Source organism: Lysinibacillus sp. VIII_CA, from assembly GCF_049943995.1.
Taxonomy (GTDB): Bacteria; Bacillota; Bacilli; order Bacillales_A; family Planococcaceae; genus Lysinibacillus; species Lysinibacillus pinottii.
Map to the genome: position 1 here is coordinate 1 of NZ_JBNFXM010000002.1, position 435379 is coordinate 435379.

Here is a 435379-nt window from a genome sequence, read left to right on the forward strand (position 1 = left end):
TCCGAAGTAGCTCAGTTGGTAGTAGCACCTGACTGTTAATCAGGTTGTCGCAGGTTCGAGTCCTGCCTTCGGAGCCATTTTTTTATGGGGAAGTACTCAAGAGGCTGAAGAGGCGCCCCTGCTAAGGGTGTAGGTCGGGTAACCGGCGCGAGGGTTCAAATCCCTCCTTCTCCGCCATCGGCCCGTTGGTCAAGTGGTTAAGACACCGCCCTTTCACGGCGGTAACACGGGTTCGAATCCCGTACGGGTCATACTAAGTGCAGTAGATGAATTTACATCTACTGCACTTTTTTTATGAACTGAAAAGCTAGAAAACTTAGCAGTAGAGGTAGGGAAAGAAGTAATCCCCCAAATGGATGGGAATGTTATTTTCTTCTTCACATACATGCCAATAGGTGATGATTCAGCATTAGCAACTGAACAAGAGTGGACAGAGATCCTCTTTGGAAAAACCTTTCTGCTGTACAAAAAGGCAATGCACATAAAGTAGATGATGTCATTTGGAGTACAGCTGGAGGAATTTTAGCTGCTGCTATTATGCTAGATCAAGTAGAAGAAATCTTTGCGAAATAATTAATGGATAAGCTATACATTCATGGAAATAAGGTGAGTGTATAGTTTTTTTATTTCCTACGTTAGATAGTAAGAGCATTTTGTATTTTTTAGAGAGATAGACTAAGATGTGGAGAGAGGGGGAGAGATATGAGAGAAAAATTAAAATGGATTCCTAATCAACATGATGTAGGCCAAGATAATGACGGACAAATAACAGCCTTACTTTCGAATTTTACACTTGAACAAGTAAAGAAAGTTAGTCAATTCCAACGTACATATGAGAAGTTTGAAAAGACACCACTCCATCATTTAGCATCATTAGCTTCTTATTTAGATGTAGAAAAAATCTGGATAAAAGATGAATCGTTTCGATTTGGTTTGAATGCCTTTAAAGTACTAGGAGGCGTTTATGCTATCGCACAATATGTTGCCAATCTGCTCAATAAAGATATTGAAGATCTTTCATTTGAACAATTAAAGTCATCCAAAATAAAAGATCAGTTGGGAGAGTTAACCTTTATTTCAACAACAGATGGGAACCATGGTCGTGGGGTAGCTTGGGCAGCTCGAGAGCTAGGTTTTCAAGCACGAATCTATATGCCTGCTGGTAGCGCCAAGGAACGATTACAAAACATTATAAATGAGGGAGCCCATGCTGAAATTACGGCAATGAATTATGATGATACGGTTCGTTATACTTCACACCTTGCTAAAGAACATGGTTGGGTTTTAATTCAGGATACAATGTGGGATGGCTATGAGGAAATCCCATTATGGATTATGCAGGGCTATACAACTCTAATACAAGAGGTTGTTGAAGAGATAGAACAAGCTCCAACCCATGTGTTTTTACAAGCCGGAGTAGGGTCTTTTGCAGCAGCAGTCGTTGCCTTTTTAAGACAATACTATGAGCATGAAATTACTATTGTTTTAGTAGAGCCACATGTAGCTAATTGTTATTATGAAAGCTTTAAAGCAGGAACCAATGAATTTATAACTGTTGGTGGCGACATGCAAACGATAATGGCAGGGCTTGCGTGCGGCGAACCGAATCCTCAGGCATGGCAACTGTTAAATGCCTATACGAAAGTAAGCATTAGTTGCGGGGAAGAAGTAGCAGCAACAGGAATGCGTATCCTTGGTAATCCATTGAACACAGATACACGCATTGTAGCAGGAGAATCGGGAGCAGCTCCATTTGGTTGTTTTTATGAAATCATGACAAATAATCGTTATAGACAATTAAAAGATACGTTACAGTTAAATAGCGCTTCGAGAGTATTATTAATTAATACAGAGGGTGACACGGATAAAGAAAATTATCGACAAATAGTGTGGCATGGAAAATATCAATAGTAATTTAGACGAAAGCCATCGAGAAGTTCACTCTCGATGGCTTTCATTGTAAAAAAAGATGATATTAGTGAATTTTAATAGTGGCAATTTTATAAGCACCGTATTCATCTGTGATCACAGTATACGTCTTATACCGATCGTAAAATTGATAATTACCTTGGGCATCATAGAAATCAAAGGTTTCATTCATATCCACATAGTATTGGCCGTTCGAATATTGTACATCAAGTACTTCATTGTTTGTAAAATAGAAGTAGTTGCCTTGATACGCAATCTCATTAATATATTTTTCTAGTTCTTTATAAGCAGAACTACTAGGCGCAAGCATATCGGCAATCCAATAAAAATCCCCCTCATTAAGAGCCATTTCATAGTATAGGCGGAATGCTTGTACGAATTGACCTGCTAACAAATTGTCCGTTTCATTAGTAATATCTGATTTACTAACAGGTTGTTGATTATTTTCGTATAGATTAGCAACAGAAAGAACCTCATTTGCAGAAAGAGGCTGAGCAATCCAACCATCAAATTGATCTACCATACTGTAAAGAGGGATAGAGAAGGCGAAGTGTGTACTTGTTTCGGTTGTGTAAAGTAGTGAGTTAATGCCAATTACATTTCCTGTATTAACATCCACCAATGGCCCCCCACTACTACCTTTATCAATTTGAGCATCGACCTGATATATTTGTTTGTATATAAAATTTTCAAGTTTCATATCACGTTTATTACCTGTTATATAGCCAATGGAAGCTGAATTTTCAAAGCCTTGTGGACTTCCGAAAGCAATGACCTCTAAGCCAATAGGTGATTCTGTTGTTTCAATTCCTAATGGGGGTTTGTCTTGATAGTTAGGAACATGTATTAAAGCTATATCATAACGATTAGATATACCGACTACAGTACCAGGTGATTCTTGACCCACAGAGTTACGAACCATTACTTCGACTGCACCTTGCACAACATGCGCATTAGTAATAACATACCCTCCTTTTTTATAGAGGAAGCCTGAACCTTGCGCATTGTTCGTTAGGATGGTGAATACCTTTTGCTGAATTTCCTTTATAAGAGTAACGCGATCAACCTGCTGTGCATGAGCCTCTTGCTTTTTCGTCAGTTCCTCAGAGGAAACTTGTTGTATCTGTGTCTCTAAATTCTGATTGCCGTTTATTTCTGAGTAAGTGGCTGAATTTTTATTTGAGAAAAAGTCCCAGTACGCATAGCCTAGCCCACCAATTGCAATGAAACAGACGGACAATACAATAATGGCCCATGCTGGGACACCTTGTTTTGATGATGAATTAGTCAATTTAGTACCACAACCTGAGCAAAATTTACTGTCATTTAGATTTTCATGCTGACAATTCGGACATTTCATCCTATTACCCTCCTGTGAAATATTTACTATTTTTATCGGTTAAAAATTATAGATTTATAGGTAGTTATGGAATTGTATGAATGGAGAGGATGATTTTAGGGAGGGGGAAATAATTTTAATTTGCCTATTGACCTTAACGTTGCGTCAAAGTTTACAGTAGCATTAATGGAGGTGAAAACATGGAATATACAATTCAAGAGCTTGCCCAATTGTCTGGGGTAAGTACGAGAAGTCTGCGCTATTACGATGAAATTGGACTACTGAAGCCAGCAAGAACCAATGAGGCAGGTTATCGATTTTACGGTCAAGCGGAAGTTGATCTGCTACAGCAGATTTTATTTTACCGAGCGTTGGATATGAAGCTAGCAACTATTCAGGATATTATTCAAGCTCCTCATTTTCAACATTTCAAGGCGCTAAAGTCACATAGAGCTGCTCTGCTTAAACGAAAAGAACAGCTTGAGACGATCTTACAGACGGTAGAAAAAACGATACTATCAATTGAGGGGGAAAAACCTATGTCAAATGAAGAAAAATTTAATGGATTTAAAGAAAAGTTAGTTGAGGATAACGAAAATAAGTATGGTCAAGAAATCCGTGCCAAATATGGAGACAAAACCGTAGATGCTTCGAATGCTAAGCTTATGAATATGACAGAGGAACAGTTTCAGGCAATGCAGCAATTGGAGCAGCAAATGTTTGAGCGTTTAACAGAAGCAATAGGGGTGGGAGACGCAACAAATGAAGTTGCGATGGAAGTTGCGGAGCTCCATAAACGATGGCTGAGCTTTACATGGAAAGAATATTCTAAAGAGGCACATGTAGGACTCGCTCAAATGTATATTGCGGATGAACGGTTCACCGCTTATTACGACGAGCGTAGTGTAGTGGGAGCTGCGCAGTATTTACATGATGCAATCGTAGCGTATACGAATAAATAAAAATATAAATAAATAAACCTTCCTTATGCTGATGTTTTAGAAATAATAAATTAGGAAAAAATGAAAGCATAAGGAGGAGATTTTTTTGGATCAACAAGTTATGAAAAAATTAAAAAGGCAATTAGAGCAAGAATTACAAGAAATCGAAAAGCGAATAGATGAATCAGAGCGTCCCCAAGCGACAGAGCTATCTAATTATGATAATCATCCTGCTGATAATGCCAGTGATTTAACGGATCAGCTCACAGAAATGGCTATTGACGAGCATCGTGGTGACAATGCAGAGGAAATAAAAGAAGCTCTTCAAGCAATGGTAGACGGAACATATGGCAAATGTGCTGTCTGTGGTAAAGAGATTCCAATTGGACGTTTAGAGGCTATGCCGCAGGCTTTGACATGTGTCGAACATGCGGAAAAGAAAGAGGATAATTTACGACCAGTGGAAGAGGATGTGCTCTCTTCAACACCAAGATCGGATGATTTTATTGAGCTTGAAGAATTTGGCTCTTCTGATACACCACAGGACAAAAGTCAGTAAGTATTTTCCTTACCAAAGCAGTATAATAGCTGTAGAGGTGAGAAGATGAACATTATTGATTTACATTGTGATGCACTGTTGAAATTAACAACGCTTGAAGCGGCAAGTTTTGCAGAGGATGTACGTATGCATGTCAATCATAAAAGACTGCAATTAGGGCAAATAAAAGCACAGGTATTCGCCATCTTTATTGACCCTGAAATCCCGCAAAATCAGCAATTTCTTGAAGTCATACGTCAAATGGAAGCATTTCATACTCATGTTTTACAAACAGAGGGCATGGTGCATATTACAGATTGGGCACAGTTAGAGCTATTAGCTCCCCATGAAATAGGAGCTATCTTAAGCTTAGAAGGCTGTGGTGCTATTGGCGAAGATTTAACAAAGCTAACTGCTGTACTTGATGCAGGCGTCAAATTAGTAGGTTTAACGTGGAATGAAGAAAATGCTGTTGCCCATGGAGCTGAGCAAGAGGCAAGTCTTGGATTGAAGCCATTTGGTAAAGAAGTCATTCAAGTATTAAATGACCGTGATATAATAATTGACGTCTCCCATCTAAACGAACAAAGTTTTTGGGATGTGTTGCCATTAGCGAAGCATATTATTGCTAGTCATAGTAATGCACGAGCATTATGTGATCATCCTCGTAATTTAACAGATGCACAAGCGAAGGCTCTTGTAAAACATGGAGGGCATATCCATGTTGTTTATTTTCCACTCTTTATTAGTGAACAAGATGCAACGCTGGAACAATTGGTTGATCATGTGGAGCATTTAGCCCACTTAGTAGGTGTGGAGCATATAGGGTTAGGATCAGATTTTGATGGCATAGGTGTGACCGTAAAAGGATTAGCTCATGCGGGAGAGGCTCAAAATTTATTAGAGGCATTACGAACTCGCTTTTCAGCAGAAGAAGTACAAGGAATCGCTAGTCAGAATTTCAAACGCTATGTAAAAAAAGCAGCAACCCGTTAAGGCTGCCGCACTTTTTAAAAGAAATAATCAATTAATAAACCAATTCCTAATAGGAAGCCGAAGATTGTATTCGTTTGCGCTGTATATTTCATCGCAGGCATCACTTCTTTGGCTTCTTTTTTATCTCTGAATATTTGAATGGCACGTAATGGTTTAGGAATACTTAAGAAAATAATCAAAGCCCAAAAAGTAATGCCATCAATTGCAACAAGGGCGATTACCCATAGGTAGGATACAATAAAAAATCCTGATAGCACGGAGATTGCATTATCGCGTCCTACTAAAATAGCCAGTGTTTTGCGTCCACCTTCTGTATCGCCAACAATATCACGAATATTATTGGATAGCATAATAGCACCAACTAAAATCATACTTGGAACGGAAAGTAAAACGGCATCAAGTGTTACTGTAAGCGTTTGAATATAGAAAGCAATCAAAACGATTCCCATTCCCATTACTGCCCCAGAAACTATTTCGCCAAAAGGTGAATAGGCTATTGGGTATGGACCACCTGTATATAAGAAACCAATTAGCATACAAACTAGTCCAACAGCAGCTAACCACCAAGATGTTGAGGCACATATGTAAATGCCAAGTAGCATGGCAATAGCATAGAAGCTTAGCGCAATCATCATGATCGTTTTTGGTTGTACACCATGACGGACAATCGTACCGCCAATTCCGACAGAATGCTCGTTATCTAATCCTAATTTGTAATCATAATATTCATTGAACATATTCGTTGCTGCTTGAATAAGCATACTTGCAATGAGCATAGCAAAAAATAGTCCAAAATCAATTGTTTCTTTTTCAATTGCTAGTGCAATTGCTGTTCCTAGGAATACTGGAACAAATGAAGCGGTTAAAGTATGTGGACGTGTTAAATGCCACCAAACTTTAATACCCCTATCAGCTTCAATGACTTTGGTCATAAGGTCTTTCTCTCCTTCAAATGTTGTCGACTCTTCTTATTTTAAACGAAGATTGAGAAAATGGGTAGGTTCACAGCTTATTACATACTGTAAAATGAAAAAAAGTGATACAATAGAACATGCATTTATGAACTGAAAATAAAAATAGGGTGAATAGCAACAGTACGAATGACACGGTTGCCAGCCCCAAAAATGATGTAATTTTCGCCATCATTGATTATGTACATTGCAACAACGGAGGTAATTTTCATGCAACAGAAGTGGTACCAAGCCACAGAAGTAGAAGTGGACTCTTTGGGCCAAAGCCTTCATTTTTATATGGAAACAATGGAAGTGAGTCACCTGTCTGCATTAGCGTTTTATACAGCAGGTGAAGAGTGCTATAAAGGTGAACGATTTTATTGGCAAAATAGAGAAAAAACAATGACTTTAGTTGGGCTAGGACATGCCCATACCATTCAAAATAATAAAAAAAATGAACGTTTTGATGCTGTAGAAGCTGAATGGAAAAATTTAACGAAAAATTGTCTGAAAGGACAACGTGAGCTCCAACCTATTTTGTTCGGGGGCTTTACATTTGATCCACAGAATAATGTTGCTGGGGAATGGACGGGTTTTCCAGAGGCTTATTTTGCATTAGCAACATTTCAGCTTGTTATACGGGATGAAAAGGCATATGTGAGTATTCATCTTCTGACACAGGATCAGGATGGTGAGGCTCAGTTTGAGGCATTAAGAAAAGAGCGAGATTATTTAGTTCATGCAGCACAGGTTAAAGAAGTGAAAACGTATTCAAAGCCTGAAATATCAAGCTACTTTGAGCCTTATAAAGAGCCTTATTTAGCTTCTATAGACCAAGTGACAGCTTTAATTAAGCAAAAGAAAGCGGATAAGGTTGTTATTGCACGATCACTTGCACTGCAATTTAAAGAGCAAGTAACTGCTCCACAAGTGTTATCACAAATTATCCATGAACAACCAGAAAGTTATTTGTTCGGCTTAGAGCATGAACATCTTTTGTTCTTCGGAGCATCGCCTGAGCGTCTTGTAAAAGTGGAGGATGGTCGAGCCTTTTCTTCATGTGTTGCCGGTTCAATTAAGCGAGGAAAAACAGCAGAAGAAGATGAAGCTTATGGACAAAGCTTGTTACACGATCCAAAAAACGGAGGAGAACACCAATATGTTGTCGATATGATAGCAGACACATTCCGAAAAAATTGTGTGGATATAAACCTTCCTGAAAGTCCTCGTCTATTAAAAATACGAGATATTCAGCATTTATATACACCTATTGAAGGACAACTAAATAAGGATGCTACAATATTACAACTCACTAAAACTTTACATCCCACCCCAGCATTAGGTGGTGTACCACGTATGGAAGCGTTGGCAGCTATACGTAAGTATGAACCGATGAATCGAGGCTTGTATGCTGCGCCAATCGGCTGGTTGGATGCAGAGGGAAACGGTGAATTTGCAGTCGCGATACGGTCAGCGGCATTGCTTCACGATAAAGCTTATTTATATGCTGGTGGCGGTATTGTAGCGGATTCAGAGCCACAATCTGAATATGATGAAACATTAGTGAAATTCCGTCCAATGCTTCGTGCGCTAGGGGGACAATTACATGAGTGAACGAAAAAATTTAACAGATTATGTATATAAAATGGTTGCGTCATTAGTACAAGTAGGGGTAGAAAATGTTGTTGTTAGCCCAGGCTCGCGTTCAACACCTCTTGCCTACGCCGTCGCTTCTACAAAACAAATAAAAATGTATCGTCAAGTAGATGAGCGCTCAGCTGCTTTCTTTGCTTTAGGGCTTGCGAAAGCTACTGCTAAGCCTGTTGTCCTCTTATGTACGTCTGGTACAGCGGCAGCAAACTACTTTCCAGCAATTGTTGAGGCTAGCTATGCCCGTGTACCACTGATTATCATTACGGCTGATCGACCACATGAATTACGTGAGGTAGGCGCACCACAGACCATTAATCAGCCTCATCTATATGGTTCACATGTGAAATGGAGTGTTGATTTTCCATTAGCAGATGGTGCTGCTCCCACATTGCCTTTTATCGAACGTCATATAGCGCGGGCAGTGGCAATTGCAACAAGTGCACCTTTTGGGCCAGTGCATTTGAATGTTCCATTCCGAGAGCCTTTATTAATTGATTTACAGGATGAATTGCCAACCATGACATTTAAACATAGCAGTATGGGACAATTAATCCCTACAACCTCTGCTATGCAGGAACTTTCCTCTATTTTAAATTCGACTAGAAAAGGCTTTATGATTGTTGGAGAATTAGCTCTTGGTACGGATCTAGCATTTCTCTGGGAATTTGTGCGTCAGTTGAAATGGCCAGTCATAGTGGAAAGCTTGTCAAATATGCGTGCAGCTGTACCAGAGGATTGCTTACCATATCTCGTGACTACCTATGATGCCATTATGAAGAGTGAGGATTTTAAGGCACTTGTTCAGCCAGATACAGTTTTACGAATAGGGGCACAGCCCGTTTCAAAATTCATTATGCAATTTATTACAAAAACACAGCCTAGTGCTTATGTAATTATTGATGAAGATCCTATGTTTAGAGATGCTACGGGCGTATCTACACATTTTATTCATGCAAATATCGATCAATGGTTAACACATCTAACCCTTACTAACACAGCATTTGAGGAATCATACTTAGCCGAATGGCAAAAAGCTAATCAGTTGGCTTCTACCTATATTGAACAGTATTCGGAAATAGAAAAAGATGAGGGAGCGATGGTCAGTCGTTTACTGAAAATGATTCCTGATGGTAGCGATATATTCGTTAGCAGTAGTATGCCAGTGCGTGATATTGATACATTTTTATTAGCAACACCAAAGGATATCCGTTTCTTTGCGAATCGCGGAACGAATGGGATTGATGGCGTAGTATCAACAGCATTAGGCTTCAGTCAAGGAAATGACCGAGAAACTTATTTATTGATTGGTGATTTAGCTTTTCTACATGATGTAAATGGGCTGATTGCTACTAGATACCAAGAATGTAACTTAACTATTCTTGTAATGAATAATGATGGTGGAGGAATTTTTTCTTATTTACCACAATCAACAGTAGAAGCTCATTATGAGGATCTGTTTGGCACACCGACTGCACTTGAATTCCAAGATATTGCCCATATGTATAATATGGATTATGTACGTGTAGATACAATAGCTGAATTATCAGGGAAGTTTTCATCAGTCAAAAAACGTCCTTTACGCTTAGTTGAAATATTTACAGATAGAGCGGAAAACGTTCAGGCTCATCGAGAGCTATGGAATCGTATTAACGCGGAGCTAAAAGCATGACGAGCTTAGTAATCCGAGGACTTGAAACCAATGTGGATATATGGAATGAAAACGGTATCCATACATTAGTTGCTTTGCATGGATTTACAGGGAGTACGGCTACATGGCACAATCTAGCACAAGCACTACCGAATGTCCGGGTTATTGCCATAGATTTAATTGGGCATGGGCAAACAGCTACTCCAGAGCAAATTAAGCGTTTTTCAATGGAGGAACAATTACAGGACTTAGAGGAACTGTTTTGTCAGCTCCATATTGAGAAATTTACATTGCTGGGCTATTCAATGGGGGGAAGAATTGCATTATCTTATGCCATTACGTTTCCAAATCGGATTCAAAAGCTCATTTTAGAAAGTGCTTCTCCTGGTTTACGAACAGTAGAGGAACGACGTGAACGTAGGGAGCGAGATGACATATTGGCACAAAAAATCATCACCAATGGATTAGTCTCTTTTGTGAATGCATGGGAGAATATACCGCTTTTTGCATCACAGCGTCATCTTTCTGAAACTGTGCAAAAGGCCATTCGGGCTGAAAGACTTTCACAAAAGGAAGAAGGTTTATCAGGGAGCTTAAAAGGTATCGGAACAGGAACCCAACCTTCCAATTGGCATCTCTTGGACCAGCTTGAAATACCTGTGCTACTAATTACAGGTTCATTAGATGAGAAATTTTGTAAAATTGCACTAGAAATGAAAGCGCTATTAAAAACTGTTAGGCATATGACAGTAATTGATGCTGGACATGCAATTCATGTGGAAAATCCCGCTGAGTTTGCTACAATAGTAGAGGAGTATATAACGTAATATTATTTTTACGTTAGCGCCTCGATAATAACGAGACGAATTTACAATATAGGAGGCAATTCAATGACACGTCAATGGACTTCATTACATACTTATGAAGATATTAAGTATGAGTTCTATAACGGAATCGCAAAAATTACGATTAATCGTCCAGAAGTGCGTAATGCATTCCGCCCAAAAACGGTTATGGAAATGATTGATGCATTTTCACGTGCACGCGATGATAAAAATATCGGTGTAATTATTTTAACAGGTGAAGGTGAACATGCCTTCTGCTCAGGCGGAGATCAAAAAGTTCGCGGACATGGTGGCTATGTAGGAGACGATGAAATCCCACGTCTAAACGTTCTTGATTTACAACGTTTAATCCGTGTAATCCCAAAACCTGTCGTGGCAATGGTTGCAGGCTATGCAATTGGTGGAGGACACGTATTACATGTTGTTTGTGATTTAACTATTGCTGCTGACAACGCTCGCTTTGGACAAACAGGTCCAAAAGTAGGTTCATTTGATGCTGGTTACGGCTCAGGCTATCTTGCTCGTATTATTGGACATAAAAAAGCTCGTGAAATTTGGTACCTTTGCCGTCAATACGATGCACAGCAAGCACTTGATATGGGCTTAGTTAATACAGTGGTTCCTTATGACCAATTAGAAGATGAAACTGTTCAATGGTGTGAAGAAATGCTACAAATGTCACCAACTGCATTGCGCTTCTTAAAAGCAGCGATGAACGCAGATACAGATGGCTTAGCAGGTCTTCAACAAATGGCTGGTGACGCTACTCTTCTTTACTACACAACAGATGAAGCAAAAGAAGGTCGCGACGCTTTCAAAGAAAAACGTCAACCAGACTTTGGCCAATTCCCAAGATTCCCTTGATTTAGTTAGGGTGTAAGGCTCGTATCTTTTTGGATACGAGCTTTTTTGTATGCCTGGGAAAGAGGATAGAAGCAAAATACTAACGTTTAAAAGCAAATGTAACATGAATAGACAAGCGATAAGGTAAAGCGTTAAGATGTAGGGTGATTGGAGTGACAAATATGTATCCGAATTGGATTATACAGCGAGCCTATTTAACACCGTTACGTAAGGCATTAACTTATAAAGAACAAAGTTGGACTTTTCAAGAGTTGAATGATTTATCTATCAAGCGTGCCCGCCAATTAGTAGGACTAGGTATACAGCAGGGAGATCGGATTGCCATCATGGGTCCAAGTAAACCTGAGCTTGTAATTACCATGTACGCTTGTATGCATCTGCAATGTGAGATGGTTATGCTAAATCGTAGGTTGTCACAGGATGAACTTAGTTACCAAATGGCGGACTCTGAGGCAGTTGCCGTATTGATTGCAGATGAGGATGTAAATAAGTTGCCTGCAAATATGGCTCATTATTTATTTTCAGCGATTGAAAAGGTTGAGGAAGGTGCATTCGATATAACAAAGGAATGGCCTTTGGAACAAACAACAACGATTATGTATACATCTGGGACAACAGGCTTTCCAAAGGGCGTCCGTCAAACGGTAGGCAACCATCAGGCTAGTGCAACGGCCTCGGTTTTAAATATTGGTCTACAGACTGATGATGTTTGGCTTTGTGCTGTACCATTATTCCATATTAGTGGATTTTCGATATTAGTGCGTTCGCTGTTATATGGCAATCAAGTCTATTTATATGATCATTTTGATGTAGACGCTATTACGCATCATATTATGAAGGGTGAAGTAACACATATGTCAGTTGTAGCTGTGACGTTGGAAAGAATCTTACATACGTTGGAGCAACACAACGCTAAAGCTTCCTCGCGTTTTAAATTAATGCTTGCTGGTGGAGGACCGGTGCCAGCTGATTACTTAGCGAGAGCACATACGTTAAACTTGGCTGTAGCTCAAACGTATGGTATGACAGAAACCTCCTCACAAACAGCTACATTAGCAAGTGAGGATGCGATACGGAAAATTGGCTCTGCCGGGAAGCCTTTATTTTTTAATCAAATCAAAATTGTAGAGCCAAACGCACAAGGAGAAGGAGAAATTTGCATTAGAGGGCCCCATGTTACACCTGGATATATCGGCCGTTTTGCACAAAAAAGCGCCACGCGAGATGGCTGGTTGCATACCGGAGATATTGGTTATCTAGATGAAGAAGGCTATTTATTTGTCATAGATCGCAGAGCAGATTTGATAATTTCTGGTGGAGAAAATATATATCCCGCAGAAATAGAGAATGTTCTGCTTATGCATCCAGCTGTTAAGGAGGCGGGCGTATGTGGTGCCGATGATAAGCAATGGGGACAAGTACCAGTTGCCTTTGTTGTGTTAAATAAACAAGCATCAGTCGAACAATTACAAGCCTTCTGTCGACAAAAGCTGGCTAAATATAAATTGCCAAAAGAAATTATTATTACAAACAGTCTTCCTCGAAACGGAGCTAATAAGCTGCTTAGACGTAAATTACTACAATAAAATAAATGTAAAAAGAAGCCCATTGAACGCTAGGCTTCTTTTTATTTTGTAAATTATTGAACTTTTAGCATGAAATTAATCATTCATTAACATAATAAAAAAAGAGAGGCATAAACTATTTAGTAAAGGAGAATGACTCATATGAGGAAATATATATATAATGCTGTCATTATATTATTTGTTCTACAAATGAGTCATGTGCAAGTTTTTGCAAACTATGAAAAAGATGATGTAGCAACTGCTCATTCAATTCAAACACTACAATCTCTCATTAATAAAGAAGTTATGCAGCTATCAACGGAATTCTCTATTGACTATACTGGTGACATATCTGATATTAAAGATGAACTAACAGACATTACGAAAGGTGCGATTCAAAACTCTTATATTTATACTAATATTTCTAGCTTTAAATGGAAGTATGATGGTTATAACCATAAAATTGCGATTGCTTTTACGTTTACCTATCATCTTTCACCAAGTGAAGAAGCATTTGTCGAGCAAACATTGACGGATATTATTGCACCTATGCAAGGATTAAGTGACCTACAAAAATTACAGGCTGCACATGATTTTATTGTTCTAACTGCGGAATATTCCAAGGAAACGGAAGGAAGTCAATATTCCCCTTACACGCTACTGACGGAAAATAAGGGAGTCTGCCAGGCATATGCATTAGTGCTTTATCGAATGCTAGAATTGCTGGGTTTTGAGGTGCAATATGTCCCTGGAAAAGTGGGCGAACAGCTTCATGCCTGGGTATTAGTGAAAGTTGATCATAATTGGTATCACATCGATGTGACATGGGATGATCCGTTACCTGATCGGAAAGGGGAAGTACGTTATCAATATTTCCTAGTGTCGGATCGGCAATTATCACAGGACCATACCTGGGATTATGCAAGCTTCCCGGCTGCAACAAGCGAAAACTATTCAGACTTGCAGGAAGTAACTAAAAGACAAAGTGTAACAACCCCTTTGCATGAAGGTTTCAACCCAAATAAGGGGATGTCTATAATGGGTGAAAATAGGCTGGCTATCAAACCATTCATGGAGATGCCTACAAAACTTGTCTCACAAAATCAAAATGATTCAAACACTATAGTTCCGTTTGACTTTAATGAATGGGCAACGATTTTAGTAGAAAGTATGGTGGCTTTCCTAGTGCCTCATTCAAAAGATTTCCATGTGCCCAAAACAAATAAGCGGTTCTTGTCTATTGAGCGAACAGAAAAACGAATGCCGCAAGAAAAATACGTCATAATAAAGGAGGTGTCCCATCCATTTTCGGGGCACCTCCTTCTTTCAATTATTGATTGCTTAAAGCCTTATCTAAAGTTTGAATATTTTTCTTCATCAATGTGAAGTAAGTTTCTTTATTTTTTTCATCGTCTGTCGTTAATACACTTAAATTATGCAGTACAAGTGATTTCGCACCTACTTCTTTTTGAATAACCTCTGCTAATTTAGAGGAGACATTTTGTTCAAATAAAATATGGTGAATATGCAATTCATTGGCTTTATCAACAATCATTGTTAGTTCTTTTTGTGAAGGTTCATTTTGAGAATTTAAGCCAGCAATAGGTATTTGTGTTAGCCCATATTGACCTGCAATATAGCCGAATGCTGCATGAGATACAAAAAATGTTTTATTTTGTGCTTGATCAGCCATTACTTTAAATTCCTGATCTAAATCCTGTAACTCTTTTACCAATGCTTCGTAATTTTGAGTAAAAGTAGCTTCTTGAGCAGGCATTTTTTCTACTAATGCATTTTTAATAGCAAGTGCTAAATCTTCACTAATTGTTGGAGATAGCCAAACATGAGGATCGATATCGCCATGCTCATGGTCGTCATGTCCATGTTCTTCTTCTGCATGATCGTGATCTTCCTCGGTTGCAGCATGATCATGTTCATGATGATCATCTTCAGCATGAACATGGCCTGTGCTAATAGCTAATTTTTCATCTGAAACTTTATCAGCAGTTGCCACCATTGTGACATCTTCATTGGCTAAAGTCTTTTTAGCATTTTCAACAAAGCCCTCAAGCCCTAAGCCAATATAGAAAAAGATATTGGCATCTGCTAATTTCATCATATCCTTTTGTGTTGGTTCAAAGGTATGTTCATTAGCACCAGCCGGATAAATAGAAGAGACATCCACAAAGTCACCCCCAATACGCTGTGCAAAATAGCTTAAAGGATAAACAGTTGTATAAATTGTTAATTTATCCGTCTCATTAGAAGACTTTTGGGAAGTTGATGATTGGTCTCCGCAAGCAGCGGTAAACAGGGCAAGAACTGTGACTAGCAATAATACATAAACTTTTTTCATATAATATAATCCCTTTCTTAAATAGTAACCATTACGATTTATTTTTTAGAACAGTTATTATAATAACGCACAACTTCAAAAAGTACAAGAAAAAATGACCTCCGAAAATTAATTCTTTTTCGAAGGCCATTTTTCTGGCACAGGATCAAAGCCACCAGGATGAAATGGATGGCATTTGGATATACGTGTGATGGTTAAAATAAATCCTTTTAGCGCCCCATGCTTTTGAAAAGCTTCGAGGCCATAAGAAGAACATGTGGGATGAAAACGACAAGTAGGTGGCGTCATAGGTGAAATGTATTTTCTGTAAAACTTAATGAGCCAAATAAAGGGATACTTCATCGTTGTTCTTCCTCTTGTTGCGATGTAATTTGCTCTGGCTTTGCATCAATTGTTTGCGTAAAGATATGATTTTTTTTCTTGATAATGAAAATGACAGAAAGACCAAACATTAACATCATCATAGCAATCATAACGATAATTGGTAATGGCACACCCATTGCTTTCACTCCAAATTCAATTAATAAAATTTATAAATCATGAATGACCTACTAGTTTTCCTTTTGATGATAGCTTTGTTTCGGTTTTTCATCAACGGTATGTTTAAAGGCATAGGCACGGTTGACACTGATAACTGTCGCAATAGTGATAATAATAACGATGATGATTGCGACGATTAAGAGCGTAGTTAAACTCATCATACTCACTCCGTTCTTTGTTCATCATACTTATTATAAGTTATATGGACATTTTAATTGTGAAGGAAGTTTGACATTCCAGGGAATAAAACAACACCTTTCTCTCCATACTATGGGAAAAGGAGTGAATCGTAAAGATGGATCGTCAACGTGTATATTTTTCACTTGCCAATAGAACCTATTATACTAATCCTTATGCAGGACCTTGGAATTTTGAACTCAATGTGGATCGACAAGCATTAGATGTTTTTGAGAAAATTTTTCAGCAAATGCAGTTGTTGGAGATCTCCAATGCATGGCGTGCTCAGTTACCGTACATTCAATATCATTTAGATAGAGAAAATGATGAAATCGATTTAAGATTGATGAAAATTTATGCACTAGTTCATGAGTATGGAGATGAGGAAACCAAGGCGTTTGTAGAGCAGTTACCTTATTTTAACAAGCGTGTCTAACGGGGAAATTTCAGCTTAGGTTGATTTTCACTTTGAGTGTCGCCACTCTCAGTGAAAATCAATCACCTCAGTAGAGGGTATTAACATATTGCCTTTAATATAGTAAAAACAGCTTCACGTGGGACGATTACAGGTATATTTAGCTGATGTTTAATCATATTTTTCATAGGTGTGGAATAGCCCATACAATCAAGAATGAGCAGATCAGCGCCATCGGATTCTAATTGCTGTGCCTTTGCTAATAAATCATGTGCATTAAAGCGGTAGGGTGAACTTGCAGAGTAGTTCACATCAAAATGAGCTTTTTGCCATTTTTCTGCAACCGTTATTTGTTGCTCAGGCTCCGGACCTATTAAACCAATTGCTAATTCCGTATGAAGACCCTTCACTAAGTTAGTCATCATTCTATCCGGAAGCAAAAGATTTTTAACGGATAGTTTATTGGCAAAATCGCCTGTACACATCAGCAAAATCCAAGTAAAGTCTTGGAGATCATGAAGGCATTGCTGAATATAGGGCATGAGCTTCGCTTTACTTAACCGTACCTGCTGACTATTTGCCAGGAGAGTCACTAAAACATCAGTTTCTTCCTGTGAGGGAGAAAGGGCAGCGATTTCAGATGGTGAAAGCGAATCAAGGACACCAAATTCATGAACATGTAGACCCCCATGTCTTAATTGCTGAATATCCTCCGCCATATCCTTGCGAGGGGCTTGACCGATAGTTACAATGGCAATTTTTGAGTTTTCCATGGTGCTTCCTCCGCTTCGAAATATTTTTCTCCGTTTACATAAGTTTGTAGGACCTTCGCTTCGGTTTCAAAAATAGGGTGTGACCAAACAACAAAATCAGCATCCTTACCTTTCTCAAGACTACCAATTCGATGATCAAGCTGTACGAGCTTAGCTGCATGTATAGTAATGCTTTTTAAGGCTGTTTGTTCATCTAATCCATAACGTATTGCTTCAGAGGCACAATACTTTAAGTACTGAATCGGTACAAAGGGATGATCCGTCATGATAGCAAAAGGAATATTATGCTCTTTAAATATGGCAGCAATCGCTGGTGTAGAATGACGTGTTTCATATTTAGATGGGGTTAACATATAGGGACCAAGCGTTGCATGGTATCCACTATTTTTTACTGCATCAACTATCAGATAGCCTTCTGTACAATGCTCTAAATGGAGCTTCACATTAAATTCCTTGGCAATTCGTATAGCGGTCATTATATCATCTGCTCTATGGCAGTGAAGACGAAGCGGCATTTCACCACGGAGTACCTCAATAAATGGACGTAATTCAGAATTTTGTTGTACTTTTTCAGCTTGTTCCTGTTCATTCAGCAGGCTAGCTCGTTGGAAGCCATCACGTAGTAGCTGAGCAATCGCCATACGGGTCATTGGCTTTCGTTTATATTGAATACCAAAGACGTTCTTTGGGTTTTCCCCTAATGCCCCTTTTAATCCACTTCGTTCTACTAAGACGCGAGAAGCAAGGGTAGGACCCGCTGTTTTCAGGATACTCCAAATGCCACCAATAACATTGGCACTTCCCGGACCAGTTTGTACAGTTGTCACACCACCTGCAAGTGCATGCTGGAAGGAGAAATGGCGAATATCAACACTGTCTAAAGCATGCATAAGCGGTGTAAAAGGCTCGCTATATTCATTAGCATCATTAATATCTTCGGTTACTTCAGCCCATGTTCCAACATGTGCATGGATATCTATTAATCCTGGTGTGACATATGCTCCCTGTAGATCGATTAAGTGCGCATGAGGGGGGATATCTTTGGCTGGCCCTACATAAACAATGCGTCCATCTTCAACCCATAGCTGTTCAAAAACATCATTTTGTTCATTAACTGTGAGAAACGTTGCATGATGATAAATGTTCATTTTGACATACCTTCTTCCGTTGCATAAACTTTTTTCCCTTTAATAAAAGTTGCGATAACCTGTGCATCTAAATTTAATGGATGCTTATCCCATATCACAAAATCAGCATAAAGGCCATCACGAATAGCCCCTATTTTATCGTCAATGCCAAGGAAATTAGCAGCTCCTGTTGTTAATGTATAGAGAACATCCGAGCGGGACATACCTTCTCGAACAGCTAAACACCCTTCTAATGTTAGATGGGATGTGCTACTAACAGGGTGATCTGTGCAAAAAACAAATGGTATTGTTTGAGTGAATAGCTGAGGATAAAGCTTTGGTGACAGCTCCAGCATCTCATTATGCTCAATATAACGGAATGTCGGGCCAGCAATAACGGTATGGAAACCTGTCTCCTTAAGAAGAGGAATTTCCGTGCCATGAATAATATGAAAGTCAAAATCGTTAGTAAATTCTTGTTGTAGTCGATGAATTAGTTCAATATCGACAGCTTTATGCGCCCGCACAACAATCTTATGGATGGAGGGCTCCTGCTGTTGAATTTGTTGGAGTGTGTCCCTTAAGATTTTAGCGATACCCATGCGAGTCAGTGGCTTTCTCTTTTCAGCAAAAAATGTACTTTTTGCCTGGTGTCCAATAGAAAAGGAATAAGCGACATCTTTTACAATAACCATATCATCTACAGTTGTATGTGTATGATGAATGATTGCCGTTTTGGCCCCAATTAAGCTTTTAGCGGAGGGAACAATATGAGATGCTGTAACCCCATGTGAGACAGACTTTTGAAAGGCTACATCAAACGGGTAAATGCCATCAATAACAGAATATTGTAAGTGTGAATCAAATTCATAGCTATCATCACCTTCCCAACGAATCCCAATTTCAGCTAAACCAATTTGTGAACAACTATCGATTAGGCCAGGCGTAATATAATAGCCATCTAAATTTATTTCATTTTCTGCAGTATGTGTTGCTGGTTTGAAATATTCCCCTTGCACTTGGAACGACTGTTTATCAAAGCTACGAGTGTCAGAGTTAAATACAAGCCCATTGATGTATCGAGTCATCGGATCAAATCTCTCCTTATGAAGAGAAAAGCGGAGACGAGAATCTCCACTTTTCTAGTTAAGTTATTTTGAAATGGATACGTTTGTGCCGTTTGGATGCACAATTTGAACAGAGTTATCAGCAGATACCTCAAAGCCATGTACATTTTTATTTACGCCTGCAACAGTTTGAGTTGCTTCTAATTCGATACGAGGAACATCCGTTAGTATAAGTTTTAATGCCTCTTGGTATAATTTTGCTCGCGCTTCTTGTACGACTGTTTCGGATACAGCGCGCTCTAATAATTTATCAACCTCTGGATTGCTGTAGCCTTTACCATTACCCAACGCTCCGATTTGATTTGTGTGGAATAATTGATAGAGGAAGAAATATGGATCTGGATACCAAGTCCAACCACCAATATTCATTGGAGCATTTCCTTTTGCAACTGTATCACTGTAAGTACCCCATTCCAGTACTTTAATTTCCACATCTATATTTAAATTTTTCTTCAACTGACTTTGGAAAATTGTTGCATAAGGGACACGCGCCTCTGATACGTAAATCTCAGTTTTAAAGCCATCAGCATAGCCCGCATCTGCTAATAATTTTTTAGCTTCTTCAGGGTTATATTTCGGTACCATATCGACTAAGGATTTATCATAGCCCCAAGAGCCTGGAGGTAATGGTAAATAAGAGACATCACCGCCACCCCATTGGTTAACACCAGAAATGATTTCCTCAACATTTGTTGCCATATAAATGGCTTCACGTACACGTTTATCGGCAGTTGGACCTACCTTATTGTTAAGATCCAGATAAACAATGGATAATCCAGGATTTGTTAAGAGCTCAAGATTACTATCTTGATTGATAATTTCTCGGTTTTGGCCTTTTACGTCCATCGCAATATCAATATCACCTGAACGTAATGCATTGGTCATCATATTTTGATCAGAGATAAATTTCATTGTTAAATGGTCGAGATGTGGCTTGTCTCCCCAGTAATTTTCATGGCGTACCAGTTTTACTTCTTGGTCTTTTTTCCATTCTGTTAACTGAAATGGACCAGTACCGACGAAATGCTCAGAAAATTTATCGCCCCAGCCCTCAATCTCTTCTTTTGGAATAATCATATTACCAGCATCTGTTAGCATAGCAAGTAGGGCAGCATTAGGAGTAGCTAAGTGAATCTCTACTTCATAATTAGACAGTACCTTAACCTCTGTCACACCACTAAGGCGATTCATAGCTGATTCTTTAGCGGAACGTTCTAATGAATATTTCACGTCTTCAGCTGTCATCTCACGACCATCTTGGTATTGCCCCTTTTGGAATTTTACACCTTCACGTAATTTGAAGGTATAGACTAACATATCATCTGATACTTTCCATTCCGTTGCTAAAGATGGAATGATATCTGACAGATCTTTGTTATAAACAACTAAAGTATCACCCATTTGACGCATAACCTGTGATTCATAAACCCCAGTATATTTGATTGGGTCAAACGTTTTGGCATTCGCTGAAAGACCAACATTTAATGAGCCTCCAGAAGTAACTTCTCCATCTTTTCCATCTGATGAATTATTTTTTTCTGTATTCCCACCACAAGCAGCTAAAACAGCAATCATTAAAGTTAAAAAGAAAAGTAGGAAAGATTTTTTTACGTTTATTTTCTTCATCCGTGCTAGCCTCCTTTATTTTGTTTCACAATATGAACCGTTGATTCAAAAAATAGTAGGTTCGAAATAAAAGTAGCACATTTGTAAACAGGAAGTAAATATAAAATTAAAAAAATTCAGAAAAAATATATTTACAAACAATTGTCGCTAGGTGTAGTATTTAGTTATTCACAATATGAACCACTGATTCTAATAATGAAAAGGAGGTCTTTGTAGGATGGGTTCATTTATTTTAAGAAGGTTAGTAAACCTTATTCCCACACTGTTAGTAGTTGGTATCATCGTATTTATTATTACGCGAATGATTCCAGGTGACCCAGCTTCTGTCATGCTTGGTCCCCAGGCTAGTGTGGAAGATGTAGAGAATTTAAGGGAAGAGCTGGGGTTGAATAAGTCAATGCCTTCACAATTTATATCATATGTAGGTGATTTAGCTCGGCTGAATTTGGGCTATTCCTATTCTTATAGCGAGTCTGTTTTGGGGCTTATTATCGAAAGATTCCCAAATACAGTTGTACTGGCACTAGCAGCCTTATTAATAGCTGTTGTAATAGGAATCCCAGCAGGTATATTGGCAGCTAGAAAACAAAATACAATAATTGATTATGTTGTCATGCTTGTGTCACTAGTAGGAGTATCCATGCCAATTTTTTGGTTGGGGATCATGCTTGTTTTATTCTTTAGTGTCAATCTTGGCTGGTTCCCTGCGACTGGGATGGGGAATATGAGTGAAGGTTTCTGGCCTTATTTGAAGCATTTAATTTTGCCTGCCTTTGCTTTAGCAACAATTCCGATGGCCACATTCGCGCGTATTACACGTTCGAGTATGTTAGAGGTTATTTCACAAGATTATATTAAAACAGCACGTTCTAAAGGTATTAAAGAATATTTGGTTATTGGTAAGCATGCCTTTAAAAATGCTTTAACGCCAATCTTAACAGTACTAGGTATGCAAATTTCTAATTTACTAGGTGGTGCCGTTTTAACAGAAACAATTTTTAGCTGGCCTGGGATGGGTCGACTGATTGTAGATGCAATAGATAAACGTGACTTTGTCGTTGTACAAGGTACAGTTATTTTCATTGCCTTTATTTTTGTACTAATTAATTTGATTGTTGATGTGCTGTATAAGGTTGTGAATCCAAAGGTCAATCTTGAATCGAATGGAGGGAAGAAATAACAATGACTCAAGCAGTTGTCAATGAAACTAGAAAAAGAAATACATTGTTGCGAAAGTTGCTTAAAAATAAATTAGCAACAATTGGGTTAGTGATTGTATCCTTGATGGCCATTGTTGCTATCTTCGCTCCGTTAATTGCAACCCACCCACCAAATGAAATGACTGTTGGTAAATCATTTCTACCCATGAATACCGAAGGACATTGGCTTGGAACTGATAACTATGGTCGAGATTTGTTTAGTCGTTTAGTTTATGGAACTCGAATATCTATGATTGTTGGGATTGCAGCAGTGTTATTTGGTGCTGTGTTTGGTACATTACTTGGTCTTGTGGCGGGATATTTTGGGGGTCGTAGTGACTCTATTATTATGCGTACGATGGATGGCCTTTTCGCCTTTCCATTCATTTTATTAGCTATTACACTTATGACAGTATTAGGACAAGGGCTTGTCAATGTTATTGTCGCCATTGGTATAGCCAATATCCCAGGGTTTGCTAGGCTTGTTCGTGGTCAGGTTTTAAGTGTTAAAGAAGAAGAGTTTATTGAGGTGACGCATTCCTTAGGGGCTACACATTCACGAATTATTTTTAGTCATATACTACCCAACTGTTTAGCTCCATTGATTGTCTATGGAACGATGAGTACAGCAGGAGCTATTATTTCGGAGGCTGCGCTTAGCTTTTTAGGATTAGGGGTACAACCTCCAACAGCTTCATGGGGGAGCATTTTAAAGGATGGTAAAGACTTTTTAGTATTAAATCCTCAAATGGCGACATTCTCAGGTATCTGTATTTTATTAACAGTCCTTGGAATAAACCTTTTAGGGGATGGATTACGTGATGCATTAGATCCGAAAATGAAAGTTTAATGAAAGGGGGTGGCGTCATGACTGAACGTTTACTAGATGTAGAAAACTTGACAGTAGAATTTAAAAGTGGCGGCTCTACAATGAAAGCTGTTAATGGAGTTAATTTACAATTGAATAAGAAGGAAACACTAGGAATAGTTGGCGAGTCTGGATCAGGGAAAAGTGTTACTGCCACTGCTCTCATGCGTTTGATTCCCTCTCCGCCAGGAAAAATAACGAACGGAGCCATCCATTTTAATGGACGCGATTTAATGGGGGTTTCAGAAAAGGAAATGCGAAATGTCCGAGGCAATGAAATGTCGATGATTTTTCAAGACCCTATTACCAGTTTGAATCCCGTTTTAACAGTGGGCAATCAAATTTTAGAAGTGATCCAAGCTCATGAACGCTTATCCAAGAAGGATGCAGCAATAAAAGCTGTTGATATGCTGAAAATGGTTGGTATTCCAGAGCCAGAAAAGCGTTTGAAAATGTACCCTCATGAATTTTCAGGTGGGATGCGTCAACGTGTCATGATTGCTATTGCGCTTGCTTGTAATCCACAGTTACTTATTGCTGATGAACCAACTACAGCATTGGATGTAACTGTGCAGGCTCAAATTCTTGATTTGATGAAAAAATTACAGCTAGAACATGATACGGCCATTATTATGATTACGCATGATTTAGGTGTAGTTTGGGAGCTTTGTGACAAAGTGAATGTCATGTATGCAGGTCGTACTGTGGAGTCAACTACGACAAGACAGCTCTATGAAAAGCCTTTACACCCCTATACTTGGGGATTATTAGAGTCGCAGATTACGATGGGGACACATGGACAGCAAAGGTTGCCGGCCATCCCAGGAAGTCCACCCGATTTAACAATGCCGCATAGTGGTTGTCATTTTGCAGCTCGCTGCCCATTAGCAACGGATATATGCCGTAGTACAATACCCGATTTAGTGGAAGTCCAGGACAATCATTTTGTAGCCTGCCATTTGCAATCAAAAGGTCAAATTGTCGCAAGGAAGGTGGGGGTTTTTCATGCAACAGCCCAATGAATTGATCTTAAAGGTAAATAATTTAAAAAAGCATTTTCCTATTAAAAGCTCAATTCCTTTTAAAAAGTCCACCCAATTTGTGAAAGCAGTAGATGGGGTAAGCTTTGAATTATTTAAAGGAGAAACACTTGGGATTGTGGGTGAATCAGGCTGTGGGAAATCGACGGTTGCTCGTTTAATCAACCAGTTAATATCACCAACCGAGGGCATTGTTGAGTTTAAGGGAACCGATTTAGCAAGCTTAAATACGAAGGATATCCGCTCTGCACGAAAATCTATACAAATGGTTTTCCAAAATCCCTATGCATCATTAGATCCTCGTAAAACGATTGAATATTTAATTGCTGAACCATTAGTGATACATGGTATAGGCGATGAATCATCACGTAAAAAGCGTGTCATGGAACTACTTGAAACAGTAGGATTGAGTGCTTATCATGCAAAGCGCTATCCCCATGAGTTTTCAGGTGGACAAAGACAGCGCATCAATATTGCACGGGCGCTTGCTCTCCAACCAGATATTGTTGTGTGTGATGAACCTGTATCCGCCTTAGATGTATCTGTACAGGCACAGGTAATCAATCTATTAAAAGATTTACAGAAGGATTTTGGTTTAACCTATATTTTTATTTCACATGATCTCAATGTTGTAAATTATATGTGTGATCGCATTGCTGTGATGTATTTAGGCAAAATTGTTGAAATGGGCACATATAAGGAAATTTATGATAATCCTCAACATCCATATACACAGGCTTTGTTATCGGCCATTCCTAAGGAAAATCCTTTTGATACAAAGGAAAGAATTATTTTAACAGGGGATGTTCCTAGTCCTGTGAATCCTCCGAGTGGCTGTGCTTTCCATAAACGTTGTGGTTTTGCCACAGACAAATGTGCAAAAGAGCAACCCATACTCGATACGGTGACAGTAACCCATCAAGTATCATGCCATTCATGGAAAGCTATTCAGCAAGAAGAATCTACAATATAGATGAATAACTTACGAATCGTAATGAATAAAATTTTTAGATAGAAAAAGGAGCGGACTAATTATGTCATTGAAGTATGTTATGGAGTTATACGAGGTAATGGATAGTATGTATGTAAATGGTGAGGTGATTAAAGAATATTTACACACTATTAATCCAACAGCAGATGTAGTAGTAAAAACCATTAAAGGTGAAAGTGGATCAACCGATTTTGTCCGCGTTCTAGTGCAAGGAAAAAGTGGAAAATCCTCAGGTGGCCATGCACCTACATTAGGTATCATCGGTCGCTTAGGAGGTATTGGGGCACGCCCTGAAATGACGGGCTTTGTATCGGATGGAGATGGTGCACTAGCCTGTATGGCCGGCGCAGCAAAAGCAATTGATATGGCATTAAAGGGTGACCAGTTAGAGGGAGATGTAATTTTCTCCACTCATATTTGTCCAACTGCACCCACTTTACCACATGAGCCAGTGCCATTTATGAATTCTCCCGTCGATATTAGCGTCATGAACGAGAATGAAGTGGAAGAATCAATGGATGCTATTCTTTCGATTGATACAACAAAAGGTAATCAAGTATGTAACCATAAAGGATTTGCCATTACACCGACAGTTAAAGAAGGTTACATATTAAAAATTAGTGATGATTTGCTGCAAATCTACACGCAATCAGCCGGTATTGCACCTGTTGTACTGCCATTGACAATGCAAGACATTACCCCATATGGGAATGGCCTATTCCATATCAATAGTATTTTACAACCCGCTGTGGCAACATCAAGTCCCGTTGTAGGTGTAGCGATTACAACTGAATCTATTGTGGCAGGCTGTGCAACAGGTGCAACACATGTTACAGACGTAGAGAGTGTTGTTCGATTTGTCTTAGAAGTAGCGAAAACGTATGGTGCTCATAAATGTTCGTTCTTTGATGAAAAGCAGTTTACACATATGAAGAATTTATACGGTAGCATGAAGCATTTACAAACTAAAGGAAATGAGGTGCAAGCACATGAATGACTTACATGCTCTAAAAATGAAATTAGTAGATGAAGTAGAAAATCATCAAGCAGAGTTAATTGATTTTTGTTCGAAACTCATTCAAATTCCAAGTGTTAATCCCCCAGGAGATACGACTGAGATAACAGCCTTTATCGAGCGCTATCTAAATGATGTAGGCATTGTTTACCAAAAATATGAAGCTACTGATAAAATGTTTAACTTAGTAGCTTCTATTGGAAAGGATGAAGGCAAAGAACTAATTTATTGTGGGCATACAGATGTCGTGCCTGTTGGAGATTTATCTAAATGGGATTTTAATCCTTTCTCTGGAGAAGTGAAGGATGGTTGGATGCTTGGTCGTGGTGCAAGCGATATGAAGGCGGGTTTAGCAGGTATTATTTTTGCAACAAAATTACTCAAGAAATTGAATATTGAATTGCCAGGAAAATTAACATTAGCAATTGTACCTGATGAAGAAACTGGTGGAGAATATGGTGTTCCTTGGTTGTTGGAGCGTGGTTTAATAAAAGGCGATGGATGTTTAATTGCAGAGCCTTCATCTCCATTAAATCCGACAATAGGGCAAAAAGGGTCCTTCTGGTTTGAATTAGAGGTGCATGGGGAACCAGGACATGGAAGCTTATCCCCTTTAGCAGGTCGTAATGCAATTAATGATGCAATCCGTGCTATTCAAGAAATTCGCACACTATGGGACATGAATATTGTCATTCCTGAGGAAGTACAGTCACTAATAGAAGTATCGAAAAAATACATGCGTGAAGTGGAGAAAGACCGCCTGAAATATCAAGAAGTACTAGAGAAAATTACTGTAAATATTGGTACAATTGAGGGGGGGACGAAATCCAACGTTATCCCAGATTATTGTAAGGTACAGGTCGATTGTCGCTTACCATTCGGTATTACACAAGAAGAAGTAACAGAAATCTTGAAGAATAAATTAGATGCCTTAGACATTGAGTATTCGATCAGACGTTTTGGTTTCAAAAGTGTAGCCAATTATACCCCAGCTGAAAATCCTGTTTGCCAATCGATTGTGGAAAATATTTCATTTGTAACAGGGTTAGAAGCTTATGGTGTCATGCAATGGGCAAGCAGTGATGCTCGACATTTCAGACAGTATGATATTCCGGTTTTACAATATGGGCCAGCCTATTTACCAAGTATTCACGGGTATAATGAAAAAGTGCGTGTTGAGGATATCGTACGCTGTGCAAAAGTATATATTACTGCTGCTATTGATTTCCTCTATCAAAAGTAAGAGATTAGCTACTCTCTTACTTTTGCTAAAGTGATGTCAGGTGCTTATGGCTGTTAAATCTTTCAATTAATTCCCCCTTAAGAGAAAGATTTACAGCCGTTTGTACAGATAAATAGATCAAAAGGATGAGAGATATGCTAAAGACGTTAAATTTATCAATTGAGGTTTTAAAAATGTTTACAAAGGAAAAGCCGGTGTGGGGTGGTCGAGAGTTAGCGATGGCGATGAATATGAATCATACAAATTTATATCGCATTCTTGAAACATTTGAGAATAATGGGTTTATTACAAAAGATCCTGTAACCAAAAAGTACTCCTTGGGTATTGCATTATGGGAAATTGGTATGAATATGTATGATTCATTAAACATAGATCAGCTATGTATGCCTATTCTTGATAACTTAAAGGATGTTACTGGTGAAACCGCTATATTTACAGTTTTGAATGGGTTGGAAGCTTTAACTTTATTAAAAGCAGAGCCTGTGAATAAGGTGAAATTTACTGTTTCAAGAGGAAGTAGATCTCCGCTTTATGTAGGTGCTTCCTACCGTTCGATGCTTGCTTTCCTAAGTGAAGAGCAAATTTCTAAGGTTATTGATGAACCACTAACTGCTTATACAACGAATACGATGACGAATGCAAATGACATACGATTAGAGCTTGAAAAAATTCGTAGTTGTGGCTATGCGATAAGTAACAGTGAATATTCCGTCGATGTATTGGCACTTGCTATGCCTATTTTTAATAGTGACAAAAAGGTCGTAGCTTCTATTACTGTTTCTGGTCCCATCTACCGATTTACAGAACAACGGGTACCAGAATTTTTAGGGCCTTTAACAGAGGCTAGAAATGAAATAGAAGGAATCATTCGTAGATATCATTTAAATTTTAATTAAGGAGTACTATTATGCAGCATTTACATGATATTGCACTGAAGGTATTAAAAGATCATTTAAATGTTCAATCGTCAGAAACGCTTTTAATTTTGACAGATGTTCAAAAGCAAGACTTAGCAACCATCTTTTATAAGGCTGGGCTAACAATAACAGCTAATACAATGTTTATGGTTATGCCGTTATTAGAAAAATCAGGGCAGGAGCCTATTCAAGCAGTTTCATCGCTTATGGCAAATGCTGATGTCTCACTTTGTTTGACCGCTCACTCCTTAACACATACAGTAGCATGCAAAAATGCCTGTGAAAAAGGTGGACGTGTAGCGACAATGCCCGGTATTTCATGGGAAATGCTTGAACAAGGTGCGCTTCATGCGGATGCGCAAGAGATTGAGGAAATGGTAGAAAAGTATGTCCAGCTGCTCGATATGGCGGCAGAAACTCGAATTGTCAAAGATGGTCATGAGCTAATATTTAGTATTGCAAACCGTTTAGGCATTCGTTCAACTGGCGTTATTCGCCAAGCAGGAGAGCATGGTAATATACCCTCGGGTGAATCCTATATTGCGCCGATAGAAACATCTGCAAATGGGGAAATTTTAGTGGATGGTTCGATTGCTAATATTGGTGTCTTAAAGGAACCATTATTATTGAAAATTTCAAACGGACGATTAATAGAAGCTATTGGTCCGGATGGTCCTCGATTGCTGGAGTTACTTGGGGAAGGGAATGGTCGAATCATTGCAGAGTTCGGCATTGGAGCTAATAAAAGTGCCATTTTATGTGGAAATGTACTGGAAGATGAAAAAGTCTATGGGACAATCCATATCGCATTTGGTAGCAATACGCCATTTGGTGGAGCAAATGCAGCGGATGTCCATATTGATTGTGTAGTAAAAAATCCGATTGTTTATTTCGATGGTGAACGAGTAATGTAATGAAAAGCGTGACTTCTTGAGAAGCACGCTTTTTTGCTTGCTTGACCTATATTTAGAGTTGCTTGTTTCTGTATGATTACACTATAGTTAAATTAGATAAGCTAGAGGAAATTGAATGATTTGCACCTAGTGGAAATGCATGGCTAGCAAAGCAGAAATGATAAATTCAATACGCCTATAAGTGTAGGCAATGAAAAAATAACTTCTATTATTCAGCATGAAAGAACGTGAGGTTGAAGATATGTTAACATTTACAGATTTACATGGCCTGCGCGTAGATTTGAGTTTTACGAGAGGTGAGTTTGACGTAGAACCCAAACACGTCCTTGTTTTTTTAAAGCACCAAAATAAGTGGCTATGTACTATTCATAAAAGACGTGGTGTCGAGGTGCCAGGGGGCAAACTGGAGAAAGGCGAAACGCTAGAGGATGCAGCCATAAGGGAAGTGTATGAAGAAACGGGTGTCCGTGTGAAAAATCTTCAATGGTTTGCAGAATATGCGGTTCATGACGACAGCTTATTTTGTAAAACGGTTTTTACAGCACAATTTGCTGGGCAGGAGGACATTGAATTTGATTTAGAAACATCCGGTATGCTGTGGTTAACTGATGAGGAATTTGCCCATCATCCAAACTTAAGCTTTCATATGAAGGATGAGGGAATGGAGAAAATGCTGGAGGAGCTGAAAAGACGTGACAAATAATGGTGATATCGTTGAAAAGCGTGCATATCCTTCACCCAATCCAGCAATACGGTTAACAGAAATCACTTATATATCACAGGGCTTGCGAATAAAAGGACTTTTAGCAGAGCCGAAGACTGAAGGTACATATGATGGCTTTTTATATTTAAGAGGGGGTATGCAAAGCATTGGCATGGTAAGGCCCTCGCGTATTGCCCAATTTGCCGCTCAAGGTTTTATCGTCTTTGCACCTTATTATCGTGGGAATAGAGGTGGCGAAGGCAAGGATGAGTTTGCAGGGGCAGACCGTTATGATGCTGTTTATGCTGTCGATGTACTGAAGCAATTTTGCAACGACAATATACATGTTTTTGGCTTTTCGCGAGGAGGTATCATGGCTCTATGGACAGCTATTTTACGAAGGGATATTACTTCCGTTGTGACATGGGCTGGAGTCTCTGATGCAACGGCCACTTACTGGGAACGTACAGATATGCGACGGATGATGAAGCGCGTTATCGGAGGAACACCCAACCGTGTACCGGAAGCCTATGATGCTCGTACACCTTTATTCGAAGTTGAGCATATAACAGCCCCAGTGTTAATTATTCATGGCTATCAGGATGAGAATGTGGATATAGAGCATGCTAGACAGCTGGCATTTTTTTTAGAGGATGCTCATAAAACATACGAAACATGGTATGACCTTCATTATGCACATCAATACCCACCAGCTAAAAATCGTGAAACCGTTCGTGCTCTTTGTGAATGGATGAAGCAACATTAGAAAATGAAAAAATTAATGCCCCTTCCTTTACATAGCTATCATCTGGAGATGAATAGTATTCTAAAGGAAGGGGCGTTTAATTATTTTGTATAAGTTTCCAAGAATTGTTGAATCGTTTCCCAATAGAGCTCGCCTGCTAAGCTTTCCGCACCACCGTGACCAGCCCCTTCGACCATTAACTTTTGTTTCGGTACATTTGCTGCTTCATATACGTCATCCAACATGGTCGAAGGAACAAAAGTATCGTTGTCTCCATGAATAAACAGCATAGGGGTTTTCGATTTTGCCACTTGATCAACAGCACTAGCTTCTGCTAGTGTATAGCCTGCTTTTAGTTTAGTTACGACCGAAGAGAATTGCATAATTGGGAAAGAAGGTAAGTGAAAGATGGCTTGTAACTGATAGGAAAATTCATCCCATACGGAAGAATACCCGCAATCCTCAATAATTGCCTTTACATTTGAGGGCAAATCCTCGCCTGAAGCCATCATGACAGTGGCTCCTCCCATCGAAACCCCAAATAGAACGATTTCAGCATCTTCATTCATATTTACAATGTCGTCAATCCATGAAACCACATCAAAACGATCATGCCACCCCATGCCGATATAATCACCTTCACTTTGACCATGTCCTCTTGCATCGGGAATGAGTACATGATAGCCCATATCATAAAATTGTTTAGCATACTTAGTCATTTGTGTACCATCACTTGAATAGCCATGAAAGATAATTGCCCATTTGTCTGTGGGATGGCTGTTTTGGATAGAGTATGCATGCAGCTTAAGGGAATCAAAGGATGGAATTGACTTCTCCTCAGAATGCTTGTTAAACCATTGCTCACGTGCCTCTTTCTCTCGAGCTTCATCTGAATTGCTATCGATTAGATTGTGGGGGGCATCTAGAACTGCTGTTTTATCAGTATCAGGATTTAATGCCAGATTATAAAAGTAGTTGCCTGCAAAAAAACCAGCACCAATAATTAATGCCAATAATATAGTAATTAATGCTACTAGTAATTTGTATTTTCTTTTCATATGTATCTCCTATATTAGCTTCTGTTTATGTATGGGAAAGAAAAAGAGAACGAATCATATCGTTCCCTTTTCTTGTTCTAGTTGTTATTTTAATGGACCACCAAGTGTAGTAATGGCTTCCGAAACGTTTGCAAATTTCTTGAAGTTTTCGTTGAATAAGCCTGCAAGTTCAGCAGCTTTAGCATCGTATGCAGCTTTATCTGCCCATGCTTCACGAGGATTTAACACTTGCGAAGGTACACCTTCAACTGCTGTTGGGATGTGTAAGCCAAAGACAGCATCTTGTGTCGTTTCAACATTTGTTAATTTACCATCGATAGCTGCACGTACCATTGTACGTGTATAAGAAAGCTTCATACGGCTACCAGTACCATATTCGCCACCAGTCCAACCAGTGTTCACTAGGTATACTTGTGCGCCATGTTCATCAATTTTTTGACCTAACATTTCTGCATACACTGTTGCAGGAAGTGGAAGGAATGGAGAACCGAAGCAAGTAGAGAATACTGGTTCTGGCTCTGTTACACCACGTTCAGTTCCAGCAAGTTTTGAAGTGAAACCACTTAAGAAGTGATACATAGCTTGCTCTTTTGTTAATTTGCTGATAGGAGGTAATACGCCAAACGCATCAGCTGTTAGGAAAATGATTGTTTTTGGATGACCTGCTACAGATGGATCAACAATATTTTCGATGTATTGGATTGGATAAGCTACACGTGTATTTTCTGTTAATGAGCCATCATCATAGTCACAAATACGAGTTTCTGGATCAACAGCTACGTTTTCTAAAACAGAACCGAAGCGGATTGCATTGTAGATTTCTGGTTCTTTCTCAGCAGAAAGGTTGATCGTTTTTGCATAGCAACCCCCCTCAATGTTGAATACTCCATTATCAGACCAACCATGTTCATCGTCACCGATTAGCTTACGGTCTGGATCAGCGGATAATGTCGTTTTACCAGTACCAGATAAACCGAAGAATAATGCTACATCGCCAGCTTCACCAACGTTTGCTGAACAGTGCATAGAAAGGATTCCTTGTTGTGGTAATAAGTAGTTCATAATTCCGAAAATAGATTTTTTCATTTCACCAGCATATTCAGTACCACCAATTAAGATAATTTTCTTTTCAAGTGATACAATGATGAATGTTTCAGAAGCAGTACCGTCAACCGCAGGATCTGCTTTAAAGTTAGGAGCTGAGATGACAGTGAAGTCTGCAACATGCGAAGCTAATTCTTCTTTAGTCGGACGGATAAATAATTGATGAGCGAAAAGGTTGTGCCAAGCGTATTCATTAATCACTTGGATGCTTAATTGTGAATCTTTGTCAGCACCAGCAAAACCTTTGAATACGAATAATTCATCACGTTCTTTTAAATATTTTATTACTTTTACATACAGATTATCGAACACTTCAGAGGAAATTGGTTGATTGACTTTACCCCAGTCAATTTGATCTTTTGTGCTTTCTTCTTCTACTGTATATTTATCTTTAGGTGAACGACCAGTGTATTTGCCAGTTTCTGCACGAACTGCGCCATCTACTGTTAACATTGCCTCACCACGAGAAGTAGCTTTTTCTGCTAATTGTGGTACTGAAAGTTGAACATTAATGTTACCGCCGTTTAATAATTCCTTCAGTTCGTTTGCAATTTCTACTGAATTCATCGATTAAATACCATCCTTTTTTATAGTATTCCCTTGGTTTAGAGGGATTTTTTCTTAATTTCAAAAATAGTATAACACAATGGGTTAAATAATCTATACTAATTAAGAAATTATTTTAGAGTTTTTATTACTTTTCAATAAACTGACAAAAAATAATGTTTTTCGAGTAGAAAACATTCAATGCTACAGTAAATTGTCTAAAATTTGAGCCACACATATGTTACCACAAGAAGCTAGGTATGTTGTAGGGATTAAATTTCTTCTATTTACATCATCACCCAAGTATGAAAATTTTATGGTGATAATTTTGTTCTTCCTTTCTATACAGTAATACATAAGAAAATATTTGACAACGATTGACCTTTTCAGTAACATGAAAATTGAACGGATACTCTTATCCCGAGCTGGTGGAGGGTCAGGCCCTGTGAAACCCGGCAACCTGCATGTATTATTTCACAACATGCGTTGGTGCCAACCTGATGCAAGGGAAAATCCCTTGAACGATAAGAGTGAAAGGTAACGAAGTCATTATTCCTTTCCTCATGTATAGTAACGTGAGAAAAGGATTTTTTTATTGTTAAAAATTAATGTAAAGGTAAGTATATGTAGTTCTTTCCTTATTATAATGACGGGTCTTTCGAAATCCTCGTGTTTTTAAGTAGCAGTTATTTTTTCTCGTAAAGTGAAATGACAACAACAGCGGCTTGAGAGAGTTCAATCCTTAGGAGCGGACTTGACATGGGTAATGAGTACCGTACAAATACTTTTTGTAAGAGTAATAGGAGGAAAACTAAATGACAAACCGTCGACTGTTTACATCAGAAAGTGTAACAGAAGGGCATCCAGATAAAATCTGTGACCAGATTTCGGATGCCATTTTAGATGCTATTTTAGCAGAAGATCCAAATGCACGTGTAGCGTGCGAGACAACTGTAACAACAGGATTAGTATTAGTAGCAGGAGAAATCACTACTTCTACTTATGTAGATATTAAAGGCATTGTACGTGATACTGTGGCGGAAATTGGATACACACGTGGTAAATATGGCTTTGATGCTGAAAACTTAGCAGTACTTGTAGCAATTGGTGAGCAATCTCCAGATATTGCCCAAGGCGTTGACCAAGCTTTAGAGGCCCGTGAGGGTTCTATGACAGATGCAGATATTGAAGCGATTGGTGCAGGAGACCAAGGCTTAATGTTTGGCTATGCATGTAATGAAACACCCGAGTTAATGCCATTACCAATTAGCTTAGCTCATAAATTAGCACGTCGTTTAACAGAAGTTCGTAAATCTGGGGAGTTAGCTTATTTACGCCCAGATGGTAAAACACAAGTAACAATTGAGTATGATGACAATAACGTACCTGTTCGTGTCGATACAATTGTTATTTCAACTCAGCATGATGAAGAAGCAACACTTGAACAAATTCAGGCCGATCTAAAACAATTCGTGATTGCTCCTGTAGTGCCAAGCGAATTATTAGATACAAACACAAAATACTTTATCAATCCAACTGGCCGTTTCGTAATTGGCGGACCAAAAGGAGATGCTGGTTTAACGGGCCGTAAAATCATTGTTGATACATACGGTGGTTATGCACGACATGGTGGTGGTGCATTCTCAGGTAAGGATGCAACAAAAGTAGACCGTTCAGCTGCCTATGCGGCACGTTATGTAGCTAAAAATATTGTAGCAGCTGGTTTAGCAGAACGCGCTGAAGTACAGTTGGCTTATGCAATTGGCGTTGCACAGCCTGTTTCCATTGCTGTAGATACATTTGGTACAGGAAAAGTGACGGAAAGCAAAATTGTAGAATGGGTTCGTGAGCTATTTGATTTACGCCCAGCAGGTATCATTAAAATGCTTAATCTTCGTCGTCCAATTTATAAACAAACTGCAGCTTATGGACACTTTGGTCGTACAGATGTAAACGTCCCATGGGAACAAACTGATAAAGCTGACGCATTACGCATAAAAGTACAGCTGTAAACTATTGTGCTAAAGTGCTGAAGTCTTTAGAAAATTATTCTAATGTATTATGAACAAAAGGGGCTTTTCTGCCCCTTTTGTTTTTTTGCAAAAATACCTCGCCCTTATTCCTTGAACAAATAGTGTCATGGAAAGCGAGGAATTTTTTATGAAGGTACAATTTCTTTGTAGGTTTTTATTTTTGTAGAGATTTATAATACTGACCCTTTTCAGCGTATTCACGTACGATACGTTCCATATCCTCTTTATCCTCAGCATTTAATTCTCGTACAACTTTGGCTGGACGTCCTAATGCTAAGCTATTTGGAGGAATGACTTTACCAGGAGGCACTAAACTTCCGGCTCCAATAAATGCACCCTCTCCAATCTCCGCACCGTCTAAAATAATGGAGCCCATTCCGATTAAGGCTTTTTTTCGAATGGTACAGCTATGTAAAGTTACTTGGTGTCCTACTGTGACCTCATCTTCAATAATGAGTGGAAACTTAGGACTTTGATGTAAGCAGCAAAGATCTTGTATACTTACTCGTTTACCTATTATTGTTGGGGAAACATCGCCGCGGATCACGGTATTGAACCAAATAGTTGATTCAGCTCCAATAGTTACGTCTCCAGTAATGGTTGCGTAATCGGCAATAAAAACAGATGGATCGATCGTTGGTGTTTTATCTTTGAATGGATAAATCATGAGAATCGCCTCTTTTCTTTTTGTAGATATAGTATTATCGTATCAAATACGCAACTTTAAGGAAATATAAAATTAAAATGAGCTGTTATTTCGATATAATCAAAGTGTAATTATTTTTTAGGAGGACTATGTAAATGTGGAAATGGGAAGCTGATGGACAAGCAAAGGCTGTGATTGCTATTCTTCATGGTGCTTATGAAAACCACCGTTGGTATGCATGGCTGATAGAAAAATTAAGATTGGAAGGCTTCCACATAGTCATGGGAGATTTACCGAATCATGGTGTCAATGCAAGATTTGCCCGTGTCCATGATGAGGACTTCAAATTGTACAATAAATATACAAGAAATTTGATTGAGAATGCATTTTCATATAATTTACCAACCTTTGTAATAGGACATGGACTAGGCGCTACTTTAGTTCTTCATACAATGCAAAAGAAAAAGTATGAGTGTGCAGGTATTATTTTGACATCACCATGGCTGCAATTGAAGCTATTACCAGGTAAATTATCAAATGCTTTAACAAGCCTGAGTGCATTAACAGCAAATGTAAAATTGACACATGACCTGACATTTGAAAAATTGACGCGTAGCGTAGAGGGTAGAGAAGAAATGAAGGATGATATACCATTTATGTCTGTAGTTTCGGTGAAATGGTATCGTGAGCTTCAGCAGATGATGAGAAATTTAGTTATGCTACCTAAGGACGAATTTCCTAATATGCCTATGTTAATTATGACAGCTGAAAAAGATAAAATTACGGAAACTCGACAAATGCGTAATTGGCTTCATCAACAAGAGTTAACGGAATTTCAATTTAAAGAATGGGCAAATTGTTATCACAATTTATTTCATGAAGTAGAGCGTGAAGAGATTTTTATGTACATTCGAGATTTTATCAATAATGCTCTTAGACGAATTGGATATATAATAAAATAGTTTCGATCCCTTCTAAATAGTAGGATACTTACTTAATTATTGTTACTTGAATATAATATTGTAATTTTCTGAAAAGTGTAATAATATAGTGACTTAAAGTAAGGTAATTCAAATTGGAGGGGTAAGATGGATGTAGTTGTTGGTAAAATGAATGACATATTATGGGGACCTTGGTTTATTTATGGTATTTTATTGATTGGGCTTTTTTTCTCAGTCATTACAAGGTTCCTGCAAGTAAGGCATATTAAAGATATGTTCGTGCTAATGTTTAAAGGGGAGAAATCAGAAAAGGGGATTTCCTCCTTCCAAGCAATGTCTATCGCTCTATCGGGTCGTGTAGGTACAGGGAATATCGCCGGTACTGCAACAGCTATTGGGATGGGGGGACCTGGTGCTGTCTTTTGGATGTGGGCAATTGCTTTCATTGGTGCGGCAACCGCATATGTAGAGTCTACTTTAGCGCAAATCTATAAAGAAGAGAAGGATACTGAATACCGTGGTGGACCGGCCTATTACATAGAAAAAGGAATGGGTCAAAAATGGTTTGCAGTGATTTTCGCTGTAGCTGCTTTAATTGCTATGCTTATACTTATGCCAGGTGTGCAATCTAATGCCATTGCAGGAGCTGTTGAAAATGCCTTCGGTATTGAAACTTGGATTACAGGACTAATTATTGTTGTTTTACTCGGTGCCATCATTATTGGAGGCGTTAAATCGATTGCCAACGCCGCACAAATTATTGTACCGTTCATGGCATTAGCTTACATTATTATGGCTATTATTATTATCGCTATGAATATTTCAGAGGTACCATCTGTCTTTGCTTTAATTTTCTCAAGTGCATTTGGAGCACAAGAAATATTTGGAGGTATTATTGGCTCCGCGATTGCTTGGGGTGTGAAACGAGGAATCTATTCAAACGAGGCTGGTCAAGGGACTGGTGCGCACCCTGCTGCTGCAGCAGAAGTATCTCACCCTGCTAAACAAGGGATTGTCCAAGCAGCGTCTGTATACATTGATACATTATTAATTTGTTCAGCTACAGCCTTTATGATTTTATTTACAGGTATGTATAATGTACAAGATGAAAAGGCAGTTGAAGGAACAGATTCATTTATTCACGTTGGGGAATTCAATAAAGGTGGCTTAACGGGTGACGAGCAAATGACATTTGCTAAAAGTATTAAGGAAGGTGCTGCCTATACGCAATATGCAGTAGAATCATCCTTACCTGGATTTGGCGCACCATTCGTAGCTATCGCACTATTCTTCTTTGCCTTTACTACGATTATGGCTTACTACTATATCGCCGAAACAAATGTCGCTTATTTATTTAGAGGTAGTACCGAAAAGGTTTTCATTTGGATTGCGAAAATCGCTATTTTAGTCGCAGCATTCTATGGCACGGTTCGTACGTCTGAACTGGCTTGGGCTATGGGGGATGTTGGCCTTGGTTTAATGGTATGGATTAACGTTCTAGCTATTTTAATTATTATGAAACCAGCCATTGTTGCATTAAAAGATTACGAGAAACAGAAAAAAGAAGGAAAAGACCCTGTCTTTGATCCTCGTAAACTAGGCATTAAAGGTGCAGATTTCTGGGTTGACTATAATGAAGAACGTAAAAATAAATAGGTAAAGAGAAAGGCTAACTAATAGTTACAACTATACTATTAGTTAGCCTTTTAAATTGTCTATAAAGTAGGATAATCCTTCATCTTTTCTAACGCAATGATGAATGGAGGATCATTTTGCTGATTGAGAAATTCGTATTTTAAAACATGTACATATTTTTGTGGAAGCTGGCTGACATAGTCAGTCACGGTATCTCGCTCTTCTTTGCCGCCAGGGTGGCCGTGATAAATAACAAGAATGATTAGACCGCCAACTTTTAAAAGCTTAAGTAAGTCTTCAATAGCTTGTATGGTTGTAGTAGGCTTGGTAATAATATCATGATTGCTACCAGGCAAATAGCCGAGATTAAAGATGGCTGCAGCTACTGGCTTGTGTATAAAATTGGCTACTTCTTCATGCCCTTTATTTAACACAAGAGCCCGATGCTCCAAACTTTGATCTAGTAGACGATGTAGCGTTGCATCCACTGCTTTTTTTTGAACATCAAAGGCATAAACTTGCCCTTCATCCCCGACTAGCTGTGCTAAAAATAGCGTATCGTGGCCATTTCCAGCAGTGGCATCAACAACCGTATCTCCTTCCTCCACACTATCTTTTAGTAGCTGCTGAGCATATTGTAAAACTCGTTGTAGTTTCATTTTCCAACCTCAGCTTTATAAAATTTCCCTTGCCAACTACCACGACGCTCCAATTCGGCATCGATGCCATTTAATACTTCCCATTTATTAACGCTCCACATTGGGCCAATCATTAAATCTATAGGTCCATCACCTGTAATGCGATGAATGACCATATCAGGTGGTAAAATTTCTAGCTGATCAGCGACTAGTTTTGTATAAACATCCTGATCTAAAAACTCAAGCATCCCTTTTTCATATTGCTTCACCATTGGGGTCCCTTTTAATAAATGAAGTAAGTGGATTTTAATACCTTGAACATCTAGCTTGGCCACTGCACGAGCTGTTTCCATCATCATGTCATAATCTTCAAGCGGTAGACCATTTATAATATGTGAGCAAACACGAATACCATGCTTCCGAAGCTTTTCAACGCCCTCCACATAGGTTGCATAATCATGCGCACGATTAATAAGATTTGCTGTTTTTTCATGAACAGTTTGAAGACCAAGCTCAATCCATAAATACGTACGTTCGTTTAATTCTGCTAAATATTCTACAACATCATCTGGTAAACAATCAGGGCGAGTAGCGATAGAAAGGCCTATAACACCTTCCTGCGCCAAAGCAGCTTCGAATTTTTCCTTTAAAACAGGGAGCGGGGCATGTGTATTTGTATAGGCTTGAAAATAGGCCATATACTTGCCATCTTTCCATTTTTGATGCATTTTGTCTCGAATTTCAGCAAATTGAACATCGATCGGATCAACTTTATTACCTGCGAAGTCACCAGAGCCTGCTGCACTGCAAAATGTACAGCCACCAAAGGCAACCGTACCATCACGGTTTGGACAATCAAAGCCAGCATCTAATGCTACTTTAAATACTTTGTGACCAAATTGATCGCGTAAATAGCGGTTCCATGTATAGTATCTTTTCCCTTCTGAAGGAAAAGGAAAATTTATTTCTGTCATTTATTTCACTCCTCTAACGCCTTATTTTATCATGAGCACCTCGTTCCGTCATGGGGTAAGGGTTTATCCTGCAAGATGCTACTCTAACTTTTAATTGTATCTAGTAAATTATAGCTATTTATAGTATTTAATAAAATGTAAAAAGGGTAAATTTATTTTCCTTGTACTTTTAAGTATTTCAGCATAAACTAGCTATTTAGAGAAGCGAAATAATGGAGGTCATCAAATGCCAAAACGTGTTTGGTTTTTAATTATCGGAATGCTTGTGAACACAACAGGCAACTCATTTTTATGGCCTTTAAATGCCATATATATGCATGATTATTTAGGGAAATCCTTAGCGATGGCTGGCTTTGTGCTGATGCTGAATTCTGCTGCAGGTGTTTTAGGTAATCTATTAGGTGGTTACCTATTTGATAGAATTGGTGGCTATAAAGCCATCATGCTTGGAATCCTTTTAACAATTGCTTCATTAATTGGTTTAACGCTTTGGCACGGTTGGCCACATTATGTATGGTTTTTAACAATACTAGGCTTTAGTGGGGGGATTGTTTTTCCTAGCATGTTCGCATTGGCCGGAGCTGCCTGGCCAGAGGGTGGACGAAAGGCCTTTAATGCCATTTATTTGGCTCAAAATGTCGGTGTTGCTGTAGGTCCTGCACTTGCAGGTGTGGTGGCCGATTATCAATTTGACTATGTGTTTAAGGTCAATTTAGGGATGTATATAGTATTCTTTTTCATTGCTTTACTTACATTTAAACGTTTAGAGGTAGGGAGTATTGCACCAAAGAATGTGGTCGGTGAAAGTAAGCGAATTATTAACAAGGCACCATTCTATGCCTTATTAATCATTAGTTCGTCCTCCGTTTTATGTTGGTTAGCCTATTCGCAATGGAGTGCAACGATTTCATCTTATACGCAAGATTTAGGTTTAGGATTAAAGCAATATAGTTTACTATGGACGATAAATGGTCTGCTAATTGTTATAGGGCAGCCGCTCATTGCGCCGCTTGTAAAACGTTGGGAACATCAGTTAAAACGACAGTTGGTTTTTGGTGTCATCTTAATCGCTATATCCTTTGGTATTATCGCCTTTGCGAGTGATTTTAAAATGTTTGGTGCAGCCATGCTTGTCTTAACTTTTGGAGAAATGTTTTATACACCAGCATTACCAACTATTGCTAATCAACTTGCGCCAAAAGGCCGACAAGGATTCTATCAGGGAATTATCAACAGTGCTGCGACCGGTGGACGTATGATTGGTCCTTTATTCGGTGGAATTATGGTGGATCAATTTGGCATGATTCCTCTCGTTTTAACATTAGTAGTAATTGTACTGTTCGCGATTATACCATGTCTTATTTATGATTATCCTCTAAAGAAGAACAACATAGTAGTAGATTAATAGTGAAAAATGTAAAGAGCAAATCAAGTATTCCACACTTGGTTTGCTCTTTTTTAAATAGTAGATATTGAAAAATTATCGATTGAGGCGTACAATCATACATATTCAAATATTTGAATATGTAGTTGTATGGAGGGATTTATTTAATGGAAGAAGGATTGCAGCAGTTTAAGGCAGATTTTTTTAAAGCGTTAGCACATCCATTACGTATAAGAATATTGGAACTTCTTGTAGATGGTCAGAGGAGTGTTAATGAGATTCAAGATTGCTTAGAGAAAGAGGGCTCCGCCGTTTCTCAGCAGCTAAGTGTATTACGAGCTAAAAATATTGTTTATGGAGTGAAAGAAGGCAAAAAGGTTTACTATTCTTTAAGCGATCCAATGATTGGTGAATTACTTGGCGTGGCCAAGGATATTTTTAATAACCATTTAGTTCATACCATTTCAAGATTAGAGGAAATGACGAGTAATGATAGTGACGAAGAAAATAAGTAACCTCCATAATGTGGAAAAGTTATGCTTTGCTTATTATTGGGAAGGGAAGATTTATCTATGAAGTCGCTGTTTACAGGACGTTTTGAAGGGTATTCAGTCCATCATGCTAAAAAGGATTTATTGTCTGGAATCATTGTTGGAATTGTTGCTATTCCACTTGCTATGTCCTTTGCTATTGCATCAGGAGTAAAGCCCGAATATGGCATTTATACGGCTTGTATTGCAGGTATTCTGATTTCAATTTTTGGTGGATCAAAATATCAAATTGGAGGGCCCACAGGAGCTTTTGTGCCAATTCTTTTAGGAATTGTCCTAACGTATGGTTATGAGGATTTATTACTGGCTGGTTTAATGGCAGGGGTATTGCTTTGCTTAATGGGTATTTTTAAGCTAGGGACTTTAATCAAATTTATCCCTCGCCCTGTAACCATCGGTTTTACAGCGGGTATAGCGGTGATTATTTTTACAGGTCAAATTGCCAATTTTTTAGGTTTAAGCAATATGACAAGACATGAGTATTTTATAGCGAATATTCAAGAGATAGGAAAGCAAATTGGTACTACTAATATTTACAGTATTTTAACGGCAGTCATTTGTTTAATCACCATAATAATGACACCTAAATTTTTTCCAAAGGTTCCCGGGGCATTGGTAGGGATTGTTGTCTCCACTCTTGTGGCGACTTTCTTTTTTTCAGGACAAGTGGCTACGATTGCCACAGCCTATGGTCAAATACCTAATACATTACCCAATTTTGCACTACCTACTATGACATTTGAGCGTCTACAGCAGCTCATTGGACCAGCATTTGTCATCGCAATGCTTGGAGGTATAGAGTCTTTGTTATCTGCAGTCGTGGCAGATGGAATGACTAATAGCAAGCATAATAGTAATCGAGAGCTAATCGGACAAGGAATTGCCAATATCGTAACGCCTATGTTTGGAGGAATACCCGCGACAGGTGCGATTGCTCGTACAGCAACTAATATTAAAACTGGGGCAGTATCCCCAATGTCTGGTATCATCCATGGTGTGTTTGTATTACTTACATTATTGTTATTAGCGCCATATGCTTCACATATACCTTTAGCAAGTATGGCACCAGTATTAATGGTAGTTGCTTGGAATATGAGTGAACGGAAGCATTTTTCTCATATTATAAAGTTGAAATCTGGAGATTCGCTTGTTTTATTAATTACCTTTTTATTAACCGTATTTACTAGCCTTACATTAGCTGTTGAAGTGGGGCTTGTGTTAGCCGTGCTATTATTTGCGAAACGAATGAGTGAAAAGCTTGTTGTGACAAAGGTACTGCCAGATCATTCGAATAAAAGTGAGAAGGTACAGCCTCATGTCGTTCATCAACAGCATGATTGTCCACAAATAAGCATGTATACCATCGAAGGTCCGCTGTTCTTTGGTGCAGCACAAAGATTTGAACAAATGATTGAAGGCACCTTACAACAGCGACCAAGAGTTTTGATATTACGCATGGGGAAAGTGCCCTTTATGGACTCTACAGGGGAAGCATATTTTAGCAATATTATAGACAACTTTACAGCACAGGGAGGTAATATTTTGGTAACAGGGGTGCAGGATGACCTAAAGGTTGCCCTTCAGCAAAATGGTCTTTACGCTAAAATAGGAGCGCATCATTTTTATCAGCATACAGGAGAAGCGATTTCAAGAGCCCTCAACTATTTGGACAGAACTCAATGTATCGGATGTCAGCATTTTGCTTTTCATGAATGCAAAGATTTATCAAAATCTGAGGAAAAAAAGGATTTAATTGTTCAGTAATGGGTAACCTGTAAACAAAGGCTTGTGCTTTTCAATACTTTCCATTAGAATAAATGCAATATCATGTAAAGACTGTGATGAGGAATAGTAGATTTGTGGTTCTTTTTAGAGAGCTAGCGGCTGGTGAGAGCTAGTAGGAAAGCAAATCGAACTCGCCTACTGAGTCTGCCCGCGTGAAATAGCGCGTGTCGTTTCTTCCGCGTTAAGGAAGCTTAAGTCGAGTGTAATCACTAATTTGGGTGGTACCGCGGGAGTGCTAATTCTCTCGTCCCTTCTATAAGGAAGGGGCGAGTTTTTTTTATTTTTTAAATATTTTGTCAATTCTAACGGAGAACAGCAGATTCATTGAAGGAGGAAAAAAAATGAGTTTTAATCATCAACAAATTGAAAAAAAGTGGCAGCAATATTGGGCTGATAACAAAACATTTAAAACTGAAAATGAAACAGAAAAGCCTAAATTCTTTGCACTAGATATGTTCCCATATCCATCTGGCGCAGGCTTGCACGTAGGACATCCAGAAGGATATACGGCGACAGATATTCTATCTCGCTTTAAACGTATGCAAGGCTACAATGTATTACATCCAATGGGCTGGGATGCATTTGGTTTACCAGCGGAGCAATATGCACTTGATACAGGAAATGATCCCGCAGAATTTACAGCGAAAAATATTGCGACCTTTAAACGCCAAATTCAAGAGCTAGGCTTTAGTTATGATTGGGATCGTGAAATTAACACGACTGATCCAGCGTATTATAAATGGACACAATGGATTTTTATTCAGCTATATAAAAAAGGTTTAGCTTATGTGGATGAAGTAGCTGTTAACTGGTGTCCAGCACTTGGTACGGTATTGGCGAATGAAGAAGTAATTGATGGCAAATCAGAGCGTGGTGGGCATCCAGTAGAACGTCGACCAATGAAGCAATGGATGCTTAAAATTACTGCATATGCAGATCGTTTAATTGATGACTTAGAGGAAGTTGATTGGCCAGAGTCTATTAAAGATATGCAGCGTAACTGGATTGGTCGTTCGGAAGGTGCAGAAGTAACATTTGGTATTGATGGCACAGATGAAAACTTCACGGTATTTACAACACGTCCTGATACATTATTTGGTGCTACATATTGCGTGCTTGCACCTGAACATAAATTAGTAGAACAAATTACTACAGTTGAACAACGCCAAGCAGTCGAGGATTATTTAGAAAAGGTTAAAATGAAATCTGATCTTGAGCGTACAGATTTAGCGAAAGAAAAAACAGGCGTATTTACAGGTGCCTATGCAGTAAATCCGATTAACGGTAAAAAAGTACCGATTTGGATTGCAGACTATGTGTTAGTGTCTTATGGAACAGGTGCTATTATGGCAGTTCCTGCACATGATGAACGAGACTATGAATTTGCATCAGCATTTAGCTTAGACATTGTTCCTGTACTTGAAGGTGGGGACATCAGTAAAGAAGCGTTTACAGGTGATGGGCAACATATTAACTCTGATTTCCTAAATGGCTTAAATAAAGTAGAGGGTATTGCTAAAGCAATTGAATGGTTAGAGGAAAAAGGCGTAGGAGAGAAGAAAATTTCCTATCGTCTACGTGACTGGTTATTCTCTCGTCAACGTTACTGGGGTGAACCGATTCCAATGATTCATTGGGAAGATGGTACCATCACTCCTGTTCCAGAAGAGGAGCTACCATTAATGCTTCCGAAAACAGATAATATTCGTCCATCGGGTACTGGTGAGTCACCATTAGCAAATATTGCTGAATGGGTAAACGTTGTAGATCCAGCGACAGGTAAAAAAGGCCGTCGTGAAACAAATACAATGCCGCAATGGGCAGGTTCTAGCTGGTACTTCCTACGCTATATCGATCCTACTAATACAGAAGCAATTGCAGATCCAGAATTGCTAAAACGATGGCTACCAGTTGATATTTATATTGGTGGGGCTGAGCACGCTGTACTACATTTACTATACGCTCGCTTCTGGCATAAAGTTCTATATGATTTAGGTGTTGTTCACACGAAAGAGCCTTTCCAAAAATTATTTAACCAAGGTATGATTCTTGGTGAAGGTAATGAAAAAATGTCTAAATCTAAGGGCAATGTCGTGAATCCAGATGAAATCATTGAGTCACATGGTTCAGATACATTGCGTCTATATGAAATGTTTATGGGACCACTTGAGGCTTCTGTAGCTTGGTCTACAAATGGTTTAGATGGGGCACGTCGCTTCTTAGACCGTATTTGGCGTCTACTTGTCAATGAAGAGGATGGAACGATCTCAGCGAAAATTCAAGTGTCTGACGATAAAACACTAGAAAAATCATATCATCAAACAGTGAAAAAAGTGACAGAGGATTATGAAGGTATCCGCTTTAACACGGCTATTTCACAAATGATGGTATTTATCAATGATTGTTATAAAGCTGAAGTCATCCCAACAGCTTATGCGGAAGGCTTTGTTAAAATGCTAGCACCAATTGCGCCGCATATCGCAGAAGAGCTATGGAACTTATTAGGTCATGAAGGAACACTTTCTTATGAGCAATGGCCAACATATGATGAGTCGAAACTTGTAGATGATGAAGTAGAAGTAGCAGTGCAGGTTGCTGGTAAAGTTCGTGCAAAAATTGTCGTAGCTAAAGATGCTTCAAAAGAAGACATTGAAAAAGTAGCACTTGCTGATGAAAAAGTACAAGAATATATGGTAGGAAAGGACTTAGTAAAAGTCATCGTTATTCCAGGCAAACTTGTCAATATTGTCGTTAAATAAAGAGACATAATTTAAAATGTGCATTATTAAAACTTAGTTATTAATACCTACATTAAAAAAGATAAATAAATCAAAGGACAAAACATATTTTATATGACTAATATGTTTTGTCCTTTTTAAATTAGTATAACGAAATACAAAAAAACTTTAGGTTGGGCCCATCCACTATTTCTTCTCATTTTTAAATCCACCTTAGATACAATGATTAATCGGAATTCTTTTAACACTTTTTTGTATTTTTTAATTAAAATCTAGATAATTACGTCGAAATCATCTATTTAATTGGTTATTAGTATATAATTAAAAAAATGTATTTATTTAGAATTTTTTGTTATATTATAAGTATTAATATGCTAGAAGGAGGTTTCTAAATGGAAATTATATAGTTTATTTTTGATATCGGTTGTCACAAAGCGTTGGGAATCATATTATTAAAAGGATGGGTTGAAAATGAAAAAAATTATTACAGGAATCGTTGCAATGATTTTAATGTTTTCAATAACAGCACAGTTTCCAGCAACCGCGGCACAAATAGAAAGTGAAAAAAAAGACAATTTATCAACTATTCTTACAAGTGTATTAGAATTAGATAATGAGTTTGATAAAGCAATAGGTTTCGATGGAGACTATATTGCTATAGATACTAATTTAGCAAAAAAACAAGGTGCAACAGATTTTGATATCAAGCTTGCAATATTAAAAGTAAATGAACATAATCAAATAATAAAGGATACATTGGCTATACAGCCATTTGTAATATATGATGAAAATAGTTTTTATTTTGATGTAGAGTCAGCTAGAAAAGAAAATGTATCTGAAGACTTAATTGAGTCTACTTCAAAGGACATAGAATTAATGAATTCTGTACAGCCGTTAGCTGCATGTAACGGCAAAAGTAAGTATGAAAAGACTTCAGTTGGATTCTATACTTACTTTAATAGCTGTCAAGCTTCCACGATAATAACTTATATTCAAATTGGAGCGGGAATAGCTACACTTGGTGCTGCTATCGCTGCCTTTATTGCCCCTCCTCTTGGATTAGCTACTATTATTGCAGTAGGATTAATTGATATTGGGGCAACCGCCTTAAACCTATCAAGCGTTAAGGAATGTGGATTATGGATTAAATGGACAGGTACAGTAAATCCAGATCCTTTCTGGATAGGTTCTCAATGTTAATTATTAGAAAAGGAGAATAGTTTTGTTATCTATAGTTCCTATTATTCTTTTTGGAATTTCACTCGCCCTTTGTATTGTACTATTTCTGAGAATGAATAAAATCAAAGAACGTAAAGAGAAATTACCTCTAATAATTCTATTTAGTTTCACTCTACTTAGTTTTTTAGTGCTATTGTATTCTGCGCTTTTTCAATAAATAACATCTTTAAATTTTTTGAAGCTTTGAATGAATAGAATCCATTCAAGAGAGTATCTCTTTAAACAATTATTTAGAATGATGAAAAGCTGAAAGAACACTCATTTGTTTAAGAGTTAAAACAATTGAGTGTTTTTTTATGCTATTCCAGTTCACGTGTGCCCACACCTTTACTTATACTACAAGTAAATTTCCTTTGTCATAAAATTACAATGAAATGCATACTCGTTTTCACATATCTATTTTGTCTTTCCCAAGTGAGATGATAGGAAGTTACAATACAAAAAAACTGCACCTACAAGATAGGTGCAGCGTAAGCAATGACTAACCATTTAAATAATCAAGCCAACAATTATTGCCGTTAAAATACTTACAAGTGTCGCTCCGTAAAGCAATTTTAAGCCAAATCGTGCAACAACATTTCCTTGTCTTTCATTTAACCCTTTAACTGCTCCAGAAATAATACCAATGGATGAAAAGTTGGCAAAGGATACAAGGAATACCGAAATAATGCCTAGTGTACGTTCACTCATGGTCTCTGAGACATCGCCAAGGTTGATCATAGCAACAAATTCATTCGTTACTAATTTAGTGGCCATTATTCCTCCAGCTGAAACAGCGTCTGCCCATGGGATACCCATTAAGAAAGCTATTGGTGCAAAAATATAGCCTAATATTTCTTGGAAAGAAACACCGATAATCATATCAAACAATGAATTGATTAAATCCATTAATGCTACGAAACCGATAAGCATCGCTCCAACAATGATGGCTACCTTAAAGCCATCCATAATATATTCACCAAGCATTTGGAAGAAAGCTTGCTTTTGTTCGTCTTCAATGGTTAATATATCTTCCTCTTCTTTGACAGTATAAGGATTAATGATGGAAACAATTATAAAACCACCAAATAAGTTTAAAACAATCGCCGTTACGACATACTTAGGCTCAATCATTGTCATATACGCGCCAACAACTGACATAGAGACGGTCGACATCGCTGATGCACATAATGTATACATACGCTGAGGAGTAACCTTGTCTAGTTGTTTTTTAACTGTAATGAAAACCTCAGATTGACCTACCATTGCCGAAGCAACAGCATTATAGGACTCTAATTTTCCCATGCCACTTACTTTACTTAAAAAATAGCCGATCCATCTCATAAGGAAAGGAAGGATTTTGAAATGCTGTAAAATCCCAATTAACACAGATATAAAAACAATTGGTAATAAGACACCTAAGAAGAATGGGGATTCTCCTTCATTCGCTATACCACCAAAAACAAATGATATACCTGTATTTGCGTAGGATAATAAATGATCAAATACATTTGTTATTCCTTTAATTAGTACATAACCAAACGTTGTATTTAATAGTAAAGCTGCTAATATAAATTGGATGATTAACATAATCAATATATATTTATATTTTATTTCTTTTTTGTTTTTACTCATTAACAGAGCTAAGCCAAAAACAAGTAACAATCCACAAAGGGATATTAAGTATTTCATAAATTCCTCCATAAGTATAATTTAGGGCGTTTGATTCCAAGACAACAAATGCTCTTTCGCTCATTATGTTTTTCTAAAAAATTTCAGAGCAGCCAAAGATTTTAATTTGTCAGACGTCAGACAAACAATCTCACTATAACAGTTTTTTAACTAGCTATTCAAGAGCTAAAAGAAAAAAAGTATGCGACTCGGCATACAAGAAGGAAAAATCCAGTATCAAAACAACTAAATCATATTTTTTTTAGACTTTCTTAAATGATGATTTCCCTGAATGGATGAATACAAAACTTTGTCTTGCTTAAAGTTGTTAACATAAATTTAATAGTGGGAATCTCCTACAAACGTCGATTCCCATTTTATTGTGTGATGTTTTTGAAATATTATGTCCATCGTTTGAATTAAAAGTATACTTTGAAATGATATTTCTTTTAAGGGAACCACCAATAAGGAGGTGTTAGGGTGGAAGCATTTAGAGGAAGAGGAGCATAAAGAAAATTATTTACGAGTATGTAAAGGACTGAACGATTAGCTACAGAAATTGTTCAAAATATAGATTTCACCTACTATGTCAACTGGGATTACATCGAGCAAAGATTCTCTTTAAAAGACGTATATAAATGTAAAACAAATGCCTGAACCCGCTATTTTGGGAGTTCAGGCGTTTTTATCTTCCGTTTCAGTCTGAAGCATTAATAGATAAATACTAGAAATCATCATGCTAGTTGCTAATCCGTAAAGAGCATTGAAGATTAAACCAACACCGATTCCTATAATGATGGATAACAGTATGACAAGCCAGGTATATTTATGGATATGACGATTTGTAAATAAAAGAATGAACATAAATGGTAGCATGGTAATATGTAGAAATGCGAAAGAATAAATAACTCCTAAAATCGTTAAATCTACAGATAAGAAAAAGGTAAATAAGATGCCTAGTAGACCTATTAAATAAAAGTAGTAGGGTCTTTTCTTCACAAAAAATCGTTTGGTTGCTCGCAAATCTACAAGGAGGGTTGTAACAACGGCCAACAGTGCAATAACAAGGAAAGCAAATGTCAAAAACCCTGGCTGTACTTCATATAAAAACGTAAAAATTAGAACTTGGAACTGACCAAATGAGCCACTATATAAAGCAATCATTAAAATAGCTGTAAAGGATAGCGTTAATAAAGCTAAAATCACACCTGATGAAAATAGGCTACGACGTACCTTTTTAGGTTTAATAAAAGCGATTAAATACCATGTTGATTTATCAAAAAGAACTTGTCCTAAGACGGCTAGTTGAATGATGACATAGAACAGCAGGATTTCGCTATTTTTAAAGTAAAATAAATAAGGGTGATATAAGCGAATACCTTCATAAACGGTGCTAGCCCCATTTTGGACAAAATAATAAATGGGTATAAAAATAAGTAAAGAAAATAGAGAGATAATAAATAAAATCTCTAGCCACAATATACTTTTCACAGACATAATGCGGTCCAGCAGTAACATCCCCATCAAAAATAAAAATAGTGTAATGGGGACCGGTATCGTTAACATAATTTCTGAAAGCACACTAATACTTATTAATTGAATTAACCAGAGTTCGATGCCTGTCAGAAGGTAAAAAAATCGTATGACTTTTAAATTCATTCCACTCAATTTTTTTTGTATCGTAAAGAGTAAAAAGCTTTGTGTATGCTGATTTTGTGTGTAATCACTCTTTTTTAATAATGAACCCAGTACCATAAAAGATATAGCTGTTGCGAATGTATAACAAATGCCCGCCATAAAGCCATAAGAAATAAGGGCAGAAGGAGAGGACAATAATAAATTACCATTAATCCATCTAGCTAAAAGTATGATGACACCTGCTGCTGTGCTTAAACTAGCAAATGGTACAAGCAATGAAAATTTTTTTAACATACCTTCAATTACCTTTACTCGTTTTAGATGTTTTGTATTGACGAGGTGATTGATTATATTTTTTCTTAAAAGCTACACTAAAATAGTGCTGGCTATTAAAACCACAGCTCTCAGCAATTGCTGACATACTAGCATCCAGATTTTCACCTATTTTCTTCACGGCCATCTCTAGGCGATAATTATTAATATATTCATTAATGCCGATGGATTGCTCCTCCAAAAACTTACGGCTTAAATAACTAGGATTCAAATGGATTTTTTCGGCAATAATATTTAAACTCAGTTTTTCATGATAGTTTTCATGAATATAGGAAAGAGCACTTTGTATCGCATCGTGATTAGAGCTCCATACTTTATATTTCTCCACAATGGCATTTAATTCACTTGCAATAACAGGTTTTGTTAGATAGTCCTTCACCCCGATACGTAATGCTTGCTGGGCATATTCGAAGGTCTGATAAGCAGTTACCATAATAATGTCTACATCATAAAGTCCTTTTAATTCTTTACTTAAGGTGATTCCATCTTTCCCAGGCATTTGAATATCCAAAAAGGCGATAGTCATACGGTGCTTTTTAGCTAATTGCAGTGCTTGTGAGGCATCCTGAGCAGTATGGAATGTCCAATTAGGGAAATGTGGCTTTAATAAATAAATCATTTGCTCAAGCTCTAAAGGTTCATCATCTGCGATTAAAATATTCATGTTGAGATTCTCCTTTCGCATTCAAATTAGTAGAAAGCCTAAGCGGGAACATGGATCGTTACAGTGTAAAAATGTTGATCGTTTTGAATTGAAAATAAAATACTTTCGAGTCCATAAATAAGCTCGAGTCGTTTTCTTATATTTTCTAGACCATAACCTTGCTGCAATTCATCTTCTACTTGCTCAATAGCCGTTTCTATCTTTTCTGATGGCTGTGTATTTTTAATTTCAATTAATAAAAACTTGTCCATTTTCTTTATATAAATGAAAAGTTCTGCCGGTCCTATATGCTTTTCAAAGCCATGTTTATATGCATTTTCAATAATGGTCTGGAGAATAAATGGTGGTATTTGTACAGATAAGGCTGCATCATCAACATACTTATGGATCGTCAAACGATGTCCAAAGCGTAGCTGTTGAATATTTAAATAGCTATCGACAAATAGCACCTCGTTTTTTAAAGCAATTAACACCTCATGATTATTATATTTAAATTTAAAAAACGTTGCTAAGGCTTCAATGCCCGCCACCAAATCTTCCTTTCGATTGATGCGGGCTAGGCTCAGTAATGAATTTAATGCGTTAAAAAAGAAATGAGGCTGTATTTGCTGATTTAGCTGAAGAATATTAGCTCTTTGTAAATCTTGCTTCAGCTCTAAATTTCTTTTTTCTTCCTCTAGGCTATCAATTTGTTTTTCGAAAATAAATATAAAAGTAAGCAGAAAAGCTCCAATAATTGGAGCGATTACACATAGGAGAATATATATGTTGAAGGTTTCTAGTTGTAACATAATGACCTCTCCATTGAATTTATAAGTGTAAGTTACATTAAACTAAATTTTCTGCAAAATGGCAAGCTACCTTATGTGTTGTGGTAATTTCCCGTAATGCGGGCACCTCTGATTTACATTTATCTGTAGCGAACGGACAACGTGTATGGAAGCTACAGCCTGTCGGGGGATTTAACGGTGACGGTAGATCTCCCTTTAATATAATCCGTTCCTTACGATGCTCCTTATCGATGACTGGAATAGATGAAAATAGTGCTTTTGTATAAGGGTGATGTGGCTGTGTGAAAAGGGATTGCTTATCCGCAATTTCTACGACTTTTCCAAGATACATAACCATTATCCGGTCTGATATATGGCGCACTACACTTAAATCATGTGAGATAAATAAAAAGGTTAAATCTAAATCTTTTTGTAGCTGTTTCAATAAATTTAAAATTTGTGCTTGGATAGATACGTCCAGGGCAGAAACCGATTCATCACAAATAATAATTTTGGGATTGACGGCAAGTGCTCTTGCGATCCCAATACGTTGACGTTGCCCACCAGAGAATTCATGTGGATAACGCTCCAAATATTCTGGTCGCAGTCCGACAAGTGACATTAATTCGATCATGCGTGCCTCTTGCTGCTCTGGAGGAACTATTTTTTGAATAGACATGGCCTCTGTTAACATTTTGCGAATAGTGCGTCTTGGGTTCAGAGATGCATACGGATCTTGGAAAATTATTTGAATGTCCTTGCGCGCTACTCGCAGCTCTTTTTTATTCATCGTTACTAAATTTTTGCCGAATAATAACACTTCTCCAGATGTAGGTTCGTCTAATCTTAAAATAGAGCGACCTGTCGTTGATTTACCACAGCCAGATTCTCCAACAATACTAAGTGTTTCACCGGGCATAATCTCAAAAGAAACACCGTCCACCGCTTTAACCACCTGCTGTGGACCGAAGAGTTTTTCTTTTTTTAAGGAAAAATGTTGTTTTAAATTATTTACTTGTAATAGTGGCTGTGCTTGCTGCTCTTTTATCATACGGTCATCTCCTCCATAAGTGTTGCTCCCTGCCATTCCTTACTGTACATCCAGCATCTTACCTTTTTCTCTGGCTCAATCGTAAGAAGTTCAGGCTGTTTTTCACGACATAATTCTGTAGCAAATGGACAGCGTTCTGCATAGCGGCAGCCACTTGGATAATGATAAGGACTTGGGACGGTTCCTTGAATAGTAGATAATTCCTCTTGGTCCTCATATAGCTTTGGTAAGGATTGAATTAAACCATTAGTATAAGGATGTAATGGTTTTTCAAAAAGACTATCAGTTGTGCCTTCCTCTACAACCTGCCCGGCATACATAACAGCAATTTTATCGCAAACCTCAGCCACAACACCAAGATCATGGGTAATGAAGAGAATGCTCATTCCTAACTGCTTTTGCAAATTTTGAATAATATCAATAATTTGAGCTTGAATGGTTACATCGAGGGCAGTCGTCGGCTCATCAGCAATTAAAACATCTGGCGTACAAGCAAGTGCCATGGCGATCATAATACGTTGACGCATTCCACCACTTAGCTGATAAGGTTCTTGTTTTGCTCTTTTTTCAGGTGCTGGAATGCCAACTAGGCGAATCATATCCACCGCTTTTTGCCATGCCTCTTTACGTGATAAACCTTGGTGTAAACGAATGGATTCAGCGATTTGCTCGCCAACGGATAGCACAGGATTTAAGCTTGTCATTGGCTCTTGGAAAATCATTGATATTTTATTGCCTCGAATTTTACGTAATTCTTCATCCGACAATTTCAAGATGTCTGTATTGTTTAAAAGAATTTCACCATTAATAATTTTGCCAGGGGGTGAAGGGACTAATCGAAGTAATGATAGGGAAGTCATGGATTTCCCACAACCAGATTCTCCGACAATGCCAAGTGTTTCTCCTTTTTGAAGTGTAAAAGAAACACCGTCCACAGCTTTAGCGACTCCCTCACTCGAATAAAAATAAGTTTGTAAATTTTTTACTTCTAACACTGTATCTTGTTTCATCTGTTTTATCCCTCCTAGTTTAAATCCATCCGTTTATTAAAGATTCGATACAAAATATCGACGAAAAGATTGATGAAAACGAATATTAATGAGGCGACCAGCACGCCGCCTTGAACGATTGGTATATCTCGTGTGCGAATCGCATCGACAATCATTCGACCTAATCCGTTCACGGCGAAAACAGATTCTACTAATACTGTGCCGCCAAGTAAACTACCAAACTGTAAACCTACTACTGTAATAACTGGAATTAAGGCATTTCGTAATGCATGCTTTAAAATGATAATGTAACCTTTTAAGCCTTTAGCTTTAGCTGTTCGAATATAATCTTGGTGGACAACTTCTAACATACTTGAACGCGTCATACGTGCAACGATGGCAGCACCACCTGCGCCGAGTGTAACCGCAGGGAGAATGATATGTTTAGCACTTTCCCAGCCTGCAACAGGTAGCCAATGTAACTGTACGGAGAAAACATACATTAATAAAATACCTAACCAGAAACTAGGGAGGGAGATTCCTAATAATGCCACAATCATTAAACCAACATCCATGAAGGAATAAGGGCGGATTGCTGAGATGATGCCGGCAATAAGCCCAAGAACAATGGTGATTAAAATACTATAAAAGGCCAGCTCAATTGTAATTGGTAAACGAGCCGTAATTTCTTCAAATACAGGTTGATTATTTTTTAAAGAATGACCCATGTCTCCTTGTAAAAGATTTTTGATGTAATCTGTATATTGAATGGCTAAAGGCTTATTCAGTCCTAAATTTTCACGTAATTCATTAACGGTTTCTTGTGAAGCGCCTTCACCTGCTAAAATAATGGCTGGATCGCCTGGAATCATTTGCATAATTAGAAAAACAACAAGCGTTACACCGAGTGTCACGGGAATAATTTGAGCAAGTCGTTTTAAGATAAATAATGTCATATAGCTTCTCTCCTTTAATTTTTCATTCTTGGATCTAAAGCATCCCGTAAACCATCTCCGAATAGGTTAAATCCTAGAACAAGGATGGAAATCATAATACCAGGGAAAAGGGCCATATATGGGGCGGTAAAAAGAAAATCCCGACCATTGGATAGCATAGCACCCCATTCTGGCGATGGCGGTTGTGCACCTAATCCTAAGAATGACAGACCTGCTGCAGATAAAATGGCTGTTGCTAAACGCATAGATGCTTGGACAATAATAGGTGATAAAATATTCGGGAAGATATGCTTGAGTAATATGGTCATATCATTTGCACCAAGAGTTTTCACAGCATCGATATATTCTAATTTTTTTACTTCCATTGTCGATCCACGTACAATACGGGCAAACATAGGGATCGAGAAGAATCCAACAGCAATAGTTACATTAATAAGACTTGGTCCCAATGCGCTGACAATTGCTAAAGCTAGTAATATACCAGGAAAGGCAAGCATGATATCTAAAATACGACTAATAATCGAATCAATCCATTTTCCATAGTAGCCTGAGATAAGGCCGAGGATTGTCCCAATTGTCCCGCCAAACAACACGGCTGAAATACCAACACCAATCGATAAACGGGAGCCATATAATATTCGACTTAAAATATCTCGTCCTTTGTCATCTGTACCCATTAAATGATCTAAACTTGGTCCTTGTAATTTTTGATCTAACTGAACATCGAATGGATCATAAGGAGCTATAATTGGCCCGATAAGAAACATCAATATATATAGAAGAATGATGATACCCCCTGCGACGGCAGCCTTATTTTTTTTGATTTTGTTTAGGAATGAGACAAGATTCTTTTTTCTAGAAGCCTTACGTGCATTCACTAAAACAGCATGGTCGATAGTAGTAGTTACTTTATCCATAATGAAACTCCTTTTCTATTTGATTTGTTTTCAATTTAGTGAAAAGCGTAAAGAATGTAAATATTATAGGGAGTATTAGTCAGAAAATTTAAAAAACAAGTAAAAATTTTAAAAAACAAGTGAATTTTATTTCTTTATAATTCGAAATGTAAGGACCACAACATAAAAGGAGGAAATGTCTATGAAGAAAATGAAGCTTGTTTTATTCATGACACTCATTACTGTTCTAGTTTTGCAGGCGTGCTCAACTGCTAGTAATAAGAGTGTAGAGGGTTCCAATGAGGGGGCTAAAAGTGTAGGAGGGGAATTAGTTGTTTTAAGAGCATCAGATGCAACAAGCCTTGATCCTCACTTTATTACAGATATTCCGTCAGCGAATATTATTCATGGCAAAGTATATGAAACACTTGTTGCTTTTGATAGAGATCGTAAAATTGCGCCATTACTTGCAAAAGAGTGGGAACAGAAAGATGATGTCACTTGGACGTTTATTTTAAATGAAGGTATTAAATTCCATGATGGAGCAGATTTTAATGCTGAGGCTGTAAAAGCTACATTCGATCGCATTTTAGATCCTGAGACTGGGTCACCTCAGCGTGATAAATTATCAATGATTAGTGAAGTAGTAGTAGACGATACGTTTGTGGTTACGTTGAAATTAAAAGAGCCTTATGCACCACTTTTATCAATTTTAGCAAGTCAGGAAGGTAGTATGATTAGCCCGAAAGCTATTGCAGAAGAGGGAGATCAATTAGCAACACATCCAGTAGGGACAGGTCCATTTGTATTTGATTCTTGGAAAACGGGTCAAGAAATTACATTAAGTTCAAATAAGGACTACTGGGGTACGGTACCAAAAGTAGATAAAGTAACATTTAAAGTAGTACCTGAGGACTCTACACGTTTAGCAATGATTGAAAGTGGAGAAGCGCATATCGCTGAGCAAGTACCAGTAACTGAAATTGATCGTATTGAAAATTCGTCAACTATGAATCTATTCCGAGCAGAAGGACTGGCAGTAGAATTTATCGGTTTCAATGTAAAAGATGCACTGTTATCTGATGTCAAAGTACGTCAAGCAGTTAGTTATGCAGTAGACCGTGAAGCAATTATTAGTGGTATTTATGATAATGTTGGCACACTTGCAAATTCCGCAATGAGTCCAAAAATTATCGGTTACTCTAGTGAGACAAAGCCATATGATTACGATGTAGTCAAAGCAAAAGAACTATTAAAGGAAGCGGGTGTTAAAGAAGGAACAAAAGTAAAATTACTTACGAGCGACCGTAAAGAGCGTATTAATATGGCAGAGGTTATTCAATCTCAATTGAAGGGCATAGGTCTTGACGTTGATATTCAAGTTATGGAATACGGCGCATTTATTTCTGAAATTACGAAAGAACAACACCAAATATTTATTAGTGGCTGGGGTAATGCAACTGGAGATGCTGATTATAACCAATTTAATCTATTCCATACTGCTTCTATGGGGCCTCCTGGAAACCATTTCTACTATTCAAATCCAGAAATAGACAAGCTAATTGAGCAAGGACGTTCTGAATCAAATCAAGAGGCACGTAATGAAATCTACAAAAAAGCAATGCAAATGGAGTTAGATGATGCTGTTTATATTCCGGTTCGAAACTACGAGCACTTAGCTGTTTACAGTAATGCTGTCAAAGGGTTCTGGTTAGATGCGTCAAACTATACGATGATTAGTGGCGTTGAAATTGTAGAATAATCAAACTTGGTGAAACCTAAAAATACCAATGAGGAGGAAACTATGAATAAATTACTGCTGAAAAATGTGAGATTAGAAGAGGCATTTGAGCATGAAAATGAATGCATTGTTGCAACTCGTACTGCTATTTATGATGTTCTAATTGTAGATGGATATGTTCAACAAGTAGATAAAAATATAGTAGTTGATGGCAATGTTGAGATAGTAGATGCTCAGAAGCAATTATTAGTCCCTTCTTTCCGAGAAATGCATATTCATATTGATAAAACTTATTTTGGTGGGGAGTGGCAAGCGCCAAGAACTATTACAAAAGGGATATTAACGCGCATTGAGGAAGAAAAAACACTGCTTCCTAAACAATTACCAACGGCGGCTTATCGGGCTGAGGAAATGGTCAAGTGGTTAATTTCACAAGGGCATACACATATACGGTCGCATTGTAATGTGGACCCACAAATTGGAACCAAGCATATTGAAATTACAAAGCAAGTACTAGAAAAATATCAAAATCAAATTACTTATGATATTGTGGCTTTCCCACAGCATGGTTTACTGCGTTCTAATGTGGAGGGACTTATCCGTGAGGCGATGGCAATGGGTGCAACGCTTGTTGGAGGAGTTGACCCATCCATTGTAGATAGAAATATTGAGAAGTCATTGCAAACAACGATGGCCATTGCCCAAGACTACCATGCAGGGATAGATATTCATATTCATACAGCTAATACTTTAGGTGAATTTGAATTTTATAAACTAATAGAATTAACAAAACAGGCGAAAAAAGAAGGACAAGTTACGATTAGTCATGCAATGGCGCTTGCGGATTTAGAGCAAGCGCGATTAGAGAACTTAGTTCAGGCAATGGCTGCTGTTCAAATGGATGTTACAACAACGGTACCAACGGATATTAATCGCTCGACGATACCGATTCCATACCTTTATAACAATGGTGTAAACGTTTCTGTTGGACATGACAGTTTAACAGATCATTGGTCTCCTTATGGTACAGGAAACACTATTATGAAATTAAATGTAATGGCGGAGAGATTCCGTTTTATCGATGAATATTCATTAAGTCGCGCTTGGAAATATGCTTCGGGTGGCATTACACCATTGAATGATGCAGGAAAACGAGTTTGGCCACAGGTTGGTGATAAAGCCAATATGCTTTTAGTAGATGGAATTAGTACTGCACATGTTGTAGCAAGAAGATGCCCTATTTCTACAGTTATTTCACAAGGATATATTATTCACCAACAGGAAATTGGAGAGTTGAAAGGAGAATACAGATGAAGCACTGGCTTACAAATGTTCTACTTGAAACAGGAGAATATCTAAAAGAAAATGGTACTGTCGGTACAAAGGTGGAGCTTTTTCACCTTGAAATTACAGATGGCTTTATTTCTCAAATGGTACCAGCAACAGAAACCATTGATTCTCTAGATGAAGTAACAGATATGAAAGGGAAGCTGCTATTACCAGCCTTTAAAGAAATGCATAATCACTTAGATAAGACATACTTGTCCTTACCGTGGAAAGCATGCGTGCCTGTGAAGAACTTAAAGGAACGCTTGGCTCGTGAAGCACAAGAATTATCGATTCTTGCAACGACTGGTAAACAACGAGCAACAGCCATGATTGAGAAAATTCTCAATAATGGTGCCAATCATATCCGTACACATGTCAATATCGATCCGTACATTGGCTTAAAAAACTTAGAGGGTGTACTAGAGGCATTAGAAGATTATAAAGATGTTGTGACATCAGAAGTTATTGCCTTTCCACAGCATGGCTTACTAAGAGACGATGTGCCTAAATTATTACGTGAAGCCTTGCGCAATGGGGCAACGATGATTGGTGGGCTAGATCCTGCTGGCATAGATAATTCGATTGAGCCTTCTCTTTATGAAGTAATGAATATTGCACAAGAATTTAACGTAGATGTTGATATTCACCTCCATGATGGAGGCCATGTGGGTTATTATACAATCGATAAATGGATAGATATTGTAGAGGATGCAAACTATCAGGGGAGAACGGCTATTAGTCACGCCTTTTCACTTGGAGATGTATCGGCTTTGGAACAGCATAAAATTGCAGATCGTCTAGCACAACAGCAAGTAAAAATTATGTCAACGGTGCCATTTGATTTGAGACGATTAATCCCACCGATTGACTTACTAACAGAGCATGGAGTAGATGTTCGCTTTGGTTGTGATGGTTTTTATGATTCATGGAGTCCAAATGGCTCGGGAGATATTTTAGAAAAAGCAACAACTTTTGCAGATAATACACGTAAGCTAGATGAGCGTTCTATTCGACAAACCTTAAAATATATTACAAATGGTGTCACACCATTGGATGGCAATGGTCAAAAGGTTTGGCCAAACGTGCAAGATGAAGCGAGCTTTGTTTTCTTTGACGCCATTTCTAGCGCTGAAGTCATTGCACGTAAACCATCCAAACGGGTGGTGATGTCAAAAGGCAAGTTTATCAATTAAGTATCAATCTAAATCCCCCTTATTTAGATTACATAGCAAACTAGAAAATTTTCTAGTTTGCTATACTTATGTTTTAATAGATAGGAAGAAATACAAGAAAGGGAAGTAGATTTTTAAAAGAATTCATCATTAACGATGTAGAAGTCTCTTATATACAGGTGTGATAAATATGAAGCAACTAACAATCTATATGATTTTATTTAGCTGTGTATTTTTTTGGGCCAGTAACTTTATTATTGGCTCCATTTTAATTGAACATTGGTCTCCGATCATGGTTGCCATTTTTAGATTAATTGTCATTGTCCTATTTTTAGGCTGCATTAGTTGGAAGGCTATTATTCGTACAAGATTAACACGCAATGACCTCCTATTACTAATCATTGCAGGGATACTAGGTGTTTCCATCAATCACTTTAGCTTTTACGCAAGTCTTCAGCATACCTCTCCTATTACCGCGGCTTTAATTTTAGCCTGCGCACCGATTGTCACGTCTTTGCTTAATAAAATGATGTATCAGGAATCACGAAACGGTATATTTTGGTTAGGTGCAATCATTTCGTTCGTAGGAGTTGGCCTCATCATTACTAAGGGAGCCCTCATCACCATTTCTATAGGGAAGGGGGAGGTGCTAAGTTTAATAACGATGCTAAGCTTTGCCTTATTCCTTATTATTGTGAATCATCTCAGTCTGAAATTGTCAGCTCAGTCCATCACCTTCTATACAAACTTAATCGGTTTGCTAGTGCTTGTACCATTTTCGTTTACAATGTGGACACAAACAAATTGGCAAGTAGCATACCCTTATTGGATTCTACTCATTTTATCAGCGGTTATTATTCATGGGATTAGTAATTTATTATGGAATCAAAAAATGAAGGAGATTGGCTCAACGAATGCTTCGCTATTATTGAATTTTGAGCCAGCTATCGCAATGCTATTAAGTGCAATTTTTTTAAAGCAATTTCCTACAAGTGTCCAAATATACGGCTCCTTATTGATTTTACTAGGAATTCTACTATGTATTTACTATAAGGAAATAAGAACTTTACTTTTTATGAAAAGAAAAATAACTTAAACAATCTTTTTTTCCGTACAGTATGTTGGAAATGTTTCTAGCATGCTGTTTTTTTTCTGTATATATTGTTTTTTTGAAAAAATAATATGTCTTAAAAAAGGGTCTTGTTCTAGCATGTTTGTCACCTGATAGAAGCGAATGATTCTGTTACAGAGTGTTGAGTGTTCAACTTTAAGTTGAAAAAATATATATTTGAATAATAAAAATGTAGAGATATTGAAAGTGATTTAAAAATTATACATTCCATGTATTGTTATAAAAATATCATTTTACAAATATAAGTAAAAAAACAGTCGTTATTATATTTTTAAGGTTATTTTTAATGATAAAAATTTTGTTCGTTTCTATTGTAAATTTCTCTCTTATTCTAAAAATTTCTACATTATATCTTTAGCGTCTGCTTCGTTTTAAGTGATAGAGAGGTACTGTTAGAAATGGTGAAAAGAGACGTATACATCAAGTGAATGTGAAAATATGCACAAAAATAATTATCTCAATATAATTAATAGTTATTTATAAAATAGAGTAGAAAAGTAATAATAGCTAAATGGTGTAATGTTTTTTGTAGGATAAACGCTGTTCTGCTTAGAGACTGTAAGGTTTATGTGATAAAAAACACTAATGGGAAAACAAAATACTTTTTGGAGAAATAATATTTTTTAGAAAAACATCTTGCATTTGAATAATTCTAAGTGGTAAATTGTTTTACATGGACGTTCATAGAATTTTCACAGGTAGCAAAAGAGGGGAGAAATGAGAATTTATGAATAAAAATAGATGGTTAATTGCATTATCTGCAATCGCTATTCACCTTTCAATCGGTGGAGCCTATGCATACAGTGTATACAAGCTACCGATTGTCACAGAAATGGGATGGAGTGAAACAAAGGTAACGGTTGCCTTTACCATTATGATGGGGCTTGCTGGGTTTTCAGCTGCATTATTTGGTAGTTTAGTAGAGAAAATGGGACCACGTAAATCGGCGATGGTAGCAGCTGTCTTATTTGGAGCAGGACAAGCTGGTGCAGGTGTAGCGATTTCAATGGATTCTGTCGTGTTGTACTGGTTAACATATGGTGTACTAAGTGGATTAGGTATGGGGATTGGTTATATTGCGCCAGTATCAACGCTTGTAAAATGGTTCCCAGATCGACGAGGTCTAGCAACAGGGATGGCCGTACTTGGGTTTGGATCTGGTGCCCTGATTACTGCACCAGTGGCAGCCAACTTAATGGAGGCAGTTGGCATCTCTACGACATACTTTATTTTAGGTGCAAGTTATTTCACGTTAATGATTTTAGGGGCTTCATATATAGCGCCGCCTAAGCCTGGTTATATGCCAGCTAATATGAAGGCAGCAGCCGATAACGGCAAAGAAGTAGTAAAGAAAGATTTAGCAGTTATGTCAGCACGTGAGGCTGTCAAAACAAAGCATTTCTGGATGCTATGGTCTATGCATTTAGTTAATGTTACAGCAGGAATTATGATGATATCTGTTGCCTCACCAATGGCGCAGGAAATTGTTGGGCTATCAGTCGCAGGAGCAGCAGCGATGGTAGGAATCATGGGGTTATTTAATGGTGGTGGTCGTTTAATCTGGGCGGCTGTGTCTGATTATATTGGGCGTTCAAATGTTTTTGTTATTTTCTTTACAGCACAGCTAATCACATTTATCGTTTTACCACATACTACAAACGTAATTATTTTCCAAGCACTTATTTTCTTAGTAGTTAGTTGCTATGGTGGAGGGTTCTCAAATTTACCTGCTTTTGCAAGTGATTTATTTGGAACAAAGCAACTGGGTGTTATTCATGGGTATTTATTAACAACTTGGTCATTGGGTGGTATTTTCGGACCGTTGTTAGTAAGCACAATTAAAAATGCTTATGGAAGCTATATTCCTGTATTCTATGTATTTGCAGGTTTAATCGCTGCTTCATTAATCATTTCATTAACATTACGTGCAGATGTACGTAAACAAACAGCTTTAAAAGCGGCACAAAATGTTGGAGACGTTTCCGCTACTCAATAATATATTTTTGGGATAACTGTATAGGTGTCATTTCGCACGTGGCACTTATATAGTTATTTTTTTGCTTTTGTTGTTATATAACAATATTCAATTACTTATTTAATGTATAACAGTGCATTTCTGATGTCAATACCATTACTGGAAATAAAAAGATTTCTTTATTAAAAGAGAAAATTTGTAACGAAAGAGGAGTTAAGGGATAAACAGCTAAAATTTGAATCTTTTCTCAAGGGTAATCGTATATAAAGTATTTAGGGAGGGATTTACTATGGGGAAATTTTCTTTAGATGAATTTGTTCAAAAAACACAGCAGGATGATCTAGAAAATGATTATTTTGAATTGGAAACTGAGCGTGTATTAGAGGTAAATTTAAACGGTGAAGTATGGTCCAAAATGGGCGCAATGATTTCCTATACAGGAGACATTAAATTCGAACGTGAGCGCGTGTTGGAGCACGGACTTGGTAAGATGTTTAAGAAGGCTTTAACAGGTGAAGGTACACAATTGATGAAAGCGAGCGGGAAGGGTAGACTTTATTTAGCAGATCAAGGCAAGAAAGTAACCGTCTTCGATTTGAAAAATGACAGTCTCTGCGTTAATGGTAATGATCTGCTCGCATTTGAGCCTAGCATCAACTGGGATATACGTTTAATGCGAAAAATGGCTGGCATCATGTCAGGTGGCTTATTTAATGTAACGTTACAAGGTACAGGAAAAGTAGCGATTACAACACATTTCGAACCATTAACCTTATTAGTAAAACCTGGCGAAACGGTATATACTGATCCACATGCTACGGTTGCGTGGTCAGGTAATTTAACACCTGAGTTTAAAACAGATATCAGCTTCCGTACATTTATCGGTCGTGGGAGTGGCGAATCAATCCAGATGGCGTTTTCGGGTGAGGGCTTTGTCATTATCCAACCATTTGAGGAAGTATATATGTCTAGTGAAAGCTAAAAAAAGCGTGTCCGTTTTGTCCGGACACGCTTTTCTTCTATTATTTTAATGCAGCGTGCATACCTGCAATGCGTCCTGTTACTAAGGCTGAGGTAATATTATATCCCCCTGTATAGCCGTGAATATCTAGAATTTCACCACAGAAGAATAATCCTTCTTTTCTCTTTGAAGCCATTGTTTTTGGTTCAATTTCTTTTACGGAGACACCACCGCCCGTAACAAATGCTTTATCAAGTGATTGTGTGCCACTTACCGTCAATGTGAAGTTAACGAGTAAACGCGCTAGGTGACGAATTTTATCTTGGGATAATTCAGCCCCCGTTAATTGTACATCGATATTGGCCCGTTCACATAAAAATAATAGCCAACGTTCAGGAGCAATACCTTTCCAAGCATTTTTCACAGCCTTTTTCGGATCTTCTTTAATCAACTTATTTAAATATTGGAGACATGTTTCTTCATTATAATTAGTTAATGTTTGTATACGCATTGTCACGGGCTCGTAGCCTGTTTTCATTAATTCTTTCACAACGAATTGGCTACAGCGTAAAACGGCAGGACCGCTTAAGCCAAAGTGCGTAAAGAGCATATCCATTTGATGGGTAACGAGTACCTTACCTTTTTTATTTAGCACAGAGACAGCAACATCACGCAATGCAAGACCCTGTAGTTCACGTGATAAAATAAAGTCCTCTTTCGATATGACAGGGACTTCTGTTGGGAATAATGTTGTGATTGTATGGCCAGCCCGTTCTGCCCATGGATAGCCATCACCTGTAGAGCCTGTTTGTGGGACAGCCTTGCCACCAACGGCCACAATGACGGCTTGGCTACGAATTTCTGAGCCATCTGCAAGGCGCACACCCAAAATTTTTTCTTCATCCATAACAAGCTTGTTAACGGCTGTGTGTAAACGAACTTCAACATGTAAACGTTGAAGCTGACGAATTAGCGCATCGACAACATCTTGTGCTCGGTTAGATACCGGAAACATTCTACCATGATCCTCTTCTTTTAAAGACACACCAAGCCCTTCAAAAAATGCGATAATATCTTCATTATTATAAACGGTAAAAGGACTATAAAGGAAACGGCCATTACCAGGTATATGTTTTACTATTTCTTCAACAGGCAAACGATTGGTCACATTACAGCGCCCGCCGCCAGAAATGGCTAATTTTTTGCCAAGTTTTGCACCTTTTTCTAACAATAAAACTTTCTTTTTCCGCTCTCCAGCAGCAATCGCCGCCATTAAACCAGATGGGCCACCACCGATCACGATTACATCATACATAGTTAGAAACTCACTTTCTTTTCAATTTAGGAATCTTTCCTATTATACATGAAGTCTATATAGAGGAGGGGCTTCTTTGACATTGAAAATATTAGCAAAGTGTTTTATAATTCTTTATCCCTTCCCTCGTGTAGAAGGGGATTTTATAGTAGAATGAAACACAATAAATTTTATTATACAATTATATCGATGAAAGTTTCCTTTATTAGCATTGTCAGCATGAAATGAATGTCTTTTCATGCTATTATGGTAAAGGTTATGCACTAAATTATGAGGTGAAAATAGAATGTGCGGATTTATAGGTTATATTAATGGAACAAATGTGATTGATCATCATCAAACAATTGAAAATATGATGAATACAATTATTCACCGCGGGCCAGATAGTGGTGGTATTCATAGTGACGATACAGTAACGTTAGGATTCAGACGATTAAGTATTATTGATTTATCGGATGTAGCGAATCAACCACTATATAGTGAAGACGGCAATATTGTGCTTGTATTTAATGGAGAAATTTTTAATTTCCAAGAGCTACGTGCAGATCTGATTGAAAAAGGACATACCTTTAAAACGCAATCAGATAGTGAAGTTATTATTTATGGTTATGTAGAATACGGTGTAGATTTTGTGAAAAAGCTACGTGGTATGTTTGCTTTCTGTATTTGGGATAAAAAGAATGATTTACAATTCATTGCTCGTGATGGCTTTGGCATTAAACCATTGTATTACTCTGAACATACAACAGACGGTACGTTTATTTTTGGTTCTGAAATTAAATCATTTTTACCACATCCTTCATTTATTAAAGAATTAAATAAAAAGGCATTACGTCCTTATTTAACATTCCAATATTCTTCGATGGATGAGACCTTCTTTAAAGGGGTCTTTAAATTACCACCAGCACACTATATGCTTATTCAAAATGGCAAAAAGCAAATTGTGCAATATTGGGATAAAAAATTCCATGCAAAAGAAGCTTCCATTGAAAAATACATTGAAGAAATTCGTACAACTGTTAAAGAATCAGTAGAGGCACATAAAATCAGTGATGTAAAAGTTGGTTCTTTCTTATCGGGGGGTATTGACTCAAGTTATATTACTTCATTATTGCGTCCCGATAAATCATTCTCAGTTGGGTTTGCTGATTATGAAGATATGTTTAATGAAACGAACCTCGCAAAAGATTTATCGGATACACTAAATATTCAAAATGAACGTAAATATATTACAGCAGACGAGTGCTTTGAAGCTCTTCCGAAAATCCAATGGCATATGGATGAGCCGCAATCGAATCCTTCTTCTGTACCACTGTACTTCCTTTCAGAGCTAGCCTCTAAAGATGTAACAGTTGTCCTATCAGGTGAAGGAGCGGATGAAATTTTTGGTGGCTACTCTTGGTATCAAAACTCAGGAAGAATGCAAAAATATGAAAAACTTCCATGGGGTGTTCGTAAAACGTTACGGGGAATAGCAGAAGCTCTACCTAAAAGCCAATATACTAACTTCCTCATTAAAGGTGGTCAAACGGTAGAAGAACGCTTTATAGGAGAAGCAGTAGTTTGGGATGAAGTAGATGCGATTAATGTTTTAAAGCCTGACTATAAAAATGCACCATCTGTAAAATCGATTACAAAACGTATTTATGACGAAGTACCAGGCGAAGATGATGTGACGAAAATGCAATACTTAGATTTAAATCTTTGGATGCCAGGAGATATTTTATTAAAAGCTGACAAGATGAGTATGGCGCATTCGATTGAATTACGTGTACCATTCTTAGATAAAGAAGTTATGGAATTAGCTAAAAATATTCCATCTCAATATCGTGTCAACGACATTGATACAAAATATGTTCTACGCCAAGCTGCACATCAAGAATTACCAGAAGAATGGGCAAAACGTCCAAAGTTAGGCTTCCCAGTGCCAATTCGCCACTGGTTGCGTGAAGAGAAATACTACAATATGGTAAAAGAAATGTTTACAACTGACTTTGCCAATGAATTTTTTGATACAAAACAATTGGTTGGCTATCTAGATGAACACTATGAAGGAAAAGCAAACCGTGGCCGTTATATTTGGACAGCCTATGTATTCCTAGTATGGTATAAAAAGTTCTTTGTGGACATGTAATAATGAAATGAGCTTTAATCGGTGGGGTTTTTGTTATCCTCACCGATTATTTTCAGGTCTTTTTTCATCAAGTATACTTTTAAATGAACTTTTTGTTGTTTTTATGCGTCTCATTTCCTATAAATATGTTAAGATTACAGTTGGTTTACTTATGAAACATACATGCTATAGCGCTTGTATGTTGTTACTTCAAAAAATAATAAAAAGATTTATAGGTCAGCTTTTGAGTATTTCTATAATATTGATTTTACAATGAATGGATGGGTATGATGTCCAATTTAATGAAAGGTACTGCGATATTAACATTGGGGATGTTTTTATCGAAGGTGCTCGGATTAATTTATATTTTCCCGTTTTATGCAATTGTTGGAGAGAAAAATATCGCGCTCTATCAGTATGCATACATCCCTTATTCTATTATGCTGGCAATTGCCATTTCAGGTGCGCCCATTGCCGTCTCTAAATTTGTTTCTAAATACAATGCAATGGGGGACTATCAATCAGGTCGTAAACTGATGAAATCGGGCATAATCATTATGATGATGACCGGTTTTGCAGCATTTATTGCACTCTTCTTCCTTGCTACGCCTATTGCGGGATTGGTTATTAAGAGTGAAGAACAAGTTTTTACAGTAGATCAGATTGCATCGGTTATAAGATGGGTTAGTTTTGCCTTAATCGTTGTACCATTTATGAGTCTTTGGCGAGGTTTCTTCCAAGGCTATGACAAAATGGAGCCTACCGCTGTATCACAATTAGTGGAGCAAATTGTGCGAATTGTCGTGTTACTAGGTGGTTCCTTTATCGTGGTTGTTGTGTTCAAAGGTAAACCTGAGACAGCCATTTCCTTTGCCGTATTTGCAGCCTTTATCGGAGCAATTGGTGGCTTAGGTGTTCTATATTATTATTGGAAAAAATATCAGCCTGAATTTAACTTACTACGCAGTCAAAGTGTAACCTCTACACAGCTGCCAATGTCCAATATTTATAAAGAAGTTATTACCTACTCCATACCAATGGTGTTTGTAGGTGTAGCCAATCCACTATTCCAATTAGTCGATATGCTTACTTTTAACGGGGCCATGACATCTATTGGCTTGGCTGAGGTGACAGATACCTATTTATCGATGATTAACTTTATGACACATAAGGTAGTTATCATTCCTGTCATGCTAGCAACAGGTTTTTCGATGGCACTTGTCCCAACCATTACAAAATATTACACACAGGGTGAATATTTATCCTTGCGTCATGCGATGGATAAAACCTATCAAATTTTAATCTTCATTACATTGCCAGCAGTGGTTGGTATTTCTCTGTTAGCAAATGAGATTTACTTTATGCTTTATTCCGAAAGTGAAATGGGTGCGATGATTTTAGCCCATTATGCACCTGTGGCCATTTTATTTGCGTTATTCCAAGTCACAGCAGCCCTATTACAGGGAATTGATTTTCAAAAATGGATTGTTTTCAGCTTATTATCAGGTATTTTCGTTAAGCTAGCGTTAAATATCCCATTAATTCGTTTGTTGGAGGCAGATGGTGCAATTGTAGCAACTGCTATCGGGTATAGTGTATCAATTCTTATTAATATACTTGTGCTACGTAAAACATTAAATTATCGATCAGAAATGGTCGTTCGCCGAGTCCTGTTAATTGCATTATTGACGATGGCAATGGCAATCAGTGTGTTGATTGTGCATAAGCTACTAGAATTAATAATGGGTCCTGTCGATAGTAAATTCTCTGCATTACTGTTCTCAGTTATTTGTGCAGTTGTTGGAGTGGCTGTCTACGGCTTCTTGTCACTTCGTATAGGTTTAGCACAGAAGCTATTAGGTGAACGGTTGACTCGTATTATGAGCAAGCTGGGAATGAAATAGGAGTGGTAAGATGCGTTTAGATAAATTACTTGCAAATATGGGGTATGGCTCGCGCAAGGAAGTTAAGCAGCTATTAAAGCAAAAAGCTGTCACAGTAGACGGTGCTTCTGTCAAGGATGCTGCCATGCATGTAGATCCAGAACAGCAAAATGTATCCGTCTATGGAGAGCGTGTCATTTATACGGAGTTTGTCTATTTTATGATGAATAAACCACCAGGTGTTATTTCTGCAACAGAAGATTTAAGAGATGAAACAGTTATTGACTTACTGGAGCCAGTAGACCAGCATTTTCAACCTTTTCCGGTTGGCCGACTCGATAAAGATACAGAAGGCTTACTGGTATTAACGAATGATGGCATATTAGCTCATAATTTATTGTCTCCTAAAAAACATGTGCCAAAGGTTTATTACGCACATATTGAAGGTGTTGTAACGGAAGAGGACGTAGAGAAGTTTGCGAATGGTGTGGAGCTAGATGACGGGTATATGACAAAGCCTGGAAAGCTTGTCATTCTCAAATCTGCACCACAATCTGAGATTGAGTTAACCATTCAGGAGGGCAAGTTTCATCAGGTGAAGCGAATGTTCGAGGCTGTAGGGAAACGCGTAACCTATTTAAAACGTATATCTATGGGGAATCTAAAGTTAGACGATCAACTGGAGCTAGGTGAATATCGTGAGCTAACTGTAGAAGAATTAGACTGCTTACAAAATAACCCTTAACATGTTCCTCGGTGCTGACTTAGCATCGGGGATTTTTATATACAGCCTTATAACCGTAACTGTATAATATGTAATGTGTTATCTTAATATAGTGAAGAAACGTATCATTCTCTAAGATATTTCCAAAAAATGATGGTGAAAATAAGTAGAGGGCGGGCCAATAAATGAAGAACCTGCGAATTAAATTATTACTATCTTTAATAGCTTTTGCAGTCATACTTGTTGCTGTGATTTCGTATGTGAATAGGCAAATATTAGCTGACGATATAGAAGAACAAGTAGCCAGAAATAGAGTGTTAATAGAAAATCATATTCTTACAGATATGCGAGCTGTAGATAATGCGCACTTATATTTTGATGCAAATATGTCAGACGAAATGGAGCAGGCACTTAGAGCTTTAAAAAACTATTATCGTGAGAACCCTAATGTTGCTACATGGGATTTACAACAATTGAAAAATAAACATGATATGGATATATACATATTAGATCAGACTAATACAGTGTTATACACAACATTTGATAAAGATATAGGTTTCAATTTTTCTAAGTGCTGTCAACGTTTTTCTGCCTTATTGGATGAACGGCGTGCGAGTGGAGAATTTTTTACAGACGGAATAGACATTTCCACAACGACAGGAGAATACCGAAAATTTGCCTACCTTGCGACACATGATAAGAAATATCTACTTGAACTAAGTATAGACTTATTGAAAAACCCAGTCTTTCAAACCTTTAACTTTGAAAAAACTTCAGAATATTTGGTAGCGAAATATGTTGATTTAGTAGAAGTGCAAACGATTAGTGCTGGTGGGGTTTTCTTTAATGATTCAAAATCGAAGCGGATAACCGTTCAAGAACAATCCGAACAGTTTCAGAAATATTTTGAGCTAGCAAGGAAGAAGATGCAGCCTGTCGAGTATCAAGAAGCATTTAATCAGGGTTATATGGAAACGCATCTTTTTTTACCATATGAAGCAGAGACGGTCAGAGGGGAGTCTTCCCACAGAATTGTTTATGTGAAGTATGCTAATTTCACAAAAATGGAAGCGCTTCAAAAAAACACAAAACAGTTTTGGGTTTTATTAACCATTGCTTTAATAACTGCCTTTGTCATGCTGTTAGTTATCAATAAAATACTCTCTAAAACAATCCATCTCGCCACTTTTGATCCGTTAACAGGTGTCTATAATCGAGCGACCTATATTCGAAAAATGGATAGCTTACTAAAGAAACGAAAATTAAATAGACCTGGACTATTGTTAATCGATTTGGATAATTTTAAACAAGTAAATGATCAATTTGGCCATGGGGAAGGCGATCAGATCCTAATTGGAACAGCCAAAATCCTAAAAAAAGTAGTGAAAAAAGACGGATTTGTCGTAAGATTTGGTGGCGATGAATTTGCCATGGTTTTGTACGATACAACAGAGCATCATATGCAGCAGGTAGCAGATGCTATCTTGACGCAAATAAGGACTCTTAAATTGGAAGATCATGCCATTCAAAAATGGTCCGTTCTATCAGTGAGTATGGGGGGGGCTATCTATCATCATCCCGAAGATTCAGAAATGAGCTTATTTGAACGAGCAGATCGAGCACTCTATCAATCGAAAAATGCTGGTAAAGACCAATATTCTAGCTTTGTCGAAGTGGCAGAGGTCGAAGATACCAAGATTTAAAAAAACGCCCCATACTATAGATAGCAAGGTGAGCTATTTTATAGATATGGAGCGTTTTTTAATGTGTTGATGTTTTAGATCGGTAAAAGATACAGCTACATAATACAAGAATGGCAATAATTGCAAACATGGCACCCATATAGTGCGTTAATAGCCAACCTCCAATAATGGGTCCTATAAAGCCCCCTAAATTTTTAAATTGTGCAGCGCCAAGGTAGGTCGCTTTTTGGGTGTCAGGCGCAATTTCATCAATCATGACATTCATTGTAGGGAAGGCAAAGATTTCGCCAATTGTAAAAATAATCATCGCGATGATATAGAGTGTATAGTTGCTAGAGAACCCAAACATAAATAGTCCGATAGCAAAAAACAGAATACCGACTAATAGAGTGGCGGAGGATGAAAATCGTTCAGACACAATACTAATAGGCAATTGTAATAATAAGACGACCGCTGCATTGAGTGAAATCAATAGGGAATACAATTTTGTCCCATTTTCAACGGTTAATTCAATAACTTGTGGTAATGTCGAATCAAATTGAGAGTAGCCAATATTGATAAGGATTGCTCCAAAAATAAAGCTAAGTAACACACGATTTGTTAAAAGGATTGTGAAGGTATGCAATATTTTTGTTTGAGTTACAGCTTTTTGTTGTTGCATTTGATAACGATTTAACACGAAAAATAAAAATACAGCGTAAATTATATACATAATACCTGTTAGCATAAAAGGTATACTAGGACTTGCTAACTGAGAGATATAGACGCCTATTATTGGACCAATGACTGCGGCAATATTAATGGCCGTGTAACGTAATGAAAAAAGTCTTTTCCGTTTATCAGCAGGTGTAAAATCAATCATTAATGCCTGAGTGGAAGGTTCAAAAAATGAGCGACAAAGACCATTCAAGGCGTTGAATAGAATAAATAACCAAACCGTATGGACAGTGGCAAAGCCAAAGAATACGAGGCTCCACACTATAATCGTTATTAGAATGACACTTTTCCTTCCAAAACGATCCGTTAAATATCCACCGAAAAACCCGCCAACAGTGGAAATAAGGGGTGCAATACCAATTGTCAATCCAATTTGTAAAGGAGTGGCTTCAATTTCATTATGTAAATAAATAGCTAAAAAAGGCATTGCCATAAAGCTTGCAATCCGTGTGAAAACTGTTCCACCTAAAATAATCCAAACTAATGGATGAAACAAATTTGACAGTTTCATATAAAGCCCTCCTCTCAACAATTTAGAATGTTTCGAGTTTAACGGATTGTTAAGCAACTGTAAATAGTCAAAATATTCTCTAGAGATACACGTCAGTGAAATAAACTAAATGACTGAACGAGCTACACTTCATTTAAAAGAGAAAAATGAGACAGAGCTACTACGTAGAAGACCGTTCAATTTGTTAGCTTATTTCCCTGCCGATTCAACACGATAAAAATTATCTAATAATCTTCTAACAACAAAAAAAGAATGACCCCGACGAAAGGTCATTCTTTTCCATACACAATGCTTTACGCATTCTACGTAAAACTAAGACGTCAATTTTACTTTTTTCTTCGTCGTTGTCCATCTGCCTCGACTTGGACTCGTCACCAAATCGTTAAAGGCTAACACGTTCAAATCTCTTTGAACGGTGCGAGGAGTGATACTAAACTCTTCGACTAAATCCTGTGTAGACACGGTTCCTTTGTCTAAAATAAACATGTACACGTCTTTAATACGATTAAGCATTCGATCAGTAGTTGGTTTCATTAAATGAACCACTCCTTCATCTTAATTCTCTTGGCAAAGACTAGCGGACGACAATATGTGCGGAGTGCACTTAGGCTATTAAGTAGCTGCCTTAGACATCCCCTTTTCTAATTTTTATGTCAGAACAATTATTCTGATAACTTCATTATATAGAAAAACTACATGATTTTCTAGTGAATGCAAGAGAAATTTACAATAGAAACATAAAATTTTCACTGTATTTTGTGGGAATACGTGAAAAACATGCTATATGTGGTAGTGTCAGTAGAAGTTACTGAAAATAGTTGTCAGAAAGAGGATTGTCATATATGTTGTAAGGTGTAGAATAATGTTACTACTTGAAGGAGGTACATGGTATGGATTGGTTACAGGCTGCAAAAGAAAGGCAAGATGAATTAGTACAAGAGTTACAGGAGCTTGTGCAAATTAATAGTGTTCTTGATGAGGATACGAAAACTACTGAGGTACCTTTTGGTAATGGTCCACTTCAAGCGCTTGAATGGTTACTTGCGAAGGGCCAAAAAGAAGGGTTACTAACGAAAAATGTTGATAACTATGCTGGACATATAGAAATGGGTACAGGTGAAGAATTATTAGGTATTTTATGTCATGTTGATGTTGTTCCAGTTGGAGATGAAGCTGATTGGACATACCCGCCATTTAGCGGTACTGTAGCTGATGGTAGGCTGTATGCACGTGGTGCAATTGATGATAAAGGCCCTACAGTTGCGGCATGGATGGCTATGAAGCTTGTCAAGGATGCAGGTATTCAATTAGATAAAAGAGTGCGAATGATTATTGGTACGGATGAAGAAACAGGGTTCCGCTGTGTCGACCACTATTTCAAACAGGAGGAAATGCCGTCAATCGGTTTTGCCCCCGATGCAGATTTCCCGCTCATTAATGCTGAGAAAGGCATTGCAGAGCTTGTGTTCTCTCAAAATAAAGTAGGTGATGTAACGAAAGAACAACTACTATTATTTAATGCAGGAAAGCGTCCAAATATGGTACCAGATTTGGCAGAAGCCTCAATTCAGCATGCCTCAGCGGAATTCGAACAGAATTTTCAAACATTCTTAAGCAAAAATCAGCTAGATGGCTCTTTATTAATGGAGGACTCTCGCTATATAATAACTATCAAAGGTAAAGCAGCCCATGCAATGGAACCAGAAAAAGGAATCAATGCAGCTGTTTATCTTGCTGCGTTTTTACAACAAGAGTTGACGACTGAGTCAAGTAAGCAATTTGTCGACTTTATCGCAGATGTTTTTTATCAGGATCATTATGGCCATCAGCTTGAGTTGCAATTCGAGGATGCCATGTCTGGTCAGACAACATTAAATCCAGGCATTGTTAGCTATGATGTCAGTAAAGGTGGCAGTTTAGTGATTAGTATGCGCTATTCTGTGTCCTATCCATTCGATGAAAAAATTACGGAGGCTCAACGTTTAGTTGTAAAAAGAGGATTTTCATTAGATATTCAAGACGACTCCAAGCCCCATTATGTCAGTGAAGATGATCCATTTATCCAAACATTAGCGGCTATTTATAGACGTCAATCAGGAGATACAGAAACACCGTTATTATCTACAGGTGGTGGAACGTATGCACGTGTGCTGAAAAAAGGCGTGGCCTTTGGCATGCTATTCCCTGGGGAGCAGGATGTGGCGCATCGGGCGGATGAGTTTGTAGTGATTGAAAATCTTGTAAAAGCAGCGGCTATTTATGCGGAAGCAATTGTTGAGCTTGCGGGAAAAAAATAACATAAAGACGAAAAGGATGAACGGAAAATGGCATATTCATTATGGAATGATCAAATTGTTGAAGAAGGATCTATTGCAATCTCACCAGAAGACAGAGGTTATCAGTTTGGTGACGGTATTTATGAAGTAATTAAAGTTTATAACGGAAATATGTTTACAGCACAAGAGCACATTGATCGTTTCTATGCGAGCGCCGAAAAAATTCGCCTTGTTATCCCTTATACAAAAGATGTTTTACACAAGTTACTACATGAGCTAATTGAAAAGAATAATCTAGAAACAGGACATGTTTATTTTCAAATCACTCGTGGGGCTAATTCACGTAATCACGTTTTCCCGGATGCAAGTATTCCTGCTGTATTAACTGGAAATGTAAAAGCGGGTGAACGTGCATATGAAAACTTTGAAAAAGGTGTTAAAGCCACTTTTGTTGAGGATATTCGTTGGTTGCGTTGTGACATTAAATCTTTAAACTTGCTTGGTGCAGTATTAGCAAAACAAGAAGCTGCGGAGAAAGGTTGTTATGAAGCGATCTTACATCGCGGAGATATCGTGACAGAATGCTCTTCAGCTAATGTTTACGGAATTAAAGATGGAAAACTTTATACACATCCAGCTAATAATTTCATCTTAAATGGTATTACACGTCAAGTCATTTTAAAATGTGCGGAAGAAATTAATTTACCAGTAATCGAAGAGCCAATGACGAAAGCTGATTTACTAACAATGGATGAAATCATTGTGTCGTCTGTATCTTCTGAGGTTACGCCAGTCATTGATGTGGACGGCAACCAAATTGGGGCTGGAGTTCCCGGTGAATGGACTCGTCAATTACAGCAATCATTTGAAGCGAAATTACCACTTTCAATGAATACCAAATAAAAGAACCTTGTAGAGAACTATCTGTATGGATAGTTCTCTTTATTTATGGGTGTAATGTTGGGTCTCGTCATGTAAAATAAAAAGGATAGTAGAATAATCTTACAGATTGAAATTTGTAGAGCAAATGTCGATGTAATGAATACATAAGAATGCATAGACTCTTTTTTACAAAAGGGATCGAGAAAAAAGAGAACTAAAGAGATGGTAAGTAAGAATGGAGTGACCTTTACATGGCACAATTAGTAAAAATACAAGATTATATTTCTCGCTATCAAATTGACTTAGCAAGATATCCTACACAATTTGTACGCTTGAAGAAAAGCCAATGGGACCGTATTAAGCGTCAATGGGAATTGGGCGAAGATATAAGCGAATGGCAACATATTGATAATGAGACAGAAGCGGATACTTTAGAGGAAAAAGAGCGATTTTCCTTCATAAAAAAAATATTTACTGGACGACAAAAAGAAACAGAAGATGTTGAAGATATAGAAATATCAAACGAACTCATAAGTAGTGAGGATACTATTCCAGAAGAAGAAACAACACTAACATTTGAACCTAAGATTGTGTATGCTCCACAATCCATCCATGAACTGAAGCGTATGTTTATTGATCAATTCTTCCATTTCCAAATGAAATGGGCTAGCTCAACATTACGTGAAAAATCATATGTAGATCCTCGCTTCATGCGTGATTCGTTACTACGTACTTTGTTACAAACATTACCAGATAATTTTTTGTTGTTTTATTATCCTATCCTACAAATCAGAAAAGCACCGATTGAGCTTGATGTCGTATTAATGTCTCCGACGGAGTGTATTTGTATTACCGTTTTAGAAGCAGAAAATCAAGCTGTATATGTTGGTGGCAGTGATCGCTTTTGGATGAAAAAAGTAGGAACAAAGGACTTAAAAGTTTTGAATCCAACGATAAACTTAGCACGTATGGAGTCGGTACTATCTCAATTATTTAAAGAAGAAAACATAGATATGCCCATTCGTAAAGTTGTACTAACGCGGAATGGTTATTTTGATTATCCGGGTTCACCGTATGGGGTTCGTTTTGTTGATCGCCGTAATTACGGAGAATGGATGGAGCATTTGCGAAAGGTTTCTTCTCCAATGAAGCATATGCAAATACGTGCGGCTCAAACAATTTTAAATACTGTACAAACCACTTCGTTTAATCGAGATATTTGGCAGCAAGCATCACAAACAACAGAGGACTAAGTATGCAGATTCTATTTATTGTCAATGAAGCTGCCGGGAACGGAAAAGGGAAGAAAGTTTGGACTCAACTTCAAAAGCACCTAACGATAGACTATCAAGTGACTTTTACGGAATATGAAGGACATGGACGAGAGATTGCCAAACAATGGGTATTACAACAGCTGAATCCAAAGTTACTTATAGTTGTTGGTGGAGATGGTACCATCCATGAGGTGTTTAGTGCTGTTGTACATAATGAATTGTTAGTACTGGGTGTGGTTCGTGCTGGCTCTGGTAATGATTTTGCTCGCTCGTTTCCTACATTTTACAATGCTCAGCAAATCGAGGACTATGTAATGGCTTCTACCATGGCATATACACAAATAGATGCAGGGAACATTCAGCTCAGCGATAGCTGGGATGAATTCTTTGTCAATAATGCTGGCATTGGTTTTGATGCATATGTCACAAAATCGATTAATACATCACGCCTTAAATTTTACCTCAATAAATTAGGATTGGGTAAGCTATCGTATGCTGTTGCTGTCATTAGAGGCTTATTTAGCTTTAAATGTTTTAACGTCACCATACGTTCTGATCATCAAGAGTGGCAATTCCAACGAGCATGGTTTGTCGCCATGTGCAATCAGCCTTATTTCGGCGGAGGTATGAAAATATCACCAGCCGCAAAAGCAGATGATGGCCGAATGGACATTACAATTGTCCATGATATTTCTCGTCTAAAATTATTACTTATTTTTGTTACTGTTTTTTTTGAAAGGCATACGAAGTTTAAAGAAATCACATTTTTACAAGGACAACATTTCGATATTATCGTGAATGATGATCACAAGGTTGATTGTCATATGGATGGTAATTATAGCGGACGTGTCCATCAGGGTACTACCATCCACTGTACAGTGCAACAGAAGGCATGGAATATTACGACAAAGAGTTCTTAAATAATATCATTGCGCAATAATTTTATGCGAATGTAAGAGGAATACGTTATACTATAAAAAATCAATAATTTTATAAGAAAGAAATGAGGAACAACAGTGAGATTAAGAAATAAGCCTTGGGCAGAGGAAATGATTACAAATCATCCAGAGGTAATCGTTCCGAATCCTGAAGACTTTAAAGGAAATTGGCAGGTTGTTTTCGGAAATAACAACCCCATTCATATTGAAGTTGGTACTGGGAAGGGACAGTTTGTTACGGGAATGGCTTTGCAAAATCCAGATATTAATTATATTGGGATCGAACTTTATGATAGTGTAATCGTTTGTGCATTAGAGAAAGTTCTAGAAGCAAAATCTCCAGCGAATTTACGTTTACTTAAAGTAAATGGCGCGGATTTAAATAAATTCTTTAATAAAAATGATGTAGCACGTGTGTATTTGAATTTCTCAGATCCTTGGCCAAAAACACGTCATGCCAAAAGACGTTTGACGCATGGGGATTTTTTGAAATTATATGAGTCGATTTTGGTGGATAATGGGGAAATCCATTTTAAAACGGATAACCGTGGTTTGTTTGAATTTTCGTTAATCAGTATATCTGAATATGGTATGTTATTAAAGTATGTATCACTCGACCTACATGCAAACATGCCAGAGGATAATGTGATGACTGAATATGAGCAGAAATTCTCTGCGAAAGGACAGCCGATTTACCGCTTAGAGTCGCAATTTATCACTAAATTGTAGGGGGAATATGGATGGATCAGTTACAGTTTCACAATATGTCATTATCATGGCTTAACGGGGGTGTTACGTGTCTAGATGGTGGTGCGATGTTTGGAGTTGTCCCAAAACCACTTTGGTCGCGCAAATATCCAGTCAACGAAAAAAATCAAATTGAATTACCAACGGAACCAATTCTTGTTCAATATGAGGGCAGAAACTATCTTATTGATACGGGTGTTGGCTTTAACAAATTAAATGAAAAACAGCTAAGAAACTTTGGTGTAACAGAAGAATCTTCGTTAGCGGATAGTTTACAAGAGCTTGGTTTAACGACAGCAGATATCCATGCGGTGCTAATGACACATTTACATTTTGATCATGCTGGTGGTTTAACTCAGTGGCAAGATGATGTGCTTGTGCCTACTTTCCCAAACGCTAAAATTTTCGTAACAAAAATTGAATGGGACGAGATGCGTAACCCAAATATTCGCTCCAAAAATACGTACTGGAAAGAAAATTGGGAGCCTGTACAGCACTTAGTTGAAACCTATGAAGGTACGTTGGAAGTAGCTCCAGGAATTGAAATGATTCATACAGGTGGTCATAGTGAAGGTCATGCTGTAATCAAACTTACTCAACAAGGTGAAGTACTTTTGCATATGGCAGACATTATGCCTACACATGCTCATCAAAATCCATTATGGGTTTTAGCTTATGATGACTATCCAATGACTAGTGTTTTTGCGAAAGAACGTCTTATGAAAGAAGCTCTTGCCAATAACTATGGCTTTATTTTCTACCATGATGCCTATTATCGTATGATTAAATGGGATGAAACGGGGAAAGAAATCAAGGCTAAGCTCGAACGTAGTAGACAAGCTGTTATTACATTCTAACAATGACGAGGTAGTTGACATGAAAATGTCGATACCTCGCTTTTTTGTTCGTGAAGATGATGGAAAATATGATACACTAAACACGAAACTAAAATATAAAAGAGAGTTGAAATAAACATGGCAGCTGAACAACCATTTTTACCAGTTTTACTAGGGTCAGATATGAATGCATATGGGATGGCCCGTGCATTTTATGAAGCATATGGAATTAAACCACTTGTCTTAGGACGTTCTCATTTAACAGCAACACAAGATAGCCATATCCTGGAGTTTCAAGAAATCGACCGTTTAAATGAGCAGGATGTCTTTGCACCTGCGCTTGCACAAGTTGCAAAACAATATGCTGATCAAAAGCTATTGCTATTAGCGTGTGGTGACGATTATGCTAAGCTTATTATTAAAAATAAGCCAGCGCTGCAGGAGCATTTCACAGTGCCTTACATCGATGAATCTTTAATGGATGAAATTTTACTTAAAGAGAATTTCTACAAGATGTGTGATAAATACGATTTTAAATATCCAGGGACAACGACTGTAACAGCAGATAATTATGAAAATTTTACACCTCCATTCGAGTATCCAATTATTTTAAAGGCGTCAAATTCGGTGGAATATTGGGCATGTAAATTCCCAGGGAAGAAAAAAGTTTTTGTTGCGCATGACGAGGCAGAAAAAACAGCTATTTTAAAAGCGATTTATAGCTCAAGCTATCAAGATACAATGATTATTCAAGAATTTATCCCTGGTGATGATTCTTATATGCGTGTGCTTAATGCTTATGTGGGCAAAGACGGGAAAGTGAAGCTAATGTGTCTAGGAAATCCTATTCTAGAAGAGCATTCACCTGAAGGAATCGGCAGTTATGCAGCTATCGTAACAACATACGATAAAGAATTAATGGACCAAGTACGTTTCTTCTTAGAGGACATCGGCTATACAGGCTTTGCCAATTTCGATATGAAATACGATATTCGTGATAAACAGTACAAGCTGTTTGAAATTAATTTACGTAATGGACGTTCCAGCTATTATGTAACGGCAAGTGGCCATAACTTAATGAAGTATGTTGCTGATGATCATATGTTAAACATTAAGCAAGAAGTTACTTATGTAGAGGATAAACATCTATGGATGATTATTCCAAAAGGTGTATTGTTCAAATATGCATCGAACGAAAAGCTTAAATTAGAGGCAAAAAAATTAATTAGCGAGGGTAAATACACAAACTCCCTTTACTATAATGAAGATATGAATACAAAGCGTTGGGTGAAGCTAACACTCAATAACTTAAATTACTATCGTAAATATAAAAAATACTTTAATAATAAAGGTTTATCAGAATAATAAAGAGAAGCCATCTCAATTAAAAAGGAGATGGCTTCTTTTGCTTCTTTTTTAGCGCTAAACCTCTGTTAATTCAACTACAACGCCTGAGCGTGCATCAGCGGCAAATTCAAATGTTTGCATGTCACCTTCATGCATACGTGAGATTCCTCCACGATAGACAGGAATAGTAATGATACCATTTGTATAATCTTCTGTTTTCATAAAAATCCAGGAACCATCAATCGGTGCATCCTTTTTAAATTCTTTTTTTATGTTTTCAAGTACTTGTCCTGCAGGTACGAACGGAGAAACTTTTTCACTAGCTTCTTTAATAATGACTGCGGCAGCTAAGCCAGTTGCAACACCAATTAAAAAATCACGTAATTTCATACATCTTCCTCCTTTTTCTGTACCTATATTTTAGCATAGCCTATAGAGTGAATGCACGTTCACACGATAACAGTTTTAGGAAATGTATCAATATTTCGAATTCGGAAATAAATATGTTACAATAGGCGAGGAAGAATATTCTACTTCGTGGGGAGAGAGTCAACATGAATGAGGAAACATTGCAATTATTTAAAACATTAACAGAGTTACCAGGTGCTCCTGGTAATGAGCACGCTGTTCGCGCGTTCATGCGATCTGAGTTGGAAAAGTATTCAGATGAAATCGTTCAAGACAATTTAGGGGGGATTTTTGGGGTAAAGCATAGTGAAGTTGCGGATGCTCCAAAAATTTTAGTTGCAGGTCATATGGATGAAGTAGCATTTATGGTTACTTCTATTACTGATAACGGCATGATCCGCTTCCAGACGTTAGGTGGCTGGTGGAGCCAGGTTATGCTTGCACAACGTGTAGAAGTCTATACGAAAAATGGAGCTATCCCTGGTGTGATTGCATCTATTCCACCGCATTTATTAACGGATGCAGAGCGCTCTAAGCCCATGGATATAAAAAATATGTTAATCGATATTGGCGCTGACAACAAGGAAGATGCGGTAGCAATGGGGGTTCGTCCAGGACAATCCATTATTCCTGTTTGTCCATTTACACCTATGGCCAATCCGAAAAAAATTATGGCCAAAGCTTGGGATAACCGTTATGGCTGTGGTTTAGCAATTGAATTAATGAAAGAAGTCAAAAATGATAAGCTCGGATCTCATTTATATTCAGGCGCAAATGTAATGGAAGAGGTTGGTTTACGTGGTGCTCAAGTGTCAGCAAACATGATTAAACCAGATTTATTCTTTGCATTAGATGCATCACCTGCAAATGATACTTCAGGTAAAAAAGATCAATTTGGACAGCTTGGTAAAGGAACATTACTTCGTATTCTAGACCGTACAATGGTGACACATCGTGGAATGAGAGAGTTTATTTTAGATACGGCCGAGTCCAACCATATTCCATACCAATACTTTGTATCACAGGGTGGAACTGACGCTGGGCGAGTACATACAGCGAACGATGGTGTACCAAGTGCAGTAATTGGTGTTTGCTCACGTTATATTCACACATCTGCGTCTATCATTCACATTGATGATTATGCAGCTGCTAAAGCATTAATTGTTGAATTAGTGAAAAAAGCAGATCGTTCGACTTTAGAGTCTATTCGCGCTAATGTATAAGTAGTTGGAAAGATGCCTGTAAAAGGCATCTTTTTCTATGGAAAGAAAGTAGGGGTTTGATGAAAATAGCAATTGGAACAACTAATAAAGCGAAAACTGAAGCAGTTGAAGCTATTGCTCAAAATTATTTTGTGGATACAATCTTTACATATGTGAAAGCTGCTTCAGAAGTGTCAGATCAACCTATGTCGAATGAGGAAACGAGATTAGGTGCCATCAACCGCGCCAAAAATGCCATGCTAAAAACAGATGCATCATTATCCTTTGGCTTGGAAGGCGGTGTCACTGAAATCGAAGGCGAGATGTATGTATGTAATTGGGGTGCATTAACAGTCTCTGATGGGACAACGTTTACAGCGGCAGGTGCACAAATTATTTTACCAAAAGAAATTGCCCAGGAAATTAGAGCTGGTGGAGAGCTTGGCCCACTCATGGAGCAATATACACAGCGCAGAGATATTCGACAGGGGGCTGGAGCAGTAGGGATTTTCACTCAAGGTTTAGTCAGTCGACAAATGATGTTTGAGCATATTGTATCACTATTGGTTGGTCAATATTTGTTCACATTTCCCGAAAAATAGTTAAATGGAATTAGTGGTGCGTATGCGGAGAGGTTGCATCTTCCTAATAATTTTTTTAAAATAGAAAAAAGTTAGTAGTGAAAGAGAAAGGAAGAGAGACATGTCATATAAATGGCTAAAAGCTATTGGCCTGACGCTGTTACTTCTGATGCTTTCTGGCTGCAATCAATCGATCGATGAGCAAATTGCCAACGGGCTTCAATTCACAGAAACGGTTTTTGCAGAAGAGCCTGAAGAACATACCGAGGAAATTGGAGATATTAATTTTTACCTACCTTCAAATTTTAAAGTTGAAGATAGTTCAGATGCTTACAATATTGTTATTTCAAAAGGAAAAGAAAGCTATATCCTTTTCATTAACGATAGAGAGGCACCAAATAGTAAACTTTATTATCAACTTTTAAAAGAAAATGAAGCTAATAAAATCATTCAGGAAACCACTTATGATAAGGATGGTCGTTTTGGCTTTACAGCGGTACTAAAAACAGATGATGAGAATGAAATGGAGCTCATTGTGAGTAGTGGTGGCGTGAAAATGACCACGATTTCTCAGGCAAAGCATATAGAAGATAATTTACGAGAGATGACGAAAATAGTTCATTCGGTTAAGATAAAGTAAATAAACAAGATTGAACAAAACGGTTCACAAACATGTGAACCGTTTCATTTTGAAGACAGGATGTGAGAAAGAATGAAGCAATTGAAATCAGAGCAACTTGTAGAGCTTTTAAAAAAACGATTAAACGCAGAGAAATACGATTTTCATTTCGATAAAAAGCACGAAAAATTAAGATTGAATCATAAAACGATTGAAAAAGGTATGGAGCTTTCACTACCTGGGATTTTAGCAAAATACAATGATAAACAAGAGGCAGCTATTGATGAAGTTGTGTATACGATTACACAAACTTTTAATGCGATGGAACAAGAAAAAGAACAGGGTTTTCAAATGACTACACAAATTTATCCTGTTATACGTGCCACATCATATCCTCAAGCATCGAAAGAGGGCCATGCATTTATTACAACAGATCATACAGCGGAAACACGCATCTTTTATGCGCTTGATTTAGGCAAAACCTATCGTTTTATCGATGAATCTATGCTAGAAGCTTTACAATTAAGTGTAGAGCAAATTCGTGAAATGGCACGTTTTTCAGTAAAACAATTACCAACTTCCTATAAAAAGGATGAGGTCGCCGATAATATCTTTTATTTTGTTAATATGAATGATGGCTATGATGCCAGTCGAATTTTAAATGAGAGCTTTCTAAAAGATATGCGGACTCAGATAGAGGGGGATATGACATTGTCTGTGCCTCATCAAGATGTGCTGATTATAGGTGATATTCGGAATGAAACAGGGTATGATGTATTAGCGCAGATGACTATGCATTTCTTTGCAGTCGGTACAGTACCGATCACGTCGTTATCTTTTATTTATGAAGATGGGGAATTAGAACCGATCTTTATCTTAGCAAAAAACAGAGTGAAAAAGGAGCAAGAAAAACAATGAATGTATTTTACAACAAAGAGCATGTAGGAGATGTATTACTAGTTCAACTAGCAACGGAGTCTATCGTGAACACAGCAGTAGAACGTGCTGGGGATATTGCTATATTAAAAGAAGCTCAAACTGGTGAAATTAAAGCATTTAATTTATTTAACGCGAGCCAATATATACAAACAGATGCAAAAGGATTAGTTGAGGTAACACCAGTGTTAGTTGAACAATTAGCTGCAGCAATCGAAAAGAACGGTGCTAGCATTAGCCTAGATGTTGACTTTTCTCCGAAGTTTGTCATAGGTTTTGTAGAAACGAAAGAAAAGCATCCAAATGCTGATAAATTAAGTATCTGTTCTGTAAACGTTGGAGATGAAACTTTACAAATTGTTTGTGGCGCACCAAATGTAGAGGCGGGACAAAAGGTGGTTGTTGCAAAAATTGGTGCGGTCATGCCTTCAGGAATGCTTATAAAAGAAGGGAATTTAAGAGGCGTGGATTCATTTGGCATGCTTTGTTCAGCACGTGAGCTAGCAATTCCGAATGCTCCTTCTGAAAAAGGAATCTTAGTTTTGCCTGAGGATGCTATCGTTGGTAGTGCATTTGAATCATCAGGTAAATAATAAATACATCTTTTGATAATAAAGTTATTAAAAGTTTAGTTTTTTATCATGATATTATCCAATGGGTCAAGGTGAAAATCCCTAAATCGTTATGTTACTAATATGCTAGTAACATAACGATTTTTTTGTGTAGAATGAGCCTCTAAATGCAAGTTTCGCGATCGTTTTTATGGTATGCTTTTGATATAGACATTGAGCTATTGATTTGAAGAAAATTAGACAATGCTATAAATGAAGTGTAAGAGAAATGAGTGAAATGAAGTGAATTGGTTTAAAAAACAAATAAATAAAATTTTAAATAAAGATGAATATGAGTACGAGTATGAAGAATTTTATGAGGACTACGAAGAGGAACAAACAGAACAGCTACATATGCAGCAAGAACAACCCATGACTAAGCAAAAAACTTTCCGTTTCCCATTGATTGACGATGATGAGGAAGGCGTCGTGTCACAAACGCGCCAAAAAGAAATGTTTGATCAGGTAGAAAATGATGATTATTATGGGCAAATTGAGGATTTATCTTTACCCAAGCATTTAAATCAACATATCGTTGATTCAAGTGTTTACGATGTAGATGTTACAGGGATTCGAGATTTGTTAGCGAATCGTTCAAAACGCACTGGTAGAAAATCAACAATGAAAAGTCAACCAGTCCAACACGAACATCGTTCAAGAGCGAGTTTAGTTTTTCGAGATGCACAAGATCGAGAAGAGTCAATCATACCTCAGACTACATCTGTACCAAAAGATAAACTCGAGTGGAAAGAACAAAAAGTTCAAAAAGTAGATAGCGATTTTCTTGAAAATCGTAAACGCTTTATCCCAACGGACGTACCTTCACCCGTCTATGGGTTTGCGAAACCAAGTCCTATTAATGAATTATTGGATAAAAGAAAAGAAGAACATGAGTCACAAGAAACAACTAGGATGACCTCTGATTTATTGACAATTCATCAGCCATTAAAAGAAGCGACAACAAATGAGGCTAATGAAAATATACTAGAAGAAAAAGAGCCGCCTAGTACAGCTCATCGTGTTGAATTCGAACATGAAATCCATGAACCGATTGTTGAACCTATTACATTTGATGATGATGTATTGGATGAAGAAAAGGATGTACCAGACAGTGCGCTCACGGATATCGTGGTACCACAAACCACACCTTTTGCCATGGCATTTGAAGATCAAGTGAAGGAAGCTGCTAAGCAAGATCAAACCATACAACAGCTTTCAGCAGATCAGTCTGAGATTCATGTTAAAGAATTGATTGTGGAACAAGTCCAAATTGAAAATTCTACCATTCATATTGGAGAGGTAACGGTTGTACAGCCTCCGAGTAATGAAGAGGACCATCCGGTGAAGCTTGATGAACAATCATCATCAGATGCTATCCCAAAAGAAGAAAAAAGTCGCATTCCTTTCAATGTGCTAATGCTAAAAACAGATAAAGAAAAATGGCGAATTCAACAGCAAATGAAAGTGGTCCAACCTATTCGTGTGGAAAGTAATCCGGAAGCGGTAGAAGATGTGCTGATTGATGGGGCGGAAGCTAAAGAAGAGGAACACTCGCCTTCTGAGAGCATAGATTCAAATGCTATACAGCTAGTTGAACCACAGCTGGAGGAAGAAAGTGATTCACAATCTGCTTTTTGTAGTCAAGAAGATGTTGAATGCCATCGACACGAAGAAAACAGAGATTTTAACACAGAAACTAAATCAGAAAGTCCGGTAGCGGTTATTACGATGGCTCCTGTAACAACTTTGACTAGTGTATCCGAGAATGATGCAATAGAAATTGAAAGAATTAATGCTGATGAAGTTGCTGCAACAACAGAGCTAGAAGCAGAGGTCATTTCAGTTACTGAAGTTCTTCCTGAAATTGTAGAGGATTCTCCAGTTAAACCTGTGGAAAACCAACAACAGGTTTTAGAAGCAGAACAGGAGCTACCAGTTGAGGAAAAAACAAAACCTGTTCATGTTTATCAAAAGCCTACTGACGAATATTTAGAGCCACCAGAGGAAAAAACACAGGATACAGATTGGATGGAGCAGCAGGGTGATACATTGGTGGAAGCACTTTCTTATTTCCAGGTTTCTGCTCAAATTGAATCGATTATGCAGGGACCTGCAGTTACTCAATTTGAAATTACTGTGAGTCACGGTACGAAAGTAAGCAAGATTAGAAATTTAGCAGATGATTTAAAGCTTGCTTTAGCAGCAAAGGATATTCGTATTCAAGCACCGATCCCTGGGAAAAGTTCGATTGGTATTGAGATTCCAAACCGAGTATCAAGAGCTGTACGATTATCTGAAGTGACGAATAGCGCATCCTTCCTTGAATCAAATTCGCCGTTAGAGGCAGCTTTAGGTCTTGATCTAACAGGTAAGCCTGTTACACTAGATTTACGAAAAATGCCCCACGGTTTAATTGCTGGTGCGACAGGCTCGGGTAAATCCGTTTGTATTAATTCTATTTTGGTTAGTTTATTATATAAAGCTGCACCACATGAACTAAAACTAATGTTGATCGATCCTAAAATGGTAGAACTGGCGCCATTTAACCATATCCCACACTTAGTAAGCCCTGTAATCACAGATGTGAAGGCTGCAACAGCAGCACTTAAATGGGCTGTAGAGGAGATGGAACGTCGATATCAACTGTTTGCGCATGCAGGTGCAAGGGATATTACGCGTTATAATGCAATTGCAGATAAAAATAATGAACATAGCCTGAAATTGCCATATATTTTAATTGTTATTGACGAGTTGGCCGATTTAATGATGATGTCTCCAGCAGATGTAGAGGAGGCAATTTGCCGTATTGCTCAAAAGGCACGTGCATGTGGAATTCATTTAATTGTTGCAACACAAAGACCATCTGTAGACGTTATTACAGGATTAATTAAATCCAATATTCCTACACGTATTGCCTTTGCAGTATCTTCACAAATTGATTCTCGTACAATTTTGGATGGGCAGGGAGCAGAAAGGTTACTTGGACGAGGCGATATGCTATATTTAGGTAACGGTATGTCTGCACCAGTACGTCTCCAGGGAACATTTGTTACAGATGATGAAATTGAAGCAATTATCGAGCATGTTCGTGAACAAGGAGAGCCTGATTATATTTTTGATCAAGAGGAACTATTGAAGAAAACAGAGGTATCCGCAGAACAGGATGATTTATTTGAAGATGTTTGTCGTTTTGTTTTTGAACAGGGGGGAGCTTCTACGTCATTGATTCAAAGAAAATATCATATTGGCTATAATCGTGCTGCTCGTTTAATTGATATGTTGGAATCACATGGCTTTATCTCAGAGGCAAGAGGTAGTAAGCCGCGTGAAAGTTTCATTACAGAAGAAGATTTAATTACTATGTTTGAATAAGAATTGCCTTGTTTTCGTCTACATTAACTAATTTACGTCGAAATTAGTTTTTTTAGAAAAGTTACACATCTATCCTTATGCATAAAAAGTGCTATAATAGACAAGATGTGTTGAATAGTACGTATTTTTTAATACTTGTGAAGGTATTAATACCTAATCAACCTTGAAATAATACGATACACCTAAGATGATAGATGGGATATTGAAATTCCCGGGGGGTTTAATTAATGACAGTTTTTCATTTCACAGGCATTAAAGGTTCTGGCATGAGTCCACTTGCACAAATCTTATTTGATGCTGGTGAACAAGTACAGGGCTCAGATGTCGATAAATATTTCTTCACGGAGCAGCCGTTACGTGAACGAAATATTCCAATTTTTACATTTAATGCAGATAATATTAAAGAAGGCATGACTGTAATTGCAGGTAATGCTTTTCCTGATGACCATCCAGAATTAATTCGTGCACGAGAAATCGGAGTAGAGATTATTCGTTACCATAAATTTTTAGGAGAATATATCGGTAACTATATATCCATTGCCATAACAGGTGCCCACGGTAAAACTTCAACTACAGGTTTAATGGCACATGTGGTAGGTGGTTACAAACCAACTTCTTATTTAATCGGTGATGGTACTGGTGCTGGTCATGCAAATGCTGACTTCTTTGTGATGGAGGCATGTGAATACCGACGCCATTTCTTAGCATATAATCCTGACTATGCGGTAATGACAAATATTGATTTTGATCACCCAGACTACTTTGCAAATATAGAGGATGTCTATTCTGCTTTTCAATCATTAGCTTTACAAGTAAAAAAAGCTATTATTGCATGTGGTGATGATGAACAACTTCAGCGTATCCAAGCAAAAGTACCAGTTGTTTATTATGGATTTGGTTCAGAGAATGATTTCGAAGCTCGTAATGTTGAAAAAACGACAGAAGGTACAAAATTTGATGTTTTCGTTCGCAATGAATTTTATAGCACTTTCTTTATTCCATTATTTGGGGATCATGCGATTTTAAATACATTAGCGGTCATTACTCTATGTGAATATGAAGGAATTTCACCTGACATTATTCAAGATCGTTTGCACACATATAAAGGTGTAAAAAGACGTTTTACCGAAACAGATATAGGGGATAATGTATTAATAGATGACTATGCCCATCATCCAACGGAAATTCGTGCTACCATTCAATCAGCGCGACAAAAGTTCCCAGATCGTGAGCTAGTTGCTATATTCCAACCACATACATTTACACGTACACAAGCTTTTTTACAAGATTTCGCAGATAGTCTAAGCCTTGCAGATACAGCCTATTTATGTGATATTTTTGGCTCTGCAAGAGAAACGCAAGGCGCACTTTCTATTCAAGATTTGGCGTCATTAATCGAGGGCAGTGCAGTGATTACCACTGAAGGAATTGATATACTAACAAAACATCAAGGTGCAGTATTCTTATTTATGGGTGCTGGAGATGTTCATAAATTCCAAGATGCTTTTGAAGCCGTGCTTAAAAACGATGAAACAGCTTAGTCCGTAGGGGTTAAGCTGTTTTTTTAAAATTTGAGCAGGAATTCCGTTTTTTTTGTCGAAGATAGGGAAAGTAATAGTAAAGAGAATTTACTAGCAGGAGGTCAACTTATGGAAGTGATTTTGTATATTGCAGCCATTATCGCTGCAATCGGGTTTTTAATTTTATGTGTGAGTGTAGGAATGACATTATTCTCGCTCAAGTCCATCTTAAGCAGTTTATCTGGGACATTATCAGGTATTGAAGGACAAATGGAAGGGGTCACACGTGAAACGACTTCTTTATTAACCAAAACAAATAGCTTAGCAGAGGATATTCAACATAAATCTGAACAGTTAAATTCAGTGGTTCAAGCTGTTAAAGGTATTGGTGATTCTGTCAATGGTTTAAATAATTCTGTACAGCAAATTACTTCTTCTGTTTCGAAAAGCGTAGAACAAAATGAAGAAAAAATTGCGCAAGTAGTACAGTGGAGCAATGTTGCAATGGGTATTGCTGATAAATGGAAAAAGCGCAAAATCATAGAGCAAGAATCTGTATCTGAGGATGTGTATGGCTTTGAAACGGTACAAGTAGAAAAGCCAAAAAGAAAATGGGGTCGTAAATAGTGAAAATTATTCAGTAAGTATTTGATACTGTCTGAATAAAAATAAAGTCTTGGACATAAATTGAACATGCCTCTGTAAAAAGTAGATGGACAACCTGTCCAGACAAAATTGATAATATGATGGGGAGGAATTGTTGCATGACAACACAAAAGCCAAATTTTAATGAAGTAAAGGAAAAACAGCTTGAAAGTTCATTGCCTCAGCTTTATCATCCGCAAGACTCGATTTATGAAGAGGAGCGTGTAAACATGAAAGATTTTGTGATTGGCGCATTAGTAGGTGGAATTGTAGGTGCTGCAGCAGGTCTACTATTAGCTCCAAAATCAGGAAAAGATTTACGTAGTGATGTGGCTGTACAAGCTGTTCATTTAAAAGATAAGAGTGCAGACTTCTCGACAACTGCAAAAGATAAAACAGTACAACTTTCTAAACAAATTCAAGAACAATCTACACAATTAGTGGAGAAAGTAAAAACTTTAAAAACGGCAAAGGCCCCTGCTGTTTTTGACGATGGTACGGTTTCCTTTGAGGGCGAGGAACCACTAGAGGATTTTATTCCTAACGAGGAAGTCAAAGCAGAAGAGAAAAAAGACGAAACAAAAGAGTCAAATGAAGAAGTACGTGCATAATGCATAACGAAAAGGGATACGTTACATGATCGTCGTGTAACGTATCCCTTTTTTAAACGATAGGGGTTTCGGCTAATAGTATTTCAAGTCGATCGCCACCGAAAATTTCCGTATCAAAACTTGCAGGCTGACCGTTTCTTAAAATGGTGAAGTTTCCTTTGAATGTGCTTGGGAGCTGCCAATTAGAAAAGCGAAATACATCTTGATAGATCCAAGGACTACGATCTTTTTCTGTAAAAATTACAGTGGCTCCATTCGGTACAGTTGAAAGAGGAGATACAATCATTTGATTGACCAGTGCTTCATGTACTGTTTTGGAAAGCTCCACTACTTCATTTTGGAAATGAATGATCATTTTATCTTCCAGCAAAAGATTCATTTGGTCCGCAATTCGCTGAACAGTTGGCAATGATTGCTGCTGAAAGTTAATCACATCGCCATCCTGCACTGCATAGCTCAATTTTGCCGTTTTTCCATTTATCATTAATGGAGAAGAAAACTCAGGTAAAAATAATGGCTGTCCATCGACATGAATGGTATAAGACTCAAATTGCTTTAATAAATCCCAATTATTTGTAACTTTGAAAATTTCCTCAATGGTTTCCGCTATATCAAAAACGACGCTATCACGATCATTTAAAACAGTATCAATGGATGCAGGAGAGTGATTGACTGTAATTTTCGGCTCAATTACATATTTTGTATTTTGGATAGTAATGGTCTTGATTGCAGCATTATCAATAAGATCTCTCACCGTTACTGTGGCTGGCTGTCCATCTTGTCCCTCCACTAGCTGAATGGCATCGCCTGTTTTAATCAATGTTTTCGTTGATGCCTGTTGTCCGTTTACTACTATTTCAGCCGGCTGCCCATGACCACCAGGAATGAATATATCTTGTCCATTGACACTAATAGATAAACCGTGGCCAGGTTTTCCATATAATTGTTTAGCACGGATATTGGCCGCTAAAAAAGCATCGGCAACTGTCATTTCTTTCAGCTCAAAAAGACGGACCACCTGATTATTGACAGTTAAACTCATATATTGGATGGGCATTTTTTTCGCTGCAATGGCAATACCGATTGGCGTAACTAACTCTGGTGATGCTTTAATATGCTCTTCCTTCGTCAGGTTTTGAATAGCATCAATGCCTCTAACAGCTATACGGTTTGCTGGTAAATCTAGGACTAGACCAAGTTCTGTTGTTAGGTTAGGTGTTAAGCTACCTCCTCCAACAAGCATAACAGCCTTTGGAGCCACTCGGTTATTGAGTCGTAAAATTTCTTCGCCAATGGACTTGGCAAGCTGCTTGACGGCAGGTTCAATGGCTAATAAAACTTCAGTCTTTGGGTAATACTGATCAAAACCAAGAATATCTTGAATCAATATTTCTTCTGCTGTTTGGAGCTGACGTTTTGCTATTTCGGCAACAGGGAAGTCTAGTAAATAATGGTCACTTAAAGCTTCTGTTATTTCATCGCCTGCTGTTGGAACCATACCATAGGCCACAACAGTACTTTTATCAGTAATGGCAATATCAGAAGTACCTGCGCCTATATCGACTAGAGCCACATTTAAGCGACGCATAGTTGAAGGAATAAGGACATTTATAGCTGCGATAGGTTCTAATGTCAAAGCTTCCATCTCTAAATCAGCTCGTTTTAAAGCGGCAATTAGTGATTCGACTACCACACGAGGTAGGAAAGTGGCAATGACTTCAATTTGTGCCTCATCCCCTTGTTGATCTAAGAGGCTGCCAATTTCTTCACCATCCAAGCGATAGTAGAGAACTGAGTAGCCTACGCAGTAATAGTGGCTTATTTTAGCATCTTCTTTATGTTGTAAAAGTTGTTGTTGGGCTTGTTGAACTGCTTGGAGCTCTAAGCGGCTTATATCTTCTTCTGTAAAAATAGGACGATTACGTATATTAATCGTTACGCTAGCTTGTTCAGTTTTCAAGGATCGGCCCGCTGCCGCAACACTTACTTTCGTAAGAGGACCATGTTTCTCTTCAAGTTCGTATTTAATTGTATTAATTAATTCTGCCACATACATGACATTATGTATTTGACCATCTACCATGGCACGTTCTTTATGCTCTTTCACTACTATATCTTCCACGTGAAAATGGTCATTTTCTTCTTGAAGAATAATCCCGACCACTGAGCGTGTACCAATATCAAGTGCAAATAATTTAGAACTCAATGTAATCGCTTCCTTTCGCGTTATATCTCAATTTCAATTTAGCGAGTTGAAGCGCTAAATTAAAAATGCGTGACATTCTGAACAACATTGATTATAATATTGCTATTATCTAAAAATGTAACATACATTTCAGAGTTCTGAAAGTGTCTGTCATGAGGAGAGGAGCAAGAAAGCATGAGCCAAAAAGATTTAGAAAGCTTACGTAGCCAAATCGACGAATTAAACTTAGAAATTCTTCGTCTTATTAACGAACGTGCAGCTGTAGTTGATGAAATCGGTAAAATTAAAGAAAAACAAGGTGTAAATCGCTATGATCCACTGCGTGAAAGACACATGCTTGATCTTATTAAAGAACACAACCAAGGTCCATTAAACCAAATGACGGTAGACTATATATTTAAACAAATCTTTAAAACAGCTTTAAAGCAGCTTGAAGCTGATAAAAAGAAAGAATTACTTGTATCTCGTAAGAAAAAATCCGAAGATACAGTTATTAATATCAATGGTGAGTTAATTGGTCAAGGGAAGCCATCTTTCGTATTTGGTCCTTGTGCTGTTGAATCTTATGAACAAGTAGCTGCAGTAGCGGCTTCTATTAAAGCAAAAGGTGAAAAGCTAATCCGTGGTGGTGCCTATAAGCCACGTACTTCTCCATACGACTTCCAAGGTCTTGGATTAGAGGGTTTAAAAATTTTAAAACGTGTGTCTGAGGAATATGGTTTAGGTGTGATTACAGAAATTGTGACACCAGGTCATTTAGAGGAAGCCTTAGATTATATTGATGTGATTCAAATCGGGGCACGAAATATGCAAAACTTTGAATTATTAAAAGCAGCAGGTGCAACTAATAAACCAGTCCTACTAAAACGAGGTTTAGCTGCAACAATTGATGAGTTCATCCATGCAGCAGAATACATTATGTCTAAAGGAAATGAAAATATTATCCTTTGTGAACGTGGTATTCGTACTTATGAAAAAGCAACTCGTAATACGTTAGATATTTCTGCTGTACCAGTGTTAAAACAAGAAACGCATTTGCCAGTATTCGTAGATGTAACACACTCAACAGGTCGTCGTGATTTATTGTTACCATGTGCCAAAGCAGCCATTGCAATCGGTGCTGATGGTGTCATGGCAGAAGTACATCCAGATCCATCTGTAGCACTTTCTGATTCACAACAACAAATGGACATCCCAACATTCGATGCATTCTATGAAACAATACAAAAATTCATGAAAAATCATGAAATTCATGCTTAATTGTTAACAGCACACACCGCTTGCTTACTTTAGCAGGCGGTGTTTGTTATATCGTGACAAAATAATGTCTAGAATAGGACTATTAGTACTTGGTTTTTACGTAGTTCTTCTTGAAAGTAATATGAAAATTATCGTATGATAAGGCTATAATAGGAAAAAAGGGAGGCACGTACGATGACTGTTACAATTTATGATGTTGCAAGAGAAGCAAATGTTTCTATGGCAACCGTCTCTCGTGTAGTCAATGGCAATCAAAACGTAAAACCAGCAACACGAAAAAAAGTACTAGAAGTAATTGAACGATTGGAATACCGTCCAAACGCAGTAGCGCGTGGATTAGCAAGTAAGAAAACAACAACAGTTGGCGTGATTATCCCAGATATTGCAAACAATGTTTATGCAGAGCTGGCTCGTGGTGTAGAGGATATAGCCACAATGTACCGTTATAATATTATTTTAGCCAACTCAGATCAACATGAAGATAAAGAGTTACAGTTACTTGATACTATGCTTGGGAAACAAGTAGATGGTATTGTGATGATGAGTGATGAAGTAACAGAAAAGATGCAACAAACAATGGATCATTCACCAGTCCCGATTGTACTAGCAGGCTCTGTAGATGAATCGCAAACAATAGCTACGGTCAATATAGACTATTTCCAAGCGGCTTATGAAGCGATATCTTTACTCATTCAAAATGGACATACGCGCATTGGCTTCGTAACAGGTCCACTTTCGTATACAATTAACGGAAAATTCAAGCTAGCAGCCTATAAGAAAGCATTACAGGATGCTGGCTTGCCAATAGATGAAGCATTAATTGCTGCTGAAGAATCAAGCTATGACATGGGCTTAGAAGCTTGGGAGATTTTATCAGTGCTTGAACAGCCACCTACAGCCTATTTTGCGGGTAGTGATGAATTGGCAATTGGTTTAATTCATGGTGCACAAGATGCTGGTAAAAATGTTCCAGAGGATATCGAAGTAATTAGCTTTGAGAATTCTAAGCTAGCACGAATGGTTCGTCCACAACTAACAAGTGTTGCATTACCCCTGTACGACATTGGTGCTGTTGCTATGCGCTTACTTACTAAATTGATGAGTAAGGAGCCTGTCGAGGATGAGGCAGTGATTTTACCACATCGTATTGAACATCGACAATCTGTTAAAAGTAAATAATAAGTAGGAACACGTAAATCTTATCAAGGATTTGCGTGTTTTTTAATTTAAAATGGAGCGGGAAAGAGGCATGATAAAATGACCAATGCAGGGAGATCTGGCTGCAAACCAATAAAAAAACCCCACGAAAATCGTGAGGAAAAGTGCTAATCTCGTTTTTCATTTCGAATAAGGTGTAGTGCTTTTGCTAACATTTGAGCATTTTTTTCCTCTATTTCTGCCTTCCTTGGAATGGGCTCATACAGAGGAATTGGGTCCTCCCAAGTTGGAATAAAAGGTACGGGAGCTTCGGGTTGCCATTGGTCAAGCCATGCCTGTGGGAGAGGTCCAGTTGGTAACGCTTGGTCAGTCATTTCTAACCAAAGTAGGGACCAAGCACGTGGAACTACTCGCCATATATCATAGCCTCCTCCACCCACTGCAATCCACTTACCATCGCAATATTCATGGGCTAATTGATGTGCGAGCTTTGGGATTTCACGATATATATTCATTGTGCCATGAAGGTGTGTCAAAGGATCAAAAAAATGGGCATCTGCTCCATTTTGTGTGAGTACTACATCTGGCTTGAAATATTCGAAAACCTCTCTCATGGATTGTTCATAGATTTCTAGGAAACTTTCATCCTCTGTAAAAGCATCCATAGGGAAATTAAAGGAGGTACCATATCCTTGTCCGTTGCCTCTTTCGGTGATATTTCCAGTTCCAGGAAATAGATAGCGTCCTGTTTCGTGAATAGACAATGTACAAACATTTGGGTCCTCGTAAAAGCTCCATTGTACTCCGTCCCCATGATGTGCGTCTGTATCAACATATAGTACACGGGCATTATATTTTTCCTGTAAATATCGAATCGCAACCGTACTATCATTGTAAATACAAAATCCTGATGCGCGACCACGAAAACCGTGATGTAGCCCTCCTCCAAGATTGAGAGCATGCTCAGCTTTACCTTCCATTACATAATCAACGGCAGTTAACGTCCCACCGACTAGTTGGGCACTTGCTTCATGCATATTTTCAAAAATCGGTGTGTCTTCAGTGCCGATACCATAGCTTTCACATTGGGCTACCGATAATTCACCATGACCTGCCCTCTTCACAATATCAATATACTTAGGGTCATGGGCAAGCAGTAGCTCCTCTTCTGTTGCAACACGAGCGGGAATAATGTCTACATCATCAAGTCCATCTATATTTTTTAGTAAATCCATCGTTAGCGTCAAGCGTTTATGATTAAAAGGATGTGAATCTGAAAATTTATATCCGAGTTGTTCTGGCGAGTAAATGAATACAGCCTTTTTCATTATAACGAAACACCTGGCAAATTAGGCCATAGTACATCAAAGCCTTCTTTGCGAAGGTCTTGAATCATAGCTAAAGGATTCAGTGTTTTTACTCGGACGCTTAAAATTTTATTTTGCGTATTTTCAGAATCAGGATAAACTAAGACGCTTTGGACATTGGCATGATGATGATGAAATATCTTTGTTATTTCAAATAAAACACCTGGCGTGTCAGCTACTCGAATTTCAATTTTTGAGCCAGGTTCCGTTCCGCCGGTCAGCTCTATATATGTATAGAGTAAATCCGTTGTAGTAACAATTCCTACTAATTTCCCTCCAGAGACAATAGGTAAACACCCTACTTTAGATTCATAGAAGGTAAGAGCGACTTCTTCAACAAAATCAAGTGGATGACCAACAAGCGGATCTTTGACCATTATTTCTTCTACTTTTGCATGAAAAACAGGAGAATTAGGTTCATCTTGTAAAGAGGAGGGCAAAACTTCTTTAATGTCTCGTTCTGTAATCACTCCTATAACGTGACGTTCCTCATCTATAACAGGTAAATGGCGAACTTTTTTGTCACGCATTAGCTTTAGTGCCTCCAACACGGTATTGGTAGGAGCTAATGTGTAAGGTTCTTCATTCATAATTTCTTCTACGATCATATACGTATCCCCTTTGCATTGGTTTTAATACATGAAACGATTTCTAAAACGAAGTCTATCAAATCTTTCGATGGTCTCAGGAGGCACGCGCTTACCTTCGCGCGCCATTAAACAATTAGCTGGGTGTGATGTGATTTCTGGATCATCCGTAGCAAAATATTCAAATCCGACAGAGCTCATCATCTTCTCCATCATTTTGCGGTAGTCCCAAACATTTAAGCCGGTCCCCTTTAAATCCCAATGCCAATAATATTCGGTAGTTATCACCAGATAATCCTCCATTTCATCACCCATAAATGAAACGGCTAGTAATGCCTTTCCTGAACCTGTTCCGCGATAGTCAGGAATCACTTCAATGGCACCTAATTCAATCATGTCATCAATTCGATCCTCTGCCCATCGTTCAAGTGGATCAGGATAAAGATAGGTCACATAGCCTACAATAATATCTTCGTTTCGAATAATAACTATACGTCCTTCAGGAAGCCCCGCAATTTCAATAATAGCTTGTTGTTGCTGTTTTGGAGGTCTAAAGGCAACCAAGCCTTCATGGAAAGAATATGTAGCTAATTTTTCTGGAGGCACAGGTCCTTCCACATACACAGTACCATGCTTAGTTTCCCTTTTGACAGAAAAAAAAGTTTTTTTATGTTCCATAATGACACCACCTGAGTTTAATAATTCCATTATAGCTGATTTCGTGCGTAAAAACGCTTATTTTTGCAAAATATACCTGTATTTTTGGAAAAGTGAAAATATTAAGACAATCCCCTTGGATTCGTGTAAAATATAATATATCGCTTCTGTTATTTAACAGATAAAAGTAGCGTAATTAAGAGTTAGGACATTTCTGATGCGGTAAACTGTTATATAACAAAAGCTAGGTAAATATGTTGCTTAGAACGTAAATTTATTATTTCAGCAGAGGGGATTGTTGAAAATAGCAAATGAACAGTTTGAAGCAAACGTAAAGAAAGGGGTAGTTTCATGGGGATGAAAATGAAGGAGAAGTTAGCGGCTTTAGCTGGTCAGCACCAGTTAATGAATTATGAAGAAGTGGCAAAGTCTCATAATTGGGCTGATACAGAAAAAGCATTTAGTTGGTACGAGACAGGTTTAGTGAATATGGCGTATGAGGCAATCGATCGCCATACTGAAACACATCGTAAAAATAAAGTTGCTCTTTATTTTAATGATGGTAAACGGAAAGAGGCGTATTCATTTAATGAAATGAAAAGGTTAACAAACAAGGCTGCTAACGTTCTTAAAACAGCTACTAATCTACAAAAAGGTGATCGTTTATTTATTTTTATGCCACGGTCGCCTGAGCTCTATTTTTCATTATTAGGTGCGTTGAAAATGGGTGTTATTGTTGGACCATTATTTGAAGCTTTTATGGAAGGTGCTGTGTATGATCGGCTAGCAGATAGTGAGGCAAAAGTATTGGTTACGACACCGGCGTTACTTGAACGTGTACCTATAGCTAAATTACCTCACCTAGAGCATGTCCTTTTAATAGGTGAAGATATTGAAGAAACATCACAAATTCTAGACTTTAATCAACGATTAAAAAGGGCTTCAGCTCAATTTGATATAGAGTGGGTAGATCAGGAAGATGGGATGATTCTTCACTATACTTCTGGATCAACTGGTGCGCCAAAAGGAGTGCTACATGTTCATTATGCAATGCTTCAACAATACCAATCTACGCAATGGGTTCTTGATTTACGTGAAGATGATATTTATTGGTGTACTGCTGATCCAGGATGGGTGACAGGAACAGCCTATGGTATTTTTGGTCCATGGTTAAATGGGGTAACAATGGTGATTGTTGGGGGAAGATTCTCACCGCAGGCATGGTATCAAGCCATTGAAGATTATGGTGTTACGGTATGGTATAGTGCACCAACTGCATTCCGTATGCTGATGGGGGCAGGGAGTGGCTTGCTTGAAAGCTATGATCTATCATCTTTGCGTCATGTGCTATCTGTCGGTGAACCATTGAACCCCGAAGTGATTCGCTGGGGAGTAGAAGAATTAGGTCATCGAATCCATGATACATGGTGGATGACAGAAACAGGAGCGCATATGATTTGTAATTATCCTTCGATGGATATTAAGCCAGGCTCAATGGGAAAACCACTTCCAGGTATTCATGCGACGATTGTAGATGATGCTGGCAACGAAGTACCACCGTTTACAATGGGGAATTTAGCTATTCAACGGGGGTGGCCAGCTATGATGCGTCAAATTTGGGGCAATCCAGAGCGCTATGAATCTTATTTCTTAAAAGGGAAATGGTATGTATCTGGAGATTCTGCCTATATGGATGATGACGGATACTTCTGGTTCCAAGGTCGAGTGGATGATGTCATTATGACGGCCGGAGAGCGTGTGGGACCATTCGAAGTGGAAAGCAAGCTATTGGAGCATCCAGATATTGTTGAAGCAGGAGTCATTGGAAAACCAGACCCAGTGCGAGGGGAAATCATCAAAGCCTTTGTATCCTTACGAGAAGGAGTAGAACCTTCCGAACGATTAATTGAGGATATAAGAGATTTTGTTAAAAAAGGGTTATCGGCTCATGCAGCACCACGTGAAATTGATTTTAAGGAAAAACTACCAAAAACACGCAGTGGTAAGATTATGCGTCGTGTATTGAAGGCATGGGAGTTAAATTTACCTACGGGTGACCTATCGACGATGGAAGACTGATAAAGTAAAGAACATCAATTGATATTTATACAACATATGCATAAAAAGAAGGCAAGCATTCTTTCATCAATCGAGTGAATGCTTACCTTCTTTTTTCTGCATTTACAATGCTTAAGAGCTGTATTAACGAGAAGTATTTAAATGCGTAAAAAATATAGAATTAAATAAAAATTCAGTTGACTTAATATTTATGCAGACGTATACTATTTTTAACTTATTTCAGAGGTGAGTGCATTGAAAGTAGGAATTGTAGGAGCAACAGGTTATGGTGGACTAGAGCTTATTCGGTTTTTACATAATCATCCAGCTGTAGAGCAGCTAGCGTTATTTACTTCTTCAGAGGAGGGAGTTCTTTTTTCTTCAAAATTTGGTCATCTTATGACGATTATTGATAGGCCATTACAGAAAATAGAGGAAGATACTTTAGCGGAATTTGATGTAGTTTTTACAAGTACACCATCTGGCGTAACAAGTAAGTTATTACCATCATTGGTTAACACGGGTCCGAAATTTATAGATTTGTCTGGTGATTACCGTTTAAAAAATCTTGCAAGCTATGAAGCGTGGTATGGCAAACAAGCAGCACCATTTGATACGGTTCAGCAAAGTGTTTATGGTTTAACTGAATGGAATTCAGAGCATATTCGACAGGCTACTCTTATTGCTAACCCAGGTTGTTACCCAACAGCGGTGTTATTATCATTACTACCGCTAGTGAAGGAACGATTAATTGATCCGAGCTTTTTAGTAATTGATGCGAAAAGTGGCATCTCAGGAGCTGGTAATAAGCCGTCACAAACTACTCATTTTAGCGAGGCGAATGAGAACTTCTCTATCTATAAAGTAAATACACATCAACATATACCAGAAATAGAACAGGCATTATCCGTATTTGCTCATACTGAAACAAACATTACTTTCAATACTCATTTAGTACCTATGACAAGAGGGATTTTAGCGACATCCTATGCGCCAGTAATGGCAGGCGTTACAGAGGCTCAGTTGGTTGGTTGCTTGCAGGAGACGTATGAAAAGCATCCATTTGTTCGAATGGTTACAGATGCTACTAGCTTAGGAACTAATCGTGTTAAGGGGTCCAATTATTGCGATATTTTGGTGAAAGTAGATTCTCGTACAAATCGTGCCACGATTGTAAGTGTGATTGACAATCTAGTCAAAGGGGCTGCAGGGCAAGCTATCCAAAATATGAATGTACAATTTGACCTACCACAAACGACAGGTCTTGATGTCGTACCGTTCTTTATTTAACAGTTTTTATGTTTTTATGTTTAGTTTGATGAAAAATAAGGAGGAATTATGGATGACAGTTACTACATCAATAAATGTAATGAAAAAGTTATCAAGTAAAAATATCGTTTCACCAAAAGGCTTTAAGGCAGCTGGGTTACATTGTGGTTTAAAACATAAGAAGAAAGATTTAGCCATATTAGTAAGTGAGGTACCAGCTAGTGTTGCTGGTGTTTTTACAACAAATGCTGTGCAGGCAGCCCCGTTAAAAGTAACAAAGGAAGTTGTTTACACAACAAAAAAAATGCAGGCGATAATCGTGAATTCGGGCAATGCCAATGCTTGTACAGGGAAGCAAGGCGTTAAGGATGCCCAAACAATGCAGGCGCAAGTGGCTGAAAAATTAGGGATTGCGCCTGAATTGGTGGGAGTTTGTTCAACGGGCGTCATTGGCGAAATGATGAAGCTGGAGCCAGTAGTAAATGGTATTCAACAGCTAGAACCGAAGGCCAATTTAGAAAGTGCTATTGACTTTGCGCAGGCAATCTTAACAACAGATACAGTTATGAAGAACACAAGCTATAGTACAACGGTAGATGGCAAGGAAATCATTATCGCTGGTGTTGCGAAGGGTTCAGGCATGATTGAACCAAATATGGCAACCATGTTGGGCTTTATTACGACAGATGCCCAAATAGAATCTGATGTATTACAAAATGCATTATCCGATATTACTAATCTCACGTTTAATGCCATTACCGTAGATGGGGATACATCTACAAACGACACAGTTGTTGTATTGGCGAACGGCTTCGCAGGAAATAAGACGTTAACACCTGAGCATCCAGATTGGTTAAATTTCTATTACACATTGAAAACGGTAGCCGAAGATTTAGCAAAAATGATTGCCAAGGATGGAGAAGGGGCAACTAAGCTCATTGAAGTGGAAGTTGTTGGCGCAGTTGCAGATGAAGAGGCACGAAAAATCGCCAAGACCGTCGTAGGCTCGCCACTTGTAAAGACTGCTGTTTTTGGCTGTGATGCGAACTGGGGACGAATTATTGCAGCAGTAGGGTATAGTGGTGCCACTGTAGACCCAGATAAAATTACGATTCAAATTGGAGGCGCTACAATGGTAGAAAACGGCGAACCAATTCCTTTCTCAGAGGATGAATTAATACAAATTTTAAAAATGCATGAAGTGAAAATATATGTGTCTCTTGGTATGGGTGAAGGTAAGGGGCATGCTTGGGGATGTGACTTAACGTATGACTACGTCCAAATCAACGCATCATACCGCTCGTAAACGAATGGTGATTAAGCTCGGTGGTAGTACACTGGAGGGCTTAAATAAAGATTTTTTTTATCATTTTAAAAAGCTTCAAGATAGCGGTGTGGAGCTTATTATTACTCATGGCGGGGGCCCAGCTATTAATCGTGAATTAGCTGCTCGAGGCATAGAATCGCATACATTAAATGGTATACGTGTGACAAATGAGGCAGCTATGAATGTTGTCCAATCCACTCTAATTGGGCAGGTTAACCCTACTTTAGTTCATGACTTAACAAGTGCTGGCGTCGAGGCCATTGGGCTAAACGGTTATGATGGTCAATTAATGGTGGCAGATTATTTAGATAAAGATGTTTATGGTTATGTAGGAGCAGTAAAAGCCATCCATACAGCCTTACTTGAAGCTTTATTGTCAGTGGGAATTGTACCCGTTATTGCTTGTGTTGGAGTAAGTGAAGCAGGTCAGGCTTTAAACATTAACGGCGATACAGTCGCAAGTGAAATAGCATTAGCCTTAGGGGCAGATAGCTTATTACTCGTTACAGATGTAAGTGGTATTCGAGTCTATGATGAATATCAAACAATGGCAACACCCACTCTCATTAATCAATGGATAGAACAAGGGCATCTATATGGAGGGATGATTCCGAAAGTACAAGGAGCGATCGATTGTTTACGTGCAGGTATACCTTCCGTGCAAATTGTGGGAGAGACATTGATTGGCACTACGATTGTCACTTCCGATAAACTTCATGCTACCTAGTGTTCTAATAAGAGCTTATGAAAAGTATAGATGTTGAAAGAAGACCATTTCAAATAATAGCGGAGATGATAACATGAGTGCGTTATTCGGGAACTACGGTAAACGTCGTGCGCAAATTGTCAAAGGGCAAGGCACCGTTGTAGAGGATTCTACAGGAAAACAATATTTAGATTTTACTAGTGGTATTGCAGTAGCAAGTCTGGGGCATGCGCATCCAGCCATTGTGCAGGCACTACAAGAGCAAAGTGAAAAGCTGTGGCATATATCGAACCTTTTTGATATCCCTGGTCAGGAAACCGTGGCTAAAAAATTAATCGCTCATACGCATTTTGCACATGCTTTTTTCTGTAATAGTGGAGCGGAGGCAAATGAAGCGGCCATTAAGTTAGCACGAAAGCATACAGGGAAAAACCATATGATTACTTTCGAAAAATCATTCCATGGTCGCACATTCGGAGCAATGTCTGCAACAGGTCAAGGCAAAATACATAACGGCTTTGGACCACTCGTTGAAAAATTTACGATTTTACCATTCAATGACGCTGCCGCACTAGAAGCTACTATTGATGACTCTGTAGCAGCCATTATGCTGGAAATGATTCAAGGAGAAGGTGGCGTTAATTGTGTATCGTTAGAATTCGCTACCGCGATTGCAAAAGCATGTGAGGACAAGGGAATATTACTCATTATTGACGAAGTACAGACTGGAATTGGAAGAACAGGAACACGCTATGCGTTTGAGCAAACGGTGTTAAAGCCACATATAGTGACATTAGCAAAAGGCTTAGGTGGTGGCTTTCCGGTAGGGGCAATGCTAGGAACTGCCGAGCTTTATGCAACCTTTAGTCCGGGTACACATGGCACTACATTTGGGGGAAACCCACTTGCAATGAATGTAGCTCAGGCCGTCTTAAGTCATGTATTTGAGCCAGCATTCTTACAGCAAGTACAAGAACAGTCAGCCTATTTTGTCGCACAACTAAAAGCGCATTTACCTTCTAATTATACCATTCAGGGTAAGGGATTAATGCTTGGAATTGGCTGTGGTGAAACAGAAGTAGCCGCGTATATTGCTGCTGCAGAAGAGAAGGGTCTCTTATTAGTAGGGGCAGGGCCAAATGTTATTCGACTATTGCCGCCACTAACTGTAACGAAGAAAGAGATAGACGAAGCAGTAGCCATTTTAAAGACCATATTATATTAATTTACTGACAAAGAACCTGCTTATTTAGCAGACTCTTTGTCTTTCTTTTTTATTGAAGCTGTTTTACTAATGTATTTACTAGTTTTGGCAACCAATCATGAAGTTGACTAAATGTAAATCCTGCTTTCTCTGCTTTCGCATTTGTCATATACCAGTCAGCAGGTACACCATATGGTGATTGTGATTCTTCATCGCCACCAACAAGTGAAATTTTTGCGCGCTTCCCACTCTTTTCTTCAATTAACGCAAGGAGTTCCTTCAATGACATGGCACCAGATGCTGTAGCATTGTATGGTCCTTCTATAGGTGTCATGCCTGCAAAATATAAGAAATTAGCTGCTTCCTCATCTGTAATATAGCTCATCTGCGCATCGATATTCGGTAAGGAGATTGGCTGATCGTGTAAAATACGTTCAACATGAAAATGCAAACGACGTGTGTAATCATGTTCACCCATGACAATTGGGAAACGTACAGCAACAACTGGGAATGAAGCCTCTTTAAACAATACAGCCTCTGCCTGTCTTTTTCCTTCTCCGTAGGAAAATTCATTTCGATCCCCCATGAGAATTTGATAATGATAAGGATCGAAATCTTCTTCCTTTTTCATCTTGCCATCAACTTCATAGGTTGAAAGAGTTGAAGTAAAGACAAGTTTTTTCGTTTTCCCTTTTAAAAGCTCACAAATGGTATGTGCCTCGTTAGGAGAGTAGCATATATTATCATAAACAATATCCCACGTTGTATGGGCGAGAGCATTTTCTAATGCGTCACGATCATCCCGATTAACAATTAATTGTTTGACAGCTGTTCCAAAAGGATTGCCGCTTTGACCGCGTGTTAAAATCGTTACATCATGTCCATTCTCAATGCAAAGTTCCACTAATTTTTTTCCGAAAAAACGTGTGCCCCCTAAAACTAAAATGTTCATATTTTTCCTCTCCTTCAAAATAGTAGTCTTCTTAATAATGACAAAAAAATAGACTTACTACAAATCAAAAGTGAATTGTAGTAAGCCTGTTTGACACAGAAAATGAAACTGATTATCGCCTTGATGTTTCAGGGGGAGTTGTATTGCCGTTGTCTCCTCCATTTGAGCCATCTTCAGGTTGACCTGATCCGTTACCACCAGATCCATCCCCATTGTTGGAGCCGTTGCCATTGCCACCAGATTCATTCCCGTTGTTGGAGCCGTTGCCGTTGCCACCAGATCCATTCCCGTTGTTAGAGCCGTTGCCATTGCCACCAGATCCATTCCCATTGTTAGAACCGTTACCATTATTACCAGACCCATTGCCATTTGTAGGCGGTGTTGTAGGTGGAATTGTTTCTTGACCATTATCCTCTGGATCAGGTTCATTTTCACTACCACCAGTAGAGGCTACATTAGAATGTGGTGACACTAAGCCTGTAATATCTACAGCCACTACAACATAGGCCTGTCCACTAGCGACCGTTATACTTTGTGTAGATTCAAGAACAGAAGTTACTAATGTGTTGGCACCATTTGTAACATTGTAAATCCGATAGCCAACTACATCGTTTGATGACTCTGTCCAAGATAAAGTTGAGCCATTTACGGATGCTGTTACTGCTGCAGGTGCACTTCCATCCGCAGGGAAATCAACGGCCGAAACAGATGAATTGGTTAAAGTTGAATTTTTCGGTAATAAACTTGCTGGGTTACCGCCAAGACGGCCTAACATACGTTTAATAAACGCCTGATTAATACCTGCGCCACCTGATTTGACAAATTCAGCTGGTGTACTAGGTAATGCATTATAAGTTTTTCCTTTAATCGTTACAACACTTGAAGCAGCTAAGCTATCATCTGGTTGTGAAGGTAAAAATACTTTCGCATTAAATAAGTCTGAACGAACTAAACCTGCATCTGCACAGGCAGCAGAAGGTGCCATTCCAGAAATTCCGCAGAATGAAGCGGTCACCACATTTTTAGGTGCCTTAAAGCTTGTTGGTGGGTCAATAAACTCAGGAGCCACATCGTAAACGGAATTCATTAAAGTACCCCATAATTTATTGACACGAACACTTGGCTGTAGGTACGTATTATTAAATGCGTACAACGTACGAGGTTGGTCGTAACCCATCCAAACACCTAGAGATACATTAGGGTTATAGCCAACTAACCAAACATCTTTATACTCTTGAGAAGTCCCTGTTTTAGCAGCGAAATCAGAAGAGAATTTTAATGTATTACGAGCAAGAGTTCCTGTTCCTTTTGTTAATACGTCACGTAGCATATCTGTCACAATATAAGATGTTTCTGGACTAAATACTTGGACGGGTTCTACTTCGTGTTTGTAAATAATATTTCCTTCTTGATCTTCAATTCGATCAATCATATAAGCATCAATGAATTGACCACCATTTGCAAAAGTAGCAAAGGCATTCGTATTCTCTTCTACAGTAGTCCCCTCACTTAAAGCACCGATACCGGTTGCAAGGTTAGTGAAATCATCGGGGTGTAATTTTGTGAATCCCATTTTTACTAATAGATCAGCTGGTCGTTTGTTAATAATATCATTATATAAACGTAACGCTGATATGTTTTGAGAATCTGCTAAAGCTTCACGCGCCGGAATAAGTCCTCGCTCATCACTAGTAATATAGTTACTTGGGCTCCATGAACCAATTGAGAATTTTACGTCAACGAGTGGGCTACCTGCACCAATTACGCCATACTCAATAGCAGGTGCGTATACAAGTAATGGTTTCATCGTAGAACCATTTGAACGATAAGCTTGTGTTGCATGGTTAACTTGAGTTGTATTAAAGTCTCGACCACCTACAAAACTTAAAATGCGACCTGTCGTATTCTCCATTAAAATACTGCCCACTTGTACGGGCATTTCGATATCAACTTCCTCACCGGTTACAGGGTCTTTCCCTTTACCAGTATATGTGTGGCCGTAATATTGGAAGTCCTTAGCAGCTTTTTGCATGGCATCATACATATCTTTGTTAATGGTTGAATAAATACGATAACCTTTTGAGCGAACATCTCGATCTGCTAAGATTTTATATTTATCTTTTAATTTTTTTTCTGTTTTTAATCGCTCTGGGTCAATACCGTCATCTTCTGCGAGTTTTTCTGCAATAATATCTTTTGCGCGGCTCTCAAGCTCATATGTAAGCCATGGATAACGATCCTCCGCTCGCATTTCTGGACCACGGAAGTCAGCAGCAATATCATAATTCAGTGTTTCTTTATATTGAGCATCGTCAATATAACCAGCTTCTTTCATACGATAAAGAACTGTTTTCATACGATCAATACCTGGTTTTAAAGCTTCCTCACTTTTCAGTTCACCCGTATTTGTAAAAGGTGTGTAAGCAAATGGCGCCTGAGGAATACCAGCGATGTAAGCTGCTTGCGCAAGTGATAAATCCTTAGCTTTGACACCAAAGATTCCTTCTGCGGCTGTTTCTACGCCTGCAATATTTCGCCCTGAAGAGTTACGACCGTATGGAATAATATTTAAATAAGCCTCTAATATTTCTTCCTTTGTCATAAAATGCTCTAAACGCATAGCAAGTAAAATTTCTTTTGCTTTACGTTCATAGGAAACTTCATTGGTTAATACTTGGTTTTTAATAAGTTGTTGCGTAAGGGTAGAGCCACCTGTCTGTGTAGCAGAATTCGTAACATCTTGTAATAAGCCTCGTACAACCGCTTTTGGTACAATGCCGTTATGTTCACGGAAATACTCATCTTCTGTTGCCAGTACTGCATTAATAACATCTGGTGCAACATTTTTTAGTGAAGTTTCGCGGCGATCTAAATCTGTCCGTAATTTTCCGATATAAATATCGTTGGCAAAATAAATTTCACTTGTTTCTTCATAGCTAAAAATTTGATCTCGCAATTCATCTTTTGAGCGTAAAGGCTCTTCTTTTACAAGAGAAGCGAAATAACCAGCTCCTACTGAACCGACAAATACAGTGCCAACCAATGCAAAGACTAAAAATAGTAAAAATAAGTTCCAGGTAACGCTACCTGAAATACGTAATTTCTTCATCCATTTTTGTTCAATTAATGTATCGATCTTTGCATTGATTTTTTCAATCCAATCCTTCAATGTATCGACCTCCTAAAATCTTGTTTATTATAGCACATATTGTTTTAGCTCGAACATAGTTATTGACTTTGAAATAGATTCGTATAGAATAATGTTTATAGTTTTCTAGTGATGAAGAGTTTGGAGTAGTTTCTATATTCCCTGTTTAGAGAGCCAGTGGTTGGTGAAAACTGGTCATAATGTAGAGACGAATTACGTGCTTGGAGCTTAGACGTGCGCGCCTGCGATAAAGGCGGTTGAATGAAGTGGAAGGTGGATGACATCTTCAAGCCGGGTGGTACCGCGTTAATTTACAATTTAACGTCCCTGCATGCAATTGTTTGCGTGTAGGGATTTTTTTATTTCATGAACTTGTCCATGCACGTAGCGAATTTCAATCAATTAGGAGGAATCATCATGACAAACGAATTATTACAAGATTTAGAATGGCGTGGGCTGCTATACCAACAAACCGATGCTGATGGTATGGCAAAACTATTAGAAGAACAGTCCGTCTCTTTATACTGTGGTGTTGATCCAACAGCAGATTCTATGCATATCGGGCATATTGTCCCGCTTTTAACATTACGTCGCTTCCAAAAAGCTGGTCACCGTCCAATTTTACTTGTGGGTGGGGCTACAGGCATGATTGGAGATCCATCAGGTCGTTCAGAAGAGCGTCAATTACAAACTGTGGAGCAAATCGATAAAAATGTTCAAGGGATTCGCGGTCAACTAGAACGAATTTTTGACTTTGCTGAAGATGGTAATGGCGCTCAGCTTGTGAACAATCGTGACTGGATTGGCAATATAAATACGATTGAATTTTTACGTGATTATGGGAAATTAATTAATGTTAACTACATGTTGGCAAAAGATACAATTGCTTCTCGTCTTGACACGGGGATATCTTTTACAGAGTTTGCTTATACATTAATTCAAGGGATTGATTACAATCATTTATACAACCACTACAATTGTCGTATTCAAGTAGGTGGCTCTGATCAATGGGGTAATATTACAACAGGTTTAGAGGTTATTCGTAAGACACATGAAGAAGAAACTAAAGCCTTTGGGATTACGATTCCATTAGTAACGAAAGCAGATGGTACGAAATTTGGTAAAACAGCTGGTGGTGCTGTCTGGTTAGATGGTAAGAAAACATCTCCATATGAATTCTATCAATTTTGGATCAATGCTGCTGATGCAGATGTCATCAAATACTTGAAAATATTCACTTTCCTTACTCGTGAAGAGATTGAATCATTAGCTGTTTCTGTAGAAGAAGAGCCACATTTACGTAAGGCTCAAAAATCACTTGCTGAGGAAATGACACGATTAATTCATGGTCAAGCGGCGTTAGAGCAAGCTATTCGCATTACAGCAGCTTTATTTTCAGGCGATTTAAAAGCACTTTCGGCTGAAGAAATGAAGGATGCCTTTAAAGATGTTCCTTCTATTGAAATGGCAAAAGAAGATAAAAATATTGTGGACCTTCTTGTAGAAGCTGGTATCTCATCATCGAAACGTCAGGCACGTGAGGACGTTTCGAATGGTGCAATTAGTGTCAATGGTGAAAAAGTGACGGATTTAGAATATGTAGTCGATGCAAAGGATCGTCTAGAGGATGCCTTTAGCATTGTTCGTCGCGGTAAGAAAAAATATCATATGGTAAAGTTTGTATAATGATTTTAATTTAAACAACATCCCCGATCATAAAGGGGATGTTGTTTTTTTATTATAGAAAACTTGGCGATTTTATGTGTTCATATTGCTGAGGGTGCAGTATTTTTGCCAGTTTTATAGCCCCTTCAATAAGACGGGGAGAAGGCCGACAATAAAGCCATTCCTCCATTACATGAAGCTGTTCCATTTTCACAGCATGTAGCTCACTTGCATGGGGACGCTTTAATAAGTTGGCCGGCTGTATACGCTCAAAAGCTACACCTACCCAAGCCATCATGATATAGTCGGGCTTTCGTTTAACAACATCTGCCCAATCAGTTTGAACACTGGCTAGTTCTACATCGTGAAATAAATTGACTCCGCCTGCAATAGCACTAATTTCTGTTAGCCAATTTATTTTTCCTGGTGTAAAAATTGGGTTTGGCCACCATTCCCAGTATAGAGTAGGTTTCTTCGTGAGGGAGTTAGCAACTATACGCATTTTGTCAATGGATTGCAAATATTCTTCTGCGATTATTTTAGCACGTTCTTCTACATGGCAAGCTCTCCCGAGTGAAAGGAGATCTTGTGCAATTTCCTCTAACGAGTTCGCATTAAAAACAATATGAGGGATATTTCTTCTTTGCAATTCCTCGATGTTTTTTTCCATTCCAGGCACACTTAAAGAAGCAAGAACAAGATCGGGGTGTAATGCCTCTAAATCGTTCATATTAATAGATAAATCTGGACCAAGCTGTGGCAAATCTTTAACGCTTGATGGCCAATCGGAGAAATCATCTACTCCAACAAGCTGGTCTGTCAGTCCTAAATAGGCTACAAGCTCTGTATTACTTGGACATATCGAGATTAAACGCATTTGTTATCTCCTATTCTTTTTAAGAAAAGTATAGCGAGAGTTTCCATTCTAAACAATGTGTTTACATCATTTTCATCTTTGAGCATAGAAAAAAGGTGGAGAAAAACTTGGTTTATCTCCACCTTTTGTTTTTTTATTAATTATGAAAGAGCAGCAACAGCTTCAAGCGATTCCTCTTTTTTCACGATAGGGCCCATTGCATTTGTAATAATTTGTTTAATATCATCTAGTGTTGCTTTACGAGGATTTGTCTCAGCGCAAACATCTAACATCGCATTTTTTGCTAAAATTTCAATATCCTCATCTTTTTCACCTAGTTCGCGGAAGCCACTAGGAATATTTAAATCCTTTGATAGCTTTTCAATAGCTGAAATAGCTTTTTCAGCAGCATCACGCTTACTTAATCCTGTCACATTTTCACCTAATAATTCAGCAATGCGAGCAAAACGCTCAGTACGTGCTGTTACATTGAAGCGGCAAACATGTGGTAATAAAATGGCATTACATACGCCATGAGGTAGGTTATAATAGCCACCTAACTGATGAGCAATCGCATGGACATAGCCTAGTGAAGCATTATTAAAAGCCATACCAGCTAAAAATTGTGCATATACCATTTGTTCACGTGCTTCTAAATCAGCTCCATTTGCATAGGCACGTGGTAAAAATTCAGGAACTAGTTGAAGTACCTTCTCAGCACAAGCGTCTGTAATTGGTGTTGCATTTGTCGAAACAAATGATTCAATAGCATGTGTCAATGCATCAACACCAGTAGCAGCTGTTAGAGCAGGAGGTAACCCAATCATCAGTTCGGGATCGTTAATCGAAAGTAACGGAGTCACATGTTTATCAACAATGGCCATTTTTACTTTACGTGCTGTATCTGTAATAATCGTGAAACGAGTCATTTCACTAGCAGTACCAGCCGTTGTATTAATAGCAATTAATGGCACAAGTGGATTTTGTGATTTATCAACGCCTTCATAATCTTGAATGCGTCCACCATTCGAAGCAATAAGTCCGATACCTTTTGCTGCATCATGAGCGCTCCCACCTCCAAGAGAAACGATTGAATCACAGCTTTCAGCATGGTAAGCTGCTATGCCATCTTCAATATTTTGATCTGTTGGATTTGGTTCTGCTTTAGGGAAAATTGCTACATCAATTCCAGCAGCTGTAATGATGTTTGCAATTTGTTCAGAGAGACCTAATTTGTGTAAGCCCTCATCTGTTACGATTAATGTCTTCTTCACTTCTAAATCATTTAAGTGTTTACCAACTTCTTGAATTGCTCCAGGTCCAAATAAGTTTTTTTTCGGCATAACAAATTGCTTTAGAACGTCTGACATACTTCCAACCCCTTTTTAAAAATTATTATTGCTTGAATGATGGTGAACCACCTTTCGGAATTCATCGTATTCTATTTTTTATTAAAGTTCAACTCGTATTTTTATTAAAATTGCTCGCTTTATCCTTGTTATTATTTTACAAAAAAGTTAGCTTGTTAAAATGTTCTTTAAAAATGTGAAAGGTATAAGAATGCTGATTGTAATATGTTTTATAAAATGTTTTACTATAAAAATAAAATATATTTTTTTGGAAATGGTTCTATTTGAAGGGGTCTAAGAATAGTAAATAACTGATATTTGTTTTTTAATATTAAGATAGTGGTTATGTTATTTTGAAGCGATGTAATTATTATTTTAAAGTATATAAAATTTTCATAAGTGAGAGGGAGTTATGATTGTTGATTATAATAATATTAAGAAATTCTGAATAACGGACGGTGTATTTCTAGAATAACCCTCATACCAATCTCTACGCCCTGAGAACCCAAGGGATATATAAGAAAAGAAGCTTATTTCGTTAATGCCCTCATCTTCAGATAGTTTAAATTTTTTAAATGGCTAATTTGTTGAGTAGTGCAACCAAGAAATTGATTGAAATGGAAGTTTTCAATTTCATTAAAAATTATTTTTAAAAATTTGTTCAATAAAAGAGCATTATTCAACTTAAGTTATAGTCCTTTCAACTGCTCTTTTAATCCAAGATAGTCATTGATGACAAATAATAAAGAATCCAATTCTCTCTTAGAGTGACGATTAGATAATTCACCTAGCAAGTTAACAGTTAATCACCCTTCCTCTAGTGTATCTGACTGAACCAATTCTTTTGTCGTGATCCCCATTACCTTGGCCAATTGTTCAATGTGCTCTGATTTTAAAGTACGTTCTAAGTCCTACAAGTGATTTACTTAACTCCTACTTGTTCAGCTAGCCATTGATACGATTTATCCTCAGCTTTCAACCATTTAATTACTTTGCTTATTACGATGTCGTTAGTTTTCATATCCTACTCCACCTTCTATAAAATGGAAAGCTCTGAATTATGGAACAAAAACATTGCCCACAGGATTTTTAATCCAGCTTTCTTTTTAAAAACTACAACTGTCTTGCTGCTTCTTATAAAGACAATATACGGTTTTATAATGTGTACAGAATAATATTTTTACGTACATTTGTATGGCTATACTAAGCTTGTTCAAATCTAGTTGGTTGTTAATAAAAGTATATAAATTAATAATATATTATCTATCTATCTTTAAGTCTTTAAGTATAATATAGTAATTTCCATCAGTATGTTAATTACTGTAGCGATTAAAAGTAGTGAAGGTGGGTATCCATGAAATTTAAAATTATTCCAGGTATTGTACTAATAATCTTACTATTAATTATCGGAGCATTAACAATAGGAGACAAACTATTTGCAACTGAACTAGAGAAAGGTTTTTATAAAGTGGATTTCTTTTGAATCACTACCCAATAAGGAAATAACTTTATTAGAAGCATATGACATAGGGATGGACATAGCAAAAGAATACGATAAAAATTCGGAACTTATTTTTATGAATAGTGTGAATGATGAAAAAATAAATGGTTCAGATGGAAAAAAAGGAAATTGGCAAGGGTATATTACCCTACCTAACAAAAGACTAAGTATCATATTTGTTATCGAAGAGGGGAAACTGAAAAGCTACGATGTAATAGATCGTGATGAACAACTGCCTATTAAAAATAAAGATATAAAAGTAGATAGTAGCGAGGTTGTAAAGAAAGCCATATCTGAATTTAAATTAGAACCAGGAAATGATAATTTTTTGAATGGTTATCATTTCCGCCTAATAAGAGATGAAAAAAATGTATTTTTGGGGGTGGGAGGTCAAAAAACAGGCAAGCGAGCAGAAATCTATTTCAATCCTAAAAACGGAGAGTATTCAGGAGGAGTTGAAAAAAAATAAACCTTTACAGGAGGAATTAAATATGAAAAAGATTTCTATAATTATAGGGATATCACTTATTTTAGGAGCATCTATACTTTCAGAAAGTACTTTAGCAGCACCATATGTAAATCAATCAGTTACCCCGTATGTAGCCGATCAGGGTAGTCTGACTTATCATGGTACTGTCCCACTTATGTATAGTACATACGAAGGGAAATTTTAAAGCGAATGTGAGATTTATCGAAGGAGTAGCACTAGCTGCTCTTTTTCTTTTTGAGCTCTTGAAAAAACATCCGTTTCTTTAACGAAATGGACGCAATGAGCAGAAATTTTTGAGTGATTGATCAATTAACGGAGTTTATTTCCTTGTAGGTAAATTATGGAAATATTTACACTTAATAATTATGACAAACACAGTGGCCATAGCGGAAGTGTCAACGTTGAGTACTAAAATGAATGCTCCAATATTAAAAAAGATTAACAGTATAAGAGTTATATTATATAGGTAAATATACTTGTTAGTAGTTAGATATCCTTTTTATCAATTACGATGTAAAATTACCTAAATAATAAAATGCGAAACTATGGATATTATAGGTATTTTATATTAATATAGATGATAGTTATTCTAACATACTTTTAATAATTATTTTAGGCTATGGATATTTAGAAAAATATACAGATAGGAGTGTAAAAGTTGATAATACTAGATAGACCTTATGTTTCTGATTTATTAGCGCACACAGTTAGTAAGAATAAAATTCCAGTTATCAAATTAAATGAAGTTTTTATACCAAATGAATCTACTATAAGTTTAAAAAAGGTAGACGATTTGTTGATTGAATTAGAGAAGAAGAATTATCAAATTCTCTTTAACTCTGAAAATGGACTTAATATTTTATCTAAATATGCACCTAATCACTACTTAACAATTGTTACAGATATTTTGAAAAATAAAGTTACTTTCAGGAAAACATTAAGTAGTCATTTTAAAGATTTCTTTTTCACAGAAGTATCTCTAAAAGAATTAGATGAATTAGATCCTGGTTCACTACCTTTCCCTATTATTGTTAAGCCTGTTATAGGATATTCAAGTGTAGGAGTACATCGTATTGATAAGGTAGAAGAATATAAAGAAACTATTGAACAACTTAAGTTTGAAATGGAAGTTACAAGTGCAGAGTATCCAATCGAAGTTATTAATAATCAATCCTTTATAATTGAGAAATTAATTGAAGGTGATGAATACGCTGTTGACGTATATTTTACAGAAGAAGGCGAGCCTGTTATCCTAAATATTTTTAAAAGAATGTTTAGGCATGAGAAGGACATGAGCGATAGAATTTACTATACGAGTAAGCAAGTAATAAATGAGTCCCTCAACAACATTCAACAATTTTTAAAAACTATTTCATCGCTCTTCGCATTAAAGCTTGTCCCTATACATATTGAAATTCGCATCGATAATCTCGGACAGATAGTTCCTATTGAAGTAAACCCACTTAGATTTGCTGGTATCGGTACAAATGAACTTGGCGTTTATGCATATGGTGTCAACGCATGCGAGTACTTTTTTAAACAACAAAAGCCTGATTGGGAAAATATAATTAATCAAATGGATGATTCAATTTATAGTTTTTGTTGTGCTGAAATAGATGCATCTATTGATTGTAAGAAAGTTGTGTCTATTAATCATGAAGCGTTTAAACTAAATTTTGAAGAAATTTTAGAATATCGACGGATGAAAGTGAATGAAAGCTCTACTTTTGCTGTAATATTCCATAAATCACCAGATTTAAAAGAAAATACTAGGTTATTGAATTTAGATCTGAATCAATATATTACGTTAAATGAATTGGTATTTGTTTAATAATAGTTAATTTTATATTACAGTTAGGAGCGTTAACGATGTTTAAAGGTATGACCATTAGAAAGAAAATATTATTAAACGTATTAATGCCTATTATTGTTATAAGCACAATTTTTAGTTTTGCCATATTTATTGTAGCTGAGCGTTTAATCGATGGATATATTATTCCTCAGTTTGAAGAGAGCTTAACAATGAAAATGGATGACTTTGAAGAGTTATTTGATAAAGAATTAATCAATAGTGCTAAAACAAACAAAAGTGCATATCAAGAACTGTTGTCCAGAGGAAATGACTTTCAAAAAGAGTATGAATTAGAAAATGTGTATATTATGAGTAAAGTAGATAATAAAGAAGTCATTTTATTTTTAGGTAATGACGATAAGTATTTATCACCACTAGCGTTTACAGATGAACAAAAAGCAGCGCTAGATACAACTAAAATGGTTACAAGTGATATTTATATAGATGATTACGGCGCTCATAAGTCTACATTTTTACAAGTTCCAGGAACAGATTCTGTCTTAGGGTTAGATGAAGATGCAGATTTTATAGTTGATCTGGAGAATTTATTAATAAAGGTATGTGTGTTATTAGCACTTATATTTATTGTGGTAAGTGGCATACTAGCATATTTCACTGCTAAAAGAATTTCTAAACCGTTAAATGAACTTGTTGATTATACTAAAGTAATTGCTGCTGGTGATTTAACACAGGAAATTAAAAATACAAGTAATGATGAAATTGGTCAGCTTGCATCAAGTTTTAATAGTATGCAAGTGCAGCTAAAAGAAGTTATAGGTCATGTATCCTCAACAGCAGACTATGTAGCAAGCGGGTCTAAAGAATTGACGCAAAGTATAGAGCAAGTGACAGAAATGGCCAATCAGGTATCAGCAGCAATTCAGGAAGTTTCAGTAAGTAGTGAAATGGTAACAACTGGGGCTATTCAAAATCAAATTGCGATTAGAGAAATATCAGAGGGGATAGTAGAAATCACAGAATCTACTACAAACGTTTCTGATGAATCTATTAGAACATCTGAAGAATCCAATCAAGGTAATCATGTCATTCAACAATCCGTACAAGGAATTGATTCAATTAACGAGCTTTCAAAAGCCTCTATGCAAATGACAGAACAAATGCATCGACGTTCTAAAGAAGTAGGACAAATTACAAATGTTATTACAAGTATTTCAGATCAAATTAATTTACTAGCATTAAATGCAGCTATTGAGGCTGCTCGTGCAGGTGAATACGGAAAAGGATTTGCTGTTGTCGCAGATGAAATAAGACATTTAGCAGAACAATCTGCCCAATCTGCTAATGACATAACTAAATTAATCTCTGAAATGCAAAACAATTCTAATGAATCGGTTGAAGCTATTACGAGAGTAGTAGATGAAATTAATCATGAGACTATCGCAATAAGATTGGCTGGAGATACTTTTCAAAAAATCTCATCTCTAATTTCAAACATTAGTATGCGAACGCAATCAATTGCTTCAACAGTAGAACAAATATCAGCAAGCTCTGAACAAGTATTAGGGACTACTGAGACAACTGTGCAATCATTGGAGCAAACATCAGCAGGTACCCAAAATATTGCTTCAACTATGCAAGAGCAATCTGCTTTTATGGAAGAAATGCTAGGAACAGCTAATCAATTAAACGAGATGGTTGAAAACTTAAAAGGTCAAATTGCACATTTTAAAATTAAGTAATCTTAGCAAAGTTAAAAGGATTTCTTGAAATTACAACCAGGAATGTATGTTCTGATGGAGAAGTCAGTGAATTGGAAGTGGTGAAGACGATGTCTTTGTCTTATTAGTAGATTCTTATATTGAAGATTATTTCAGAGGTCTTAGATTTTACAAATATCTAGAGCAAAAAGCATTATCACCAATACGGTAAAAAGCTACTATGAAGACCCACTGACCTATAAAAATGATATATATAAACACCTTTTGTTGAGATACGGGTATAAGGATAACCAAACAATCAACGGAGGTGTTTTTTCTATGGGAACAACAAATGCTGTATGGATTTACGCATTCATTACCTCTCCCAGATAACTTTAAGGAAGATCTGCATAAAGTGGTACTAGCATCTAATGTAAGTAACATTCAGGAATTTATATTGGCCAAAAACATCATTTTTAAAAGGGCTAACGATATTAAAGAAAGAGTGCTGACGGTTTCTAAATCATTACGTGCCATATTCGTAGGAGCTCATAAGAAGGCCTTACTACGTAAAGATAGGAATACATCACTGATAGTGCAAAAAACTGTTAATGAGCGTCCAGTTCCTTTCTATAACTGGCTAACCGATAGAAATGGACCAACAGAAGTATTTTAATATGAAGGAAGTGAGAACACATGAAAGTAATAGCTAAAGAATGGCGTGTCATGTCTGACCACAATAAACAATTACTATTACATGCAGTAGCAAACAAATAAACAGTGAAAGAAGGTATCGGATTGGAACAAGTAGCAGCAAAGGTAAAATCATTGGTACATGAAAATAGTCACAATGCCTATAACTTATCAGCACAAATGATTCAATTAGAAGTTGTACAGGGTGCGGTAGCACGATTGATAGAAAGACTTGATGATATAGTTCACAAAGGTTGGGATAAAGACCGAGGAATGGCTTGTCTTGTAATTGATGAAATACGAGATACAGTACGATTGATTGATATGGGATTCCATCCGCTCTTTAAAGAAATGTCGAATGATATTAAAACCCTAAATATTCATGCTGATGAATTATATAAAATGGTAATAAAAAGTGAACAAAAATAAAAAAAGCCGATGCGCTAACATCAATTTAAGAAAATCCCGCAAATTGGCTTTATCAAAACAGTGAGCATCTGCAATTATTATTGTGGCTGCTTCTTACTTTTTATAATGTCACACAGATTATTATATTAATTACGTAAGAAAGCCCTGCAGATTATTGGTAAATATTCCGAAGGATATCTTTTATAAAACTTTCATATAATAAGGTTGTGATTAATTGTCCATATGTGTCCAATAAAATGTTTGTGTTATCGTTGACACTATGTTGTTTTTATAATAAAATTTCAATATCAGTCCTATAGTGGACGAAAAGGGTGGTAAAAATGAAATCGAAATTAGTGATAGATTTAGTAGTAGCTCATTGTAGTGGAGATGAAGATTTATTTGAAAAAGCTTTGAATAATCTCAGCAATGATGAAGAAAAAAAGGGGAATTTATTACTTTCTACCTCATTGAAAAAAGCTTATAATTTACAAAATTCAACGAGAAAAATTGAAAAAAATATTCAAAAAAGTAATTCATTTGATTCCCAAAGTATGGCTTTTTTACCCAAAGATAAAGATAGTACTCTTGATCTCATTGAAATAATTAACCCAACTATTTCGTTTAACGATGTTGCATTGACTGATAAAACATTAGAAGCATTGAGTCAGGTAATTACTGAAAGAAAAATGACAGATCAACTCCTTCAAAAGGGTATTAGCCCTACTAATCGTCTTTTGTTTTGTGGTCCTCCGGGTTGTGGGAAGACTTTAACTGCAAAGGCTATCGCTGGAGAGATGGGTTTACCAATTGCCTATGTTAAATTGGATGGATTGGTTTCCTCATACTTAGGACAAACTGGAACAAATATAAGAAAGATATTTGATTATGTTAAGGATAAGGATGTGGTCCTTTTTCTAGATGAATTTGATGCTATAGCTAAAAAGCGTGATGATTCTAATGAATTAGGTGAATTAAAAAGGGTAGTTACTACGTTATTGCAGAATTTAGATGAAATGCCTAGTAATGTATTTTTAATAGCAGCGACTAATCATCAACATATGTTAGACCCTGCTATATGGAGAAGATTTAATTTAGCTGTTTTATTAGAGTTACCGAATGTAACACAAAGGAAAAAAATAATTGAGAATAAACTAGAAAATGTTTCTATCTTTAGTAAAAAACAAATTGAAATGTTGATTAAATTAACTGAGGGTATGAACGGTTCTCAGATTGTAACCTTTATTGAATCCCTAATTAGGCATTCAATACTAAATAAACTAGTGAATAACTTTGAGTCAAAAGATATAGCAAATATTTGGCTTAATCACACGTCATTATTTTTAAGCGAAGAAAGTGATGCTTATATAGTGGCTCTAAAATCACTTAATCACAACGGTATATCGATGAGGGATATAGAAAAAATTTCTGGGATCCCTAAATCTACTTTGGGTTACAAATTTAAAAAAATAGAGGAGGCAAGCATAAATGACGAAAGAAAAGAAACATCACTTTTGGATTCCTGATGATGAAGTAATTGAAGTTAATAAAGAATTGACAAGTAGGTCAACCGAAATAGATGTAATTTATAGTGAACATGGATCTAAGCTTTCTTCGAGTTTGAAAAATATTGAGACCAAAATTAAGGATAGCAAATCAATAAACTCTTTAGACCAAACAGACACTATGGTTTTTAAAGTTGAGGTATCAGAAGGAAATAAAATACAGTATAAGAACAACGATTTTGAAAAACTAGGTTTAATGATTAATGCGGTAAAAAATGAGCGAACTGCTATTGTATCTACCACTAAACAAAAGTTTGAAATTTTACAGCGGCGAATTGAAACCTATACTCAAAATGGTGATCGAAAAACATACTTTAATAGTATTAGTAATTTTGAACCTTATACTGGTGCACAAAAAAATTCTAATGATTTGAAGAAAAAACTGTATTTTAGCGACTCACCACCCGAATCTGTTGATGTTCAATTTATGATGATTCCTAAGCTAAGTCAGAAGGATAAAAATATTGCTGTAAAAAGTTTGATAAAAAAGATAGAAACAGATCTGGGGCATTTACAAGATTCACCATACACTTTATCAGATGAAACTATGATTGTTAGAGCAATAATTCCATCTTCGACGCTCTCTAATTATGAAGATGACAGTGCAATTTACCGAATTGAAGAAACACATTTTTTTGAAGTTGGTATTACTTCAAATGCTCAGAGTGTGGACAAACCTATCTCAATTTCAAAGGAAACAAATTTTGATATTTTACCAATAGTTGCTGTGTTAGACTCTGGAATTGAATTTCCGAATAATATACAGCCTTTAATCGTAGATAGGTGGGAGCCTAATGGATTTTCAGGTAATGATTATTCTCATGGGACGAAAGTAGCTAGTAAGGTAATATTTAGGCATTTCCAAAATACTGATGAGGCAGCAAATATAATTCCAAGGGCTAGAGTTATTGACTGTAGGATATTGGATGGGTCTGTTCCGGAAAATATACTAATCAAAAGAATTCAGGATGCTGTTGAAATGTATGCTGATATTTGCAGCATTTACAATTTATCAGCTAATTCATCAGTTCCAATAGAAGAAGATGAAATGAGCATAATTGGATATGAAATTGATGCACTGCAATTAAAAAGAAATGTGCAATTCGTTTTATCAGCAGGTAATCATAAGTTATGGCAGTTCGAATCTGATATATCGGATATTATAGATGATGATGATTCTATTATTGCTTCACCAGCAGATTCCATGTTGGGAATAGTAGTAGGGGCAGTTTGTGGAGCTGATCATAAGAAAAGTATTTCTGAAAAAAATATGATTGCTCCTTATAGTCGGAAAGGTCCGGGATTTTGTGGTGTGACTAAACCAGATATATCTGCTTATGGTGGAACTATTGAGTTTGATGGGAAAAAAGCTATTACTCCAGTAGATCAGTATTCTTTAGTGATGAATTCAAATGGTTTTTTAGTGCCAGATGCAGGAACTAGTTTTAGCGCTCCAGTAATATCTGGAGATTTAGCTGAGATTAGTAGAGAGATTCCAAGTAGCAATTTGATGATTTCTAAAGCTCTTTTATATCATAATGCTAGAACAGTATGGGATGACGATGATATAGAGGAAGATGAATTAGTTTTAGCACATAATTTATATGGAAGAGGTCTTTCGACTGTTGATGATAGTAAGTTCTCATCTCCTTCTAAAGTGACATTTGTTAGAACAGGTACCCTAAATAGAGAAAAAAAAGAAAGAGTTAAAATTTATATGCCACAAATTTTGGCTGCTCAGCCAGGAAGAAATGTTGCAAAAGTGACTGTCACATGTCTATCCCAACCTCCAGTGGATAGAACTAAAGGAACTGAATATCTAGGTGCATATATTCGAGCATCTCTAAAAAAATCTCAATCGAACGGTCAACTTGCTCATGTGCAGCCTAAAACAAAAGAAGGTAGAAAAAAGTGGGATGTTTGTCATCAATTTAGTAAACTTTTTTCAAAATTTAATGCAGGTGATTGGCAAATATGGCTAGAGTTATTTGGAAGATGGGAAGAAGGCAATAATGACGTTCCTTATGCTTTAGTTGTTACTATTGAAGATATGAGTGGGAATTTAGATATTTATAACGAAATAGAAGCTCAAAATAGATATCAACCTATAAATCAAGTACGTTTAAGAACATAGTTTTAAAATCTTTCAAGGTAACATAAAAAATGTATACTTATATTGCTGAAATGAGAAATCATTTTAGCTTTTTTTATATAATTCAAAAGTATTAGATTTTAAATATAAAATAGATCTAGTACAGATGCTAGTCTAAATAATGGATGATAGTATAAGGTATAGTCATCATACGCATTCTCTAAATTTAATTTTTAAAAAAGATTGAAGCAATTCACTCCAATCTCACTCACACATTCCTGTACACACGCGCACCGTATTTAATTAGCCCCAAACTAGCCCCAATGCAAGCCCCAAAATAACGATATTTAATGCATTATTGTGCATTGTTGATAAAAAGCAAAAACCCTAGAGAACCTTGATATACAAGGCTTTCTAGGGTTTTCTAAACTACTCTTTGCAGAGTAATTTAATTAACGAGAGTAGTACTCTACGATGAATGATTCGTTGATTTCAGCTGATAACTCAGAACGCTCTGGAAGGCGAGTGAATGTACCTTCTTTTTTGTCAGCGTCAAAAGTTAAGTAGTCAGGTACGAAGTTGTTTACTTCGATTGCTTCTCCAACAACAGCAAGGTTTTGAGATTTTTCGCGAAGAGAAATCGTTTGACCTGGTTTTACGCTGAATGATGGGATATCAACGCGTTTGCCATCTACTAAGATGTGACCGTGGTTTACTAATTGACGAGCTCCACGACGAGTACGAGCTAAACCTAAACGGTAAACTAAGTTGTCAAGGCGAGTTTCAAGAAGGATCATGAAGTTTTCACCGTGTACACCTTTCATTTTACCAGCGCGGTTAAACAATGTACGGAATTGACGTTCGTTCATGCCGTACATGTGACGAAGTTTTTGCTTCTCTTGAAGTTGTAAACCGTATTCTGATAATTTTTTACGTTGGTTTGGACCGTGTTGTCCTGGTGCGTAAGGACGTTTTTCGATTTCTTTACCTGTACCGCTTAGTGAGATACCAAGACGACGTGATAATTTCCAAGATGGACCTGTATAACGAGACATATTGTTGTCTCCTCCTTTAAATTTGGTTTTTTTGTTGTAAAACAAAAACCAGTAGTACCCATTCTTACACGCATTTTATTTTCATGTATTTTCGCCTATGCAGCCGTTAGGTTACACAATACACCATCTATTTTTAAAAGTTGACTATCTAATTAGTTGTACAGAAGAAAATAGAGGAATAAAATACAATATAAGCTTATACCACTGCTGCGTTCATTTTACACAACCTCCATTGTAACTGCTTAGGACATGTACGTCAATTAATAGTATTTAAAATTTTATTACAGGTATATAGTAGAAAATTCTCACTGTCCATTCCTAATGTGTTAGAAATAGTTAAAGATGCGCTGTAAAATCTAAAATGTAAAAGTAAGGGAGAATTTACATAGTCAAAATGACACAAATTATGTATAATATATTATAAGTTAATAGTAATTGATTTGGACGTTATATAGAAAAGGTGATTTCATGACAGACCATTTACAAACGCTAAAATATATAAAATCTGATGTTTTGAGCTTTTGGGTGAGTTCTAATGAAGAACAAGCTAGTTTTAATGGGTATTTTTATTCATTAAAACAGTGTCTTAAGAAACACTTGGAAATTGATAATGTAGCTTTTCTTAGTTTTGAAGGTAATTCTTTAATACCTATTGAGGAGATGGCTTCATTAACGATTGAAACAAAGCTAAATGCTGTGTCATGGCTGATGATCGAAGCTAGTTTTTATCAACAAAAAGTAGTGAAAATTCCTTATATATTAAAGGCAAGACAGGCCTATTCAATGATGACAGATATGGTGCTTTTCCAAGCAGAGGGCAATAATCCCATTGGTGTATTACTTGTGGAGGCAACAGAGTCTTGGACAGACTTTATGACCTCAGATTACGGCGAAAAATGTATAGAAATACTTTCTCAGGTTCTTCAAATGATGAAAGATAATTTAGATGTAAAAATAAATGAAGACCAATATAGAAAACTATATAACATGACTGATTTATTTCATTCAACAATGGATATTGATTTAATTTTGGAAAATGTATTGAAAAATATAAGGGATAACTTCCCTGAATTTAATGTAGAGCTTATATTATCGAATGATCAAGACCGACACACGACCATCGATATTAAGCTTTTTGATTATTTATCGGAAAGACCTACCACTATTGAGGCTTTTGTATCAGGAGAGTTAACAACAGAACTTGCGAGTGATTTAAATTGCCGTTTATTAAATGCCCCTATTAAAGGAAGGCAAGCTATTTATGGCATATTACAAGTGAGTGCTCCAACTACTTACCTTTTTTCAACGACTGAAAAAGATTTTGTACGGATGCTTGCGCAGGCGTCAGGAAATGCACTAGAAAATGCAAAGCTATATCATCAGTCGCATCGCCTCGTCAGTGACTTACAACTTATCAATGAAACATCACATCGTTTAAATATGAGGATTGACATTCATGAAATGTTACTTTTCCTGCAAAAGCAGTTGCTGAAATCCTTCCAACCAATGGAAGTTTGCTTCGCCTTTAAAAAAGATGACACCTTTGAAGTAGCGGGGGCAAGTACTTCGCTATTTAGTTCTGAAGAGGGTCAAACCTATATTAAGCATGTTGAACAACATTTTACTCAAACTAATGATCCGCTGTTTATAGCTGATTTTAGTCGATTAACCTCTAAACAAATTGAATATCGTTCCATAATGGCCATCCCCATTCTAATGGAAGAAAAGATCAATGGCTTTAGTATCGTTTTACATAAAGAGCCGTATTTCTTTTCGTTTGATAGCTTTAAATTAATGCAGTCTTTAATCCACCACTCATCTTTAGCAATTGCAAACTCTATTTTACGAACACAGCTTCAGGAAATGGTCGATTTGGATCATTTAACGAAACTATATGCACGTAGTTACCTTGATCATTTTGTAGAAAAGTCTCTTGAATATGATCAATCAGGTATGTTTTTGCTCATTGATATTGATAATTTTAAACGCATAAATGACACGTATGGTCATCAAGTAGGTGATAAAATACTGATGCAGATTGCCGTTCAGTTGAAGGAAACAATAGGTAGTCGAGGAATTTGTGCAAGATGGGGCGGTGAAGAGATGTCCATATATGTACCTAACATTAGTGAAAAAGAAGCTTTGGAATTAGCATCAGCCATCGTTGAAGTAATTCCAAGTGCCACCGATCCTCAAGTAACAATTTCAGCAGGACTCATTACATGGAATGATCAAGACCGACCAGCATTCCAATCCGTTTTCTTACATGCTGATACCGCTCTATATGAAGCAAAAAATAGTGGTAAAAATCGTTTTTGCATCCATGATGGTTCTTTTCAAAACCAATAATATGGATGGAGTTCTTGTAAATGGTTCTATAAAATAAATTGCCCTGAAATGACAATGCATTTCAGGGCAATTTTTTAACATCTTATATATGAAGTAGTAGTGTTTGAACAAATTGCTCTAAACCAGCTTGATCTTCCTTGGAGAAGCGATTCACAGTAGGGCTATCGATATCAAGTACACCCATGACCTCACCTTGTTTCATTAATGGTATGACAATTTCAGATTGGGAGGCAGCATCGCACGCAATATGTCCTGGGAATTCGTGAACATCTTTGACAACAATGGTTTCTTTTGTTGCCACAGCTGTTCCGCAAACCCCACGGCCAATTGGTATTCTAACACAGGCAGGCAGACCTTGAAATGGACCGAGTACAAGCTCATTTTCCTGTAAGAGATAGAACCCCACCCAGTTAATATTTGTTAAAAATTGATGGAGGAGTGCAGAAGCATTGCTTAAATTTGCAATCTGATCCTTTTCACCAGTTAGTAGTGCGTCTAATTGCTTAGATAGTGTAAGATACTGGTCAGCAATGGATCCTTCATAATTAATTTGTGTAAACATACAAGCACCTCGTTTAAAAGTTATTTAGATCGGTAATATAACATTATAATGTTGATGTAAATCAGTCACACTATGGGCATCGGAACCAAATACATAAGGTAATTCAATCGCCTGACAATAATTGATAAAGGCAAATGGTGGATAGGGCTCCTGACAAAATGGTTTACTTATACCAGCACTATTTACATCTAATTCATAGCCATTTTGCTTCATACTGTCCAAAACTTGGTAAAGTCGAGTGTCGTCATTAATTTTCTCATGATGAGCTAGCTGAAATTTATGAATCAGTGATGGGTGCCCAATCCTTTTTGGCTTATAAGAACCAAGGTCTGCTTTTATAGAGTGTAGGACTGTATCATAATATAAATGATACACCTGTTCAATAGAGCCAACTTTCTTAGAGAAATCAATAAAGCATTTAGGAGAGAAGTCGATACATTCAAAGGTGTCCTGCCACTGTAAAAAATGGATTGACAAGATGGCATCATCTAAAAAATGTCCATATGTATCAAGAAAATGACGAGTTTCTTGTTCAAAACCTTTGATATAATCAACTTCTAATCCGATACGAATTCGAATGTCTTTTGCATATTGTTTTTGCAGGCATTGTAATTCTTCAATGTATGGCATGAGATACTCGGGTTTCATCCCACTATCTTGGAGTGGGGTAGGATCAATAAACCCTGCTGGTAATGGGGCGTGTTCTGTAAACGTTATATCTGTGAAATTATGCGAAATTGCTTTTTCAATATATTGAATGAACGTGTCCGAACTGCCATGTGGACAATAAGGACTATGTATATGCCCATCACGTTTCAAAATGTACCACTCCTTTAGATCTATAGACTGCTATCTTAATATTTTACAATAGCAAAAATACAGTTTTCTGAAAATCACTTAAATTTTAGTACAAAAGGCGAAAACATAGTATATAATAAATACAACTAGCCAATTCGTTTATTGTAGAATAGGAGGCTTACGATGGAGTATATCATCATTCCGATTATCCTACTATTAATTTTAGCCATAGTAGGATTTATGATGCGAAGAAAACATGTTGCAATTATTGCAAAACTTGAAAATGAAAAATTACAAATACAACATAAACCTATAAATGAAGAAATTTCAAAAGTAAAATCTTTGAACATGAACGGTGAAACGGAAGAAATGTTTGAACGATGGCGCAATATTTGGGATGAAGTCATCGATGTACATATGACTAAAATCGATTCACTTTTATTTGATGCAGAAGATCAAATTAATCGACTTCGTTTTAAAAAAGCGACATTAATTGAACGTGAAATCGAAGACTATATCAAAAAATGTGACCAAGATAAAGATAAAATTTTAGAGGAATTAAATGAATTAATTGGCAGCGAAGAAAAAAATAGAATTGAAATTGAACAGTTAAAGGAATATTACCGTTCTGCAAGAAAAACATTGCTAGCACACCAGCATTCCTTTGGTGTAGCATTACCTGCACTGGAGAAAAAGCTAGAGGAATTTGTTGAGCAGTTTGAAAAATTTGATGTTCTGACTAATGAAGGTAATTACTTGCAGGCGAGAGAAATTGTGATTAGCTTAAATCAAGAATCCCAGCAGACATTCGAATATATTAATGATGTCCCAACAATTTTGACGGAATTACAAGTTAAGCTGCCGGGAGCCGTTCAAGAATTGCGTAATGGTCAACGTGAAATGGAAGACCAATCCTACTATCTGCAGCATTTAGAATTAGCAGAGGCATTAAATAATTATGAAAAAGAATTTGCTAAGTTAAAAAATGACCTAGCAGAGCTAAATTTAATGGTGGTTAAACCTCGTGTAACAGAAATCAATGAAGAAATCGATCATTTTTATGATTTACTGGAAAAAGAGGTTATTGCCAAAAATTATGTGGATCAAAATTGTGATCGTTTATTAAGCTCAATTACAAATGTTATTACGTCTACAAAATCAGTGAGTGATGAGGCAACCTATGTACAACAAAGCTATCACTTAAATGAAAAGGATGCTGAAATTCCAAAAGCAGCATTAAAGCAATTGGAAGCACTGCAACGTCGTTACGATTTATTAGCCATGCGGGTCAAAGAAGAAAAGTCTGCGTATTCAAGCTTACAAGAAGAATTAATTGAAATAAGTGAAGAGCTTGAACGAATTCATGAAGAGCAAGGTCATTTGTCTAATACAATGAAGAAACTTCGTATTGATGAAAACAAGGCCCGCGCTCAAGTTGAAAACTTAAAGAAAATATTACAAGATACAGATCGTCTCCTAAATAAGGCGAATATTCCAGGAGTCCCAGAGGAGATGGACGCACGACTTGATGAAGCGGCAGAGCATATATATGTAGTTATGCAAAGTCTGCAGGAAGTTCCGCTTAATATGGGAACGGTTCATAATAATTTAAATGCTGCAACACTTTGTGTAGAGGATGTTAGAGCAAAAGCTCATGAGTTAATAGAGAATGTAATGCTCATAGAACGTATTATTCAGTATGGTAATCGTCATCGTGCATCCAATCCAACATTAAATGCGCGTTTAAAAGAGGCGGAGGAAGCATTCCATCAATTCCGTTATTCCAAAGCATTAGAGGAAGCAGGGACAGCTGTGGAAGAAATGGAGCCAGGTGCATTAAAACGTATTCAAGAAATGGTAGCAGAGCAGACTATGACTAACAATTAAAACTACATTTATGCTGTCTAAAAAGTTTAGAAATTACTTTTTAGACAGCTTTCTTTTTAAATTTGGATAAGGGTGTGAGACGGATGGGATTGTTCATTCGAAAAATGAATGAAAAGTATGCTCAGGAAATTGTATGTTGGCAATATGAAGAGCCCTATGATTTTTATAATAACGAATTATCCGAGGAATCCTTGCGGGAGTTTCTTGATAATCCTTACTTTGCCATAATTAATGAGCAAGAGGACTTAATCGGTTTTTATTGCACAGGGTCAGCTGCGCAAGTGCCAAAAGGACATGATTATAATGCTTATTCAGAAGATTATATAGATATTGGTATTGGCATGAAACCAACGCTAACAGGAAAAGGTTTTGGCACAAAGTTCTTTTCATTTATCATCAAGAATATGGAGGAAGAATATCCTCAGCCGCTCCGTTTAACAGTCGCCCTATTCAATAAGCGAGCTATATTCCTATATGAAAAATTAGGATTTGTGAAAGAGCTCGAATTTAGTACGCCAACGGAATTTATTACGATGTTAAAAAAATTGTGAGTTCCATCACTCTTGAGATTAAAATATGAATTATCGTTAAAGTTAGTGGTCAATCGCTAAAGATTGCGTTATGATAAATACCGTTACATCAACGTTTTGAAAGTGTGTGAAAAATAATGAATGATACAATTTATTTAGATAATAGTGCCACAACTAAACCATTAAAAGAAGTTCTTCAGGCGTTTATGGTTGTAAATGAGCAGTATTATGCCAATCCTGCATCCATCCATGCTATGGGTGTTGAAGCAAATGATTTATTAATGCGGGCACGTGAGCAAGTAGCAGATATTTTGCAAACAGAAGCAAAAAATGTGCTATTTACTTCAGGTGGTACGGAATCGAATAATGCGGCTATTTTTGGAATAGCGCGTAGCAATACACATATAGGAAAGCATATTTTAACAACTGAAATTGAGCATCCTTCTGTTTTAGAGACTGTGAAACAGCTCGCAAAAGAGGGCTTTGAAGTGGAATATTTAAAGGTTGATCATCGTGGTATTATTTCATTGGATGAACTTCGTGCAAAAATACGTAAAGATACAATTTTAGTAAGTATGATGCATGTAAACAATGAGATGGGTGCTATCCAACCGATTGATGAAGCAGCTAAATTAATCCATGAAATGAGTCGTGCAGCCTTACATGTGGATGCTGTACAAAGCTTCGGGAAATTAGCTGTATCCTTTAAGGGTGAAGAGGGACCGGATTGTATTTCGATCTCTGGCCATAAAATTCATGGCTTTAAAGGCTCTGGCGTATTAGCATTTCGTAAAGCGATAAGATGGCAGCCCTATGCACTTGGAGGTGGCCAAGAATTTGGATTGCGTAGTGGGACTGTAGCTGTTCCACAAGCTGTGGCTTTATCTAAGGCAGCTCGTATTGCGGTTGAAACCATGCATGACCATGCAAAAAAATACCGTCAATGGCATGATGAAATTCTTGCACAGCTAAATGAATATGGAGAGGCTATTCATATTTTGTCGACTCCACAGGGAGCGTCACATATTATATCTTTCAGTGTTCGCGATTTAAAAGGAGAAGTCATCATTAATGCGATGCAAAAACGAGGTGTGATTGTATCAACATCCAGTGCTTGTTCTTCGAAGCAAACTAAAACAAGTCATGTTGTCGAAGCATTGCATCTAGATGAGCATTATAAAAAAGGTGTCATCCGTATTAGTTTTGGTGCACATAACACAGCCGAAGATATTAAAAAGTTTAAACAAGTATTAGCAGAAGTAATGCTAGAGCTTAAAGGAGAAATAAAGTAATGATTTGGAAAGAAATTTTAATTCGATATGGTGAACTTTCTACAAAAGGTCGCAATAAGATGGATTTTATCCGCCGTTTACGTGAGAATATCCGCCATGCTTTTGCAGATTTAGGACATCTTCATATTCGTACCGAACGTGATCGAATGTTTATTGCAATAGAGAATGACGCACAAATGCAAACACTTGTAACAGGTTTGCCTAAAATTTTTGGTATCCAATCATTTAGCCCTGTTGCAGCGTGTGAAAAAGATATGGAAAGTATGAAAAAACTTGCGATTACGATAATGGAAACATTTAAAGACCAGCCATATACGTTTAAAGTGGAAGTGAAACGTACTGATAAAACCTTCCCATTAGAATCACATGCGATTCAGCGGGAAATTGGTGGATATGTTTTACCTCAATTTAACAATTTATCGGTGAAAGTGAAGCAACCAGATATCGAGTTACGTGTAGAAGTCCGTCATGATGCAACCTATATGATGGCGCAAGTCATTCCAGGTGCAGGAGGAATGCCTGTAGGATCAAATGGGAAGTCATTGTTAATGCTTTCAGGTGGTATTGATAGTCCTGTTGCAGGTTATTTAATGATGAAACGCGGAGTCCGTTTAGAAGCTATTCACTTTTTTAGTCCACCCTATACAAGCCAAAATTCATTAGAAAAAGTAAAAGTGCTTGCAAATGAGTTAACGAAATTTGGTGCTAATATTCGTTTGCACGTTATTCCTTTTACTGAAATACAAGTATTGATTAAAGAGAAAGTACCATCTAATGTATCAATGACAACAACTCGTCGTATGATGTTAAAGGTTGCTGATCAAGTACGTGAGGAAATCGGAGCTCTTGCGATTGTCACGGGAGAAAGCCTTGGACAAGTAGCGAGTCAAACACTTGAAAGCTTAACGGCTATAAATGCAGTAACGAATACGCCTATTTTACGACCATTAATTTCATCAGATAAATTAGAAATCATTGAGTTAGCTGAACAAATTGGCACCTATGAAACATCTATTCAGCCTTTCGAGGACTGCTGTACAATCTTTACGCCTGCTAGTCCTAAAACAAAGCCTAAGCTCGAAAAGGTTGAGCATTACGAAAGCTTTTCTGATTTTGATGAACTTATAGCACGTGCTGTCAAAAATCGTGAGGTCTATATTTTCCCTAAGAAAGAAGAAGAGCAACAGCAAGATAAGTTTGCTGATCTTTTATAAATCAAAAGTTTAAAAACCGTCTCAAATAGCCTATTTGAGACGGTTTTTTTTGTATAGTTAGGCATATGCCAATAGAGGTACAATTTACCTTTATTTTTTTTGTATTAAAAATCTAATAACGCACATTCTATATTCACAAGGAGGTGAGAAACATGGCTTCAAACAACAACCGCAGTTCAAACCAGCTTGCAGTACCTGGTGTACAACAAGCACTTGATCAAATGAAATACGAAATTGCACAAGAATTTGGTGTTCAATTAGGGGCTGACGCTTCAGCTCGTGCTAACGGTTCCGTTGGTGGTGAAATCACTAAACGTCTTGTACAAATGGCAGAATCTCAATTAAAGGGTATGCCAAACAACAACCAATAAATGCTAAATAAGCATTTATAAACTTAAAACCAGTGACCGTAAAAGGCACTGGTTTTAGTTTGTTTAAAGATCATCTTTTTATGCGATTTAAAGACTTAAATATGGATACTGTTTGTTCAATATCCTCACTTTCACAGAGAGCAGAGATAACAGCAACTCCATCAGCACCAGCTTGAAAAACAATATCAGCATTTATCCCATTTATGCCACCTATAGCCACGATAGGTAAGTTAGGCTGTAATTTGGAAGCTTGCTGTAAAAAATTGGTGCCACATGGTGGCTGTGCATCACTTTTAGATGTTGTGGCAAAAATAGGGCCGATACCTACATAATCAGCATGATGATCAATAGCTATTTGTAGTTCCTCCTGCGAATGCACGGAAACGCCAAGAATCCGGTTCGCCATTTTTTTCCGTGCAATGGCAATCTGTTCATCATCTTGTCCAATATGGACACCATCAGCACCAAGTCGTACTGCTAGATCCACGTCATCGTTAACAATAAACGGCACATGGTAATGTTGACATAATTGTTGACACTGGCGGGCAAATTGCTCATAAGCTAGTCCTGTTAATGCGTAAGGACCTTTTTCACGTAATTGAAACATGGTTATGCCAGCCCTCAGCGCTTTTTCGAGAACAACTAACGGCTCTTGATGGGAAACATTGCTTGTACCCATAATAAAATAAAGCTGTAAATCCTCACGTTTCAACTAACTTCACCTCGCAGGCACCATTATGCAGCCGATAAGCAAAATGATTTGTAGGGCCATGACCATTACCAATGGCTAAATCATGCATAATAGCTAATTGTATAAATTTTTTAGCTTCAATAACAGCTTTTTCAATTGTCAAACCTTGAGCAATAAAAGCAGTGAGAGCTGCTGAAAATGTACAACCTGTACCATGTGTGTTTTTCGTTGGAATACGAGGAGACTGCATGGAAAAATATTTGTCATTTTTTATAAATACATAATCAATCGCATATAACGAATTGGGGAGATGCCCACCTTTAATGATGACACAGTGAACACCTAGTTGGAAAAAGCATTGAGCGACCTCCTCCATATCAGAGAATTGATTTATTTTTCTTCCAGTAAGTGCCTCTGCTTCTGGTATATTAGGTGTCACAATTGTAGCAAGTGGTAGTAAAGAAATGCGCATGGCTTCAATAGCCTCTTGCTGCAATAAGTTTTCTCCACCTTTTGCAATCATAACTGGATCAACAATTAGTGGGATTTTTAAATCCTGTAAAATGTGTGCGATTGTCTGAATAATATCCGAGGAATAAAGCATCCCCGTTTTAATCGCAGCAATCGAAAAATCTTCTAGTAATGCATGAAATTGTTTTTCAACAAAATTAACTTCAATTGGGAAAACCCCTGTTACACCTCGTGTGTTTTGAGCAGTTAAAGCTGTAATAACTGAGGTACCGAAAACCCCTAATTCCTGGAATGTTTTTAAATCAGCCTGAATACCAGCGCCACCACCACTATCTGAGCCTGCAATTGTCGTTACAATATGCATGAAGCCTCACCCTCCTTTGAAAGACGATGAAGGGCATTTAGCAAAGCAATTTGAATATCCCCGATATCCTCTGTAAAGGCTGATGCTAGCTCAGCTGCTTTTTTGTAGTAAGTGAGGGTTTCCACTAATTGACTGTATGGATCTTCTCCTGAACAGTAGGCGGCTCCACATATAGCACTAAGTAAACAGCCTGTACCAGTGACTTCTGTCATTTGTGAATTTCCACCAGTTATCCATTGGCTCTGCACACCGTCTGTCATAAAATCATGTTCGCCTGTAACAATGACTATACAGTTGTAGCGTTGAGCCAATAATGTTGCTTCTGTTTCTATGTCAATAAATCCATCACCACTATCAACACCTTTTTGTTGCCATTCCACATTCACTAATGCCGCAAGTTCTCCCTTGTTACAGCGTATGACCGCAAATTGTATGTCTGTAAGTAATAGGTGTACGGTTTCCTTGCGATAAACTGTGGCACCTGCGCCAACTGGATCTAATATAACAGGAATACTAAGGGTATTTGCCTTTTTTCCTGCTAACAGCATCGCTTCCTTTGTTCGATCATTCAGTGTACCAATATTGATTAAAAGAGCTTCTGCAATGGCGACCATTTCTTCTACCTCATGGCTGTCATCAGCCATGACAGGAGAGGCACCTAATGCCAATAAGCCATTTGCTTGGAAATTAGCCACAACATAATTAGTTATACAGTGTATAAGCGGTTGTTGTTGACGAATCGTTTGAAAAATCATTTTAGTCCTCCTTCATGGGTGGACGTAAGCACGCAAAAAAGGCTCTTTTGTGTAAAAATGCACGAAAAAGAGCCTTTCATCTGAAAAAAAGATGTTCATTGCTCCCTACGTCAGTATTAACTAACAGGTTCAAAGGGTCAGGTTTTACCTTCTCAACTCTTTATGAGTCCCCCTGCAATCTTGCTTTTAGTTGACCAAAATGTACCATACTTTTCATATGTATTCAATAGCAAGTTTTCCTATCAACAAAACGTGACTGATGCCATATAGGTAAGTATGATAGTTGTCATGACTTTACTCAAATCAAGTGTAAACCATTGAAAATTCTAAGAAAGGAGTATAATGTGTCTTATCAAAAGGGGGCATTTGCCATGAAAAGACAAGAATTAGTAGCACCAGAATGGTATAACATAACTGATGAATTTGAAAAATATGCTAAGGATTCAACTAAAAATGCATTGATAATTTATGAAGAGCATTCTGATGTACAATTTATCACCTACGCACATTTACTTGAAAGAGCGAATCAGGCGGCACATGTCTTTACAAAAAATGGATTAACTAAAGGTGATGTCATTTTAGTGATGGTACCACGCTCAGTAGAAGCATACATTGTCTATATTGCTGCATTAAAAGCGGGTTTAACAATCATTCCAAGCTCTGAAATGCTAAGAACAAAAGATATTGAGTATCGTATTCATCATGCCGATGCTAAAGCAATTGTGGCCTTTGAGCCTTACATTCAGCAATTTGATCAAGTAGAAAATTTACAAGAGGTGCAGCTATTTGTTATTGGAAATGCTCATGAGCCATGGCAGCCATTGTTAGACATAATGCGAAAGCAACCAACAACTTACATAAGTTCTACACCAACAAAAAGTACAGACCATGCATTTTTAGCTTATACAAGTGGCACAACAGGAAATCCGAAAGCTGCAGTGCATACGCATAGCTGGGGCTATGCACATTTACGGACAACAGCTCCTCGTTGGCTAGGAGTACAAGAAAATGATATTGTATGGGCAACCGCAGCACCAGGATGGCAAAAATGGATTTGGAGCCCGTTTCTCGCCATTTTAGGCAGTGGTGCCACTGCTTTTGTCTATAAAGGAAAGTTTGATGCGGCAACCTATTTAACATTGCTTGAAAAATTTAAAATGAATATCTTATGTTGTACACCGACTGAATATCGTTTTATGGCAGCACTTGACAATTTACAGGAGTATGATATCAGTTCAATTCGACAAGCTGTTTCAGCAGGTGAGCCCTTGAACAGTGAAGTTATAAAAAAATTCGCGGATACTTTTCATCTACAGGTGCGAGATGGTTATGGTCAAACAGAAAATACCTTACTGGTAGGGACTATGGTAGGTATGGAGGCAAGAGTTGGTTCGATGGGGAAGCCTACCCCTGGCAACACCGTTGAAATTATAGACGATTTTGGTGAGCCAGTAGCTATAGGAGAAGTAGGTGATATTGCCGTTCATCGAGAAACACCTGCACTCTTTAAAAGATATTTAAATGATCCAGAACGTACAAATTTACAATTTCGTGGTGATTGGTATATAACAGGGGATCGAGCTTATAAAGATGCGGACGGCTACTTTTGGTTTGAAGGACGCGGGGATGATGTCATTATTTCCTCAGGTTACACAATTGGACCCTTTGAAGTGGAGGATGCGTTGATGAAGCATCCGACTGTGAAAGAGGTTGCTGTCATTGCAAGCCCTGATAGAGTTCGCGGGAACATCGTTAAAGCATTTATTATCCTACAGTATGGTGTTAATGGTGATCAAGGGCTTATTCAAACCCTTCAAAATCATGTGAAATCATTAACAGCACCTTATAAATATCCACGTGCTATTGAATTTGTTACAGAGTTACCCAAAACTGCATCTGGTAAAATTAGACGTGTCGAATTAAGGCAACAAGAAATAAAAAAATGTATACAATAATCATTTCCTAGGAAATAATGTCGAAAATCAGAGTTCATTAAAGAAATGAACTTTGATTTTTTTTGTAATTTTAGGTAAGGTATTATGAGGAAATAAATAGAATAAAACTAATTGCATATTATTGCAAAAAAATGAAACTAATGAGCAAGTCATACGTATTACGTCATAAGGAGGCGGAAAGAGATGAATGTTAAAAGGTGGGTTGCATTAATAGTAGCAGGTGTTCTTTTACTGTTTTCATTGGGTATTAATACCATTTTTGCGCTATTTAAAGCAGATTTCCTAGGTAATTTTGATAGTTTAATGGCAGGAAATAACTTAGATGTATATGAAAATGTAATTGAAGGGGATAATTTTGATAAAAGGATTGCCTATTTAAAGGTGGATGGCACGATCCAAGATATTGGCTCAAGTTCACTATGGCAGCCTGTTGCATATGATCATCAATTTTTCCTAGAACAATTGGATAGTATTTTGTACGATGATACGATTGAAGGAATTGTTTTAAGTGTTAACTCTCCTGGTGGAGGGGTAAAAGAATCTGCTGAAATTTATAAAAAGCTGTTAAAAATTAAAGAAGAAAGACAAATTCCAATTTATGTATCAATGGATTCAATGGCAGCATCTGGTGGTTATTATATTTCAGCTCCAGCAGACAAAATATTTGCACATCGTGATACAATAACAGGCTCAATTGGTGTTATCATGCAATCTATTAATTATCAAGCATTGGCTGAAAAAGTCGGTGTCAAATTCGAAACGTTTAAATCTGGTGAGCATAAGGATATGCTAAGTCCAATGCGTGATGTGACACCAGAGGAACGTGCAATGATGCAGGATATGATCAATGAAACATATGAAGAATTTGTGGATATCGTTGAACAAGGACGTAATATGTCAGAAGCCGATGTGAAGAAAGTGGCGGATGGCCGTATTCTTGGTGGTACAAAAGCACTTGAAGCTGGTTTAGTCGATGAAATTGGCGACGAAGAAGCTGCCATTGCAGCCTTACGCGCCGATTTTGGACTAGAAGATGCTGTATTATTTGAATATGCTTATGATATGGGCGGATGGCAATCATATGTTGGGATGAAAATTGGCTCCATGTTCGGTCCTTCAGCAGAGGAAAAAATGCTAATGAAAATTATGACAGATTACAATGCACCTAAAATGATGTATTTATACGGGGAATACTAAGGAGGGAGTTCAATGACAAACAATGAAGTTGTTATGCAAGGTTCACCCTCAATGGAAAATAACTTTTTTAACAATGGCACGGAAGATTTAGCAAGGCAAAAAAACTACACATTAAAAACAGCAGGCTTTTGGATTCGATTGTGGGCATTTTTATTGGATGGGTTTATTGTGTCTGCTGTAGTTGGAATACTCTTTAATCCTATCTTTTATTTAATGGATTGGTCCTTATCAGAATCAGTTTGGTATGCTCCAATCTCCATTATTTCAGCGGTTCTTTATTATAGTTATTTTGTCCTTATGACAAAATTTTTTGGTCAAACGCTAGGGAAGATGGTATTTGGATTACGTGTCATTTCATTAAAGCATGGTAACCTTACTTGGTCAGATGTATTATTCCGTGAATGGATTGGGCGTATTATTAATAATATTGTGATGCCTCTTTATATTTTGGTAGTTATTTTACCAGACAATCAAGGGCTGCATGACTATTTCGCCGATACAACAGTGGTGCATGAGAAAGTCTATATTGAAAAGAATTTAGTGCCACTTTCTATAGAGAAAAAAGATGAAAAGATAGCTTCTATTGAACAAGAGGGAAAACCTGAGCTAGAAAAACTAGAAGAAAAAAATGAACAATAAACAAGAGACTGTCTCAAACGATGAGACAGTCTTTTCTATTGCTAGCTAACACTTTGAATAAAGTAAGCTATCTTAGTTGCAATTAATTCCCTTCATTTAGTAATATTATGTACATATGATGATTAGGAGGCGTTTATATGGCACAAGTAACATTTAAAAATGGTCCAGTGACACTAGTAGGTAATGAAGTAAAGGTGGGCGATTTAGCACCAGCTTTTACAGTATTAGCGAATGACCTTTCACCTGTAACATTAAAAGATTCAGAGGGGAAAATTCGTTTATTTAGTGTTGTACCATCATTAGATACTGGTGTATGTGATGCTCAAACACGTCGTTTCAATGAAGAAGCAGCTAACTTAGGTGATAATGTAGTGATTTACACAGTATCTGTAGATCTTCCATTCGCTCAAAAACGTTGGTGTGGGGCAGCAGGTATTGATGCGGTTCAAACGGTTTCTGATCACCGCGACCTTTCATTTGGTGAGGCTTATGGCGTGTATATTCAAGAATTACGTCTTCTGACACGTGCTGTGTTTGTTGTGGATGAAAACAATAAAGTAACATATGTTGAGTATGTACCTGAGGCAACAGATCATCCAAACTATGAAGCGGCTATTGCAGCTGTCAAAGCACTAGCATAATGGCCTGCTTTTAGGCTAAGATAATACTAGACAAAGGGGCTGTGACGAGTGTTTGTCACGGCTCTTTTCTGCTTGAAAGGAAGTTATCTATGGAAAATATCGAGAAATTATTTGGTATGTTAAATGAGCATGCTGAAAAAATCGAAAAAGAGCACAATACAATTTTGTTAGAGGGGTTGCTAGATGGGCTAGAGGCATGGCTTGATGGCGAGGTTGATTTCTCACAAAAAGATGCAACGAAAGAGGATATTCGCAAGGCTATACAAATTGCCATTCTAAAAGGAATGCGTAAAAGCTCTCAACCAAACCATCAAATGACACCTGATACGTTAGGGTTATTAGTGGGCTATTTTGTTGAGCAAATCTTTGCTGAACGTCTTGAGCAAGAAAAAATATCGATTATGGATCCAGCAGTAGGTACGGGAAATTTATTGCTAACAGTTATGAATTTATTAGATGGAAAAGTCGAGGCTACAGGTGTAGAAGTAGATGAGCTACTTATACGTTTAGCGGCAGCTACAGCTGATTTAACAGAGCAGCCAATTTCTTTATATCGACAGGATGCCTTGCAAGATTTACTAGCAAATCCAGTTGATGCAGTTGTTTGTGATTTACCTGTTGGTTATTATCCAAATGAAGAAATTGCCCTTGAGTATGAATTGTGCTCGTCAGAGGGAATGAGCTATGCCCACCATTTATTTATGGAGCAATCTATGAATTATACAAAGGAAGGTGGCTACTTATTTTTCCTTGCGCCATCACATCTGTTTGATTCAGAGCAGTCTAAGCAACTTCACAAGTACATTCAAAAGCACGCTTGGATTCAAGCAATTATTCAGCTACCTGATTCCATGTTTGCTAATAAATCATTAGAAAAGAGCATTGTCATTTTGCAAAAGCAATCGAAGGAATGTCAATCACCTAAAGAAGTGCTTTTAGCAAAGGTACCAAATATGCAAAATAAACAAGCACTTGCCTTATTCTTTGAAAAAGTGAAAATGTGGAAAGAAGGCAAGTAATTGCTCATAGAATTCAAAAAGGTATCCTACTGTAGGATACCTTTTTATGTATTGCTGATTAGTTTTCAGGTGTGCGGATTACAAGAACGTCACAATTAGCTGAACGTACAATTGCTTCAGATACTGAACCAATTAGGAAACGTTCTACTGCATTTAGACCTGTGGCACCACAAATGATTAGATCTGCGTCTACGATTTTAGAAAGCTCTTTAGTAATAATATTTTTTGGAGAACCATATTCGATGATTAGGTTAACGTTTGCGATACCTTCATCTTCAGCTTGCTTTTTGTAACCATTTAATAGTTCTTCAGAGAATGCTTGTGCACGTTCTGCAATAGAACGGTCGTATGCTTCGATTGCAGCGAATGAACGTGTATCAATAACATTTACTAAATTTAATACCGAACCTTCATTACGCTTCGCCACGTCAATTGATTTACGAAAGGCGTATTCAGCTTCCTTAGAACCGTCTACTGCAACCACAATGCTTTTATAATGATTAGCCATTTGAAAAACCTCCCTGATTTGTATATGTTGATTATACCAAATGATTTTCTAAAGGAAATACTTTCCGGAAGAAAAATTATGAAAAAGTGAAGGCATTTCATGTAGAAAATATAATTACTTCATTCCCACTATTTGCAGCGTGCAAACGTATTTTTGGCTTTCGGAATGGCTAGTTCCTATTGTTATAAGCTTCCTTTTTATTTTTTAAATATAGTAATTTATTAGCTGGAATTACCGTTTAAATATTTTGTATTTTGGAAATGTTAGAAATTTTATTTGTATTTACTTTAATTAAAGCTTTTTTTTTATTTGTTTGGTAATATGGAATTGCAAGGGGTGCATCTATTTTTAATTACATAAATGATGCTGATTTTTACGTAATGGAAGGGGATAGGGAACTATGAAAATTGGTATTCCAAAGGAAATTAAAAACAATGAAAATCGTGTAGCGATGACACCAGCAGGAGTTGTTACTTTAACACATGCAGGCCATGAGGTGTACATTGAAACTGGAGCAGGCTTAGGATCAAGCTTTACGGATGCTGATTATATTGCAGCTGGTGCTCATATTGTGAATACTGCTAAGGAAGCTTGGTCACAAGAGATGATTATGAAGGTGAAAGAGCCTGTAGCTTCTGAGTATAATTACTTTTATGAAGGTCAAATCCTATTCACTTACTTACACTTAGCGCCAGAGGTTGAATTGACTCAGGCACTTTTAAATAAAAAAGTTGTAGGGATTGCCTACGAAACCGTTCAATTAGCAAATGGTTCACTACCGTTATTAACACCAATGAGTGAAGTAGCAGGTAAAATGGCTACACAAATTGGTGCACAGTTCTTAGAGAGAAATCATGCTGGTAAAGGGATTTTACTTGGCGGTGTATCAGGTGTGCAACGCGGTAAAGTGACAGTCATCGGTGGTGGTATCGCGGGAACGAACGCTGCGAAAATCGCTGTTGGCATGGGAGCAGACGTAACAGTTATCGATTTAAGTCCTGAGCGTTTACGCCAATTAGAAGATATGTTTGGCCGTGATGTTCAAACTTTGATTTCTAATCCTTATAATATTGCAGAATCTGTGAAAACTTCCGATTTAGTAATTGGTGCCGTGTTAATTCCAGGCGCAAAAGCACCGAAGCTTGTGTCTGAAGAAATGATTCAATCAATGCAAGCTGGCTCTGTAGTAGTGGATATCGCTATTGACCAAGGTGGTATTTTTGCTTCTTCAGATCGTGTCACAACACATGATGATCCAACTTACGTAAAACACGGCGTTGTCCATTATGCAGTTGCGAATATGCCGGGAGCTGTACCACGTACATCAACAATTGCTTTAACAAATAATACAATTCCTTACGCACTTCAAATTGCAAATAAAGGCTATAAACAAGCTTGCCTAGACAATGCTGCACTAAAAAAAGGTGTGAATACATTAGATGGACAACTAGTATATAAAGCTGTAGCAGATTCACAAGGAATTCCATATGTCAATGTGGATGAGCTTATTCAATAATTTCCTGTAAAAATGAAAAATCCTTCGAGAAATTCACTCTCGAAGGATTTTGTTATTTTTCTTACAAACATTTCCCAAGTAAAGATCAACGACGCTTTTATAGGCAAGCTCTCAAAAATTTTGTGTTTGTCTACAGTCTGTAGGAAGACAAATTCGATGCTTCCTTTTTTATATTATAGAATGATTAAATCTTTCGGGAATTTTGTTAGTACTTCCACACCATCTTTTGTTACAACAACATCATCCTCAATACGTACACCTGTTACATCTGATTTATAAATACCAGGCTCAATCGTAAAGACCATGCCTTCTTCCATTGTCATATCATTTGTTCCTGTAACGGATGGGAATTCATGTACAGAGATGCCGAGACCATGTCCAAGACGATGTGTGAAATACTCTCCGAAACCTGCTTCTGTAATCGTATCGCGTGCAATTTTATCTAAGTCCATGGCACGAACACCAGGCTTCACAGCTGAAACAGCATTTTGGTTGGCCGCTAACACAGCGTGATATATTTCTTTTTGTGCTTCACTTGGCTCACCAAAGGCAACTGTACGCGTAATATCAGAGCAATAGCCATCATAAATGACACCAAGGTCAAATAGCACCATATCCCCTTTTTCTATTTTACGTGCGCCTGGATGACCATGAGGAGAGGCTGTTTTTGGTCCACTTAGTACCATTGTTTCAAAGGACATTTTACAGCCTTTATCTTGAATAGCATTTTCAATGGCTGTTAAAATTTCCATTTCTGTTTTACCTTCAGCAATTTCCTTGCAACCGATTTCAATAGCATAATCAGCTAACTCCGCAGCTTTGCGTAATTTGTCTAATTCACTTTCATCCTTAATTACGCGCATTGCATTAATTTTTTCGTCTAAACGTACAAAATTTGCTTGTGGGAAGGATTGCTGTAGTGCCTCTAAGCGTTCCACAATGAGCTGTGCTTTTTCAATGGCAAACGTAGTTGGTTGAATTTCACGTGATGTAATGGCTTGTGCAAGCACTTCCATCGAATTGTCAGTATCTTGGTGACCAATAACCTCATAAGACCAACCAGCCGCTTTTGCATCTGGAATCTCCATTTGCGGACAAATTAGAAAAGGTTCAGCATCTTTAAAAATCATGACACCTAGTAATCTCTCATGTGGATTACTTTTAAAGCCTGAAACGTAAAAAACATTGTCAGGTGTAGTGATAAATGCTGCATCAATGTGATTTTGCTGTAAATAACTTTGGATTTCTTCAACCTTTGACATAAATATGTCCTCCTTTTTAGTACATGGAAAATTTTAATGAGGAACCTTCGACTTTCTAAAGAAAAGGGCTGTTCCTTTTTATCACTGAATAATTGTGATCTAACAAAGTATAAAATTGTTAGAGAGTGATACGATTATTCTCTGTACAAGCATATCAAAAAAAGGAAAAAAGCGCATGGGTAGCGAATTAAAATGGAGGGGTTGTCATTTATAAACGAGGAGGACATTAAGATGGAAATAAGCTATCATGGACATTCAATTGTCAAAATTCAAACAAATGGGAAAACAATTTTAATTGATCCTTTTATTAACGGTAATGGACAAACAGATTTAAAGGTTGCTGAAGAAGCACCAGATATTATTTTATTAACACATGGTCATAATGATCATGTTGGAGACACCATAGAACTAGCGAAGAAAAAAGATGCGCTAGTCATTGCTCCAAATGAATTAGCCAATTGGATTTCCTGGCAAGGAGTTAAAACACACCCAATGCATATTGGAGGGGCTAAGGAATTTGATTTTGGGAAGGTAAAGTTTACGCAGGCTTTCCATGGCTCTTCTTATGTAACAGATACAAAAGAAATTATTTATATGGGAATGCCAGCTGGGATATTACTATTTGTTGAAGGGCTAACGATTTATCATGCAGGTGACACAGCTCTATTTAGTGATATGAAATTAATTGGGGAGCGACATCCAATAGATATAGCATTCCTACCAATTGGTGATAATTTTACAATGGGTCCAGAAGACGCTGCATGCGCAGTTTCATTCTTACAGCCTAAAATAGTTGTACCTATTCATTACAATACATTCCCACCTATCGAGCAAGATCCACAGATTTTTGCTGATTTAGTACAAAACTCAGAGGTTCAAATTTTAAAAGCTGGTGAGAAAGTAAACTGTTTCTAATCGTTGATTATGCTGTACTATATGAATTGACACCACGCTGGTAGTTGGAATGATGGGGTTTTTTAAACAATTTGATCACTTTATATTAAATATTTTTATAAAAAATATGGTACACTAAGAGCAGAATTGAAGCTTAGGAAATAGGTGATATTTTGTCTACAAAACATGAGAAAATTTTACAATACATCGAGTCACTACCTGTGGGCGATAAAATTTCAGTACGTCAAATTGCGAAAGAAATGCAAGTGAGTGAAGGGACTGCATATCGTGCTATAAAAGAAGCAGAAAACCGTCGCTTAGTAAGTTCAATTGAACGTGTTGGAACAATTCGTATTGAAAAGAAAAAGAAAGAAAACATTGAACGTTTAACTTTTGCAGAAATTGTCAACATCGTAGATGGTCAAGTTTTAGGTGGAAAATCAGGTCTACATAAAACGTTAACGAAATTTGTTATAGGGGCAATGCAATTAGAAGATATGATGCGGTATACAGATGCGGGTAGCTTATTGATTGTAGGGAATCGTTTTAAAGCCCATGAAAATGCACTTCGAGCAGGTGCTGCTGTTTTAATTACAGGGGGTTTTGATACAACAGATGCCAATAAACAACTGGCTGATTCATTAGATTTACCTATAATTTCAACTAGCTATGATACGTTTACTGTAGCAACGATGATTAACCGAGCTATTTATGATCAGCTCATCAAAAAGGATATTTTATTTATTGAAGATATTTATGTTCCAATGACTGACACAGCAGCGTTAAAAAATGATGAGACCATCCGTCATTTCCAGAAGTTAAATGAACGCACCACACATGGTGCATTTCCAGTTGTCACTCATCAAAATAAACTTGTCGGAATGATTACTGTAAAAGACGTTATTGGTCGAGAAGAAAATGAGTTAGTTGAAAAGGTTATGACGAAGAATCCAATTGCTGGTTCCATGAAAATGAGTGTTGCTTCAGCTGGGCATCGTATGATTTGGGAAGGGATTGATCTGTTACCTATCGTAGATGACGACAACATTTTACAGGGTGTCATTAGTCGTCAGGACGTGCTTAAAGCATTGCAGCTAGCTCAAAGGCAGCCACAGCATGGTGAAACTATAGATGATTTAGTGAAAAATGAGATGAAGGTACTTGGTGATGATGAGCTGGTCGTGGAATTTAAAGTTACACCTCAAATGACAAATCAATACGGGGCAATTTCTTACGGTGCTTTCACCACTCTACTTGCTGAAGTGGGTTCATTTGCATTAAAGCGTCGCAAACGAGGGGATGCAGTAGCTGAGAATATGACCATTTATTTTATTAAACCGGTACAGATGGAAAGTACACTTACAGTCAAGCCACGAATTTTAGACATGAGTCGTAAGTTTGTGAAAATGGATTTTGAAGTGTATAATCAACAAATACTTGTTGGTAAGGCAATGATGATGTTCCAGCTTTTAGAACGTTAAGTATTAAAAGGGATGGCCTAGCGCAATTGCTTGGTCATCCCTTTGTTACATATTATCGATTAATGCGGAATTCTTCTTCAACAAATTGACCATAATGACGCGCTTTTTTCGTATTTTCTACTACGACAAAGATGCCTAACACGACAAGAATTGCTACAATTACAAATGTATATAAGCTAGGGAATAAATAGGCTTGATTAAATCCGAAAAACAGTAGGAAGGAACCGAAGCCGATATTCGCCTTACTTTTATACCAATTTTTAGCGATTGGTAATGATGAACGGAACTGTTTTGTTTTAAAATAAAAATAAAAGACAAAAGATATAATTATCGCAAACACAAATATTAAATTGAGCATAGTAAACCTCCTAGCATAACTAGACATTATTGTAACGATAATTCTGGAAAAATGCTAACGGTTCTTACTATCATTTTGGAGGAATTTATTGTGAAAAGACAAATCATCGACACAATTGCTGCCTATGAAACAATCATTATTCATCGTCATGTACGACCAGATCCAGATGCTTATGGCTCACAACAAGGATTAAAAGAATTGATTTTAACAAATTATCCAGATAAAAAGGTTTTTGCTGTAGGTGAGCATGATACTTCCTTAACATTTATGGCACAGCCTGATCAAGTAGCTGATGATGTTTATGACCATGCTTTAGTAATTGTGACTGACACGGCCAATACCGAACGTGTTGACGATCCACGCTATACTAAGGGGAAAATGATTATTAAAATTGATCATCACCCTAATGATGATGCCTATGGTGACCTTTTATGGGTCGATACGACAGCAAGTTCTTGCAGTGAAATGATTTACGAACTGTATGAGGAAGGTAAGGAAGTGGCTAACTGGCAAATGTCTGATACTGCTGCACGATTATTATTTGCTGGAATAGTAGGAGATACAGGTAGATTCCAATTCCCAAGTACTACGGCTAAAACATTTAAAGTGGCTGCAGACCTGATTACATATGATTTTGATCGAAATCAAATTTTTGATGGTATGTATGAAATGGAGCAAAAACTGCTTAATTTACAAGGATATATTTATCAAAACTTTAAAATGGATGAATATGGAGCAGCTCATGTGAAGCTAACAAAAGAATTATTAGCAGAACATGATATTGTACCGTCAGAAGCATCACTGCTAGTAGGTTGCCTAGGTAGTGTTAAGGGGATTTGCTCGTGGGTTGTATTCATTGAAGAGGTAGATCAAATTCGTGTACGTTTACGTTCGAAGGGTCCTATTATTAATACATTAGCAAAAGAGTTTAATGGTGGTGGACATCCGCTGGCTTCTGGAGCTACGGCTTATTCATGGAAAGAAGCAGATAACGTCATCACAAGATTACAAGAGATTTGTAAAGCGTATCATTAAAAAGAAAAGGAAGGGATTCATTTGACACATGTATACACAAAGATGCATACGAGCGCGGATTTATTGAAAAGCACAATTCGGCTTGAGCAATTGATTCCTTTTTTACTAGAACAAAAGACGCAGGCCTGTGCAATCGTAAATACGAAATTGTACGGGCTTTTGCCTTTTTGTAAAGCCATGCAGCAAGCAAAAATACATGCCGTCATGGGGCTTTCTGTTAATGTGCAATGGCATGACACAACGCTTCCTCTTGTACTGTATGCACAGTCTCAGGAGGGCTATCAACAGTTATTGAAAATTAGCAGTGCGGCTTCAATTAGGGAAGACGGAGTGCTACCTTGGAAATGGCTAGAGGGCTATGCAGCAGGCTGCTTGGCATTGCTTTCATCCGATGATTTAGCCGAATTAAAAGATTGGCATGGAGTAGTATCTGCCTTAGCTCATCTCTTTCAGCATCACTTTTATATGGGAATTACCAGACCTGGAGGGGTGGCGCTAGCTAATGAGAATGAGCTTGTAGAGTGGTGTGAGGGACAGAGGATTCCACTTGTAGCTGTTCAGAGCTGTTATTTTTTACGACCTGAAGATCATTTTGCATACGAAGTAGCAAGAGCAATCGATACGGGAGACAAGCTTGGAGATACGATGCTAACAGCTAAATTACAGGGTTATTTTGCACCAACAGCACAAGAGTGGCAAAGTTGGTTTACTGATCGACCAGAATGGCTTGAGACCTGTGGACAAATGCTTGCTAGCTGTCGTGCTATCATTCCTGAAATGTCTGTACAAATGCCTAAATTTCCTGTGCCAGTAGGTGAAACAGCTGAGAGTTTACTTGTTAAAGAAGCATTTTCTGGATTAGAGGAACGATTTAACCAGCTGGACATTCCGTATGGTTACCGAGAAAGACTACAATATGAGCTTGAAATAATATGTTCAATGGGCTTCGCTGATTATTTTTTAGTTGTAGCTGATTTTATGCGCTTTGCCAAAGACAATCGCATTTTAACTGGACCAGGTCGTGGTTCCTCCGCTGGGTCACTAGTTGCCTATAGTCTAGCTATTACGCAAGTAGATCCACTCGCCTATGGTTTATTATTTGAACGATTTTTAAACCCTGAACGGATATCCTTACCTGATATTGATATTGATTTTGTCGATAGTAAACGACATCAAGTGATTCAGTACGTTGCACAAAAATATGGTAAAGGCAATGTCGCCCAAATCATTACATTCGGTACATTGTCTGCCAAAGCAGTGGCTCGAGATGTCGCAAGAGTATTTGGTTTTGGTGCAGAGGTATTAGAGAAAATTTCAAAAATGATTCCGAATAAACCGGGGATTACATTGCAAAAGGCTTTAGAAGAATCATATGATTTACAGGGGTGGCTCTCTGAGGATCACCAGCATCAGCGTTGGTTCGAAGTAGCGCAAAAATTAGAAGGTCTACCTAGAAATTCTTCTACCCATGCGGCAGGCATCGTTATTGCTCCTTCCTCCTTAGTCAATACAGTCCCTATTGAGGATGGACATGAAGGCATATATTGCACACAATGGCCGATGGGTGATGTAGAGGCGAGTGGGCTTGTCAAAATGGATTTTTTAGGTTTACGCAATCTAACTATTTTAGAGCAAATTCGTTGGTCCATTTATAAAGCGGGTGGACCTTGGATTGATTTTGAACGAATTCCTATGCATGATGAAAAAACTTTTCAATTATTGCAAAGTGGTGATACATCAGGTATTTTCCAATTAGAATCGGAAGGAATGAAACAAGCATTACGAGACATTCATCCTACACAATTTTTAGATATTGTGGCTGTGAACGCACTTTATCGTCCGGGTCCAATGGAATTTATACCTGTCTATGCTAGACGAAAAGCCGGTAAAGAATTAGTGGTTATGCCTCACCCTGTGTTAGAGCCAATTCTACAAGAGACTTTTGGTGTTATTGTCTATCAAGAGCAGATTATCAAGATTGCCTCTGTGCTAGCAGGATTTTCAATGGGTCAAGCAGATTTACTTCGCCGTGCCGTTAGCAAAAAAAATCGTCAAGTCCTGGAGGAGCAACAGGTTACCTTTGTACAAGGGGCATTAAAACAAGGCTATGATCAGCATGTGGCGACAGAGGTGTATGAATTAATTGTCCGCTTTGCTGATTACGGATTTCCTAAAAGTCATGCTGTAGCTTATAGTATTATTTCTTATCAAATGGCTTATTTAAAGGCACATTTCCCTCAAAGCTTTTATGCTGCATTATTATCTAATGCAACGGGAAATGTAGATAAAATTCAACAGCTAGTACAAGAGGCCAAAGACAAAGGTATCCCGTTTTATCCACCTTCATTAAAGGACAGTACAAAATATTTTACGGTTGAGCAGGAGGGGATCCGTTATAGTTTAGCAGGGATTAAAGGCGTCCCTCATACTTTTATTGAAAGTATCAATACATTGCGCCAAACGAACCCTCAGGCATTATATAACCTTTTTGATTTAGCTGTGGCATTAAGTGCACAGCATTTTAAACCGAAAGTAATAGAATCATTAATTTATGCTGGAGCCCTAGATTATCTAGAAAAGGACCGTGCAGTACTAATCATGACAATAGATGCTGCCTTAAAACACGCTGAACTACTACGGCCAAATGAGGATATTGATATATCAACTGCTACAGAATTTAACTTTGGAAAGCCAAAATATATGCAAGTTGATGATATGCCACAAAAGGAAAAATTGATACATGAGAAGGAAAGTTTAGGCTTTTACATTTCTGCCCATCCGGTTACGCAAGAAAGACCATATTGGGCTGATGTGAATTGTACAAGTCGTGAGTTAAAGCAAATGCGAGATGGTACGTATGTGAAAATGATTGGTGTCATGGAAGAAGTAAAAAAAATTCGTACCAAAAAAGGGGAGCAGATGGCCTTTGTCCAGTTACAGGATGAGCATGGATCTGTTTCTGCTACATTATTTCCACAAGTTTTTCAATTCGTTCAAGATTTGTTAGTAGAAGATGAAATTCTGGTTGTAGAAGGGAATCTAGAAAGACGTTTTGGAAAACCACAAATTAAAGTAAAACATGCGCAAGCGACGAAAAAGATATGAAATGAAACAAGAATTAAGAAACTGCATTGAATTTTATGCAGTTTTTTCTTTACTTTTTAACAGTTATTCTGTAAGCTAGAGTCAACGTTAAAAAGTGGTCAGACCACTTTTCTGATAAGGGGAGTTAGTCGTATGGATAAAAAAACCGAACAAAAAAAAGTGTTTTTAGAAATCGTCCAACAACTACGTCAACTCATTAAAATGGAAAAAATACAAGCAGGTGAAAAGCTTCCCTCCGAACGAGTCTTATCGGAGCGTCTAGGTGTCGGGCGATCCTCTGTCAGAGAGGCATTGCGAAGTCTAGAATTACTAGGTCTTATTGAAACGAGGCATGGTGGTGGTACTTTTCTTGCTTCCACACATAAGCATCAGCTTGTAGAAATACTGTCGATGTTTATATTAGAAGATGAAAAATCGAAAAAAGATGTCGAATTTACGCGACAAATTCATGAAAAGGAAGCTATTCGCGTAATAAGTTGTACAGAGATTCTTCGCACACTACCTGTGTGGGATAGTTTTTTTGTGAAACTAGAATTAGAAGGTATGATTAATTGTCGTGATATATTGCGAGAACTTCTAATCACAACAGGCAATCGTTTATCATTAAAAATCTGGTTTCAGTTGGCAGCTTACGATGGCGACCGTTTAAATCGAAACTCAACAGAAGATGAAAAAATAATCATTCAAACCATGTTGAAATCGATGCAGCTAGGGTACGAAAAAGAAGCACTAAAAGCTTATGAGCAGTGGATGAGTACTGTACAAAGCACTTAGACAACAACAAAGGGGGAGTCAAACATGGCAATACGTAGCTTATTTAGTGGTAACCGAAAAAAGAAAGAGGATGGACAGGAAAAAGCATTTCCAGAAGGATTAATGACAAAATGTCCTGAATGCCGCCATATTCAATTAACGAAAGAACTAGAAAAAAATCATAAAGTGTGTACGAAATGTAGTCATCATTTCAAAATGACTGCACAAGAACGTGTAGACTACTTCTTGGATGAAGGTTCATTTGTTTCGATGGATGACCATTTACAAACAAGCAATCCATTAAACTTCCCAGCATATGTGGAGAAAATTTCAGCTGACCAAGAAAAAACGGGCTTGAATGAAGCTGTGCTAACGGGTGTTGGTACATTAGACGGAGAGGAAATTGTTGTGGCCATTATGGATTCTCACTTCCGTATGGGTTCCATGGGTTCAGTTGTGGGCGAAAAAATTACTCGTGCAGTAGAAAAAGCAACTGAATTAGGTGTGCCTTTTATTATCTTTACGGCTAGTGGTGGTGCACGTATGCAAGAAGGTGTACTATCTTTAATGCAAATGGCAAAAACAAGTGTTGCTTTAAAGCGTCATAGTGATCAAGGCTTATTGTTTATTTCTATTTTAACGCATCCTACAACTGGTGGGGTTTCAGCAAGCTTTGCCTCTGTAGGTGATATAAATATTGCAGAACCACAAGCATTGATTGGCTTTGCTGGTCGTCGTGTCATTGAAGAAACTGTAAGAGAAAAACTACCGAATGATTTCCAAACAGCCGAATTTTTATTAGAGCATGGCCAATTGGATGCCATTTTCCCTCGCAAAGATTTACGTAAACAAGTTTCATTACTTGTAAAAATGCATACGAAAGGCGGCGTGCAACATGTCTAAAAATTTAGCTTTTGAAGAACCAGTTATCCAACTACGAGAAAAAATTGATGAATTAAAAACAATTGCTACTGAAGCAGATGTAGATATGACAGGTGAGATTGAGAAATTAGAAACACGGTTATCACAATTAGAGCAATCTATTTATGCGAATATGAAGCCGTGGGATCGTGTGCAAGTAGCAAGACATCCAGAAAGACCTACTACTTTACAATATATTGAAGCGATATGTGAGAATTTTATTGAGTTGCATGGAGATCGTACTTTTGGTGATGATGCTGCAATCCTTGGTGGAATTGGTATTTTTGAAGGGCAACCTGTAACAATAATCGGACACCAACGTGGGAAATCTACAAAAGAAAATATACGACGTAATTTTGGTATGCCTCACCCAGAAGGGTATCGTAAAGCCTTACGTTTGATGAAGCAAGCAGAAAAATTCAAACGGCCAATTATTTGTTTTATCGATACAAAAGGTGCTTATCCAGGTAAAGCTGCAGAAGAACGAGGGCAAAGTGAAGCAATTGCTAGAAACCTTGTTGAAATGGCAGGCTTAACAGTTCCAGTCATCAGTATTGTGATTGGAGAAGGAGGAAGTGGCGGTGCCTTAGCATTAGGTGTAGCAAACCGTGTCTTTATGCTTGAAAACTCAACATATTCCGTTATTTCTCCAGAAGGAGCAGCATCGATTTTATGGCGTGATGGTAGCCTTGCTAAGCAAGCGGCTGAAGCAATGCGAATAACAGCACCGGATTTAAAAGAGCTTGGTGTTATAGATGGTATCATCCCTGAGATTATTGGTGGTGCGCATCGTAATGTAGCAAAACAGGCACTTTATATTAAAGAATGCATTAGCACTACACTTCATGCATTAAATTCTCTAAATGGAGAACAATTAATTAACGATCGTTATGAAAAGTTCAAAAAAATCGGACAATATACAGAAGTATAAAACCATTTTTTAAGGCTTTCTTTTGATAGCATCAACAATTATGGGGATATGAATTTGCTCGTTAAGAGACAAAAATTGTTTCTTAACCTATTAAAAAGCTATAAAAAATAAAGAAGCTAGGTACGCAATCTGAACGTCAGACTTCTTGAAAAAATGTTAGATTTAGGATGTTTTTGGATGGAAAGAGTGTGTGAAAGCGCATTCTTTTCATTTTTTATGTAAAAGTTATGTTTTTGTATCATCAGAACCCTTACATAGTTTGTTTTTTCATGTTAATGTGAATAATAATAGTAACTGCAGGAGGTTCGACAATGAAAAAAATTGCTGTATTAACTAGTGGTGGAGATGCGCCTGGAATGAACGCAGCTATTCGAGCGGTTGTTCGTAAGGCAGCATTCCATGGAATTGATGTTGTCGGAATTAAACATGGTTATGAGGGCTTAGTAAAAGGTTATTTAGAAGAACTTGATCTAGGCTCAGTTGGTGGTATTATTCAGCGTGGTGGTACCCATTTAAATTCTGCCAGATGTCCAGAATTTAAAGAAGATGCCGTGCAACAACAAGGAATTGAAAACTTACGAGCTGCCGGAATAGAAGGACTTGTTGTCATTGGTGGTGATGGTTCTTATAGAGGGGCTATGGATCTAGTGAAAAAAGGCTTCCCTGCTGTAGGTGTACCAGGGACTATCGATAATGATGTTCCAGGGACGGAATATACGATAGGCTTTGATACGGCACTCAATACAGTAGTAGAATCCATCGATAAAATCCGAGACACAGCTACTTCACATGAAAATTCCTTCATAGTTGAGGTTATGGGTCGTGATGCAGGGGATATTGCTTTATGGGCAGGGCTTGCTGCGGGTGCTGAAACAGTTTTAATTCCAGAAGAGGATTATGATTTAGATGATATTGTGGCACGCTTAGATCGTGGTGCAGCACGTGGGAAGAAGCATAGTATTATTATTGTGGCAGAAGGTGTTATGTCTGGAAATGAACTAGCTAAGCTGATAAAAGAAAAGACTGGAAAAGAAACTAGAGTTTCGGTGTTAGGTCATATTCAGCGTGGCGGTTCACCAACTGCACGTGATCGCGTATTGGCAAGTCAGTTTGGCGCACATGCAGTGGAGTTACTAATGGAAGGCAAGTATGGCCGAGCAGTAGGTATTCGCAATCATCAAGTTATTGATTATGATATGCCTGAGGCCTTTGAAAAGAATCATGAGGCAGATGTAAGTCTATACACGCTTATGAAAGAACTATCAATATAATTTGTTATAAACGGAGTGGGCAAAAAATGAGAAAAACAAAAATCGTATGTACAATTGGACCTGCAAGTGAGTCATCAGAAACATTAGAAAAATTAATTGAAGCAGGTATGAATGTAGCCCGCTTGAATTTTTCACATGGCTCTCATGAAGAGCATGCGGGGCGAATTCATTTAATTCGTGAAGTGGCACAAAAGTTAAATAAACCAGTAGGAATTTTATTAGACACAAAAGGTCCTGAAATTCGTACGCATAACATGAAAAATGGTGAGCTTCATTTAACAGCTGGTCAAGTGATTGATATTTCAATGACTGAAGTGGAAGGCACGGAGACAAGCTTTTCTGTTACGTATGAGCAATTAGTAGAAGATGTTGAACAAAACTCCATTATTTTACTTGATGATGGTCTTATTCAATTACGTGTATTAGCTACAGATGTTGAAAAAGGTTTAATTCATACGATTGTAGAAAATGCTGGTGTATTAAAAAATAAAAAGGGTGTTAACGTACCAGGTGTATCTGTACAGCTTCCAGGTATTACAGAAAAGGATGCACAGGATATTTTATTTGGTATTGAGCAAGGCGTTGACTTCATTGCTGCTTCATTCGTTCGTCGCGCCAAAGATGTACTAGAAATTCGTGAGTTGCTTGAGCAAAATGGCGGTGGGCATATCCAAATCATTCCTAAAATTGAAAACCAAGAGGGTGTCGATAATATAGATGAGATTATCCTTGTGTCTGATGGATTAATGGTAGCACGTGGAGATCTTGGTGTTGAAATTCCAGCAGAAGAAGTACCACTTGTACAAAAGAAATTAATTTTAAAATGTAATCAAGTAGGGAAACCCGTTATTACGGCCACTCAAATGTTGGATTCAATGCAACGTAACCCACGTCCAACACGTGCAGAAGCAAGTGATGTAGCGAATGCAATCATTGATGGTACAGATGCGATTATGTTGTCAGGAGAAACTGCTGCAGGTCTATATCCAGTGGAGTCAGTACAAACCATGAATAAAATTGCTCAACGTACTGAAAATTCGTTAGATTATAAATCGATTGTTTCTACACGTAGTCGTGAAAAAGAAGCCAATATGACAGAAGCTATTTCACAAGCAGTCGCGTATACATCCATTAATTTAGGTGTTAAAGCCGTATTAGCACCAACAGAAAGTGGTAATACAGCTAGAATGATTGCCAAATATCGACCTGGTGTACCAATTGTTGCAGTAACAGGCTCAACAAATACAGCCCAAACATTAACTTTAGTATGGGGTGTGCATCCAATTGTTTGCCAACGTGTTACAACAACAGACGAGATTTTAGAATTAGCTGTGGATGAAAGCTTGAAGCATGGTTTCGTCACACATGGTGATGCTGTTGTAATTACAGCAGGTGTGCCTGTTGGAGAAGCAGGAACAACAAACCTAATGAAAGTACACATTATTGGCGATTTACTTGCTCGTGGTCAAGGAATTGGCAAGGCATCCGTTGTAGGTAAAACGGTAATCGCTAAAAATGCAGCTGAAGCACTTGCTTATGATACAGAAGGAAGTATTCTTGTAACAGTGGGTTCAGACCGTGAAATGATGCCAGCAATAGAAAATTGTATAGGGCTAATTACTGAAGAAGGTGGACTAACGAGTCATGCTGCAGTAGTTGGACTAAGTCTTGGTATCCCTGTAATTGTTGGTGTAAAAGAAGCAACAACATTATTACGCCATGGTCAAGAAATTACGATGGATGCTGAAACAGGCGTTATCTATAAAGGACATGCTAGCGTTCTTTAATAATAAACAAAAAGCTCTAGTGTGATTTGTTGTACTAGAGCTTTTTAATAAGGGTTGTACAAATTAACTATATTAAGTGCTATATGGAAAGCTTCTTATTATATCTCCATTAATAAACAAAAGTGATTTGGTATTATTTGATGAGAGGCATTCATTTTTTTATGAAACTAAATGGGCTATAATAACGTATATAAGGTATACCTTTTCAAGTAGAAAGGAGAAAAATATGCGAAAAATTTTTCTTGGTTTCATTGTCTACGCATTAGCCGAATTGGCGTTATTAATAGTTATTGGACAAAACATTGGTGTTTTAAGTACATTATTACTCATTATTGTCACTAGTGTACTTGGGATTTATGTAATGAAAAATAAAGGTATGAATTCTGTCCAAAGTGTAAAAAATACATTAGCACGTGGAGAGGCTCCGGGATCTGCGTTGGTAGATACATTATTAACTTTTAGTGGTGGGCTACTTTTAGCATTACCAGGGTTTATTACAGATATTATTGGCTTACTACTGCTTCTGCCTTTTTCACGAAAAATGTTCCAACCAGTTGTCTATTATTGGATGCGTAAAAAAATGAAAAAAGGTCAATTTATTATCGTTCAAAGATAGAGTTTTCTTTTAGCTTAACTGCTAAAAATAAAAAGATTGGGCTAAGTAATATTCCATAAAAGCCAAATAATAGAATAGAGGCGGCGCTGATGAAAAATGTATGGAATGTACGTAATTGAAGCGTGTTGGACCAAAGCATGGAGTCAGCTAGCTGCCTTGTTAATTGTACAAATAAATACAATAGTAAAATGGCTACACATAAAAATGTATTACCATTGAAATAAAAATAAATACTCATCGGTACAAGAAATACACCAATACCGAAAAATGGCAGTACATCTGCAAATGCGACAATAAAAGCTTTAATAATAGCTTGTTCAAACTGAAGGATCATAAAGCCTCCACAAAGAATAAGTAAGGTAATTGTAAATAATTGAAATTCCACAAATATAAAATAATGAAAAAGTTGCATGATTTTCGCAAAATGTGATTGCCACTCATGACGATATTTCTTTGGCACATATTGAAAAAACCAATAGCGTGATTTACGTGTTTCAAGTAAAGCGAAATAATAAGCTACCAAGAAAATGAATACCTCAATGACATGTTTCATTAATAATTGAAAAAGATCAGCTGTATATATAATGATCGAATCAAAAATAGAAAGTGATTTCTCCTTTAAAACTTGTATAAACATCGATTCATATTCACTGAAAAGTGGGAAGTTTTGTAATGTATTACGTATCTCCGGAAAGATGACAATTACACTGTTGATGGATATGACAACAAGCAAAAAAATACAAGTTAAAATCAATACCTCCACAATTATTGCTGCTATCCAATAGGCGATCCTACAATATTTATGCAAAAAAATTATGATAGGATACGTCGAAAATGATAAAAAAATCGCGAGTGAAACTGGCAGCACGAACCAAAGTATGACTAAATAAAAGATAAACAGTAAAATACTTGTGGTTCTTTCGTATGAAAAATACTTTAAATTCCTCATTTTAACAAAATCACCTCAAATCATAATGTCAAAAAATACAAAAAAAACTCTTTAGGGCATATATATAGTCGTTCGGACGTCTTTTTCTTTATTTGGAGGATTTTCATTCACAAAGCTGTCAAAAATGATTATAATAGCAATGTAAGCGATTTACTTAATGGTTCATATGAGCAAAATCCGTAAATGCAAGAAAAAAACGCATTTACAACAAAATATAAATATGAGGGAGCGATAATTTATGTCAGCAACTAAAGGTTTAGAAGGTATCGTAGCAGCGGAATCTAAAATCAGTTCAATTATCGATGACACACTTACATATGTTGGTTACAACATTGATGATTTAGCACAAAATGCGTCATTTGAAGAGGTAATTTACTTGTTATGGCATACTCGTTTACCAAAAGCGGACGAGCTAGCTGAATTAAAACAACAATTGGCAGACAATATGTCAATTCCGCAAGCGATTGTCGACCAATTCAAAACATACCCACTTTCAACTGTACATCCAATGGCTGCACTACGTACTGCAGTATCTTTACTTGGTGTATTCGATGAAGAAGCGGATGTTATGGACCCAGAAGCAAACTACCGTAAAGCAATTCGTCTTCAAGCTAAAATTGCTACAGTAGTGACTGCATTTGCGCGTGTTCGTAAAGGTTTAGAACCAGTTTCACCAAAACCTGAACTAGGATATGCGGCAAACTTCTTATACATGCTTAAAGGCGAAGAGCCAGCAGATATTGAAATTGAAGCTTTCGACAAAGCATTAGTATTGCATGCTGACCATGAGTTAAATGCATCTACATTCACTGCACGTGTATGTGTAGCTACATTATCAGATGTTTATTCAGGGGTAACTGCGGCAATCGGCGCGTTAAAAGGGCCACTTCATGGTGGAGCAAATGAGCAAGTTATGAAAATGTTAACTGAAATTGGCTCACTTGAAAATGTTGAATCTTACATTCAAAATAAATTAGACAACAAAGAAAAAATCATGGGCTTCGGTCACCGTGTATATCGCAAAGGCGACCCTCGTGCACCACATTTACGCGTAATGTCTAAAAAATTAACTGAACTAACTGGTAAACCAGAGCTTTATGAAATGTCAGTTAAAATCCATGACATGATCGTAGAACAAAAGAAATTACCAGCTAACGTAGATTTCTTCTCTGCGTCAGTGTATGATTCTTTAGGTATTGATCATGACCTGTTCACACCAATTTTCGCAGTATCACGTACTTCAGGTTGGGTGGCACACATCCTTGAGCAATATGCAAATAACCGCCTAATCCGTCCACGTGCTGAGTATGTTGGACCAGGCATGCAAAAATATGTTCCAATCAGCGAGCGCTAATTTGGAAAATATGCTAGAATGTTTGGGACTGTGTTATCACTAACACAGTCCTATGATTATGAATTTAGGAGGCAACAGAATGTCAAACAAAATTGTAGTTGAAAATGGCGTACTTAATGTACCAAATAATCCAGTAATTCCTTTCATCGAAGGTGATGGAATTGGTCCAGATATCTGGGCAGCAGCATCACGCGTAATCGACGCAGCAGTAGAAAAAGCTTATAACGGTGAAAAGAAAATTGAATGGTTAGAAGTTTTAGCTGGTGAAAAAGCATTTAACCAAACTGGTGAATGGTTACCACAAGAAACTTTAGACAAAATTAATGAATACTTAATTGCAATCAAAGGTCCTCTTACTACACCAATCGGTGGTGGTATCCGCTCTCTTAACGTAGCATTACGTCAACAACTTGACTTATATGTATGCTTACGCCCAGTACGTCACTTTGATGGAGTGCCTTCTCCAGTTAAACGCCCAGAAGACGTTGATATGGTTATCTTCCGCGAAAACACAGAAGACATCTACGCTGGTATTGAATTCGAATCTGGTTCAGAACAAGCTCAAAAAATCATCAACTTCCTACAATCTGAATTTGGTGTAAATCAAATCCGCTTCCCAGAAACTTCTGGTATCGGTGTAAAACCTGTATCTAAAGAAGGTACTGAGCGTTTAGTACGTTCTGCTATTGAATATGCAATTAAACATAAACGCCCATCTGTTACTTTAGTTCATAAAGGTAACATCATGAAATTCACTGAAGGTGGATTCAAAAAATGGGGTTATGAATTAGCAGAAAAAGAATTTGCTGATCAAACTTTCACTTGGAATCAATACGATGCAATCAAAGCTGAACAAGGTGAAGAAGCAGCAAACAAAGCACAATCTGATGCTTTAGCAGCAGGTAAAATCTTAGTAAAAGATTCTATCGCAGATATCTTCTTACAACAAATCTTAACTCGTCCAACTGAGTTCGATGTAGTAGCTACAATGAACTTAAATGGTGACTATATTTCTGATGCACTTGCTGCACAAGTTGGTGGTATCGGTATCGCTCCAGGAGCTAACATTAACTATGTAACTGGACATGCGATCTTCGAAGCTACTCACGGTACAGCTCCAAAATATGCTGGTTTAGATAAAGTAAACCCATCTTCAGTATTACTTTCAGGTGTATTAATGCTTGAACACTTAGGATGGCAAGAGGCTGCTGACATGATCACTAAATCTGTTGAGCAAACAATTTCTTCTAAAGTTGTAACTTATGACTTTGCTCGTTTAATGGATGGCGCTACAGAAGTGAAATGTTCAGAATTCGCTAATGAGTTAATCAAAAACTTATAATTTTCTATTCTGATATAGAAATTTTCACGTAAAAGTGTGCTTATAAATGCCGATATAATTAGGGTAAAAGTGAATTTTCGTTAAATAAAATATTTACGATGAACTTGTTTAATCGAGGGAGTGAGATGTATTTCTCCTCCCTCTTTTAAAATATATAACCCCATTTTAAAGGAGCGTATTCAAATGTCTCTGAAACGTAAAAAATTATCAGTAATCGGTGGAGGATTTACAGGTGCTACAGCAGCGTTCTTAGCAGCTCAGAAAGAACTTGGTGACGTTGTATTAGTAGATATCCCTCAAGCAGAAAATCCTACAAAGGGAAAAGCTTTAGATATGTGGGAAGCAGCGCCTATACAAGGGTATGATGCGTATGTAAAAGGTACTTCCGATTATGCGGATACAGCGGATTCTGACGTAGTCATTATTACAGCTGGAGTAGCCCGTAAACCAGGTATGAGTCGTGATGATCTTGTACAAATCAACCAAGGCGTCATGAAAACGGTGTCCAAAGAGATTGCCAAACATTCACCAAATGCCACAATTATCGTACTTACCAATCCAGTGGATGCCATGACCTATACAGTCTATAAAGAAACTGGTTTCCCAAAAAATCGTGTGATCGGACAATCCGGTGTTCTTGATACGGCGCGTTTCTGTGCATTTGTCGCAGAAGAGTTGAATGTGTCAGTGAAAGACATTACTGGTTTTGTATTAGGTGGTCATGGAGATACGATGGTGCCTTTAACACGTTATTCGTTTGCAGGTGGTATTCCATTAGAATCATTAATCTCTTCTGAACGTCTAGAAGCAATTGTAGATCGCACACGTAATGGTGGTGCTGAAATCGTTAACTTACTTGGTAACGGTTCAGCGTACTATGCACCTGCTGCAGCATTGATTGAAATGGCAGAAGCTATTATAAAAGATCAGAAGCGTATTCTTCCATCTATTGCTTATTTAGAAGGTGAATATGGCTATAGCGATATATATCTGGGTGTTCCTACATTACTTGGCGAAAATGGTATTGAAAAAATCTTTGAGCTTGAGTTAACAGACAAAGAAAAAGAAGCTTTAGACCAATCGGCAGATGCAGTACGCAGCGTGATGAAAATTCTAGTTTAGGTTAATAATGTCCGACTCAAGGTGCTGTCCGTCAGAAACTTTAGGGGAGCATATCGATCTCTCTTTATTTCAGCTATTGAAAAAATATATAGCAGTGTCTGTGTATCTGAAGTTCAACAGTGGTACATGAGTATTTGCTGGATTAAGAAAACGAGTAGGTAACTCCTGCTCGTTTTTTTATGTATACGTGTTGTGAGACTTAGGGTACTTCGCTTTTCGTTGTACTTTTGGCATAAAATTGATACTATGAATGTAGTATGATAGAAAAGGGGTTGGCGTATCTTTGCTTCAAAAAAATAGTAAACTTGGTCTGACAATTGATGAAATTACAGTTGGCGAAAAGATCCATATCACTGAAAAGATTGAGGATAGGGATCTGTTGTTGTATTTGGGGCTCACGAATGATAGTAATCCACTATACATTCAACATGATTATGCGGCGATGACACCTTTTGAAAAACCGATTGTCCCGACCATCATGTTAAATGGTATTATTACATCAGCTGTGTCAAAGTATATTCCTGGACCAGGTGCACGAATTATTGAGCAACATTTAAAATATTTAGGTCCTCTCTATCATTATGAATTGTTTGATACGCTTTTAGAGGTAACAGCAGTTAATAAATACGAAAATACGATTACTGTGTCTGTTCACTCTTATAATGAGCAAAAGCAGCTTGTGATTGAAGGTATGTTGTTGGTGACACCACCACTTGCATTATAGACGTCTTGAGATTTGAAATGGGGGTTTCAAATCACTAACGGAGGCATTATATTATGACAAAAACGATATTAGTTATTGAAGATGAATTTTCAATCGCAACATTATTGAAATATAATTTAGAACAGGCTGGCTATTTAGTGGAAACAGCTGCGGATGGACAAGAAGGTCTGGAAAAAGCAATTGACATACAGCCTAATTTAATCCTGTTAGATTTGATGCTACCAAAACTAGATGGTATGGAAGTATGCAAACAAATACGTCAGCAGCGTATGAATACGCCCATTATTATGTTAACAGCAAAAGATGATGAATTTGATAAAGTACTTGGTCTAGAATTAGGTGCAGATGATTATATGACTAAACCCTTTAGTCCGCGGGAAGTATTAGCACGAGTTAAGGCTGTTTTAAGACGTTTTACACAAAATGTTGTATCAGATGAGAAAGATGAGCCTCAAGAGAAAATGTTTGAGTTTGGGCAATTGCGTGTATTTCCAGAGCGCTTTGAAGTCTTTTTACAAGATGAAGCATTGGAGTTTACACCAAAGGAATTTGAATTACTCATTTACTTACTAGAAAATAAAAATCGTGTATTAACACGTGATCAGCTATTAAGCGCTGTATGGAAATACGATTTTGCTGGCGATACTCGAATTGTGGATGTTCATATTAGCCACCTTCGCGATAAAATAGAGGAAAATAGTCGTAAGCCAATGTTTATTAAAACAATTAGAGGGCTGGGCTATAAATTTGAGGAGCCGAAAACGTCATGAAATCAATGAGCAACCGCTTATTTTTGACATTCATGTTTTTACTTGGAACGATACTAGCTGTCCTAATGATTGTTATAGGTCAGCTTTTTCCTGTTTATATCAAGCAACACAATGAGGAAGCAAATACTCATAAACAAGCATTAATGACTCAAATAATAGATGAACGCAAGATTCAACTTTCACAGGAAGATCAAGAAGCATTAATTGCATCACTGAGCTTGGATCAAGAGGATTCTTTGACCTTTGTGCGGGCGAGGCTCTATATCATATTGGCGATTCTCTTCACTATCACACTGATTTTAATCGGAATTGTCAGTCGCTATATGATTCGAAATTTTACAGCACCAATCGATAATGTTACGGAAACGGCTCTTGAACTTGCAAAGGGGAACTATCGTGCACGTGCACAGGAAAATGAATATGAACGCATGATACCATTAAGTCATTCGATTAATATTTTAGCTCGTAATTTACAGGATATTACGACTGTCCGTGAAGTAGAAGAAGAGAGGCTGAAAACGTTAATCGAAAATATGGGCAGCTCTCTCATGATGATTGGGCGTGAAGGCAATATTTCAATCGTAAATCGCGTTTTTTTAGAGCGATTTGGTATGCAGATTGATGAAGTTCAGGGAAAGGTCTTCCGGACAATTGGTTTACCCAAATCATTAGAGCAGTTTATCGATCACGTATTTCTTACAGAGATGCCTTATCGACAGCAGATTAAAATGGAGATAAAGCAGGAGCTATATAATAAAGAAGTATATGGAGCACCTGTAATAGGGGACCATGGACGATGGCTAGGCGTTGTTATCGTTATGCATGATATAACGGAGCTTGTCCGTTTAGAGCAAATTCGCAAAGACTTTGTTGCCAATGTATCTCATGAATTGCGAACGCCGATTACCTCTATTAAAGGTTTTTCCGAAACTTTATTGGATGGAGCCTATAAAGACGAAAAAATGTTAATATCTTTCTTAGAAATTATTTATAAAGAAAGTAATCGTCTTCAAATGCTCATTCAGGATTTATTAGAGCTTTCTAAGATTGAGCAGCATGGCTTCACGGTTAACATTATGCCAATGGGCTTGCAGGATGTGCTGATTCGTGGAGCAGAGCTAACAGCGCCACGCTTAGATGAAAAAAATATGAGCTTTCAAGTGGATATTGACGGTGACGTACAAGTAATGGGAGATGCCAATCGTATTATTCAAATAGTGACGAATTTAATTACCAATGCGATCACCTATTCCCCAGAAAATACAACGGTGTCTATTCGTTTAAAGGAAAATGAAACATATGGGATTATTGAAATTGAAGATCAAGGAATCGGCATTGAAAAGCATGAAATTGCCCGCGTGTTTGAGCGCTTTTATCGTGTTGATCGCGCGAGAAGCAGAAATTCAGGCGGCACAGGTCTAGGCTTAGCGATTGTAAAGCATCTTGTTGAGGCACATCATGGACGTATTCAAGTAGAAAGTGAAGTTGGAGTAGGGACAACAATGATTGTGATGATTCCGAAAAATTAACAAATCCTTTACATGAACAAAATGTTACATTCATATTTGGGGACTATACTTGTCAGTAGAAACCCCCTTATATGATTGTTAAGACTATAACCTAAAAAATCACTCACCATCTTTGTGTTGGGGGATTTTTTAATAACTGCTTTATTTTTCACTACAGGAGAATCTATTGTCTAATGATTAGGCAATAGATTCTTTTTTCTGTTTTACAGAGAGGGTAAATAGGTGTAAAGTATAGTAGCATAAAAGTTTAACATCAATCCATTGTAGATTGTTTGTCAAATTACAGCTTGAACAGTCAGTGAAAGCATAACTTCTTTTCATTTGAATCGTGTTTTCTGACTGTTGAAGCAGAGAAAAAAATGAGAGAAGGATGACCATGAAAATCGTCAAAAGTATCGTGCAAATTGGCTTTCTTTATTTCCTTTTATTGATTGGAAATAGTATTGCACGCCTACTTCACTTGCCGATTCCAGGGAGCATAATAGGACTCGTTCTATTATTTTTACTTTTACAGTTTCATATTATCAAGCTTGAATGGATTGAGCTAGGGGCAGCATTATTACTAAGTGAACTTTTACTCTTCTTCATCCCATCTGCTATTGGTGTCATCGATTATGATGCATTATTCGGTGTCCAAGGCATGAAGGTTGTATTGGTCATTGTTGGAAGCGCGATTATTGTGATGTTTGTAACGGGCTATACGGCACAATGGCTAGAACATCGAAAGAAGGGTGATACGGTATGAGTTTTGGGATAGCCGGTATTAGCTTACTTGGAACAATTATTATTTTTTATATTTGTAAAATGATTTATAAGAAATATAAAAAAGAATGGCTGACACCGATGCTGGTGACGCCAATTGTCATTATTATCTTATTATTACTAACAGGTATACCATATAAATCTTATAATGCAGGAGCCAGTGTTTTAACAAATTTACTAGGACCAGCAACAGTTGCTTTTGCGGTTCCTATCTATAAAAACATCAATTTATTAAAAAAACATGCCTTCGAAATATTTATAAGTATTGCGGTTGGTTCAACAGTTGCTATTATTTCATCTTTTATTATGGCCATAGTAGTAGGGTTAAACAATGAGCTTGTGCATAGTTTAGTGCCACGTTCAGTGACAACACCTATTGCAATGGACATTTCAAATATGATTGGGGGCTCCCCTACTCTAACAGCTGTCTTTGTTATGACGACAGGCATTTTAGGGAGCCTATTAGCACCTATCGTTATTAAAATATGTCGATTCCACAACCCATCGTCTAGAGGCTTAATGTTAGGAATGGGCGCACATGGGGCAGGTACATCAAGAGCTTTTGAATTTGGTGAACTAGAAGGAACATTTGCCAGTTTAGCAATGATTGTGGCTGCTTTAATTAGCATTGTATTAACCACAACCATTTTCCCAGTCTTTGAACATCTAGTTATTAATATCCTGTTACCATAAAAGGTAGCAGGATTTTTTTATGCTAAATTCACTATATTTTGAAACTTTTTATAAGACTTTCCCGTAAACATAAGTAAATAATAAAAGGGAGGAATAGACATGAGTGTGAAAAGGACACTAATGATGGTTGGACTTGGGATTTTTGGAGTTATTGCACTTATTACCGTATTTACATCTTGGTACACTGTAGATGAATCAGAACAAGCGGTTGTCATTACATTTGGTCGTGCCGATGAAATGGTTACAAACCCAGGACTACATTTTAAATTACCTTGGCCAGTTCAATCAGTTGAAATTTTATCGAAAGAAACGTTCAGTTTACAGTTTGGCTATAAGCAAAATAAGGCAGGAGAGCTAGAGGCCTATGATGCTGAGACAAAGATGATTACAGGCGATGAATATATTGTATTAACTGACCTTGTTGTACAATGGAAAATTACTGATCCTCGTAAATTTTTATTTAACGCGCAAAGCCCCGAAGAAATTTTACATAGCGCCACATCAAGCGCCATTCGTTCAATTATTGGTAGCTCTACAATTGATGCAGCATTAACAGATGGGAAGGCTGAAATTGAAGCAAAAACACGCGATTTACTAGTGTCCTTAATCGAAAAATATGATATTGGTATTGGCGTATTAGGTGTGAAGTTGCAAGATGTTGAATTACCGAACAAGGAAGTGCGAGCTGCCTTTACAGCAGTAACAGATGCACGTGAAACAAAGAATACAAAAACGAATGAGGCACAAAAGTATATGAATCAGCGTAAAAGTGAAGCTGAGGGTGAAAAAGATGCTATTATTTCCAAGGCACAAGGTGCAAAAACAGCCCGTATTGAGCAAGCTCAAGGTGATGTAGCTGTCTTTAATAAGATGTATGAGCAATATAAGGGGAATCAACAAATTACACGAGAACGATTAATTTTAGAGACACTTGAAAATGTTTTACCGAAGGCGCAAATATATATTATGAATGATGATGGTAGTACAATGAAGTACTTACCGCTACAGCCATTACAGCCTCAGCAGCCACAAACAGATAAAAAAGAAGGGAGTGGGAATTAATGGACCAAAAAAATAAGGACCTTGACAAATTCCTCAATTTTTTATCAGGAAAAAGTAAAAAAAAGGCTCCAACAGACGGTAACTCGGGAGACAATGTCGTGAAAATGGAGAAAAAAGGCACGCTCAATCCTAAAAAATATCTGTCTCTTGCCATTACATTAACAATTGTCTTTGCGGCAGCCCTTACTATCTTTGCTAATGTTTATATTGTAAAGGAATCTGAGTATGCCGTTGTTCGCCAGTTTGGAGAGGTAGTAAAATTTGAACGAGATCCAGGCTTAAAAATGAAAATTCCTTTTATTCAAAGTGTTACACGATTACCAAAAAATCAGATGACCTATAATATTTCAGAAGAAGAAATTAATACAAAGGATAAGAAACGAATTATCATCGATAACTATGCTGTTTGGCGTATTACGGATCCAAAAGCTTTAATATCGAATGCAGGTACACTTAGTAAGGCAGAGACTCGAATGGAGGAGTTTATTTACTCAGTAATTAGAACAGAGCTAGGGCAACTACGATACGATGAAATTATTAATGATGAAAATTCCTCACGAGGAAGCATCAACGATCGTGTAACAGAGCGAGTTAATGAATTGTTACAAAACGACAAATATGGCGTAGAAGTAGTGGATGTACGTATTCGTCGTACAGACTTACCCGCTGAAAATGAACAATCTGTATTTACCCGTATGATTTCAGAGCGTGAATCAACGGCTCAATTATATCTTTCTGAGGGGGATGCAGATAAACGACGTATCGAAGCGCAAACTGATCAACAGGTGCAGGCAATGTTAGCTACAGCGAATAAGGAGGCATCCATTATTCAAGCTGAGGGAGAAGCAGAAGCTGCAAAAATATACAATAAATCATTTTCTCAAGATCCTGAATTTTACTCCCTATACCGCACGCTAGAATCCTATAAGAAAACGGTTGGAGAGGATACGGTCATTATTTTGCCAGCGTCATCACCTTATGCGAAAATTTTATCTGGTTATTTAAAATAATAGATAGTAAAGTCGTCTCTCCTATTAGGAGGGCAACTTTTTTAAAATATGAAAATTATAAGTATCCATACAATTGGATTGTTATATTGTGAAAATAATAGAAACTTACAAATTTCTATTCCCCAACCGCCTATAATTTGATAGAATAATAATGTTTAAAAAAGAACTGTTGGGGGTAATAGTTGTGAAATTAAGAATTAGCACATGGCTCCAAAATGTAGGAATTGCTTGTAGTATAGCGTCGTTATTGACTCTTTTTTTCCGCCTATCTGATTTTGCATGGATGACAAAGAGTGTTTATCATATACCTGTATTTTTTGTCAGTATCTTTTTAGTGAGTATTATTATTGCGAATGATGTAAGAAATCTGTTTAAAAAGTTGTTTTGGTATGAAAAACGGAAGGTCAAGCGTCCTATATGGCAAGTCGGTATTGGCTTTATTTTCTTTTTAGCACAAATTAGTGCTGTGATGGTATTTAGTAAAGAGTTAACACAGCCACAGCTTGGTGGAATGCCATTATTTTTAGTATTTGCCTTTATGAATGCATTTATCTTAACGATTATATATGAAGAAATTTTTTATCGAACAGCTAATCAATAAATCCATTATAGAACTTTCATTCAAAGGAGTTTTCTCCACGAATGAAAGTTTTTTACGTTTTTTGCATTGAATACGTAGAATCATCTACCCTGTTAATATGGAAATAATTAACTTTCTTTACTGTTCAGAGAAGGTCGATAACTGAACGCATTCTATTTTGTATGATCAGTAAAATTTCACTGATTGGCTTGTCGCTATAGATTGAAATCCAGAAGTAATGGATAGGATTTTAAAAGTGACGGGTAAAACCAAGAGAATGACGGATAGCGACTCGAAAGTAGCGAATATCCAAGGGGATGACCGTCTGCTTTTTTTTACTTGAAATGTATTGTTATGATAAAGTAGAAGGAAGTAGAAGACAACGCAGGAGGATCATATTATGACAAAAGAAAAATTACTATTATTGGACGGTAATAGTTTAGCATATCGCGCGTTTTTTGCGTTGCCATTGTTGACGAATGATAGTGGTATTCATACAAATGCTGTATACGGCTTTACAACAATGCTACAAAGAATATTAGAGGAAGAACAACCAACGAAAATTTTAGTGGCTTTTGATGCAGGAAAAACAACTTTCCGTCATGAAACCTTTACAGAATATAAAGGTGGACGACAAAAGACTCCACCAGAATTATCGGAGCAATTCCCTTATATACGAAAGCTAATTGATGCTTATGGAATAAAACAATACGAGCAAGATTTATATGAAGCGGATGATATTATCGGGACGCTGGCGAAAGAAGCTTCATCACAGGATATGGATGTGATTATCGTTTCTGGTGACCGTGATTTAACACAGCTTGCGACGGAGCAAGTAACAGTTTATATAACGAAAAAGGGGATTACAGAAATTGAGAGAAATACTCCGGCCTTTATTGCAGAAAAGTACGGTTTAACGCCGCTACAGATTATTGATATGAAAGGCTTAATGGGTGATTCTTCAGATAATATTCCTGGTGTGCCAGGTGTTGGTGAAAAGACTGCCGTCAAACTATTAAAAGAGCATGGCTCCGTTGAGGCACTTTATGAGGCGATGGATACATTGAAAGCTTCTAAAATGAAAGAAAAGCTGGTAGCCAATGAAGAGCAGGCTATTATGAGTAAGAAACTGGCAACGATTTATACAGATGCACCAATTACCATTTCACTAACTGATCTCGCTTACAACGGACCAAATGAAGAAGAATTAATGAATGTATGGCGTGAGCTGGGCTTTAAATCACTGCTCGAGAAAAGTGATTTTACAGTGCAAGAGCAAGAGCAAACACCTTTTGATTTTGAACAAGTTCAAGAAGTACGCCAAGAAGACTTACAAGATGTGATGGCTGTGCATGTGGAGCTAGAGAATGAACATTACCACACCTGTGCGCTACTAGGGATGGCATTATCTGATGGAACAAAGACTCAATACATTCCTTTTGAGATTGCGGCAAAATCAGATATACTACGTCGCTGGTTAGAGGATTCATCAAAAATAAAATATATGTCTGATTCCAAAGCGTCTAAAGCGGCATTAAAACGAGCAGGTATTCAATTAGCTGGCGTTGATTTTGATTTAGTGCTTGCTTCGTATATTAATAATCCCGGACTTAGTGGAGATGATGTTGCCACTCTTGCAAGAGAGCTTGGGTATTATGATGTACAAGCAGATGAAACGGTCTATGGAAAGGGAGCTAAACGTGCTGTACCTGAAATAGATAAGCTTGCTCAGCATGTTAGCCGAAAAGCCTATGCTGTATGGTCATTACAGCCGAGGCTAGAGGCATTATTAAAAGAAAATGAACAATTTGACCTTTATAAAGAGTTGGAATTGCCTCTGGCAGCCATTTTAGGTGAGATGGAAAGTGAAGGCATTACTGTTAACCGTGCCACGCTAGAAAAAATGGGACAAGAGCTTAACGATAAGCTTGTCGTACTTGAACAAGAAATTTATGCGGAGGCAGGAGAAACCTTCAATATTAATTCACCAAAACAATTAGGTGTTATTTTATTCGATAAATTGGGCTTACCTGTTATTAAAAAAACGAAGACGGGCTATTCGACGGCTGCTGATGTATTAGAAAAATTAAAATCAGAGCATGCCATTATTGAATATATTCTGTTATATCGTCAGCTTGGTAAATTACAATCTACTTATATTGAAGGGTTGCTAAAGGAAATACATGAAAAGGATAGCAAGGTGCATACTCGTTTCCAACAAGCTCTAACCGCCACAGGACGACTAAGCTCGACAGATCCAAATTTACAAAACATCCCTATCCGTTTAGAGGAGGGACGTAAAATCCGTCAAGCATTTGTCCCTTCAAAAGAGGATTGGATCCTGTTTTCTGCGGATTATTCGCAAATCGAATTACGTGTACTCGCTCATATGTCGGAAGATAAAAACCTTGTAGAGGCCTTCCGTGAAGGGATGGATGTTCATACACGAACAGCGATGGATGTATTCCATGTATCCGAAGAAGAAGTTGATAGTAATATGCGTCGTGCAGCAAAGGCTGTGAACTTTGGGATTGTTTATGGAATCAGTGATTATGGTCTATCACAAAATCTAGATATTACCCGTAAGGAAGCGGCAACTTTTATTGAGAAATATTTCGCTAGTTTCCCAGGCGTCAAACAGTATATGGATGATATTGTGCAAAATGCGAAGTTCAATGGCTATGTCACAACGATTTTAAATAGACGTCGGTATTTACCAGATATCACAAGCTCGAACTTTAATTTAAGAAGTTTTGCTGAGCGTACGGCTATGAATACCCCGATTCAGGGAAGTGCTGCGGATATTATTAAAAAAGCAATGATTGATATGGATGCTCGACTAAAAAAGGAAAATATGCAGGCAAAGCTACTCTTACAAGTGCATGATGAATTAATCTTTGAAGCACCTAAGGAAGAGATTGCGATGTTAGAAAAAATTGTACCAGAGGTAATGGAAAATGCGATTGAGCTTTCCGTACCGCTAAAAGTAGATTTTAACCATGGTTCGACATGGTATGAAGCAAAATAAGGAGGGGTTCAAATGCCTGAGTTACCAGAGGTAGAAGGTGTCGTCCAGGCATTGAAGCCAAAGGTTGAAGGACGTACAATTCAACATGTTCAGCTATCTGAAAGGGTACACTTTTCTTTTAGTGAGGGGAAACAATGTATTGTTAAACAAGCGGAGCCTGATGCATTTGAATTAACATTGTCTGAAATGACGATTACAAAAATTGAACGACGTGCGAAATATATTTTCTTTCATTTATTGAAAGATGAGGTTCCTTATGTTCTTGTTAGTCACTTAGGAATGACAGGTGCATGGTTTGTTGTAAATTCACCAGAAGACATCAATGAAGCCAAATTCCAAAAGCATATACATGCAACATTTAAGATGGCTGATGGTGGTTACTTAATTTATTCAGATATACGACGTTTTGGTGAACTACGATTTTTGGCAAAAATTGAAGATCATATACCATTAACAAAAATGGCACCAGAGCCCTTTGATGAATTAGCGTGTGAATTTTTTATAACAAAATCTACATTACCGAAATATGCGAATAAGGCCGTAAAAGAAGTGATTATGGATGGGCAAGTCATTTCGGGTTGTGGCAATATTTATGCAACGGAGGCGCTATTCGCTCAGAAAATTCATCCTGCACGAAAAATGAACCGCATAAGTGAGAAGCGCAAACGAGCATTATTTGAGGAGATCGTTGCTGTTTTACGTCAAAGTATTGAAGCAGGTGGTTCAACTATCTCTGATTATCGAAATATTAATGGGGAAGCTGGGAGCATGCAGAATCGTTTGAAAATGTATGGAAAAAAAATATGCCCCGCCTGTGAAACAGCAACAAGTCAAATGACGATTGGTGGGCGGACGTCGTCTTTTTGCCCAAATTGTCAACATTAAAGGGGATTTAACAATGATTATCGGACTTACAGGAAGTATTGCAAGCGGAAAAAGTACAGTAGCAAAAATGATGCTCGAACTAGGATTACCGATTGTGGATGCAGACATTGTAGCGCGAGATGTTGTCGAACCAGGAACGGAGACATTGGCATTTATTGCAGAAAACTTCGGCCAAGATATTTTACTAGAGGATGGCAATTTGAATCGGACAATGCTTGGAAATATTATTTTTCATGAGCCAGCCAAACGAAAAATTTTAAATGATATTATGCATCCGGCCATTAGAAAGGAAATGCTACGTCAACGGGATGCCTATTTAGAGAGCGGTCATGAACATGTTGTCATGGATATTCCCCTGTTATTTGAAAGTAAGCTTCAGCATTTTGTAGAGCGTATCATTGTAGTGTCGGTAAGTGAAGAGGTTCAGCTTCGACGTTTAATGGAACGCAATCATTTAACAAAAGAGGATGCCTTGGCGCGCATGCATTCACAGTTGCCTATGTCTGTGAAAGAAAAGGGAGCTCATGCAGTCATTTATAATAATGAGAATCTGGAAAATACAGAGGAACAATTAAAGAAAATTCTAGCTTTCTGGGGTGTAATTTAAATGGCTTCAGACTAAAAATGTGTAGCAAGTACATCTTGCTACACATTTTTTTATGGGTGAATGCCATAATAAGAGATAATTTTTCAGAAAATAAGAACTTTAATAATATGAGTATATAATGTTCATCTTTTTTAAAATTGTGTTATACTAATCACCATAAAGTATATAATTAATCTGAGTATGTACTCACAGGAGGATTTTTAAATGACAGTATCAATTGCTATTAATGGTTTCGGACGTATCGGACGTATGGTTTTCCGCCAAGCGATCGTACAAGAAAATTTAAATATTGTTGCTATTAACGCTAGCTATCCAGCAGAAACGTTAGCACATTTGATTAAGTATGACACAAATCACGGAACATTTGAAGGTACAGTAGAACCAGCAGGCGATGCTTTAGTTGTAAATGGCAAACGAGTTCAAATTATTAGCGAACGCGACCCATTAAAATTACCTTGGGCTACAATGGGTGTTGATATCGTTATAGAAGCTACAGGTAAATTTAATGAACGTGACAAAGCAGCAATGCACTTAGAGGCTGGCGCGAAAAAAGTTATCTTAACAGCACCTGGTAAAAACGAAGATGTAACAATTGTTTTAGGTGTTAATGATGACAAACTTGATATTGCTAAACATGATGTAATTTCAAACGCTTCTTGTACAACAAACTGCTTAGCACCAGTAGCAAAAGTATTAAATGATACATTTGGTATTGAAAATGGTTTGATGACAACTGTTCATGCTTATACAAACGATCAAAAGAACTTAGATAATCCACATAAAGATTTACGTCGTGCACGTGGGTGCGCACAATCAATTATTCCTACATCTACAGGTGCTGCCAAAGCATTAAAATTAGTTCTACCTGAATTAGAAGGTAAAATTCATGGTATGGCACTTCGCGTTCCAACACCAAATGTTTCTTTAGTGGACCTTGTAGTAGATTTAAATACAGATGTAACAGTTGATGCTGTTAATGCAGCTTTTGTAAAAGCTGCAACAGAAGGTCCAATGAAAGGTATTTTAAATTTCTCAGTTGAACCACTAGTATCTTCTGATTACAACACAACGACTTACTCATCAACAGTTGATGGGCTTTCCACAATGGTATTAGGTAACCGTAAAGTGAAAGTACTTGCTTGGTATGACAATGAATGGGGTTACTCTGCGCGTGTTGTGGACCTAGTGAAAAAAGTAGCTAATGCATTAGAAACAGTTAACGCATAATAATATTTTTATCTTGAGCACATTGAAATCTAACGGGTTTCAATGTGCTTTTTTTAAAAAACTTTCCTTGTACTTTAGGTGCTTTAGGTTTATCATGAGCTCACTACGTGAATGCACTTTTCTTATATGTAGGAAATTTGTTATAATAGAAATATTAAATTGTTGTAAACCAGGAGAGTAATTATATGAGATGTCCATCTTGCCAATTTAACGGAACGCGTGTTGTGGATTCGAGGCCAGTAGATGATAACAAAGAAATTCGTAGACGTCGTGAATGTGAGTCATGTGGCTTCCGTTTTACAACGTTTGAAAAAATTGAAGAGACCCCATTAGTTGTAGTGAAAAAAGAAGGTTCACGAGAGGAATTTAGCCGTGAAAAGGTACTTCGTGGCCTTATTCGTGCCTGTGAGAAACGCCCAGTTGCGCTTGATATACTGGAGCAACTTGTCCTATCAATTGAAAAAGATCTTCGTCGTATTGGAAATTCGGAGGTACGTTCAGAAGATGTCGGTGAATTGGTCATGGATCGCTTATCCAAAATTGATGAGGTGGCGTATGTCCGTTTTGCATCGGTCTACCGACAGTTTAAAGATATCAATGTCTTTATCGAGGAGATTAAAGATATTATTCAACGTCAAACGGAGCAGAAATCATAGAAAATAGAGAGGATGAATGACGTTGATTCATTTATATAAGGAATTGCAGCCTGGCGATCCTTTTGACATTCGTCTACCTCATGCATTTTCTACTCAAGAGCGTCAATTAGTAACATTATTCTATCAACCGTTAACGGGCTCAGACCCCATCAGCCTATACTTAACTTTATGGGCTGAAGCAGAGCAGATACCAAAGCAGCAAATGACACATTATTATTTAATGAATGTGCTTGGTCTGCCCATTGGTAAAGTGTTTGAGGCACGAATAGCCCTTGAAGCGATTGGTTTACTACGTACATGGAAAAAAGAAAATGCTGGTGAGCGGAGTTTTTTATATGAGCTACAGCGTCCATTAGATGCAGAAAGCTTTATGAAAGACCCGTTGTTGTCGATGTTTTTATTTAGCAAAATTGGAGAGCATGCATATCGTAATTTGCGTCAACGTTTTATATCCCCTGTAAGGGACGCGGAGTTAAAGGATGTATCTCGTGCCTTTATAGATGTCTATAAGCCCGTTCATTCCAATATTCCATCAGATTTACAAGTGGATACGAATCGTAAGGATAAACAACAAAGGGTGTATCCTTTTTATTTGGAGCAATTTGACTTCGATTTGTTACAAGCAGGGTTATCCGAGCAATTGGTACCGTCTAGTTTACTGACATTAGAAGTTCGTGAGGCTATCGCAAAGCTAGCATTTTTATATCATTTAACAGCGCTCGATATGCAAAAAGTGGTGATTCTTGCTTTAGACGATGATTTAGGAATTTCTCAAGAGCGCTTACGCAAGGCAGCTGCTGATTTCTATAAGTTAACTGTGTCAAAAGAGCCGCCCAAAATAGCGAGAGTTAGCGAACAGTTGCCATTAGAAGAAACGGGACAAAAAACGAAGGATCAGGAGCTACAACACTATTTAGAGACTACAGCTCCTATTCAAGTGTTACGTGACATTAATAATGGAAAAGAACCTTTGCAAACCTCTGTACAACTTGCGGAAAGTTTGATTGTACAGCATGGCATGCCGGTTGGGGTAGTCAATGCTTTGCTAGAGTATGTTATGTTAACAACGGATATGAAGTTACCTAAAAAATATGTGGAAACGATTGCGGATCATTGGGTTCGTAAAAATATTCAAACCGCTAAAGAAGCAATGGAACTTGCACGCCAAGAGCATGATAAATATACAACTTGGAAAAATAAACCTCAAACGACCACTAAAACGAGTCAGCGTGTTAAGGGACGTTCAGGACATCAACGAGAAGAAAAAGTTCCTGAGTGGTTTTATAAACGTGATGAGAAACAAGAGGAAAGTACTTCTAGCACGATAGATTTTGAAAAAGAACGTCAAAAAATATTAGAAATGCTAGGGAAAAGTGAATAGTAAAGAAGGTGAACAACAATCGAACCAATAAATGGACCATTAAAACGAGCTATTAATGTACCCTCGTTTCAAGAACGCTATGAAGCTATGCGACGTGAAATTTTAGATAATCCCCGAGTACAGGAATTTCTTGCACGTCATGCAGATGAATTAAGCTATGATAATATCGAACGAAATTTACCTAAGCTGCATGAATTTATTAGTCAATCTACGGAATGTTGTGGTTGTGATAACACAGAACATTGTACAAACTATTTAAAAGGCTTCCTCCCTACTCTAAGGGTAGTTCGGAATACAGTTGAAATTGATTATGTACGCTGTGAGCAAAAGATCAGGGAAGAAGAGCGTCGGGATGTCGCGAATATGATTGCAAGTATGCATATGCCAAAAGATGTGCTTCAAGCAACTATTCAAGATTTAAGTATCGATGATGAGTCTCGGGTGATGATTGCCCAAAAAGCAGCACAATTTGTAAAAGCGACAAAAGAATCAGGTCATTTACCATCAAAGGGTTTTTACTTATACGGTAAATTCGGCGTGGGGAAGTCTTTTGTGCTTGGTGCAATCGCCAATGAGCTAGCGTCTATTAAAATACGTTCAGTGGTTGTCTTCGTGCCAGAATTTTTACGGGAAATGAAAAATGCTATTGGCGATAATACATTGAATGAAAAAATAGATTATATTAAAAAGGCACCTGTTTTAATGCTCGATGATTTAGGTGCAGAAACAATGACCGCCTGGACACGGGATGAAATTTTAGGGACTATTTTCCATTATCGTATGGCGGAACAATTGCCAACGTTTATTACATCAAATTTTAATTATGGAGAATTAGAGCACCATTTAGCTCAATCACAAAAAGGTGATATTGAGGTTGTTAAGGCAGGCCGTATAATGGAGCGTATTAAAGCCTTGACAGAGCCAATTGAAATGCGTGGCAATAACCGTAGGATGTAACATTGGTAGTTGCATTTTTCGACAATCGAGCGTATACTGACTCATATACTAAATATCAATATGCATTGATGAGGACATGAATTTTGTGTATCAGCTTCTAGAGAGGGAAGTCAACGGCTGAAAGCTTCCTAGTTTGAACGCATCATTTACTACCTGCTGAGCAGCGAAAGGGATAATCTTTCGCCGGTCCCTAGCCCGTTAGCTAGCCTTGAGCTTCGTCTGACTTGATAAGTCGGAAGGAAGAAGGGTGGAACCACGAGCATACGCTTCGTCCCTTTTGTGAGGGACGGGGCTTTTTTTATTATTTTAGATGTGGAGACTTCGCTTAGTCCAATTGTGGAGAGCGCTCATATAGGCAGCTGAATCACTTTATTAGTCTACAATCAATCATTATGTATTCAACTTAACAAAGGAGTGCAAAGAATATGTCAGAAATGATTAAATTAACTTTCCCAGATGGCGCAGTAAAAGAATTTGTAAAAGGTACATCAACAGATGACGTAGCCTTATCAATCAGCCCTGGCTTACGAAAAAAAGCTTATGCAGGTAAAATTAATGATGTATTGGTAGATTTAAAAACACCAATCGAAGAAGATGCTACAATTGCCATTATTACACAAGATGATGAAGAAGCACTTGAGATTTTACGTCACTCAACAGCTCATTTAACAGCACAGGCAATTAAACGTTTATTCCCAGATGTAAAACTTGGTATTGGTCCTGTCATTGATGGAGGATTCTACTACGATATTGATTCTCCTACACCCATCACTGCCGAGGATTTACCAGCAATTGAAAAGGAAATGAAAAAAATTATTGCTGAAAATCTAGAGGTAGAACGTAAAAATGTAAGTCGTGCGGAAGCACAAGCAATGTATGAAGAAATTGGCGATGAATATAAATTAGAATTACTAGAGGCAATCCCTGCAGATGAGCAAGTGTCCATTTATTATCAAGGGGAATTTTTCGATCTTTGCCGTGGTATTCACGTACCATCTACTGGTAAACTTCGCGAATTCAAGCTGCTATCATTAGCAGGTGCCTATTGGAGAGGGAACTCTGATAACAAAATGCTACAACGTATTTATGGTACAGCGTTCTTCAAAAAAGAAGAATTAAAACATCACCTACAAATGCTAGAAGAAGCAAAAGAACGTGATCACCGTAAAATCGGGAAGGAATTAGAGCTATTTACAACTTCTCAAAAGGTCGGCCAAGGTTTACCACTTTGGTTACCAAATGGTGCAACAATTCGTCGTGTTATTGAGCGTTATATTGTCGATAAAGAATTATCTCTTGGATATAAGCATGTTTATACACCTGTATTAGGTTCAAAAGAGCTTTATCAAACTTCAGGTCACTGGGATCATTACCAAGATTCTATTTTCCCACCAATGGAAATGGACAATGAGACATTAATTATGCGTCCAATGAACTGTCCTCACCATATGATGGTTTACAAAAATAGCATGCATTCTTATCGTAGCTTACCATTACGTATTGCTGAGCTTGGAACAATGCACCGCTATGAAATGTCGGGAGCAGTTTCTGGCCTGCAGCGCGTACGTGGGATGACTTTAAATGATGCACATATCTTTGTTCGTCCAGACCAAATTAAAGCAGAATTCCAAAAAGTCGTGCAGTTAATCTTAGAGGTGTATAAAGATTTCGATTTAAATGATTATTCATTCCGTTTATCATATCGCGACCCTGCTGATACTGAAAAATACTTTAATGATGATGCTATGTGGGAAAAAGCACAAAGTATGTTAAAAGAAGCAATGGATGAGCTTGGCTTAGATTACTTCGAGGCTGAGGGTGAAGCAGCATTCTATGGTCCTAAACTGGATGTGCAAGTAAAAACAGCGATTGGTAAAGAAGAAACTTTATCAACAGTTCAGCTAGACTTCTTATTACCAGAACGTTTCGACCTAAGCTACGTTGGGGAGGATGGCAAACCACATCGTCCAGTCGTTATTCACCGTGGCGTTGTATCAACAATGGAGCGTTTCGTTGCCTTCTTAATTGAAGAATATAAAGGTGCATTCCCAACTTGGTTAGCTCCTGTCCAAGTAGAAGTCATTCCAGTATCGAATGAAGCACACTTCGATTATGCAAAACAAATCGAAGAGCAATTAACAGCAGCGGGCTTACGTGTGGAAATGGATGATCGTGAAGAGAAATTAGGCTATAAAATTCGTGAAGCACAAATGAAAAAGATTCCGTATATGCTTGTCATTGGTGATAAAGAAGTTGAAGCTAATGGTGTTAATGTTCGTCGCTATGGCTCAAAAGATTCCGAAACAATTAGCTTTGAGAATTTCCTAGCAGCTATAAAAGCAGAAATTACAAAATAATCTTTCTTAAAAAACCTCACTTGCATAAGTGAGGTTTTTTGTATAAAATGAATCTTGCTGTTGTATAAATTATTTAATAGTAGGTCAATCTAGAAATGATAAGAAAATTAGTATTTGACAGCTTATCATATACATGCTAATATAATTAAGGTTAATGAATACAAAGTTTGTGGTTGAAGTAGAGGCTGCCCGCTTCTCACCTGATACAACGCTTTAAAGGCTGTGAACAGGTATGACACGTTGAATTGTTTTGCGTAGACTTGCGCATGCACATATAGCGGGCGGACATCTTCAAAATGTCCGTCCTTTTTTTATGGACATGACAAGAGGATGTACCGTTCAACCGGGCAAGGCTTTGCCCAAACCATGTATTCGCGACAACTACTTGGAGGTGGATTACTATTAGCAAAGACATGTATGTAAACGAAGGCATTCGCGCACGTGAACTTCGATTAATCGATCACAATGGTGACCAGCTTGGTGTAAAGACACGTAATGAAGCGCTAGAAATCGCCGCTCGTGTAAACTTGGATCTTGTCCTTGTGGCCCCTCAAGCCAAGCCGCCAGTCGCTCGTATCATGGACTATGGTAAATTTAAGTTTGAACAGCAAAAGAAAGACCGTGAAATTCGTAAAAATCAAAAAGTCATCGTAATGAAAGAGGTTCGTCTGAGCCCGACAATCGATGAACATGATTTCCAAACGAAGCTACGTAATGCGATTAAATTCCTTGAAAAAGGCGATAAAGTAAAATGTAGCCTACGTTTCAAAGGTCGTGCGATTACACACAAAGATATTGGTCAACGTGTGTTAGATCGTTTTGCTGAAGCTTGTGCTGAAGTATCAACGGTAGAACAAAAACCGAAGATGGAAGGCCGAAGCATGTTCTTAGTTCTTCAACCAAAGAACGAGAAATAATATTAGACGAACAGTTTAGGAGGAATTCGACATGCCAAAAATGAAAACTCACCGTGGAGCTGCGAAACGTTTCAAAAAAACGGGTTCAGGTAAATTAAAATATGACCGTGCTTATGGAAGCCACTTATTCGCAAACAAATCTACGAAACAAAAACGTCACTTACGTAAAGCAAACATCGTTTCATCTGGTGACTTCAAACGCATCAAATCTTTACTTGTTTACATGAAATAATTGACTACAAAAATACTAACATTCATTTTTTAATGAAAAGCAGGAGGTAATTCATATGCCACGCGTAAAAGGCGGAACAGTGACGCGCAAACGTCGTAAAAAAGTATTAAAATTAGCTAAAGGTTACTATGGTTCAAAACATACATTATATAAAGTTGCTAACCAAGCAGTAATGAAGTCAGGTCAATATGCATACCGTGACCGTCGTCAGAAAAAACGTGATTTCCGTAAATTATGGATCACTCGTATCAACGCAGCTGCTCGTATGAACGGTCTTTCTTACAGCCGTTTAATGCACGGTTTAAAAGTTGCTGGTATCGAAGTTAACCGTAAAATGTTAGCTGACCTTGCTGTAACTGATGCTGCTGCATTCACTCAATTAGCAGACGCTGCTAAAAAAGCAGTAGCTAAATAATATTTGACTCAGTTAAATATTATTTCTGCACCGAAAGCGAATGCGATAGGTGAAGAAAAAGACTGATGGATTTTTCCATCAGTCTTTTTTGTGTTAGATTAATCATATACGTTTTTTTGATAAAGGAGTAGAAAATGGGACAAGCAGTATTAGCTTATATGAGTATTATATCGATTGTGTTGCTCATTTTAATGGGGATGGACAAATCGCGTGCTAAAAAGCATGAATGGCGTATTGCAGAGCGTACTTTGTTCACACTAGCCATCGTAGGAGGGGCAGTAGGTGGAGTGCTTGGCATGTATTTATTCCGTCACAAAACACGCCATAATAGTTTTGCCTTTGGATTTCCTCTACTGGCAGCCATCCAAATTTTTATTATCGTACAGCTTTGGATATAAATAAAAACATTTTAAAACACACATCCTCATCAAGAGGATGTGTTACGCATAAGCTGTTCAATGGGCTGCTTCCAATTGATTTTCGCACTTGGATAATTCAATAGTATTTCTTGCTGTAAATATTCAAAGTCGCCTTTTGTAAAGCCCTGCAATGTGGCAGTATCACGTGCGCCGACAAAAATAGTGACAACCTCGAAGGCATCCTCTGTTGTACCTAAGTATTTTTCGCCTTCAAAAAGAGCACCCTTATAGGAAATAAAGAAATTTTTCCGGACATTTTTAACGTCATCATAAAAGTAATATTGGCCTTTTTCATAGGCTTCGTCAAGTTTGCGTTTAGGATCAGTTATATAACGAATCGCTTTATAAAATACATAAATAATAAGCGCTATTACAGCAAGTCGAATTAGTAACGGCAACATGTTTAAATTTCCCCCTTGAAGAAAGGTTATTCTTTCCTATACGATTGGGGAGGTCAAATAGTTTCACTTTTATTTAAATATTTTTTAGAAATTTAGGAGAAAAAAATGAATATACAACAATTGTTTATGATGCAAAAAGAGCTGGATGATTTCATTGAGCAAACTCAAAATATTCAGCAAGATGTATTTCAAGAAAAAGGACTAGCATTATTGGTAGAGCTAGCTGAGCTAGCCAATGAAACGCGCTGCTTTAAATTTTGGAGTACAAAAGGGCCTTCCGCACGAGAAGTCATTCTAGAAGAATATGTGGATTCTATTCATTTTATCCTTTCCTTAGGCTTATTAAAGAACTATACAACCATCGAAAAATGGCCTGTGATAGAAGAACAGAGACATTTAACAGCAACATTTATAGAGACACAAAGTGCTATTTTAGCTTTTATCGAGCAACCGACAGAGGATCGATATCTAGCAATTTGGCAATGCTATGGTTTACTTGCATACAATCTTGGTTTTACTTTCGAAGATGTAGTTCATGCATATATTGAAAAAAACCAAGAAAATTATAATCGTCAGCGTACAGGATATTAAATAATTAAGAAATACACCAATTTTCAGACGATTAAGCTAGGAATATTTCGGTAAACGAAGTATAATAAAATAGATATAAGAAGTAGGAGGCAAAAGAATGACACAACTAGATCCAACATTACAAATGTTTAAAGATTTAACAGATGCAAATGGTATTGCAGGTAATGAACGTGCACCGCGTGAGGTCATGAAAAAATATATTGCACCGTATGCAGATACTGTAGAAACAGATAACCTAGGTAGTGTAATCGCTAAAAAAGTAGGCGATGAAAACGGACCTAAAATCGTCGTGGCAGGACATTTAGATGAAGTAGGTTTCATGGTTACACAAATTGATGACAAAGGCTTTATCAAATTCCAAACAGTAGGTGGCTGGTGGAGCCAAGTTATGCTGGCACAGCGCGTGACAATTACAACACGTAAAGGTGATGAAGTAATAGGGGTTATCGGTTCAAAGCCACCTCATATTTTACCTGCTGATGTCCGCAATAAAGTAGTAGACATTAAAGATATGTTTATTGATATTGGTGCAGCTTCTAAAGATGAAGTGCTTGAATGGGGCGTACGTCCTGGCGATATGGTAACACCATATTTCGAGTTTAATGTTATGAAAAATGAAAAATATTTATTGGCCAAAGCTTGGGATAATCGTATTGGTTGTGCCATTGCTATTGATGTAATGAAAGCTTTACAAAATGAAAAACACCCTAATATTCTTTACTCTGTAGGAAATGTGCAAGAAGAAGTTGGACTTCGTGGTGCTAAAACAGCTACACATAAAATCCAACCGGATATTGGATTTGCCGTTGATGTGGGTGTAGCAGGAGATACTCCAGGAGTAACAGCTAAAGAATCAACGAGTAAAATGGGGGCAGGTCCTCAAATCGTTGTGTATGATGCATCTATGGTTTCACACCGTGGCTTACGTGAATTCGTATTAGACGTAGCAGACGAAAACAATATTCCATACCAATTTGAGGCAATGGCTGGCGGCGGTACAGATGCTGGCTCCATCCATGTAACAGCAAATGGTGTACCAGCATTATCCATCGGTATTGCGACACGTTATATCCATTCACATGCAGGTATCCTACATCGTGATGATTATGATAACGCTGTTAAATTAATGGTTGAAGTCATTAAAAAATTAGACCGTGATGCAGTCAATAAAATTACATTCGACTGATTGAATGGAGAGTAAATAGATAAACAGTAGTTTTGCCTTCTAACTAAAATGTTAGAAGGCTTTTTTGTTAATGAAAAAAGATAGTAGACATATCGCACAAAATTAACATAATAGTTATCATAATAATCATAAGTACATATTATTTGCACAATAAAAAATGAAACGAAAATACTATATTTGAAAATTATTTTTATATGGTATAATTTCCTATAAAAGGAGTGGATTTATTTGGGAATTAAAAAAACAATCAAGTTTATATTATGTTTATCTATTAGTTTATGCATTCTAAATTATCCAAGTATTTCATTTGCTGAAACACTTGATACTAATAGTTCTAGTGTAAAAAGCAAATCTGACATTGATACGGGTATAGCAAACTTGAACTACAACAACAGGGAAGTACTAGCAGTGAATGGTGACAGAGTTGATAGCTTTGTTCCAAAAGAAGGGCTTAACTCCAATGATAAATTTATAGTGGTGGAGCGCAATAAGAAATCACTGACAACTTCACCAGTGGATATATCAATTATTGATTCGATGGCGAATCGTACATATCCAGGAGCCCTACAACTTGCCAACCAAGCTTTTGTAGACAATCAACCCAACTTATTGGTGGCTAAAAGAAAACCCCTAAATATTAGCATTGATTTACCTGGTATGAAAAGAGAAAATACTTTGACTGTTGATAATCCAACATATGGTAATGTATCTGGAGCCGTGGATGAGTTAGTATCTACTTGGAGCGAGAAATATTCCTCTACACATACTTTACCTGCAAGACTACAATATTCAGAATCAATGGTTTATAGCAAATCTCAAATAGCAAGCGCTTTGAATGTAAACGCCCAAGTTCTCGACAATTCACTGGGAATTGACTTTAATGCGATTGCGAATGGAGAGAAAAAAGTGATGGTTGCCGCATATAAACAAATTTTTTATACGGTAAGTGCAGAACTGCCTAACAATCCATCAGATCTTTTCGATGATAGTGTTGATTTTGCAGAGCTAACTCGTAAAGGGGTAAGCAATGATGCTCCTCCTGTAATGGTGTCGAATGTAGCTTATGGTAGAACAATTTATGTGAAATTAGAAACAAGCTCTAAGAGTAAGGATGTACAAGCAGCATTTAAAGCATTACTGAAGAATGTTAACACGAATGTAGAAACTAGTGCACAATACAAGGATATTTTTGAGGAAAGTTCCTTTACGGCTGTAGTATTAGGCGGAGATTCACAAAAGCATAATCAAATTGTCTCAAAGGACTTTAATGATATTAGAGAAGTCATTAAAGATAATGGAGAATTTAGTCTTAAAAATCCAGCTTATCCAATTTCCTATACAAGTGTTTTCTTAAAGGATCATTCAATTGCTGCTGTTCATAATAATACAGATTATATTGAGACGACAGCTACAGAATATTCTAAAGGCAAGATCATCCTTGATCATTATGGTGCATACGTTGCTCAATTTGAAATAGCATGGGACGAATTTTCCTATGATGAGAATGGAAATGAAGTATTAACTCATAAAACGTGGGATGGAAACTGGAGAGATAAAACAGCTCATTTTTCTACAGTCATACCGCTTCCGGCTAATTCGAAAAATATAAGAATTTATGCAAGAGAATGTACAGGTCTTGCTTGGGAATGGTGGAGAACGGTTATTGATGAATATAATGTTCCATTGTCTAATGAAATCAAAGTCTCCATTGGAGGAACTACATTATACCCAACAGGCAGTATCGAGTAAGTAGCCGTATATAAAGATAAAGAATTTTTACCTCCTAACAAATTGTTAGGAGGTTTTTACGTTTTCAAGTTCTTTCAATAACTGCCCCATGTTCCTTCTTTATTCATACCCCTTTCTATAATTAAACTACAAAGGATTCAATCTTAAAAAATGTTATTATGCATAAATATTCAATATGACGAATTTTTGTCACATTTAATATTTATCGAAAAAAATTATAAAAATTCAGTTGATTTTATATTTATGCATGATATACTGATTTCAACAGCAATGAAACAAGGAGCGAAGGCCATGAAATTACTCGAAGAAGTACAGCTAAAGTTAGTTTCTAGTTTAAAAGGAAAAGACCTATTAACGTTGCTTGACTATACAAGTCAAGAAGTTAAAGAACTTATTGAATTAGCAACTCAGCTTAAAATGATTACCAAAGAGGGGAAATGTCCAAGATTACTAGAAGGCAAAACACTTGGTATGATCTTTGAAAAACATTCAACGCGTACTCGTATTTCCTTTGAAGTTGGTATGAATCAGCTAGGTGGAAAAAGTATGTTTATGCATGCACGTGACTTACAAATAGGCCGTGGTGAATCCATTTACGATACAGCACATGTCTTATCAGGCTATTTGGATGGGATTATGATCCGAGCAAATTCCCACGCAATGGTGAAGGAACTAGCAGAGCATGCGGCTATTCCCGTCATCAATGGATTAACAGATATTTATCATCCATGCCAAGCTTTAGCGGACTTAGAAACAATTGCAGAAAACAAAGGTTTTTTAAAGGGACTTAAAATTGCCTATGTAGGAGATGGCAACAATGTAGCACATTCTTTAATAGTGGCTTCAGCACATGTTGGGATGAATGTAGCTGTGGCGACACCAGCAGGCTATGAATGTGATGCGGAAGTGATCGCTAACGCACAAGCAATTGCCGCGGCAAATGGCAGTACAATTATGGTGACACATGACCCTGTGGAAGCTGTATTACAGGCAGATGTTGTTTATGCAGATGTTTGGACTTCGATGGGCCAAGAGGAAGAAGCAGCAAAACGTTTGCAAGATTTTGCAGATTACCAAATCAATGATGAGCTTGTAGCATATGCGAAACCGAACTACATGTTCCTGCATTGCTTGCCAGCACATCGTGAGGAAGAAGTGGCAACATCTGTTATTGATGGCCCTAATTCTTACATTTTTGAGCAAGCTGAGAACAGACTTCATGCACAGAAAGCAGTTCTTGCATCAATTCTAGCGTAAGATTTGAACTATACTTTTCGAGTTGAAAAGTACAATAAATAGAGTTTATATGCGCAACAGAGGGTGCCCATATGAATAACCTACAAGTGGCTGACAGACAGAGGGATGATCACCACGCGCGATGCTTGTTGTCAAGATGGATGGCTACATCGCTACATAGTCAAGTAACCTGGGAGACGCTGGGTTACTTTTTTCTTTTGTATGGAGTGATAGAGGACTAAAAACTAAGTTTTCCTATAAAGTATAGAGAATATAAAAAATTATTTATATAATAGATTTAAATAAGGAGTGAAGGGATGGAACTCACATGAATATAGACCATATAGAGGCTTTTTTATATGTTGTCCATTACAAGAGTACGCATAAGGCAGCCAACGCTTTGTTTCTTTCTCAACCGACGGTGACTGCACGCATCAAATCATTGGAGAGGGAGCTAGGGGTTGAATTATTTTATCGAGAGGGACGAAGTGTAACATTATCAGATAAAGGCAAAGATTTCTTACCTTTCGCCACTCAAATCGTGCAAACATTTCAGCAAGGAAAGAAGCAATTGGAAAAGACACAGGAAACAGACGATGTATGTATTGGTGCAAATGGCGTAACAGCTCAGTATTTTTTAGCGGATGCGTTACCTAAATGGAAAGAACAATTTCCTAATTTGCGTTTTCAATTGGTGACAGGCTCAACAGCTATGCTATTAGAAAAATTGGAGAGTCACCAAATACATGTAGCTTTCATTCAGTATGTGCACAGAGAAGGAATATTCAACGAGTTATTATTAAAAAATGCTGTGAAACTTGTGAAGCATTGTGAACATCCTTTACCACAATATGAATGCATCGAGGCGAAAGAATTGGTACAACAGAAAATGGTGTTTTTTGAGTGTGGAGCGTTTGATTGGAATTATGTGCATAAAATGTTCGAGGTAGAGGGTGTAGCAGCCAATATAGAGGTTCGAACAGATCATTTAGAAATCGCTAAGGCCTTCATTCGCACAAAAAACTATATTAGCTTTTTACCACAGCTTTGTGTCAAAAATGAGCTTGAAAGCGGCGAATTTGTTGAGGTAGATGTGAAGCATTTACTGGATATGAATCAACATATATTCCTAACTTATAAAAATAAAGATACATTGATTTCAGATTTTTGGGAGACAATTTGTCATACAGCGAAGGATTTTGAAAGGGGACAAATGATGGAGTGATAAAATTTTTTATGTAGCCGATAAATTTTTTCTATTACTTAACCTATTGCATATTGTCTGAATGAACTGTAATATCATTCTCAATCCAAATTTATTTATGAATGATCGTAAATAAATATTTTTTTAACTCGAAAACATACTTAACCACTATGTTTAGTAAAAAATAAAAATAAGGAGGAATTGATATGGCTAGACAAGACAAAATTCGTTTGGGAGCAATTATTCACGGAGTAGGTGGTAATATTTCAAGCTGGCGTCATCCAAAGGTAGCGAGCAATCAAAGTGTCAACTTGCCTTTTTATATTCAGCAGGCTCAAAAAGCAGAGGAAGGGAAATTTGATGTTGCTTTTATTGCGGACGGCTTATTTATTAATGAAAAATCGATTCCTCATTTTTTAAATCGTTTTGAGCCTATTACGATATTATCGGCATTAGCATTAGCAACCAATAATATAGGGCTAGTTGGAACGGTATCGACATCCTATAGCGAACCATTCACAGTGGCACGTCAATTTGCCTCTTTAGATCATATTAGTGCAGGGCGTGCAGGCTGGAATGTGGTAACTACTCCTTTAGAAAGTACAGCTTTGAACTACAATAAAACAATAGATCAACATCCTAGTCATGCAGAACGTTATCAAATCGCCGAAGAATATTTAGAGGTTGTTAAAGGATTATGGGACTCCTGGGAAGATGATGCCTTTATTGCAGATGTCGAAAATGACCAATTTTTTGATCCAGAAAAATTACACACGTTACATCATAAAGGGCAGTATTTTTCAGTCCAAGGTCCACTAAATATTGGGCGAACAAGGCAAGGCCAGCCAGTTATATTCCAAGCGGGTGCATCTGATGCTGGGATTCGATTGGCTGCTAAGGATGCAGATGCCATTTTTACACATGGGACATCTATAGAAGAATCACAAAAGTTTTATAAAAGAGTAAAGACTGAGGTTGCAGCATTTAAGCGAAATCCAGATGAAGTAAAGATTTTTCCGGGTATTTCTCCAATCATTGGCGATACAGTAGAGGAGGCAGAGGCAAAGTATCAGGAAATCGTTGAATTAGTTTCCATTCACCGTGCTTTGGCTTATCTTGGTCGTTACTTCGATCATCATGATTTTACACAGTATGATGTGAATGCGCCGTTTCCAGAGCTGGGAGAAATTGGGTCAAATAGCTTTAGAAGTACGACTGATTATATTAAACGCTATGCTAAGCAGGAGGGGCTTACATTACGTCAAGTTGCTTTACGTGAGGCGACTCCGAAAACGGCATTTTTTGGGACGGCAGAGCAAGTGGCTGATCTTGTACAGGAATGGTTTGAGCAGGAGGCAGCAGATGGCTTCATAATCGGTGTAACGGTACCAGGTGCCTTAGAGGATTTTGTTGATAAAGTAGTACCGATATTACAAGCTAGAGGGCTTTATCGAGAAGACTATGAAGCTGATACATTGCGTGGAAATTTAGGATTGCCATTTAAGAAAAGTAGGTATATCAAACAGTCTGTTTAAAAACCTAGTAAATTTATTTGAATAAGTGAAATTAAGGAGGCTGTGTATGAGTTATACATTAGGCATATTAGATCAAAGTCCAATTATGGATGGAGCTACAAATGAGCAAACATTACAAAAAACTGTCGCATTGGCACAGAATGCAGAGCAGTTAGGCTACTCTCGTTTTTGGGTATCGGAACATCATCATTCGGATGCACTAGCAGGGTCATCTCCCGAAGTATTAGTGTCCTATTTACTTGCAAAAACCGCATCTATTCGTATTGGTTCTGGAGGAGTCATGCTCCAGCATTACAGTCCATACAAAGTAGCTGAAAATTTTCATGTCCTTTCATCCTTAGAGCCGGGGCGTGTTGATTTAGGTGTTGGGAAGGCACCAGGTGGTTTACCGCTTTCTACAAAAGCCTTACAATATGGCACGCTCAATCAAGGCGAGGATTTTGAAAAGAGACTCACATTTTTACAGCAATTAATTGAACAAAATGTACCTACGGATCATGATCTTCATGGTGTGCAAGCCACACCTATCCCAAAAGTAAGTCCGGCACTATTCTTATTAGGGGCAAGTCCACAAAGTGCAGAACTTGCTGGAAGACTTGGTATTGCATTCGTCTTTGCACGATTTATTAATAGTGACAATGAATTACTAGCACAGGCGTCTAGTATTTATCGTGAACATCATCCTAAAGGCCACTTTGTGGTCTCAATCGCAGCTGTTGCAGCACCTACAAATAAAGAAGCAAAGGGACTGATAGAAGACCAAAAAATTACAAAAGTTCATTTAGCAAGCGGTAGGACGTTGACTCTACAATCCGTAGAGCTAGCAGAAAAATTTGGGCAGGAGTCTGGAGAGGAATATACGGTCAAACAATATGATGCGGATATTGTTTATGGATCACCAGAAGAAATTAAAAATCTACTTGATCATTTTCACGTTCAATACCAAATAGATGAGTTCATTTTGCACACGCCTGTACGAAAGGAATTTGAAAGGCAACGCTCCTTTGAACTTTTAAGTCCTATTCATTTAAAGTTGCAGCAACAAGTAACAGTAAGATAAGGAGGAAAAATAATGAGTGTGACTAGAGATATAATTGTTTGGTCAAAGCAGGGATGCAGCTATTGCGATGATATAAAAGCGTATTTACAAGAACAGCACCTTCCTTATAAAACGGTAGATGTAACAAATCATGATTCATTTAGAGATATTCTTGACTTAAAATATGGTGTTCGTTACGTGCCCATTGTAGAAATTGGCTCGAGAGAAAGTGGTGTCTATAGAGCCATAACAGAAATTGGTTTAGAACACGTAAAGAATGCACTTGCCGTGAGCTTACCCTCACAAACATAGAAGAAGGAGAGGGAATTATATGAAAAAAACATTATTTTATATGCTACTTTTGCTGACGGCGCTTTTAACAGCATGTGTAGAAAAATCGGACGGAGATTCGAATGAACAAAAAACAGCGCAAGGAGGAGAAGATGTCCAAAAAATTATCGTTGGTACAGGTACACAGTTTCCAAATATTTGTTTTATCGATGAAAAAGGCAACTTAACCGGCTATGATGTGGAGCTAGTTCGAGCAATTGATGAAAAGTTACCTGAGTATGAATTTGACTTGAAAACAATGGAATTTTCAAATTTATTACTAAGTTTAGAAACAAGAAAAATAGATTTCATCGCCCATCAAATGGAAGTTAATAGTGAACGAGAGGAAAAGTTTTTATTTAATAAAGAACCGTATAATGTTTTCCCATTAAAGGTGACAGTAAATGAAAAAAATAATGAGATCCAATCTATTGAAGATTTGAAAGGGAAAAACGTAAGTGTTTCGCCAACAAGTAACTCCGCTGTCTTTCTTGAAAAATATAATAAGGATCATCATTTAGGCGCGAATATCGTGTATTCTTCAGGTTCAGTCGATGTCAATAATCAACTAGCAAGTGGCCGTATTGATGCCATTATTACGACACCCTTTGCCGTGAAATACTATAACGAAAGCAATGAAGCACAGCAAAAGGTTGTTGGGGATGCATTATTAAATTCGAAGGTTTATTTCTTATTAAATAAGGATGAGGTGAAGTTACAAGAGCGTTTAGATGAGGCTATTGTTGAGCTGAAGAAAGAGGGGGTTATTAGCAAACTAAGTAAAAAATGGTTAGGTGATGATTATACAGTAGACTTCTAACAATCAAGGAAGGAAGAAAGAGGCATGGATAATAATCTTGATTTTGTACTCATTGCGAAAGTACTTCCAACATTGCTTCAGTATTTACCAGTAACTGCAGAAATACTAGTGTTCTCCATAATTTTTGGTATAGTGCTAGGAATTATGCTAGCAATACCAAAGCTTTTAAACGTAGCGCTATTAAAGCAAATTATTACAATTTATATTTCATTTATTCGTGGCACACCAATCTTAGTGCAATTGTTTTTAGTGTTTTATGGAGTACCAGCACTCCTAAAGCTCATTCATATTGATGTTACTCGATTGGATGCTATGTATTTTGTCATTATTACGTATACACTGAGCAATGCGGCAGCCTTTGCTGAAATATTTCGTGCAGCCATATTAACTGTTGATCGTGGGCAAATAGAAGCAGCCTTTTCCGTGGGCTTAAACGGGCCTCAAGCCTTTTTGCGAATTGTTTTCCCTCAAGCAATCCGCGTTGCTTTTCCAAATATAGCGAACACCATGATTAGTTCATTAAAAGATACCTCACTCGCTTTTTCTATAGGTGTAATGGATATGGTTGGGCGCGGAGAGACTTTAATTGCGTCCACAACACGGGCTTTTGAAATATATGTGGCATTATCGATCGTTTACTTTGCGATTGTCATAATTCTTGAAAAAATATTCAAATTCAATGAACGTTATTTCAATCGCTATATGCCAAAAGAAGTTGAAACTTATTAGGGGGATGTGCTATGACCATTGATATTGTATTTGTGATGGAGGCTTTACGAGAAATTAGTAAAGTAATACCGCTAACACTATTCATGACATTTACCCCAGTTTTTTTGGGTATTGTAATTGGAATTATGGTAGCCTTTGTACGGATAAAACAAATAAAATTTTTGACGCCCTTCTTAAATTTTTATGTTTCCTTTTTCAGAGGCACACCTATTATTATGCATATCATGCTTGTTTATTTTGGATTACCCATGCTAGTGGATGGTGTGGTAAATACTTTTCACTTATCATTTCAATCCAGTTCAATTCCTATATTATTTTTTGTAATACTTGCATTCACATTCAGTGCAGGGGCATATGCATCGGAAATTATTCGCTCTGGTATTTTAAGTGTCCCCAAAGGGCAATTAGAAGCGGCATATGCAATAGGTTTAACATTTACACAAGCAATGCGACGGTATGTTTTACCACAAGCATTTGGTAAGTCAATTCCTAACTTTACTAATGTCTTTATTGGTTTTTTACATGCCACATCATTAGCTTTTTTTCTGTCCATCAAAGAATTGACAGGAGTGGCGAACATTGTTGCTTCTGTGAACTTGAAATTTTTAGAGGCTTTCATTGCGGTTGGTATCATTTATTGGGGGATTTCGATTATTACAGAATCGATCTCACATCGTATTGAAAAAAGAGTAATGGCCTATAGTAAAAGTGGGCTTTAGTTGAAAGGGGAAAATATATGACAACAGCGGAAATTGTTATTGAACATTTACAAGAGGAAGAGTATGCAGATTATCGTAAGGTTTTAGTAGAAAGCTATGGGCAATATGAAAAGGATTATAAGGACCCAGAGCAATGGGCGTCCTATTTAAATGATATTCGAGCATCCGTTGGCAATCCAAACGCCGAAACTATTCTAATAGCAAGGAGAGGGGATGAGATTTTAGGGGGACTGCAATTATTTACCGATGCAGAGAAAGCATATGGGCTGCCAGAGCTTAATATACAATCGACCATCGTTCGTTTATTGGGGGTTCATCCAAAAGGAAGAGGGCAGGGAGTTGCTAAGAAATTATTGCATGAAAGCTTTGCCTTTGCAAGAAAGAGACAGGATCAGGCACTATACTTGCATTCAGGAGATATTATGCAGGCTGCTATTAATCTTTATTTATCTTTAGGTTTTGTAAGAGACGAGTCAAAGGAATTTTATAAGGGAGATATATTAGTAAAGAGCTTCCGCTATGATTTATAAATAAAAACCGCTGATTGTTGGAATCGGCGGTTTGTTTATGGTTATAGGGAGAAGACTTTCCCGGGATTCATTATGTTAAGGGGGTCAAGTGCTATCTTAATACTTTTCATCACTGCAAGAGAGGTACCATGTTCAGTAGCTTGATATTTCATCTTACCAATGCCAACACCATGTTCTCCTGTACATGTGCCACCTCGAAGCAGAGCATATTGAACAATTTGCTCGTTGAAGCGATCGGCTTTTGTCTGCTCCTCCGCATCATCGGGGTTTAACATTAATAGCGCATGAAAGTTACCGTCTCCTACATGCCCGACAATTCCTCCTACTAGTCCCACATTATTTAGCTGCTCCCTTGCATATAAAATGGTTTCGGCAAGCATGGAAATAGGAACACAAACATCTGTTGACATAAGCTTTTTACCAGGATGAGCATGCATATAGGCATAGGCCAATGAATGGCGTGCTTCCCAAAGTTTATTACGTCCAGCATTATCCTGTTCAAATTCAACAGATAGGCAATGAAAATCCTTAAAAATTTCTGTGGCAAATGCTATATCTGCATGCATACCTGCCTCATTTCCCTGGAACTCTAAAAATAGTGTCGGCTTTTCGTTAAAGGATATGTCATGATAAGTATTGACTTGTTGAATGGAGGCTTCATCAACTAACTCCACCCGACCAACCATTATTCCTGTTTGTAATAATGCAGTGACGGAACTGACAGCATCGCCCACTGTATTAAAAACAGCCCGTCCTGCGGTCACAAATTCAGGTATTCCATATACTTTCAGTGTAAGCTCAGTAAAGCAACCAAGCGTACCTTCTGAGCCAACGAATAAACCGTTTAAATGATAGCCAGAAGAGGACTTCGCTGCTAAATTTCCAGTATGAATCACAGAGCCATCTGCCAATACTACCTCTAAATCACGAACTTGATCGCGCATAACACCGTAGCGAACAGCAGTAGTGCCACTAGCATTAGTAGCTGCCATACCACCTAGTGTGGCATCAGCACCCGGGTCCACTGTAAATTGTAGCCCATGCTTTTTTAATTCTTTATTCAATTGTGAACGTGTGACGCCTGGCTGTACTTTTACAAGAAGGTCTTCAGGTCTAACTTCTAAAATAGCATTCATTTCAGAGAAATCGATTGAAATACCATTTGCAATGGGAATTGCATTTCCTTCTAGACTTGAGCCAACACCGAATGGTACAACCGGAACACGTTGTGCATGCGCGACTTTTAAGATGGCACTGACATCAGCGGTGGAACGTGGAAAAACAACGATATCAGGTAAGCTCATCGCATGATGGGATTCATCCTTACCATGTAGCTGTCGTACCGTTTCGTTTGTTGACACTTGCTCTTCTAATAATACCTGTTTGAGTTGATTGACAATAAATTCTACTACAACAGTCATTCCAATCCCTCCAAATTTTCTGATAAGTAAAACATTATCATGCATTTATTGGAAAGGGAATGCATTGCTTATAAAAAATCAGTTTGCAAATGCTTTTTCTAACTTTTGAACGAATGCTTCTTGTTCAGTAGAGCTTGATTGCTTCCACCATTTTTCAAAAAATACCCCAAGTCCTGGGAGTAAATGCTCTTCTCCACGGCTAATGGCATCTTCAACAATATCTTTAATTTCTGCTGCAGATTGACCGTGTACATTGGCTGTAATCGCATCTCTAATTTGAAAATTCATCTATTTCGCCTCCTTAATAGTAATTTGTCCAAGTATCGTTTTAATATGTACGAAATACCAAAGAAAATAGTTCAAATTTACAAAAACAAGGTGTAATTATGATGAATACTGCTAGTAATTTGAATCATATTGAGCGATTAAATGATAAAAGTGAACATTCGATTTATATATATATCCATTTTAAGATAACATCACCTAGGAATATCAGACTGTGCATAGTTGACAGGAAGAGACAAATGACTATCCATAACAATCGAAAGCCCACAACTACCCAATCATTTGAAGAAATATTGGAAAGTGTGCAACCGATGATTAGTTCTATTCTTACAAGCTTTAGAATTTATAAAGATTATGATTATTATCGCCAAGTAGCGACTATTGCTGTTTGGAGGGCATGGTTAAAAGCAGATCCAGCAAAAGGACAATTATCTGGTTATATTTATTCCAACATAAAAGGAGAAATATTAAATGAATTAATAAAGGAAAAAAACTATTTAGAGAAAATAGCAACAGTTGATGATGAAACACTTGATTATCTTCGTAGTGAGTTCGAGCGAGAGGAATATAACCATCCACAAAGTTCCAACTTTCTAGAGAATTTGATAGGACAGTTAAAACAGGTAGAAAGAAGCATCTTATATTTATATTATGTAGAAGATCGCAGTGATCAAGACATCGCTAATATACTAGGTTTTTCCGTAGCAGCCAGTAAAAAAAGAAGGGAAAGAATCATTAAGAAGTTAAGAAATAAGGATTCTAGAGTGGAAAAAAAGCAATAATATATCAAAAGTATGCTAATATTGTAACAAAATGAATATTAGCATGCTTCTCTTGACTGCATACAAATTACGATAAAAGTGTTATGATTTGTAAGTAGTCAAAGAAAAATACAATTTTACATAAATTATTCAGTTGCAGTAGTTAAAAATACCTAGTGATTTTACATAGTAGTATGGAGGGTTTGTGTTGGGCAAATGGTTTAATCAGATCGATAAAAAAGAGGTTTGGTACATGGTATTACCATTACTACTGGTCATACCATTATTAATTTTTAGCAATCAAGTATATGATGTTTTTCAAGGTGAAATTTATACAAATTTAAAATTGATTATACAAGTATTGATTATTGTGTTTACAATGGCAATAGCCATACAATCCTATTTAGTATTTTCTCACTTACTATCCAATCAGACTTTATACATAGGAAATGTGTTTTTTATTTTAGCATTACTTGAATTAGTAAGTTTATTTTTTAGCCATAACCATTATATTAAATGGGACTATATAGATGGCACTTTACATATCTTAATACGTTTTTACTTATCACTTGGTTTTTTATTCATTATTTTATATCCTAAAAAACAATTAACAATAAAGTATAGAATCCTTAGTTATAGCGGTTCTCTACTTTTTGTTATAGCAAGTATTCTCCTAGTATTTATTTCACCAAAATTTTTGCCAGTACAATGGATAGATCCTATTGATAATATGGTACACCTATTTTCTATTGTTCTTCAACTGATCACAATAAATATTATTAGTAGGTTTTTTAAGAAAATGCCAAAGCGTTCCATGTGGCTCATCAGTGCGGCTATATCGCTTATTGTAAGTGATACGCTTTTTATAATAAGCCAAGATACACATGCTATTTGGGATTTCTCCGCCCTTATTTATCAATTTTTAGCATTTTACTTTTTCTTAAAGGCAATTTATTATACATCGGTTGAAAAGCCGTTTCAACAACTGTTGAAAATCAAAAAAGATCTTGAACAATCACAACGGGAGCTTCAATTTCAAGCCTATCATGATGATATTACACTATTGCCAAATGAACATTTATTACTTAAAACATTAAAGGAAAAATTACATGAAAACGAACTTCAAAAGGCAATCATTGCGATAGAAATTGATCGGTTTGCAGCCATTCGTTCTTCCATAGGAATCAGTCATTCTAATAAAATGATGAAGTTAGTGGCAGACCGTATTCAAACGATTTTACCACCGCACTATTTTGCGACCAAACTACAAGAGGGCCAATTTGTCATTTACATTCACCATGTAAAGACTGTTGAGGAGCTATTACAATTTTGCTTAAATCTAAAAAGTGCCATGAAAAAACCTTTACAGGTACAATTATTTTCGTTAAATGGCAATTTGAATATGGGAATTGCCCTACAAGAGGAAAAGTGGTCGGGGGAAGAGCTATTGATGCATGCCCAACTAGCCATGCGAGAGTCTAGACAAATACCTCAAAGATTTCTTTTTTATAAGCCATACATGTCTAAAGGAATTGCAGATCGTATATTGCTTGAGCAAGATTTACATAATGCATTAGCCAATAATGAATTTTATTTAGATTATCAACCACAGGTAAATTTAAAGAGTGGTGCGATTGAATCTGTTGAAGCATTAGTACGCTGGCGACATCCAAGTCGGGGGTTTGTGTCACCTGAATTATTTATTCCGATTGCTGAAGAATGTGGTCTTATTATTCCTCTTGGAAAATGGATATTAGAAACAGCCTGTCAGCAAGCGAAACAATGGGAGGAACAAGGGTTACCTCCAATCAAAGTAGCTGTTAATCTTTCACTTGGACAATTATTTCAACAGGATTTAGTTGAAATGGTGGCTGGAATATTACAACGTTCAAAATTGGATGCTCATTATCTACAATTAGAAATTACAGAAAGTATGACGATGAATATTGATCAAATGACACAGCTACTGCATGAATTAAAGGCGCTTGGCATTCAAATAGCAGTAGATGATTTTGGAACAGGATATTCATCTTTATCCTATTTAAAGGATTTTCCAATAGATTGTCTAAAAATTGACCGCACTTTTATTAGAAATGTTCCACATAATCCAAATGATGAAGCACTTGTATCGATGATTATTTCGATGGCCAAGCATTTACGCTTGAAGGTTGTGGCGGAGGGGATTGAAGAGGTTGAACAGCTTTCGTTTCTGATGGAAGATGGATGTGATTATATTCAAGGTTACTTATTTAGTAAACCGATTTCACCTCAGCAAATTTCGGAAACCTTTCATGATTTGCACCACCATGTAAATGACGTCTTGATGCAGCTTCAATATAAAGAAAATTATAGTGTGTAAGCAATGCAAAGAACCTGCTTAGTGATGAAGCAGGTTCTTTCTTTTCTAGTGAACGAGATATTCTTCCTTCAGTTCGGATATATCTACTTCAGAACGCTCCTCTAAAGAGCGTCGTAGGTGAACAGTCGCTGTTTTCTCATCATCATGGAGTTTATCAATCCAAACGGATACACCATTATAGCTCACTTCATATTCTAACGGTGAGGCGACAATTTCATGTGCACGTTGATAATCCAACAGAAGCCCCCCCTTATTTTTTCTTCTTATTGTGCTGATTTTGGGTTACTGAATTAATCAGCTCCATGAACTCTTGAGAAAATTCCTCGCTAACCTTATTAGGGGCGATCTTCTGATTTTTTGGTGTTTGAGGTAATGAACCTTTATTGTTACTTTGACCTTGTTTATTGTCTCTTCCCATGTGAGTTGCTCCTTTCAAATTGATATATCTTAATATGGCTTTGAAATGAGCTTTTTATCATGGGAAAAAATCGGGAAAATGTAGCATATCTTTATTAGTTGAGTACACAATAAGAAAAAGCTAAGGTTTTATTATAGAAAAATTTTCATTTAAAAGTACCCAATTTTGTGGAAATGGGAAACCTAAAGCCCAATAACTAATTCCTCGAAGGTTATATTGTTTGACTAAGTCAAATTTAGCTTGGGCACTTCTTGCATCTTCAAACCATACCTCGTGATTTCTCCCTTGTTCATCGGCATAACGATAGAATGGGGATTGTGCTGTTTGGTCAAATTGGATAGTAGCGCCATATTCAATGGCTCGATTAAGAGCCTGCTGTGGACTAAAAGTTTCGGCTTCTTGGCCTTTGACATGGGGTAATAGCCAATCACGAGCATATAGCTCAAAGCCTAATAAAATTTTATTTGCTGGTATTTCTGTCAGTGCATATTCCACAACTCTTCTCATCTCATTAATAGGGGAAATCGCTTGAGGAGAACCAAAGCGATACCCCCATTCATAGGTCATCAAAACCACAAAATCTGCTATTCGACCGTGCGCCGCGTAATCGTGTGCTTCATATAACGTTCCAGCTTGCGTTGCACTTGTTTTAGGTGCGAGTGCAGTTGACACGAGATAGCCCATTGGATGAAGCGTATCCGCAGCTAATTGTATAAACGCATTGTAATTTTCTCGATCTGCTGGTAAAACATTTTCAAAATCAATATTCAAAACTTGATAGCCCTTCTCTTGCATTACCTGCAAAACATTATTCATCACCTTGACACGTAAATCTTCATTGGACAAGACAACATGTGCTAAATTAGAGCCACCCTCTGTAGAAGTAAAATTAGTGAGCGTTAGCATAGGAATGATGTTTTTAGCCTGTGCAGCTGCTATCATTTTTTCGTCGTTTATAGGCTGTAGTGTACCGTCTTCCTTCATCATATATGCAAAAGGACTAAAATAAGTAAGTAGATGACCAACGGCATTAATGGAATCAATCGCTTCCTCAGATGGTTGGTAAGAATAAGCATTTACTTCAATGAGGGGTAATTTTCTAGGGATGATTAACTGAGCGCCGACATAAATCATATTAGGGTTGTTTATATGATTTACAGCAACAATTGCTTGGATGGTCGTCTCATACTCTTGAGCTATTTGCCATAAAGTTTCTCCAGGCTCCACAATATGAATGATTGGTGGAATAATTAATTTAGTGCCAGGGGTTAACATATCAGGGTTAGTTAGATGATTGTCTGCAATGATGGCTTCTAGCGGAACGCCAAATTGCTGTGCAATTGCCCATAATGTATCTCCGCTTTTAACGGTATAGGTGGTATAGGGTGACGGTATAACAAGTGATTGTCCGATGGCTAATTGATCTGGTGTGGCTAACGCATTTAATAAGGTAATAGATTGCACAGATACCCCATAACGATTGGCAATATGCCATAGCGTTTCCCCAGCACTTACTACATGAATAATCATAGAACACCTCCTACATGATAGTTCATTACTGCATCATATGATTCAAATGAAGAAATGAGTATTTTTATAAGAGAAAAGTAAAATGCTTAAAACTTCAAATTCTTTCCCTATGATACCTAGCATAGGATATGACATAAGTTAGGTATGATAGGAAAGGGGTTTGAGGTGAAAAAAGCGAAACTTACAGGCAGAATCGTTACTCCTGAAGATCCGAATTATGAACAAGCCAGGACGAATAATAATTTAAGTAATCCAAAATATCCGAGAATAATTGTATTTTGTCAAAGAACAAAAGATGTGGTGAATGCCTTGAGATGGGCAAGAGAAAACAATGAACCTTTCAGGGTTCGCAGTGGCCGCCATAGCTATGAAAATTATTCGATATTAAATAAAGGACTTGTCATTGATATAAGTGATATGAATCACATGGCTATTAATTTGCAAGATATGTCGGTCAAAATCGATGCTGGAGCCAATTTAGGAAAGGTGTACAGAGAATTATGGGAAAATGGTGTAACGATACCTGCTGGCACAGAAAGTAGCGTTGGTGTAGTTGGCTTAACTCTTGGTGGGGGGATTGGCATGCTGTCACGACCTTTTGGGCTAACTTGTGATAATCTCCTCGAAGTAGAGATAGTGACGGCAAGTGGACAGGATGGGGCTAGAATCATCCAAGCAAATAGGCAAAATCATAATGACCTCTTTTGGGCAAGTTGTGGTGGCGGCGGCGGTAATTTTGGGATTGTTACTTCATTAACATTCAAGCTTCATGCTATCAGTGAAGTTTCGCTCTTTTCTATCACATGGGGATGGGACGATTTTGAGCTTGCTTTTAATACTTGGCAAAAATGGGCTCCCTTTACCGATAAGCGTTTGACATCGCAAATTGAGTTAAAGACTAAGGAAGTTGGAGAGGTTGTAGCACAAGGGGAATTTGTGGGTCCTACAGCTGAGTTAAAAAAACTTCTTCGACCTCTAAGGAAGGCAGGTTCACCAACAAATATATGGATAAAGGAAGTACCCTATATCAAGGCTGTAGAATTTTTTGATCTACCGAGTGGTAATCAACCAGTTCTCTATAAAAGATCAGGTTCCTTTATAGAGAGACCACTTCCTTTTGAGGCCATTAAAAGAATGAAGGATTTTTTAACGCTTGCCCCTAATCCAAATACGACAATTTGGCAACAATCCTTAAGAGGAGCAGTCAGTGAAATTTCGCCAACTCGCACAGCCTATTATTACCGAAATGCAATAATGGCTCAAGAATACAATACTTCTTGGAAAAAGCCAGCTGAAGAAAAGAAAAATATCGAATGGGTGGAGAACATACGAAGAGCTTTATCTCCATATACCACTGGTGATTATGTCAATTTCCCAGATCGATTTATTCAGGATTGGCCAACAGCCTATTATGGTCGTAATTTTAGAAGGCTGAGAGAAGTGAAAACAAAATATGATCCATTTAATGTTTTTCACTTTCCGCAAAGTATTCCGCCAATTAGAAAATGGTTATAGACAATATGATGAGCAGTATGCGGACGCATTGCTGCTCTTTTTAATGATCAAAGTATGTCCAATCTACAAGTGGAAATTAATCTTGATAATTACCGTACCAAAGTTCACAATAAAACTATTACATATATTTCTAAAAGGAGTTAGTTGGATGGAAAATATTGTTGTTCGTAATCATGTAAAAATAGTTGGACAAGGAGATCAACCGATTATTTTTGGACATGGTTTTGGACAGTATTGTGCCCATAAGTGTAGGAGATTATTTACATAAACATATTAAAGACAGTACTTTTAGCTTAATGGAAGCGAAAGGACATTACCCTCACATTAGTCACCCAAATGAAACCATTCAGTGTATTATGGATTTTTGTAGAGAAGATAATGAAAGGATTATTGTAAATGGAACAACGACTTAATGATGCGCCCTGTGGTTTTCTTTCCATCACTCACGAAGGAGTGATTGCCGAGGTCAATCACACCTTACTAAAATGGATAGGCTTTGAACAGGTGGATTTGCTACAACAACATTTAGAAATACTTCTATCTACTCCTAATAAATTAATTTTTCACTCCTATTTTTATCCGGCGATAAATTTAGAACAGCAAGTAGAGGAATTGTTTATTCATCTCAAACATAAGGAAGGTATGGCCATACCTTTTCTAATGAATGCTAGATTGTATACGGAAGATACGGTAGAGCGAATTGATTGTATTTTAGTCAAAATGCAAAAGCGTATTGATTATGAACAAGAGTTACGTTCAGCTAAGAAGCTACTAGAGGCAGCCTACCAAGAAAAAGAACAGGCGTTAGCCAATTTGGAGCAAATATATGTAGAAATCGAACAACAACAGGCAAAATTATTAACCGTGAATGCTTCCTTAGTTGAATTATCAGAGACAGACAAACTGACGGGTTTAAAAAATAGGAGATTCTTCCAAGAAAAACTTGAACAACAGCTCAATAGTTATTATGAATCAGCTAAGCCTTTCTCTCTATGCATTCTTGATATTGACCACTTTAAAAAGGTTAATGATACGTTTGGACATCAAGTAGGTGACGATGTTCTTGCTCAATTGGCACAGCTATTAACACAACGAGCGCGTAAAGAAGATACCGTCGTTCGTTATGGTGGTGAGGAATTTGTTATGATTTTACCGGAAACCGAGATTGCCGCAGCAAAAGAGATAGGGGAGCAAATAAGAAAAACCGTTGCGTTAGATCATTGGCCAGTTGGGCAAGTGACCATAAGTATTGGTTTGGCAACCGTCACATCTAAAGATACTGGTACGACCTTGCTAAAGAATGCGGATGATGCCTTGTATGCATCGAAAAAAAATGGTCGTAACCAAGTGACCCATTTTTATGATATGAAGTAAATGTGTTTTATTGTTCCGCTAATAATTTTTGAATGGAAGGTAAATCTGCAGGAGCGAAAGAAAGCTCAAGCAATTGCTGACGAGGAACCCATTTTGCTTCAGCGTGTTCCAATATTTGTGGAGTACCTTCGACAATAGTGGCTAGATAAGTTTCTAGGTGAACGAAAAATGGTTCATATTCATAAAGAGTTTGCGTTACTGGATCACCAACTTGAATGATGCAGTTGAATTCTTCAAGGATTTCTCGATAAAGTGCTTGCTGAGGAGTTTCGCCGGATTCAATTTTACCACCAGGGAATTCCCAATAATTAGCGAGCACCATATGGGTATTTCTTAAAGCACAAAAAATTTCTTGTCGATCATTTTCAATTATGGCACCAACTACATGGATTGTTTTTTTCATCCGCATCCCCTTTTTTGATACTGTAAAATTACTGAGAAATATGTATGATTATAGCATAATGGATTTATTAGAGCTGTACTAAAATTATACTTGTCTTAGAAAAATAACAGTTTTCTCACATAGCTATGAAATTTGGTATTTCCTAAGGTATAATAATGGTCAATATATAGGAAAAAGGCGGTAATAGGTAGCAATGAAGAGAATCGAATCTACGCAAAATGCGTTAGTGAAATATTGGAAAAAATTGGCAACAACAAGAAAAGAGCGGGAACGATCAGGTGAATTCATAGTCGAAGGCTTTCACCTCATAGAAGAAGCATTAAAACATAAGGAGCAAGTCCTACAGATTATTGTGCGTGAAGGTGTAGATTTACCGATGCTATGGCCAATTGATGGAATCGCTATTGTAGAGGTGACGTCAGTAGTAGCGAAGGAATTTGCTGAAACAGAAACGTCACAAGGTGTTTTTGCTATTTGTAAACAGCCTGTTTTAGAGGAGGAAGCGAAGACATCTTGGCGTAAAGTGCTATTGATCGATGCTGTTCAAGATCCAGGTAATATTGGGACAATGATACGTACAGCTGATGCTGCTGGGTTAGACGCTGTTATTTTAGGGAAGGGTTGTGCCGATATCTACAATCCTAAAACATTACGAGCTGCACAAGGCTCACATTTCCACATCCCTGTAGTACGTGAAGAATTAACAGAATGTGTCGACTTTTTACAGGATCAAGGTGTACCTGTATTTGGTACGGCATTGGATGAAGACGCGGTGCCTTATAGCGACATTCATCATACTGGTGCATTTGCGATTATAATGGGGAATGAAGGAAGTGGTATTCAGCCACAGCTTTTAGCAATGACAGACCAAAATATAATCATTCCTATTTTGGGTCAGGCAGAATCACTAAACGTAGCTGTTGCAACCGGTATAGTTCTATATGGTTTTGTGAGATAATTAAGTGATTCATGCTTGTTGCTAGTTGTCCCTTGATTTGCAACAGTTTATTATTGTATAATTAACTCTAAAATGTAAGTTTAAATATGAAATGCTATGACCGGGAAGTAGTAAAAATTGTGAATGGACGACAGGGAGCGTGTGGCCGGAGATTGAGAGCCAACGCCGTACCGATGCAATTTTGAATTCAGCCCGTGAGCAGCTACCGGGACCAGCCTAATGCTGTAAAGGTAAGCCGGCTTTATCAAGTCGTTATGTCAATGAAGTGATTGTAAGGATATTGGGCCTTGCAATAACTAGGGTGGTACCGCGAATATGTCCTCGTCCCTTTTTTAGGGGCGAGTTTTTTTATGCCTAAAAACAGGCGTTAATTTTCTAGGGAGGTTTTAACATGGAAGAGCAATTAAAGCAATTAAAGCAATTAGAGCAAGAAGCACTTGCTAAAATTGAAGCGGCAGCAAGTCTAAAAGAATTAAATGAAGTACGTGTTGCATATTTAGGGAAAAAAGGGCCTATTACTGATTTATTAAAAGGTATGGGTAAATTATCAGCTGAAGAGCGACCAAAAATGGGTGCTTTAGTGAATAATGTTCGTGAAAACGTAACGGCAGTATTAGAGTCAAAGGCTGCTGTACTTGAAGAAGCGGCTATTGCTGAAAAATTAGCAAGTGAGTCGATTGATGTTACTTTACCTGGACGTGCAATAAAAGTCGGGAATCGTCATCCATTGACACGTGTTATTGAAGAAATTGAAGATTTATTTATTGGCATGGGCTATGAAATTGCAGAGGGTCCTGAAGTAGAGAAGGACTACTATAACTTTGAAGCATTAAATTTACCAAAGGGTCATCCTGCTCGTGACATGCAAGACTCGTTCTATATTTCCGAGGAAATATTATTACGTACCCATACATCACCTGTACAGGCTCGTACTATGGAAGCTAAAAAAGGTGAATCTATTCGTATCATCTGTCCAGGAAAAGTATTCCGTCGTGATAATGATGATGCCACTCACTCACATCAATTTATGCAAATTGAAGGTTTAGTAATTGGGGAAAATATTCGTATGAGTGATTTAAAAGGAACTTTAGATACCTTAGCAAAAAAAATGTTTGGTGCTGAACGTGAAATTCGACTTCGTCCGAGCTTCTTCCCATTCACAGAACCATCTGTTGAAATGGATATCTCATGCTTTAAATGCGGTGGTGCAGGATGTAACGTATGTAAGAGCACTGGCTGGATTGAGATACTAGGAGCAGGTATGGTTCATCCAAACGTCTTAGAAATGGCTGGCTATGATCCGAAGAAAGTTTCTGGTTTCGCATTTGGTATTGGTGCAGAGCGTATTGCCATGTTGAAATATGGTGTCGACGATATTCGACATTTCTATACAAGTGACACTCGTTTCTTATCACAATTCGAGCGAACAGAGGCGTAAGGGGGATAAAATATGTTAGTATCATTAGAATGGTTAAAAGAATATGTCAATACACAGGACTTAGCACCTGAGCTATTAGCAGAAAAAATTACACGCTCAGGGATTGAAGTAGACGCAGTCATTGATCGTGCGAATGCAATGGATAAAGTTGTAGTCGGATATGTTGTATCAAAGGATAAACATCCAGAAGCCGATAAATTAAATATTTGTCAAGTTGATGTTGGAGAAGAAGAGCCTCAACAAATTATTTGTGGTGCTCCCAATGTAGATGCTGGTCAAAAAGTAATTGTGGCTCGCCCAGGTGCCCATTTGTCAGGCGGTATTAAAATTAAAAAGGCCAAACTCCGAGGACATGAATCAAATGGCATGATCTGTTCATTACAAGAGCTTGGTATTGAAGGAAAGCTTGTTCCTAAAGCTTATTCTGAGGGCATTTACGTGCTTCCGGAGGATGCGGAAGTAGGAACTGACGCGCTAGCCATTCTAGGCTTACGCGATACGGTGCTAGAGCTTGGTTTAACACCAAATCGCTCAGATGCACTTTCAATGCTAGGTGTAGCGTATGAGGTGGGTGCTATCCTGTCAGAGGAAGTAAAGTATCCAAATATCGCTTATCAAGCTGCCAATGAAAAAGCAGAGGATTTACTAAAGCTTCGCGTGGAAGATATGCAAGCAAATCCAATGTACGTCGCAAAAGTTGTGAAAAATGTCAAAATTGGTGAGTCTCCAATGTGGCTTCAAAATCGTTTGATGGCAGCAGGTGTGCGCCCGCATAATAACGTAGTGGATGTGACGAATTATGTGTTAATGGAATATGGTCAACCACTTCATGCCTTCGACTATGATAGCCTAGCAACGGGTGAAATCGTTGTTCGTAAAGCGACAGATGGTGAGAAAATCACAACTTTGGATGATCAAGAACGTACATTAAGAGCGTCAGATTTAGTTATTACGAATGGCAAAGAGCCAGTTGCTATAGCTGGTTTAATGGGTGGTGCTAATTCTGAGGTAACGGATTCTACAACGACTGTTGTCATTGAATCAGCTTATTTCGATGGCTTAACAGTGCGTCAAACATCTCGTCATCTTGGCCTTCGATCAGATGCATCTGCTCGCTTTGAAAAAGGGGTGGACCCTAACCGTGTTTTACCTGCTGCCGAACGTGCTGCAACATTACTTGCTGCATTAGCTGGTGGTGAAGTATTGGAAGGAACATGTATAGTAGACGAGTTAGACAAAACACCAGCACGTGTTGTCGTTTCACCAGATTTTATTAACGAACGTTTAGGCATGAAGATCGCATTAGAGGATATGCTTTCTATTTTAGAGCGCCTAAAATTCGGAGTAGAAGCTGCAAATGGTTTATTAATTATTGATGCACCAACACGTCGTCAGGATATTAAAATCGAAGAGGATATCGTAGAGGAAATTGCTCGACTTTATGGCTATGATGAGATTCCAATGACATTACCAGAAGGTGCAACACAAGTAGGTAGTTTGACATCTTATCAAGCTAATCGTCGTGTTGTTCGTAGCTATATGGAGGGTGCTGGTCTGTATCAAGCTGTGACGTATTCATTAACATCTGATGCGCTGTCACAACGATTTGCATTGAAAGCCGAGCCAGTAACTCGTTTACTAATGCCTATGAGCGAAGATCGCTCTACACTACGACAAAGCCTAGTTCCACACTTAATCGAAGCAGCAGCCTATAATGTTGCCCGCCAAGCAGACAGTGTAGCACTATATGAAATTGGCTCAGTATTTCTTGGTCAATCGGAGGAAGGACAGCCTTTCGAAGAAGAGCATCTAGCAGCAGTCCTTACAGGGAAATGGCTAGATCACGCATGGCAAGGTGAGAAAAAGGCTGTAGATTTCTTCGTCTTAAAAGGTGTTATCGAGGGTGTCATTGGCAAGCTTGGTCTAGGAAATCGTATTTCATTTGAAAAAGCACAAATTGATGGATTACATCCAGGTCGTACAGCTAGCATATTATTAGATGGCGAGCAAGTTGGGATCATAGGTGGACTACATCCTGCAGAGGAAAAAGCATGGGGTGTAAAAGATACTTATATCATGGAAATGAATCTCGTTGCTCTATTAAATGCAACAAATCAAGAAGCGCCACTTGCTTATACACCAGTACCTCGTTTCCCTGCAATGTCTCGTGATATTGCGCTCATTATGGACCGTATAACAACTGCAGGTGAAGTCGTTAAAGCTATTAATGAAGCCGGCGTGAAATTATTGAAGGATATCCGTGTATTTGACGTTTACGAAGGTGAGAAAATGGAGCAAGGGAAAAAATCTGTAGCATTCTCACTCACATACTTCGACCCAGAACGTACGTTAACAGATGAAGAAGTAGTAGCTGCACACAATAAAGTACTAAAAGCAATTGCTACAATCGACGGTACAGAGGTACGCTAAAATTTATAATAAAGACTGTCGTTTTAGATGGTCTTAAACTTAGTCAAAAGTCATCGAGAAGTTTACTCTCGATGACTTTTGTCATTTTTCTTTCTCTTTTATTTTCAATATTTAGTAAATCATTGCTATCCAACATTCTCTTCGAGCATAGATGCTCTATTAAGCTGTCTGCCACGTCCAAATAGCTAGTTTCTTTAAATTCATGGCAGCAAAAGTAAGCATCGCCTGCATGGACCATTTTTTTAGACCTCTTAAGGTTGTCCATCGCATACCATGCTTTTCTTTTGCATCCGCAAAGACACGCTCAATCGTTTCTTTGCGCTTGGCATAAATTTGTTTGATGTCATAGGAATGGCGTAAATGTTCAGCTTCCTCCACATACGACGCCCAAATATGACGTTGAATGAGTTTTTGATGATGCTTACTTTCTGTACATTGGGAAAGGCTTGGACACTTCGCACAAATCAAAGGATTCGATTTATATTGGCGATATCCTTCCTTCGTCGTTGTCGCATACTTCAATATCTGCCCTTGTGGGCAAAGATAACAATTATAGTGCTCGTCATATATATACTCATGCTTTCGGAAGAATCCATCTTTCGTTTTAGGACGTGTATATGGAAGAACAGGCAACATTTAATTCTCTAACAAAAAGTTCGTAATCGCTGGTGTTTTATAGGCTGCGTCTGCCGCAACAGCTAATGGTTTTTGAACGTTTTGAATGACCCTTTCCACAAGTGGCTACAATACATGGCTATCGTGCACATTTTCCAGATTTACAATGGCACCTAAGACAAAGCCTTCTAAAGGATAGATAAATGAAAAATCAATAGCAGCCTCTAGTTTTCGCACTAAATGATTGTTGGGAACTAATGGATCAATCGTTAACATTTCTAATTGTTCTCGTTCATTGGATGGATTCTTCGTCATCATCGTTTATCACCTCAAAAATTTACTTTTCAACACCCTATGTAGATGGAGTACTTTATGTAGAAGTTGATGGGAACGAAGGGCGGCGACTCCTGCGGGAAAAGCGGGAAAGTCGAGATCCTGGACTGAGCGAAGCGAGGGAAGCAGCTCGACCCCGCCCGCGGAAAGCGTCCGCCCGTAGTGGAAATCAACGGCTTTACTTTATTTCATTGTAAAAGAAAAAAGACTGTCATATAGACAATCTTTTTTAGTGGTTAATTTATATATAGTAGTTTTTTAAATCATCTTTCTCGCTTTTTCTGTATTAGCAAAATGCCATTTTGTAATGGAGCGTAGAAATTCTTCGCCTTGTTTACGCCAAATACGTGCAGCTTGCACATCTACCTTGTTTGAGGCCCCTTTCATTAACTCTAGACCCGCTATATCACTTAGACGATCCATTTCCTTTAAAAACGCAGCACGAGCTAGAATGGATGCTGTGGCCACGGCTACATGCAATTGCTCGGCTTTAGTAGAAAAGTACACGCTTTCCTGTACAATTTCTCGTTCGTTTTTTAAGTAATTGTAATAAACACCCCGTTCTGCAAACTGATCAATTAAGATACATTCAGGTGTTTCGGGAGCCATTTTTGCCAGGGTGTTGTGCAGTGCCTTGTTGTGCATCATGGCTTTCATTTTCCCTTGTGAATAGCCTTTTGCTTGTAGGCTGTTATATTTTTCATTGCGTAAGATGAGAACACTATGAACGCAGGCTGCTCGTAAATCAGGAGCAATTTTCCGCATATAATCATCCGATAACATTTTTGAGTCTTTGACACCAAGCTCATTGATTAGTTCAATTTTGGATGAAGGTACATACACGGCAGCTACTGTCATGGGGCCAAAATAATCCCCTGTGCCTGTTTCATCTGAGCCTAATACGGACATCGATGCAAATTGGTCTGGTAGTGTATCCCCCTTTGCCCCAATAATAGCTGATTTCGAATTCGGTGTTTTTTCAATTGTCCCCCAGCGGGCAGCTTCACGCTCAGCGCCACCACCTTGAAACATTAATTTTCCTGATTTATACATTGTTATGGAGGTATCTGGTAGTTTTGCGGCGAAGATTACACCAGCAGCTTTACGTTCAATATAGTTGGCTGCATAGTATGCCATCACCTCTTTTTGAATATTTGTTGAAATGGAAAGCACAATATTTGACATTTAATCGATCCTTTCTGTCCTCATTGTTCACAATTTTATACCTTTCATGGTATGATAATAAATAGCTTTTTTGTGTGATGGTGCTAGCAAGCCAAAAAAATCTTGCAAGTATCGAATTTATAGGAGGGTGCGACTATGGAAAAACAAGAAAAGAATAAAATTTCTGTGGAAATATATGGTCATACATATAAAATGGTCGGCTTGGAATCCATTGGCCATATGCGACTTGTTGCTTCGATTGTTGATGACCGTATGCGCGAGATGAACGTACATAATCCCTCACTTGATAGCACAAAACTTGCTGTTCTGACAGCAGTAAATACAGTACATGATAATTTACTATTAAAAGAGCGGCTGGAGCAACTGGAAGAAGAATTGAAAAAATTAAAGGGTTGAAGAGAATGTTAGATTTAATCATATTAGTGGTACTGTTAGCTGGAATTGGTGTCGGTGCAAAACGTGGTTTTATTGTACAAATGATGCACATTGTCAGCTTTATAGTAGCCCTAATTGTTGCGTATATTTATTATAAGCCATTAGCACAAAAATTTGTATTTTGGGTTCCATATCCAGGAGTTACTGATACAGGTAGTCTTGGTGTCGTGATAGACAGTCTAGATTTAGACCGCACATTCTATCGTGTAATTGCTTTTGCGGTAATTTTCTTCGCCGTAAAAATAACATTGCAAATTGTGGCATCGATTTTTGACTTTATCGCTTATTTACCTGTACTGAACACAGTAAATCGTTGGCTAGGAGCGCTGTTCGGCATGATTGAAAACTATTTAATTATGTTTATTTTGCTATACGTATGCGCTTTACTACCGATTGATAGCATACAAAATTTAATGTCGAAGTCATTGTTAAGTGGTCTTATTTTAGAGCATACACCGGTCATTACAAAGATGTTCCAAAACTGGTGGTATATTTATATGCAATAGTCAACTATGCACTTCTCTCTGTTTTGAGAGAAGTGTTTTTACGATAGGAGGAATTATTGGTGAATAAAAAAACCATTATTCGTACACTCGAAAAAATTGCTCTGTACATGGAATTGCAAGGTGAAAATCCATTCAAGGTAGCTGCTTTTCGAAAAGCAGCCGCAGCACTTGAAGGAGACGAGCGTTCATTAAGTGAAATGGATGATGTAACCAAACTTAAAGGTATTGGCAAGGGGACGGCTGCTGTTATTGAGGATTTGATGGTAACGGGTGAATCGAGTTTGCTAAAAGACCTAGAAGAGATTGTACCTAAAGGATTATTGCCATTGTTAAAGTTGCCAGGTTTAGGTGGAAAAAAGATAGCCAAGCTTCACCAAGAGCTAGGCATCGATTCAGCGGAAAGCTTAAAGGAGGCTTGTGAAGCAGGCAAGGTTCGTGAATTAGCCGGCTTTGCTGCCAAAACAGAAGAGAAAATTTTAAAGGAGCTTGCCAATTTAGCTAATCGTTCTGAGCGTTTACCCATTTGGCAGCTAGAGCCTGTGGTTTTACAAATAGAGGCCCTTCTAGATAGTATGGAGGAAGTGGAACGTTTTTCAGTAGCTGGAAGTTTCCGTCGGGCAGTGGAGACTAGTAAAGATATTGATTTTATTGTTGTAACAGAAGCGGTTGAGGTAGTCCGTGAAAATTTAATAAATACATTAGCCATTCAAGAGGTTGTTGCAGCAGGAGATACAAAAATCTCGGTGATTTTGGATTTAGATGAGCCAGTAAGCGTTGATTTTCGCTTAGTGAAGGACAAGGAATATGCAACTGCCTTGCATCATTTTACCGGCTCTAAGGACCATAATGTACGCATGCGCCAACTTGCAAAAGCGCGAGGAGAAAAAATTAGTGAATATGGTGTAGAGCAGGAAGATGGTACGGTTCTAACATTTCAAGATGAAGCGGCATTTTTTGCTCATTTTGATTTACCTTGGATTCCACCTAGCTTACGTTCAGGGACAAAGGAGTTTGACAAAACAGCGGAAATACAAAAATTAGTTCGACTTGAGGATATTAAGGCTGATTTGCATATGCATACGACGTGGTCGGATGGTGCATATTCTGTTGCAGAAATGGGCAAGGCATTACTAGCACGTGGCTATCAATATGGCGTTATTACGGATCATTCTCAATTTCTAAAAGTCGCAAATGGTTTAACACCAGAGCGTTTAAAAAAACAGCGAGTGGAAATTGAAGCTTTTAATGAAGCTCACCCAGAATTTCATTTATTTACAGGTACAGAAATGGATATTTTACCGGATGGAACCTTAGATTTTGATGATCAAGTATTGCGGGAATTAGATTTTGTGATTGCTTCTATCCATTCAAGTTTTACACAATCACAGGAAAAAATTATGGCCCGTCTACTGACAGCTATGCAAAATCCTTATGTCCATATGATTGCCCATCCTACAGGGCGAATTATTGAAGATCGTGATGGCTATAATCCTAATATGAAACAGTTAATTGCCTGGGCGAAGGAATATGGTAAAATTTTAGAGTTAAATGCCAACCCTTACCGTCTTGATTTATGTGTTGAACATTTAGAAATGGCTTTAGCAGCAGGTGTACCAATAGCAATTAATACGGATGCCCATGATTCGGCACATTTACGTTTTATGGATATTGGAGTTCGCTATGCCAATAGAGCATGGATACCAAAAGATTTGATTGTGAATACATGGACGCGTGATCAATTTGAAGCGTTCATACGACGAAATAAATAGGTTGAGGAGGTGTTCTCAGTGATTGCAGAACGCGCATTGAAAACACTAGAATACGATAAAGTACGGCAACAAGTGGCTACCTATTGTACTTCTTCAATTGGGAAATCAGCCATCGAGGAGCTTGTACCACAGACTGATTATGATAAAGTAGTACAACTATTAGAAGAAATGGATGAGGGTTTATCCATTTTACGTGTAAAAGGTAATGTACCGATGGGTGGGATATTTGATGTTCGACCATCTGCAAGAAGAGCACAAATAGGGGGCATGTTAGCAGCGATAGAGCTAATGGAAATTTCTAGTACAATTCGAGCTAGTAGAATTCTCCGCAATTTTATCGAGGATTTAGAAGCCGATGAAGTAATTGAGATTCCACATTTCATCGCTAAAAAGGAAACAATGCCTGTATTAACGGGATTACAGCATGAAATTAATAACTGTATTGATGATAATGGAGCCGTTTTAGATTCGGCTAGTACAACTTTACGAACTATTCGCCAATCCTTACGCTCGGAAGAAGCCAAGGTGCGTTCTAAATTGGAGAGCTTAATCCGTGGCAGTAATGCATCGAAAATGCTATCTGATACACTTGTTACAATTCGGAATGATCGCTTTGTCATTCCTGTCAAGCAAGAATATCGTCATCATTACGGTGGAATCGTCCATGACCAATCCTCTTCTGGACAAACATTATTCATTGAGCCAGATTCTATCGTCCAAGCGAATAATGAAATTCATCGTTTGAAAATGAAAGAACAGGCTGAGGTTGAAAGAATTTTACTAGCTTTAAGTGCAATGGTGCAAGATGTAGCACCAGATTTATTTAACTTAGTAAAGGTATTAGGGGATATCGATGTCATTTTAGCTAAAGGCAAGTATGGCCAAGCCAATAAGTGTACAATGCCTAAAATGAATCAGGACGGCTATATCCGCCTTGTTCGTGCACGCCACCCTCTGTTACCAATAGATATAGCTGTGCCAAACGATATTGAGTTTGGGAAAGACATAACAGCAATAGTCATTACGGGTCCAAATACAGGTGGTAAAACGGTCACTTTAAAAACAGTTGGCTTGTGTACATTAATGGCTCAAGCAGGGTTACCGGTGCCAGCATTGGATGGATCTCAGCTTGCTGTGTTTAAACAATTGTTTGCTGATATTGGAGATGAGCAATCTATAGAGCAATCGCTTTCCACATTCTCATCTCATATGGTCAATATTGTCGACATCTTACAAAAATTTGATCATGAGTCACTTGTTCTATTTGATGAGTTAGGAGCAGGGACGGACCCACAAGAAGGGGCAGCTTTAGCCATTTCTATTTTAGATGAGGTGCATGGTCGTGGTGCTCGTGTGATGGCTACAACTCACTATCCTGAACTCAAAGCATACGGTTATAATCGACCTGGTGTTGCCAATGCCAGTGTAGAATTTGATATTGAAACATTGAGTCCTACCTATCGTTTATTAATTGGTGTTCCTGGACGTTCAAATGCATTTGAAATATCCAGTCGCCTTGGTCTCCCAGAGTCCATTATTGAGCGTGCTAAAGGCTTTACAGGAACAGATCGACATGAGGTTGAATCGATGATTGCTTCATTAGAGGAAACACGTCGTCAATCGGAGGATGATGCAGAGCGTTCCCATGCATTATTGTTAGAGTCAGAGAGCTTACGTAAAGAGCTACAAGATAAATTGCAAGCCTATGAAGAGCGTAAAGAGGCACTTGATAAGAAAGCTAAAGAAAAAGCTCGTAAAATTGTAGAAGAAGCGAAACGTGAAGCGGAAGGTATTATTGCTGAGCTGAGAGAAATGCGTAAAAATGCCGACCAAGTTGTTAAAGAGCACGAACTGATTGAAGCACGTAAACGTTTGGAAGAAGCAACACCGCTTGAAAATAATAAAGTACTAAAAAAAGCTGCACAAGTAAAAGCCCGTGCACAAAACTTAGTTGTCGGGGATGAGGTAAAGGTGTTAAGCTATGGTCAAAGAGGTACTTTATTAGAAAAAGTTTCGAATACTGAATGGGTTGTCCAAATGGGGATTTTAAAAATGAAAATCTCTGATAGTGATTTGGAGTATATTAAACCTGAAAAAGAGCCTATTGTACGAACAGCTGGTGTAAAAAATCGAAATGGCCATGTGAAATTAGAATTGGATTTGCGTGGAGAGCGCTATGAAGATGCAATTTTAAGGACAGAAAAGTATATTGATGATGCTTTGCTCGCGAATTATGGTCGTGTATCTATTATCCATGGTGTTGGTACTGGGGCTTTACGCCAAGGTATTCAAAGCTATTTGAAAAACAATAAGCGTGTGAAATCCTTCCGTTTTGGTGAAGCCGGCGAAGGGGGCTTAGGCGTCACAGTTGTTGAATTGAAATAAGCTATAAAGGGGACGGAGAAAGATGCTGAATTCTGGCTTTTGGCGATATCCAATTATCGAAACGGCAGGATACTTTAGTGTTGTTGTGTTATGTTTAGTCGTGTCGATGGCATTGTTCGAAGTCGTGACGAAGTATAAAAATTGGGAAGAAATTAAAAAAGGTAATGTAGCTGTGGCACTTGCAACAGGCGGAAAAATACTAGGAATTTGTAATATTTTTCGTTTTTCCATTGCTCGTCATAGTACATTAAGTGAAATGATTGGCTGGGGTCTTTTTGGTTTTACGCTGTTAATTGTTGCCTATTTCTTATTTGAATTTATGACACCTCGTTTTAATGTTGATCAAGAGATTGCCAATGATAATCGCTCAGTTGGTTTCATTTCCTTTACCATTTCAGTTGGTCTATCGTTTGTAATTGGGGCAAGTATTGCATAGGAGTGTCATGACATGGAAAAATTAGCAAAGGTACTAATCATTGTCTGTATCGCATTTTTGGCAGTGGGCGTCTATTATATGATGACTATTTAAACATTTGAACGCATCCTTTTAAAGGGTGCGTTTTTTATTGAGCTAGCTTATTGCAGGTAGCCTCAACTAAATTTACGAAAGACTTGAGAGAAAAAATATTTTTCAAATATAGAAATACGTAGGTTATTTTTAATCTGAAAGACTTGAGAATGAATGAGTGTTCATCGTATCTAACCGCACAAATACTATATAGAATAAGTCATAATAATGTTGTTAAATGCATAATAATTAATCGAAAATACGTTTATTTTCTATTTTCTGTTTGAAAGTGCATTTCTTTTTCATTATAATAAAATTAAGAATTGACAAAGTTTGGGACAAAGGGGAGAGGACGTATGACAGCAAAACCATGGCTAGCAAATTATCCTGAAGAAGTACCATCGTCTTTAACGTTTGAGGAAATTCCAGTGCAAGAGTTTTTGACACGCGCCTATAAAAAGAATCCATCAAAAATAGCGATTCATTTTATGGGGAAGGATTTGACGTACACCGAACTATATGAATCTGCTTTAAGATTCGCAAACTATTTACAATCATTAGGTGTGGAAAAGGGAGACCGGGTGGCCATTATGTTACCTAACTCGCCTCAAAGTGTAATCGCTTACTACGGTGCCATGTATGCGGGTGCTGTTGTCGTACAAACAAATCCACTTTATACTGAACGTGAGCTTCAATATCAAATGGCAGATTCGGGTGCAAAAGTTATACTTGTGATGGATATTTTGTACCCAAGAGTTATGAAAATTATCAAAGACACTGCCCTAGAAAATGTCATTGTGACAGCCATCAAAGACTATTTACCATTCCCAAAAAATTTAGTCTATCCATTTATTCAAAAAAAGCAATATGGCTTTAGTGTCAAGGTTGAACATAGTGGACAAAATCATTTGTTTTCAGAAATAATGCGCTCTGCACCAATCAAGGTAATGGATCATATTCCTTTTGATTTTGAAGAAGACCTAGCATTACTTCAATACACAGGTGGTACAACCGGATTCCCGAAAGGAGTCATGCTTACCCATAAAAATTTAATAGCCAATACGACAATGTGTGATGCATGGATGTATAAATGTGTACACGGTGAAGAGGTTATTATGGGTATCCTACCATTCTTCCACGTCTATGGTATGACAACGGTTATGCTTTTATCAGTTTTCACTCAAAATAAAATGGTGCTTTTACCGAAATTTGATGCGGAAACAGCATTAAAGACAATCGATAAGCAAAAGCCGACCCTTTTCCCTGGTGCGCCAACCCTATACATTGGTTTATTAAATCATCCAGACATTGCTAATTATGACTTATCATCTATAAAGGCCTGCCTAAGTGGTTCAGCTTCTTTGCCAATTGAAGTGCAAGAGAAATTTGAAGAGGTCACAGGTGGAAAATTAGTAGAAGGTTATGGATTAACTGAAACATCGCCAGTGACACATGCTACTCCCATTTGGGGCAAGCGGGTGATTGGCTCGATTGGATTACCTTGGCCTAATACAGAAGCAGTTATTCTGCGGACAGGGGATACTGAAGAATTGCCAGTTGGAGAAGTTGGTGAAATTGCAGTAAAAGGGCCACAAGTGATGAAGGGCTATTGGAATCGTCCAGAGGATACTGCCGCTACATTTGCAGATGACTGGTTTTTAACAGGAGATCTTGGCTATATGGATGAGCAAGGCTTTTTCTATGTAGTGGATCGTAAAAAAGATTTGATCATTGCTGGAGGCTTTAACATCTATCCTCGAGAGGTTGAGGAAGTGCTATACGAACGAGAGGAAATCCAAGAATGCGTTGTAGCAGGTATACCTGACCCTTATCGAGGAGAAACGGTAAAAGCTTATATTGTTTTAAAAGAAGGGTATTCGATTACAGAAGACGAATTAAATAAATATTGCCGTCAGCATCTAGCGGCATTTAAAGTTCCACGGTATTATGAATTTAAACAGGAGTTGCCAAAAACAGCCGTAGGTAAAATTTTGCGTCGTACATTAGTGGAAGAAGAAAAAACGAAAATGGCGAATAAAGAAGCGAAATAAATACGTGTTAAAGTATTGACAAGCAATGGTGTAAAATATAATATGAAAATATGAATGAATGACCATTCATATTTTCATATTTTTTTAGGTTCTCACGTCATACGTGATTATGTTGACGTGCGCATGTTTTTTAGGTGGTGATATAAAAGTGAAACGAGATAAGCCAAAATATAAGCAAATTATTGATGCAGCTGTCATCGTTATTGCGGAGAATGGGTATCACCAAGCGCAAGTATCGAAAATCGCCAAACAGGCTGGGGTGGCCGATGGAACTATCTATTTATATTTTAAAAATAAAGAAGATATATTAATTTCTGTCTTTAATGAAAAAATGGCTGTTTTTGTAGAGTCATTACAAGATATAATAGAAAATGGGAATACGTCTAAAGACAAACTTTCCCGAATGATTGAAAATCATTTTAATGTTCTAGCGACAGATCGATACCTAGCAACCGTCACGCAATTAGAGCTTCGCCAATCAAACAAAGACTTACGACTAAAAATTAATTCGGTATTACGTGAGTATTTACATTTACTTGATCAAATTTTAATCGAAGGTATGCTTTCAGGTGAGTTCAATCAAACGATGGATGTACGCTTGGCACGTCAAATGGTTTTTGGAACAATCGATGAAACTATTACGTCGTGGGTTATGAATGACTATCGATATGATTTGATGGAACAGGTTCCGAAGGTTCAGGCATTAATCCTGAACGCCATAAAAGGTTAAAAGGATGTGGAGAAATGGAATTTCTAAGTTGGAAAGTGGAAGATGGGGTAGCAAATATTACAATTGCACGTCCGCCAGCAAATGCGTTATCACGCGGTATTATTGCAGAAGTAAATTCTGTGCTAGATGCTGTAGAACATGATGATGCTGTAAGAGTCCTTGTACTTCATGGTGAAGGCCGTTTCTTCTCTGCAGGTGCAGATATTAAAGAATTTATTGGGGTAGAATCTGGAGAAGAGTTCACGAAGCTAGCTAGCAATGGACAGCAAGTATTTGAGCGTGTGGAATCGTTCCCTAAGCCAGTTATCGCAGCTATTCATGGTGCAGCATTAGGCGGTGGGCTTGAGCTAGCAATGAGCTGTCATATGCGCTTTGTTACGGAATCAGCGAAACTAGGTTTACCAGAGTTACAATTAGGTCTTATTCCTGGCTTTGGCGGTACACAGCGATTACCACGTTATGTTGGTGTAGCAAAGGCTGCTGAAATGATGTTTACGAGCGAACCGATTTCTGGTACAGAAGCTGTGCAATGGGGCTTAGCAAACCGTGCATTCTCAGAAGAGACACTTTTAGAGGAAACGCTAAAAATTGCAAAGAATATTGCAAAGAAGAGTCCAATTGCTTTGAAGGCAGCTATTCAAACATTGCAATATGCAAAGCATGCTTCATTTTATGAAGGTATTGATGTGGAAGCAAAATCCTTTGGTACAGTGTTCGTCACAGAAGATGCAAAAGAAGGAATTCAAGCATTCATTGAAAAGCGTGAGCCTATGTTTACTGGCAAATAATTTTCCCATATGTCGATAGCAACAAACAAGTATGTTATCGATGTTATTGAAACTAAATATATATAATATTTATAAGTTTACTTAGAATTATAAAACGTTCCAGGAGGTATGGATATATGAATATTTTTGCATTAATTAAACGTACGTTTGATACAGAAGAAAAAATCGTTGTGTCGGGTGGTAAAATCCAAGAGGACGGCGCAGAATTCATCATTAACCCTTACGATGAATATGCCATCGAAGAAGCAATCCAAGTGCGTGACGCTGCAGGTGGAAAAGTGACAGTAGTGACAATTGGCGGCGAGGATGCTGAGAAGCAATTACGTACAGCTTTAGCAATGGGCGCAGATGAGGCAGTGCTCATCAATACGGAAGATGATTTAGACGAATTAGACCAAAATGCTGCTGCTTATTTATTAGCAGAATACTTAAAAGATAAAGATGCTGATTTAATTTTAACAGGAAATGTTGCGATTGATGGTGGTTCAGGTCAAGTGGGTCCACGTGTTGCAGACTTACTAGATATTAATTATGTAACAACGATTACAAAACTTGAAATTGATGGAACTTCTGCGAAAATTGTTCGTGATATAGAAGGGGATTCAGAAGTAATTGAAACTTCTTTACCACTGTTAGTAACAGCTCAACAAGGTTTAAATGAGCCACGTTATCCATCCCTACCAGGTATTATGAAAGCGAAGAAGAAACCGCTTGCAGAACTTGAGTTAGATGATTTAGATATCGATGAAGACGATGTAGAAGTGAAGATTGAAACGATTGATATCTTCTTACCAGCTCAAAAAGCAGCAGGCCGTGTGCTTGAAGGCGACCTTTCTGTACAAGTAAAAGAACTGGTAAATCTACTTCATACGGAAGCAAAAGTAGTTTAAAAAATCGAATCTTAAAGGGTAACGGAGGGAATATGCTATGTCAAAAAAAGTATTAGTATTAAGTGAAGTTCGTGAAGGAAGCTTACGTAATGTTTCTTTCGAAGCAATTGCAGCTGCAAAACAAATTGCTGATGGTGGCGAGGTTGTAGGGGTACTTTTAGGGGATGCTGTAGCAAATTTAACAGGTCCATTATTTGAATATGGTGCTGATCGTGTTGTAACGGTGGAACACCCACATTTAAAACAATATACATCTGATGGCTATAGTCAAGCACTACTAGCTATTATTGAGCAAGAAAAGCCAGCTGGCATTGTCTTTGGCCATACGGCAAATGGAAAAGATTTATCGCCAAAAATCGCAAGTAAATTACAGGCAGGTCTTGTATCTGATGTTACTACAATTGAAGGCGCAGGCGATGATGTTGTATTCATTCGACCAATCTACTCTGGTAAAGCTTTTGAAAAGGTGAAGGTAAAAGACGGTATTGTATTAGTATCTATTCGTCCAAATAACATTGCACCTTTAGAAAAAGTTGATGGTAAAACAGGAGATGTTTCGGCAGTTACTGTAGATATTACAAACCTTCGCACAATTATTAAAGAGGTTGTTCGTAAATCTTCAGAAGGTGTTGACTTATCAGAGGCAAAAGTTGTTGTTGCTGGTGGTCGCGGTGTGAAATCTGAAGAAGGATTTGAGCCACTGAAAGAGCTTGCTGACTTATTAGGCGGTGCGGTTGGAGCATCTCGTGGTGCATGTGATGCTGAGTATTGTGACTATTCACTTCAAATTGGTCAAACTGGTAAGGTTGTAACTCCAGACCTTTATATTGCAGCTGGTATTTCAGGGGCAATTCAGCATTTAGCAGGAATGTCAAATTCTAAAGTAATTGTTGCTATTAATAAAGATCCTGAAGCAAATATTTTCAAAGTAGCAGACTATGGAATTGTTGGAGATTTATTTGAAGTAGTTCCGTTATTAATTGAGGAATTTAAGGCTCTAAAAGTGAATGCATAAACGTTATTGCAGGGAGGGATGATCCTTCCTGCTTTTTTAATTTTCTAAGAAAGTAGCTGCTATTTGAAAATTATTGCAAAATAAAATATTGACATAATTAACAGATACGATTATAGTGTTGAATAATCATTAAATATTCAAATAATGTTTTTAAACGCAAAGATTAGGAGTAGTAAAAGCTCATTATTCGGTAAAGAGAGCTGCGGGTTGGTGCAACGCAGACCAATAAGACTTTGAACTTGCCTAGGAGTGGTAAGATAAATAGAATTGTCGGATTATTCTATTTGTTTGACGATTGACCTTCGTTACAAGGTTTTAAGTTGGGTTCATAAAGAACCAATTAGAGTGGTACCGCGGTTTGCTTATGGCATATCGTCTCTTCTTTCATTTGATGATGAAGGAACAGACGGTATGCCTTTTTTGATTTTTAGGAGGTAAGAAAGTGGAAAAGAACAATCAACAACAACTAAAAAGAACAATGACCTCGCGTCACATTACGATGATGGCATTAGGTGGTGCCATTGGCGCGGGATTATTTAAAGGAAGTAGTGCAGCCATTGATATGGCAGGTCCATCGGTGCTTATAGCCTATTTATTAGGGGGTATTATTTTATTATTTGTTATGCAAGGTCTCGCAGAAATGGCAGTCCGCAATAAGGAAGCAAGAACGTTTAGAGATTTAGTCGAATCCGTTTTAGGCAAATATCCTGCTTATTTTTTAGACTGGATTTATTGGAAGATGTGGGTATTAAATATTGCAGCAGAATCTGTTGTCGCCGCTATTTTTATACAATATTGGTTGCCTGAATACCCAATTTGGATATTGGCGTTATCTGTTTCGGTGCTAGTGACAGCTATTAATCTGTTATCCGTGAAGATTTTTGCTGAAACGGAATACTGGCTAGCATTGATTAAAATTACGGTTATTATTGTATTTATTATTGCAGGACTCATTTTATTGCTTGTCTCATTTGGTCAACATAGTGCTGTAGGTTTTTCTAACTTAACCTCGCACGGCGGTTTTTTCCCAAATGGATCAATGGGATTAATTGCAGCTATGCTTGTGGTGATCTATTCCTATGGTGGAACTGAAATCATTGGGATTACATTAGCTGAAACAAAAAATCCTGAAAAGGTAGTACCAAAAGCTGTGCGCAGTACATTAGTACGGATTGTTACTTTCTATTTACTGCCATTCTTTATTATCGTTAGTTTGATTCCTTGGAATGAAGTGAATGGAGTACCAGAAAGTCCATTTGTAATGGTATTTAAAATGATCGGAATTCCTGGTGCGGATCATATAATGAATGCTGTAGTGTTACTTGCTATTATTTCTTCTATGAATTCGGGCCTTTATGGTTCGTCACGTGTACTTTATACACAAGCAGTAGACGGGCGTGTTCCTAAAATTTTTGCTCAATTATCCAAAAGAAATGTTCCCGTATATGCGATTTTGATGTGTACATTAGCGTTATATTTAGGTGTCATCGTTTCGTTATATGCTGGAAGCAAGACATTTGATTTTCTGATGGGATCACTTGGATATACTGTGCTATTTATTTGGTTAATTATTGCCATAGCTCATCTGAAATCAAGAAAAAAACAATCAGCAAACTCAAGTGTGTATGAAGTGAAATGGTACCCTTATACTACATGGATTGCGATTATTGCACTGAGTACGATCTTAATTGGTATTATTTTTACCACTTCAATAATCGTGACGGGTATTACATTAGCCATCTACATTTTTATTACGTTAACTTATTTATGGAAAGGCCGTTATCAACAAAATTAATCGGTACGTTTAATTTTCGACAAGGATTTTCATAAAAAATACATTACAGGCAGATTGTTCGCTCAAGTGAATTTATCCATGCTATACTACAATCATAGTAAGTTTAAGGAGGATTTCAAATGGCAATTGTACATGCAACAGATGCTACGTTCCAAAGTGATATTAAAGAAGGGTTAGTATTAGTGGACTTTTGGGCTGCTTGGTGCGGACCTTGTAAAATGATCGGGCCAGTTCTTGAGGAAATGGATGCTGCAGGTAGCGCGGCTAAAATTGTAAAAGTTGACGTAGATAATAACCAAGGTACTGCAGCTGAGTATCAAATCATGTCAATCCCATCATTATTATTATTTAAAGATGGAGAATTAGTTGACAAAACTGTAGGCTTCCAACCAAAAGAAGCTTTAGAAGCATTTATCGCAAAACATGCGTAATGAATGAAGTTCACAAAAGCCGGACCATCAATTGATGTGTTCGGCTTTTTTTCGTTATATACTATAGAAAGATAAAATGATTTATTGAGGGGAATTTTAAGTAGGAGGCAGGTAGGTAATGAACGATTTAATCAAGCGTAAACTGGATATTCTACCAGATCAGCCTGGCTGCTATTTGATGAAGGATCGACAGGGGACCATTATATATGTCGGGAAAGCGAAGGTACTGAAAAATCGTGTCCGTTCATACTTTACAGGAACACATGAAGGTAAAACGCAAAGACTTGTAAGCGAAATAGAAGATTTTGAGTATATCGTGACATCATCAAATATAGAAGCACTTATTTTAGAGCTGAATCTCATTAAACTGCATGACCCAAAATACAATGTCATGTTGACCGATGATAAGACGTATCCGTATTTAAAAATTACGAATGAAAAACATCCTCGTCTAATTACGACACGTAAAGTAAAAAAGGACAAAGCTAAATATTTTGGACCGTATCCTAATGCCTATGCGGCAAGTGAAACAAAGAAGCTGTTGGATCGCTTATATCCACTACGAAAATGTGTGCAACTACCTTCAAAAGTTTGTTTGTATTATCATATGGGCCAATGTATAGCACCATGTGTGAAAGAAATTGAAGGTCACGTTTATCAGGAAATGATTGAGGATATGACGAAGTTTCTTAACGGTGGAGTTGAGGCAGTCAAAAAGGAGCTTGAAGTAAAAATGCTTGCGGCTGCTGAAAACTTGGAGTTTGAACGAGCTAAGGAGTTTCGTGATCAAATTGCTCATATAGATACGGTTATGCAAAAGCAAAAAATAGTATCAAGTGATACGACCAACCGCGATGTCTTTGGCTATGCTGTGGAAAAAGGATGGATGTGTGTACAGGTTTTCTTCGTTCGCCAAGGGAAGCTGATCGAACGGGATGTTTCTATTTTCCCCATCTATCAAGATCCAGAGGAAGAGTTCCTAACCTTTGTAGGACGGTTTTATGAAAAACCAGAACATATTAAGCCAAAAGAAGTCTTTATTCCACAAGCAATTGATGGTGCGATTTTAACGGAATTATTAGGCATTAAAGTTCTTACACCAAAAAGAGGTCAAAAGAAGGAGTTGGTGGATTTAGCGACGAAAAATGCTGAAATTGCAGTTGCCGCTAAATTCCAGCTTATCGAACGGCAGGAAGAACGTACTATTGGTGCATGTGAGGCACTAGGCGATGCAATGGGTATAACGACACCATTACGAATTGAAGCTTTTGATAATAGTCATATGCATGGAACGGACGCAGTATCTGCAATGGTTGTTTTCATTGATGGCAAGCCTGCCAAAAAGGAATATCGCAAATATAAAACTCGGACAGCAGCTAAGCATGATGATTATGGTGCTATGCAAGAGGTCATTCGCCGGCGCTATATTCGTGTTTTGAAGGAAGGTCTTCCACTACCAGACTTAGTGCTAATAGATGGTGGTAAAGGTCAAATGGAAGTAGCACGAGAAGTATTAGAGGATGAGCTAGGACTTGTTATACCTATTGCTGGTTTAGCAAAGGATGACAAGCATAATACATCGCAACTATTGTTTGGTGATCCGCCCGAGGTCATTGCCTTAAAACGTACAAGTGACGGTTTTTATTTATTACAACGAATTCAAGATGAAGTCCACCGTTTTGCGATTACCTTTTTACGTCAACAGCATGAAAAGCATGCTATCCAATCTGTGCTGGATCAAATTGAGGGTGTCGGTCCAAAACGAAAACAGCAGCTACTTAAACACTTTGGGTCCGTTAAGAAAATACGTGAGGCTAGTGAGCTGGCTTTACAGGAAGCCGGGATGCCAGCTAATTTAGCAAGTCATATTTATGCCTATTTTCAGCAGGAGTCATTGTCAAAGGAATAGACATATGCTAAGGTTATAAATAACATTGTTGTCCAATGTTAACAGCCCACTTGTTTTAATGAGGGCGAACATAAATTTAATACATTCACTTTTAAGGTGATGATAGAGGTGCAAGATTCAAAAGTAGCGCAATAGAGGATGAACAAATCCTAAGACATTGCGTGAAAGGGGAGCTTGCCGAAGTACAGTAATGTTGTTTCCACTGTTGTACTGGTTTTGCATTTAAGAAATGTAAGACTGTCGATTCTACAAGTTTCGGAGAGCTATCACACATGCGCAAGTTTCATTTATTGTACATGTTAGAGGCAGCTTTCACGTTTTGTGAAGGCTGCCTTTTAGTTTTCTAGAGGCTGTTTTACACCTTATATTAGGTGAATTACCAGACTGGAAAGGAGAACAAAAGAAATGTCTAGAATAGTGATGAAATTTGGAGGGGCTGCATTAGCATCACCCGAACAAATTCAAGAGGCTGTACGAAAAGCGATTGCTGAAAAAGATAGAGGTTTCGATGTGGTAGTAGTAGTAGCTGCAATGAGACAAACGATACAAGACGTGAAAATGAGCGTACTTCATTTCACAGATGATGTGTCAAAACGTGAATTAGATGCAGTTGTGTCTTCATGCTCTCAGCTATCAAGCTCAGTCTTTGCCATTGCGTTACAAGAAGCTGGCTATAATGCGGTGTCATTAACAGGCTGGCAGGCTGGTATTTACACGGATCATATGTATAGTCATGCACGGATAGATCATATCGATGTTAGTCGTATCGAAGAACATTTAATGCAAGGACAAATCGTCGTTATTGCTGGAGATCAAGGCATTGACAATGACCACAATATAACAACGCTTGGGAAAGGTGGGACCGAAACGACAGCCGTCGCACTTGCTGTTGCATTAGATGCCGAGCGGACAGACATATACACGAATGTTGACGGTGTGTATACAGCAGATCCACGCTTTGTTGTACAGGCACAAAAACTACAGGAAATTTCCTATGATGAAATGTTAGAGATAGCTCATTTAGGATCACAGGTCATACATCCACGTGCAGTTGAGTTAGCTAAAAAGTTTCAAATACCAGTTATCATACGCTCTAGTTTAGTGGAGTCAGTAGGTACTTTATTGAAGGAGGAAGTAGAGATGGAGAAAAATTTAATAGTTCGTGGTGTTGCCTTTGAATCAGATGTTATTCGTTTAACAATTGGCTATGATGCATATTCGGGTGCTTCATTAGCGGATATATTTTCAACTCTTGCTGAAAATCGCATCAACGTGGATATTATTGTTCAAGCCATTATTGATGGATTAAAACCAACTGTGTCCTTTTCAATTTTGAAAGAAGAATTTGCGGAAGCATTACGTGTTTTAGAGGACAGTAAAGTATCGCTTGGCTTTAGCTTTGCTGATTTCGAAATTGGATTAGCAAAAGTTTCTATTGTTGGCTCTGGTATGGTTTCTAATCCAGGTGTCGCTGCCCGTATGTTCGACCGGTTACGTCGTGAAAATATCCCTGTGAAGATGGTCAGCACCTCGGAAATTAAAGTGTCTGTTGTAGTTCCGCAGGATGAAATGATTCGTGCGGCAAATGCATTACATGATGAATTTAATTTAGAGCAGGCTCTTTACATATAATAATAGAAGAAACAGCATTTTCTGTCATTGTCCGAAATAAAAGGAAGGATTGTCATCCCGTTTATTGATTGGGGAGACAATCCTTTTTTGTTACTCTGTTGGGATCGTATGCATGATCCGTTCCTTTACGTCCCATTTGACTGTAAACATAACGTAATGTTGCTTTTCACGTTTTTCATCATAGCATTCTGTTAAATAGCCTTTAGCTAGCTGAATTTGTTCAGCTATAAATCCTGCCTCAAGTCTAAAGCTACGTTGTTTGATTTGTAATATTTCAGGGTCGTTTGTCAACTGGAAAATGCGTCCGTCTTTCGATTCTTTCATGAGCTCTAATGTACCCCAACAGGCATCTGCGAAAAATGCGATAAGTTCGTCTTGACTTTTACATGGAAACTTACGCGCAAGCTCTTTGCCTGCCCAATAAAGGACATCATTCTCATGTTTACCGAGTATAGAAGATAGAATATGATCGCGAATGATCTCATAACCAAAGGAAGAGATTGTAGGAGATGGAGTGTTTAACATTGTTATCCTTCTTTCTTAGAATTTTCTTAAAATTTAACGTTAATAAAGTAATGGTAGATTTTTCGAGAAAAAACGACGCATTATGCACTAGATTAGTTCTTTAATAAGCTCTATGAAAAACTTCGAGTTGCCTTGACGCTCGTAGCTCTTGAGAGTACAATAAACATGTCATAATATTGTACCATGATGAAATACACAGTCAATGAAGTATCATTTACAAAATGATGACTTCTTTTGTTGTGCTATTTTAAGTACTAAGGGGGGTAACAGTCTTGTCGAAAGATCGAGAGTTTTTATGGCGTCGCTTACATTCTCTACTTGGGATCATTCCAGTAGGTCTGTTTTTAACGATGCACCTGTTCATTAACTTTACAGCAACAGGCGGGGCAGATAGTTATAACGATGCTACCGCAGTAATGGAGAAGATTCCATTCCTTATCCTTGTTGAATGGATTGTCATCTATATTCCATTGATGTTCCATGCATTTTATGGAGTGTTCATTGCATTCACTGCTACACCAAACACAGGACGTTTCAGCACATACCGTAACTGGATGTTCTCATTACAACGTTTCACAGGTGTATTCCTAGTGATTTTCATTGCATGGCATATTTTCCAAACTCGTATTCAAAAAGCACTTGGCACACACGTTGATTACGACATGATGGCGAATATCGTTGCTAATCCATTCATGCTTGGATTCTACATTGTTGGTATTTTATCAGCAACTTTCCACTTATCTAACGGTTTATGGGCATTCCTAGTAAGCTGGGGTATTACACAATCTCCACAGGCTCAAAAGATTGCTACTTACGTAACAAACATCATTTTCGTAATTCTAAGTGTAGTTGGTATTGCTGCTATTTTAGCTTTTGTATAATTCCATAGAAAGCTACGATAGAGCAAATGCAATCAATGCAATTTTTTAAGAGGAGTGAGAAATAATCATGGCGAAAAGCAAAATAATTGTTGTCGGCGGTGGTCTTGCCGGTCTGATGGCAACGATTAAAGCAGCTGAAGTTGGTACTGAAGTTGATTTATTCTCATTAGTTCCTGTAAAACGCTCACACTCTGTTTGTGCGCAGGGCGGAATTAATGGTGCGGTAAATACTAAAGGTGAAGGGGATTCTCCATGGATCCACTTTGATGATACAGTATATGGTGGTGACTTCTTAGCGAACCAACCACCAGTTAAGGGTATGTGTGATGCAGCCCCTGGGATTATCCATTTAATGGACCGTATGGGTGTTATGTTCAACCGTACACCAGAAGGATTATTAGATTTCCGTCGTTTTGGTGGTACTTTAATGCACCGTACAGCTTTCTCTGGTGCAACAACTGGTCAACAATTACTATATGCGCTTGATGAGCAAGTTCGTTCTCATGAAGTAGCTGGTTTAGTAAATAAATATGAGCACTGGGAATTCCTTGGTGTTATTATCGATGAAGACGGCGTGTGCCGTGGTATCGTAGCGCAAGATATGCGTACAGAAGAAATTAAATCGTTCCGTGCAGACGCTGTTATTATGGCGACTGGTGGCCCTGGTATTATTTTCGGTAAAACAACAAACTCTGTTATTAACACAGGTTCTGCTGCTTCTATCGTTTACCAACAAGGTGCTTCATATGCGAATGGTGAGTTCATCCAAATTCACCCAACAGCGATTCCTGGAGATGACAAAAACCGTCTAATGTCAGAATCAGCTCGTGGTGAAGGTGGTCGTATTTGGACTTATAAAGACGGTAAACCTTGGTACTTCTTAGAAGAGAAATACCCAGCTTATGGTAACTTAGTACCACGTGATATTGCAACACGTGAAATTTTCGACGTTTGTGTAAACCAAAAACTTGGTATCAATGGCGAAAACATGGTATACCTAGATCTTTCACATAAAGATCCACATGAGTTAGACGTTAAACTTGGTGGTATCATTGAAATCTACGAAAAATTCGTAGGAGATGACCCACGTAAATTACCTATGAAGATTTTCCCAGCAGTTCACTATTCAATGGGTGGATTATGGGTTGACTACAACCAAATGACTGAAATTCCTGGTCTATTTGCAGCAGGTGAGTGTGATTACTCTCAACACGGTGCCAACCGTCTTGGTGCTAACTCATTATTATCTGCTATCTATGGTGGTATGGTTGCAGGACCAAACGCAGTAGATTATGTAAAACATCTTAAAAAGCATGCAGAAGATATTCCACAAGAGATTTACGATGCTCGCGTAACAGAAGAACAAGCGAAATGGGATGCTATCATGAAAATGGAAGGTACAGAAAACGCTTACTTACTGCATAAAGAGCTTGGTGAAATGATGACTGCTACAATGACTGTAGTACGTTACAATGATCAGCTTGAAGATACATTGAAAAAACTTGATGACCTTACTGAGCGTTGGAACAACATCAACATTAACGATACGCAAAAATGGAGTAATCAAGGCGCACACTTTACACGTCAGCTTAAAAATATGTTAGTGCTTGCGAAAGTAATGACAAAAGGCGCATTATTACGTAATGAATCTCGTGGTGCGCACTATAAACCTGATTTCCCTAATCGTGATGACGAGCAATTCTTGAAAACAACAATGGCGAAGTTTGACCCAACTACTGGTAATCCAATCATCACGTACCAAGAAGTCGACGTTTCTTTAATCCCACCACGTAAACGCGACTACTCTGCGAAAGGAGACTAAAAGTTATGCAAATCGCAGCTAATACTGGAAGAATGGTTAAAGTAGAAATCTTACGTCAAGATACACAGGGCGGCAATAGCTACTGGCAAAAATTCCAAGTGCCTTACCGTCATGGTATGAACGTAATTTCTATTTTAATGGAAATTCAAAAAAATCCTGTTACTGAAAATGGTGAAAATACATCACCAGTTTCATGGGATATGAACTGTTTAGAAGAAGTTTGTGGTGCATGTTCAATGGTTATTAATGGCCGTCCACGTCAATCATGTTCAACACTTGTTGACCAATTGACTGAGCCTATTAAATTGGAGCCAATGAAAACATTCCCTGTTATTCGTGACTTACAGGTTGACCGTGAACGTATGTTCAACGCGCTTAAAAAAGTGAAAGCATGGGTACCAATCGATGGTACGTATGATTTAGGTGAAGGTCCTCGTATGCCAGAAGGTAAACGTCAATGGGCTTATGAATTATCTAAATGTATGACTTGTGGTGTATGTATGGAAGCATGTCCAAACGTGTCTGAAAAAGCTTCATTCATCGGGCCAGCTCCATTATCACAAGTACGTCTTTTCAACACTCACCCAACTGGTGCAATGATTAAAGACGAACGTTTAAATGCTATTATGGGCGATGGTGGCCTAGCGAACTGTGGTAACTCTCAAAACTGTGTTGCTGCATGTCCAAAAGGTATTCCTTTAACAACATCAATCGCTTCATTAAACCGTGCTACTACAGTGCAAATGTTCCGTAACTTCTTCGGTTCTGACCACTACGTAGATTAATATCGGACAAGCTGAACTCCCTTACACTTAGTGTGAGGGAGTTTTTTTATAGTGATATAAACATAGTTAACATGTTTCAAGAAAAAACCATACTATTTAAAGAAAAAGGGATTTTAGTAATAAAATAAGGGGAATTCGGTTTTTCCTATGATAATATAGTGTTTTCTTATATAATGAATAAGTATTCATTGCTGATTGACAGTCTAAACTGACTGAAAAGGATGGTAAATAAATGATAGGGGATGGCGTTATTATGAAAGCAAGCTATATTGGAAATTTACAAGAGTGGGAAAAGGGGTTTTCCTTTTATAGTGAGGCACGTGTACGATTCTCAGAAACAGATATGTATGGGCATATGAACAATACTGTAAGCTTTACTTATTTTGAACAGGCGAGAATTGATTATTTTCGACATATAGGTATTTTAATGCCATCAGTAGCTGATGAGAATGTGAGGAGTATACCGATTGTAGCTGATTTACAATGTGATTATGTAAAGCAGGTTTTCTTTGATGACCTACTAAGAATTTATACAAAGGTAGCGAAAGTTGGAAGTTCATCAATGGACCTTCATTATCTAGCAAAAAATCAAAAGGACGAAGTTTGCTTCACAGGTCGTGGGACAATTGTGCAAATGGACCCTCGAACAGGCAAGAGTGTACCGATTTCTAAAGAAGAAAGAGCGCACTTGATTGATTTGGGAATTATACCCAATTAGTGAGTTGCGTTACAACATAAAAAATTATGAACATAGTAGGAATATTGTTTTACATAAAATTGTTGAAAATGTCGAAGCAATTTCCGAAATTTTTAAGGAAACATGTAATAATCATGCAAATAGCCGTCACCGCTTCAAGCCCCTTAACATAAGTTACAATACGTGCGGGGGAGGAGGGTGTAACTGAATGAATGGCTCTCATCATCGTTCTCTATTGACAAACCGAGAACGTGAAATATTTGCGCTTTTATTAGCTGAAAAAACAACGAGAGATATTGCAGAGCAGCTTGGTATTAGTGAAAAAACAGTGCGAAATCACATTTCCAATACAATTCAAAAGCTAGGTGTAACGAATCGATCTCAGGCGTTAATTGAGCTGTTACGCTTAGAAGAATTTAAATTAGACTAATGGACACTTGCTATTTCGTGAAAAAAACGACAAAATAGAACTATTCAACGTATCTTTAGGAGTGAAATAGTTATATGTCGGATGAAGTAACAAAACACTCACCTGAAACCGTTGCAACGGTTGAAAAGGAATTACGCTATATAGCGGCCATCGTGAAGCAAAAGGGAAGAGAAATTGTTTCCGACTATGCGATTACGCCGCCACAATTTGTTGCGTTACAGTGGTTAGAAGAGCTTGGTGATATTACAATTGGCGAATTATCAAACCGTTTATATTTAGCTTTTAGCACGACAACAGATTTAGTGGACCGGATGGAGAAAAATGAATTAGTCAAGCGTATGCGTGATGAAAATGACCGCCGTGTCGTTGTTGTTCATCTTCTCGAAAAGGGCGAACGTATTATTCAAGAGGTTATAGAAAAAAGACAGCAATATTTGCAAGAGATGCTTGTTGGTTTTAATGAGCAAGAAGTCGCGCAATTATCAAGCTACCTAGAAAAACTACATGTACACATGAAACAGGATTGAGGCGGAAAGTATGAATGCCCCGATAGGCGTTATTGATTCAGGAGTAGGCGGGTTAACCGTAGCAAAAGAAATTATAAAGCGATTGCCAAACGAAACGATTTATTATATTGGCGATACAGCAAGATGTCCATATGGTCCAAGAAGCCGTCAGGAAGTACGGAACTTCACTTGGCAAATGGCGAAAGCGCTAGAAAAAATGAATATTAAGATGCTCGTTATTGCTTGTAATACAGCGACTGCAGTAGCACTCGAAAGTTTACAAAGAAATATGCCTTTTCCGGTACTAGGCGTTATAAATGCTGGCGCACGTGCAGCTGTAAAGAAAACGAAGCGACATGAAGTCGTTGTGCTTGCAACAGAAGGAACAATAAAAAGTGGTGCATATGAAGAGGCCTTACTGTCACTTAATACGTCAACACATATTATTCCACTAGCCTGTCCAACCTTCGTTCCACTTGTAGAAAGTGGCGAATATAAAGGTGAATTTGCAACGAAGTTAATAGCAGAAGGCTTAAAGCCGTTGAAAAATCAACAATTTGACACGGTTATTTTAGGGTGTACACATTACCCTATTTTACAAAAACAAATTGAAGCTGTCGTAGGAGAAGAAGTGAATGTTTTATCTTCTGCGGAGGAAACAGCAAAGGATGCTCAAGAAATGCTAGCTTATAATGGCACTTTAGCAAATGCAAATACAGTGCCTGCTCATAAATTTTTTGCGACTGGTTCTGTTCCAATTTTCCGTTCAATCGCTGAAAATTGGTTAGAGCAAGGTACTCTCGACATAAAACGCATTACATTAAAATAAAAAATCAGCTTAGCAATGGGCTAGGCTGATTTTTGCCGTTTTCAGCATTTTACATAAACGTTGAGTACTTTTTTGAAGAAATAAATTATGTTAAGATGAGGGCGCGAAAGTTTTTAGGAGGAACAATAAATATGACAAGATTTGATGGAAGAATGGCAGATGAACTGCGATCTGTAAAAATGGATAGTGAATACCTAATACACCCAGAAGGCTCGGTTTTAATTCAAGTAGGAAATACAAAAGTAATTTGTACAGCAACAATTGAAGATAAGGTTCCTGGCTTTTTACGTGGGCAAGGGAAAGGCTGGATCACAGCAGAATATTCGATGCTACCTCGTGCAACCGCTCAACGTACACCACGTGAATCATCTCGTGGGAAGGTTAATGGACGGACGATGGAAATTCAACGATTAATTGGGCGTGCATTACGTGCTGTGGTCGATTTAGAGGCACTAGGAGAGCGTACAGTATGGATCGATTGTGATGTGATTCAAGCAGATGGTGGCACTCGTACAGCCTCCATTACGGGAGCATTTGTAGCAATGACACAGGCAATTGCTAAATTTGCAGAGGAAAAGCCGTTCGTTAAGTTCCCTGTAACAGATTTTTTAGCCGCAACTAGTGTAGGGATTGTAGAAGAGCAAGGTGCCGTTTTAGATTTAAATTATGTAGAAGATGTGGCTGCTGCTGTTGATATGAATATTGTTATGACAGGTGCAGGTCGCTTTGTAGAATTACAAGGTACTGGCGAGGAAGCAACATTCTCTCGGGAAGATTTGAATGAATTATTAGCTTTAGGTGAAAAAGGCATCCAGCAATTAGTTGAGCTCCAAAAAACAGCGCTTGCTGAACAAGCAAACATGGTCGGAGGGAAATAATATGAAACAGGTAGTCATTGCAACCAAAAATAAAGGGAAAGCAAAAGATTTCGAAGCATTATTTGGCCCACTGGGTTATGAAGTTGTCACAATGTTTGAAGTAGCACCAGATATGGAAATAGAGGAAACAGGTACAACATTTGAAGAAAATGCAATTTTAAAGGCAGAAGCCTTAGCGAAAAATCTTGGCACCATTGTTATTGCTGACGATAGTGGTTTAGCAGTGGATGCATTAAATGGTGAGCCAGGGGTCTACTCTGCGCGTTACGCTGGTGATCATGATGATGAGGCTAATATGGTGAAGCTGTTAGAAAATCTACAAGGTGTTGAAGATGACAAACGTACAGCTCGATTCTGCTGCTGTATTGCCATTGCAGGTCCAGATTTTAACACGACAACAGTATTTGGCACATGCGAGGGCGTCATTGCACATGAAAAATGTGGCACGAATGGGTTTGGCTATGATCCCATTTTCTTTGTCCCAAGTCTAAATCGTATGATGGCTGAGCTTACGCCAGAAGAAAAGGGCGCCATTTCTCACCGAGGTAATGCTATTCGTAAGCTGAAGGAGCAATTGCCGAATCTTATGAAATAAGAGGTGGTATACATGGAAATACTAATCATGAGCGATACACATGGAGACAGTCATGTGATCGACAAGGTCAGAAATTTTTATCCTGAAATAGATGTTCGGATACATTGTGGAGATAGTGAGCTTCCTTATGTGCATGATGCATTAAAGGGAATGAAAAAAGTACGAGGGAACTGTGATCGGGAGGAAGCTTTTCCTGAGGAAGAATTTTTTACGATCGAGGATGTAAAAATTTTGGTGACTCATGGCCATTTATTTAATGTAAAAAGTTCCATGTTGTCATTAGCCTATCGTGCAAAAGAATTGAATGCCCAAATTGTTTGTTTTGGGCACTCTCATATTCTCGGTGCTGAAATGTTGGATAATATTTTATTTATCAATCCAGGAAGCCTACTAAAGCCTCGGGGTCGCAAAGAAAAAAGCTTTGCTATGCTAAAAATAGAAGATTCGACTTTTACAGTGGAATTTTGGACGGATGATCAGCAGTGTATGTCACGTCATACTTTCCAACGAAATTAATACGACCTAAAAATCCGCCTTACTCTTAAAGTAAGCGGATTTTTAGGTTGGATGGTAAAATTGACTAGGGATGAATGATGTTGAAATAGAAAAAATAAAAGGAAAAGGTAACAAAGGAGAAAATATGGAAAAGACAATTGGCTGGAATCTAGACAATAGTTATGTACAATTACCAAGTATTTTTTATTCCGAAATGACATTAAACCCCGTTCCTTCACCTAAATTAGTCCTGTTAAATGAAACGGTTGTTGCGTCATTGGGATTAAATAGTCAAGCTTTAAAAAGAGAAGAGGGCATAGCTGTATTAGCGGGTAATAAAGCACCTAGTGGTAGTAATCCTATTGCGCAAGCGTATGCAGGTCACCAGTTTGGGCATTTTAATATGTTAGGCGATGGAAGGGCCCTTTTATATGGTGAACAAATAACACCCTCAAACGAACGCATGGATATCGCGTTAAAAGGATCTGGAAGAACACCTTATTCCCGTGGTGGGGATGGAAGAGCCGCATTGGGACCTATGCTTAGGGAGTACATTATTAGTGAAGCGATGTTTGGGTTGGGGATTCCTACTTCTCGAAGTTTAGCGGTAGTGAGCACAGGTGAAACGATTATCCGTGAAACTGACCTACCTGGTGCTATCCTTACGAGAATTGCCAGCAGTCATTTACGGGTAGGGACCTTTCAATATGCTGCACAATGGGGAACAGACGAGGAGCTCCAGACCTTAGCAGATTATACATTAGAACGACATTTCCCCAATTATCTTGGGAACACAAATCCCTATCTTTATTTACTACAGGAAGTCATAAAAAAACAAGCATCCCTTATAGCAAAGTGGCAGTTAGTGGGCTTTATTCATGGGGTCATGAACACAGATAACATGACCATCAGTGGGGAAACCATTGATTATGGACCATGTGCGTTTATGGATGCCTACGACCCAGCAACCGTGTTCAGTTCCATTGACCGACAAGGACGTTATGCATATGGTAACCAGCCAAGCATGGGGGGCTGGAACTTAACACGGTTGGCAGAGGCGTTACTTCCTTTAATTCATGAAAATCAAGAGCAGGCCATTGAACTTGCTCAAGCTGCCCTAGAACAATACCCTCAGTTGTACGTTCAAAACTGGCTAAAAGGAATGCGAGCAAAATTAGGATTATTTGATGAAGAGCAAGACGATATGAAGCTTATAGAAGAACTTCTGCAGCTTATGCAACAAGACAAAGCAGACTATACAAATACGTTTATCGCCCTAAGTTTTGACCATATCGACAAAACCTCATTATGGCGGACTTCAGCATTTAAAGAGTGGCATCAAAAATGGCTCGCACGATTAGCGAGACAGCCACAAACAAAAGACATGTCCCAACAATTGATGCGCCAGCATAATCCTGCTGTTATTGCACGTAATCATAGGGTAGAGGAGGCATTGGAAGCGGCTGTAGAGCGGGAAGACTTTAGTGTGATGAATAAATTAGTAACAGCCCTGTCCCAGCCCTTTGCCCACACAAATGAACAACAGGAATATGCTTCATTACCAGAGGCGTCTAGTCAACCATATCGTACTTTTTGCGGCACATAAGAAGACAACGAGAGGGAATGCTCCTCTCGTTTTTTTATTATGCCATGACACCATACCCAAACCAGGCGCATACCCTATGTATGAATAAAGGTAAAGGGGAATGGATTTGATGCACAAATATTCAAAAGGTTGGTTTGTAAAAGAGTTACGAGCATATGGCATTCTAGTACATCCACAACTTAAAAGTCATTTAGGTTTATTTAAAGAATCTGAATTACGAAATCTATATTATCGCTATGTAGAAATAGAAACGACAGAGCAGGAACAAAAATAGCCTTTATGGTTTGAATAACTCCTTTCTAGGAAAAAATGAGGGTAGAAAGGAGTTTTACTATGTGGATGATAGCACAGACATGGCAGGATGTACTATTTTTACATTGGCCGGTATCACCCCTAGAATTAGAAAAGCATTTACCTCCAGAAGTAGAGCTAGATTTATTTGCACATGATGCCTGGGTGAGTGCGGTTCTTTTTAAAGTGCATGGGCATCGCTTGCGATTTCTGCCACCTATTCCGGGCTTGAATACCTCCTTACAATTGAACGTACGAACATATATTGAGTATGAGGGCAAGAAAGGCATCTATTTTTTTCATTTAGATGTGACCAATTTTATCTTCTCAAAAATAACAGCATTGGGCAGTTTACCATATCGATACTCAAAAATTATAGGAACGCAAAGGAACAATGACAATACCTATACCAGCTATTACAAAACGTTGGACGAAAGATTAAGGGTGTCCTATACAATAGGGGATAACACTCAAACTAATTTTGATCAATGGCTAGTCGAACGTTATCATTCATGGGCAAAATGGAACCATACATTATTTCGTATTGATATTCAACATACACCGTGGGATTTACAACAGGCTGATGTGAAAATTCAAAGTAATACGTTAGCTTCTTTTATGAAGGGAACCTTTCAGGGAATTCAACCCATTGCGCATTATGCAAAGAAAAAGGAGACAAAGATTTTTCTTCCAGTGATTGAATGATAAAAAATATTGTAAGTGAGAGCATTAAAAGAGATAACAAAATTGCATGACGATAGCGCCCGCTATCATATCTGACATGGCAAGCGCCTCTGCCTCTATTTCATCAAATATGTCCACGTCGGCTTGATAATTTTTTTGAATCATGGTCACAGCTTCGTTTTTTGTTAAAGACAAATGCATATAAAACATCTTTTGTACGGCCTCCATACTTAAGTATGGATTAATCGTATGCAAAAATTGTGCAATATCGTCTGCATTACGATACCAATCTCTCTCTTTTGCCTCAGCCGTGGCAGTATCCCCTTTAGTCGCAGCAGTCACTAACTGAGCAGCAATAACAAGATGCTCTTTAATTAAAGCCGCATAACGATCTGCTATAGAGTCGCCATAAAAAGGGCGAAGGCAATTGCCCAAATCAGTCGCATTTCTTAACAAACGCTGCTGCACAAAAGGTAAATCTGGCAAATTGAAAACGATGCTAATAATCGTCATCCGTGTCCAATTCACATGCTCCATCCATAGTAATTGATTCATCGCCATATAATCTGCCTCAGTTTTACTAATGCAGTGTCGATGATCAGTTGAACGTAAAAAATGACGAATCGGTGCTGTATATTGTGTAGAGGGTGATTGGTACAACTGGCTTAATGAAAACCTACTTGAATAAGGGTACAAAACCTCGCTCCTTTTCATTTGTTCTCCTACATTAGCATACTCCTAAGCAGCTCTATGTATGAAAGCAATGAAGGCAAAGGGAAGGTATGACATTAATCCTCGTACATCATTTTCTTTGTCATCCCACCGTCGACCGTTAAATTAATACCTGTAACGAAATCATTCAGCGGATTTGTTAAATAGAGACATGCTTGAGCAATATCCTCCGGTACACCCACTCTCCCTGACAAATGCTGCGCATGATCTATCGGACGAAGCTCCTCATAATTGCCAGTCTCAATCCACCCGGGCGAAATACAATTTACAGTGATCTGATCAGGACCAAACGATCGTGCTAAAGCATGAGTTAATGCCACAATCCCCCCTTTTGTAGCAGCATAGGCTTCAGTAAAAGGCTCAGACATCTCAGCCCGTGTAGACGCTAGAGATACAATCGAGCCACCTTTGACATTGTGCCTCATCACCTTCGCAGCCTCTCTTGCACAGAAAAAGGCACTCGTTAAATTCGTTTGCAAAAGATCATTCCATGCCTCCAACGTAATATCATAAGGAGATGTATGTTGTAACTTTCCAGCATTATTAATTAATATATGAATCGACCCATACTGTTCGACTGCTTGTTTCATTAATGAAACAATATCCTGTTCCTTCGCCACATCCGTATGAACAAAGATGACAGAGAAGCCCTGCTCGAGCAACTCTCTCTCTAATTGCTCACCTAAGCCCTTATTGATATCAGCAATCACCACATTCGCACCCTGTCGTGCATATGCTAGCACAATCCCCTTACCAATCCCTTGTGCACCACCAGTAACAACTACAACAGAATCCTTAAACATCTATATACCTCCTATTGATTTCTAGCCAATATTCTAACAAAAATTTTTATGTTCTTGCTATCGATAAGGCAAAGACGTGGTATAATCTATATGGCGAAAACATATGATAAAACATAGATGAGGGAAACCTTGCCTACATAGTAAAATTATTGTTGACATTACGCCATAAAATACATATAATAAATATTGTCCTTCCTATGGAATACATAAGAAACGACATCATGTCTCAGTAGCTCAGCAGGATAGAGCAACGGCCTTCTAAGCCGTCGGTCGGGGGTTCGAATCCCTCCTGGGACGTCAATAAAAGCCTTACAGCCACAACGGTTGTAAGGCTTTTTATTTTTATGCAAGAATGTATAATTCTTTGTTTGGTGCCCAAGAGGTGCCCAAATCAATCTTTATCATCAAAAAGTTTATCAAAGTGGGAACTGGCTCGCTGATCCGTTTCTTGTAAAAGATGTCCATAAGTATTCATGGTAGTTGTGATATTAGAATGACCTAATCTCGACTGAATAACTTTTGGATGTTCACCAGCATGAATCAAGAGGGTAGCAGAAGTATGTCTTAAATCGTGAAAACGAATTCTAGGTAAATCAGGATTCTTTTTCATAAAACGATCCCACCACTGACTTATTGAATCTGGTCGATAAGGTTTACCAAAATCATTTGAAAAAAGAAAAGTATGTCCTTCCCATACTCGTTCATCGCCAGCCTCTTCTAGTTGATATTTTTTCACTGCAGCCAGCGTTACTAAATCATTCATAATATTTGAAGGAATAGTAACTACTCGTTTTCTTTTACCTTTTGTTTCTTTTACGATAATTCCATCCCCAGTTAAATTAACTAAAGCTTGTTCTATTAATAAGGTATTGTTTTCGACGTTTAAATGTTTTTCTTCAATGGCAACTAGTTCACCTTGTCGAGCAGCACTTACCACGGCTAGTTCAACTAACAACCATTTTTCAGCAGTCTCTCTATTATTTAATCGTTCAAACAATAATTTAACTTGTTCCTCGCTGTAGGCCTTACCTTCTTCATATTTGAGTTTTGGTAGCTTTATATTTTTACAAGGACTCTCCTCGATTAAATTCCACTCAACTGCTACATTCATAATACTAGCGAACGCCTTGTAAATATTATGAATAGTGGAAGGGGCTAACTCGCTTTCTTTGCCGTCTAATCTTCGTTTTTTCTTCTGTAAATCACCTACAAAAAATACTACATCTACTTTTTTAATATCCTTTAATTTGATATCACCGAAAATAGGGAGGATGCGTTTTTCTAAATGCGTACAATTATCATGAAATGATCGTGCACTATAATGTTGTTTAGCATAATTATCTTTCCATCGTGGAAAAAGATGATTTAATGTAATTGATTCAATATCACTAAAATAAACATCCTTATTTTGCTTCATTTCTTCTTCAAACAGTATTAGTTGGCGCATCGCTTCTTTTTCGCTTTTGGCTTCTACATTTTTAGTTTTACGAATACGGCGATTACCTCGATAACCTAAATCTGCGATAAGTTTGAATTTATTCTTACTGATTTTTTGTACATATCCCATTGCTAACAGCTCCTTCGAAACAGAGTACAACGTTATGTTAATAAAATAACCTATTATATTAAATTATCCTTCTTTCTAAATCATCTCATAGTTAGTGATAAAGTATTATTCCAATCGAGCATAATTTTATATTGCAAAAGCAATGAATATATCTCAACAAGCAGTCAACAAGGCAAAAAATAAAGCTATTGATGAAATTAGACTAAATGCTAGTAAATAAGGAGTATCACCATGGAAAATAAAATAGATTCATTAGAAGTAATCGAAATGATGCAACCAAAAATTAAGAAACTGTTATATCAAACGTCTATTGACAATAGAGAAGATTTGGAACAAGAGTTAAATTTGTTAATTATAACTTCAATGGAAAAGATTAAATTTAAGAATATGCCGAGCTTTTCTAAATTAATAAGTTTATTTGAGTACAGTGAAAAAGTTAGCTGATCTACAATTAAATGACACACATTTTATTGTGTTTTTCAATATTAATAAGCTGTTACGATTGTTAAATTGAGAGCTAGCATAGTAGAGAAAGTAAGAGATCCTAATTTTAATATGAAGACATAGTAATCTGCTTATATTATTACTTGATATAAGAGGGGATTTTTCAGCACTTATTATTTAACAAATACATGGGTTAATGTTAATCATGTATTAGTAACTAAAAACTAGAACTAAAAGATATTTTAATAAGATTAAAGACTAGCCAAGCAATTTGCCAGGCTAGTCTTTTTTATTTGTAAAGGTCACTGTTATATAATGAGAAATTATAGTCATTATTAATGTACAATTATATTTCCAAGGTAGATCACTGTAGAAGTTGTAAAATTCCTTCTGGTTGTTTATTTGATTGAGCCAGCATTGATTGAATAGCTTGTAGTAAAATATTATTTTTTGTGAATATCATCATTTCTTTAGCCATATCAGTGTCACGAATACGTGATTCAGCTTGAGTTAAATTATTGGATGTATTACTAAGATTATTCATTGCTTGTTCTAGCTTATTATTATAAGCCCCAAATTCACTTCGATGAAAGGATACAGTTTCAATTGCTTTATTTATTATAGATATTGCTGAACCTGCGCTTGTTTGTGAAGTTAAATCTAAATCACTCAATTTTAAATTTGAAATTCTAACATCACATAGATTAATTTTCATATTCTGATTACTATTAGCACCTAACTGAAAATGTAAAATTCCATTAGGTGAACTGCTTTGGTTTGATTCATCCGGATTTTTTTCTATACTAAAAGATAAATTCTTTGTCTCGAACAGTAATTCTCCTACGGCATTACCAGAGAAATTGTTAATGATACCATCACCATGTTTAGTAAATACCAGATGGTTTGAAGTGTCGAATTCAGCGAATAAGTCAATACCCTTATTAATTAACTGGTTATTAATCTCATTTATTAATTGGTTTGGACTATAACTACCTATAGAAAGAACAATTGAGTGAGTGACTCCGTTAATATCAAAATTAAGCGTGTCGTTTTCACCAGATAGGATATTCATCCCGTTTGATAGGTCTACTCTACCTTGAACTGTAGTATTCGAAGAAGTAATACTACCATTCACTAATGAAGAGGAATCAATAAGTGTCCACCCATCTAAAATGTTTTGAAAAAGAGTATCTTTAGCATTTCCACCGAAATTTCCAAACGTATGATTGCCATCAGTAAGTTGGTATAACCCATCTTGATCTGATGAAGCGATTAATGTAAGTACAGTTCCATCTAGAGGAGGAGAATCTCTTAGATATAAAAACTGTGCTTTTACTGGAGCACCAGCAGCAGTAAATTGTTTATTTAATTCGTTTATAAATTGAGAGTTTATATTTTGGCCACTTTGATTAGGTCCGTAAATTGTGTATGCGCCTGGGCTTAAAGTAATTGAATATGTTTGTGAATCTATATCAAATGTTAAAGTATCATTCACTCCAGAGGTTATAGTAATACCTGGGTTTAGAGTAGGGTATCCATCTATTTTGATATTGCCAGTTCTATTGGAAGCTGAAATTATAGGTGATAAAAAATTAGCTCCGATATTCCCTTTGATACTATTAAAGATTAGATTTTTGTTTGAACTAACAAATTCAATGTTATTAGTTTTATCTGAGAATTTAGCTGTTAAGTCTATCTGATTATTGTTAAATACATTATTAAGTTCTTGTATAAAGTTATTTGCAGAATAAGTATTTGCAGGTATTTGAACTACTTTAGATACACCATTTATTTCTACTTCTAAAGTGTCATTAACGTTAGCTAGAACAGTGTATATTGGTTTATAAGTTAGTGAAGAAATTATTTTAGTAGCTACTTCATCGCTAGGATTTTCTGGGGAGGTAATATCACTCACCTTTTGATTTAAAAGATTTATTGTATTGAAATGTGTGTTATTTGCTATTTCGTCGATTCCGTTTTTCAAATGATTTATTTCATGTTGAATTTTTAAACGATCTTCATAGACCGAAGTATCGTTTGCTGCTTGTATTGCCAATTCTCTCATTCTTTGAAGCAAAGAATGCACCTCGTTTAATGCACCTTCAGCAGTTTGTAAGAGTGAAATACCATCCTGAATGTTTTTACCTGCCATATTAAGACCGCGAATTTGACCACGCATTTTTTCAGAGATTGCTAAACCAGCAGCATCGTCTCCAGCTTTATTAATTTTATATCCAGAAGACAGTTTTTCTAATACACTATTAGTCTTTTTATTATTTTGAGTTAATCTATTATTTGCATTTAGAGATGAGATGTTGTGTCTAATAATCAAAACAGATCCTCCGTTTATAACTTTCATTTAAAATAAAGTATATTTCTAATTTAAGATAATATTACCATTTACCCTTTATTTTTGTAACTATTAGATTAAAACTCCTAATTTATAAGAAATCTCCTCATTTGGTTGAAAGAAATAACGAGAAGGACTCCTAACTTGATATGAAGAAATAGTAACTTGCTATTACTTTATTGAGTCACCTAAGAACTTTTCCGCACTTATTAATTAACAAATACTAGGGTTAATGCTAAACAAGCTTTAATAAATAAAAACTAAATTTTAAAAGATATTTTAATTATACCTACAGGGACACCTTGAGGATTCACTGGCTATGATTATATAGTAGAGTCTTTTAAATGTTTTTTTTGTGGTTGAAATACGCTTTCATTTGATGGAGTTTTTTCATTGATTAAAGCATCCTTTAATTAAAGATAGGATGCTTTTTATTATCTCGATATTCACACAGCTATTCCACATCAAAGATCGTTTGAACCAGTAATGTACAAGGCTGTTTCAATGAATGTGAATCAGGTTGAAGTACTGCATATTGCATCTGGTCAAATGTATCATTGGAGGATTAAAGGTAGGTGCCCAAGGGGTGCCCAAACAAATACCAAAACGTATAAATAGAAGGAAATATTCAATAAGTTTTTAATATATCGGTTGATAAAAAGCTATAAATACAGGTTTTATAGTAATGTATAAAAGTTTAAAAACCTATTACCACAGCCTTCTAAGCCGTCGGTCGGGGGTTCGAATCCCTCCTGGGACGTCAATAACAAATCAAAGGTTGATGTTTAACCGAAATAAAAAGCGCTTGAAACCTTATGAAAATTGGGTTTTGAGCGTTTTTTGTTTGTATGGATATTTATAAGAATCGTATTGAATGACATATAAAAAATAAATTTGGTAAACAAAATGTAAACATGGTGAACAAAGAAATTAAGATGAATAAACATTAATCGCTATTGCTTCATCTCGTTCTTCCATTTCTTTTAATACGTGCGAATAGTGATCAAGGGTTGTTTGAATATCTGAATGTCCTAATCATTTAGAAACAGAATGATTATTAGCTCTTTTATAGATTAAGGCACTGGCATGCGTGTGTCGTAAACCATGAATGGAGATATGTTCGATTCCTAATGCATCTAATGTTTTTCGTAATAATTTATTAGCTCCTTCATTTTTTACTGTTTTTATGGAAGATTGTCTATAGAAAACCAAGTTGTTTTCATTTTCAGGTACCGCCAATATTAGTTTCTTAAATTCATTCATAACTTTCTTATTTATAGATGTTTTTCTTTCGGATTGTTCATTTTTTAATGGTCCAAAACCAGTTCCTCTTTTATAGTCCTATCCTCGGTAAACTTTTAATTGGTTTAGTTTAAAATCCAAACATCTGAAGTGAGTCCTGTTAACTCCCCAAACCGCAATCATGATACAAGCCCCAATAAAATTAAATGGTATGTGCTTGTGGAAGGCGAAAGGCGATAAAAAAAAGTTCTTTGTATAATTTTGCGCAATCATTGTAATTCAAATGTTTATCTTCACTCTTTTTAGCGTTATTAGTAGCGTTTAATTCTAATATCCTTCCTCAATTGCATCCCTTACATACGCTCTTATATGTGTATTGAGCTTTCTAAAAGTCTCCTTTGATTTACCTTTACCATTCATTTAAAAACATTTGGTAATCAGCTCGAGTAATTTTTTGAATCGGTTTATCTTTAAAATGTTCCTTGACCCGTTCAACAGAATTTGAATACCGGTTATAGGTGTTAATATGTTTGTTGGATTTATACAATTCAATCCATTCTTCAAAATAATTCGCAAATGTTTTTTCTTTAACAATTACTTGATTACCTTTTTAATAATAATACTTTTTCTGCAGCTTCTCTTTGTGCTTCTCCTTTAGTCGCAAAACCACCTTTTGAATGATTCATTATGCTTACACCGATACAGAGTTAAACAAAATCATGAAAACCATGACGATAGTGGTTGATACTCGCGAACAAGTAAACGGCCATATTCTTGAATATTTACGCAGCAAGGATGTATCTATTAAATTAAAAAAACTCTACCCTGCCTGGCGATTACACAGCTATGCTGCCGAAAAATGAGGAACTTGGTATCATGCGAGATATTTATTTAAACAGTAGAGAGTTGAACGGAAAGCTAGTGTAGACGAGATAGTAGGAAACTTAGGTAAGGACGAGCGTACATGCTTTGAAAATGAATTAATTCTAACTCAGAATATGCCATTCACAATCTTACTTGAAGATCCAGAAGGATATAAAAAAATTCTAAATGGGACCTACAGAAGTAAATACGATCGACTTGCATTACTTTGCTCATTGAATACTTTCAAAGCTCGTTACGGCTTTGGAATTACGTACTTAAATAATAAGTTTAGTGGGAATTTTATTTACTACCATTTCTATTAACAAATGAAGAACTACCTAAAGAGAGAGGTGTTCTAACTATCATGAACATGTGGAATGAGAACGAGGATTTATGATAAAAAATACATTTCTTAGCTGGCTAATAACCTCGAATAATTTAAAATATATCTTAGGTAATTTAATTAAAGTATTTGGAGGATATAATGGTAAGTTTATTTATTTTACAAGGTTTATCACTTTCGGGTGCTGAAAAGTATTTATTTGAAGCAGGTTATATAGAAGAAGAAACCATCGAGAAAAATAGCCTAGAATGTGACATTATCATAACTTATGTTTATGTACTTTATGATATAGAAGGCAAAGTTATAGATCGAGTTGGCTACGTTGAATATTGTTTTATTGATGAAGATGGTGATCAAGATGCATTTAAAGTTGAATGGATAAGATTATAATACTAAAAGTGTAGCAAGGAATGATTAGAGGATGAAATTGCAGATATCGAATTTAATTTAGAATGTAGTAAAAATGAATTGAAACGTTGGGTGGAGGGCGACTTAACAAAAGTTAAATTAACTTCAGAAAGCCATGGTGCTCAATTAGATGAAATCATTGAAGCTGCTGAACGTGAATTAGCACATAAAATGAATGATTTAGATGAAATGAAAAATCTGATTAATACATTCTGAGGGTTAGATAATCAGATACTGTACAAGAAAATAGTTAAATTAGGTTTAAAGTCAAATATTTGGGGAGTTATAACTACCCTTACAATAATTCAGGTAGAGTGTGCAGCAGAAATGGATAAAAAATTCCCAGGGAAAAGTAATTGTGAGTAAGATAGTGTGGCAAAATAGAATGTAAAAGATGGAGACTACTAAATTGGTAGTCTTTTTCTTTAACTAAAATTGTTAATTTATTCAACCTTCTAGTATATAATTTTGTAGTGAAGGTTGATAAATATTGCATGATTACCCAATAACAAGATATATCGGATTCGCAATAATTGCACTAGCTGTTTTGGAAGTATTGGAAATTACGAATTTCAAACCTTTGTTTTTACTTGGGTTTTCTTTTTCTGCACTTCTACTAACATTTGTTGATTTTATTGAAATAAAAGCAGAAGAAAAAAATGATCCTTTCAAATATAGAAAAATAAAATTGGGTGTTTTAAATACTGTTTCAAAACTTCTCTATCATACCCCAAGAAATAACCTTTTTCGTTAGTAACTACACCTTTCTCATAAATTAACCCTAAGGAATCTTCCATTAATGCAATCTCTTCTAAATTCTCATTTTCTCTTGCATTAGTGTTTTCACTAAATACCCCTAGGATTGAAAACATAGCGATTGCTACTACCATAATAATTTCGAACAATCCATCTTTTATTATAAATGTCATATTATACCTATTGTTGTATATAATACCATTTCATTTTTTTATATTCAATGAATAATTAAATAAGAAAAATAGTGTAGACAACATTATTGTAATAATAATTTGTATAAACAAATTTATATTTGTTTGTAGCTGCATAATAAGTAATAATGCTACAAAGAAAAAAACAGATGCCCAAAACACTTTATTTTTTATTATACTTTTTATAGAGCTCAACTAAAAATCACCTCATTTTAATATAATAAATACCCAATTAATTATACACTAAATTATGTAATAAATGTTGTTTAATTGTATGGATCGGATCTTAATACCACATTCTTGGTAATAAATTCAATTGTTTAGTTATAAGTTAATTCACTAGTGTTCTAGCAAAAAAGTCACGACTCACATTGAGCGTGACCTACCACTTGTTTCCGATATATACGGACAAGCGAACGTGTTTTTTTGTAATTTTGTTAGCAAATATTCGGCGCGCTTTTTGATACTCCTAAAATTTCTGAACAACATACAGAAAAGGATGATGATACGATGAAATTCACAAGCACAACCGCAAAAGCTGCAGTACATGATTATATTCAACAAGCAGTCGATAAAGGATTGATTAATGAATCTTGGTTGGAGAAATTCGATAATGGAACTATGACTAGTGGTGATTTTGAAGGATTGAAGATTATCATTTTCACAACGTAGCGCTTAACAGCAGATGCCTGTTACCTTAATTGGTAATTGGCTTTTTTTTATTACTTATAAGATGGTATAATATAGGTATTAAAGGGAAATTAAGGATGTGAATTTATGAAATGTAAATACTTCTTATATATTATTTTAAGTTTGAGTATATTGAATGGATGTAGCAAGCATGATGAGTTAGAAAAAGGAAAAGCAACCGTCACTGAAGAAGGCGTAACCTTATTGGCTAAGTATGAAAATTTAACAAAAAAGTCGCAAAATGCATTATTAGAGAATTTAGATGACAATAATATAGATTATGTAATTGATAATCAAGGATCTGTGTTTGTAAACATAAAAGTTATGGACAAAGCCATTTCGTGTTGCATGCAATAATATATAGATTTTATTACCACAGATTTCACTTGATAAAATACGAACCAAAATAAAAACTAAGATAACTTAATTGTTGTCTGATATCATCCCCTTTAGGTAGACAATGTTAAAAAAACTACAGTACGCTGTAGATAACATTATACGTAAAGGGGATAATATCACCACCGAAGTGGTTGTCATAAAAGATTCGAAACACTCGTTTACAAAACGGGTGTTTTTTTGTGGGAAAACGTTGATATATCAATGTTTGTGTTAGTTCATTAAATTATTAATGCTGAATGTAATAGGGAGAGGGGGAAGTAGGAAAAGGCATGTACCCCAAAATCATTATGTTTTGATTTCCTTCGATTTTTCAAAATTCAAAGTGCTGATATCATCCAGGAGGTTAGATGCATGTATCTCATCTTTTTCGAATGAAAGGTAATCGTGTTTCTACTGGTGTAGAAATTTGTTACAGCAAAAGTGGTGATGTCGCTATAGGATTGCAGAGGAAAACGCTGTTCAATATATATCTGAGCTATTAAAGCAACTTGGTTGGGTCATTGAGCGAGTTAAGAAGCATCAGGATTGGAACGGCAAATATTGTCCGCACCGTATATTGGCAGAAAATCGTTGGAATAGTTTCTTGAAACGTATTGCAGAAGCAATGAAGCCGATGGAAATAAAAAAACCAACAGAAAAGGATGAGGATACTATGAAATTTACAAACTTAACAACTAAGACTTAGGTACATGATTATATTAAAAAATTTACAGGAAAAGGAAGGATGGATAAATAATGGTTAGAAAAATTCGATTCAGGTGCAATGAAAAGTGGTAATTTTGAAAGTTTTGAAGGTTATCATTAAATAGCGAAATAACTAGCTATCCTGAAATAAAATATTATTATCATTTTAAAACAAGAAATTTCAAGAAATAATTTTAAGTTTTTACTTTGGAGCAAAAATGTATCTTTTGGCTTATGAAGGGATAAAACAACGCCAATTCACGCCAGTAAATGAAGAAATAATTGGCGTGAACTGGCGTGATATGAAATGCACGCCATATAATTGGAATATGACCACCAAGAATTCGGTGGTAATACACCCTTGAAGTGGCGTTGTTGGCAATGATAGGATAATAATTACTCGAGGTAAGTTTAGCTATAGCTATTCAAAATATTATTATCTGAAAATAAGGTGGTTCATTATGAAATTTAAAAATATAATCTTAGCATCGACTTTAACTCTATCAATGATTTCTTTTTCTAACATACAGGATGCATCAGCATATGAAATAAGTAATCCATCAAATTTTGCAGACCAAGAATTTTTTTCTAATACAGTAGAAACAAATACAAGTGCAAATGATGTTGATATAATAAAGTTAAATAATAGTTCATTACAGATTAATATCACTAATGAAAATGTAAACGTTGACTTCAATGAAAATGGAGTAGTGACATTAACTAACGGTGAAAATTCAGAAGTTTTACCGACAACTGCAATTGATGTAAATGGAAATACTGTTAATTTAGTCTATAATGAAATTGAAAATGGGTTATTAGTTGAATTACAAAATGATACTGAAACAAATCAAGTATCGTTATCAAGAAGCAAAAGGAGTTTTAATCCAGTAAAATGCGCACTTGGAACTGCAGGAGCCTGGATAAGTGGAGGAGTTGCTGGTGCAGGTACTGGTGCTGCTATAGGCGAAAAATCGGGTGCAAATGGTAAAGCTGTAACAGGTGTTGGAGGTGCTATAGTTGGTGCTATAGGTGGCGGTATGGCTGGATTTGCTACATTCTGTACTGATTAATGAGGTGATGATTTTTGAATGAATGGTTTTCTAGACCGATGATATTGAGCTATCTTGTAATATGGATTCTGTTTATATTTTTACAATTTGCATTAGAAGCAGATTTAAAATGGATTATTTTTAATCCTTTAAATTTACTTTTTATATTTAATCTTATTACAGGTGTCACTTATCAAATCAAAAAAAATGATACTCAGTAATTAATTCGGAGTATAGACAAAAAGCTCAGGTACTCAATTAATTGATATGCTCCCTATTAGGTAGACAGATGAAAAAATAAAATCTGTTTATCTAAGGGGAGTCTTTTTTTGGGGGCGAAGCAAACATCCACTCGAGTTAAAATGACATATCCTTCAATTGTTTGAAGAAGGTAACTATTCTATCAACGAATTGTGTGAAAAATTTTCATTAAATCATCAAACTTTATATAGCTAGAAAATGAAATACGAGGCAAGTGGACGTGATGGATTACACAAAGCTACTTCATGTAAATTCTATTCAAAAGAGTTAAAGTTAGCGGCCATGGAGGACTACGTTCAACGGAATTATTCACAGATGGAAGTGTTAGCGAAATACGAGATTAGTAGTACCTCAGTTTTAAAAAGGTGGGTAAAAAAGTATACTAGTCATAGTGAATATTTTTCGTGCGGTAAGTACGCCTAAACCAAGTGCAAATTTGATTATTGATTAAGAGGCGAGGATGAAAAATTTCATGGAAAAATTGCATTCGAACGGACATTCACTTATACAAAATGAAAATACACTATCTTTCGCAAGTTTTTCTGAAGAAGAGGATAAGACTTACTATTATCAATATAATGGTGAAAATCTAAGAGAAATATCAAAAATAACGTATGTGGAAAGTGAATTTGGTGATAAATGGGGCAATATATCTAGTCAATTAGAGGAGTCAAATTATTCATACATCGAAAGTATAGCGAAATGCTGGATAAATGAAAAAGGAAAAAGAAAATTAATTAGTCTTAGTGAATACTATAATAATACATTTGGAGAAAATTGGGGAAATAACTATGGTTTTAATATCATACCTAATCATATTTTTTCTGATGTTACTAATTTTATGACATGTGTTATAAGAAATGAAACAATTTGTCTTCTGTGGCCTCATAATATCATACTGCACTTTAATGAGGATGATAAGCTTGTTCAATATATTTTGTTGGAAACCTCTGACTATTATGATACATTGTATAAAATTTGTTCAGATGGACAAGCAGTCTGGGGCGTATCTCCCACTTTGAATTCTGTTGTAAAATATAAATTTCCGAGTTTTGAAATAGAAAAAATCTACCACTATATGCCTGATGAAGAACTCTCACGAAAGACAGAAGGTATAAGTAATGAAATCAATGTAATTTATTGTGAAAATGAACTAACAGGTTTAAATTACCCAGAATATATTTCTTATATTGATGAGAAATTATATATTTGTGATATGGAAAATAAACGAATTGTAACGTTGAATCCAAACAGTGGAAAAATTGAACAGTATATAGCTCTGAATTCTAAACCGTTTGAGTTTTTAAAATATAAAAATCATTTTGTTATTCAAACAGACACAGAAATATATTTATTGAATAAGAATGAAAAGAAGGATTTTTCCGATTAGAGATTTCTCAAAAATGACCAGGCGCTCAATTGAAAGAGAGTTCCTGGTCTTTATTAATTTACTCACTTTTAATTCCTGTTCACGTGCCGCAATGATCTCTTTTAATTCAGCCAAGTCATTAAATCATAGTACTTATTAATATTCGTCTTAGCAGAACTCTTCGCTGATTGTTTCCTTGTTTTATCTCTTTATTTTTCTCGATAAGCCTGTGTAGGTCGTTTTTGTGCTTCAGATGTTTTGTTATCAGGCACCATTATTCTCTCCTTTTCATATACAACGATGTTTACAATGATTTATATTAACATTTGTCATGCCAATACTAAACAATAGTTATGGAGTAACTTATGATGTAAGCATAAATATCGCAGGTAATTTTAAAATGATTACAGTAACTGATGGTCATACAACAGATACTGCGATACATGTCATTAACTATTACTTATGTAAATGGTGAGAAAATTTCAAATGATTTTGTTAATTTTATCGAAAGTGTAGAAGTAACTGACGATGAAGAAACTGTTTCTTTGAAGTTAAAGATAGGCTATCGACTGTTTCCAATAATCAAGGTGGTGGTGTAGGTATCTCATGGATTTATGAGTATACAAATCCCGGTTCTTTTAATTTAACAAGTATTACTACTTCTGTTGTTATAGGAATTCTAGCCACAATTGCTACAGCACTAATAGCTACAATGACAAACAACGAGAAGAAAACTATATATTGTATTGAAGAAGATATTGGCAACCAGACTAAAACTGGCCACTAGTATACAAAAACTATAAATTAGAAGTAACTTTTTATGAATACAGCACATATAAAGGGGTATATAACTTCTACAACAATATACCATCAATAGAATAATTTAATAATTTGATAAAATTAAAAAAATTCTTGAATCTACATTTCTCACAATTGCCCAAACAGAACACTGTTAAGTTCAAACTACACTTATTAGTTGTAATAAGTGTAGTTTTTTATTTACATTTTAATGTAATTTGTTTTGAGATTCTTTTTAGTCGAATCCACATGTAGTTGAATATGTAACTTTTGGTAGACAATTGGTGTCTATATAAAAGAGGTGGGTGGTTTGAAAATAAAAAAATTATTCTATGGTTTGATCGCATTAGCTTTATTCATGATTACAGGATGCAATATTCAAGGGGGAACTACAACCGTATCAATTGACAGGATAGATGCCGAAGAAGTTTTAACATTAGATTCTGATGCTGATATTTTTCAGTATGATGGAGTTATCTACAAAGCTAATATTGATTGGGTTGAAGAATTGTCTTTAACAAAAGATGTTCAAATCGGTGAAATAAAAACAAAAAATGATGCTAATACAGATTTTAGAGATGGGATGTCGAATAAACTTCCTGTTGGTACAAAGATTTTTTCCACCAAAGAACGAGGAGAGATTTTAATTGTTGAATCTAAAGGAGAAATCAAAAAATATCTTGCAATTGTTGAAGGGTAAACAAAATAACTTGTTCAACAAACGTGGTGCTTTAATTGAATAGCTAGAATGATGTATCCATCTCATACGAGGTGGTCTTTTTTTATTTATACAGTGCCAACTTAAAAGTTTTGATTCTTATAAAAAATAGGCGGGAGGAATATTCGTGTTAGATATCACTACTAGGAGGCAAAACGATTACCCTTAGACCATATTCTAAAAAACTTTCCTTGTTAATTCCTTTGCCATTTTATCTTTGTTGAGCCTAGGCTATTTGTGTAATTTCTTAAATACTTGACCATTCTATGATAGATAGGGGTGAAACAATGAACGATGTAAGCTACTTACAGATAGCGAGTGAAACAGTTATTACTTTTTTTGTCCTTCTAGCTCTTACACGTCTTTTAGGAAAAAAACAATTAAGTCATTTAACTTTTTTTAACTATGTAACAGGAATAACAATAGGATCAATGGCTGCAAATATGGTTGTTCTTAGTACAAAAGATTACACAAAGGATTTACTCAGCCTAGTAATTTGGTGTTCACTTACTATAATAGTCAGTTATATAAGTCTTAAGTCTGGAAAAATTAGAGTGATCTTTGATGGTCAACCTACCATTATTATAAAACATGGAAAGATAGACAGAAAAGCATTAAAAAGAACAGGTGTTAATATCGATGACCTGACGATGTTGATTAGGCAATATCAAATCTTTTCAATAGCAGAAATAGATTTCGCCATTCTAGAACCAAATGGTAGACTTAGTATTCTCAAAAAACCTGAATATCAAGGAACACAAAAAAGCGACTTACAAATATATCCTTCGCCGCCGACTTATTTACCTATTGAAATAATTGCTGATGGAAAATTATTACCGAAAAATTTATTGGAGGTTGGTAAAAGTAGAGATTGGTTAGAAAACGAATTAAGCAGGGCAAATATAAAAGAGGTCAAAGAAGTGTTTTATGCTGAAATTCAATCTGATGGAAGTTTATTTATACAAAAATTCTAAACAAAAGTAACCAGGCGCTCAATTAAAAATGAGTATCTGGTCACTTTTTTGTTTTTATTGCTGTTTGTTAATGATACCTAAACGCTGAAGTATTTTAATGCTGCATGGATCGAAGGGTTAGGAATTCCTTCTCAATCTTCGTCCATTCCATATAAGAAACCTGCTAATAATTACTTAGCCATATAGATACAGCTTCCTCCATTTCGGAACGGGTGTTTTTTATTGTAAAGCGTAAAATATGTAGAAATATGAAAATAGTAATAGATATTCCTTCATTATCCATGTATATTTGTGGAGAAGGGAGATTGAAAAAAATGAAAAAATTTCTTATTTTACCACTTACATTGCTATTAAGTATTTTGTTAATAGCTTGTAATCAGGATGATGATAGTGGGAAGAAAACAGATGGTGCTGATAAAGCATCCGAAGAACCATTAAAAGTTGATAAAGGTCTTATAAATGTTGAAGTCACAATACCAGCTACATTATACAAGGGGCAAGACATAGATTCTATTATTTCTGAGGCGAAAAATAGTGGCATTAAGGAAGTTATTAAGAATGAAGACGGATCTTTAACTTATAAAATGTCTAAATCTGAGCACAAAAAGATGATGAAGGAATTAAAAGAAAGAATTGTAAAAAGTGTAGAAGAACTTAAAACAAGCGAAGATTTTGTTTCCATAAATGATGTAACTTATAATAAATCTTTTTCTGAGTTTACACTGACAGTAAATAAAGAAAAGTTTGAAGGTAGTTTCGATGCAATTGCATCTTTTGGACTAGCTTTAGCAGGCATGTACTACCAGCTATTTAACGGTGCAGACATTGAAGATTATAAAGTCACAGTAAATTTAAAAGATGAAACAAATGGAGAGATATTTGACACGATGGTTTATCCAGATTCCTTAAATGAAAATAACAATAAGTAAGTTGAAGAGCACCTATAATATAGGAGGGGTTTTCATGAAAAAATTAGCATTATTATTATGGGTGTCTATGTTATTGGTGGCTTGTGGTCAAAGCGATAAAAATAACAATTCAGATAGTAATCCAAAAGAATCTGTTGGAAAAAATACAGAAGAAGAAGTATCTGAAAATAATAATGAAAATGAAACAGAGGTAGAGGAAGTTCTGACGATTACTAAAGGAAACGCATTGGTAGTTGATAATTACGCAGAAATCACTATTAACAACAATGTTTTCGGTAAACAAATTTCACCGCCAAATCCAAACTCTATGTATACATATTACAAAAATGAAGAGGAGGGTGAAGTGTACTTAGATACTATTATTTCTGTAAAAAGTTTACTAACAACAGGTCAATCATCTGATGAATTTTTAAATGTGAAAATTATTTATGATGGAAAATATGAATATACAACTTTCTCAACAATAGAAGATCGAGGTGGAGCGGATTTCACGTTTACCAATATTACATCGATCGAGCCTTTGAAAACGGGTACTCTACATTTTATAGCTTCTGTACCAGAACAAGTGGAGAAGGATGGGAAACCATTAAAAGCAATCATTACAGTAAAAGGGAAAAAGTATGAACAAATAATTAGGTAAATAGAAATTATACTGTTCTTTTTTATTTCGGTAGCCAAGAGAGTAAAAGTACTCCTCACTTTTAGTAGAACAAGGTTTACTACAACCAAACTATTCAAAGCGAGGAGCACTATCTGTTGAAATTATTAGTAGTAATTTCCCCTTACCAAACAAATCCCACTGGCCAATATGGCATTTTATAGAGGCCGGAAATATCATGCCTTTCCGCCATTTCTTCCATTTTGTCCATTGTATAAGCATAGGTATCTTCGTTTATTTTCTCGACCGACTCTGGAATACGGATATAGCCTGATAGCAATTCACCGATATGGTAAGCATGTTGAAAAACAGCTGCATCTCCAACTGGTTTGTAATGAAGTATAAAATGAGGCATAACGATGGTGTGATCCAAGTTCACATCTTGTAGGGCACCAACGTTCATTGAAAAACCAACACCTGAATGATAAAAACCAACGACTTGAAAATCCATTACTTCAGAAATTAATTCCAAGGAAAATATATCGCCAATTTTATAAATATCCTTATACGCATTCCCCAACACAACACTGATAGGTTTGTTGGGTGCCTCAAGCGAAAAATCAGACTTTTGAAGGTTTCTGCCTTCTTCAATACTATTATCGAAGTGATTAAAAGTGCCTTCACCTAATAAAATTGTTTTTAATGGGGTTGTCAACACTTCATTACCTTCCTGATCAAGCGAAACAACATTCACTGGGTTTGAAATAATTTTATCGTTGCCAGCGGCTTGATACTCTTCATATCCTTCTACAAAACTTGTTTCACCTTCATAATGTCCTCTATAAACTAAGGGGTATTCATTCACAAGAATATAATCAAAAGCTGTTTTTATTTCGTTATACATAGCCTTTACTTCTTCAATTGGCACAGATTTGATGCCATCTGAAAGTTCTTCAAAAGCAAAAACGGTTTTATAGTACGGTTCAAATTCAGGTATATCGGAGACGTAATTAATATAATCCTCGTAATCATCAAACGACTCTGGCTTAGGTGTCGTCGTTTGTGATTTTTCTGGTTCAACTGTGTTGGTTTGAGGTTGTTGTACATCTGCTATACTTACTTCATCTGTTGCGCTACATGCAGTTAAAACGACGAGGAATAGAATTCCAACAATTGTATAAATAGGTCTAATCAAGCGTAGCAATAAGTTTTTTCTCTTCATTACCAATTATAGAAAATACGAGGTGTCGCATCTGGAACTAGGCCTGTAGCTAGATAAGAAGTTGCATTGGCTCTAATCCCACTATTCAAATGGTTATTACCAGTAGTGTTAAATCGACCATTGGACCAAACTTCTGCACGTGCAGTAAATCGTGGCGCAGTGGCATCTACCCAGCCAGATGCAAAATGGTCACCGCCATGCCCATGTGAAGAATCCACATACAACCGAACATCACTACCTGTAACTTTATAAGAATTTCTAGAGATACTCATAGTGTTGTTGTCTCGTGACGCACTATCACTTCCACCGCCAGCGGACTTATCCATTACCAACACTTTCCCATCCATAGTAATTGATTCTGGCAATTCTACCGTAGTATTTGACTCTGGCAATTCTGTGGCAAAGGCAGAAATGCTTGAAAAAATAATTCCAGAAACCACCATGATAGGGGTCATCTTGCTTATAAATTTTTTCTTTTTCATACGAATCATCCTTTCTTTTTTCACACTTTGACCTTTCGCTTATAAAACCTAAATGAATAATAACGCATATGGTAATATAAGTAAAATTGATATAATAATGTAAATTTATTGATGCACCTAACCTGAAGATTGGCAGGAGTTACGGAGGTTTTAGCAATGGCAGTTTGGAGATAAGATGGGGCGGTCAGTTTATCTAAGTGGATTAATAGGAGCCCGTGATAATTGCTAAGTATTTTATATATAGCTACACAAACTAAAAACATATTAAGTATTGGCTAATGAACAACAAAAGATCAGCTACTCAATTAATAGTGAGGCTGATCCTTTTATGTTGACGAATAGTTAAATTCATTTAAAAAAAATTTTTATGGTCCACAAATTGAGAAACAATTGTGCTCCTTGAAATTTTCATTCACCCAATAATCAATTTTATTGAAAAGTCGTAAGAATTGGATATCCGCTGTATTATTTAGTGAACATGCATTGAAAGCGATTTGATTCCATTGTTCTTGATTAACGCAGTTGGGACCAAAGTAATTGAAAGCAGGTAATACATCTTCTATAAATAAATGTAAAAAATCAAAGGCTTCTGTTGTTAGATAAATAGAAGTATCATGCCAATGTTTATTTTTAAAAGGACCTTGCATAAATTCAAAAACATCATGCCTTCCCTGTAAATTTTCTAAAGTATTTATTTTCAGTATATATTCCTCCAATGTAAGGTTAAGTTATTTTAGGGTAGAAAGTGAATTTAAAAGATTTGCATCTCTAAAAATTACTCTTTATGCCAATTTCTTTTCGTGTTGTTAAGGGATTTGTATTACTTACAAAAATAAATAAATGTCAATGTTGAGTCAAGATAATCTTATTGTTGAATTTTTATTTTTACTTATTCTAACATTACACGATTGTCCCGTTCATCCCTTAATTAAATGAAAAAGACCCGCTTAAGAATAGTGCTTAAGCGGTTTTTTTTATAAAAAACAATCAGGTTTACGTTGGTATGAATCAGCAGATACACCCCATTTTATTGACAGTTAAGATGGAAATTAGAACACCTATTTTAGTTAACTAGGACACCTAAGTATAGAGGAGCGGTTTGTATGAAAAGAATGAATAACTGTAGATTTCTCGAGTTATAGTGTGTATGTAAATAAATGAAAGGAGAAAAGAAAAATGGAAAAAGAACGGAATGCAAATGAATTCGATTTAGAAGTAGAATTATTAGATTTGGATGAAGTGTCAGCGATTCCAGAAACAACAGCAAGCAGTGGCTCGACAAGCTGTTCGGCATCATCGACATGTGGCTCAACATCATGCTGCGGTTCTTGTTAAATCATTTAGAGGAATTGGTGTAAGTTTTTATTGTAGTAGCCAAATAATCACTATTTATAGGAGGAACTAAAGATGAAAAAAGAGATGAATACTCAAACAGTAAATGCAAAAGAATTTGATTTAGAAGTAGAATTATTAGATTTGGATGAAGTGTCAGCGATCCCAGAAACTACAGCTAGCAGTGGCTCAACAAGTTGTTCAGCATCATCAACATGCGGTTCAACATCATGCTGTGGTTCTTGTTAATAAATTGTTTGGAAGATGTAGAGTCGGTTTCGAAAATAGTATAAACAACTAATTACTATTTATGGGAGGAACTAAGGATGAAAAAAGAGATGCATACTCAGGAAGTAAATACAAATGAATTCGATTTAGAAGTGGAATTACTAGATTTAGACGAGGTGTCAGCAATTCCGGAAACAACAGCAAGCAGTGGCTCGACAAGCTGTTCAGCATCATCAACATGTGGCTCAACGTCATGCTGTGGTTCTTGTTAATGAGTTGAAAAATAATGGAGCGGTTGAAACAAACTATTGTGACAACCGCCCGATTATCTTCTATCTAAGAGTTGTATTTGGAGAATCCAACAGGGTAAAAAAAATACATAAGGGTGTGTTGCAATGTATCAAACCTGTATTTATAACTATGACAGTTCATTAGAACAATCATTGCTATTACTTATTGATGATATGTGGAATACAAATCAATATTTTGTGTCAAAGGGGTGGGAGGGTGGACCTCATATTCAGTTAGTTACAAAAAATAAAATATCGCAATCTGAATATAAAACTCTGAAAAAGAGAGTGCACCAGCTAATCGAAGAGAGACCATTGGATAAATCCTATATGGATCAAGTGAAGAAAAAATATGAACAAAGTTCCCTATTGATTTCTAATTTGGAAAATAAGAAAAGTGAACGTGCAATTCGAGAACACGGAGAAATAGACATACATCCTTATTTTTTGCAATTTCATAATGAACGATTAACTAATTTATATATGAACGAACGATTCAGACATTACCAATTGCTACTGGATACTAGAAAATATATAGAAGCGCAGAATATTAGGCTAGATGAGCTGTTTCCACTTATTTTTTCAAGAATTTCAGATATCTATCATGAAAAAAATAATAATAAAGGTTACTTTTCATTTGTCTCGCATGTTCATGGCTTCTTTGAGCTTTCTGCCAAGCAAGAGAAACCCTACAACGAAAATTTATTTGAGACACTTTATATAGAAAGGCAATTAGGTTTTGAAATTGCAGAGAAAGCACATTCTCAGCTAATTAATAGATGGTATAAATATTTTTCAGAGTTTTATGGATGTTGTTTAAGTCAGGTGGACGAATTATTAGACGATCATTATAAAGCTGAATTGGCTCGTACTATAGAGGAATTAGAAAAAAATTTTAAAAATGATTTTCATAGGAATTTTGTTGCCTATTCAAAGAAAAATAACTTTATGGAAAAACCTGAAGCAACGGCCTATAGATTTACAGTAAATCTGCTGTATTTACTATTACCTTACTTTAATATAAGTGCCTTGAAGAAGCAAAAGTATATTTATATGGCTTACAGAGTAGTGGAAAGTAAAAAAGGGATGACTTGGAGGGAGGAGTTAGGACTTGACTATAACAGTTACTCAAAATCCATTTAGTATTTATCGGGGAACCAATACCTCTGATTATTGGTACTTTGAAATGCGAGAAAAAGCGAAGGAAATTCAGTCTGCTAAAGACGAGATTGACAATGTTCATGAACAAATTGAAAGAGAGAAAGAAATTGTAGTCAGTCAAATTGAAGAAGAGTTCTCTCTACAAAAGGATCCTAAGCTATTGAATCTGAAACGGGATGTTCATAATTTACGTAGCATTCGTTTAAGAAAATACTCAGGGCCAATTTTGTTGAAGCAACTAGTAGACCTTTTAGATCAATTAGAGTTGTACCAAGAAGCACTGCATCGACGTTATGAGGAAGCCGTATTGAAATCGAGGGAGATTCTTCAAAGAGAAATAGCGGATGAACAACTGCAAAAGACCGTTTTATTTTTTAATCAAACTATTTATAAGAACATTGAAAAGTATTTATCCAAACCGGTACAAACACATAATAAAAAAGAAAAAAAGTTGGACAATTTTATTATCAACTTATTAATGCGCAGCTCTATGAAAACTAGTCCGTTTTCTTACCTTACCCAAACGGGCTCTTCTGGTAATCGATTTTTAATAAAAAAGAAGGCAAACATCGAATTAAATCATGCTCTACTTTTTAGAATATTTTTGGAAGCTATTCGTACCGACGAGGAATCATTAGAAAAAATCCCTGTCCATGTTTCTAAATTTGGGCAAAGGAATTCTAAGATTTTCTTTGTCACGCAAGAGAATGTTCCACAATCTAAGAAAATATATGAAACAAGAGATAAGCTGGTTGAAATGGGGATTGCGGAAGAAGTAATTCAATTTCTAAAGAAAAAACAAGGGCAAACTATATTTTATAAAGAATTTGCTCAATTTCTAAGGGAAAAAGAACTTTATTCGGGGCATGAGTTGGATGTATTTAAAAAACTTGTTTCCACAAAAATAGTAGTACAAAAAATTTCAGTAAATGCTAAAAGAAATCTTGTAAAAGAAATGATTTCCTTTTTAAACGAACATGGTATTTGCGAAGAGCTATCACGCCAGCTTCAATTAATGAATGAAATGCAAAAGGAGTTTGAGCAGGCAGATACAAATGAGCGGTTAGTTCTTTGGAGAAAGATTGAGGATATGATTAAAAGTTTGAGTGAAACCATTCCGAATTTTGGTACGGAAATTCTATATGAAGATATCTTGTTTGATGCTCAGAGCAATAAGAGCAGTCTCAAAGATATTGAAAATAAGTTTTCTAATCGTTTTTTTGAAGAAATTACGGCATTTTTACTGTTATTTGATGTGAATATTCGTGTGCAATACGAAGTGGCAGCGCTATATAAAAAATTATATGGCCATTCGGAAATCAGTTTGTCTGACAGCAATTTATTAAACAATGTATTCTTCGAAAAATTGAGATACTTCTTCCCTTATTTCCAGGACATGGATTACCGATATGATGAAGCGATTGCACCTGAAGTAAAGATTTTGGATGATCTTAGAGATGAATTTAAGGCATTCTTTTCTCAATACTTAGATGAAAATCAAGCTGGAGAAATAGACTTTCAGGAACTAATACAACCTTTTTCTAAAAAAATTCCTAAATATATTAAATACGGCAATGAATTTAGTATGACCTTTTTTTATCAGCTTTTTCAGGAGAAAGTAATTTTAAACGATATTTATGATGGTCAGGAGAAATTTTTATCTAGATTTAAAGACTTCTTCGAGGACTTAAATAGAGATACACAGTATCAAGAATATATAGGGAAAAATTATTATGACAAAAATTATTACGAAGTAACAGAGCTGTTTGGATTTAATGGCGGCATTCATGATAGAAATTATAGTCAAAAATTAAATCTGGAATTTGGATATCAGAGATTCCATGATGTTGGGCATCCTCATATATCAGATTTTTCGGTTAAATATGATGAGAAAAAGAAAAAATTGATAGTGCTTGACCATCAGAAGAATGAAGCGAGAGTAGCCTATAAATCATCATTAGTTCCAGTGTTTCTCCCGGGAGTTTTATCTGTATTGCTACTTTTGTTTCAAAGCGGAAGAATCAACTTTGATATAAATTACTTTTTGAAAAAAAGAAGTGATATGCCAAGAATTATTTTTGAAAATATTGTGATGTATAGAAAGAAGTGGACTATCAAACACGAAGATTTAAAGTGTATCAGTAAAGAAGCCGCAGATGAAGTAGAGCTATATTCATGCATTAATAACTATTTTAAAGATCGGCATTTACCTGAAACTTTCTTTTTAAAGAAATATCGTATGGGTGAAGAAATTTCTGCGATGAAGCCATTGTTTATTGATATTACAGTACCAATACTATTCAAACATTTTATGAATGAAATTACCAATGAAGAAAGTCAAGATCCTACGTTCTTTATCGAAGAGGTGTTACCTGAATTTAAGAATGACCTTAGGGAATATGTTGTGGAATATACGATTGACAATTAGGAGGGTGAACAATGCAGAATTTTAATGTAAAGGTAGAAAAACTAACAAAGAACTATGGAAAAAAAGCTGTTCTGAAAGGAATAGATTTTATTGCTGAAAAAGGTGAAATTATTGGTGTTATTGGAAAAAATGGTGCGGGGAAATCGACATTCTTAGAAATTTTAATGACCATTAAGGACTTCAATGATGGGAAGGTTGTTGTCTTTGGTAATAATTTAAAGGAAATTGATCAAGCCCAGCTCGGAAAAATTAAAAGCAATATATCCGCGGTTCTGCAACCTACACAGTTTTATAAAAAATTAAAAGTAAAAGAATTACTAGATCTTTTTAGATCCTATTATGGTAGCAAAGTAGATCTGAATGAAATTATTGAAGAGTTTGAATTGCAGGAGCATCTCAATACATTCTTTGATAATTTATCTGGGGGCTGGAAGCAAAAGGTTAGCCTAGCAATTGCTTTTTCTTCTAAACCGCGTTTGATTATTTTGGATGAACCGACTACTGGCCTGGATCCTCATATGCGAAATATATTATGGGAAAGCATCACAGGATATATTAAAAAAAATGATAGTACAGTGATTTTATCGACGCATTATATGGACGAAATCGAACTCTATTGTGATAAAGTTCTTTTCATTAATGACGGTGTAACCGAAGTATTTGATACGCCAGAAAATATACTAAAATCCGGTCATAAATCTATTAATAGCTTCTATCTTGATAAAATTGCCAAATAAGGGGGAGTAAATATGTTATTAACACAAATTAAATATGACTTAAAAATGTTCTTTAGAGAGTTATTTTATTTAGTCTTCACGGTTGTTGTACCGCCTGTCACATATATTTTAATGGGACAAATGTTTAGTAATGCAACCTATAGCGGAGGGATGAACTATGTTCAAATGTATACACCTTCGTTTATTGTCCTGATTAGTTTTTCAGTCGTATTTTTTGCCTTTGGTTTTGATCAGGTAATGAATCGTGCAGCTGGAATTGAAAAAAGACTTTTCATTACGCCCATCACTGATAAAATTCTTCTCATGTCCAGCATTGCTAAGTCATTCATTATTGCTACTGCAGGATTTTTCTTAATAACTTTAATCGGCTTACTTGTTTATGATTTGCAGCTTTCCATTGTTAATTTCTTGGTTTCATATTTAAGCTTATTACTCATTAATGCGGTGATGCTGGTTTATTCTCACGCAATCTATTCAAACTTTAAGGAAGTTAAAACAGCACTTATTTTGTCTATTGTGTTATTCCAAATTGTTATGTTCACTGGTGGCTTCTCTGTTCCAGTGGAAAGTCTCCCGAATTTTGTGAAGTATGTATCTTATGTGAATCCGTTCTATCATTTAAATAATATTTATATTTCAATTTGGAATGAGACATTTGAATTCAATCAAGATATGTTGATTTCAATCGGGTACACGTCAGCTCTTCTGATTATTTCATTAGTTGTCATTAAGTTCAACAATAAGAAGGAGTGAGTAATATGCTAATAAAGGCTCGAAGAAATATTCGTTATCATTATAATGAACCAGACTTATTTATATATGGGCCAAACGAACTAATAAAATTAAAACTAAGTGTTTCAGAATATGAAGATATCACTTCCTTGATTAGTAATGCCTATCAGGGAAGTGAAGAAACAGCACTTTTTGAAGAGTTTAGCCGCTACACAAAACTTATTCAATTTCTTATAAAAAAACATGTTTTTTATTTAATTGATCCGAAGGTCTATGATCTTCACAAAAGCAGCCTCTATTTACCATGGGTAGAAGAGCAATGTCTATCAGTAGAAAAAGGTTTGAGAGACATTGAGAAAGTTTATGTGAAAATTCCCACATCCTATTTTGGTGCAATTTGTCTCAGTGAATTATTGGCAGAAAATCATATTCAACATGAAATTGTAGAAGTTGAGAATATAGAAGTTTTTGCAGACGGGAAAACCGTTGTAAATTATTATATTGGGAAAAAAGAAGAGAGAATATGGATTACCACAAGAAAGCATACAAATTTTGAGTCCGTATCCGCTGAGGATATTTCAGAGAAACTTCTTGCAGGCTTCCTTTATTATGGCGTCATTATATCTATTGTTGCGGAAAGTGCCCCGGTATTCAATATTAATTCTCTTATGGAAGTTGAGAGGAAATTGGCGTTTGACGGAATTAAAAAGGTGGATTATCAAATTTCAGGACGAGCGCCTCAAGATGCTATCAAGAATTATAATTCACTTGAAAATTTTGTGAAAAAATATGATTCAAAGATAGTATCTTTTAATAAAAATAAAGAGTATTTTACTTACAACCAATCACCGTTGCAGATTATTACCGTGCAAACAGAAGACAAAGAAAATTATTACTTTGCAGATATTTCTTATGAAAGACTCGCACAGTTTCTCTCAGAGGCAGCATTTATCGAAATATTAAAAAATAGCTATTCAAAAGATCTTCTATTGAAGCAACAGGAAAAAGTTATCTATAGTACCCAACATAATAAAGCAGGGAAACTGTCCAGATTATATCTGAATGAGCTGGAAGAATCAGAGCTTATTATTAATTTAATGAATCAAGAAAAGCTATCTACTCATTTCTACCTTCAGGCATGTATTAGTGGGGGGTATTACTTGTATGCTGTAAATCATAATTCAGAAGCATTCATTTTTCAGCTACCCGTAAGAACAGCAGCCCAGTTGATAACAGTTTTACTGACTTGGATTAGTATGCATATGAATGCTGTATCCATTAAAGAATCATTCTTCCAATCCATAGACGTAAATGAGCTCCACTTAAAAGAAGGCAGCTCTTTCAATTGGGACATATCTCATCAACAAAATCTAGTAAGTGGACAGCAGACAACTGTGGGGAAAATTCTCAATGATCATGGTTTTGAATATGAACTTTTGGAGGTGGAGTGATGACCATACTAACAAACGTTGCTACGATTATTACAAACCAAAAGTATATTTTTGTACATTCATCCAAGAATGATTCATTCTTTTGCCTAAACTGCTTTAAGGAGCGAACAAAAGAACTGAAAAGCTACCAACAATATTTTGGTTGGCAAGAAGATGAGCCTAGCCACCTAGAAGCAGAAATAATTGCTACTCTCTTGCAAAAGCTTCAAACAAGTAGTGAACCGTACCTTTATGAAATAAATCGAGATACATTGGAAATTCAAGCGAAAGCAACTTTCAAGCGAGGAGATTGTCACTGTAATGAAGATACTGCTCCACATAAACCTCAGGAATTGGATACGATGTTCGATGCAAAGGATAATCGGCAATTGAGCTTTGAACAGGTAAGAGAGAAGATTGAAAGAAACAAAAAACTAATCTATGCGCATCCATCGTCGATCGTGAATGCATTGGCTCGTTCTGGGGATTCTTATGGTACACCAATGGTTCAGACAGAAGTATTGTACAAGGGGATTTCAATGCTTTCCTATGGTCGGACAGGGACGTATGAGAAGTCAAAATATATTTCTATTTTGGAATCGTTAGAGCGCTATGCTACAGCGTTTCCTTATAAAAAGCAAAAAAGGTCAATGCGAGAAAAGGATTCAGAAGTGATCGACCTAACGCTAAGTGAAGTAATGGCGCAATGCAATTATGGCAATCCAGAAAATTATTCAGAAGATCAGCCACTGAATTATGAGAAAGTTTGGGCATTGCATAGTGAAAAAGATGTTTTAATTCCCGAGCAGCTAATTTATTATAACTCTCATGTTGTTTCTGATGAAAAAAGATTTATTTATGAAAGTTCTAATGGCAGTGCTCTCGGTTCAACAGAAGCAGAAGCTAGCCTTCATGCGATGCTAGAACTGATAGAACGAGATGCCTTTTTAGCTACTTGGTATGGACAAATTCCACCTGTCAGAATTGATGAATCAAGCATTCATTCTAAAAAAATCCAAGCTTATTTGGAATCCCTAAAGCAAAAAAATATTCGTGTACATTTGTTTGATATATCTATGGAAGTGAAAATTCCGACTATCTGGGTCCTATTAGAAAAAAAGGAGCCTAGGGAAAATGAAATGGCCTTTTACACAGCTGCGGCAGCTTCCTTTGATTTGGAAGAGTCAATAGAACGAGCATTAATTGAAGCTACAACAGCGATTACTGTATTTACAAATGTATTTAATAACGAGGATTATCAGACAAGAAAGAGACAATTATTGATGAATCCTCAATCGGTTCACAAGTTGGAAGACCACTTGCTGCTTTACTCAAATAAGGAGATGAAGTATGCATTTTCGTTTGCATTAAATACAGAGATGGTGTCTTCCTATGAGCAATTGGAAACAGGATATACAGCATATCAAGGGAAATTTTCCGAGGTTGTTCGAACGCTTGAGAAGCAATTGGTCGATATTTCTGGTAAAGCGTATCGGGCTACGATGGAAAACCCGAATTTATTTTCTGCAGGATTTGTTAATGTGAAATATGTAGTGCCTGGCATGCTGACAATGACTTTTGGGCATCAAAATAGACGAGTTGTCAGTCAGCGAATTGAAAAGGCTATTCAATATAAGAAGAAAGGGAAGCTAGATAAAAACTGGATAGAGAAAACACCACATCCATTTCCATAATTGAACGGGAGGAATAAGGATGATTGATCAACAATATTTAGATCGATTCGGAGAGAATCGTTATAAGCAAACATTGTCTGTTGCACAAGTGGATGATGAACCGCTATTTAAAAATCATTTAGATGTGATTGACATGAAATTTTTGAAGGAGCTTGGTAAAAGTGATGGCTGGAGTTCCATTATTTACGATCTCTATTATTATTTAGAAATGATTCAGCGGATAGATTTTTTCAGCAAATACTATTTCCATTCTTTTTCTCCAAAGGCTAGAAATATAGATAGTCTCAAATTGGTATTCGTTCATAAAACGCATATGTTTGTATACAAAGCATTAACAGACAAAATTTATGTATATAACCAAGAGTATTTTAAAGGGTTGAATGCTGAAAGAGATTATCTAGTAATCGTAAATGACAATCGTCAGCTCCAAAAATTCTATGGTGAATTTTCTTTGATGCTAGGTTTATTGAATACGGGTCATTATCTTTATAATCTTGACTATGTTTTAAAGGGCCATCGAATTCGTCACCGAAAACTAACAACAGCTTCACTTGAAAAGGCTCGTGATTTTGTAACAATTCCGCTTGTACTGGAAATAGCTTTAGACCAAGAATATCATTTGAGTACAGTAGATATAAAAGAGCAACCGGAAACCGAATTTTTCAGGAGAAGAGTATCGGAGCAAAATATTAAAGGCGATTCAGTAGTAAAAAAGTTAATGTTAGCTACTACACATCATCAATTCCTAAAGGAATTCCTAGTAGCAGCACAGGACTATCCTGAAATAGGTTTGTGGACCTTTATAGATAATATTGCTGATCTCAAAAGTGGATTTTATCGGATTGGAGAAACATGTGAATTTATTCAACCGAAAGAAAAACTTATGTATAAGAAGATGTTGCAAGAATATCAAGATTTCACTAATTTGGAAGGCATGTATTATTGGATATTTTTTACCTTTGAGAAAACAAGACAAGATTATGATGACATTTTTTTAAGGATTGGTCATTTTGCACAACATTTATCTATTATTGCTGCGAAGTATGGAATGGCTGCTCGAGGGATTAAAAATTACAATGACAAAATAATAAAAGAGAAATTCAATTTAGAGAACAATGTACAGCTTGGCTACTCATTAAATCTTTTTAAGAGCTGGAATACAAGTCACAGTATATTTTTAAAATAAAGGAGAGCCTTATGTGGATATCTAAACATTTATTCATTCATGATTATGTGTTAATTGAAGAGTTTTTAAAAGAGTATTTGTTGCCATTTTTAGATAGAGAAAAGGTTCGATATTTTTTCATTCGTTATTGGGATGGTGGTCCCCACATCCGTTTGAGATACCAAACTGCACAAGATATAGCAGAGAAAGTTGATAAAGATTTGGAGCAAATATTAGAGAGCTTTCACCAAAAACATAAGAGCCATTCATTTCAAGCTATTTCCTATGATGAGGCGATTGTTCAGACAGAAGGTATTGTACCAACTGCTCCATATCCGAATTTTTCAATTCAGACGATTGAGTATGTACCAGAGCTAAACCGTTATGGGGGAGAGACAGCAATGGCGCTATCCGAAGAACTATTTGTCCACTCGTCAAAATTTGCTGGACAAATAATTCAAAACCTTAATCGAACTCAGCGTTATGTGTTAGCGATTGATCTCATGTACAACTGTACAAAAATTGCTCAAGAATTAGGGTATATCGAGAAGCATGAGACAATGTTTCATGCATATCGTGAAATATGGACGCAATTTTCTCAGAATAAGACCCCGGAGCATATATTCAAAGTGATTAACAACAGAATTGATCAATTGAAAAATGGCGAGCTTGCAATTGAATTCTATCAACCATATCTTAAGGTGTTCAAATCTTTGCTTGCTCAAATAAAGTTATGTCAAACAACAATGGAGCCAAAGTACGCCTTTTATATTGTCATTTCTCATCTCCATATGTTGAATAATCGATTAGGAGTATCTCCGGAATATGAATTCATTTTTTCAGATGCTTTTCTTAAAGCTGGATGATTTCTTAAAAAGGAGGACATTAATTTGTGGAATTTTAAAGGTGAGCGGAATATAGAGAAAAAATTCATGGATTATCATATGATGTCAATCAATGAACCTGAATTTACCAATACTCAAGTATATGCTCATAGACCGAGGGAATTACAGGCAAATGGACATTATCCGTTAATAGATTTAGAGTATACGATAGACGAAAATAATATATTTGAAAAAATTTTAGGGACAAGATATACGGCAAGGGAACCATTCAAAGCGAATGTCAAAGTCAATAAAAAGTTAATGGCGCAATTTACTCAATTGGCTATGATTGGTGGTGAAAAAGAAAATCGTACATACCCTTCTGGGGGGGCACAGTACTATGTTAACATTTATTTTTTATTCAATGAGCAATTGGTTGACATGGATTTGATAGAGCAGGGAAATATTATGCTACTGAATAGTGATACTCAAAAGCTATTAGTTAAACAGTACGTGTCGTGGGATGAAATTAGTAAAGCGTTTATCCAAAAGTATTTGGCTAATACCGCTCAGTTTGCTGTTGCTTTGAGCTGTGATATGTCTGGAATCTCTGGAAAGTATACAGATATCTCCTATAAACTAGTTCAACAGGAGGCTGGACATATTGGACAAAATATCCAATTAGTAGCGAATTACCTTGGATTGGAAAGTGTTCCCCTGGGTGGTTTTTATGATATTGAGCTATCAAAACTTTTGAGTGATCATCAAACATCCTTGTATGCATTTCTGATAGGATAGAAAGGAGCTGAGGTAGAATATGTATTGCTTAAAATTAAAATATCAAGTAAAAAAAATGAACGATTTCTTTATGATTCAGGATTGTATAACATTAGAGACAGTCATGGCCTTTAAAGTTAAAGATATTGAGTTTAATAAATTAAAAGAGATTATCTATCATGGAATAGATGAAACAACAGACTCTTCGGAGAATAAGCTTGGAAAACAGCTTTTGGAAAAGGACCCTACATTGTTTATCTCCTATGAAAAACAAAAATCCAGAGATCTTTTGAATCTAGTTAGGAGCTATACAGAATTTTTTACACCTTATTTCATTTCCACGGAAGCAATTGTTGAATACTTGATTTTTGCAGAAAAAATTATTGATACAGGGAAAATCTTTAACATTCAAGTCATATTGGAAGATAAATTCCCAAATGTTCAAGAGTTTCTGGAAAAATCGCCATTTGTACAAACTGTCTATGATGATAAGCCTCAGGACAATATTGATCTCCTAATTGGAACACAAAAGAAAATCGCAGAAATGAATCCAGTGGAGTCTTTTTCAAAGTATGTACTGGCATTGAGTTGTCAGGAAAAAAGTTTGGAGATTGGTCCATTAATTAATGCAACAAAGTTCGAAATTCCAAAATTTTCAATAGAAGGCGAGCAGAATGCAGCCATAATGCATCATGAAGAGTTATTGATATGTTTCTTCCTAGAAAGAATTCTATTTATTCAGTTATTTAATTTGTATAATAAAATGCGGCAAAATGAATTTTTCCCAACAAGAAACAAAGTCTGTATCAATCGTATGAATCTTCAAGGATACAGTGAAGCGGTTACGCTTTATCCCAAATATTTTGTAGAGTTTGTCGTATGATAAATTTCATGATTGTAAGGAAAATACTCGTAACTGTGTATTTTCCTCTTTTTTTTTTGCATATAAGTAATCAGAGTAGTAAGTTACTAAACATTTGAAAAAATGCTAGATAACAAAGCTATACTTTTATTGTAAAGACAAACAAGGAGGGGGAAAAATGGAAATACTGCTAAAAGGATTTAGGGAAGACGTGTTGGCAGAATATATGGTTAGGAAATTAAAAGCAAGACAAGATTTAACCAGAATTCAAGAACTGAAGTGTAAATTGGGTATTGAAGTCTGCCTCATTAATCTCGGGAAGGCCATTCCTGTTTATTTAACTGCATTTCTACTTCATTCAGTTTGGCTAACATTTATCTTTCACAGTGCTTATTTATTAGTACGGCTCTATGCTAGAGGTATTCATGCTAAAAAAAGCAGTACCTGCACGTTGATAAGCATTTTCCTTTTTGGAATACTACCGATCATCATACGAGATATTTCAATTTCAGAATCGATTTTCTGGATTGGCATTCTAGCTGTATATATCTGTCTTTATAAATATGCCCCTCAAGATACAGAAAAGAACCGTGTTAATGATAAAGCGTTGAGAGTAAAACTGAGAAATAGAGCCATTATTGGCTATTCGATTTGTGTAGCAGTAATGATTAGTACAAGCTCAGAAATAGTAATCAATCAAGTATTTTTTGGAAGTCTACTAGCTGTATTTTGTATTCTTCCGTTGACATATAAATTATTGAAAAAATAAGGGAGGAAGAAGAAAATGAAAAAAATCCAACATATGTTTGCAGAAGGTCTAACAAAGCTGTTTGTTGTAGTAGGAGGGTTGAGTGTTCATAATTTCTGTGTATTGTATTCCTTTGAACCAACAATTCCAGAAGAATTGAAGAAGTAATTTATGTGTGAAATGATAGATTTTCACTAAAAATTCTAAATTTTGCTAATTCCATTATCTATAGTATAATATTCATAATAGATGACTAAAGAGAGATGAGGATTAGTGAGTGATTCTATTAGCTATTGTTCAAGTTGCCATTCAGTGTATTTTAGTAGCTTTTGTCATAGGTAAACCTTTTTTTCGAAAGGAAACTATTTTTGCAGTCATATTGTTTAGTCTAATAATGGGTTGGCTATATCCATACCTGGATATTTTTGGTTCGCTCTTAATATTTGCGTTTGTTCTTGGTATGTTTAAGTATACATATCTAAAGTGGATACCTGCACTGTACTACGCATCAACAATAATGATTGGTATGATCCTCATTGATCATATAACTACTTTCATTTTGGGAAAAGTTTTAGATATTGATACAATCTCCTCAGAAACAAACGAACTCATTTTTTCAGCGGTATTACTTCATCAATTTATTACCCTCATCATTGGTATTATATTTATAAAGTTTTGGAAAAAAATCACTTTTAGAATTTTTGAAAAGGATGCAGAAGATAGGATTACAAAACGTATTTTAGCTTTCTTGGGTCTTTTTACGTATACAATTTATTTTACAATGATTGTTTATGTACGATTAACAGGAAATCAAAAAACGCTAGTATTGATGAATACGCTATACTTATTTATCTATTTCGTCATTTTTGCTGTTAGCTTGTCGTTCCTAGTATACACCTTCAGAAAGCAGTTAGAGATGAGGGAGAAGGAAATTGAGCTGAACAGTATACAAATGTACACGGAACAGCTAGAAAAAAACTATTATGAAATGCGAACTTTTCGCCATGATTACATCAATATCCTATCTTCTATGTCCGAATATATTAATAATCGTGATATGGATGCTTTAGAAAGCTATTTTAATGACAATATTATGCGTGTCAGTCAAGAGATTCGTGATAATGATTTTAAAATGAGGGGTTTGTCTGAAATTAAAATTCCAGAAGTAAAAGGTTTGGTTTCCTCCAAACTGATTACAGCACAAGAAAAGGGGATAGATGTGGTTTTTGAATGCCCTAACGAAATACATTATTTGAATATGGATAGTGTACTGTTGTGTCGCTGTATTGGAATTATTTTAGACAATGCCATTGAAGCAGCAGAAGAGATAGAGAAGGGTATGATACGAGTGGGGTTTGTAGAGCTCGAACAATCCGTGTCCTTTGTAGTTTGGAATACGTTTAGAGATACCGGTCATAAGCTTTTTCAATATTTCGAAGAAGGTTTCTCGACAAAAGGAGAAAATCGCGGATTGGGGCTGAACAGTCTGAAGAAGATGGTTGATCAAGAAAATATGACACAGTTGGATACAGTAATAGAGGATGGTTTTTTTAAACAGGAAATTGTAATTTTAAAGTGAGGGATTGAGATGATTGATGTTTTTATCTGCGAAGATCAAAAGGAACAAAGAGAAAGAATAGCCAGATATGTGTCAAATTATATAATGATTGAAAATCTGGATATGCAGCTGGTACTAACAACCGCAGATCCAGAAGAGATATTACACTATATTAATGAGAGTCAACGATCTGGTTTATATTTTCTTGATATCGACCTAAATCATGAGATGAATGGTATCACACTTGGCGCAGAAATCAGAAAAATTGATCCTATAGGTGATATTGTTTTTATCACAACACACTCAGAGCTTACTTATTTAAATTTCATTTATAAAGTAGCAGCGATGGATTTTATTATTAAGGATGATGTTGATTCTATACAGAGTAAAATTATAAGCTGTTTGAAGGTGACGAATGAAAGAAGGCAAGTGACGAACAAGGCATCCAATAAAAAATTCGTTCAAAAAATTGCTGATAAAATTATTAGTGTTAACTTTGATGAAATTATGTTTTTTGAGTCCTCTCCGTTACATAAAGTTGTTTTACATTTGGATAATCGTCAAGTGGAGTTTTATGGGAAACTGAAAGACGTAGAAAAAGAGTATGAAGGTTTCATACGTTGCCATAATTCTTTTGTAGTTAATATCGACAATATTCAGGAAGTGGATTTTAAGAGGAAAGAAATATTAATGAAAAATGGAGAAATTTGTTATGGGTCAGCACGAATGATAAAGGCTGTACAGAAAAAATTAGAAATCAATGTTTTCGAATAAAGGTTGCTTGGCCCTCTCTTAATGTAAAATAGATGAACTTAAAGAAATTAAAAAAGATACAGTTATTATTTAAAATCCGGTAAATGATAGTTAAAAAAACTAACATTTACTGGATATTTTTATGACAGCATTTGTGTTAATTAGTAATGATTATACGAATTGTCTATTGTGATACCTAACAACTTGACATAAGTCTAAATGGGGAGTACTATACATTGGTCGCGAAAAAAGCTATCGTGACCTAACATTATTTTAAATGCAACGTTAATACTTATAATCTCTAAGTTAATATACATCAAGATTCAATTCAATAAGTAAAAGGTAGGTGCAAGAAATGAGAAATCTAATAAGTAAAAAAGACGACCTATTGAACAACTTTTTTGGAATATATGTAGTAGCTGTTTTAATGTTATGGATTAAAACATATATATCGCAACAAACACAATTTGACTTAGGCGTAGAAGGAGTTATTCAACAATTTCTTTTACTATTAAATCCATTAGGCTCAGCAATGCTATTTCTAGGATTTTCATTTATCTTTAGAGGAAAACGAAAATATACATCACTCGTTGTAGTGTACATGCTGATGTCAATCCTTTTGTATGCTAATATTGTTTATTACCGATTTTTTAGTGATTTCATTACATTACCTACACTTTCTCAAACGCAGAACTTTGGTGATTTAGGTGGTAGTGTTCTTTCTTTATTAAAACCATATGATATCTTATTCTTTGTAGATGTATTCGTAATGTTTTATCTACGCTTCTCAAAAAGAATTCAAAAAGATACTACACGCTTTGGATATAAAAAAGCGATGACGGTCATTACATGTGCTTTAGCTATTTCAATTCTTAATTTAGGGCTAGCTGAGGCTAATCGTCCGCAGCTATTAACAAGAGGTTTTGATAGAAACTATATTGTGAAATATTTAGGGATGTATAACTATACGATTTATGATTCAGTCGAAACGATGAAAGCATCCTCACAAAGAGCTTTGGCGGATAGTAGTGATATTACAGAAGTGATTAACTATACTAAATCTAACTATGCAAAGCCAAATGCAAACTATTTTGGTAAAGCAAAAGGAATGAACGTTATTTATTTACATTTAGAATCATTCCAGAACTTTCTTATCGACTATAAATTAAACGGTGAAGAAGTTACACCATTTTTAAATTCATTAGCAAAAGATCAAAATACATTGTATTTTGATAATTTTTTCCATCAAACTGGGCAGGGTAAAACATCCGATGCAGAATTTATGCTAGAAAACTCTTTATTTGGGCTACCACAAGGTTCTGCTTATATTACAAAAGCACAAAATACGTACCAGGCAGCTCCTAGCATTTTAAAAGATTATGGTTATACATCGGCTGTATTCCATGGTAATAACGGAAGTTTCTGGAACAGAAATGTGATTTATAAATCCTTTGGCTTTGATAAATTCTATGATGCTAGTTATTATAATACGGGCACTTCAGGTGACATGGCTGAATATGGGTTATTGGATAAACCGTTCTTTGAACAATCGCAAAGTCTTTTAAGTTCTTTACCACAACCGTTTTATACAAAATTAATTACGGTTGGGAATCACTATCCATATAAAATGAATCAAGACCTAGTAACAATCGATAAAGCAAATACTGGAGATGCAAGTGTTGATAATTATTTCCAAACTGCTCGTTATGCAGATGAAGCAATCAAACAAGTTTTCCAACAATTAAAAGAATCTGGTTTATATGATCATTCGATGATTGTTCTTTATGGAGACCATTATGGTATTTCAGATAATCATAACGCTGCAATGAGCCAAGTAATTGGAAAAGATATTACACCATATGAAAGTGCTAATTTACAACGCGTTCCATTATTCATACATGTTCCAGGTATGGAGGGTGGAGCTAACCATACGTATGGTGGGCAAACAGACCTTCTTCCAACGCTATTACATTTACTTGGAATTGATTCGCAACAATTTGTTCAATTTGGCTCTGACCTTTTGTCAGAAGAGCATCATGAAATTGTGCCTTTTAGAAATGGCGATTTTGTCAGCCCTAAAATCTATTCAATCAATGAAAAATTTTATGATAATGAAACAGGTTTACCACTAGATGATAGTCAATTAGAGTCTGCGAGAACAATTAAGAATGAAGTAGATCTTAAATTGCAACTATCTGATAAAGTCGTGAATGGTGACTTATTGAGATTTTATAAGCCAACAGGCTATACGCCAGTTGATCCTTCCCAATTTAATTACTCCAAAGAAGACGATGTAGAATCGCATTAATAGTTAGCCTTTGCTAGGCAGGTTAAGAAAATGAGTAAGGTATCTAGGAGAGTATATAAAGTACTCTAATGATATCTTACCGTTAGCTTGACCTGTTTTTTATGTTTGGTGATTCAACACTAAGCAAACTATATCAGTTAAACCTTACAGCCATTACGGTTGTAAGGCTTTTTTTTGCAGAAAGGGGGCTGCAATTTTAATGAAACTAACGAGTATCAGCAGTAATAACCTAAAAAAATTCTGAGAAAATGGAGGGAAACTATCCATAAAGGAAGAAGTAGTAGAGGGCTATTATATTTTTTTAGAGGGGGATTATTTTGCAATTATTGTTTAAATATAATTGGATGGTAAGAGAAGATTGGTTCCGTTGGTGTGAAGAGTTGAGTGAAGAAGAACTTTTAGAAAATCGAACAGGTGGTATGGGAAATATACTACATACACTCTTCCATATAGTGGATGTAGAGTGGAGTTGGATACGCGTTTTACAAGGTAAAGAGGATTTTCAGGAGAATTTTGATGACTATAAAAGCCTTGAGAAAGTTCGAAAATTAACAGCTGAATTTCATTTAGAAGTAGAAAGTTTTGTAAACAAATGGGATGCTAGTATGGAAGAGCGTTTACTTCATCTTCCATTAGAGGATGGAAAAATTGAAACGCATACATGGGGTGAAATCATTCGTCATACCATTGCACATGAAATTCACCATATAGGACAATTATCAATTTGGTCTAGGGAAATTGGGAGAAAGCCAGTTTCTGCAAACCTAATTAGACGAGGTCTTTCTTCAGCATTTGTGGATTCAGTAGATGCACTCCAAGCAGACTCAAAATAAAAAGTCACTCAGTTGAGTGACAATTTCAAGATAATCTTTGAATGGATGAATTTCTAACAAAGAAAAGCAGACGAACCTCGCTCATTTGGGTGAGGTTTTTATAGAGTTTCGAACTTTTTTACAGAATGGCTTAGGCCAAAATCATCCATCAAATGTCTATCTTTTCATCTTACGAATATATGCTAATTGTCCAATATGGTAGGCATTATGTGTTGTGGCATTGGAAATGATAGCCCACCATTCCGCCTTCACTGGGTAACCATTTACAACAGATAGAAGTTGCTCCTCCTCAAGAAGCTCCTGCCACTGAAGTAGCGTTTTTAATAATTTATCCTTTAGCTCCAAAAAAGTCACCTTATCTCTCAATAGAAAAGTATCATGATTGCTTTGGACTTGTGGACTAGCTTGAACATGATTTTCAATGTATCTGATTTGCCAAGTTTCATTCCAATAAATGAGATGTTGGACAATTTCAGCAATACTATGACTGGTATTATCGGGTTTCCAAAATGCTTCTTCCTCAGATAGTCCTTCAACTGCCTCATGAAATGAAATATACCAGCTACGATCATTTGCATTTGCTAGAAGTTGGTCCAATAAAATGGTCTTAGCATCCATCATTCACATTCCATCTCCTTCCTATCATGCTTCTTACTAGTTTATCATTTTAATGAATGGCAAGGAAATTGTGCCAGATGAAATATGTAAATACGAGCTAAATTTGTACAAAACATTCTTTATTATCGTGAGTGCATTGATATAATAAAAAATGCACCTGTCGCACAGCTTGAAATGGGATTGGAGGAATCAGATGAAGAAAGAGCAAATTATAGCAAAAGCTATTTGTATATTTAGGAAAGAAGATGCAATACTTGTCTCTGAAGGCTTTGATGAAGTAAAGGAGACATTTTATTATCGACCAATTGGTGGGAAAATTGAATATGGTGAGACGAGTTCAAAGGCAATAAGGCGAGAAATATTGGAGGAAATCGAGGCGAGTATTACTAACCTAAAGCATGTAGGTACAATTGAAAATATATTTACATATAATGGTGATAATGGACATGAAGTAGTGTTTGTTTATGAAGCGGATTTTATTGAAATGTCCTTTTATGAAAATGCTTCTTTTTTTGGGGAAGAAGATAATGGCACACGCTTCAAATTGCTTTGGAAGCCCATTAGTGACTTCTCAAATAATAAATTAGTATTAGTTCCAAATGGATTATTTGAATTGCTCTAGCTTTACATAATGACTTGTAAAATCTAATGTAATGATCTTATGATGGCTAAGTTTAGTGAGGTGAGGATATGAGTAAAACAAGAATTTTTGTGATGTTCGTCTTATTTGCTTTTGTAGCCTTATTTGTAGCAGGTGTTTATTCTCTTAATAATGTACAAGTTGAAAGCACCTATCTTCTTGACGAACAAAACATTATGGAAAAAAATGGTCAATACTATTTGTTAATTGATGACCGAGAGTTGACTTTATCAAAGAAGTTTTACGAAAAAATACAATTAGAAAAGTACAATGAATATAAAATTAATTATGTATATAATCGTTTGGTCAATAATGATGGTGAAATCGTGAAGCTTAAAAGATATGGTGAACAGCCATGGGGGAAATAACGAAACACTTTGAATGTTCAACATTAATTTTACAGGGTAAGGAATTCACGGATATTCAAATACATCTGCAATTAATCTACCTATACCTCTAAGCAACCAAAATACTAATCTGAATGGGACTAGAAAGAGCTCTGGTAACCAAAAAAGCACATCAAGTAATAATTCAAATAGGGAGTAATTATTATTTACTTTCCTTTTTGTCGTTTTTCTTTTCTTACTTTGCCACCATTCCTTCATCAAACAACCTCGTTTTCTAAAAATAGTCGAATTTAAATAAATTTACGTGCTAGCTTTGATTTAGTTTCATTTTTGGAACGTTTGCCTTTGTATTCACAAGTGTCATAGCCAGTTACTCACTATTCGAGTAACTGGCTATATGAATAAGCTATAAAAGGAAGTTGAGTTAAAACTTGTTCTCGTTTAGAGTAGCCTATGTAGAAAATCCTATTAAATTCATCTTAAAAAGAGTCGGGCATCCTGATTATCTACATACTAAAACATTCCATAGACAATTAATCTAGCGCTTTCCTTTTTGTCATAATGAGTATAATCCCCCATGTTAAATATAGAATACAAGCCCATATAGTGCTATACAATAATACCGATATAGAGGTCGGTGCCCACACCTTAATAAATGCCCAATTTAAACCGCCAAGTAAAACTTCTGGTGCCAGAAAAATTGCGATTAACATGCTGGCAACAAGCATTGAATGGAGAGTTAATAATAGTATTCTCTTGGAAGCAAGCTTTGTCAATTGGCGTTGTTTTTTATAAATGCTTGAGGTCATTTTGATTACAAAATAGCAAAAGATTAGACTGATTCCTATAATAATGATACTTATAATCGTGGCGATTTTATCCAACTTTTGATAGCTGTTAGTATGTAGAGGAGTTGTTGTTTTACCTTCCCACAAATCCATAATCCCTTGTCCAATAGCAGTTGTCGAGCTTGTATTCATATTGGCTAAGATGGCTACCCCTATTTGCTCATCGGGCTGCATGATGAAATACGATGTAAAGGTTGGATTTTCTCCAGCATGGTAAATGTATGGCTTGTTTTCTTTTTCAACCACTGCCCAACCGGTAGCATAATAAGTATTTGTATCAAAAGGTTCTACCGTTTGGTCAGGGTTATGTGATTCTTTAATGGTTGTAGCATCAATTGAATAAATTTCACTATTGCCTAACTGTAATTTCAACCATTTTGCGATATCATTTGCGTTACTGATAATATAGCCAGCAGGGATATTTCCACGGTAAATAGGTGGTGTAAAAGGTAACTCTCTCATAAGTCCTATTTTATAACCAGAAGCCATATGAGGGAATGCTACTTGATGAATTCCTACAAACGATTGATACATACCAATAGGTTGTAAAATCTTCTGTTTGACATATTGATCATAGGGCAGCTTAGTTACTTGCTCTATGATTAGTCCTAACACATCATAATTAATAGTTGCATACTCAAAAGAACTTCCTGGTTTTCTATTTAATGTTTGATCTAGTAATGTTTTGACCGTTAATTCAAGGGCGTTTTTGGCTGTGCTTTCTGGAATTTGAACAATTGAATTAGAAGGAATTCCACTTGTATGCGACAGTAACTGCTGAATTGTTATGATTTCCTTTTTTCCATTATAGGTCAATGTTAACCATGGGATATACGTTTGAATATCATCCGAACGCTTTAGTAACCCTTGTTTTTCCAATTGAAGAATGGCAAGGCCTGTAAAGGCTTTAGATGTGGAGCCTAGCTCAAAAAGAGTATCTGAAGTGACGGGTGTTTTTGTTTTTATATTTGCATACCCAAATCCCTTTTGATATACGGTTACCCCCTTATCGACAATAGTGACAGAAAGGCCGGGGATTTTACTAATGGCTTGTTGCTCCTCAATAAAGAGTTCAATGTTACGAATTTTGTCATCAGATGCTGCATGCGCAAATTCTGGTAGCATTGTACAACATACTAGCATTACAGTCATCATCACAGTTTTTTTAATAAATTGTGTCATGCTCATTTCTCCTTAACTTATAAATTACTTGTTTCAACAACGATTACTATAACAAGCAAATTATGGTCAAACCATCGATTCACATGACTATTCAATGGAGTACATGACAATTTTGTCATGTACTAGAAAAGGGCTACTCCTTATAGTGAATAGGAGAGCCCCAAAAACATTATTTTGTTTGTTCTGGAAGTAAATCGTTACCGTGAATGATTAACTTCGATGCTGAGATTAGAATGTCTCTATTTGCCGAATAATAGGGATCTAAAATTTGATAGAAGGCTTCCCATTGGGCAGCAGCCTTTTCATCTTCACCTTTTTGATCTAAGGCATTTGCTTCCTCATAGAGCTGTTTTAATTTTGTGTAATCCGATTCGCTAATGTCAAATTCGATATCTGACATATATTCTTCAAAGGAAACAGGTTTGTAATATGAATTAATTATTTCATAGAATTGATCCCATAACTTGATTGAGAGCTCTTCGTTTTTATCTTTATCTGCTTTTTGAGCTTCCTCATAGAACGCCTTAAGCTTTACGAGATCCTCTTTTGTTATGTCTAAGTCCATATCAGCCATATATTGTTCAAAAGTTAGTGGAGGATATAGCTCTTGGAAGTATGGCTCTAAAATAGTAAAGATTTTATCTATTTTTTCTCCTGCCTCATCTGTTTTATCTTCTTTAGTGAATTTTACCCAGTCATTATAAAGTGCTTTAAGCTGTTCTTTATCTTGTTTTTTGATGACTATGTTTTGCTCAGAAAATGCAGCTTCGTTAATAAAATCTTCAAAAGGCTCAGGCTGCCAATTTGCTAATTCATAAGGTCTTGTAATGTTATTCATGGCCTGATAAACTCGATCCATTTCTTCATAATTCTCTTCTTTTTCTGCTTTTTTCATGTCAGTAAAGAGTTTTTCTAATTGAACTAACTCTTCTTTTGTGACTTCTTTAGGTAAGCTTTTTTTATACACATCAAAAGTATAGAAATCTGAATAATCTTCTACAATGCTTCCTTCAACAGCGATTTCCTGTCCTTCCACTAGCTTCAATTTTTCGATTTGCTTGTCAGAGAATTTGTGTAAGCCAATAAAATAATTTTTGCCGTCAGACCCTTTAATTGAGATGCCATCGCCATCAAAGTACTTAATAGTACCTTTTATTTTTTGTTCTACTTGTATAGTGACTTGTTTAGTTGTATCTACTGAAGTTGCACCAGCTTGAAGCGGGGTCATTACGGCCATTCCTAGTGTTAATGCGGAAGCTAAAATCCATGTTTTCTTAAACGGTTTTTTCATCTTTATTCATTCTCCTTTAGGTTAACTTCTGTTACCAATTATTAGACGTTTTACCAAACAAAAAAGTTTTATCTTTTTAAGAAAAATTTGAAAAGAAATAGTGTTTTTTTTAAGACAAAAGAGCAACTCCTAAAATGGGAATGTCTCTTTTACAAAAAAATAAAAGCGTTGATTTTCACTACAGCGGTCGAGCTGTAGCACTCTAAAAAGATAAAAACCATCGAGCGTGAACTTTTCGATGGTTTTGGTCAATAATTTGAGGCATTTTTAAGTGAGCCTCCTTTATATTTCATCCTGGAAATAAATCTTATAAAATTTTCGATTTGTTGCCTCATCATAGCCAACTTCAATCAGTTCGTCTATTTGATCGATATGCTGAATATTGACTTGAATTTCAATATTGGAATCAAGCTTTATTTTACGTTTGTATTTTTTTTCAGCTTTTTCTAGTGCACTGTCAGAAATAACTGTTTCATAAGGTTTGACTGCATTGACGAGGATATCTTTTTGGGTAGCATCCGCTTGATCAAATACGGTTTCGATGTAATGGTCCACTTGAAACTCATCTTCGTTTCTAAAGTAGTCCAATGTTTTATTTAAAAAGCCTAGCTTCTCTGTGTTCGAATAATTCTCTTCTTTTAAAATATACTTTTTGCATTCATTTAGCGCTAAATCTGTATTGTGATAATGTTCATCGGCTGCTTTAATGTTTAAAAATCGTTCCTGCCAGTATACGATATCCTCTTTTCGCTTCGTTTTTATAAAAACAACAGGGGGTTTCTCTTCCCCCATATCTACAATGATGGCCATATTATTAATTTTTTTCACGTTTATGCCATCAACACCATGAATGATCATCTTATTATTGTCATTTTTGACATCTAAAAACATCTCTTTTTCATCAATTTTGACAATGGCAATGACCTTTTTAACTTCATTTAATAGAAAGCAATTTTCAAACAAGCCAATAAATAGCTCTCCGCTTTTAATATTTGGGTGCTGGGATACACTGTGTAAGTGCTTCGCCATATTTTGAGATTGTTCAAGAAAGCTACTGTCCTGTTCGAATATTTTTTTTGAATAGGTAAAAACTTCATTAAGCGCAATATCTGTTTCATGGAAAAATTCATATTGCTGCTCAAGCTCTACTTTACTAAATGCAAGCTGTGTAAAGGCTGCTTCTAGCATGAGCTCTGGCTGTATATAATCCTCTTCTCCTAAAATTAGTGTCGTCTCGCTCAAAAAATGGATACTATAGTGAGCTAATTTACTTTCATTAACTTCTAACATTTATTTCACCTTCTAATTTTTCATAGTAGCTAGTATACCATATCTTATTTTCTAAATTTCAATGATTAGAAATAATAAAACGGGATGTAAGGACTTGGAAATTCATGGATTAGAAAACAAAAAATATACCCCAATGTCAGCACTCAGGCATATTGAGGCTGATTTTTTGTCATGGGAGGATGTTGATGTTTAGAAGTTTAAAATAGGACTGCTTAGATAAAAATATGTAGTAATTAATTCCTTGTGGATTGGTAAAGAGGGTGATCATCATGTGGGAAAGGGTAATATCCTATATACCACAATGGCAAGTTTTTATGCAGGGTTTTTTAGCATTCGTTATTCCATTTTTGATTTTCAAATTATTTAATGGTTTAATACTTGAAAAAAAGAATAATGGCAAGATCGACATGAAAGAATACACGAATCAAAAGGAAGTAGATCAGCCATCTAGCCAAGAAACAGTTGCCTCACTAACGGGTGATTTTATCAAAGATTTTGAACGAATAAAACAAGAACTTGGGCATAATTGGGATGCCCACTTTAGAGAATTTCACATAGGAAATACTCATATTCGTGCGGCTATTGTTTATCTTGAAGGTCTAGCAGATAAAGGGCAAATCGAAGAGCATATTTTGACTTCGATGATGGAGCGTTTTTCGGACACATCCGCCACTGCTTTAACAGAAAACGGCAACATGCAGAACCTCATGAAAAATAATATACCTATCGGGGATGTACTAGAAGAATCAACGATGCAAGGAATAGTAAGTAAGGTATTAATAGGTTATACAGCTTTATTTGTAGATGGTATGCCTAATGCTTTATTACTTTGTACGATAAATGGCAAGACGCGTAATATAGAGGAGCCTATTTCAGAAGCGGTTGTTAGAGGGCCAAGGGTAGGCTTTACAGAAAGATTAAGTGACAATACAGCTCTTCTAAGACAGCAAGGTGAAAATCAGCAATTATCTATCATTCAGATGAAAGTGGGGAAGAGGGTAAAAAAAGAGTTAGTCATTGCCTATATGGATGAGATAGTGGATCCGGAGTTGGTGGATGAAGTAAAAAATCGGATACAAACAATCGACCTTGATAACCTATTAGAATCGGGCTATATAGAGCAGTTAATTGAAGATAATTTTCTGAGCCCTTTTACACAAGTGCAGAACACGGAGCGTCCTGATCGAGTATATGGGGCATTAATGGAGGGGCGGGTTGCCATTATATTAGATGGCACACCATTTGCTTTAATTGTACCAGTTACAATTAATATGCTACTACAATCTCCGGAAGATTATTATGAACGCTGGTTTGCAAGTTCGCTCATTCGGCTTCTACGATACTTGGCTGCTGCGATAACACTTTTTGGTCCATCCATGTATATTGCTTTTGTGTCGTTCCATCAGGGATTAATCCCAACTAAGCTAGCACTGTCCATGATGTCCACAAGGGAAGGAGTTCCATTTCCAGCGTTAATCGAGGCGCTTATTATGGAGGTAGCCATCGAAATTTTACGAGAAGCTGGACTTCGTTTGCCCAAGCCGATCGGTCCCACAATGGGTATCGTCGGGGGTCTTGTTATTGGAGAAGCAGCTGTACAGGCTGGAATTGTAAGTCCGATTATGGTTATCGTCGTTGCTTTAACCGCTATTTCGTCCTTTGCTATCCCTCAATATAACGCAGGGATTACATTACGAATGCTACGATTTGTTGCTATGTTTTTTGCTGCCATATTTGGTCTTTACGGGGTCATTCTATTTTTCCTTTTCCTGGGCAGTCATTTAGTAAAGCTGAAGAGTTTTGGTGTTCCTTATGTTAGTCCGACTGTCCCATATAGAGCAGGGGATTGGAAAGATTTTATGGTACGTATGCCATTAATGATGATGAAACGCCGACCAAAATTATTACAGCCAAAAGATTCTGTTCGTAAAGGGGAAATACGAGGAAAGGAAAGCAGTAGCCATGATTACCAGTCCAAAAGATAACATTACGACGTCCCAAACAATGGTCATTATTATTAATTATATTCTTGCAACTGGCATCCTCACCTTGCCTCGTGCCTCGGTAGAGAAGGTAAAAACGCCAGATGTTTGGATTAGTGTTTTTTTAGGTGGTCTTATCGCCATGATTGCTGGAGTGATTATCGTCAAGCTAAGTCAACAATATCCAGACAAGACATTTTATCAATACAATCAAGATATTGTTGGAAAATGGCTAGGATGGTTGATTAGTGCACTTGTCATTACTTATTTCTTTACGATTTCTGCTTTTGAGGTTCGAATAATGGCTGAAGTAACCTCCCTCTTTTTATTGGAGGGAACACCCACATGGGCTATTATTCTACCTTTCTTATGGGTGGGGCTCTATTTGGTGAGTGGTGGAATTAATTCGATCGGTCGTTTATTCGAAATTATATTTCCCATTACCTTTGTGATTTTCTTACTTGTCGCTTTTTTAAGCTTAGGAATCTTTGAAATCGATAATCTTCGACCAGTTTTAGGGCTGGGAGTCGTTCCGATGCTGAAAGGAATAAAAACGGCAACATTAGCGTTTCTAGGTCCTGAGATTATGTTGCTCTTAGTGGCATTTATGTACCCATCTGATAAAAAGAAAGCAGTCAAAGTCGTCTTAGTGGGCATAGCGATTCCATTACTTTTTTATGTTATTACTGTTGTAATGGTGATTGGCGCTCTTTCCATCGAAGGGGTCATGACAAGAACATGGCCAACAATCGAACTCATGCGGAGTTTTGAAATTCCAGGATTAATTTTCGAACGCTTTGAATCATTTTTACTTGTTATATGGATTATGCAAATTTTCGCCACCTTTACCATTACCTATTATGCTGCCGCTCTAGGGTTAGCTCAGCTTTTTAAAAAAAGTATGCACCCTTTTCTATATGGATTATTACCGATTATTTATATTATCGCGATGACACCCAAAAATATAAATGACCTTTTTAAATTTGGCGATAAGCTCGGTCATGCTGCTTTATTTTTATTTGGTGCACTACCCGTAACCTTACTCCTTATATCAAAATTGAAGGGCGATAAAACATGAAGAAACTCTATCCATTTTTACGTATTTCTCTAGTAATGATTGTATCTCTCCTACTTACTGGTTGCTGGAGTAGTAAAGAGATTGAGGATTTAGGATTGATTGTTGGTACCTCATTAGATTTAGCAACAGAAGAGGCTACCACTGAGGAACAAAAAGAGGCTAAATATGCTAATAGAACGTTACTCACCGTTACGAATCAAATGGTCACTTCTGAGACAACTGTTACAGGAATGAAAGATGGAACATTACGAGAAAAGGCATATAAAAATGTTTCTGAAACAGGGGATGTTGTTTTGCCTACATTACGAAATATGCTATTAAAGTCTGACAAACATTCATTCGCGGAGCATTCCAAGGTTACCATTATTGGCGAAGAACTTGCCAGCACCATTAACCTGCAACAGCTGTTGGACTTTTTTCTAAGAGAGCTGGAGATACGGCCAAGCGGATTGCTTCTTATTGCTCAGGGGCGGGCAAGTGAGACACTTGAAACAAATGAACCAACGAAAATTCCTGCCTTTCAATTGGTAGAGATGATGGAGGGGAATGAAAGAACAACCAAAATTTTGCCACCTATGACCATTGCAAAATTAGAGGGGAAATTATATTCTGATTCAAGCTTTTTATTACAAAACGTCGTTTCAGAAGATGGAGAAGTAAAATTTGTAGGTGCTGCTGTCATTGATGGGAAAACTAAAAAACTTCGAGGCTTTCTGGATGAAAACGACTTAGGGGGCATTGCATGGATCACGGGGAAAGGGGAAGGGGGGTTAGTGAAGGGGTTTGATAAAGAATCGGATTCACCTATCGTTTATGAAATAATGTCTATGAAAAGTAAAATCATACCAAAAATAGATGATGATCGTATTTCATTTACAGTGAACATTCAATCGGAAGGAAGAATTGCTGAACATTGGGTACTGTCAGACAAAGCATTTAATAATAAATTTTTAAAAAAAGCAGAGAAAACAATTGAGGAAGAAATTCAACGATTAGTGATGAAAACGTCGGAAAAGCTGCAACAGGAATATCAAACAGATGTTGCAGGATTCGGCAATAAATTAAGAATAAAGTATCCAAAAGAGTGGGAAAAGATAAAAAAGGATTGGGATAAAATATTTAGTGAAGCAGCTATAAAATGTGAAGTTTCCATAACCATCAAGGATTATGGAACGTCAGGTGATTAACGTATTAATCACCTTTTTATTTATTTCTATATATTGGAATTATAGGGAGGATTATAATATTCAATAATGTCTTTGAAAGACTGGTGCCAACTGCCGCAAAGCTGTTACAGAATATGTAGAAGCCGCTAAATATGTTTTAAATTGAACAATCTGAGTTCCTTTAAATAGTTTGTAATTCCTCTTTTTAGGATAGACTTTTATCAAGTGAAAGGAGGAGGTTTCAACATGCTACAGTTTGATTCAAAAATAGTTGGAAAAGAGATAGGCTATGGTTATTTGCGAGATCATATTATTCATCGCGGTTTTACAATTGGTGGGAATTGGGAGTATCATAAAGGGAGCTTCGACGCGGTACTATGGAGAGGCGGCGGCGAAACAATATATTTACGCGTGCCCTTTATCGTAACAGCAGGGGAATTAGACAATGAAGATGCCCAAATTCGATTTCAAAAGCCGTTTGTCATTAAACATGTTGCTAACGTTGGTTTAGATTATGATGAAGGTTCTCTACTGGATGCTACAGGTGCTAGCCAGTTCCAGACACCGCTTGATAAGGATGGGCATATTCATGATAAAAGTAGATGGATTCAGGCGGGTGAACAAGTTGTAGAAGAAAAAGTACTGCCTTTTTTTATCAACTAATTAGATAAATATGTATATTCTTTCGAGCGTTCTTATGTCTTTTATCCTTCCATTTTTGGGAACTTATAATCAAAAATAGAAAATAGAATTGTCGTAAGAATTTACCAACCTTATAATAGTGGTAGCAGACAACTACTATAAGAGGTGAGTTTATGGATAAAATAGCTATAGATGACTTTTATTATTCCTATCTAAAATTACGACAAGAACGACTCATCCATCGAAAAGAAGCTTATCTTAAAGTGCTAGAGCACACAAAAACATTTGGTGAAATAATTATGTTCGAAAGTATAAAAGTAAGTAAAAGAGACGTCTAGGGCGACGTCTTTTTCTATTTCAAAAAATAGTATTATTTTTATGACAGAAAAGGAGGAAACAAAATGAGGCGAATGATTCCGTTTTTACTGCTAGTCATTTTTCTATGTTTGGGCTGTACATCTACAGAGGGGAAGGATGAACGGAAGGTCATACAAGAGGAACCCTTAAAAGTCACTCCAAACGTTGAAGTAATAGCAGAGCAATTACATACACCATGGTCTATTGAAAAGAGTGATACAGCGTTATATGTAGCAGAAAGACCAGGGAATATTGTGAAGATTACGGAAGATGTAGTTGAAAGACAACAGGTTTTATTAAAGAAGGATTTGTCGTCAGCTCCAGAAGCAGGTCTCCTAGGATTTGTGTTAGCTCCTGATTTTACAACAACATATATTGCTTATGCGTACTATACGTATGAAGAGGAATCAGCGCAATTTAATCGGGTTGTGACATTAACGTTAATCGATAATAAGTGGCAGGAAACGGATCTCCTAATTGATCGAATACAGAGTGGTACATATCATCATGGTGGACGTTTAAAAATAGGTCCCGATAGCAAATTGTATGTTACTGTGGGCGATGCCACCCAGCCATCATTAGCACAGGATTTAGATGCGTTGGAAGGAAAAATTTTACGTCTCAATTTGGACGGTTCCATACCGAATGACAATCCCTTTCCTCGTTCTTATGTGTATAGCTATGGGCATCGAAATCCGCAGGGATTAGCATGGGCAACGGATGGTACGATGTACGCAAGCGAACATGGCAATGCAGCAAATGACGAAATCAACGTGATTGAAAAAGGGAAGAATTATGGTTGGCCGCTCATGGAGGGAACAGACAAACAGCAACGAATGGTTACACCTCTATTTACTTCAGGCCCATCAAAAACGTGGGCACCCTCTGGCATAACCGTAGTGAATGATCGATTATATGTTGCGGCACTAAGGGGGACAGCGGTGCTAACATTTGATATGAGCAAGCATAAACAAGATGTACTATTATCAGATTTCGGAAGAATACGAGATGTCTTTATGGATGATAGCTATTTGTACTTTATCAGCAATAATACGGATGGACGTGGCAATCCACAACCCGATGACGATAAACTATACAGAACACCGTTATGATATAATATTTGTGAAAACATGGAATGCCATGTTGAAGGGAGAGGACTAATATGGCTAATTATCTAAAAATCGCAGTAGCAATTGATTTCTCAGAACAATCATTGAAGGCTTTAGAAAGAGCGAGTCAATTAGCGATGCAACACAATGCTACTTTGCAACTAGTGAATGTGATTGATACAAAATCTTTTGGTGCGGTGTCAGCCTATGATTTAAAATATGCAGAGGAATTGAAGAAAGAAAACAAGAGCAAAATGGCAAGCTTGGAAGAGCAAGTGGTTCAGACCGGTGTTCAAAGCGTAGAGTCAGTTGTAGAAACGGGTTCGCCAAAGGGGATTTTGACACAGCTTACGAATGTTGATTTGATTGTATGTGGAGCAACAGGGTTAAATCGAATGGAAAAAATGATGCTAGGGTCTGTAGCAGAAAAAGTAGTACGTCATGCTCATTGTGATGTATTAATCGTTCGATAATTTTACGGAAATCTTCGTCATATTTATATGGATAATAACACAACAAACCTGCTTGTCATCTATATACAAGCAGGTTTGTTTTTTATTCGATTGTTTGTGCGTTATCTACTATGTTTTGAGGAATATCAATTGTTTTAAGGTGATTGAAATCAGTATAAGTAACGACTGATTTTGTATTCATTAACAATTCATCACCTTCTACTGCCATTTTCAAATCAAAATTCATATCCATTTTGTTTGTATCGAAAGTCTTTTTATCGATGTGTAGCACATAGTTGATTTTTTCAATTGTTAGTTGATCCATAGGGTTTTCTTCTAATCCCATATCCTGCATTGATTTATTAATCTCAGAATCAATTAGCTCTTTAAATTTATCACCTTTTGCTTCTAATGTAAGGACGTATTCTTTATCAGTTTGTTCAAATGTAAAATCTTTGATGAACTTTTTAAGTTGTTCTAACTGTTCCTTTGCATCAGCAGAAGCAGCCGTTTGATCTAAAATAGCATCAAAATTCTCATCAGGAAGTTTTAACCAACTGTCTGTAGTCACATCTTTCATGAAAAGGCCAGCGTCTTTTTTCATATACATTTCAATAGGCATGTCCGTTGTTTCTTGGCCTTCACTCATCATATCTGGCATTGACATTGAGCCTGATAAATGCATAGCAAGTGGATCAACGATAATGTCCATTTCCATTTTAGAGTTGATAGAGAATTCCATAGCCTCTTCGCCAGCTCCAACCTTTGTTACCTGTGTCATGTCCATATTAGCACTAGCACTTTTAATATCAGCCTGGCGATCCACTGCTTTGTCATACACTTGTTCTAAAGTGAGTTTGCTTTTTTCGGTTGTGTCTTTCGTAGGTGTGGCACTTGAATTACAAGCAGCAAGCGTTAATGCTAGTGTTCCAACTGCTAATACTTTAAAAATCTTCTTCATTACTTTCATCTCCTATTCTTGGTAAAAAACACTATCTACTAGTATACGCCCAAGAAAAGGAAAAGTTTCGTTATTTTATAAAATGAATCTAATTCCTTAGTAATAAAACAATAATCTTGCAACAACGACCAGTGACAAGCATGAAAATTATTAAAAAAGCTGTCACTGACCAATCGAATAATGCGAAAGGCCGTGACAGCTTTTAGAGGAGCTTTTCTTCAACAAGCTCGAAAATATCTAAATGAAATTAATTACTTAGTAACCCCAGATCATGGCGAACAATGTACCAATGATTGTTACAACACCTACAAATACTGAATATAAAATCGTTGTATATAACGTTTTCTTATCTTCAGATTCACCGATGTGCATAAATAACACTAATTGTACAGTTGCTTGTGCAAGGGCAGTGACAAGTAAAATAGCGAATGCCATTTTATAACTCATATCAAAGGTTACAACGGCTAAAGCGACAAGTGTCAGTAATAGTGAGAAGCCGAAGCCCATGACATGTTGTTTTGGGAATAATTCCTTCATCAGCTAATCAGTCCTTTCAAATAGACGAAGCTGAAGATGAAAATCCAAACAACGTCTAGGAAATGCCAGTACAATGAGAAGATAAACGCTTTGTTCGCTGTTTGTGGATTTAAACCACGTTTAGCTACTTGGATAATGATAGCTAGTCCCCAGAAGAAACCAAATGTTACGTGGGCACCGTGTGTTCCAAGTAAAGTCATTAATGATGACAAGAATGCGCTTGTTTGAATTGTCGCACCTTCATGTACATAAGTGATGAACTCATCAATCTCAATAGCTAAGAAACCTAGTCCAAGTAAAAGGGTAATGATGAAGAAAGTCATCATTGCCTTTTTACGACCAATACGCATTGCATGAACACCCAGACCAATGGTGAAACTACTTGTTAATAATAAGAATGTTTCCCATAGTACTGGTGTTAACTCAAAGATTTCGGCACCATTCGGGCCATTACCTGTCCGTGTGTGAAGTGTGAAATACACAGTAAACAATGTGGCAAATAACACGATCTCGGCGCCAAGGAATATCCAGAAACCAAAGATTTTTAGGCGATTTTCCTCTGTACTATATTCTAATGGAAGTGAAGAATCGATTTTCATATTATTTATCACCTCTCAAGCTTTTCTCAGTTGCCATAACTTCCTCAACTGAAATATAACGACCATGGTCTTTTTCGAAAGAACGATGGATCATGAAGCCAAATACACCAAGCATACTAATGATGGCTGGAACCCATAGATTAAATACAGCGAAGAATGCTGCAAGGAAGAAGAATCCACTCATCCAGAATGGTGTGCCTGTATTATTTGGCATGTGAATTTTTTCAATTTTACCTGCTGTAATATCGCGACCTTCTTTTTTCGCGAACCAGAACTCATCTAAGCGAGTAACAGTTGGAACTACTGCAAAGTTGTATTCTGGTACTGGAGAATGAGTAGCCCATTCAAGTGTACGACCATCCCATACATCTGCCTTTTCATTGCGAGGCATATGTTTCCAGCTGTAGTAGATATTATAAACGATCAACGCAAAGCCGACTGCAAGTCCTAAAGCACCAACGAATGATAACATGTTCAATGGTCCATAGCCTGTTGATTCTGAGTAAGTGTACATACGACGAGCATAGCCATCTAAACCTAAAATGAATAATGGGAAGAATGTTACATTGAAGCTGATTGCAATAAACCAGAACGCAGTTTTCCCTAATTTTTCATTTAAACGGAAACCGAACATTTTTGGCCACCAGTAGTGATAACCTGCAAGTACACCGAATACTGTACCTGGAATTAAAACGTAGTGGAAGTGGGCAACTAGGAACATCGTATTATGATATTGATAGTCAGCACTTGCCATCGCTAACATTACCCCTGTAACCCCACCAATTGTGAAGATTGGAATAAAGCCAAGTGCATAAAGCATCGGTGTTGTAAATTGAATTTTCCCGTGCCTCATCGTCAGTAGCCAGTTAAATATTTTAACACCAGTAGGAACGGCGATTGCCATTGTCGTAATAGAGAATACGCTGTTTACCATTACCCCGTGACCCATTGTATAGAAGTGGTGAGCCCAAACTAAGAATGATAGTAAAGAAATGACAACCATACTCATAACCATTGATTTATAACCATACAAGTTTTTACGTGCAAATGTTGCAATGATTTCTGAGAAAATACCGAAAGCAGGTAGAATAACGATATAAACTTCAGGATGTCCCCAAACCCAGAATAGGTTGGCCCAAAGCATATCCATACCGCCGTCTTGCATAGCAAAGAATTTTGTACCGAATTGACGGTCTAACATCATAAGAGCAAGCGCTACAGTTAATACTGGGAATGCGAATACAATAATTACGTTTGTAATTAAAATCGACCACGTAAACATTGGCATTTTCATTAATTTCATACCAGGTGCACGCATTTTAATAATGGTCGTGATGAAGTTAACACCTGTCATCAATGTACCAATACCTGATAATTGAAGTGCTAAAGAATAATAGTTATTCCCTACAGTCGGACTAAAATCCGTACTTGCAAGTGGGAAGTAGGCTGTCCAACCAGCATCTGGCGAACCACCGATAATGAATGATAAGTTTAATAAACCCGCACCTGCTGCAAATAACCAAAAGCTGACAGCATTTAGACGTGGGAAAGCAACGTCACGTGCACCGATTTGAAGGGGGATGACAATGTTCATTAAACCAATAACAAATGGCATAGCCATAAATAAAATCATTAATAAACCGTGTGTTGTAAAAATCTCATTATAATGTTGTGCATCAAGAAGTCCGTTATCCGGAACTGCTGTTTGTGCACGCATTAACAGTGCATCGATACCACCGCGGAATAGCATTAATAATGCTACAGCGATATACATAATCCCGATTTTTTTATGGTCAACAGTTGATAGCCAGTTTTTGTAGAAATAGCCCCATTTTTTGAAATAAGTAAGGCCAGCTACGATAACGACTGCTCCAACTACGATACTAATAGCTGCCGCTAAAATCATCGGTTCTTGCATTGGATGGAATAATTCTTCCATACTCATTGGATGCGCTCCTTTCAAAATTAAAAATTAATATTCTACTCGTTCAAGTTAAATGTAAATTAATGACCTGAATGTTCATTATTCATATCTTCTTCAGACATGTCACCATGATCCATGTCACCCATTTTCATGTTTTTACCATGTTCCATTGGGGCAGGGCTGAATTCTAAGTGTGTAGATGAGAAGCTTTGGCGACCAACATGCTCAGCCTTTAAAAGCTCATCAAATTTTTCTTCTGTTAATGGTTTTTCTTTTGCTTTAACATCAGCTACCCATTTGTCGAAGTCTTCTTGTGTCATAGATTGTGCTTCAAATTCCATTTCTGCAAATCCGCGTCCATTGAAGTTAGAGTTACGTCCCATGAATGAACCCACCTCATCTGCAGCAAGGTGAATGGTTGTTAACATATCACTCATGGCATATTTTTGACCTGCTAATTGAGGAATCCAGAAACTTGTGATCGGACCAAATGAGTATAATTTAAACTCAATTGGACGATCCACTGGAATGTTGACATAGTTAACTGTTTCAACACCTTCTTCAGGGTAACTAAAATGCCATTTCCAGTTTGATGATGAAGCATAAATTACTAAAGGTTCTTTATCGTCATATCCTGCTGGCTGAGCCTCTACAGTAGATGTTGTTCTTACAGTTACAACGGCCAAGAATGCAACAATAATAATTGGAATTACTGTCCATGTGATTTCTAGAAGATGGCTACCCTCTTCATGAGGTGGCTCATAATCAGCAGCTGTTTTAGATGCACGATATTTAGTTAGCATAAAGGCTAAAAGCACATACACGACTAGTAATATAAAGGCCATTGTAATAATGGATAAAATAATTGTGTTTGATAATGTTTCGGCATTTGGCCCTTTAGGATTGAACACTGTTAATGGCTCACATCCAGAAAGAAGTGCAAGAGCACCCAATGCTACAAACATTAAACTTAATTTTTTCTTCATGTTTGACTCCTTTCTATAGAACGGCTATTCATAAAATTCATGTGTTTTTTGTCAGTTCACATTTATAAATAGTGGATACTGAGGTCACCTCTTTTATCTTGGCGTACCAATCAACAACTTAAGAATTTACAATGGCATGGTTCAATATGAAACATAAATCTTGAAGTTGATTGGTCTAATGCAAGCGTTAGCAAAATCAATGATTTGTGCAATCGTTTCACATACGTACATGTCTATAACGATTGTCACATCTTGTCGTTGTTTGCACATTGGATTATACGCCCTGTTTTTAAGAAAAAACATAATTTTGTTATGAAAAAGATAGTAAAGATACATTGAATTTGAACATTTTTTGAACAAAAATCGTTATTTTAGTATTGGTATTTTAAGGTTTTGTTCATTAAACACTGTGGAAACGTTGAAAACACTGGATTCTTCATGTTTAACTAAGTAAATAGTTTTTTTTATGAAAAATTGCATTTCACATTTTGGACGCTGTTTTGTAATAAAATCAGTATCTCATCGGGCATAATAATGTTTTTTATTTGCCTTTTTTATATAAAAGGAGTAGCTAAAGAGTCTTTGTATGGAAACATTAGGATGAACTATCAATGAAAGGAATGATTGAAAAGGGAATAAATGGGGAGTGTTATTAATTATGTTAATATAACAAATAGTTTTCTTGATTATACATAAATTTACATATTCATATTCTGTTTGAAAAACAAAAAGCAAACTAAGAAAAGTCTTAGTTTGCTAGTATGGTAGAAATTTTTCATGTTTTTGAGAAAGAAACGTATTGAATCAGCATTTTTTAGTCAGTCACCAAGCTTTAGCCATTTGGCTACTTGTCCATAAATTGTATTTTGTAATTGAGGGGCTTTATTATTCATTTTTAAAGAAAAATATAAAGTCTTCATGAAGTTTAATGTACAAGTACGCCCACTAAAAAAGCTTTCGTTATAACCTTGAGTCATTAAATGCATTTCAAATTTGTCAAAGGCTTGTTCAACAAATTCAATCAAAGCTTCCTCCGAGTAATTTTGTTGTAATAAAGCATCTACGATGTTAATTAATCGCTCTTCTTCATCGTTAACATAGACTGTACCTTTCCAAGTGGCAAGCTTTAGTGCATGTAAAATGGACGGAGCATATTGCAAATCGAATTTTGGGTGTTTAATGGTCATGGCGGCTAAATCAGCTCCATGTGAAATACTATGTGCCCATCCTTTATCCTGTACGTAACCTCTTGTATCTTGCTCTAATAATAGATAACGTCCAATTTTTTTAAAAAACGGTTGCAACTCATCGTCCTTTAAAACAAGCATCTCGGCATCCTTTGCAAGCAAACCTGCAATAAGCAATGCAGAGAATGACCTAGTAAAGACACTGTCTGTTGGCGCTTCTCCGATATGTAAATATAAGGAGTTATCACTAGTTGCTGTTTCAAATAAAAATTGTAATTGTTGTGTGCTTAATAAATTATCACTCAGTAAATTAATAAACGTACGATAAATTAAATGATCGCGCAATTCAGCATCAGTTGAGCCAATATGAATCATCATTTCCTGTAAGAGCCATTCTCCTTTGTCCTTCATCATTGCCTGACGTTCATGCAGTGTCATGGTAGAAAAAGATTGTAGTGTTTCTTTTAAATTCATATTTAAATGTGCCTCCATCATAAGGATTGTTCTATTATTATAGCTCTTTTTTTAAGCAAATCGACCAATTTGCAATCCTGATGGACGGTAAGTATACAAATACTTTAATGTTGAGAGTTGCTATAATATTATTTCCAGAAGCTATAGAAAGTTGTTATGATAGAAACGCAACAAAATGGAAATGCTTAAATAGGAGTAACAAAAAAAGACATACCGATGAAGTATGTCTATCTCTACCTATATTATGGCGGCTGACTTTATACCGATTGGCCACTCAATCAGTGAGTGTTGGTTTGTCTTCAGCTCAACGAGAATATTGGTATTTTTTATAGCATCAATAAGCCATTCACTGTAATGACGATTCGGCTCAGGATGTTGTAAAATTTGATGCATATCTTTTTTGTCAACATGTAACAGTTTGTCATTACATTCAATATTTACTCTTTGAGGAATTATAGAAAGAGTTTCATTTTGATGTCCAATTGCAATAGAACCGGGGATTGTTCCAAGAATACGTAAAAGATAAGTGCTAGCCTCTTGCGTGTAAACATCAATTTTTGTACGTGTTAAAAATTCAAATTCAATCGGACTATCTTGAGTAGGTCCGTCCGCTGTAGAAAATGAAATGACTTTAATCGATAATGCCTCGAATGCAGGTGAGATACAATGGTCAAATTCTGTGATTGTATCTAGTAATTGCATGTATTCCACTCCTTGTTAAGAACTTGATTTTCTGGATGCAGACAACCGTGTAGAAAGTCTGCAAGTTGTAATAGATTTTCGACTAATGTAATTATAATACATTTTATTACAAAATATGAATGTAAAAACAATTATTTTTGTAAAAAATAAGAAACTTGTGGATATTTTTAGTAAATAATTGAAAAGAAAAATAGAACGGAGGAGGTGAGGGGAATGACAAAACGTAAGCGTCATGTCATTAAACATGACAATATTGTTGTTTTTCCAGGAGCTGTCCAAACATTAATACGTGAAGGGCATATGTTTGCAGAAAATTATCAATATGAGAAAGCTATTGCAAGTTTTGAAAAGGCCTTTATATATGAAACGGGTGATGAATTTGCACTTAGTGCTTATGCCTTTGCTCTATACGAGTTAAAGGATTATGACAAAGCGAAAGGTGTTTGTGAACAGCTTTTTGCCATGGGGACAACCATGTATGTGGAAGTCATGGAATTGTACATTACAATTTGTATGCAGCTGAAGGAATACCATCAAGTAGAGACGTTAATCACAACCCTCCTTGAGGAAAGCGTACTGCCAAGTGATCAAGTGGAGAAATTTGAACGATTAAAAAACCTTAATAGAGAAGTATCTAAAAATCTTGAAAAAAAAGAAAATGTGCAACAGTTTATTGAGGAGCAGGAATATGAACTAGAAAAATTCAGTGCACTAACAGCCAATGAGCAATCTATAAAATTACATCGTCTGATGGATACCAATGTAAGGCAATTAAAAACGGCATTGCAAGAAATTATTGAAAGTTCGACCGTTCATCCTTTTGTCCAGAGCTTGGCTTTAATCTTATTAGTTGAACAGGAAGTTTCAATGGATATTATGGTTTCGAAATTAGGGCATTCAAAAACGATAAACCCAGCACAACTATCGTTACCTAATCAATTACCACAATATGGTGAAATAAAAAATATAATTGAAGATAAGTTGGCACAAGACCCAACGACGTTAGAAATGGTACAATATTTAATGGCGAAACATGCTATTGTCACATTTCCCTTTGAATGGCATCCTTTTGTGGCAGAGGATGTAGCCTATAGTTATATAGATTTTGTATCATCAATGCTAGGAAATGTGAAAGAAATGGATGATGAAATCGTAGACTTTTTACAAATGTTAGAAAAGCTAACAGAACTACATTAGGCATGAAAAAAGTTGAAACTATACACATCTATGTTATACTAAAATGGTTGTCAAAATCGTAGTTACGAATGAATTGTCTAACATCCTAAACTTGATTATTTATTTGGAGGTATTTATACATGTCAGCAAAATGGGAAAAACAAGAAGGTAATATCGGTACTCTTACAATTGAAGTACCAGCTGCAGAAGTAGATGCAGCAATGGACCAAGCGTTCAAAAAAGTTGTAAAACAAATTAATGTACCAGGTTTCCGTAAAGGTAAAATGCCTCGTAAAATGTTCGAACAACGTTTTGGTATCGAATCTTTATACCAAGATGCATTAGAAATTATCGTTCCTGATTCTTATGCAAAGGCAATCGATGAAGCTGGAATTATGCCAGTTGATTACCCAGAAATCGCAGGTACAGAAAACTTTGTACATGGTCAAGATTTCTCATTCACTGCACAAGTAACAGTTAAACCAGAACCAAAACTAGGTGACTACAAAGGTCTAGAAGTAGCTAAGCTTCCAGTTGAAGTAACTGATGAAGAAGTAGATGCTCAAATTCAAGAGCAATTAGCTCGTAAAGCTGAACTAGAAATTAAAGAAGATGAAGCAATCGTTGAAGGCGATACAGCAGTAATCGATTTCGAAGGTTTCGTAGGTGACGAAGCTTTTGAAGGTGGTAAAGGTGAAGACTATCCACTAGAAATCGGTTCAGGTTCTTTCATTCCTGGTTTTGAAGAGCAATTAACTGGTGTGAAAGCTGGCGAATCTAAAGATGTAGTTGTTACATTCCCAGAAGAATACCATGCGGCTGAATTAGCAGGTAAAGAAGCTACTTTCAAAGTAACAGTGAAAGAAGTTAAAACAAAAGTTCTTCCTGAATTAAATGATGAATTCGCAAAAGAATTAGATTCAGAAGTGGAAAGCGTAGAAGCTTTACGCGCTAAAATTAAAGAACAAACTGCAGCACAAAAGGTAGCTGAATCTGATGCAGCTCTTCGTGATGAGCTAGTAGAAAAAGCTTCTGAAAATGCTGAGTTTGAAGTACCAGCAGGTATGATTAACTCTGAAACTGATCGTATGTTACAAGAGTTTGGCCAACGTCTACAAACACAAGGTATGAACTTAGATTTATACTACCAATTCTCTGGTCAATCAGAAGAAGATTTACGTGGTCAAATGAAAGAAGAAGCAGAAAGCCGTGTACGTGTATCTTTAACACTAGAAGCGATTGCTGAAGCTGAAAAAATTGAAGCAACTGAAGCTGATATTGAAGCAGAATTAGAAAAAATGGCTGCTCAATTCAACATGACTAAAGAGCAAATCACAGGTGCTTTAGGTGGTACGGCAGTACTTGAAAACGACATCAAAATCCAAAAAACAGTTGAGTTTTTAGTAGAAAACGCTAAAATTACTGAATAAGATTTTATGTAATTAGATAGCTAAAAAAAACAAGGTACGGCATTAAACCGTGCCTTGTTTTATCACATCAACTAAAAATCAGTCCCCTTAAAGTTTAGTACGACTCACTTTACACTTCACATACATAGTATTGTTTTTATTTTTACACGAAGCTCATTTAACTTCATTCTGTAAGATCATAAGGACATTAACAATCAACATATCTTCGAATGAACAAAGCCTTTGTAGATGAATGTAGTAGATTTATAAATAAAAAGCTATGTAGCTGATCGAGAAATCAGTAGTTGATGACAGCTTGAATCTTATGTGTCAGTAGTGAAGAACCGAGACCTTAGGTAACGAAAGGTTACGCAAATGGGTTCCTGAAAAATATGCTGCAGACGGCGAAGGAAGTAAACAACATGACGTTATAATCTACTTGCATGAATGCGAAGGCGTGAATGATGCAGACAATTTATTTGATAAAGGTTCAATAATCTTGTAAGATTGTTGCTTGAATAGGGGTGAAACATATTGTTCAAATTTAATGATGAAAAAGGCAATTTAAAATGCTCATTCTGTGGAAAACCACAAGAACAAGTACGTAAATTAGTAGCAGGTCCTGGTGTGTATATTTGTGATGAGTGTATTGAGCTTTGTTCAGAAATCGTTGTTGAGGAACTAGGTGTAGAAGAGGAAATCGAATTTCAAGATATTCCAAAACCAAAAGAGATTCTAACGATTTTAGATGAGTATGTAATTGGACAAGAGCGTGCTAAAAAAGCATTAGCAGTTGCGGTTTATAATCACTATAAACGCATCAATACAAACAGTAAAATTGATGATGTAGAATTGGCAAAATCGAACATTGTGTTAATCGGCCCAACTGGTAGCGGTAAAACTTTATTAGCTCAAACGTTAGCACGTATATTAAATGTTCCATTCGCCATCGCGGATGCTACTTCATTAACTGAAGCAGGATATGTTGGTGAGGACGTTGAAAATATTTTATTAAAGCTAATCCAATCAGCAGATTATGATATCGAACGCGCTGAAAAAGGTATTATCTATATTGATGAAATTGATAAAGTTGCACGTAAGTCAGAAAACCCATCCATTACACGTGATGTTTCTGGCGAAGGTGTTCAACAAGCACTTCTTAAAATTTTAGAAGGAACTGTTGCAAGTGTTCCACCACAAGGTGGCCGAAAACATCCTCATCAAGAGTTTTTACAAATCGATACAACCAATATTCTATTCATTGTAGGTGGAGCATTCGATGGTATTGAATCCATCATTAAACGTCGCCAAGGTGAAAAAATAATTGGATTTGGATCAGATCCGAATATAGTGGACGTAGATGAAGGTTCTATCATGTCTAAGCTGATTCCTGAGGATTTACTGAAATTTGGTCTAATACCAGAGTTCATTGGTCGATTACCAGTACTAGCTAGCCTAGAGCAATTAAATGAAGCTGCACTTGTACAAATTTTGACGGAGCCTAAAAATGCACTAGCTAAGCAATATCAGAAAATGCTTGAACTAGACGGTGTTGAGCTTGAGTTTGATGAAGGTGCGCTTGCGGAAATTGCGAAGGAAGCAATCGAGCGTAAAACAGGTGCACGTGGTCTTCGTTCAATAATTGAGTCAACGATGCTTGATGTAATGTACGAACTGCCTTCACGTGAAGACGTAAAAAAATGTATCATTACTGCAAAAACAATTACGGATAAAGAAAAACCGAAATTGCTTCTTGAAGATGGCACTGAACTCGATGAAGGTAGCGACACAAAAACTTCAGCATAGCGTATAGAATTGGCTGTCTACCGTTATGAGATAAAGAGTAATTAGCTGACTTCGATTGTGCAATGTTCGCACATATCGACAGTCAGCTTTTTATTCATTCTTACATATTGGCCAACTGACTTGTAGAAATTTTTGGCTCGTTTCAATAACTAGTGTGAATCAGTTTTTTAAACACATACTAGTAGCGCGGGAATTGAACATGAAAATTTTGACGGAGGTGAATACCCGCATGGTAACTATACAAAAAACAACAAATGTACCATTATTACCTTTACGTGGACTTTTAGTATTCCCATCGATGGTGTTACATATTGATGTGGGTAGAAATCGTTCTGTAGCGGCGCTAGAACAGGCAATGTTAGAGGACCAGATGATTTTATTGGTAACACAAAAGGAAATGCACGATGAACAGCCAGAAGAACAAGATTTATATGCGATTGGTACAATGGCTTATGTCAAACAAATGTTAAAATTACCAAATGGTACGTTGCGAATTTTAGTTGAAGGAGTTGCGCGTGCTTCTTGGAAAAACTATCATGCGCTAGAAAATTATACATTGGTTGATATTGATGTAAAAGAGGATTTGTTGGATAAGGATGTGGAAACGCAAGCTTTAATGCGTACACTCTTAACGTATTTTGAAAAATATGCCAAATCTTCTAATAAAATAACAACCGAAACCATCAACACTGTTGCAGATATTGAGGAACCTGGACGTTTAGCAGATATTATTGCATCACATTTGCCTTTTAAAATTGCAGATAAGCAAGAAGTATTGGAAATGCTAAATGTAAAAAAACGACTAGATCACTTAATTATTCGTTTGCATGATGAGCAAGAAGTACTCGATCTGGAAAAGAAGATTAATTCAAAAGTAAAGCAATCGATGGAGCGCACGCAAAAAGAGTACTATTTACGTGAACAGATGAAGGCTATCCAAACAGAGCTTGGCGATCGTGAAGGAAAAACGGGTGAAGTAGCCGAGTTACGAAAATCCATTGATGAGTCTGGGATGCCAGAGTCGACAAAAGAAGTGGCACTAAAAGAATTAGATAGATATGAAAAAATTCCAAGTGCTAGTGCCGAGAGTGGCGTTATCCGAAATTACATCGATTGGCTCATTTCATTACCTTGGACAAATGCAACTGAGGATCGTATGAGTATCGATCATGCTGAGAACATTTTGAATCGTGATCATGCTGGCTTAGAAAAAGTTAAAGAAAGGGTTCTTGAATATTTAGCTGTACGTCAGTTGAAAAATTCACTTCGTGGCCCAATACTTTGCTTAGCGGGACCACCAGGGGTGGGGAAAACTTCATTAGCTCGCTCCATCGCGGAAAGCTTAGATCGTAAATTTATTCGTATTTCATTAGGTGGGGTTCGTGATGAATCTGAAATTCGTGGGCACCGTCGTACGTATGTCGGGGCTATGCCAGGTCGTATTATCCAAGGAATGAAAAAGGCTGGTACCATTAACCCGGTATTTTTATTAGATGAAATTGATAAAATGTCTAATGACTTCAGAGGAGATCCTGCAGCAGCAATGCTAGAAGTTTTAGACCCTGCGCAAAACAATACATTTAGTGATCACTATATCGAGGAAACATATGATTTATCTAATGTCCTATTTATTGCCACTGCCAATGATTTAAGTAGTATTCCAGGGCCATTGTTAGATCGTATGGAAGTAATTTCTATAGCGGGCTATACAGAAATTGAAAAAGCGCAAATTACAAATAATCATTTAATTCCTAAGCAATTGAAAGAACACGGTTTGAAAAAGACACAAGTTGTTATTAAAGATGAAGCAGTAATTGATATAATACGTTATTATACACGTGAGGCTGGGGTACGTGGTTTAGAACGTCAAATTGCTACGCTATGTCGTAAAATTGCCAAAATAATTGTCTCTGGTGAGAAAAAACGAGTGACGGTTAGCTCAAAATCCTTACAAGAATTGCTTGGTAAACACCGTTTCCGTTATGGACAGGCTGAAAAGGAAAATCAAGTAGGGGTTGCAACTGGTCTTGCTTACACAACAGTTGGTGGCGACACGTTACAAATTGAAGTATCCTTAACCCCTGGAAAAGGCAAATTGCAACTAACAGGTAAGCTGGGAGATGTCATGAAGGAATCAGCTCAAACTGCTTTATCCTATGTTCGAACAAAAATGGAGCAGCTTCAAGTAGATCCAGAATATTTTGATACACATGATATTCATATTCATGTTCCAGAAGGTGCTGTCCCTAAAGATGGACCATCTGCAGGTATTACAATGGCAACAGCCATTGTCTCTGCAATTCTTAACCGACCGATTCGCAGGGAAGTAGGGATGACAGGCGAGATCACATTACGTGGTCGAGTACTGCCTATAGGTGGTTTGAAAGAAAAAACATTAAGTGCTCATCGTGCAGGATTAACGACTATTATTTGTCCAAAGGATAATGAACGCGATATAGAAGATATTCCTGACAGTGTCCGTGAGCAACTTACATTTAAACTAGTGTCATCGGCAGATGAAGTATTAGCCTATGCACTGGACGGAGGTATTTAGAAAAATGAAAGTCCATAATGTCGAAATGGTCATTAGTGCGGTAAGACCAGACCAATATCCAGAAGATGGACTGCCAGAATTTGCATTAGCTGGTCGTTCAAATGTAGGGAAATCTTCCTTCATTAATCGAATGATCGGACGTAAAGCTTTAGCGCGTATTTCGTCAAAACCAGGTAAGACACAAACACTTAACTTCTATAAAATCGAAGAACAATTATTTTTTGTAGACGTTCCAGGTTATGGTTATGCTAAGGTTTCGAAATCAGAGCGTGAAGCGTGGGGAAAAATGATTGAGCGTTACTTTACAGGGCGCCAAGAATTAAAAGCAGTTGTACAAATTGTTGATTTGCGTCATCCTCCAACGGCAGATGATCGCATGATGTATGATTTTTTAAAGCATTATAATATTCCTTGCATTGTGATTGCAACAAAGGCAGATAAAATTCCAAAAGGTAAATGGGATAAGCATAAAAAAATTGTCAAAGAGACATTGGAGATGGAAAAAAATGATCCACTTATTGTCTTTTCTTCAGAATCAGGCCTTGGTTTTGAAGAGGCTTGGCGAACTATCGAAAATAGAATGTAAAAAAAAGCATCTATTGGTTCTATTGATTAGGACTGTAGATGCTTTTTATTTTTGTATAAGGTATGGAGAGAAAGTTGGAGAATATACTTGAGAAATTAAATATTTGACCGATAAGGTAGATAGGAGGTGGACTGTATGGATATAGCAGCTTTATCGATGGCAATGAATCAAGCAACACTTATGCAAAATGTATCTTTAGCTGTAACAAAACAAGCGATGGAGATGCAACAGCAAAACACAGAACAATTAGTTGAAATGTTAGATGCTCCACATCCGACAGCTGGACATACAATTGATGTTCAGGTCTGAGCAGGAAAGGTAGCTTTAATTGAAAGCTACCTCTACTTTTAAAAATTAACGGGTAGCGATAGAAATTGTAACTTTATGAATGAGAAAAACTACCAATAATACGATATACTATTCATGACTAAATTTTAGCAAGGAGGCAGCAGTTTTGAAAAAGTATTCATACATACTATCGATTATGTTACTAATGGTTCTAGTTTTTTCCTTTAACCAAACAGCTAAGGCAGCCCAACTAGTGACTGGTACCTTTGTCGATGTAACATATTCAGAATATACAAAACCAGATGGCACGATAGAAAAGCAGCTTAGTAAAGTGACATTGCAAAATGATCGAGGGCGTACTGTAACCTACAATATCAATAAGAACACTCGATTATTTATTAATAATACGTCCACAACTATAGAAGGTTTTAAACTGGGTATGGAAGTGGAAGCTGACATTTCTTTAAGAAGTGTGGTGGAACTACGAGGGAAATCAAATTTACCAACAGAAACGAATGTTCCATCGACTGGAGGCAACAGTACAACAATTGCTGGTGTTGTAACGAGTATTGATCCTAATGGATTATTTATTATGGTAAAACCAGATGTTGGTGCAGAATCTATCTATTATATAAATAAAGAAACCGTTTATCAAAAAAGCTCATCAGCAACAGATATCAGTGCACTGTATGTTGGAGATCGAATTAAATTGAGCTTGAAGAATAAAAATACTTCTATCGTTACTAAAATAGCGATAAGTGAAACGGGTACTCTAGTAGAAAACCTATATAAAGGCGAAATACAAGCGGTAAACCCTAATGCCAATAAATTAACTGTCAAAAATCAACATGCTTTTGTTAACTGGCAGTTTGGCTCTAAAATTACTACAGACCTTTCAACGATGCCTTTTACTTCCAAGGTGCCAATATATGTTGGAAATACTAAAGTAGAGAAAGGTCAACTTAAAAATTATATTGGTAGTGAAGCATACTACGCGACTGTAAAACAATTTGGAAAAGAAGTTATAGAGAAAATTGTAGTATTAAAAAACAATGAACGCACTTATTATGAACCAATGCTATCTGTGGATACAGATTACAAACTGTTAAAGCTTAAAACAGCGGGTTCAATGTATTTCCATAACGGAACTATTTTAATTCGTAATGGACGTTTAATTGAACCAACGGGGCTTATGGCTTATGGTACTGCATTTGTGATTGCAGATGGTGCTGCCCGTGATCATTATGCACAGGTAGTGCAAGTGACGAGTGATAGCTTTATGTCACCAAACTTAGCTGGTCATGAATTATATTATGGACGATTATCTCAAGCTGATGGATATCTGATTGAAATTGATGATGCTATGAAAATTGAATCCAATGTTTTCAAGAAAACGGATCGTACTGTACTTTCTGTAAGTAATTCAACAAAGGCAAAAGTTGATGACGGAAATAGAACCTATAGTGTTATGCCTGATATTGAACTTTATTTATCCGAGGGCCGTTATGGTTACTTCTATGTGAAGGATGGCCATGTACAAGCACTTCACATTTTAGATAATGCGAAGCCTGTTGCACCATTAATGCTTACAGGGAAGTTGCAATCTGTGAAATCAACGTACCCTGCTGTCATTAACGTTAAGAGTGTTAGTCAATGGCAAAATGGCCGTTGGTATGAAGCAGGTGAGATGATTAATATGAATATTGATCAAGCGACACTGATAAAAGCAGGCAAAGTGATTCAGGCCTCTGATTTACAGCCATCGGATCGTTTAGTTGTATTATCGGATCGCTTTGTGAAGGGACATTTTATTTTAGTAGATTAATGTAAATAACAAATTAAAAAATCTGCGAGTCTAATGCGAACAGTATTAGCAAAAAAGGCGATGTATTCCTGATTAAAAAGAATTCTTCGCTTAGGCTTATAGGCTAAAATTGTCAATACTTTCGAAGGATAAGCAGATTTTTGTTTTAGAGTTTAAAGTTAGCATCATGATTCACTTTATGTACAGTGAAAGAGAGGATAAACGCATGCAAAAACATTGGTCAAAATTAGTGTTAGTCGTTCTGGCTATTTTTGTCATTAATTCGATTACGCCATTCAGTGCTTCTGCTGCTTCATTAGAAACAACGGGTGCCGTGAAAAATGAATATACATATGAGGAAGCGATATTTCTTTCAGGGTCACCTGTTATTTTTAAAGGAACAAGCAAAGATATTAAAATTTCACAAAAAGAATCCAAGGGCAAACTAACTGAAACGTATAGTATGAAGTTAACTGGCAACAATGGCGCTACATTAACAAGAAACATTGCCTATGAGTCAGATGTTGTGGATTATGCAAGTATTGGTCAGAAAACTTCTAATGGAGAGGTTAAGAAATATACTGAAAAAATTACTATCGGATCGATTACTTATTCTTTAGTCGATTATCAATTTTCCCAAGGAACTGTTACAGATAATCGCGCAGCTTCTGATTATTACTCGGGAAATGTAATTTCGAGAAAGACCTATGCTTATGAAACTGGCAAAGGGAAAAATGCGGTTAAAAACACGATTACAATTGAAACTGATAGCAGACATGCAGGCTATGAAAACTTTTGGGGTGCAACTGAAACACAAATTTCAGAGTCTGTTTATACATTTAGTGATGGTAAGACAAGCCATGTGAAAAATCGTGTATCTACAAGTAAATCACGTGTCTTGAATTACGAGGAGAATCTAGGTACTTTAGGCAGCTTCGAAGGTGGATATGCTGTTGTCAGTGAAAAGGATGTTATATCGGAATACACTTATAATTTAGCTTCAGGACAAAAAGGCACACTAGATTTAGATACAGAATATATGCCAACTATTGAACGCCTTATTATTCCTAAATTCCGGGATTTAACAAACCATTATGCGAAAGAAGCAATTGAAAAACTTTATTCTCTAGGTATTTATTCGGATTCAAGCAATTTCTTCTCACCTAAAACGCCAATGAAACGTATTGATTTTACTACAGCTATTGGTAAAGCAGTTGACTTACGCGTGTTTGAAGAGAAGAAATCAAGAAAGGCTCCTACTGCAAGTGTCTTTAAGGATTTAAAAAGATCGACTAAAGACTATTCCTATATTGAATCAGCCTTAAATAAAGGAATCATTAAAGGGGTTTCTGCCGATTATTTCATGCCTGATGGTGCTATCACAAGAGCACAGGCTGCTACTATCTTTGTTCGTGCCTTAGGACTAGAAAATAGAGCGCCGAATCCTGGCTATTTAACGAAATTTACTGATGACAATCAAATTCCGAACTATGCAAGAGATGGTATCTATATCGCCAATGAGCTTGGATTGATGATTGGCGATTCTGCCGGACGTTTTAATCCAAATAAGCCGCTATCTCGTGCAGAAGCTTCCGTTGTCCTAGAACGATTCCTGAAATATTTGGAGGACGACTTAAAACAAAACTATCGTGATGACATATTGTTCTTTAACTAAAGAAAGGGCTGAACTACCATGACATATATAAAAAAAGCATGGCTTACTATGCTGTGCTTCATGCTTCTCTTGATGACAGCAACACCTGTTGTTACACAAGCAGCAACAACAATTAGAGATGTTCCGACAAATAGTAGCAACTATAAAGCCATTTCTTGGGCTGTTGACAATGAATTGATGTCTTTGAACAATGCCAATAACTTTTTACCAAATGAGCAAGTGACAGATCGAGAGCTTGTCCTTATGTTTGCTAAGCTAGACCGCAACTACGCATTATCTTATATCGATAGTGTGGCTTATAACTTTTATAGTGACTTTTATTTACCGTTTAATGGAACGCACGTAAATGCTAATCGATCAAAAGCGATTACTCGGGGTCAATTTGCACGAATATATGCTGCTTTTAAAGGTGTGGATTTAGATGAACCACAGGCAGTTCAATATTTATATTCAAATAATTTATCTACAAGTAGTTCAGGCAAAAAGACATTTGCAAGCTTTAATCCATCAACAAAATTAACGCGTGGTGATGTCGCAACATTCTTATACAGAGCAGTTCAAAATGGTAACTTTGCAGTACAAGGATTAACACGTAGTGCGGCTGGCCGTGATAATGATAGCATTACGTTACCACCAGGGTTTATGGGCTCCAATAGTGCTGATTTTGAAGAACCAAAGGATAATTCCAATGATTTTACTGGACCCGAGTATGTAAATAATGCATTGCAAAGTATTGTGGTGGAAAAACCTGATTTAATTGCGAATGAAGTGGATTCAACACTTGTGACGGTATCGTTAAAGGCTTGTAATGGTGATCCTATTGCGGATGATAAATCCTATACATTCCGTGTGACTTCAAATTACGGTACGATTATCGATACTTCCGGTGAAGCAGTTAGAACTGTCCAATCTGATGGTTCAACTGTGTCAGCTATTGTTGTAGCACCAAAATTAATGAAATCTGCTCGTGACATTATTTCCTTTGAATTAGTTAATAACACTGATCCAGCAATGAAGTGTCTTGTTGGGCAAAAATTAAAAGCAGAGGTGCGTTATTCACCACAACCAGAATTGCGTATTGATTACCAAGTATATGATCCTACAAATACAGATGATGATAATGGCAATGTGACACCACCATATGTCCCATATGAGAAATTGCCAGAGTTCTTCACACAAAACTTAATTGATGTGTACGCACCAGTTCCATTGAAGTATGATGGGGATAAAAAGCTATTTAGTATTGGGCAGCAAACTAATGTAACAGACGCTTTAGGTAATGTACAAAATGTCTATTTACGTTACGGAGGCTCAGATTCTAGATATCCAGCCCTAGGCTATGAAAATGCTATTTTACAATTTGAAAACTACAATATTTCTGTTTATCTATTTGAGGAACTTTTAAATCGTCGTTTGGATAACTCTGTAACATCCCCAGCTAAAACAGAAATTATGTATATGATTTCTGAAGATGGTCGTCCGATTTATCGTGTTCAAGGTATTGATGATGCTATCGCCTCTCAGGTAGAGAACATTAACCCAGTTGGAGCCATCATCCAGCTTATGAACCATATGCCAGAAGAAAAAAAATTGACACTAGAACATTATGATAGTGTCATGAAAATTTATTCTATCTTTACAAACTTAAGTAACTATGATCGTACGGTACTATTAAAATATCAAGGCGGGAAGCTACTAGGACAAGTAGAGGCCTATAAAAAACGAGTAGAGGCATTGAAAGAAAGTGCAGATGCTGCTTCTAGACCATCTGGCAAGGATCGATATACAAAAGTCATGGTGACTTTAGTTCGTCCTGGTGGAGAACCTGTTACGGATTATCAAGGAACAGTGAAAATTAAGTTTGATGGAGTAGAAAAAACAGCTTCATTTATTACGAATACTTCAGATCCATTAAACAATACAGGTAGTCCAGGTACGGCTGTTGCATACTTTGATTCCATTATTTATGGGAAATCCAAAGTAGAAGCAACCCTTGTCAATCCAATAGACCCTCGCTATGCAACGATTTTGAAGGGTTTAAAAGATAAAACAGTGACCAAAGATATTTTCACTAATCCGAACTTCAGTAAAAATTCATGCTCATTAGCAACAGAAATGGCTTATGTAGTGGATTATTCTTCTTCTATGAAGGCTGTTGATCCAACGAATTATCGTGGTAAGAAAATGATTGAATTCATCAATCAATTGAAGGCGAAAAATAACATTGTTATCGAAACCAACACAAAGGCAACAATTCTTGGTGAGGGTACAACAGATGCGGTATTGAAGAAGGACCTCTATAAAGCATCTAAAGATAAAGGTGCTACAGATATTTTTGCAGGTATTGATATTGCATTAACGAAATTCTCAAACGATACAAAAACAGCTAAGGCTATTGTGGTTGTATCTGATGGAAAAACAAGCAAATCAAAAATGATAAAAGCTATTAATGATGCGAAAAAGCAAGGTGTAAAAATATATACCGTGAGTATGGGCAAGAAATCACAAATAAATGATGCTACGTTAATGCAACTGTCTACAGAAACAGGCGGAGCTTATTATCATGCGCTTGATAATTTACAATTGCATCAGGTGTTCCAAAAGTTGATTGATGCTATTTTATGTAAAACTCCAGCATCAAGCTGTATCAATCCTGATGATTTATTTGAAGAAGCCAATGTGTCATTACGAAAAGGCTATCTCACAATGAGCGCTCGTATTGATGGTAATTGTCCAAACGTTGCGAAGATTAATGTACGTTACAAATCAATTAGTGGAGATGTACAATTCGAGTTGCTAAAACGTAGTGATCATGTGTTTATGTTAACGAAAACAGTACAAACTATGCAGGACTTTAAAGTTAGCAATGAGATTGACTTAATCGCATACGATAAAGATGGAAATATTATTTCAATGAAAACTGTTTCCATTACAAATTAATGGAAAAAACTGCCGCCATCTAGGGGCAGTTTTTTAATTTGAAACAAAACGTATAATTTGTTACACTTAGTTTATAATAATTCTAATGTAGGTAACGGAATGCGGTTCTTCATGACATGTTCACAAATTATAGATGAACTATTGTCGAACTGTGCTATAATGAGATTTGTGAATTAGAACGTGTGAGGTGTTATTCATGCATACCATCGTAGTAGGCTTGAATTATAAAACAGCGCCTGTTGAAATAAGAGAGAAGTTATCATTCATTGAGAGTGAACTACCTCAGGCAATGGAAGCGCTGCAAAAGCAGAAAAGTATATTAGAAAACGTTATTGTTTCGACATGTAATCGTACAGAAATTTATGCTGTTGTGGATCAATTGCATACTGGACGTCATTTTGTGAAACAATTTTTAGCAGATTGGTTTGACTTGCCTGTGGAGACATTTTCTTCGTATTTAACAATTCGTGAAGAGGATGAGGCAGTCGAACATTTATTTAAAGTGACAGCTGGGATCGATTCAATGGTTCTAGGTGAAACACAAATTTTAGGGCAAGTAAAAAAAAGCTTTTTAAGTGGACAAGAGATTGGCACGACAGGAACGGTTTACAATCAACTATTTAAACAAGCGGTAACATTTGCAAAGCGAGCACATAATGAGACAGCTATCGGCGAGAATGCGGTATCCGTTTCTTATGCAGCAGTAGAATTAGCAAAGAAAATTTTTGGCTCTTTACAACGTAAGCATGTAGCTATTCTAGGCGCAGGGAAAATGGGGGAGCTTGCGATTGAAAATCTCTACGGCAGTGGAGTAGGAAAAGTAACCGTGATTAATCGTACGTTTGAAAAAGCGGAAAGCTTAGCCGCAAAATTCCATGGTCAAGCTAAATCTATGAAGGAATTACAATGTTCCTTATTAGAAGCAGATATTTTAATTACATCGACTGGTGCAACAGATTATGTCATTGATTATGAGCTCATGCAATTTGTCGAACGTTTGCGTAAAGGAAAACCGTTATTTATGGTAGATATAGCTGTTCCTCGTGATATCGATCCACGTGTTGGCGATTTACCAAATGTGTTCTTGTATGATATTGATGATTTACAAGGAATTGTCGAAGCCAATTTAGCTGAGCGCGAACGTGCTGCTGCTGATATTACGGATATGATTGGGCATGAAGTGATTCAATTTAAAGACTGGGTGTCAACACTTGGTGTCGTACCTGTGATTTCTGCATTACGTAAAAAAGCAAATCGTATTCAAGAAGAGACGATGACTAGTATCGAGAACAAAATGCCAGATTTAACGGAACGTGAACGTAAAATTTTAAGTAAACATACAAAATCAATTATTAATCAATTATTAAAAGAGCCAATCTTACAGGCTAAAGAAATGGCCAATTCTCCAAAAGCAAATGAACAGTTACGTTTATTCCAACAAATTTTTGGTATAGAAGAAGCTGTGGAAGCTGAAGTTCAAGAGATGACGAAGCAAGAGCTTGAGCGTAAAGAACGCGCACAGGCAACTCAAACTTCTGCTGAACCAAAGTATTCTTTCTAAATTATCTATTGCGTTTTGTACACTGAAGCTGTACGAAGTGGTTTTATGCAATTGGATTCTCTACTGATATTACATGAGGCGTTTTCGTATCTGTATGGTAAACTTAGGATACGAAAACGTTTTTTGTTTTCTTATTTCAGCATTACAATTTCACTACAAAGAAGGGATGTCTATTGGCGGATTTGACCATGACAAGGCTTTATGAGGTGATGATCGTCTTGTATGCAATCAGTCTAGTTTTTTACTTTACTGATTATTTTTATAAGCAAGTACGAGCAAGGCGCATTGCTTTCTGGCTTGTTTCATTTGTATGGATGATTCAAGGTGCCATTATTATTTTAACGTTTGTGGAAACAAAACGCTTTCCGATCTTATCTTTGTCTGAGGGGATCCTCTTTTATTCCTGGTTACTTGTGACGTTATCCATTATCCTGCACTGTATTGCAAGAGTAGACTTGCCGGTATTTATTATAAATATATTAGGATTTTTGTTCGCTAGTATATTTACGTTTATGCCTAAACGTCCTACTGGGACTGTCGGAGATACTTTAATTTCGGAAATGCTTTTTATTCATATATCATTTGCAATTTTGTCATATGCAGCATTCACTTTAACATTTGTGTTTGCCATATTATATCTAGTTTTATATCGTTTATTGAAGAAGAAAAAGTGGTCGCATCTATGGACAAGACTGCCATCTTTACAGCAAACGAGCAACTGGATGAATGTATCATTCTTTATTGGGATCCCAATGCTATTTATAAGTTTAATATTAGGGTTTGAATGGGCATTATTAACATTAGAAAGTCTTTCGATTTTCGATGCAAAAATCATAGGGTCCTTCATTATTTTAATTTTGTATTGCTTTATCTTATATGTGAATCGCAAAAGCAAGCTGACAGGTACAACTTATGCATGGGTACATATTTATGCCTATCTATTAGTTGTTGTGAATTTCTTCTTAGGAAGTAGTTTATCGCGATTCCATTTATGGTATTAGAGGAAAGGTTGGAGACTGTTGAGAAAAATTATTGTAGGTTCTAGGAGAAGTAAGCTAGCACTAACGCAAACAAATTGGTTCATTAATGAATTAAAGGCTGCTGGTGCTCCATTTGAATTTGAAGTAAAAGAAATTGTGACAAAAGGTGATCAGATTTTAGATGTACAGCTTTCAAAGGTAGGCGGAAAAGGATTGTTCGTTAAAGAAATTGAACAAGCCCTTTACGAAAAAGAGATTGATTTTGCTGTCCATTCTATGAAAGATATGCCTTCTGTATTGCCGGAAGGTTTAGTAATTGGCTGTATTCCTCCACGTGAAGATGCACGTGACGCATTTATTTCGAAGGGACATGTTAAATTTTCTGAACTACCTGCAGGAGCTGTAGTCGGGACAAGTTCTTTACGTCGTAGTGCGCAGCTACTAACAGTACGTCCTGACCTTGAAATTAAATGGATTAGAGGGAACGTTGATACACGTTTAGCTAAGCTTGAGACCGAAGAATATGACGCGATTATTTTAGCAGCAGCCGGTTTAAAACGACTTGGTTGGAGTGAAGATGTTGTCACTGAATTTTTATCAGTGGAGGATTGCCTGCCAGCCGTAGCACAAGGTTCTCTTGGTATTGAATGCCGTGAAGATGATACCGAGCTACTAGACGAGTTAGCTAAATTAACAGACCAATTAACATGGCAAGAGGCACATGCAGAACGAGCATTCTTGGCGGCTATGGATGGCGGGTGCCAAGTACCAATCGCTGGCTATGCCACATCAAATGGGGAAGAAATTACTTTAACAGGCCTTGTTGCTGCACCTGATGCATCAGTTGTATATAAAGAAACAGTAGTTGGTTCGGACGCACAAAAAATAGGGGAAGAGCTGGCTACTATTTTAACGAAGCAAGGAGCCTTCGATTTAATTCAACGTGTGAAGGCAGAGCAAGATGCAAAATGATTTACCTTTAAGAGGTAAAACGGTACTTTTAACAGGTACATCTAAAACAACAGCTATTGTAGATGATATTGCAGCTTTAGGTGGCCATGCAGTTATTGCCCCATTAATTGAAACATGCGAACGTATGGACAACAATGATGCAAAACTAATGAATAGTGCGCTTCAATTTGACTGGGTTATCTTTACGAGTCAAAATGCTGTTGATGCCTTTGCTAATAAAATGGGACGGCATCAAATAAGTGCCAAAAATTTTCGCGCAAAAATTGCTTCCATTGGCACTAAAACAACTACAGCGTTAGAAAATCTAGGATTTCAAGTGAGCTTTATGCCTTCCGTATTTAGTGCTGATATTTTCGTCAAGGAATTTCCAAATATAGCTGGTGACCATCCAAGTTGTCTGTTTATTCGTGGAGAAAAGGCGAAAAGTACGTTGAAGGATGGACTGCCCTTTAATTTAAAAGAATGGACAGTTTATGAAACGATAGAACGACAAGATCAAACGTTAGCTATTATTAATTGCATTCAGCACAATGAGGACGTCACAGTGATTTTTGCTAGTCCTTCAGCTGTAGATGTATATGCAAAAAGTGTAGCGGTACATGTTGGATGGCAGGCTACAAGGGTTGCAGCCATCGGTCATATTACGGAAGCAGCTCTTGAACAATACGGTGCAACTGTGGATATTATGCCGAGTGTATATACAATGCAAGCAGTCATCGAAGAATTAATGAAAGTAGGGGACAAATCATGACAAAACTACAATTTCAAAGACATCGTCGTTTGCGTGCCAATGCAACGATGCGATCAATGGTAAAAGAAACATACTTACATAAAGAGGACCTGATTTATCCTATTTTTGTAATAGAGGGCGAAAATATTAAAAATGAAGTACAGTCTATGCCTGGTGTTTTTCAATTTTCATTAGATAAACTAGAAGCAGAAATTGATGAGGTTGTTGCATTAGGAATCCCAGCTGTCATTTTATTTGGTTTACCAGCTGAAAAAGATGCTGTTGGAACTGGTGCATTCCATGATCATGGTATTGTCCAAGAAGCGACTCGCTTAATTAAAACGCGTCACCCTGAGCTTTTGGTCATTGCGGATACATGCTTATGTGAGTTTACGGATCACGGTCATTGCGGCCTAATTGAAGGCGATCAAATTTTAAATGACCCTTCATTAGATGTTTTAGCTCGCACTGCAGTATCACAAGTAAAGGCAGGCGCAGATATAATTGCTCCGTCTAATATGATGGATGGTTTTGTTGCGGCGATTCGTGCTGGGCTTGATGAAGCCGGCTTTGAACATATTCCAATCATGTCATACGCGGTGAAATATGCGTCAAGTTACTATGGCCCATTCCGTGACGCGGCGGATGGTGCACCACAATTTGGTGATCGTAAATCATATCAAATGGACCCATCAAATCGATTAGAGGCATTCCGTGAGGCAGAATCTGATATTGAAGAGGGGGCGGATTTCTTAATTGTTAAGCCTGCCCTAAGTTATTTAGATATTATCCGAGATATGAAAAATAATTATCCATTACCACTAGTAGCGTATAATGTTTCAGGTGAGTATGCGATGATTAAAGCAGCTGCTATTAATGGTTGGATTGAAGAGAAAAAAGTTGTGCTTGAAACATTATTAGGTATGAAACGTGCAGGCTCTGATTTAATTATTACGTATCATGCAAAAGATGTTGCACGTTGGTTGGAGGAGAAATAAATGACACGCTCTTACGAAAAATCAAAACAAGCCTATGCTGAAGCTGTTCAGTTAATGCCAGGAGGTGTTAACAGCCCTGTACGTGCATTCAAATCAGTAAATATGGACCCTATTTTTATGGAATCTGGCCATGGGGCTATTATTAAAGATATTGATGGTAATGAATATATCGATTATGTATTATCTTGGGGACCACTCATTTTAGGACACACTCATCCAGAGGTTGTCAAAGCAATTGCTGAAACTGCGGCAAAAGGCTCTTCCTTTGGTGCACCAACCTATACAGAAAATCGATTAGCTCAATTAGTATTAGATCGATTACCAGGCATGGAAATGATTCGCTTTGTTTCTTCAGGGACAGAAGCTACGATGTCTGCATTACGTGTAGCACGTGGTGTTACAGGTCGTGATAAGATTTTAAAATTTGAAGGATCGTATCATGGTCATGGTGACTCATTATTAATTAAAGCAGGATCTGGAGTTGCCACATTAGGTCTTCCTGATAGCCCTGGAGTACCAGCAGATGTTGCTCGTAATACGTTAACGGTAGCCTATAATGATTTAGAAGGCGCTAAAGCTGTTTTTGAAAAATTTGGTGCCGAGTTAGCAGCAGTTATTGTAGAGCCAGTTGCAGGGAATATGGGTGTTGTACCACCACAATCAGGTTTCTTAGAAGGTTTACGCGAATTAACATCTACACATGGTTCGTTATTAATCTTTGATGAGGTTATGACGGGCTTCCGTGTCGATTATGGTTGTGCACAAGGTTATTTTGGAGTTACACCTGATATAACGACGTTAGGGAAAGTAATTGGCGGCGGCCTTCCTGTAGGAGCCTTTGCCGGTACAAAAAAAATTATGGAGCAAGTAGCACCAGCTGGTCCAATTTATCAAGCAGGTACACTTTCAGGAAATCCATTAGCTATGACAGCAGGCTATGAAACGTTATCACGTTTAGATCGCAGTACTTATGAACACTTTAAACAACTAGGCGATCAGTTAGAGGCTGGTTTCCGCGAAGCGGCGACGAAATACAATATTCCTCACACTGTTAATCGTGCGGGTTCAATGATTGGCTTCTTCTTTACGAATGAAGAGGTAATTGATTTTGCAACTGCAAAATCATCGGATTTAGCTTTATTTGCTGAATACTTCCGATTGATGGCTGAGGAAGGAATTTTCCTACCACCATCTCAGTTTGAAGGGTTATTTATTTCGACAGCTCATACGGAAGAACATATTGCTAAAACAGTAGCTGCATTCCATAAAGTGTTTGCTCAATTGGCTAAGTAAAGTTTTATAGGGCATGCTAGAAAAAATCTAGCATGCCCTTTTTATATAAGTTAGAAGTCATTGTAGTACTTGAGCAATAAAAGAACAAAAGAGAAAATATAGCATATATTAACTACCAGGGACAATCATCTATACTGGATGAAGGACCTGCTTTTGTCAAAATTATATCTTTCAGCATAGCCAAAATGTGGACGATATCGTTTATAATATAGCTATTCATAAAAGAAAGTAGTGAATTAATATGGCAACAGGCACACATACAGTCGAAGTACCCGTAGGAATTGAACATGTATGGGATTTCGTCAGTGATATGGAGAAATGGGCAAAGCTTGTCCCAGGTTATAACGCACATGAAATGATTGATGACAAACATTCAACATGGACTTTTAAAGGAAATGTTGGAGTTCTGAAAAAAACAGTAGAAGTAGAAATTATTATTTTGGAGTGGGTAGCCCCATCTAAAGTAACATTTGAACTAAAAGGTCTTTCTGATAATTTTACAGGAAATGGCTATTTCCTTGCAGAAAGCATCGATGCTGAAAATACAAAAATGACAGGCTTCTTAGAAGTGATTGCTGGTGGGTTAGCTGGCCCTGTTTTAAACCCGATTTTCAAGCCGATTGTACCAAAGGCAACACAAATATTAACAGATCGTGTAGCGAATAAAATTAAATTAGTACATGTTTAACGGATGTTAGTACATTCATAAAAATGGCATGCTAGAAGTAATGTTCTAGCATGCCATTTTTATACTAATTGCCTCTTTTTTATACTGTTCAATAGGAAGCTTTCTAGCATACTATCCCCTTATAAGACATATGATGCAAAGGGAGGGATTATTATCGAACACAAAACATGGAACATGAGCGAAACATTTTGTTTTCCTGGGTACGGTTGCCCAACAGAAATAGCGGCAGTGCAAATTAAGCCACAGTGGCAAGCAATGCAGTTAGAGGATTCACTTCGACTAATAGGCATATATCATATCACCGCACATGTACGCTTCGATTTTCAAAATATGCAAGCTTTTACAGGCGATGAGGATTTAATTTCAATTGATGCCCTAGATGTCCAAGGAGATACAGGTTATTTTGAGTATGCCGTGCCATTACATGTCGATTTACCAAAAGAATCAGACCTGAAGGATATAATGGTCAAAGATATTCGACCGAGCTTGACGAATCAGAAATGTCAGCTCGAGTGGACAGTCACAAGCGTTTTTAACGAATATGAGCCAGTTGTTGAAAATGACCATGTGATCGAAAATCAGCCCTTTACTGCCAGTGCCTTTGAACATGAAGAGACACTTGCTGTGCTGGAAGAAAGCACGCAAGTGAAAAAACAAACTACCGCAGTAGTAGCGGCTTCACACCAAGAGAAGACTACAACAGTTGATCAAAAAACAATTTTGAGAGAATCCTCAAGTCATATTGTTGTACGTGAGTCCAGCTCTTGGCATGAAGTGCCTTCTATGATTTGGGATCTAACAGAAGAATATACACCGCTTAAAGTTCGTGTATCAAATGATGTCTTTCAAAAGTAAATAGCTGAGAAGTAGCAAGAGTAATAAGAAAATTAAATCACCGGATGTTGGAACAATAATGACACGAATAAACTGAAAACAACAAATCGGCACGATAATCGTTCTACAGTAAAAACGAACTTGCCTTATCCAAGGTGGTAAAAGCCAGGGGTTATACTTGCGTCGACGCATTTGAAAATTCACTTCCTTTTCTATTTACTTTACTCTTATTAAAAGATGACTAAATCACTTGAAAAATTACACGTTTTTGCGGTACAATAAGGAAAATTAAATACAGATGCTATGATAGGGAAGAGTAAATTATGCTTACATTTTCAGAGAGGAAACGGTAGCTGAGAAGTTTCTATTTGTACTTAATTGAAGGTAGCCCTTGAGCAGCTTTAGTGAACTAACAGTAGTTAAAGCCGGTTAAACACCGTTACCGAATTAAGAGCCAGTAGATAAGGCTGAGAAATGTATTCGATGATCATTTTCTTAACCGCTGCTGGAATTAAAGGTGGTACCGCGAACTAAAACTCCTTCGTCCTTTTAGACGAGAGGAGTTTTTTTATTTGGTAAAGTGATTGCTTTATCAATAGTCTTCAAACATTAGGAGGAGTCAATATGACAGAAAACATTTCAATGCCAACTAAATATGACCCACAGTCCATTGAAGCCGGTCGCTATGAATGGTGGCTACAAGGGAAATTTTTTGAGGCGCAGCCAGAAAGCGGGAAAAAACCTTATTCAATTGTTATTCCACCACCGAACGTAACAGGTAAATTACACCTTGGTCATGCATGGGATACGACTTTACAAGACATCCTCATTCGTATGAAGCGTATGCAAGGATATGATGCACTTTGGTTACCAGGTATGGACCATGCCGGTATTGCTACACAGGCAAAAGTAGAAGCAAAGCTACGTGAGGATAATATTACACGTTATGATTTAGGACGTGAAAAATTCCTCGAGAAGACATGGGAATGGAAAGAAGAATATGCTGGACATATTCGTGATCAATGGGCAAAGCTTGGCCTTGGATTAGACTACACACGTGAGCGTTTCACACTTGATAAAGGTCTTTCAGAGGCAGTTAACACAGTATTTGTTCAATTATATGAAAAAGGCTTAATCTATCGTGGTGAACGCATTATTAACTGGGATCCGGCTGCTAAAACGGCATTGTCTGATATTGAGGTTATTTACCAGGATGTGCAGGGTGCCTTCTATCATATGAAATATCCTTTGGCTGATGGCTCAGGATATGTAGAGGTTGCGACAACACGTCCTGAGACAATGCTTGGCGACTCTGGAGTAGCTGTTCACCCGAAAGATGAACGTTATCAGCATTTAATTGGTAAAACAGTTATCTTACCGATTGTAGGTCGCGAAATTCCGATTGTAGCTGATGACTATGTTGATATGGAATTTGGAACAGGGGTTGTAAAAATGACACCTGCACATGATCCAAATGACTTTGAAGTTGGTAATCGTCACAACCTTGAACGTATCCTTGTGATGAATGAAGATGGCACAATGAACGAACTTGCTGGCAAATACAACGGTATGGACCGTTTTGAATGCCGTAAACAAATTGTTGCTGATTTACAAGAAGCAGGCGTGTTAATACGCATCGAAGAACATATGCATTCAGTAGGGCATTCTGAACGCTCTGGTGCTGTTGTAGAGCCATATCTTTCAGCACAATGGTTCGTTAAAATGCAACCACTTGCAGACTCTTCATTAGAGCTTCAAAAAGACCAAGAAGGTAAAGTAAACTTTGTTCCAGCTCGTTTTGAAAACACTTATTCTCGCTGGATGGAAAATATTCGTGATTGGTGTATTTCTCGTCAATTATGGTGGGGCCATCAAATCCCAGCTTGGTACCATAATGAAACAGGTGAAATTTACGTAGGAAAAGAAGCACCGGTTGATGCAGAAAATTGGACACAGGATGAAGATGTACTAGATACATGGTTCTCTTCAGCACTATGGCCGTTTTCTACAATGGGCTGGCCAGACGAGGCAAATGAAGAATATAAACGTTATTACCCAACAAATACACTCGTAACAGGCTATGATATTATTTTCTTCTGGGTATCTCGAATGATTTTCCAAGGTCTTGAATTTACAGAACAACGCCCATTCAAGGATGTATTAATTCACGGATTAGTACGTGATGGTGAAGGGCGAAAAATGAGTAAGTCACTTGGCAATGGTGTAGATCCAATGGATGTTATTGAGCAGTATGGTGCAGACTCATTACGCTACTTCTTAGCAACAGGTTCATCACCTGGTCAAGACTTACGCTATACTACTGAGAAAGTAGAGGCTGTATGGAATTTTTCGAATAAGATTTGGAATGCATCCCGTTTTGCACTTATGAATATGGATGGAATGACATATGATGAAATTGATTTAACAGGTGAAAAATCAGTTGCTGACAAATGGATTTTAACACGCTTAAATGAAACAATTGAACGTGTAACATCTCTGGCAGAGCGCTATGAGTTTGGTGAAGTTGGTCGTGAGCTTTACAATTTCATTTGGGATGATTTCTGTTCTTGGTATATTGAAATGGCGAAGTTACCACTTTATGGTGAGGATGAAGCTGCTAAAAAGACAACTCGTTCTATTTTAGCGTACGTACTCGATCAAACGATGCGTCTATTACATCCATTTATGCCATTCATTACAGAAGAAATTTGGCAACACTTACCACATGATGGAGAATCAATTACAGTAGCTGCATGGCCAACAGTACGCACGGATCTTCATTTTGCTGACGAATCAGATAATATGAAGCTCCTAATGGATATTATACGTTCAGTTCGTAATATTCGTGCGGAAGTAAACACGCCAATGAGCAAAAAAGTGCCGTTGTTTATCTCTGCGAAAGATGCTGCAACAGTGGCAGTACTTGAAGCGAATAAAGCTTATTTAGAGAAATTCTGTAATCCAGATACGTTAACAATTGGTGAAGGTTTAGAGGCACCAGGTCAATCGATGACAGCAGTTATTACAGGTGCCCAAGTTTTCCTACCACTTGTTGGGCTAATTAATTTAGAGGAAGAAATCGCTCGTCTTGAAAAAGAGTTAGAGAAATGGGCGAAAGAAGTAAAGTTAGTGACAGGTAAGCTATCAAATGAAAAGTTCGTATCGAAAGCACCTGAGGCATTAGTAAATGTTGAACGTGAAAAATTAGCAGATTATGAAAGTAAGCACGCGGTTGTATTAAAACGTTTAGAAGAACTAAAAAATATGTAATAGTTGAGCAATGGATGACAATAAAGTCATCCATTGCTTTTTTTATATGGAGCAAAAGTTATGCGTTGAAATGGGTAAAAATATATAGTACTATTTAGAATAATTAGTCTAATAGGTTAGGATGTTTATTAATGTAGTAGGAAACAAAACCTAATATGATGTTGTGTAATCGAGAAAAATGATCTGTAATGAAATAGCTATGGCAATTGAACGTTTTTTTGCGGGTTTGAGGTATGAATGGAGATGTGAAAATGACAGGTAATATGACAACCTATATTACGAAAGTCAATAAAGCATGTGATGACTTAGATTTTGTTAGTGCAAGGGTATTAATTGAAACAAATCTAGTAAAATTATCAGAAGCGAAAAATTATCGTTTATTAAATACCAGTGCGCGTGTGCTTATTAAACATGTATTAGCAAATAGGCAAACTCAACAGGAGTGTACAAAACTATCACGGGCAGATATGTTAATCATCAATAGAATAAATGAGTATTGCTCGAATTTTGATATTTCAATGTTAAAAAGAACATTAAAAAATTCTTTTGAATTAGTACAACGTCCTGATGTTATACCTTTATTAAACAATGATGCAAGAATTATTTTGGACAATATGGGTGCTCTGCTAGGGACTCACCAAGTACATTAACAGAATTACTTATCAAACACGCAGTAGCTAGCTGTGTGTTTTTTCTATTTTTTTGTCATTAATCTATGTTATTAAATGTTACTTGTACTAAAATAGAGATATTGCAGTAAGAGGGAGTGTTTCTTTTGTTTAACACAATGAACGAATGTACGGAATTTATTTTTACCCTAAAAGCCGTTGACCATAAACGTGCACCGCTTGTACTAATGAAAGAAGTACTAGCACATTTAGAGAATCCTCACAATAAACTACGCGTGATTCATGTGGCCGGTTCGAATGGAAAGGGTTCTACAGTGAATGCCCTTAGAGAAATGCTACAACACGCTGGGTACCAAGTAGGGGCATTTACTTCCCCACATTTAGAGCGAGTTAATGAAAGGATGACCATTAATGGTGAGCCGATAACTGATGAACAATTTTTATACTATTTCAATAAACTAACTAAGATTATAGAAGAACAGTATAATGGAGATTTTCCAAGCTTTTTTGAAGTAGTAACACTAGTAATGTTTCAATTTTTTGCCGATCAGGGAATTGATATAGCGCTTATTGAAACGGGGCTTGGAGGGCGTTTAGATGCAACCAATGTCGTGTCGCCACTACTAGCAATTATTACGACAATTTCACTTGAGCATACTGCCTTTTTAGGTGATACATTTGCCAAGGTTGCCTCTGAAAAGGCTGGCATCATAAAAAAGGGTGTTCCGGTTGTTATAGGGGTTAGCAATGAAGAAGCATTAGCTGTTATAAAACAAACAGCAGATGCACAACAGGCTCAATGCTTCATTTTAGGACAAGATTTTACTGTTTCAGATATTTTACAAGGTACAGACGTTCAGCAATTCACGTATGAAAAGAGTAATATTGTAATGACTGATATAGCTTTAAAAATGGCTGGTCCCCATCAAATCAATAATGCAAGCCTTGCCATTACAGCAATCCTCGCATTACGGGAAGAGGGAGCCATTACCCTGTCAGACCAATCCATTCGGCATGGACTTCTATATGCACATTGGGCTGGTCGCTTCGAACAATGGCCACAAAAAATTGTTTTAGATGGTGCCCATAATTCAGAGGGGACTGCTGCACTTATCCAAACACTTAAAAATGTATTTCCAAAAAGCCATTATCGTTTTGTGTATGCAGCATTAGCAGATAAGGATCACGCAAATAGTATTGCACTAATGGATGATGTTGCAACGTCAATTACTTTTACACAAATTAACCTACCCAATGCAATGCCTGCTAAAGATTTATCCATATTATCAACGAATGCCAATAAATCGTACCATGAGGATTGGATGGAATCTGTACAAACTGTACTACGTGAAAGAGCTGAAGAGGATGTTGTTGTGATTACCGGTTCTTTATATTTCATAGCGAATGTTCGCCAGTGGCTACAGGAGGAAGGACGATGATACCGGGATTCAATCACTATAAAGAGAAGTGGGCTGTCCACAGTGATGATGTCATAAAACCTGGTCTTGTGGCGATGGAGGAGGCTTTGCTATTAGTTGGAAACCCTCAGCAAGCCTTACATGTTGTACACTTGGCAGGCACAAATGGGAAGGGCTCCACATTAACCTTTCTTGAGGCTCTCGCCAAAGAACATACATTACGAGTGGGTAAATTTATGTCACCTTGTATAGTCGATGTGCACGACCAAATTCAAATAGATGGTCAACCTATTACCGAAGCTGATATGGATGCCGTTTTTCGACAAATGCATGCAGCCGGTTTAAGTGGGAAACTAACAGATTTTGAACTTTTGACTGTGGCAGCATTTTTATATTTTGTGAATAATGATGTTGATCTTTCATTGATTGAAGCGGGTATGGGGGGATTATTGGATAGTACGAATGTGGTCATACCCATCGTCTCCATTATCCCAAGTATAGCTTTAGAGCACACCCAATTTTTGGGCAATACAATTGACAGTATTGCGCGCCATAAAGCAGGTATTATTAAACAAAATCGCCCTGTCATTATCGGTAATTTGCCAGAAGATGCCAAGCGTGTTGTTTATGCAGAGGCTGCTCAGAAAAAAGCCAACGTATATGAAATAGGTCAACATTTTTCAATATCCTCATCGACTGAAGGAGAATGTTATTTAAATGACGGACGAAATGTCCAATTCTCCCATCTAACACGTTCAATGAAAGGGCCTCATCAGGCCAATAATATGGCACTTGCTATCTCAGCATTCCTTGAAGTGGCAGCATTTTTTAATGTGCCTGTGAAAAAAACAGCAGTTCGAGAGGCTGTGAAAAAAGCGGCTATTTTAGGCCGTTTTGAAGAAATCATACCATTTGTTATTGTCGATGGGGCGCATAACCCAGCCAGTGCTGAAACATTAGTAGAAACGATAAAAAATGAGTTTCCAGGAGAGCAAATCACATTTGTTGTGGGCATACTAGCAGACAAAGATGTTCAACAAATTCTTCGACTGTTAGAGCAAGTTAGTGATGAATTTTATTTTGTTGATTTTGATAATCCAAGAGCGATGGCTGCGCAAAATTTGCTGGGTCTTTCCAAAGCAACATCTAAAAATATCTTAGTGGATTATGTGCAATTTTTACAGGTACAATCAGACAGCAAGCGAAGAACGGTTGTATCTGGCTCATTATATTTATTAACGGCAGTACGAAATAGCTTAAAAGTATGAAATGACTAGGGCTCCTAATAGGAAGTCCTAGTTTTTTTATGAATGTATGTCGCTTTTGTTATGAATCAAATCTCATTAAATTCGCATTTACACCACTAATTCTACATATACTTTTATATATTGAAATCTCGTTTTATTGAAACGTGTACGGATAGGTGGAAGGATGAGGTGATAGATGGATGAAAATTGTAAGTCATGTGATGAAAAAACAAATATTTCGGGCAATGATTATTGGTGGATTTGTGGGTTTGTTAGGTGTAGCCATTTTTTTAGGTGTTTTACAAGCCAGTACCCAGTTACCGATAAAGAATAAGGGTAGTGATGTGGCAACTAATCAATCACAATCAGAAACCATTCCAACTGCCGGTGAGACAACCAGTACATCTAATGCACCTATGTTTTATGCTAGTCAAGCAGGCGTATATTCTAACTATGAGAGTGCAAGTGCATTTGTTGCTGAGTATCCTGCATTAAAAGAGAGCGCCATTATTGAGGTTGATGGTAAGTTTTATGTTTGGACAAGCATGGTAAATGAAGAAAGTCAGCTTAAATTTTTACAGGAACCCGCAACCTTTAAAAAAGCATTTAGTGTTAGTGGTGAAAGCTGTAAGGAGCCAACTCTTGTAGAACTGCCAACAGCATTAGCAGACAAAAAAGCTACAAAATTAAATTTTAAGGAAAACGGGAAGGATTCAACTTTACCTGAGGATTGGCAATCAATTGGAGCGGCTGCCTCTACTATTTCTAACGATGTCAGCGTCATCCGTTTGCAAGTTTTTGCTCATTATCAGGCGAAAAATACTTGTCTCCAAGTGAAATTTTAAAAGTAAAAGATAGTAAATCATTATTATCTTGATTTTTAGAAAATTTTCAAATCGAACATTCTTCTGTATCATAAGGATAAGGAAGGATGGTCGGATCATGTTAAAAACAAACCACAAGCTTATACTTGCCTCTGCTTCACCAAGAAGAAAGGAATTGTTAGAAATGTTAGCACTTCCGTTTGAGGTCATGACAAGTGAAGTTGAAGAAACAAGTGTACAAGCAAGTTCCATGCAGGAATATGTAAAAGGAGTAGCCCTCTTAAAAACACGAGATGTAGCGAAAAAAGTATCCAATGCAACAATCATTGGTGCTGATACAATTGTTGTCGACAATGATGAGCTGCTACATAAACCAAAATCTCGTGAGGAAGCTATTGCTCATTTATTACGTTTATCAGACCGTAAACACGTCGTGATGACAGCGGTCGCTATTATTGAACCTAATGGGAAGGAAAACCTCTTTGTGGAAGAAACCACAGTTGTTTTTCATCCTCTATCGAAGGTATTGATTGAAGCCTATGTCGATTCTGGAGATCCTTTCGATAAAGCAGGAGGCTATGGTATTCAGACGTTAGGCACACTTTTAGTGAAACGAATTGAAGGAGATTATAACAATGTTGTAGGTTTACCACTTGCAGCGTTGTTTTCGCAATTGGTCAACCTACAAATAGTCCAATATGCGAAGGAGTGAGCATTTTTGCTAGATAAAGCTTTACCTACTTTGATGTTACGTGATGTTCATTTGGAGGATCGCCCGCGTGAAAGACTAATGCGACAAGGGGCAGAAAGTCTATCCAATCAAGAGCTAATTGCTATTTTATTGAGGACTGGCACAAAAGAAGAATCCGTTCTTGTCCTCGCGAATAGAGTATTAACTGTTTTCGAACGTCTCCATTATTTAAAACACGCTACCATTGAGGAAATGGTCGCTATTAAAGGAATTGGTGAGGTAAAGGCTATTCAATTATTAGCCGCCATTGAACTTGGTCGACGACTCGCTCAAAAACAAAATGATGAAAAATTTACAATTCGTTCTCCACAAGATGCGGCTGCTTATTTAATGCCTGACATGACTTCTCTTAATCAGGAACATTTTGTTGTTCTTTTTTTAAATATCAAAAACCAAATCATTCACAGACAAACGATTTTCATTGGCAGCTTAAATGCCTCTATCGTGCACCCACGGGAAATTTTTCGAGAAGCAGTGAAGCGATCTGCTGCTTCAATTATTTGTGCGCATAATCATCCTAGTGGAGTACCAACTCCAAGTGAGGAGGACATTGAGGTCACAAAGCGAATTGAAGAGGCTGGTTATATTATGGGGATTGAATTAATTGATCATGTAATTATCGGCGATCACCAATTCATTAGTTTGAAGGAAAAAGGGTATTTTTAACTCTGCAAGAAATTTGCAGAGTTTTTTAGTTTGATTAGATGTCTTAGGAGAGCTTTACAATCAAATTTGAATATCTTATCGCTATGACAATAGAGGCATTTTCCTAAAATTTTTGTATTTTTTTGTGGTTTAATGGCGAACCTTTTTCGATTCAAATCGTTAATGTATTCTAGAAACTGATATTATCTTCACAAAAATTGGTAGCTTGATACACATTGTCTTATGAGAATAAAAATTATATGCTAATCTATACGTACTATTTTTAGTTTAAGAGGGAATTAAAATAGTATCTTTTCTGCGAGATAAAGTATGTGACACTACAAATTCTTGCGCTTTTCCGTTATAATGAAGGGTATGAATTTTATCTTGATTCAGGAAAGACTCCCATCGAAAATGATGGTGAGCTAAATAAGTGTGTAGTTTTTTCAAGGTGTGAAACACTAACTGATGAAGATAAAAACTTTGGCGGAGTGTTATGGGTTTTGAGGAGGAGTCAATTGTATTTTTATACAATTCAAATTCCTATACATGACTGTCAAAGATAATGGATGTCAATGAAAGTATGGCTTAAATAGAAAGGGAGTACACAATTTGTTTGGACTAGGAAGCAAAGATGTCGGGATTGACCTCGGCACAGCGAATACATTAGTGTTTATTAAAGGAAAGGGAATCGTTTTACGCGAACCTTCAGTAGTAGCAAAAAATACGAAAACGGGAGATATCGTTGCCGTTGGTAATGATGCTAAAAATATGATTGGTCGTACACCTGGCTCAATCGTAGCAATTCGCCCAATGAAAGATGGCGTTATCGCTGATTTCGATATTACGACAGCAATGATTCAGTATTATTTAAGAGAAGCCTCTAAAAATTCTGGCGGCAATTGGAAAAAACCAAATGTTATGATTTGTGTGCCTTATGGTATTACTTCAGTGGAACAACGTGCGGTTATTGATGCAGCTCGACAAGCGGGCGCAAAAGAGGCTTTCACAATCGAAGAGCCATTTGCAGCGGCAATCGGATCAAATTTACCAGTATGGGATCCAACAGGGTCAATGGTAGTTGACATCGGTGGTGGTACAACAGAAGTAGCTGTTATTTCACTAGGCGGTATTGTAACAAGTGAGTCCGTACGTGTTGGTGGGGACGCAATGGATCAATCTATCATTTCATATATCCGTAAAACGTATAATTTAACAATTGGTGAACGTACTGCAGAAGCGGTAAAAATGGAAATTGGTACGGCATTAGCTGAAGGACCAGAAGAGAAGATGGAAATTAGAGGTCGTGACCTTCTAACAGGTTTACCAAAAACAATTGAAATCTCTTCACAAGAAATTTCTGAGTCATTACGCGAAGCAGTTGCATCAATTATTGATGGCGTTCGAAAAACATTAGAACAGACACCTCCCGAATTATCTGCGGACGTGATGGAGCGCGGTATCGTATTAACTGGCGGTGGCGCACTATTAACAAACTTAGATAAAGTGATTAGTAAAGAAACAAATATGCCAGTATTTATCGCAGAAGATCCTTTAGACTGTGTAGCAATTGGTACGGGTAAAGCTTTAGATCATATGGACTTAATTCGTCAACAACAGGTTAAAGGGTAAGGAGGTTTAGGCAATGCCACATTTTTTTTTCAATAAGAAAGTAATTTTGCTGCTCGTAGGCATGGTTTTTCTTGTGGCATTGATTAGCTTCTCATTACGTGATCGGACGAATGCTACTTTACCAGAGCAAATTATTAAAGATACTGTCGGCGTCGCACAATCGCTTGTTGCGAAGCCGGCGAATTATGTTAATGGTATTTTTAATAGTATTGACTCCCTCTTAAACACGTACGAAGAAAATAAACGTTTAAAAGCACGCTTAGAAGATTTTGCAGTTGTACAAGCTGAGGCTACGGATTTAAAATCAGAGAATAAAAAGCTTCGTGAGCTTTTGGATAAAAGTGAGAGCTTAAAGGCGTATAATCCTATTCAAGCAACAGTGATTGCTAGAAATCCTGACCAATGGGAAGAGAAAATCATTTTAGACAAAGGATCTTCTCATGGAGTTCAAAAAAACATGGCAGTTATGACGGCGAAGGGGCTAGTTGGGAAAATTACACTAGTGACGCCTTTCACTTCTGAGGTAGAGCTTTTAAATACAAATAATCCTAACTATCGTGTTTCTGCAATGGTGTTAGGTGAAAAAGAAGCATACGGTTTAATCGAGGGCTTTGATGAAGAACGTAATGAACTCATTATGAAGCGAATCGATTCTAGTTTTAAGGTTAAAGAAGGCGAGCAGGTAGTTTCTTCAGGACTCGGAGGTATTTTCCCTAAAGGTGTCCCTATCGGAGAAATTACAGAGGTTAGTACAGATGATCACGGCTTAACAAAAATGGCGTATGTCAGACCATCTGCTGATTTTTCGATTTTAGAGCATGTTGTTATTGCTAAGCGTACATCTACAGTTATTGATGGTTCAGATGGTAGCTCAACGAACGAAGATTTAACAAACCCGCAAGATACGAATGAAGAGGAGGCGGAATGATGGTTCGTTTTCTCATTCCTTCTGTGGCGGTTTTACTATTCTTGCTAGAACCAGAGTTTGCGATGCTTTCTCCAATTGAAATTAAGGGGGAAGTGTATTTTCTAGTACCGCGTTTTTTAATCTTATATCTCATTTTTATCTCCATCTATTACAGCCGTCAACGCGCGGTAATGTATGGACTTTTTTTTGGTGTCTTGTATGATGTGTTTTACATTGATATTATTGGATTATATTCAGTTCTATATCCACTTATATGTTTTTTAGCAGGGTCTATCGTGAAAGTTATACATCAGCACTTAGTCGTAACAACAACTATTTCAGTTGTGTTAGTAGCCATTTTAGAATTTATACTCTATCAATTTTTCTTCTTGATCGATTTTACAGCAATACCTTTAGCAGATTTCTTACGTTCACGACTACTGCCAACAATCATTGCAAATGCTTTATTTTTAATGATTCTTGGTTGGGCCTTCAAGTATCTAATTAATGCGCGTGTCTTACAGAGAGCACGTGAGGTTTCTTAACAAAGAACAACGTGAGGTGAGGCATTCATGAAAAAACAATTAGTTAATATGAAGGGAACGAAGGACGGATTTGTACTGCGTCTTGACGACCAATGTGCTTATAGCGATTTAGTAGAAGAATTAAAGAAAAAAGTGTTAGAAGGCGGTATCGATGGTAAAGTAGATGTACAATTATACTTAGGCTATCGATACTGTACTGATGAACAGATCGATGAACTTATCCATATTGTGCAAGAAACAGAGCAACTCATTGTAGCGAGTGTACAAAGCGAAGTACTGACTGTCCATGAAAGCAACCAGAAAATGATTGAAAGTCAACAAGATACATATTTAGGTGTGGTCAGATCAGGGCAGATTCTACGTTCGTCTGGGGACATTATCATTGTAGGAAATGTCAATCCAAACGGTCGGGTTGAAGCTGGTGGCAATGTGTATGTCTTAGGTAAACTAAAAGGAATCGTGCATGCTGGTGTACAGGGCAATAAGGAAGCAATCATTGCTGCCTCTCAATTTGAAGCTACGCATATTATGATTGCTGATCAAGTGGAAGCAATGTCAGATGAGCATGTGAAAGAAATTAATCAAGCAGAAATGACTTGTGCATTTATTGGTTACGATGGACGCATTACGTACGATCAAATTCACGCCTTAAAAAATATTCGACCATTGTTAAATGTGTCTAAGGGAGGAAGCTAGTGTGGGAGAAGCGATCGTCATAACTTCGGGTAAAGGTGGTGTCGGAAAAACAACGACATCGGCTAACCTTGGGACTGCATTGGCTCTACAAGGTAAAAAAGTATGTTTAGTTGATACAGATATTGGCCTGCGTAATTTAGATGTTATTTTAGGCCTAGAAAATCGTATTATTTATGACCTAGTAGATGTAGTAGAAGGGCGCTGTAAAATACATCAAGCATTGATTAAAGATAAGCGCGTGGATGATAAACTATTTTTATTACCTGCTGCTCAAACGACAGATAAAAATGCTGTTACCCCTGAGCAAATGAAGAGCTTAGTAGAGGAATTAAAAAGGGACTATGATTATGTATTAATAGATTGTCCCGCAGGTATTGAACAAGGCTATAGAAATGCCGTAGCAGGTGCAGATCATGCGATTGTTGTCACAACACCTGAAATTTCTGCTGTTCGAGATGCAGATCGAATTATTGGTTTATTAGAACAGGAAGACATAACTGCTCCTAAGCTCATCATCAATCGTATTCGACAACATATGATGAAGAGCGGTGACACTTTGGATGTTAATGAAATTACAACCCATTTGTCTATCGATTTATTAGGAATTATTGTTGATAGTGAAGGTGTTATTTCATCTTCCAATAAAGGAGAACCAATCGTAATGGACCCTGCTAATAAAGCATCTTTGGGCTATCGAAATATTGCACGTCGTATTCTGGGCGAATCGGTTCCATTAATGGCTATTCAAGATGAGCAAAGAGGTATGTTTTCAAAACTTAAATCATTATTTTCAAGATAAATTAAAACCTTTTCGTGCAATTGTGCGAGAAGGTTTTTTGCATGTTTGGACATGCAATCACATATAGTGTGGAAAAAAGGATGAGGGCTTGTTTAAAAAATGGAAATGGTTTATCACGATACTACTTGTGGCAGCAACTATGCTTGTAATTCGTTTAGAAGATCAGGGTGTAGTTGATACTCCTATTCGAAAAATGGTAACAACCTCGGCAGATTTAACGTACTTAAGTGAGCTAGGGCAAAGTTGGTTCGACAAAGAAAATGAAACCATTACAGTATCTAGTGATGTGGGGCAAGCAGATCTTTTAACATTTGCTAATGCCCAGGTTTTTAAAGAGGGATATTTATTGCAGTACGATGTTGGTTTACCAGTTTATGCCGGACAGAATGGTTTAGTCGTGTTCACAGGTCATACCAAATATACTGGTAAGACTATGACCATTAGTTATGATGATGGTACAACCGTCTCTTATGGCATGCTAGATAGCTTAGCACAGCTTCCGTATACATCTATACAGGCAAATGATTTGATTGGTATGAAAGAAGCTGGGCAACTTTATCTTTCCATTGAAAAGGGAGATAGCCATTACGATTTAGAGCAAATTGTACAATGGTTGGAAACGATGGAGACTAATGAAGATTAAATTACATCTTCTTTGTATTCCTCTCGTATTTGTCATGATTTTTAGTGGACAACTTGCTTATTACGCTATTATTTTTTTCTCGCTATTGTGGCATGAAGCAGGTCATTTATTAGTAGCTTTACTGTGCGGCGTAAGAGTGAAATCATGTGTTATTACACCTTACGGGGGGGAAATACAATTTGAAAATCCAGCGGTTGTGCAAGCATCGTCACTCCTATGGATTGCATTAGGAGGACCAATCGCTACTATCTTGGGGATTGGCCTCGCTTTTTTTATGCCTGAACTAATTGCAGGTAAGCTTATTAGTGTTCAACTTGTGCTATTATTAGTGAATATGATCCCCATCCTACCATTAGATGGTGGTAGGATATTGTTAGCGTGGTTATTCTTAAATTTTCCAAAAGCTCAAGTGGTGGAAGTGTATTATTGGCTGTCCTTCATAGTGGCCACTACATTATTTCTGATAACTTTAAATTTCCTACCGCAATCTATTTTTTTAGCAATTATTTGTTTATTCATTTGGTTACAAGTTTTAAAAGAATGGCGTTACCGAAAATATCGTATAGCTTTTGAAAAATATGTTATGAATAGATTGACTTAAAAAAAGCCGTGTGGTAATATTTTAATGTTATTGTTTGTAGCACCCGTGCTACTACAACCGCTCTGGGAAGGTATAAGTATCTTACTATAAGATCACCTTTATAAAACAGGCGAGTCTGAGTTTAAGAGGAGGTGCAGTAAAATGTACGCAATTATTGAAACTGGTGGTAAACAAATCAAAGTAGAAGCTGGTCAAGAAATCTACGTTGAAAAATTAGGCGTAGAAGCTGACGAGGTTGTAACTTTTGATAAAGTTTTATTCGTAGGTGGCGAAAACGTTAAAGTTGGTGCTCCATTCGTAGATGGTGCTACTGTAACAGCGAAAGTTGTTAAAGAAGGCCGTGCGAAAAAAATCGTTGTTTTCAAATTGAAAGCTAAAAAGAACTACCGTCGTAAACAAGGTCACCGTCAACCTTACACAAAATTAGTTGTTGAAGCAATCAACGCTTAATAGTGAGGTGTAGCGAATGATACAAGTTACGATTCATCATGATGAAAATAGACATGTGTCAGCATTCGAATTTTCAGGACATGCTGGGTACGATGAATCTGGGAAAGATTTAGTATGTGCAGGAGCATCTACCATTGCCATTGGTACGGTAAATGCTATTTATGCATTATTACAAATTCAACCAGAAGTCGAACAAGCTGCTGAAGGTGGAGGCTATCTTAAGGTGGATCTTCCAACAGATTTAGAGCCTGAAGTAGATGCAAAACTACAGTTAATTGTTCAAGTAATGACTGCCCAAGTGTATTCTATGGTGCAGAATTACGGACAATACATCCAAATCAACTACAACCAAGTAGGAGGTGGAACTCGATGAAATTATTATTAGCATTAGACCTTCAACTTTTTGCATCGAAAAAAGGGGTAGGTTCTACTAAAAACGGACGTGACTCTGAGTCTAAACGACTTGGTGCTAAACGTGCTGATGGCCAATTCGTAACTGGTGGTTCAATTCTTTACCGTCAACGCGGTACAAAAATTTACCCAGGTACAAACGTAGGTCGTGGTGGTGACGATACACTATTTGCTAAAGTTGACGGCGTTGTTAAATTCGAACGTTTAGGTCGCGATCGCAAACAAGTATCTGTATACCCAGCACCACAAGAAGCTTAATCTTTTATAAGATATCATAAAGCGGAGGACTGCATTTATTGCAGTCCTTTTTTTGGCTAAATTTCAGCCTCTTTCAACAGACGACTGTAGAATTAAACGTGGATCAATAGCTCAAGGTGATGACGGTTTTCATTTTATTTCAGTAGAGTTAAAACCATCGAAATAAAGGAATTCTGTCTATGGTAGCCATGCCTTGAGGCAAGGACTAATCAACATCTTGTTGGTCCAAAGCAAACTGATTCTTTATTCAAATATGCTCAGGGATAATTGAATAAAGAATTAAGGGAAAAATACAGCAAAACTTGTTATACTAGTAAAGATAACTTTATTGGAGTGAATGGGATGAACAATCAATCACTAACCATTAGTGAAGTATTACGTTTTGCAAATCATGATTTTGTGAATCAACTGCAATTGATTCGCATGAATTTAGATTTAGGTAGAGTTGATGAATCAAAGGAACTTATTCAGCATTTTTCAGAACAGTTAAGAGTGTTTTCTATCCTCAATCGACTACAATTACCACAAACAATTGAATGGCTTCAAACAGCAGGATGGCGTTTCCCTTCCTTCACTTGGAAAATAAACGGCGAGATAAAAAAGCCTGTGACCAATGAGATTGATCAGGAAGTTGTAGATTACTTAAACAAAACAGTTATGCATGTTTATGATACATTAGATCCATTTACAGAGCAGATCCTAACGCTTGATGTACGTGTTGACGATCATACATTTGCCGTGACATTCACGCTAAATGGGTTATGGAGTGCTGATGCATTCACCGAAAAAGGTTTGAAACAATTCGACATTCAAACAATTGAGCAGACAAATACACGCTGGCAATATGTCTTGAGTGCAAATAGGGAGTGAACTAAATGTTTGTCGATCACGTAAAGATTTATGTTAAAGGTGGAGACGGCGGAGATGGCATGGTTGCCTTTCGCCGAGAAAAATATGTACCGAATGGTGGTCCAGCTGGTGGAGATGGTGGACATGGCGGGAATGTCGTATTTGAAGTAGAGGAAGGCTTACGTACGTTAATGGATTTCCGCTATAAACGCCATTTTAAAGCACCGCGTGGCGAGCATGGTATGAGTAAAGGCATGCACGGTAAAAATGCGGAAGATTTAATTGTTAAAGTTCCACCAGGTACAGTGGTTATGAATGAAGAAACAAATGCTGTTATTGCTGACTTAGTCGAGCATGGGCAAAGAGCCGTTATTGCGAAAGCAGGGCGAGGTGGACGTGGAAATTCTCGCTTTGCAACACCTGCCAACCCAGCGCCAGAACTTTCTGAAAAAGGTGAGCCAGGACAAGAATTAAATGTTATATTAGAGTTAAAAGTTTTAGCAGATGTAGGATTAGTTGGTTTCCCAAGTGTTGGTAAATCAACACTTTTATCTGTTGTTTCTGCTGCTAAGCCAAAAATTGGTGCGTATCATTTCACGACAATTGTACCGAACTTAGGCATGATTGAAACAGATGATCACCGAAGCTTTGCGATGGCAGATTTACCAGGGCTAATTGAGGGAGCTCATGAAGGGGTAGGATTAGGCCACCAATTTTTACGACATATTGAACGTACACGCGTTATTGTCCATGTGATTGATATGTCAGGAATGGAAGGTCGCGATCCATATGAGGATTATTTAACAATCAATGAAGAACTAAAACAATATAATCTTCGGTTAACAGAGCGTCCACAAATTATTGTAGCCAATAAAATGGATATGCCAGATGCAGAGGAAAACTTAACAGCATTCCGCCAAAAGGTAGGGGAAGACGTTCAGATTTTCCCAATTTCTGCTGTTTCTCGTCAAGGATTAAAAGAGCTATTGTTTGCTATTGCGGATCTATTAGAAGTAACGCCTGAATTCCCACTGTATGATGAAGTAGAGGAACAATCAGACGCAACGGTTATGTACAAGCATGAGGCAAAAGGTGAAGATTTTGAAATCACTCGTGACGATGATGGTACATTTATTATTAGTGGCTATGCCATTGAACGTTTATTTAAAATGACGGACTTTAGCCGTGAAGATGGAATACGTCGTTTTGCTCGTCAATTGCGTGCAATGGGTGTGGACGAGGCTCTACGTGAACGTGGAGCACAGGATGGCGATACAGTTCGCCTACAAGAGTTTGAATTTGAATTTGTCGATTAAGACATGAGTTTTAGGGGGAAGCGTATGAAGAATGTTGCGAATCAGCGATATTATTTAGTTCGTGAGGATGTTTTAACGGATGCAATGCAAAAAACTTTGGAGGCGAAACACTTATTATCAAGTGGTTCAGTATCTTCCATTTGGGATGCGGTAAAGCAGGTGGATTTATCGCGAAGTGCGTTTTACAAATATCGTGATGCGGTTTTTCCTTTTCATTCAATCGTGCAGGAACGCATTTTAACAGTCTTTTTACAGCTTCAAGATAGAAAAGGAACACTTGCTAAGCTTCTAGAAACTGTGACAATTACACATTGTAACGTATTGACGATTCATCAAACAATCCCTATTCAGGGACGTGCCAATGTTACATTATCACTAGATGTAACAAGTATGACATGTGATCTTGATGACCTAATCCAGCAATTAAAACGGTTAGATTTTGTTGAGTCAGCGGAAGTCATTAGTTCTGGTGCTTTATAATCATAGTAAGGTGTTCGATCCTTTAATTTTTGACAAAAATGACAATTATCGTGTTTAATAATCCATATGCTCTTGAAGCACTGGAGTAATAATACGATACCAAAGCTCAAATAAGGAGCTGTCCCTCAGTGATACATCATCGCTAGGGACTGCTCCTTATTCCATAAAGGAGGTTTTTGCAATGACAAAGCAACAATGGAGAAATCGAATCGCATATTTAGGACCGGAAGCATCATTTACATACTTAGCAACAAAGGCTACTTTTCCAAATGAGTGGCTTGTACCCTGTGCAACGATTCCTGAATGTATTGAGGCAGTAGCAGAGGGAAAGGTAGATCTAGCCGTTGTACCATTAGAAAATGCCTTAGAAGGTTCAGTTACGCTTACACTTGATTATTTATTCCATGAAGCATCACTATATGTAACAGGTGAATTATTACTGAAAATACAGCAGCATTTAATGGTCAATAAAGCACAAAAAGATAATTGGCAGTCCATTGAAGGGGTCTATTCCCATCCACATGCTCTAGCACAATGCCATAAATATTTATTTTATCGTTTCAGTCATGTACCACTACAACAAACAACTTCAACAGCAGCTGCCGCAAAATACGTATCTGAAAACCCAGAACAATGTATAGCAGCGGTTGGAAATGCAGCTGCCGCAGAAAAATATGGCCTTGAAATAGTAGAGTCCAATATCCATGATTTCCATTTTAACCATACTCGTTTCTTTGTTCTGTCTAAGCAAAACCAACGATTGCCACAAGAACTTTCAAATGGGCAAGCGAAAACAACTTTAATGATTACATTGCCGACTGACCGTTCAGGGGCATTGCATCAAGTGCTATCTGTCTTTGCATGGCGTCAACTGAATTTAAGTAAAATTGAATCGCGTCCATTGAAAACAGGACTAGGGGATTATTTCTTCATGATAGATGTGTTAGCGGATGAAAAAGTACCGATGATGCGCGGTGCAATGGAAGAACTAGCTGCACTAGGTTGCAAAGTAAAGTCACTCGGTACATACTTTACGTATCTTACGTCTGACGAAGCATAATAGCTATAAGGGGGAAATAGAATGCGTGGGATTATTTTATTTGATGGTATTTGTAACTTTTGTGATAGCAGCGTTCAATTTATTATCAAACATGATCAAGCAGGCTATTTTCAATTTGCTTCGTTACAAAGTGATGTCGGGCAAACATTGCTCCGACAGTTCAAAATATCTGAGAATATAGATAGTGTAATCCTCATTGAAAATGGGAAAGCATATGTTGAATCGACAGCAGCCTTAAAAATATGCAGAAATTTGGAGAAGATTTGGCTTTGTTATTATCTTTTCATCCTAGTGCCTCCAATTATTCGCAATGCGTTGTATAGAAGGTTTGCTAAGCACCGCTATCGTTTATTTGGTACAAAAAAGGAATGTCTATTACCTACACCTTCACAAAGACAACGATTTCTTTCCTAATAGGTTGGGGTAAAGGGAGAGGAATACTCGAAACACACATTGAAGCACAGTATGAGCAAATACTGTGCTTTTTTATTTTATTGGTCTGTTACCAAATAGCCCTTTTTTTGTAAGGCTTGTTCAATTAACGTTAATACTTCAACAGAGGGGGCTGTAATGACATGAAGATGAATGCCACCCGTTAGTGCAGATAAGTAATTAGCCTGAGTGGCATTAACCCGTTCGATAAATTGTGTTACCTCATGACGGTTTGACACCATGATTGAGGCAGTTAACTCACCATAAATAGGATGTTCAACCATAACATTTTTGACTGTGCCACCACAATCTACAATCGTCATTAGCTCGTCCTCTGTTTGTTCAGATGTGTGTATGCATGGAAATGTGCGTTCAACAGTTTGCTGTAATTGTTCCTGATGCATATAAAGATAACCCTGACTCGTAGCGATAATGGGTTCGTTTCTTGCCTTTAATAAAGTCATATCATTGACGATAACTTGCCTAGAAACATTGGCGAATTTAGCTAAGTCTGTCCCTGTTATAGGTGTTTTACTTTTTTTTAATTGCGCTAATAGTTGCAGTCGGCGTTCCTCGCCTAACATTTTTTTCATAAGAGATCACCTCTGCCCGTAATAATGGAAACAGTATTCCCTATAGGTTAGTGTACCATGAAGCATTTCTAACTTGTTGAAATTTTTGTATCCAAATGAAACATTGAACATATGATACGTAGAGAGGAAGGGAGGAAAAAATTGCGTATTCATATTGTTCAAAAGGGAGACACATTGTGGAAGATTGCGAAAGAGTACGGCATTTCGTTTGAAGATTTGAAGCGGCTCAATGTCCATCTTGCCAACCCAGATTATATTGTCCCGGGCATGGAAATTATTTTGCCTGAAAAAATAAACAAAGAGCCACATAAAGAAATGCCAAAAAAGGAATCACAAATGCATAAGGAGACACCTAAGGAAGTTCCGAAAAAAGAGGTACAGAGACCAATGCCACCTCCACCACCAATTGTACCACCTGCTCCAATGCCAATGCCTGAGCCACAAATGATTCCAATACCTATACCAATGCCAATGCAGATGCCACAACAACCGATGTGGGTTCCACAGCCTGTAGAAATGAATTGGCACCAACAGGTAGTCATGCCACAAGTAGAGCAAACAGTCACAACACCACCACCAGTACAAATACAGCCAGCGCCGCCACCGCCACCACCACCACCAGTAGCGAAGCCAATGCCACATCCAGTACCACAACCAGCACCACCAATGCATATCATGCCACATCCAGTACCACATTGCTCAAGCTGCCATCAACCAATTTATCATCAAATGTGGTGGCCAATGCCAATGCAGCCACAGGCCGAGCAGTATATGATGCCGCAGCAGCCGATGTCCTTTGAGATGCCAGAAAATAAAATGGGCGAGATGGAAGACTTCTTAGAGTCTACATCACCATTTTTCCACACGCCTAATCAACAAATGCAGCCACAATTTAATATGATGCCTGACATGAACATGGGCAAATCATGTGGCTGTGAAGCACAATCATGTGGCTGTCAATCACAACCAATGCAGATGCCAATGCCTGCATGGCAAATGGATCCGTGTCATTGTCCACCACCACCATGCCCAACGCATTGTCCACCGCCATGCCCGTCATCAGTAGGACCTTGGATGTCACCGCATTATTTCCCAGGCGGGATGACGCCTTATCGATGGTGAAAAAGCGTATATTGTCGAAGAGGTAAAATCAAATATTTGGAAATATAGGTATCGATCGAATACTTACTTTGTCAAACGAGCAAAACAACTAGAAATTGCAGAGAAGGTAAGAACAATTCATCGCCAGCTAGGTCGAATTGAACCTAATCTTATCCTACCATTAGTCCAAAGTGACGATGAGCAGCTAATTGTGCAAGAATGGCAAGAAGGTAGCCATGGTGCCAATTTTGCTCATAAAAAGGATCGCAGGGAATCTCTTCAACTACTAATAGCTTTACATGACACATATAAAAAAGTTGCTTGGCAACGCTTGCCTGGCTTGCATACCTATTCACAACTTTTAAAATGGCAAATGCGTCATATGCGTTTTAAAAGCAGAAGAAATGAGTTTCGGGCTTTCTTAACAAAAGAAGAGATCGATCAAATATTGCATTATAGTGATAAATCGCTGCAGTTAATTGCGCTGGAAGATGTAGCCGAAAAAGAAATTACACTATTGCACGGGGATGTCGTGCATCATAATTTTTTATGGTGCACGGATGGACAATTGCGTTTAATTGATTTTGATTTGGCACATCTTGGAGAAGCGGATGACGAGTATATTTTATGGTTGCATCGGGTGCTACCTGCAGTTGATTATGATTTAGCCAAAGTCTTTGCGGAGTTACCAGAACTGAAACGGCTTGATAAAAGAAAGCTTCATCGTTTAAAATATCCGAATGAACTATTAAGGGAATGGCTTTTCGCTGTGGATTTACCCCTTGATCAGCAACTAGTATTTTTAGATTATTTAGTACCATTTACTAAACGAGCCCTCACCTATTGGCCAAAACTGTGGTACGATATTGATAGATTTGTGAAGAAATGACCGTCATTTGGCGGTCATTTTTGTCTTGAACAGCGTTTTGAACAGGACTTTCTGTCGAGCATTCGTTCGCTATATGCTATAATCGAAGACGATGATTGTGAGGGAATATAGATGTATGATTATTTAAAAGGACTAATTACTCGTATTACACCAGAATATATTGTGCTAGAACAAAAGGGTATTGGCTGGCAATTGAATACGCCCAATCCGTTTGCATTTCGAACATCAGCCATGGAGCAACAAATTTATGTTCATTTGCATGTACGAGAGGATGCACAAGTGCTTTATGGTTTCCCAAATCTAGATCAGCGCGAGCTTTTTCGAAAGTTAATTTTAGTATCTGGAATAGGTCCTAAGGGAGCGCTGGCTATCTTAGCGACTGGCAACCCACAGCAGGTTATAAGTGCGATTGAACGGGAAGATGAAACGTTTTTAGTGAAGTTCCCAGGAGTAGGTAAAAAAACTGCTCGTCAGATGATATTAGATTTAAAAGGCAAGCTAGGCTCTTTATTAGAGACAATCGAACTGCCGAGTACAGAAGATGAGCTGCCATTGTTTGGCGTTCATCCTTATAAACACGAATTAGAAGAAGCAATACTTGCTTTAGCGGCACTTGGTTACTCTGAAAAGGAGCTCGAAAAAATTCGCCCACTGCTTGAGGATAACGACAAGCTGGAAACGACAGATGCCTATATGAAACAAGCGTTACAACTATTATTAAAATTAAAATAAGGAAGGAGGGAAGAGGCATGTCTGAACGTATGATGGCTAGTGAGGCAAGTGGCTATGATGAACAATTTGAATTATCTTTACGCCCGCAAAGGTTAGCCCAATACATAGGGCAACATAAAGTAAAGGAAAATTTACAAATTTTCATTGAGGCAGCAAAACTTCGGCAGGAAAGTTTAGATCATGTGCTGTTATATGGGCCACCAGGGCTTGGTAAAACAACATTAGCTGTTGTTATTGCAAATGAGATGAGTGTCAATGTACGCATGACAAGTGGTCCTGCAATTGAACGTCCAGGAGATTTAGCAGCGATTTTAAGTTCACTAGAGCCTGGTGATGTTTTATTTATTGATGAGATTCATCGATTACCTCGTGCCATTGAAGAAGTGTTATATCCAGCAATGGAGGACTTCTGTTTAGATATTGTTGTGGGAAAAGGTCCTGAAGCACGTTCTGTACGCCTTGATTTACCTCCCTTTACCCTTGTAGGTGCTACAACCAGAGCTGGTGCCTTATCAGCACCTCTAAGAGATCGCTTTGGTGTTTTATTACGCTTAGAGTACTATGATGATATTTCCCTTGCTGAAATAGTTGCTCGCAGTGCTCATTTATTTGAGGTAGAAATTGAGCAAATAGCAGCAATGGAAATGGCGAAACGCTCTCGTGGTACACCTCGAATTGCCAATCGCTTATTGAAACGAGTACGAGATTATGCACAAGTGCTTGGAGATGGTATGATAACGGAGGGCCTTGCAAAGCAAGCGCTAGAGCTGTTACAAGTCGATCCAAGAGGGCTTGATCACATTGATCATAAACTTGTCACTAACATGATTGAGCGCTTTCGAGGAGGTCCTGTGGGCTTAGATACGCTTGCAGCATCGATTGGTGAGGAACGGGTGACTATAGAAGATGTATATGAACCCTATCTCATGCAAATTGGGCTTATTCAACGTACACCACGAGGAAGAGTAGCGACACATTTAGCCTACGAACATTTTGGATATGAGTATCCCCAACAAACATAAAGAAGGAAGTTTTTTTCATGCGTGTAGAAGATTTTGATTTTGAATTACCAGAGGAGCTTATTGCTCAAACACCTTTAGTAGATCGGACAGCTAGTCGATTAATGGTCGTAACACCTGGCTCAAATGAAGTAGAGCATCAACATTTTGCTCATGTCTTAGAGGAGTTACGTACTGGAGACTGCCTTGTGTTAAACGATACAAGAGTCTTACCTGCTCGCTTAATGGGTGTAAAAGAGGAGACAGGTGCCCATATAGAGGTACTATTATTAAAGCAATTGCCAGGTACAGATGAGTGGGAAACACTTGTAAAACCAGCAAAACGTGTAAAAGTAGGGACAGTTATTACATTTGGAGATGGATTGTTAACAGCTACTTGTACAGGTGAGCTTGACCATGGTGGACGAACATTTGAATTTCATTATGATGGAATCTTTTTTGAAATACTAGAGCAGCTTGGTGAAATGCCATTACCGCCTTATATACGAGAAAAATTAGAAGACAAAGATCGCTATCAAACGGTCTATGCGAAAGAGCGTGGGTCAGCTGCTGCTCCAACGGCCGGGCTCCATTTTACAGAAGAATTATTAGAACAAGTAAAGGCAAAAGGGGTAGAGGTTGTCTTTATTACACTTCATGTAGGACTTGGAACATTCCGTCCAGTTAGTGTAGATTCTATTGAAAACCATGAAATGCACGCAGAATTTTATAGTGTGACAGAAGAAGCAGCAGACACGATTAATCGTGTAAAGCGTAATGGCGGGAAGATAATAGCTGTTGGGACTACCTCTACACGTACATTGGAGACAATTGGCTCTAAATATGATGGTGAGGTACGAGCAGAGCAAGGTTGGACGTCTATTTTCATCTATCCAGGCTATACTTTTACCGTGGTAGATGGTTTAATTACAAACTTCCATTTACCAAAGTCAACCCTTGTTATGCTAGTGAGTACGCTAGCCACTCGTGAAACTATTTTAAGTGCTTATCAGCAAGCTGTAGAAGAAAAATATCGCTTCTTTAGTTTTGGTGATGCTATGTTTATTCGACCAAAAGAATAAAAAAGAAAAAATCGGAGTACTGTTTTTACTTCAGATCAGAGAGGATTTTTATTTTTATGACACAACCAGCTATTCGCTATGAATTACTTCATACATGTAAACAAACAGGAGCACGTCTTGGCATTGTGCATACACCACACGGCTCTTTTGAAACACCAGCATTTATGCCTGTTGGAACACAAGCAACAGTTAAAACAATGTCACCAGAGGAATTAAAAGAAATGAATGCTGGTATTATCTTATCCAACACGTATCATTTATGGCTTCGTCCAGGCAATGATATCGTTAAGGAAGCAGGCGGACTGCATAAATTTATGAATTGGGATAGACCCATTTTAACAGATTCAGGTGGTTTCCAAGTATTCTCCCTAAGCCAGTTCCGCAAAATTGAAGAGGAAGGCGTACATTTCCGTAACCATCTTAATGGGGATAAACTATTCCTAAGTCCAGAAAAAGCGATGGAAATTCAAAATGACTTAGGCTCGGATATCATGATGGCTTTCGACGAATGTCCACCGTATCCTGCAACACATGAATATATGTTGCAATCGGTAGACCGTACAACACGTTGGGCAAAACGCTGCAAAGAAGCCCATAGTCGTCCAGAAGAACAAGGGTTATTCGGAATTATTCAAGGTGGTGAGTATGAGGATCTACGCCGTCGTTCTGCAGAAGCATTAGTGGAGTTAGATTTCCCAGGCTACGCGATAGGAGGACTATCTGTTGGTGAACCAAAAGATATCATGAACCGTGTTCTTGAGTTCACAACACCGTTAATGCCAGCAAATAAACCTCGATATTTAATGGGAGTGGGTTCACCAGATTCATTAATCGATGGAGCTATTCGTGGTGTTGATATGTTCGACTGTGTTCTACCAACACGTATTGCTCGTAATGGTACACTGATGACATCAGAAGGTCGTTTAGTCGTAAAGAATGCAAAATATGCTCGTGACTTTGGGCCGATTGATCCGAACTGTGATTGCTATACATGTAAAAACTATTCACGTGCTTATATTCGTCACCTGATTCGCACAGAAGAAACGTTCGGTATTCGTTTAACGTCTTATCATAACTTACACTTCCTGTTAAAGCTAATGGAACAAGTGCGTGAGGCAATTCGTCAAGATCGCTTAGGTGATTTCCGAGAAGAATTTTTCGAGAAATATGGCTTTAATGGACCAAATGCGAAAAACTTTTAATTAATTACTTTTCTAAGGATAATAAAGTGAACGAGTTTTTTCATAAAAAGGGACATTAGAAAACCTCTAATGTCCTACATTACTTGCCATAGTATGGCAAAATCATTCAAAACTTTGTAAAAAGTGAATATTTCTAGCAAAATATTGTCAATCATAGAAAAAATATTAGTAAATGAGAAAATTTTTGGGCTTGTCCATCGCTTTTTAATGGTGGAATAGTCTATACTAAAAAAGTGAGATTTGGAAAGGGGGCAAGAAGTAATATGGATCAATTATTAGGCTTAGCACCGATATTATTAATGTTCGTTGCTATGTGGTTTATCTTAATCCGTCCAGCTAAAAAAAGACAGCAGGAAACACAAAATATGCAAGGTAGTTTGCAACGTGGAGATAAAGTCATTACAATCGGTGGCCTGCATGGTGTCATTGATGCAATTGAGGACACAGCAGTAACATTAAAAATCGCTGATAATGTACGTGTAAAATTTGACCGTCAAGCAATCGGACGAGTTGAGAAAGACATTTAAACATTATAAAGAAAAAGGCTTACAATAGCTATATTGTAAGCCTTTTCTTGTGCGCTGAAGCGCAAGGGAGGGGTATATTCCTCCTGTCACTATTTCATTGTATTTATTTTATGAATTAAGTCGGGACCTGAATCATTGCCATTTACAATAATTCTACTTAATGTGAATAATCCATCGCCCTTTTTAACACTTTTATTCTGAATAACAAAGCCCATCTTAAAACCAGCCTCCTGTGCAATTTTAATGGTGGCAGCAGATTGAATACCGTATGGATAGCTAATGGCGATGGGCTCGTAGCCTAATTTTTCTTTAATTATTTTTCGGGAGTGAATAAAATCATTTCTGACTCTAGCCTCGTACTGCTGCTGGCTCTCTAATTGTCCATTCAAATAGCTTGGACCGTAAATAGCCCCATTCAGTCTGCCGAATTTTGAAGGTAATTTATAATGGGAGTCCCAAGTATGGCTTTGAATCGTTATATAATCTTGCATTTCTTTTAATTGATCCCAGTTCATCTTGGCAATTTCATGTGGATAGGCAAAATCTTTACTTGTATCGACTATTCGGCTTGCAATAACAAAAATTTCAGCATGTATGTCATATTTTTTCAAAATCGGATACGCCATTTCGTAATTGCTGAGATAGCCATCATCGAAAGTAATTAATATAGGCTTCGCGGGTAATTTGCTTTGGTTAGTCAAGTAATCGTGTAATTCTTTGACAGAAATCGCATGATAACCTTCTTCCTTAAGGGACCTCATTTGTTTCTCAAAATTATTGGGTGAAATAACTGTATTATTGTTTATATTTTCCGCTAAATGGTGGTACATAAGAATTGTACGAACAACTACGGACTATTCCTTGTATTTTTAGCAATATCCAATCATTCTTCTGTATAAAAAACAAAAATAAGGTCACCTTGATATTATGGGGGTGTTATTGATGGAAGAATATTTCCACATCATTTTTAGAACCTGTTTTTTATATGTGTTTATCATCATTGTCTTTCGTTTAATGGGTAAACGAGAATTGGGTGAGCTATCTGTCATTGATTTAGTGGTTTTTGTATTAATTGCAGAAGTGGCTGCTTTTGCGTTAGATGATTATAAGAATCCTCTTTTTAATGCCATTTTACCCATTATTATTTTGCTCTTTATACAAATATTAAGTGCTTATTTATCGTTGAAGTTCAAAGGTATACGCGACTTAGTTGATGGTGATCCAGCGTTACTAGTGAAAGACGGTGTGATTTTAGAGAGTGTAATGCGTAAACACCGTTATAATTTAGATGATTTATGTCAGCAATTACGAGAAAATGGTATCGCCTCTGTCACCGATGTTGCATTTGCCTATTTAGAACCTTCGGGAAACCTTTCCGTTTACAAAAAAGATGAAAAAGCATTCGTTTATCCTTTGATTATTGATGGAGAGATTCAAGAGAGACATTTATTAACCATGCATAAAGACGTGGAATGGTTAAAGAGTGAATTAGCTAAAAATAATATTACAGATAGTGAAAAAGTATTTTTTTGTATTTGGGAAGACGAGCGACTGTATATTCAATTAAAGGAAAACTAAACTTTCTTTGCTAATTTACGGATATAGCGGAAATCTGTTATACGTAATTGATTTGTAAATAATAAACTCGTAAATAGTAAAAATAATGTGACAAAGCTATTTAAAATAAATGGTAGTGATAGTAAGGGCATGAGGAAGTACTGGGCGATACAAACGACAATAAAGCAACTATAAGGTACGACAAACATTCTAAAGCCTGCTCGTAAATTTTTCCGTTGTCTAACAGTTGCTATATGCAAGAAAGAGGTCATCAATACGCCAAAACCAATAGCTACCACAGCTCCTTTTTCTTGAATACCGGGCTGAGAGGCAAGTACAAACATAACAAATAATTTCCCTAGGCCCCCATAGATGGAGTTCATCATCGCTGCCCGAGCTTCGCCAATCGCCTGAAGGATGGAGTGCAGAGGGCTTTGAATATAATAAAAATAAAAAATGGGTGCTAAAATTTTTACGTAACCACGATTTTCTTCTAAATGGAAAAGCTTCATAGCCAATTCATCACCATGTACAAAGAAATATGTAGCGGCAAAACAGCCCACTAAAGAAGATAATCTTAGGGAAACCGAAATTCGTTCCTGTAACAAAGGGATATGCTGTCTAGCAACGGCATCACTAACAGCCGGAATAAGGACAATCGATAAAGCGGTTGACACAAAAGCAGGAAATAGTAGTAGTGGCACCAAAACACCTGAGATGACACCGTATAGAATGGTAGCTGCTGATGCTGTTAAGCCTGCTACTGTTAAAGCTTTTAAAAAGATAATTGGTTCTAAAAACCAAGTGAAAGAACCAAAAAGCTTGCTGCCTGCGGAAGGCAGAGCTATACGTAGCATGGGCGATGAAGGATAACCTTCGATTTTTGTTTTGCGCGCAATTAATTTCTTTTTTGAAACTATATAATGCAGCCATAAATAAAGGAATGCTACTACCTCTGCAGCAAGCGTAATACCCATGGCGGCAGCAGCTGTCACAGCGGCATTATTATAATTAGCCACGTATGGAAGCATTAGTGTAATAAAGCTAATCCGAACAACTTGTTCAATCATTTGTGACCATGCGGTAGGTGTAATTTTAGCGATACCTTGTAAATAAGCACGTAATAAACCAGATCCTACTGATACTGGTACGGCAAAGAGAGCAATCCATAAAGTGAAAGTTGTATGTTCATTATGTAAGAGCGTTGTAGAAATATATGGTATAGTGAGTGCAACAAGGGGCATAAAAACGATCATACCAATAAACGACCAAAGAATCGCAGTACGCATGACGCCAAATATGCTTTCGCGTTTATTTTTAGCTAGTAATTCTGCCACAATTTTAGCTACAGCAATAGGTAGTCCAAGTTGAATGAGTGAGATGAAGAAAATAAATGCTGGATAGACGGTCATATAAATACCGACTGCCTCCTCACCAGCAATTCGCATAAATTGCATTCTATAAAAGAAGCCAAAAAGTTTAGATAAGAAAATGACAAACATTAAAAATAATGTACCTCGTACAAAAGAACTCATGCCATCCGTCCCTTCTCAAGCCGCAAAAATTCATTTACACTATTTGTATGCAAGCATGTCTTACGTTACGACTTTGATTGGAGATGATTCAAAATGAGTATGCAATATGAGCAACTGTTTGAAAAAATTCGTCCTGCCATTGATAGTAAGATAGCAGAGTTCAAGTATTTTCGATATGATGCTATAACGGCTGAAGAGCTTTGGCGGTACTGTGTTGAAAAAAAATGGCGTAAAAAGAAAGTAGAACAACTTCGCTTATATGAGGTGATTGCTACCATATTCTCGGTATCACCATCTGATATTGTCTCATTCAATCAAGTAGAGTTTTTACAAAGTGACAATTGGTTTGAAGAATTGAATACAGAAGAATTACAATTACTGCTTGGTCCAGTCAAAACGTAAATAACGATGTGTCAAATCTTGTAATAATTCAAAGAAACCTACATGTGTTGAATTGACACCAAGCGCAACCTGTTTCATAATAAGTGTGTTGCGCTTTTTTTATTTTGAATAACTGTTTACTTACATAAATCTTCTATGCGATTTTACTTGCATTAGGAAGGTTAGTACCTAATAATACAAAGATAAACTTGCGCGTTATGAACGAATGAACTAAGTGAGGCAACCTTTTTGAAACACAGGTAACATGATTCTAAGGAAAAGGAGGATTAATCGTTTCAAAAGGTATTGCTAGTTACTTGTTTGGCGTGTAAGGACAACCCTTACACCATTTCGAGGAGGATTTTCGATGAAACTAAAAAGTCGTATAGTTGCATTCCTATTAATTCTAGTGCTTCTGGCAGCTGGAATTGGTACGACTGTAAACGGCGTCTTAAAGGACATTAAGCTTGGTCTTGACTTACAGGGCGGGTTTGAGGTGCTTTATGAGGTAAATGAATTAAAGGCAGGACAAAAAATCACACCGGAAGTTGTTGCAGCTACGGCAACAGCCCTTGGTAACCGTGTCAATGCCATTGGTGTTAGTGAGCCAAGCATTCAGGTAGAGGGAGAAAACCGTATTCGTGTGCAATTAGCTGGTGTTGAAGATCAGGAATCGGCACGTAAGCTACTATCTACTTCTGCAAATTTAACATTCCGTGATGTGGATGATAATTTATTATTAGATGGGAATGATTTAAAAGAAAATGGGGCTAGTGCTTCCTTTGACCAACAAAATCGCCCAATCGTATCATTAAAATTAAAAGATGCGGGAAAATTTGCTGATGTAACAAGTAAAATTGCTGCGAAACCTGCAGGACAAAATTTATTAGTTGTATGGTTAGACTTTGAAGAGGGTGTAGACTCTTATAAAGCGGAGTCACAAAAAGCGAAGCCACGCTATGCATCAGCAGCAACAGTTAGCCAAACATTAAATACTACAGACGTTATGATAAGTGGTAGTTTCTCTGTTGATGAAACAAAAAATTTATCAGGAATTTTAAATGCAGGGGCACTACCTGTTAAGCTTGATGAAATTTACTCAACTTCTGTTGGTGCTCAGTTTGGTGATGAGGCACTGAAAAGTACCATTTTTGCAGGTATTGTCGGCGTAGTAATTATTTTCTTATTTATGTTATTTTACTATCGTCTACCAGGGGTTATTTCCATCATTACACTTGTTGTATTCACATTCTTAGTATTGGTTGTATTTGATTGGATTAATGCGGTATTAACGCTTCCAGGTATTGCCGCCATTGTACTTGGTATAGGGATGGCTGTAGACGCTAACATTTTAGCGGCAGAACGTATACGTGAAGAGCTTCGAGTAGGGTATTCTGCTAAGCAGGCATTCCAAATTGGTTCTAAACAATCTTTATCGGCTATTGTGGATGCACAGTTGACAACGCTATTAGCAGCGGGCATTCTATTTTACTTCGGGACAAGCTCTGTAAAAGGTTTCGCAACTACATTAATTATAAGTATTCTATTGAGCTTCTTAACAGCAGTTTGGGGTTCCCGTGTTCTATTAGGGTTCCTTGTTAACAGTGGCTATTTCAATAATCCAGCATGGTATGGTATTGCTAAATCAAAACAACATAGCTTGGATGAAAACATTGGTACATTAGATTTAACAACGAAATTTGATCGTTTCGATTTTGTTCACAATCGTAAGAAATTTTATACATTCTCTTTAGCCATTTTAGTGGCTGGTTTAGTGGTTATAGGTATTTTCCGACTAAACCTTGGTATCGATTTCTCTAGTGGTACACGTATTCAAATTGAAGCAGAACAAACGTTAACACAAGAAGAAGTGGCAAAATTCGTTGATAGTATCGGTTTCCCTTCGGAGGATATTGTCCTTTCAGGAGAAAAGAGCACATCTGCAGTTGTTCGTTATAAATCTGATTTATCACAAGCAGATATTTTAAAATTCCAAAAGGAAACAACCGATAAATATGGTCATAAGCCTACTGTAAGTACGGTATCGCCAACAGTTGGTAAGGAGCTTGTGAAAAATGCCATTAAAGCATTGTCACTTGCAGCACTTGGGATTATCATTTATGTAGCAATTCGCTTTGAATGGCGTATGGGTATTGGAGCAATTGTGTCATTATTACACGATGTATTCTTAATCGTTGCTGTCTTTAGCTTTATGCGCTTAGAGGTGGATATTACTTTTATTGCGGCAGTTTTAACCATTGTTGGTTACTCCATCAATGATACGATTGTTACCTTTGACCGTATGCGTGAAAACTTAGATCGATATGATACCATTAATGACCGTGAATTATTGGCGGATATTGTGAATAAGTCGCTCCGTCAAACAATGGGACGTTCTGTTAATACCGTCTTAACAGTTATTATTGTTGTTATAGCTTTATTAATTTTTGGCGCACCATCTATTCAAAACTTCTCAATTGCGTTATTGATTGGTCTAATTACAGGTATGTATTCTTCCATCTGTATCGCAGCTCAAATCTGGTATTCATTAAAAATTCGTGAAATGAAAAAATCAGATGGGCAGCTACACAAAAAAGAGAAAAAACAATGGGGTACAGACGAACCTGTTGTATAATTATGGGCAGGGTATAGAAAACGAATTGTTTTCTATACCCTGCTTTTATGATGCAAAAAAATCTGCTGGCTTTCTAAAAAGCAGCAGATTTTTATAGGTTATAATTTAAATTGCTGAAGCAATGTCTGTAGCTGCTGAGCATGTTGACTTAATTCTTCAGCGACCGCATTCACTTGCTGCATAGTCGCAACTTGTTCATCAACAGACTCTGCAATTATTTGTGAATTGCTGGCTGATTGATTTGAAACGCTTGCTATTTCCGTGACAGAGGCAGCAACCTGCTCAGCACTGGCGGAAATTTCTTCAGATGTGGCAGAGATTTCCTCAATTTGCTCCGTAAATGCTGTCACTGCTGATGTGATGGAGTAGAAAGCATCTCCTGCCTCATGAATTTTGTTTACGCCGTCTTTTACAGAAGCTAGACCATTATCGACAGCGGCTGCAACATTGCGTGTATCTGTCAGAATTTCTTTTGTAATGGCAACGATTTGATTGGCAGACTGATTAGATTCCTCAGCAAGTTTACGTACTTCATCCGCTACTACCGCAAAGCCCTTACCGTGCTCCCCAGCTCTTGCCGCTTCAATTGCCGCATTTAAGGCCAGCAAATTTGTTTGCTCTGAAATGGCCGTGATGACGGCTGTAATTTGTCCGATTTCTTCTGATTGTTTACTTAGTTTATCTGTCAATGTAGCAATTTCAGAGGTAGCCACAGAAATGATAGACATCTGCTCTTTCGCTGTGGAAATGGTTGTTCCTCCTGTTCGCGCAAGCTGGGTCATACTTTCTGCATTGGCATGAAGGCTTTGTGTCGCCTCTGCAATGCGTTGAACACCGGATGCTGTTTCATCCATTGCCACAGCACTTTGCTGTGAAGCACTTGCAGATGAAACGATATGTGTTGAATTTTCTTGAATTCGTTGGGCAATATCATCAGAAGTTGCCGTCACTTCCTCTGTGCTAGCAGACAGCTCTTCAGAGACAGCTGATAGGTGGGAGGCGCTATCTTGAATGTTTGACATTAATCCAGTTAGATTTTGCTTTAAAGTATTGACTGCCACGGCTAGTGTACCAATTTCATCATTTGATTGGTGAGTAAGCTCATCAATCGATAAATCTCCTTGTGCTAAAGTATCAGCCGCTCCAATTGCAAGATGCAATGGCTGAACAATCGATTTTTTAACAAAATACATAAAGTAAACGCCAATAACGGCACTAGCCAATAGAAGCGTGATGGAAATAATAATTGCTCTTGCAACCGTTTGATTAACTTCAGCATCAACCTTTTGTAGCTGCTCATTATGATAATCTAACATTTCCTTCGTTAATTGGAAGAGTTCTTTATTATCTTTTGTCACATCATTATTTATGTAAGAGAGGGCTAAATCCACATTTCCATTATTGAAGGCTTGGACTGCCTTTTCGGAATGAGTAAGTAAATCTTTTTGTAATGCTGTGATTTGCTGCATAATATTTTTTGTGTAGTCTGAACGAACAAGGGTAGAAAGCTCATTCACCGATTCTGGTAAAAGCTTTTCATAGCGCGCTAAGTTTGCTTTAGCGGTTTCATCCTTTGGATTTAAAATATAGGAACGTAAAAATAAACCTTGTGATGCGAGTTCTTGCTGAATTTTCACTGTTAATTGCATTTGTACAATACGGTGCTGCAGTACTTCTTCTAGATCATTTTGCGTAGCTTTGAATTGCAGAAAGCTCACAATACTAGAAATGAAGAGTAAACATGTTAATGAAATGAAGCCCAGATTTAGTTTTTTACGAACGGACATAGACGTTCCTACCTTCTTTTGTTATATGGAAAAAATAAATGTTCTGAAATTACTATAGCTTGATATTTTTACAAGGTCAATACTCAGAAAATTTTCAACAGGAGAAGTATTATTTACTTTTTATGGAATTTAAAAAGGTTTATATACCTATATAAAAGGCTTCTGAAATCCATGTTATCCACTTGATTCTTCAAAATTGATTGACAATTATATTTATTTAGCATAAAATTAAGGCTAACTTTTTGTTCGGTCAAGGTAGAAGGCTACGGGAGCGTGGTCAACCTAAGAACAGATGAGCTGAGTGTAGATGAGAATAGCTGAGAAATTGTTGAATAAGAGTAGTAGCATAGGTGTGCAATATAGAGAGTCAGTGGCTGGTGAGAACTGATTTGTAGCTTATGTGAATGGACTTATGAGAGTCGCTTTTAAAAAGCGAACGTGAATCCCCACGTTATAGGGAATGCTTGAACGTATAGAGGCCTTGCAATCAATATGATTAGCAATGGACCGTACAGGAGCAGGCATTAAAGTGAGAGCAATATGCTCTAATATGAGGTGGCAACGCGGTCATGATCGTCCTCTGCAATTAGGAATAATCCTTTTTGCAGGGGATTTTTGTATTTTCATTCAACAGTACATTTTTCTTCATTCGTCTAGACATTAGCAAAAGGAATCTTTGGAAAAGGAGATTAAAAGCTATGCAAACAACGAGTTCAAGAACAAAAATGAAAACCATCAACGGCGATTCTTTAACACCGATTTTAATTTTTAGACGTTTACAGGGTAAGCATAAATTTTTGCTTGAAAGTTCAGCCCAACATGAGGGAGCAGGAAGGTTTTCTTTTATTGGTGCTAATCCAAGAAAAACGTATAAGGGGATGGGGCAAGAAATTCAGGAGTATTCCTATCAAACTGGAAAAACCTCTGTCCATAAAGGAGAGCTCTTTGCCCTATTGAAAAGACTCATGCCCCGTATTTCCAATACAACTGATTTTCCGTTCTCTGGAGGGGCCATTGGTTATATAGGTCATGGAGCAACATCGATGCTACGAACAGATGGAAAGGATCTCCCAGAAGCTCATTTTCATGTCTATGAAACAATTATTATTTTTGATCATGTAACTGATGAGGTGACATTGATTCATACAAATATAGATGTGGAAAAACAAGAGCCTGATTTGGAGAAATTAGCACAACAGATATTAGAAGGGCATGTAAGTGAAGAAGCAACTTACATGTATCAATCACTTGATACTTCTACACAGGATCAATTTTCAATAGCTCTACAAAATATTCAACGTAATTTGAATGGGGAAATAACAAGAGTTATATTACCGAAGCGCCATGTTGCAAACTTTCAGGGAGATGCTTTTTCGTTATATAGACAGCTTCGTAAAAAAAAGTCAGCTGCCTATATGTATTATGTAGAGTTTGAAGATTATATGGTTTTAGGAACTTCTCCTGAAAGTCTAATACGAGTGAAAGGAGACCGAGTGATTGCAACTCCAACAGAGGGCACATACCCACGGGGGAAAACGAAAAGCGATGACCTAATTAATGAGCGTAAACTATACAACCATCTAAAAATTAGAAAATCACATGCCGTCCTTGTGAGTGCAGTGCAGCAAGAGTTACAGTCTGTTTGTTTTCGGGATTCTGTTCAAGTAATCGATGCTATGCACATTGAGAGATCGAAGCAAGCTATACACATGACTTCAAGGATAGAGGGGCGACTTTTGCCGATGCTACATGCCCTTGATGTATTAGCAGCAATGCTACCACCATATTCAATTACAGGGATACCTAAAGAACAGGCAACCTATTATTTGGAAAAATGGCATCATACTGCGGGTATATTTGGTGGAGCTCTAGGTTTCATCGGTTTTAATGGGCATTTGGATTTTGCTTTAACAGGGCAATCCATTGTGGTGAAACAAACAATGATGCATATGCAATCCACTATTGCGGTGACAAAATATACGGACGTATTAAAAGTTTTACAACAGTTGGAAGAGGAAGAACGTGCATATTTACAGTTATTGGCGAATAATGGAGGGCAAAATAAATGAAACATTTACAGCGGAAAGTGTTACAAGGGCAGCATTTGATGTATGAAGAAATGCTAGAGGTGGCGCAATGGCTATTTCAGGATGACACACCTAAAGATGAAATCGCAAGCTTTTTAACAGCCCTATCTATAAAGGGGGAGACTGCTCATGAGGTAGCGGCCTTAGCAACAATTATGCGGTCATTTGCCAGTAATGTCCCAGTAAAAGAAGGACGTTATATGGATAATTGTGGAACTGGTGGAGATGGCCTTCATACATTTAATATCAGCACTGCCTCTGCATTCGTACTAGCTGGAGCTGGTGTTAAAATTGCCAAGCATGGAAATCGTAAAATTTCGTCCTCCTCTGGCAGTTCGGACGTTTTAGAGGCATTAGGCATTCATACAGAGATGACAATTCCACAAACTGTAGAGCTATTGGAAAAGGAAGGAGTTTCTTTTTTGTATGCACCGAATGTTCATCCCAAACTAAGGAGGATTGGGGAAGTGCGACGTTCACTTGGTAGACCAACCATCTTCAATCTAGTTGGTCCTTTAACAAATCCTGTAGCCCTTTCAACACAATTCACAGGCATTAATCGGCCCCAATTTGTCATGGAATATGCTTCTGTTCTACAAATGCTAGGACGTGAACGTGCCATTGTAGTATCAGGTCCTCAAGGGCTCGACGAGGCTTCCTTAGCAGTGCAAAATACATTGGTTTTACTAGATAAAGGGGATTTGATTCCATTCTCATTAACCGCAGAGGATGTCGGTCTTCGCTCGGCACCATTAGAGGCCATTCGAGGTGGCAATGCTGATGAAAATGCGGTGATTATGAAAAATTTACTGGCTGGGGAGCAAAGTGCCTACTTAGATACGGTATTGATAAATGCCGGCATCGGATTATTCGCTCATGGTCAGGCAGAAACGATTAAAGAAGGAGTGGCTATGGCGAAAGACAGTATTGGTAGTGGGCGAGCACTACAAAAATTGGAAACGGTTGTAGCTTATAGTGAGCAATTAAAAGGAGTGGAGGTCGGACAATGAATATTCTTCAAAAAATACTTCAGCAAAAGAGGATAGAGGTAGGAGCATTATTAGAGCAGCCCGATCCTTTAGCAAATTTTTCAGAAAAGCAACGCCCTTCGTTATTTCAATCATTACGGCAAGCAAACACATTGCAGGTGATTGCTGAAATGAAACGTGCTTCGCCTTCCAAAGGGTTAATTGCTGGCGGGGCAGACCCAGTTGCACAAGCACAAGTTTATGCCCAGGCAGGAGCAGCAGCTATTTCTGTATTAACGGACAAGGAATTTTTTAAAGGCTCCTTTGAAGATTTAGCCGCAGTTGCTCGTGCTGTGGATACGCCTCTTCTTTGTAAAGATTTTATGGTGGATCGAGTGCAAATTCGATTTGCTAAGGCAGCAGGTGCATCTATTATTTTATTGATCGTGGCAGCATTAACGGATGAAGCTTTAGATGATTTATATAGCTATGCAACGAGCTTAGGCTTAGAGGTTTTAGTGGAAGTGCATGATAGAGAGGAGCTAGAACGTGCACTGGCAGTAGATGCGAAATTGATCGGCGTTAATAATCGAGATTTACGTACTTTTAAGGTCAATTTGCAGCGCACAAAGGAGATTGCAAAAGCTTTTCCGTTTGATGAGGGACACATTTTAATTAGCGAAAGTGGCATTTGGTCCCAGGACGATGCGAAACAAGTGGCGGCTATGGGCGCTAGTGGCGTTCTTGTTGGAGAAGCATTAATGCGGAGCGGAGATACAGCGCTAGCACTCAGGCGTTTACAAGTTCAAACCGAGGAGACTTCAGTATGACAAAAGTTAAAATTTGTGGTTTACAAGAATTAGAACATATCCAAACAGCAATTCAAGCTGGTGCAGATGCTGTGGGCTTTGTTTTTGCACCAAGTAAACGTCGTGTATCCATTGAACAGGCACGGCTATTAGCAAAGCAAGTGCCACAAGGTGTTTTGAAAATTGGTGTCTTTGTCAATCCAACTGCTGCTGAATTACAGGAAGCGGTTGAGCGAGTGCCTTTAGATTACGTGCAATACCACGGAGAGGAAACAGCAACATTTATTTTAGAACAAGGTTATCCAGCTATTAAAGCATTGTCTATCAGGACAAAAGAGGATGTGCAAGCTGCTGCTAATTTTCAGGTGGACTATTATTTATTCGATGCTCCTGGAACTACTTTTAAGGGTGGAAGTGGTCAAACTTTTGACTGGACTCTACTCGATGAGGTGGGCATTCCACGAGAAAGATTAATACTAGCTGGTGGACTGAAGGCGGATAATGTTGAAGAAGCCATCACAGCTGTAGACCCATACATGGTGGATGTATCAAGTGGTGTAGAAACAGATGGCATTAAGGATCATAAAAAAATAAGGACATTTTTACAAGTAGTAAAGAGGGGGGATAAATAATGACCATTTCGATAGCTAATAGTGTACCAACAAAGGCAGGGCGGTTCGGTCAATTTGGAGGGCGGTTCGTACCTGAAACATTAATGACTGCCTTGCTAGAATTAGAGAATGCCTACGAGGAAGCTTTAGAAGATTCCTCGTTTACAGAAGAGCTATCCTACTATTTGCAGGACTATGTGGGACGTGAAACCCCGCTTTATTTCGCAGAAAATCTTACAAAGAAGCTTGGTGGAGCTAAAATCTATCTAAAGCGTGAAGACTTAAATCATACAGGTGCTCATAAAATTAATAACGCGATTGGCCAGGCACTTCTTGCCAAACGAATGGGAAAAAAGAAGATTGTTGCAGAGACAGGAGCTGGGCAACATGGTGTAGCAACGGCTACCGCATGCGCCTTATTAAATCTTGAATGTGTTGTTTTTATGGGTGCAGAAGATATTAAACGGCAGCAGTTAAATGTTTTCCGTATGGAACTACTTGGCACGAAGGTTCAGTCGGTAGAAAGTGGGTCAAAAACTTTAAAGGACGCTGTAAATGCTGCTTTGCGCTATTGGGTGACAAATGTGGAGGATACGCATTATATTTTAGGCTCTGCCTTAGGCCCACATCCATTTCCAAAAATTGTTCGTGATTTTCAGCGGATTATCGGGGTTGAGACAAGAACGCAAATTTTGCAAAAGGAAGGTCGTTTACCAGATGCAGTTGTCGCTTGTATTGGTGGTGGCAGTAATGCAATTGGTATGTTTCATCCATTCGTTGACGACGAATCGGTTGCCTTATATGGTGTAGAGGCAGCAGGGAGTGGTCTTGAAACTGGGCGGCATGCAGCGGCTATTGCAGGTGGACAATTAGGGGTATTACATGGCGCTTACATGTATTTACTACAAGATGCAAATGGCTTTGTTCAAGAAGCGCACTCTATTTCAGCGGGGTTAGACTATCCGGGAAAAGGGCCAGAACATTGTTATTTACACGATATTGGTCGAGCTCAATTTAACGCCATTACAGATGCTGAAGCGTTAGAAGGATTACAATTATTAAGTAGAACAGAGGGCATACTTCCCGCGCTTGAAAGCTCCCATGCAATTGCTTATACTGCAAAGCTTGCCAAAACAATGCAGAGTGACAGCGTTATTGTGGTGTGCTTATCTGGCCGAGGGGATAAAGATGTACACACAGTTCGTGCAGCACTAGGAGGGGATATGAAATGACGACTTTACAACAGGCGATTGCCCAGACAAAGATTGAAGGACATAAGGCTTTTATCCCGTATATTATGGCAGGCGATGGAGGGCTAGAAACTATCAAGCCAACGATTTTAAAACTACAGCAGCTTGGCGTAACAGCTGTTGAAGTAGGTATTCCCTTTACAGACCCTGTTGCAGATGGTCCAACAATTGAGCGGGCTGGAGAACGTGCATTGGCAGCAGGTGTAACGTTGAGGAAAGTATTACAAACTCTTGCTTCATTTAGAGAGGAAATAACAGTCCCTTTAGTTATAATGACGTATTTTAATCCAGTAATAGCATATGGCTTGGAGGCCTTTGCTCAAGCTTGTATTGCTGGAGGAGTCAAAGGAATTATCGTGCCAGATGTGCCATTAGAGGAAAGCGAAATTTTACGAGAGGCCTTAAATCCCTATAGCATTGATGTGGTCCAGCTTGTATCATTAACAAGTCCTCCTGAGCGTATTGCTCGAATTGCTGCTGCAAGCCAAGGATTTGTTTATGCAGTGACTGTAAATGGAATTACAGGGGAACGCTCTAATTTTGCTACTAATTTAGAACAACATTTTGCCCACTTACGTCAGGCAAGTCCAATCCCAGTACTAGCGGGATTTGGCATTTCAACACCCGAGCAAGTGAAAAGTATGGGAATGTTGGGGGATGGGGTCATCGTTGGGAGTGCCATTGTGACGGCCTTACATGAAGGCAAGATGGCAACAGTAGAAGCATTAATAGCTGCTTCAAAAAACGTTTATGAAAAGTCTACTCTTTACTAGAGTGGGCTTTTTTTGCTGTGTGACGGATAGCGAGAGGAGAGTGGCGAATAGCAGTGAGAAAGTGAAAGATAGCGAGCAAAACCAGTCGGATAGCCTTCTTAAACCGATGGATAAAACTATCAATCTAACGGATAGTGCGTATCGTCTAGAATTTCGGTATAATAACTTTCGTAAGGAAGTGAGAAGATGATTCTATCGAAAAAAAGATGGCAAGTGGAACGCCCAGACGTAGAACTTGTACAAGCATTACAAAATGACTTACAACTTTCTGCGATTGCAGCAAAAATTTTAGCAGCGCGAGGCTGTGAAACAACTGCTGATGCAGAAAGCTTATTAAATATGACAGAAGCGAATGTTCATGACCCATTTCTTATGCACGGTATGGCAGAAGCAGTGGCACGAATTGAGCAGGCTCTAGATAATGGAGAGAAAATTTTAGTCTATGGCGACTATGATGCGGATGGTGTGACAAGTACGACTGTTATGTTAAATGTCCTACTGGATCTTGGTGCTAATGTATCGTTTAAAATACCGAACCGCTTTATTCATGGCTATGGGCCACACGAGGCTCTTTTTCGGGAAGCCTATGAAGAGGGTGTGCAGTTAATTATCACAGTGGATAATGGGATTTCAGGGATTGAACCTATTCGTGTAGCAAAGGAACTTGGTCTGGATGTTATTGTGACTGATCACCATGAACCAGGGGAGGAACTGCCACCGGCTGATATTATTTTACACCCACGTTTACCTGAAGGACATTATCCTTTTGGAGAGCTTGCCGGTGTAGGTGTAGCTTTTAAGCTTGCACATGCTCTATACGGAGAACTACCAACTCATTTAATAGAATATGTTGCAATTGGAACGGTGGCTGATTTAGTACCATTAGTGGATGAAAATCGTTATCTCGTTAAACGAGGCATAGAAGAAATGCGTCGTTCTCTTAGTCCGTGGGTACAAGCCATGTGTGATATTGCGAGCACAGAACAAGCAAAAATTAGTGAAGAAACGATAGGCTTTTATTTTGGTCCTCGCTTAAATGCAGTGGGTCGACTTGGTGAAGCATCGCCTGGAGTCGAATTATTAATGGCTGAGGATAGTGTAAAGGCAACAGCATTGGCCAAACAGCTAAATGCCTCCAATACCGAGCGTAAGGATATTGTTAAAAATATTACCGAGGAAGCCATTGCTCTAATTGAATCAGAGAAGAAAATTAGCGATTCTTTAGTCCTTGTTGTAGCAGGAGAAGGCTGGAATGCAGGGGTTGTAGGAATTGTTGCTTCACGTCTTGTTGAACAATACTATCGTCCAACGATTGTCCTTTCACTTGACCCTGATAAAGGTACAGCAAAAGGCTCTGCACGAAGCATTGATGGCTTCCATTTATATAATGAATTGGCCAAAAATCGTGATATTTTACCTCACTTTGGAGGGCATCCGATGGCAGCAGGTATGACTTTATCAATCGAGCATGTGGATGAACTACGGTCACGCTTGGATACACAGGCAAGAGCATGTTTAACAGAAGAGCATTTAACTCCTGTGGTTCACATTGATATTCCTCTAAGCCTAGATGAAATTTCTGCAGATGCTATTGAGGAAATAGCATCACTTGGCCCGTTTGGCACCGATTTTCCGAAGCCCGTTTATGTGCTTGAGGATGTTGAAATATCCTCCATGCGAAAAATTGGAGCGGCTGAGAACCATATAAAAATGGAATTAACGAATGGCTGTGACAAATTAGATAGTGTCGGTTTCCATAAGGGCCACTTACACGATGAATTAACCTATGGCATAAAAGTGTCCTTTATTGGTGATTTGCAAATAAACGAGTGGCAGGGTCGTAAAAAAGCTCAATTTATGATTGAAGATGTTCAAACCACTGAATGGCAGCTTTTTGATATTCGTGGTATTCGTCAAACGGCTCGCTGGCTCAATACAGTGCCAAAGGAAGAGGCGACATTTATTGCCTTTCGTCCAGCAACAATGACCTATTATCAATCGTTAATTGATGTTCCTATAATAGTAGCTGATCCTACTCTTTCAAACATCGGACAAAGTGAATATATTGTCCTGTTAGATTTGCCTGAAACTATTCAAAGGCTAGAAGAGGTTTTACAGAAGACGGCCCCTTCACGCATCTATGCACACTTTTATATGCCAGATTCACAATACTTTAATGTTTTACCTACCCGTGAGCAATTTGCATGGTATTATAAATTCCTGAAAAATCGACCAGCATTTCCACTTGATATGCATATAGCAGACATAGCTAAGCATACTGGCTGGCCATTAGAAACATTAAAATTTATGACACAGGTGTTTTTTGAGCTTGATTTTGTTAAAATGGAGAGTGGACTGACGACTGTCAACGAGGATGCTCCAAAACAAGCATTGACCGAGGCACCGTCGTACAAACAACGTTCAGAACAGATTGAAATGGAGCAAATGCTCGTCTATGCTCCTTATATAGAATTAAAACAATGGTTTGATGAACGAATACATGACTAGACGAATACGTTTCGTAGGAGGAGCAATAAAATGGATTTAAAGCAATACGTTACAACGGTTGAAAACTGGCCGAAAGAGGGTATTACATTCAGAGATATTACTACAATTATGGATCATGGACCAGCATACAAATATGCAACAGATCAAATTGTAGAATATGCAAAAGAATTAGGCGCAGAAATTGTAGTGGGTCCTGAAGCACGTGGTTTTATTATTGGATGCCCAGTTGCCTATGCCCTTGAAATCGGCTTTGCCCCTGTGCGTAAACCGGGTAAGTTACCACGCAAAGTTATTAGTGCAGACTATGGTCTTGAATATGGAAAAGATACATTAACGATGCATAATGATGCGATTAAGCCTGGTCAAAAAGTATTAATCTGTGATGATTTACTAGCAACTGGCGGTACAGTAGAAGCCACTGTTCGTCTAGTGGAACAATTAGGTGGTCAGGTAGTAGGTTGTGCCTTCTTAATTGAACTTTTAGAATTAAATGGTCGCGAAAAGCTTGGCGACTTAAATATTAAAACCCTTATTCAATATTAAAAATGTTAAAAAAGCGCCACAACAACGGGCGCTTTTTTTATTGTTTCTCATAGGACTGAATGATCTTCTGCATTGTTCGCAAAGTATCGAAGAAATCAGCATATTTTTCTACGCCAATATCATCAATGATTTTATCTTGAATCGTTTGCCAAATGGGTGCAGCCTCATGCAGCTTTTCTAACCCTTTTTCAGTGAGCATAATATTTTTAGTGCGTGCGTCCTGTGGATCGCGCTTTAACTCGACGTAGCCATATTGCTTTAATAGATTGATATTCCGTGTCACGGTCGTTTGGTCGAGCAATAAAATTTCACCTAAACGACTAATGGAAACGGCTTGTTGAAGGTCGATGTGTGCCAGCATAGAATATTGAGTCACTTTTAAACCGGTAGGCTGCAGTAATTTATCATATAACTGTGTCACGACCCTTGTTTTTTTTCGAAGGTTTGCACAAACACATATTTGTGTGTAATCGATAGTATTCTGTTGATTTTTCATGGTCAGTACTCCTTTGAGGGAATTCTACTAATTTTAAGTATACACCTAAGAGCTAAAAAATACGTATTGACAGCTATCTAATGGAATGGTTACTATCATCATACATGTATATACATATAAATGAACGAATATACTCTAAAACATGTATATACATGCTTTTTAGAGTGACTTTAACAAGAAGAGTAGGTGGAATGATGAAGCGGATTCATTACAGTTGGTTTATTTTAGTAGTCACGTTTTTCTCGATTATCGTTGCTGGGATTACGATGTCATCATCTGGCGTGTTTATTGATTCTTTAGAAAAGGAATTTCAATGGGATCGATCGACGATTGCTCTAGCATTTGCCGTTAGTTTATTTTTATATGGTATCTCTGGCCCATTCATGGCAGCTTTACTTGACGTTATTGGTTTAAAAAAGATGATGATAAGTGCCATGTCTACATTAGTGTTAGGCATGATTTTAACATTTTTCATGAATCAATCATGGCAATTAATCATAATTTGGGGTGGCATTATTGGTCTGGGCGCAAGTCTCTTTTTAACGGTGCTTAGCCCTTATGTTGCTAATCATTGGTTTGTTAAAAGAAGAGGGTTAGCAGTAGGAATTTTGACCGCTAGTACTGCCACAGGCCAACTTATTTTATTGCCTGTACTTGCGATTATCATTGATCACTATTCCTGGAGGTGGGCAATCGGCTTCATTCTTCTTCTGAGTATAGTGATGCTAATCATGATTGCTATTTTTATAAAAAATAAACCTCAGGATTTAGGATTAACACCCTATGGACAAGAGGAGATATTTGATAAACAGCATGTGCAACTAAAGAAAAATCCAATTAGTATTGCCTTCAATGGCTTATTAGAAGCGGTTAAGGTCAAAACCTTTTGGCTGCTAGCAGGGAGTTTTTTCATTTGTGGTCTTTCAACAAGTGGATTAATTGGTACTCATTTTGTCTCTTATTGTATTAGCTTTGGTATTCCATTAGTAACCGCTGCGTCCCTCCTTTCTTTTATGGGAGTGTTTAATTTACTAGGTACCACTGCATCTGGCTGGCTATCAGATCGTTTCGATAATCGTTGGTTATTATTTTGGTATTACTTGTTAAGGGGAGCTTCTTTACTGTTACTTCCATATGCTTTGGCACAGGGCTCCTTTGTTTTATTGACTATTTTTACTATATTTTATGGCCTGGATTGGATTGCTACAGTGCCGCCAACCATTAGTATTACACGACAAATTTTTGGTGTGCAGAAGAGTAGTATTATTTATGGATGGATATTCGCCTCTCATCAAGCTGGAGCAGCAGTCGCTGCTTATGGTGGCGGTTTGATTTATAAATTTTTCAATTCTTATACATGGGCTTTTTTTCTTGCAGGGATGTTTTGTACATTAGCTGGCTTATTCGTTATCATGGTTAAAAAGCAAACGTCTCAGCAAGCACAAACGAACTAATCATGAAAAGTTGAACCTCCTTACGATGGGTTCAACTTTTTTTTGACAAAAACCAAACAAAAGTTTATAATATAAACAAATATAATTAAAGGTGATGCTATGAATGAAAGAGAACAGGCGGTGCTTGCTTTAATTCGCCAAAATCCGTTTATGTCTCAGCAAGAGATGGCGGATGCCATGAATTTATCTCGTCCCGTGCTTGCTAATTTAGTGTCTAGTTTAACGAAGGAAGGAAAAATAGTAGGTCGAGCTTATATTTTACCCGAGGCAAATGAAATTATTTGTATCGGTGGAGCTAACTTAGACCGAAAATTCCACGTGAAGGGCAATGTTCAATTTGGAACATCTAACCCTGCTAGTTCTTCCTTTAGTGTAGGTGGTGTCGGTCGAAACATTGCTGAAAACTTAGGCCGATTAAATCATCAAGTGACGTTGCTCACAACAGCTGGTAAGGATGCGGATTGGCAAGTGATCCAAGATGCTTCAGAATCCTTTATGAATCTACGTTATGTGGAGCAGATACCAGAAGCTTCAACGGGTTCCTATACGGCCATTATGGATGAGCAAGGCGAGCTAGCACTAGCTGTAGCCAATATGGAAGTATATGACTTATTATTGCCTAACTTGTTAAAAAAGCATGAAACGATGCTTGTGAACGCTGGCTGCTTTATTTTGGACTTAAATTGTCCGAAAGAAACAGTGGCTTATATCCAGCAAGTAGCTATTGCTCGCGAAATACCACTGGTCATTGTGCCAGTATCCTCGCCTAAAATGAATCGACTACCTGAAACATTACAAGGCGTAACATGGTTTATCTGTAACACGGATGAAGCAGAAACAATTGTAGGACATACAATTGAAAACGTGAGTCATTATGAAAAAGCATTACAACAGCTTCTACAATTAGGTGCTGAGCATGTAATTATCACGGCTGGCAGTAAGGGCGTATATGCTGCTTCGACAACAATTGCGCCTAGTCATTTTGCTGCCAAAGTAATTGAAAAGATTGAAGATGTGACAGGCGCGGGTGATGCCTTTGTCAGTGCAGTTATTCATGGCTGGCTGACTGGACAAGATTTTGCGACATGTCTTGATGCAGGGTTAACTAATGCAAAAAATACCTTAGCATCTCCGTATACAGTGAGACCTGAATTATCTGTAGATTTGTTAAAAAGTGAAATGGAGGAATTATAATATGAAAGAATTCATCGTATTATCAGAAGAAGTAAAAGCAGGACAAGCAAAGGGTTTACCAATCGTAGCTTTAGAATCAACGATTATTTCACACGGTATGCCATACCCACAAAACGTACAAACTGCCCGTGAAGTTGAGCAAATTATTCGTGATAATGGTGCCGTACCTGCAACAATTGCGTTAATTGATGGGAAAATTAAAATTGGTTTATCAGATGAAGAGCTTGAAATGTTTGGGAACGCACAAGGTGTTGCTAAAGCTTCACGTCGTGACCTTGGCTACCTACTTGCGACAAAAAAACTTGGAGCGACAACAGTTGCAGCTACAATGATCTGTGCAGAGCTAGCAGGCATTGAGATCTTTGTCACAGGTGGTATTGGCGGTGTTCACCGTGGGGCTGAAACGACAATGGATGTCTCTGCTGACTTAGAAGAATTAGCTCAAACAAATGTTGCTGTCATTTGTGCTGGTGCAAAATCTATTTTAGATATCGGCCTTACATTAGAATACCTCGAAACAAAAGGTGTACCTGTAGTTGGCTATGGTACAGATGAATTACCAGCATTCTACACACGTCAAAGTGGTTTTGATGTAAACTTCCAGCTTGATACACCAGAAGAAATTGCCGAAATGCTAAGTGCAAAATGGCAATTAGGTTTAAAAGGAGGAGCAGTTATTGCTAACCCAATCCCTGAAGCAGAAGCTTTAGAGCATGGATTTATTACGAATATAATTGAAAAAGCTTTAGTTGAAGCTGAAGAGAATGGTATTCAAGGTAAAAACGTGACACCATTCCTACTAGGTAAAGTAAAAGAATTAACAGAAGGTAAAAGCCTTGATGCGAATATTGCATTAGTGAAAAACAATGCAGTAGTGGGCGCAAAAATTGCTGTAGCTTTCAATCAATTACACTAATTCCCTTGTCGAAACAAAGACTCTTTGTGACATCATGTCGCAAAGGGTCTTTTTCATTAAAAAGGAGAATATATTTTCCATTTTTAATACTGTTCACGAGATTAACTAAACTAAATGACACAGTCTCTTTACAATGGGCTACAAAATTTTATACAATTAAGTTTATATCTAATCTGAAAAATTTGACGAGCAAGGTGGACATGTTATGGCGAAAGAGCAAATTTTGACTCCTGAGGACGTTTTTGAGTTAGTCAAATCCTACATGAATGATGAAAATGTCGCATTCGTGAAAAAAGCATATGAATTAGCAAGGGATGCCCATATTGAGCAATTCCGTAGCTCTGGTGAACCGTATATTATTCACCCAGTACAAGTAGCGGGTATTCTAGCTGAATTACAAATGGACCCAGAAACTGTAGCGGCAGGTTTTTTACATGATGTTGTCGAAGATACAGATTTTACGCGGGATGATTTGGTACGGGAATTTGGCGAAGAAGTAGCGGTACTTGTGGACGGAGTTACAAAATTAGGGAAAATTAAATATTTATCAAAAGAGGCGCAGCAAGCAGAAAATCATCGAAAAATGTTTGTAGCCATGGCGCAGGACATCCGTGTCATTTTAATAAAGCTAGCAGACCGTCTTCACAATATGCGTACGCTAAAGCATTTGCCTGCCGAAAAGCAAAGACGTATTTCGAAAGAAACATTAGAAATTTTTGCACCGCTTGCACATCGTCTTGGAATATCGACTGTTAAATGGGAGCTTGAAGATACAGCTCTTCGCTATTTAAACCCACAGCAATATTATCGTATTGTCAGTTTGATGAAGAAAAAGCGAGATGAGCGTGAAGCATATTTGGACAATGTCATGGCTGAGATGAAATCACAGCTGAATGAAGTTGAAATTGATGCAGATGTATATGGACGTCCAAAGCATATTTACAGTATTTATCGAAAAATGGTGCTACAAAAAAAACAATTTAATGAAATTTATGATTTATTAGCCATTCGTGTATTGGTCGATAGTATTAAAGATTGCTATGCCGTATTAGGGATTGTGCATACGCTGTGGAAGCCAATGCCAGGTCGTTTTAAAGATTATATTGCTATGCCAAAACAAAACCTATATCAATCATTACACACAACCGTTATTGGTCCATATGGGGATCCGTTAGAGGTACAGATTCGTACGAAGGAAATGCATAAGATTGCTGAGTACGGGATTGCGGCACACTGGGCGTATAAAGAGGGGAAAAAGGCTGACCATCAAAAACAAAATGTTGATCAAAAATTAACATGGTTCCGTGAAATATTAGAATTTCAAAATGAGTCTTCCAACGCTGAAGAGTTCATGGAATCCTTAAAATTTGATCTGTTTTCTGATATGGTTTATGTCTTTACACCTGAAGGTGACGTCATTGAATTACCTGCTGGTTCAGTGCCAATCGATTTCGCCTATCGTGTCCATTCTGAGGTTGGGAATCGTACAATAGGAGCAAAAATTAATGGCAAAATGGTACCGCTTGATACACCGCTGAAAACGGGAGACATCATTGAAATACTTACATCTAAACAATCCTTTGGGCCAAGCAGAGATTGGCTGAAGATAGCACAATCCTCACAGGCAAAAAATAAAATTAAGCAATTTTTTAAACGACACTTGCGTGAGGAGAACATTGTCAAAGGTAAAGAGATGATTGAAAAAGAAATCCGTTCGCAGGATTTCGATTTAAAGGAAACAATGTCTGCAGAAAATCTCAAACGAGTATGTGATAAGTTTAATTATACAAATGAAGAGGACTTATATGCTGCTGTTGGTGTAAGCGGCATAACGGCACAACAGGTTGTTAATCGTTTAGCTGAAAAACGCCGAAAAGAGCGTGAACAGGAAGAAGCCTTAGAAAAAATCGAACAAAAAATGAAAAATCCGATTCCCCAAAAACGTACGGAATCAGGTGTCATTGTTAAGGGTATTGATAATATGCTCATTCGACTTTCACGCTGCTGTACGCCTGTTCCAGGAGATGATATTGTTGGCTTTATTACAAAAGGTCGTGGCGTATCAGTGCATCGTGCTGACTGTCCTAATATTCAAATTGAGGATGAGCAGGAGCGTTTAATAGAGGTCGAGTGGGAGCATGGTGTTATCCCTGAGAAAAAGGAATACCCAGTAGATATTGAGGTTTCTGCTTTTGATCGACCTGGTATTCTAAATGAGATTATGCAAATTGTTAGTGAAACTAAAACTAATATTTTAGCGGTAAGTGGCCGGGCTGATCGTGATAAAATGGCCACGATTCATTTAACAATCTCTATTTCAAATATTTCGCATTTGCATAAGGTAGTAGAGCGAATTAAACAAACACCTGATATTTATTCGGTACAACGAGTTATCAATTAAGCAACAGTTAGAATTGGGGTTATTGAAATGAAGGTAGTATTACAGCGTAGTAAAGCAGCTTCTGTTACAGTTGACGGAACTGTCACAGGAGCCATTGATAGTGGCTACGTTCTTCTAGTTGGTATTACACATGAAGATACTCAGGAAGATGTCGCTTACTTAGCAAAAAAAGTAGCCAATTTACGCCTTTGGGAAGATGCTGATGGAAAAATGAATCATTCTATTTTAGAGCAGGGTGGCGCTATTTTATCCGTCTCGCAATTTACGTTATATGGGGATGCAAAAAAGGGAAATCGTCCAAGTTTCACAAGTGCTGCAAGACCAGAAGTAGCAGAACCGCTGTGGGAAGCTTTTAACCAAGCATTACGTGAACACGGTTTACATGTGGAGACTGGCATTTTTGGTGCAATGATGGATGTTGCTCTCATTAATGATGGTCCAGTGACAATACTTCTAGAGTCAAAATAATGGTACATTTCCTATAATTCCTTCATATACTAAAGAGTATGGTTAGTTTTATAGGAGGGAGTGTCAAGTACATGGCGCAGACAGGAAGTATATCCAATCCATATTTATACGAAACTCTTAAAATGATGATTGGTCAGGCTATTGTAGTGCAAACAGAAAAAAATATTCAAACAGGTATTTTATTATCCATATTACCTGACCATATTATTTTAGAGATTAGTCGTACACCTTTCTTCATACAGTTGGAGGAAATTGTATGGGTTACATTGGAAACAACAACAAAATGAGTATGTGTGAACCTTCGTTGATGGAAGGTTCTTTTTTATTTATTTACGTTATAATGAATGAGTTTAATTATTAGAAAATTCGATTTATTAGAGAGGTTGAAAATTATGCAAACAATAGCGATTTTAGGTTCTTTGTTTTTTTGGAATAATATAAAGGAGCATTTTACAGCATTTCCTCAAGTACAATTTATTCATTTTCCATACACGCACCCTGAACAGTGTGTGGACTTGATGGACACAGCGGCATCGCAATCGGATATGGTATTATTTGCTGGCTCTATTCCCTATTACTACTGCTATGAAAAAATAAAGGCGTATTCTATACAGGCGACATATCTCCCTTTTGATGAATTGTCATTAGCCCTTTCGTTATTATCTCTACACCATCATGAACGAATAGAACTGAGCGAATTGTCGATAGATTTGCCTAAAAAGGATAGCTTTTATCAAGTGATGAAGCAGGCAGGTATTGCATCTACAGGTGTGTATGTAAAAGATTATGCATGGGTCCATGAAAAACCGGAAAAAATAGCAGATTTGAGTATGGCTGATTATGTCCATTATCATAAGGAGTTATATGAAGCTGGAAAGACTAGATTAGCTCTTACTAGCCTTCACGCTGTTTTTATAGAGCTACAGCAATTAGGAATACCTGCGAAGTATATGGTTGAAAGTAAACAAACGTTTACAGCAGCCATTACAAGAGCCCTAGACGCGTATCATCATCAATTATTGGCGTCCTCGCAAATTGCTGTTGTCTCTATTTATAGCCAAGAAAATTTATCTCACCTGCATCCTGTATTTCTAAGTACTTTAGAAACATTAAGCGATCGTTTACAGGCAAAGGTCATGCCAGCACAGCACGAGCCTTATTTAATTATTTCAACTAGAGGGGTAATTGAAAAACTTGAACCTTCGTATTTATGCTCCCTAAAGGAACAGCTTGAAGAGCAATTTGCCACTTTTTTCAGAGTGGGAGTGGGCTATGGTTATTCGCTGCATGAGGCAGAAGCGCATTCATCTCAGGCTTTGTTTTTTACAACCAAATATAGCGAGACCTCTACAGTAATGTGCTTGGTGGATGAACATAATCGATTACATGGACCATTATTTGAAAATAATAATAACGTAGCTTTAAGTACTAATAATAAAAATATTTTAGAGATTGCAGAAAAAGTGAAAATGAGTGCTAAAAATATTAATGTTATGAAGCAATTCATGTTGGTAACAAATAATCGCCCATTTTCCGCTGCTGAATTAGCAGACTATATGAATCTGTCACGTAGATCTGCTGAACGGATAATTAATCGTTTAATGGAACAGAACTATTTTACATTTGCAGGGGAGGAGCACCCTTATCATAAAGGGCGTCCAAGAAAGCTCTATAAGGCAACGACAAAATGGGAAATCTGAAATAATAGAAAATTAACACTTTACAATAAATTTGAACTAATGTATATTTATTTTCAATTAACGACATATAGCGACAAAAGGGTGAGGGGGGATTTTTGACAGAGTTTGCTAATGTCAAAGTCTATCAATAGGTTGGTGATATTTTGGAAAATGAACAGCGTGTAAAAAAGAAGAGTTGGCTGAAAGTACCTCATACATATACGATTATTTTTGCTATTATTTTTCTAGCAGGTATTGCAAGCTATATTATTCCAGCAGGTGAGTTTGACCGAGTAGAAGATCCAGAAGGACGTATGCTTGTGGTGGATGGGAGCTATCATCATATTGACAGTAATCCAGTCTCTATTTTTGAAATGTTTACAGCTATACCGATGGGACTTGAAAAAGGTGCCCAAATTATCTTCTATATTTTCTTAGTTAGTGGTGTATTTGGTATCATTCGTTCGACAGGTGCTATCGAGGCTGGTGTTTATAAAGGTGTAAAAGCATTAGAGGGTAGAGAGAAGCTATTAATTCCATTATCTATGATTCTATTCTCTGTTGGTGGTTTTACAATGGGGATGGCAGAAGAAACGATTATTTTCGTACCGATTGGCGTAGCAATTGCTCGTGCTATGGGCTTTGATGCGGTGACAGGAACTGCCATGATTACACTAGGAGCAGCCAGTGGATTTTTTGGTGGAATGCTTAATCCCTTTACGGTTGGTGTTGCGCAGTCATTAGCAGACGTTCCTTTATTCTCGGGGATTGGTTTCCGTGCAGTTGTCTATATTTTTGTATTAAGTTTTGCTATTTTCTATGTATCTCGCTATGCTTTTAAGGTAAAAAAGAATCCTCAAGCAAGTGTGATTTATGAGATTGAACAACAGGCAAAGTCTAATGTGTCTAAAATCGACATTCCTTCATTAACAGGGAAACATAAGCTAGTATTTATTGTCATGGCATGTGGCATTGGATTTAATATTTATGGTGTGTTTAATTGGGATTGGTTTTTAACACAATTAACGGCTTCATTTTTGATTATGGGCTTAATTGCAGGACTAATTGGCGGTTTAAAGCCTGGCACTATTTTCGACTCCTTTATTGATGGGGCAAAGGCAGTAACGTTTGGTGCTCTTATTGTAGGCTTTGCACGTGCTATTACAGTGGTTTTAGAGCAAGGGAAAATCATTGATACGATTGTTTATGCAGCATCCGAGACAATCGGGCATTTACCGCATGCTATTAGTGCAATCGGTATGTTGTTTATTCAGGCCCTTTTGAATTTATTTATTTCATCTGGTAGTGGACAGGCGGCAGCCACTATGCCAATCATGATTCCGATTACTGATTTATTAGGATTAGAACGACAAGTTGCAGTCTTAGCTTTCCAGTATGGAGATTCATTAACAAACTCAATTATTCCTACTTCATCTGCGTTAATGGCCTATTTAGCTGTAGCAGGTATTCCATATGAAAAGTGGATTAAATTCATTTGGAAGATGATACTTGGCTGGGCAATAATTGCATGTTTAGCATTAATAGCTGCAGTAGCATTAGGTATTTCTTAAAATATGAAAAAAGCTGTGGAAAAGATCATTCCACAGCTTTTTGTATTATTCTTCATCCGCATTAAAGTAATTTAAGATGCCTTGATATATTCCAAGAGTAGCCTGCTCACGGAATTTAGCCGTGGTGATGGAACGCTCTTCACTAGCATTACTTAAGTAACCTAATTCAATAAGCACGGCCTTTTGTCGATTTTCACGTAGCACTAAGTAGTTGCCTTGTTGGGTTCCACGATCTCTCAAATCAATTTTACTCGAAAGTCCATCGTGTATTGCCTCTGCAAGCCCTTTTTGATTACTATTCATATAATAAGACGTGAAGCCGTTAATAGAACTATCATCTGTTGCATCATAATGAAGACTAATAAAGGCGTCTGCCTCATACTGATGGGCAATTGAGACTCGCTTTCGTAATGCCACATATTCGTCCGACTCTCTTGTCATAACAACATTGGCACCTGCTGCACTTAGCTTAGAAGCAAGGAGAGTGGCTGTTTTCAAAGTAATTCCTTTTTCTTCTGTTCCTCGTTGACCTGTTGTCCCATGGTCATTGCCCCCATGTCCAGCATCTACAACAATGGTTAATCCATTTAATGTTCCTTTTTTACGAGGTTCTTGTGGATCCTTTTGTGGGATGGAAGTTTTATTGGAGCTCGTTGTGACAACCCAATTCGCAACAAACGCTGTTTCTTTGTCTAATTGAATTTCGTAAAAATCATTTTTTACGCCGACGATTGGATAGGTTTTACCAGCATCTACTCGTTCGATAACTTCAGCTGCAGTTGACGCATCAGTTCGCAAGTTTGTCCCATTATAAATAATGGTAACGGATTCTAAATCTTTTGAAGAGGACGATTTAGATGTACTCTTTACTTTATTTGAAAAAGTACCGTAAAAACTATAGACCCATCCAGCTTTTTTATCATTGTACTGAATTTGTACCCAATTGTGCTCATGCGCAAGGACTTTATAAGCCTGTCCTTTAGTAACTGTGCCAATTTTTTTGGCATTCAAGTCAGGTTTTTTACGAACATTCAGTGCATCCACCAAAATAGTAAAGGTTGTATCTTTATTAACAGGAGTAGTTGTTGTAGAAACCTCTACAGAATCCTCTTTTGGCTTGGTTTCTTTTTTAGGACTGTCGTTAATCGTCACATAATCCTTAGAGACCCAACCGGATTGTCCATTCCAATCAATTTTTGCCCATTCATTATTTTCCTCTATAAGGTTAGCTTGGTTACCCGTAGAAAGCTGTCCAAGAACAGCTGAAGAAATATCTGGATCAGTGCGAATATTTAAACGGTCAACCTGTGAAATAACAGTTTTATCAATGGTTTTTTGAGTGCTTGTAGAGGCAGTTAGCCAGGATGCTACCCAGCCTTCATAGCTACCTGCTTTTACTTGTATCCAATCACCTTCACGATCAATTGAAGTTAAAGGATCACCTTCTTCTAAAGTTGTAATAATTGGATAAGACAATCCAGGACCCTCACGTAAATGAAGAATCGTACCTGCTACTTTTAAATCACTAGTATCAGCGGAAGCATTTTGAATAAAGTTCTTATTTGGAATCGCAATTGTTACTATTAGTACGAAGATGATAATACTATGTAAAATTTTTGTCCTCATCAGATTCCTCCTATTCCTTGTGCTATTTTACCATGCTTTTGTATAATAATTCGTGGTAAAAAGGTAATGGAATTTAATATTTTCGTTACTGTCTGATGAAAAATACAAAAATAGTTGACATTAGGTTAGCTAGTGACTAACATAAAGGGTAATCGAAAAATGATTAATCGCTTATGACCAAGCAAGTAGCGTGTACCTCTATTGGAACAGAGAGGGAAAGACTTAGGCTGCAATCTTTCCTACAAAAATGTATGACGTGAATAACACTTGAGAGGCTTTTTTCTGAAAGGCAGTGCCTAGTAGGAAAAAACGGAATCGGCCGTTATCCGATTACGAGGAGGACACATGTAAAATTTTGTGTCAACTAGGGTGGAACCGCGGAAGCTTATACAGCTCTCGTCCCTTGCATAGGCAAGGTGACGGGAGCTTTTTGTGTTGTCCAAAAACATGGAATGCTTTTTATGAACCGGTTTGTGCTCAGTATGAGAATGTCCGCTACTCGCTCTGCATGAGGTAAACCAGCTTAGTCTCGATAAAAATGTCTTAAATGTGGCGTAATCTCGTCTAAACTTGGCGAGAAAATGGCTAAATCATAGGCAATCAATATAGGAGGGAATTACATGAGTTTTAAAGTGCCAAGAGGGACACAAGATATTTTGCCAGGCCAATCTGAAAAGTGGCAGAAGGTTGAAGCAATTATTCGTGATATTTGTCGTGTTTATCGCTACAACGAAATACGTACACCGATTTTCGAGCAGACTGATTTATTTGCACGTGGTGTAGGGGAAACAACGGATGTTGTCCAAAAAGAAATGTATACATTTGAGGATCGTGGAGGTCGTTCATTAACACTACGTCCTGAAAATACAGCTGGTGTTGTACGTGCATATGTTGAACATAAAATGTTTGGTGCTCCCGATCAACCTGTTAAGCTGTCATATTTAGGACCTATGTTCCGCTATGAGCGTCAACAAGCTGGTCGCTATCGCCAATTTGTTCAATTTGGTGTAGAGGCAATTGGTTCAGCAGATCCTGCAATTGATGCAGAAGTCATTGCTCTTGCAATGGATGTCTATGAATCAGCTGGCTTAAAGGATTTAAAATTAGTGATCAATTCACTGGGTGATAAAGAAACACGTGATACGCACCGTACAGCTTTATTACAGCATTTTGAGCCACATATTCATGAGTTTTGCTCAGATTGCCAAAATCGTTTACAAAAAAACCCATTGCGAATTTTAGATTGTAAGGTGGATCGTGAGCACCCATTAATGAAAACAGCTCCTGCATTAACAGAGTTCCTTACAGAGGAATCGGCTGCTTATTTTGCTCAAGTGAAATCATATTTAGATACTCTCGGCATTACGTATGTGGTTGATCCAAATCTTGTAAGAGGACTGGATTATTACAACCATACGACATTCGAAATTATGTCAACGGCATCTGGCTTTGGAGCTATTACAACACTTTGTGGTGGTGGACGATACAATGGTCTGGTACAAGAAATAGGCGGTCCAGATGTAGCTGGTATTGGTTTCGCTTTAAGTATTGAACGTTTGTTATTAGCACTTGAAGCAGAAGGTGTTGAATTAGATACGGCTTCTGGATTAGACGTTTATATTATTGCCATGGGTGAGGATGCAAAGCAAAAGGCGGTAGAGTTAACTAGTACTTTCCGTGCAAAGGGCCTTGCAACAGAGATGGATTATTTAGATCGTAAAATGAAAGCCCAAATGAAATCAGCTGACCGTCTAGGGGCAAAGTATACAATTGTCCTTGGTGAAACAGAGCTTGAAGAGCAAGCGGCTGCTGTGAAACATATGGAATCTGGTGAGCAGCACAAGGTTGCATTTTCAGAGTTAGTCAATTATTTATCACAACAATCCTAAACAAAGATGGCATTTCTCGTTGAATGCTACATAATCGAATTTATTTTGGAGGAATTTAACAATGGCTACTAGAACACATGCTAGTAACGAGCTTTCAGAAACGTTACAAGGCGAAAAAGTCGTATTAAAAGGATGGGTACAGCGTCGTCGTGACCTTGGTGGATTAATTTTCATTGATTTACGTGACCGTACAGGTATTACACAAGTTGTCTTTAGTCCAGACGTTGCAGAAGCGCATGCATTAGCGGATAAAGTGCGTAGTGAGTATGTAATTGAAATAGAAGGGACAGTTATCCTACGTACAGAGGACCAAATCAACCCGAATGTCCCAAATGGTAAAATCGAAGTGGAAGCCACGCGATTAGTCGTCATTAATACAGCAAAAACTACACCATTCCAAATTGAAGATCGTACAGACGTATCAGAAGATTTACGTTTAAAATACCGTTATCTTGACCTTCGTCGTCCAGTTATGTTTGATACTTTCAAAATGCGTTCTGATGTTACACGTACAATCCGTAACTTCTTGCAAAACGAAGGTTTCCTAGAGGTCGAAACTCCAATTTTAACAAAATCAACGCCAGAGGGTGCTCGTGACTATTTAGTGCCATCCCGTGTCCATGAAGGCGAATTTTATGCGTTACCGCAATCTCCACAGCTATTTAAACAATTATTAATGGTTGCTGGCTTTGAGAAGTATTTCCAAATTGCACGTTGCTTCCGAGATGAGGACTTACGTGCTGACCGTCAACCTGAGTTTACACAGGTGGACATTGAAACAAGCTTCTTAACACAAGAGGAAGTTTTAGAAATGAACGAGCGATTAATCCAAGCAGTGATGAAAGAAGTGAAAGGGATTGATATCCCTGCACCATTCCAACGCATGAAGTACCAAGAAGCCATGGATCGCTATGGTTCTGATAAACCAGATGTACGTTTTGGATTAGAATTAGTGGCTTTAAATGATGTTTTTGAAGGCTGTGGTTTCAAGGTGTTTGCTGATACAGTGGCACAAGGAAAACAAGTAAAAAGTATCAATATTAAAGGTGCAGCTGACAAATATTCCCGTAAAGATATGGATGAACTAACTAAGTTCGTAGGTATTTACGGCGCAAAAGGTCTTGCTTGGTTAAAGGTAACAGAGGAAGGCTTAAATGGTCCAATCGCAAAATTCTTCGATGAGGCGTTAGCGGCAGCATTAATCGAACGAATGGGTGCGGAAGTTGGCGATATTCTAGTATTCGTTGCGGATAAAGCATCTGTTGTAGCAGCATCTTTAGGGGCACTTCGTACGAAATTAGGTCAAGACTTAGATTTAATCGATGAATCACAATTTGCATTCCTATGGATTACAGACTGGCCATTATTTGAATACTCTGAGGAGGACGGTCGTTATTATGCGGCTCACCATCCATTTACACGTCCGTTTGACGAGGATATTCCGTTAATGGATACAGATCCATCAGCTGTTCGTGCACAGGCATATGATATCGTATTAAACGGCTATGAGCTTGGTGGTGGTTCACTACGTATTTACGAACGTGACCTACAAGAAAAAATGTTTGAATTACTTGGTTTCTCAGAAGAAGAAGCTCAAGCTCAATTTGGTTTCTTATTAGAAGCATTTGAATATGGCGTGCCACCACATGCTGGACTTGCATTTGGTCTTGATCGCTTTGTGATGCTTTTAGCAGGCCGTCACAATTTACGTGATACAATTGCATTCCCAAAAACAGCAAGTGCAAGCTGCTTAATGACAGAGGCACCAAGCGAAGTATCTCCTGAGCAACTAAGCGAGTTGAGTTTGGCGATTAAACCATTTAGAAAATAATTAATAATACGAAATACCTGGATTTCCTAGCAAAAAATGTTGGGAATCTAGGTATTTTTTGCGTTTTTCAAGAAATCATAGATTATTAGATATAATCGTTTGAATTATCAGAAAAGTAATGCTATGATAACTGTAATACGAATCCTGATGTGTTTGTCTAACTGCTAATTCTACTTCAAAGTTTTGACCGAACACTAACGAATCGGGAGCCTTCATTTTGTAGTCGCAAACATGCCCCTAGCGGAGCGGGACGTTTAAAGCTGCAAAGCGGGCACCCCCCTGCAAATTGCGGGTTCAAAACGAATGTTTCTTGGCATTACGGCACAATTGGGATTCGTCCTATACATAGGGTTGAAAAGGGGCTGATAAAAAAGCTCCTTTTTTATGTGAAAATGAATATATACCTACCATGCAGGCGTATTAGTTTTTTTCAGAATGATTTCAAAGAATTAAATATAATGTATGAAAAATTTAGAAAATAGAAAAAACAGCTTTATATTTTTGGTAAATCGGCATATAATTGGTATAGACAACTATACCTTGAAGAGGATGTTGAAAATTTCTCAGAGCTTTTAATATTTAGCTGGAGGTGAAATTTTGAAGGATACGCTATTAATCTCCCATGTCACAATGATTAATCCTGAGGGAAGACCATTTGAGGGTGATATCTATATTCAGGATGGTGAAATTGCCCAAATTGGCCGCAACTTTAAAATGGAAGCCGCTCAATATATAGATGGTACAGCTAAGGATTGGCTTCTGCTCCCAGGTTTTATTGATATGCATATTCATGGTTCAGCTGGTCATGATACGATGGATGCTACTCAACAGTCCTTACATGCCATAGCTCGTTCTTTAGTGCAAGAAGGTGTTACAAGTTTTCTTGCCACAACGATGACACAATCCATTGGTAAAATTGAAAGCGCTTTAATGAATGTAGCAAAATTCCATCGTAATGTAGGGGAAGCCAATTTATTGGGCATACATGTGGAGGGTCCATTTGTTTCGAAAATACGTGCTGGTGCTCAGCCAGTAGCTTACATGATTAGTCCTACGATTGAGCAATTTGCTCATTGGCAAAACATTAGTAACTATCAAATAAGACAAATCACGATGGCACCAGAAATAGAGGGCGGCTTTACATTTCTTGAAGCACTAATGAACTTTCATGTCATTCCATCAATTGGTCACTCTGATGCTTCAATAGAGGAAGTCCAAAAGGCAGTAGCTTTGGGTGTAAATCAGGTCACTCATTTATATAATCAAATGCGACCCTTTCACCATCGTGACCCTGGTGTTGTGGGAGGAGCATTACTAGACGACAAAATTAAGGTTGAACTTATTGTCGATTTTGTGCATAGTCATCCTCAATCAGTGATGTTAGCATATCGTATGAAGGGTGCAAAGGGCATTATACTTATTACAGATGCAATGCGTGCGAAAGGGTTAATATATGGCGAATATGATTTAGGCGGGCAAACCGTGTTCGTGAGCGAAAAAGGTGCTCATTTAGCAAACGGAGCATTAGCTGGGAGTATTTTAACGATGGAGCAGGCAGTAAAAAATATGAAGGCTGTTACAAATTGTTCACTTCAAGAAATAGTTGCCATGTCCTCTACGAATGCTGCTGAGCAGTTAGGGTTGTCCAAAAAAGGACGAATTAAAGAAGGTTTTGATGCAGATTTTGTATTGCTTGATCGAAAATTAAATGTGCAAAAAACTATTTGTCGAGGTAAAGTTGTATTTGAGAAATCATAAATGAGGCGATAAGGATGGTGCAAGAATTGTTAGAGAAAAATTCTCATATACCTATCTATATACAAATAGAAGAGATTATTAAACAACGAATTTATTTAGAAGAGTACAAAATTGGTGAGACAATACCTTCAGAACGAGAGCTTTCTGCACAATTTGATGTTAGTAGAATGACTGTTCGTCAGTCCATTACTAATCTAGTGAATAGCGGTTTGTTATATCGTGAAAAAGGAAGAGGTACCTATGTTGCCAATCCAAAATTGGAGCAGCCGTTAAAAGGCTTAACAAGTTTTACTGAGGATATGCGAGCAAGAGGGATGGAACCAAGTAGTAAAGTGTTACGATTTGAAAAAATCATACCACCAGTGGATATCGCAAGGGATTTAATGATGGAGCCAGGAGAAGAAGTATTTTATGTCGTACGAATAAGAAATGCCGATTCACAACCAATGGCGATTGAAAAAACATATATACCTGTGAAAGTATATCCGGAGTTAGATGAGAAGCAAATAATGGGCTCTCTCTATGCATTAATTGAGGCGAAGTTCCATCAAAAAATTGGTAATGCCGTTCAACAAATGGAAGCAGCTATTGTGTCTAAAGAGGATGGTAAGTTTTTGCAGATTAATCAAACAGCACCTGTTTTAATTATTAAACGTACGAGTTATTTATCTGACGGTCGACCGTTTGAGCTTGTACGTAGTACGTATCGTGCTGATCGCTACAAATTTATAAGTGAAATTAAAAGGTGATTATATGGATGCATATTTTACTGAAATTGAAAAGCTGATCCACGTTGTGAAGGAGAAGGAGTCTGCTTGTATAAAAGAAGCAGCACAAATTATTGTGCAACGCCTTCAAAAAGGTGGGATTATCCAATTATTTGGTTGTGGTCATTCACAGCTATTAGCACAGGAGGCCTTTTACCGTGCGGGAGGTTTAGTACCTGTTCGTCCGATTTTTATTGAGCCTCTAGCATTACATGCAGGTGCCATAGCCTCTTCAATTAATGAAAAGGACCCAGCAATTATTGAACAACATAAAAAGATATTTGACTTTCGTGAAAATGATATTTGCATTGTGATTTCAACTTCTGGAAGAAATTCAGCACCGATTGATGCTGCTCTATTAGCCAAAAATGCTAACGTATTAGTCCTCTCTCTCCAATCACTTGAATATAGAGAGCAGGCTACACGTCATCACAGTGGGCTACGACTGGAAGAAGTGGTAGATCACGTTATTAATACTCATATACCTATTGGCGATGGTGTTCTACATGCACAAAACATGCAATATGCACCTGCATCGACAGTTATCGGTTCGCTGCTATTGAATGCTTTATTCAGCGAAGTTATTGAAGAAATTGCAAAGACTTCAACCGAGCTGCCCATTTTTGTTAGCAATAATGTAGACTCCGATTGGTCACATAATGAGATAATGATTGCCAATTATCAAGATCGGATAGATTTCACATGAAAATGGAGGCGTTGTGAATGAAGAAAATGTATAAAATTACGACACCAGAAGGAATACATGCAAGGCCCGCTGCATTACTTGTCACTGCGGTTACACCATTCGAAAGTGACATTACCTTAACTTTTCAAGAGAAGGCAGTAAATTTAAAGTCTATTATGGGCGTCATGTCACTTGGGGTTAAACCAGGAAGTGTAGTGGAAATTTCAGCAGATGGTTCAGACGTTGAAAAATTATTTCAAACAATAACAGACATTATGGTGTCGAAGGAAATAGGAGAAGAGCTTTAAGGATTCAAGCAAGCAGTGGTTTCTTTTCAAGCCACTGCAGATGAATCTCATTTAACAGATTGTAGCTATTTAATTATAAGAATATTCAGTTTTTTAAAGGGGTGGTTTTTTGGACATTCGTATCATTTCACCGAATGATTATGAGCAGATTCATCAATTACGGGATTATTGTTTTCCAAATAAATATATAGGGCCACGTAGAGAGGATTTTCATTATTGGATCGAGCATAGTACAACACTAGGTGCCTATGATGCCAAAAAGGTGGTGGGGCAGCTATTAATCCTACCACTTAATATGACCGTGCACGGTATCAGCTACAAAATGGGGGGCATAGGGTTTGTCGCTACATATCCGGAGTATCGTCAGCAGGGAATTATAAAAAGACTGATGATAGAAGCCCTACGAAATATGCGTGAGAATGGGCAGACCATTTCTGTATTAGCCCCTTTCTCTGTATCCTTCTACCGTCATTTCGGATGGGAGCTGTTCTTCGAGAAGTTATATTACACAATACCACAATCAATGTTTCCTTCATTGGGAAGGCAATTAGATGTCATTAAACGGATGAGCTTTGAATGGCCAGACTCCGAGCTTTTCGAGAGGATCAAGGATTTTCAACAGGCAATGGCTATCTCTCAAAATGGTGGTATGATCCGAGATGATGCATGGTGGAAAAGAATTGAAAGAAGGAGCCCAGATAGTCATTTTGCTGCCTATTTAAACGAGGATTATGTAGAGGGATATATCCGATATACGATTCAGCATAATACGTTTGAAATTCAGGATTTTATTGTAGCAAATTATTCAGCAGAGCAAGCAATGTGGCGTTACATAACATCTCATGCAGCGAGTGTTAGTAGTATTAAAGGGGTTACTTCCAACCATATGCCATTTGGCTTTTATTTCGAAGAGCCACAATTTAAAAAGGAAGTTAAACAGGATGTAATGGTCAGAGTAGTCGATGTTTATGCATTTATGCAGCAATATCCTTGGAAGGATATTCATGAAACGTTGTATGTCCGTATTGAAGATAAGTTTTGTCAGTGGAATGAACAAATCTATGAAATAAATAAAAGTGGTCATGTCTCAATAATTAAGACAAATTCGATCATTGACATGCATATGTTAACATTACCAATTAATCTTTTTTCAGCAATGACGGTGGGCTATCTGTCAGTAAAAGAAGCTGTTATGTATGCAAATCAACCTATAGATAAGAAGGTTATTCAGCATTGGCAGTGGGCATTATCTACCGAAAAACCAGCATTTCATGAATATTTTTAAGGAATGAATAGTCAGGAATATTAAAATTTTTTTGAATTCTTTTGTGGACTATACCAGATAAGTAGAATCGTTTATTTTTCTATACAAGAACAATAGCCCAATTTTGTAAATAGTTCTAAAAGTAGAAAATTACTGTAAAAAACATATTGTGGTATATACCAATAGGTGCTATTCTCAAATTAAGTAAGCGATTACACGATTGGAAAATGAAAAAAGGAGTGTTACGAATGAAAAATATTATGTTAGTGTGTGTAGCCGGTATGAGTACTAGTTTATTAGTATCAAAGATGCAAAAAGCTGCACAAGAGCAAAATATTGAGGCAGATATTTATGCAATTGCAGAAGGGGAAGTTGAAAAAGTACTGGCGACTAAAAAAGCTGATGTGCTGTTATTAGGTCCTCAAGTACGCTATTTAAAGGGCTCGTATGAAACAAAATTCAAGGGCATGGATTTCCCAATCGATGTCATTAATATGGCAGATTACGGCATGATGAATGGAGAAAAAGTCTTGCAGCAAGCATTACAATTAATAGGTTAAAGGAGACTCGAAGGGGATGGAAGAAACAGCATTAATGGAATCCATTATGGGGCTTATTGTTCATAGTGGTCATACAAAAAGTGAATGCATGGAAGCTCTTCAACTGGCAAAAAAGGGACAGATAGACGAAGCAAAGGAAAAGATTAAATTAGCGAATGAGGCATTGATTGAGGCGCACCATTCTCAAACAGGTTTATTATCACAAGAGGCAAGGGGAGAAAAAGTCGAAGTATCGATGTTATTAATTCATGCGCAGGATCATTTAATGAACGCTATTACATTTCGGGATTTAGCACAGGAAATGATTGAATTATATGAACGAATCAAAGGGGAGTAACATCAAATTTTGATGTCACAATAAAAAGCAAAGGGAGTGTATGAGAATGTTCCGTTTTTTAGAAGAAAAATTTGTACCGGTTGCTGCTAAGGTTGGGAATCAGCGTCATTTAGTTGCCATTCGTGATGGATTTATTACGATCATGCCTTTGACGATTGTAGGATCACTGGCTGTACTTATTAACAATTTGCCTATCAAATTTTATCAAAATGCACTCGATGCCATTTGGAAACATGAGACATGGACACAGTTTGGAGGTAATGTCTGGGGCGCAACATTTGGAATCATCTCACTATTATTAGCCTTCTCTGTTGCCTACCATTTGACAAAAAGCTATGACAAGGATGCACTATCCGGAGGGGTTATCGGTCTTGCCAGTTATATGACGTTTGGAACGTTTGGGGAAGGTGGTTTAACAGGATTAACGACAGGTACGGGAGGAATATTTGTTGCCCTTATAACGGCTCTAATTTCCGCAGAGCTGTTCTCACGATTATCGGGTAACCCTAAACTACTGATTAAAATGCCTGCAGGTGTACCATCGGCTGTATCCAAATCTTTTGCTGCATTACTGCCTGCAATTATTACGATCGGATTATTTGCATTAGTTCGGACAATTATTTCGGCTGGCTTTGATGTACCAGATATTATTGGATCGTTTTATTCGTCAATTCAAGAGCCTTTTATGGGCTTAACAAATACATGGGTAGCTGGTCTTATTTTAGCTTTCATTCCTACGTTTTTATGGTCATTTGGTATACATGGCGCGAATATTATCGAGCCATTTATGCAATCCATTAACCTACAAGCAATTGATGCTAACGTTGCAGCTATTTCTGCTGGTAAGGTAGCACCGTATATTATTAATAAACCGTTCTTCGATGCATTTATTAATATGGGTGGATCAGGCACAACGATTGCCTTAATTATTGCCATCTTCATTATTGCTCGTAAAAACAAACAATATAATACAGTAGGAAAGCTATCAGCTGCTCCTGGATTATTTAATATTAATGAACCATTATTATTTGGTTTACCAATTGTATTAAATCCAATCTTATTTGTACCATTTATTTTGACACCAATGGTCAATGTGACGATTGCATTCTTCGCAACAAAATGGGGGTTTGTGCCTGCGGCAACCATTGCGGTTCCATGGACGACACCACCGATTATTAATGGTTTCCTAGTAACACAATCTTGGCGTGGAGCCGTATTAAGTATCGTTTTAATTGTAGTAGCTATATGCATTTACTTGCCATTCCTTTCTATGGCAAATCGCATGGCAAAGCAAAACGAACAAAAAGCTGCTTCAGCGGCACAGGGTGAACAATCACCTGTAGCCCAAACGGAAGGCCAAAAGGTAGAAGTATAAGCGTTTACTAACGGAGGGTTTGAAGTGAAGAGATTAGGTATTTCGCTATATCCACAGCATAGTACACTAGACGAAATGAAGCGTTATGTTCAGCTTGCTCATGACAATGGTTTCGATCGTATTTTTACATGTTTGATGTCATTAAGGCAGGAAGAAGAACGACAGAAATTACAACAAATAAATCAATTTGCACAGCAATTGGGTTTTGACATTTCTGCAGATATAGCCCCAGCCGTTTTTCAAGAGCTAAATTTAAGCTATAAAGATATAGGGTATTTGAAAGAGCATTATCATTTAGCTGCTTTGCGTTTAGACATGGGTTTCTCAGGTCAGGAAGAAGCATTCATGTCACTTGATGCCAGTAATCTAAAAATTGAATTAAATATAAGTAATGGTACGAAATATGTAGACAATATTTTATCGTACCGCCCGAATAAAGAAAATATTATCGGCTGTCATAATTTTTATCCGAGACAATTTACAGGTTTATCTCGTCAGCATTTTTTACAAACCTCTCAACAGTTTAAAGCAAATAATATTCGGACAGCTGCCATGATTTCCTCTCAGCATGGTAAGTTTGGACCATGGGAAGTAACAGAACAAGGTTTACCAACATTAGAGGAGCACCGTCACCTTCCCATTACGGTGCAGGCAAAAGATTTATGGCATACAGGGTTAATTGATGATTGCATCATTGGCAATATGTATGCATCGGAGGAAGAAATACGAGCTTTAGGACAATTAAACCGCCAGAAGCTTGAATTAAAGCTTGTTCAGTCAGCAGATACGAGTATATTAGAGGAAACAATTCTTTATAAGGAACAGCATTTTAATCGAGGCGATGTATCTGAGTATGTGATTCGCAGCACACAATCTCGCGTGAAATACAAAAATGGTGACTTTCCTGTGCATAATACACGACCATTAAAGATGGGTGATGTCACAATCGATAATAATTTGGATGTTCGATATAAAGGTGAGCTACAAATCGTACTAAAGGAAATTCCAAATGCTGGGTCAAGTAATGTTGTCGCAAGTGTTGTCGAAGAAGAACAATTTTTACTAGCGCACATTCAACCATGGTCGTCATTTGGTTTTACGAAATGAAAATAAGAGAGGAAGGGATTGAGCTATCAATCTCTTTTTCTTTATGCGAAAGGAAATGGTGTTATGTATGTTTTAGCCATTGATGGTGGAGGCACCAAAACGACAGCGATTATTTGTGATGAAAAAGGTCAATGCTTTGCCCAAATAGACACAACTCGCAGTAACCCCACAGCTATGGACCAACCATATTTCGAGGCAACCATTCATTCAATCATGCAAAGTTTACAGCAACAAAATCCTCAAATAGTAGCAGAGGTGACGAGCTGCTTTGCGGGTATGGCGGGTGTCATGGAGCTTCAAGCTGAGAGCATGGTGGAATCTATATTACGGCAATATGTGTGTGACTCCGCGACCATTAAGGTAGACAATGATGCGTTAATCGCTCTTTATGCGGGTACACTGGGAAAGGCAGGAATTGTTCAAATCGCGGGGACAGGCGCTATCACAATGGGATATGATAAGCAGCAGCATTATCACCGAGTAGGCGGTTGGGGATATCTGTTTGATGATGAAGGAAGTGGCTATGATTTAGGTGTCCAATTACTAAAGGCTGTTCTACAAAGCTATGATGGCAGGGCTCCTCGTACTATATTGACAGAAGCTGTAATGAAGCATTTCTCAGTAGATGATGTACCACAATTAATTGCCTGTGTTTATGGAGAGGAGCATCCGCGCACAGTCATCGCGCCAGTGAGTGCCTATATTGTTGCAGCGGCTGATGATGGTGATCTAGTAGCCAAGAGAATCATTGAGGAAGCCTGTCAAAACTATTTTAAGGCAATTAAAGCATGCTATTTACGGATGGCGTGGGGGCAAGAAGAAGTGCCTGTCGTCCTATGTGGAGGCGTATTTACGAATGAAAATTACTTTGTTCCAAGGCTTCAAGCAATGGCAATGGAGCAGACATTACCGTTCCGCTTTAAGACCCCTGCATTACCCCCAATAGGAGGAGCTGTCATTGCCGCCCTTCAACAAATAAATGTCCAGTATAGTAATTCTTTTATAGAGACCTTTCAAAAAAATATGTATAATGAAGTACAGAGCAATTGAATCGATTCAATTGCTCTATTTTTTTCTTTCTAATTTTCACTTGATGTATAACATGATAAAATGTAATATAGGTTTTGATTTTATCTTAGTATATAACTAGGTTTACTAATAAAATTTCATAGATGGAGAGTGTCAGGATGTTACATCAATTTTCACGTAACGAGCTCGCTATAGGAACAGAGGGTCTCGAAAAATTAAAAAATACAACGGTTGCTATTCTTGGTGTAGGTGGCGTTGGATCATTTGCTGCTGAAGCATGTGCACGAAGTGGTATCGGCCGAATTATATTAGTCGATAAGGATAATGTAGATATTACCAATGTGAATAGACAATTAGTAGCGTATCTATCTACAGTTGGACAATCTAAATCAGCTATTATGAAAGAGCGCATTGCAGATATTAATCCCGATTGTGAAGTCATTGATATGCATATGTTTTATACGGAAGAAACGTATGAAAAATTTTTCGCACAAGGCATTGATTATGTAATCGATGCAAGTGATACAGTCATGTATAAAATTCATATTATGAAAGAATGCTTAAAGCGTAATATTCCTATTATTTCTAGTATGGGTGCTGCGAATAAGATGGACCCTACTCGCTTCCAAATTGCAGATATTTCAAAAACACATACAGACCCACTAGCAAAAATTATACGCACAAAGTTACGTAAAGAAGGAATCCATAAGGGTGTGACAGTTGTATTTTCGGATGAAAGTCCGATTGTCGTACGTCCAGATGTGGTTGAACATGTAGGGAAGCCGGATGCTGCAATTCGTAAAGCGAAGATGCCACCTTCTTCCAATGCCTTCGTGCCATCAGTTGCAGGTTTAATTGCAGCAAGTTGGGTTGTTAATACGATCTTAAAAGATGTGAAAATCACACGCGTACAAGGTTAATACCCTATAAGATTTCAAAAAACAGCATAATGAATCATTTTCGTAGAAGTAGCCGCCTTTATTATTTTTAAAGGGGCTACTTTTTCTATGTTACAATAAGATCGTTATAAAAAGGAGGCATATACAGATGGAAAAAATTTATCAAATGGAGTATAGAGGTTTAAATCTATTCGATGAAATAAGCACTGTCGAGTTGGCTATAGATGAAGAGAAGCAAACGATACATATTTATGATATCGGACAGGTTGTAAGCCCCATTTTTAATTTTGATGTATCTGCCTATGAATTGTCAGATGGATTTTATAAAATGGCCGATATTTTACGGCATAAGAAAATATTAACGAATGAACAAGCAGGTAGTGACCTAACATTGAGTGAATGGTTAATTAAAAACAATGCTTATTTTTATATCCCGAATAAACGTATTAAAAAATATGTCCAGGGAAGTATTGTGGAAATTGTTGATCGAACAATGGAACAAGCGCTATTTGATGAATATGTACAAAGGGTATAATTTTACCAAAATAGTTCTTCTTATGTGCATAAAATGCTATTAATTCACGAAATTGTCTTATTTTTTTCATGTCCCCACTACTCTAATTGGTTTATTGCTATAATTTGAATAATTCCAATAGATAATCGATCAGTTTGTTTGGGATGCTTTGAGCTAATCAAAAATAGCCATGAAGTGCGAAATCAACAAATGACAAATGGGAGAGTGGGAAAATGGAAATTCAAATTATTCGAGATCATTTAGATATTGTCAAGCTTCAAGAGAAAATGAATGCCATTGTATTTGATTACTTAGACACATCTGATAATTATCCGAAAGCGATGCGAGAATTGAATCCTTTATATACACAAGTGACAACTTTTTATAAGGAATATATCGATAATCGGTCAGGGGAAATCCCTAGTGCAAATACGTATTGGCATTTGTTTATCGACTGTAGTGCCAAGCTATGCTATTTTTTAGCTGCTTCAACGTTCTATTCATCTAATGCTTTACAAAAGACGCCTAATAAAGTGGAGAAGTTATTACATATTGCGGCCTCTTCTTTGCCTAGCATCGATCAAGAGGAAAATGAGCAATTATTGACAGATATTTTTACCCTCATGGCTGAAGTAGTAGAGGATAAAGAAAAAGTGACTACTTTGCGTAATGAAGTGCTCGTACAAAAGGGTGATGTAAAGAAATGTCTACAACAGTTTAAATTATTTGTTGATCATGAATTGAATATCTAGACAATTGAAGAAAGTCTATTTTCTGAAAATAGACTATAGATAAGAATCTACGTGAACTTTTGTAATTATTTCTAGTTTTCAACAACGGTACGTGTTGAAAAATGGATGTATTTGCCCATTCAAGTTTCGTGGGTTCTTTTTTTTGTATTTAAAAAAGCAAAGTCGCTTCTAAAGATAGAAGGAAGGACTTTGCTCTGGAAAACTATTTTTTATTTTGATGAAAAGATTTAAGCTTTTCGTAGATACTAGCCATGCGTTTTTCCTCACCTGCAACAACAGGTTTATAAAACTCGGTGCCAACAAGCTCATCGGGTAAGTATTGTTGGTCTACCCAGCCACCGAATGTTCCGATGGGTGTGTTATGAGGATACTGATACCCAACATGACCTAAATCTTTTGCCCCTGCATAATGAGCATCACGCAAATGATGAGGGATACCCCCCGTTTTGCCATCATGAATCGCCTTTATCGCTTCATCGATTGCCAGAATAGCTGAATTAGATTTTGATGCTAAACACATCTCAATAACGGCACTTGCAAGTGGGATACGTGCCTCTGGTAATCCAAGACGTTCTGCTGCCTGAACTGCGGCTAGCATATGAGGACCTACCTCAGGATTAGCAAGGCCAATATCTTCATACGCCATGACAAGCAATCGTCTGCTGACAGCCACTAAATCACCAGTTTCTAATAAATGTGCTAAATAATATAGTGCGGCATTGGTATCACTGCCACGGACAGATTTCTGCAAGGCAGAAAGTAGATTATAAAAATGGGAGCCCTTTTTATCACCATAAACACCAATTCGGCTAATCAGGTGATCAATAATATGATTGGCTGCAATCGTTTGCCCTTCCACTTCATCACTTGCATAATAAATAGATTCTAGCAAAGTCAATGCCTTTCGTGCATCTCCATTAGCTGCTTCTGCAATACGCTCTATTTGTGAATCTGTTAAGATAAAATGATATTTACCTAAGCCCCGCTTTTCATCTGCAAGTGCTTTTTCTACAAGCTCCATTAGATTTTCCTTGGTTAATCGTTTTAGTTGATATATCTCACCACAGCGAGAACGAATAGCTGGATTGACATCGTGGTAAGGATTTTCTGTTGTTGCACCGATTAACACAATCGAGCCGTTTTCAACATGCGGTAGCAAAGTGTCTTGTTGTAATTTATTGAAGCGATGAATTTCATCTAAAAAAAGTAGAACTTTCCCTGAGATTCTAGCTTCCTGGACAATATCTTCCACATCTTTTTTACCAGCTCGTGTCGCGTTAAGTGCGAAGAAAGGGAGCTGAGAGCTTCCAGCAATTGCATTTGCAATCGAGGTTTTGCCTATGCCAGGTTCTCCGTAAAGCAACATGGAAGGGACATGTTCATTTTGAATCATTTTATATAGAGCTGTGTTTGGACCAATAAAGTCCTGATGACCTACAATTTCATCAAGTGTTAAAGGGCGCATTCGAAAAGCAAGTGGTTCATTGTGCAATATAAATCCCCCTTTCAGTCGGTGTCATTTTACATTCATCCATTTATTTGCACTAAAATACAGTGCGGATAGTGGATCACTGAATAATGTTGAATCGCATTATTTAGTATATCATATCCTTCTAGGTGTATTTCCGAGTTCATCAAGAGGAGATTATGATATACTGTTGGTAGTAATTTTGACTAGACTAATTGAGGGTGATAAAATGAAAATTTCAACAAAGGGCCGTTATGGGCTTACGATTATGATTGAATTAGCAAAGCATTACGGAGAGGGTCCTATTCCTTTACGTAAAATTGCTGCCGAAAAGGAGCTTTCAGAGGCGTATTTAGAGCAATTAGTGTCACCGCTTCGTAATTCAGGCTTAGTAAAAAGTGTACGTGGCGCTTATGGTGGTTATATGCTAGCAAATCCACCGAGCGAAATTTCTGCAGCCCATGTTATTAGTGTACTAGAGGGGCCAATTCAACCAGTAGAGGGCATTGAAAACGAGGAAGCACCACAACGAGAGTTATGGTTGCGCATTCGTGACGCAGTAAAAAATGTGTTAGATACAACAACAATTGAAGATTTAGCACAATACACAGAAGAAAATGTAGCGGAAGGCTATATGTTCTATATTTAAAATGTTTAAGCTAAAGCGCTGCTTCCCATACGTATCATAGTTGAGTTGAAACATAAATGGTGAAACTGTTTGTGCACACGGAATGTTTTTCATAAACTTATGATAAATGAGGGTTCCAGCGTTTTTTATTAAAAAGGAGTTTTCAACATGAATTCATATATCTATCTCGATCATGCGGCCACATCACCGATGAATGGCCAAGTTATAGAAGCGATGACGACTGCCATGCAACAGGTATTTGGCAACGCATCCAGTATCCATGGGGCAGGTCGAGAAGCGCGCAAATTTCTTGATGATGCTCGCGACATATTAGCCAAATCTATCGGTGCTCAGGCGGGAGAAATAATCTTTACAAGTGGTGGTACTGAAGCGGATAATACGGCAATTCTGGGCACTGTCTATGCACGAGCTAAAGAGGGAAAGCACATCATTACAACACAAGTAGAGCATCATGCAGTGTTACATACATGTGAAAAACTTGAACGAGACGGCTTTGATGTGACTTATTTACCTGTGGATAAGACAGGACGTGTAGCTGTTGAGGACGTCCAAAAAGCACTTCGTGATGATACTATTTTAGTAACAATTATGTATGGGAATAATGAAGTCGGTACGATTCAGCCTATTGCTGAAATTGGTGAGCTATTGCAAGGGCATCAAGCTACTTTCCATACAGATGCAGTTCAGGCATATGGTTTAGAACAAATTGATGTGGGTCAATTAAAGGTAGATTTATTGAGTGTATCAGCTCATAAAATTAATGGGCCTAAAGGAATTGGGTTCCTTTTCCAAAAGGCTGGAACACCTTTAGCTAATTATGCCTTAGGTGGTGCACAAGAGAAAAAACGTCGTGCAGGAACTGAAAATATACCAGCAATTATTGGCTTTGCGACAGCTGTGCAAGTTGCAAATCAGTTGCGTGAAGAAAAGCGTTCACTATACAATCACTTTAAGCAAATTATGCTTGATGTATTTTCACAGGAAAATTTAGCGTTCCATATTAATGGTGATGAAGAGCAGTCATTGCCACATGTTTTAAATATTAGCTTTGAGGGCATGGAAGTAGAATCATTTTTAGTAAATCTTGATATGGCAGGAATCTGTGTATCTAGTGGTTCTGCATGTACCGCTGGGTCGATTGATCCATCACATGTGTTAGTAGCCATGTTTGGACAAGGTACAGAGGAATTACGAAACTCTATACGATTTAGCTTTGGTCAGGATTTAACAGAAAAAGATATACGTGACGCAGCTGAAAAAACAGCACAAATAGTGAAAAGACTAGCAAAAAGATAATTTGTGAAGAACATGTTAGGTTTCTACAATTGATGAAGCATTAACTGTAAATAGATAAAAGAAAAGGTGACCACAATGAAAGAAACACGTGACCCCTCTCAAATTCGCGTTGTTGTCGGCATGTCTGGTGGGGTAGATTCGTCGGTGGCTGCGTACTTGTTAAAACAACAAGGTTACGAAGTAATCGGGATCTTTATGAAAAACTGGGATGATACTGACGAAAATGGTGTTTGTACAGCAACAGAAGATTATGATGATGTCATAAAAGTATGTAATCAAATCGGCATTCCCTATTATGCTGTAAATTTTGAGAAACAGTACTGGGATAAAGTTTTCACATATTTTTTAGAAGAATATAAAGCAGGACGTACACCAAATCCAGATGTCATGTGCAACAAAGAAATTAAATTTAAAGCATTTTTAGAGCATGCGATGAGCCTGGGCGCTGATTATTTAGCGACAGGTCACTATGCACGTATCGATCGTAGTGGTGACGGAGAAGTAAAAATGTTACGTGGTGTGGATAATAATAAAGATCAAACATACTTTTTAAATCAACTATCACAGGAGCAATTGGCCCATGTAATGTTCCCAATTGGCGATATTGAGAAAAAAGAAGTGCGTAAAATTGCTGAAGAAGCAGGATTGGCAACAGCGAAGAAAAAAGATTCAACGGGGATTTGTTTCATAGGAGAACGTAATTTTAAAGAATTTTTAAGTCAATTTTTACCAGCCCAACCTGGTAATATGGAGACGATGGATGGCGTTGTCATGGGAAAACATGACGGTTTAATGTATTATACACTTGGGCAACGACATGGTCTTGGTATTGGTGGAGACGGTGAACCTTGGTTTGTGTTAGGGAAAGATTTAGAGCGTAATGTTCTTCTTGTTGGACAGGGTTTTGACAATGAGCATCTATATTCTACTTCATTATCTGCTGTAAAAATGAACTATACTTCGACAAAAAAATTGCCTGGGAAATTTTCTTGTACAGCGAAATTCCGCTATCGTCAAACTGATACACCAGTAGAAGTTGAACTATTAGCAGATGGCCGTACTCATATTACATTTGCAGAGCCTGTTCGTGCTATCACTCCAGGACAAGCGGTGGTTCTTTATGATGGAGAAGAATGTATTGGCGGCGGAACAATTGATGAAGTCTTTAAAAGTAATGAAAAACTAACATATGTTGGATAACTTGCGCTAAGACTGCTTTTATTGCCATGTGGCTTCATGGAAGCAGTCTTTCGCTACATAGAGGTGGACAAATAATGAATTATAATGAACAGGGCATTCAAGCGTTTCAAGATAAACGTTATGAAGAGGCTGCACAACTATTTACAAAGGCGATAGAAGCGGAACCTGAAAATGCTATTGGTTATGTAAACTTTGGCAATTTATTAGCAGTCTTAGAGGATACAGAACGTGCAGAGCGTTTTTTCCAAAAGGCTATTACCGTGGATGAGACAGCGGCTACAGCTTATTATGGCTTAGCAAACCTCTATTATAATGCAGAACGCTATGCAGAGGCTGTAAAACTTTATGAACAAGCACTTAAGCATCATATTGAAGGCGCAGATGTGTATTATATGATGGGGAAATGCTTTGAGCGTATGGAAAATTCAAAATTAGCATTGCCTTATTTACAAAGAGCCGTGGAAATTGCTCCCGAAGACACACAGATTCGTTTAGCCTATGCAATCGTGCTATGCGCACTAGAAATGTTTGAGCAAGGGAAGAAGGAACTGGATCTTTTAATTGAACAGGACTGGAATAATGCAGATGCTCACTATAATTTAGGGGTATTGTATGCAGTGTCTACAGAGCAAACAGAAGATGCCATGTATCATTTAAAACAGGCCTTTACCTTACAGCCGGAATACGATCAAGCACGTTATATTTATGATATGATTGCTCAGCGATTTAACTAATAGATAAAAGCAGCAAGTGTGATTGGATGAACTTGCTGCTTTTTTATGTAGTTTATAGTGGGGTGTTGATAGAAAGAATGTGGATCAAATTCTTATGATTACTCAATATTTTTTGTAAAATGTATCCCATCCTCTTTTATTTTAAGGTTAAATTTGTTAGTGTATGTCATGCAGGAAAGGAATGGATGACACGATGAATAAAGTATTTATAGCACTATTACTTGTAACAGCGCTTGCGGCAATTGAAGGGACGATTGTTAGTACAGCTATTCCAAGTATAACGGCAGATTTATTAGGCGTAGACTTAATAAGCTGGATTTATTCCGCTTACTTATTAGCATCTGCTATCGCTGCGATTATTTTTGGTAAGCTAGCTGATTTATTTGGGCGCAAACGGATGATTATTACGGGAATCATTATATTTTTAATGGGTTCCATGTTATGTGGGTTAGCACAATCAATGGAACAATTAATTGTCTTTCGTGCAATCCAAGGGATAGGTGCAGGCTCAATTTTACCAATTACATTAACAATGGTTGGTGAGCTATTTACGACTGAAAAGGCACGTGCTAAAGGACAAAGCTATTTAAGCATGGTATGGGGCGTATCAGGCGTGGTTGGTCCACTATTTGGAGGTTTTATTGTTGACCAAGTATCATGGCACTTTATATTTTTCATTAATGTACCATTTGGGTTAGCTTCTATTTATCTGATTGTTAAACACTATAAAGAACAGCTAGAGGCAGTGAAGCGGAAAATTGATTATTTAGGTGCTGGCCTATTTACGATCGGAATGGTTTCGTTATTATATGTAATTATCGAAAATAGTAAAACACAAGCGTGGTTATCGAATCAATCGCTCATCATGTATGCTGTTGCAGCTATATTTTTAGGCGTGTTTGTATGGGTGGAGCTACGTGCAGAGGAGCCGATTATTCCGTTAACATTGTTTAAAAATGGTCGCCTTATGGTGATTAATTCACTAACGTTAAGTACTATGTCGATCGTTATTGGTGTGACAGTCTATATTCCGATATATGCGCAAAGTGTTCTTGGTAAAAATGCCACACAAGCTGGTCTTCTTCTAACACCCATGTCTATTTTTTGGACGATGAATTCTATTGCAGCAGGCTATTTAATCGGACGTTTAACAAATAAACGAATTATCCAAATGGGGACGATTTTATTAGTTATAGGAACCATTATGCTTGCTAGATTATCTTCAGGCTCTAGTGATATAAGTGTATATCTTGGCTCTTCATTAATCGGGCTTGGTATGGGCTTTATCATGCCGATGTTAATGATTTCTATTCAAAAGGTCGCTCATCCTAAGCAACTGGGTATTTCAATTGGCCTCAATTCCTTCACCAATACATTTAGTCAAGCGGTTGGTGCAGCCCTATTTGGGATGATCTTTAACCTTGCGACAAATGAGAAAATGGCCTCATTAGGTAAAGGGGAAATTCAGCTAAATGGTGAATTTGCAAAAGGTGGCTTTAGTTTAGAAGAAATAAGCTTTTTAAAGGGAACCATTGCTAATGGTGTAAGCTATGTATATATAACAACCTTAGTTTTTGCCATTTGTGCTCTTATTTTATCTTTCTTTATTGTGACGAAATTAAAAGACAAGGCTTAAAAATGAACGAAAATCCACTTCACTTTCAGGCAGACACGTTTGTAGTCTATGCTAGAAGATAGGTGGATTTTTTTGTTCAATAAAATCTGAATGTGTTTAATTATTATTAATATTATTAAGGTTGGGAAGTTGCGCAAAATATTTAGCTAGCTGCGATATAGGCGTACTATCTAATAAAGTGGGCTCGGCCTCATTTTCCTTTAATATATTGATCTCCTTATTTAACCGCTCCATTTTTCGATCTAGCTCTGCAGCTTGTAGTGCGGCTTCTTTTAATTCAATACGAATATGCTCTGGTACTTCTTTATTATATTTATAATAAATTTTATGTTCCAAACTGGCCCAGAAGTCCATCGCAATGGTCCTGATTTGTATTTCTGTATATACCTTCTCCATATGGTCTGACATGAAAATAGGTATTTTTATAATAAGGTGTAAGCTTTGATAGCCATTGTCTTTAGGACTAGCAATATAATCCTTCACCTCTACAACCTCAATGTCGTGCTGTGCCTGCAACATGGCACTGACTTTATAAATATCTTCGACAAATGAACAAGTAATACGAGCACCTGCAATATCACGAATGTTTTCGCGTACGTCTTCCATCGTTGGAGGAAGTTCCTTTTTTAACATCTTTGTTAAAATACTTTTCGGTGATTTTACTCGTGTGGAGATATGTTCGATGGGATTATATTCATGAATAAGCTTAAATTCTTCTTGCAAAATATTAATTTTCGTTTCCACTTCCTGTAAAGCAAATTTATAGGCTAAAAAGAAGCGTGTTAACTCAGTTTGAAATGATTTTAAAGAGCTTACTTCGAGTTCGGTTTTCATATTTTAATAATCCTTTCCTCTATGATGTGTCCACTTTTTTATGTTCTACTTCTTATTCTATGTAGAATTGTCATTCATCTCAATAAAATAGCAGCCAATTATTGGTGAGGTTTAAATGTTAGATAGTTTTTCATATGGATAAAACATTTCTACCTCATATATAACTTACATAAGAGGTAAAAGGTTTCAAAAAGGCTAAATGAATTGATAAAGGTGAAGGAAAGGTGAGGTGTTACAAACAAAGGGGAGAAAACTCTCCCTTTGTGTTAACTAATAATTTCAGCATTTAAGTTATACCGTTTATTAAACTCATCCACAAATATTTGTAGATCAATATATGTCCCTATATAAGGCTCTGTTTCTTGATCGCGTAGGAGACCACAAGTTGCCTTTAATGATTTTGAAAACTCAAGCAGCATTTGTTCATTATCTAGTTGAACATGGATAGCAAGAGAATGATCCTTTTTATTTACTTTGAAATATTTGCCATCAATGATTCGTTCTAAATTTGTTTCTTGAAATGGAAAAATATAATCTTTATAAATGAGATTCACATGATCCCGCCCTTTTACAATATTTCACTACATCTGTATAGGGTAGCTCTCCTCCAAAAAGAGAAAGGGCACTCCCAATTGTGATATGAAGCTTTCCATTGGCTAATTGGTTAAATTTTTCTAAGTCTTTTATTGAACGAATGCCACCTGCATAAGTGGTTGGAATCGAGGTCCAGGCAGCAAGATCTCGTACTAATCTTTCCTGCATCCCCCCTTTTTTTCCTTCCACATCGACTGCGTGAATTAACAGTTCATCACAATAATTCTCGATAGCTTGAATAGTTTCAGCATTGACTTCGAAGTGACTAAATCTTGTCCATTTATCAGTTACGACATACCACTTACCATCTCGCATTTTGCAGCTGAGATCAATGACAAGATGCTCTTTACCGATTAATTTGTTTAAATGTTGTAAACGTTCTAAATCCAGCCTTCCATCATGGAAGATATAGGAAGTGACAATCACGTGTGAGGCACCAGCATCAATATATTTTTGGGCATTTGCAGCAGTAATGCCACCACCAACTTGTAACCCTTGTGGAAATGCAGCTAAAGCAGCTAGAGCAGCATCTTCATTTCCCTGACCAAGCATGATGACGTGTCCACCTGTTAAGTGATCCTGTGCAAACATTTGTGCATAGTAGCTAGAATCATAACTAGAAATAAAATTCTCAACGACTGTTTGATTGGTATAACCTAAAGTACTTCCAACAATTTGTTTTACTTTGCCTTCATGTAAATCGATGCAGGGTCTAAATTCCAAGAACTTCACGATCCTTCCGTGCCATTAATTCTTATTTATCATAGCATGGAAATATGGATAAAAGCAGAGAATTATCATTTGTCGAAATAATGTAAAAATAATGAATGGGAAATATTTTTATCAACGATATTTTGAGATGTCTATGGTAAAATAAAAAGATTGAAAACAATTAGAAAGGGCGGACCGAACATGACAGATCATCTCGATTTATTTGAACTCAATAAATTTTTTATTCTCGGACGTCCGATCGTCTCTATTTTTCATAACACCCAAAATATGTATTCCATTATTCGAGTGAAAATTCAAGAGACAAACTTACAATATGAAGATAAAGAAATTATTGTTGTTGGCTATTTTCCACCGTTACAAATGGATGAGCAATACCGCTTTACAGGTATATTAAAACAGCATCCTAAATATGGTGCACAATTTCAAATCGAGACATTTACAAAAGAGGTACCCGCTACTGAACAAGGAATTATTCATTATTTATCCAGTGACCTATTTGTGGGAATTGGGAGAAAAACAGCTGAAACCATTGTTGAAAAACTGGGTGCTAATGCATTACGCCTTATTTTAGAAGATCCGAGTGCACTGGATGCTGTTCCACGTTTATCATCTGAAAAAAAAGAAGTGATTCATCGGACGATTGAGCAAAACCTTGGTTTAGAACGGGTAATGATACAGTTGAATGAATGGGGCTTTGGTCCACAGCTGGGAATGAAGATCTATCAAACCTATCGAACGGAGGCTGTTGAATTACTAACAGAAAATCCATATCGCTTGATAGAAGATGTGGAAGGTGTTGGGTTCTTTCGAGCAGATGAGCTGGGTGCAAAGCTAGGGATTACCGGTAAACATCCTGATCGTGTCAAAGCAGCGATTTTACATATTTTAAATACGGCTGCATTATCTGACGGGCATGTATATTTAGACGCGGAGCATGTACTACCACTTGTAAAGGAAATGCTTGAACAAAGTCAACGTCAGGAAATTCCGTTTGAAGACATCTCAAAAGCATGTATTGAGCTACGGGAAGATGGAAAAGTTTGCGGAGAAGAAACAAGGTTATATTTGCCTTCACTTTATTTTTCTGAGGTAGGAATTGCCTCCAAAATATTGACGCTTGTTGAACGAAATAGCAAGACTGAACATTTTAGCAAAGATGAGATTCGTAAAGCGATTGGTGAAACTGAGGAACTACTCCAGGTGACATATGCTGAAACACAAGCAAATGCTATTGAACAGGCTTTAAATTCAGCTGTAATGATTTTAACAGGTGGACCTGGTACGGGTAAAACGACTGTTGTACGTGGGGTTGTTGAAGTGTATGCGAAGCTTCATGGTTTATCATTGAATCCAAAAGAATATGCTCAAAAAGAGGAGCCTTTTCCCATTATCCTTTGTGCACCCACTGGGCGAGCTGCCAAGCGCTTAGCTGAATCGACTGAACTACCAGCTATGACCATTCATCGTTTACTTGGCTTTACAGGTCAAGAAAAAGAAGAAGAGACTGAACGGGAGGTAACAGGTAAGCTTATTATTGTAGATGAAATGTCCATGGTGGATACTTGGCTTGCTCATCAGTTATTAAAAGCTTTACATGAGGATGTACAGGTTGTCTTTGTAGGGGACCAGGACCAATTACCGCCTGTAGGACCAGGACAGGTATTAAAGGATTTATTAGCATCCAAGCAACTCCCAACGGTGGAATTGACAGATGTTTACCGACAAGCAGAGGGTTCTACCATTATTGAATTAGCCCATCAAATCAAAAAAGGAACCATTCCGCAAGATTTAACATCGAAAACTACTGATCGCTCGTTTATTAAATCTTCCGTCGATCAGATTGGAAATGTTGTGACACAGGTAGTAAAAAGTGCCGTTGCTAAAGGGCAAGAAATTCGTAATATTCAGGTGTTAGCACCGATGTATAAAGGTCCCGCTGGCATTGATAATTTAAATAAGATGATTCAAGAGCTTATTAATCCTAATGATACAGGGACACGAAAGGAACTTGTCTTTGGGGACGTAACGTATCGGATAAAGGATAAAGTTCTGCAGCTAGTCAATCAGCCTGAAAGTAATGTTTTTAATGGGGATATGGGAGAGGTCATTAGTATTATTAAGGCAAAGGAGACAGTAGAAAAACAAGATTTACTAATTGTATCCTTTGATGGCATTGAAGTGACCTATCAACGCAGTGACCTCAATCAATTGACACTTGCTTATTGCTGCTCCATTCATAAATCTCAAGGTTCAGAGTTTCAAACCGTCATTATGCCTGTTGTCAAAGGGTATTCGAAAATGCTGCGGCGGAATCTTTTATACACAGGTATTACAAGAGCGAAAAACTTTTTAATTTTATGTGGGGAACCAGACGTTCTAGCAGATGGCTTGCAGCGGACAGATGATTTACAGCGTTTTACTTCGTTGCGTGCTCGATTAAATCCAATGGATGTCGACGAAGTAATGGTTGAGGTTGAGGCAGTTCCAGTAAAACAAGAGGCTGTGCAAGAAATAGCTATCGAGGACCATAAATTAACAGTTGAAACAGCTCCTTATATTCATCCAATGATTGGGATGGATGATGTCTCCCCCTATGATTTTTTGGAGATGTAAAGATTGTACCCGATTAGATTCTCGCTAATCGGGTTTTTCTACTGTGCTGTCGTCACCTAATATTTGGACATTTCATATACTACATAAGTACAAAAACATAGGAAATGTTTAGGAGTGACAACATGCCAATAATGACAGGACAGCAGTATATTGAACGTATCGATGCTTTAAACACGTATATTTCAATTGATGGGGAAGTGGTGACGGGCAAGGTGTCAGAACATCCTGCATTTAAGGGAATCATGCAAAGTCAGGCAAAGCTTTTTGATTTACAGCATCAAGAATCATACCTTGAAAAAATGACATATGAATCGCCAACTAGCAAACAGAGAGTCGGCATGTCTTTCCTTCAAGTATTGAGTCCCGAGGATCTCGTAAAAAGACGTATGGCCGCAAGAGAATGGGCTTTACAAACAAACGGTTTGATGGGAAGAAGTCCTGACTACATGAATACGACATTGATGGCTTTGGCATCAGCATCGAACTTTTTGAAAGATAAGCCAAATTGTTTTCCAGACCATTTGCAGAAGTTTTATGAATATGCCCGTGAGAATGATATTTCCATGACACATACGTTTATAGAGCCGCAAGTAAACCGTAAACGTTATTACTATGAGGATGAAGAAGTAACAATAGCTGCCAAAATTGTTGCAAAAACGGGCGAAGGCTTAGTCATTAAAGGAGCTAGGTTACTAGCCACTCAGGGAGGAATAACGGATGAACTTCTTGTTCTATCCACAAATGGCTTTGATGAAGGAAAAGGTTTTGGCTTTTCTATACCGAGTAACACAAAGGGCTTAAAGTTTTTATGTCGGCAATCTTTTGTCGGAGGAGATTCTAGGTTTGATCATCCTTTAAGTGCACGTTTTGAAGAAATGGATGCGATTGTTGTTTTTGATGATGTAGTGGTTCCGTGGGAGCGGGTATTTTATTACGAAAATGTTGAAGTAGCCAATCAATTTATGAATGTTAGTGGCTTCCAATCGTATACTTTGCATCATGTGCTATCACGTCAAATTGCTAAAACAGAATTTATCCTAGGGATTGTACAAACGATTGTAGATACCATAAATATTGGGGATTACCAACATGTCCATCAAAAAGTGGTAGATGTCATCGTAGCATTAGAAACGATGAAAGCACTGCAATTAAAATCAGAAATTGAGGCACAAAGGGATTCCTTCGGCTTTATACGACCAGACCTATCGACATTACAGGTTGCTATTCATATTTTCCCGAAAGTATATCCTACCTTTACAGATATCATCCAGCTATTGGGAGCAAGTGGTTTAATGTCCATACCGAGTGAAAAAGCTTTTGCCACAGATGATGGGGATCTTGATCATTATCTGCAATCATTTCAAGACAAAGGGGAAGAACGAGTTAAAAAGTTCCGTTTAGCTTGGGATTTAACGATGAGTAATTTCGGCACAAGGCAAACACTATATGAACGATTTTTCTTTGGAGATCCTGTTCGTCTGTCAAGCCTACTCTATCAATCGTATAAACGCGATCATTTAGTGAAAAGAGTAGAAGACTTTTTGAAAAATGATTGATAGAAAGTTTGACAGTTATGAAACTATCCGTTATTATTTACAGGAACAAAAAAATAAGACTCCCTTCGTTAGGTGAGGCTCCTATGTGGAGATACGCTACTACCCAAAAATGTCGAGAGACGCCAATGGGTCAACAGAAATCATCGAAATAAGGTGTTTTTTAACGTAGCTGGGCAATTTCCTATGCCGCATAGTGCTAAAACTCAACGTTTGAAGGTAACAAATAGGCAAAGTTTTTTTGCTATTTTTTGATATGTGTATTCAACACGCCTTCATTCGTAGAAGGCGTGTTTTTGTTATGAAAGGAAGGTGATGAGAAATGGATAGTAGTCCTGAACCGAGTAAGCATGGGGTAGGTAGTCAGCATTTATGGAGACAGCCGTCGTTTCTTATCGCCGGCACAGACAGAAGGTTTGAAAAGATGACCTTTTGTTACTTTTTATAATAAAACACGAGGTGAAGTATCATGATTAAAATTCACTATTTCAATCACAATAGCAAAACAGTTCAACACGATTTCAATATGAATGATTTACGACTTCCCATTCATAGCGAGGATTTACTATGGGTAGATTTATATGCGTATAGTCATAATGAATTAAATAATATAGCAGATGTATTTGGCTTTCATCCACTAGCAGTGGAAGATTGCTTACATGAAGGCTCACGCCCAAAAATGGATAGTTATGGGGATTATAAATTTTTCGTTTTCCATGCACCTATCTATAATGAAAAAAGTAACAATGAAATTTCAACGGTCGAGTTGAATATTTTTATGGGACCAAATTATATTGTTACAGTCCATAAACAAAAATTACAATGGCTAGGCCAGATAGAAAAAGTTTGTTTAAATAGTCCTAAATATTTGGAAAAAGGCACTGACTTTTTATTGCATACCATCATTGATGGAATAACAGATGAGTATTTCCCTGTATTAGAACGAATTCGAGCACGGATTGATGAGCTAGAACAAGAGGTTTATGATTATCAACCGAAAGTAGTAACAGAGGAATTCCTTTCATTAAAACGAACAATTATTTTAATTCGTCAGGCCATCATGCCACAGCGAAGAATTTTTTCTACCATTAATGGTCAATGGAAATTTGATGTACAAGAGGAAAATATCCCCTTCTATAAGGATTTAAATGATCATCTTGAACGGATTGTCGACTCCACTGAAACGTATAGAGATTTAGTCAACAGCACGCTAGATACGTATTACTCCATTATTAGCGGCAAGTCTATTGAAAAGCTGAACCTGTTAACCGTTATTTCCACAATTATGCTACCGTTAACTGTTATTACTAGCTTCTTTGGCATGAATGTACCTTTACCTTATCAGGATTCACCTATTACAACAATTGCACTCAGTGCCTTTTTAGTGTTATTTACATGGGGAATGTGGGCATACTTCAGAAAAATGATTGCCTAGTTATAATTAGTCATACGAGTGCTAATTGACAGGTGAATATATTTTTCTTATAATTTTCGTTAGAAAAAGTAAACACGATGATGGAAAAAGTACGTAATTGCACGTGTAGTAGAAAGGGATTTCTAGGCTGGAAAAATCCTCACAGTGCAAATGCCGAAAGCTACTCCGGAGTGCAGTTAATCCCTGCCGTTCACTGACGTTACAAGTGCTAAAGAGGTAAGTAAGAGCTTTTACTTACAACTAGGGTGGTACCGCGAGACAGCTGATAAGTCCTCGTCCCTTTTTGGGATGAGGGCTTTTTTATTTTCATTTAGTAAAAGAAACCCATTTATAGTGGTTGATGCCAAATGTTGCTGGCAGGGAATAGATGGGTCGTCAAGGTTTGATTCATATCGTGATTTTACAATATAAACTAGGAGGAATTTATCCAATGAAAGCAGTAGATATTCGTCAAATGTATTTGGAATTTTTTAAAGAAAAGGGGCATCACCATGAACCTTCTGCACCTCTAGTGCCAATCAATGATCCATCCCTACTTTGGATTAATTCAGGTGTTGCTACACTTAAACCGTATTTTGACGGTCGTGTTATTCCTGACAACCCTCGAATTACAAATGCACAAAAATCAATTCGTACCAACGATATTGAAAACGTAGGGAAAACAGCGCGTCACCATACTTTTTTTGAAATGTTAGGGAACTTCTCTATTGGTGATTACTTTAAAAAAGAAGCTATTCACTATGCTTGGGAATTTTTAACGGATAAAAAGTGGATGGGCTTTGATCCTGAATTACTATCAATCACAATCCATCCTGAAGATCAGGAAGCATATGATGTTTGGCATCAAGAAATTGGTATTCCTGAAGAACGTTTAATTCGTTTAGAAGGGAACTTTTGGGATATTGGTGAAGGTCCATCTGGTCCAAACTCAGAGATTTTCTATGACCGGGGCGTAGAATACGGCTCAGACGAAAATGACCCAGAAATGTACCCAGGTGGGGAAAATGAGCGTTATTTAGAAATTTGGAACCTAGTGTTCTCTCAATTCAACCATAATCCTGATGGGACGTATACACCGCTACCAAAGCAAAATATTGATACTGGTATGGGGCTGGAGCGTATTGTCTCAGTTGTTCAAAATGTACCAACAAATTTTGATACGGATTTATTTATGCCTATCATTGAAAAAATTGAGGAATTTGCCAACCGTAAATACAAACGACCAAGTGAAGTGGATTTAAATGAAATTTTTGGCTCAGAAGAAGATATTAATACGCCATTTAAAGTTATTGCAGACCACATTCGTACTGTAGCGTTTGCTATTGGTGACGGCGCACTTCCTTCAAACGAAGGGCGTGGCTATGTATTACGTCGCTTACTTCGTCGTGCTGTACGTTATGCAAAACAAATTGGCATTGAGAAACCATTTATGTTTGAACTGGTCCCAACAGTGGGTAAAATTATGGAAGACTTCTATCCAGAGGTAACGGAAAAATGTGAATTTATCCAACGCGTGATTAAGAATGAAGAAATTCGTTTCCATGAAACATTAGATGGTGGTCTTGCAATCTTTAATGAAGTGGCAGAATCACAAAAAGCCGCTGGTCATGATTTTATCCCAGGAGCAGATGCTTTCCGTTTATATGATACTTACGGTTTCCCAATCGAGTTAACGGAAGAATATGCAGAAGAAGTAGGAATGAAAGTCGATCATGAAGGCTTCGAAACAGCAATGGAGGAACAACGTGAACGTGCGCGTGCGGCTCGTCAAGATGTTGACTCTATGCAAGTACAAAATGAAGTATTAGCAAACTTAACAGTTGCCAGCGAATTTGTTGGCTTTGATACATTAGTAGCCAATACTGAAATTGCTGCAATGATTGTGAATGGTCAAGTAGAAAAAGTAGCATCTGAAGGCCAAGAAGCTTTAGTTATTTTAGCTAAAACACCATTCTATGCTGAAATGGGTGGTCAAATTGCCGATAGCGGTATCATTTCTAATGATAGCTTCACTGCTGTGGTAAAGGATGTTCAAAAAGCACCAAATGGTCAACCGCTCCACACAGTAATTGTTGAATCTGGTGAAATGCATGTGGAAGATGCTGTCCAAGCAATCGTTCATCGTGATGATCGCAATCTAATTATTAAAAACCATACAGCGACACATATTATGCAGCGTGCGTTAAAAGATGTATTAGGTGATCATGTCAACCAAGCAGGATCATATGTAGGTCCTGATCGTTTACGCTTTGACTTCTCTCACTTTGGTCAAGTGACTAAAGAGGAATTACAGCAAATTGAACGTATTGTAAATGAAAAAGTGTGGGATGATATAGAGGTCGTTATTGAAGAAATGGCCATCGATCAAGCGAAAGCAAAGGGTGCTATGGCATTATTCGGCGAAAAATATGGCGACGTTGTCCGTGTTGTTTCAATCGGAGACTATTCCATCGAGCTATGTGGTGGTATCCATGTAAAACGCTCTTCTGAAATAGGTTTCTTTAAAATTGTTTCAGAAGGCGGAATTGGTGCGGGTACTCGTCGTATTGAAGCTGTTACAGGTAAAGTGGCTTATGAAGTCGTAAAAGAAGAAGAAGCACTTTTAAATGATGCAGCAGCATTGTTAAAAGCAAATCCTAAAGATATCGTAACAAAAGTACAAGCATTACAGGGTGACTACAAAGAATTACAACGTGACAATGAAGCATTATCTCAAAAAATTGCCAATGCTCAAGCTGGGGCAATTGTAGATGCAGCACAAACAATTGGAGATGTCACAGTTCTTTCTACAAAAGTAGAAGCAAAAGACAATAACCAACTGCGTCAGATGATGGATGATTTAAAGGCAAAAATGCCAAAGGCTGTCATCGTCCTAGGAGCCGTGGATGGTGATAAAGTGATGCTATGTGCAGGGGTATCAAAAGAATTAGTTGGTGGCAATTACCATGCTGGAAATATCGTGAAAATGGTGGCAGAAGCTTGTGGTGGTAAAGGTGGCGGTCGCCCAGATATGGCAATGGCAGGAGCAAAGGATGCTTCAAAACTTGATGAAGCACTACTTTCTGTGTATGATTATGTTAAATCCATTTAATTAATTCACCAAAACATGTTATAATAAAGAGAAATTGGAGATGAGCTTGTTCGCACATCTCCTTATTTCTGAAAGCGAGGTGCTGGTCATGAGTTCATTTGATCAAACGATGAAATTTAATTTTCCAGAAGAATCAATGGAACAGGAAGTCAAGCAGGTAATGTTGAAAGTTCATTCTTCGTTAGAGGAAAAGGGATATAACCCTATCAATCAGATTGTTGGTTACTTACTTTCTGGTGATCCGGCGTATATTCCTCGCCATCAGGATGCTCGTAATTTAATTCGCAAGCTTGAGCGTGACGAAATTCTAGAAGAGCTTGTTAAATTTTATATCAAAAAGAATAACGAGGACTAGAAATGAGAATTATGGGATTAGACGTTGGGTCGAAAACCGTTGGAGTGGCTGTCAGTGATGCACTCGGTTGGACTGCCCAAGGTATTGAAACCGTAAAAATTGATGAGGCTAACGGCGAGTTCGGCATTGACCGTATCGCTGAGCTAGTAAAGGAATATGCAATAACACAATTTGTTGTAGGATTTCCGAAAAACATGAATAATACGGTTGGACCGCGTGGAGAGGCTTCTGAAAACTATAAAAAGTTATTGGAAGAAACGTTCTCACTACCGGTTACATTATGGGATGAACGTTTAACAACGATGGCAGCAGAACGTATGCTAATCGAAGCAGATGTGAGTCGCAAAAAGCGCAAGCAAGTCATTGATAAAATGGCGGCTGTGATGATTTTACAAGGCTATTTGGATAGCAAAAATTAATTGATGAGGTGACTATACATGGCAAACGAGCATAACCATGAAGAAGAATTACACGTTCAACACATTACAGTGATTGATGAAAACGGAAATGAACAGCTTTGTGAAGTGATTCACGTACATGAATCTCCAGAGTTTGGAAAATCATACGTATTTTACTCAATGGTAGGCGCAGAAGAAGATGAAGATGGCTCAGTTGAAATTTTCGTTTCTTCATTCGTACCATCTGATAACGGTGAAGATGGGGAACTAACACCTATCGAAACTGAAGCAGAATGGGATATGGTAGAAGACGTATTAAACGCTTTAGAAGATGAATACGAAGACTAATCTTCTTTCTTAAAGCTTGGAACAAGGATCGCAGCTTGCAGTCCTTGTTCCTTTTTTATTGAAAGTATTTATAGAGGCAACAAATTTCTAGAAAAATGATTATACAGTGGTTAAAGGAACTTTTTGGTAAATAACAAAAAACTGTCAGAAGGAGCAATTCGAATGAATGAGGAAACGCAAGAATTTATGATGATCGATGAAAATGGGAAGGAACAACATTGTCATGTAGTCTTTACATTTGATGCAGCGGATAAATCCTATGTGCTATTCTCCATGCTAGATGCTAATGGTGAAGAAATTCCAGGTGATCTTTCAGCCATGACTTTCGATTATGACGATAACAATGGCGAGATGACAAATCTCCAGCCTGTTAAAACGGATGCAGAATGGGAAATGATTAATGAGGTGGTATTAACACTCCTAGATGAATTTGAAGAAGAACCACAGCTTATTACCGTGATAAATGAAGATGGAACGGATCAAGTTTGTGAGGTGATTCATACTTTTACATCTGAGCAATTTGGTAAATCGTATGTATTATATGTGCCTGCGACAGATGAACCAATGGATGAACGTGAAATTTTCGCATCTCAATACCTGGCTGGCAATGACGGTTCTATCGAAGAATTATTACCCATTGAAACAGATGAGGAATGGGTGTACGTTGAAGATATATTAAACGAACTGTAAGAACTCTGAGTGGTTAGGGGCCACTCGGAGTTTTTTTGTTTTAGATATAGAGAAGGAACTATTACAGTCTGTTATTATTGCAAAATGTTTATATTTATGCGATTCAAAAGCCTATAAGATACTAGCGAATTAGAAACAAACGATAGGAAGATACTGAAGCGTAAAGATTTTTAGCGAGCCAATCAGCCAGCAAAAATAGCTGGTTGATTTTTTATATATGCAAATTCTCCTGAATTGTCGATTTCTGTTTGTCGTGATAGTTGATTTCTAGTATGATATTGGATAGTGATAGGGGGGAAACCCGTGAATAACGGTACTAAAAAACAAGAAATGTTTTCAAAAATGCAGGAAAAAAAATCAGAGGTAAAAATCGTGAGAAAAATCGTTGCTATTGTGGCAATTGTTTTTGTCCTCGTAATAGGGATTGTCGGTTTATTTGGGTACAATTATGTTAAAGGTGCTTTAAAACCATTGGATCCTGATGCGACAAAAACAATTGCAGTAGAAGTACCAATCGGCTCTAGCTTGAGTTCAATTTCAACATTATTAGAGAAAAAAGGTGTTATTAAAGATGCGCGTGTTTTTAAATACTATGCAAAATTTAAAAACGAATCTCAATTCCAAGCAGGTAATTACGATTTAACGCAAGCAATGACATTTGATGAACTCATCGAAAGCTTAAAAACAGGGAAGGTATACCGAAAACCTGTCTTTACGATGACGATCCCCGAAGGCTTAACCATTGAGCAAATTGGGAAAGTGATTGAAAAGAAAACGCCATATTCACAAAAAGAGTTTATGGATTTAGTAACGAGTGACACATTTGTTCAACAAATGATGGCTAACTATCCTGAACTAGTAACAGATGCAGTGTTAGCTGAAAATATTCGCTATGATTTAGAAGGCTATTTATATCCAGCTACTTACTCGTACTATGAGGAAAAGCCATCTCTAGAAGCAATTGTTGAAGAGATGATCGCGGCTATGAACAAAGTGGTGAAAAATTATAGTGATGTTTTAGTGGAAAAACAAATGTCCGTTCACCAGCTGTTAACATTTGCCTCATTATTAGAAGAAGAAGCTACGGCTCAAACAGATCGAGAAACAATAGCAAGTGTCTTCTATAATCGTATTGATGAAGGGATGCCACTACAAACAGACCCAACTGTTTTATATGCACTTGGCGATCATAAAGATCGTGTGCTGTATGAAGACTTAGAAGTAGATAATGCCTATAATACTTACAAAAATAAAGGTTTACCACCAGGCCCAATTGCAGGTGCTGGAAAGACTTCTATTGAGGCGACATTGAACCCTAGTCAAACAGATTATTTCTATTTCTTAGCAGATAAAGAGGGTGTCAACCACTTCTCGAAAACATATGATGAACATTTACAGAAAATAGCGAAATATTTACAAAAAGAAGAATAGACGTATGTGAAGAGAAAATTGCATAGAACAAACATAGAAAGTAGAAGGAAAGAAAAATAGCTTTCCTTCTATTTTCATGCTATTATAAAGTGTGATTTTTGATCAATCCGTTATTCGGGACAAATATACGTGGTGGCAATTGTTTTGAGCATGTAAAAAACAATTGCTCATTTTTGTATGGCAAAGTACCAAGACATCACGTTTGGTCTTTTTCTTTTTGTTGATAAATGATGAAGTACGGACAACGTCTACATGCACGTTGCCATTTAATTGAGGGTGGAACAATGGAATTATCAGATGCATATATACAATCATTTATACAGCCACGTAATGAATTGCTTTTAGAAATGGAAGCCTATGCGGAGGAGAATCATGTACCGATTATGCAGCTTGCAGGTATTGATGCATTAAATCAATTGTTGCGCATTCAAAATCCGCAAAAAATTTTAGAAATTGGCACGGCAATTGGATATTCTGCTATTCGGATGGCAGAAGCTTTGCCAAATGTCCAGATCGTTACGATTGAACGCGATATAGAGCGTGTGACAAAAGCAAAGGTCTATATTGAACGGTCAACCGTATCTAATCGAATTAGGGTCATTGAAGGCGACGCTTTAGAGGTAGACGATAAGGCCATTGACACAGAGTTTGATGCAGTATTTATCGATGCCGCAAAGGGACAATATCAACGCTTCTTTGAAAAGTACGCTCCCCTCGTGAAATCAGGTGGAGTCTTGTATATCGACAATATGTATATGCATGGCTTGTCAGATTTAGATTTGAAGGATGTTCCACGTCGTAAACGTACAATGATCCGCAATTTAAAAAACTTCACAGAATGGATAATGCAGCACCCGGATTATACCAGTGCTTTTTTACCAGTAGGTGACGGTTTATTACTATGTTTGAAGAGGTGACTACTATGAAAAAACCAGAATTGCTTGTGACACCACAATCATTAGAACATATTAAAGCACTTTTAGAAGCTGGAGCAGATGCTTTTGTTATTGGTGAACAACAATTTGGTCTACGTCTAGCAGGAGAATTCTCAGTAGATGAAGTGGAAGAGGCAACGAAGCTCATTCACGCAGCTGGTAAAAAAGTTTATGTTGCAGTGAATGCCCTTTTCCATAATGAAAAGCTGGAGGCACTTGCCGACTATTTAAAAGACATGCAACGTATTGGTGTGGATCGTTTAATTTATGGCGACCCAGCAGTATTAATTATTCGTCGTGAGCAAGGCGTAACGATTCCATTGCATTGGAATCCGGAGACGACTGCAACAAACTGGTTTACGGCTAATTACTGGGGAAAACGCGGTGCGACTCGTGCAGTGTTAGCACGTGAGCTTTCTCTTGATGAGGTATTAGAAATTAAAGAAAGTGCGGAATTAGAAATTGAAGTACAAGTACATGGTATGACATGTATGTTCCAATCAAAACGCCCGCTACTTGGCCATTATTTCTTATATCAAGATAAAGTGATGGAAATTGAAAATCGTAAAGATAATCGAAACATGTTCCTACATGATGATGAGCGCAATAATAAATATCCAATTTATGAAGATGTAAACGGTACGCATATTTTTAGTCCTAATGACATGTGTGTTATTGATGAGCTTGGCGAATTATTCGAAGGCGGCATCGATGCCCTAAAAATTGAGGGTGTGCTACAAACCCCAGAGTATGTCGTAACTGTGACGGAGGCCTATCGCAAGGCCATCGATGCATATTTTGACGAATCCGAAGAAGCATATGATGACATAAAAGATGAATTATTAGCAAAAATTGAAGATATTCAACCAGCCATTAGACCATTAGATACAGGCTTTATCTTCAAGGAAACGGTTTACTAAGAGGGGGGCAATAACATGGCATTAGCGTTAGAACAAAATGACAAAATCCGTGACATTGTCGACGGTAAACGTGTCATTACAAAAAAACCAGAGCTACTTGCCCCAGCGGGTAGCTTAGAAAAATTAAAAGTAGCTGTGCATTACGGTGCAGATGCTGTATTTATTGGTGGACAAGAGTTTGGTCTACGTTCCAATGCAGATAATTTCTCTATTGAAGAAATGCGTGAGGGTGTAGAGTTTGCTAATCGATATGGTGCGAAAATTTATGTAACAACAAATATATTTGCACATAATGAAAATATGGAAGGCTTGGAGCGATATTTAAAAGATATTGAGTCGGCAGGTGTTACAGGTATCATCGTAGCAGATCCACTAATTATTGAAACATGCCGCACAGCGGCTCCTAAGCTTGAAATTCACCTTTCTACACAGCAGTCATTGTCCAACTGGAAGGCAGTGCAGTACTGGAAGGAAGAAGGCTTACATCGTGTTGTGTTAGCACGTGAAGTAGGCGGAGAAGAAATGAAATTGATGAAGGAAAAAGTCGATATTGAAATCGAGGCCTTTGTTCATGGCGCTATGTGTATTGCTTATTCGGGCCGTTGCGTATTATCTAACCATATGACTGCTCGTGACTCTAACCGTGGTGGTTGTTGCCAATCTTGTCGTTGGGATTACGATTTATATGAATTAGAAGATGGGGAAGAAAAAGCACTGTTTGATGATACTCATGCACCTTTTGCTATGAGCCCAAAAGATTTGAAGTTAATTGAAGCGATTCCACATATGATCGAGCTCGGTATTGATTCTTTAAAAGTGGAAGGTCGTATGAAATCGATTCACTATGTAGCAACAGTTGTATCCGTATACCGCAAAGTTATCGATGCTTATTGCGCAGATCCAGATAATTTTAAAATTAAACGTGAATGGCTAGAGGAGCTAGATAAATGTGCAAACCGTGATACGGCTGAAGCATTCTTCCATGATGCACCTGGCTCAGAGGAGCAAATGTTTGGTATACATGGCCGAAAAACTACATTTGAATTTGCTGGTTTAATTTTAGAACATGATCCAGAAACAAAAATGGTCACTATGCAGCAACGAAATTATTTTAAACCTGGTGACGAAGTAGAGTTCTTTGGCCCAGAAATTGAGAATTTCCGTCTGACAATGGGAGAAATTTGGGATGAAGATGGCAATAGCCTAGATGCAGCACGTCATCCATTACAAATTGTTAAATTTAAATGTGACACACCATTAATGCCGCATAACATGATGCGAAAGGAGAATAACTAATGGAAGTGAAGCGTCCTGTTGTTATCGGTATAGCAGGTGGCTCATGCTCAGGAAAAACGAGTGTGACGCGCGCCATCTATGATGTTTTCCGAGAGCATTCAGTTGTTGTGATTGAACAAGACTTTTATTATAAAGATCAAAGTCATTTAACATTTGAAGAGCGATTAGGAACAAACTATGATCATCCGTTAGCATTCGATAATGATTTATTAATACAGCACATAAAAAAACTTTTAGTACGTCAACCAATCGAAAAACCGGTTTATGATTACGTGCAGCATACTAGAGCAGCAGAAGTAATCCATGTTGAACCGGTAGATGTTATTATTCTAGAAGGGATTCTCGTGCTAGAGGATGCTGATTTACGTGATTTAATGGATATTAAATTATTTGTAGATACCGATTCTGATTTACGAATCATTCGTCGTATCATGCGTGATATTAAAGAACGCGGACGTACTACAGATTCAGTCATTGATCAGTACTTATCAGCGGTTCGACCAATGCATAATTTATTCATTGAACCTACAAAACGTTATGCTGATATCATTATTCCTGAAGGTGGGGATAATGAGGTTGCCATCGATTTAATGGTAACGAAAATTAAAACTATTCTTGAAACCGACAACGTATTGTAATAAGATAGAGTGGTATTGACAATATTTACATGCATATTTTAAAAAGGCATGCATACTATTAGGTCAAAGCGTATTTGAAAAACGTTTAAAAATAATAAAATTCGATTAAATGCACCTTGCAAGCATTTAATCGAGTTTTATGTTTTTATATTGAAGAAACAAGGAGTGAAGGACTTTGGCAAATGAAAAACAGTACCCTATGACAGCTGAGGGAAAACGTAAATTAGAAGAAGAATTAGTGAAATTAGAAACAGAAACACGTAAAGAAATCGTGGAACGTATAAAAATAGCTCGTGATTTTGGTGATCTTTCTGAGAACGCTGAATACGATTCAGCAAAAGAAGAACAAGCCTTTTTAGAAGGGCGTATTTCAACTTTAAAATCAATGATCCGTAATGCAGTGATTATTTCTGAGGATGAAACTGATAACAGCGTTGTATCACTTGGGAAAACGGTTACATTTGTAGAAATTATTAATGGGAAACCATCAACTGAAGAAGAATCTTATACAATTGTAGGTTCGGCTGAAGCAGATCCAATGGAATTCCGTATTTCCAACGAATCACCAATTGCCAAGGGCTTACTTGGCCGTGCTGAAGGCGAAGAAGTAGCCGTTCAAACTCCTGGTGGTGAAATGAAAGTTAAGATTGTTTCAATTAAATAAAATGTAAGTGGACAAGCAGTTGGTCTTTCTAATTTAGAGAGGCTAGCTGCTTTTATTTTTCGAGCTGAAGTGCCACGAAGTAAATTAATGAGTATAATTATTTTGCAAGTACTGCCGAACTTGATAGAATATTTGCTAGAGAGGGGGAGGAAATATGAGTGAACGACAAACTCGTAGTAGTCGTCATTTGCAGCCATCTCGTAATAAAAAGCTAGATAAACTATTGAATGTTTTAATTGGTGTAGTGGTTGTACTAATTATTATCACAGCAACTTATGTGTTTAAATGGCAAGATGATGCAGAACAAACAGTGAAAGATGAACCAGCTCAAGAGGAAAAAGACGACAACAAAGAAGTAGATAAAGAGCCTGTGAAAGAGGATGAAAAGGATTTGGCTGTAGAGGAAGATAAAGCTTCAGAGGAAGAGGATGTATCAGAGCCTGAAGAAATGCAGCAGGATCAAGGTACACCAGAAGAATCCACTTCAGATAATCCAAACGTAGAGAAAGTTATAACAAATAAAAATTGGCAGCCAACAGCTACTACTCAAACAGGCCAACATGTGTCTTCCTACGATTCTTCATCAGTAGACTGGTCTGAAAAGGTAGCAACTGTTTCTGGTGTAACGGGTATCGACCAAGACAATATGATTATTTGGCGTATGCAAAATAATGGTGGTCCTAATTCTTCAATAGCCACAGTGTCAACAAAAGATAAATCACAGATGTACCGTGTAAGTATGGAATGGGTGGACAATGAAGGATGGTTACCTGTAAAGCTTGAGCAGCTGAATACTTTAGAAGGTGCCTATTGACGAAAATCACACTTTTGATTATTTTTAATAGAGTTGATAAAGAAGGGAAGTAACATTACATGAAAATTGCAGTAATTGGGGCAATGGAAGAGGAAGTAGAATTACTACGAGCATCTTTAAACAATGCACAACGTACAACAATAGCAGGCAGTGAATATACAACAGGAACCTATGAAGGCAAGGAAGTTGTGTTATTAAAAAGTGGTATTGGTAAAGTCAATGCAGCTATGTCCACTACCATTCTTTTGCATGAGTTTAAGCCGGATGTTGTTATTAATACAGGCTCTGCTGGTGGTTATGATGAAGCCCTTGAGGTGGGAGCTGTAGTCATTTCCGATGAAGTTCGTCACCATGATGTGGATGTCACAATTTTTGGTTATGAAATTGGACAAATGGCTGGTATGCCAGCAGCTTATAAATCAGATGAACGATTAATGAAAGTAGCGGAGGAAGCTGTTAAGGCAGTTGGAGAGCATCAATATGGGATTGGTTTAATTTGCTCTGGGGATGCATTTATGAATGATCCTGAGCGTGTAGAAGCTGTTCGTCATCATTTCCCTCAAATGAAGGCGGTAGAAATGGAAGCGGCTGCGGTTGCACAAGTTTGTTATCAATTTGCCACACCTTTTGTAGTAATTCGTGCTTTATCAGATATAGCAGGAAAAGAGTCGAATATTAGCTTTGATGAGTTTTTACCAGTTGCTGCAAAACATTCGACACAAGTTGTCTTAAAAGCAATTGCCTCACTTTAATACACAAAACGGTCAAAATGTGTTATTGCTTATGTGAGAAAAATCACAGTGAATGAATGGTATAAATGCTACACTAGCTGTAATAAATCTCTTCATAATAGAATGGGAGGCATTCATGATGCTCGTATTAACAGTAGGTGTAGTGATTATCACTACTTTAATAGGTACATTGATTACGGCAGAACTTTCAGAATTAGCACATTCATAGAGTTTAAAAAGTTCCTTTGCGACATTAGCTATATCGCAAAGGAACTTTTTTATGCCATAGAATCGGCACATTCTCCGGCAAACATGCATTGAATTTTTCTAGTGAACATTTTACAATATATTACTCAATTGACTTTTGGTCTCGTTTGTATAATTGATAGAGTTTAATGAGTGCCCGTTTTTCAATCCGAGATACATAGCTTCGAGAAATATTTAGCCGAGCTGCAATTTCCTTTTGCGTAAGGGCATCTTGTTGATTTAATCCATAGCGAAGCGTCACAATTTCTAGTTCGCGTTCATCAAGCATATGCAAATAATGATATAGCTGTGCCACATGTTCTTTATGTTCGATTTTCTCGGTTGCACTTTCTTCATCACATTGGAGTAAATCTCGAATTTGAAGCGCATTGCCATCTTTATCTGTTCCGATCGGCTCAAATAAGGAAACGTCTTTCTGTACTTTTTTCTGTGTGCGTAGATGCATTAAAATTTCATTTTCAATACATCGAGCTGCATATGTGGCAAGTCTTGTTTTTTTGTCCGGGGTATAGCTTTCTACCGCCTTCATTAGCCCGATTGTCCCAATGGAAATATAATCATCAAGTTGTTCATGTTTTGGATGGAATTTTTTTACGACGTGCGCGACGAGCCTCATATTGCGTTCTATTAGGTCCAGGCGTGCTTGCTCATCGCCACCTAAAAATCGTTCAATACAAGCAGCTTCCTCTTCTTTTGAAAAGGGTTTATGGAATGTTTGCCCCTTTAAGTAGCCAAGTAACGCTGGGATCTCAAGCCATAACTGCAACATTGATGTAAAAATTCCGCTCATTGAATGATTTCATCCTTTCCCCATTTTTCGACAGTATATGTTTCAAAGCTGTGGGAAATGAAAAAAGTGCAACAGCAATTGTGCTGTTACACTTTTTTTAACGTAAATGTACTAATCATGAGTAAAGCTAAAATTGGGAAAAGGAAAAGATAAAAGGCCGGATGGAACGTAGTGGCTACAAAATACGTTAAAGTTAAGAACGTACCAGCAGCTGTAATAGGTAAACCTGTGAAATAGCCATTTGCTTCACTAATATTAAAGCGGGCTAATCGCATCGCACCACAAACGATAAACAGGACGGCCATCATCATGCCGGCAAAACCAAAATCAACTAGAACAACTTCGTACATTAATAATGCAGGCGCCACGCCAAATGATATAATATCACTCATAGAATCTAATTGTTTACCTAACTCAGACACTTGTCCGAGTGCTCTAGCTACCTTACCATCATAGCGATCAAGAAGAGCTGCAATAAAGATAAACAAGACACTATAGCTATAGTATTCATGTAAAGTGGCCATAATAGCCGCGCCTCCAAAGGACATATTACTAATTGTAATGAAGTTAGCTGCGTGCGATTTCATTTTCTTAACCGTGGTATCCACCAACTTGTGATAAAAAAACAAGGGGGATCACTCCTTTGCACTTAAGATATTGTACCATTATACTTCGAATGCGAAAAAATTGACAGTCTAAATTAATGGATAGGGGTTTTACTGATGAAAGAAAAACTATATCAACGCTTGATAGAACTAACGAATGGTAAGCAGTCCTCTCACCTTTTGCAAGCTATTGCGAAAGCCAAGTGGAGTAAACGTATAATTCCAAGCTACATGAAGTTATACGATATAAACCTTGAAGAAGTTTCAAAAAAACAACAACAATTTGCAAGTTTACACGATTTTTTTACAAGAGAGCTTTTACAAGATGCACGCCCGATTGAAAAAAATCCGATGGTGTATGTAAGTCCTGTAGATGCCAAGGTAGAATCCTTTGGAAGAATTGAATGGGATATGACATTTCTTGTAAAGGGTAAGCCCTATGCACTAGAAGATTTACTTGGTAATTCGGAGCGAGCTGCCAACTATGCAGACGGCCATTTTATTGTTTTTTATTTAAGCCCTGCTGATTATCATCGTATTCACAGTCCAATTGATGGAGAAGTACTAAGACAGTATACGCTTGGTCAGAAATCTTATCCTGTGAATCAAATAGGCCTTACATACGGTAAAAAGCCAATTTCCCACAATTACCGTTTAGTAACAGAGTTGAAAACAGCCCATAATCAGCAAGTGGCGTTTATAAAAGTGGGGGCGACCTTCGTAAATTCAATAGTGCTCACAAACAGGACAATAAACTGGTATAAAGGGCAGGAAGTTGGCTATTTCTCCTTTGGTTCGACAGTGGTAATGCTGTTTGAAAAGGATGCGATTGAGTTTACGGAAAATGTTGTACAGGGCAACCCAATTCGAATGGGTGAAGCCTTTGCAAATATGCTATAATGGTCGAATAATACGTTAAGATTAGGGGTCGCTATTTTGTATAATTTTTTATTACCAAACGAATTTGTGACGAATATTTTCGAAATTACACCTGAAAAACTTCAAGAATTAGGGATAAGAGGGATCATTACCGATCTAGATAATACCCTTGTGGAATGGGATCGTGAGGATGCAACAGAAGAACTAATCATTTGGCTGCGCATCATGAAGGAATCCGGTATTCGTGTTATTATTGCGTCGAATAACAAGGAGGCACGTGTTAAACGTTTCGCAGAGCCTTTAGATATTCCATACATTCATAAGGCAAAAAAACCATTGCGAAATGCTTTTTATAATGCCCTTATTCAATTAGGCTTACGCCCTAATGAAGTAGTAATGGTAGGGGATCAGCTCCTTACAGATGTAATGGGTGCGAACCGCTTAGGCTTGCATACCGTGCTAGTCAAACCTGTCGCACAATCTGATGGGTTAGTAACAAAATTGAATCGATTCATTGAACGTCGAGTGTTTAATGATTTGAAACGAAAAGGAATTATAACTTGGGAGGAACAAGAATGATTGAAATGCCAAATTGTATTGGCTGTGGTACAACAATTCAAACAGAAGATAAAACAGCAGTTGGGTATGCACCCCCATCATCACTAGAAAAGGATGTGGTCATTTGCCAACGTTGCTTCCGTTTGAAAAATTACAATGAAATTCAACCAGTGTCATTAACAGATGACGACTTTTTACGTATTTTAAATGGCCTTGGTACACAGCAAGGCTTAATCGTGAAAATTGTTGATATTTTTGATTTTAATGGTAGCTGGCTACCTGGCCTACACCGTTTTGTAGGGAAGAATCCTGTGCTGTTGATAGCTAATAAAGCTGATTTATTACCGAAATCGGTGAAACCGAAAAAAGTTATTAATTGGTTAAAACGTGAAGCAAAAGCGTTGGGACTTCAGCCTGTTGATGTGTTGTTAGTAAGTGCACATAAAGGTAAGGGAATGGCTGAAGCAATGGAAGCCATTGATGAATATCGCCAAGGACAAAATGTCTATGTGGTGGGCTGTACCAATGTCGGAAAATCCACATTCATCAACCGCATTATTAAGCAGGCAACAGGGGAAGGTGAAGTTATTACTACATCCCATTTCCCAGGTACTACTTTAGATATGATTGAAATTCCTTTGGATGATGGAAGTGCATTATTTGATACGCCTGGTATTATTAATCATCACCAAATGGCCCATCATATTGATTCAAGTGAATTAAAATATATTATGCCAAAAAAAGAAATCAAGCCGAAGGTCTACCAACAAAATGCGGGACAAACCTTGTTTATTGGGGCATTGGCAAGATTTGATTTTATTCAAGGGGACCGTTCTGCCTTTACAATCCATGTGGCAAATGACTTACCAATTCACCGAACTAAGCTTGAGAAGGCAGATACGCTGTATACAGAACATAAGGGAGACCTTTTGGCACCGCCAACTGCGGAGTTTATTGACCAACTTCCGCCTTTAGTTCGTCATGAGTTCTCCATTAAAGAAGCTAAAACTGATGTTGTATTTTCTGGACTAGGCTGGATTACTGTACAGCATGCCAATGTCGTAGTAGCAGCATACGCGCCTAAAGGTGTACAAGTTTCGATACGTCCATCACTTATATAGAGGGTGAAGGATGGAGAAGAGAAGAGGGACTAGGAAATGAAGAAGTGGTTTGCAGTTATTGGTGATCCAATTGAACATTCAAAATCACCAGCCATGCACAATGCTTGGTTTGAGGAAATGTCCGTAGAGGCAACATATATTCCGCTACATGTGTCTTCTGAGCAATTGGGAGCAGCAGTTGCTGGCTTAAAAACTTTAGGGGCAAGTGGCTGGAATGTAACAATTCCTCATAAAACAGCAATCATTCCCTATTTAGATGAGCTAGATGAGTTGGCGCAAAAAATGGGAGCAGTGAACACAGTAGTACGAACTACAGAAGGAAAGCTGATAGGCTATAATACAGATGGTGTTGGCTTTGTGCGTTCACTAGAAGAAGCAGTAGGTTCGTCTCATAAAGACAAGCCTGTGTTACTTGTTGGCGCAGGTGGCGCTGCCCGAGGTATAGCCTTTGCCATGCAGCAGCAAGGCTACAGTGATTTGACCATGACCAATCGTACCGTAGCCAATGCCCAAGCAATTGTGGATGAAATGGGGATTGGCCGTGCAATTTCATTAAAGGAAGCGGAAGAAACATTAGCTCATTTCAGCATTATAGTGCAAATGACTTCGGCAGGCCTTGCTACAGGCAATTTTTCAATGCCATTTTCCTTAAATCGTCTTGCCAAAGGAGCAATTGTTGCGGATATTGTGTATAATCCATTAATGACGCCTTTTTTACAAGCGGCTGAAGAAAAAGGGGCAACAATTGTGACAGGCTTAGGGATGTTTGTGCATCAAGGAGCCATTGCTTTTGAGCACTGGTTAGGCAACTATCCAAATACAAATTCAATGATTGTGCAGCTAAATGCGCAATTAGGAGGAAACTAATTTTTATGTTAACAGGTAAACAAAAACGTTTTTTACGTGCTGAAGCACACCATTTATCACCAATATTCCAAGTAGGAAAAGGTGGCGTAAATGATGAAATGACTAAACAAATTCGTGAGGCATTAGAAGTACGTGAACTAATTAAAGTCCGTATTTTAGATAATTGTGAGGAGGACAAACATGAAGTGGCAGAGGCACTTGCAAAAGGTGCACATGCAGAGCTTGTCCAATTAATCGGCCTGACAGTTGTTTTATATAAAGAATCACGCAATCAAAAAAAGATTGTATTACCAAAAGCAACGAAATAAGGTGAGACGATGAAAAGGGTCGGTTTACTTGGAGGCACGTTTAATCCTCCTCATATGGGGCATTTATTAATGGCGAATGAGGTATTTCATGCATTGCAACTCGATGAAATACGCTTTATGCCGAATGCCATACCACCACATAAGCATGCACGATTTGATGCTAGTAATGTGGAACGACTTGAAATGGTGAAGCGTGCCATTCGCCCGTTCCCTTATTTTTCAGTGGAGTCGTATGAGGTAGACAAGGGTGGCGTATCCTATTCCTATGAGACACTTTCTGCATTATGTAGGAAGGAACCTACTGTCAAATTTTACTTTATCATCGGTGGCGATATGATTGATTCGCTACATACATGGCATTGTATAGATGACCTAGTAGAACTTGTCCAATTTGTTGGTGTGAAACGTCCAGGAACAGCAGCCATTACAGAGTACCCTATATGCATGGTGGAGGTGCCTCAAATCGATTTATCGTCCACACTGATTCGTGAACGCCTGGCGACTGGAGGAACGGTGACACTTTTACTACCAGAAGCGGTAGAGACGCTCATACGAGAGGAAGGTCTTTATGGAACGCGAACAGTATTTAGCGGCGATTAAGCCCAGAATGCCGGAAAAACGTTATATTCATACAATCGGTGTTATGGAAACGGCCATCAATCTAGCACGAAAGTACGGCGAGGATGAGAAAAAGGCTGAAATAGCTGCAATCCTTCATGATATAGCAAAATATGCAGATATAGAGTGGATGGAGAACATCGTCCGAACGGAAAAGTTAGATGCACGACTCATTGGCTGGGGCAGTGAACTACTTCATGGCCCAGTCGGTGCATATATTGCAGAAAGTGAATTCGGGATCAAAGATGATGAGCTATTGAATGCTATTCGTTTTCATACAACAGGGCGACCTAATATGAGTCGTTTAGAAAAAATCATTTTTGTCGCAGATATGATTGAACCGAATCGTCAATTTGATGGTGTGGAACGTCTGCGCAAAAAAGCGCAAAAAAATTTGGATAAGGCCATGAGTGCATGTGTCCGTCATACATTGGCATTTTTAATCGACACAAAGCAGCCTATTTATCCGTTATCAATAGAATGTTATAACGATATGATGAACAGAGAGGATAGTGAAGGATGACTTCAACTTTATTACAAGCAGCTTACAAAGCGATTGACGACAAACATGGTGAGGATATTGTCGTTTTAAATATGCAAGGAATTTCCCTTTTAGCAGATTACTTTATCATTGCACATGGTAACTCAGATCGTCAGGTGCAAGCCATTGCACGCGAATTGCAGGATGTAGCTGAAAAAGATGGCTATGAAATTCGCCGTGTCGAAGGTTTTGATGGTGCTCGTTGGGTTCTAGTAGACTTAGGAGATGTAGTAGCACACGTATTCCATAAAGATGAGCGTGCTTATTATAATTTAGAGCGTCTATGGGGCGATGCACCACAATTAGACATGCCAGAGGCCTAAGTGAGTAGTTACGAACGCTTCGCCCATGTCTATGATGAGTTACAAACGGATATTCCTTACAATCTTTATGTAGATTGGATTGTACAGCATGCACCTAGCAACCAATACAAAAAACTAGTAGATATTGGGTGTGGCACAGGTGTACTTAGCTTGTTATTTGCACAGGCTGGCTACAAAGTCAGCGGTGTTGATTTATCAGAAGAAATGCTTTCCATTGCGACTGAACGTTTTACTGGTGCAGGATACGAGGCTCCGTTTTATTGTATGTCCATGGACGAACTAGAAGGCTTTGATGCAGTAGATGTGGTCACAATTGCCATAGATTCTCTGAATTATGTTGTAGAGGAGCAAGCAGTCTTTACAACATTAGAACGGATTTATCATGCATTACGTGATGGAGGCCAACTTTTTTTTGATGTCCATTCACTATTTAAAATGACGGAAATCTTTTTGGATGGTCCATTTACGTATGACAATGGTGATATTAGTTATGTATGGCATACAGAGCCAGGAGAATTCGAGCATTCCATTATTCATCAAATGACCTTTTATGTGCGTGATACAAAGAGTGATTTATATGAACGGTTTGATGAGGAGCATATTCAACGTACGTATCCTATCGAACAATATATGAATTGGCTTCGCGCTATCGGCTTTAGTGATGTGGTAGTAACAGCAGATTTTACAAACGAAGCACCAGATTATGAAAGTGAACGCATTTTTATCCGTGCGGTAAAATAAATATGGCAAGCACCACACTGCTGATTGGCAGTGTGGATTTTTTTTTGAGGCCGCGGAATGGTGGATAAATAGTGCAGTCAAATTAACCGATTACTTGGGAGCTTTTCGTTCCCGCTTTCAGGTTTGCAATCTATGGATGTTAGTGTATGATGAATGTACCTCCATATGATGACCTTTTGCATTGAAAGGATGGTACTATGTTGCAATCTTTATGGCAAAAGTACAAAAAGAGTATGCTAATCCCCGGCGTACTAATAATCAGTGGACTATTTTTTTACTTCTCTTTATCGAGTTCTGACTCTTCACGACCCCAAGAAGAGCTCATCGAAACCATCCAACCTATTGAAGAAACGATTCCCATGGAATCTACTGCTGAGGAAGCGGTTCAACAGCAGGTATTTGTTGATATAAAGGGTGCTGTTATGTATCCGGGCGTTTATGAGCTTCAACCAGACAAGCGTATTTTCGATGCTATTCAGCTTGCAGGTGGTTATATTGAGAATGCGGATACGCAACTTGTTAATCATGCGCAAAAAGTTCAGGATGAAATGGTGATTTATATTCCCATCAAGGGAGAACAGCTTGAAGATATATCTAGTAATCTACTTATGTTACCTTTGGAAAGCCAGAATAAGAGTCAGAAGATTAATGTCAATACCGCTGATGCGGAGACTCTTGCAACATTACCAGGAATCGGCCCTTCAAAAGCTCATAGTATTCTTAGTTATCGGGAGGAAAAAGGACGCTTTCAAACCATTGATGATGTAAGAAATATTAATGGTATAGGTGATAAAACATTTGAAAAAATAAAGGATTCTATTACCGTTAAGTAAAGCTAATAGCTTATGAGATATTGACGCCGCTTTTCCAAAAGAGCTACACTATAGTAGAAAAGCAACAAGATCGAAAACTTGTAAGGCAAAATTTTGGAGGTAGTCATATGGAGCGAATTACTTGGGATCAATTTTTTATGGCACAAAGCCATTTACTCGCATTGCGTAGTACTTGTACAAGACTAGCAGTAGGAGCAACTGTTGTTCGTGATAAGAGGATCATAGCAGGGGGCTATAATGGGTCTATTACTGGTGATGAGCATTGTATCGAAAATGGCTGCTATGTGGTGGACAACCATTGTGTCCGTACAGTGCATGCTGAAATGAATGCTTTACTACAGTGTGCTAAATACGGTACACCAACAAAAGGTGCTGATTTATACGTGACACACTTCCCATGTCTCCCTTGTACCAAATCTATTATTCAAGCAGGCATTGAGCGAGTTTATTATGCAACTGACTATAAAAATAATCCATATGCTCAGGAATTATTTGAAAAAGCAGGCGTGACAGTCGTTCATGTACCATTTGATGAACGAAAAATCGATTTTCTACGAGATGAAAAGCTAGCCTTATATACAGAGATGCTTCATGAGCTTCGCGAGAACGGACTGCCATCCGAAAAATTGCTTCCGTATGAACAGAAGGTGAGTGCACTATTCGGTATAAAGCTTTAAGGCAAAAATGGATTTTTCTAGCGCTTGCTGTACTTGTCGCTTCCTTAGCAGCTCACAAGTCGGCTTGGCTACTCCTATTAGTACTTCTTTTAGCTCTGTGGCTCATCGTAAAGGGTGAGTCACGGTTCTTAGCAATGATAGTATTAACGATTGGCTTATTATCGTATATATTTTTTGCTACAATTCAACTGGTTCAACCTTCCCCACTACCATCCTCTTTCCCTTTAACTTGGTCAAACGATTATAAAATAAGCGGTCAAAAGCTCCGTGGTTTTGGTACAACTACAAACGGTCAAAAGTTATATGTAGTGTATACATTTTCCTCTGAACAAGAAAAAATTAATTATGAACATACATCTATGGCAGGAATGACGTATCTTGCGAAAGGTGAGCTTGTGAGCCCTTCTCCATCAGCCCATGATTACGCCTTTTCCATGTCCAATTATTTAACGAGTAAGGGAGCAACTGGTATTGTTGAAATCACTAGTTGGACCTTTATAGAGAAGCGCAATTCCCCCATCATATTTCTCGCTAAGCTAAGACAACAAATGAAACAGCATATAGAAATGACATTTCCCCAACCATTAGTAGCGGAGGCTCAAGCCCTTCTCATTGGAGAGCAGGATCAAATGGATAATGAGCTACAACGAGCCTATCAAAAGCTAGGGATCACTCATTTATTTGCGATCTCTGGTCTACATGTAGCACTGGTGTCGTGGTTATTTATTGAAGGTCTACTACGCATAGGTATTCGCAAAGAGATGGCTACTATTGCCTTGGTCATCTTACTCCCTATCTACGGAGTCATTGCAGGGGGGGCACCATCTGTATGGCGAGCCGTTTCAGTAGTGGAATTAATGATGTTGCTTCGTTATTTGAAATGGACGCTGTCAATCGATGATGCACTTGCTATTAGCTTTGCAGGCTTTGTTTTACTTGAACCGGGAGTAATCTTTCAAATTGGTTTCCAACTGTCTTATTTAGCAGCGGCTAGTCTTGTTTATTCTAGTTATATTTTTACACAGACGAGCAATTGGTTATCCCGTTCTTTTTTCGTCACATTCGTCTGTCAGCTACTTGTCTATCCTTTATTACTTCATCATTTCTATGAACTTTCCATTTCCTCGTTTTTTGTCAATATTATCTTCGTTCCTTTGTTTTCATTCGTTATTTTACCTTTTAATATTGTGGCCTTAGCTCTAACCTATATTTCCTTACCATTAGCCAACCTGTTATTTGCAGGCTACGAGCCTCTGCGAAATGGGCTAACGAATGTAATATATCTAATACAAGCTCTACCATTTCAATTATGGTCCCCAGGTAAACCATCCGTTTGGCTTTGTTGTTTAGCAATGCTAAGCGTTCTCACGTGTTTCTATTTCTTAGAAACAAAACGATTTAAGAATGCGATTTTGGTTTTACTCTTCCCAGCCATCTGGATTCATCTTTCTCCAATGCTTTATAGCGACACAAAGATAACGTTTTTAAATGTAGGACAGGGTGATTGCACTGTGATTGAATTGCCATTTAGGGAGGCTGTATACGTCATTGATGCGGGTGGACTGTTGCGCTTTGAACAAGAGCAATGGAAGAAGGCAAATAAAGACTATGAGGTGGGGAAACAAATTGTGGTTCCGTTTCTAAAAGGGAAGGGAATACGAACCATCGATATTTTTATTGTTACGCATGCGGACGCGGATCATGTAGAAGGCGCTGAGGAAATTTTACAGGAGATTGGGATGAAAGAAATTCACGTGACACCTGGATCGTTGAAACAGCCTATTATGAGGGACTTACTAAGGGAAGCCCAAAAACATAACGTCCCTATAAAAGAAAAGATGAAGGGCACTATATGGCAGAAGGGTGAGTCAAGCTTTTATTATTTATGGCCGCAGGATACCCATTATGAAGGCAATGATGACTCGCTTGTTTTATACATGCAACAGAAGGCATTTAAAGCGCTATTTACAGGTGATTTAGAGAAATATGGCGAACAACAGCTAATGATGTATTATGGACCTCTAATAGCTAATCTAACCCTTCTGAAGGCTGGTCATCATGGCAGTAAAACATCTAGTATCGAATCATTTGTAGAGCTCGTACGACCCCAATTCACCGTTTTTAGTGCTGGGCTTCAAAATCGTTATGGTCATCCACATGAAGAGGTAGTTGAGCGATTTGCCAATCGGAATTTAGCTACTTGGACAACAGGGGTGGATGGCACGATCGAAATACGTATTCAGGGCAATCGTTTGACAGTTAAAGCAAAAGAAAAAGACCTTGTCCAATGAGCAAGGTCTTTTTCCTTCGTATTTTAGTCTGATTACTGTGATACGAACTCTACTATTGTCGCGATAATAAACATTAGTGTGAAAACGCCAAATGATACACCGAAACCAACACCTGAATCGATTGCATCGTTACGTCGACATTGTATGTTTTTTCCTTCAAATGGATTCATTGTTATCCCTCCAATTCTGTTATTTATTATAAGACAACATGTACATAAAAGCTATATCCAAAAGGAGAATTCCCCGTCTGGCAAGGAATCGACACATTTCGGTCAAACTCACTACAGGACAACTAAAATGGCTTGGATATTGCTCGACAGAAATTAAATCTTGGATTGACCTACCAAATGAATGCCATATAAGCATGGTATCTATCGAGGTTGGAGCCTGCTCAATCCAGACAAAATCATGTATACTTATAGTATTGCTAGATGGAGGGAAAATTATGATTTCAACGGTTTGGAAAACAATAAAAAAAGGTGAGCTAGCACCAGTATATCTACTTGTTGGTGAAGAAAGCTATTTTATAGATGAAACCATTAAGCGTATAAAAGAAGCAATGGGGCCAGAAGAAGAGCTGGAAATGAACACATTTGATTTAGATGAAGTGCCTGTGGACGCTGTTATGGATGAAGCAGATACCATTCCCTTTTTCTCTGAACAAAAGCTTATTATTGCCAAAAATGCTTCGTTTTTAAAGGCAGCTGAGAAAGGAAAAGAAAAGATCGACCATGATGTGAAGCGACTTGAGGCATGGTTGTCCAATCCTTCTGATTTTTCCGTAACCGTTTTTATTGCTCCTTATGAAAAGCTAGATGAGCGTAAAAAAGTGACAAAAATGATGAAAGAGCATGCATTACTTATCGAAGCAGCAACACCTAAAGAGCAGGATTTAGCCGTTTGGATCCAAAGTATTGTTAAGGGACAGGGCAATAGCATCACACAGGATGCTATCGAACTTCTTGTGACGATGGTTGGGGCGAACATGCTTCAATTACAAATGGAAATAGACAAGCTTACCCTTTATCTTGGTGAAGGTGGAGAAATTACGGTATCGCTAGTGGAGGATTTAGTGGCAAAAACATTGGAGCAGGACGCCTTTAAAATGCTCAACGCCTATTTGGCCAATGATTCGGTCAGCGCTTTGTCGATTTATCATGATTTATTGCGACAAAAGCAAGAGCCTATTATGCTTGTTGGACTACTTGCATCCAATGTTCGTACGATGTCGAATGTTTTTTATTTGTTGAAGAAAGGGTACCATCCGCAGCAAATCGCCAAAAACTTAAAAATTCATCCGTATCGTGTCAAATTAATGACTGAGCAACGTAATCGTCCATCAGAAGAAAGCTTATTGAGAGCATTATATCAACTAGCAGAGGTGGATTTACAGTTGAAATCCACAGGTGGCAATCGAGAACGATATTTGGAGCTTTTTTTACTTCGTCAACTTTAACACAAAAGCTGTCCCGTTATAGGACAGCTCAGACTGTAGACAAACTCAAAAAATTTGAGAGATTTGCCTACAGTCTTTTTTCTTTTACAATGAAATAAAGTAAAGTCGTTGATTTTCATTACGGGCGGACGCTTTCCGCGGGCGGGGTCGAGCTGCTTCCCTCGCCTCGCTCAGTCCAGGATCTCGACTTTCCCGC

At 37.3% G+C, this 435379-nt stretch carries 403 protein-coding genes, 4 tRNA genes, 1 other RNA gene, 7 pseudogenes, 4 riboswitches and 8 other annotated features; of the genes and pseudogenes, 325 read left to right on the forward strand and 90 right to left on the reverse strand.

Annotated features, from left to right (window positions below; translation table 11 throughout):
- The 5 genes and pseudogenes from ACP3VS_RS03320 (at position 1) to ACP3VS_RS03340 (ending at position 1911) form a co-directional block, all read left to right on the forward strand.
- Positions 1-77 (forward strand) — tRNA-Asn (locus ACP3VS_RS03320).
- 9 nt (positions 78-86) lie between these two features.
- A tRNA-Ser gene (locus ACP3VS_RS03325) sits at positions 87-177 on the forward strand.
- A gap of 2 nt (positions 178-179) precedes the next feature.
- Positions 180-251: transfer RNA gene (locus tag ACP3VS_RS03330), tRNA-Glu, on the forward strand.
- A gap of 53 nt (positions 252-304) precedes the next feature.
- Positions 305-573: pseudogene (locus tag ACP3VS_RS03335) on the forward strand (iron siderophore-binding protein); the annotation flags it as partial.
- A gap of 129 nt (positions 574-702) precedes the next feature.
- The gene (locus ACP3VS_RS03340; RefSeq protein WP_012295773.1) at positions 703-1911 is read left to right on the forward strand and encodes a diaminopropionate ammonia-lyase; all 1209 of its coding nucleotides are present in this window, start codon (positions 703-705) and stop codon (positions 1909-1911) included.
- Positions 1912-1975: 64 nt separating this feature from the next.
- On the opposite strand, the gene ACP3VS_RS03345 is transcribed toward ACP3VS_RS03340, so the two are convergent.
- Entirely contained in the window at positions 1976-3289 is a 1314-nt protein-coding gene (locus ACP3VS_RS03345) for a trypsin-like peptidase domain-containing protein (RefSeq protein ID WP_012295772.1), read from the reverse strand.
- Positions 3290-3468: 179 nt separating this feature from the next.
- On the opposite strand from ACP3VS_RS03345, the gene ACP3VS_RS03350 reads away from it, so the two are divergent.
- The 3 genes from ACP3VS_RS03350 to ACP3VS_RS03360 all read left to right on the forward strand — a co-directional run bounded on the left by ACP3VS_RS03350 (position 3469) and on the right by ACP3VS_RS03360 (position 5743).
- Positions 3469-4230 (forward strand): MerR family transcriptional regulator, encoded by a 762-nt coding sequence (locus tag ACP3VS_RS03350; protein ID WP_099805795.1) that lies wholly within the window; start codon positions 3469-3471, stop codon positions 4228-4230.
- Between the two features lie 85 nt (positions 4231-4315).
- Positions 4316-4768, forward strand: coding sequence for a TraR/DksA C4-type zinc finger protein (locus ACP3VS_RS03355; RefSeq protein ID WP_012295770.1), 453 nt, complete (start codon positions 4316-4318; stop codon positions 4766-4768).
- A gap of 45 nt (positions 4769-4813) precedes the next feature.
- Positions 4814-5743, forward strand: a complete 930-nt coding sequence (locus ACP3VS_RS03360) for a dipeptidase (RefSeq protein ID WP_031416461.1) — start codon at positions 4814-4816, stop codon at positions 5741-5743.
- Between the two features lie 14 nt (positions 5744-5757).
- On the opposite strand, the gene ACP3VS_RS03365 is transcribed toward ACP3VS_RS03360, so the two are convergent.
- Positions 5758-6675 (reverse strand): 1,4-dihydroxy-2-naphthoate polyprenyltransferase, encoded by a 918-nt coding sequence (locus ACP3VS_RS03365; RefSeq protein WP_012295768.1) that lies wholly within the window; start codon positions 6673-6675, stop codon positions 5758-5760.
- Positions 6676-6924: 249 nt separating this feature from the next.
- Between ACP3VS_RS03365 and ACP3VS_RS03370 the strand changes: the two genes are divergently transcribed.
- The 6 genes from ACP3VS_RS03370 (at position 6925) to ACP3VS_RS03395 (ending at position 14657) form a co-directional block, all read left to right on the forward strand.
- Positions 6925-8310 (forward strand): isochorismate synthase, encoded by a 1386-nt coding sequence (locus ACP3VS_RS03370; protein ID WP_031416459.1) that lies wholly within the window; start codon positions 6925-6927, stop codon positions 8308-8310.
- The gene (menD, locus tag ACP3VS_RS03375; RefSeq protein WP_012295764.1) at positions 8303-10018 is read left to right on the forward strand and encodes a 2-succinyl-5-enolpyruvyl-6-hydroxy-3-cyclohexene-1-carboxylic-acid synthase; all 1716 of its coding nucleotides are present in this window, start codon (positions 8303-8305) and stop codon (positions 10016-10018) included. Before ACP3VS_RS03370 ends, menD begins: the two co-directional genes overlap by 8 nt.
- Positions 10015-10824 carry a 2-succinyl-6-hydroxy-2,4-cyclohexadiene-1-carboxylate synthase gene (menH, locus tag ACP3VS_RS03380; protein ID WP_012295763.1) on the forward strand — a complete coding sequence of 270 codons (810 nt, stop codon included), beginning with the start codon at positions 10015-10017 and terminating at the stop codon, positions 10822-10824. Before menD ends, menH begins: the two co-directional genes overlap by 4 nt.
- Positions 10825-10887: 63 nt before the next feature.
- Positions 10888-11706: a 1,4-dihydroxy-2-naphthoyl-CoA synthase gene (gene menB, locus ACP3VS_RS03385; RefSeq protein ID WP_008180343.1), complete on the forward strand. Its 819-nt coding sequence runs from the start codon at positions 10888-10890 to the stop codon at positions 11704-11706.
- Positions 11707-11867: 161 nt separating this feature from the next.
- Positions 11868-13292 (forward strand): o-succinylbenzoate--CoA ligase, encoded by a 1425-nt coding sequence (locus ACP3VS_RS03390; protein ID WP_099805796.1) that lies wholly within the window; start codon positions 11868-11870, stop codon positions 13290-13292.
- Between the two features lie 141 nt (positions 13293-13433).
- Positions 13434-14657: a transglutaminase domain-containing protein gene (locus ACP3VS_RS03395; protein ID WP_426388373.1), complete on the forward strand. Its 1224-nt coding sequence runs from the start codon at positions 13434-13436 to the stop codon at positions 14655-14657.
- On the opposite strand, the gene ACP3VS_RS03400 is transcribed toward ACP3VS_RS03395, so the two are convergent.
- The 4 genes from ACP3VS_RS03400 to ytzI all read right to left on the reverse strand — a co-directional run bounded on the left by ACP3VS_RS03400 (position 14602) and on the right by ytzI (position 16325).
- Positions 14602-15627, reverse strand: coding sequence for a metal ABC transporter solute-binding protein, Zn/Mn family (locus ACP3VS_RS03400; RefSeq protein ID WP_031416453.1), 1026 nt, complete (start codon positions 15625-15627; stop codon positions 14602-14604). The two genes, ACP3VS_RS03395 and ACP3VS_RS03400, sit on opposite strands and share 56 nt — an antisense overlap.
- Positions 15628-15735: 108 nt before the next feature.
- The gene (gene yidD / locus ACP3VS_RS03405) at positions 15736-15969 is read right to left on the reverse strand and encodes a membrane protein insertion efficiency factor YidD (protein WP_008180348.1); all 234 of its coding nucleotides are present in this window, start codon (positions 15967-15969) and stop codon (positions 15736-15738) included.
- Entirely contained in the window at positions 15966-16127 is a 162-nt protein-coding gene (locus ACP3VS_RS03410) for a hypothetical protein (RefSeq protein WP_171821096.1), read from the reverse strand. The genes yidD and ACP3VS_RS03410 overlap by 4 nt, the downstream gene beginning before the upstream one ends.
- Before the next feature lie 51 nt (positions 16128-16178).
- Entirely contained in the window at positions 16179-16325 is a 147-nt protein-coding gene (ytzI, locus tag ACP3VS_RS03415; protein ID WP_099805798.1) for a YtzI protein, read from the reverse strand.
- A 137-nt stretch (positions 16326-16462) separates the two neighbouring features.
- Between ytzI and ACP3VS_RS03420 the strand changes: the two genes are divergently transcribed.
- Positions 16463-16780, forward strand: coding sequence for a hypothetical protein (locus ACP3VS_RS03420; RefSeq protein ID WP_012295756.1), 318 nt, complete (start codon positions 16463-16465; stop codon positions 16778-16780).
- An 80-nt stretch (positions 16781-16860) separates the two neighbouring features.
- On the opposite strand, the gene ACP3VS_RS03425 is transcribed toward ACP3VS_RS03420, so the two are convergent.
- From ACP3VS_RS03425 to ACP3VS_RS03440, 4 genes are all read right to left on the reverse strand, one after another.
- Positions 16861-17532, reverse strand: a complete 672-nt coding sequence (locus ACP3VS_RS03425; RefSeq protein ID WP_099805799.1) for an AroM family protein — start codon at positions 17530-17532, stop codon at positions 16861-16863.
- On the reverse strand, positions 17505-18680 hold the full coding sequence (locus ACP3VS_RS03430) for an amidohydrolase (protein ID WP_198695931.1): 1176 nt from the start codon (positions 18678-18680) through the stop codon (positions 17505-17507). Before ACP3VS_RS03430 ends, ACP3VS_RS03425 begins: the two co-directional genes overlap by 28 nt.
- Positions 18677-19747 carry an amidohydrolase family protein gene (locus tag ACP3VS_RS03435; RefSeq protein ID WP_031416451.1) on the reverse strand — a complete coding sequence of 357 codons (1071 nt, stop codon included), beginning with the start codon at positions 19745-19747 and terminating at the stop codon, positions 18677-18679. Before ACP3VS_RS03435 ends, ACP3VS_RS03430 begins: the two co-directional genes overlap by 4 nt.
- Positions 19748-19810: 63 nt before the next feature.
- A complete protein-coding gene (locus ACP3VS_RS03440; protein WP_426388375.1) occupies positions 19811-21412 on the reverse strand; it encodes an ABC transporter substrate-binding protein in 1602 nt (533 codons plus the stop codon).
- A gap of 217 nt (positions 21413-21629) precedes the next feature.
- On the opposite strand from ACP3VS_RS03440, the gene ACP3VS_RS03445 reads away from it, so the two are divergent.
- The 10 genes from ACP3VS_RS03445 to ACP3VS_RS03490 all read left to right on the forward strand — a co-directional run bounded on the left by ACP3VS_RS03445 (position 21630) and on the right by ACP3VS_RS03490 (position 31068).
- Positions 21630-22592, forward strand: coding sequence for an ABC transporter permease (locus ACP3VS_RS03445; protein WP_012295751.1), 963 nt, complete (start codon positions 21630-21632; stop codon positions 22590-22592).
- Positions 22593-22594: 2 nt separating this feature from the next.
- Positions 22595-23461 carry an ABC transporter permease gene (locus ACP3VS_RS03450; RefSeq protein ID WP_036164701.1) on the forward strand — a complete coding sequence of 289 codons (867 nt, stop codon included), beginning with the start codon at positions 22595-22597 and terminating at the stop codon, positions 23459-23461.
- Between the two features lie 17 nt (positions 23462-23478).
- Complete coding sequence (locus ACP3VS_RS03455) at positions 23479-24501, forward strand: ABC transporter ATP-binding protein (RefSeq protein ID WP_031416448.1); 1023 nt, start codon at positions 23479-23481, stop codon at positions 24499-24501.
- Positions 24485-25492, forward strand: a complete 1008-nt coding sequence (locus ACP3VS_RS03460) for an ABC transporter ATP-binding protein (protein ID WP_036164699.1) — start codon at positions 24485-24487, stop codon at positions 25490-25492. The genes ACP3VS_RS03455 and ACP3VS_RS03460 overlap by 17 nt, the downstream gene beginning before the upstream one ends.
- Before the next feature lie 61 nt (positions 25493-25553).
- Positions 25554-26507: a DUF1177 domain-containing protein gene (locus ACP3VS_RS03465; protein ID WP_036162340.1), complete on the forward strand. Its 954-nt coding sequence runs from the start codon at positions 25554-25556 to the stop codon at positions 26505-26507.
- Positions 26500-27768, forward strand: a complete 1269-nt coding sequence (locus ACP3VS_RS03470; protein ID WP_012295746.1) for a M20 family metallopeptidase — start codon at positions 26500-26502, stop codon at positions 27766-27768. The genes ACP3VS_RS03465 and ACP3VS_RS03470 overlap by 8 nt, the downstream gene beginning before the upstream one ends.
- Positions 27769-27902: 134 nt before the next feature.
- Complete coding sequence (locus ACP3VS_RS03475; protein ID WP_031416445.1) at positions 27903-28664, forward strand: IclR family transcriptional regulator; 762 nt, start codon at positions 27903-27905, stop codon at positions 28662-28664.
- An 11-nt stretch (positions 28665-28675) separates the two neighbouring features.
- A complete protein-coding gene (locus ACP3VS_RS03480) occupies positions 28676-29599 on the forward strand; it encodes an aminopeptidase (RefSeq protein ID WP_012295744.1) in 924 nt (307 codons plus the stop codon).
- Positions 29600-29840: 241 nt separating this feature from the next.
- On the forward strand, positions 29841-30302 hold the full coding sequence (locus ACP3VS_RS03485; protein ID WP_031416444.1) for an NUDIX domain-containing protein: 462 nt from the start codon (positions 29841-29843) through the stop codon (positions 30300-30302).
- Positions 30292-31068 carry an alpha/beta hydrolase family protein gene (locus ACP3VS_RS03490; RefSeq protein ID WP_012295742.1) on the forward strand — a complete coding sequence of 259 codons (777 nt, stop codon included), beginning with the start codon at positions 30292-30294 and terminating at the stop codon, positions 31066-31068. The genes ACP3VS_RS03485 and ACP3VS_RS03490 overlap by 11 nt, the downstream gene beginning before the upstream one ends.
- A gap of 80 nt (positions 31069-31148) precedes the next feature.
- Here ACP3VS_RS03490 and ACP3VS_RS03495 read toward each other — a convergent pair whose 3' ends face one another.
- Positions 31149-32105 carry an alpha/beta hydrolase gene (locus tag ACP3VS_RS03495; protein WP_289449685.1) on the reverse strand — a complete coding sequence of 319 codons (957 nt, stop codon included), beginning with the start codon at positions 32103-32105 and terminating at the stop codon, positions 31149-31151.
- A gap of 84 nt (positions 32106-32189) precedes the next feature.
- Positions 32190-33776, reverse strand: coding sequence for a phosphoenolpyruvate carboxykinase (ATP) (gene pckA / locus ACP3VS_RS03500; protein WP_012295740.1), 1587 nt, complete (start codon positions 33774-33776; stop codon positions 32190-32192).
- A 391-nt stretch (positions 33777-34167) separates the two neighbouring features.
- A riboswitch (SAM riboswitch) is annotated at positions 34168-34286 on the forward strand.
- 284 nt (positions 34287-34570) lie between these two features.
- Between pckA and metK the strand changes: the two genes are divergently transcribed.
- A complete protein-coding gene (gene metK / locus ACP3VS_RS03505) occupies positions 34571-35767 on the forward strand; it encodes a methionine adenosyltransferase (RefSeq protein WP_426388377.1) in 1197 nt (398 codons plus the stop codon).
- Between the two features lie 175 nt (positions 35768-35942).
- On the opposite strand, the gene ACP3VS_RS03510 is transcribed toward metK, so the two are convergent.
- A complete protein-coding gene (locus ACP3VS_RS03510) occupies positions 35943-36455 on the reverse strand; it encodes a gamma carbonic anhydrase family protein (protein ID WP_426388378.1) in 513 nt (170 codons plus the stop codon).
- A 134-nt stretch (positions 36456-36589) separates the two neighbouring features.
- On the opposite strand from ACP3VS_RS03510, the gene ACP3VS_RS03515 reads away from it, so the two are divergent.
- Together ACP3VS_RS03515 and ACP3VS_RS03520 are read left to right on the forward strand one after the other, a co-directional pair.
- Positions 36590-37396 (forward strand): alpha/beta hydrolase, encoded by an 807-nt coding sequence (locus ACP3VS_RS03515; protein ID WP_012295737.1) that lies wholly within the window; start codon positions 36590-36592, stop codon positions 37394-37396.
- A gap of 126 nt (positions 37397-37522) precedes the next feature.
- Complete coding sequence (locus ACP3VS_RS03520; RefSeq protein ID WP_036162337.1) at positions 37523-39031, forward strand: alanine/glycine:cation symporter family protein; 1509 nt, start codon at positions 37523-37525, stop codon at positions 39029-39031.
- Positions 39032-39090: 59 nt separating this feature from the next.
- On the opposite strand, the gene ACP3VS_RS03525 is transcribed toward ACP3VS_RS03520, so the two are convergent.
- Positions 39091-39669: a tRNA (mnm(5)s(2)U34)-methyltransferase gene (locus tag ACP3VS_RS03525; protein WP_012295735.1), complete on the reverse strand. Its 579-nt coding sequence runs from the start codon at positions 39667-39669 to the stop codon at positions 39091-39093.
- On the reverse strand, positions 39666-40622 hold the full coding sequence (locus ACP3VS_RS03530; protein ID WP_031416441.1) for a TIGR01212 family radical SAM protein: 957 nt from the start codon (positions 40620-40622) through the stop codon (positions 39666-39668). Before ACP3VS_RS03530 ends, ACP3VS_RS03525 begins: the two co-directional genes overlap by 4 nt.
- Positions 40623-40848: 226 nt before the next feature.
- On the opposite strand from ACP3VS_RS03530, the gene ACP3VS_RS03535 reads away from it, so the two are divergent.
- From ACP3VS_RS03535 to ACP3VS_RS03555, 5 genes are all read left to right on the forward strand, one after another.
- Positions 40849-42027 carry an MDR family MFS transporter gene (locus ACP3VS_RS03535; RefSeq protein WP_036162335.1) on the forward strand — a complete coding sequence of 393 codons (1179 nt, stop codon included), beginning with the start codon at positions 40849-40851 and terminating at the stop codon, positions 42025-42027.
- Between the two features lie 146 nt (positions 42028-42173).
- On the forward strand, positions 42174-42521 hold the full coding sequence (locus ACP3VS_RS03540; protein WP_012295733.1) for an ArsR/SmtB family transcription factor: 348 nt from the start codon (positions 42174-42176) through the stop codon (positions 42519-42521).
- Positions 42522-42578: 57 nt separating this feature from the next.
- A complete protein-coding gene (locus ACP3VS_RS03545; protein ID WP_031416439.1) occupies positions 42579-44321 on the forward strand; it encodes a SulP family inorganic anion transporter in 1743 nt (580 codons plus the stop codon).
- Between the two features lie 65 nt (positions 44322-44386).
- Positions 44387-44597 (forward strand) — a binding site (T-box leader).
- An 86-nt stretch (positions 44598-44683) separates the two neighbouring features.
- Positions 44684-47101, forward strand: a complete 2418-nt coding sequence (gene leuS, locus ACP3VS_RS03550) for a leucine--tRNA ligase (RefSeq protein ID WP_426388379.1) — start codon at positions 44684-44686, stop codon at positions 47099-47101.
- A 450-nt stretch (positions 47102-47551) separates the two neighbouring features.
- Entirely contained in the window at positions 47552-48280 is a 729-nt protein-coding gene (locus ACP3VS_RS03555; RefSeq protein ID WP_230584495.1) for a hypothetical protein, read from the forward strand.
- A 528-nt stretch (positions 48281-48808) separates the two neighbouring features.
- Here ACP3VS_RS03555 and ACP3VS_RS03560 read toward each other — a convergent pair.
- The 8 genes from ACP3VS_RS03560 to ACP3VS_RS03595 form a co-directional block, all read right to left on the reverse strand.
- Positions 48809-49990 carry a NupC/NupG family nucleoside CNT transporter gene (locus ACP3VS_RS03560; RefSeq protein WP_036162332.1) on the reverse strand — a complete coding sequence of 394 codons (1182 nt, stop codon included), beginning with the start codon at positions 49988-49990 and terminating at the stop codon, positions 48809-48811.
- 654 nt (positions 49991-50644) lie between these two features.
- Positions 50645-51901, reverse strand: coding sequence for a hypothetical protein (locus ACP3VS_RS03565; protein WP_012295729.1), 1257 nt, complete (start codon positions 51899-51901; stop codon positions 50645-50647).
- Between the two features lie 4 nt (positions 51902-51905).
- Entirely contained in the window at positions 51906-52604 is a 699-nt protein-coding gene (locus ACP3VS_RS03570) for a response regulator transcription factor (RefSeq protein WP_012295728.1), read from the reverse strand.
- Positions 52605-52642: 38 nt separating this feature from the next.
- The gene (locus ACP3VS_RS03575; RefSeq protein WP_012295727.1) at positions 52643-53395 is read right to left on the reverse strand and encodes a sensor histidine kinase; all 753 of its coding nucleotides are present in this window, start codon (positions 53393-53395) and stop codon (positions 52643-52645) included.
- Positions 53396-53432: 37 nt separating this feature from the next.
- Positions 53433-54425: an ABC transporter ATP-binding protein gene (locus ACP3VS_RS03580; RefSeq protein WP_012295726.1), complete on the reverse strand. Its 993-nt coding sequence runs from the start codon at positions 54423-54425 to the stop codon at positions 53433-53435.
- A complete protein-coding gene (locus tag ACP3VS_RS03585) occupies positions 54422-55435 on the reverse strand; it encodes an ABC transporter ATP-binding protein (RefSeq protein ID WP_012295725.1) in 1014 nt (337 codons plus the stop codon). Before ACP3VS_RS03585 ends, ACP3VS_RS03580 begins: the two co-directional genes overlap by 4 nt.
- A gap of 14 nt (positions 55436-55449) precedes the next feature.
- Entirely contained in the window at positions 55450-56370 is a 921-nt protein-coding gene (gene nikB, locus ACP3VS_RS03590) for a nickel ABC transporter permease (RefSeq protein WP_012295724.1), read from the reverse strand.
- Positions 56371-56384: 14 nt separating this feature from the next.
- A complete protein-coding gene (locus ACP3VS_RS03595) occupies positions 56385-57287 on the reverse strand; it encodes an ABC transporter permease (RefSeq protein WP_036217499.1) in 903 nt (300 codons plus the stop codon).
- 181 nt (positions 57288-57468) lie between these two features.
- Between ACP3VS_RS03595 and ACP3VS_RS03600 the strand changes: the two genes are divergently transcribed.
- From ACP3VS_RS03600 to ACP3VS_RS03625, 6 genes are all read left to right on the forward strand, one after another.
- Positions 57469-59028 carry a glutathione ABC transporter substrate-binding protein gene (locus ACP3VS_RS03600; RefSeq protein WP_197223735.1) on the forward strand — a complete coding sequence of 520 codons (1560 nt, stop codon included), beginning with the start codon at positions 57469-57471 and terminating at the stop codon, positions 59026-59028.
- A gap of 42 nt (positions 59029-59070) precedes the next feature.
- Entirely contained in the window at positions 59071-60321 is a 1251-nt protein-coding gene (locus ACP3VS_RS03605) for an amidohydrolase family protein (RefSeq protein WP_426388380.1), read from the forward strand.
- On the forward strand, positions 60318-61529 hold the full coding sequence (locus tag ACP3VS_RS03610; protein WP_036164683.1) for an amidohydrolase: 1212 nt from the start codon (positions 60318-60320) through the stop codon (positions 61527-61529). The genes ACP3VS_RS03605 and ACP3VS_RS03610 overlap by 4 nt, the downstream gene beginning before the upstream one ends.
- Before the next feature lie 169 nt (positions 61530-61698).
- Positions 61699-62604 (forward strand): DMT family transporter, encoded by a 906-nt coding sequence (locus ACP3VS_RS03615; protein ID WP_036162327.1) that lies wholly within the window; start codon positions 61699-61701, stop codon positions 62602-62604.
- Between the two features lie 763 nt (positions 62605-63367).
- Entirely contained in the window at positions 63368-64636 is a 1269-nt protein-coding gene (locus tag ACP3VS_RS03620) for an L-lactate MFS transporter (RefSeq protein WP_012295718.1), read from the forward strand.
- A gap of 268 nt (positions 64637-64904) precedes the next feature.
- Complete coding sequence (locus ACP3VS_RS03625) at positions 64905-65597, forward strand: AIM24 family protein (RefSeq protein WP_012295717.1); 693 nt, start codon at positions 64905-64907, stop codon at positions 65595-65597.
- 40 nt (positions 65598-65637) lie between these two features.
- Here the strand turns inward: ACP3VS_RS03625 and ACP3VS_RS03630 are convergent, their stop codons facing one another.
- The gene (locus ACP3VS_RS03630) at positions 65638-66891 is read right to left on the reverse strand and encodes an NAD(P)/FAD-dependent oxidoreductase (RefSeq protein WP_012295716.1); all 1254 of its coding nucleotides are present in this window, start codon (positions 66889-66891) and stop codon (positions 65638-65640) included.
- A gap of 286 nt (positions 66892-67177) precedes the next feature.
- Here ACP3VS_RS03630 and asnB point away from each other — a divergent pair, with 286 nt between their 5' ends.
- The 4 genes from asnB to ACP3VS_RS03650 all read left to right on the forward strand — a co-directional run bounded on the left by asnB (position 67178) and on the right by ACP3VS_RS03650 (position 73314).
- Positions 67178-69025, forward strand: coding sequence for an asparagine synthase (glutamine-hydrolyzing) (asnB, locus tag ACP3VS_RS03635; RefSeq protein WP_012295715.1), 1848 nt, complete (start codon positions 67178-67180; stop codon positions 69023-69025).
- 269 nt (positions 69026-69294) lie between these two features.
- Positions 69295-70908: a putative polysaccharide biosynthesis protein gene (locus ACP3VS_RS03640; RefSeq protein WP_200991382.1), complete on the forward strand. Its 1614-nt coding sequence runs from the start codon at positions 69295-69297 to the stop codon at positions 70906-70908.
- A 10-nt stretch (positions 70909-70918) separates the two neighbouring features.
- Positions 70919-71632, forward strand: coding sequence for a pseudouridine synthase (locus ACP3VS_RS03645; RefSeq protein WP_012295713.1), 714 nt, complete (start codon positions 70919-70921; stop codon positions 71630-71632).
- Positions 71633-71796: 164 nt separating this feature from the next.
- Entirely contained in the window at positions 71797-73314 is a 1518-nt protein-coding gene (locus ACP3VS_RS03650) for a GGDEF domain-containing protein (protein ID WP_426388383.1), read from the forward strand.
- Between the two features lie 58 nt (positions 73315-73372).
- On the opposite strand, the gene ACP3VS_RS03655 is transcribed toward ACP3VS_RS03650, so the two are convergent.
- Both ACP3VS_RS03655 and ACP3VS_RS03660 read right to left on the reverse strand, forming a co-directional pair.
- Positions 73373-74542: an MDR family MFS transporter gene (locus ACP3VS_RS03655; RefSeq protein ID WP_012295711.1), complete on the reverse strand. Its 1170-nt coding sequence runs from the start codon at positions 74540-74542 to the stop codon at positions 73373-73375.
- A 312-nt stretch (positions 74543-74854) separates the two neighbouring features.
- Entirely contained in the window at positions 74855-75076 is a 222-nt protein-coding gene (locus ACP3VS_RS03660; protein WP_004226074.1) for a DeoR family transcriptional regulator, read from the reverse strand.
- A 356-nt stretch (positions 75077-75432) separates the two neighbouring features.
- Here ACP3VS_RS03660 and pepV point away from each other — a divergent pair, with 356 nt between their 5' ends.
- From pepV to ACP3VS_RS03695, 7 genes are all read left to right on the forward strand, one after another.
- Entirely contained in the window at positions 75433-76839 is a 1407-nt protein-coding gene (gene pepV / locus ACP3VS_RS03665) for a dipeptidase PepV (protein WP_036162322.1), read from the forward strand.
- 27 nt (positions 76840-76866) lie between these two features.
- A complete protein-coding gene (gene dat, locus ACP3VS_RS03670; protein WP_012295709.1) occupies positions 76867-77721 on the forward strand; it encodes a D-amino-acid transaminase in 855 nt (284 codons plus the stop codon).
- Positions 77722-77951: 230 nt separating this feature from the next.
- Positions 77952-78953, forward strand: a complete 1002-nt coding sequence (locus ACP3VS_RS03675) for a nuclease-related domain-containing protein (RefSeq protein WP_012295708.1) — start codon at positions 77952-77954, stop codon at positions 78951-78953.
- Positions 78954-78955: 2 nt separating this feature from the next.
- Positions 78956-79894 carry a diacylglycerol/lipid kinase family protein gene (locus ACP3VS_RS03680; protein WP_012295707.1) on the forward strand — a complete coding sequence of 313 codons (939 nt, stop codon included), beginning with the start codon at positions 78956-78958 and terminating at the stop codon, positions 79892-79894.
- Between the two features lie 96 nt (positions 79895-79990).
- On the forward strand, positions 79991-80641 hold the full coding sequence (trmB, locus tag ACP3VS_RS03685; RefSeq protein ID WP_012295706.1) for a tRNA (guanosine(46)-N7)-methyltransferase TrmB: 651 nt from the start codon (positions 79991-79993) through the stop codon (positions 80639-80641).
- 11 nt (positions 80642-80652) lie between these two features.
- On the forward strand, positions 80653-81516 hold the full coding sequence (locus ACP3VS_RS03690) for a YtnP family quorum-quenching lactonase (RefSeq protein WP_031418585.1): 864 nt from the start codon (positions 80653-80655) through the stop codon (positions 81514-81516).
- A gap of 117 nt (positions 81517-81633) precedes the next feature.
- Positions 81634-82860, forward strand: a complete 1227-nt coding sequence (locus tag ACP3VS_RS03695; RefSeq protein WP_012295704.1) for a hypothetical protein — start codon at positions 81634-81636, stop codon at positions 82858-82860.
- Positions 82861-82917: 57 nt separating this feature from the next.
- On the opposite strand, the gene ACP3VS_RS03700 is transcribed toward ACP3VS_RS03695, so the two are convergent.
- Positions 82918-83232, reverse strand: coding sequence for a hypothetical protein (locus ACP3VS_RS03700; RefSeq protein WP_008176726.1), 315 nt, complete (start codon positions 83230-83232; stop codon positions 82918-82920).
- 164 nt (positions 83233-83396) lie between these two features.
- On the opposite strand from ACP3VS_RS03700, the gene ACP3VS_RS03705 reads away from it, so the two are divergent.
- The 9 genes from ACP3VS_RS03705 (at position 83397) to ACP3VS_RS03745 (ending at position 93347) form a co-directional block, all read left to right on the forward strand.
- Positions 83397-84473, forward strand: a complete 1077-nt coding sequence (locus tag ACP3VS_RS03705; protein WP_012295703.1) for a M42 family metallopeptidase — start codon at positions 83397-83399, stop codon at positions 84471-84473.
- Between the two features lie 59 nt (positions 84474-84532).
- Positions 84533-85054, forward strand: coding sequence for a DUF84 family protein (locus ACP3VS_RS03710; protein ID WP_012295702.1), 522 nt, complete (start codon positions 84533-84535; stop codon positions 85052-85054).
- A gap of 100 nt (positions 85055-85154) precedes the next feature.
- The gene (locus ACP3VS_RS03715) at positions 85155-85673 is read left to right on the forward strand and encodes a hypothetical protein (RefSeq protein ID WP_036162320.1); all 519 of its coding nucleotides are present in this window, start codon (positions 85155-85157) and stop codon (positions 85671-85673) included.
- 72 nt (positions 85674-85745) lie between these two features.
- Positions 85746-86570 carry a DUF1444 domain-containing protein gene (locus tag ACP3VS_RS03720; protein WP_012295699.1) on the forward strand — a complete coding sequence of 275 codons (825 nt, stop codon included), beginning with the start codon at positions 85746-85748 and terminating at the stop codon, positions 86568-86570.
- Positions 86567-87181: a YtpR family tRNA-binding protein gene (gene ytpR, locus ACP3VS_RS03725; RefSeq protein ID WP_012295698.1), complete on the forward strand. Its 615-nt coding sequence runs from the start codon at positions 86567-86569 to the stop codon at positions 87179-87181. Before ACP3VS_RS03720 ends, ytpR begins: the two co-directional genes overlap by 4 nt.
- A gap of 261 nt (positions 87182-87442) precedes the next feature.
- Positions 87443-90571 carry a DNA translocase FtsK gene (locus tag ACP3VS_RS03730; RefSeq protein ID WP_036162318.1) on the forward strand — a complete coding sequence of 1043 codons (3129 nt, stop codon included), beginning with the start codon at positions 87443-87445 and terminating at the stop codon, positions 90569-90571.
- A 227-nt stretch (positions 90572-90798) separates the two neighbouring features.
- Positions 90799-92112, forward strand: coding sequence for a UDP-N-acetylmuramate--L-alanine ligase (gene murC / locus ACP3VS_RS03735; RefSeq protein ID WP_012295696.1), 1314 nt, complete (start codon positions 90799-90801; stop codon positions 92110-92112).
- A 108-nt stretch (positions 92113-92220) separates the two neighbouring features.
- Complete coding sequence (locus ACP3VS_RS03740) at positions 92221-92718, forward strand: DUF948 domain-containing protein (protein ID WP_031418589.1); 498 nt, start codon at positions 92221-92223, stop codon at positions 92716-92718.
- Positions 92719-92855: 137 nt separating this feature from the next.
- Positions 92856-93347, forward strand: coding sequence for a YtxH domain-containing protein (locus ACP3VS_RS03745; protein WP_012295694.1), 492 nt, complete (start codon positions 92856-92858; stop codon positions 93345-93347).
- A gap of 52 nt (positions 93348-93399) precedes the next feature.
- On the opposite strand, the gene ACP3VS_RS03750 is transcribed toward ACP3VS_RS03745, so the two are convergent.
- Positions 93400-95553: a cell division FtsA domain-containing protein gene (locus ACP3VS_RS03750; RefSeq protein ID WP_012295693.1), complete on the reverse strand. Its 2154-nt coding sequence runs from the start codon at positions 95551-95553 to the stop codon at positions 93400-93402.
- Between the two features lie 174 nt (positions 95554-95727).
- On the opposite strand from ACP3VS_RS03750, the gene ACP3VS_RS03755 reads away from it, so the two are divergent.
- The gene (locus ACP3VS_RS03755; protein WP_012295692.1) at positions 95728-96813 is read left to right on the forward strand and encodes a bifunctional 3-deoxy-7-phosphoheptulonate synthase/chorismate mutase; all 1086 of its coding nucleotides are present in this window, start codon (positions 95728-95730) and stop codon (positions 96811-96813) included.
- A 174-nt stretch (positions 96814-96987) separates the two neighbouring features.
- Positions 96988-97992 (forward strand): catabolite control protein A, encoded by a 1005-nt coding sequence (gene ccpA / locus ACP3VS_RS03760; protein ID WP_012295691.1) that lies wholly within the window; start codon positions 96988-96990, stop codon positions 97990-97992.
- Between the two features lie 146 nt (positions 97993-98138).
- Here ccpA and ACP3VS_RS03765 read toward each other — a convergent pair whose 3' ends face one another.
- Genes ACP3VS_RS03765 through ACP3VS_RS03775 form a run of 3 tightly spaced genes read right to left on the reverse strand, consistent with a single transcriptional unit; the run spans position 98139 to position 100603 of the window.
- The gene (locus tag ACP3VS_RS03765) at positions 98139-99299 is read right to left on the reverse strand and encodes an acetoin utilization protein AcuC (RefSeq protein ID WP_012295690.1); all 1161 of its coding nucleotides are present in this window, start codon (positions 99297-99299) and stop codon (positions 98139-98141) included.
- Complete coding sequence (locus ACP3VS_RS03770) at positions 99299-99946, reverse strand: acetoin utilization AcuB family protein (RefSeq protein WP_012295689.1); 648 nt, start codon at positions 99944-99946, stop codon at positions 99299-99301. Before ACP3VS_RS03770 ends, ACP3VS_RS03765 begins: the two co-directional genes overlap by 1 nt.
- A 24-nt stretch (positions 99947-99970) precedes the next feature.
- Positions 99971-100603, reverse strand: coding sequence for a GNAT family N-acetyltransferase (locus tag ACP3VS_RS03775; protein WP_031418591.1), 633 nt, complete (start codon positions 100601-100603; stop codon positions 99971-99973).
- Between the two features lie 330 nt (positions 100604-100933).
- On the opposite strand from ACP3VS_RS03775, the gene acsA reads away from it, so the two are divergent.
- The 5 genes from acsA (at position 100934) to ACP3VS_RS03800 (ending at position 107167) form a co-directional block, all read left to right on the forward strand.
- Positions 100934-102661 (forward strand): acetate--CoA ligase, encoded by a 1728-nt coding sequence (gene acsA / locus ACP3VS_RS03780; RefSeq protein ID WP_419197098.1) that lies wholly within the window; start codon positions 100934-100936, stop codon positions 102659-102661.
- Positions 102662-102895: 234 nt separating this feature from the next.
- Positions 102896-103930: an N-acetyl-gamma-glutamyl-phosphate reductase gene (argC, locus tag ACP3VS_RS03785; RefSeq protein WP_031418593.1), complete on the forward strand. Its 1035-nt coding sequence runs from the start codon at positions 102896-102898 to the stop codon at positions 103928-103930.
- A gap of 52 nt (positions 103931-103982) precedes the next feature.
- Positions 103983-105215: a bifunctional glutamate N-acetyltransferase/amino-acid acetyltransferase ArgJ gene (gene argJ, locus ACP3VS_RS03790; protein WP_426388387.1), complete on the forward strand. Its 1233-nt coding sequence runs from the start codon at positions 103983-103985 to the stop codon at positions 105213-105215.
- Positions 105178-105963 (forward strand): acetylglutamate kinase, encoded by a 786-nt coding sequence (argB, locus tag ACP3VS_RS03795; RefSeq protein WP_197149639.1) that lies wholly within the window; start codon positions 105178-105180, stop codon positions 105961-105963. Before argJ ends, argB begins: the two co-directional genes overlap by 38 nt.
- Before the next feature lie 73 nt (positions 105964-106036).
- Positions 106037-107167 (forward strand): acetylornithine transaminase, encoded by a 1131-nt coding sequence (locus ACP3VS_RS03800; RefSeq protein WP_012295683.1) that lies wholly within the window; start codon positions 106037-106039, stop codon positions 107165-107167.
- Positions 107168-107216: 49 nt separating this feature from the next.
- On the opposite strand, the gene ACP3VS_RS03805 is transcribed toward ACP3VS_RS03800, so the two are convergent.
- Together ACP3VS_RS03805 and ACP3VS_RS03810 are read right to left on the reverse strand one after the other, a co-directional pair.
- Positions 107217-108098: an NAD-dependent epimerase/dehydratase family protein gene (locus tag ACP3VS_RS03805; protein ID WP_031418596.1), complete on the reverse strand. Its 882-nt coding sequence runs from the start codon at positions 108096-108098 to the stop codon at positions 107217-107219.
- Positions 108099-108210: 112 nt separating this feature from the next.
- Positions 108211-111267: a transglycosylase domain-containing protein gene (locus ACP3VS_RS03810; protein ID WP_012295681.1), complete on the reverse strand. Its 3057-nt coding sequence runs from the start codon at positions 111265-111267 to the stop codon at positions 108211-108213.
- A gap of 102 nt (positions 111268-111369) precedes the next feature.
- Positions 111370-111578: a binding site (T-box leader), on the forward strand.
- A gap of 85 nt (positions 111579-111663) precedes the next feature.
- On the opposite strand from ACP3VS_RS03810, the gene tyrS reads away from it, so the two are divergent.
- Positions 111664-112932 carry a tyrosine--tRNA ligase gene (gene tyrS, locus ACP3VS_RS03815; RefSeq protein ID WP_036162315.1) on the forward strand — a complete coding sequence of 423 codons (1269 nt, stop codon included), beginning with the start codon at positions 111664-111666 and terminating at the stop codon, positions 112930-112932.
- 52 nt (positions 112933-112984) lie between these two features.
- On the opposite strand, the gene ACP3VS_RS03820 is transcribed toward tyrS, so the two are convergent.
- Positions 112985-113788, reverse strand: coding sequence for a cobalamin-binding protein (locus ACP3VS_RS03820; protein ID WP_012295679.1), 804 nt, complete (start codon positions 113786-113788; stop codon positions 112985-112987).
- 140 nt (positions 113789-113928) lie between these two features.
- Positions 113929-115137: an iron-containing alcohol dehydrogenase gene (locus ACP3VS_RS03825; RefSeq protein ID WP_426388389.1), complete on the reverse strand. Its 1209-nt coding sequence runs from the start codon at positions 115135-115137 to the stop codon at positions 113929-113931.
- Between the two features lie 1333 nt (positions 115138-116470).
- Between ACP3VS_RS03825 and ACP3VS_RS03830 the strand changes: the two genes are divergently transcribed.
- From ACP3VS_RS03830 to ACP3VS_RS03870, 9 genes are all read left to right on the forward strand, one after another.
- Positions 116471-116599: a hypothetical protein gene (locus ACP3VS_RS03830; protein WP_276570389.1), complete on the forward strand. Its 129-nt coding sequence runs from the start codon at positions 116471-116473 to the stop codon at positions 116597-116599.
- Between the two features lie 49 nt (positions 116600-116648).
- Entirely contained in the window at positions 116649-117086 is a 438-nt protein-coding gene (locus ACP3VS_RS03835) for a hypothetical protein (protein ID WP_197223731.1), read from the forward strand.
- Between the two features lie 22 nt (positions 117087-117108).
- Positions 117109-117291, forward strand: a complete 183-nt coding sequence (locus ACP3VS_RS03840; protein WP_197223730.1) for a hypothetical protein — start codon at positions 117109-117111, stop codon at positions 117289-117291.
- A gap of 474 nt (positions 117292-117765) precedes the next feature.
- Positions 117766-118938, forward strand: coding sequence for an ATP-grasp domain-containing protein (locus ACP3VS_RS03845; protein ID WP_036162311.1), 1173 nt, complete (start codon positions 117766-117768; stop codon positions 118936-118938).
- Between the two features lie 38 nt (positions 118939-118976).
- On the forward strand, positions 118977-120659 hold the full coding sequence (locus ACP3VS_RS03850; RefSeq protein WP_012295671.1) for a methyl-accepting chemotaxis protein: 1683 nt from the start codon (positions 118977-118979) through the stop codon (positions 120657-120659).
- A gap of 310 nt (positions 120660-120969) precedes the next feature.
- Entirely contained in the window at positions 120970-121293 is a 324-nt protein-coding gene (locus ACP3VS_RS03855; RefSeq protein WP_426388390.1) for a hypothetical protein, read from the forward strand.
- A 122-nt stretch (positions 121294-121415) separates the two neighbouring features.
- Entirely contained in the window at positions 121416-121739 is a 324-nt protein-coding gene (locus ACP3VS_RS03860) for a hypothetical protein (RefSeq protein WP_426388391.1), read from the forward strand.
- A 320-nt stretch (positions 121740-122059) separates the two neighbouring features.
- On the forward strand, positions 122060-123244 hold the full coding sequence (locus tag ACP3VS_RS03865) for an AAA family ATPase (RefSeq protein ID WP_426388392.1): 1185 nt from the start codon (positions 122060-122062) through the stop codon (positions 123242-123244).
- Positions 123207-125417, forward strand: a complete 2211-nt coding sequence (locus tag ACP3VS_RS03870; protein ID WP_426388393.1) for a S8 family peptidase — start codon at positions 123207-123209, stop codon at positions 125415-125417. Before ACP3VS_RS03865 ends, ACP3VS_RS03870 begins: the two co-directional genes overlap by 38 nt.
- A gap of 410 nt (positions 125418-125827) precedes the next feature.
- Here ACP3VS_RS03870 and rpsD read toward each other — a convergent pair whose 3' ends face one another.
- Positions 125828-126430 carry a 30S ribosomal protein S4 gene (gene rpsD / locus ACP3VS_RS03875; protein WP_008176787.1) on the reverse strand — a complete coding sequence of 201 codons (603 nt, stop codon included), beginning with the start codon at positions 126428-126430 and terminating at the stop codon, positions 125828-125830.
- Positions 126431-126898: 468 nt separating this feature from the next.
- On the opposite strand from rpsD, the gene ACP3VS_RS03880 reads away from it, so the two are divergent.
- Positions 126899-128779 carry a sensor domain-containing diguanylate cyclase gene (locus tag ACP3VS_RS03880; protein WP_031418603.1) on the forward strand — a complete coding sequence of 627 codons (1881 nt, stop codon included), beginning with the start codon at positions 126899-126901 and terminating at the stop codon, positions 128777-128779.
- Between the two features lie 82 nt (positions 128780-128861).
- On the opposite strand, the gene ACP3VS_RS03885 is transcribed toward ACP3VS_RS03880, so the two are convergent.
- Entirely contained in the window at positions 128862-129341 is a 480-nt protein-coding gene (locus ACP3VS_RS03885; protein WP_036164500.1) for a GAF domain-containing protein, read from the reverse strand.
- Positions 129342-129365: 24 nt separating this feature from the next.
- Positions 129366-130160, reverse strand: coding sequence for a histidinol-phosphatase HisJ (gene hisJ, locus ACP3VS_RS03890; protein ID WP_426388395.1), 795 nt, complete (start codon positions 130158-130160; stop codon positions 129366-129368).
- A 162-nt stretch (positions 130161-130322) separates the two neighbouring features.
- Here hisJ and ezrA point away from each other — a divergent pair, with 162 nt between their 5' ends.
- The 5 genes from ezrA to ACP3VS_RS03915 all read left to right on the forward strand — a co-directional run bounded on the left by ezrA (position 130323) and on the right by ACP3VS_RS03915 (position 135433).
- On the forward strand, positions 130323-132026 hold the full coding sequence (gene ezrA / locus ACP3VS_RS03895) for a septation ring formation regulator EzrA (protein WP_012295646.1): 1704 nt from the start codon (positions 130323-130325) through the stop codon (positions 132024-132026).
- Positions 132027-132109: 83 nt separating this feature from the next.
- Positions 132110-132577, forward strand: coding sequence for a GNAT family N-acetyltransferase (locus ACP3VS_RS03900; protein ID WP_012295645.1), 468 nt, complete (start codon positions 132110-132112; stop codon positions 132575-132577).
- A gap of 116 nt (positions 132578-132693) precedes the next feature.
- Entirely contained in the window at positions 132694-133848 is a 1155-nt protein-coding gene (locus tag ACP3VS_RS03905; protein WP_036164495.1) for a cysteine desulfurase family protein, read from the forward strand.
- Positions 133848-135062, forward strand: a complete 1215-nt coding sequence (gene thiI / locus ACP3VS_RS03910; protein ID WP_036164493.1) for a tRNA uracil 4-sulfurtransferase ThiI — start codon at positions 133848-133850, stop codon at positions 135060-135062. Before ACP3VS_RS03905 ends, thiI begins: the two co-directional genes overlap by 1 nt.
- 152 nt (positions 135063-135214) lie before the next feature.
- Positions 135215-135433 (forward strand): alpha/beta-type small acid-soluble spore protein, encoded by a 219-nt coding sequence (locus ACP3VS_RS03915; RefSeq protein ID WP_012295642.1) that lies wholly within the window; start codon positions 135215-135217, stop codon positions 135431-135433.
- A gap of 70 nt (positions 135434-135503) precedes the next feature.
- Here the strand turns inward: ACP3VS_RS03915 and thiE are convergent, their stop codons facing one another.
- From thiE to thiM, 3 genes are read right to left on the reverse strand one after another with little or no spacing between them, the layout of a single operon-like run.
- A complete protein-coding gene (gene thiE, locus ACP3VS_RS03920) occupies positions 135504-136145 on the reverse strand; it encodes a thiamine phosphate synthase (protein ID WP_012295641.1) in 642 nt (213 codons plus the stop codon).
- Positions 136135-136959 carry a bifunctional hydroxymethylpyrimidine kinase/phosphomethylpyrimidine kinase gene (gene thiD, locus ACP3VS_RS03925; protein WP_031418613.1) on the reverse strand — a complete coding sequence of 275 codons (825 nt, stop codon included), beginning with the start codon at positions 136957-136959 and terminating at the stop codon, positions 136135-136137. The genes thiE and thiD overlap by 11 nt, the downstream gene beginning before the upstream one ends.
- Positions 136947-137714 carry a hydroxyethylthiazole kinase gene (gene thiM / locus ACP3VS_RS03930; protein WP_031418614.1) on the reverse strand — a complete coding sequence of 256 codons (768 nt, stop codon included), beginning with the start codon at positions 137712-137714 and terminating at the stop codon, positions 136947-136949. Before thiM ends, thiD begins: the two co-directional genes overlap by 13 nt.
- A gap of 85 nt (positions 137715-137799) precedes the next feature.
- Positions 137800-137898, reverse strand: a riboswitch (TPP riboswitch).
- 187 nt (positions 137899-138085) lie between these two features.
- Between thiM and mbcS the strand changes: the two genes are divergently transcribed.
- The 5 genes from mbcS to ACP3VS_RS03955 all read left to right on the forward strand — a co-directional run bounded on the left by mbcS (position 138086) and on the right by ACP3VS_RS03955 (position 143165).
- The gene (mbcS, locus tag ACP3VS_RS03935) at positions 138086-139669 is read left to right on the forward strand and encodes an acyl-CoA synthetase MbcS (protein ID WP_426388396.1); all 1584 of its coding nucleotides are present in this window, start codon (positions 138086-138088) and stop codon (positions 139667-139669) included.
- A gap of 183 nt (positions 139670-139852) precedes the next feature.
- Positions 139853-140866 (forward strand): signal peptide peptidase SppA, encoded by a 1014-nt coding sequence (sppA, locus tag ACP3VS_RS03940; RefSeq protein WP_012295637.1) that lies wholly within the window; start codon positions 139853-139855, stop codon positions 140864-140866.
- A gap of 12 nt (positions 140867-140878) precedes the next feature.
- Complete coding sequence (locus ACP3VS_RS03945; protein ID WP_012295636.1) at positions 140879-141505, forward strand: RDD family protein; 627 nt, start codon at positions 140879-140881, stop codon at positions 141503-141505.
- Positions 141506-141642: 137 nt separating this feature from the next.
- A complete protein-coding gene (gene tpx, locus ACP3VS_RS03950; RefSeq protein WP_012295635.1) occupies positions 141643-142146 on the forward strand; it encodes a thiol peroxidase in 504 nt (167 codons plus the stop codon).
- Positions 142147-142235: 89 nt separating this feature from the next.
- The gene (locus tag ACP3VS_RS03955) at positions 142236-143165 is read left to right on the forward strand and encodes a class I SAM-dependent methyltransferase (RefSeq protein ID WP_426388398.1); all 930 of its coding nucleotides are present in this window, start codon (positions 142236-142238) and stop codon (positions 143163-143165) included.
- 58 nt (positions 143166-143223) lie between these two features.
- On the opposite strand, the gene ACP3VS_RS03960 is transcribed toward ACP3VS_RS03955, so the two are convergent.
- On the reverse strand, positions 143224-143673 hold the full coding sequence (locus ACP3VS_RS03960; protein WP_008176818.1) for a universal stress protein: 450 nt from the start codon (positions 143671-143673) through the stop codon (positions 143224-143226).
- A gap of 400 nt (positions 143674-144073) precedes the next feature.
- Here ACP3VS_RS03960 and ald point away from each other — a divergent pair, with 400 nt between their 5' ends.
- On the forward strand, positions 144074-145189 hold the full coding sequence (gene ald, locus ACP3VS_RS03965) for an alanine dehydrogenase (protein ID WP_031418618.1): 1116 nt from the start codon (positions 144074-144076) through the stop codon (positions 145187-145189).
- 173 nt (positions 145190-145362) lie between these two features.
- On the opposite strand, the gene ACP3VS_RS03970 is transcribed toward ald, so the two are convergent.
- Positions 145363-146451 (reverse strand): M24 family metallopeptidase, encoded by a 1089-nt coding sequence (locus ACP3VS_RS03970; protein ID WP_012295632.1) that lies wholly within the window; start codon positions 146449-146451, stop codon positions 145363-145365.
- A 231-nt stretch (positions 146452-146682) separates the two neighbouring features.
- On the opposite strand from ACP3VS_RS03970, the gene ACP3VS_RS03975 reads away from it, so the two are divergent.
- Together ACP3VS_RS03975 and ACP3VS_RS03980 are read left to right on the forward strand one after the other, a co-directional pair.
- Complete coding sequence (locus tag ACP3VS_RS03975; RefSeq protein WP_031418620.1) at positions 146683-147366, forward strand: metal-dependent hydrolase; 684 nt, start codon at positions 146683-146685, stop codon at positions 147364-147366.
- 152 nt (positions 147367-147518) lie between these two features.
- The gene (locus tag ACP3VS_RS03980; RefSeq protein ID WP_031418621.1) at positions 147519-148826 is read left to right on the forward strand and encodes a DRTGG domain-containing protein; all 1308 of its coding nucleotides are present in this window, start codon (positions 147519-147521) and stop codon (positions 148824-148826) included.
- 52 nt (positions 148827-148878) lie between these two features.
- On the opposite strand, the gene ACP3VS_RS03985 is transcribed toward ACP3VS_RS03980, so the two are convergent.
- Positions 148879-149184: a YtpI family protein gene (locus ACP3VS_RS03985; RefSeq protein ID WP_031418622.1), complete on the reverse strand. Its 306-nt coding sequence runs from the start codon at positions 149182-149184 to the stop codon at positions 148879-148881.
- Between the two features lie 90 nt (positions 149185-149274).
- Here ACP3VS_RS03985 and ACP3VS_RS03990 point away from each other — a divergent pair, with 90 nt between their 5' ends.
- From ACP3VS_RS03990 to ACP3VS_RS04025, 8 genes are all read left to right on the forward strand, one after another.
- The gene (locus tag ACP3VS_RS03990; protein WP_031418623.1) at positions 149275-150219 is read left to right on the forward strand and encodes a DHH family phosphoesterase; all 945 of its coding nucleotides are present in this window, start codon (positions 149275-149277) and stop codon (positions 150217-150219) included.
- A 21-nt stretch (positions 150220-150240) separates the two neighbouring features.
- On the forward strand, positions 150241-153324 hold the full coding sequence (gene dnaE, locus ACP3VS_RS03995) for a DNA polymerase III subunit alpha (RefSeq protein WP_036164479.1): 3084 nt from the start codon (positions 150241-150243) through the stop codon (positions 153322-153324).
- Between the two features lie 132 nt (positions 153325-153456).
- Positions 153457-154098 (forward strand): FadR/GntR family transcriptional regulator, encoded by a 642-nt coding sequence (locus ACP3VS_RS04000; RefSeq protein WP_012295626.1) that lies wholly within the window; start codon positions 153457-153459, stop codon positions 154096-154098.
- A 24-nt stretch (positions 154099-154122) separates the two neighbouring features.
- Positions 154123-154980 (forward strand): acetyl-CoA carboxylase, carboxyltransferase subunit beta, encoded by an 858-nt coding sequence (gene accD, locus ACP3VS_RS04005; RefSeq protein ID WP_012295625.1) that lies wholly within the window; start codon positions 154123-154125, stop codon positions 154978-154980.
- Positions 154973-155929, forward strand: a complete 957-nt coding sequence (locus tag ACP3VS_RS04010; RefSeq protein ID WP_012295624.1) for an acetyl-CoA carboxylase carboxyltransferase subunit alpha — start codon at positions 154973-154975, stop codon at positions 155927-155929. The genes accD and ACP3VS_RS04010 overlap by 8 nt, the downstream gene beginning before the upstream one ends.
- Positions 155930-156240: 311 nt before the next feature.
- Positions 156241-157200 carry a 6-phosphofructokinase gene (gene pfkA / locus ACP3VS_RS04015; RefSeq protein WP_031418625.1) on the forward strand — a complete coding sequence of 320 codons (960 nt, stop codon included), beginning with the start codon at positions 156241-156243 and terminating at the stop codon, positions 157198-157200.
- 26 nt (positions 157201-157226) lie between these two features.
- Entirely contained in the window at positions 157227-158987 is a 1761-nt protein-coding gene (pyk, locus tag ACP3VS_RS04020) for a pyruvate kinase (RefSeq protein ID WP_031418626.1), read from the forward strand.
- Between the two features lie 226 nt (positions 158988-159213).
- Positions 159214-159603 carry an FxsA family protein gene (locus ACP3VS_RS04025; protein WP_012295621.1) on the forward strand — a complete coding sequence of 130 codons (390 nt, stop codon included), beginning with the start codon at positions 159214-159216 and terminating at the stop codon, positions 159601-159603.
- Here ACP3VS_RS04025 and ACP3VS_RS04030 read toward each other — a convergent pair.
- Entirely contained in the window at positions 159587-160552 is a 966-nt protein-coding gene (locus ACP3VS_RS04030; protein WP_426388400.1) for an AI-2E family transporter, read from the reverse strand. The two genes, ACP3VS_RS04025 and ACP3VS_RS04030, sit on opposite strands and share 17 nt — an antisense overlap.
- A gap of 238 nt (positions 160553-160790) precedes the next feature.
- On the opposite strand from ACP3VS_RS04030, the gene citZ reads away from it, so the two are divergent.
- From citZ to ACP3VS_RS04145, 23 genes are all read left to right on the forward strand, one after another.
- Entirely contained in the window at positions 160791-161906 is a 1116-nt protein-coding gene (citZ, locus tag ACP3VS_RS04035) for a citrate synthase (protein ID WP_025114482.1), read from the forward strand.
- Positions 161907-161985: 79 nt separating this feature from the next.
- Positions 161986-163248: an NADP-dependent isocitrate dehydrogenase gene (gene icd / locus ACP3VS_RS04040; protein WP_031418629.1), complete on the forward strand. Its 1263-nt coding sequence runs from the start codon at positions 161986-161988 to the stop codon at positions 163246-163248.
- Between the two features lie 183 nt (positions 163249-163431).
- On the forward strand, positions 163432-164370 hold the full coding sequence (mdh, locus tag ACP3VS_RS04045) for a malate dehydrogenase (RefSeq protein WP_426388401.1): 939 nt from the start codon (positions 163432-163434) through the stop codon (positions 164368-164370).
- Positions 164371-164653: 283 nt separating this feature from the next.
- Positions 164654-165094 carry a MaoC/PaaZ C-terminal domain-containing protein gene (locus tag ACP3VS_RS04050; RefSeq protein ID WP_008176852.1) on the forward strand — a complete coding sequence of 147 codons (441 nt, stop codon included), beginning with the start codon at positions 164654-164656 and terminating at the stop codon, positions 165092-165094.
- A 53-nt stretch (positions 165095-165147) separates the two neighbouring features.
- Positions 165148-165864 carry a response regulator transcription factor gene (locus tag ACP3VS_RS04055; RefSeq protein ID WP_012295616.1) on the forward strand — a complete coding sequence of 239 codons (717 nt, stop codon included), beginning with the start codon at positions 165148-165150 and terminating at the stop codon, positions 165862-165864.
- A complete protein-coding gene (gene pnpS, locus ACP3VS_RS04060; protein ID WP_036164475.1) occupies positions 165861-167393 on the forward strand; it encodes a two-component system histidine kinase PnpS in 1533 nt (510 codons plus the stop codon). The genes ACP3VS_RS04055 and pnpS overlap by 4 nt, the downstream gene beginning before the upstream one ends.
- Before the next feature lie 376 nt (positions 167394-167769).
- Positions 167770-168138: a CidA/LrgA family holin-like protein gene (locus tag ACP3VS_RS04065; RefSeq protein ID WP_036162295.1), complete on the forward strand. Its 369-nt coding sequence runs from the start codon at positions 167770-167772 to the stop codon at positions 168136-168138.
- Complete coding sequence (locus tag ACP3VS_RS04070) at positions 168135-168848, forward strand: LrgB family protein (protein WP_012295613.1); 714 nt, start codon at positions 168135-168137, stop codon at positions 168846-168848. Before ACP3VS_RS04065 ends, ACP3VS_RS04070 begins: the two co-directional genes overlap by 4 nt.
- 99 nt (positions 168849-168947) lie before the next feature.
- The gene (hflK, locus tag ACP3VS_RS04075) at positions 168948-169910 is read left to right on the forward strand and encodes an FtsH protease activity modulator HflK (RefSeq protein ID WP_031418636.1); all 963 of its coding nucleotides are present in this window, start codon (positions 168948-168950) and stop codon (positions 169908-169910) included.
- Positions 169910-170920 carry a protease modulator HflC gene (gene hflC, locus ACP3VS_RS04080; RefSeq protein WP_012295611.1) on the forward strand — a complete coding sequence of 337 codons (1011 nt, stop codon included), beginning with the start codon at positions 169910-169912 and terminating at the stop codon, positions 170918-170920. The genes hflK and hflC overlap by 1 nt, the downstream gene beginning before the upstream one ends.
- 184 nt (positions 170921-171104) lie before the next feature.
- On the forward strand, positions 171105-171521 hold the full coding sequence (locus ACP3VS_RS04085; protein ID WP_031418637.1) for a hypothetical protein: 417 nt from the start codon (positions 171105-171107) through the stop codon (positions 171519-171521).
- A gap of 379 nt (positions 171522-171900) precedes the next feature.
- Positions 171901-174528 (forward strand): DNA polymerase I, encoded by a 2628-nt coding sequence (gene polA, locus ACP3VS_RS04090; RefSeq protein WP_325881775.1) that lies wholly within the window; start codon positions 171901-171903, stop codon positions 174526-174528.
- Positions 174529-174540: 12 nt separating this feature from the next.
- Complete coding sequence (gene mutM / locus ACP3VS_RS04095) at positions 174541-175413, forward strand: bifunctional DNA-formamidopyrimidine glycosylase/DNA-(apurinic or apyrimidinic site) lyase (protein ID WP_012295608.1); 873 nt, start codon at positions 174541-174543, stop codon at positions 175411-175413.
- 13 nt (positions 175414-175426) lie between these two features.
- Positions 175427-176020, forward strand: coding sequence for a dephospho-CoA kinase (gene coaE / locus ACP3VS_RS04100; RefSeq protein WP_325881774.1), 594 nt, complete (start codon positions 175427-175429; stop codon positions 176018-176020).
- Between the two features lie 204 nt (positions 176021-176224).
- Positions 176225-177247 carry a glyceraldehyde-3-phosphate dehydrogenase gene (locus ACP3VS_RS04105; protein WP_008176871.1) on the forward strand — a complete coding sequence of 341 codons (1023 nt, stop codon included), beginning with the start codon at positions 176225-176227 and terminating at the stop codon, positions 177245-177247.
- 185 nt (positions 177248-177432) lie between these two features.
- The gene (gene nrdR / locus ACP3VS_RS04110; protein WP_325881773.1) at positions 177433-177903 is read left to right on the forward strand and encodes a transcriptional regulator NrdR; all 471 of its coding nucleotides are present in this window, start codon (positions 177433-177435) and stop codon (positions 177901-177903) included.
- 16 nt (positions 177904-177919) lie between these two features.
- Positions 177920-179284, forward strand: a complete 1365-nt coding sequence (locus tag ACP3VS_RS04115; protein WP_325881772.1) for a replication initiation and membrane attachment family protein — start codon at positions 177920-177922, stop codon at positions 179282-179284.
- Between the two features lie 27 nt (positions 179285-179311).
- Complete coding sequence (dnaI, locus tag ACP3VS_RS04120; protein ID WP_257216206.1) at positions 179312-180241, forward strand: primosomal protein DnaI; 930 nt, start codon at positions 179312-179314, stop codon at positions 180239-180241.
- Between the two features lie 425 nt (positions 180242-180666).
- Complete coding sequence (gene thrS, locus ACP3VS_RS04125) at positions 180667-182598, forward strand: threonine--tRNA ligase (protein ID WP_036164459.1); 1932 nt, start codon at positions 180667-180669, stop codon at positions 182596-182598.
- A gap of 413 nt (positions 182599-183011) precedes the next feature.
- A complete protein-coding gene (gene infC / locus ACP3VS_RS04130; protein WP_012295602.1) occupies positions 183012-183515 on the forward strand; it encodes a translation initiation factor IF-3 in 504 nt (167 codons plus the stop codon).
- 31 nt (positions 183516-183546) lie between these two features.
- A complete protein-coding gene (gene rpmI, locus ACP3VS_RS04135; protein ID WP_004226312.1) occupies positions 183547-183747 on the forward strand; it encodes a 50S ribosomal protein L35 in 201 nt (66 codons plus the stop codon).
- Between the two features lie 55 nt (positions 183748-183802).
- On the forward strand, positions 183803-184162 hold the full coding sequence (gene rplT, locus ACP3VS_RS04140) for a 50S ribosomal protein L20 (protein WP_004226314.1): 360 nt from the start codon (positions 183803-183805) through the stop codon (positions 184160-184162).
- A 134-nt stretch (positions 184163-184296) separates the two neighbouring features.
- A complete protein-coding gene (locus ACP3VS_RS04145) occupies positions 184297-184560 on the forward strand; it encodes a DUF1294 domain-containing protein (RefSeq protein WP_012295601.1) in 264 nt (87 codons plus the stop codon).
- Positions 184561-184589: 29 nt separating this feature from the next.
- Here ACP3VS_RS04145 and ACP3VS_RS04150 read toward each other — a convergent pair whose 3' ends face one another.
- Entirely contained in the window at positions 184590-184982 is a 393-nt protein-coding gene (locus ACP3VS_RS04150) for a hypothetical protein (protein WP_008179260.1), read from the reverse strand.
- Positions 184983-185087: 105 nt separating this feature from the next.
- On the opposite strand from ACP3VS_RS04150, the gene ACP3VS_RS04155 reads away from it, so the two are divergent.
- From ACP3VS_RS04155 to ACP3VS_RS04210, 12 genes are all read left to right on the forward strand, one after another.
- Positions 185088-185573, forward strand: coding sequence for a dUTP diphosphatase (locus tag ACP3VS_RS04155; RefSeq protein WP_031416425.1), 486 nt, complete (start codon positions 185088-185090; stop codon positions 185571-185573).
- Positions 185574-185670: 97 nt separating this feature from the next.
- Complete coding sequence (locus tag ACP3VS_RS04160) at positions 185671-186759, forward strand: M42 family metallopeptidase (RefSeq protein ID WP_008179256.1); 1089 nt, start codon at positions 185671-185673, stop codon at positions 186757-186759.
- Between the two features lie 228 nt (positions 186760-186987).
- A complete protein-coding gene (locus ACP3VS_RS04165) occupies positions 186988-188508 on the forward strand; it encodes a thiol-activated cytolysin family protein (protein ID WP_012295599.1) in 1521 nt (506 codons plus the stop codon).
- A gap of 291 nt (positions 188509-188799) precedes the next feature.
- On the forward strand, positions 188800-189765 hold the full coding sequence (gene argF, locus ACP3VS_RS04170) for an ornithine carbamoyltransferase (protein WP_031416420.1): 966 nt from the start codon (positions 188800-188802) through the stop codon (positions 189763-189765).
- Positions 189766-190072: 307 nt separating this feature from the next.
- Entirely contained in the window at positions 190073-190969 is an 897-nt protein-coding gene (locus ACP3VS_RS04175; protein ID WP_012295597.1) for a LysR family transcriptional regulator, read from the forward strand.
- A 185-nt stretch (positions 190970-191154) separates the two neighbouring features.
- Positions 191155-192483 (forward strand): LLM class flavin-dependent oxidoreductase, encoded by a 1329-nt coding sequence (locus ACP3VS_RS04180; protein WP_036164455.1) that lies wholly within the window; start codon positions 191155-191157, stop codon positions 192481-192483.
- A 46-nt stretch (positions 192484-192529) separates the two neighbouring features.
- On the forward strand, positions 192530-193543 hold the full coding sequence (locus tag ACP3VS_RS04185) for an LLM class flavin-dependent oxidoreductase (RefSeq protein ID WP_012295595.1): 1014 nt from the start codon (positions 192530-192532) through the stop codon (positions 193541-193543).
- Positions 193544-193555: 12 nt separating this feature from the next.
- The gene (locus tag ACP3VS_RS04190) at positions 193556-193834 is read left to right on the forward strand and encodes a glutaredoxin family protein (RefSeq protein ID WP_012295594.1); all 279 of its coding nucleotides are present in this window, start codon (positions 193556-193558) and stop codon (positions 193832-193834) included.
- A gap of 19 nt (positions 193835-193853) precedes the next feature.
- Entirely contained in the window at positions 193854-194672 is an 819-nt protein-coding gene (locus ACP3VS_RS04195; RefSeq protein WP_036164453.1) for a transporter substrate-binding domain-containing protein, read from the forward strand.
- Positions 194673-194696: 24 nt separating this feature from the next.
- On the forward strand, positions 194697-195401 hold the full coding sequence (locus tag ACP3VS_RS04200) for an amino acid ABC transporter permease (RefSeq protein WP_031416417.1): 705 nt from the start codon (positions 194697-194699) through the stop codon (positions 195399-195401).
- An 11-nt stretch (positions 195402-195412) separates the two neighbouring features.
- Positions 195413-196120 (forward strand): amino acid ABC transporter permease, encoded by a 708-nt coding sequence (locus ACP3VS_RS04205; RefSeq protein WP_099805826.1) that lies wholly within the window; start codon positions 195413-195415, stop codon positions 196118-196120.
- A 17-nt stretch (positions 196121-196137) separates the two neighbouring features.
- Positions 196138-196650, forward strand: a complete 513-nt coding sequence (locus ACP3VS_RS04210; RefSeq protein ID WP_012295590.1) for a GNAT family N-acetyltransferase — start codon at positions 196138-196140, stop codon at positions 196648-196650.
- A 41-nt stretch (positions 196651-196691) separates the two neighbouring features.
- Here the strand turns inward: ACP3VS_RS04210 and ACP3VS_RS04215 are convergent, their stop codons facing one another.
- Entirely contained in the window at positions 196692-198071 is a 1380-nt protein-coding gene (locus tag ACP3VS_RS04215; RefSeq protein WP_031416415.1) for an FAD-binding oxidoreductase, read from the reverse strand.
- 78 nt (positions 198072-198149) lie between these two features.
- Positions 198150-198359 carry a small acid-soluble spore protein SspI gene (sspI, locus tag ACP3VS_RS04220; RefSeq protein ID WP_008179231.1) on the reverse strand — a complete coding sequence of 70 codons (210 nt, stop codon included), beginning with the start codon at positions 198357-198359 and terminating at the stop codon, positions 198150-198152.
- 236 nt (positions 198360-198595) lie between these two features.
- Between sspI and ACP3VS_RS04225 the strand changes: the two genes are divergently transcribed.
- Together ACP3VS_RS04225 and ACP3VS_RS04230 are read left to right on the forward strand one after the other, a co-directional pair.
- On the forward strand, positions 198596-199138 hold the full coding sequence (locus tag ACP3VS_RS04225) for an RNA polymerase sigma factor (RefSeq protein ID WP_036217389.1): 543 nt from the start codon (positions 198596-198598) through the stop codon (positions 199136-199138).
- Between the two features lie 187 nt (positions 199139-199325).
- Positions 199326-201476, forward strand: coding sequence for a bifunctional diguanylate cyclase/phosphodiesterase (locus ACP3VS_RS04230; RefSeq protein ID WP_325881767.1), 2151 nt, complete (start codon positions 199326-199328; stop codon positions 201474-201476).
- 45 nt (positions 201477-201521) lie between these two features.
- On the opposite strand, the gene ACP3VS_RS04235 is transcribed toward ACP3VS_RS04230, so the two are convergent.
- The 3 genes from ACP3VS_RS04235 to ACP3VS_RS04245 all read right to left on the reverse strand — a co-directional run bounded on the left by ACP3VS_RS04235 (position 201522) and on the right by ACP3VS_RS04245 (position 203424).
- Positions 201522-201713: an H-type small acid-soluble spore protein gene (locus ACP3VS_RS04235; RefSeq protein ID WP_012295586.1), complete on the reverse strand. Its 192-nt coding sequence runs from the start codon at positions 201711-201713 to the stop codon at positions 201522-201524.
- A 13-nt stretch (positions 201714-201726) separates the two neighbouring features.
- Entirely contained in the window at positions 201727-201894 is a 168-nt protein-coding gene (locus ACP3VS_RS04240; protein WP_139015345.1) for a YfhD family protein, read from the reverse strand.
- Between the two features lie 120 nt (positions 201895-202014).
- A complete protein-coding gene (locus tag ACP3VS_RS04245) occupies positions 202015-203424 on the reverse strand; it encodes a LysM peptidoglycan-binding domain-containing protein (RefSeq protein WP_325881766.1) in 1410 nt (469 codons plus the stop codon).
- A gap of 165 nt (positions 203425-203589) precedes the next feature.
- On the opposite strand from ACP3VS_RS04245, the gene ACP3VS_RS04250 reads away from it, so the two are divergent.
- The 3 genes and pseudogenes from ACP3VS_RS04250 to ACP3VS_RS04260 all read left to right on the forward strand — a co-directional run bounded on the left by ACP3VS_RS04250 (position 203590) and on the right by ACP3VS_RS04260 (position 206313).
- Positions 203590-204939, forward strand: a complete 1350-nt coding sequence (locus ACP3VS_RS04250; protein WP_036164443.1) for an FAD-binding oxidoreductase — start codon at positions 203590-203592, stop codon at positions 204937-204939.
- 227 nt (positions 204940-205166) lie between these two features.
- Positions 205167-205352, forward strand: a pseudogene (locus tag ACP3VS_RS04255) (alpha/beta fold hydrolase); the annotation flags it as partial.
- Positions 205336-206313: a sensor domain-containing diguanylate cyclase gene (locus ACP3VS_RS04260; RefSeq protein ID WP_426388402.1), complete on the forward strand. Its 978-nt coding sequence runs from the start codon at positions 205336-205338 to the stop codon at positions 206311-206313. The pseudogene ACP3VS_RS04255 and the gene ACP3VS_RS04260, both read left to right, overlap by 17 nt.
- 7 nt (positions 206314-206320) lie before the next feature.
- On the opposite strand, the gene ACP3VS_RS04265 is transcribed toward ACP3VS_RS04260, so the two are convergent.
- Positions 206321-206716 carry a (deoxy)nucleoside triphosphate pyrophosphohydrolase gene (locus tag ACP3VS_RS04265; protein ID WP_031416407.1) on the reverse strand — a complete coding sequence of 132 codons (396 nt, stop codon included), beginning with the start codon at positions 206714-206716 and terminating at the stop codon, positions 206321-206323.
- 193 nt (positions 206717-206909) lie between these two features.
- On the opposite strand from ACP3VS_RS04265, the gene ACP3VS_RS04270 reads away from it, so the two are divergent.
- The 3 genes from ACP3VS_RS04270 (at position 206910) to pheT (ending at position 211542) form a co-directional block, all read left to right on the forward strand.
- Positions 206910-207674 carry a TrmH family RNA methyltransferase gene (locus tag ACP3VS_RS04270; RefSeq protein WP_012295580.1) on the forward strand — a complete coding sequence of 255 codons (765 nt, stop codon included), beginning with the start codon at positions 206910-206912 and terminating at the stop codon, positions 207672-207674.
- 391 nt (positions 207675-208065) lie between these two features.
- Positions 208066-209112, forward strand: coding sequence for a phenylalanine--tRNA ligase subunit alpha (gene pheS, locus ACP3VS_RS04275; RefSeq protein WP_426388403.1), 1047 nt, complete (start codon positions 208066-208068; stop codon positions 209110-209112).
- Positions 209113-209124: 12 nt separating this feature from the next.
- Complete coding sequence (gene pheT, locus ACP3VS_RS04280) at positions 209125-211542, forward strand: phenylalanine--tRNA ligase subunit beta (protein WP_426388404.1); 2418 nt, start codon at positions 209125-209127, stop codon at positions 211540-211542.
- A 159-nt stretch (positions 211543-211701) separates the two neighbouring features.
- Here pheT and ACP3VS_RS04285 read toward each other — a convergent pair.
- Positions 211702-212346 (reverse strand): annotated as a pseudogene (locus ACP3VS_RS04285) (transposase); the annotation flags it as partial.
- Between the two features lie 402 nt (positions 212347-212748).
- Positions 212749-213675 carry a ribonuclease HIII gene (rnhC, locus tag ACP3VS_RS04290; RefSeq protein WP_031419388.1) on the reverse strand — a complete coding sequence of 309 codons (927 nt, stop codon included), beginning with the start codon at positions 213673-213675 and terminating at the stop codon, positions 212749-212751.
- Positions 213676-213810: 135 nt separating this feature from the next.
- Here rnhC and zapA point away from each other — a divergent pair, with 135 nt between their 5' ends.
- The 14 genes from zapA to ACP3VS_RS04360 all read left to right on the forward strand — a co-directional run bounded on the left by zapA (position 213811) and on the right by ACP3VS_RS04360 (position 230519).
- The gene (gene zapA, locus ACP3VS_RS04295; protein WP_012295575.1) at positions 213811-214071 is read left to right on the forward strand and encodes a cell division protein ZapA; all 261 of its coding nucleotides are present in this window, start codon (positions 213811-213813) and stop codon (positions 214069-214071) included.
- A 5-nt stretch (positions 214072-214076) separates the two neighbouring features.
- Positions 214077-214616, forward strand: coding sequence for a CvpA family protein (locus ACP3VS_RS04300; RefSeq protein ID WP_012295574.1), 540 nt, complete (start codon positions 214077-214079; stop codon positions 214614-214616).
- Positions 214617-214675: 59 nt separating this feature from the next.
- Positions 214676-216385 carry a DNA polymerase/3'-5' exonuclease PolX gene (gene polX / locus ACP3VS_RS04305; RefSeq protein WP_426388405.1) on the forward strand — a complete coding sequence of 570 codons (1710 nt, stop codon included), beginning with the start codon at positions 214676-214678 and terminating at the stop codon, positions 216383-216385.
- 18 nt (positions 216386-216403) lie between these two features.
- Positions 216404-218770: an endonuclease MutS2 gene (locus ACP3VS_RS04310; RefSeq protein ID WP_012295572.1), complete on the forward strand. Its 2367-nt coding sequence runs from the start codon at positions 216404-216406 to the stop codon at positions 218768-218770.
- Between the two features lie 22 nt (positions 218771-218792).
- A complete protein-coding gene (locus tag ACP3VS_RS04315; RefSeq protein WP_008179180.1) occupies positions 218793-219206 on the forward strand; it encodes a DUF350 domain-containing protein in 414 nt (137 codons plus the stop codon).
- 428 nt (positions 219207-219634) lie between these two features.
- The gene (locus ACP3VS_RS04320; protein ID WP_031419385.1) at positions 219635-221329 is read left to right on the forward strand and encodes an AMP-binding protein; all 1695 of its coding nucleotides are present in this window, start codon (positions 219635-219637) and stop codon (positions 221327-221329) included.
- Between the two features lie 148 nt (positions 221330-221477).
- Positions 221478-222059 carry a TetR/AcrR family transcriptional regulator gene (locus ACP3VS_RS04325; protein WP_025114529.1) on the forward strand — a complete coding sequence of 194 codons (582 nt, stop codon included), beginning with the start codon at positions 221478-221480 and terminating at the stop codon, positions 222057-222059.
- A 14-nt stretch (positions 222060-222073) separates the two neighbouring features.
- Positions 222074-222847, forward strand: coding sequence for an enoyl-CoA hydratase (locus ACP3VS_RS04330; RefSeq protein WP_198695923.1), 774 nt, complete (start codon positions 222074-222076; stop codon positions 222845-222847).
- A gap of 116 nt (positions 222848-222963) precedes the next feature.
- The gene (locus ACP3VS_RS04335; protein WP_012295569.1) at positions 222964-223737 is read left to right on the forward strand and encodes an electron transfer flavoprotein subunit beta/FixA family protein; all 774 of its coding nucleotides are present in this window, start codon (positions 222964-222966) and stop codon (positions 223735-223737) included.
- A gap of 37 nt (positions 223738-223774) precedes the next feature.
- On the forward strand, positions 223775-224752 hold the full coding sequence (locus tag ACP3VS_RS04340) for an electron transfer flavoprotein subunit alpha/FixB family protein (protein WP_012295568.1): 978 nt from the start codon (positions 223775-223777) through the stop codon (positions 224750-224752).
- Between the two features lie 150 nt (positions 224753-224902).
- Positions 224903-225135: a binding site (T-box leader), on the forward strand.
- A gap of 95 nt (positions 225136-225230) precedes the next feature.
- A complete protein-coding gene (locus ACP3VS_RS04345) occupies positions 225231-226547 on the forward strand; it encodes an amino acid permease (RefSeq protein WP_036217373.1) in 1317 nt (438 codons plus the stop codon).
- Between the two features lie 119 nt (positions 226548-226666).
- Positions 226667-226978 (forward strand): thioredoxin, encoded by a 312-nt coding sequence (gene trxA, locus ACP3VS_RS04350; RefSeq protein ID WP_008179170.1) that lies wholly within the window; start codon positions 226667-226669, stop codon positions 226976-226978.
- A gap of 118 nt (positions 226979-227096) precedes the next feature.
- A complete protein-coding gene (uvrC, locus tag ACP3VS_RS04355) occupies positions 227097-228887 on the forward strand; it encodes an excinuclease ABC subunit UvrC (protein WP_012295566.1) in 1791 nt (596 codons plus the stop codon).
- Positions 228888-228982: 95 nt separating this feature from the next.
- A riboswitch (Lysine riboswitch) is annotated at positions 228983-229161 on the forward strand.
- A 131-nt stretch (positions 229162-229292) separates the two neighbouring features.
- Positions 229293-230519, forward strand: a complete 1227-nt coding sequence (locus ACP3VS_RS04360) for an aspartate kinase (protein WP_036164424.1) — start codon at positions 229293-229295, stop codon at positions 230517-230519.
- 90 nt (positions 230520-230609) lie between these two features.
- Here ACP3VS_RS04360 and ACP3VS_RS04365 read toward each other — a convergent pair whose 3' ends face one another.
- The gene (locus ACP3VS_RS04365; RefSeq protein ID WP_012295564.1) at positions 230610-231044 is read right to left on the reverse strand and encodes a YslB family protein; all 435 of its coding nucleotides are present in this window, start codon (positions 231042-231044) and stop codon (positions 230610-230612) included.
- A 272-nt stretch (positions 231045-231316) separates the two neighbouring features.
- Here ACP3VS_RS04365 and ACP3VS_RS04370 point away from each other — a divergent pair, with 272 nt between their 5' ends.
- From ACP3VS_RS04370 to ACP3VS_RS04430, 13 genes are all read left to right on the forward strand, one after another.
- Positions 231317-231925 carry a succinate dehydrogenase cytochrome b558 subunit gene (locus ACP3VS_RS04370; protein ID WP_031419376.1) on the forward strand — a complete coding sequence of 203 codons (609 nt, stop codon included), beginning with the start codon at positions 231317-231319 and terminating at the stop codon, positions 231923-231925.
- A gap of 67 nt (positions 231926-231992) precedes the next feature.
- Complete coding sequence (sdhA, locus tag ACP3VS_RS04375; protein WP_012295562.1) at positions 231993-233747, forward strand: succinate dehydrogenase flavoprotein subunit; 1755 nt, start codon at positions 231993-231995, stop codon at positions 233745-233747.
- A 5-nt stretch (positions 233748-233752) separates the two neighbouring features.
- Complete coding sequence (gene sdhB / locus ACP3VS_RS04380) at positions 233753-234532, forward strand: succinate dehydrogenase iron-sulfur subunit (RefSeq protein WP_012295561.1); 780 nt, start codon at positions 233753-233755, stop codon at positions 234530-234532.
- A 253-nt stretch (positions 234533-234785) separates the two neighbouring features.
- Complete coding sequence (locus ACP3VS_RS04385; protein ID WP_031419375.1) at positions 234786-235250, forward strand: acyl-CoA thioesterase; 465 nt, start codon at positions 234786-234788, stop codon at positions 235248-235250.
- Between the two features lie 187 nt (positions 235251-235437).
- Positions 235438-235659, forward strand: a complete 222-nt coding sequence (locus ACP3VS_RS04390) for a helix-turn-helix domain-containing protein (RefSeq protein ID WP_004226437.1) — start codon at positions 235438-235440, stop codon at positions 235657-235659.
- Between the two features lie 74 nt (positions 235660-235733).
- A complete protein-coding gene (locus ACP3VS_RS04395; RefSeq protein ID WP_025114538.1) occupies positions 235734-236186 on the forward strand; it encodes a MarR family winged helix-turn-helix transcriptional regulator in 453 nt (150 codons plus the stop codon).
- 10 nt (positions 236187-236196) lie between these two features.
- Entirely contained in the window at positions 236197-236994 is a 798-nt protein-coding gene (gene racE / locus ACP3VS_RS04400) for a glutamate racemase (RefSeq protein ID WP_197149673.1), read from the forward strand.
- A 131-nt stretch (positions 236995-237125) separates the two neighbouring features.
- Positions 237126-237872 carry a ribonuclease PH gene (gene rph / locus ACP3VS_RS04405; RefSeq protein WP_426388409.1) on the forward strand — a complete coding sequence of 249 codons (747 nt, stop codon included), beginning with the start codon at positions 237126-237128 and terminating at the stop codon, positions 237870-237872.
- Position 237873: 1 nt separating this feature from the next.
- Positions 237874-238467, forward strand: a complete 594-nt coding sequence (locus ACP3VS_RS04410; protein WP_426388410.1) for an XTP/dITP diphosphatase — start codon at positions 237874-237876, stop codon at positions 238465-238467.
- A 12-nt stretch (positions 238468-238479) separates the two neighbouring features.
- Positions 238480-238983, forward strand: a complete 504-nt coding sequence (locus ACP3VS_RS04415) for a metallophosphoesterase (RefSeq protein ID WP_012295555.1) — start codon at positions 238480-238482, stop codon at positions 238981-238983.
- A gap of 124 nt (positions 238984-239107) precedes the next feature.
- Entirely contained in the window at positions 239108-240568 is a 1461-nt protein-coding gene (locus ACP3VS_RS04420) for a protein adenylyltransferase SelO (RefSeq protein WP_036164431.1), read from the forward strand.
- 109 nt (positions 240569-240677) lie between these two features.
- The gene (locus ACP3VS_RS04425; RefSeq protein ID WP_080695228.1) at positions 240678-240842 is read left to right on the forward strand and encodes a DUF2639 domain-containing protein; all 165 of its coding nucleotides are present in this window, start codon (positions 240678-240680) and stop codon (positions 240840-240842) included.
- 59 nt (positions 240843-240901) lie between these two features.
- A complete protein-coding gene (locus ACP3VS_RS04430; RefSeq protein ID WP_031419368.1) occupies positions 240902-241564 on the forward strand; it encodes a YqjF family protein in 663 nt (220 codons plus the stop codon).
- A 24-nt stretch (positions 241565-241588) separates the two neighbouring features.
- Here the strand turns inward: ACP3VS_RS04430 and ACP3VS_RS04435 are convergent, their stop codons facing one another.
- Positions 241589-242257 carry a hypothetical protein gene (locus ACP3VS_RS04435; RefSeq protein ID WP_227256901.1) on the reverse strand — a complete coding sequence of 223 codons (669 nt, stop codon included), beginning with the start codon at positions 242255-242257 and terminating at the stop codon, positions 241589-241591.
- Positions 242258-242331: 74 nt separating this feature from the next.
- Positions 242332-243078 (reverse strand): SDR family NAD(P)-dependent oxidoreductase, encoded by a 747-nt coding sequence (locus tag ACP3VS_RS04440; RefSeq protein WP_012295550.1) that lies wholly within the window; start codon positions 243076-243078, stop codon positions 242332-242334.
- Positions 243079-243301: 223 nt separating this feature from the next.
- Here ACP3VS_RS04440 and ACP3VS_RS04445 point away from each other — a divergent pair.
- Positions 243302-243375: transfer RNA gene (locus ACP3VS_RS04445), tRNA-Arg, on the forward strand.
- 94 nt (positions 243376-243469) lie between these two features.
- Here ACP3VS_RS04445 and ACP3VS_RS04450 read toward each other — a convergent pair.
- Positions 243470-244645 carry a tyrosine-type recombinase/integrase gene (locus ACP3VS_RS04450; RefSeq protein ID WP_036164412.1) on the reverse strand — a complete coding sequence of 392 codons (1176 nt, stop codon included), beginning with the start codon at positions 244643-244645 and terminating at the stop codon, positions 243470-243472.
- 231 nt (positions 244646-244876) lie between these two features.
- Here ACP3VS_RS04450 and ACP3VS_RS04455 point away from each other — a divergent pair, with 231 nt between their 5' ends.
- Positions 244877-245089 (forward strand): hypothetical protein, encoded by a 213-nt coding sequence (locus ACP3VS_RS04455; protein ID WP_036164411.1) that lies wholly within the window; start codon positions 244877-244879, stop codon positions 245087-245089.
- Positions 245090-245453: 364 nt separating this feature from the next.
- Here the strand turns inward: ACP3VS_RS04455 and ACP3VS_RS04460 are convergent.
- The 4 genes and pseudogenes from ACP3VS_RS04460 to ACP3VS_RS04475 all read right to left on the reverse strand — a co-directional run.
- Positions 245454-245729 (reverse strand): annotated as a pseudogene (locus tag ACP3VS_RS04460) (flagellin); the annotation flags it as partial.
- 1287 nt (positions 245730-247016) lie between these two features.
- Positions 247017-247448: pseudogene (locus ACP3VS_RS04465) on the reverse strand (flagellin); the annotation flags it as partial.
- A gap of 1026 nt (positions 247449-248474) precedes the next feature.
- Positions 248475-248726, reverse strand: a pseudogene (locus tag ACP3VS_RS04470) (tyrosine-type recombinase/integrase); the annotation flags it as partial.
- 364 nt (positions 248727-249090) lie between these two features.
- Positions 249091-249276 (reverse strand): hypothetical protein, encoded by a 186-nt coding sequence (locus ACP3VS_RS04475; RefSeq protein ID WP_080717375.1) that lies wholly within the window; start codon positions 249274-249276, stop codon positions 249091-249093.
- An 82-nt stretch (positions 249277-249358) separates the two neighbouring features.
- On the opposite strand from ACP3VS_RS04475, the pseudogene ACP3VS_RS04480 reads away from it, so the two are divergent.
- The 3 genes and pseudogenes from ACP3VS_RS04480 to ACP3VS_RS04490 all read left to right on the forward strand — a co-directional run bounded on the left by ACP3VS_RS04480 (position 249359) and on the right by ACP3VS_RS04490 (position 250512).
- Positions 249359-249868, forward strand: a pseudogene (locus tag ACP3VS_RS04480) (ERCC4 domain-containing protein).
- Positions 249869-250029: 161 nt separating this feature from the next.
- On the forward strand, positions 250030-250278 hold the full coding sequence (locus ACP3VS_RS04485; RefSeq protein ID WP_036164410.1) for a hypothetical protein: 249 nt from the start codon (positions 250030-250032) through the stop codon (positions 250276-250278).
- A 78-nt stretch (positions 250279-250356) separates the two neighbouring features.
- Positions 250357-250512 carry a hypothetical protein gene (locus ACP3VS_RS04490; protein ID WP_155272993.1) on the forward strand — a complete coding sequence of 52 codons (156 nt, stop codon included), beginning with the start codon at positions 250357-250359 and terminating at the stop codon, positions 250510-250512.
- Positions 250513-250964: 452 nt separating this feature from the next.
- Here the strand turns inward: ACP3VS_RS04490 and ACP3VS_RS04495 are convergent, their stop codons facing one another.
- Entirely contained in the window at positions 250965-251225 is a 261-nt protein-coding gene (locus tag ACP3VS_RS04495) for a hypothetical protein (protein WP_426388412.1), read from the reverse strand.
- A gap of 528 nt (positions 251226-251753) precedes the next feature.
- On the opposite strand from ACP3VS_RS04495, the gene ACP3VS_RS04500 reads away from it, so the two are divergent.
- The 9 genes from ACP3VS_RS04500 (at position 251754) to ACP3VS_RS04540 (ending at position 259754) form a co-directional block, all read left to right on the forward strand.
- The gene (locus ACP3VS_RS04500; protein WP_207889344.1) at positions 251754-251915 is read left to right on the forward strand and encodes a hypothetical protein; all 162 of its coding nucleotides are present in this window, start codon (positions 251754-251756) and stop codon (positions 251913-251915) included.
- Between the two features lie 105 nt (positions 251916-252020).
- On the forward strand, positions 252021-252290 hold the full coding sequence (locus tag ACP3VS_RS04505) for a hypothetical protein (protein ID WP_426388413.1): 270 nt from the start codon (positions 252021-252023) through the stop codon (positions 252288-252290).
- Between the two features lie 1187 nt (positions 252291-253477).
- On the forward strand, positions 253478-254086 hold the full coding sequence (locus ACP3VS_RS04510; protein ID WP_198696208.1) for a hypothetical protein: 609 nt from the start codon (positions 253478-253480) through the stop codon (positions 254084-254086).
- Between the two features lie 14 nt (positions 254087-254100).
- Entirely contained in the window at positions 254101-254286 is a 186-nt protein-coding gene (locus ACP3VS_RS04515; RefSeq protein ID WP_036164402.1) for a hypothetical protein, read from the forward strand.
- 512 nt (positions 254287-254798) lie between these two features.
- On the forward strand, positions 254799-255716 hold the full coding sequence (locus ACP3VS_RS04520) for a hypothetical protein (protein WP_426388414.1): 918 nt from the start codon (positions 254799-254801) through the stop codon (positions 255714-255716).
- Between the two features lie 1078 nt (positions 255717-256794).
- Complete coding sequence (locus ACP3VS_RS04525) at positions 256795-257193, forward strand: hypothetical protein (RefSeq protein ID WP_289449652.1); 399 nt, start codon at positions 256795-256797, stop codon at positions 257191-257193.
- Between the two features lie 305 nt (positions 257194-257498).
- Positions 257499-258185, forward strand: a complete 687-nt coding sequence (locus ACP3VS_RS04530) for a DUF421 domain-containing protein (protein WP_012295540.1) — start codon at positions 257499-257501, stop codon at positions 258183-258185.
- A gap of 314 nt (positions 258186-258499) precedes the next feature.
- Positions 258500-259114 (forward strand): hypothetical protein, encoded by a 615-nt coding sequence (locus ACP3VS_RS04535; RefSeq protein ID WP_031419351.1) that lies wholly within the window; start codon positions 258500-258502, stop codon positions 259112-259114.
- Positions 259115-259148: 34 nt separating this feature from the next.
- Positions 259149-259754 carry a hypothetical protein gene (locus ACP3VS_RS04540; protein ID WP_426388415.1) on the forward strand — a complete coding sequence of 202 codons (606 nt, stop codon included), beginning with the start codon at positions 259149-259151 and terminating at the stop codon, positions 259752-259754.
- A gap of 142 nt (positions 259755-259896) precedes the next feature.
- On the opposite strand, the gene ACP3VS_RS04545 is transcribed toward ACP3VS_RS04540, so the two are convergent.
- Positions 259897-260916: a hypothetical protein gene (locus ACP3VS_RS04545; protein WP_426388416.1), complete on the reverse strand. Its 1020-nt coding sequence runs from the start codon at positions 260914-260916 to the stop codon at positions 259897-259899.
- 17 nt (positions 260917-260933) lie between these two features.
- Positions 260934-261440, reverse strand: a complete 507-nt coding sequence (locus ACP3VS_RS04550; protein WP_289449650.1) for a hypothetical protein — start codon at positions 261438-261440, stop codon at positions 260934-260936.
- A gap of 1152 nt (positions 261441-262592) precedes the next feature.
- Here ACP3VS_RS04550 and ACP3VS_RS04555 point away from each other — a divergent pair.
- The 19 genes from ACP3VS_RS04555 (at position 262593) to ACP3VS_RS04645 (ending at position 281276) form a co-directional block, all read left to right on the forward strand.
- Positions 262593-262751, forward strand: a complete 159-nt coding sequence (locus ACP3VS_RS04555; protein ID WP_080695225.1) for a thiazolylpeptide-type bacteriocin — start codon at positions 262593-262595, stop codon at positions 262749-262751.
- A 72-nt stretch (positions 262752-262823) separates the two neighbouring features.
- Positions 262824-262997 carry a thiazolylpeptide-type bacteriocin gene (locus ACP3VS_RS04560; RefSeq protein WP_012295531.1) on the forward strand — a complete coding sequence of 58 codons (174 nt, stop codon included), beginning with the start codon at positions 262824-262826 and terminating at the stop codon, positions 262995-262997.
- A 77-nt stretch (positions 262998-263074) separates the two neighbouring features.
- Entirely contained in the window at positions 263075-263248 is a 174-nt protein-coding gene (locus ACP3VS_RS04565) for a thiazolylpeptide-type bacteriocin (protein WP_012295530.1), read from the forward strand.
- A 348-nt stretch (positions 263249-263596) separates the two neighbouring features.
- On the forward strand, positions 263597-264409 hold the full coding sequence (locus tag ACP3VS_RS04570; RefSeq protein WP_426388417.1) for a hypothetical protein: 813 nt from the start codon (positions 263597-263599) through the stop codon (positions 264407-264409).
- Positions 264378-266855 carry a lanthionine biosynthesis protein gene (locus tag ACP3VS_RS04575; RefSeq protein ID WP_036162274.1) on the forward strand — a complete coding sequence of 826 codons (2478 nt, stop codon included), beginning with the start codon at positions 264378-264380 and terminating at the stop codon, positions 266853-266855. The genes ACP3VS_RS04570 and ACP3VS_RS04575 overlap by 32 nt, the downstream gene beginning before the upstream one ends.
- Positions 266856-266866: 11 nt before the next feature.
- Positions 266867-267592 (forward strand): ABC transporter ATP-binding protein, encoded by a 726-nt coding sequence (locus ACP3VS_RS04580; RefSeq protein ID WP_012295527.1) that lies wholly within the window; start codon positions 266867-266869, stop codon positions 267590-267592.
- A 12-nt stretch (positions 267593-267604) separates the two neighbouring features.
- On the forward strand, positions 267605-268345 hold the full coding sequence (locus ACP3VS_RS04585) for an ABC transporter permease (protein ID WP_012295526.1): 741 nt from the start codon (positions 267605-267607) through the stop codon (positions 268343-268345).
- Positions 268346-268350: 5 nt separating this feature from the next.
- Positions 268351-269775: a hypothetical protein gene (locus tag ACP3VS_RS04590; protein WP_200990579.1), complete on the forward strand. Its 1425-nt coding sequence runs from the start codon at positions 268351-268353 to the stop codon at positions 269773-269775.
- On the forward strand, positions 269775-271448 hold the full coding sequence (locus ACP3VS_RS04595; protein ID WP_426388418.1) for a YcaO-like family protein: 1674 nt from the start codon (positions 269775-269777) through the stop codon (positions 271446-271448). Before ACP3VS_RS04590 ends, ACP3VS_RS04595 begins: the two co-directional genes overlap by 1 nt.
- Positions 271449-271467: 19 nt before the next feature.
- Positions 271468-272634 carry a hypothetical protein gene (locus ACP3VS_RS04600; protein WP_200990578.1) on the forward strand — a complete coding sequence of 389 codons (1167 nt, stop codon included), beginning with the start codon at positions 271468-271470 and terminating at the stop codon, positions 272632-272634.
- An 11-nt stretch (positions 272635-272645) separates the two neighbouring features.
- Positions 272646-273479 (forward strand): thiopeptide-type bacteriocin biosynthesis protein, encoded by an 834-nt coding sequence (locus ACP3VS_RS04605; RefSeq protein WP_207889337.1) that lies wholly within the window; start codon positions 272646-272648, stop codon positions 273477-273479.
- A gap of 24 nt (positions 273480-273503) precedes the next feature.
- Complete coding sequence (locus tag ACP3VS_RS04610; protein WP_227256817.1) at positions 273504-274235, forward strand: SagB/ThcOx family dehydrogenase; 732 nt, start codon at positions 273504-273506, stop codon at positions 274233-274235.
- 19 nt (positions 274236-274254) lie between these two features.
- Positions 274255-275097: an ABC transporter permease gene (locus tag ACP3VS_RS04615; RefSeq protein ID WP_207889336.1), complete on the forward strand. Its 843-nt coding sequence runs from the start codon at positions 274255-274257 to the stop codon at positions 275095-275097.
- Between the two features lie 157 nt (positions 275098-275254).
- Complete coding sequence (locus ACP3VS_RS04620; RefSeq protein ID WP_012295519.1) at positions 275255-275845, forward strand: accessory gene regulator AgrB; 591 nt, start codon at positions 275255-275257, stop codon at positions 275843-275845.
- 15 nt (positions 275846-275860) lie between these two features.
- Positions 275861-275992: a cyclic lactone autoinducer peptide gene (locus tag ACP3VS_RS04625; RefSeq protein WP_012295518.1), complete on the forward strand. Its 132-nt coding sequence runs from the start codon at positions 275861-275863 to the stop codon at positions 275990-275992.
- A gap of 109 nt (positions 275993-276101) precedes the next feature.
- Entirely contained in the window at positions 276102-277403 is a 1302-nt protein-coding gene (locus tag ACP3VS_RS04630; RefSeq protein ID WP_036162271.1) for a sensor histidine kinase, read from the forward strand.
- Between the two features lie 9 nt (positions 277404-277412).
- Positions 277413-278156 (forward strand): LytR/AlgR family response regulator transcription factor, encoded by a 744-nt coding sequence (locus tag ACP3VS_RS04635; RefSeq protein ID WP_197149797.1) that lies wholly within the window; start codon positions 277413-277415, stop codon positions 278154-278156.
- Positions 278157-278490: 334 nt separating this feature from the next.
- Positions 278491-280443 (forward strand): LTA synthase family protein, encoded by a 1953-nt coding sequence (locus ACP3VS_RS04640; RefSeq protein ID WP_031419336.1) that lies wholly within the window; start codon positions 278491-278493, stop codon positions 280441-280443.
- 317 nt (positions 280444-280760) lie between these two features.
- Positions 280761-281276: a DinB family protein gene (locus ACP3VS_RS04645; protein ID WP_197149799.1), complete on the forward strand. Its 516-nt coding sequence runs from the start codon at positions 280761-280763 to the stop codon at positions 281274-281276.
- A 156-nt stretch (positions 281277-281432) separates the two neighbouring features.
- Here ACP3VS_RS04645 and ACP3VS_RS04650 read toward each other — a convergent pair whose 3' ends face one another.
- Positions 281433-281897, reverse strand: a complete 465-nt coding sequence (locus ACP3VS_RS04650; RefSeq protein WP_012295513.1) for a DinB family protein — start codon at positions 281895-281897, stop codon at positions 281433-281435.
- A gap of 190 nt (positions 281898-282087) precedes the next feature.
- On the opposite strand from ACP3VS_RS04650, the gene ACP3VS_RS04655 reads away from it, so the two are divergent.
- Positions 282088-282516, forward strand: a complete 429-nt coding sequence (locus tag ACP3VS_RS04655) for an NUDIX hydrolase (protein WP_099805931.1) — start codon at positions 282088-282090, stop codon at positions 282514-282516.
- A 68-nt stretch (positions 282517-282584) separates the two neighbouring features.
- Positions 282585-282902 (forward strand): hypothetical protein, encoded by a 318-nt coding sequence (locus ACP3VS_RS04660; RefSeq protein WP_426388420.1) that lies wholly within the window; start codon positions 282585-282587, stop codon positions 282900-282902.
- A 45-nt stretch (positions 282903-282947) separates the two neighbouring features.
- Here ACP3VS_RS04660 and ACP3VS_RS04665 read toward each other — a convergent pair whose 3' ends face one another.
- The 4 genes from ACP3VS_RS04665 to ACP3VS_RS04680 form a co-directional block, all read right to left on the reverse strand.
- The gene (locus ACP3VS_RS04665; protein WP_031419331.1) at positions 282948-283139 is read right to left on the reverse strand and encodes a hypothetical protein; all 192 of its coding nucleotides are present in this window, start codon (positions 283137-283139) and stop codon (positions 282948-282950) included.
- A 275-nt stretch (positions 283140-283414) separates the two neighbouring features.
- Positions 283415-284911: a serine hydrolase domain-containing protein gene (locus ACP3VS_RS04670; RefSeq protein ID WP_031419330.1), complete on the reverse strand. Its 1497-nt coding sequence runs from the start codon at positions 284909-284911 to the stop codon at positions 283415-283417.
- Positions 284912-285080: 169 nt separating this feature from the next.
- A complete protein-coding gene (locus tag ACP3VS_RS04675) occupies positions 285081-286202 on the reverse strand; it encodes a hypothetical protein (RefSeq protein ID WP_012295509.1) in 1122 nt (373 codons plus the stop codon).
- 282 nt (positions 286203-286484) lie between these two features.
- The gene (locus ACP3VS_RS04680) at positions 286485-287492 is read right to left on the reverse strand and encodes a nucleoid-associated protein (RefSeq protein WP_012295508.1); all 1008 of its coding nucleotides are present in this window, start codon (positions 287490-287492) and stop codon (positions 286485-286487) included.
- Positions 287493-287806: 314 nt separating this feature from the next.
- On the opposite strand from ACP3VS_RS04680, the gene ACP3VS_RS04685 reads away from it, so the two are divergent.
- From ACP3VS_RS04685 to ACP3VS_RS04715, 7 genes are all read left to right on the forward strand, one after another.
- Complete coding sequence (locus ACP3VS_RS04685) at positions 287807-289477, forward strand: spore germination protein (RefSeq protein ID WP_420029649.1); 1671 nt, start codon at positions 287807-287809, stop codon at positions 289475-289477.
- Positions 289455-290552: a spore germination protein gene (locus tag ACP3VS_RS04690; RefSeq protein ID WP_426388421.1), complete on the forward strand. Its 1098-nt coding sequence runs from the start codon at positions 289455-289457 to the stop codon at positions 290550-290552. Before ACP3VS_RS04685 ends, ACP3VS_RS04690 begins: the two co-directional genes overlap by 23 nt.
- On the forward strand, positions 290549-291739 hold the full coding sequence (locus ACP3VS_RS04695; protein WP_281487005.1) for a Ger(x)C family spore germination protein: 1191 nt from the start codon (positions 290549-290551) through the stop codon (positions 291737-291739). The genes ACP3VS_RS04690 and ACP3VS_RS04695 overlap by 4 nt, the downstream gene beginning before the upstream one ends.
- 225 nt (positions 291740-291964) lie before the next feature.
- Positions 291965-292381, forward strand: a complete 417-nt coding sequence (locus ACP3VS_RS04700) for a YugN family protein (RefSeq protein WP_031419325.1) — start codon at positions 291965-291967, stop codon at positions 292379-292381.
- Positions 292382-292533: 152 nt separating this feature from the next.
- Positions 292534-292698: a hypothetical protein gene (locus ACP3VS_RS04705; RefSeq protein ID WP_012295503.1), complete on the forward strand. Its 165-nt coding sequence runs from the start codon at positions 292534-292536 to the stop codon at positions 292696-292698.
- A 63-nt stretch (positions 292699-292761) separates the two neighbouring features.
- Positions 292762-293829, forward strand: a complete 1068-nt coding sequence (locus tag ACP3VS_RS04710; protein ID WP_031419323.1) for a PQQ-dependent sugar dehydrogenase — start codon at positions 292762-292764, stop codon at positions 293827-293829.
- 50 nt (positions 293830-293879) lie between these two features.
- Entirely contained in the window at positions 293880-294299 is a 420-nt protein-coding gene (locus ACP3VS_RS04715) for a universal stress protein (RefSeq protein WP_012295501.1), read from the forward strand.
- An 82-nt stretch (positions 294300-294381) separates the two neighbouring features.
- Here the strand turns inward: ACP3VS_RS04715 and ACP3VS_RS04720 are convergent, their stop codons facing one another.
- The 7 genes from ACP3VS_RS04720 to ACP3VS_RS04750 all read right to left on the reverse strand — a co-directional run bounded on the left by ACP3VS_RS04720 (position 294382) and on the right by ACP3VS_RS04750 (position 301648).
- Positions 294382-295239, reverse strand: a complete 858-nt coding sequence (locus tag ACP3VS_RS04720) for a DUF6612 family protein (RefSeq protein ID WP_031419322.1) — start codon at positions 295237-295239, stop codon at positions 294382-294384.
- A gap of 255 nt (positions 295240-295494) precedes the next feature.
- The gene (gene qoxD / locus ACP3VS_RS04725) at positions 295495-295776 is read right to left on the reverse strand and encodes a cytochrome aa3 quinol oxidase subunit IV (protein WP_012295499.1); all 282 of its coding nucleotides are present in this window, start codon (positions 295774-295776) and stop codon (positions 295495-295497) included.
- Entirely contained in the window at positions 295776-296375 is a 600-nt protein-coding gene (qoxC, locus tag ACP3VS_RS04730; RefSeq protein WP_012295498.1) for a cytochrome aa3 quinol oxidase subunit III, read from the reverse strand. The genes qoxD and qoxC overlap by 1 nt, the downstream gene beginning before the upstream one ends.
- A 1-nt stretch (position 296376) precedes the next feature.
- Positions 296377-298320, reverse strand: coding sequence for a cytochrome aa3 quinol oxidase subunit I (gene qoxB / locus ACP3VS_RS04735; RefSeq protein WP_031419321.1), 1944 nt, complete (start codon positions 298318-298320; stop codon positions 296377-296379).
- Positions 298321-298379: 59 nt separating this feature from the next.
- Entirely contained in the window at positions 298380-299285 is a 906-nt protein-coding gene (gene qoxA, locus ACP3VS_RS04740) for a cytochrome aa3 quinol oxidase subunit II (protein ID WP_012295495.1), read from the reverse strand.
- 818 nt (positions 299286-300103) lie between these two features.
- Complete coding sequence (locus ACP3VS_RS04745) at positions 300104-300946, reverse strand: DUF2785 domain-containing protein (protein ID WP_200990568.1); 843 nt, start codon at positions 300944-300946, stop codon at positions 300104-300106.
- A gap of 237 nt (positions 300947-301183) precedes the next feature.
- On the reverse strand, positions 301184-301648 hold the full coding sequence (locus tag ACP3VS_RS04750; RefSeq protein WP_426388422.1) for a hypothetical protein: 465 nt from the start codon (positions 301646-301648) through the stop codon (positions 301184-301186).
- A gap of 213 nt (positions 301649-301861) precedes the next feature.
- On the opposite strand from ACP3VS_RS04750, the gene ACP3VS_RS04755 reads away from it, so the two are divergent.
- From ACP3VS_RS04755 to ACP3VS_RS04945, 39 genes are all read left to right on the forward strand, one after another.
- A complete protein-coding gene (locus ACP3VS_RS04755; RefSeq protein ID WP_031419319.1) occupies positions 301862-302845 on the forward strand; it encodes a DUF3196 family protein in 984 nt (327 codons plus the stop codon).
- Between the two features lie 119 nt (positions 302846-302964).
- Positions 302965-304254 (forward strand): trigger factor, encoded by a 1290-nt coding sequence (gene tig, locus ACP3VS_RS04760; RefSeq protein WP_012295491.1) that lies wholly within the window; start codon positions 302965-302967, stop codon positions 304252-304254.
- A 513-nt stretch (positions 304255-304767) separates the two neighbouring features.
- Entirely contained in the window at positions 304768-306039 is a 1272-nt protein-coding gene (clpX, locus tag ACP3VS_RS04765) for an ATP-dependent protease ATP-binding subunit ClpX (protein ID WP_008180649.1), read from the forward strand.
- Positions 306040-306268: 229 nt separating this feature from the next.
- Entirely contained in the window at positions 306269-308593 is a 2325-nt protein-coding gene (gene lon, locus ACP3VS_RS04770; protein WP_197225094.1) for an endopeptidase La, read from the forward strand.
- Positions 308594-308597: 4 nt separating this feature from the next.
- On the forward strand, positions 308598-309179 hold the full coding sequence (yihA, locus tag ACP3VS_RS04775; RefSeq protein ID WP_031419314.1) for a ribosome biogenesis GTP-binding protein YihA/YsxC: 582 nt from the start codon (positions 308598-308600) through the stop codon (positions 309177-309179).
- Positions 309180-309314: 135 nt separating this feature from the next.
- On the forward strand, positions 309315-309488 hold the full coding sequence (locus tag ACP3VS_RS04780) for a YjfB family protein (protein WP_012295488.1): 174 nt from the start codon (positions 309315-309317) through the stop codon (positions 309486-309488).
- 145 nt (positions 309489-309633) lie between these two features.
- Entirely contained in the window at positions 309634-311292 is a 1659-nt protein-coding gene (locus ACP3VS_RS04785; RefSeq protein ID WP_036162259.1) for a hypothetical protein, read from the forward strand.
- Positions 311293-311497: 205 nt separating this feature from the next.
- Entirely contained in the window at positions 311498-312946 is a 1449-nt protein-coding gene (locus tag ACP3VS_RS04790; protein WP_031419312.1) for an S-layer homology domain-containing protein, read from the forward strand.
- 18 nt (positions 312947-312964) lie between these two features.
- On the forward strand, positions 312965-315886 hold the full coding sequence (locus ACP3VS_RS04795) for an S-layer homology domain-containing protein (protein WP_012295485.1): 2922 nt from the start codon (positions 312965-312967) through the stop codon (positions 315884-315886).
- A 196-nt stretch (positions 315887-316082) separates the two neighbouring features.
- Entirely contained in the window at positions 316083-317447 is a 1365-nt protein-coding gene (hemA, locus tag ACP3VS_RS04800; protein ID WP_012295484.1) for a glutamyl-tRNA reductase, read from the forward strand.
- A 173-nt stretch (positions 317448-317620) separates the two neighbouring features.
- Positions 317621-318448, forward strand: coding sequence for a cytochrome C assembly family protein (locus ACP3VS_RS04805; RefSeq protein WP_031419310.1), 828 nt, complete (start codon positions 317621-317623; stop codon positions 318446-318448).
- A gap of 18 nt (positions 318449-318466) precedes the next feature.
- Positions 318467-319399: a hydroxymethylbilane synthase gene (gene hemC / locus ACP3VS_RS04810; RefSeq protein WP_426388424.1), complete on the forward strand. Its 933-nt coding sequence runs from the start codon at positions 318467-318469 to the stop codon at positions 319397-319399.
- The gene (locus ACP3VS_RS04815) at positions 319389-320150 is read left to right on the forward strand and encodes a uroporphyrinogen-III synthase (RefSeq protein ID WP_012295481.1); all 762 of its coding nucleotides are present in this window, start codon (positions 319389-319391) and stop codon (positions 320148-320150) included. The genes hemC and ACP3VS_RS04815 overlap by 11 nt, the downstream gene beginning before the upstream one ends.
- On the forward strand, positions 320147-321127 hold the full coding sequence (gene hemB, locus ACP3VS_RS04820; RefSeq protein ID WP_012295480.1) for a porphobilinogen synthase: 981 nt from the start codon (positions 320147-320149) through the stop codon (positions 321125-321127). Before ACP3VS_RS04815 ends, hemB begins: the two co-directional genes overlap by 4 nt.
- Positions 321128-322420 carry a glutamate-1-semialdehyde 2,1-aminomutase gene (gene hemL / locus ACP3VS_RS04825; RefSeq protein WP_012295479.1) on the forward strand — a complete coding sequence of 431 codons (1293 nt, stop codon included), beginning with the start codon at positions 321128-321130 and terminating at the stop codon, positions 322418-322420.
- Between the two features lie 241 nt (positions 322421-322661).
- Positions 322662-323108, forward strand: a complete 447-nt coding sequence (locus ACP3VS_RS04830; protein WP_012295478.1) for a CoxG family protein — start codon at positions 322662-322664, stop codon at positions 323106-323108.
- 174 nt (positions 323109-323282) lie between these two features.
- Positions 323283-323963, forward strand: a complete 681-nt coding sequence (locus tag ACP3VS_RS04835; protein WP_012295477.1) for a hypothetical protein — start codon at positions 323283-323285, stop codon at positions 323961-323963.
- Positions 323964-324236: 273 nt separating this feature from the next.
- Positions 324237-324494, forward strand: a binding site (T-box leader).
- Positions 324495-324566: 72 nt separating this feature from the next.
- Complete coding sequence (locus ACP3VS_RS04840; protein ID WP_012295476.1) at positions 324567-327212, forward strand: valine--tRNA ligase; 2646 nt, start codon at positions 324567-324569, stop codon at positions 327210-327212.
- Positions 327213-327463: 251 nt separating this feature from the next.
- Complete coding sequence (locus ACP3VS_RS04845) at positions 327464-327862, forward strand: hypothetical protein (protein ID WP_031419303.1); 399 nt, start codon at positions 327464-327466, stop codon at positions 327860-327862.
- Between the two features lie 137 nt (positions 327863-327999).
- Positions 328000-329280 (forward strand): bifunctional folylpolyglutamate synthase/dihydrofolate synthase, encoded by a 1281-nt coding sequence (locus ACP3VS_RS04850; RefSeq protein ID WP_325881832.1) that lies wholly within the window; start codon positions 328000-328002, stop codon positions 329278-329280.
- Positions 329277-330527: a bifunctional folylpolyglutamate synthase/dihydrofolate synthase gene (locus ACP3VS_RS04855; RefSeq protein ID WP_031419300.1), complete on the forward strand. Its 1251-nt coding sequence runs from the start codon at positions 329277-329279 to the stop codon at positions 330525-330527. Before ACP3VS_RS04850 ends, ACP3VS_RS04855 begins: the two co-directional genes overlap by 4 nt.
- Positions 330528-330706: 179 nt before the next feature.
- Complete coding sequence (locus ACP3VS_RS04860; protein WP_012295472.1) at positions 330707-331351, forward strand: hypothetical protein; 645 nt, start codon at positions 330707-330709, stop codon at positions 331349-331351.
- 97 nt (positions 331352-331448) lie between these two features.
- A complete protein-coding gene (locus tag ACP3VS_RS04865) occupies positions 331449-332042 on the forward strand; it encodes a Maf family protein (protein ID WP_012295471.1) in 594 nt (197 codons plus the stop codon).
- A 33-nt stretch (positions 332043-332075) separates the two neighbouring features.
- Positions 332076-332747, forward strand: a complete 672-nt coding sequence (gene radC / locus ACP3VS_RS04870; RefSeq protein ID WP_012295470.1) for a RadC family protein — start codon at positions 332076-332078, stop codon at positions 332745-332747.
- Positions 332748-333338: 591 nt separating this feature from the next.
- Complete coding sequence (locus tag ACP3VS_RS04875; RefSeq protein WP_012295469.1) at positions 333339-334358, forward strand: rod shape-determining protein; 1020 nt, start codon at positions 333339-333341, stop codon at positions 334356-334358.
- Positions 334359-334371: 13 nt separating this feature from the next.
- A complete protein-coding gene (gene mreC / locus ACP3VS_RS04880; RefSeq protein WP_031419298.1) occupies positions 334372-335286 on the forward strand; it encodes a rod shape-determining protein MreC in 915 nt (304 codons plus the stop codon).
- On the forward strand, positions 335286-335810 hold the full coding sequence (mreD, locus tag ACP3VS_RS04885; RefSeq protein WP_004226656.1) for a rod shape-determining protein MreD: 525 nt from the start codon (positions 335286-335288) through the stop codon (positions 335808-335810). Before mreC ends, mreD begins: the two co-directional genes overlap by 1 nt.
- Before the next feature lie 27 nt (positions 335811-335837).
- Entirely contained in the window at positions 335838-336506 is a 669-nt protein-coding gene (minC, locus tag ACP3VS_RS04890) for a septum site-determining protein MinC (protein WP_012295466.1), read from the forward strand.
- A gap of 1 nt (position 336507) precedes the next feature.
- A complete protein-coding gene (gene minD, locus ACP3VS_RS04895) occupies positions 336508-337305 on the forward strand; it encodes a septum site-determining protein MinD (protein WP_012295465.1) in 798 nt (265 codons plus the stop codon).
- 88 nt (positions 337306-337393) lie between these two features.
- Positions 337394-337948, forward strand: coding sequence for a M23 family metallopeptidase (locus tag ACP3VS_RS04900; RefSeq protein WP_031419297.1), 555 nt, complete (start codon positions 337394-337396; stop codon positions 337946-337948).
- Positions 337938-338549: a stage IV sporulation protein FB gene (locus ACP3VS_RS04905; protein WP_031419296.1), complete on the forward strand. Its 612-nt coding sequence runs from the start codon at positions 337938-337940 to the stop codon at positions 338547-338549. The genes ACP3VS_RS04900 and ACP3VS_RS04905 overlap by 11 nt, the downstream gene beginning before the upstream one ends.
- A 45-nt stretch (positions 338550-338594) precedes the next feature.
- Positions 338595-338676: a sequence feature (ribosomal protein L21 leader region), on the forward strand.
- A 14-nt stretch (positions 338677-338690) separates the two neighbouring features.
- Entirely contained in the window at positions 338691-338999 is a 309-nt protein-coding gene (gene rplU, locus ACP3VS_RS04910) for a 50S ribosomal protein L21 (RefSeq protein WP_012295462.1), read from the forward strand.
- Between the two features lie 16 nt (positions 339000-339015).
- Positions 339016-339372, forward strand: coding sequence for a ribosomal-processing cysteine protease Prp (locus tag ACP3VS_RS04915; protein WP_031419295.1), 357 nt, complete (start codon positions 339016-339018; stop codon positions 339370-339372).
- Positions 339369-339668: a 50S ribosomal protein L27 gene (gene rpmA / locus ACP3VS_RS04920; RefSeq protein WP_004226673.1), complete on the forward strand. Its 300-nt coding sequence runs from the start codon at positions 339369-339371 to the stop codon at positions 339666-339668. The genes ACP3VS_RS04915 and rpmA overlap by 4 nt, the downstream gene beginning before the upstream one ends.
- Before the next feature lie 342 nt (positions 339669-340010).
- Positions 340011-340538 (forward strand): Spo0B domain-containing protein, encoded by a 528-nt coding sequence (locus ACP3VS_RS04925; protein WP_031419294.1) that lies wholly within the window; start codon positions 340011-340013, stop codon positions 340536-340538.
- A 5-nt stretch (positions 340539-340543) separates the two neighbouring features.
- Positions 340544-341833 (forward strand): GTPase ObgE, encoded by a 1290-nt coding sequence (gene obgE, locus ACP3VS_RS04930; RefSeq protein WP_036162247.1) that lies wholly within the window; start codon positions 340544-340546, stop codon positions 341831-341833.
- A 24-nt stretch (positions 341834-341857) separates the two neighbouring features.
- The gene (locus ACP3VS_RS04935; protein ID WP_004226679.1) at positions 341858-342313 is read left to right on the forward strand and encodes an ACT domain-containing protein; all 456 of its coding nucleotides are present in this window, start codon (positions 341858-341860) and stop codon (positions 342311-342313) included.
- Positions 342314-342494: 181 nt separating this feature from the next.
- Positions 342495-343373 (forward strand): prephenate dehydratase, encoded by an 879-nt coding sequence (gene pheA, locus ACP3VS_RS04940; protein ID WP_099805926.1) that lies wholly within the window; start codon positions 342495-342497, stop codon positions 343371-343373.
- Between the two features lie 21 nt (positions 343374-343394).
- Positions 343395-343787 carry a thiol-disulfide oxidoreductase DCC family protein gene (locus tag ACP3VS_RS04945; protein WP_012295455.1) on the forward strand — a complete coding sequence of 131 codons (393 nt, stop codon included), beginning with the start codon at positions 343395-343397 and terminating at the stop codon, positions 343785-343787.
- A gap of 77 nt (positions 343788-343864) precedes the next feature.
- Here the strand turns inward: ACP3VS_RS04945 and ACP3VS_RS04950 are convergent, their stop codons facing one another.
- Positions 343865-344398 (reverse strand): transcription repressor NadR, encoded by a 534-nt coding sequence (locus ACP3VS_RS04950; protein WP_012295454.1) that lies wholly within the window; start codon positions 344396-344398, stop codon positions 343865-343867.
- A gap of 141 nt (positions 344399-344539) precedes the next feature.
- On the opposite strand from ACP3VS_RS04950, the gene ACP3VS_RS04955 reads away from it, so the two are divergent.
- From ACP3VS_RS04955 to yajC, 7 genes are all read left to right on the forward strand, one after another.
- Positions 344540-345520 carry a LysM peptidoglycan-binding domain-containing protein gene (locus ACP3VS_RS04955; RefSeq protein WP_232900714.1) on the forward strand — a complete coding sequence of 327 codons (981 nt, stop codon included), beginning with the start codon at positions 344540-344542 and terminating at the stop codon, positions 345518-345520.
- A 34-nt stretch (positions 345521-345554) separates the two neighbouring features.
- Positions 345555-346388, forward strand: a complete 834-nt coding sequence (locus ACP3VS_RS04960) for a phosphotransferase (RefSeq protein ID WP_080695223.1) — start codon at positions 345555-345557, stop codon at positions 346386-346388.
- A 111-nt stretch (positions 346389-346499) separates the two neighbouring features.
- Complete coding sequence (gene ruvA / locus ACP3VS_RS04965) at positions 346500-347120, forward strand: Holliday junction branch migration protein RuvA (protein WP_012295451.1); 621 nt, start codon at positions 346500-346502, stop codon at positions 347118-347120.
- A gap of 17 nt (positions 347121-347137) precedes the next feature.
- Positions 347138-348142, forward strand: coding sequence for a Holliday junction branch migration DNA helicase RuvB (gene ruvB / locus ACP3VS_RS04970; RefSeq protein ID WP_031419291.1), 1005 nt, complete (start codon positions 347138-347140; stop codon positions 348140-348142).
- 17 nt (positions 348143-348159) lie between these two features.
- Positions 348160-349200 carry a tRNA preQ1(34) S-adenosylmethionine ribosyltransferase-isomerase QueA gene (queA, locus tag ACP3VS_RS04975; RefSeq protein WP_012295449.1) on the forward strand — a complete coding sequence of 347 codons (1041 nt, stop codon included), beginning with the start codon at positions 348160-348162 and terminating at the stop codon, positions 349198-349200.
- Positions 349201-349256: 56 nt separating this feature from the next.
- Positions 349257-350402, forward strand: a complete 1146-nt coding sequence (gene tgt / locus ACP3VS_RS04980) for a tRNA guanosine(34) transglycosylase Tgt (protein ID WP_012295448.1) — start codon at positions 349257-349259, stop codon at positions 350400-350402.
- Positions 350403-350665: 263 nt separating this feature from the next.
- Complete coding sequence (yajC, locus tag ACP3VS_RS04985) at positions 350666-350929, forward strand: preprotein translocase subunit YajC (RefSeq protein ID WP_012295447.1); 264 nt, start codon at positions 350666-350668, stop codon at positions 350927-350929.
- 89 nt (positions 350930-351018) lie between these two features.
- Here yajC and ACP3VS_RS04990 read toward each other — a convergent pair whose 3' ends face one another.
- Complete coding sequence (locus tag ACP3VS_RS04990) at positions 351019-351690, reverse strand: polysaccharide deacetylase family protein (protein WP_426388427.1); 672 nt, start codon at positions 351688-351690, stop codon at positions 351019-351021.
- 181 nt (positions 351691-351871) lie between these two features.
- Here ACP3VS_RS04990 and ACP3VS_RS04995 point away from each other — a divergent pair, with 181 nt between their 5' ends.
- Positions 351872-352507 (forward strand): DUF421 domain-containing protein, encoded by a 636-nt coding sequence (locus ACP3VS_RS04995; RefSeq protein WP_031419288.1) that lies wholly within the window; start codon positions 351872-351874, stop codon positions 352505-352507.
- Here the strand turns inward: ACP3VS_RS04995 and ACP3VS_RS05000 are convergent.
- Entirely contained in the window at positions 352504-354021 is a 1518-nt protein-coding gene (locus tag ACP3VS_RS05000) for a putative polysaccharide biosynthesis protein (RefSeq protein WP_031419287.1), read from the reverse strand. The genes ACP3VS_RS04995 and ACP3VS_RS05000 overlap by 4 nt on opposite strands.
- A 93-nt stretch (positions 354022-354114) precedes the next feature.
- On the opposite strand from ACP3VS_RS05000, the gene ACP3VS_RS05005 reads away from it, so the two are divergent.
- Positions 354115-354423: a post-transcriptional regulator gene (locus ACP3VS_RS05005; protein WP_031419286.1), complete on the forward strand. Its 309-nt coding sequence runs from the start codon at positions 354115-354117 to the stop codon at positions 354421-354423.
- A gap of 346 nt (positions 354424-354769) precedes the next feature.
- Entirely contained in the window at positions 354770-357037 is a 2268-nt protein-coding gene (gene secDF / locus ACP3VS_RS05010) for a protein translocase subunit SecDF (RefSeq protein ID WP_031419285.1), read from the forward strand.
- Positions 357038-357135: 98 nt separating this feature from the next.
- On the opposite strand, the gene ACP3VS_RS05015 is transcribed toward secDF, so the two are convergent.
- Positions 357136-358824: a methyl-accepting chemotaxis protein gene (locus ACP3VS_RS05015; protein WP_012295439.1), complete on the reverse strand. Its 1689-nt coding sequence runs from the start codon at positions 358822-358824 to the stop codon at positions 357136-357138.
- Between the two features lie 319 nt (positions 358825-359143).
- Positions 359144-359408 (forward strand) — a binding site (T-box leader).
- A gap of 114 nt (positions 359409-359522) precedes the next feature.
- Between ACP3VS_RS05015 and ACP3VS_RS05020 the strand changes: the two genes are divergently transcribed.
- The 8 genes from ACP3VS_RS05020 (at position 359523) to ACP3VS_RS05055 (ending at position 368373) form a co-directional block, all read left to right on the forward strand.
- Positions 359523-360893: a chorismate-binding protein gene (locus tag ACP3VS_RS05020; protein WP_332290222.1), complete on the forward strand. Its 1371-nt coding sequence runs from the start codon at positions 359523-359525 to the stop codon at positions 360891-360893.
- On the forward strand, positions 360890-361921 hold the full coding sequence (gene trpD / locus ACP3VS_RS05025; RefSeq protein ID WP_332290220.1) for an anthranilate phosphoribosyltransferase: 1032 nt from the start codon (positions 360890-360892) through the stop codon (positions 361919-361921). The genes ACP3VS_RS05020 and trpD overlap by 4 nt, the downstream gene beginning before the upstream one ends.
- Positions 361918-362709 carry an indole-3-glycerol phosphate synthase TrpC gene (gene trpC / locus ACP3VS_RS05030; RefSeq protein ID WP_036164351.1) on the forward strand — a complete coding sequence of 264 codons (792 nt, stop codon included), beginning with the start codon at positions 361918-361920 and terminating at the stop codon, positions 362707-362709. The genes trpD and trpC overlap by 4 nt, the downstream gene beginning before the upstream one ends.
- Positions 362706-363320 (forward strand): phosphoribosylanthranilate isomerase, encoded by a 615-nt coding sequence (locus ACP3VS_RS05035; RefSeq protein WP_031419281.1) that lies wholly within the window; start codon positions 362706-362708, stop codon positions 363318-363320. The genes trpC and ACP3VS_RS05035 overlap by 4 nt, the downstream gene beginning before the upstream one ends.
- On the forward strand, positions 363320-364531 hold the full coding sequence (trpB, locus tag ACP3VS_RS05040) for a tryptophan synthase subunit beta (protein WP_332290217.1): 1212 nt from the start codon (positions 363320-363322) through the stop codon (positions 364529-364531). Before ACP3VS_RS05035 ends, trpB begins: the two co-directional genes overlap by 1 nt.
- Entirely contained in the window at positions 364528-365322 is a 795-nt protein-coding gene (trpA, locus tag ACP3VS_RS05045) for a tryptophan synthase subunit alpha (RefSeq protein ID WP_031419279.1), read from the forward strand. The genes trpB and trpA overlap by 4 nt, the downstream gene beginning before the upstream one ends.
- A 186-nt stretch (positions 365323-365508) precedes the next feature.
- Positions 365509-367830, forward strand: a complete 2322-nt coding sequence (gene recJ, locus ACP3VS_RS05050) for a single-stranded-DNA-specific exonuclease RecJ (protein WP_012295431.1) — start codon at positions 365509-365511, stop codon at positions 367828-367830.
- A 30-nt stretch (positions 367831-367860) separates the two neighbouring features.
- Positions 367861-368373 carry an adenine phosphoribosyltransferase gene (locus ACP3VS_RS05055; RefSeq protein ID WP_012295430.1) on the forward strand — a complete coding sequence of 171 codons (513 nt, stop codon included), beginning with the start codon at positions 367861-367863 and terminating at the stop codon, positions 368371-368373.
- A gap of 37 nt (positions 368374-368410) precedes the next feature.
- On the opposite strand, the gene ACP3VS_RS05060 is transcribed toward ACP3VS_RS05055, so the two are convergent.
- The gene (locus ACP3VS_RS05060; protein ID WP_036217245.1) at positions 368411-368869 is read right to left on the reverse strand and encodes a MarR family winged helix-turn-helix transcriptional regulator; all 459 of its coding nucleotides are present in this window, start codon (positions 368867-368869) and stop codon (positions 368411-368413) included.
- 194 nt (positions 368870-369063) lie between these two features.
- On the opposite strand from ACP3VS_RS05060, the gene ACP3VS_RS05065 reads away from it, so the two are divergent.
- From ACP3VS_RS05065 to ACP3VS_RS05100, 8 genes are all read left to right on the forward strand, one after another.
- Positions 369064-370323: an MFS transporter gene (locus tag ACP3VS_RS05065; protein WP_031419276.1), complete on the forward strand. Its 1260-nt coding sequence runs from the start codon at positions 369064-369066 to the stop codon at positions 370321-370323.
- A gap of 99 nt (positions 370324-370422) precedes the next feature.
- On the forward strand, positions 370423-371517 hold the full coding sequence (locus ACP3VS_RS05070) for a carbohydrate kinase (protein WP_012295427.1): 1095 nt from the start codon (positions 370423-370425) through the stop codon (positions 371515-371517).
- A gap of 1 nt (position 371518) precedes the next feature.
- The gene (locus tag ACP3VS_RS05075; protein WP_012295426.1) at positions 371519-372433 is read left to right on the forward strand and encodes a pseudouridine-5'-phosphate glycosidase; all 915 of its coding nucleotides are present in this window, start codon (positions 371519-371521) and stop codon (positions 372431-372433) included.
- A gap of 205 nt (positions 372434-372638) precedes the next feature.
- Positions 372639-374834, forward strand: a complete 2196-nt coding sequence (locus ACP3VS_RS05080; RefSeq protein ID WP_012295425.1) for a RelA/SpoT family protein — start codon at positions 372639-372641, stop codon at positions 374832-374834.
- Between the two features lie 27 nt (positions 374835-374861).
- Positions 374862-375302 (forward strand): D-aminoacyl-tRNA deacylase, encoded by a 441-nt coding sequence (gene dtd, locus ACP3VS_RS05085; RefSeq protein WP_012295424.1) that lies wholly within the window; start codon positions 374862-374864, stop codon positions 375300-375302.
- A gap of 71 nt (positions 375303-375373) precedes the next feature.
- A complete protein-coding gene (locus ACP3VS_RS05090) occupies positions 375374-375589 on the forward strand; it encodes a DUF2642 domain-containing protein (protein WP_036162229.1) in 216 nt (71 codons plus the stop codon).
- A 105-nt stretch (positions 375590-375694) separates the two neighbouring features.
- Complete coding sequence (locus tag ACP3VS_RS05095) at positions 375695-377002, forward strand: MarR family transcriptional regulator (RefSeq protein WP_230586143.1); 1308 nt, start codon at positions 375695-375697, stop codon at positions 377000-377002.
- A gap of 143 nt (positions 377003-377145) precedes the next feature.
- Positions 377146-378552, forward strand: a complete 1407-nt coding sequence (locus tag ACP3VS_RS05100) for a YfcC family protein (protein WP_012295421.1) — start codon at positions 377146-377148, stop codon at positions 378550-378552.
- Between the two features lie 45 nt (positions 378553-378597).
- On the opposite strand, the gene ACP3VS_RS05105 is transcribed toward ACP3VS_RS05100, so the two are convergent.
- Entirely contained in the window at positions 378598-380178 is a 1581-nt protein-coding gene (locus ACP3VS_RS05105) for an SH3 domain-containing protein (RefSeq protein ID WP_031419273.1), read from the reverse strand.
- A 164-nt stretch (positions 380179-380342) separates the two neighbouring features.
- Positions 380343-380585, forward strand: a binding site (T-box leader).
- A gap of 213 nt (positions 380586-380798) precedes the next feature.
- Between ACP3VS_RS05105 and hisS the strand changes: the two genes are divergently transcribed.
- From hisS to ACP3VS_RS05185, 16 genes are all read left to right on the forward strand, one after another.
- Positions 380799-382067 carry a histidine--tRNA ligase gene (gene hisS / locus ACP3VS_RS05110; RefSeq protein WP_426388428.1) on the forward strand — a complete coding sequence of 423 codons (1269 nt, stop codon included), beginning with the start codon at positions 380799-380801 and terminating at the stop codon, positions 382065-382067.
- 61 nt (positions 382068-382128) lie between these two features.
- Positions 382129-383898 carry an aspartate--tRNA ligase gene (aspS, locus tag ACP3VS_RS05115; protein ID WP_012295418.1) on the forward strand — a complete coding sequence of 590 codons (1770 nt, stop codon included), beginning with the start codon at positions 382129-382131 and terminating at the stop codon, positions 383896-383898.
- 138 nt (positions 383899-384036) lie between these two features.
- Positions 384037-384236: non-coding RNA, 6S RNA (ssrS, locus tag ACP3VS_RS05120), on the forward strand.
- Between the two features lie 259 nt (positions 384237-384495).
- Positions 384496-385656 (forward strand): N-acetylglucosamine-6-phosphate deacetylase, encoded by a 1161-nt coding sequence (gene nagA, locus ACP3VS_RS05125; RefSeq protein ID WP_031419270.1) that lies wholly within the window; start codon positions 384496-384498, stop codon positions 385654-385656.
- Positions 385657-385682: 26 nt separating this feature from the next.
- A complete protein-coding gene (locus tag ACP3VS_RS05130) occupies positions 385683-386405 on the forward strand; it encodes a GntR family transcriptional regulator (RefSeq protein ID WP_031419268.1) in 723 nt (240 codons plus the stop codon).
- Between the two features lie 4 nt (positions 386406-386409).
- A complete protein-coding gene (locus tag ACP3VS_RS05135) occupies positions 386410-387129 on the forward strand; it encodes a sugar isomerase domain-containing protein (protein WP_426388429.1) in 720 nt (239 codons plus the stop codon).
- A gap of 17 nt (positions 387130-387146) precedes the next feature.
- Positions 387147-387416, forward strand: coding sequence for an HPr family phosphocarrier protein (locus tag ACP3VS_RS05140; protein WP_012295415.1), 270 nt, complete (start codon positions 387147-387149; stop codon positions 387414-387416).
- 109 nt (positions 387417-387525) lie between these two features.
- Positions 387526-388701 carry a GNAT family N-acetyltransferase gene (locus ACP3VS_RS05145; protein ID WP_426388430.1) on the forward strand — a complete coding sequence of 392 codons (1176 nt, stop codon included), beginning with the start codon at positions 387526-387528 and terminating at the stop codon, positions 388699-388701.
- Positions 388702-388928: 227 nt separating this feature from the next.
- Positions 388929-389240, forward strand: coding sequence for a PTS sugar transporter subunit IIB (locus tag ACP3VS_RS05150; RefSeq protein ID WP_031419261.1), 312 nt, complete (start codon positions 388929-388931; stop codon positions 389238-389240).
- Between the two features lie 16 nt (positions 389241-389256).
- The gene (locus ACP3VS_RS05155) at positions 389257-389577 is read left to right on the forward strand and encodes a PTS lactose/cellobiose transporter subunit IIA (RefSeq protein ID WP_012295412.1); all 321 of its coding nucleotides are present in this window, start codon (positions 389257-389259) and stop codon (positions 389575-389577) included.
- Positions 389578-389623: 46 nt separating this feature from the next.
- Positions 389624-390952, forward strand: coding sequence for a PTS sugar transporter subunit IIC (locus tag ACP3VS_RS05160; RefSeq protein WP_012295411.1), 1329 nt, complete (start codon positions 389624-389626; stop codon positions 390950-390952).
- Positions 390953-390976: 24 nt separating this feature from the next.
- Positions 390977-392059 (forward strand): DUF871 domain-containing protein, encoded by a 1083-nt coding sequence (locus tag ACP3VS_RS05165; RefSeq protein WP_031419258.1) that lies wholly within the window; start codon positions 390977-390979, stop codon positions 392057-392059.
- Between the two features lie 18 nt (positions 392060-392077).
- Entirely contained in the window at positions 392078-393109 is a 1032-nt protein-coding gene (locus ACP3VS_RS05170; RefSeq protein ID WP_426388431.1) for an N-acetylglucosamine kinase, read from the forward strand.
- Positions 393110-393246: 137 nt separating this feature from the next.
- The gene (locus tag ACP3VS_RS05175; protein WP_426388433.1) at positions 393247-394008 is read left to right on the forward strand and encodes a tRNA threonylcarbamoyladenosine dehydratase; all 762 of its coding nucleotides are present in this window, start codon (positions 393247-393249) and stop codon (positions 394006-394008) included.
- Positions 394009-394135: 127 nt separating this feature from the next.
- Positions 394136-394522: a hypothetical protein gene (locus tag ACP3VS_RS05180; protein ID WP_031419255.1), complete on the forward strand. Its 387-nt coding sequence runs from the start codon at positions 394136-394138 to the stop codon at positions 394520-394522.
- 212 nt (positions 394523-394734) lie between these two features.
- Positions 394735-395253 (forward strand): hypothetical protein, encoded by a 519-nt coding sequence (locus ACP3VS_RS05185; RefSeq protein WP_012295406.1) that lies wholly within the window; start codon positions 394735-394737, stop codon positions 395251-395253.
- Between the two features lie 202 nt (positions 395254-395455).
- Here ACP3VS_RS05185 and ACP3VS_RS05190 read toward each other — a convergent pair whose 3' ends face one another.
- Positions 395456-396745, reverse strand: coding sequence for a replication-associated recombination protein A (locus ACP3VS_RS05190; RefSeq protein WP_426388434.1), 1290 nt, complete (start codon positions 396743-396745; stop codon positions 395456-395458).
- A gap of 205 nt (positions 396746-396950) precedes the next feature.
- Here ACP3VS_RS05190 and cymR point away from each other — a divergent pair, with 205 nt between their 5' ends.
- The 5 genes from cymR to ACP3VS_RS05215 all read left to right on the forward strand — a co-directional run bounded on the left by cymR (position 396951) and on the right by ACP3VS_RS05215 (position 402236).
- Positions 396951-397370, forward strand: a complete 420-nt coding sequence (cymR, locus tag ACP3VS_RS05195) for a cysteine metabolism transcriptional regulator CymR (RefSeq protein WP_008181126.1) — start codon at positions 396951-396953, stop codon at positions 397368-397370.
- Positions 397371-397517: 147 nt separating this feature from the next.
- Complete coding sequence (locus ACP3VS_RS05200) at positions 397518-398666, forward strand: cysteine desulfurase family protein (RefSeq protein WP_036217236.1); 1149 nt, start codon at positions 397518-397520, stop codon at positions 398664-398666.
- Between the two features lie 75 nt (positions 398667-398741).
- Positions 398742-399866 carry a tRNA 2-thiouridine(34) synthase MnmA gene (gene mnmA, locus ACP3VS_RS05205; RefSeq protein WP_012295404.1) on the forward strand — a complete coding sequence of 375 codons (1125 nt, stop codon included), beginning with the start codon at positions 398742-398744 and terminating at the stop codon, positions 399864-399866.
- 74 nt (positions 399867-399940) lie between these two features.
- The gene (locus tag ACP3VS_RS05210; protein ID WP_012295403.1) at positions 399941-400600 is read left to right on the forward strand and encodes a tetratricopeptide repeat protein; all 660 of its coding nucleotides are present in this window, start codon (positions 399941-399943) and stop codon (positions 400598-400600) included.
- Between the two features lie 193 nt (positions 400601-400793).
- A complete protein-coding gene (locus ACP3VS_RS05215; protein ID WP_031419250.1) occupies positions 400794-402236 on the forward strand; it encodes an MDR family MFS transporter in 1443 nt (480 codons plus the stop codon).
- Positions 402237-402332: 96 nt separating this feature from the next.
- On the opposite strand, the gene ACP3VS_RS05220 is transcribed toward ACP3VS_RS05215, so the two are convergent.
- The 3 genes from ACP3VS_RS05220 to hisA form a co-directional block, all read right to left on the reverse strand.
- Positions 402333-403070, reverse strand: coding sequence for a GTP pyrophosphokinase (locus tag ACP3VS_RS05220; protein WP_012295401.1), 738 nt, complete (start codon positions 403068-403070; stop codon positions 402333-402335).
- A gap of 266 nt (positions 403071-403336) precedes the next feature.
- Positions 403337-403624 carry a hypothetical protein gene (locus tag ACP3VS_RS05225; RefSeq protein ID WP_012295400.1) on the reverse strand — a complete coding sequence of 96 codons (288 nt, stop codon included), beginning with the start codon at positions 403622-403624 and terminating at the stop codon, positions 403337-403339.
- The gene (gene hisA, locus ACP3VS_RS05230) at positions 403608-404387 is read right to left on the reverse strand and encodes a phosphoribosylformimino-5-aminoimidazole carboxamide ribotide isomerase (protein ID WP_012295399.1); all 780 of its coding nucleotides are present in this window, start codon (positions 404385-404387) and stop codon (positions 403608-403610) included. The genes ACP3VS_RS05225 and hisA overlap by 17 nt, the downstream gene beginning before the upstream one ends.
- Positions 404388-404576: 189 nt before the next feature.
- Between hisA and recD2 the strand changes: the two genes are divergently transcribed.
- From recD2 to mtnN, 16 genes are all read left to right on the forward strand, one after another.
- Positions 404577-407009 (forward strand): SF1B family DNA helicase RecD2, encoded by a 2433-nt coding sequence (gene recD2, locus ACP3VS_RS05235; protein ID WP_031419245.1) that lies wholly within the window; start codon positions 404577-404579, stop codon positions 407007-407009.
- Positions 407010-407131: 122 nt separating this feature from the next.
- Positions 407132-408565 carry a 4-hydroxyphenylacetate 3-monooxygenase, oxygenase component gene (gene hpaB, locus ACP3VS_RS05240; protein WP_197225081.1) on the forward strand — a complete coding sequence of 478 codons (1434 nt, stop codon included), beginning with the start codon at positions 407132-407134 and terminating at the stop codon, positions 408563-408565.
- Between the two features lie 57 nt (positions 408566-408622).
- A riboswitch (M-box (ykoK) riboswitch) is annotated at positions 408623-408787 on the forward strand.
- Between the two features lie 244 nt (positions 408788-409031).
- Positions 409032-409997, forward strand: a complete 966-nt coding sequence (gene corA / locus ACP3VS_RS05245) for a magnesium/cobalt transporter CorA (protein ID WP_012295396.1) — start codon at positions 409032-409034, stop codon at positions 409995-409997.
- Positions 409998-410065: 68 nt separating this feature from the next.
- Positions 410066-410281 (forward strand) — a binding site (T-box leader).
- Between the two features lie 146 nt (positions 410282-410427).
- Positions 410428-413088, forward strand: coding sequence for an alanine--tRNA ligase (gene alaS / locus ACP3VS_RS05250; RefSeq protein ID WP_031419244.1), 2661 nt, complete (start codon positions 410428-410430; stop codon positions 413086-413088).
- Between the two features lie 88 nt (positions 413089-413176).
- Positions 413177-413443, forward strand: coding sequence for an IreB family regulatory phosphoprotein (locus ACP3VS_RS05255; protein WP_004226839.1), 267 nt, complete (start codon positions 413177-413179; stop codon positions 413441-413443).
- Positions 413444-413445: 2 nt separating this feature from the next.
- Positions 413446-413862 carry a Holliday junction resolvase RuvX gene (gene ruvX / locus ACP3VS_RS05260; RefSeq protein ID WP_031419242.1) on the forward strand — a complete coding sequence of 139 codons (417 nt, stop codon included), beginning with the start codon at positions 413446-413448 and terminating at the stop codon, positions 413860-413862.
- An 18-nt stretch (positions 413863-413880) separates the two neighbouring features.
- Positions 413881-414189 (forward strand): DUF1292 domain-containing protein, encoded by a 309-nt coding sequence (locus ACP3VS_RS05265; RefSeq protein ID WP_012295391.1) that lies wholly within the window; start codon positions 413881-413883, stop codon positions 414187-414189.
- A 162-nt stretch (positions 414190-414351) separates the two neighbouring features.
- Complete coding sequence (locus ACP3VS_RS05270) at positions 414352-414879, forward strand: DUF1292 domain-containing protein (protein WP_031419240.1); 528 nt, start codon at positions 414352-414354, stop codon at positions 414877-414879.
- A 303-nt stretch (positions 414880-415182) separates the two neighbouring features.
- Complete coding sequence (gene mltG / locus ACP3VS_RS05275) at positions 415183-416310, forward strand: endolytic transglycosylase MltG (protein ID WP_031419239.1); 1128 nt, start codon at positions 415183-415185, stop codon at positions 416308-416310.
- Positions 416311-416594: 284 nt separating this feature from the next.
- Positions 416595-417227 carry an O-methyltransferase gene (locus ACP3VS_RS05280; protein ID WP_426388435.1) on the forward strand — a complete coding sequence of 211 codons (633 nt, stop codon included), beginning with the start codon at positions 416595-416597 and terminating at the stop codon, positions 417225-417227.
- 5 nt (positions 417228-417232) lie between these two features.
- Positions 417233-418165 carry a peptidase U32 family protein gene (locus tag ACP3VS_RS05285; protein ID WP_036162215.1) on the forward strand — a complete coding sequence of 311 codons (933 nt, stop codon included), beginning with the start codon at positions 417233-417235 and terminating at the stop codon, positions 418163-418165.
- A gap of 15 nt (positions 418166-418180) precedes the next feature.
- Positions 418181-419461 (forward strand): peptidase U32 family protein, encoded by a 1281-nt coding sequence (locus ACP3VS_RS05290; protein ID WP_012295386.1) that lies wholly within the window; start codon positions 418181-418183, stop codon positions 419459-419461.
- Entirely contained in the window at positions 419461-420099 is a 639-nt protein-coding gene (udk, locus tag ACP3VS_RS05295) for a uridine kinase (RefSeq protein ID WP_008180943.1), read from the forward strand. Before ACP3VS_RS05290 ends, udk begins: the two co-directional genes overlap by 1 nt.
- 175 nt (positions 420100-420274) lie before the next feature.
- A complete protein-coding gene (gene greA, locus ACP3VS_RS05300) occupies positions 420275-420763 on the forward strand; it encodes a transcription elongation factor GreA (RefSeq protein WP_031419233.1) in 489 nt (162 codons plus the stop codon).
- Between the two features lie 154 nt (positions 420764-420917).
- Complete coding sequence (locus ACP3VS_RS05305) at positions 420918-421577, forward strand: YrrS family protein (RefSeq protein ID WP_197149847.1); 660 nt, start codon at positions 420918-420920, stop codon at positions 421575-421577.
- A 59-nt stretch (positions 421578-421636) separates the two neighbouring features.
- Positions 421637-422329, forward strand: coding sequence for a 5'-methylthioadenosine/S-adenosylhomocysteine nucleosidase (gene mtnN, locus ACP3VS_RS05310; RefSeq protein ID WP_012295382.1), 693 nt, complete (start codon positions 421637-421639; stop codon positions 422327-422329).
- A 328-nt stretch (positions 422330-422657) separates the two neighbouring features.
- Here the strand turns inward: mtnN and sigK are convergent, their stop codons facing one another.
- Both sigK and pssA read right to left on the reverse strand, forming a co-directional pair.
- On the reverse strand, positions 422658-423365 hold the full coding sequence (sigK, locus tag ACP3VS_RS05315; RefSeq protein WP_008180932.1) for an RNA polymerase sporulation sigma factor SigK: 708 nt from the start codon (positions 423363-423365) through the stop codon (positions 422658-422660).
- A gap of 86 nt (positions 423366-423451) precedes the next feature.
- Positions 423452-423952 (reverse strand): CDP-diacylglycerol--serine O-phosphatidyltransferase, encoded by a 501-nt coding sequence (gene pssA / locus ACP3VS_RS05320; protein ID WP_051563351.1) that lies wholly within the window; start codon positions 423950-423952, stop codon positions 423452-423454.
- A gap of 135 nt (positions 423953-424087) precedes the next feature.
- Between pssA and ACP3VS_RS05325 the strand changes: the two genes are divergently transcribed.
- The 12 genes from ACP3VS_RS05325 to ACP3VS_RS05380 all read left to right on the forward strand — a co-directional run bounded on the left by ACP3VS_RS05325 (position 424088) and on the right by ACP3VS_RS05380 (position 433727).
- A complete protein-coding gene (locus tag ACP3VS_RS05325) occupies positions 424088-424870 on the forward strand; it encodes a phosphatidylserine decarboxylase (RefSeq protein WP_031419229.1) in 783 nt (260 codons plus the stop codon).
- Positions 424871-424906: 36 nt separating this feature from the next.
- Entirely contained in the window at positions 424907-425428 is a 522-nt protein-coding gene (locus tag ACP3VS_RS05330) for a YqeG family HAD IIIA-type phosphatase (RefSeq protein ID WP_426388436.1), read from the forward strand.
- Complete coding sequence (yqeH, locus tag ACP3VS_RS05335; RefSeq protein WP_012295377.1) at positions 425425-426528, forward strand: ribosome biogenesis GTPase YqeH; 1104 nt, start codon at positions 425425-425427, stop codon at positions 426526-426528. The genes ACP3VS_RS05330 and yqeH overlap by 4 nt, the downstream gene beginning before the upstream one ends.
- Before the next feature lie 36 nt (positions 426529-426564).
- Positions 426565-427395: a shikimate dehydrogenase gene (gene aroE / locus ACP3VS_RS05340; protein WP_031419227.1), complete on the forward strand. Its 831-nt coding sequence runs from the start codon at positions 426565-426567 to the stop codon at positions 427393-427395.
- 5 nt (positions 427396-427400) lie between these two features.
- Complete coding sequence (yhbY, locus tag ACP3VS_RS05345; RefSeq protein ID WP_008180921.1) at positions 427401-427703, forward strand: ribosome assembly RNA-binding protein YhbY; 303 nt, start codon at positions 427401-427403, stop codon at positions 427701-427703.
- Between the two features lie 9 nt (positions 427704-427712).
- Positions 427713-428303 carry a nicotinate-nucleotide adenylyltransferase gene (locus ACP3VS_RS05350; protein ID WP_099805914.1) on the forward strand — a complete coding sequence of 197 codons (591 nt, stop codon included), beginning with the start codon at positions 427713-427715 and terminating at the stop codon, positions 428301-428303.
- A complete protein-coding gene (gene yqeK, locus ACP3VS_RS05355) occupies positions 428272-428844 on the forward strand; it encodes a bis(5'-nucleosyl)-tetraphosphatase (symmetrical) YqeK (RefSeq protein WP_031419226.1) in 573 nt (190 codons plus the stop codon). The genes ACP3VS_RS05350 and yqeK overlap by 32 nt, the downstream gene beginning before the upstream one ends.
- Positions 428841-429185 (forward strand): ribosome silencing factor, encoded by a 345-nt coding sequence (rsfS, locus tag ACP3VS_RS05360; protein ID WP_008180916.1) that lies wholly within the window; start codon positions 428841-428843, stop codon positions 429183-429185. The genes yqeK and rsfS overlap by 4 nt, the downstream gene beginning before the upstream one ends.
- Complete coding sequence (locus tag ACP3VS_RS05365) at positions 429186-429926, forward strand: class I SAM-dependent DNA methyltransferase (RefSeq protein WP_426388437.1); 741 nt, start codon at positions 429186-429188, stop codon at positions 429924-429926. It abuts the gene before it with no gap.
- Between the two features lie 197 nt (positions 429927-430123).
- Entirely contained in the window at positions 430124-430759 is a 636-nt protein-coding gene (locus ACP3VS_RS05370; RefSeq protein WP_031419224.1) for a helix-hairpin-helix domain-containing protein, read from the forward strand.
- Between the two features lie 107 nt (positions 430760-430866).
- Entirely contained in the window at positions 430867-431436 is a 570-nt protein-coding gene (locus tag ACP3VS_RS05375) for a ComE operon protein 2 (RefSeq protein ID WP_012295370.1), read from the forward strand.
- A gap of 134 nt (positions 431437-431570) precedes the next feature.
- The gene (locus tag ACP3VS_RS05380) at positions 431571-433727 is read left to right on the forward strand and encodes a DNA internalization-related competence protein ComEC/Rec2 (RefSeq protein ID WP_426388438.1); all 2157 of its coding nucleotides are present in this window, start codon (positions 431571-431573) and stop codon (positions 433725-433727) included.
- Between the two features lie 32 nt (positions 433728-433759).
- Here ACP3VS_RS05380 and ACP3VS_RS05385 read toward each other — a convergent pair whose 3' ends face one another.
- Positions 433760-433897 (reverse strand): YqzM family protein, encoded by a 138-nt coding sequence (locus ACP3VS_RS05385; protein WP_004226902.1) that lies wholly within the window; start codon positions 433895-433897, stop codon positions 433760-433762.
- 275 nt (positions 433898-434172) lie between these two features.
- On the opposite strand from ACP3VS_RS05385, the gene holA reads away from it, so the two are divergent.
- Entirely contained in the window at positions 434173-435183 is a 1011-nt protein-coding gene (holA, locus tag ACP3VS_RS05390; RefSeq protein ID WP_031419221.1) for a DNA polymerase III subunit delta, read from the forward strand.
- Positions 435184-435379: the final 196 nt, after the last annotated feature.

What these genes read in the sequence shown, in the direction of transcription:
- pssA (WP_051563351.1), bottom strand. Translation starts at nt 423,952, where the DNA reads ATGAAATCGCACGCAGCTAACTTCATTACAATTAGTAATATGTCCTTT.
- ACP3VS_RS04420 (WP_036164431.1), top strand. Translation starts at nt 239,108, where the DNA reads ATGGAAAAGACAATTGGCTGGAATCTAGACAATAGTTATGTACAATTA.
- ACP3VS_RS03850 (WP_012295671.1), top strand. Translation starts at nt 118,977, where the DNA reads ATGTTTAAAGGTATGACCATTAGAAAGAAAATATTATTAAACGTATTA.
- ACP3VS_RS04425 (WP_080695228.1), top strand. Translation starts at nt 240,678, where the DNA reads ATGCACAAATATTCAAAAGGTTGGTTTGTAAAAGAGTTACGAGCATAT.
- ACP3VS_RS04560 (WP_012295531.1), top strand. Translation starts at nt 262,824, where the DNA reads ATGAAAAAAGAGATGAATACTCAAACAGTAAATGCAAAAGAATTTGAT.
- ACP3VS_RS04210 (WP_012295590.1), top strand. Translation starts at nt 196,138, where the DNA reads ATGACAACAGCGGAAATTGTTATTGAACATTTACAAGAGGAAGAGTAT.
- ACP3VS_RS03835 (WP_197223731.1), top strand. Translation starts at nt 116,649, where the DNA reads ATGGACATAGCAAAAGAATACGATAAAAATTCGGAACTTATTTTTATG.
- trpB (WP_332290217.1), top strand. Translation starts at nt 363,320, where the DNA reads ATGACCATTTCGATAGCTAATAGTGTACCAACAAAGGCAGGGCGGTTC.
- ACP3VS_RS03605 (WP_426388380.1), top strand. Translation starts at nt 59,071, where the DNA reads ATGAATAAATTACTGCTGAAAAATGTGAGATTAGAAGAGGCATTTGAG.
- qoxA (WP_012295495.1), bottom strand. Translation starts at nt 299,285, where the DNA reads ATGAAGAAAAAATTAAGTTTAATGTTTGTAGCATTGGGTGCTCTTGCA.
- corA (WP_012295396.1), top strand. Translation starts at nt 409,032, where the DNA reads ATGATTAAAATTCACTATTTCAATCACAATAGCAAAACAGTTCAACAC.
- ACP3VS_RS04455 (WP_036164411.1), top strand. Translation starts at nt 244,877, where the DNA reads ATGGAAAATAAAATAGATTCATTAGAAGTAATCGAAATGATGCAACCA.
- argF (WP_031416420.1), top strand. Translation starts at nt 188,800, where the DNA reads ATGAAATTACTCGAAGAAGTACAGCTAAAGTTAGTTTCTAGTTTAAAA.
- ACP3VS_RS03905 (WP_036164495.1), top strand. Translation starts at nt 132,694, where the DNA reads ATGAATGATACAATTTATTTAGATAATAGTGCCACAACTAAACCATTA.
- queA (WP_012295449.1), top strand. Translation starts at nt 348,160, where the DNA reads ATGCGTGTAGAAGATTTTGATTTTGAATTACCAGAGGAGCTTATTGCT.
- pheT (WP_426388404.1), top strand. Translation starts at nt 209,125, where the DNA reads ATGTTAGTATCATTAGAATGGTTAAAAGAATATGTCAATACACAGGAC.
- ACP3VS_RS04635 (WP_197149797.1), top strand. Translation starts at nt 277,413, where the DNA reads ATGATTGATGTTTTTATCTGCGAAGATCAAAAGGAACAAAGAGAAAGA.
- ACP3VS_RS04345 (WP_036217373.1), top strand. Translation starts at nt 225,231, where the DNA reads ATGACCTCGCGTCACATTACGATGATGGCATTAGGTGGTGCCATTGGC.
- yqeH (WP_012295377.1), top strand. Translation starts at nt 425,425, where the DNA reads ATGATTGAAATGCCAAATTGTATTGGCTGTGGTACAACAATTCAAACA.
- asnB (WP_012295715.1), top strand. Translation starts at nt 67,178, where the DNA reads ATGTGCGGATTTATAGGTTATATTAATGGAACAAATGTGATTGATCAT.
- ACP3VS_RS03690 (WP_031418585.1), top strand. Translation starts at nt 80,653, where the DNA reads ATGGATCAGTTACAGTTTCACAATATGTCATTATCATGGCTTAACGGG.
- zapA (WP_012295575.1), top strand. Translation starts at nt 213,811, where the DNA reads ATGGAAAAACAAGAAAAGAATAAAATTTCTGTGGAAATATATGGTCAT.
- ACP3VS_RS04265 (WP_031416407.1), bottom strand. Translation starts at nt 206,716, where the DNA reads ATGAAAAAAACAATCCATGTAGTTGGTGCCATAATTGAAAATGATCGA.
- ACP3VS_RS05155 (WP_012295412.1), top strand. Translation starts at nt 389,257, where the DNA reads ATGGAAGAAACAGCATTAATGGAATCCATTATGGGGCTTATTGTTCAT.
- pnpS (WP_036164475.1), top strand. Translation starts at nt 165,861, where the DNA reads ATGAAATCAATGAGCAACCGCTTATTTTTGACATTCATGTTTTTACTT.
- aroE (WP_031419227.1), top strand. Translation starts at nt 426,565, where the DNA reads ATGAAGAAGTGGTTTGCAGTTATTGGTGATCCAATTGAACATTCAAAA.
- ACP3VS_RS05065 (WP_031419276.1), top strand. Translation starts at nt 369,064, where the DNA reads ATGAAGCGGATTCATTACAGTTGGTTTATTTTAGTAGTCACGTTTTTC.
- ACP3VS_RS03345 (WP_012295772.1), bottom strand. Translation starts at nt 3,289, where the DNA reads ATGAAATGTCCGAATTGTCAGCATGAAAATCTAAATGACAGTAAATTT.
- ACP3VS_RS04925 (WP_031419294.1), top strand. Translation starts at nt 340,011, where the DNA reads ATGAACAATCAATCACTAACCATTAGTGAAGTATTACGTTTTGCAAAT.
- ACP3VS_RS03520 (WP_036162337.1), top strand. Translation starts at nt 37,523, where the DNA reads ATGGATGTAGTTGTTGGTAAAATGAATGACATATTATGGGGACCTTGG.
- argB (WP_197149639.1), top strand. Translation starts at nt 105,178, where the DNA reads ATGACTACGTCCAAATCAACGCATCATACCGCTCGTAAACGAATGGTG.
- ACP3VS_RS04485 (WP_036164410.1), top strand. Translation starts at nt 250,030, where the DNA reads ATGGTAAGTTTATTTATTTTACAAGGTTTATCACTTTCGGGTGCTGAA.
- ACP3VS_RS05325 (WP_031419229.1), top strand. Translation starts at nt 424,088, where the DNA reads ATGAAAGAAAAACTATATCAACGCTTGATAGAACTAACGAATGGTAAG.
- yidD (WP_008180348.1), bottom strand. Translation starts at nt 15,969, where the DNA reads ATGAAGTATCCCTTTATTTGGCTCATTAAGTTTTACAGAAAATACATT.
- mdh (WP_426388401.1), top strand. Translation starts at nt 163,432, where the DNA reads ATGTCTCTGAAACGTAAAAAATTATCAGTAATCGGTGGAGGATTTACA.
- ACP3VS_RS04655 (WP_099805931.1), top strand. Translation starts at nt 282,088, where the DNA reads ATGAAGAAAGAGCAAATTATAGCAAAAGCTATTTGTATATTTAGGAAA.
- ACP3VS_RS03440 (WP_426388375.1), bottom strand. Translation starts at nt 21,412, where the DNA reads ATGAAGAAAATAAACGTAAAAAAATCTTTCCTACTTTTCTTTTTAACT.
- ACP3VS_RS03755 (WP_012295692.1), top strand. Translation starts at nt 95,728, where the DNA reads ATGAGCCAAAAAGATTTAGAAAGCTTACGTAGCCAAATCGACGAATTA.
- ccpA (WP_012295691.1), top strand. Translation starts at nt 96,988, where the DNA reads ATGACTGTTACAATTTATGATGTTGCAAGAGAAGCAAATGTTTCTATG.
- ACP3VS_RS03970 (WP_012295632.1), bottom strand. Translation starts at nt 146,451, where the DNA reads ATGTCAAAGGTTGAAGAAATCCAAAGTTATTTACAGCAAAATCACATT.
- hemB (WP_012295480.1), top strand. Translation starts at nt 320,147, where the DNA reads ATGACAAAACTACAATTTCAAAGACATCGTCGTTTGCGTGCCAATGCA.
- ACP3VS_RS03660 (WP_004226074.1), bottom strand. Translation starts at nt 75,076, where the DNA reads ATGAAACCAACTACTGATCGAATGCTTAATCGTATTAAAGACGTGTAC.
- tig (WP_012295491.1), top strand. Translation starts at nt 302,965, where the DNA reads ATGTCAGCAAAATGGGAAAAACAAGAAGGTAATATCGGTACTCTTACA.
- ACP3VS_RS03585 (WP_012295725.1), bottom strand. Translation starts at nt 55,435, where the DNA reads ATGAAACAAGATACAGTGTTAGAAGTAAAAAATTTACAAACTTATTTT.
- ACP3VS_RS04675 (WP_012295509.1), bottom strand. Translation starts at nt 286,202, where the DNA reads ATGAAAAAACCGTTTAAGAAAACATGGATTTTAGCTTCCGCATTAACA.
- mnmA (WP_012295404.1), top strand. Translation starts at nt 398,742, where the DNA reads ATGAAAGAAACACGTGACCCCTCTCAAATTCGCGTTGTTGTCGGCATG.
- ACP3VS_RS04200 (WP_031416417.1), top strand. Translation starts at nt 194,697, where the DNA reads ATGGATAATAATCTTGATTTTGTACTCATTGCGAAAGTACTTCCAACA.
- yihA (WP_031419314.1), top strand. Translation starts at nt 308,598, where the DNA reads ATGAAAGTCCATAATGTCGAAATGGTCATTAGTGCGGTAAGACCAGAC.
- ACP3VS_RS03365 (WP_012295768.1), bottom strand. Translation starts at nt 6,675, where the DNA reads ATGACCAAAGTCATTGAAGCTGATAGGGGTATTAAAGTTTGGTGGCAT.
- ACP3VS_RS04700 (WP_031419325.1), top strand. Translation starts at nt 291,965, where the DNA reads ATGCTACAGTTTGATTCAAAAATAGTTGGAAAAGAGATAGGCTATGGT.
- ACP3VS_RS03465 (WP_036162340.1), top strand. Translation starts at nt 25,554, where the DNA reads ATGTCATTGAAGTATGTTATGGAGTTATACGAGGTAATGGATAGTATG.
- citZ (WP_025114482.1), top strand. Translation starts at nt 160,791, where the DNA reads ATGTCAGCAACTAAAGGTTTAGAAGGTATCGTAGCAGCGGAATCTAAA.
- ACP3VS_RS03470 (WP_012295746.1), top strand. Translation starts at nt 26,500, where the DNA reads ATGAATGACTTACATGCTCTAAAAATGAAATTAGTAGATGAAGTAGAA.
- ACP3VS_RS04720 (WP_031419322.1), bottom strand. Translation starts at nt 295,239, where the DNA reads ATGAAGAAGATTTTTAAAGTATTAGCAGTTGGAACACTAGCATTAACG.
- uvrC (WP_012295566.1), top strand. Translation starts at nt 227,097, where the DNA reads ATGAACGATTTAATCAAGCGTAAACTGGATATTCTACCAGATCAGCCT.
- dtd (WP_012295424.1), top strand. Translation starts at nt 374,862, where the DNA reads ATGAAGGTAGTATTACAGCGTAGTAAAGCAGCTTCTGTTACAGTTGAC.
- ACP3VS_RS05200 (WP_036217236.1), top strand. Translation starts at nt 397,518, where the DNA reads ATGAATTCATATATCTATCTCGATCATGCGGCCACATCACCGATGAAT.
- secDF (WP_031419285.1), top strand. Translation starts at nt 354,770, where the DNA reads ATGAAACTAAAAAGTCGTATAGTTGCATTCCTATTAATTCTAGTGCTT.
- tgt (WP_012295448.1), top strand. Translation starts at nt 349,257, where the DNA reads ATGACACAACCAGCTATTCGCTATGAATTACTTCATACATGTAAACAA.
- ACP3VS_RS03525 (WP_012295735.1), bottom strand. Translation starts at nt 39,669, where the DNA reads ATGAAACTACAACGAGTTTTACAATATGCTCAGCAGCTACTAAAAGAT.
- ACP3VS_RS04160 (WP_008179256.1), top strand. Translation starts at nt 185,671, where the DNA reads ATGACACAACTAGATCCAACATTACAAATGTTTAAAGATTTAACAGAT.
- metK (WP_426388377.1), top strand. Translation starts at nt 34,571, where the DNA reads ATGACAAACCGTCGACTGTTTACATCAGAAAGTGTAACAGAAGGGCAT.
- ACP3VS_RS04195 (WP_036164453.1), top strand. Translation starts at nt 193,854, where the DNA reads ATGAAAAAAACATTATTTTATATGCTACTTTTGCTGACGGCGCTTTTA.
- ACP3VS_RS03580 (WP_012295726.1), bottom strand. Translation starts at nt 54,425, where the DNA reads ATGATAAAAGAGCAGCAAGCACAGCCACTATTACAAGTAAATAATTTA.
- ACP3VS_RS05175 (WP_426388433.1), top strand. Translation starts at nt 393,247, where the DNA reads ATGTTACATCAATTTTCACGTAACGAGCTCGCTATAGGAACAGAGGGT.
- thiM (WP_031418614.1), bottom strand. Translation starts at nt 137,714, where the DNA reads ATGATTTTTCAAACGATTCGTCAACAACAACCGCTTATACACTGTATA.
- ACP3VS_RS04570 (WP_426388417.1), top strand. Translation starts at nt 263,597, where the DNA reads ATGGATCAAGTGAAGAAAAAATATGAACAAAGTTCCCTATTGATTTCT.
- ACP3VS_RS04540 (WP_426388415.1), top strand. Translation starts at nt 259,149, where the DNA reads ATGAAAAAATTAGCATTATTATTATGGGTGTCTATGTTATTGGTGGCT.
- lon (WP_197225094.1), top strand. Translation starts at nt 306,269, where the DNA reads ATGGTAACTATACAAAAAACAACAAATGTACCATTATTACCTTTACGT.
- ACP3VS_RS04580 (WP_012295527.1), top strand. Translation starts at nt 266,867, where the DNA reads ATGCAGAATTTTAATGTAAAGGTAGAAAAACTAACAAAGAACTATGGA.
- sppA (WP_012295637.1), top strand. Translation starts at nt 139,853, where the DNA reads ATGAATGTTAAAAGGTGGGTTGCATTAATAGTAGCAGGTGTTCTTTTA.
- ACP3VS_RS04145 (WP_012295601.1), top strand. Translation starts at nt 184,297, where the DNA reads ATGGGACAAGCAGTATTAGCTTATATGAGTATTATATCGATTGTGTTG.
- icd (WP_031418629.1), top strand. Translation starts at nt 161,986, where the DNA reads ATGTCAAACAAAATTGTAGTTGAAAATGGCGTACTTAATGTACCAAAT.
- thiD (WP_031418613.1), bottom strand. Translation starts at nt 136,959, where the DNA reads ATGCATATTGTAACGACAATTGCAGGCTCAGATAGTGGTGGTGGCGCT.
- ACP3VS_RS04625 (WP_012295518.1), top strand. Translation starts at nt 275,861, where the DNA reads ATGAAAAAAATCCAACATATGTTTGCAGAAGGTCTAACAAAGCTGTTT.
- ACP3VS_RS03410 (WP_171821096.1), bottom strand. Translation starts at nt 16,127, where the DNA reads ATGGGTGTGCCATTACCAATTATCGTTATGATTGCTATGATGATGTTA.
- tpx (WP_012295635.1), top strand. Translation starts at nt 141,643, where the DNA reads ATGGCACAAGTAACATTTAAAAATGGTCCAGTGACACTAGTAGGTAAT.
- ACP3VS_RS05055 (WP_012295430.1), top strand. Translation starts at nt 367,861, where the DNA reads ATGGATTTAAAGCAATACGTTACAACGGTTGAAAACTGGCCGAAAGAG.
- ACP3VS_RS05385 (WP_004226902.1), bottom strand. Translation starts at nt 433,897, where the DNA reads ATGAATCCATTTGAAGGAAAAAACATACAATGTCGACGTAACGATGCA.
- sigK (WP_008180932.1), bottom strand. Translation starts at nt 423,365, where the DNA reads ATGAGCGGAATTTTTACATCAATGTTGCAGTTATGGCTTGAGATCCCA.
- ACP3VS_RS04215 (WP_031416415.1), bottom strand. Translation starts at nt 198,071, where the DNA reads ATGACTGTTGTAGTAGAATTTATTGTCAATCAACTCAAACAGGTATTA.
- ACP3VS_RS03680 (WP_012295707.1), top strand. Translation starts at nt 78,956, where the DNA reads ATGCAGATTCTATTTATTGTCAATGAAGCTGCCGGGAACGGAAAAGGG.
- ACP3VS_RS04795 (WP_012295485.1), top strand. Translation starts at nt 312,965, where the DNA reads ATGACATATATAAAAAAAGCATGGCTTACTATGCTGTGCTTCATGCTT.
- ACP3VS_RS04000 (WP_012295626.1), top strand. Translation starts at nt 153,457, where the DNA reads ATGGATAAAAAAACCGAACAAAAAAAAGTGTTTTTAGAAATCGTCCAA.
- ACP3VS_RS04030 (WP_426388400.1), bottom strand. Translation starts at nt 160,552, where the DNA reads ATGAGGAATTTAAAGTATTTTTCATACGAAAGAACCACAAGTATTTTA.
- ACP3VS_RS04520 (WP_426388414.1), top strand. Translation starts at nt 254,799, where the DNA reads ATGGAAAAATTGCATTCGAACGGACATTCACTTATACAAAATGAAAAT.
- ACP3VS_RS04415 (WP_012295555.1), top strand. Translation starts at nt 238,480, where the DNA reads ATGGAAATACTAATCATGAGCGATACACATGGAGACAGTCATGTGATC.
- mtnN (WP_012295382.1), top strand. Translation starts at nt 421,637, where the DNA reads ATGAAAATTGCAGTAATTGGGGCAATGGAAGAGGAAGTAGAATTACTA.
- rsfS (WP_008180916.1), top strand. Translation starts at nt 428,841, where the DNA reads ATGACTTCAACTTTATTACAAGCAGCTTACAAAGCGATTGACGACAAA.
- ACP3VS_RS03420 (WP_012295756.1), top strand. Translation starts at nt 16,463, where the DNA reads ATGGATCGTCAACGTGTATATTTTTCACTTGCCAATAGAACCTATTAT.
- ACP3VS_RS05305 (WP_197149847.1), top strand. Translation starts at nt 420,918, where the DNA reads ATGAGTGAACGACAAACTCGTAGTAGTCGTCATTTGCAGCCATCTCGT.
- ACP3VS_RS05020 (WP_332290222.1), top strand. Translation starts at nt 359,523, where the DNA reads ATGCAAACAACGAGTTCAAGAACAAAAATGAAAACCATCAACGGCGAT.
- ACP3VS_RS03740 (WP_031418589.1), top strand. Translation starts at nt 92,221, where the DNA reads ATGGAAGTGATTTTGTATATTGCAGCCATTATCGCTGCAATCGGGTTT.
- ACP3VS_RS03570 (WP_012295728.1), bottom strand. Translation starts at nt 52,604, where the DNA reads ATGAATATTTTAATCGCAGATGATGAACCTTTAGAGCTTGAGCAAATG.
- pepV (WP_036162322.1), top strand. Translation starts at nt 75,433, where the DNA reads ATGGATTGGTTACAGGCTGCAAAAGAAAGGCAAGATGAATTAGTACAA.
- menH (WP_012295763.1), top strand. Translation starts at nt 10,015, where the DNA reads ATGACGAGCTTAGTAATCCGAGGACTTGAAACCAATGTGGATATATGG.
- ACP3VS_RS04990 (WP_426388427.1), bottom strand. Translation starts at nt 351,690, where the DNA reads ATGAGGTCCCTTAAGGAAGAAGGTTATCATGCGATTTCTGTCAAAGAA.
- qoxD (WP_012295499.1), bottom strand. Translation starts at nt 295,776, where the DNA reads ATGAAGGAATTATTCCCAAAACAACATGTCATGGGCTTCGGCTTCTCA.
- ACP3VS_RS05000 (WP_031419287.1), bottom strand. Translation starts at nt 354,021, where the DNA reads ATGAGTTCTTTTGTACGAGGTACATTATTTTTAATGTTTGTCATTTTC.
- acsA (WP_419197098.1), top strand. Translation starts at nt 100,934, where the DNA reads ATGGGGATGAAAATGAAGGAGAAGTTAGCGGCTTTAGCTGGTCAGCAC.
- yqeK (WP_031419226.1), top strand. Translation starts at nt 428,272, where the DNA reads ATGGAACGCGAACAGTATTTAGCGGCGATTAAGCCCAGAATGCCGGAA.
- ACP3VS_RS04180 (WP_036164455.1), top strand. Translation starts at nt 191,155, where the DNA reads ATGGCTAGACAAGACAAAATTCGTTTGGGAGCAATTATTCACGGAGTA.
- ACP3VS_RS04815 (WP_012295481.1), top strand. Translation starts at nt 319,389, where the DNA reads ATGCAAAATGATTTACCTTTAAGAGGTAAAACGGTACTTTTAACAGGT.
- ACP3VS_RS05035 (WP_031419281.1), top strand. Translation starts at nt 362,706, where the DNA reads ATGACAAAAGTTAAAATTTGTGGTTTACAAGAATTAGAACATATCCAA.
- ACP3VS_RS04695 (WP_281487005.1), top strand. Translation starts at nt 290,549, where the DNA reads ATGAAGAAACTCTATCCATTTTTACGTATTTCTCTAGTAATGATTGTA.
- ACP3VS_RS03855 (WP_426388390.1), top strand. Translation starts at nt 120,970, where the DNA reads ATGCTGTATGGATTTACGCATTCATTACCTCTCCCAGATAACTTTAAG.
- hflK (WP_031418636.1), top strand. Translation starts at nt 168,948, where the DNA reads ATGAGTGTGAAAAGGACACTAATGATGGTTGGACTTGGGATTTTTGGA.
- ACP3VS_RS03400 (WP_031416453.1), bottom strand. Translation starts at nt 15,627, where the DNA reads ATGAAAAAAGTTTATGTATTATTGCTAGTCACAGTTCTTGCCCTGTTT.
- ACP3VS_RS05140 (WP_012295415.1), top strand. Translation starts at nt 387,147, where the DNA reads ATGAAGAAAATGTATAAAATTACGACACCAGAAGGAATACATGCAAGG.
- ACP3VS_RS03630 (WP_012295716.1), bottom strand. Translation starts at nt 66,891, where the DNA reads ATGTATGATGTAATCGTGATCGGTGGTGGCCCATCTGGTTTAATGGCG.
- ACP3VS_RS03425 (WP_099805799.1), bottom strand. Translation starts at nt 17,532, where the DNA reads ATGGAAAACTCAAAAATTGCCATTGTAACTATCGGTCAAGCCCCTCGC.
- ACP3VS_RS04950 (WP_012295454.1), bottom strand. Translation starts at nt 344,398, where the DNA reads ATGAAAAAAATGTTAGGCGAGGAACGCCGACTGCAACTATTAGCGCAA.
- ACP3VS_RS03870 (WP_426388393.1), top strand. Translation starts at nt 123,207, where the DNA reads ATGACGAAAGAAAAGAAACATCACTTTTGGATTCCTGATGATGAAGTA.
- obgE (WP_036162247.1), top strand. Translation starts at nt 340,544, where the DNA reads ATGTTTGTCGATCACGTAAAGATTTATGTTAAAGGTGGAGACGGCGGA.
- rnhC (WP_031419388.1), bottom strand. Translation starts at nt 213,675, where the DNA reads ATGTCAAATATTGTGCTTTCCATTTCAACAAATATTCAAAAAGAGGTG.
- pheA (WP_099805926.1), top strand. Translation starts at nt 342,495, where the DNA reads ATGACAAAGCAACAATGGAGAAATCGAATCGCATATTTAGGACCGGAA.
- ACP3VS_RS05265 (WP_012295391.1), top strand. Translation starts at nt 413,881, where the DNA reads ATGGCAAACGAGCATAACCATGAAGAAGAATTACACGTTCAACACATT.
- ACP3VS_RS05290 (WP_012295386.1), top strand. Translation starts at nt 418,181, where the DNA reads ATGGCATTAGCGTTAGAACAAAATGACAAAATCCGTGACATTGTCGAC.
- ACP3VS_RS04175 (WP_012295597.1), top strand. Translation starts at nt 190,073, where the DNA reads ATGAATATAGACCATATAGAGGCTTTTTTATATGTTGTCCATTACAAG.
- mreC (WP_031419298.1), top strand. Translation starts at nt 334,372, where the DNA reads ATGCCACATTTTTTTTTCAATAAGAAAGTAATTTTGCTGCTCGTAGGC.
- ACP3VS_RS04155 (WP_031416425.1), top strand. Translation starts at nt 185,088, where the DNA reads ATGAATATACAACAATTGTTTATGATGCAAAAAGAGCTGGATGATTTC.
- ACP3VS_RS04835 (WP_012295477.1), top strand. Translation starts at nt 323,283, where the DNA reads ATGAGCGAAACATTTTGTTTTCCTGGGTACGGTTGCCCAACAGAAATA.
- ACP3VS_RS03485 (WP_031416444.1), top strand. Translation starts at nt 29,841, where the DNA reads ATGTTAACATTTACAGATTTACATGGCCTGCGCGTAGATTTGAGTTTT.
- ACP3VS_RS04340 (WP_012295568.1), top strand. Translation starts at nt 223,775, where the DNA reads ATGTCAAAAAAAGTATTAGTATTAAGTGAAGTTCGTGAAGGAAGCTTA.
- minC (WP_012295466.1), top strand. Translation starts at nt 335,838, where the DNA reads ATGAAAAAACAATTAGTTAATATGAAGGGAACGAAGGACGGATTTGTA.
- ACP3VS_RS03865 (WP_426388392.1), top strand. Translation starts at nt 122,060, where the DNA reads ATGAAATCGAAATTAGTGATAGATTTAGTAGTAGCTCATTGTAGTGGA.
- ACP3VS_RS03720 (WP_012295699.1), top strand. Translation starts at nt 85,746, where the DNA reads ATGAAGCAATTGAAATCAGAGCAACTTGTAGAGCTTTTAAAAAAACGA.
- ACP3VS_RS04410 (WP_426388410.1), top strand. Translation starts at nt 237,874, where the DNA reads ATGAAACAGGTAGTCATTGCAACCAAAAATAAAGGGAAAGCAAAAGAT.
- accD (WP_012295625.1), top strand. Translation starts at nt 154,123, where the DNA reads ATGGCAATACGTAGCTTATTTAGTGGTAACCGAAAAAAGAAAGAGGAT.
- holA (WP_031419221.1), top strand. Translation starts at nt 434,173, where the DNA reads ATGATTTCAACGGTTTGGAAAACAATAAAAAAAGGTGAGCTAGCACCA.
- mbcS (WP_426388396.1), top strand. Translation starts at nt 138,086, where the DNA reads ATGAAAAGACAAGAATTAGTAGCACCAGAATGGTATAACATAACTGAT.
- ACP3VS_RS05005 (WP_031419286.1), top strand. Translation starts at nt 354,115, where the DNA reads ATGAGTATGCAATATGAGCAACTGTTTGAAAAAATTCGTCCTGCCATT.
- ACP3VS_RS04430 (WP_031419368.1), top strand. Translation starts at nt 240,902, where the DNA reads ATGTGGATGATAGCACAGACATGGCAGGATGTACTATTTTTACATTGG.
- thiI (WP_036164493.1), top strand. Translation starts at nt 133,848, where the DNA reads ATGATTTGGAAAGAAATTTTAATTCGATATGGTGAACTTTCTACAAAA.
- ACP3VS_RS04670 (WP_031419330.1), bottom strand. Translation starts at nt 284,911, where the DNA reads ATGACACAATTTATTAAAAAAACTGTGATGATGACTGTAATGCTAGTA.
- ACP3VS_RS03765 (WP_012295690.1), bottom strand. Translation starts at nt 99,299, where the DNA reads ATGAAAAAGGCTGTATTCATTTACTCGCCAGAACAACTCGGATATAAA.
- ACP3VS_RS04710 (WP_031419323.1), top strand. Translation starts at nt 292,762, where the DNA reads ATGAGGCGAATGATTCCGTTTTTACTGCTAGTCATTTTTCTATGTTTG.
- ACP3VS_RS03480 (WP_012295744.1), top strand. Translation starts at nt 28,676, where the DNA reads ATGCAGCATTTACATGATATTGCACTGAAGGTATTAAAAGATCATTTA.
- ACP3VS_RS04665 (WP_031419331.1), bottom strand. Translation starts at nt 283,139, where the DNA reads ATGAAGGAATGGTGGCAAAGTAAGAAAAGAAAAACGACAAAAAGGAAA.
- ACP3VS_RS04240 (WP_139015345.1), bottom strand. Translation starts at nt 201,894, where the DNA reads ATGGGAAGAGACAATAAACAAGGTCAAAGTAACAATAAAGGTTCATTA.
- leuS (WP_426388379.1), top strand. Translation starts at nt 44,684, where the DNA reads ATGAGTTTTAATCATCAACAAATTGAAAAAAAGTGGCAGCAATATTGG.
- ACP3VS_RS05080 (WP_012295425.1), top strand. Translation starts at nt 372,639, where the DNA reads ATGGCGAAAGAGCAAATTTTGACTCCTGAGGACGTTTTTGAGTTAGTC.
- ACP3VS_RS04830 (WP_012295478.1), top strand. Translation starts at nt 322,662, where the DNA reads ATGGCAACAGGCACACATACAGTCGAAGTACCCGTAGGAATTGAACAT.
- ACP3VS_RS04995 (WP_031419288.1), top strand. Translation starts at nt 351,872, where the DNA reads ATGGAAGAATATTTCCACATCATTTTTAGAACCTGTTTTTTATATGTG.
- ACP3VS_RS04320 (WP_031419385.1), top strand. Translation starts at nt 219,635, where the DNA reads ATGACAGCAAAACCATGGCTAGCAAATTATCCTGAAGAAGTACCATCG.
- ACP3VS_RS05060 (WP_036217245.1), bottom strand. Translation starts at nt 368,869, where the DNA reads ATGAAAAATCAACAGAATACTATCGATTACACACAAATATGTGTTTGT.
- ACP3VS_RS05105 (WP_031419273.1), bottom strand. Translation starts at nt 380,178, where the DNA reads ATGAGGACAAAAATTTTACATAGTATTATCATCTTCGTACTAATAGTA.
- ACP3VS_RS03770 (WP_012295689.1), bottom strand. Translation starts at nt 99,946, where the DNA reads ATGATCGTAGAAGAAATTATGAATGAAGAACCTTACACATTAGCTCCT.
- ACP3VS_RS03745 (WP_012295694.1), top strand. Translation starts at nt 92,856, where the DNA reads ATGACAACACAAAAGCCAAATTTTAATGAAGTAAAGGAAAAACAGCTT.
- menD (WP_012295764.1), top strand. Translation starts at nt 8,303, where the DNA reads ATGAGTGAACGAAAAAATTTAACAGATTATGTATATAAAATGGTTGCG.
- ACP3VS_RS03820 (WP_012295679.1), bottom strand. Translation starts at nt 113,788, where the DNA reads ATGCGTTTAATCTCGATATGTCCAAGTAATACAGAGCTTGTAGCCTAT.
- ACP3VS_RS05150 (WP_031419261.1), top strand. Translation starts at nt 388,929, where the DNA reads ATGAAAAATATTATGTTAGTGTGTGTAGCCGGTATGAGTACTAGTTTA.
- ACP3VS_RS05180 (WP_031419255.1), top strand. Translation starts at nt 394,136, where the DNA reads ATGGAAAAAATTTATCAAATGGAGTATAGAGGTTTAAATCTATTCGAT.
- ACP3VS_RS04850 (WP_325881832.1), top strand. Translation starts at nt 328,000, where the DNA reads ATGAACGAATGTACGGAATTTATTTTTACCCTAAAAGCCGTTGACCAT.
- argJ (WP_426388387.1), top strand. Translation starts at nt 103,983, where the DNA reads ATGACAGTTACTACATCAATAAATGTAATGAAAAAGTTATCAAGTAAA.
- murC (WP_012295696.1), top strand. Translation starts at nt 90,799, where the DNA reads ATGACAGTTTTTCATTTCACAGGCATTAAAGGTTCTGGCATGAGTCCA.
- ACP3VS_RS04245 (WP_325881766.1), bottom strand. Translation starts at nt 203,424, where the DNA reads ATGATTATTCATGTAGTAAGTGCTGGGGAAACGCTATGGCATATTGCC.
- ACP3VS_RS05015 (WP_012295439.1), bottom strand. Translation starts at nt 358,824, where the DNA reads ATGTCCGTTCGTAAAAAACTAAATCTGGGCTTCATTTCATTAACATGT.
- ACP3VS_RS04185 (WP_012295595.1), top strand. Translation starts at nt 192,530, where the DNA reads ATGAGTTATACATTAGGCATATTAGATCAAAGTCCAATTATGGATGGA.
- ACP3VS_RS04225 (WP_036217389.1), top strand. Translation starts at nt 198,596, where the DNA reads ATGACTATCCATAACAATCGAAAGCCCACAACTACCCAATCATTTGAA.
- ACP3VS_RS04745 (WP_200990568.1), bottom strand. Translation starts at nt 300,946, where the DNA reads ATGAATTTAAAAGAAACACTACAATCTTTTTCTACCATGACACTGCAT.
- ACP3VS_RS03640 (WP_200991382.1), top strand. Translation starts at nt 69,295, where the DNA reads ATGTCCAATTTAATGAAAGGTACTGCGATATTAACATTGGGGATGTTT.
- ACP3VS_RS03340 (WP_012295773.1), top strand. Translation starts at nt 703, where the DNA reads ATGAGAGAAAAATTAAAATGGATTCCTAATCAACATGATGTAGGCCAA.
- ACP3VS_RS04705 (WP_012295503.1), top strand. Translation starts at nt 292,534, where the DNA reads ATGGATAAAATAGCTATAGATGACTTTTATTATTCCTATCTAAAATTA.
- pyk (WP_031418626.1), top strand. Translation starts at nt 157,227, where the DNA reads ATGAGAAAAACAAAAATCGTATGTACAATTGGACCTGCAAGTGAGTCA.
- ACP3VS_RS04205 (WP_099805826.1), top strand. Translation starts at nt 195,413, where the DNA reads ATGACCATTGATATTGTATTTGTGATGGAGGCTTTACGAGAAATTAGT.
- ACP3VS_RS04535 (WP_031419351.1), top strand. Translation starts at nt 258,500, where the DNA reads ATGAAAAAATTTCTTATTTTACCACTTACATTGCTATTAAGTATTTTG.
- ACP3VS_RS03515 (WP_012295737.1), top strand. Translation starts at nt 36,590, where the DNA reads ATGTGGAAATGGGAAGCTGATGGACAAGCAAAGGCTGTGATTGCTATT.
- ACP3VS_RS05160 (WP_012295411.1), top strand. Translation starts at nt 389,624, where the DNA reads ATGTTCCGTTTTTTAGAAGAAAAATTTGTACCGGTTGCTGCTAAGGTT.
- ACP3VS_RS03885 (WP_036164500.1), bottom strand. Translation starts at nt 129,341, where the DNA reads ATGTTTACACAAATTAATTATGAAGGATCCATTGCTGACCAGTATCTT.
- ACP3VS_RS03545 (WP_031416439.1), top strand. Translation starts at nt 42,579, where the DNA reads ATGAAGTCGCTGTTTACAGGACGTTTTGAAGGGTATTCAGTCCATCAT.
- ACP3VS_RS04260 (WP_426388402.1), top strand. Translation starts at nt 205,336, where the DNA reads ATGGAACAACGACTTAATGATGCGCCCTGTGGTTTTCTTTCCATCACT.
- ACP3VS_RS03715 (WP_036162320.1), top strand. Translation starts at nt 85,155, where the DNA reads ATGTCATATAAATGGCTAAAAGCTATTGGCCTGACGCTGTTACTTCTG.
- ACP3VS_RS03700 (WP_008176726.1), bottom strand. Translation starts at nt 83,232, where the DNA reads ATGAAATTACGTGATTTTTTAATTGGTGTTGCAACTGGCTTAGCTGCC.
- ACP3VS_RS04860 (WP_012295472.1), top strand. Translation starts at nt 330,707, where the DNA reads ATGAAAATTGTAAGTCATGTGATGAAAAAACAAATATTTCGGGCAATG.
- aspS (WP_012295418.1), top strand. Translation starts at nt 382,129, where the DNA reads ATGGCTACTAGAACACATGCTAGTAACGAGCTTTCAGAAACGTTACAA.
- ACP3VS_RS04715 (WP_012295501.1), top strand. Translation starts at nt 293,880, where the DNA reads ATGGCTAATTATCTAAAAATCGCAGTAGCAATTGATTTCTCAGAACAA.
- udk (WP_008180943.1), top strand. Translation starts at nt 419,461, where the DNA reads ATGGAAGTGAAGCGTCCTGTTGTTATCGGTATAGCAGGTGGCTCATGC.
- cymR (WP_008181126.1), top strand. Translation starts at nt 396,951, where the DNA reads ATGAAAATTTCAACAAAGGGCCGTTATGGGCTTACGATTATGATTGAA.
- pheS (WP_426388403.1), top strand. Translation starts at nt 208,066, where the DNA reads ATGGAAGAGCAATTAAAGCAATTAAAGCAATTAGAGCAAGAAGCACTT.
- ACP3VS_RS03805 (WP_031418596.1), bottom strand. Translation starts at nt 108,098, where the DNA reads ATGAACATTTTAGTTTTAGGGGGCACACGTTTTTTCGGAAAAAAATTA.
- ACP3VS_RS05380 (WP_426388438.1), top strand. Translation starts at nt 431,571, where the DNA reads ATGATAGTATTAACGATTGGCTTATTATCGTATATATTTTTTGCTACA.
- ACP3VS_RS04585 (WP_012295526.1), top strand. Translation starts at nt 267,605, where the DNA reads ATGTTATTAACACAAATTAAATATGACTTAAAAATGTTCTTTAGAGAG.
- ACP3VS_RS03645 (WP_012295713.1), top strand. Translation starts at nt 70,919, where the DNA reads ATGCGTTTAGATAAATTACTTGCAAATATGGGGTATGGCTCGCGCAAG.
- ACP3VS_RS05135 (WP_426388429.1), top strand. Translation starts at nt 386,410, where the DNA reads ATGGATGCATATTTTACTGAAATTGAAAAGCTGATCCACGTTGTGAAG.
- tyrS (WP_036162315.1), top strand. Translation starts at nt 111,664, where the DNA reads ATGACAAACGAATTATTACAAGATTTAGAATGGCGTGGGCTGCTATAC.
- ACP3VS_RS04395 (WP_025114538.1), top strand. Translation starts at nt 235,734, where the DNA reads ATGTCGGATGAAGTAACAAAACACTCACCTGAAACCGTTGCAACGGTT.
- ACP3VS_RS04115 (WP_325881772.1), top strand. Translation starts at nt 177,920, where the DNA reads ATGACGTTGATTCATTTATATAAGGAATTGCAGCCTGGCGATCCTTTT.
- ACP3VS_RS04065 (WP_036162295.1), top strand. Translation starts at nt 167,770, where the DNA reads ATGAAAATCGTCAAAAGTATCGTGCAAATTGGCTTTCTTTATTTCCTT.
- ACP3VS_RS04640 (WP_031419336.1), top strand. Translation starts at nt 278,491, where the DNA reads ATGAGAAATCTAATAAGTAAAAAAGACGACCTATTGAACAACTTTTTT.
- ACP3VS_RS04055 (WP_012295616.1), top strand. Translation starts at nt 165,148, where the DNA reads ATGACAAAAACGATATTAGTTATTGAAGATGAATTTTCAATCGCAACA.
- ACP3VS_RS04565 (WP_012295530.1), top strand. Translation starts at nt 263,075, where the DNA reads ATGAAAAAAGAGATGCATACTCAGGAAGTAAATACAAATGAATTCGAT.
- ACP3VS_RS03530 (WP_031416441.1), bottom strand. Translation starts at nt 40,622, where the DNA reads ATGACAGAAATAAATTTTCCTTTTCCTTCAGAAGGGAAAAGATACTAT.
- ACP3VS_RS03915 (WP_012295642.1), top strand. Translation starts at nt 135,215, where the DNA reads ATGGCTTCAAACAACAACCGCAGTTCAAACCAGCTTGCAGTACCTGGT.
- ACP3VS_RS04105 (WP_008176871.1), top strand. Translation starts at nt 176,225, where the DNA reads ATGACAGTATCAATTGCTATTAATGGTTTCGGACGTATCGGACGTATG.
- ACP3VS_RS04905 (WP_031419296.1), top strand. Translation starts at nt 337,938, where the DNA reads ATGAAGATTAAATTACATCTTCTTTGTATTCCTCTCGTATTTGTCATG.
- rpmI (WP_004226312.1), top strand. Translation starts at nt 183,547, where the DNA reads ATGCCAAAAATGAAAACTCACCGTGGAGCTGCGAAACGTTTCAAAAAA.
- ACP3VS_RS03610 (WP_036164683.1), top strand. Translation starts at nt 60,318, where the DNA reads ATGAAGCACTGGCTTACAAATGTTCTACTTGAAACAGGAGAATATCTA.
- nrdR (WP_325881773.1), top strand. Translation starts at nt 177,433, where the DNA reads ATGAGATGTCCATCTTGCCAATTTAACGGAACGCGTGTTGTGGATTCG.
- ACP3VS_RS03625 (WP_012295717.1), top strand. Translation starts at nt 64,905, where the DNA reads ATGGGGAAATTTTCTTTAGATGAATTTGTTCAAAAAACACAGCAGGAT.
- ACP3VS_RS03555 (WP_230584495.1), top strand. Translation starts at nt 47,552, where the DNA reads ATGAAAAAAATTATTACAGGAATCGTTGCAATGATTTTAATGTTTTCA.
- ACP3VS_RS04790 (WP_031419312.1), top strand. Translation starts at nt 311,498, where the DNA reads ATGCAAAAACATTGGTCAAAATTAGTGTTAGTCGTTCTGGCTATTTTT.
- ACP3VS_RS04270 (WP_012295580.1), top strand. Translation starts at nt 206,910, where the DNA reads ATGAAGAGAATCGAATCTACGCAAAATGCGTTAGTGAAATATTGGAAA.
- ACP3VS_RS04845 (WP_031419303.1), top strand. Translation starts at nt 327,464, where the DNA reads ATGACAGGTAATATGACAACCTATATTACGAAAGTCAATAAAGCATGT.
- ACP3VS_RS03655 (WP_012295711.1), bottom strand. Translation starts at nt 74,542, where the DNA reads ATGAAACTGTCAAATTTGTTTCATCCATTAGTTTGGATTATTTTAGGT.
- hpaB (WP_197225081.1), top strand. Translation starts at nt 407,132, where the DNA reads ATGCCAATAATGACAGGACAGCAGTATATTGAACGTATCGATGCTTTA.
- ACP3VS_RS03535 (WP_036162335.1), top strand. Translation starts at nt 40,849, where the DNA reads ATGCCAAAACGTGTTTGGTTTTTAATTATCGGAATGCTTGTGAACACA.
- ACP3VS_RS04755 (WP_031419319.1), top strand. Translation starts at nt 301,862, where the DNA reads ATGACAAAACGTAAGCGTCATGTCATTAAACATGACAATATTGTTGTT.
- ACP3VS_RS05075 (WP_012295426.1), top strand. Translation starts at nt 371,519, where the DNA reads ATGAAAGAATTCATCGTATTATCAGAAGAAGTAAAAGCAGGACAAGCA.
- ACP3VS_RS04530 (WP_012295540.1), top strand. Translation starts at nt 257,499, where the DNA reads ATGAACGATGTAAGCTACTTACAGATAGCGAGTGAAACAGTTATTACT.
- ACP3VS_RS04300 (WP_012295574.1), top strand. Translation starts at nt 214,077, where the DNA reads ATGTTAGATTTAATCATATTAGTGGTACTGTTAGCTGGAATTGGTGTC.
- ACP3VS_RS04010 (WP_012295624.1), top strand. Translation starts at nt 154,973, where the DNA reads ATGTCTAAAAATTTAGCTTTTGAAGAACCAGTTATCCAACTACGAGAA.
- ACP3VS_RS04360 (WP_036164424.1), top strand. Translation starts at nt 229,293, where the DNA reads ATGTCTAGAATAGTGATGAAATTTGGAGGGGCTGCATTAGCATCACCC.
- ytzI (WP_099805798.1), bottom strand. Translation starts at nt 16,325, where the DNA reads ATGAGTTTAACTACGCTCTTAATCGTCGCAATCATCATCGTTATTATT.
- hflC (WP_012295611.1), top strand. Translation starts at nt 169,910, where the DNA reads ATGGACCAAAAAAATAAGGACCTTGACAAATTCCTCAATTTTTTATCA.
- ACP3VS_RS03460 (WP_036164699.1), top strand. Translation starts at nt 24,485, where the DNA reads ATGCAACAGCCCAATGAATTGATCTTAAAGGTAAATAATTTAAAAAAG.
- ACP3VS_RS03705 (WP_012295703.1), top strand. Translation starts at nt 83,397, where the DNA reads ATGAATGAGGAAACATTGCAATTATTTAAAACATTAACAGAGTTACCA.
- ACP3VS_RS03390 (WP_099805796.1), top strand. Translation starts at nt 11,868, where the DNA reads ATGTATCCGAATTGGATTATACAGCGAGCCTATTTAACACCGTTACGT.
- sdhA (WP_012295562.1), top strand. Translation starts at nt 231,993, where the DNA reads ATGGCGAAAAGCAAAATAATTGTTGTCGGCGGTGGTCTTGCCGGTCTG.
- ACP3VS_RS05215 (WP_031419250.1), top strand. Translation starts at nt 400,794, where the DNA reads ATGAATAAAGTATTTATAGCACTATTACTTGTAACAGCGCTTGCGGCA.
- ACP3VS_RS05070 (WP_012295427.1), top strand. Translation starts at nt 370,423, where the DNA reads ATGAATGAAAGAGAACAGGCGGTGCTTGCTTTAATTCGCCAAAATCCG.
- ACP3VS_RS05185 (WP_012295406.1), top strand. Translation starts at nt 394,735, where the DNA reads ATGGAAATTCAAATTATTCGAGATCATTTAGATATTGTCAAGCTTCAA.
- ACP3VS_RS04385 (WP_031419375.1), top strand. Translation starts at nt 234,786, where the DNA reads ATGAAAGCAAGCTATATTGGAAATTTACAAGAGTGGGAAAAGGGGTTT.
- ACP3VS_RS04660 (WP_426388420.1), top strand. Translation starts at nt 282,585, where the DNA reads ATGAGTAAAACAAGAATTTTTGTGATGTTCGTCTTATTTGCTTTTGTA.
- ACP3VS_RS04780 (WP_012295488.1), top strand. Translation starts at nt 309,315, where the DNA reads ATGGATATAGCAGCTTTATCGATGGCAATGAATCAAGCAACACTTATG.
- ACP3VS_RS04935 (WP_004226679.1), top strand. Translation starts at nt 341,858, where the DNA reads ATGAAGAATGTTGCGAATCAGCGATATTATTTAGTTCGTGAGGATGTT.
- ACP3VS_RS03370 (WP_031416459.1), top strand. Translation starts at nt 6,925, where the DNA reads ATGCAACAGAAGTGGTACCAAGCCACAGAAGTAGAAGTGGACTCTTTG.
- qoxB (WP_031419321.1), bottom strand. Translation starts at nt 298,320, where the DNA reads ATGAGTATGGAAGAATTATTCCATCCAATGCAAGAACCGATGATTTTA.
- ACP3VS_RS04440 (WP_012295550.1), bottom strand. Translation starts at nt 243,078, where the DNA reads ATGTTTAAGGATTCTGTTGTAGTTGTTACTGGTGGTGCACAAGGGATT.
- ACP3VS_RS03445 (WP_012295751.1), top strand. Translation starts at nt 21,630, where the DNA reads ATGGGTTCATTTATTTTAAGAAGGTTAGTAAACCTTATTCCCACACTG.
- ACP3VS_RS04685 (WP_420029649.1), top strand. Translation starts at nt 287,807, where the DNA reads ATGCAGGGTTTTTTAGCATTCGTTATTCCATTTTTGATTTTCAAATTA.
- ACP3VS_RS04750 (WP_426388422.1), bottom strand. Translation starts at nt 301,648, where the DNA reads ATGCAATTACTAGATACAATCACAGAATTTGACCATTGTATCTCACCT.
- ACP3VS_RS03945 (WP_012295636.1), top strand. Translation starts at nt 140,879, where the DNA reads ATGACAAACAATGAAGTTGTTATGCAAGGTTCACCCTCAATGGAAAAT.
- ACP3VS_RS03575 (WP_012295727.1), bottom strand. Translation starts at nt 53,395, where the DNA reads ATGTTACAACTAGAAACCTTCAACATATATATTCTCCTATGTGTAATC.
- ACP3VS_RS04365 (WP_012295564.1), bottom strand. Translation starts at nt 231,044, where the DNA reads ATGTTAAACACTCCATCTCCTACAATCTCTTCCTTTGGTTATGAGATC.
- sspI (WP_008179231.1), bottom strand. Translation starts at nt 198,359, where the DNA reads ATGAATTTTCAAATTAGAGATGCGATTACAGCCAATGTACACGGTCAA.
- ACP3VS_RS05095 (WP_230586143.1), top strand. Translation starts at nt 375,695, where the DNA reads ATGCAAACAATAGCGATTTTAGGTTCTTTGTTTTTTTGGAATAATATA.
- qoxC (WP_012295498.1), bottom strand. Translation starts at nt 296,375, where the DNA reads ATGAAAATCGATTCTTCACTTCCATTAGAATATAGTACAGAGGAAAAT.
- ruvA (WP_012295451.1), top strand. Translation starts at nt 346,500, where the DNA reads ATGTATGATTATTTAAAAGGACTAATTACTCGTATTACACCAGAATAT.
- ACP3VS_RS03450 (WP_036164701.1), top strand. Translation starts at nt 22,595, where the DNA reads ATGACTCAAGCAGTTGTCAATGAAACTAGAAAAAGAAATACATTGTTG.
- alaS (WP_031419244.1), top strand. Translation starts at nt 410,428, where the DNA reads ATGAAAGCAGTAGATATTCGTCAAATGTATTTGGAATTTTTTAAAGAA.
- mreD (WP_004226656.1), top strand. Translation starts at nt 335,286, where the DNA reads ATGGTTCGTTTTCTCATTCCTTCTGTGGCGGTTTTACTATTCTTGCTA.
- yajC (WP_012295447.1), top strand. Translation starts at nt 350,666, where the DNA reads ATGGATCAATTATTAGGCTTAGCACCGATATTATTAATGTTCGTTGCT.
- recD2 (WP_031419245.1), top strand. Translation starts at nt 404,577, where the DNA reads ATGACAGATCATCTCGATTTATTTGAACTCAATAAATTTTTTATTCTC.
- hisS (WP_426388428.1), top strand. Translation starts at nt 380,799, where the DNA reads ATGAGTTTTAAAGTGCCAAGAGGGACACAAGATATTTTGCCAGGCCAA.
- ACP3VS_RS04335 (WP_012295569.1), top strand. Translation starts at nt 222,964, where the DNA reads ATGAATATTTTTGCATTAATTAAACGTACGTTTGATACAGAAGAAAAA.
- ACP3VS_RS04450 (WP_036164412.1), bottom strand. Translation starts at nt 244,645, where the DNA reads ATGGGATATGTACAAAAAATCAGTAAGAATAAATTCAAACTTATCGCA.
- polA (WP_325881775.1), top strand. Translation starts at nt 171,901, where the DNA reads ATGACAAAAGAAAAATTACTATTATTGGACGGTAATAGTTTAGCATAT.
- ACP3VS_RS04855 (WP_031419300.1), top strand. Translation starts at nt 329,277, where the DNA reads ATGATACCGGGATTCAATCACTATAAAGAGAAGTGGGCTGTCCACAGT.
- ACP3VS_RS04915 (WP_031419295.1), top strand. Translation starts at nt 339,016, where the DNA reads ATGATACAAGTTACGATTCATCATGATGAAAATAGACATGTGTCAGCA.
- ACP3VS_RS03560 (WP_036162332.1), bottom strand. Translation starts at nt 49,990, where the DNA reads ATGAAATACTTAATATCCCTTTGTGGATTGTTACTTGTTTTTGGCTTA.
- ACP3VS_RS05255 (WP_004226839.1), top strand. Translation starts at nt 413,177, where the DNA reads ATGAGTTCATTTGATCAAACGATGAAATTTAATTTTCCAGAAGAATCA.
- ACP3VS_RS03775 (WP_031418591.1), bottom strand. Translation starts at nt 100,603, where the DNA reads ATGGAACATAAAAAAACTTTTTTTTCTGTCAAAAGGGAAACTAAGCAT.
- ACP3VS_RS04600 (WP_200990578.1), top strand. Translation starts at nt 271,468, where the DNA reads ATGATTGATCAACAATATTTAGATCGATTCGGAGAGAATCGTTATAAG.
- ACP3VS_RS04595 (WP_426388418.1), top strand. Translation starts at nt 269,775, where the DNA reads ATGACCATACTAACAAACGTTGCTACGATTATTACAAACCAAAAGTAT.
- ACP3VS_RS04505 (WP_426388413.1), top strand. Translation starts at nt 252,021, where the DNA reads ATGAAATGTAAATACTTCTTATATATTATTTTAAGTTTGAGTATATTG.
- ACP3VS_RS05210 (WP_012295403.1), top strand. Translation starts at nt 399,941, where the DNA reads ATGAATTATAATGAACAGGGCATTCAAGCGTTTCAAGATAAACGTTAT.
- ACP3VS_RS05350 (WP_099805914.1), top strand. Translation starts at nt 427,713, where the DNA reads ATGAAAAGGGTCGGTTTACTTGGAGGCACGTTTAATCCTCCTCATATG.
- ACP3VS_RS04025 (WP_012295621.1), top strand. Translation starts at nt 159,214, where the DNA reads ATGCGAAAAATTTTTCTTGGTTTCATTGTCTACGCATTAGCCGAATTG.
- ACP3VS_RS03540 (WP_012295733.1), top strand. Translation starts at nt 42,174, where the DNA reads ATGGAAGAAGGATTGCAGCAGTTTAAGGCAGATTTTTTTAAAGCGTTA.
- ACP3VS_RS04615 (WP_207889336.1), top strand. Translation starts at nt 274,255, where the DNA reads ATGTATTGCTTAAAATTAAAATATCAAGTAAAAAAAATGAACGATTTC.
- ACP3VS_RS04620 (WP_012295519.1), top strand. Translation starts at nt 275,255, where the DNA reads ATGGAAATACTGCTAAAAGGATTTAGGGAAGACGTGTTGGCAGAATAT.
- recJ (WP_012295431.1), top strand. Translation starts at nt 365,509, where the DNA reads ATGATTCTATCGAAAAAAAGATGGCAAGTGGAACGCCCAGACGTAGAA.
- ACP3VS_RS04690 (WP_426388421.1), top strand. Translation starts at nt 289,455, where the DNA reads ATGATTACCAGTCCAAAAGATAACATTACGACGTCCCAAACAATGGTC.
- menB (WP_008180343.1), top strand. Translation starts at nt 10,888, where the DNA reads ATGACACGTCAATGGACTTCATTACATACTTATGAAGATATTAAGTAT.
- pckA (WP_012295740.1), bottom strand. Translation starts at nt 33,776, where the DNA reads ATGAATTCAGTAGAAATTGCAAACGAACTGAAGGAATTATTAAACGGC.
- ACP3VS_RS03495 (WP_289449685.1), bottom strand. Translation starts at nt 32,105, where the DNA reads ATGAAAAGAAAATACAAATTACTAGTAGCATTAATTACTATATTATTG.
- ruvB (WP_031419291.1), top strand. Translation starts at nt 347,138, where the DNA reads ATGTCTGAACGTATGATGGCTAGTGAGGCAAGTGGCTATGATGAACAA.
- ACP3VS_RS03475 (WP_031416445.1), top strand. Translation starts at nt 27,903, where the DNA reads ATGCTAAAGACGTTAAATTTATCAATTGAGGTTTTAAAAATGTTTACA.
- ACP3VS_RS03825 (WP_426388389.1), bottom strand. Translation starts at nt 115,137, where the DNA reads ATGTCAGACGTTCTAAAGCAATTTGTTATGCCGAAAAAAAACTTATTT.
- ACP3VS_RS03395 (WP_426388373.1), top strand. Translation starts at nt 13,434, where the DNA reads ATGAGGAAATATATATATAATGCTGTCATTATATTATTTGTTCTACAA.
- trpD (WP_332290220.1), top strand. Translation starts at nt 360,890, where the DNA reads ATGAAACATTTACAGCGGAAAGTGTTACAAGGGCAGCATTTGATGTAT.
- ACP3VS_RS03430 (WP_198695931.1), bottom strand. Translation starts at nt 18,680, where the DNA reads ATGAACATTTATCATCATGCAACGTTTCTCACAGTTAATGAACAAAAT.
- ezrA (WP_012295646.1), top strand. Translation starts at nt 130,323, where the DNA reads ATGGAGTATATCATCATTCCGATTATCCTACTATTAATTTTAGCCATA.
- ytpR (WP_012295698.1), top strand. Translation starts at nt 86,567, where the DNA reads ATGAATGTATTTTACAACAAAGAGCATGTAGGAGATGTATTACTAGTT.
- ACP3VS_RS04315 (WP_008179180.1), top strand. Translation starts at nt 218,793, where the DNA reads ATGCTGAATTCTGGCTTTTGGCGATATCCAATTATCGAAACGGCAGGA.
- hemA (WP_012295484.1), top strand. Translation starts at nt 316,083, where the DNA reads ATGCATACCATCGTAGTAGGCTTGAATTATAAAACAGCGCCTGTTGAA.
- ACP3VS_RS03695 (WP_012295704.1), top strand. Translation starts at nt 81,634, where the DNA reads ATGGCAGCTGAACAACCATTTTTACCAGTTTTACTAGGGTCAGATATG.
- rpmA (WP_004226673.1), top strand. Translation starts at nt 339,369, where the DNA reads ATGAAATTATTATTAGCATTAGACCTTCAACTTTTTGCATCGAAAAAA.
- ACP3VS_RS04590 (WP_200990579.1), top strand. Translation starts at nt 268,351, where the DNA reads ATGCTAATAAAGGCTCGAAGAAATATTCGTTATCATTATAATGAACCA.
- yhbY (WP_008180921.1), top strand. Translation starts at nt 427,401, where the DNA reads ATGTTAACAGGTAAACAAAAACGTTTTTTACGTGCTGAAGCACACCAT.
- ACP3VS_RS03600 (WP_197223735.1), top strand. Translation starts at nt 57,469, where the DNA reads ATGAAGAAAATGAAGCTTGTTTTATTCATGACACTCATTACTGTTCTA.
- ACP3VS_RS05285 (WP_036162215.1), top strand. Translation starts at nt 417,233, where the DNA reads ATGAAAAAACCAGAATTGCTTGTGACACCACAATCATTAGAACATATT.
- ACP3VS_RS04680 (WP_012295508.1), bottom strand. Translation starts at nt 287,492, where the DNA reads ATGTTAGAAGTTAATGAAAGTAAATTAGCTCACTATAGTATCCATTTT.
- ACP3VS_RS03615 (WP_036162327.1), top strand. Translation starts at nt 61,699, where the DNA reads ATGAAGCAACTAACAATCTATATGATTTTATTTAGCTGTGTATTTTTT.
- trpC (WP_036164351.1), top strand. Translation starts at nt 361,918, where the DNA reads ATGAATATTCTTCAAAAAATACTTCAGCAAAAGAGGATAGAGGTAGGA.
- infC (WP_012295602.1), top strand. Translation starts at nt 183,012, where the DNA reads ATGTATGTAAACGAAGGCATTCGCGCACGTGAACTTCGATTAATCGAT.
- rplU (WP_012295462.1), top strand. Translation starts at nt 338,691, where the DNA reads ATGTACGCAATTATTGAAACTGGTGGTAAACAAATCAAAGTAGAAGCT.
- ACP3VS_RS04070 (WP_012295613.1), top strand. Translation starts at nt 168,135, where the DNA reads ATGAGTTTTGGGATAGCCGGTATTAGCTTACTTGGAACAATTATTATT.
- ACP3VS_RS03360 (WP_031416461.1), top strand. Translation starts at nt 4,814, where the DNA reads ATGAACATTATTGATTTACATTGTGATGCACTGTTGAAATTAACAACG.
- ACP3VS_RS04330 (WP_198695923.1), top strand. Translation starts at nt 222,074, where the DNA reads ATGGAATTTCTAAGTTGGAAAGTGGAAGATGGGGTAGCAAATATTACA.
- ACP3VS_RS05370 (WP_031419224.1), top strand. Translation starts at nt 430,124, where the DNA reads ATGTTGCAATCTTTATGGCAAAAGTACAAAAAGAGTATGCTAATCCCC.
- ACP3VS_RS03840 (WP_197223730.1), top strand. Translation starts at nt 117,109, where the DNA reads ATGAAAAAGATTTCTATAATTATAGGGATATCACTTATTTTAGGAGCA.
- ACP3VS_RS03960 (WP_008176818.1), bottom strand. Translation starts at nt 143,673, where the DNA reads ATGGCTAATCATTATAAAAGCATTGTGGTTGCAGTAGACGGTTCTAAG.
- ACP3VS_RS04495 (WP_426388412.1), bottom strand. Translation starts at nt 251,225, where the DNA reads ATGACATTTATAATAAAAGATGGATTGTTCGAAATTATTATGGTAGTA.
- ACP3VS_RS04190 (WP_012295594.1), top strand. Translation starts at nt 193,556, where the DNA reads ATGAGTGTGACTAGAGATATAATTGTTTGGTCAAAGCAGGGATGCAGC.
- ACP3VS_RS04945 (WP_012295455.1), top strand. Translation starts at nt 343,395, where the DNA reads ATGCGTGGGATTATTTTATTTGATGGTATTTGTAACTTTTGTGATAGC.
- ACP3VS_RS04435 (WP_227256901.1), bottom strand. Translation starts at nt 242,257, where the DNA reads ATGAAAAGGAGCGAGGTTTTGTACCCTTATTCAAGTAGGTTTTCATTA.
- mutM (WP_012295608.1), top strand. Translation starts at nt 174,541, where the DNA reads ATGCCTGAGTTACCAGAGGTAGAAGGTGTCGTCCAGGCATTGAAGCCA.
- ACP3VS_RS03800 (WP_012295683.1), top strand. Translation starts at nt 106,037, where the DNA reads ATGAGTGCGTTATTCGGGAACTACGGTAAACGTCGTGCGCAAATTGTC.
- trpA (WP_031419279.1), top strand. Translation starts at nt 364,528, where the DNA reads ATGACGACTTTACAACAGGCGATTGCCCAGACAAAGATTGAAGGACAT.
- ACP3VS_RS03985 (WP_031418622.1), bottom strand. Translation starts at nt 149,184, where the DNA reads ATGCTCAATTTAATATTTGTGTTTGCGATAATTATATCTTTTGTCTTT.
- sdhB (WP_012295561.1), top strand. Translation starts at nt 233,753, where the DNA reads ATGCAAATCGCAGCTAATACTGGAAGAATGGTTAAAGTAGAAATCTTA.
- ACP3VS_RS03455 (WP_031416448.1), top strand. Translation starts at nt 23,479, where the DNA reads ATGACTGAACGTTTACTAGATGTAGAAAACTTGACAGTAGAATTTAAA.
- ACP3VS_RS03675 (WP_012295708.1), top strand. Translation starts at nt 77,952, where the DNA reads ATGGCACAATTAGTAAAAATACAAGATTATATTTCTCGCTATCAAATT.
- racE (WP_197149673.1), top strand. Translation starts at nt 236,197, where the DNA reads ATGAATGCCCCGATAGGCGTTATTGATTCAGGAGTAGGCGGGTTAACC.
- ACP3VS_RS05270 (WP_031419240.1), top strand. Translation starts at nt 414,352, where the DNA reads ATGAATGAGGAAACGCAAGAATTTATGATGATCGATGAAAATGGGAAG.
- ACP3VS_RS05220 (WP_012295401.1), bottom strand. Translation starts at nt 403,070, where the DNA reads ATGAAAACCGAACTCGAAGTAAGCTCTTTAAAATCATTTCAAACTGAG.
- thrS (WP_036164459.1), top strand. Translation starts at nt 180,667, where the DNA reads ATGTCAGAAATGATTAAATTAACTTTCCCAGATGGCGCAGTAAAAGAA.
- pfkA (WP_031418625.1), top strand. Translation starts at nt 156,241, where the DNA reads ATGAAAAAAATTGCTGTATTAACTAGTGGTGGAGATGCGCCTGGAATG.
- ACP3VS_RS04500 (WP_207889344.1), top strand. Translation starts at nt 251,754, where the DNA reads ATGAAATTCACAAGCACAACCGCAAAAGCTGCAGTACATGATTATATT.
- ACP3VS_RS04605 (WP_207889337.1), top strand. Translation starts at nt 272,646, where the DNA reads ATGTGGATATCTAAACATTTATTCATTCATGATTATGTGTTAATTGAA.
- ACP3VS_RS05090 (WP_036162229.1), top strand. Translation starts at nt 375,374, where the DNA reads ATGGCGCAGACAGGAAGTATATCCAATCCATATTTATACGAAACTCTT.
- ACP3VS_RS03900 (WP_012295645.1), top strand. Translation starts at nt 132,110, where the DNA reads ATGGGATTGTTCATTCGAAAAATGAATGAAAAGTATGCTCAGGAAATT.
- ACP3VS_RS04150 (WP_008179260.1), bottom strand. Translation starts at nt 184,982, where the DNA reads ATGTTGCCGTTACTAATTCGACTTGCTGTAATAGCGCTTATTATTTAT.
- ACP3VS_RS05375 (WP_012295370.1), top strand. Translation starts at nt 430,867, where the DNA reads ATGGAGCGAATTACTTGGGATCAATTTTTTATGGCACAAAGCCATTTA.
- coaE (WP_325881774.1), top strand. Translation starts at nt 175,427, where the DNA reads ATGATTATCGGACTTACAGGAAGTATTGCAAGCGGAAAAAGTACAGTA.
- ald (WP_031418618.1), top strand. Translation starts at nt 144,074, where the DNA reads ATGAAAATTGGTATTCCAAAGGAAATTAAAAACAATGAAAATCGTGTA.
- rplT (WP_004226314.1), top strand. Translation starts at nt 183,803, where the DNA reads ATGCCACGCGTAAAAGGCGGAACAGTGACGCGCAAACGTCGTAAAAAA.
- ruvX (WP_031419242.1), top strand. Translation starts at nt 413,446, where the DNA reads ATGAGAATTATGGGATTAGACGTTGGGTCGAAAACCGTTGGAGTGGCT.
- ACP3VS_RS05280 (WP_426388435.1), top strand. Translation starts at nt 416,595, where the DNA reads ATGGAATTATCAGATGCATATATACAATCATTTATACAGCCACGTAAT.
- radC (WP_012295470.1), top strand. Translation starts at nt 332,076, where the DNA reads ATGTTACGTGATGTTCATTTGGAGGATCGCCCGCGTGAAAGACTAATG.
- ACP3VS_RS03435 (WP_031416451.1), bottom strand. Translation starts at nt 19,747, where the DNA reads ATGACTCGATACATCAATGGGCTTGTATTTAACTCTGACACTCGTAGC.
- ACP3VS_RS04865 (WP_012295471.1), top strand. Translation starts at nt 331,449, where the DNA reads ATGTTAAAAACAAACCACAAGCTTATACTTGCCTCTGCTTCACCAAGA.
- hemL (WP_012295479.1), top strand. Translation starts at nt 321,128, where the DNA reads ATGACACGCTCTTACGAAAAATCAAAACAAGCCTATGCTGAAGCTGTT.
- dat (WP_012295709.1), top strand. Translation starts at nt 76,867, where the DNA reads ATGGCATATTCATTATGGAATGATCAAATTGTTGAAGAAGGATCTATT.
- ACP3VS_RS03880 (WP_031418603.1), top strand. Translation starts at nt 126,899, where the DNA reads ATGACAGACCATTTACAAACGCTAAAATATATAAAATCTGATGTTTTG.
- ACP3VS_RS03510 (WP_426388378.1), bottom strand. Translation starts at nt 36,455, where the DNA reads ATGATTTATCCATTCAAAGATAAAACACCAACGATCGATCCATCTGTT.
- ACP3VS_RS03620 (WP_012295718.1), top strand. Translation starts at nt 63,368, where the DNA reads ATGAATAAAAATAGATGGTTAATTGCATTATCTGCAATCGCTATTCAC.
- rph (WP_426388409.1), top strand. Translation starts at nt 237,126, where the DNA reads ATGACAAGATTTGATGGAAGAATGGCAGATGAACTGCGATCTGTAAAA.
- ACP3VS_RS03595 (WP_036217499.1), bottom strand. Translation starts at nt 57,287, where the DNA reads ATGGATAAAGTAACTACTACTATCGACCATGCTGTTTTAGTGAATGCA.
- ACP3VS_RS03350 (WP_099805795.1), top strand. Translation starts at nt 3,469, where the DNA reads ATGGAATATACAATTCAAGAGCTTGCCCAATTGTCTGGGGTAAGTACG.
- nikB (WP_012295724.1), bottom strand. Translation starts at nt 56,370, where the DNA reads ATGACATTATTTATCTTAAAACGACTTGCTCAAATTATTCCCGTGACA.
- ACP3VS_RS03565 (WP_012295729.1), bottom strand. Translation starts at nt 51,901, where the DNA reads ATGTTAAAAAAATTTTCATTGCTTGTACCATTTGCTAGTTTAAGCACA.
- ACP3VS_RS03710 (WP_012295702.1), top strand. Translation starts at nt 84,533, where the DNA reads ATGAAAATAGCAATTGGAACAACTAATAAAGCGAAAACTGAAGCAGTT.
- ACP3VS_RS03975 (WP_031418620.1), top strand. Translation starts at nt 146,683, where the DNA reads ATGGAAATAAGCTATCATGGACATTCAATTGTCAAAATTCAAACAAAT.
- ACP3VS_RS04510 (WP_198696208.1), top strand. Translation starts at nt 253,478, where the DNA reads ATGAAATTTAAAAATATAATCTTAGCATCGACTTTAACTCTATCAATG.
- ACP3VS_RS04555 (WP_080695225.1), top strand. Translation starts at nt 262,593, where the DNA reads ATGGAAAAAGAACGGAATGCAAATGAATTCGATTTAGAAGTAGAATTA.
- ACP3VS_RS04390 (WP_004226437.1), top strand. Translation starts at nt 235,438, where the DNA reads ATGAATGGCTCTCATCATCGTTCTCTATTGACAAACCGAGAACGTGAA.
- ACP3VS_RS03955 (WP_426388398.1), top strand. Translation starts at nt 142,236, where the DNA reads ATGGAAAATATCGAGAAATTATTTGGTATGTTAAATGAGCATGCTGAA.
- trxA (WP_008179170.1), top strand. Translation starts at nt 226,667, where the DNA reads ATGGCAATTGTACATGCAACAGATGCTACGTTCCAAAGTGATATTAAA.
- ACP3VS_RS04840 (WP_012295476.1), top strand. Translation starts at nt 324,567, where the DNA reads ATGACAGAAAACATTTCAATGCCAACTAAATATGACCCACAGTCCATT.
- ACP3VS_RS03830 (WP_276570389.1), top strand. Translation starts at nt 116,471, where the DNA reads ATGAAATTTAAAATTATTCCAGGTATTGTACTAATAATCTTACTATTA.
- rpsD (WP_008176787.1), bottom strand. Translation starts at nt 126,430, where the DNA reads ATGTCTCGTTATACAGGTCCATCTTGGAAATTATCACGTCGTCTTGGT.
- ACP3VS_RS04650 (WP_012295513.1), bottom strand. Translation starts at nt 281,897, where the DNA reads ATGATGGATGCTAAGACCATTTTATTGGACCAACTTCTAGCAAATGCA.
- ACP3VS_RS03650 (WP_426388383.1), top strand. Translation starts at nt 71,797, where the DNA reads ATGAAGAACCTGCGAATTAAATTATTACTATCTTTAATAGCTTTTGCA.